We start from the raw sequence: 376,024 nt of genomic DNA, 5'->3' as shown, positions 1-376,024 counted from the left end.
AACACCTACACATTTGGTTCGTCTTACTTTGTTCAGTTTTCAAAGGTCTAAACTTCGTTGCCTTAACAACTCAATTAGTATATCAATTGTTTTATTGTTTGTCAACAAGTTTTTTAAAAAAATATTTTATTTTCTCTCAAAAACATTTGTTTTAGCAACGGAATTTATTATAGCACAGACACAAATAACAAATCAAGCTTTTTTTAATTAAAAAAAAGGAACACCTGAAACACTTACGTTTTCAAGCACATTAACTCTAACTGTTGAAGCATCTTTCCAATAAAATGTTTCTGTTAACTCAGTACTGTCCACTTCATTTAAGCTAAATACAAAAAGGGGCATCGAATGATCTTCAGATAAAATATTAGTTAACTCAACAAGTTCCATTTCTTTCGTGTTCAATTTAACTAAATTTCTCAATTCTTTCAGGATACATGCCAAGCTTGTAAATTTTGAATCAATAGGAACCATTAAAAAATTCATATCTCCACTTTCTTCTTTAACTAAGAATTCTTTTTCTCCATTTTGTTTATTCAAAATGACTGTACCAGCTACCATAGCCTCTGACAACATAATCCACCTCTTATTAATAGTTAGTTTATATGTACTTCATAATAAATTATGACACTGAGACTATTCTATCATCTTTTCTGAAAAAATACATTATTTTTCCACTGTTTCTTCAAGTGCTTCTTTAATCCAATCATTCAATCGCTCTTCAATGCTTAAAAAACCAATCTTTTTCTTACGATTTGTAAAATATTTTTTTTTCTTAAAGTTTACAACTGATGTTGGTTCACTTAATACGCGTAACGACAAACTAATTTTTTGAGTATATTCATCAATATCAATTATTTTAACCGTAACTTTATCGCCTACTTGTAATTCCTCATTTATATTTTTTATAAAACCATGCTTAACTTCTGATACATGAATTAAGCCTTGTGTTTCTGCATCTAATGAAACAAAAGCACCATAAGGTTGAACCCCTGTAATTTTCCCTGTAATAACCTTCCCTATTTGGTAGTCCATCCTTCACACCTCTCTTCTATTTTTCTCTTTCAATAGTTTAACACAGAAAAATAGAACATGGCGAGATTTCTCACACCATGTTCTATTTTTTTAATCTATTTTTCAATTGTTACTGAATTGATGATGATATCTTCTTTTGGTTTATCTTGAGAATTACGTTTAACCGTCGCCATTTTATCAGCAACATTCATTCCTTCAACAACTTGACCAAAAACGGTATGTTTAAAATCTAACCAAGGAGTACCACCTTCTTTATAAGCTTCAATAATCTCTTCTGGAAATCCAGCAGCTTCTAATTGTTGTATCATGTTACTAGGTACATTTTGATTCTGTACAATGAAAAACTGGCTACCGTTAGTATTTGGACCGGCATTAGCCATTGATAATGCTCCTCTTATATTGAATAACTCTCTTGAAAACTCATCCGCAAATTTATTACCATAAATACTAGTACCGCCCATACCTGTTCCTGTAGGATCGCCACCTTGAATCATAAAATCAGGGATAACACGATGGAAAATCACGCCATCATAATAATTTTTTTCAGCAAGTCCAATAAAGTTTTCAACTGTTTTAGGTGCTTTTTCAGGAAATAGAGCAATTTTGATATCACCTAGCGTCGTGTGTAGTGTTGCAAATGTTGTTGCTTCTTCTAATGCTAACTGTGGAAAGTCTGTCATCTTTATCTTCTCCTTTATTTATCTTCTAAAATACTTTTTACTTTAGTTGTTAATAAATCGATAGCGACTTGATTTTCGCCACCTTCTGGGATAATTACATCCGCATATTTCTTCGTGGGTTCAATAAACTGGTGATGCATAGGCTTAACAACACCCAAATATTGCTCAATCACCGAATCTAACGAACGACCTCTCTCTTCCATGTCTCGTTTAATCCGACGAATAATTCGGATATCATCTTCTGTATCGACATAAACCTTAATATCCATCAACTCTCTTAAACGCTCATCTTCTAAGATTAAAATCCCTTCAACAATAATAACCTCTTTAGGTTCTTGATGAATGACTGCAGAACTCCTAGTATGTGCTTCATAGTCGTAGATTGGTTTATCAATTGCTTCATAAGAAATCAATTGACGGAGATGCTCGATTAAAAGATTGGTATCAAAAGCTAACGGATGATCATAATTTGTATTCAACCGTTTCTCAAATGATAAGTGACTTTGATCTTTATAATAGGCATCTTGTTCAAATAACAAAATAGAATGATTAGGCAGTGTTCTTAAAATTGCACGACTGACGCTCGTCTTACCACTTCCTGAGCCACCCGTTACACCGATAACTATCGGACGCTTGTCGGTTACTTCCATTTGTATCCCTCTCTTATATAAAATATCCTTCTTTGATATCCTACTCTATCTTACTACTTCATTCAAGGAATATTACCGTTTTTGTGGCAATATACTAAAAAACACATAAATAAAAGAGTGCATCTTTAAAAGACGATACAATCCATTTATTTATGTGTTACGGTCACTATCTTTCTTGAACGTACTTGTAAGCAGTTCCTAAAGAGATATTACATTCTTCAGCAATTTGACGAAGTGTATAGCGATTATTATTATACAGATGTCTAATTTGTTCGATTGTTTCTTTCGAAATTTTTGGTCGCCCACCCACACGGCCATTCTTACGAGCTTCTTGTAAACCTTTTGTTGTCCTCTCGCGAATAATTGTTTTTTCCATCTCCGCAATTTTTAAAATCATCTCTAAATAAACATCATCATCGATTGTTTGATAAGCCGTGCCCTTTTCTTTTACGATTAATTTTATGCCACGTTCTTTAAGATCTTGTAAAAAGTCAGCTAATTGAATAATCGATTTACCTAAACAACGTAGTTCATGGATCACTAATTGATCGCCAGCTTCTAAAGAATTGACAACTTGTTTTAAATTCATATCAATCTTCAAATCGGAACTGTCCTTTGGTAAGTTAATAACTTCTAATTCTTTAAGTGACGCGATTTGCTCTGTCACATATTCTTGATTACTTGACGCATAGATATAACCTATTTTTTTCATAATGTTTTCCCCCTTAATAAACTACAACGGCATTCCCATTGCCATAGATACACTATACATACCTTACAAAAAACCCGCCTTATCAAAAAATTCGTAAGGTTATGTAATTTTTGATAAAAAAATACCTATTTATGAAATGCATCTATAAAAATAACTGTCAATTTTTTTTGTCTTTTTATAATTTATCATACTTTAGGTAATAATCAAGCCCTTCTAGTTTATTTTTTTCAAATAAACAACGATAAAAGAACTGCAAGAGCAAAAAAAGGACGTTATTAAAAAACATGAGAAACCAAGCGTTATTATTAAAAAATACTTAATAATACTTGGTTTCAACAAATTAAATAACTACGAATTTTTCTTTTTGGCTAATTTTTCTTGATAGTCTAAAACTTCATCTTCACTACAGTAAACATAATGTTGATTACCAATATCGCGCAACTGACGCTCTTTATCATCCGGTAGAGCAGGTTTATAAGATATTCGTTGACGTGTTCGTTCATAATCAGGATCTGGCAATGGAATCGCAGAAAGTAAACTTTCTGTATAAGGATGAATTCCATAATTATAAATTTCTTCACTCGTTCCTACTTCCACTAATTTTCCAAAATACATAACACCAATTCGATCACTTATATATTTAACCATTGATAAATCATGGGCAATAAATAAATAAGTTAGTTTTTCCTTTTCTTGTAGTTCTTGTAATAAATTAACAACTTGAGCCTGAATAGAAACATCTAAAGCTGAAATGGGTTCATCACAAATAATAAATTTTGGTCTCACTGCTAACGCACGAGCAATCCCAATCCTTTGACGTTGCCCCCCTGAAAACTCATGAGGATAACGCGTTCCATGACTTGGGTCTAACCCTACAGTCTTAAGCAAATCATTGACTTGTTTTTCTCTATCCTCAGCACTTGTCGCTAACTTATTAACATCAATTCCTTCTGCAATAATATCTTTTACTTTCATCCTAGGATTAAGTGAAGCATAAGGATCTTGGTAAATCATTTGCATTTCACGTCGGAAAGCTGATAACTTTTCTCGACCTTTTATACTGGAAATATCAATTCCATCAAATTTTATATCGCCACTTGTTGGATCATATAAACGGATGACGCTTCGTCCAGTTGTTGATTTACCACAACCAGATTCACCTACTAAGCCAAAGGTTTCACCCTCATAGATATAGAAACTAATATCGTCTACAGCTCTGACTTCATCTGCACGTCCGACATTAAAATATTGTTTCAAATGACTAACTTCAAGTAATTTTTTCTTTTCTATTGTTGTCAAGTGTTATTCAGCTCCTTTCCATGCACGATGTTTTTCTTTAAATATTTCCCAGCGTCTTAAGACTTCTTGTGGTGGTGTTACTTCCGGAGCTCCTGGTGCTAATAACCAAGTCGCTGCTTTGTGTGTTGGGGATACTTCAAAGAATGGTGGTGCTTCTTCAGTATCGATTTTCATTGCATATTGATTACGCGGATAGAATGCATCGCCACTCGGAGGGTTTAATAAATCTGGTGGTGACCCGGGAATAGCATATAGCGTATCCTCTGCAGTATCGAGCGTTGGCATTGAACTTAACAAACCCCATGTATATGGATGCTGTGGATTATAAAAGATGTCATCAGCAGTCCCTATTTCAATAATTCGACCACCGTACATTACCGCAACACGATCGGCAACATTGGCTACCACTCCTAAATCATGTGTTATGAAAATAATCGAGGTCTGAATTTTTTGTTGAATGTCTTTCATTAATTCGATAATTTGCGCTTGGATCGTCACATCAAGTGCCGTTGTTGGTTCATCTGCAATTAAAACTTCTGGATAACAAATCAAAGCAATTGCGATAACAATCCTTTGACGTTGACCACCCGAAAACTGATGCGGATAATTTTTTAATCGTTTTTCGGCATTAGGAATCCCTACTAATTGCAATAACTCTAACGCACGCATTTTAGCGTCTTTTTTTGATATCTTACGATGTTTTAATAATGATTCTGCCACTTGATTACCGATATTCATTGTCGGATCTAGTGAGGTCATAGGATCCTGAAAAATCATCGCAATATCTTTCCCACGAATAGATTGCATCTCTTTTTCTGATTTATGGTTGACATTTTCACCTTTAAATAAAATTTCTCCAGATTCAACATTGGCGTTATTCGCAAGTAATCGCATAATTGCTCGTGTGGTTACTGATTTTCCAGAACCTGACTCACCCACAATCGCTAATGTTTCTCCTTTACGTAAATCAAAGTTAACTCCTCGGATAGCATGAACTTTCCCAGCATAGGTGTCAAACGAAATATTTAAATCTTTAACTTCTAATATTTTTTCCATGAACTCACCTCCTAATCTTTCATTTTCGGATCAAAAGCATCTCTTAATCCATCTGCAAGTAAGTTAAAACAAATCATGATAACGGATAAAGTAATCGCTGGTGCCCACATCAAGTGAGGCAAGTAACGGAATGTTTTATAACCATCACTCAAAAGCATCCCTAATGAAGCATTAGGTGGCGTTAAACCTAAACCAATAAAACTTAAAAAGGCTTCAAAGAAAATCGCTGATGGAATACTAAACATCATTTGTACTATAATAACACTTGAGATATTTGGCAAAATATGTTTTTTCGCAATTGAGATGGGAGATTGCCCCAGTGTCGTTGCGGCTAACACATATTCTTGATCTTTAACTTTCATCGCTTGTGCCCTGACAATCCGAGCCATTGTAATCCAACCTGTTACAATCATCGCTAAGATAATGGATAACATCCCAGGTTTAAAAATTGTTAACATTAAAATCATTACAACTAAGTTCGGGATTCCTGATAAAACTTCAAGAATCCGCTGCATGACGGTATCGACTCGTCCGCCTTTCATCCCTGATACTAACCCATAGATCACTCCAATCGATAAATCTAGAAATGCAGCAACGAAGGCGATAATTAATGACATTCTTGTTCCCATTAATAAACGAGACAACTCGTCACGTCCTAAGCCATCTGTTCCTAAAACAAAGTAAGTATCTTTGGGCACTCGGGCTTGCTCATATTTATTAACACGTTGCCCGCCTACGACAGCTGTTCCATTGAAACCATTGATAGAAACACCTGGAATTTTTGGTGGCAAATTAATATATTTCGCATTTTGTTTTGTTGGATCATGTGGTGATATCCAAATGGAACCAAAAGCTAAAAGCGTCACAATGCCTAAAATAACTAAAGAAATCACTGCGCCACGATTTTTTTTCAAACGACGCCAAGAATCCTGCATAAAGGTCAGCGATGGTGCACTAATTTTTTCACGATCTAAATTATTATCTATAGAAATCGGTTCAAAACTATCTTTTGGTAAATTCTTGATATCTAATTGTTCCATCACTCTACCCCTCCTTCAGTCACACGTATTCTTGGATCAACTAATCCATAAAGTAAATCAACAATTAAAATGACAACAACTAGCATTGCTGAGAATAATATCGTTACCGCCATAATCGTTGGGTAATCATTCGTTACAATTGATTTTACAAATTGCTCACCAATTCCAGGAATAGCAAAGATATTCTCAACAACAAGAGATCCTGTCATCAAAGCGACAGCTAATGGGCCTAATAAAGTAATCAATGGGATTAAGCTATTTCGTAAACCATGACGGAAAACGACTTGCCAACGGCTTAAACCTTTCGCTTTGGCTAGCTCAATATAATCACTACTTAGAACTTCCACCATCTCTGTTCGGATAAACCTTGCCGAATCCGCCAACGGAGACATCGCTAGCGCTAACGTCGGTAACACGGTCGAAGCAAATCCTTGGTCCCATTTAGCGATTGGAAACCAACCTAATTTTATTGCAAAGACAAACTGTAATAAAACAGCGAAAACAAAGTTAGGAATCGACCGCCCTAAAATGGCGACCATTGTGGAGGTCGTGTCGACCCAGGTATTCTGTTTCATCGCAGCAATTGCTCCTAAGATAATCCCTACCACCGTTCCGAAGATAATGGCCTGAATTCCTAACTGGACAGACGGACCTATTCGATCGCCTAACAATTTAGAAACGGGTTGGTTTTTAAATTGAAAACTCGTGCCAAAATCACCTTTTAAGATATTTCCCATATAAATTCCATATTGTTGAATAACCGGTTTATCTAATCCCGATTGTTCATTTAAAATTTCAATCTGCTCTGGTGATAATTTCTCTTGATTCGCATAAGGAGAACCAGGTAATAATTTCATCAAGAAAAAAGTCGCTGTTGTGATTAACCACAACGTAATAATCATAAAAAAGACACGCTTTAAAAAATATTTTGCAAAACTGCCCATGTTTTCATCCTCCTTTATTCTTCTTTTGACATCTTGTTTTAAATGACTTAAAGTTAATTTAGTTCTCATGACACTTTAATGAAAGGAGCATTCCCTTGAAACAACTTACAAAGATTGGAATCACTTTGATCCTTGCTCTGATTGCCATTCCTTCATTTTTTTTGATTAATCAAAAAGAAATGACTTGGACTAACTTTTCCAACGGATACTTTCTTTTGGCCTTAGCCTTTTTAATCATTGGGATTGGGATCCTTGTATTATCTTCTGGATTTTTCGATCTCTTTCAAAAACAAATGAAACAACTATCCTTCTTAAGACGGAAAAACCAACCTAAAGAATATATTCCTTTATCACAGGTTTTTGAAAAAAAACCAATTTACTGGCTTGTCGTTGGTGGAACCCTTCTCGTCATCTCACTATTGCTGTTACTTTTTTAAATAAAACAAAAGATTAAAAACCTTTGCAAGTGAAAGCGTCGCAGGTTTTTAATCTTTTGAGCTTTTTACGACTTGTTTACTTCACTTTATATGTCCATTTGTAGTCAAATTGTGAGCCGGCTGGGTGAGAAACAATCCCTTTCACCTTATCTGAACGTAAGTGAGCTTCTGCATCTTGGATGATTGGGATAGTTCCCATGTCTTCCGTGATAATTTTTTCTGCTTCAATCATGTCATCCCAACGTTTTTCTGGATCATTGGCATTCGTTGTTGACGCAGCATTTATTTTTTCATCATACTTTTCATTTGAGTATTTACCTCGGTTATATGAGTTTCCTGTTTTAAATAAATCTAAGAAACTACTTGGATCAGCGTAATCAGCAATCCAACCACCTAATACGGTACTAAAATCACCCTTGTTTGAACGATCTAAACGAACGGAGAATGGCACAGGAGCAACTTTAACTTTCAAGCCTTTTAATTCATCCTGTAACGAACCTTGCAAGAACTCAATCATCTTCTTAGTAGAGTCTGTATCAGAAGCTAAGATTTCAATTTCAAATTCATCTTTGCCTAATTCTTTTTTCGCTTTTTTCCAATGTTCTTTAGCCTTCGCTGAATCATATTTCAAATCGCTTCCGGCTTCATCTACGAAATCTTTATCCGTTTTTGGACTCTTAGAAATATCAGCTGGCACTAAACCTTTTGCTGCCATTGAACCATCTGCTAAAATGTTATTAACTAAAGCATCGCGGTCAATTGCATAAGAGATTGCTTTTCTAAAGTTTTCATTTCTAAATGGTGAATCTTTATCAGATTGATTTAATTCTAAGTAACGTGTTCCCGCACGTTTTTCAGTGATATAATCTGGATCATTGGCTTTTTGCTGCGCTAACTCACCACTTAAGATAATATCTTCTGCTTTACCATCTTCATAAAGGTTTAAACTCGTTGATGCTTCCTTAACAACTGAAACCTCCACTTTATCTAATTTTACAACATCTTTGTCCCAATATTTATCATTTTTCTCATAAGCCCAAGTTGTATCACTACCAGGACCATCAAAATCTGCTAAAACGAAAGGTCCATTATAAACCGCTTTTTCACTTGTTGTTGTGTATTCTTTACCATATTTTTCAACGATATCTTCACGCTGAGGTAAATAAGTTGAGAAAGCCAATAAATAATCAAAATAAGGCGTTGGTTTTTCTAATGTCACTTCTAACTCATAATCACCAACCGCTTTGATTCCTAATTCGCTCTTATCTTTTTCACCCGCAACAATCGCTGCTCCATTTTTAACGGCATCATGTAAGTAAGCATACTCAGAAGCTGTCTTAGGATCAACGGTACGTTGCCAACCATAGACATAGTCTTTCGCTGTTACTGGTTTATCATCTGACCATTTAGCGTCTTCACGTAGTTTAATTTTATAAGTTAGACCATCTTCACTAACTTCTGCTTTTTCAGTTGCCCCAGCAGGTTCTGGTAACTGATCTTTACCTAAACGATAAATTCCTTCATAGACATTATTTAAAGCCACTGAGCTAATAACGTCTGTACTTAAAGAAGGATCGGCTGTGGGCATTTCTTGTTGAACGTTAACTGTAAAGATTTGCTCATCCGCTAACTCTTCCTTACCCGATTTTTTCGATGTCTCTGTTGCGCCTTTTCCTTCATCTGTACCTTTATTCCCACCACAAGCTACTAGACCTAAAGCCACTGTACATAACAATCCTGCGTATACTAATTTTTTCATCTTCATTTAGGTACCTCCCTTTATTGTTGGACACTTATTTTTCTAAATTAAAATATAATTAGAATATACTAGATATATTATATGACTTCTCATCAGATTGCAACCATTTTTATATAATTATTTAATTTAACAACCATCAAACGTTTACAAAGCTTATCATTTAAAGGTTTAATATTAATTAATTTTATTCTCACTTTACTTACAATTCATCATTTTAAATTAATTTACTCTCATTTAACAAAAAAGCTATCCTAAAATTTAGGATAGCTTGTTTCTCTATTTAACGCTTAAAACGGCGTTTAAATATTTTTTTTATATTACTACTTGCAACAACCATTTGTTCTTTTTTCAGATAATGACGCATTGCTTTCAACAACTCTTTCGAATCGTTTGTAACAAATTCTAGCACTTGCTTTTTATCTGTTAGAATTTCAAAACCTCTGATATACTTTCCCTTAAAATAAACCTGAGCACGTATTTGTACCACGTTTTCCCAAGGAACTTGAATAAATCCAACTCCATCGCCGGCTCGAAACTCAATACCATTATTTCCAATCGCCATGACCCCCGCCTTAGGCAATAATGGATTTAAAAAAGCATTAGCTTTCGCAGCATAATCAACGGTCTTATTCAAACTGTCTACCATTCGGTTCACTCCATTCTAATTTTCATTTATTTTAAGCAAAAACACCAAAGTAGTAGCCCACAATTCCTACCAAGAATAAACCAAATATAATTGTAATTGGATTCACTTTTTTCTTAAGTAACCACATACAAACTAACGTTAAAACTAATGGCATTAAACCAGGAAGTAATTGATCAAAAGTATCACCTAATGTTGAAACTTTTTCAGGGTTCACATTTAAGCCACCATTGATTTGATTAACAACATCACGAATAGCATTAACATTTAAATCGCCATTATTAGCACCCTTTACAAGTCCACTAAAATTAACTAATGATTTTTTATCCACTTCAACTCTAGTTAAAATCATTGGGAAGTTCATCGTAGTCCAACGCGGAACTAAAACACCCATAATAAACATCCCTAAAATAGAGGCACCTTGCGTTATTTTTTGCATCACACCGCCACTTAAATCTTGAGTGATATTTGACCCTTGTCGGTAACCAAGTTCTTGAGTATACCAAAGGAAAGACATTCGAATAAGATTCCATACTAGGAAGAATACAATCGGACCTAAGATACTCCCTTGCGCTGCTAGAGAAGCCGCAAAAGCTCCTAAGACTGGACGTAACGTCGCCCAAAAGATTGGATCACCAACACCAGCTAGTGGTCCCATCATTCCAATTTTAACTCCTTGAATAGCAGCATTATCAATTGCTACTCCACCGGCTCTTTCTTCTTCTAATGTCAAGGTTACTCCTAAAATAGGAGCGGCAACATAAGGATGGGTATTAAAAAATTCCAAATGACGTTTAAGTGCTTCTGAACGTTCCTCTTTTGTATGATATAACTTTTTCAAAGCTGGGATCATGGCATATGCCCAACCCACATTTTGCATCCGTTCATAGTTCCATGATGCTTGTAAAAACTGACTTCTCCACCAAACGGAAAGACGATCTTTTTTAGTTAATCTTGTAATATTTAATTGTTCTGTCATTGTCTTTTCTCCTCCTCATGCTTTTTAATAATCATTTAAAATATCATCTAATGGATCGCCACCACTTGGACCAGATCCACCTTGTCCCCCACCATTAAATTCTGGTGCGAGTTGAATATAGATTAAAGCCAAAGCTAAACCGATTAACCCCATAGCAATTAAATTCAGTGAAGTTACTGCCGCTAATGCAAAACCAATCAAGAAGAATGGCCAAACTTTAGGGGTTGCCATCATATTAATTACCATGGCATAACCAACGGCCACGATAAAGCCTCCAGCTACTGCCAATCCACCCGTAATCCAATCTGGTATTGCATGTAACGCACCTGTGACAACACTTGCTGGAACAGCAACAATAATGGCTGCCGGAATCGCAATCCGTAATCCCTGTAAACACAATGCAATCATGTGAAACATTTCGACTCCTCTAAAAGAGCCTTCTTGCGCTTTTCTATCCGCACCATGTGCTAAACCAACAGTGATTGAACGAACAAAAATAGTTAAAACTTGTCCAGCTACTGCTAAAGGAATAGCTAACGCAATCCCTTCTTTGATATCTGCACCCTTCATTGTTACTAAAATAGCAGCAGCAACAGAAGCTAAGGCTGCATCCGGAGCAACAGCTGCCCCAATATTCATCCAGCCTAGGGCAATCATTTGCAGAGCGCCCCCTAATATAATTCCTTCGGTCAATTGACCTGTTACTAACCCAATTAGAGTACAAGCAATAATGGGTTGATGAAACTGAAATTCATCTAAAATACCTTCAACCCCTGCGATAAAGGCTACTATTACAACTAAAATTACTGATAAGACCATTTTTTTCTCCTCCTTTTATTTTGCTAAATTAGCTTTTTTCAAAAGTTCCCAAAGATTTTTCGAAGAATCGTTCGGAACTTTACGAACATCAAAGGTAATTCCCTTTTCTTTTAAATGTTCAAAAGCTTGGATATCTGTTTTATTCACAGATAAAACATTATTCACCATGACTTTTCCTTCAGAATGAGCCATCGAACCAACGTTAACTTTTTTGAGTTCAACCCCTAAATCAACTGCGCGAGCGACATCTTCTGGATTTTCAAATAAAAGCAAAGCTTTTGTTTTACCAAAACGCGGATCATCCCAAATTTCAGCTAATTTATCAATTGGAATCACATTCGCTTTTACTCCCGGAGGAGACGCTTGGGTAATCAACGTTTTTCTTAACTCATCTTTAGCCACGTTGTCACTTACTACAATAATTCGAGTTGGATTGGTTGTTTTCGTCCATGCAGTTGCCACTTGACCATGTAACAGACGTGAATCAATTCGCGTCAAGACGACTTCCATTTTTCCCTTTGTTGGCAAAGCACTCGTTTGAACGTTTTTTTCTTTTTTAACAGGACTTACTTTTTCCAATGCTTCTGGTCTAACTTTCACACCTTCACGAGCTGTTTCTAAAACATGTGCCGCAATTTCCTGAGCAGAATTCATTGATAAACGTGAGGCGTATGCTTCAATTAACATTGGCAAATTCAAACCGCTTACAATTGCCCACTGCTCTTTATGTTCTTCAAATAAAGTATTCGCTTGATTAAATGGTGTTCCTCCCCAAAGATCAACTAAAAATAAAATTTCCTCTTGATTTTCAAAGCTTTGAATAGCTGTTTCTATTTTTCTTTTAACATCTTCTGGCCCTTCACTTGGCATCAAAGTAATTGCTTGAACATTTTCTTGCTCGCCAAAAATCATTGTTCCTGACTGCATGATTCCTTCAGCAAATTCACCATGACTAGCTAAGATTATTCCTACCATGTTTCTACCTCCTATTTTTTTAAATTAACTTTTCTTTTTTTAATAATTGCATCAAATCAATTGATTGATCAGCGACTACTTTTCTAATCTCAATTGGAATACCTTGATTATGTAAATATTTAAAAGCTTCAATATCTTTTGTATCGACCGCCACAGCATTCGTTATCATTTTTTTACCCGTTTGAAAACTCATCCCTCCTACATTAATTTCAGTAATTGGAATGCCTTGTTCTGTCACACGCCGGACATCTGATGGATTTGTAAATAATAACATCACTCTTGCTTGACTAGAAAAGATTCGGATATCTTTAAACGTTTCAATCAGTTTTTGTACCGGAATAACATTCACCTTCACTTCAGGTGGTGCTGCTTGAGTCAGTAATAATTTTCTTAACTCATCTTTGGCAACCTCATCACTCACCACAATAATTCGATTGACTTTACTCTGCTTGGTCCAGACCGTTGCTACCTGTCCATGAATCAACCGATCGTCAATACGAACTAAGCATACCTTCATACGTTCTCCTCCTTTTATTATTTCAGATAACAACACCTTCACTTTATATAAGCAATTAACATGCCACATTATTATAACGTTTCAAAACAGGACCTCTACAACGTTTTTGCTTATAAAAAAACACAGTAAAAGATACACTATGAAGTGTATCTTTTACTGTGTATCACTCTGATTAAGGATTGTATTCTTTATAAGTTCATACGTATAAAATAATTCACCCTGGGTAAACTCCACTTTAATGATCTCATTTAAAGCTGTTAAAGCTGGTAATAAACGCTCGTAACCTCTCATCTCGTCAAATTCTTTTTGCTGTTCCCTTGTGATTGTTAAACTATCTTGTCGCAACGTTCGTTCGATGGAACCTGCTAAGTGCATGCACAAATTAATATAGAAAGAGGGTTCTTCTTTCAATTCAAACAGCTGAATTACTTTTTCTCCAAATTGCCACAAAGGAGGCAGTATTTTATCAGGATTGATAAAAGTATAACTCGCCTGAATGTACTCTTTACAAGCCCGTTGCGCTTTTTCCATTGTTAAAACAGGATAAGTCATCACAACTTGACGTTCGACAATTTTTTTAATCGTTGCTTGTCCCTCTGTCGAAAATAAACTTTCCATTGGAATAAAAGGTACCTCTAAATCGGGTTTAGCAATTCCGGTGGTCGCAATGATTTCATATTTTTCACTAATTTTTTTTATTTTTTCAGAAGCTTCTAAAATCGATATTGGAAAAACAGTGATTTCAATTTTCAAACTATCTTGAATAAAATCATCCAGCAATTCCTTCATACGTTGTGCCGTGCCCTGTCCTGAAGCACAGATTGCAACAATTGCTTTTTTAGGCTGATTTTGAACCAAAGTAACATCAACTTGTTCATCAATTGCTGTATAACCATGAAAATTAGTCAAAGATTGATATAAATTTTCAAGATTAGTTTCTAATAACGAGCCCTTACGCGCTGCTTCTAATACCGTTGCTGTCGTCACCATATCAACCGTTCTCACTTTTACTCCTGTTTGAACTTCAATATCTTCAGAAAAAGTCCCCAATGAGCCCATATCAACTAAAAGAAGAACTCCACTTCCTTCATCAACAGCTCTAACTTCTTTAATTATTTTTTCTTTCGCGACTTGCGGTGTCATCTCTAAAGGCATATCCACACTTCGTAAATGTTGAACATCCAATAGTTTTGACACCACTTGTACCATACTACTTGCTGTGCTAATTCCATGACAAGCGACAACAATACCTATTTGACCACTCGCTTTATTTTCACGCAACGAAACTAAAAGAACCGTTAAATAATGAACCTCAGACTCTGGAATTTCAATCGTGTGATTTGCTTCAATAATTTTTTTTATGCCTTGCGCAACTTCTAATTCCCTGGGATAGTGTTTAACCATTTTAGCAATACTTTCATGATCTTGATTCATGTTTGTTTTTCCTCTTTTAGTCCGAATTAAAAAAGCACTGATATGCAAGCCTATTGCATATAAAAAATTAGTTTGAAAATCATAAGCTAATTCTTTTCTTGAAAATTCATAAATTTTACGAGTTGTATCAACCATGGTTTGGTCCATAATTTCTAATAATTTGCTATCCGTATCGAATGTAAATCCATGATTACAGTAAAATGATTTTAGATGGACATTGATATCTGTTGAGATAAAATGGTTAATTGATTCTTGATTAAATCCTTCTTCTTTAAGCAAGGCTGCTTTATCTCCAATAATATCATATAAATTATAAGGTAATTCATAAGGGTCCGTGGTAAACGGGTCCGTCGAATCATTGGGGGAGATTACCATTTGTGGACTTAGATAATGAGACAAACTGACTAGTTTTTCTCGATTACGCCCAAGTTTCATTAGGCCCTCTTTGATTGAATCATTCAACTCATCAATCGTTATGATCAGTTCCGCTTGCTCCATATGATTTAAAAATGCTCGGGCCGTAACCAATTGAACATTTGATTTTAACTGCCCGACATTTCCGTAGGTCACACTCCCAATCAAGGCTTTAACCACGTCTTCTGTTAGAATAATTTTACGATTAATTCGCTTCGCTTCAAGGGACATCATCACTCTGACTAAATCAATTTTTTCTTTTTCAGGACGATCATTAAAATTAGGTAATTGGATTGTGATCGGAATTCGACGGACAAAAGTATTTAATAAAGCCGAACTTGGATCTTCCGTCGTCGCACAAATAATTCGAACGGCTGCTTTTCGATTTTTCGTTGTTTCTCCCAACTTAGCAAAGAGACCGGTGTCCATAAAATAAAAAATCATTTCTTGCCCTTCAGGAGGTAACCGATGAACTTCATCTAAGAATAAGAAGCCGTTATCAGCTAAACTCAATAAACCTTCTTTTTCTTCTGACGCTCCAGTAAAGGCGCCTTTAACATGCCCAAATAAATGGCTCATTAGTAGCTCTGGATTATTAGCATAATCGGCACAATTGAAAATCACCATTTCTTTGCTTGCTTCAACGACCTGATGTTGTTTTGCAAATTGAAACATTGTATGTGCAAAATAAGTTTTCCCTGAACCGGTGGGGCCAACAATCAAGCAGTTTAATCCTTTAGGTGGATATAAGATTGACGCTTTGGCTTGTTCGACAGGGTTTTTCATACTCCCATGAAACCCAATAATCCGTTTAAACGTATCTATATTGAGAACATCACGTTCTTCTGGTAATCCCACTGTTTGGTTAGATAATGGTGTTGTTTCAAGATAGCTAGGCACATATTTACTCAAAGGAGTATGACGACGGATTGACTTACAAAGGTACCTCACCGGACGACCATCTGACTTATCTAAAACGCCCTCTTTAACCAATGTATTTAGATCTTTACTTGCATTACTTCGTTGGATTGCTAATTTTTCAGAAACGTCTAGAGTCGTCACCCCCGATTGACTATTTAATTCATCGATTTGTAAATGAGCGGTCATTTCTTTGACTAGCTCATACACACGGTCAATCCTTTTTTTCATTTTTATCCCTCCAAAGAACCTTGCATTTTCTATAGTGTATCAAAAAAAAGATACTCTTGTACATAAAAAAAAACGTCACTTGACGTTTTTTTATTTGATCGACAGTTAATTATAATAATGATTCAGCACCATCGACATAAAGCTCAGTTCCCGTGACATTAGCAGAATCATTCGATGCTAAAAAGGCAATCACACTCGCCACTTGTTCTGGTTTACCGCTCTCATCTTTCAACGGACGTGATCCTTCTGGAAATTCAACTTTAATTGCCACTTCTTGGGCATCCTCCGTGATGGTTGTACTGGCATTGATTTGTGTATCAATGGCTCCTGGACAAACTGCATTGACACGAATATTAAAACGCGCAAGTTCCAGTGCTGCCATTTTCATAAAAGCAACTTGGCCCGCTTTAGTAGTACTATACGCACTTGCTCCAAAGTTGTTATAAATTCGATTACCATTAATAGAACTGGTAATCACTATTTTCCCACCCTTTTCTTTCATCACTGGTACCACTGATTTTACTGAAACAAAAGTGCTGGTTAAATTAGTTTGTAACGTTCGTTGCCATTCAGCAATCTCTAATTTTTCAATCGAAGCCCATGTACCATTAATTCCAGCATTACAAACAAGGATATCTATGCCTTGTAATTTTTCAATCAATTGGTCAATGGATACTGCTAATTTTTCAGCATCAGAAACATCAACAGCCTCAATATAACCTTGACTTCCTAGCGCTTCAACTTCCTGCAATGTTTCTTCTAATCCTTCAGGATTGATATCAATTAGCCCAATAGTTGCACCTTCTTCTGCAAATTTTAAAGCCGTTGCTTTCCCAATTCCAGATGCTGCGCCTGTTACAATTGCTTTTTCGCCATTTAACCATTTTGCCATAAGCCATCGCTCCCTTTAATTTACATTTTATTTAATTTAATTCATTAATTATATCTAATAAACAACTATCGGTCAATTCTTTAGTTTTATCTATTACAATTATTCCATCCGATAAAGAGTGCTATTTTTCAACTAGCACTGCTGTTTTGACAATTTCAATCAATGTTTGAGTGGCTACTTCCATCGCTTCTAAACTAATAAATTCATACTGACCATGAAAATTTTCACCTCCAGTAAAAATATTAGGTGTTGGTAACCCCATGAATGATATTTTTGAACCATCTGTCCCACCCCTAAAAGGTGTAATAATGGGTTCTATTTTCAAGTTTTTCATCGCAGTCACTGCTAATTCAACAGCACGTGGTTCTTTTTCAATGACTTCTTTCATATTAAAATATTGATCCTTTAATGTAATACTCACACGTTCACGGTCTAACTGATGATTTAAATCATGCACTTGTTTCACTAAAAACTGCTTACGAGCATCGAATTTTTTTCGATCATGATCGCGAATAAGATAAGTTAGCTTTGCTTCCGAAATCGTTCCAACAAAATCATGTAATAAATAAAATCCCTCATAGCCTTGTGTTTTTTCTGGAACTTCAACTTGAGGTAATAATTGATCGAAATGGGAACCTAGTTTAATAGCATTTACCATCATATCGTAGGCTGTTCCCGGATGAACACTCGTTCCTTCAATTATAATTTCTGCTTGTGCCGCATTAAAGGTTTCGTATTCAAAATGCCCGATTCGACCACTATCAATAGTATAAGCAAAATCTGCTGGAAAATCAGCGACAATAAAATGATCCGCTCCCGTTCCAATCTCTTCATCTGGTCCAAAAGCTACCCATAAATCACCATGTTCAATTTCTGGATTTGCTAAAAAATAATCCAGCATCTCCAAAATCTCTACAATTCCCGCTTTATCATCTGCTCCTAAGAGCGTCGTTCCATCCGTTGTAATCAATGTATGGCCCAAATAATCTTTTAGATTCGGAAATTCAGCGACTGTCATAATAATATTTTGAGCCGCATTCAATACCAAATCTTGACCTTGATAATTTTTAAATAGTTGCGGCTGAATATTTTCAGCTGGATAATCCGCTGTATCTAAATGCGCAATAAAGCCAATTGACACTCTTTCTTTCTCTGTATTTTTGGGTAAGTATCCCGTTAAAAAGCCATTTTTAGCATTGTATTTAATTTTTTTTAGTCCTTGTTCCTGCAACTCTCTTTCCAAACGTTTAGCAAAATGAACTTGACCAATTGTTGTGGGAATGGTCTGACTACTAGCATCTGAGCGGGTTTCGATTTTAACAAATTCAAGAAAGCGGGTTAATAGTTTTGACATTGTTTAAAACTCCTTAATTTATTTTTTCAGCATTTCTTAAAAAGAAATAGCCACCATATAATGGGTATTCAATATTCTTCAATTTTTTAGAAACCAAATAATTAGAAGCACTTTGATAGATTGGTACTTGAGCAACCTCTTGATCAAGCAATTGTATTTCTGCTTGTTGATAATCTTCAAATTGCTGATTGGGTTGATTTGCATGTTTCGTTTTCGCAGTTTCAACGAATTGATTATAAGTTGAATTATTGAAGTTACCATAATTATACGCTGAATCTCCAACATATAAATTAAAATATGAATCTAACTCACTACTACCTGCAATCCATCCAGATAACGATATCTCATAATCTTTATCTTGACGTAATTGATTGACATTATTTTTAGGTTGTAATGTAATATCAATTGAAATACCTGTTAAATTTTCTTCAATTTGACTTTTTAGGTATTCAGAAACTTTTTTCCCTTGTTCATCATCTGAAGCTAGTAAGTTTAAAGCCACCTCTTGGCCGACTTTTTTCTGAGCCTGTTTCCAACTATTTTTAGCTTCTTTTATATTATAAGTTAAATAGTTACCACTGTATGCTCTAAAATCTTCTTTTGTTTCAGAATTTTGATAAAGGTTTCTCGGGACTAAACCATTCAATGGTTTTGAACCATCTGCTAAAACATATTTCGTTAATGCCTCTTTATCAATCGCCAAAGCGACCGCTCGCCTTAAATCATTATTCGCTAAAACGGTGTTCGCTTTTTTATTAAAATCTAAAAAATGATTAGAAACATCTAAATAGCTAGTATAACCTGGGTCATTTTTATATTCTCCAACATAAGCACCACTAATTTTAGTCAAATCAAGTTCTTGATTAAGATAAAGGTTAATCCCAGTATTCTCCTCTTTTATTGTTTGAACCTCAACTTCTGTTAGTTTGACTACCTCTTGGTCATAATACTTTGGATTTTTCTTTAACGTCCAAGTGTCACTCGTTCCCTCCCAATTTTCTAAAACAAAAGCACCGTTGTACAAGGTTGTTTCGCTGGTGGTTCCATATGTTTCTTCATGATCGTTTACAAATTCCTCAGACTGTGGTGCTAACCAACCAATCGAAGCAACAGCTAGAAAGGAGGGCTGGGCTGTCTCCAATTGAACAATAAAAGTTTGATCATCCGGAGTTTCCAAACCGATTTCCTCAATTTTAGCTTTACCCTTTCGTATTTCCGAGCTCTTTTTTACACTGTCTAACAAATAAGCATTCGGTCCTTGTGTTTTAGGATTAACTAGCCGTTTCCATGCATACGCAAAATCTTTCGAAGTAATTGGACGTCCATCACTCCATTTTGCTTCTGGGCGTATTTTAAAAGTATACGTTAAACCATCAGGACTTACGTCATAACTTTCAGCTATTCCCGGGACAACTTGGGTATCTTTATCAAAACGAACCAAACCCTCAAAAAGATGTTGAACCATTGTAAAGGTATTTTTATCTGTGGTTTGCGTGGTATCAATTGTTGAAATCGGTGTCGGTGAACTAATCGTTATTTTTTGTTCCGTTTTTCCTTTTTCTTTCGTCCCAACTGACGTTGCTTCTTGCGTTTTATTTGCTCCACATGAAGTCAACAAAACCGCTGCTACCGCTATATTAACTAAGTTTACTTGCTTTTTCATTTTCTTTTCCTCCAATATTTAATTTGCCTATTCAAAAAATGATGAAAACAAAAAGAGTCCCCATCCTTATAAAAGGACGAAGACTCTTCTTCGCGGTACCACCTCTGTTGACTTATCTGCCCACTTTGCTCACAGTACAATCATACTGCTGTGCTATAACAGGCACTCCTGTATAAGTCTCACGATTCGACCTATCTGTTCCAAGGCCATTTTCATCTGTTACACCATTGTCCTCTCACACCATAAAACTTGAGAACTCTCTTGGAATGGATTAAACACATTACTTCCCTTGTCATCACATTTTTTATAGACTTGCTTTGTTAATTAGAGAAATCTTATCATTCTATCATTTATTTGTCAATATTTTTTATTCGTATTTTAAGGCGGTGATTGGATCTAATTTAGCCGCACGTTTAGCTGGAAAGGTTCCCGCTAGAAAAGCAATTAACATAATAATTCCAACGATTGTTAAAACTGATTGTAAATTAAATTCAACAAGTGTTAAACCTTCCAACCCTTTTAAGAAACTCTTAACCGCAAATTGATTGATTAATTGTCCCACACCATAAGCACCAGCTAAACCAATGATTGATCCCCAAAAGCCAATTAGCAAAGCTTCAAAACTAAAGAGCGAGAAGATTTTACCACGACTCATTCCCATCGCTTTCATTAGACCAATTTCACGTGTTCTTTCTTGAACAGACATATAGAGTGTATTAATAATCCCAAAACTAGCTGCCAATAACGCTATTCCACCAAACATCGTTAAGACTCCCGTAATCCCATTCACGACATTTTTGATAATTCCGATTTGATCTTCCATTGTCTGTGCTTCAAAACCCTCATCGCTTAATTTATTTTTTACTTTAACAACTTCTTGAGGGGTTACATTTTTAGCTAACGTTGCTGTTGCTGCATAGACTTGATTTTGCATTTTTTCTGGAAGTCCTGTTTCATTAATCGTCACTAATTTTTCGGCTAAGTTTTGATTAACGACTGACATGCCCCCTTGAACAATACTTTTTGCTCGCACGCCAACAATTGTTGCTTTAATTTGTTCTTGTTTACCGGTTCCTGTTTCAGTTACACCTAAGGTTACTTCTTGATTAAGAATGCTCTTCGCATCTTTAAATCCCAGTTCTTTAACAAAATTTTCAGCAATTACGATTTCATTTTCTTTAACCGTATTATCAATTTGATTTCCGGCAGTCAATTCCATGTCATTGCCTAGTGAACTTCCGGCTTGCATAACAAATTTTTTATCTTTTAAACCTTGAATATAATCAATATTAAAATTTGTCATAGGTTCCACTTCTTTTAATGATTTTAAAGCTCTTAATTTTTTAAAATCTTTTTCTGTAATTTTTTGTTGCTGTGCTTCTTTCTTATCTGCTTGATACTCTTGTGGTTTATCTCCATTCATTTCCATTCCTATTTCCTGTTTAGGATAGATAATCATTTGACTAGCATCCCCAACACCGCTAAGTTGTTTATCTACATAATCATTAACACCAATGTTTATCCCGACTGTTAGTGAAATGGTAAATGCACCTATAAAAATAGCAATAATGGTTAAAATAGTTCGACTTTTATTTCTAAATAAGTTAGCATTTGCTGATTTTAAAATGTCTATAAATTTCATTCTTCTTCTCCTCCAACAATCAAACCATCTTTAATTTGGACTTGACGATCACAAAGTTTCGCTAAATCTGGATCATGCGTCACAATGATTAGCGTCATACCTTTTTCTTTATTCAAATTAAAAAGCAAGTCCTCTATTTTTTCACCTGTTGCTGAATCTAAGTTTCCAGTTGGCTCATCCGCAAAAATAATCTGTGGATCATTGACCAATGCACGAGCAATACAAACTCTTTGTTTTTGTCCCCCAGATAAGTCATTTGCTTTGTTACTTGCTTTATCTGCTAATTCAACAGATTCTAAGGCTTCCAATCCTTTTTTATCACGCTCTTTTTTACCCATTCCTGCAATTTTTAATGGTAAAGTCACATTATCTAAAACCGTTTCCTGAGGATTCATAAAGAATTGTTGAAAAACAAAACCAAACGTTTGATTTCTTAAATAATTTAATTCTTTTTTCTTTAACTGCTTAATATCTTTATCTAAAATTTGGATTTCTCCACTTGATGGCTGATCTAACAAAGCTAAAATATGCATCAATGTTGATTTACCTGAGCCACTTTTACCAATAATCGCGACAGATTCACCTTCTTCTATTTTTAGGTTAATTCCTTTTAATGCTTCAAAATAAGAAGAACCTGTTCCATAATTCTTTCTTAACCCACTCACTTCAACTACCGACACAAAGCATTCCACCTTTCAAATCTCTATGACATGATTATTCCACTTTTTCAAATAATTTTCATCAACCTAAAGCCGTATTTCTTAATAATCCTTTAAGATGAGTCCACTGAATAACGATAAAATATTTTATGCATATTTTGCACGAAAAGTGAATATTAATTTATTTAATCCCACTATAAATAATAACTATAAGAAAACTGTTGCATATTTTATCAATTTTACGTATAATACAAAACAATACTTAACCCAAACTAATTAAAAAGGAGATTTGCACATGTCATCATTTATGAAAAAGTTTTTCAGTTGGTTTTCACTCGCACTATTTATTTTTACTCTAGGATCGCAAACAACGCGCGCAGCAGAAGTTGATGAAACCATGCGGCGAATCGAAGAGAAAAAAAAATTAGTCGTGGGCGTTTCTGCTGATTATGCGCCATTAGAATTTCATGCTACCGTAGATGGTAAAGATAAAGTTGTTGGTATCGATATTTCTATTGCTCAAAAAATAGCAGATGATTTAAATGCTAAGTTAGTTATTCAAGAATTTGGTTTTGACGCGTTAATGGGAGCCTTAAAAACAGGTAAAGTGGATATGGTCATCTCTGGTATGACGCCAACCCCTGAACGTTTGCAAGAAGTTGATTTTTCTGACTCTTATATGGAAGTTGAACAAAAAGTCATTGTTCGAAAAGAAGATCAGGATAAATTAAAAACAGTAGAGGATTTTAATGGAGTTAAAGTAGGCGCGCAGAAACAGAGTATTCAAGAAGAACTTGCGCAAGATCCTTTAGCAGCCGATGTTGTTTCCTTACAAAAATTACCAGATATTATTTTACAATTACAAAATAAAAAAGTGGATGCTGCTGTTGTTGAAGGACCTGTTGCTGAAGCTTATTTACAACAAAATAAAGATTTAGTTTTTTCAAAGGTAAAATTTGAAGGAGTTGACAAAAAAAATGCCATCGCCCTTCAAAAAGAGCGTCCTAAATTTTTAGCTGCAATTAATGCATCCTTAAAAACAATTAATGACGATAATTTAATTGAAGGCTATAAAAAAGAAGCGGCTAGTCATATGTTTAAAAAAGAATCTTTCTTTGATAAATACAAAAATTACTACCTAACAGGAATGGGCTATACTATTTTTCTTGCGCTCATCGGTGTGCTTTTTGGTGCCGTTCTAGGTTCACTGCTTGCGTTGATGAAACTATCAAAAAACAAACTATTACGTTGGCCGGCGATTGCTTATATTGAATACGTCAGAGGAACGCCGTTGCTTGTTCAAATTTTCTTAGTCTTTTTCGGTTCAAATGTCGTTGGTTTAGATTTATCCGCTTTAAGTGCTAGCTGCTTAGCTCTTGCCTTAAATAGTGGCGCTTATGTTGCTGAAATTGTACGTGCTGGTATTAATGCTGTTGACATTGGCCAAACAGAATCTGCTCGTTCATTAGGAATGAATCCAAATCAAACCTTACGTTATATTATCATGCCACAAGCCATTAAAAATATTTTACCTGCCTTAGGAAATGAATTCGTGACCGTTATTAAAGAATCTTCTGTCGTCTCAGTTATTGGCGTTTCCGAATTAATGTTCCAAGCAGGAGTCGTTCAAGGGTCTAGTTTTAAACCCTTCTTGCCTATTGTGATTGCATCTATGATTTACTTTTTCTTAACCTTTACTTTATCGCGTTTACTTGGTGTTGCTGAAAGGAGAATGAATGCTCATGCTTAAAACAAATAAATTAACTAAAAAGTTTCAAAAAAATGAGGTTCTCAAAGGAATTGATTTGTCCATTCAGCAAGGAGAGGTAGTTGTCATTATTGGCCCTTCTGGTAGTGGTAAAAGTACGCTTTTAAGATGTCTTAATCTTTTAGAAACTCCGACATCTGGACAAGTTTTATTTGAAGATAAACCATTACTCGATAAAACAACCGATATTAATCAAGTCCGTCAAAAAATGGGAATGGTTTTCCAAAGTTTTAATCTTTTCCCACATAAAACGGTTTTAGATAATTTAACGATCAGTCCCATCAAAGTCAAAAAGCAACCTTTAGCCGAGAGTGAAGTATTGGCCCATCAACTTCTTGAAAAAGTGGGTTTATCGGATAAGGCTAACGCCTATCCAAACTCACTCTCTGGCGGGCAACAACAACGGGTCGCTATCGCTCGTGCTCTGGCTATGGAACCAGATGTTATGCTTTTTGATGAACCAACTTCTGCGCTCGACCCTGAAATGGTTGGCGAAGTACTAACCGTGATGAATGACCTCGCTCATGAAGGAATGACAATGGTCGTTGTGACACATGAAATGGGCTTCGCTAAGGAAGTCGCTGACCGTGTTATCTTCATGGCAGATGGTGTTATTCAAGAAGAAGGAACACCCGAACAAATTTTTGATCACCCGAAAATTCAAAGAACACAAGATTTCTTGAAAAAAGTCTTATAAAAGGAGATAACCTGATATGGATGCCAGTTATTTAGCCCAATTTTATCAAACACCTCATGAGACTTTATTGATGGATTTTATTAAACAAGCGACTGAACAGGAAAACTTGCTTGATCTTTCGATTGGCGATCCTGATTTAACCACGCCGAACGAGATTATTCAAGCCGCTTTTGCCGATGCTCAAAAAGGACACACTCACTACACCGCAGCGGATGGAAGTGCTGAATTTATTGAAAGTATTCTCAATTTTTATCAAAGATACTATCAGCTGACTTTTTCAAAAAAACAAGTTCGAGCAACGGTTGGTGCTCTACATGGAATGTATTTAACTCTTCAAGTTTTACTAAATCCTGGGGATGAAGTCATTATTCACGAACCTTTCTTCTCACCTTATGAAACTCAAATTATCGAAGCCGGTGGGACGCCTATTATTGTACCAACCTTTGCTGAAGATCAATTTGAACTAGATCCCAAACGTTTGGAAGCAATGATTACACCACAAACGAAGGCTCTAATCATTAATTCACCAAACAATCCAACTGGAGCTGTTTTTAGTAAAACAACACTCGAAGCGATTGCTAATCTTGCTAAAAAACACGACTTTTTTATTTTAAGTGATGAGGTTTATGAAGCTTTTTGCTTTCAAGAGGCTTTTATGCCAATGGCACGCTTAGCACCCGAACATACGATTACTTTTGGTAGTTTTTCAAAAGCATTTGCAATGACGGGTTGGCGAATTGGTTATATGATTGCTCCTGACTATATTAATGATGCCTGTCGGTTGTTAAATGAAGATGTCACTTATTCTGCTCCTAGTATTTCACAACAAGCGGGAATTTATGCCCTAAATCATTATGAGAAATTGGTTCCGCCACTCGTTTCAACTTATGAAAAACGGCTGCGTTATGTTGAAGAACAAGTGCAGCAAATTTCGTTTTTTGAGATGCAACCTTTGAAAGGAAGTCTCTACGCTTTCATTAATATCGAAAAATCAGGGTTATCCTCTGTTGCTTTTGCAAAAAAACTATTAACAGAATGTGGCGTACTAGTCATCCCAGGAAAAGCCTTTGGAATTAGTGGAGATGGACATATTCGTTTAGCAGCCACTCAATCGATGGCTGTTCTTGAAAAAGCTTTCCAACGAATTAAATTATTATCCTTTTAAAAAAGAGCTTACCGGCTAGTAAAGTCGGTAAGCTCTTTTTTTAAGTTTGATGACAAATAACTGTTTCTTGTTCGATTAATTTATGAGGGATAATCACGCGTTTTTTAATAGCATCCGGTGCTTTCAATTGGATTAAAAATTCTTCAATCGCTGTTTTCCCCAGTAACTGTGTATTAATATCTAATGACGTAATGTAGGGATGGATGAGTGTCGTAAATATGGATGAGTTAAAACTAATGAGTGATAAATCATCGGGTACTTGATAGCCTAAATAATTCAACATTTGAATCAAACGCAAAGCAAACATATCATCAATAGCTAAACAAGCCGTTGGTTTTAAGTCGGTCATTAAAGTACTAAATTCACTATAATCCGTCGTTGCAATTAAGGTGATTTCTGGATGTTGTGGTAAATCAAATTCTTTCAGCGCTTTTAAATAGCCCTCAAAGCGTTCGACAACAAAATTCTCTTGACGATTATTGGTGACAAAGATAATTTGTTGATGTCCTTTTTCAATCAAATGTCTGGTTGCTGTATAACCTAATAATTGATTATCATTATCGACACAACTTGCCTCATTACTATATTTATAAGCATTACCAATAATTGTAAAAGGAACCTTCATTTGAACCAAATAATCCAAAACTGGATCTTTTTCCTTCACATACAATAAGACAAAACCATCCACCCTTTTCTGACGATACATTAATTCAACACTCTCTAGTAATTCCTCCTGCGTACTCCCCGAAGCCATTGCAACTGTTACTTTTTGCTTCCGAGCCTCTTCATTCATTGCACTCATCACTTCAAGATAAAAAGGATTACTTTGACGTTCTTTAGAATCCATTACCGGTAAAATCACACCAACCGTATTGGCAAAGTTTTTAGCTAGATTTTGTGCCGCAATATTCGGAACATAACCTAAACGAGCCATCGCTTTACGAACTCGTTCCTTCGTTTCTTTTGAAATACTAGGGTGATCTTGCAATGTTCTAGAAACAGTCGACGGCGCAACACCAACTTCTTTTGCAACATCCTTAATTGTAACACTCATCCTTTTTCTTTCCCTTCCATGTAACCACCTATTTAAATCTTCAGATCAATCATTAAGCCAAAATGATCACTCACAATCGGACCATTAATTCCATCTAAAACGACCGCAGATAGAGCGACTTCGCTTGTTTCTGGAACTAAAATATAATCCAAACGCATCGCTTCATGCGCTTCTTTATCGTGCCAACCATCAATTATTTTACCAACAGTCATCTCTCCTTTGCGTTCTTGAGCTATCGCATAACTATCTGTAAAATGCTTTTGCATTAAAGTAAAACTTTCCTTTTCAAGATAACTCGGGGCATTAAAGTCCCCCATCAACAAGGTTGGGATTTCCTCTTTAAATCCTGCCAAAGTTTGTTGCCATTCATATTGAAAGCCAGTATCTTCTTCGCCTGTCCACCAAGAGTAATGACAACTTAACACTCGATAAACCTGACCATCTGCTAATGTTCCAATTGCTTGAATTTGTTTCCGTGTATGATAATCCTTCTTTTCATCCATCGGTGAAACAAGTAAACTCGAAGCAATAAAAGGGGTCTTAGATAGTAAAGCAACTCCTTCATGAAAACGCTCGTAGCCTATGTGACTGCAAGTCCAACTCCAATAGTAATCACGACCCAACTCTTGCAAGCGCTCTGCTAACATTAAAACAAAATTATCGACCTTAATGGCTAGATTTTCTTGCTTTGAAGCACAGTAAAAATCATCAGGTATCACATCTTCAGCTTCAAGAGATTGGTTCACCTCTTGCAAAGCAATCCAATCAAAATCTTGTGACAAAATAAACTGAGCCACGTTCTCTAATTTTTCTAGAGGAGCCTCCTCCATCCAACTGTGAGTATTTAAGGTTAAACATTTCATTTTGTGTTTGACTCCTCTTTCTTGACTTTAATATTGAACATTACCAATGACTTTTTTCTCAACTTGTTGCCCTAATTTAATTAAGTTAACTTTATCTATTCTATCACTATTTGTGAATACTACAATGATTGATGTACCTTTGCCTTCTGCTTTAACTTTTCCCCAATCACAGGTTGCTAACACCTCTCCTTGTATCACCTCTTGGCCTTCTTTCACTCTTATATCGAAAGCAGTTTCTTTTAATTCAACTGTATCAATTCCCATGTGAATTAGAATTTCTAAGCCATCCACTGTTTTCAAACCAATCGCATGTTTTGTTGGGAAAATCGTAACAACTGTCCCGCTCATTGGTGCCACAACATCATTGGCTGTTGGATTAACCGCAAATCCATCACCTAACATTTTTTGTGAGAAGACTTGATCGTCAACTTTTTCTAAAGGAATCACATCTCCTGTAGCCACAGCGACTAAATCTGCTGTTTGATTTCTCTTTGTTGTTTCAAGTTCTGCTTCGGGTATTGGTTGAACAACTGTCGTTTCTGGTATTTCTGTTCCCGAATCTAATAAATCTTGAATATCCGATTTTATCACATCTGCTTTAGGTCCGTAAACCGCTTGAACGCCATTATCTTTCATAATTAAGCCCATTGCTCCAGCTTGCTTCCAAGCAACTTCATTCCCCACTAGATTTCTGTCACGAACAGTCACACGCAATCGTGTCATACAGGCATCCACGTCAACAATATTTTGTTTACCACCTAATAAATTGATAATTGAAACAATTTGCGGATCAAGCTCACCGGCTTTAACCATCGTCTTTGTTTCACCAGTATCTGCACCATCATAGTTACCATTTCGGCCCGGTGTCGCATAATTAAATTTCTTAATCAAGAAACTTGATAAGAAGTAAGTCAGCACACCATAGATAATAACAACGACAATAAAATTAATTAAATCCCGACCTAATCCTGCTTTTAAGGCAATCGGAACACGTGTTAAGAGTTCAATATTTCCAAATGAATGGAGTCTTAAATTAATAATGTCAGCCATAGCAAATGCCGTTCCTTGCAAGAGCGCATAAACGACATACAACGGCACAGCCGCAAACATAAACATAAATTCTAAAGGCTCAGTCACCCCTGTTAAAAAGACAGCTAATGCCGCAGAGACATACATTGATTTGTATTGATGACGTTTATCTGCATCAACATTACGATACATAGCCAAAGTCAAGCCCATTAAAATACCAGTGGCGCCAATCATTTGCCCTACTTTAAAACGTGCTGGCGTCCAATGATTTAAAACATAGTTATATTGTTCCATATTACTTGGATCATATAAGTTAACCAAATCTGTTGCCCAAGCCAACCATAATGGATCTTGGCCATAAACAAAGGTTCCTGCGTTCACTCCCGATAGTATTTCATAGGTCCCACCCAGTTGAGTATAATTTATTGGTATCGTTAACATATGATGTAAACCAAAGGGAAGTAACAAGCGTTCCAAAGTTCCATATAAGAAAGGCGCTAAAATCGGCGCACTATCTTGTGATTGAGCAATCCATAATCCGAAATTATTAATACTTGCTTGGATTGTTGGCCAAACGACTGCCAATATCAACGAAATAATCACAGACCATAAAATCACAACGAAAGGAACAAAACGTTTTCCATTAAAAAAAGATAACGCATCTGGTAACTTACGATAATTATAATATTTATTATAAGCCATTGCACCAACAAAACCTGCGATAATCCCTACAAACACTCCCATATTTAGCGCTGGTGCTTCTAAAACACTCGTAAAAAAACCTTTAATCATGATTTTCGTACCAAATAGCGTATGAGTAAAAGCTTTTTCATCCAATAACATTTCATTCGTAACTCCGAAAATCGCTCCGGTGATACGGTTGATTAAAATAAAGGAAATACCTGCAGCAAATGCTCCTCCTGCACGTTCCTTCGCCCAACTCCCACCAATAGCTAATGCAAAAAGAATATGTAAATTACTAATAATTGCCCAACCAATATTTTCTATTACACCACCAGTCGTCACTAACGGAGCTAGCTCGGGACTAATTAACGGGATTGTTTTTCCAATACTAATCATCAACCCTGCTGCTGGCATTACGGCAACAACTACCATTAATGCTTTACCGAACTTCTGCCAAAATTCAAAACTAAATATCTTTTTCATTATTTCACCTTCTTCGTATATTCCGATTACTTCTTAACGCAATCGGTTGCATTAAACAGTATATTCCCTATTTTTAAAGTTGTAAACAACCTTTCTCCATCTTCTATAAATTGTTACCAGTAACATCTTTTCTATTTTATCGTTTAACTATTGCTTTCGCAAACGTTTGCGTTTATGATGAAAACGAAAAGAGTTTAAGGAGGAATTATAAAGTGAAACATTTAAAAAGATTATTCAACACAGATCCCTGGATTTTAAGCACAGATCAACTTCATCTAGATGATATTCGCCTACAAGAATCATTAACCAGTATCGGTAACGGTTATATGGGCATGCGTGGTAATTTTGAAGAAGGTTTTAGTAAAGATCATCATCAAGGATCTTACTTAGCTGGTATTTGGTATCCTGATAAAACTCGTGTCGGTTGGTGGAAAAATGGCTATCCTGACTATTTTGGAAAAGTCATTAATTCAATCAACTTTATTGCAATGGATCTTTACATTAATGAGACAAAAATTGATTTAGCGACGCTTCCTGTAGAAAACTTTTATCAAGCACTTGATATGCAACACGGGCTTTTATCTCGTCGCTTCACGGTTAAGTTAGGTCAAGTCACTGCTGAAATTTCTTTTGAGCGTTTTTTAAGTATCGTGACTAAAGAATTAGGTGTGATTGAACTTAAAATCACTCTTTTAGAAGGCGATGCCACTGTTAAAGTTGTCTCTAAATTAGATAATAATGTTCAAAATGAAGATAGTAATTATGAAGAAATGTTTTGGAATGAGCGCCAAATTGGAACCTCTGCTCAAGGCTATGCTTTTGTAACCACACAAACCATTCCTAATAATTTCGATATTGAACAGTTCTCAATTACAGCAATGATGTCTCATGAAGCAACCATCAAAAGTCAAGCTGAACAAACATTTGAACCTCTTCTAGCAAGTGAAACTTTTGCTTATGAACTAACTAAAGGTGACACATTAGAACTAACTAAAAAAGTAATTATTATTACTAGTCGTGATATTCCTGAGACAGAACAAGTCAAAACAGCAGAAAAACTAATGGAAACAATCAATGCAACACCAATCACTACTCAGAAAGAAAATCATCAGGCTGAATGGAAAAAACGCTGGGAACTATCCGACGTTGTGATTGAAGGTGACGCCGAAGCACAACAAGGGATTCGTTTTAACCTTTTCCAATTATTTTCAACTTATTATGGTGAAGATGAACGTTTAAACATTGGTCCGAAAGGATTTACCGGTGAAAAATATGGGGGTGCTACTTATTGGGATACCGAAGCTTATGCTGTTCCTTTATATTTGGCTTTAGCAGATCCTAGTGTCACTAAAAACCTCTTAAAATATCGTCACAATCAATTACCACAAGCACAACATAACGCACGTCAACAAGGTTTGAAAGGTGCCCTTTACCCGATGGTGACCTTTACTGGCGTTGAGTGTCATAACGAATGGGAAATTACCTTTGAAGAAATCCATCGGAATGGTGCGATTGCTTATGCGATTTATAATTATACCAATTATACTGGTGATACTGAATACTTACAAACGGAAGGGTTAGAAGTTTTAGTTGAAATTGCTCGTTTTTGGGCTGATCGTGTTCATTATTCTAAACGGAATCAAAAATACATGATTCATGGTGTAACCGGTCCAAATGAATATGAAAACAATGTCAATAATAACTGGTACACGAATCTAATTGCTACCTGGGTTCTAAAATATACTTTGGAAGCTTACCGTTCTTTTGAGGACGTTACAACTGTCAAAATTGAAACTAAAGAAGCAGAAAAATGGGAAGAAATCATCGCAAATATGTATTACCCAACAGATGAAGAACTCGGTGTTTTTGTTCAACATGATACTTTCTTAGACAAAGAATTGATGCCTGTCACTGATTTAGCAGCTGAGGATGTGCCTTTAAATCAAAATTGGTCTTGGGATCATATCTTACGTTCATGTTTTATCAAACAAGCAGATGTCTTACAAGGAATTTATTTCTTTAACAATCAATTTTCAATAGAAGAAAAACGCCGCAACTTTGATTTCTATGAGCCAATGACGGTTCACGAATCTTCGCTTTCACCATGTATCCATTCAATTTTAGCAGCTGAATTAGGCTTAGAAGAAAAAGCAGTTGAAATGTATCAAAGAACCGCACGTTTGGATCTAGATAATTACAACAATGATACAGAAGATGGCTTACATATCACGTCAATGACTGGTAGCTGGTTAGCTATCGTCCAAGGTTTCGCACAAATGAAAACCTTTGATGAAAGTTTAAGCTTTGCTCCTTTCCTACCTTCTCAGTGGGATAAATATGCTTTCCATATTACTTATCGCGGTCGTTTACTCCATATTACGATTAATAATGATGTCACAGTACGCTTACTAGAAGGGCAGCCTTTAGAAATAACAATTTACAACCAAGCTTATTCATTAGAAACAAAAATAACAGTTCCCTTAAAAAAATAAATTGATTTAATTTAAAAGCAAAAGAACTGTGTCAGACTCTCCTCGTTTGATACAGTTTTTTTCCAAAGGAAGGATGATTAGAATGTTTAAAGGTGTTTTATTTGATTTAGATGGTGTCATTACGGATACTGCGGAATATCATTACCACGCATGGAAAAAACTGGCAAATGACTTAGGAATTGACATGGATAGAGAGTTTAACGAAAAACTTAAAGGTGTTAGTCGTGAGGATTCTTTACGTCTTATTTTAGAACATGGCAAACAAACAGAGTCTATTTCAACAGAAGAATTTACCAGACTGGCTAAAGAAAAAAACGAAAATTATATTGAGATGATTCAAAGTTTTTCTGGCAAAGATATCTTCCCTGGTATTTTAAACTTACTAAAAGAATTGAAAGAGAATAATATCAAAATAGCCCTTGCTTCTGCAAGTAAAAACGGGCCTATGCTTTTAGATAAAATGCAAATTAGTGATTACTTTGATGCGATTGTTGATCCCGCTTCTGTCCCTGCTGGTAAACCAGCTCCTGATATCTTCATTGCTGCCGCTAAAGCTTTAGGTTTAAAAGATGATGAATGTATTGGTATCGAAGATTCTCAAGCTGGGATAGCAGCAATTAAAGCAAGTGGTGCTTTTCCGATTGGTGTTGGTCAGGCAACTGATTTAGGTAGTGACATTATCTTAGTTGACAAAACAGATCAATTGACCTACGCTTTTCTTAAAACGACTTGGAGTGAGTAACATGATTAAGTATTCAATCAAAAAAGATCCAGCAACTAATATTGATTTTATTACTTTAGAAAATGGAACACTAAAAGCGACTTTTCTAAATTTCGGCGCTCGAATGTATGAATTTTTCGCGCCTGATAAAAATGGTCTTTCCGAAAATATTTTTCTAAGCATTCAACCCAAATATCTCTTAGACGATCCAGCTCAATTTGGTGCCCTTGTTGGCCCTGTTGCTGGTCGTATAAAAAAAGGGCAATGGAAAGAACATCAATTTGAACTGAATAATGGTCAAAATCATTTACATGGCGGTTCAAAAGGATGGTGGAACCAATTTTGGGATTATCAAGTTGAAGAACACGAAAAAAGTATCTCTGTCACTTTCAAGCTGATTGATACTAGCTCTGGTTATCCTGGTCCAATTAAAATAAGTAATACTTACGAATTAACGACAGATGCGATTATCATGACGACACATTGCATCTCTGATCAGGATACTATCGTTAATCCGACAAACCATGTTTACTTTAATTTATCAGGCAATGCAAAACGGGACATTACCTCACATATTTTACAAATCAATGCTCGCAAATTATTAGAAACAGATACAGAGCTAATCCCAACTGGCCAAGTCTTACCAGTTGCCGGTACACCTTATGATTTTTCAAAAGGAAACTCTTTAAAGGAGGCTCTCATCAAGATCCCTGCTGGAATTGATGATGCTTTTTGGTTAGACGATAAAAGTCCTCAAATTATTTTATCCGAACAAGAAAGTGGACGAAGAGTTACCATCTCTGGAAATCGTCAAGCAGTTGTTGTCTTTACAGCTACTGGACTCGATTTAGATTTACCCATGACTTTTGGTGACAACATGCATTCTCAAGCTGGAATTGCACTTGAAACTCAAGAACTTCCTGATATCGTAAACCATCCGGAATGGGGCTCGATTGACCTCAAAAACAGTGAAGAAAAAGTTTTTCAAACCATTTATCAAGTCACTACTTTTTAAATAAATTAATCCTCCGCTTTTTTATCGGAGGGTTTTTAAAATTCTTTTTTCACAAACTGATGTCTTCACTGTTCATTTTTTAACTAAAAAAACAAGTAACGTTAAATAATTCTAGTTTTTTTCACAAAGTTGGTTAGAGATAACGACCGTCATTCACAAGCATAATAATCGTCACTACTCCTTCTCTTTGCTATATTTTTCGTAGGTCACATGGTTATGCTCGTTTGTGATACTTTGAATTAAATGAGGTTGAAATATATGAAAGTTGTTGTCGTTGGGTGTACCCATGCAGGTACATCGGCTGTTAAACAAATTGTCGCTCAACATCCAGATGCTGAGATTACTATCTATGAACGAAATAATAATATCTCTTTCTTATCGTGTGGTATTGCTCTTTATGTTGGCGGTGTCGTTAAAAACCCTGAAGAGTTATTTTACTCAAATCCTGAGGAGTTAACTTCTCTAGGTACTACTGTAAAAATGGAGCATAATGTGATAGCCATTGATACGGTCAAACAAACCGTAACTGCTGAAGATTTAAAGACTGGTCAACAAGAAACAGTAGCTTACGATAAATTAGTTATGACGACAGGTTCATGGCCAATTGTCCCACCTATTCCTGGTATTGATTCTAAACATGTCTTTTTATGTAAAAACTATAATCAGGCAAATGAAATAATCAAACATTCGGCTGAAGCTAAAAAAATAGTCGTTGTTGGTGGTGGCTACATCGGTATCGAGTTAGTAGAAGCTTTTATTGAGAATGGCAAAGATGTTACTTTAATTGATGGTGTCGATCGAATTTTAAATAAGTACCTTGACCAACCATTTACAGATATTCTAGAACAAGAACTTGTGGAAAAAGGAGCGACTTTAGCCCTTGGTGAAAATGTACAAACGATTGAAGAAACAGCAAATGGCGTTGTCGTAGCTACTGCTTCTCAGCATTTCGAAGCGGATATGGTGATTATGTGTGTTGGTTTCAAACCGTCAACTGAACTACTACAAGGGAAAGTTGAGATGTTACCTAACGGCGCTATTATCGTCGATGAGTATATGAAAACAAGCGTTCCCAGTATTTTTGCAGCTGGAGATAGTGCGGTCGTTCATTATAATCCGACACAATCACATCGCTATATTCCCTTAGCAACTAACGCTGTTCGTCAAGGTCTACTAATCGGCGCTAACTTAAAAGAAGATCGTTTAGCTTATCGTGGTACTCAAGGCACTTCTGGTCTTTATCTTTTTGGTTGGAAAATTGGATCAACAGGACTGACCTTAGAAAGTGCACGTGCTGAAGGTTTAGATGTCGATGCCGCTTATCTTGAAGATAACTATCGGCCTGAATTCATGCCAACAACTGAAAAAATAACGATGCAACTCGTTTATGAGAAAGAAAGCAAACGCATTGTTGGCGGACAATTAATTTCAAAATACGATATTACACAATCGGCCAATACACTCTCTTTGGCGATTCAAAATCAAATGACGGTCGAAGACTTAGCAATCACAGATTTCTTCTTCCAACCTCATTTTAATCGTCCTTGGAACTATTTAAATCTTTTAGCTCAAGAAGCTTTAAAAAAATAATGAGATAAAGAGGCTGTTCTTTTGGAATCAGCCTCTTTATCTCATTAAATAACCGTTTTTTAGTTTTTAAAAGAATGAATCGGTGCCGGAATACGACCACCTCGTGCGATAAAATCAGAAGAACCATATTTATTAATTGGCATCACTGGAGCACGACCTAATAAACCACCAAACTCAACCATTTCACCTACTTTTTTACCAAAAGCTGGAATCAAACGTACGGCCGTTGTTTTATTATTAATCACACCAATAGCAGCTTCATCAGCAATCATAGCTGAAATCGTTGCTGCTGAGGTTTCACCTGGAATGGCAATCATATCTAGTCCAACCGAACAAATTGCTGTCATCGCCTCTAGTTTATCCAATGACAAGGCACCATTATTAACTGCATTGATCATCCCAATGTCTTCTGATACAGGAATAAAAGCACCTGATAAACCACCTACATGACCACAAGCCATGACGCCCCCTTTTTTCACTGCATCATTTAATAAAGCTAGTGCTGCGGTTGTTCCATGAGTACCTACTGATTCTAAGCCCATCTCTTCTAAAATATGACCCACCGAATCACCGACAGCAGGGGTTGGGGCTAGTGACAAATCGACAATTCCAAAAGGAACATCCAACTCTTTAGACGCTAACTGACCTACTAACTGCCCCATGCGCGTGATTTTAAATGCCGTTTTCTTAACCGTTTCGGCCACAACATCAAAGGATTCACCTTTGACTTTTTCTAAGGCTCTTTGAACGACTCCAGGACCACTGACACCAACGTTAATCACACAATCGGCTTCACCTACTCCATGAAAGGCACCGGCCATAAAAGGATTATCTTCAACAGCATTTGCAAATACAACTAATTTAGCACAGCCCATATCAGATTGATTGGCTGTTTCTTTAATGATTTCACCCATCTCTTTAACTGCATCCATATTAATACCAGATTTTGTACAACCGATATTGACAGAAGCACACACGCGGTCAGTCTTAGCCAATGCCTCTGGTATCGATTGAATCAAGAGATGATCACCTTTAGTATAGCCTTTTTGAACCAGTGCTGAAAAACCACCCACAAAATCAACACCGATTTCTTTCGCTACTTTATCTAACACTTCAGCAAACATTACATAATCATCAACCTCACTCGCTCCTGCAACAATTGCAATCGGAGTAACAGATACTCTTTTATTGATAATTGGAATACCATACTCTGCTTCAATTTTTTGAACAACTTCAACCAAGCGACCTGCTTTTGTCTTTATCTTTTGATAAATCTTTTCACACGCCTTCTCAGCATTTGCATCAATACAATCTAAAAGTGATATTCCCATTGTCACTGTCCGAATATCCAATTTTTCTTCCTCAATCATTCTAATCGTTTCGACTACTTGATTTATTTCCATATCCTTAGATTCCCCCTCTATAATTGATGCATCGCTTGAAATAAGTCTTCTCTTTGTAAACGAATAGTAACCCCTAATTTCTTTTCAAGCTTTTTAAATTGTGTTTGCGCTTCAGCAATATCAACTGTTGAATCTGTTATATCGACCATCATCATCATCGTGAAATTTTCTTCCATAATCGTTTGAGAGATATCTAAAATATTAATATTTAATTCTTGCAATAACTGACTAACACTGGCAACAATCCCAACTTTATCCATTCCAATAACCGTTAAAATAGCTTTCATCTCGTGACCTACCTTTTCATTTTTATTCATTGTAGCATATTTTGTGAGAGGTTTCGCAAATAAAAAAATACCCTTAAAGTAGTTTTCCACTTGCATGATGAAATACAAAATAAAATGATCCGAATATAAATTAAAGCACTAAAACAGAGCTTTCATACTCTACTTTAGTGCTTTAGCTTATTCTATTTTTTAAAAATGGAGAACGGTTTGCTTTTCATGTGCTTCGAAGATTGACTCAATTAGTTTCAGAATCGTCATTACTTCTGTATTTTTAACAATTGGAGTCGCTCCATTGCGAATACAATCATAAAAATTAGCATAAATCTCATCAAAATCAGCCGTTATTTTAGGTAATGGTAAGGTGGTAGTCGCCTCTTCTGATGGCGGTGCCATCGTCTTCGTCAAACCTTGTCCAGCTTGAATCGGTGTTAAATTATGATGGTCAATTTCCCCTGTCTGTTTAACCAAACGACCTGACAAATCCCAATCTTCAATAATTGCTGTTCCTTCAATTCCTTTAGCATACCAACGAGGGAGCTTAACAAAATTAGAAGTCCCGACTTCAATTAAAGCACGCACACCATTTTCAAAGGTTAAATAGGTTATAAAACCATCATCGACTTCATCACCTAAAACAAAACTCAAATCAGCTGCCACACTCTTAACAGGACTATCGACCATAAATAGCATTTGGTCAAGCAAGTGAACGCCCCAATCAAGTAACATACCTCCACCTTGTTCTTTTAGATGACGCCAATCACCAGGGATTCCATTTGCACCATGAACACGTGATTCAAGTTGGAATAAATCCCCAATTGATTTATTTTGATATAACTCACGAATAATTAAGAAGTCATCATCCCAACGGCGATTTTGATGAACCATAAATGTTTTATTTTCTTTTTCAGCAACCGCCAAGACACTTTCAAGTTCATCACTTGACATCATAACTGGCTTCTCACACATAACATGTTTGCCTGCCTTTAATGCTGTAACAGCTAAATCATGATGTGAATCATTAGGTGTTGCGATTAAAACGGCTTCGATTTTTTTATCAGCTAACGCTTCTTCCAACGTTTCATAAACGTTAAAGCCTTCTGACTGAGCAGCACTTCTTTTTTTAGAATCGATATCATACACACCAAAAACATTGACATTTTCAGCTTCTTTAATCAATCCACGTGCATGATAACTACCCATTCCTCCAAAACCAATAACTAGCATTTCGAGTTGTTTCATTCTTAATTTCCCCCAGATTTTAAAAGTTGTTTACGCCCACCACATCTCAGAAGGTTGCTCTTTAATCATAATAGAACGTAAATTAGTCACCGCACGTCCAAAGCCTTCTTCAATCGACATAATTGGATCTTCGTGTTCGATACTTAAAACATAGTCATAATTGTATAAACGTAAAGCACTGATAATATTTGACCATTCTTCCATACTATGACCACAGCCTACCGAACGGAAAGTCCACGAACGCGTTTGAACATTGCTATAAGGTTGCATATCAGTCAGACCATACATATTGATATTTTCTTGATCTAAATAAGTATCCTTTGCATGGAAATGATGAATCGCATTCTCACGACCCAAAATTTTAATAGCACCCACTGGATCAATTCCTTGCCACCACATATGTGATGGGTCTAAGTTACAACCTATATTTTTTCCTGCAGCATCACGTAATTTCAACATTGTATATGGCGTATGTAACAAGAAACCACCATGTAATTCAATTCCGATTTTCACACCTGCTGTATCACATTCTTGATTAATTTCTTTCCAATAAGGAATTAGTTTTTTCTCCCATTGGTAGTTATAAATATCTGTATAGTCGGTTGGCCACGGTAAAACCGGCCAGTTAACACTCGTATCGGTTTCATTTCCTCCAGCAATTCCTGAGAAGCCATTCACAACTGGAACATTCATTAATGAAGCTAGCTTGATCGTCTTACGTAGTAATTCATCGCCTTCTTTTGCTTCAGCAGTTTTCGGTGAAATTGGATTATGATGGGCACTAAAGGCACTAATCCCTAAGCCTTTATCATCTAATTTAGCTTGATATTCTCGTCGAGCATCACTACTTACTAGTAATTTATCCACATCACAGTGGGCACTACCAGGTGAACCTCCCGTTCCAATTTCAACCATATCTAGCCCTTTTTCAGCTACTTTTTCAATCATTTCATCAAAATTCAAATTATTATATAATGGTGTAAATACGCCTAATTTCATCTTATTTCTACTCCTTTTTATAATTTTTCAAGTGGCTCATGATTTCCATAAGTCGGGTAAGTATTTTCAGTTGGATGACACCAATGAACCGCATTTTTAATCACACGTTGGACTTGTGGATTGTAATAAGAAGGATACGTTTCATGTCCCGGTTGGAAGTAAAAAATCTTACCATTTCCTCGGCGATAAGTGCAACCACCACGGAAAACTTCCCCACCTTGATACCAATTAATAAAAATTAATTCATCTGGTGCTGGAATATCAAAATGTTCACCATACATTTCTTCTCTTTCAAGTTCAATATATTCGCCAATCCCTTCAACAATCGGATGGCTTGGATTAACATTCCAAATACGGCATTTTTCATTAGCTTCACGCCATTTCAAATCACAACTGGTTCCCATTAATTTCATAAAAATTTTGGACATGTGTGCCGAATGTAACACAATTAAGCCCATTCCTTCAAGTACACGTTGATGGACACGGTTGACAATCTCATCTTGAACTTCATGATGCGCTAAATGCCCCCACCATAATAAGACATCTGTGTCATTTAAAACGTCTTCTGTCAAACCATGTTCAATTTCATCTAAAGTCGCTGTCCTGACTTTAAAATCATCTTTCAGAAAGTTTTTTAATTGATTATGAATACCTTCTGGATAAACTGATTGAACTTCTTTATCTGTCTTTTCGTGACGATATTCATTCCAAACTGTGACATTAATCATTTAATATCCCTCCTTATTTATCTAGAAAAACAGGTTGATTTGTTTTAGCTGATTTATAAATTGCCTCTAAAATTTCAGTGACGACTAAGGCTTCTTCTGGCTTAACGACTGGATCAGTATCCGTCAAAATCGCATTAATCCATGATTTAGCTTCAGTAACCGCTGGGTCAGAACCTTCACCATCATAAAAATCAACACCGCCCGTTTCTAATTCGACTTTACGCTCATAAAGTAAGCCCCGGTCCTCGCCGTTGATTGTCAATCCATCACGCATATCTGCTCCACCTTTTGTTCCTGATAATTCCGTTTGTGCTTCACCAACATTTAACGTATTCAATGCCCAACTTGACTCTAAAATAATAGTGGCTCCATTTTCCATCGTTATAAAACCAAATGCAGAATCTTCAACTGTAAATTTTTCAGGATCCCAAGGTCCCCAAGCATTCGCAGCATTTTTTGTTTTTGATAATTGATGATAGGTATTTCCTACAACATATTTTGGTTTATAGTTGTTCATCATCCATAAAGTTAAATCTAAAGCATGCGTTCCAATATCAATCAATGGACCTCCACCTTGCGCTTCTTCATCTAAAAAAACACCCCATGTCGGAACTGCACGGCGACGGATCGCATGTGCTTTTCCTAGGTAAATATCACCTAGTTCTCCATCCGCACAGACTTCATGTAAATACTCAGAATCTGTTCTAAAACGATTTTGATAACCAATAGTCAGTTTTTTTCCTGTTCTTTTACAAGCTTCTAACATTTGACGTGCTTCTTCACTCGTTTTTGCCATTGGTTTTTCACACATCACGTGCTTACCTGATTCCATACCTGCAATTGAAATCTCAGCATGTGAATTATTCGGTGTACAAACATGGACTAAATCAATCGTTTGATCTGCCAATAATTCTAAATAGTCAGTATAAACTTTAGCATCATTTGAACCATACTCTTCTTTTGCTTTTTCAGCACGTTCTTTCTCGATATCACAAAAAGCCACCATTTCGACTTCTTCTAATTTACTTAGCGCTGGCATATGTTTACCATTCGCAATACCACCACAACCAATAATCCCAATTTTTAATGTCATAAAAAAACCCCCATCACTTGTTTTGTTAAATTCATTCTACAAAACATTGATAAGGTTTTCTTCCTACAATCTTAGTTAATTATTCCCGATTATTGTCTTATGATATTTCAAAGGGGATAAACCAACTTGCTCTTTAAAAACATGATGAAATGTTTTAACACTATTAAATCCTGATCGTTCGGCCACTTCAATCATCGGGACTTTCTCATGCCCTAAAATATATTTAGCTTGATTAATTCGATACTCATTTAAAAACTGCATAAAGGTTTGACCCGTATTTTTTTTAAAAAATCTTGAAAAATAATAAGGACTAAAGCCAATATGCTTCGCGATTTCTTCCAAAGTCACTCCCTCGATATAATGGCTCTCAATATACGAAAAGATGGCATTCAAGCGCTCTAACGTCTCTTGGTGATGAACGGCTTCAACAAAATTTCCAAATTGCATTTTTTTTTCTTTTTTCGGAACTTTGCGATAATAGGTAACCAACCATTGATTCAAATAGCCAATTATCGCATACTCGTAACCTTGTTTTTTTTCTACCATTTCCTGTGCTAATCGAAGTAAGATATCAACCAAGTAGTCACTTACTTCATATGGCCAACGACGACTATGATTTTCTCCTTCTTCAAATAAACGAAGTAATTCATTCTCTTGGTATTCTTTTAAAAAAGTTTCTCTAAAAATGGAGAGATTAAATTGAAAAACTAAACGATTACTCCCTGGTGAGGCTAAAAAATAATGTGATTCACCACTTCCAAAAATAAAAACTTCACCCTTATGGACTTGAACCAATTGACCATCATAACCAATATTAACTGAACCTTCTAAAACATAAATAATCTCAATCTCTTTATGCCAATGAGGTGCAACAATAATTTCGCCCTCATTTTCAAATGAGCGAAAAGGAAAGGTTAATGGCCATTCTGGAAACTCTAAATATAAGCTCAAAGGCTCTTCCTCCTCTACTAAAAATCTTCTTCCTAAGTATAAGCTATTTTCACTTAAGAATAAAAAAAAAGCTTCTTGAAATAAGGAAATCCTTATTTCAAGAAAACTTTATTTAGCATAATCAACCGCACGAACTTCACGTACGACAGTAACTTTAATATGTCCAGGATATTCTAGTTCATCTTCAATTCGTTTTCTAACATCTCTGACCAAAAGAATAGCTTCATCATCTGAAACTTCTTCAGGTTTAACAAGAACCCGAATTTCACGACCCGCTTGAATAGCATAACTTGTTTCGACTCCTGGGAAATCATTTGCTATTGTTTCTAAGCGTTCTAAACGCTTAATATAATTTTCTAACGACTCACTACGAGCGCCTGGTCTAGCTGCTGACAATGCATCCGCGGCTGCAACCAAGACTGAAATAACTGAGGTAGCTTCTACATCACCATGATGAGAAGCAACTGCATTAATAACAACACTATTTTCTTTATATTTTGTTACTAATTCAGTACCAATTTCAACATGTGAACCATCTACTTCGTGGTCTAATGCTTTACCAATATCATGAAGTAACCCTGCTCGTCTCGCTAGAATTGGATCTTCTCCAAGTTCTTCTGCTAAGACACCAGATAATTTTGCAACTTCAATCGAGTGATTTAAAACATTTTGACCATAACTCGTACGGAATCTTAGGCGACCTAAAATCTTAATTAAATCTGGATGAAGTGAATGAATACCAACTTCAAACGCTGCGTTTTCACCATATTCACGAATACGCTCATCCATTTCTTTCTTAGATTTTTCAACCATCTCTTCAATTCGTGCAGGATGAATACGACCATCTTGAATTAATTTTTCTAAGGTCATACGTGCAATCTCACGACGGATTGGGTCGAAACCTGATAGAACAACTGCTTCTGGAGTATCGTCAATAATTAAATCGATACCTGTTAATGTTTCTAACGTACGAATATTACGACCTTCACGACCAATGATACGGCCTTTCATGTCATCATTAGGTAAACTAACAACGGATACAGTTAACTCAGAAACTTGATCGGCAGCACAGCGTTGAATAGCAAGTGACAACATATTTCTTGCTTTACGATCAATTTCTTCTTTAGCACGTTGGTTACTTTCTTTCACCAAAACGGCACGCTCATGTACTAATTCTTTTTCGGTTTCATCCATGATGATTGTTTCTGCCTCGGATTTTGTAAGAGCTCCAATTTCCTCTAACTTTTCTTTTTGTTGCTCTATGATCTCCGACACTTCTTTTTCTCGTTCATCAATCAATTGTTTTTTAGAATCAATTTTCTCTTCTTTATCTTCAAGCAAGCGTTCTTTCTTTTCTAAAGAGTCATCTTTGCGATCAAGGTTAGTTTCTCTTTGTAGCAAACGGTTCTCTTGATTTTTTATTTCTACTCTTTCTTCCTTCAGCTCACTTTCGATTTCTAAACGATAATTTTGATTCTGTTCTTTTGCTTCCAACAAGTACTCTTTTTGGAGAGTTTCAGCTTCTTTTTTAGCTTGTTTCAAAATTCCCGATGCCGTTTGGTTCGCATCAAGAATATTTTTCTCATGACGAGACTTTGCAATAAAATAGCCGATTGCTAGACCTACAATTAATCCGATGATAGTTATTGGAAGGAGTATCAGTGCTGATAATGTAACCAATAAAAACACCTCCATACTATCTTTATATTTAGTTGTGAACAAATAAATATAAGAAAAAAACTTAACCATTTTAAAATTGTATGAGTATAAAACTAAACCATACACTTAATATTCTAATAGTTGTGGAATGGAGTGTCAACTTAATAATTAGCTTTTGACGCAATAGATATCAACATTTCACTATTTCATATCATTTATAATAAAAAACGAGTGGTTTGACTGAACAAAACCACTCATTATGCACTATATCTTTTTGTCATCTAATTTTAAAGGTGAGTCTTCTTTGTTTTTTTCTTTACTTTTTTCTTTGCTTTTTGCTTTATCTTTTGTTTCAACTTTATCTTTTGTTTCAGCTTTTCCTTTAACTTCTTCTTCAACTTCTTCAGCTGGACCATCCATTTCATAAGCTAAACGAACTTTTCGATAGATTTCTTCCATCATCTCAGTATGTTCGACAAGATATTTCTTAGCATTTTCACGGCCTTGACCAATTCTTTCCTCTTGATAAGAATACCATGAACCACTCTTGTCGATAATATCTTTGTCTGATGCCATATCTAACAATTCGCCTTCTTGGGAAATACCAAAACCATACATAATATCGACTTCAGCAACTTTGAAAGGTGGCGCAACTTTATTTTTAACCACTTTTATCTTAGTACGGTTTCCAATAATGTCGGTCCCGATTTTTAGTTGTTCCGCACGACGAACTTCAATCCGAATCGTTGCATAGAATTTCAAAGCACGTCCACCAGGTGTAATCTCTGGGTTACCAAACATGACACCCACTTTTTCACGAATTTGGTTAATAAAAAGGGCAATTGTTTTTGTTTTATTGATTGTTCCAGATAATTTTCTCAAAGCTTGAGACATCAGACGAGCTTGTAACCCAACATGTGAATCTCCCATCTCACCATCAATTTCCGCTCTTGGAACGAGTGCTGCCACTGAATCAATAACAACAATATCAATCGCACCACTGGAAACAAGGGCTTCAGCAATACTTAAACCTTGCTCACCAGTATCAGGCTGTGAAAGTAATAATTCATCAATATCAACACCTAAAGCTTGAGCGTATTTAGGGTCTAGAGCATGTTCAGCATCAATAAAAGCTGCTGTGCCACCCTCTTTTTGAACGGCAGCAATGGCATGAAGAGCCACAGTAGTTTTACCTGAACTTTCAGGTCCATAAACTTCCACGATTCTTCCTCGAGGATAACCACCCACACCCAGTGCTGAATCCAAAGCTAACGAGCCAGTCGAAACTGTTGAAATTCGAGTATCAACTTTTTCACCTAACTTCATAATTGATCCTTTACCAAAATCTTTTTCTATTTTTTTCAAAGCGGTATCTAGCGCTATTTTTCTATTATCGGACATTAAAGGAGCCTCCTTTTATTTTCTCTCTCTGCTTTTTCTATCATACTTGCTTTATTTTAAAAAAGCAAGAAAAACACGAACAAATATTCGGTCTACAACATTTTTCTTAATAAATTTAAACCGTGTTTAACTGCGCCGTCGCGGATATAGCCGGGACTTCGACTAATAATAAACTCATCATGTTTTTCTCCAGCTGGCGTCATTAAAACTAATATAATAGTCCCAACTTCTTGACCTTCTTTTTTTTCTGGACCTGCATTGCCAACAAGAGCTAACGTATAATCCGTTTTAAAAAGAGTTTGCCCTGCTTTCGCCATTTTTTTTGCAGTCATTAAACTAATTTCACCATTTTCTTTCAATTCTTTTACTGATAGGCCTAATAAATTTTGATAACTCTCAGCTTGATAAACGGTCACACCTCCATAAAAAACTTGTTCACTCCCTGACACTTGAGCTAATCGTTTTTGAGCTTCGCCACCCGTCATTCCTTCTATAATTGATAGCGTCTGACCTTTTTTTATTAACTGTTGGATGACAACTTCTTCTAAACTCGTTTCCTCACCATAAGCATAAAAATAGTCACCCACTAGCTCGTTTATCTTGTTTTCCATTTCATCCAACAACTTATGGCAATCTTCATCAGTATCTCCACTCGCCGTCACGCGTAACATTACTTCATTAGATTTAGCATAAGGTGCTACGGTCGGATTCGTCTGACCTTTTAAAATCTCTTTTAGTTCTTCATCCAACTTAGATTCACCAATTCCGATAAAACGCAAATAACGAGAAACCAACTTATGATCTTGTGAAAAATGTTTTTTGAGTAAGGGAACTGCCTGCTCACACATCATTCCTTTCAGTTCACTCGGCGGACCCGGTAACAATAGATAACTTGTCGATTTTGTTTGATAAAAGCAACCACATGCAAGCCCTAATGGATTCTGAATCGCTTGGCCATTTTCAATCATCAAAGCTTGTTGGCGATTATTTTCAGACATTTCTCGTTTGGACTTCTCAAAAAAATCAAGAACCTTTTTTAAGGCTATTTCATCGTAAATCAAGGGTTCACCTAAAAATTTTGCCACAGTTTGTTTTGTTATATCATCTTCTGTCGGCCCTAGTCCACCACAAAGTATGATTAAATCACTCCTTTGTCGAGCTTGCTCTAAAACTTCTAATAATCGTTGCTGATTGTCTCCTACTACTTGTTGATAATACATATCCATTCCCAAATCAGCTAATTTTTGGGAGATGTAGGCTGCATTCGTATTGACAATTTGACCCAGTAAAATTTCTGTACCTATCGCAATAATTTCTGCTTTCATAATAACTTACTTCCTATCTTTAATATACGATTTATGTTCTCTTATATTTTAACATATCTATTTTTTTTCTGTTGCGCTCTCTTTTAATTCCCTTAATTTTTAAAATTTAATTTCTTTTTCATCCTTTCTTTTCCCTTTATATGATAAAATGACAGCGATGAAGAAACAGAACTTAAAGGAGGCTTTAAAAATGGCTCAATATAAGAGTGTCTTTGATATTATCGGTCCTATCATGATTGGACCGAGTAGCTCTCATACCGCTGGTGCGGCACGCATTGGTAAAATTGTCCGTAGTATTTTTGGCGAACAACCGGAGAAAGTCGATCTCTATCTTTATGAATCTTTTGCAAAAACTTATCGGGGACATGGTACCGACTTAGCTCTAGTTGGTGGACTACTTGGAATGGAGCCTGATGATGAACGTCTGCAAGATTCCTTAAAAATAGCGCACGAAAAAGGAATGGCCGTTTCTTTTATCCCTAAAAAAGAAAAGGCAGACCATCCCAATACAGTCAAAGTCGTCGTTAAATCAAATGAACGGACCCTTTCTTGTACGGGAATTTCTATTGGCGGTGGTTCCGTTCAAATCTCTGAGCTGAATGGTTTTAAAATTAATTTAGATCTTTCAACCCCGACTTACTTAACCGTTCACCAAGATAAACCTGGTGTGATTGCTGACGTCACACGCCTACTTTCAGATAAAAAAATCAATATTGGAACTATGACTGTCACTAGAGAAGCCAAAGGTGAAAAAGCCATGATGATTATTGAAGTCGATGAGCGTGTCGAAGGCCTGATGACAGCCTTACAAAAAATTAAACATATTCATTCCGTTAGTTTCTTTGGATAGGAGGAGAATTTAAATGTTTCAAACAATTGAAGAACTTGTTAAATTAGCTGAACAAGCTGGTTCCGTTCATGAAGTCATGATTCAAGCCGAAATAGAATCTTCTCAACATTCAAGAGAAGCTATTATGCAGCACATGGAAAATAATTTAAAAGTCATGTTAAAATCTGTAGAAAAAGGCGTAGCAGGAGTAACTTCCGTCACGGGTTTAACGGGTGGTGACGCTACTCGGATGCATACTTATATTGATGAAAATCAATTTTTAAGTGGCAAAACTATTTTAAAGGCCGTCCAAAATGCGATCGCTGTCAACGAAGTTAATGCTGAGATGGGACTTATTTGTGCCACTCCAACAGCTGGAAGTGCTGGCGTTGTCGCTGGTGTCTTGGCTGCTTTAATCGAAGAAAAAAAGATAACGCTAGAACAGCAAATTGATTTTTTATTTACCGCAGGTGCGTTTGGTTTAATTATTGCTAACCAAGCCTCAATTAGTGGTGCGGCTGGCGGTTGCCAAGCTGAAGTTGGTTCTGCTAGTGCAATGGCTAGTGCAGCTATCGTTGAATTAATGGGTGGAACACCTGAACAATCTGCTCAAGCCGTTGCGATTACTTTAAAAAATATGTTAGGGCTTATTTGTGACCCTGTGGCTGGATTAGTTGAAGTGCCATGCGTTAAGCGAAATGCCTTAGGTGCAAGTCAAGCCTTTATCTCAGCCGATATGTCACTTGCTGGAATAAAGAGTGTCATTCCACCTGATGAGGTCGTTGAGGCAATGTATCAAGTTGGCCAACAAATGCCTTCTATTTTTAAAGAAACTGCTGAAGGCGGCTTAGCAACCACTAAAACAGGCCAAGAAATTTTACACCGCATCTATCAACAAGATTAAAAATAAAAAACGGAGTCTTTAATGTATGCCCCCATAAGTTAGACTGACATTCTAATTTTGGGACAGCACTACAAAAAGCTCCGTTTTTTATTTTATACTAAAACATATTTTTAGTATAAAACCATAAGAAAATGATTTTTTTCACTCTTACTTGAGCTGAATAATCTTAATAATATTTATTTTTAAAATTTTATAGTAAAATAAAATTTGCTTATTAAGTGACCAGAACAAATGGTAATTTTTAAATAAATTTAAGACAATTAAGAGGTGGATATTAATGATTCGTAATTATCGAGATATTTTTATCAATGAAGAACTTTTTACTGATTTTTATTTTTACAATGTCGGTTATGAAGCCTGTCATCCAGATCATTCTTACGGCCCTCATATTCGTGATGGGTATGTGATCCACTATGTCGTTTCGGGTCAAGGTACTCTTGAAACGGATGGTCATACCTACCACTTAAAAAAAGGAAATTTTTTTCTAATTCGTCCGGATAAAACAGTTTTTTATTACGCTAATCCAAAAAACCCTTGGACTTACTACTGGTTTGGTTTTGATGGAAAACAAGTCATCTCGGTTTTAAGTGGCTGTAATATCCAACAAAATACAGTCGCAGGTAATATCGTTGGTGATATTGAGTCTATTTCTGAAAAATTTGAATATTTAATTAATGCTGACTATTTTAATGCCAATAAACGTCTACAAATTTACTCAGTCTTTTTTGATTTATTTTATCAATTGGATGGTGGAAATGTCACAAATAAAACGTTACTCAATCAAACGCTAAAAAAGAAATACAGTGATACTTTTATGCTTTACGTCAAAAAACATTATATGTTTCATAATTTAACGATTACGGGTATTGCTAAAAGCATGAACTTAAATCCCTCTTATCTCAGCCAAGTCATCAAAGATGAACTTGGTATTCCCCCAATGGTTTACCTCAAAAAATATCGTTTATACCAAGCTTCGATTTTACTAGAAGTCGGGGGGTTTTCTGTTACAGAAGTTGCTGAAATGGTTGGCTATGAAAGTATCCAATCCTTTTCAAGAATTTTCAAAGAAGAATTTGGACAAGCTCCTTCACTCTACAAGGGTCAACACTAAAAGGTTTCTTCCTCGTTATTTTATTTTTACTAAAATTCAGATAAGTTTTACTAAAAAAACGACAAGGGAATTGTAAGCGTTTTATGATATTCTTAGTTTATCAAAGAAACGGGGGAGTCAACATGAAAAAATGGGTTTTACGCAGTTTAGCACTAATGGCACTAGGGGGAATTTTAGTAGGTTGTGGAGCTAAAAAAGACGAATCTAAAAAAGGAGCTAATGAGCAACAAACCATTACTTATGCGATTTGGGATACAAACCAAGAAGCTGGTATGAAAAAAATGGCAGACGCTTTTGAAAAAAAACAGCCGAATATTAAAGTCAACGTTGAAGTAACACCTTGGGATCAATACTGGACCAAATTAGATGCTGCCGCTACAGGGGAAAGTCTCCCTGATGTTTTTTGGATGCATTCGAATGAAGTACACCGTTATATGAGTAATGGTATCTTACAAGATTTAAACGCACTAACCAAAAACAACAAAAAAATTAATATGAATAAATTTCCAAAAGAAATTTCTCAACTTTATTCCTTAGAAAATAAGCAATATGCTATTCCTAAAGATATTGATACAATTGCCTTATGGTATAACAAAACCTTATTTGACAAAGCTGAGCTAGCCTATCCAGATGACTCTTGGACATGGGATACTTTCTTGGAAACGGCTAAAAAATTAACCGATGAAAAAAATGGCATCTACGGCTTTGCTGCTCCTAACAATGGACACGAAGGGTATTGGAACTTTATCTATCAAAACGAAGGTAAAATTTTAAATGATGATCGTACAAAATCAGCATTCAATCAACCTAATACTGAAGAAGCAATGCAATTTTATACTGATTTAATCAACAAACATCACGTATCTCCAACTGCAGAACAACTTTCTGAAAACAAACCTGTTTCATATATGCAATCAGGACGCCTGGGGATGGGACTATTTGGATCTTGGATGTTAGCAGACTTTAAAGCTAACGACTATATGGTTAAAAATACTGACGTTGCGGTCTTGCCTAAAGGTAAAACAAGAGCGACTGTTTATAATGGATTAGGTAACGCTGTTTCTGCTTCTAGTAAAAACAAAGAAGCTGCACTTGATTTTGTTGCTTTCCTAGGTTCTGAAGAAGCAAACCTAATTTCAGCAGAAATGGGTTCAGCCATTCCAGCTTATGAAGGAACAAGCGCTAAATGGATTAATAGTTCAAAAGAATTTAATACTAAAGTTTATATCGATATGATGGACTATGATGTCATTCGTCCATTTTCAAATCAAATGCTAAAAGTTGAAACTATTGAAACAGATAATTTAGCTGACTTATTAAACAACAAAGCTTCTGTTACTGACGTTTCTAAAAAAATGGTTAAAGAAGTCAATGAAGTTTTGAAGTAGGATATTTAGAGGGGGGCTTTACATATGCTACAATTAAAAAAATATAAAAAGGATCAAATCTTTTGGGGGATAATTTTCATTGCCCCCACCTTGCTTGGTCTTATGGTCTTGAATATTATTCCAGCCATTCAAACGTTAATTATGAGTTTTCAAAAATCAGGGGGATTCGGAAAAACTCAATGGGCTGGTTTAGAAAATTATCAAAAATTATTTAGCGATACCGAAGTTTGGCAAGCGGTCGCTAACACCTTGCTTTATACTATCATTGCAGTGCCTTTTATCATTGTTTTATCGATGATTTCAGCACTTTTACTGAATCAAAAAATCAAAGGCATTTCCTTTTATCGTACTCTTTTCTTCTTACCTGTGGTTGCAACACCAGCTGCCGTAGCGATGATTTGGCGATGGTTATTTAACTCTGATTATGGCATTATCAACGTGCTTCTTGAAAAAATCGGAATTGATGGTCCCAGTTGGTTAACTAATCCACATACGGCAATTATTGCAATCGCCATTGTAGGTATCTGGAGTACGGTCGGTTATAACATGGTTTTACTTCTTTCAGGCCTACAAGAAATTCCAAAAGACTTTTATGAATCAGCAAATATTGATGGAGCAAGTCCAATTAAACAATTTTTTTCCATCACATTACCTTTAGTCACACCAACGCTTTTCTTTGTTCTCGTGACAACTATCATCAACTCACTTCAAGTGTTTGACTTAATTTTTATGATGATTGATAAGACCAATGCTGCTTTACCAAAAACGCAATCACTAGTTTACCTATTCTACAAACATTCTTTCATTATGAATGATAAAGGGTATGGTTCTGCCATTGTGATGATTTTACTGATGATTATCATGCTAATTACTGCTGTTCAAGTGAAGTTACAGAAAAAATGGGTTAACTATTAAGGGGGATAATAGCGAATGAAAAACACAACCAAGCGAAACAAACTCATTATTCATGTTCTACTCATCGTTGGTGCGTTAGCGATGGTTTTACCATTCATCTGGATGATCTTAACTTCTGGTAAAACACTGGAAGAATCAGTACTCGTGCCACCAACGATTTTTCCAGAACATTTTCAATGGAGCAATTTTGACATTGTTCTTGATAAACTACCTTTTATCGCTTTCTACGTTAATACTTTCTTGATGATTCTTTTCAGAATTATCGGCTCTGTTTTATTTAGCGCAATGGCCGCTTATGCTTGTGCTCGTTTAGAGTTTCCAGGACGTAACCTATTTTTCGGTCTCGTTCTATTACAAATGATGATTCCAACTCAAATATTTATCATTCCACAATACCTATTAGTTCAAAAAATGAATTTACTAAACTCGGTACCAGCTCTTGTCTTACCTGGAATTGTCAGTGCATTTGGCACCTTTTTGTTACGTCAATTTTTCTTAGGTTTGCCTAGTGAATTAGAAGAAGCTGCTAAGTTAGACGGCTGTAATATTTGGCAAACCTTTTTTAAAGTCATGCTTCCCTTAGCTAAATCAGGGTTAGTTGCACTTTCAATCTTTACTGGGTTATTTGCCTTTAAAGACTTAATGTGGCCCTTAGTGGTTAATATGTCAATTGATAAAATGACTTTATCTTCTGGATTAGCTAATTTACAAGGGCAATACACCACCAACTATCCACAATTGATGGCTGGATCACTACTTGCTATTTGGCCAATGGTCATTATTTTTATTATTTTTCAAAAGAAATTTATTGAAGGGATTGCTACCTCTGGTGGTAAATTATAAGAAAGTCGGTGTCTTCTCTTGATTCATATTAATAAAAAACAACATATTTTCCATTTATCTAATCATAAAATCAGCTATATTATCACCCTCGTAAAAGGTGTACCAACACAAATTTACTTCGGAAAAAAAATAAAGCATTATTCTAATTATCATCATTATCCAACTGGAACTCGTGGCTCTTTTGCTCCTAACTTCCCAGGAGATACAGTGAATGAACATAGTTTAGCTGCTCTTTTACAAGAGTATCCAGGTGCTAATCAAGGTGACTATCGACAACCTGGTTTTGAAGTGAGCTTTCCTGATGGAGCTTCCAACGCGACTTTTCGTTATGATCGTTTTGAAATCATTGAAGACGTCGTTTCTCCTAAAGGATTACCCAGTTGTCAACGGGCTAAAGCTGATGTGACTACCTTACGTTTAATTCTAAAAGATGTTATATCTTCTCTTGAATTAAGCCTATATTATACGATTTTCAAAGATTCTCCTTTCATCATTCGTAAAACAGAGCTTACTAACTTAAGTGATGAAGTCATCAAAATAAATCAGCTTGCTTCTTTTAATCTTGATTTACCCGAAGCAAACCAAGAACTAATTCATTTACCCGGAACTTGGGGAGCAGAAAGACAGTTAACAAGAGAAAAAATCTCAATTGGAATTAAACGCTTAGAAAGTCGTCGGGGTACGAGTAGCCACAATCAAAATCCATTTTTTGCGATTGTTGATCCCAAAACTACAGAAAGACAAGGAGATGTCTTAGGTTTTTCACTTATTTATAGTGGTAACCACGAAATGATCATCCAAAAAGATTCTTATGAACAACTTCGCTTACAAATGGGAATTAATCATGAGACCTTTCAATGGAAACTTAATCCAGATGAATCTTTTATTACACCTGAAGCTATCTTAGGCTATAGTGAACATGGTCTAACCGACTACTCGCAACAATTACATCAATTTATCCAAAAACACATCGTCCGTTCTAAATTTAAAGATCAGGTTCGACCTATTTTAATGAATAATTGGGAAGCAACTTATATGGCCTTTACAGAAGAAAAAATTGTCGAGTTAATGGAGGAAGGAGCTAATTTAGGAGTTGAACTTTTCGTTTTAGATGATGGTTGGTTTGGCAAACGAAATTCAGATGATTCTAGCTTAGGAGACTGGTTTGTCAATGAAGAAAAATTACCCAAAGGTTTAAGTTATCTAGCCGAGCAGGCAAATCAACGAGGAATTGATTTTGGATTATGGTTAGAACCTGAGATGGTAAGTCCGAACAGTGAACTCTTTAGAAATCATCCTGACTGGGTCATTCACTATGATAAACGTGGAATTTCACCAGCCCGAATGCAGTATGTTCTCGATTTAGGACGAGAAGACGTTCAAGATTATCTATTCACTACTATTGCTGCCATTTTAAACTCAGCCAACATTTCTTACATAAAATGGGATATGAATCGTAACTTCTCAGAAACCTATGCTAATCAGTTAGCTGCCGACCAACAAGGAGAAGCTGCCCATCGTTTTGTCTTAGGGCTCTATGCACTTTTAGAACGAATTACGAAAGCCTTTCCTGATGTTTTGTTTGAAAGCTGTTCCGGCGGAGGTGGTCGTTTTGATTTAGGTATGTTAGCTTTTATGCCTCAAATTTGGACTAGTGATAATACAGATGCAATCGAACGTTTAAAAATACAGTATGGTACTAGTTTAGCCTATCCAATCGCATCGATGGGAGCCCATGTGTCAGCCTCTCCAAATCATCAAAATGGACGTATGACAACGATGGCTACTAGAGGAAACGTTGCAATGTCTGGTTTGCTAGGTTATGAATTAGACTTAACTATTTTAACAACAGATGAAAAAGAAGAAATGAAACAACAAATTGCATTTTATAAAAAGCATCGTCAATTAATCCAGTATGGTGACTTCTATCGTATCAGTTCACCTTATGAAGGAAATGAAACGGCATGGATGTTCGTCTCTCAAGATAAATCCGAGGCAATTTTCTTCTACTGTCATGTCTTAACTTTTGCTTCACCTGCTTTAAAAATCTTAAAACTTCAAGGACTAGCACCTGAACAACAATATCATTTTGAAAATGGGCAAGCTATATACGGTGATGAACTGATGAACATTGGAATGTATGCTTTGGTTCAAAATCATCAAAAAGCTTTTGGGGATTTTGAAACACAATTTATATACATCTCAACTAAAACCACTAATTAAACATTTAAAGTAACCCTACCTAAAAAAACACATCAAATCAACCTTTTTAAAAAAGAGATTTGATGTGTTTTATTTTTATTATTTATTCATTTATTAATTCTATTTATCGTAGATATCTTTTTAAAATTCTGGTTGACTTTTAATTTTAGAAACACCAATGCCTGTCACTGCACTAACAATTGAGAAAACAGGTGAAAGAATACTGAATAAAGCAAATGGTAAGTAAACTAATGTCGGTACTCCAAACGTATTCGCAACAAAACTACCAGCTATTCCCCATGGTATCAAATAATTCACCACGGTCCCTCCATCTTCTAATGTTCGGCTTAAAACAACAGGTTCAAGATTCATTTTTTTATAAACATCTTTAAATGCGTTTCCTGGTAAGATTACAGATAAAAATTGTTCACCTATAAATAAGTTAACACCAATACTTGAGAACAATGTGACAATGATTAATTGTTTTTCAGAAGATAGATGCTTAGCGACTGATTCTATGACTGTCGAAACTAAGCCAATCTCCATTAACATCCCTCCTAATGAAAGGGTTAAGATAATCAGTAAAACGGTTGGTAACATACTCGTAATCCCACCTCTTGAAAGAAGAGTATCAATCTGTTCATTTCCAGTTTCTGAAATAAAACCTGTTTCGACAACTTGAGCCAATTTAGGTAAAATACTCCAACCATTCTGGAATAAAATCATGACCATGCCCAAAAGAACGTTTAATAAGATTGTAATCACCGCTGGAATTTTTTTCCAAGCACAAAGTAACATAAAGAGAATTGGAAATAATGACCAAACAGAGATCGAAAAATGGTGTTCCAAGACCTGAGTCACCACTCTAATTTCTTTTAAATCAGCTTGACTTGTATTAAAACCTAAAACTGCAAAAGCAACTAAAGATACCACAAACGCTGGAATTGTTGACCACATCATATTTTTTATATGTTTAAATAAATCAGCTCCAACAATGGCTGACGCTAAATTCGTTGATTCTGAAAGTGGCGACATTTTATCCCCAAACACTGAACCTGAGACAATCGCACCCACCACTAAGGCTGGGTTCAACCCCAGTGTGGTTCCAATTCCAAAAAAAGCAATCCCTATCGTTGACATAACTGTAAAGGCACTCCCAATGGCACTCCCAATAACGGCACACACGATAAAAACAGAAGGAACAAACCACTTCACACTAATTAATTTAAAACCATAAACCATTAACGTTGGAATAATCCCAGCTTGAATCCAAACAGAGATCAGTGCTCCAACTAAAAGAAAGATAAAAATAGGGATTAATCCAGGTAACAAGCCTTTTTCAATTCCTTGATTGACTAACTCTAACGGCAATCGTCTAACCAACACATAAAGAATAACAAAAGTAATTGCCACTAAAATGGCAATATTCGGCGATAGTTTTAAACCAATCACACACAATGAAATGCCCATCACAACCAACAATAATACGATGCTAGCTTCTAATAAACTTATTTTTTTATTCATTTCCCTCATCCTTTCAAATTTGACTCATATTTATCCATTTGAAAGATAACGAATAATCCCACCACAACTTGTTTTTTCCACTTTTATTCCTCCTAATAATGCACAAAAAAAGTTCACCCTTAACAGACTTGTTAAGGGCGAACTTTTCCGCGGTACCACCTTATTTTTAAACAAAAATTGTTTTCTCTTGTCATTATATTAAAATAATTGTCACACTTTTAGTGTACTTCATAAAATAAAGGCGATCGATTTTCAGCAACCATCGATTTTCTAAGACGACCATTCATTCATTACTGCGCTAAAAGTTTTAATTGTTATCAATCATAGCTAGTCATAATATAAATGTCAAGCTCTTTGATAATCTTTTTCATTAGGTACTCTTTTTTAATATTAAAATAAAATGATAGAAACTACTTTTACAAAAAAACGCTTTCGTTATTTTATTTAAAAAAACTATCTATTGTTGTTGATTATGTTACAATACTAACAACCGTAATTGATTATAAAAAGATTAGAAAGATGATTTTTAGATTAAATTGATATTGTTATCAATATTTGGTTTTATTCTTTTAACTCTATCTTAATTAGAATAAATTTTATTAAAAAAAGCTTTAAATCAACTCAAATTAATAGTTATTCTTTTCACAAACTTTTTATCAGGCAATTTTAATTACATTTTCTGAAAATTACCTTATAATTTACTTGTTAAACAAAACACAAACCTATCAAAGAAAGGATGTTTTATATATGAAAATTGCAATCGCAGGTGCCGGAGCTATGGGAAGTCGCTTTGGTTTAATGCTTCACGAATCAGGAAATGAGGTTATCCTTATTGATCAATGGCCTGATCATATTAAAGCCATTCGCGAAAATGGACTAATTGCTAATTTTAATGGTGAAACAATCGTTGCCCAAATTCCAATCTATGCTCCTGAAGAAGTCGCATCGTTGGATCAAGAAGTTGATTTAATTATTGCTTTAACAAAAGCTAATCAATTAGATGCTATGTTTAATTCTATCAAATCACTCATCAATGAAACGACTCATGTTATCTGTTTGTTAAATGGGTTAGGTCACGAAGATGTTATCTCTAAATACGTAGCCAAAGAACAAATTTTATTAGGAATCACGATGTGGACTGCTGGTTTAGAAGGTCCTGGTAAAGCTAAATTATTTGGAACAGGTGAAGTTGAACTTGAGAATATTGAGCCTGCTGGAGCTGATTTTGCTAAAAAAGTAACAGAAATCTTTACTGAAGCTGGCCTAAATGCCGTTTATAGCGATAATGTTAAGCATTCTGTTTGGAGAAAAGCTTGCGTTAACGGTACTTTAAATGGATTATGTACTATTTTAGACTGTAATATTACTGATTTAGGAACACAAGCTGTTTCAGAAAATATGATTCGTACAATTATTCATGAGTTTGCAACAGTGGCTTTAAAAGAAAATATCACATTGGATGAAGAAGAAGTTTATCAACATGTCGCTACTACCTTTGACCCTAATGGCGTTGGTTTACACCACCCTTCAATGCATCAAGATTTAATTAAAAATAATCGTTTAACTGAAATTGATTACATCAATGGCGCTGTAAGCCGCAAAGGGCAAGCTCTTCAGATTGCAACACCTTATTGTGATTTCTTAACTAGCTTAGTTCACGCTAAAGAAGGAATTTTAAAAGCTAAATAATTCTAGTTACTTAATGGAGGAATAAAAATGTACGAAAAAGTGAGTCCTAAAGAATTTTTTAACAAAGTTTTAGCTGGAACAGCAACTGGTATTATTGTTGGTTTAATTCCCAATGCTGTTTTAGCAGCCATTTTAAATCTATTTACAGGAAGCCCTGTCGCAGCCTTTATTACACAAGGTGTGGTTATCTTCCAAGTGGCAACGCCCCTTTTAATCGGAGCCTTAATCGCATTACAATTCAAGTTTAACCCCTTAGACATGGCCATTGTTGCCGGTGCAGCTTATGTTGGTTCTGGGGTCACCAAATTTAATCCCGCTGTTATTAATCCAGTGACAGACCTACCCGTTTATGTTTCTGCTGGTACGGGTGACTTAATCAATACTATGATTACAGCTAGTTTAGCTATTTTATTAACACTCTTCATTGGTGAAAAATTTGGTTCAGTTAAAATTGTCTTATCTCCCATCATTATTGGTGCTGGTAGTGGTTTAATTGGCCTCTTGATTTTACCTTATATTTCAAAAATCACAGGTGCGATTGGTAATTTAATCAACTCATTTACAAACTTACAACCGATTTTAATGAGTGCCCTGATTACTTGTTTCTTTGCAATTTTAATCATCTCACCTATTTCAACAGTAGCCATCGGTTTAGCGATTCAATTGAATGGTGTTTCTGCTGGAGCTGCAGCCATGGGAGTTGCCGTAACTGCCATTGTTCTCGTCGTTCATTCTTGGAAAACGAATAAATCTGGAATTACAATCGCTATCGCTGCTGGTGCTATGAAAATGATGATGCCTAATCTCTTCAAACATCCTATTATTTTATTGCCCATCTTAACAACTTCAATTATTTCATCAATACCAGTCGCTTTATTCCAAGTTTCTGGTACACCACAATCTGCTGGTTTTGGTTTAGTTGGTTTAGTTGGTCCTTTAAAATCAATGGATATGGGAGAAGCAAGTATTAGCATTGTTACAGCATTAATTGTTTGGTTCCTAATCCCAATCGTAGCCGCTTTAATTTCTCGTTTTGTTTTCCAAAATGTTTTACACATTTACGATGAAAAGAAAGCTTTTGCTTACCTAGGTTAATATTAATAAAAAGGCGATGATTCATTTCATCGTCTTTTTTTGTTGCAACTTTCATTAAATTTAGTAAGATAATGTTAGACGTCATTTAGAATAAGGAGGTTTTTCTTATGGAGCCTATAAAACAAATTGCTTTACCCAAATATCAACAAGTCGCACTTGATATTAGCGAACGAATTGCCGATGAGCGTTATCCTGTTGGAGCGAAACTACACGCACGCTCAACATTAGCTAATACTTTTAGTGTTTCTCCAGAGACAGCTCGCAAAGCGGTTAATGTTCTCGTTGATTTAGAAATTGTAGAATCCAAACATGGCAGTGGAGTCACCGTCGCTTCTAAAAACAAAGCCATTAGCTTTTTAGAACAATATAAAAATGTCCAATCCATTCAACAAATTAATAGTGATATTTATCAAAGCATTGATAAGCAACGACACGAACTTAATCAAATTTCAACTTTGATTAATAACCTCGCTATCCAAACTAAAAAAATGCACCACGAAAGCATCTTTGTTCCTTTCGAATTATATTTAACTGACCAAGCGCATCATCTTAATAAAAGTATTAGTGAATTAAATTTATGGCATGAAACAGCGGCAACCATTATTGGAATCTCACATCAAGATAACATACTCCTTTCTCCTGGCCCCTATGCTAAATTTAGTTCTGATGACACTATCTATTTTGTTGGAGATGAATTCAGTAAACAACGGATGACCAATTTTTTCTATCCTGAAAATTAAATGATTCATTAAACATGACTGAAAAAGTCATGTTTTTTTGTTTTTATTTCAGAAAACAAATGTTCATTTTCGGACAATACTTGTAAAATATGAGTTTCTTACCTTTGACAAAGTGACCACATGATGTTAACCTTGTATGGTCACTTATTGATATTTCTTTCTGAAACAAGTTAGAAAATTACATAAAACATAGAAAGGGAGAGATTTATATGGCAAAAGTTAAAGTTCAACACTTAACGAAAGTTTTTGGTAAAAAAAGTCATACTGCTCTAAATATGATTAAAGAACAAAAACCAAAAACAGAAATTTTTGAAAAAACTGGCGCAACCGTTGGGGTCTATGATGTTAATTTTGAAATCAATGATGGTGAAATTTTTGTAATCATGGGATTATCAGGTAGTGGAAAATCAACACTTATCCGTTTGGTCAATCGTTTGATTGAACCAACTTCAGGTGAAATTTATATTGATGGCGATGATATTGCGAAAGTTAGTAAAGAAGAATTACGAGAAATTCGTCGTCACAAAATGAGTATGGTATTTCAAAACTTTGGACTGTTCCCACATCGAACAATCCTTGAAAATACTGAATTAGGATTAGAATTACGAGGAGTTGAACCTGAGGAAAGAACACAACGAGCTGAAAAAGCTTTAGAAAACTCTGGTTTACTTTCTTTTAAAGACCAATATCCAGATCAATTATCTGGTGGGATGCAACAACGGGTTGGACTCGCTCGTGCTTTAGCAAATGATCCAGAAATCTTATTAATGGATGAAGCTTTCTCTGCACTGGATCCTTTAATTCGTCGTGAAATGCAAGATGAATTAATTGATTTACAGGCCAATGTCCAAAAAACAATTATCTTTATTACTCACGATTTGAATGAAGCTTTAAGAATTGGTGATCGAATCGCTTTAATGAAAGATGGTCAAATCATGCAAATTGGAACAGGTGAAGAAATCTTAACCAATCCAGCTAATGATTATGTACGAGAGTTCGTTGAAGATGTCGATCGTTCTAAAGTCTTAACGGCACAAAATATTATGGTGCCCGCACTAACCACAAATATTGAGATTGATGGTCCTGCCGTTGCCTTAACTAAAATGCGTAGTGAAGAAGTTAGTATGTTGATGGCTATTGATAAAAAGCGTCAATTAAAAGGAATTATTAGTGCTGATGAAGCCGTCCGAGCACGTAAAGAAAAACTAACCTTAACTGATATTTTAGAACACAACGTCACTACGGTTACAAAAGATATGTTAGTTAGCGATATCTTTAATTTAATTTATGATTCGCCAACTCCAATCGCTGTTGTTGATAATCATCGTTTACTCGGCGTTATTATCCGTGGTGCTGTGATTGAAGCTCTTGCTTCTAATGACAGCGACAACCAAACAGATGACAAAGAGGAGGTTCCAACACATGTACAATAATTTTATGTTATTCGCTAAATTACCTGTCGCCGATTGGATTGAGAACATAACAGACTGGATGACGACTCATTTTGCTGGTCTCTTCTCTTTCTTCCAATCTTCAGGCCAACACTCAATGGATGGAATTACGAGTGCCTTACTTTTTATTCCGCCTTTGCTCTTTATACTTGCTTTAACCGCAATCGCTTTTTTAATTAGCCAACGTAAATATGGCTTAACACTCTTTACTTTCATTGGTCTTTTATTTATTTATAACCAAGGACTATGGAATGATCTAATGAGCACCTTTACTTTGGTTCTTATTTCAAGTTTAGTTTCCGTAATTATTGGAGTACCTCTTGGTATTCTAATGGCGAAAAGTGATCGAGCTCAAAGTATTATAAAACCGATGCTCGATTTTATGCAAACAATGCCAGGTTTTGTTTATCTAATTCCAGCCGTTGCCTTCTTTGGTATTGGTATGGTCCCTGGTGTTTTCGCTTCCGTTATTTTTGCTTTACCCCCTACCGTTCGCTTTACTAACTTGGGGATTCGTCAAGTACCTAGTGAACTTGTAGAAGCTTCCGACTCATTCGGTGGTACAGGTTGGCAAAAATTATTTAAATTAGAATTACCATTAGCTAAAGGGACTATCCTAGCAGGGATTAATCAAACAACGATGCTCGCTCTTTCAATGGTTGTCATTGCTTCAATGATTGGTGCTCCTGGTTTAGGACGTGGTGTTTTATCCGCTCTCCAACGTGCCCAAGTTGGTAATGGTTTTGTTAACGGTGTGGCTCTCGTTATTCTAGCGATTATTATTGACCGTTTTACGCAAAATTTAAATCAATCAAAAAGAAAATCAAACAAACAAGCTAGTGTTTTCAAAAGTAAAAAAATTAAAGTGTATAGTATCGCTACGATTGTTGTCGTCGTGATTGGATTTGTTGGAGTGAGCTCTTATCTCTCTAATTCAAAACAAAAAGATGAAATTAACTTAGCTTATGTTGAATGGGATACTGAAGTTGCCTCGACACATGTTGTTGGTCAAGTTTTAAAAGACATGGGCTATCAAGTAAACATTACTCCTCTTGATAATGCAATTATGTGGCAATCCGTTGCCAAGGGTGAATCAGATGCCATGGTTGCTGCTTGGTTACCGAACACACATGCTTCTCAATATAAACAGTATAAATCTCAAGTTGATCTTCTAGGAACTAACCTTGAAGGTGCAAAACTAGGTTTAGTCGTTCCAAGTTATATGGATGTTGATAGTATTAAAGATCTTAATGAACAAGCAGGTAAAAAAATCACTGGTATCGAACCTGGTGCTGGTGCAATTAATCTTGCCAATGAAACGTTAAAAGCCTATCCTAATCTAAATGACTGGACGGTCGAAACTTCTTCTTCAGGAGCAATGACTGTTGCTTTGGGTCAAGCAATTAAAAAGAAAGAACCCATTGTTATTACAGGTTGGTCTCCTCATTGGATGTTTGCTAAATATGATTTAAAATATTTAGAAGATCCTAAAAAAGGAATGGGTGGCGAAGAAACAATCAATACTATTGCACGTAAAGGGTTAGAAAAAGATCAACCTGAAGCTTACAAAGTATTGAAAAACTTTAATTGGAAAAAAGAAGACATTGAAGAAGTGATGTTAGCTGTTAATAACGGTGCTTCTCCAGAGGAAGCTTCTAAACAATGGATTTCTGAACACCAAAAAGAAGTAGAGGCTTGGAAAAAATAATTAAAATCACCTTAATAAAAAAGCCCTTGTCAGTTCACTAATGAACTGACAAGGGCTTTTTTAGTTTTAACATTAGGGTTTCAAGAGCTAGTGTTTACGAATTTTTTAATTCATTCATCTATTAAAGATTGAAGTAATTCTAACAGTTTATCAGCTGGTCCTACTTCATAGGTTGGTAAAATAGAAGTCTCCGGGTCAAGTTGTTTACCATATTTATTCAACCAGATGACTCTCCAACCGGCGTTCCAACTCCCAACCACATCATTTTCGAAAGAGTCACCTATATAAAGGCAATCTTCTTTCTTAACTTTCATTGCCGTTTCAACATACCTAAAAATATCTTTCGATGGCTTCATAAAACCAATCGCTCCAGATATAAATTGATTTTTTTCTGGAAACCATCGTTCAACCTTGAGTTGTTTCAATTTTTTTTGTTGATGTTCTTCAGGGCCATTGGTTAATAAGCCAATTTGAACTTTCTTTAGATCTAACCAATCTAACAAGGCAATCATGTCAGTCCTCATTTCGATTTCACCTTGTTTTTCTTGATACTTTTTTTGCAATAGATGCGCTGTTTCATCCGAAACAATCACTCCCGAATCCCGTAACGCTTCGCGCATCCGATAAATACGCATCACCTCTATTGGGATTTCCCCTGCTTCTACAGCATGGAATTGTGCATCACTATGAAACCTGAATCGTAAATACAAGTGTCGCATTGTCTCATTTTTAAATTTCTTTGGATAAAAAGACTCGATTGCTTGAGCAAATGGTGTCACTTGATCATATAGCGTATCGTCCACATCAAAAATAATAACAGTCATCTAATCCCTCTTTCTTTCATCTATCCCATCCCAATAACAAAGTACATAATTTTATCAGAATACGTCATTTCTTCCGAATGGTTAATCGTTTGATTTAGTAATGCCATTCGATCGGTAATCATCCCATCTACCCCATAAAACAACATCCGGTTCATCGTATCTTTATCATTTGGTGTCCATACATATACCTTTTTACCGTCAGAATGAGCAGATTCAATAAAATTTTGATTTAAGGTCGTATATTCAATGGTAAAAAAGTCCATTAAGCCTTTTGGAGGACCAACAACACTAAACGGTAAAATGTAACCGACGTTCAAGTCAGGTGCCTTTTCTTTTAATTCTTGAACGGTGTCATATGTCAATGACTGGATTGTATGCCCCTCTTCTCGTATCTCTTTTCCATAACGTTCAATAAAAAACGGCACTAAGTCTGGGCTGTCATTTTTTGTCGTCTTAATTTCAATTAATAATTTTTGTTTTATTTTTTTAGCTTCCGCTAAGTAAGCGTCAAAAGAAATAATTTTAGCCTCTTGACCATTTTCTTTAACAGTCAAAGTTTCTAACTCTTTTAAAGTTAATTCATATGGTTTTTTAGCAACTTTAGTTAAAGGTTTCAAATCAAAATCGTGATAGACAACAAATTCATGATCTTTTGTTTCTTGAATATCCATTTCAACATAATCTGGATGTGTCACTTCGCTCGTTAATTTTAATGCTTCTAATGAGTTTTGAACATGATTTTGATTATCTACCCCACGATGAGAAATAGTTAAAACATTATGATTTAGTGGCTGACTTAAGAAATAATAATTTGAAGTACCTAAACTAAGCAAGACGATCAAAACAGAGATAAAACTTAAAAAAAGTTTTAAAGGATAGTATTTAACGACTTTTTTAGCCGAACTCTGATACCATTCTGGATCTTTTAAAATCATTTTGTTCACTAACATATAGTCAATGATGACATAAAAAAGGCCAACTGCAGAAAATAAAAGGTTGATTAGAAGGACCCCTTGGATCAAAGTCATTATTAAAACGGCGCTTTCTAATGCAATAACTGGTATGAACGCTTCAATTCCAGTTTGAAGCAATAGCAAAAGTCCAGATAAGCCTCCAACTACTAATGAAATCGTTAGCATGACCATCGCTAAACGAATAAAAACTTTGATAAAATGTTGCTTCGTTTCTTGCCAACTTATTTTTATAGCCTTTTTTAGCGTTCGATTATTAAAAATAAGCTCTGGTAAAACAAAAATCAATCGAATCGATAAATATAAGAAAAAAAGATAAAGAAGAATAACTGCTGAGACAATGAAAACTCGATTAGCAAACACGACATCTAAAATAAAAACGGGAATTTTAATTTTGGTCAATAATTCTGAATTAAATTTAATTCCACCAATTGGAGCTACTAAGAAAAAATAAAAAAAGAAAAATAAAACAACCCCTTTATTTACTTTTCTAAGCTGAGATAACGTCCCCTTAACTAATTGTTTCACTGTTATTGGTAATTTCTTTTGAATAAAATAAACACTTTGCATCAAAAATGCAATTTCAAAAAAGAGTGTCACCAATAATAGCAGCAATAAACCAAGTAAACCTAAAAAAACAAAAGGATGATTTAATAGTATATCTCCCAAATTATCATAAGAAAGATATGAAATACTACCCTGATCTAACAAAAAAGTCGCCAAACCTACTAGTGATGGAATAAAAATCACGAGAATAAAAAAATGAATAAAAACAACATCTCTAAAATAATGCGTTGCATTTTTTAGAAACGACTGAAGCAATTTGATATTTTCTTTAATTTGTTTCATTTTCAACCTCCCAATTAACGATAATTAGTTACTCTTAAAAAATGAATCTACAAAAATAATCACAACTTTAGTCTAGATTAAAAAAACGATTAAAAAAACACTAAAATTATATACGACTATTTAGCTAAAAAAACATTGCTAATTCAATATTTTTATCTTATTCTTAAGCTTGATAAAATTAAAAGGAGAAATATAATGTCACTTGCTTATCAAATTATAACATATTTATTTATCGGTAGTTTTTTTGGAGGATTACACTATCTTTTCTCAGATCCACCCAAGTCATTCGCTACACTTTTTAAAAAAATAGCGGGTCAAACACTCTTTATTAATGTCCTTTCTCTAGTTGTTATTCGTTTTGTTTTAAACAAGCCCAATGCGTTGCTGCCAAGACTCTATGCTACAAATTTCATTTGGAAATATTTGTTATTTACACTGATTATTGGTTTTATTTATTTGCTCGTTCATTTAATCTTAACAAGTAAGATAATCGTAAGAAAAAATAATAAAATGACAGGTAAGAAAAAATATCTTATTTATTTTGGACTTATTTTAGCTTGTTTATTATTTACAATTGGTAGTTTTGCTTACTTAGGAACCAACTGGTTTATTGAGTACTTTGGCGAGCTAACGCCGGAACAATTTTTATTTAATTTAAATTCACCTATTTCTGGAACGGCTTCAGGTGTTTATGACTCTGTTTTAAATACACCTGTCCTCAAACTAATTGGATGTGTGACTTTATTCATCTTTTTAATCACACTCTCTTTCCAAATTTCATGGAAAGATAAAAAAATAGTCACTGATCGGCCCTTAAAAATAATACTATGTGTCATTGCCGTTCTTGTCCTTATTAAAGGTGGTAATTATAGTATTCAAAAATTACAATTAAAAAAAGTAAAACAAGCTTACTTTTCAGACTCGCAATATATTAAAAATAACTATGTCGATCCCAAAGAAGTAAAGCTCGAATTTCCTAGTAAAAAACGTAACTTGATACATCTTTATCTAGAATCATATGAAAATTCTTTTTATGATCGCTCCTTAGGCGGTTATATGGAAAAAAATTTAATGCCTGAATTAGCTAAACTTTCTGAAGAAGGCCTTCATTTCTCAAATAATGATAAATTTGGCGGCCCTCATCAAACCTATGGCTCAAGCTGGTCTGTCGCTTCTATGGTCAATCAAAGTGCCGGATTACCTTTGAAAATACCAATGCGAGGGAATGACTATGGTAAGTCAGGATACTTTCTACCAGGAGCAACAACCATTGGTGACATTTTAAATCAAGAAGGATACAACCAAACGATTATGTTTGGGGCAGATGCTGATTTTGGTGGATTAACTTCTTTCTTTACCAATCACAAAGATTTTCATATTTTTGATGTTAAATATGCTCGTGAACAAGGCTTAATCCCCATGGACTATAATGTTTGGTGGGGCTTTGAAGATAAAAAACTTTATCAATATGCAAAAGATGAGCTCACTCGTTTGGATAAAGAAGGGAAACCTTTTAACTTTACCATGGAAAATGCAGATACTCATTTCCCAGATGGTTATATTGAAGAAGATACACCACGACCTTTTGATAACCAATATGCCAATGTTATTGCGCACTCACAAAAAGAAATTGTTGAACTGGTTCGTTGGATTCAAGCACAGCCCTTTTATGAGAATACAACCATTGTCTTAACAGGCGATCACCCAAGTATGGACCGTAACTTCTTTAAAGGTTGGGATCCAAGCTATCAACGAACAACAACTAATTTAATTTTAAATGGAGATTTTAAAAATAGTCCTCAAGAGATGAAGACAACTTTCAGAGACTTTTCTCCTTTTGACTTTTATCCGACAACACTTTCAGCAATGGGGGTAACTATCCCTGGAAATCGTCTAGGTTTAGGAACGGATTTAACTTCAAATGAAAAAACATTAATTGAACGAGACGGACTTGATACCGTCAATAATGAACTCGCTGAAAACAGCAAGTTTTATAACGTTAATTTTGTATCTGAAAGAAAAATAAAATAAAATAAAAAAGCGCTAAGCAAAATATTAATTTTGTTTAGCGCTTTTGTTAGTCTTTATTACCTTTCTCTTCAATTATTTTTAAAATTTGTTCTTTTTCAAATTGTTGACTGGCTTGTTCAATCATTGTCGCTTGCTCTTTTTTATCTAAATCTGGATTTTTAAGCATGGCTTCTTGAAGTCTTTGCTCGATAGCTCTTTTTAACTCTAATTCCATTTTATCTTTCTGTGAAGACATTTCTTTTTGAACTATTTTAAGTTGATTGGTTGTCAAAACGAGCCAATCATTAGGTACTACAAATTGATTGGTCTCTTTTACAAATTCCTGATCATTTTTTCCCAAATCAAACAAACGTTTGAAACCCGTTGTTTTATATTCCCATACCGTTCGATGAATAGTTAACTGCGCTTCTTTGCCACCTTTAGATAACGTATTAGTCACATAAGAGGTCCCCGTTGATTCTGGTTTCTTTTGTTGTTGACTTGTCTTGTATAAATAAACTGTTTCTTTTCCATTACCTAAAGGTTCATAGAGCAACATATCTGGACCTTTTACTGTTCCACTAGAAACCAGTGATACTACTTTTGTCTTCGTCACTTGTTCCATCCCATAATGATAGGCCACATTTAGGACCATCAGTAGTAAAGATAATGAAAAAATCACACCAAAAATTAAAGAAACAATCGTTTGCCACGTTTTTTTTGCAAAAACATTAATAACCATAAACAGAACGACACTTATTATTAAAATAAAAATAATCATTGTCCTGCCTCCTCTTTACCTGCGTCTTTATTAATCACTGGATTTTTTTTAAGAAATAGTGAAATCGTTAGTCCAAGTATTCCAAAGACAATCGCTACTAAAAAAGCGGCGTGATAACCAGATAAAGTAGCCGTCGTCGCTCCTTCTTTATAAGCGAGTGGGGTCGTTTTCAACATGGTTTTATCCGGTAATTTACTTGTTGTTACATTCGTAAGGACACTAATCAAGATGGCAGTTCCAATAGAACTGGCAATTTGCCTAAATGTATTATTGACTGCTGTACCATGAGTAATTAATTTTTCTGGTAGTGCATTCATACCTGATGTCGTAACTGGCATCATCACCATTGAAATTCCAAACATGCGAATCGCATACAAAACAATAATATATAAAATAGGGGTTGTTTCAGTTAGAAAAGCAAAAGGAGCCGTTGCTGCGGTTAAAATAAACATTCCAGTAATTGCCAATCGTTTTGCTCCATATTTATCAAAAATAATCCCAGTAATCGGCATCATCGCCCCCATCACTAAGGCCCCAGGCAATAACATTAACCCGGAATGAAAAGCTGATTCACCACGTATATTTTGAATATATAATGGGATGACCATCTCTGCTCCAACCATTGCCATATTAGTCACACCGGATAAAATAGCAGCAATCATAAAGACGGGTTCTTTAAACACTCGTAATTCTAAAAACGGGTGCTCTAATTTCAATTGACGACGAGAGAAAAGCGCAATTAAAATAATTCCTAGTATTAAGGTTGAAATAACAATCTTGCTTCCCCAACCATCATTACCTACACTTGAAAAGCCATAAAGCAAACTACCAAAACCTAAAGTAGATAAGATAACTGAGAGGATATCGATACTTGGATTTGATAAAGGGATGACACTTTTCATAAAAAAGAAAGCCAAGACAATCACAATGACGACAATTGGAATAATCATTCCAAATAAATCACGCCAATGATAATGATCAATAATCCACCCCGATAAGGTTGGACCTAAAGCTGGAGCTAAACCGATAACAATTCCTGTCATCCCCATTGCAGCTCCTCTTTTTTCAGGTGGAAAAATAGTTAACATTATCGTCTGAAGTAAGGGCATTGAAACCCCGACTCCAATCGTTTGAATTAATCGACCTATCAATAATAAATTAAAAGATGGCGCTAAAAAACACTGAAGGGTTCCAATTAAAAACGTAATCATTGCAAATAAATAAAGTTTTTTAGAGCTAAATTTGTTCATCATCCAAGCCGTTATTGGAATCATAATTCCATTAACCAACATAAAGCCAGTTGTTAACCATTGAACTGTTGACGCTGAAATTTTAAAATCTTTCATTAAAACAGGAAATGCTGTTGCTAAAAGTGTTTGATTTAAGATAGTACAAAAAGACCCCAGCAACAAAACACTAATCAATAGCACCCGATTATAGGGTTTCCCATTAATATCTACTGCTTGTTTCATTTCACCCATTGATTATTTCACTCCTTTTTTACTCCAAACAAATGGTTAAAAAGAACCCCGACAGTGACTAGGACTATCAGGGTCATCGATTTAATTTAAAATTTACTTCAAGAAATCTTTGTCCATATAAGCAGGATTAGGATATTTATAGAACCCTTCTCCTGTTTGAATTCCTAATTTTCCTTTATCAATATAATTTTCTTTTAAATAAGCGGCCGTTTTTTTAGATTGTGCTGTATTTTCACTTAATGCAATATTATAAGCTGTGTTTAGACCAACCATATCTAATATAGCGAATGGCCCTCTAGGTGACTTAGTTGCAATCATCCAGGTGCGATCGACTGTTTCTGGCAAAGCAACATCATCGATTAATAACTCCTCTGCCGCACGTAAGAAAGGCATTAATAATGAATTCAACATATAACCTGGATGTTCTTTTTTCAATGGTAATGGAATCATCCCAATTTCTTTAGCAAAAGCGATAATACTTTCAAAAACGTCAGGACTTGTTTGTGATGATCCTTGAATTTCGGCTGTATTATTTAACCAAATTTGATTAGCAAAATGTAAAGCGATAAATTTGGTTGGACGACCAGTATCTGCTGCAAAATCACTCGGTAAAAAAGTCGACGTATTCGTTGCAAAAACAGTATGACTGGGTGCCAATGTCGCCAATTTTTTATATAAATCAGCTTTGAATTTTTTAACCTCTGGTATAGCTTCTATCACTAAATCAGCATTTTTTACTGCTGCACCTAAATCAGAGGTATAAGATAAACGTCCCAATGTTTCTTTCATTTGCTCATCTGTAACATGTAAATCATGTTCATAATTTTTAGTTAATCCAGCCATTTTTTGTTTGGCTTTAACTAAAACTTCATCATTAATATCATTCACGACAACATTAAAACCAGAGTAAGCAATTTGAAAAGCAATTTGACTTCCTAATACTCCACTACCAATTACTGTTACATTTTTAAATTTAATCATTATGAAAACCTCTTTCTTTCTTTTTTTAATACGCTCATTTTTTGAACGTCATGATTCACCATTCGATTTAGCTCTTTTCTTTAGTATAGTTTTTATTGTACCTAATATGTTCATTTTTATCAAACGTTATACGAACTAAACGCGTTACTATTTCTTATTTATTTTTCTATTTTCATTCTAACCGTGTCATTAAGCTAAAAATAAGACTTTAAAAACGAGAGATTCCTCCAATTTTTAAAGTCTTATTTTCTAATATTTGGATTGATGTGAATTACATATCGAACAATAGAGAATCCAACTCTATTATTTATTCCAAACAGATTGTCGTTACACCCCTGCAACTGCAATCTGACCTTGGTATGTTTGTCGATAACGTTTTGGCGTTAAACCCGTTACTTCTTTAAATTTCTTCGTAAAGTAAGTCGAATCGTTAAATCCAACATTCATCGCAATGTTACTAATCGGAAAGTCAGTTGTTGACAATTCTTTTTTTGCAACTTCCACTCGATAAATTAAAAGATATTCAGAGAAATTCATCCCTAAGATACTTTTGACCAAACGACTCACATGATATTTACTCATATTTAAAAAAGCTGCCAATTTATCCAACGTTAGTGCTTCTGCATAATTTTCATGAATAAACCGCAAAATTTTATGTTGTAGGGTGAGTGATGTATTTTGATCACTCCCTTTTTCAATATCCAATAACGACACTTGATTAATTGATTTGATTGCACGGTCCATTGCATAAATAAAATCTTGGTCTATTGGTGTAACCAAATAATCAATCATACCATAACGTAACGCTTTTTGAGCCATCTTAAAGTCTTCTTTTTCAGATGTTATAATCGTTTTCAAATTAGGAAAACGTTCCAATAAATATTTGTGTACCTTAAAAGCATTTAACGTTTCGTTGTTAATAACCGCCAACTCAACTTGTTGATGTTCCAGCAGTTGATAAAATTCAGTTTTGGTGGTTACTACAGGTAATACGATAACGTTAGCAAAATATTTTCGAATCATGAGTTGCATGCTTTGACTCGTTTGTTCATCTTTTTCAATCAAAATTAAATTACACAAAATAATCACCTCTCATAATAGAGCACTAGATAATTATATTGTATTAATGTTTGTCACAAAAATCAATCACCATACGACCTTTTATTTTACCATCCATCATTTCATCAAAGATATCGTTTACATCTTCAACTGGACGCATATGTACTTTTGGCACCACTAAACCTTCTGCTCCAAATTGGAATGCTTCAGCTAAGTCTGTACGCGTACCGACTAATGAGCCGACTACTTTGATACCATCTAATACTAGACGTGGAATATTTAAATCCATACTTTCTGAAGGTAAGCCTACAGCAACAATCGTTCCACCTGCACGAACGCAATCAATGGCTGAGTTAAATGCTGCTTTAGAAACAGCGGTAACAACAGCGGCATGCGCTCCACCTGTTAGTTCTTGTATTTTTTTAGCTGCATCTTCTTTGGCTGGATTTATGACTAAATCTGCTCCAAATTCTTTAGCAAAATCTAATTGTAAATCATTGATATCTATTCCGATAACTTTAGCGTTGAATACTTTTTTAGCATATTGTAGTGCCAAGTTTCCTAAACCACCTAAGCCATAAATCGCAATCCATTGACCTGGTTTTATATTTGATTCTTTAATTGCTTTATAAGTAGTCACTCCTGCACAAGTAATACTACTTGCTTCAGCTGAACCTAGTCCATCTGGAACTTTAACCGCATAATCTGCAGTAACAATACATTCTTCAGCCATTCCACCATCAACTGTATAACCAGCATTTTTGACAGAGCGACATAATGTTTCTTGGCCATTAACGCAATACTCACATTTTCCACAACTTTCAAACATCCAAGCAACACTTGAACGATCGCCAACTTTTAGTGACGTCACGTCTTCACCAACAGCGATGACACGTCCGATACCCTCATGTCCTAAAACTCGACCGGTTACATCTCCAAAATCTCCATTTTTAACGTGTAAATCCGTATGACATACTCCACAACATTCCATTTTTAATAATGCTTCATTGGCCTTTAATGGACGTAATTCTTTTTCAACAATCTCAACTTTTTTATTGGCACCTACTATTGCTGCTTTCATTATTAGATACACCCTCTCATTAAAATAGAATGTGAATGTATGAACAAGGATAGTCACACTTGTCCGTCATTCAACAATCTAATTCTAGCACTTAAAATACGGATAAAACATAAATATATTATTCATTTTCAGTACTTTTTAAATTGTTTTTTACTTATTTTTATGCTTTCCTTTAAATCAACTCGTGAAAACACACACAATTTTATTTGATTCAATATCAACTATTTTGTCATTTTTAAACCTTTTTATTTGCAATAATCCCTATCTTTTCGATAAGATAAAAAAAATTAGATTTTCGGGGGATTTTTTTATGCTAAAAAGTAATCAATATAAAAGGTGGGATTTTTCAAAACAAGATGATTGGTGTTTTGTTTCGAAAATGAGTCAATCACCAATTAATGTTAATACTAATGAGGTTGTACCTATGCGAGACAAGGGGAAAATCGAACTAAATTATGAAAAAAAATTATTAGACCTTTTTGATACCGGGTGTGCTATCCAAGGAAATATGAAAGGGACGGCTAAAATAAATGGTCGCCTTTTTGAGTTACAACAATTTCATTTTCATGCTCACAGTGAGCATCAGATAGACCAACTCATTTACCCTTTAGAACTCCACATTGTTCACCAATCTCAAAGTGGGAAACTTGCAGTTATTGCCCTTCTATTTGAACTTGGAGAAGAAAATCAAGTTTTAAAAAACATGGTTAACGCATTTCAATTTCCTCTTAAGGATCATTATTTAGCCTTAGCTGATTTAATTCCTTTAGATAGAACTTTTTATCATTATCAAGGCTCTTTAACAAGTCCACCTTTAACGGAAAATGTCGAATGGTATCTTTTTTCTAATCCCATTTCCTTAAGTCCATCTCAATTAAAAATGCTAACCAAGCACTATCCTCATAACCATCGGAATATCCAACCTTTAAATAAAAGACCGATTTTAATTAAAAAAGATAAATAAAAAACACACTGATTTTCAGTCTAGATTGAAGATCAGTGTGTTTTTCGATTCTCGTCATTTTTTAAACCAATAAACCTATTCGTTTCTGCACCCTTTTTGTGATGATTAAGAGAATCCCTATTTTAAAAAAATCAAAGAATAAGAAAGGTAAAACACATGTAGCAAAGACCACTTTTAATGGTAAAGAGGTTAACCATATAAAATAAAGAGTGCCTACAAAATAATTAAAAAATAGACCACTCATCAATCCAAAAATTAAATAAGATTTTTTAAACTTTTCTGCTCCCCAACCCGCTAAATAAGCCATAATAGGAAAACTTAAAAGAAAACCACCAGTCGGTCCAAAGAAAACAGCCACCCCTCCCGAAAAATTAGCAAAAACGGGTAACCCCATCAGTCCCAATAACAAATATAAAAGAGCCGCTATACTCCCTAATCTCTTCCCTAATAAAAGACCTGCTAAAGGGATTGCAAACGTCTGTAACGTTACCGGAACCACCGTTAATGGCAAACTAACTTGTGATAAGACAATAATAATTGCTGTCATCAATGAAACATGAACTAATTTTTTTGTTGACATTTTTTCAGCTCCTTTTTTCAAGTATAAAAAAAAGAAACTCTGTTGTCAACCTATGATATAATAAAAGGTTGACAACGACTTTTATAATTTCAAACGAACCTCTCCAGTATTCAGAAAAAGCTCTCGCCCATCTTCTTTTTTGATTTGTAACTGTCCTTCTTGATCAATTCCTAAAACAAGAGCTGGATAAGTTGTCTTTCCTTGTAAAATGGTCACCCACTCATTTAATCCTAACAAGTGTGAACGGTAATCAGCTAATAGTTGCCTTTCGTCCACTGTTTTCAAATCTAAAATCAAACTTTCTATCAGATTTCCTAATAATTCATTCCGAGAAATCATTCTTTCTTCCGTTGAAAAAAGGCCCTGAGCGGTCTGTGCTACTTCTTGACTAAATGCTTCCTTAGGCGTTGAAAAATTGAAGCCAACACCAACCACAATCCAATCAATCTCTCCACTTTCAAAATTAGTCACTGCTTCTGTTAGAATTCCGCAAACTTTTTTATCTTGATAAAATAAGTCATTTACCCATTTTATAGTTAACTCTTTTCCTGTTAACTTTTTAATCACTTGAACTATTTTTACTGCAATATACATCGTGATTAATGTCGGAGTCGAAAAATTAAAATCTTCTTTTTTAAGAATTAAACTAAAATAAAGACCTGTATTTTCAGGAGATTCAAATGTTTTACCGTATCGCCCTCTCCCCGCGGTTTGCTCATTGGCTATTACTATTTTTTTAGATAATTCTCCATTGATTGCTAATTCTTTTGCATAGCGATTTGTTGAATCAATAGTATCAAAGTACTCCAAACGAACTGCTCCAGCTGTTTTTTCTAAAAAAGGAAGAAGGCCAGCAATACTGATTCGATCCTTTGTTTTACTTAAACAATATCCCAGGTTCCTTTTTGCTTCAATTTCAAAACCTTCTTTTTCTAATTGTTTTATTGCTTTCCAAATTGCATTTCTGGAAAGCCCCAAATATTCAGCAAGTTTAACCCCAGAAATATAGTCACCTTGATGCTTTTCTAGATACATTAAAACTTTTTCTTTTGTTGTCAATGGATCACTTCCCTTTACTTTGAAAATAAAAAAATCTGGTTCATGAATACAATAATTGTATCATGAACCAGATGAATATAAAATTATGAAAAATAAAAAAGCCTACTTTGGCTTTATCATTATCAGACACATGGTAGCACTCACGTAGTGCTGCTTCCTTCCAGATCTGACACGCTTAGCGAGCCTACCATTGTCCTAGCCTTGCGGCAAAACCCATTATACTAAACTTTATTAAGAATTACTAGTCTTTTTCTTCATTAACTTTTTTTTAGCTCTCAACTCTTTAAAAAAGTCAGTTAATAAAGTAGCGGTTTCTTCTTCTAAAACACCAGATTCAACTTCACATCGGTGATTCAAACGCTCATCATCTAACAAATGATACAAGCTGTCACAAGCACCTGCTTTAGGGTCTTTCGCTCCATAATAGACTTGTGGAATACGTGAATTCAGAATGGCTCCACTACACATTGGACAAGGTTCTAACGTGACAAATAGAGCGGCACCTTCTAAACGCCAACTTTTCAATGAGCGATTAGCCGCTTTAATCGCTAAAATCTCTGCATGAGTGGTTGCATCTTGGGATAGTTCACGAACATTGTGTCCTCTGCCTATAATATTACCCTCAAAAACAATGACTGCCCCAATCGGAACTTCAGCGATTGTCGCCGCCTTTTTTGCTTCTAAGATTGCTTCACGCATATAATATTCTTTTTCTTGATTACTAAACTTTTCCATTTATTCTTTAAATCTCCTTTACTCAGATTAAACTTTTAAAATAAAATATGATAAACTAAAGATACTAAACAGAAGGGAAAAGTGAATAAAATTATGAAACTTTCTGAATTAAATCAACTCTATCCCAACGGTTTTCTTGCTCAAGAGCCACTAAAAGATGAGCGCTTCTTCACTCTCTATTTCAATAATCAATGGTTTCACATCCCTAAACAAACGATTACCGAAAAAGAAAAAAAATTACTCCTTCTTCTTTTTCCACAAGATAGTTTACCAGCTGATGTGGTTACTCACTCTTGGTTCCAATACTTGTATAATCATCAAAAAAACTTACCTAAAACTGAAGGAACTTATCGTATTATCCAAATTAATTTAAAAAATGAAACACCCGTAGCTCAGGAATGGCTCACCCATTTTGCTGGAATGTTTCAAGAAGTTGACGATTTTTTCTTTATCAATAAAAAACAAGCAGTTATCATTGAAAAACAAGCGAAAATCCAATACCTACTAGCAGATATCGAAGGCATGCTCTTAACCTTAGAAAGTGATTTTCTCGTCCAAGCAAGACTTTTTGTTGGTACATTCCATACCATGACCTCACAATTTATCGACTTTTTTAAAGAAGAACAACATCTTTTTCAAACGTATCAAAAAGATGCTATTCGTCTCTTTTCTTTTCAAGATGTTGCACTTGATTATTTAACTCATCAAGCCATAAAAAATAGTAAAACAATGCAAGATTTAAAAATTTCATTGCAATTTGACGATGACTTAAACAACATCATCAAAACACTTTGGCAAGAACAAGGAAATATTACTTCTGCTTCAAAAAAACTATACATTCATCGAAATACGTTACAATATCGATTAGATAAATTTTACGAACGGACTGGTTTTTCTTTAAAAAATATGAATGATTTAACTTTATGTTATTTATTAATTAATTAATTCCGACGATTACCAAACAATATCACTAAGCGTAAAAGTTGTAAGAGCGAGGTAATCGCGGCAGCAACATAAGTTAAGGCGGCAGCAATCAAAACACGTCTCGCCATGACTAGTTCATCATTGTCTAAAACCTGTTCTTCCTTTAAAATAGCTAAAGCTTGTCTTGATGCGTTAAACTCAACGGGTAACGTTACCACTTGAAAAATAAAAGTTAACGCAAAACACCAAATACCAATGGTAACTAAAATAGGTAAACTACTGAAAAAAATCGATCCAATCAAAATCAAAGGTATCGAAAGGCTTGCTCCAATGTTAACAGCAGGAACTAATGCGGCTCTTAACTTTAAAGGCCAGTAACTTTTAGCATCTTGAACGGCATGACCACATTCGTGCGCAGCAACACCGATAGCAGCAACTGATGTTGAATCCGCAACGGTTTCAGACAAACTTAGAATTTTAGTATGCGAATTGTAGTTATCGGTTAAATCTCCGGCAATTTGACGAACACCGACATTATGAATGTCCGAAGCCCTTAAAATAAAGTTAGCTGCATCTGTCCCAGTATAACCTTTTTTACTTTTTACTTTCGCATATTTGCGATAGGTGCTGTTAACATAACTTGATGCGACTAAAGAAATCAACATCCCAATAATGACTAAAATATACGTACGATCTAAAAATGGATACATCATATACATCAAACATAACCTCCTAATGAATAGTTAGCTTCATTCTAACAGATATTAAAGCTTTACACTTTATTTTATCTTATTCTTTTGATTATTTTTAGAATATTATGTTAGGATTGTGTTTTCTTTTTATAGATTTTTGATAAAAAGTAGTGTATCTTTAGTAATGTCTAGCCTTATTGAAAAGGCTTTTTTAAACTTTATCCACTACTCAAAATAAAAAATATTATTTCATCCTGTCTAGGGGGCGATATTAACATGCGCGAATTATTAGATATTCCAACACAGCGGCGACTTAAAATTCTTGAACATCTAGATGAGGCTTCTGGTTGGATTAGTTCAAATGAATTAGCCCAAGAAAATAAAGCATCTTTACGAACCATCAGTAACGATGTTAGTTATTTAAAAGAAGCATGGTATCCACAATTTAAAATTGAAACGTCAAAAAAAAGTGGCGTTCGTTTAAAACGCCAAGCGAATACCCATATGAAGATTCTTTATCGCCATATTTATGAGAATTCAGATGCCTTCAAATTATTAGAAGCTATTTTTTTTGATACTACCTTGAGCATTGAAAAATGGGGCGAACGTTTATTTATTAGTGAATCTTCTCTCTATCGTATTATCAATGAGATGTCCCAATCACTCGAATCTTTTGGTCTATCATTAGAGAAAAAACCTTGTCGAATTATCGGAAATCTGGAAACTAACGTCCGCTTTTTCTACACTCGTTTTTTTAAAGAAAAATATTTGATTTGTGATTGGCCTTTTGAAGCCACTCGTGATATTTCTATTTCTTTTTGCCAAGATTTATTACATTTAAGTGATACAAGAATTAGCGAGGAACTCTTAATCCAGCTTAGCCATCTAGTTAATATCAGTCTTATTCGAAGTAGCCAAGGTTTTTTTATTAAAACAAAGTTATCAATCGAACAAAGTAAAATGGTCAATCGGATTAGACAAGATGAACAGCTTACACCAAAACTCAATGAACTCTTGCTAACCTATAACTTAAAAAACGAAACAAAAGAAATCGAGCAGCTTGTCTATACTTTTGCTAGTTTTTTAACATACTGGCTACCTGATGAACAAATTGATTTTTCTGTTGAGCATGATATTCAACAATTTCTAGCGGATATCCAGGAAACGTTTAATCTCAAATTACCAGCGGCTATTTTTGAACGACTTATCAGTAAAATTGAACATTTTTACCTTTTTTATCAGATTTATCCGTATCAAAATTATTTAATTTTTGATGATTATCGACAAAGTGCATTAAACATTAAGATTGAATTTCCAATTTTAAATAGAGTCATCGAAACACTTCTCAAACAAATGGAAGAAACAACGGATTTTCCGTGGTATCAATTATTTTATACTAAAATTCTTTTTACCTTAGTCACCCAATGGGATCATCTAACCGAGCAAATTGATGCCCAAAAGAAAAAAGTTGAGCTACTTATTTTAACTGATTTAGGCGAAAACCATGGACTCTATCTAACACAGCAAATCAAAAAGAATTTTCGCGATAAAGTTCTCTTACATTACTATGCTGATCCAGTAACTCTTTTAAATCTAGATTCACAAGAAAAATTTTCAAAATATGATATTGTCGTTACTACTTTTTTTACAGAGTTTATTCCTCAAGATAAGTTACTAATTATCGACAATATCCCCTCCAATCGAGATTGGCGAACAATCCGTCAAGTTGTCAACCAAGAATATCAAATCAAAAGAAAAAATTAGGATAGAACGCTTGCAGTTTATTCTAATTTTTTTTATCTATTAGAAATGGTGAAAACTTATGTTTCCTTTTATCACAGCTTATATTACTAATATCTATCTAATTATTGGAGCTATTTTGGCTTTATATTTTTTAGCTTTAAGTAATTCTTTAGTTAGTTCTCATGATTTGAACCAAAAAAAAATCATTTTTAATTCTAAAACAGATCAATTGATTCTTTCTTTAAAATCGAAAATTTTACTCGGTATTTTTACTGGCATCTTTTGTTTTTATATCTCTAAAAATGAAATTCCGATTCCCTTTGGTATGGCTACCGACATTGATTTACAATATCTTCCGATTTTTTTTGCTGTTGTTTACGCTTCACCTTTGACCGGTACAATTGGTACTTTTTTATTATTATTTTTACGCTTTTTAAACTATCTAACGACCAATCAACCTCTCTCTAGTTTTGGACATGATATCCCCCTTATTTTAATCATTCTTGCGCTCAGTTTAATCGCTGACCAAAAACCCATTACCTACCAAAAAACCTCATGTCTTTTTCTAGGGTACTCTTTAATCGCTCGTTTTTTTATTTTCACGTTCGCCAATTATCCGATTTGGGATTTAAATAAAACCATTAATATGACCGTCCATTTTTTTGTTTTTACTAGTGGCTTTTTAATTGCCTCTTACATTATTAATAAATTAATTGATGTCTTTCAATCTCTACATATTTATCGAACTTCTGCTACTTATGATACTTTAACTAATATTTATAACAAAGAGTCTTTTCTCTTCTTTTTAGATCATGCTTACAATGATGCGTTGCTTGATCAACAATCCTTCTCTTTAGCAATCCTAGATATTGATAATTTCAAAAAAATAAATGATACTTATGGACATTTAGCTGGTGATGAGATCATTGCTGATGTGGCTCAACTAATCAAGAAACAGCTCAACTCTCAAAGTCTTTTATTTTTTCGCATTGGTGGAGATGAATTTGCGATTATCGATCGAAAAAAAGGCCATAGTAAAAAACAGTTAATTGACCATGTACAACGGCTATTTTCATTTTTTGATAAGAAAAAATTCAATGCCAATCAACAACAAATTAAGGTGCAACTCTCTGTTGGCATCGTTAATATTTTTCCTAATAAAAAAAGAAAAGAACAAAACAGTTTAACCGTTAAAGATATTTTTAATCTCGCTGATCACTCTTTATATGAAGCAAAAAAAGAGGACTCAAAAAAAGTAGTCACTCAAGATTATTTTTTATTTACATAAAAGGACGGATAAGAATTTTAAATTCTCATCCGCCCTTTTTAAATACTATTTTTTATTTTTTCCCGATAACTCTTGATATTTTTGATTTCTTTCAATGACATCTTCTGCTGACTGGGTTATTAATTCATCTACCTCTGCCTCATTTTGTAAAATATTACTTAACGCTGAAAAACGTGTTTGATGCTTAAAGAAATCCGATAATTTTTCAAAGGCAACTTTACGAGAATCAATTTTCAAAGGCTCTTTTCCTTTTTCAATCAGTAATGGATTGTAACGATATAATGGCCAATATCCAGATTCAACAGCATCTTTTGCGACTTGAATCGATTGACTCATTCCACCTTTAATTCCATGATTGATACAAGGAACATAACCGATAATCAAAGAAGGACCCGGATAACTTTCGGCTTCTGCTATTGCTTTAATCGTTTGATTTGGATTAGCATTTAATGATATTTGTGCCACGTAAACATGACCATACGTCATTGCCATCAAACCTAAATCTTTTTTAGCTGTTCGCTTCCCATCAGATGAGAACTTCGCAATCGCAGCGGTTGGCGTTGCTTTAGATATTTGTCCGCCAGTATTTGAATAAATTTCATTATCCATCACAAAAATATTAACATCTTCACCACTCGCAAGAACATGGTCGATACCACCAAAACCGATATCATATGCCCAACCATCGCCCCCCATCATCCATTGACTAGGTTTCACAAAAAGATCTTTTTGCTCTAATAAGGAGGCTAGCTCAGGGTAAGTCCCTTGCTCTTCTTCAAGCAAAGCGATTAATTTGGTTGAGCGTTGGCGAGAACCTGCCCCTTCCCAAATGTGTTCTATCCAATCCCTCATTAAGTTTTGTAAGGCAGAAGATCCCACTGATTTAGCCAACAAGGTCTGTATTTTATTTTTCAAAGCCGTACGTTGTGTTTTATTGGCAAGGTACATACCAAAGCCAAACTCAGCATTGTCTTCTAATAAGGAGTTACTCCACGCTGGGCCTTGACCTTCCTCATTTGTTGTATAAGGAGTCGCTGGTGAAGAGGCACCCCAAATCGAAGAACAACCTGTTGCATTCGCAATCATTAAACGGTCACCATACAATTGAGTGATTAATTTAACGTATGAGGTTTCGCCACAGCCTTCACAAGCTCCTGAAAATTCAAGTAGTGGTTTTTCAAACTGAGAACCACGAATGGTTTCAATTTTTTTAACTGGATTCGCTTTTTGTTTTAATGTCATTGCAAAAGCCCAATTCAGTGCTTCATCTTTTTGTGTTTCATAAGGGCGCATCACAAGTGCTTTTTCTTTTGCTGGACACGCTTCAACACATAGACCACAACCAGTGCAATCCTCAACGGAAACTTGAATACGATACATCAACCCATCCGCCCCACGCATCTCACGTGTGATAAATCCTTCAGGAGCTTCCTTAGCTTCTGTTTCATCAGCTAGGAATGGGCGAATAGCAGCATGTGGACAAATAAAGGCACATTCATTACACATGGTACAAGCATCTGGTAACCATTCTGGAACCTCTAAAGCCACACTTCGTTTTTCAAAAGCCGTGGTTCCCATGGGGATATTTCCAGATTCCATGTCATTATCAATCAAGGTTTGCACACTAAGCTGATCCCCTTCTTGGCGATTAATCGGTTCTAAAATCTCACGAACATATTTGGGTTTATTAAAATCAATCAAGTCACTTTTAACTTCAAGTCCTACCCATTCTTCTGGAATTTCAATTTTTTGCAAACGCTCAGACGTTAAATCAATTGCTAATTGATTACGTGCCACGACTTCCAATGATTTTTTACCATAGGCCTCATTCACTTCTTCTTTTAAATAAGTTGGATACTGTGCTCGAGAAATCAACTGGGTTAACTCAAAAAAGGCAGTCGACATCACAGTATTAATACGGCGACCTAAACCAACTTCTGTTGCTAGTTCATACGCATTAATCACATAAAATTGCGCTTCTTTTTCAGCTAACTCTTTTTTCAAACGCTTTGGTAACAATCTAAGCACACGTTCTTTATCCCACGTTGTATTGAGTAAGAAAATACCACCCTTTTTTAGGCCTTTAACTAAATCATACTGATGTAGATAGGCAGCATTATGGCAGCCGATAAAATCAGCTTGTTCAATCAAATAAGTAGATTTTATTTCATCTGGGCCAAAGCGTAAGTGAGAAATGGTCAACCCACCTGATTTTTTAGAATCGTAAGAAAAATAACCTTGAGCATATAAATCTGTATGATTTCCAATAATTTTAATGGCTTGTTTATTTGCTCCTACCGTTCCATCTGAACCAAAGCCCCAAAATTTAGCTTGATAAGTGGCTTGCGTTGTTAAATCAAGCATAGGTCCAACTGGTAGTGATAAATTAGTCGCGTCGTCCTTGATGCCAACCGTAAAGCGGTACTTAAGTTGGTTAGGTGCTAATTTCAAATGATCATAAACTGCCTCGATTTGATTTGGTGTGACATCTTTTGAACCTAATCCAAAACGTCCTCCAATAACAATCGGACGATTAGGATGACGATAAAGAGCACTTTGAACATCTAAAAGTAATGGCTCACCATCCGCACCTGGTTCTTTTGTTCGATCTAACACAGCGACACGAGTCACACTTGTCGGTAGTTTAGCTAAAAGATTATCGGTTGGAAACGGACGATATAAATGAATATTAAGATGCCCCACACGACGTCCTTGATGATTGAGATAATCCACCGTCTGACGAATCGTTGGTGAGACAGAGCCCATTGAAATAATGACTTCTGTTGCATCTTTATGTCCGTAATAATTCGTTAAATCATAGTCTGTTCCACGTAATTTATTAATTTTAGTCATATATTTTTGTACCATTGAAGGCACATCATCATAATATTGATTGATTGTTTCTCGTTGTTGGAAATGAATATCAGGATTTTGATTTGTTCCAGAAACGGTCGGATGATTTGGATTCATTCCACGAGTTCTAAAACGAGTCAAGCTAGCTTGATCGAGTAAATTAGCTAAATCTTCATAGGCTAAAACATCAATTTTTTGTATTTCATGACTTGTTCTAAAACCATCAAAAAAATTAATAAATGGTAAACTCGCTTCTAGACTAGTCAAATGCGCCACTGCAGATAAGTCCATCACTTCTTGAACTGAGCTTTCAGCTAACATACAAAAACCAGTTTGGCGTGCAGCCATGACATCTCCATGGTCACCAAAAATGCTAAGAGCATTCGTTGTCACCGCACGACTCGCGACATGAAAAACTGACGGTAATAATTCTCCTGCAATCTTATACATATTTGGAACCATTAGTAACAAGCCTTGAGAAGCTGTGTAAGTTGAAGTTAAAGCGCCTGCTTTTAGTGAACCGTGAACAGCACCCGCCGCACCCGCTTCAGATTGCATATTTACAATCCTAACAGGCTCACCAAAAATATTTTTTTTACCTTGAACCGACCACTCTTCGACCACCTCAGCCATCGTTGAACTTGGAGTAATTGGATAAACAGCGGCAACCTCAGTAAAAGCATATGAAATATAGGCTGCTGCGGTATTACCATCCATTGTCATTTTCTGCATCATTGTCTTTCGTATCCCTCTTTCTTTTACTTTATTCTCTGCTACTACTGAGCTTTAATTGTTCAACAAAACGTTGTAATAAGTTAATATCTTCACCTTCTGCATTATTTTCAATACAAACGATGTCTGCCCCTTTACTAGCACCCGTTTTTTCAAATTGATTAACAAAGTCATATGCTGACTTACAGAAAAACTCGCCATAATCACGATCACCTGACCCTACAACACCAAACGTTTTTCCTGTCAGCTCTTCATCTGCTAAATCATTAAAGAAGTCCTCAAATTCATAAGGTAGATCCCCATCACCGTAAGTATAAGTTGCCACGATACAAAGATCAGCATCTTCAAAGAAGTCTGAATCAACATCGGTACATTCTTCACTTTCAACATCGAAACCTTCATCTTCTAATTTTTCTTCAATAATATCAGCAATTTCCTCTGTATTACCTGTCATACTTGCATAAACTATTTTCGCTAAGGCCATTTTAACGTCTCCTTTTTATTTTTAATTTTTTAATATTAATTATATTTTTCACAAGTTTTCACGGCTTAATTTTAACATAAAATACGTCTAATATGAACCATATTCAAGAACTTGTCATCATTTTTAAACAAAAAAACAACACTAATATTCTTTTATTAGCGTTGCTTTGTGATACTATTTATTTTTTTCAACTGTAAATAGCCATGCACCAGGCTCATCTAATAACGTTGGTGTTTTTAAAGCTGCTTCATTGACTTCAATCACTTCACCAGCGACAGGACTTTCATACTCAACGACTGTTTTTTCAGCTTCAAGTTCAATTACTTCAGAACCAACTTCAAGTGCTGTTCCAACTTTTGGCAGTGATACAAAACCAATACTGCCTAAATCGTCTTGAGCAGTTGCCGTCAAACCTACTTGGACCTTACCCTTTTCTTCTTTTGTCCATAAATTTTCGTTTGCCATTATCTTCTCTCCTTAACCTAAAAATGCTGCTTCGTACTCAGCCTCTTTAAACCCTAATAAAACTTTATCATTTGGTAAAACCATAATTGGACGCTTAATTAACATCCCATCCACAGCTAAACGCTCACTCGCTTCATCAGTTGAAAAATCATTTACAATTAATTTTAGTTCTTGTTCACGATAACGAATCCCACTTGTGTTAAAAAAACGTCGAACGGGATAATCATTACTCTCCATCCATTTTTTTAGTTGCTCTTTTGCTGGAGGGGTTTCAATCATATCAATCATCGTATACTCCACTTGATTTCCATCTAACCAAGCCTTTGCCTTTTTACATGTTGAACACTTAGGGTACCAATAAAATATTGCCATTTTTTCAACCATTCCTTTCCCAAATCTTTAAAATTAAGTATAGCATAGCCCCTTCTAAAAAAATATGAACTCTCTAATCTTTTTTCGTATGATTAAAAGATATGTTATAATTGATGGAATATATGGATTTTTTTAAGTAGGAGGAACCCCATGAAAACATCATCCAGTAACAAAGAAGATTATTTAAAAGCAATTTACGAAAACAACGGGATTGATAATTTTGTTTCAAACAAAACACTATCTCTACATCTCGGTGTTTCCCCAGCATCGGTCACCGAAATGGTCGAAAAGCTTAAAAATGATGGACTTCTTGACTACAAGCCGTATACTGGTGCTAAACTAACAACTGAAGGTTTATACAAAACGATTAAAATCATTCGCAATCATCGAATTATTGAAACGTTCTTATATGATAAATTAGGCTATTCACTTCATGATTTACATCACCTTTCTGAAGAATTGGAACACGTTAAAGATGCTGTTTTCTTTGATCGATTGTATCGATATCTTGGTTCGCCTGAAAGTTGTCCTCATGGTGGGATTATCCCGACAGAAGAGAACTATCGTGAAAAAGCACTGACGCCGCTCTCTAATTATAAAGTCGGTGACTCACCTGAAATTGGTCGTGTCATGGATGATGCCTCTGTGTTAAACTATTTAGCTTCAATTCATCTAAATGTTGGCGATACTATCCATATTTTAGAAGTAGATACTTTTAATGAAGTCACTCTCTTTACTATCAATGATGATGATAAACCTTATCATCTTAGTCATAAACAAGCACAATTTATCTTTTCAACATTATAAAAAAACATCAGGAAGACGTTTATCACTGTCTTGCTGATGTTTTTTATTATTTATAAAGCGTCACTTAAAGTCCAAGTAATCGTTCCTTGATAATCACCTAGAATAGCGCCACTACCATAAACCTCCAGTTTAAGTTTGTTTTTCAAACCAATTTCATCATACGCTTTATCTGGATGAGTCACACTTTTGATAACAGGTGCCGCTCCTTGCATGGTTTGATTATCATATTTTAATTGACCTTGCAAAGCTGTTTTACCAGTAGCTTCCGTTCCCGTTTCAAAACCGGTAAACGTCCCAGTAACTTCCCAAGCTTTAATACTCTCGCCCGTTTCAAACGTATTCGTGATTTCTAATTTTGCTTCCTGCTCAAGTTCTTTCGTATCACCAAAAATGGATAGCTTATGTTCACCAAAACTCATGGTTTTCGGTGGTTTGATTTCAAATTTAGGTTGGAAACGAATTTCGATAATTGTCGGACCATCTGCCACGTTCGTTAGCTCAACTGTTGGACTGCCTTCTTTGTACGCTTTTATGGTTGGATTTTCTTGATAACCTTCTGCTTTTTTATCTTCAGCTAAAATCAAACTTGCGATTGATATCCCTACTACTTTCTGCCCCAACTGTTTTGTTGATTTGCGATTTTTACTTGTCAGGTTTGCTAAAATAGGTTGACCCGTTGTATCATTTAAATACCGAATTTCGACGGGCATTTCGTTCAAGTCATAGACAACATTTAGCTCATTTAGAGTGGATGTAACTTCTTTCGTGATTGTAACTCCCGAGTTAATCCCAGAAGCAATTGGATTAAACTTATATTTCTGACCTTCTAAATGTTGAGGAACCACCAACGTTATCGTCTCACCAACTTTTTCATCGTAGAACTGAGGTAGTTCACTTGTTAAATTAGCGGGTAGCAATTCTTTCTCGCCATTCCCTTTATTTAAATAATAATTCACTTTCACATGTTTTTTTCGATTAATTACCATCTGTTTTTGTGAACTTTTAAATTCAGAATAACCATGTTCTAATCCAACTGAAATTTGGTTGCTTCCAATGTTCAGTTTTTCTTTAGGAATGATAGATTCCCAATCCCCCGTCCTATTCCCAGGTGGATAAGTTACTGTGCCTATTTTTTCTGTTCCCTTCATCACAGTTAACGTCCCACCAGATTTCGTTTCATCGACCCAAGTCCCACTTATTTTAGTTGAGACTGTGACTTCATTAATTTCAACACTATTAGCTGTCAACGTAAAGGTCGGAGCAGGATAATAAAAGACTTTAACACTTTTATTTGTTTCTTCTAATTCTGTAAAAACACCTTCTACTGTAACTCCGTCTTGTTTCAAACCTGGTGTGTTTTTATCTAAGATGAACTGACTATTTAATATTTTAGGGACTTGTTGACTATAGTTTACACCTAACTCACCCGCTTGTTCTCCCAATGAATCTACAGTTATTTTCTTATTTGTTACTTTGTTAAACGCTTCAAATTTAATAAGGGGTTGAATCCGCAAACCAGCAGTTGCAGCTCGCGAAGATTCTTTTGGGGGATTTTCATTTGTTTTAATTTTTGCTTCAAAACGATAGTTATCTGCTGGTAAACTTGACGTATTAAACTTAAAGTTAAATCGACCTTCTCCACTAGTATTAGTACTTTGACTACCAGTTGCGACAACTTGATTATTTGAATTTCTAAGCTCTGCATGTATTGTACCTGATGAGTTATTGAATTCATACCAATCTCCCGAAAAAGTATGTTGAGGAGTTCGTTCAGGTATGATATATTCATTCTCATCTGAATAAATTAACGGACCTGACGTTCCCTCCTCAACTCCAGTGTAAAAAGTCAAACTATTATTTTTTCCACTGGCCACTTTTTGAGGACTCACTTTCATCGATACGGTGCTGTCAGCTCTAGTATACTTTGGGTACATACTTGAAACGTAAAGTGGTTGTGTTTTGTCAAACGGAGCATCATCTCCTTTTCCTGAACCATACACATTATTACCATACGCGAATAAAACATTAGTATATTCTTGATAGGGTGGAGCAGCAAAGTTTATTTTCTTATTCTCTTTGCTAGGATAACGTTCCATTGTATAATTCAAGCGAAAGGTACCAACTTCTGTAAACATCCCTCGACCACGTCCCATGGCATAAACAGGAACACCATCATCACTTGTACCACTTTCATACCCTAACGCAGTATCATGAGAATAAACAACGCCTAAATTCATATCAGATGATGAATCATTCCAGACATTAATATCAGTCTGAATTGTGTCCGAAAATTCTGCAGGCTTCATTATCATTTCAATAAATGTATCTTTACTTGGTTGCGATAAATAAACAATTGTCTTTGTTTCAAGATTCTCATATACGGTTCCACCAGTAGTAGTAGCATTTAAAACACCATTTTCACCTAATACTTGAAAGTAACCACCATCTCCATTACCATACAATGTTTTTACACGGTTATTATTTTGATCGAAATAGAAAATAGTAGATATAGGTTTAGGTCCAGTATTAGTCCTTCCAAACCGATAAACATACTTAACGCCACCAATTTCGTTTGAAATTTCTGTGGTAGTCGCTTTTTTAAAACCAGAATTGACATTTGTATATTTCTTTAACACCTGTTCATAAGTCTGACCTGCTTCGACGACATCAGAAATCATTAAAATATTAAATATCCCTAAAAGTAGTGTTAATAACGATATTAAAAAAATACTCTTTAGCCTTTTCACTAATTAATTCCTCCCTTCTTTCTCCATTTTAGAAGGCTCTATTTAGTATCGGTTAAAGTCCAAGTAATCGTTGATGTGTACGTTTTATCAGCTTGAGGTTGGTCACCTTGAGGGACAACAAGCTTCAAACTTTGAGTCACATCTGTCGCTCCATAAACTTTATCTTTTGCATACTCACTGTCAAAGACTAATGAACTGGCCGCGTTGTTTGTTGCTGGTCCAACCCCCGCTCCCTCTTTTGTTGTCATGAGGACTTGAGCATCCGTTGAAATTGATTTATCATTTTGAATCGCTGTTAATAAAGTATCGACTGCTGGTCCCCCTGTTTTATCAGATGACTGATTCGTTAATTTACTACCTTTCACTTGGATCTTTGTTCCTAACAAAGTATGTCCTGCTTCTTCAGTCCCTGTTGTAAACTGAGTTGCCGCCACTTCAACTTTAAAACCTTTATCGCTACCACGTTCATCAATCACTTGAATGAAAGGTGGAATGAATTTTTCAGCTTGGTCTGCTCCTTCATTAAATTTATATTTAATCATTTTAGCTGGATAAGATTTTTCCATCACTGAAACTTGAGCTTCTCCAAAATCAATATTTGGAACAAAAGCAATCCGAATCCCACCATTCATCCCCTTACCTTGACCATCAGCCATGGTAATAATCTGATCATTGGTTCCTGGTTTAATTAATTCAATTGGTCCAGGGTTTTCACCACTTCCTCCATCATTAGGGATAAACTTTACTTTACCTTCTGTCGTTGTCGAAACAGGTGCCGCAAAAACAGTCGTGTGTTGTGAAATTCCAAATAGTACCATCCCACTTAATAATAGACTGGATATAATTTTCTTTTTCATAATCTTTTCTCCTTTTTTTAATTAAAAGTTTTTTAGATAACGTCATTTAACTCCCAAGTTAGAGTCGCTGTATATTTTTTATCTTTAATCTTAATATCACTACTTGGTGTGTTTAGTTTCAACGCATTGTTAACCTCTTGTGCTTCTGGTTTCATCTCACCCGTTACACGATCATAATCGGTTTCACCAGCGAAAATAACGTTTGAGCGGGTTCCATTCGTCGAACCTTTTTTGAAAGTTTGAGCTAAAACAACGCCAGCATTATCAATTGTCTTAGCAGTACCGTAAACTTCAACTCCTGGATTGGCTAACGCTTTCGCTAAATTTTCACCTTTGTAAACTGTGTTTGTACGTTGAACGTTATAAATTTCAATATATGTATTTTCAAGCACTTGCTGATCTTCACCATCTTTATACTGGAATTTACCTCGATCTAGCATCTTAACTTTCAATTCCCAAGTTTTATTAGGATCACCTGTTTCATCTGTCACTTGAACAAAAGGAGCATAGGTAGCATCTGGTCGTACCGTTTCATCCGCTCCTAAAGTGACTTTATTCCAAATCGCTGGATATTTTTGGTTACCAGAACTAATTTTTTGGTCCCCAAAGTGAAAATCACTAATCCACTCAAAACGTAGCGTTCCATTGGTACTATTTCCATCTTCTCCTGGATCAACAGGATCCGTTCCATCTTCTCCTGGATTGACAGGATTTCCCCCGTTATTATCTGTTTCATCAATCGATGTTTTAAACGTCACGTCACCTTTTGTTGTTTGTGTAATCGGTTCTGCCGCATCAACAGTTAATGATACTAATAATAAAGTACCTAGAATAAGAGTGGATACTAAACTTACTTTTTTCATCTTACATTCTCCTTTAATTAATTATTTACTATCAGTTATTTCCCAAACTAAATCTGTTGTGTAAGCACTCGCTGTATCTTTCATCCCAGGTAGGACTTCAAGGGCGATTGCTGGATTTCTTTTTTCAGTTTTGCCACCATCGACTTTTTGATCAATGCCATTACCTGTAGAACCAAAACGAACCGTCCAACTACCATAACCTTGTTTTTGAGTCCCATCTGCGGTTGCTAAGACACTACTCGATTCAATTCGCATGTAAGGGTTACCGTTAACCGTTTCATTTAGACGTGTGGTCACAGTTGGATAGTAACGTTCTTCTAAATCAGAGTTACTCCGAATGTTTAAATCATTCATATAAAGATTCGCCTTAATTTCATGTCCATCGGCATTTTTAAAAATACCATTGTTTGACAATGAAACAGTCCAACCTTTACCGCCTCCACGAGAGTCATTAACCTCAAAAAAGTTAGGACGTTCCGTGTTTCCGTTCACTTGAGAAAACTGAGCATAGTAATAAGCATTTCCTGTTGTTTTAACTAAGTTATTTTCACCAAAACTCACATCAGGAATATAAACAAATTTTAAAGGACCACTCGTACTTGTCCCTGGATCAATCGGTTTAACGGGTTCTTTAGGATCAGTCTTGTCACCAGGATCAGTTTTATCACCAGGATCAGTTGGCTCAACCTTATCATCCCCTTGACCATCAACAAACTTAATTTTTGCTTTCGTTGTCGCTGATGTTGCTGCTGCATCAACTGTGCTCACTGATAAAACTAAACTTCCTAAGCATAAAGCTGATACTAACCACAAACTTTTTTTCATGATTGTTTTCCTCCTCAATCAAATCTAATGCTTATAATGTATTATTTAATGTCCAAGTCAAGGTCGTTTCGTAGTTACCACCCTCATCTGTATCAATCACTTGAGTTGGAACCGTCATACGAACTGATGGATTTAAGCCTTGTTTACTGGTATTTACACTACCTTCAGCAGCATTTCCATCTAGACCCTTACCAGATGTTATGACATCGGTTCGACCAAAACCAATCGCCCATTTACCATAACCTTTCCCTTTTTCAGCACGAAGAATTTCTATATTACTACGACCATTTTCACTTGATATTTCTTTATATTCTGTGGCATTCACCATTGATTCTGGTTTATATTTTTCAACATCAGTTGCTGCATCAAAAGATTTAGTCGTAACAAAACCATCTTTAAGGGCAAGATAAGCATTTACCGTGGAATCTTTATCTCCCGCTATTTTTTTAAACACACCATTATGAGAAACGGTTACATTCCATCCCTTAGCGCCTCCACGTAAATCTTGAACTCCGACCATTGTTGGATAAAGTCCTTCAACCATCGTTCCTTCTGTTGTTTTAGCTTGACGTTTTTCAAAGTTAGCATAGTATTTTTGAGCAAATGGAGCTAACTCCACCTTGCCAAAATCAATTTGTGGAAGATCTACAAATTTCAAAGCTCCTTTATTTCCTGGCTCCGTTGGATTTAAAGGATTTGGATCTGGATCTGGTTTTTTTTCTGGGTTTGGGTCTGGGTTTGGTGTTGGTGTTACTTCTCCTTCTGTATCTCCTTGAATAAATTCAACTTTTGCTTTAGTCGTTGAAACCCCCTCAGCATTAACACTACTTCCTACTGAAAGAACAACACCACAAACTAATAAACCAATTGTTATTTTTTTCATCATTGTCCATCCTTCCTAAATTTTATTTGACATTACCAAATGTCCATACTAAATTTGTTTTATATTTTCCCGGTTCTTTGATCCCATTTTTTGGAATAAAAAGAGAAACGCTCTTTTCGGCATTTTCTAAAGTTTTACCAAATAAAATATGCCACCTTCCTTGCCCTTCCATCCCATCAGCTTCAGCGACTAACTTAGGTGCTGTGTCTTCACCCGTCAATTCGATACCTTCTTTAGGCACTTCAATATTGCTTGAAATCTGAGCTTCATTTAAATCGGACAAAACAGGGCTAACAAAAATATTTTCAAAACGTAAAGACATCTGTTTGATTTCTGTTTCATTTTCATTTTTTAAAGGACCTTCAAGTGCTACGTATAATTTCCACCCTTTACTTGAAGCACTTCCATCAGATATTTGAACATAGTTTGGCACTGTAGCTTCTTCCGTCTGACCATTCTTTGACAGTTTCACAACATCATTTTTAGCAAAAAAAGTGTTGTTTTTATTTTTTTCATACACGTGTGAGCCAAACTTAATATTTGAAATATAACTAATGCTGTACGGTCCCTCAGTAGCTTCATTTCCACCGTCAATTGGTTTTTCAATTTCGCCTGGTTTCTCTCCAGGCTTAACTGGATAATCAATTGTTTTATCAGCCTTAAAGCCAATCTTACCTTTAGTGGTTGCTTTCCCTTGTGTCGGTGCAAGATATTCTTCGACTACTTCTTCGCTCTCTTCGGTCTGTGCAAAGGATGTTGTTGCAACAGAAGCTTGAAAAAGAATAAAACTAGAAATTAAAACTAAACTTGTCCATTTACGCATCTTCTATTGCCCCTTTCATTCATTGACAGATTTTTTTCGATACCATAAAATCAAACTACCTGTAACCACAAATAAGAAACCACTAAGTGTTAATCCTCGATTCGTCGGTGTGTCACTCGTTTGTGGTAGTATTTTTTGAACACCGCTAGGTTGACTTCCCTCACCTTTTCCTCTATCACTAGGCACTTCATTTTTAGGTGATTGTGAGGTTGGTGTGGTTGTTTCACTAGACGTATCCGTTGTTTTTCCTGTAATTTTATCGATAATGGTATCTTTTTTCTTTTCCTTGAGTTCGATGCTAAGATCACCTTGACCATCACTTGCTAGAACAGTTAATGAAGCGGATGTGATGACAATGAAACAAGTTAGTACGATAATCAAAAGTTTTGTTCTAATTTGTTTCATGTTAATCCTCCTTAAAAGTTTGTCTTATCATTAACAATTATTCCTAAGGCGCCATAACCAAATTCCAAGTAATCGTTGATTCATAAGTTGTATCTGCTGTCGGACGTTCCCCAGCAGGTACATCTAATAAGATTTTCGTCATTTTATCTGCTGCCGTATAAGCTTGTGTTGATAAGTACTCAGAATCTAAGACAATTGAAGAAGCGGTTGCATTTGTTTTTGTTCCATCTTTTGATGTTAAAATTTCCGAATCAGACGTTGCATTTAATGTCACGCCACCTTCTACTAAACCGCCTAAGATAGAAGTTGCATCTGCATCTAACGCTTCTGCTGTATTTAAAATATTATTACTTAATTTACCAGATAGAAATTTTATTCGTGTATTCTGTAAATCGCTGGTATTCACTTCTGCATCTGGATTTTCTGAGTCAACCTTTTCAAATAAAGTTGCTTTCGCTGTTACTTTAAATGTTTTTTCCTTACCACTTTCATCCGTTACTTGAATAAATGGCGGGATAAAATTTGTCACTGCTTCTGTTGTTTCTTCCGCGTCTTCTGCGGGTTTCACTGTATATTCTAACGGTAGTGCTGGATATTTTTTTGAACTAGATGAAATTTTAACATCACCAAATTTAATATTAGGGACGAATTCAAAACGTAAATCACCTGTTGTTTTTGTTCCCATTCCAGTCTTCATCGTGATAAACTCTTCACGTGTTCCCGGTTTAATTAATTCAATCGTTCCATCTTCATTAATCTCACCGCCACCTTTTTTAAAAGTCACTGATCCTTTAGTCACTGCAGATGCATTCGCTGCAGGTACTTCTGGTACTTCATCTTCTGCCAAAACGACAGTGCTCAAAAGTAATGAACCTGAAAAAAGAACACCTAAACCGATTAAAAATTTTGCTTTATTCATTGTTATTTCCTCCCTGTTTTTTCTTTTCGTATGCTTACTTTAAAATGGAACATTTGAAATCGTCCACTCTAAAACAGAAGTATATTTAGATTTTGTTTCATCTGTACTAATTACTTGTGCCGGTACTTCTAATTTAACCGCTTTATTTTTACCTTTTTTACCTTGATTAATGTGAGGTTCGGTCACTCCAGCAGGTATTGGTTTATTTCCATCCAAACCATAGCCCGTTGTCTTATCCTCTTCATTTGTTGTTCCATAACCAACAGACCATTTACCATAACCTTTTCCTTTAGCAGCAGAGGCTAGTAAAACATCTGAACCCGTTGAAATATTAAAATAATCACGTTCTCCAGTTGCGCCTGTTAGGGTTTCTGGTGTCTGGCTTGTGTCTCCTTCAAAAGATCCTGAAAGAATATAGGGATTCTTAAACCAAATGGTTGCATTTATTTCTTCATTTTCAGCGTTTTTAAATTTACCACTGTGTTTAATCGATACACTCCACCCTTTCGTATCTCCACGTAAGTCTTCCAATGTTAAGAAAGTAGGATACTCTCCGATTTGTTCGACTCCATCTTTTGTAAAGGTACGCTTCATATAATCAGCATAGTAATTTTGCTTTTGGGCAATCAACTGTGTTTTACCAAATGAGATATCTGGTAAATAAGTAAAACGGAGTGGCCCCATTTGACCTTGTTCAGCTTCACCTGGCGCAACAATAATTGGATCTGGATCGGGGTCTTTCTCAGGATCAGTATCAGGGTTAGGATCTGGGGTTGGCACTACATCATCGCCACCTGGGAAAAACTGGATGTCCGATTTAGTACCAGCAGATCTTATATCTTCTGCCGCATGAGCCGTTACCGCCAAACCGGATAAAACAACAGAACAAAGGGCTAAGTTTGTCAATACTCGTTTCATTTCATTTCCTCCTTTTAATTTCAGTAAAACTTATAGGACTCAGCTTTGTTATCCTATTATTTATCAAGCCATAAACGAACTTAACAATAAAAAAACAAGTTTGAGAGAAAAAAAGTTTACACTAAGTCAATTATAATACATTGATGACTATAGTGTCAATTTAACTCTCAAACATTGCTATTTAGATTATTTAATTACTATACAGTGACTATTTAGTCTTGATTTTTCTCAGAGGCCAATAGGTCCTATCGGCTTTTCCTTTGACATCTTTGATAGGAACCAAGCCATAATACCGACTATCATAAGCTTCCAAACGGTTGTCGCCTAAAACAAGAAGCATCTCTTTCGGAATTTTACCTGCTGAAACAAACGATTCCGTTAGTGAGGGGGTAGCTTCTAAGAATTGAGCCATTGCGATACTGTTCAGTTTTTTTTCTTCCGTTTGTTTAATTTTTTGATTTAAATAAGGTTCTTCTAAAACAACCCCATCAATGACAATCGAATTATCTGAAAGATAATCAACTTTTTGACCTGGTAAGCCTACAACACGCCTAATTTGTTCATAATTCGTTTGATCAGGTGAGGTTAGTAAAACAACATCACCAATTTTAAAACGTTTTGTTTTTTTATAAACTAAGCGAGTCCCTTTTGAAAGCGTTGGCATCATTGATTGATCGACCACTATTGCTGTCCCTAAATTAAAGATTAAAAAAACAACTCCGGCAATAATAAAAAGAGAAAAAAGACTTAAACTTATCAGTAGACGTTGATATTTTTTTTGTGATTGTTTTAAATTTAGCTTTGTTTTAAACGATGCTTTGTTTCTTTTTCTAAGATGTCGTTTACTTTTTTTTACTTTACTTTTCCCTTGTTTTATTTTCCTTGATTTATTTTTTTTCAACACTGGCCTTTGATTAGAGGACTTTCTTGATTTTTTACGAAGCTTCCTTTTTTTCAATTCCATCCCCTCTTTCTCATTTGACTCGTGTTTACTCGTGTTTTTCCCGCGATAAAGTTAATGTGTTTTTAGCAAATTCAGTGTTGCGCATTTTTATTCTTTTTCCTTTTACACCATACCCAAATTCAGTTAACTCATAATAGAATAAATGATCAACATCAGTACTGCCAAAAGCAGCTTTCACCGCTTGATCTGTGTATTTTAAAAGTAAAATTTCTGCATCATCTTGAACAACTTGATAAGATTCTTTCGCTTTTTTAAACTCTTCCATTACTTCATTAGGAAAGTCCTTTTTATAAACTTCTAAAAAAAGCTCATTATTTTTTGATTTATAACGATTTGAGGCTGTTCCATATAATTCACCCTTAAACAGAAGTGTTAAATTCGGTGAATCTTGAATATTTTCAATCTTAAAAGTCGATTGTTTTCCTTTATTTTCAACGATATAATTTCCAGTTTCACTATCAATCCAAGTTCCCTCAAATTTACTTAAAAAAGGATAAAGCCTCAATACACCGAAAGTCACAATAACGACTAGTACTATAATCGTACCTAAGATGACTCCTTTCAATGCTTTTTGACTATGACTTTTTTTTTCAAGTTGTTCTAATTCAAGTTCTTCTTCGGGGGTCAACCCGTGACTTTGACTAAATTCTATTTCTTGCTTTTCCATCCTATCTCCTCAATTTCTATTTTCTAGGTCTTGATTTTGGATTAGGTCTTGGTTTTGAATGACCTCCCGTTTCTTTACGATTTGGTTTTTTATTGGCTTTCTTACGTTTTTTCAGTTCTAAACGACGCTCTTCTTCTTTTTTCTTTTTAATAATAATAAAGACTGCAACTAAAATGATTAATAAAATCAGGGCAATTACTCCAATAATAATATAGAGTTTGGTATTATCTTGGTCTAAGTCAACCGCTGTTTTATTAAATTTCTTAGATTCATTTTCTGTAATTTCAAAATCTTTCGACCATTTCCATTTTTGATTGGTTTCTTTTGACTCTGCTCGCATATTTAAAGTGTACTTTCCCGCTTTAAATGGTTGGCTTTCCCAACTAATATCAAAATTAAAATTGGAGTTTGGAGCAAAACGATATTTTTCAGCAGAAGCTTTGTGGAGAACTTTATCATTGCCTTGTTTAGTTACTTCACCATAGTATTCAATATCTTCTAACACCGTTGGTTGGTTGTTTTGAATATTCGCTTTTACCACATTACGTCCCGCAGTTTGTCCTGGAAACACTTTAATTAAATCTAACGCGGCTTTAACTTTATCATCTGATTCAGTCAAATTAATACCTACGGAATAAGCAACTTTATTTTTTATTTTCATACCGCCGCCTTTTTCTTTATCGGCCTTATCTTCCTCATCTGGTGTAGTTACACGGATACCACCTAAAATCATCCCTTTAAATTCTTGGCTAGGCATGTTTAATTTTATTTTAACAACTTCTTTACTATTCGCTTTAACAATAACTTCTTTAGGAACTTCTGCCACATCAGTTAAAGATAATTTCAAACTATTATCTCTTTTTACTTTCCCACCACGATCCGAATAATCAATCGTCCCAGAATCATTTGTAGTGGCGTTATTCAATTGAAGTAACACTTTTTAATTTTTCTTAGATGCATTCGTCAACTCAAAATCCAATTCTTGTTTTTGACCTGGTTTCATTCGTAAATCATAATAAGTTACCTCTTTGTTATGTTGATTTTTTGGTAAAACGGCATTGACAGATACAGCTAAAGATTGCTCTGCACGAGCCGTTAGATTACCTAATGTTAAAAAAAACAAACTTAATAATGCTACAAGTAAAACTCTTTTTTTATTCATGGTCAAACTCCTTTATTTTACAATATAATTAATTTAAATATTACAATTACATTAATTATACATTTTATTTTATTTTATATCAATACAAGTTATTTTATTAATGTTCTATTCATAGTCCACAGAACAAACTATAACACCAAAAACAAGATAATGATTAATAAAAAAATAGTAAAAGTCAAAAACTGACTTTTACTATTTTTTAGTTTAATAATCGATCATTGTTTCTCCTGGTTTATATTGATAACGCATCAACATCACTAAGCCAATCCCCATCATATTACTGATAATCGCTGACCCTCCCTGACTGATAAAAGGTAACGGAATACCCGTTAATGGTAACAATCCAATACTTGCCCCAATGTTTTCAAAAACATGGAATAGAATCATCATAATAACTCCTGTTGCAATATAGGAGAAAAATTCATTATTCGTATCAAAACATACTCTAATCATTCGATAGATCAACATGAAATAAATAAAAATGACAAAACAACTACCAACAAAACCAAAGTTTTCGGCAATCACTGAAAAGATCATGTCACTTTCTCTAACGGGAACATAAATCTCACTAACATTAAAACCTTTGCCAAACATACCACCAGAACCAATCGCTTTCAATGTTTGAACCTGTTGGTAGGAGTTACCTGTTGCATCATGAAAAGGATCAATCCAAGAATCAATCCGAGCAAATTGATAGCTCTTGAAACCAATTCCATAAAGAAATTCACGTCCTGCATCCGTTGTCACTAGATAGATAACACCCGCACCTAACATCACAAAAGCAATAATGGTAGGAACAATAATTTTCCATGAAATGCCTGACATAATAAACACACCACCAAGAATGGCAACAAACACAAGTAATGTTCCAAAATCATCTTGTAATAGTAGCAAAATACCGACTGGAATCGTTATTAAAATCAGTTTCAAAATCAAAAAACCATCTGATTTTAACGTTCTTTTCTTATTGGTTGAGTTATGTTGTGTCACAATATAAGCCAACATTAAAATATAAACAATTTTCATTAATTCTGCAGGTTGAAAAGTCAGCGAGCCTATACGAAACCAGTTTTTTGAACCCGTTCGATCGGCTAAAAAAGGATCATAAAAGAAGAGCAACGCTGTCATCACTCCCAATCCAGCAATGTACCCAATTGGCGTTAGTTTCCAAATCATTTTAGGTTTAAATTGCATAATTCCAAATACAATGACACCACCTAATAAATACCAAATGCCTTGTTGAACCATTAATTTTAAAATATCAGTTGCTCGCTCATCATGAGCTAAAGCAACGTAATAGGATAGCATTCCAATAATCGCTAGTAAAAACACGGATAAAAGAATGCCATAATCAACCTGTTTCTCTACTTTTCTATAGGATCTCAATCTCTTTTCTCTCTTTTCATCATAGTTTTTAACGGTTGAAGAAAAATAGTCTCTCACTCTTGATGATAAGTCCTTCGTGACATAGGTTCTTCTTTTTCTTCCTCTGTTGTTTCATCTTCTTCCATCATATCCTCAAGCGGAACGACTTCTTTTACCTCTCGATGTGTTTTTTTCATTTCGTTTAACTCATTACGCAATGTTTTGATTTCTTTCTTTGAAGATAAACGTCCCATTCCAAAAACTAAGCTGGATATCATGACACCAATCAACAAACTGATGATGATCACAATCACAAGAGGCATTTCAACTTTTTTAAAAATAAAGTTTACTTCAATATTTTGTGAATTGACGACAGAAAAAATAACCACAACTAATGCTAAAACTAATATTGAATAAAACTGTCCTGTTTTTTTCATCAGACAACCCTTCTTCATTTTTATTTTTTGTTAAAAATAGTACTGGCTAAATAGTCCCCCACTTTTGGAAATAATTGGTACCCTTTACTACCAAGCTCCATTAAAAATGGAGCATTGATTTCTCGTGTTGTCGTTCCCATTTTGGATACAATTCTTTTAGCTAACTGGTCTGGTTCTAATATCCAGCGGTCAATCCGAGCTAAATAATTTCCACTTGGATCAGCCAATCCAAAGAACGGTGTTCTAATTGGACCTGGGTTAACTGTTGTTACAGCGATATTTAACGGTTTCAATTCTAAGCGTAAACTATTTGAAAAACCAAGAACAGCAAACTTAGAAGCTGAATAAGTACTTGATTTAGGTGTTGCCATCTTTCCCGCTTGAGAAGCGATATTAATAATATGACCTGCGCCATTTTCAACCATTTGAAGTGCAATTTGTTGTGTCACATGGATTAGACCGAGTACGTTAACGGCAAACGTGTCTCTAGTTGTTTCATAACTTGTTTCTAAAGCTAACGTAAAAACACCTTTCCCAGCACAATTTGCTAAAACATCAATGACTGGGTGCGTTGCTTTAATTAGTTCAAGTCCTTTTTGACAATTTTCATAATTAGCAACATCTAACTCAATAATATCGACCGTTGCCCCAAACAAACGGACACAATTTTGAGCGACTGCTTCTAACCGGTCCTTACGACGTGCGCAAAGTATCAAACGAGCCCCTTCCTTAGCGGCTTCGTAAGCAATCATCTCACCCAAACCACTAGAAGCACCTGTAATCATCACTGTTCGATCTTGTAATGAAGAAAAAATACGTTTCATTGTCATTATCCTCCTCTATTTTTTTAATGGAATCGGAACACATTCAAAATCTTGAACCACTCGAGATTCTTTGAAAATCTCCTGTGCTTCTTTTTGCAACTCATGCACCGCTCGACCTAAATAACGAGAACTAATATGGGTTAATAATAATTTTTTAACATTTGCTTCTTTAGCCACATTTGCCGCTTGAGCTGTCGTTGAATGAAAATAGTTCTTAGCCATTTTAGCCTCACTTTTATTAAAAGTACTCTCATGAACTAAGACGTCCGCGTTCTGAGCAAGCGTATAGCAGTTCGGATGAAGTCGCGTGTCACCTAAAATTGCCACAATCCGTCCTTTGATTGGTTGACCGATAAAATCTTTACCGTTGATAATCCGGCCGTCAGTTAACGTAACCCTTTCACCATCTTTTATTTTTTTATAAATAGGGCCTGATGGTATGTTTAGAGCTTTCAACTTTTCAACTTGTAACTCTCCTTGTAAATCGGCTTCTTCCACTCTAAAACCAAAACAAGCAATCCGATGATCCAAGCGTTCACAGAAAACTTTAAAGCTAGCGTCTTCAAAAATCAAGCCTGGTTCTGTAATTTCAATAAAACTTAAGGGATACTTTAGGTGGCTATCGGAAACATTTAAACTCGTTTGAACAAATTCTTTAATCCCTTTTGGACCGTAAATTTCCAAAGCAGTGTCGCCTCCTTGAAAGGAGCGACTACTTAATAAACCAGGTAAGCCAAAAATATGGTCACCATGTAAATGAGTAATAAATATTTTTTCGATTTTTCTTGGTCGAAGCGTTGTTTCTAAAATTTGTTGCTGTGTTCCTTCACCACAATCAAATAACCAGATGGCATTTCTTTCATCTAATAATTTTAAAGCGATACTTGTCACATTTCTTTGTTTTGATGGTACACCTGCACCCGTGCCTAAAAATTCTAATTCCATGCTATTCCTACTTTTCTATTCAATTTCTACTGATGTTTCATTAGCGTTAGATGTTTCTCTTATTGTACCAAGATTACCTCCCAATACAAACAAAAAAGAAAAAAGAGGAGTGATTTTTATCACTCGCTACTTTTCCCTTCATTATACACTCATTTCTTATTGACTTAAACCCTCATGTATTTTATCTAAATTCCACTGCATCATTGTTAAGTAAGTATCTCCTGTTTTTCCTTCTTTCGCTAAAGAATCAGTGAAGACTGTTTCATAGATTGGTAAGTCAACTTCCTGTGAGACAGCTTCCATACTTCTAGGATCGACACTTTGTTCCACAAAAAGAACCGGAACTTTACTTTTTTCTATCGTTTCAATAATTTGTGACATTTGATCAGGCGTGCCTTGACTTTCTGTATTAATTTCCCAAATGTAAGCTGCTTCTAGAGCATAAGCCTTAGAAAAATATTTAAACGCCCCTTCACTTGTTACTAACAAACGTTGCTTTTCAGGAATATCTTGAAACCGCGTTTTCGCTTCTTCATTTAATTTCGCTAATTTTTCAAGATAAGCCTTAGCATTTTCTTCATATTCTTTTTGATGCTTGGGGTCTTTTTTTATCAACACATCTCTAATATTTTCAACATAAACCATTCCATTTTCTAAACTGAGCCAAGCATGAGGATCTTGTTCACTCTCTTGTCCTTTACTTGTTAAAAACTCAGGAGTTACACCTTTACTTGTTACAAAATAATCTTCATTCTCTTTTTTCTTAGCTGTTGTCATTAACTTTTTAAACCAGCCGTTCCCACCTGTTTCTAAATTTAGACCGTTATAAAAAATGACATCCGCATCACTCGCTTTAGAAATATCTTCAGGAAGTGGTTCGTATTCATGCGGGTCTGTCCCTCTTTTAACAACACTGTGAACATTGACATGCTCTTTTCCAACTTCTTGAACCATATCAGCTAATATTGAATTCGTTGCAACCACGGATAACTGACCCTCTGTTGACGTCTTATTCTCTTTTTTACCACAGCCAACAACCACTAATAAACTTAAAACTAAAACGATAAGATATTTAATTTTCTTCATGGATGATCTCCTTTTTTCTTGATTTGAAAAAGCCTTGTTTAGGTGAAAAAATAAAAGCAAGCACAAAGAAAACGGCACTTGTTAAAACAATGGTTGCCCCAGACGCTAGATTATAAGAATAGCTAAAAAACAAACCAATAATTGCACTCACCACACCAAAACAACTAGATAAAAACATCATTAATTTTAAGCGATCGGTTAAAAGATAAGCAGTTGCTGCTGGAGTCACTAACATCGCTACGACTAAAACTGTTCCAACTGTTTGTAATGAAGAAACGGCCACTAATGTTAAGAAAAACATCAATCCATAATGTATCCACTGTACTTTAAGGCCATATGCTTTAGCCATAACTGGATCAAAAGAGCTCACTAAAAGTTCTTTATAAAAAACAAGAACAAAAATTAAAACAGCAATCGCCACACCCAATGTTGTATATAAATCACTGGGACGAACAGCAAGAACATTCCCAAATAAAATATGATATAAATCAGTAGAACTTTCTGCAAATGAAATCATGATAATCCCTAATGCAAAGAAAGAACTAAACACGATACCAATGGCGGTGTCATTTTTCAATTGACTTTTTTGTGTCACAAAACCGATTAAGCCGGCAGCCAAAAGACCAAATAATGACGCACCAATCATATAATTGGCCCCCATCATATAAGATGCTGCAACTCCTGGTAAAACCGCATGTGAGATGGCATCCCCCATTAAGGACATTCCTCTTAAAATAATAAAACTACCAATTAAGCCTGAAACAGCTCCAACGATAATAGAAGTTAATAATGCATTTTGTAAAAATTCATACTTCATTAGTCCCTCAATAAAATAGCCAATCATTACTCACTCACTCCTTTTATGATAATTTCACCCATTGAATCGCCATAAGCTTTTTGAATCAAACGTGTTGTAAAGACTTCTTCAACTGGGCCTGAGGCAACTAAATATTTATTTAAAATAATCAATTGATCAAAATATTCTCGTGTTCGATGAAGATCGTGGTGAACAATGATAATCGTTTTACCAGCTGCTTTTAATTCTTTTAACAAATCGACGATGACTTTTTCGCTGACCATATCAATCCCAACAAAAGGTTCATCCAGAAAGATGATTTCTGCCTCTTGAGCTAATGCACGAGCGATAAAAACCCGTTGTAACTGTCCTCCTGATAAATTTCCAATTTGACGATCTGCAAATTCTTCCATTTTAACTTGCTTTAAACACTCCATCACTTTGGTTTTTTCTTTTTTTCCAGGACGTTTAAACAACCCTAACTTAGGATAGGTTCCAAGTAAAACAACCTCTTTCACTCGAATTGGAAAAGTTAAATCAATCTCACTTCTTTGCTCAACATAAGCAATTTGCTTCCGAAAATGATCAATCGCTTGGTTCGCTAAAGTTACGTGACCACTTTCTTTTTTGATTAAACCAACGATACTTTTGATCAGAGTAGATTTACCTGCTCCATTGGGACCAATAATTCCTGTAATTTTTCCAGGAACAATCGTTAATGATACATCTTCTAATGCTAGCTTATTTTGATAAGCTACACTTAAATGATTAACTAAAATTTCTTCATCCATTAAGCTCACACTCTTTTCTGTGTTATAAAACTAATTTTTAGGCTGACCTAAATATAATGAAAGTATAGCAAACTTTAAACATAAGTGCAAGATAGAAAAATAAAAACAAAAAAATAAAGCAAAAGTTATCGTATCTTTACAAATAACTTTCACTTTATTTTCAATTACAAGACATCTTCTAAAGTCCAGGTCATCGTTCCTCGATATTCACCTAACATCGAACCACTCCCAAAAACGTTTAATTTTAGTTTGTTTTTTAAATCAATTTTTGTCTGTGCATTGTTTGGAGCATTTTGTTGTAAGATTTGAGTAGCTGTTGCCTCCTCAAGGCTATTTTCTTCATAAGCCAAGTAGCCATTTAAACTTTGTGTGCTACCTATCTTAAAACCATCAAAATGCCCCGTTACTTTCCAAGAATTAAGCTGATTAAAACTACCTTCTCGTGTATTTACAACCGTCAAACTCGCTTCAGCATTTAACGTTTTTATTTTATCAAAAACCGATAATTTGTGCCCACCAAAATCCAGTTGATTAGGTGCTTTAATTTCAAATTTAGGTAAGAATTCTAGTGTGATTATCGTGTTTTGATCGCCAACTTTGCCATCTGTAATCGTCGTTCCATCTTGTTTTTCAACTAAAACAGTCGGGTTAGCTACATATCCTTCAGCTACTAAGTCCGTAGTTTTTAATAAGGAGCTAATCTCCGTTCCTACAATTACTTTGTTAGGTAGAACATGATTGTCTTTTCGCGTCTTGCCAGTTAAACTCGCTAAAATCGGTTTTTTTGTTTCTGAATTATGATAACGGATGGTGACAGAAACCTCATTTAATTTATAAAAAATGTCAATTTCATTCATACCAGTCGTAACTGGTCGCTGAACGGTTAAACCAGTCGCTCCCGTTGTTTTTTTAGCATCAAAAAGGTACGTCTCACCTGATAGATACTCTGGTACGGTCAACATTAGATTATCTCCAACTTTAACGTCTTGACTCAGAGCGATACCACCACGATCTGCAATCGTCTGATGATTCCCAGCTTCATTGTATTCTTTAACATTAATCGTGACCTGCTTTTTTCGATGAACTTTGAGTGATTGTTTAGGACTCACATAGTCCGAATAATCATGAGAAACAATCACATCTAAATCATTTTCACCAATGATTAACTCTGCTTTGGGAAGATTTATGGTCCAATTACCTGCGGGTGTATTGGGACCATAAATATAACTCCCAACTACTTTATCACCTTTTTTAATCTCAATTTTCCCTTTAGATTTGGTTTCATCTTTCCATGTTCCTTTAATTGTCACATGTGGGTCTTGTTCATTCATTTCATAACTTGCTTGATTCAACGTAATGCTTGGTTTCGCTTTTAATTTACCAGTGTAATTTACTTTTACTTCCCTTTGTTCCATCTGTTCTCTAGTATATTTCCCTGTCAATAAATGAGTAGCTCCTGTTGGTTGTGTTTGTCCAGCTGTGTCGAGTGTATACACTATTGTTTCAGTTTCTAGTTTGCTTGGAACTTCTACTCCTGCTTTATTTTCTGAGACTCCATAGCCTTCATCTAATAAACCAAACGAACTCACGTCAAATGAACCTGGTGTCAATTTTTCGCCTGTCAACTGATCATAAGCGACAAATTTAACTTTTGAACGAACAGAAATATTCAACCCAGTTCTTCCCACTCGATCTTTCTCATCTTTAATTAAAAAGACTACTTTATTTTTCCCCAGATTAAATAAGTCATTATTCAAAGCTAAATCAGAAAACTGCCCTTCGATTAAAGGAGGTACCTTTTGATATTTTTTTAAAAAGATTGGCGTTGAACTATCGTTTACTTGATATGAGATAGTTCCATTTTTAGAATCATTCTCATAATCATACCAATATAATTGATCTACATTAATGTCGTCACCCTCATTAAAAAATAGGTCCTCTTCATCAAGGTAGATTTCTGGATTGTTATTGGATGCTGATAATCCTGCTAGTAAACTAAACTGCGTTTTTTCACCTGGTTGAAGTGTCACTGGTTTTTGTTTAAAAAATGCTCCCTGGTCGCCACTTCCTAAAACACCAACTTGATTTTCCCGCCCTGGACCATTGACATTTCCACCAAAAGCCGTTACAAATTTATCAGCATAACCACCAGTTGTATATTGAACGGGTGAAATTTTCTTAGAGCGTGGCAAGGAGAAGACTAAGCGTTGATGGTTTGGATTTGATGGTTTCGGTCTACCATCACTTTCAATAGACTCATCAAAAGCTATCCCTTTACCTTGAGGTAGCCCAGTAATTGGAACAGAGGGATCTCCCCTAAGATAAGCGTCCATATAATAAAATAACGTTATATTTTGAACCGTTTCTTCCGTATTATAAATATAAAAATCACCTCTAAATGCAGGGTTGACTTCGTCAGGATAAACTACTGTCTCATAGACGCTATTATTTATCTCCATTTTTAAATTATATAATAAATTATCTCGATCTTCTTTTTGGTCTTTTTCATTTAAATCAAGAGTATTATTCACAGCTATCATCACCAAGCTATCTTCTTTTCTAAAAAATTTAATGTTATTTGTTAAATTACCGGTATTTTGATAGGATGCTGCAGAACTCGCTCCATTATTACTTGCCCAAACACCTGTTGAGTTATATCCCCCCCATTACCACCTTGATATTGCGTTTCTATTTTTTGGCTTCCTTCGTAACCTACTAAATTAATAAGTAACCGAGGAAAACGTCCAACATTGGGATTATTTGTATCAATTCCAGCTACACGATACCCCAATTTTTTTGGTTGACCATTATCGATGAACGTATGATCAATTGGCCTCGCTAAATCGCCACTAGTGGGCTTCCACTCATTCCATCCATTCGCTTTATAATATTCTATTCTTTCATTATATAAATTCCTAGTCCGCTCATTATGACTAGGACTAAATTCTTGGGCTGCCTGTACCGTCGTCCGTAGTCCTAAACACAGACCCACTAATAAAATTAACCAAATTTTTTTTTTCATTTTTACACCTCTTCTTTTTTACCCCTCCTAACTAATGATACTATTAATGTCTAATAAGTTCAATAAAACATTGTTTTATGTTAAAAAACAACTAAATAAGAATAAGTATTTTTTTGAATAAAAAAAACTACTTCCTATTCTCAGATAGAAAGTAGCTTTCTTGTTTATTCCATTGTAATTCCTTTGTAATCATATGATGCTCCTGCAGTATGGGACACATAACCTTTCATTTTTGGATTACGTAGGTGTCCTTCAACCACTTGATAGACTGGAATAACTCCCGCATCTTCTTCAAGTAAGATTTGTTCAGCATCTAAAAAGTTTTGCCAACGTGTTTCTGAATCGTTCACATTTGTCGTCTTAGCGGCTTGAATCAGTTTATCGTATTTTGGATTAGTATATCCCCCACGGTTGTAGCTGTTTCCTGTTTCAAATAAATCCAAGAATGAACTTGGATCATTATAATCAGCACCCCAACCTGTTAACACGATATCATAATCTCCCTTACCACTACGTTCTAATCGAATAGGTTTTGTTACCGCAGTCACTGTTGTTTCAATTCCTAAATCTTCACGGAAAGCCCCTTGGATAAATTCAGCAATTTTTTTCGTTGAATCATTATCATCTGTTAAAATATCAAATTTGATTGTGTCTGTTTTTAATTCTTTTTTCGCTTTTTCTAAATAGTCTTTTGCTTTTTTAAGATCATATTTTTTATATTTTTTAGAATCTTTAACATAGTCTACTTTTGTTATTGGGTTAACTGCTAATTCACTTGGAACTATTCCCGTTGCAACGGTTGAACCATCACCTAGCACACTATCAACAATGGCATCACTATCAATCGCATAAGAAAGTGCTTTTCTTAGATTAGCATTGTGGAAAGGTTTGTCTTTATCCATTTGATTTAAATCAATATAAACAATTCGACCTTCCTTATCTAAAACATACTCATCATTATCACGGAATTGTTGTGCCAATTCACCCGTTAAAATCACGTCATCTAATTGACCATCTTCATAAAGGTTAAGCCCTGTTGATGCCTCTTTTATTACCAATGCATCAATTTCGTTAATCTTAACATTGTCTTTATCCCAGTAATCTTTATTTTTTAAGTATTTCCATTCGATATCCGAACCAGGTCCATCAAATTCAGCTAACACAAAAGGACCATTATAAAGTGCATCTGCATCTGACATTGCAAATTCTTTACCTTTTGATTCAACAAATTTTTGATTTTGTGGAAAAAAGGTTGGAAAAGCTAACAAAGTATCAAAATACGGAACTGGTGTTTCCAATGTGATTTTTACTTCATGATCATTAACTGCTTCTATCCCTAATTCAGAAGGTTTCTTTTCACCTTTGGTAATTGCTGCTCCATTCTTTACGGGCTCGAAGAAATAAGCATACTCAGAACCTAATGCTGGGTCAACCACTCGTTGCCAAGCATAAACATAGTCGGCTGCGACAACGGGGTCACCATTACTCCATTTTGCATCCTCTCGTAATTTAAGTGTATAAGTTAAACCGTCCTCACTCTTTTCTGCCAACTCTTTAGCACCAGCTGGTACAATTTCATTTTTTTCATTAATTCGATAAAACCCTTCGTAAATTTGATTCAATAAACCAAAACTTACTTTATCTGTGGCAATCGCGGGGTCAATAGAGGCTACTTCTTGAGGAATCCCAAATTTAACAACTTCCGACGTTGCTGCTCCAGAAGTCTTTTCTGTCTTCTTCGCTTCTTTTTTTCCATTACCACAAGCACCTAATAAAACAACGGTACTAAACAAAATTGTGATTCCTAATATTTTTTTCATTTTCATCCTTAAATCTCCTCCCAAATTGATATTAATAGCAATTCTAACCGAAAACACAACATAAAGCAACCTATTTTTAATATAATTTTAACCATACTCTAATTTAAAAATAAAAAAATAAGACGTTTTTATCAATAAACGTCTTATCTTTTTTATTTTAATTAGTCGATAAATTCAAATTCAAATTCTTGAATACGAACTAAATCACCGTCTTTTGCACCTCTTTGACGCAGTGCTTCATCGATTCCTAAACCACGTAATTGACGAGCAAATTTCATGACACTTTCTTCACGCTCAAAATTAGTCATGACAAAGAGTTTTTCTAATTTGTCACCTGATAAAATCCAAGTTGCATCATCTGAACGAGAAATTGAAAAGGCTGGTTCTTCTGCTTCAAAACCATAATGAACCACTTCTTCCTCTTCTGGCTCATCAACATAAATTGGAAATTCATCTGTAACTTCTAATAAATCAGCAGTAGCTCCTAACAAAGGCTCAATCCCCTTTTTAGATAAACTAGAGATTGGGAAAACAGGAATATCATCGGCAAATTCATCTACTTTTAAAGCATTCAGTTTTTCTTTAAATACTTTCAAATTTTCTTCCGCTTCTGGCATATCCATTTTGTTGGCTACAATCAGTTGTGGACGTTCTAATAAACGTAAATCATAACTTTCTAATTCATTGTTTATTAATTCATAATCTTCAAAAGGATCGCGCCCTTCCATCCCACTCATATCAATAACATGTAAGATGACACGCGTTCTCTCAATATGACGTAAAAACTGAGTCCCTAAACCAACACCTTGAGAAGCACCTTCAATTAGTCCTGGTAAATCGGCCATAACAAAACTACGACCATCTCTTGTCGTAACCATCCCTAAATTAGGAACCAATGTTGTAAAATGATAAGCGCCAATTTTTGGACGAGCTTTAGAAACAATTGATAATAACGTCGATTTTCCAACAGAAGGAAAACCAACAAGACCAACGTCTGCTAAAACCTTTAACTCAAGATCAAGTGTACGCTCACCTCCGGGTTCTCCATTTTCAGATATTTCTGGAGCAGGATTTCTTGGCGTCGCAAAACGAATATTACCACGACCACCACGGCCACCTTGAGCTACTTTGATTTTTTGACCATGTTCAATTAAATCACTAATAATTTTTCCTGTTTCAGCATCTTTTACCGTTGTACCTGGGGGAACTTTAACAAAAGTATCACCAGCACCACGGCCGTGCATACTTTTACTCATTCCATTTTCACCTGGTTCAGCCTTAAAATGGCGATTGTATCTAAAATCCATCAAGGTACGTAACCCTTCATCAACTATCAAATAAATACTACCACCGCGACCACCATCACCACCGGCTGGTCCGCCATCGGGTACATATTTCTCTCTTCTAAAAGCCACCATACCGTCGCCGCCGTTACCAGCTTTAACGTCAATGGTTACTTGGTCTAAAAACATGGACATGATTGATGTCCTCCTTATACTAAAAATTCTCTTCGTCTTTTATTGTAGCCGTTACTGAGGCTTTTGTCTATCAATGTCTGATGAAAGCAAGAGTTATTTAAAAAACAAAGGTTGGCAACCCCTCTTATTTTTTGCTACAATTCATCTATATACTGTTTATTTAAGAAAGGAATTAGACAAATGAAGAAATCAAAATGGTTAGTTAGTCTAACTAGTTTAGCTTTAGCAACCCTTCTATTAACGGCTTGTGGATCTAATAAAAAAGAAGAAACCACTAAAAAAAGCACTGAAAGTTCTGTTGTTGAAAAAGAGGTCGATTTAAATTCACTCGAATTACCTCAGTTAAGTAAAGAAGTCGCTGCCGATGAGGATTTAGTCGAAATGATAACAACCGAAGGAAATGTTAAAATTAAACTATTCCCTAAATTGGCCCCTAAAGCAGTTGAAAACTTTATGACTCATGCTAAAGAAGGATATTACAATAATGTTTCTTTCCATCGTGTCATCAAAGATTTTATGATTCAAGGTGGCGATCCTGATGGTACTGGTATGGGTGGTGAGAGTATCTGGAAGGAAGAATTTGCTCCAGAAATTTCAAATCAACTTTATCATATCAATGGTGCTTTAGCTGTCGCACGTTCTGCCGGTGATATTACTCAAAAAACACAAGGTAGCCAATTTTACATTGTTTCTAATCACGACGACCAAGAAGATGGTATGCTTTCTGAAGATTATCCTGATAAAATCATCGAAACTTATAAAAATGGAGGGCGACCAGATTTAGACTTTAACTATTCTGTTTTTGGTCAAGTCATTGAGGGCCAAGATGTCGTTGATAAGATTGCTAACGTCGAAACTGGCGAGCAAGACAAACCCGTTAAAGAGGTCAAAATCAAAGAAATTAAGATCTTACAAGAAGCGAAATAATCATCGAATTCAAAAAAACATCTGAACTGCATTTTTGCAATTCAGATGTTTTTTTATGCTTCAATCGGAACTTTAACAATCCATCCTTCTGGTGCTTCGACATCACCAAACTGAATGCCCGTTAATTCATCGTATAATTTCTGCGTCACTGGACCAACTTCTGTTTCTGAATAAAACACATGGAACTCATCCTTCGTCTGAATGCCACCAATTGGCGAGATTACTGCAGCAGTTCCACAAGCACCGGCCTCCGAAAATTGATTCAAATCATTCAAATAAACATTTCCTTCTTCGACCTCTAAGCCTAATCGATGTTCCGCTAAATACAGTAATGAATATTTTGTAATACTAGGTAAAATAGACGGCGAAATTGGCGTAATAAAACGGCCTGTTTTAGTAATTCCAAAAAAATTAGCTGCGCCGACTTCTTCAATTTTAGTATGTGTTGCTGGATCCAGATAAATACAATCAGAATAATCGCGTGACTTCGCTTCTTTTCCTGGCAATAAACTGGCGGCATAGTTTCCACCAACTTTAACAGCACCGGTTCCTGCTGGGGCCGCTCGGTCATAATCTGAAACAATAAAGTTAGTCGGTTTTAACCCACCTTTAAAATAAGCACCCACTGGTACACAAAAAACGGTAAATAGATATTCTGGTGCCGGGTTCACACCAATTCCATCTCCTACACCAATTAATAATGGTCGGAGATAGAGAGTGGCCCCACTCTCATAAGGAGGAACATAATCTTGATTAAATTTGACCACTTTTTCTACGGCTTCTAAAAACATTTTTTCTGGGACTTCTGGCATCATCAAACGCCTAGCGCTTACTTGAAACCGTTTAGCATTCTCAGTTGGTCGAAAGAGATTAATCGAGCCATCTTGACAACGATAAGCTTTTAAGCCTTCAAAACATTGTTGTCCATAATGTAATGCCGTCGAACCCTCACTAATATGTAATACGTTATCCTCCGTCATTTGTCCTTCTGACCATTCACCGTTTTTCCAATGCGCCAAGTAGCGAAATGGTGTTTTAATATAACTAAAGCCTAAATTATCCCAGTCGATTGCTACCATAACTTTTCCCACCTTTCTGTTATTTTCATCATTTTATCATAATTCATTTCAATTCCCTAACCTTTTCTTAATCTCTTCTCAAGAAGAAATGAAAATTGTATAATTTTTGGTTAAAGACAGGGCTATTTGATAGTATTTATTACATTTTAAAGTATAGTTATAAGTGGTTAGTCTACTATATTAGGAGGAGTTTTAATAATTATGAAGAAACAAGAATTAGTTTCACTATGGGGGGATACCGTCGGAGTAACGGACTTAGTTCGCTCTATTATTTTGTCTATCGTTTTAACCATGGGAGGTTATTTTATCGCTCCCACAAATCAACCAACACAACAACTCTTTTTTGGTTTGTTAGGAGCCGTTCTGAGTTTTATACTTAATTCTTTCTTGGTTAAACCCAAACGTCGGTTAGAATCATTTGACCAGATTGGAGAGGAATAACGACATGGATACAATGCTTCTTGTTCAAATGGTTATTGCTAGTTTTAGTGCCTTTCTACTCTATTCATTAATTGGGTTTATTCCTGGAACGGATGAAACCAGTGTTCTTATGCCTGTCACGCTTGCTTTAATTTTAGCTGAAATTGAACCTCTTGTCGTTCTGACTTTCTTTGTTTCAGCCTTTGTTACTTTAGGTTTGATGAACATTATGCCTGCCTTAATTGCCAATTTACCTGGAGGCGTTTTATCAACTCCTATGCTCGAATCAGCCTTAATCATAAAAAAACACGGACGAACGAGTCAAATTATTAAAAAAGCCGCCGTTGGAAGTGCGATTGGCGTCGTCGTATCGCTCATTAGCTGTTTAATTATTGCTAAACTCATTGCACCTTTCACGGATACCATCAGCCAACATGCGAATTGGGTTTTTATTGGAGGAGCTATTTTTCTTTCGCTCATCAGTCAAACTAAGCTTTTATCATTGATTAGTATCGTTCCACTTGCTTTGTTATTTCAGGGTCTTCGCTCCTTGTATTGGTATTCTGGTGCGGTCCCTGAAGGTAAAAACATCACCACTTCTTTTTTCTTAGGAATTACCGTGGCGCCTTTAATCCTTTCTTTATTATCACTACTTAATAAAAAAGAAAAACAAGCATTAGTTGTCGACGATGTGACGGTCATGAATTTACCTCCTTTAGAAAAACAAAAGCAAAAAAAAGAAGCTTTCTACCAAAGATTAACAAAAAATGAATGGATAGGAGCAACTTTCGCTAGCTTTATTTCCAACTTTCTCTTTGTTTTAAGCCCCGTTGGTTTAATCGTATTATTTGGTGAAATGGTTGGTAAGAAAGAAAAAGATGAGCTAAAGCGGGCTGAACTAAAAATTACAACGATGAGCGCTTTAGCTCAAAGTACCTACATCTCTGGTTTAATGATTTCCATCATTGCTTTAGGTCTGCCGATTGCGCCTTCAGCAATTGGCCCTGGTGCCGCCTTTTTCGAAGCACCACCTGTTTTTAAAATCGGACATACTATTACTGATCAATATCCAAAAAATTGGTTAATGGCAGCTTTTGTGATTGGGAGTTTACTCGCTATTACGTTAGTTTACTTTTTAGCTACTAAATTTGCTGAACCTTTAACGTATTTTGTTTTAAAAAAAATACCTCATGAAGCAATGCTCGCTCTATTTATTGCCTTAGTTTGCTTGCTAGCTTATATCGATGCTGGTTTAATTAACGTTTTTGGGGTTTTATTAATGAGCCTGGTTTGTGGTACACTTAATCGGTTGGGCGTTGGCTATGGTATTCAGTTTATGTCGCTTTATGCTGCCCCCTTCATCATCACTTTACTGACTTAATTTTTAAAGGAGTTTCTTATGACAATATCTAAAATCGGCGAAGGAATCGCCAACGGTAAGATTATTTTATTAGGCGAGCATTCAGTGGTTTATCATCAACCTTCGATTGCTATTCCTTTTCCAGCCGTTCAAATAAAAACGACTGTCGCTTCACAAACAGGAAAAACTAAAATTGATTGTGATTTTTATCATGGTCTCATTGAAGAAATGCCAGAATTATTAGAAAGCTTAAAAGAAACGATTCGTGTTTGTTTAGAACGACTCGAACAAACAAAGACCCCCTTACACCTTACTATCGAAAGTAGCATTCCTGCTGAAAGAGGAATGGGGTCAAGCGCAGCGGTAGCGGTAGCGACGACTCGTGCTCTTTTCGATTATTTCGACACTCCTCTTTCTCAAAAAGAGTTACTTGAAATTGTCGATATCTCTGAAAAAATTGCACACGGAAATCCAAGTGGTTTAGACGCTTTAATGACCAGTAGTTCTATTCCTTATTACTACATTAAGGGTGAGCCTTTCCAACCAATTAATCTTCATTTAAACGCTTGGCTAATTGTCGCGGATACGGGAATTACTGGCCAAACAAAAGAAGCCGTCACCAGTGTCGCTAAAAAACTAAATGGTCCTGATCAAGATCAATATAAAATAAAAATAGATGAATTAGGAGTCTTAGCTTTACAAGGTAAGATCGCTTTAGAAAAAAACCAACCTCTTTTACTAGGAAAACAAATGACGATGGTTCACCAACTCTTACAACAACTTGACGTTTCCAACCAAACACTGGACCTCTTAGTCCAAATAGCACTCCAAAATGAGGCTTTAGGCGCTAAATTAACAGGTGGTGGTCGTGGCGGTTGTATGATTGCTTTAGCCAAAGACGAAAAAACGGCTCAAAAAATTAGCCATGCACTAAAAGAGGCTGGCGCTAAAAAGACCTGGTTGTATGAAATGAGGGATCCTGATGAAGAATAATGAAGGCTTGTGTCGTGCGCATACCAATATTGCTTTAATTAAATATTGGGGCAAACGCAATGAAGAACTATTTTTACCCATGAATAGTAGTCTTTCTCTCACTTTAGATGCTTTCTATACTGATACAAAAGTTTCTCTAGATGAAACTTTAGAAGAAGATCTTTTCTTCTTAGATGGAGAGTTGCAACCTGAAAAAGAAAGACAAAAAATCACCCATTTCTTAGATCTTTTCCGTCAAGCAGCAAATCAGACGATAAAAGTCCGCGTGGAGAGTTACAATCATGTTCCTACTGCAGCTGGTTTAGCTTCTTCTGCTTCTGCCTTTGCGGCTTTGGCAGGTGCAGCTAACCAAGCGTTTAACCTCGGTCTTTCACTACCAACTCTCTCAACCTTCGCACGTCGCGGAAGTGGCAGTTCCACCCGAAGTCTTTTTGGTGGCTTTGTTGAATGGAAGATGGGAATTGACGATGACAGTACTTCTAGCTATGCCATCCCCATTGATAACGCTGATTGGGATATTGCTATGCTTGTCATCGCTGTTAACAAAAGTAAAAAAAAGCTCTCTAGTCGTGTAGGAATGAAACAAACGGTGGCTACGTCCCCTTTCTATCCTGCCTGGGTAGAAAGTGCTGCTACTGATTTAATTGAAGTCAAAAAAGCCATTGCAGCCCGTAATTTTATCCGTCTAGGTGAGATCACCGAAGCAAATGGTATGAAGATGCACGGAACCATGTTGGGGGCAACACCTCCTATCTCTTATTGGGAACCCGATAGCATCAAAGCCATTAAAAAAGTCCAAGAAATCCGTGAACAAGGGTTACCCTGCTATGTTACAATGGATGCTGGACCAAATGTCAAAGTTCTTTGTCGTCAATCTGATATCGAACAAATCAAACAATATTTACTAAATTATTTTAAATCAGAACAACTAATATCTTCAAAAGTTGGCGCTGGTATCCAGTTATTAAAACACTCCGACTGGATGTATTAAAGGAGGAATTTTTTTGATAAAAGCAAGTGCACCGGGAAAACTATATATTGCAGGTGAATATGCTGTTTTAGAACCAGGTCATCCGGCGATTGTTGTCGCTCTTGACCAATTTATTACGGTTTCACTTCAAGAAGCAAAAGAACAAGGAAGCATCTCTTCTAGATATTCAAATGGCATTTCAATTCCTTGGACAAGAAAAAATGGAAAATTCTACATGGATGAACGTGAAAATCCGTTTTCTTATATTACGAAATCACTCACTGTAGTCGAACAATTTTTACAAGAACAAGGACAACAATTAAAATATTTTGATTTAACCATTCAAAGTGAGCTCGATAATAAAGACGGCCGTAAATACGGACTAGGCTCGAGTGGTGCTGTTACGATTGCAACCATTAAAGCCATGCTCACTTTCTATAAAATTGATTACACGGCAGAACTTCTTTATAAGTTAGCCGCTATTACCCATCTTGCATTGAATAGTAATGGTAGTTTTGGTGATTTAGCAGCTAGTTCTTATGAAGGTTGGGTGGCTTATTCTTGTTTTGATCGACAATGGTTATTAGCTGAAATCAATAATCCAAATATGACATTAACTAAATTAGTAAAAAAAACGTGGCCAAAATTACGGATTGAACCTTTAGAGGCTCCTACTGACTTACGCTTATTGATTGGCTGGACAGGATCGCCTGCTTCTACTACCTTTTTAGTCGACCAAGTAAAAGATGAACAAAGTGATATGAATGGTTTTTACAAGCAATTTTTAAAAGATAGTAAAGATTGTGTTAATCAAATGATTACTGCCTTTAAAGAACAGAATATCGATGAAATCCAAAAACAAATACGAACCAATCGACATCTTTTAAAATCGCTTGGTCATCAAAGTGGGGTTGATATCGAAACAACAGCGCTGAGTGACCTTTGCTCAATTGCTGAGAGCTTTTCTGGCGCAGCTAAATCATCAGGTGCTGGTGGAGGGGACTGTGGTATTGTTTTATCGAAGCAACAAGATGAAATCTTACCGATGATGACGCTTTGGCGTGAGCAAGGTATTGTTAATTTACCACTCCAAGTTTTTAAAAAAACGACCATTCCAACAACACCAATCCTTTTGGAGGATCACTAGATGACAGATGCTTGGCTTAGAAAAGACCAACACGTTCATTTTTCTGAAATGCAATATCATGAAAAGGGGCACAACGGTTTGGATGATGTTCGCTTAATTCATCATTCATTCTCACCCTTAACACTTGATGAGATTCAACTTACAACACACCTTGATTCGATTGCCTTAGAGGTTCCCTTTTTTATTAATGCTATGACTGGCGGCAGTCCCAAAACTAAGATTATTAATCAGAATTTAGCTTTGATTGCTAAAGAAACCAACGTAGCAATGGCCGTTGGTTCTGTTAGTACGGCTTTAAAACATCCCGAATTGGAAGATAGTTTTAAAATTGTGCGACAAACCAATCCTGATGGAATTATCTTTACCAATTTAGGCGCGCATCATTCATTAGAAAATGCAAAAAAAGCAGTTGCTTTACTAAATGCAGATGCTTTACAAATCCATCTTAATACACCACAAGAATTAGTCATGCCTGAAGGCGATCGTGATTTTCGCTCATGGCTTACTAATATCGAAGCAATGGTAAAGCATTTAGAGGTCCCTGTTATCGTTAAAGAAGTCGGCTTTGGAATGTCGAAACAAACCATTCAACAACTTGTTGATGTCGGGGTTAAGGTTATTGATGTCGCTGGTAGAGGTGGAACCAACTTCATTCAAATTGAAAATCAGAGACGTAAAAAACCAAGCTTTAATTATCTCTACGACTGGGGACAAACAACAGCTGAATCTTTGTTAGAGGCACAATCATTTATGACGCAAGCTGATTTTATTGCTTCTGGCGGATTACGTCAGCCTCTTGATTTCCTTAAATCCTTCGTTTTAGGAGCTAAAGCAGTTGGCTTATCTGGTGAAGTGCTCCATCAAACCTTAACTCAAGGAACCGAGGCTACTATCGAAAACTTAAAACGTTGGCAAATCGAACTAAAAAAATTAATGTTGCTAACGAACATTTCAAAAATAGAAATGGCAAACGATACTGATTTTATTCTTTCGCAAGAGTTACTCAGCTATTGTCAACAACGTCATCTTTATTTAAATAAACAAAAGCGATTAAAGTGAAAGTCAATCTTCTCACTTTAATCGCTTCTTTTTATACTTTTTTTACATCAACTAAGTCAAAATAAGTTTGAAATTTTGCCGCATCAACATAACCTGTTTTTGCTTCCATTGTATTCAAAAGACCTAATGTCATTGCTGTTTTCAGAACAGCTTCGACTGATTTACCTTGTTCAAGTGCCATTGCTAATCCAGCCACACTTGAATCACCACTACCGACGGGATTAACGACATTGATTTTAGGGATAGACACTCGGTAATAATCAGCGCCTACTTTAGCAAAAGCCCCTTCTGCTCCTAGCGAAATCATAATGAATTCAATTCCTTCAAATAATTCCGTCATTAAAAGCGTTTTGAGCTCTGCTAACTGATCGAGCGATAATTTCTCACCAGTTAACTCTTCGATTTCAGTTAAATTAGGTTTAATCGCATAAGGTTTATCTTTTGAAACTAAAACTGCTTCTAAAGAAGCTCCAGAACTATCTAAAATCACTTTTTTCCCCATTTTATTTAGCTGAGCAATCAAAGACTGATAACTTGTTTGAGGCAAACCTTTAGATAAACTACCTGAAATTGTCACTATATCATGATCAGTTAAAAGACCATTTAAATGTTCCTCAAATGCTACTAAATCACATTCTGAAAGAACGGGGCCCCCCTCTAAAATTTCCGTTTGAGCACCCTCATCGTGTAAAATAGCAATACAGTTTCTCGTTTCACCAGCAATTGATTGAAAATCATGTTGAATACCATTTTCTGTTAACTGGTCAGCAATAAATCGACCGATGTTGCCCCCTAAAAAACCTGTTGCACATACCGGATGGCCCATTTGATGTAAAACTCGGGTCACATTTAAGCCTTTACCACCTGCCGTTTTACTTACTTCTTGGCATCGATTCACGTCATTTATTTTCAAATGTTCGATTGGATAAGAAATATCTAATGACGGGTTTAAAGTAATTGTTAAAACCATCTGTTTCTCACCTCTCTAATTAAAATTTTGTATGCCATGACGTTGCTGTACGATATAATACTTCATTCAATTCTTCAATGTTTTTACGTCCTTGTGTTTGCAACCAAGTTCTAGCTGCAGCTTCCCCTTCGTGAGCAAAAATAGCAACGCCATCTTTCCATGTTGCACGACCACAAAGCACACCGTTAAATGTTGAGCCTGCTTCTTTAGCAAATTCTAAAGTATCTTGGAACATTTTCGCACTAACTCCGGCACTTAGGAAGATAAATGGTAAGTCACTTGCATCACTTTGTTCTTTAAAGTATTTTTTCGCTTCAGCTTTTGTGTAAATAACGTCAGCTTCATTTTCACAGAATCCTTCAACAAATTTCATGTTAACTGGAACTTCCATTTTAAGAACATCGACTTTGTAGCAATCTTTTGAAAATTCTTTCATCATTTCATTCACTTTATGAGGTTTTACTTTTGCAAATTCTTTTGAAGCATTGTCATCATTTTTCGCATCATAAGATAATAGTTCTAAATAAAATGGAATATCTTCAGCGGCACACTCACTACCGATACGTTCAACAAAGGCCTTTTTGCGATCATTGACTACGTCTGCTTCATCAACATCATAATATAACAAGAATTTAACTGCATCTGCTTTAGCTTCGCGAATACGATAAGCAGACCAATCAACGATTAAGTCTGGGAAACGACCAGGTTCAGTTGCATCATAGCCTGTTTGTTCGTAAGCAAGTAAAAGACCTGCATCTGCTACTTTAACTTCAGAAGCTGGTAAACCATATTCTGGGTCTAATAAAATTGACGTTGAATAAGGGGTTAATTCTTCAGAAACCAATTTTTTGAATTCAACAATAGCTTCTGTTACATCACCTTTATAACCTTCTTTAGCTAACATTTTTTTCAATGCGCCACGTTGGTCAATCGCTAATGCTCCGATAATTCCTTCTTTTGTTGATAACTGATCCATAAATTTTCTTTTTGTCGCTGTTAATTCTCTCATGTTTTTCGCTCCCATTATTTAGTATATTTTTCTTCGCCATCAAGATATGTTTTACATAATTCTAACTGGTTGTCTAAAACGATAAAATCGGCTGCTTTGCCTTTTTTGATACTACCACAGACATCATCAATTCCAACACTTTTTGCTGGCGCTAAAGAGGCCATTTTTAAAGCATCAAAAACAGTCGCTACGTTCCAATCAACGACGTTTTTCACGCCACCAATTAGAGTCAATACACTCCCTGCTAATGAACCATTTGATTCTAAACGAGCCGCACCATTTTCAACTTTAACTGGAAATTCGCCTAAATGATAATGTCCTTCTGGCATGCCACCTGCACGCATACAATCTGTAATTAAAGCGATTTTTTCAGGTGTCTTTACATTGACTAAAATATCAACTGCCGTTGGGTGGACATGGTGTCCATCGCAAATTAATTCACCATAAGCTTCTCTTGAAGCCATCGCACAACCAACCATACCAGGTTCACGATGAGTAAAACCGCTCATCCCATTAAAAGTATGAACAAAAATACTACCACCATGTTCGACACCTTTTTTAGCTTCTTCATAAGTCGCATCACTGTGAGCTAAAGCTACCGTAACTCCCTTTTTGGTGACTTCAGAAATAAACGCTAAAGCTCCCTCTTTTTCTGGCGCTAAAGCAATCTTATTAATCAAACCATTGGCTTGTGTTTGCCATTCGTCAAATTCTTCAATACTTGGGTGTGTAAAGTAAATTGGATTTTGCGCTCCCTTATGTTCCTCAGTAAAATAAGGTCCTTCAAAGAAAATCCCTTGAATTTTAGCTCCTTCAACCTCGTCTTTAACTTCAGCAATTGTATGAGCTACTTTTCCTAAAAGTTCTGATGATGACGTTAAGGTTGTCGGTAAGAATGAGGTCACCCCACAACTTAATAATCCTTTAGAAATTTCTTTAATTCCCTCGGTATCATTATCCATCACATCATGATTTAAAAAACCATGAATATGAGTATCCACTAGACCTGGTCCAATCCACTTATCGCCAAAATCAATGATTTTCGCGCCTTCTGGTACTTCTTTAACACAATCGCCAAAGATTCCATCAACAATTTCTAAATACGAATGTGTTTCAACGGTTTCTTCTAAAAATATTTTTTCAGCTGTTATAAAAAATTGGTTCATTATGAACATCCCCTTTTATAGTGTATGAATGGTTACGCCTTTAACGACACGGTTAACAGTTCCGCTTGGTGATGGTGTATCTGGTTTGTTTCCTACTTTAATTGATGATAGCAACGAAACAACTTGAGCAACCATGACAAATGGTAATGCTAGATAACCATCGGGTAAGACAACATCGTCTGTTAAAATAATTTTTTCACCAGTATAACTTGTTGTGTTTTGAGCAATCGCAATTGTTTTAGCTGCTATGTCATTCCCTTTGATTTCTTCTAAAATATCACAATCATACTGTTCACTATATACGTCATTGCTAATAAAACCAAAAACTAATGTTTCTTCGTCAACAAATGATTTAGGTCCGTGACGGAAGCCCATTGATGAATCAAAAGCTGTCGTAATTTTTCCAGCTGTTAATTCTAATAATTTTAATTGTGCTTCACGAGTTAAACCACTTAAACTACCAGAACCCAAGTAAACAACACGATCAAATTTTTGATCAATCCAGCTTTGGATTAACTCTTCTTGAGCTAATACTTGATTTCCCATTGTAACCATTGCTGTCACAAGCTCTTCATGATTTGTATGTGTTTGATCAAATGTTAAGAGTGCTGTTAATGTCATACATGAAAAACTGCCTGTCATTGCGAAGCCTTTATCATTTGACAATTCTGGCATCAAAACAACTAACGAAGAAGAATCACCTTTCGCATTTTGAGCTAATTTTCCTTCGGGTGCACATGTGATGACTAAATGACGAATATTTTTAACAAGTTGATTAGCTAAATCAATCGTTGCCACGCTCTCTGGTGAATTTCCACTTCTTGCAAAAGAAACTAATAAGGTTGGAACTTCTGATTTTAAGTAAGCATAAGGAGCTGATACGATATCCGTTGTTGGAATAGCTTCGAAAATAAAATCTTCAGCATTTCCAAAACGAGTTAAATGAGGTTTAATCACGTCACCTACGTAAGCAGACGTCCCTGCACCCGTAAAAATAACTCTTACTTTTTGACCCATCTCTTTTTTGAAATCAGCAATAAAACTTGTAATCGCTGCTTCATTCTCTTTGAAAATACTTAACGTTTCTTTCCATAACTTTGGCTGTTGACTAATTTCTTGCGTTGTAATTGTTGCACCAATCTCATCTAATTTTTCTTTATTCCAATCTAACATGTTTTAATTTCCTCTCTTTTCTAAGGTATTCGATTATGTAAAATTTTATATCTAAATTGATCGGCTCTAGCCACACTTAAGGTATACTCAATCACTTCATTATTAGTATTGTATGTTTCTCGGATTAAATTAAGTGCAGGCGAACCTGTTGGAACATCTAACCATTCAGCATCTTTACCATTAACAATACTGGCATAAAATTCTTCTTCAGCATATTTGATAACTTCACCATACTCACTAAGAAATAAATCATATAGTGATTTTAAATCTAGTTTTTCTTCTGTTAAAGATGCAAATTTTATTTGCGGTAGATACGTTCGCTCAAGCATCATCGGTTGACCATCTGCTAAACGTAATCGTTTTATCTTGATAATTTTGACACCTTTGTGAACACCCAGACGATCAGCAAAATACTGATTGGCTGACACTACCTCAAAAGATAATGTTTTCGTTTGGGGAATACGTCCTAATGATTTCATTTGTTCTGTAAAACTATAGGCACCTGATAAATTCATCACACTATCTGAAACACTAGAAACAAAGGTCCCTTTACCATGTTTTTTATAAATATAGCCTAAATGCTCTAATTCCTGTAAAGCTAAACGAACCGTCGTCCGGCTAACACCATGAATCTCAGATAAATCCCTTTCTGAAGGTAATAGATCATGAGGTTTCATTTCCGTTTTAATCGTTTCTCTCAAGGTATCAACTAATTTTCCATACAAAGACTGTTTTTTTTCTTCCATACTAGCCTCCTTGTCATTACCAACTGGTATCAACCACTTACATTATGAGTGATTTATTTTTATTTGTCAACTAAAAAAAAGAGCCTGAAAGCTTTTTAGCATCTCAGACTCTTTTGCTTGTTCTTTTATTAAGGCTAGTCTAACAATCAACTACCCTAACCATAAACTTCTTTTAATTTTTTACTATCGAGTCTCAAGTTAGAGCATGACTATTGATTTATGCTGGCCAAATACTTGGCCAAATACCAAATCCTGAACCGATTAGTCCTAAAACTAAAACTAAACCAATACATTTAAGTGGTGTCCAGCTACGCTTAGCCATTAAGAAGTATAGCAATAGCGAAATTGCTAATGGTAAGATTTGTGGTAAGATACCATCCAAAATACTTTGAATATCAATATTAACTGGTTTTTCTTCGTTTTGATTGAAAACCACTTCATATTTACCGTTTTCAAGTTCTGTCACACTTGCATTTTCTTGTAAATCTTCCGTTAACTTACCATCTTCATCTGCTTGATATAACATATCATCATACTTTGATACTTCAGATTCAGAGTCAACAATCGTTGTTACTTGACGAACTTCATTCGTTGTACCGTTTGGAATCACGACTTCAATTTTTGTCGCACCGTAAACTGAAATTAATGACCCAACGATAAAGATCCCTAAAATACTCGCTGCTCGAGTAAACTCCTTGGCATTTTCTGTTAGAATACCTATGGCGTTCGTACCGAGTCGATAAGACCATTTCATCAAGAAGAAACGTAGAGCAAATTGAGCCCCGTTAAAGATGATTAAGAAAATAAACGGCGCAGCGATATTACCATTAATCGCCATATTGGCGGTAATACCAGCGGTAATCGGAACTAATGTAAACCAGAATAACGCATCACCAATACCACCTAAAGGTCCCATCGCCGCAACTCTTACGGCACGAATCGTTGGAATATCAGTTTTATTTTGTTCCATTGAAAGAATAATCCCCATTACAAAGTTAACTAAAAATGGATGAGTATTAAAGAATTCTAAGTTATGACTCATTGACGCTGCTAAGTCATCTTTATCAGTATGTATTTTTTTCAAGCCTGGTAAGATAGAATATAACCAACCTCCAGCTTGCATTCTTTCATAGTTAAAAGACGCTTGTAAAAATAATGAACGCCAGACCATTTGATTTAATGTCTTATTATCAAGATTTTCAGCAGGGGCTTGGTCTTTATATGTATCAGGAATATTATATGCCATCTTCTTCTCCTCCTTCATCATTTAGACTACCATTAGCTGTAGCTGCTTTGAATTTTGTTTGGATTTGGAAATCCCAGTAAGCAATTGCAAAACCAATGAAAGCTAAAATAATTAAAGCAGGGCCACTTAGACTTTCTGAAGCCATTACAATTGTTGCTAAACCAAAACCAGCAAACAAGAAGCCCCATAGATCTTTTGATAACATTACTTTCATTAAGATTGCGAACCCTACATAACGCATCATACCACCAGCCGCTGAAAGACCACCCATTAACCAAACTGGGATCATTTCAACTACTTTATCACCAAATGTTGCTCCACCGATAAAGAATAATGTCACGATTAAACCAAAAACAGTTCCTAAAGCAATCATTGATAAATAGTTAATTTTTTCAATCCCTTTAGTATCTGCTTCATGAGCATAATTATCTGCAACTGTCATCACTGGTGACATCAGTGAGAAGATAATGGTTACTCCATATTGACCTAATAACGAGAATGGAATGGCTGTTGCCACTGCAGCTGTTGGTTCTAGTTTTAACGTAATCGCTAAGACAGCTGCCATAATTCCTCCAATTACCGCGTTAGGTGGCTGTGCTCCACCAACCGGCATATTACCAATTGTCATTAATTGATAAGTACCACCAACAACTAAACCTGTTTGTACATCCCCTAAAATCAAACCAACTAAAAGTCCCGTGACAATCGGTTGATACAGTGATTCTAAGAAACTAAATTGATCAATCGCAACAATAAAAGTAACAATAAAAATTAATAATACCTGAATTATTGAATAATCCATCTTTTTCACTCCTTATTATTTATAAAGTTTTGAAATATCCTCCACAGCTGTTGAAGGTACTCGTTGAATTTCAAGTTTCACTCCATGTTCTTCCAATTTTTTAAATGCTGCCACATCGGCCTCGTCAACTGCTACTGTTGTCGCAACTTGACGTTTTCCTTCAGCCATATGCATATTACCGATGTTTACTTTTTTTATGTCCGTAACTCCTCCCTCAACTAGTTTTAATGCATCTTCTGGTGAATCAACAACAATAAAAATTTTCTGACGGTCTGCTGCTTTGTGGATAATATCAATCGTTTTTTGAAGACTAAAGTAACGTGTCGCTACCCCAGTCGGTGCTGCCATATCCATTAATCCTTGACGTGTTTTATCATTAGCTACCTTATCATTGGCTACTAAAATTAAATTAGCTCCAATTGTTCCACACCATTGTGTTGCTACTTGTCCATGGATTAATCGATTATCAATTCTTGTTAATAAAATATTTGCCATTTTAAAATCCCCCTATTTACTTTTTGTTATTTTGGAAACAGAATAACGAGAAACTTCCATTAATTGACCTGATTTTAACCTCAAATCAATAATCTCATCACCTAATTTAGCCACTTCACCATAAATTCCATTTAAAATAAGAACTTGGTCGCCAACTTTTAGATTTTTGTGTACTTCTTTAAAATGTTTTTTTTGTGCTTTTAAATTTTTTGAATTTAGTAAATAAAAAACAATCAACATTAAAATAATAATAATAATAATAGCAATCGATGAATATAAGACATATTCCCACATAGTTAAATCCCGTCCGTTTCCTCTTCGGCTTTTTCTGTTGGTAGTTCGCCAATAACTATCCCTTGTTTAGCACTCTCTATAACCTTAATCAAAAGATCTTCAATTTCTGTTCCCATCATCGTTTGAGCCATAAATTCTAATAAAATTGGTAAGTTAGTTCCTGCCAAAACATGAACGTTGTTATTTTTTAGTTTAACTAACATTGATTGATTAAATGGGGTCCCTCCCATTAAATCAGTAAAGATTACAAGCTCATCTGATTTGTTTAACAACTCTTCACTCAGCTGTTCTAAATTTGTTTGATAGGTTTCTAATGGTTCTTCTTCTCTAAATGGTAACGCTCTCACGTTTTCTTGTGGACCGGCTATCATTTCTAGCGCATGGGTCAACCCATTTGAAAACTCACCATGACCTGTCACGATACAACTAATCATCTCTCATTCTCCCTTCAATTTTAGTCATCACAACCATCTGGTTGTAACCACTTTCAATATAACGCTATTTCAAAAAAATGTCAACAGTATATACCATTTTGTATTCAAACATTTTTTACGAACGAACTTATCACTCGTTTAACACTATAAAGCGTCACCATTAAAAACAGGTCATGACTTATACAAAGTAATTATGGCTCTATAATAAATAGGACTGATGAGAATTTAAAATTCTCATCAGTCCTATTTCTATTTTTTCTATAAAAAACAGTTCTTTTAATGCGGCCAAGAAGATTTGAACTTCCACGGGAGATACTCCCACTAGCCCCTCAAGCTAGCGCGTCTGCCATTCCGCCATGACCGCAAGAAAACCTCTAAATAAAAATATAAAGGTTTACGTTCCATTTGTCAACAATTCTAACGGACCACCACAAAGACAGCCAAATTTTTTCAAATTAATTTTACGTTGTCGCTTAACTTTTTGATGACAATTTAGACATTGATATTCATGATACTTTCTTTCATCAACTAATGATTTAACATACCGACTACCTCCCGTTGCTTTTAACAACGCTTTAAAATCATAATCTTTGTGTTGATAACCTTGATTAAGTTGATGCAAATGATAATGACAAAGCTCGTGTTTAATAACTCCCACTAACTCATCCATTCCATATTTTTCTAATACTTTTGGATTAAAATCTAACTGGTGATCGTTCAAATGATAACGACCACCAGTTGTTTTTAATCTCGAATTAAAAGACGCTTGATGCCTAAACGGACGGTTGAAAAAGATTAAAGAGATTTCTTCAACTAACCGTTGCAATTCTTTCTCACTCATTTTTTTAATCTTTAATTTTTTGAGCTATGGGCAACATCGTTAACGCTATTCTTTGTTTTTCTAAAGAAATATCTTCAACCCAAACGGTTACAATATCCCCCACTGCAACAACGTCAGTCGGATGTTTAACAAATTGTTGGCTCAATTTAGAAATATGAACCATCCCATCTTGTTTCACCCCGATATCTACAAAAACACCAAAATCGACGACATTACGCACGGTCCCAATTAATTCCATCCCTGGTTTTAAATCGCCCATACTTAAAACATCTTTGCGCAATAATGGAGCTGGCATGTCTTCTCTCATATCGCGACCGGGTTGTAATAAACCATTTTTAATATCGGCTAATGTTTCCACACCAATCGCCAATTCTTTACTCATTTCAATTACATCAATGGCCATAATCTTATCTTTCGCTTCAGTCGTTTTTAAGTCTGAAAGTTCAATTTCCAATAAACCTAAAAGTGTTTTTACGATGGTATAACTCTCTGGGTGAATTCCTGTTTGGTCTAAAATGTTACTCCCATTTGGAATTCGTAAAAAACCAACAGCTTGTTCAAAAGCTTTTGGTCCTAAGCGCGGAACTTTTTTTAATTCCGTTCGCTTATTAAACGCGCCATTTTCTTCTCGATACCGCACAATATTATTGGTCGTTGTTTTATTTAAACCAGAAACATGTTGTAGCAACTGTGCACTGGCTGTATTTACATCAACCCCCACTTGGTTAACGGCTGTTTCAACGACAAAATCTAATTGGTCTGTTAAAAATTTTTGTGAAACATCATGTTGGTATTGACCTACTCCTACGGCTCTAGGGTCAATTTTTACAAGTTCAGCTAACGGATCTTGTAATCGACGACCGATACTGATAGCGCTTCTTTCTTCAACTTGTAAATCTGGAAATTCTTCACGAGCAATGTCACTAGCAGAATAAACCGAGGCACCCGCTTCACTGACAATAACATAGAAAACGTCTCGCTCTAATTGTTTTAAATATTCAGAAACAAACTGTTCTGATTCTCGACTTGCTGTCCCATTACCGATAGCAACCATTTCAACTTGATATTTTTCAATCAACTCAATAAAGTCACGACCAGAAGCCTCACGCTTCGCAACTCCTGAGGGTTTATGTGGATAAATAACTTTAATTGCTAATACTTTACCAGTTTCATCCATCACAGCCAATTTACAACCTGTTCGATAAGCAGGGTCAAATCCAAGCACAATTTTCCCTTTTAAAGGTGATTGTAAAAGTAAATGACGAAGGTTTTCTCCAAAGATAGAAACGGCCTGTTTTTCTGCTTTTTCTGTTAATTCATTTCTAATTTCGCGTTCAATACTTGGACCGATAAAACGTTTATAGCTATCTCGATAAGCTGATTGGATCATTGGAACGACAGGATGATTCACCTCAGTAATCAGATGACGTTCAAAATATTTTTCGATTTTTATTTCGTCAATCTCTAAAGTAATTTTAAGAATTCCCTCTTTCTCTCCACGGTTAGCTGCTAAAATACGATGAGGAACTAACTTATGAATCACTTCAGAAAAATCATAATACATTTCAAAAACTTTCTTTTCATCAATTGCTTTATCTTTAACCGTACTCACGAAGCGGCCATATTCCCAGAGATACTGACGAGTCCATTTACGAAATTCTGGATTGTCGCCAATTTGTTCCGCTAATATTTCATGTACACCTGCTAAAACATCCTCAACGGTCATTAATTTGTGCTCCGGATTGATAAACGCTGTTGCTTTTTCTTCGATATTAGCTGATTCTGGAAATGACATCACCCAGATTGCTAATGGTTCTAAACCTGCTTCTTTCGCTATTGTCGCTTTTGTTCTACGTTTTTGTTTATAGGGACGGTATAGGTCTTCCACTTGTTGCATCTTTGTTGCTTTTTTTATTTTTTTACTTAAAGTATCGGTTAGTTTACCCTGTTCTCCAATCAAACGCAACACTTCTTCTTTTCGTTTGACTAAATTTTCAACGTATTGATAACGATCAGATATTTCTCGAATGGCTACTTCGTCTAAACTATTCGTTTGTTCTTTTCGATAACGTGCAATAAAAGGAACAGTATTACCCTCACCTAACAACTCCAAAACTTTCATCATCTGTTTTTGGCCGTATTGTGATAATTCTTCTTCTAAAATAGTTAATACTTGTTGATCTAGCATTTTTTAATTAGTCCCCTTATTATTCAAATATTGTTCGGTATACTGCGCTGGTTTCACATAATAAGTATCTAAATAAGTCGATAACTTACTATAACCTTGAAGTAATACCAATGTTCTATCATCCATAATAACAACCTTACTGTCAAATAAAGGTTGCTTTACTAAAACTCCCAATTGTTGCCAAAACTCTTCTAAATCCTTAATATATGGTAAACACCATTTTAAGAACTCCATGTTTTTATTCGGTAAATTAATTTGATAGATTTTATTCCATCTCATGGGTAGGTAAGTAATTTCCGCCATATGAAGGGCATATTCTTCCTCAGATAATTTTACTTCCTCCAACGAAGGATTCATCGATTTTTGAAAAAGATTACGAACCGATCGCTCAAAATCACTTTGATCCTCTGTCATTTTTTGAATCACTTCATTCATTACTGTTTCTTTTTTTAATGTATCTGGCTCGTAATGGTCATCTAAATCCGTTAATTCTTCGATAGTCAATGGAATTTCATTTGCAACATTTTCTTCCACATTGTACGGAGTATGATTAATATTTAATGGTTTAATATCAAATTCTAATTCTTGAAGTTTTTGGCTGATTGAATGAAGTAATTGTTGATAACTCTCGGCCTTTTTCTTTAAAGCGACAACGGTTTGTGCCATTCGTTCATAACTATGTTCCCATTTAACCACATACTCTTCATTTTGCTCTTTTTCTTGAGAAAGTTGGGTCTGTGTGTACTCATGCTTTCTTTTCCACTCACTTACTTCTCGCTCTAACTTCCAAACAGTATCTTGTAATTTATCAAGAATTTCTTGTTTATTATCAATCACTTCTGATTGCTCATTAAACGAGGTCGTCACTTTATATAGCTTTTGATTTAAATCCGATACTTCCCTTTTCAATTCTGTTTCACGTTCGCGTAACAAGCGTTGTTGTACAATGACTTTCTTTTGCTCACTACCATCGACAAAAGTCTGCTTTTGAACATGAGTTAATTCATCCTCAAGTTGTTTAACATTTAACTGAGCTTCTAATACAATCTTTTCTTTTTCAGCCACTAATTTATCAATCACTTCTTGATAATGCTTGTTTTCTTGAACCAATTTTTCTTGATATTGATTTTGAATGGCTTTTTCTTCCTTAATGTCTAATACTTCTAAAGCTTGTTCCGTCATTTTTGCTTCTAACTGAGTCACTTCTTCAACTTTATATTGCTCAACTTGTGCTTTCTTCAAGGCATCAATTAAAGCTAAGTTTGCTTGATCTAACTTACGATTAATCACTTTCATTTCTTTAACTTTTTTAACTAACGCCTGATTGCGCTGAATGATTTCATCTTTTTCAAGTTTTTCTTGTGTTAGTTCTCTCAAATAGTTTTGTGCTAATTGTTGCAAACGTAAACTTTCATCTTTCCATTTATCATTAATAATACTACTTTGGGCAATCATCCATTCTTGTTCATCCAAGTTTGAAGCAACTTCACCTTGATAAACTTCTAGTTGGTCATCGAATTCAATTTCATTCACTGAATAATTTTCAGGTGAAATCATACCTTCTTCAACTGACGATGGATTTTCATCTAAACGTTCACTCACTCGGACTAAGCAGCTTTCAACTAAACGAACAGCAGAAGAAACCAAGCCTTTAATTTCAGCTTTGTCTAAAGGATGTGGTATTTCAAAAGTCATATAAAAAGATGTCGTCGAATCCTTACTATAATCTAAAAAAGCTCTAAAAATCTTATATTCTTTAAATAATCGGTTCCATTCATTTAGCATTACCTGACAAGCAATGACAATGTAGGATTTGTCTAATTGATTGGTATTGACCCAACTTAACTCTAATTGATTTTCAAACCGACTATTGGTTATACCTGAAAGAATAATTTCGCTGGTTTCAGTCGCATGTTTGCGTTCTTTGCTAAACAAGCGGCTTGTTACTCGATTATTTGAATTAAGCATCACTAGCCCTCTTTTCTTAACACAGTCATCGTTTAATCCCTCACTAACGTCAACTTGCATACTATTATTAGTCATTTTAACTAAATTGTATCATAATTTAAACTGTTTTTTTGACTAAACTCAAATAAAAATAACAGTCTTCTCATTATAATTCATAAAAAAATGACTAATTTATCTTAATTTAAAAGGTCTGTGATAAACACGATGGTTTCATCACAGACCCTTTATCATCTATTCTTCTGGTGAGAAGTTTAATTGAACGCCTGGAGCGTCAAGAGCAATTTCAGTTACTTCATACGCTAATCTTTCAATTAAGATAAACAAAGGTCTAACCAGTTCATTGATTTCTTCTTGAGATAAATCTTCAATTTTTTCAACCTTTTGATCACGTAATTGAACAAACTGAGCAACATCTCCATTCAAAACCATCTTATCAAGAACAATTTTGAACTCGATTCTCAAACCTAGAATAGAATCTTTTTCAGGATCTAGTGGCGCTCCTTCTTCAATTGGAAATGGGTTTAAGCTAACGTTAATAGCGGTCTCTTCTTCGTGCTCTTTTGGTAAAGCATCGTAATGAAAAGATTGCACAAATTCTTGTTGACGAACTAAATTCATATCATTACCTCTTTCTTTTTTTAACTTCCCAATACTAGTGTAGCTGATTCGTTGTTTAAAATAAATACAAAGTTTATATTTCTTTGAAACCTTGCCAAACGTTACCTAATTCAGGTAAAAAAGGAATCCCTTGCTCAATGGCTTGATATACAAAACTCTTGGCTTGAGCGACTGATTGTATCAATGTCTTCCCTTGAATCAAACCAACCGTAATCGCAGAGGCAAACGTACACCCGGCTCCATTATTATGATAATTTGCTAACTTTCGTTGTTTAAAAAGAGTCAACTGTTGATTACTCCAAAGTAAATCGAGTGCTTCATCTCCTGGAAAACGAAGACCTCCTTTAATCACGATGTTAGCAATATTAGCTTGGTGTAACTCTTGTGCCACCTGTTCCATTTCAGCAATAGTTTCAATTCCCTGATGATTTGATAATAACTCAGCCTCATGTAGATTAGGGGTGATCACTGTTGCAAGTGGTAATAATTCTTGTTTAAAAAAGTGAACGATTTCTGTACTCATTCCAAAACCAGATTCTTTTAGCGCTAAAACTGGGTCAATCACAATTGGAATATCGACCACTATTTTTTTTAAAAACAAACTCACTTGTTTAGCAATTTCTAAGTTAGCTAACATTCCAACTTTTATTCCTGAAAACTGTGAACCATCTCCAAGTGATGCTAGTTCCTTTTCAAAAAGGGACAGCGGCATATCATAAATATCCACTTCCCCAGTATCAGAGGGAACTGTTACAATACAAGTTAAAATTTGACAAGAAGGGATTTCAAAACGTTGAAACGTCCGTACATCTGCCTGAAGCCCTCCGCCACTTAATGTATCCGAACCTGCAATAATCAATACAGGTTTCATTGTCATCCCCTCTTTTCTGTTTGTTTATTTCATTTTAAGACAATGGCCCCATTTTTTTCAATGGATAGTAGCGGATCAAGGTTACCCCTTTTAATTGATCACGGCTCACAAGACCAAAGTCACGACTATCTTTCACTTGGCGCCGATTATCTCCTAAAACTAAATAATTATTCTGAGGGATCGTTAACGTTTGAGCACTCGACCCATGAATATTACGCATGTCAAAATTTTCCGTATAAACATTTTTATAGTTTTTAGCTTCTGCTTTATAATTTAAAAAATTTTCTTTTAAATAGGGTTCTCTATACTCTTGTTTGTTTATTAATAAAGTATCCTCTAACATTTTCACTTCATCACCAGGCAGACCAATAATGCGCAAAGGAATTATCTCATCCTGATGCTTAACCAAAACAATGTTAAATCGTTGCGGGATGAAATTTTCTTTATAAATGATATGCTCTCCCTTAACCAATTGATGGTACATACTATTATCAGGAATTTTGAAACTCTTTACTTGTGGTACGATGAAACCTAATAATAAAATGATGATTAGAAAAATTAACAAAAAAACGAAAATAAAAAAATGTTGTGTTCTTTTTTTTTGCTTAGTTTTCATATTAGTTTGTACTTCCTATCATTCTATACTTAACGAGAGTTATCTATTTTAAGGTTCGATGAACTACTTAACCTTTCTCTTTTTCACGATAAACTTCCATCTTTTTACTAAACAAATAGCCGTTAGTTGGAGCTGTATAAGTAATTGCGTTGGCTCCTGCTTGAATTGTTTCTAAAATTGAGGCGTCCGTTGGTCCCCCTGTTGCCATAATAGGTACCTGTGGGTGTGTTTTACGAATTTCTCGAACAATACTAGCCGTTTCCTTTCCCCCACTGACATTTAAAATTTTCACCCCAGCGGACAATTTCTCTTCGATATTGGTAAAAGAAGACGTCACCGTGCCAATGATTGGTATATCAATCACTTGAGCAATTTCATGGATGGTTTCTTTGGGCGTTGGTGCATTAACAACAACTCCTAAAGAACCATTTGCCTCCGCAAACATGCTCATATTAACCGAGCGATGGCCTTGTGTTAACCCACCACCAACTCCAGAAAAAACTGGTACATCTGCAACTTCAACAATACAACGAGTAATTGCTGGGTGTGGCGTAAAAGGATACACTGCGATCACCGCATCTGCATCAATATTTTTTATAATTGCAATATCTGTTGAATAACAAATCGATTTAATTCGACGGCCAAAAATACGAATTCCTGAACACTCTCGAATAACACTTGGGACTTTTAAAATATCTTTCTTTAAATCAGTAATAATTTCTGGTACAAACTTTTCATTCTTCATCCTTTTCCCCCTACAACACCTATCGACTCAATCGTATTGATTTAATTTATAGGTTTCGATCACTTCAATAATTTTTTTCGCATATGTCGGATCTGTCGCATAACCTGCAACTTGTAAAGCTTTGGCTGCTGTTCGATAATTATCCGCCATTAAAACGCCTTGGTAAAGGTAAGGATCCCAGTCCACACCATTTACAAAAAGTTTAGTATGATCGATTAAACACTCTTCCCAACTCGGGTAAACTTTAAATTCAGCATCTACCGTCACCCATTTACCATTTTTGTACTCTTGTGTTTTTAACTTTACTGATTGATCATTTGGTCCAAACGCTTTGATTCCAAATAAATTATTATATTTAGCACTTAATTCACTTTTACCCCAATCTGATTCAAGGATGGCTTGACCAATCACAATACTTGGTAAAATCCCGTAATCTTGTTGCAGTTTTGTAGCTGTTGGTAATAAAGCTTCAATAAAAGCTTCTTGTGTTTCAACTGGATTATTATCCGGTTGCACACGCACTTCTTGACGGTCAAATAACCGATTCAATGTAAATGCAAAAACAAAAAGACCAATTAAAATAATTAAGGCACTCGAAATAAAAGGGGCTCCCCCTTTTTTCTTTGAGCGATAACTTTTGTTATTTTTTTTTACCATTCATTTACCTACTTCTTCTTTATTGCTCAACTCACAACCACAACAAGATGATTGAACCATACTAATCTTCTGCATCATCCCTTAAACGTTTCTCCATATAAGTTTCACTTAAATTCTCATCTACCCATTCTAACAAATCTAACTGTGCTTCCACAATCTGTTGTTGAATAATTTCTGGCATGAAGAACTCTAGTATATCATCATATCCCCATTCTTGATAATTAACACTGACTCTTAAATTAACATAGTTTCGCTTATTTGCTTCATCCCCATTTAAGTTTGAACCACGTTGCTTCGTAATTAACTCTGCTTTTGCTAAACCAGATTTAATCCAACTTTTAGCGATACTCGCTTTTAAACGTTTGTATTCAGAAACAATAAAATTTCTTTTTTCTGGGAAAATGATAGTTTGACGCGCTATTTTTTGAATCAACATCCATTCATAATCAGAAAAAAGATTTTTTAATTTTTGCATTTTATCGGCGGGTAGTGCTTGCCTACCCAACTTCCAATCGACCCATTCTTGATAAGAAATATCAAGATATTGACTACTAAAAAGTTTCTCACTAAAAAATTGCTCTTGAATACGATCAATCATAATATTAACAATGGCTTGATGCATGATACCAATCCTTTCTTATTTTTTTTCACTCCAATTATCTCTATTTTACCTTCTTTGCTCAATAAAATCATCTTTCATCTTTCGATTTGTTTTTAATCTCTTAATAATAAGCTAAAATTAATTTTTATATCAATAAAAGCTTCTAAATCATGTAATAATTGAAAAAGATGCGCTCGATTTTCAAATTCATTTCTTGTTTGAGGTAAAGCTTGTTTTTGATAATAATTTGATAGCTTAACGACCTCTTCTTTTAAACGCAAACCATCATTTTCTTCACCATACTCTTGGGCTAAATGTTCCATGAATTCAACTAAAAAGTGAGCATGTTTTTTATCAATATCGAGTTTTTTTATTCGACCCAACATGTCTTCTAAAATCGACCACTGCATGCGACGCATTTGAAAATAATTGAAATGATAGTTATCTACTGTTAATAATTGATTTTCCATCTGACGTCGCGCTGGTTCTTCTCCTTGTGCAATACTTTTAGCTAAACCTTCTAAAACTAATTCACAATCGAGACGACTACTTTTATTTAAAATCGAAGATGCCATTTTTTTTAATAAAAACTGAATGGTTTCATCTACTGTTTTGACATTTTCCTCAAGCCATTTTGTTTGACTTGGAATATACAAGTTGGCTAAAAGTGCGAGTCCTACACCAATTACTAAGAGGCCAAATGCATTAAAGATAAGAGCTTCGCTTACTTCTTTTGCCGCTAAAAAATGAGTCATTAAAACAGAATTAACTACGATTGCTTCCGAAAAATTCAAACGAACTGCGATTGGAATATACAAAAGTAAATAAAAACCAAATGCAAATGCATTGAAACCGATGATTTGGTAGCAAATCGTTGCGATTAATAAAGCAATCACGAAAGCAACTAAACGCCCAATTCCAATTTTAAAAGATGACTTCTTTGTATTTGTTACGCTTAAAACAGCTATAATACCTGCTGTCGCCGGAGTAGTTAAGCCCAACGACTCTGCTAAAAGAATAGCTAAAACAGCTGAAATCGCCGTTTTAAAAGTCCTCAATCCTATTTTCATTAAGCATCCCTACTTTCTCTTTAATTTTTTAGTAAAAAATAACCTTTACTTTCTATCAAACACTAGCCCAATTTTATATTTTCGTATATGATAGAACTTATATAAGGGGGGATTTGCATTTGAAATCTAGTAAATTTTGGATGTTTCAAGTTATTGGTCTCTTTATTTTAGCTGGCTGTGGCATAACCCAAGAATTAGATCAATCAGTAACAGCAACCACTGAAATTTCGAGTACTTTAGAACTACAAGAAAAAGAAATGACTCAATTGTCAGAACTGACTCGACAACTTGAGAAAGATATCGAAAAAGATCTTAAAGAACAAGAAAACCCAGGTTTTTTCGAAGAGGAATTAGGACGAACTTATAAAAATGTTGAGAAACGTTCCCTCATTTTAGATAATCTATCTTCCTATCAAAAGGAACTTAAAAATTTAGGTAAAACTCTGGATAAAATTATTTCTAAAAAAGCAGTCGATGTTGATAACAAACAACTACAAGTTATTTACAATAGTTTATCAATTATTGAAAATAACTATGAAGCACTGATCCTCTTTCTAACAACAGGCCTAGAACAAGAAGAAATATTCTATCAAAGTCTGGATCCAACCTCTGTAGCTGATGTAATTGATGAAGGCTCTAATCCGGCTTCAATTATTGAACGAAATAATGGCTCTATTTTATTACTGACTGAAGAAGCTTCAGGTAATATCGATTATACCTTAAATTTAATCGAACAATTCCAAAAAAATGCACAAACTAAAAAAAAATAAGATAAAGCGAGGCGGTCTTTTTGACCGCCTCGCTTTATTTACCTAAACTTGTTTACTTCTCTCTTTAATCAACAGATTTTAAGGCTTCGATCATATCAACATGTTTTAATTTCCGATGCATGAAAAACATCACAATTAATGAAAATAAAACCGTTAACCCTGCTGCATAAGCATAACTAATCGGGTGTATAATCGGCGGAAACATCATAACATCAACTTCTGCTGTCTTCAAAACAAATGTATGTAATAATTTTCCTAAAACCCAACCTAATAAAATCCCTAGTGCCGTCAATATATTGTTTTCTCGATAAATATACAGCGTCACTTCTCGATCATAAAAACCTAGTACTTTAATCGTCGAAAGCTCACGTATCCGTTCAGATATATTGATATTCGTTAGATTATAAAGAACGATAAAAGCTAAAAGGGCCGCGGAAACAATTAAGACCCAGACAACAATATTAAGACTTCCCATCGTATCATCCATTTGTTTTCCAATATCACTCGTATAACCAACATTGACGACATGGTCAACCTTCATTAATTTCTGGGCTACTTCTTCTTCTTCATTTTTAGTTAAAGTTGATTTAAATTTCAATAAATCAGCATTGTATTCAGGTTTCTCATCAAAAATTTTCTCATAGTAAGTCGGCGTCATATACATAAAATGTAGTGCATAATTTTCAACAATTTGTTGAACCTTAACTTGGTATCTCTTACCCGCTCCGTCCTCAATTTCAATGTTATCTCCTGATTTCAGTGTCATCAATTGTGCTAGTTTTTCATTAATAATGACCCCTTCATCAGATAGTTTATAATTTTTTTGTGTTTCTCGATCTTTAAAGACAACAAATTTTGATAATTCTTCAACATTTTCTGGAGTATCCAGAGTGACTTCTTGTGTATTAACTCCTGGTTTTGAAACTTTAATCCTTCGCTGTGACAGTGCTAAATGTTCTTTTAGACCACTTAGTTCATCACGCTCTTTTAAATACGCTTCGCTGTCTGGTGCAGTAATATCTGTGTTTAAAATGATACTCGCATCATAATGCCAAATTTTAGAGAACTGTAAATCGACGATATCACCTATGGCATCTTTGATTCCAAAACCGGTAACAATCATCGCAGTACAACCGGCAATACCTAAAACGGTCATTAACATCCGTTGTTTATAACGAAATAAATTTCGTGCGGTCACCTTTTGATTAAAATTCATCTTTTTCCATAACCAAGTTATTCGCTCTAATAAAATTCGTTTTCCTGGTTTGGGTGCCTTAGGACGTAATAGTGACGCTGGAGTACTCAATAAATCAACACGTAAAACAACTAAAGCTGAGATTAAAGTACAGGCTAAGGCAACAAGTACTGATTGTAGGGAATAGCTCCAATAATAAGTTATAACAATATCTGGCAAGTTATATAAACTCCGGTAGGCATTATAAATAACGGTCGGAAAGACATGATAACCAATCACTAAACCAAGAAGACTCCCTAGTAAACTCGCACTTACCGCATAGACGATAAATTTTTGTGCTATTTCCCAATTCGTATAACCTAACGCTTTCAGAGCGCCAATTTCATTCCTTTTTTCATCCACCATTCGCGTCATCGTGGTTAAACTGATTAATGCCGCAATCATAAAAAAGAAAACAGGAAAGACAGTTGCAATCGATGATAAACGATCGGCATTATCTTGATACTCAGCATAAGCTGTGTCAGAATCACGGGTCAGATAAGTATATTTTTCTGCGTCTAACTGTTCAAATAGGTCCTTATTCTCTTTTAACTCAGACTCCTGTTTAGCCAATTCTACACTTTTACTCTCTATCTCCGCTAATCCAGCCTTTAATTGTTCCTCAGACTTTTTCAACTCCTCAGGTAAAGTCGCTTCAGTAGTTCCTAATGCGACTAATTGTTTTTTCGTTTGTTCGAGTTCTTTTTGCTTTACCACCAACTCACTTTTGGCTTGAGTTAACTCTAAACGTCCTGCTTTTAATTTCCTTTCTGCTTCAATAAACTGTTCCACTTGTTTCTTATTTTTATTTTGGGCAACTTTTTCTAATTGCGCTTTTACTTTATTTTCTGCTTGTTCAACTTCTTTTTTATAACTTGAGCTATAACTATTTTTTTTAGTGGTCTGACGATATTGAATATACAACTCTGTATACTCCTCTAACGAAAAATCTTCAAAAGGAACCAAAGCAAAATAATCAATGGAACCTTTTCCCACCATCGTATTTCCTCTAGAAATACGATCAATATACAACGGTGAATTAACAAATCCAACCACTTGATATTTTTTTCAGTTAATTTTTCATTGCCTTCTGCTTTTTCAAAATCAATCGTATCGCCTACTTGGTACTGCTTTAAATCAAGTGCACGTTGATCTAATACTATTTCTCCTGATTTTTTTGGTAGTCTTCCTTTTGTAAGTACGGGTTGATTTAGACTCTTTTTATCATTCAACTGATAAGACATCAAATGAATCACTTGATTCTTGTCTACTTGATTAATATCTAGACTATAGCCCGCTTCAGCTTGACCCACTTCTTTTAATTCTTTAACCAAATTTAAATCCTCATCATCCAGTCCAAGTGGTGATGTTATTTTCGTATCCATTAAATGCTGTTCTTGATAATAATCACTCGCCGTATTCAACATATCAGGACCTGTTGCTTTAATTCCAGCATAAAAACAAACACCTAATAAAATAATTAATAAAATGGATAAAAATCGAGCCTTTGATTGATAAATCTCACGAATGATTGAGCGATTTAGTGCTTTTTTCATAAATGTATCCTCCTTCTACCATGAAATCTCTTGTGCAGAAACGGGATGTTCATTCATTTCAACGCTTCGGACCTGAGCATCATTAATTCGAATGACTCGATCCGCCATCTTAGCAATTTCAGAATTATGAGTGATAACAATCACTGTCGTTTCATAATCACGACAAGTTGCTTCCAAAATACTCAAAACTTGTTTTCCCGTTTCATAATCAAGCGCTCCCGTTGGTTCATCACATAGTAATAATTTCGGGTTTTTTCCTAACGCTCGGGCAATCGCTACTCGTTGTTGTTCACCGCCAGAAAGTTGGGCTGGAAAATTTTGCATCCGCTCTTCCAAACTAACCATCTTTAAAACTTCATCTACATCTAATGCGTTAGGCGCTACTTGAGACGCTAATTCGACATTTTCACGAGCGGTTAAGTTCGGTACTAAATTATAAAACTGAAAAACAAACCCTACATCTAATCGACGGTATTGCGTTAATTGCTTCGCACGGTATTTAGCAATATCAACACCGTCAATTAAGATTTCGCCTTCATCACAACTATCCATTCCCCCTAAAATATTTAAAACCGTCGATTTACCCGCACCACTAGGTCCCAATATCACGACAAATTCACCTTTTTCGATTGAAAAGGATATATTATTATTAGCAATAATCGTTGTTTCGCCCATTTGATAACGTTTAGACACATTTTTAACTTCTACATAACTCATATTGGTCACATCCTTTTTCTCTTTATCTTTTAATTATAACAAACTCTCAAAATAAACCTACCTTTTCTCTCAGCTCCTCCCCTCTTTTTAAGACTATTTAACAGAAATAATTAACGATAGAAAAGCTGACTAAAACAAGCTAACCATATAAAAGAGTTCATTATCTTCAAAAATAAAATTAACTGTTAAAATTTCAACTACTCAATTAATAAAATAGACCCCCTAAAATCAATTAGTTAAAAATCGATTTCAGGGGGTCTATTTTGAGAGTTTGAGTTTAACCTCGTGTTCTTATATGCTTGTTTTAATTTTTCTAAAATACTTTTTTAAAATTGGGGGAGCTATTAAAGTCGTTAAAATGACAGAGATGACAACCGTCGTATAATAGTCTTTTGCTAATAACCCAGTATTTAAACCGGTTGTTGCAATAATCAAAGCAACTTCTCCACGTGAAATCATTCCTGAACCTATTGCCAAGGAAGAATTTTTATCAAATCCGGTCAAACGAGCCCCTAAGAAGCCACCAAATAGTTTAGAGACTATCGCAACCACTGTACATATGACTAAGAAGCCAATCTGACTTGAAACGCCAACAAAAGAAATACTCAATCCCACACTAACATAGAAAAAAGGAACAAATAAAGAATTTGCAATTGGATCAACACTATGTTCCACTTCTTCTTTATATTTTGTTTGCGATATAAAGAGTCCCGCTAAAAAGGTTCCTATAATCCCTGCCATTCCTAGCATTTCGCCAAAGTAAGCGTAGGCAAAGCAAATAATTAAAGCACCCGTTGTCAAAGGAACTGTTACTTTAAACTTAGAAACGACTCTTAAAAAGAGTGGAATAACATAGACACCCACAACAAAAGCAACCACAAAAAAGATGACTTTCTTCAATAGCAGCATGGGAATAGAAACACTAGCAGTTCCCTCACCCATAAAGGACATGACAAAAGCTAGCAGTGTCACAACCAAAATATCATCAACAACAGCGGCACCTAGAATAGTCGTTGATTCTTTTGTCTTCATAACAGACATCTCTTTTAAAACTCGAACAGTTATACTAACAGATGTTGCTGAAAATAAAACTCCTAAAAAGACCGAGTGCGCCAAGTCAAAATGATAAAAACTACCAACTCCAAAAGCACTGACAAAAGGCAAGATAATACCTAAAACAGCCACAGCTACAGATGGTTTCCAGTTTTCTTTTAACTGTTCAGCGTCCGTTTCCAGACCTGCAAGAAACATTAATAATAAAACTCCAATATTGGAAAATTCTTGAAAAACAGCTGAATCATTAACCCAACCTAAAACAGCAGGCCCTATAATAATACCTATCAATAATTTACCTAGCACCGCTGGTTGTTCCAAACGAATAGCTAATTGACCAAACAACTTAGTACTCACTAAGATTAAAATAATCGTACCTAATAATTCCACATCATCACTCCTCTAAATAAAACACTAACATTTACACTTATTTTATATAATTTACAAGAAATATAATTCTTTGTAAAGCGAAGAACCTTATCTCGTACTGTATTTAAGCCAATCTTACACTCTTTGGGTAACACTAACTTTCTTTGATTATTTATATTAAAATTAAGAAGAAGAAAATTCTATTTTATAAAAAAACAAAAGGAGTGACGGATAAAAACGTTTAAAGTTTTTATCCATCACTCCGAAAAAGGTCAACATCTTTATCGTGTTGCGAGTACTTTTTAGTTTTAAAATTTATCAAAGTGAACAGAACGGTTAACTAATTGCATGACTGGAATTGATATTCCCATCATAACGGCTTCACTTAAAGCAAGCGAACCATATGTTGCCCAAAAAAAAGGCGATCCAATGGATTGATTGTTCATAATTGAAATCATTATTGCAATAAAAACCATAGTTACCGAAAATACGGCTGTGTTAAAAACCATCCGTTTAACCTCATTTTTAATCCACTTGGCCGAAGCCGCTGTGATCAAAAGAGCGATTAAGGTTTGTCCACCACCAAACAAAACATCGAGCCAACCTGAGAAAAGCATATTATAAATAAATACGCCTCCAAACACTCCCCACAATAACTTACGATTAAAGACTACAAGATGATTTAAACTTTCTGAAATCCTTAATTGTACTGCTCCTTGGGCGAATGGCTTAACTGCAAATGTTAATACAATATAAATTGCAGCGATTAAAGCATTAGCTACTAACAGTCTTGTTCGACTTGTTTCTACTGTCTTTTCCATTTCTTTCCTCCTCCTAGTTTTATTACGCAGGATGGTATGAGCGAACTGCGGTTGCTTTGACACAACGATACTTATGATACGCTTTAGCCGTTTATTTGTCAAAAAATTTTGGTAAGTTTTCATTTTTCTGCTAAACTAAAGTTATTCAAAAATAGTCAGGAGGTCAAACATGGGAAACCAAATTAACAAAATAACAGTTATTACAAAAGATCACTTTGACTTATTATTAGCAGCTGATCCCTCAAATGAATTAGTTCAGCGCTATCTTAAAAATGGCCTTTGCTTTGAATATAGCCTAGAAGATGAGCTCGTTGGCGTTTTAGTTTTACTTAAGCAACTCGATTCTATTGAGATTATCAACCTTTCCATTGCTGAAAAATTTCAAAGACAAGGATACGCAACACAGTTTATTGAGTTTTCAAAAAAGTGGACGCTCCAACATAACGTTACTACATTAAAAATTGCAACGGGCTCTACCAGTTTTCATCAACTCTACCTCTATCAAAAACTTGGTTTTCGTATGTATCAGATTGATCCTGATTTTTTTATAAAAAATTATTCTGAACCAATCTATGAAAACGGTTTACACTTAAAAGACAGAATACAATTAAAAATGAAATTAATTTGATTTTTTAGTAGAAATCATTCGTTTTTATTTGTGTTTTAGGCTATGATAAATAAGTAGAAAAAAGGAGTGAGTCGATGCAAACGTTTGAATGGCATCTTTTAATTAATAAAAAAGCGGGTGCAGGTAAAGCGGAACGTATTTTACCCCAAATTTTAGAACAATTAGAAGAACATAAGATTGATTATTATTGTTATTATACTGAACATGCGGGTGGCGAAAAAACAATCGTGCAACAGCTTCTTAAGCAAACGTTAATTCCCTACTCCAACGAAAAAACTAATGCTGCTAAATTCCCTTTGCTGGTCGTTTTGGGTGGCGATGGTACTTTACACGGTGTGATTAATACACTTAAAAACTATCCTAAAATTCCGGTTGCTTATATCCCTGGTGGTTCTGGTAATGATTTTGCTCGCGGAGTTGGTATACCTAACGACCCACTAAAAGCAGTCGAACAAATTATTCATGCACCTAAACCAACCTTGCTCTTTTTGATTCGAAGTTTCTTAAATCAAACACAAAAGGAATACATCGGTTTAAATAATTTAGGTGTCGGGCTTGATGCGGCTGTCGTTCGTGCAGCAAATGCATCACAGATGAAATCGCAATTGAACCACGTTGATTTAGGTGCCTTATCCTACTTATCTGCCGCTACTGGAATTATTTTAAAACAAAAAGGATTTCCACTAACCATCACAGTTGATGGAAAGCAACATCATTTTAAAAAAGCCTATTTATGTACGGTCACGAACCATCCTTACTTTGGAGGTGGCTTAGCGATTGACCCTACCGCCTCAGCTTTTAAAGAAGAGTTAAATTTAGTCATTGTTGAAAAAATAGCCCTACCTAAAATTATGAACTTAGTTGCTAAACTAATCAAAAAAACACATCTCACGTCAAAACATGTTCATCAATTCCGAGCAAGAGAATTACGACTCGAATCTGAAAGCCATGAGTTTGGGCAAATTGATGGTGAGGAACTTAGAAAAGCACCTATCGATATTAATTTTTCAATTATTAATCATCTTTTTTGGTTTTAAAAAAGCGTTGTGATCAGCATTTAAGCTTGTTCACAACGCTTTTTATTTTTTTATAAAAAATCAAATGGCGTCTTTGAGTCCATCCCAATCATTGGATCAATCGTTAAACTCTCAACGAGTTGACAAGTCAATTGATAAGATAAGTTCTTCTCTGTTTCGATGGAAGAGTTCTCGTTTGTTACGACTTCTTTTGTTGTCGTCACCAGCAAACTCGCTTCGTTCAACGATAGTAAATCATCTTCTAAAATTCGTTCCTTTAACGATGTTTGCCGTTCCTTCAACTCTTTCTCAATAGCATATTGATAAGCTTCTGGTTCACCTAAAAGGATTAATAAATCCTTACTCCGTGTGACAGCTGTATAGAGTAACTTGCGTTGGAGCATTCGACCGTATTGTCGTACCATCGGCAAAATCACCATTTTAAACTCACTTCCCTGAGCCTTATGGATCGAACAACTATACGCTAACGTAATTTTATTCCATTCGTTACGTTTATAAACAATTTCTGTTTCATCAAAACGTAAAACCAACTCATCTACTTTGTCATCCGTTTCTTTTGCTAAATTAATCCCGATAATTTCACCAATGTCACCATTAAAAACATTGACTTCAGGACTATTCACCAAATGTAAAATTTTATCACCAATTCGATAGACTTTATCAATCCACTTGACTTCTTTACGCATTCCGTCTGGATTTGGATTCAAAATCGCCTGCATTAAATAATTTAGTTGATCAATTCCCGCTTTTCCCCGATACATTGGAGCCAATACTTGCATGTCCTTCGCCGCAAAACCTTTTTCTTGTGCACGTATCACAATTTGTTCGACGACAGATTCCATCTGATTGACTGAACAGCGAATAAAAGAGCGATCTTTTTTATTTTGTGTTAAATCCTCAGGAACAACCCCAGTTTTAATCCCATGAGCAAGTGAAATAATAGTTGAGCCATCTTCTTGACGATAAATATCGAGTAACTCACGCTTGGGTATTTCTTTAATGGCTAATAAATCCGTTAAAACTTGCCCTGGGCCAACTGAGGGTAACTGGTCTTTATCTCCTACAAAAATGACTTGAATATTATTAGGTAACGACTTAAGTAACGTATTCGCTAGCCAAGTGTCCACCATTGATAATTCATCAACGATCAATAAGCCGCCTTCAATTTCTTTGGGCTCTTCACTGCCTTCTTTTTCACGTCCCGTTAAACCTAAAAGTCGATGAATTGTACTCGCGGGTAATCCGGTTGTTTCGTTCATTCTTTTAGCTGCTCGACCCGTTGGTGCTGCCAAAAGAATTGGGAAAACCTTTTGCGTATAATCTTCAAGATTAAGAGATAATCCATTTAGTTCAGCATATAAATTAACGATACCATTAATAACCGTTGTTTTCCCAGTTCCAGGTCCTCCAGTTAAAATAAAAAACTGGGAGGTAATCGCTTCTTTGATTGCTGATCGTTGAGACTCACCGTATACGATGGCTTCATTTTTCTCAATCAAAGTTAACGTTTTTTCAATTTCTTTTTCTTTATAGGATAGTTTTTTATTGTTTTTTAGCATTCGTTGGATTGACGTTGCAATTCCTACCTCAGAAAAATAAAGGGATTTTTCATATAATTTTGTTCCTTCTTGAATAATCTTACCTTCTTCTGCTAAATTGATAATTTCGTCTGCGACCTGTTCTGGATTTAATGCCACTTGACGACTATTTTCTAAAGTCGTTATCGCTAATTCTAATAATTGTTTCGCTTCCAAATAGGTATTGCCAGAATTCATTGACTCTTGAAAAAGCTCATGAAAAATGGCCGCTCGAATACGTTTTGGCGAATCCGCTTGAATTCCCAATTGTTCTGCTAAATTATCCGCCTTTTTAAAACCAATCCCTTCAATATCTTCAACCAACTGATAAGGATTTTCTGAAATAATTTTCAATGTTTCTGCTTTATAAAAGTGATAAATATTAAACGCAATTTGGTTCCCAAAACCATACTGGTTCAACCCAATCACAATTTGTTCTAACCCATAATTTTCTTGCACCGCACTTGCCAACGTTGCTTGCTTCTTTTCATTTAATCCCGGAACTTTTTTTAAACAACTCACATCACTTATAATTTGATCGATGGCATCTAAACCGAGCGTTTCGACAATAGACTCTGCGGTTTTCTTACCAATTCCAGGGAATTTTGCGCTCGATAAATAATTAATTAACCCTGCATTTGAAGTTGGTTTATTTTTTTCATATCGTTCAACTTGAAATTGATTACCATATCTTGGATGATCAATCAGACTACCAAAAAAACGATAATTTTCCTCTTCTTGAATTTCTCCAAAAGTCCCCGTCACAACAATTTCTGTTTCCGCAAATTCTAAACTTGTTTCAATAATTTTGACTAACATTACTTTATAAAAATTACTTGGATTTTCATAAAAAACAGCTTGGACTTGCCCATCTATAAAAGGGTTTGTCTCTTCGGCCCGTTCATTCAACACCGTTATTTTGCACCTCCTATTAGATTAGGTCACCTTTCTTTTTATAAAAAATGAGTTTCGTTCCAACTCAATAAATGAAAAGTTGAATCCTGATAATCTAATATCGTAAGGCTATTGTTATCAAGCCCACCTTGTTCGCGCACATGAGCTAATGATTTGCCTATCAATGTTTGAATCGTACCTGTTAGGGCTGCACCATGGCTTACAATTAGAAGCGGACCTTCTTTCGTTTCCAGCATCATTTGTTTTACCTGTTGCGTCATTCGAGAAAGCATACCTTCGTAAGACTCTCCCCCAAAAACTTCTGGTTGATACTCATTAGGCTGATGACGTAATGCCCACATTTCGTGCGGAAAACGCTGCTTACTCGTACTAATTTTTTCCCCTTCTAATTGACCAAAGCCAAGTTCTCTTAACTCTTCAATAAAAATTGGGACTACAGGCTGATTTGCTTCTTTTAAAATCCCTTCAGCCGTTTCTTTTGCTCGCAATAGCGGACTACAATAGCAAGCCTCAAAAGGAACTTCTTTTAGATAGTTACCTAATGCGGTAATTTCTGCATAACTTTCAGGTAATAAGGGAGAATCTCCGTACATTCCTTGTAGACGCATTTCTTGATTCCATTGGGTCTTTCCATGTCGAACAAAATAAAGTTTCACTTTTTTTCCTCCTAGCTTAATTTATCATTCTCGTAAATATGCAGTTTCTCAAGTCCTTTGAAACTTTGTTGACGTAATGCTTCATAAATCACTAAAGCTGCAGTGTTGGATAAGTTAAGTGAGCGGACATGCTCATCATTCATTGGTATTCTTAGACAATCTTCTTCACGTTCACGCATAAAATCTTCTGGCAAACCGGTTGTCTCTTTTCCAAAGATAAAATAGTGATCCCGCCCATCATTAAAGTCAGCCTCACTATAGGTCTGACGAGCAAATTTAGTAATTAGATGAAGAGCTTCTCCTTCAATCGTTTGTAAAAAAGTGGCTAAATCAGGATAATATTTAATATTAACATCATGCCAATAATCTAAACCCGCTCTTTTTAAATGTTTATCATCCGTTGAGAATCCTAGTGGTTCTATTAAGTGTAACGGCGTATTCGTTGCCGCACATGTTCTGGCAATATTACCTGTATTAGCTGGTATTTGAGGTTCAAATAATACGATATGATTCATTGATTTATCTTCTTTCTATTTATTAACTTTTTTAATTTTTAACATAAAAAAAAACGTATCGCCTCGGTGTCATTTCACTGCGAGTCGTTACGTTGATGAAGGTCATTTTCATCAACTTTTATCAGAACAGGAATCTGATAAAAACCGCTGAAATTGACTTGAAGCCATTGTAACATCTTGACAAAAAAAGAGCAACCCTTGTTTATTATTATTTTAAATTCGTCCGAATAGAACCGTTACATCAACGGTTATTGACGTTAACTTCGTTTTTCGTGCTGTTAAGCGAGCGGCTTCACTTGCCCCCCAATGCAAAGGAGACATCTTTAACACGGCCTCGACATTTGTTTCGACAATGGGAAAGGTATACGTCAGACGATGTTCATTAACTTTTTTTAACTGTTCTGTAAATTTTTGATAGGTTTTTTCATTCGAATAGTTCAATTTTTCCGGGTGTTCTTGATAAAAAAGAGTTCTTAATTCTTGTAAATAACCACTTTCTGGAATAATTTTCACAAAAGTCCCTTTTGGTTTTAAAACACGCTTAATTTCATCATATGCTACGGGTGATAACATATTTAAAATAAAATCAAGTGAATGTGCTTTGAATGGAACTTGAGTGACATCTCCAACAAACCAAAAAGCCTGTTGGTTATAATCACTCGCTAACTGGACGCCGTCTTTAGATAAATCAAAACCACTAGCCATTCCTTTAAAATTAACTTGCGTAAGCCATTCTTTTAAAAAACTACCCTCTCCACAACCAAATTCAACTATAGATTCTTGCGCTTCTATGGGTAATATAGTTTCCAGATACTCTATTATAGGTTGATACAAACCAGCCCTAATCATTTGACGACGGGCAACCAACATCTCTTGATCGTAATCACTTGTCATGTGACGATTTGGAAAATGGAGCGTTCCTTTTTTTGACAAATCAAAGCGATGTCCTGCGACACAAACTAAACTTGAAGGCTCCTTAAAACACATGGATTGATGACACTTAGGACAACTAAAATAAGTGGCATAGTCTTCTAAAAATTCTTGTCCATATTCTATTTTCTTTTTTAACATCTCATCACTATCCCTTTTTTTCTTAGTGCTATCATAGCATATAAAACACCTTGCTTTGTACTATTTTATAGTTTTTACGGTATACTTGGAACAGAATAATAGAAAGAAAGGTTGGCAAAAAAATGATCATTAAAGAATTTTGTGCTGAAAACATGACGCAAATTCCTCGAGCGATTGCTGCAGGAGCTAAACGAATCGAACTCTGTGACAACTTAACCGTTGGTGGAACAACCGTTAGTAAAGGTGTTTTAATTGAAACTAAAAAATACTGTGACGAACAAAACGTTTCTATCATGCAACTTATCAGACCACGAGGAGGTAACTTTGTTTATAACGACATCGAAGTTAAAATCATGGAACACGATATCTTTCAAGCTCACCAATTAGGGATTGATGGAGTCGTCATTGGTTGTCTAAATGAAGAAGGCTGGTTAGATGAGGAAGCTCTCTCTTGCCTCTTAGCTGCTGCTGAAGGAATGCAAGTCACTTTCCATATGGCATTTGATGATATGCCTAAAGAATATCAATTTCAAGCGATTGACTGGTTAGTGGAACATGGTGTTGATCGGATTTTAACTCATGGAGGGCCATTAACGACACCGATTACTCAAAATTTAGAATATTTAAATGATTTAATTTCTTATGCTAATCAAAGAATAATCATCCTGCCTGGTGGCGGTATCACATTTGAAAATGCTGAAACGATTGCTGCCTTTTTAAAAGCCAAAGAACTTCACGGTTCTCAAATTATTAACCTACATACCAACTAAACAAAAAAAGAAGTTAAGCTAAAATCAAGCACTAGAACTTGGTTAACTTTAGCATAGCTTCTTTTTCTTTTTATTCTAATTTTCTTTATCCTACAAAAAAAGGCATAAATAAACTAGCGATATTGAAATAAATCAAAACACTCGTTAAATCACTTAATGTTGTGATAAAAGGGCCACTAGCAACTGCGGGATCAAATCCTAATTTTTCCATCAACATTGGAATCAGACTTCCTGCTAAATTAGCCACGGTAATCGCACATAACATTGCGATACCAATCACTAATCCTAAAATAAAATTATTTTTCCAAAATCCAATGACTATAAAAATCACGACACCGGTGACAAGTCCTGTTAAAACTCCCGTTAAAATTTCATTAAAAATTAACCGACCAAAACCGTATTCTCTCTCATCAGAAATCGCAAGTCGACGAACAGCTACCGCTAAAGATTGCGTTCCAGCATTACCGGCTGTTCCTGTAATTAGCGAGATAAACACAGCTAAAATACTCGCTTCGCTAATCATTACTTCATAATGACTAATTAACGTCGCTGTTAACATACCTAAAAAAAGTAAAGTAATCAACCAAGGAAGCCGTTTGCTAGATGCTTTAAGTGGCGTTTCTGCTACCGCTTCAACGTCAACTCCAGCCAATCCAGAGTAATCACTCGCAGCCTCATCATCAATCACATCAATAATATCATCAACCGTGATAATTCCTAATAAAAAATCTTCATAATCAACAACTGGTATCGCTAAAAAGTCATAATCACGAATCATTTTAGCAACATTTTCTTGATCATCTCCCACTCGAACTGAAATGACACGCTCTCCCATAATTTCAGAAATCATCATCTCATGATCACTAACAATTAAATCACGCAAAGAAATAACACCCAGTAATTTTTCAGCTTCATCAATCACATAAATATAATAAATAATTTCTGCTGTTCTTGCTATTTTTTTTAACAACGTCATTGCCGATTTAACGGTTTGATTCGCGACAATAGCAACATAATCTGTCGTCATTATCGCTCCAGCTGTTTTATCCTCATAGTGTAGTAATTCTTTAATATCTTCAACTTTTTCTGATTTCATTGTGCTTAAAAATTGTGCCACCATCGCTTTATCGAGGCGAATTAAAATATCAGCAGCATTATCTGTATACATTTCTGCCAACATTGCAGCAGCGTAACTCGGGCGCATCTCAGATAAAAATTCTTTAATATCTTCATGTTCCTCTTCAATAACATCAAAAAGATTCGCCATCTCGTGTGGCGATAAATACTGATATAGTTGTTGCCGTTCTTTTTCATCTAAAGATAAATAAAACTGAGCCTCTTCATACATGTGCCATTCTAAGAAAATATTCCTAAAAGTTGCCATGTCTTCTTTCGCTAAAACTTCTCTCAACCCATCAAATTGTTGTTCAATTTCTGCCGTTTCTGTCACTGGAAAGCTCCTCTCTTACTTTTAAAAAATGCTCATGTCAGGAGGTAAAGGTTGATTAAATTCTAACAATTCATGAGTAAACGGATGGAAAAGTAGCAAACGAGTGCAATGTAATGCTTGTCGTTCGATTCCACGCGTCATATCCCCACCATACATACTGTCTCCTAAAAGTGGACAACCGACTGCTTCAAAATGAACTCTAATTTGATGTGTTCTTCCGGTATGTAAGCGAATATCAACTAAAGCTAATTCTTCTTGTCTACGCTTTAACTGATACTCCGTTAAAGCATATTGCCCCTCTGTAGTGACTTGACGTTTGATAATTGATTGTAAATCTCGTCCTATTGGCAATTCGATTCTTCCCGTTTCAGAAAGAAGATGCACTTCCCCACTTACTAAAGCTGTATAATACTTTTGTAATTCCCCACTTCTTAATTGTTTATCCATCATTGCATGGGCAAAACCATGCTTAGCAAAAATCATCAACCCAGTCGTATCTCGATCCAAACGAGTCACAATATGAATGACACGGTTCACATATTTTTTTTGATTATAATAATATTTAACCCGATTAGCCATGGTGCCATTTGGATGATACTGAGAAGGTATCGAAGCGACACCTGCTAGTTTATTAACAATCAAAAGATGTTGATCCTCATATACAATATCAAGAGCTGAGGGATAAGGCAACACCGTTTCATGCTCTCCTTCATCCGGAATAATAATACTCACCACATCCCCTTGACTAAGGGAATGCCGGACGGTTCGTTCTTTTTGATTCACTAATAAGGTGCCACCTTGAAATTTTAATTTTGCCAATAATTTTTTTGAAACGCCCATTTGTTTCAAAAATGCTCTTAAAAGAATCGCATCCTCTTTAACAGTCCAAGTAAATCTCATTTTTTATTCATCCTTATATTCAATTTTGCCTATAAACGCATCATTCACTCGGCGCCAAAACTGAGTATGTCGATACGAAGCAAAATGAATTTCTTTTTTCGATAATTTGAAAGTAACAGAGACTAAATTCACCTGTGACTCAACAAAGTGGTCTAAATGCAATTGATAATGATCTTCTCTTTTTAAATCAATCCGAATCCATTCATCTTGTGCGATGATTAGAGGAGATCCTAATGAACGATAAACTAAATTATTGATTGAGGCGATTTCATTCATTTGGATAGCTTTTAATTTAGGATTAATCACCGCGCCTCCTAAACTCTTGCTGTAAGCGGTTGAGCCTGTCGGTGTTGATACCGATAAACCATCGCCACGATATTTTTCAAAACATTCATCCTTGATATAAACATCCGCAACCATCGTCCGCTCAATATTACGAATCGTCGCTTCATTTAAAGCAATCAACGTTTTTGTCGGTTGCTCATCGCTATATTCTAGTGTCACTTCTAATAAAGGATACGAAACACGTTGACGTTTTTCTTCTGTCAAACTTTTGATAAGTAAGTCTATTTCATAATCTCGCCAGTCTGTATAAAATCCCAGATGCCCTGTGTGAACTCCGATAAATCTAACCCTTTCAAGAAGATGACTATATTGATGAAACGCACTCAATAAGGTTCCATCTCCTCCTACGGTGATCACAACAGACGGGACTTGGCAATCTAAATCAAAACCTGCTAGAGCTAACTTTTCTTTTAACTCTTTAGCGACATCTTGTGATTTTTTAGCGTGGTTTGCTACAATTGCAATTTTCATCTGATGAATCATCCTTTCCGTCTTTTATTTCCGGAAACACTTGTGAAACTTCTGTTAACTTTTCAGAGTCGTAATGATTGCGATAAGAAAAAGAGCGTTGTGCTTCCTGAATCTCACTACGTATTTTAGACATTTCTTCATCTAGTAAATAAGCTGCTTCCGCTGTAAGTTGTAAACGATCGTTTATTTCTTCAGGTATTTCACCTTGATACTTATAATTTAAAGAGTGTTCAATCGTAGCCCAAAAATTCATCGATAACGTCCGAATCTGAATCTCAGCATAAATCAAACGTTCACCTGAAATTAATTGAACTGGATATTCAATAACAACGTGATAAGATCGATAACCACTCTCTTTTGTATTTTTTATGTAATCCATTTCATCGATGATGCGAAAATCATTGCGTTGGTGCAATAGCTTCACTACTTCATAAATGTCTTCAACAAACTGACACATTACCCTTAAACCAGCAATATCATACATTTCTTCATGTAAATTAAAAGGGCTAATTCGACGTTGTTGACACTTGGTTAAAATACTCTCTATCGGCTTCACACGACCGGTCACAAATTCAATCGGAGTATGCAAATTATTCTCACGATACTGCTGACGAATACTTCGTAACTTAACCTTTAATTCCGCCACAGCTTGCTCATAAGGAGCCAAAAATAAATTCCAGTCTCGATCCATCACTATCATCTCCATTTATCCATCAATATCCAAAACTAATTTTAACACAAGTCGCTTTAAAAGGTTAGTTGGGATTGTTACTTGAGTTAATATTTGTAATTTTCTAAAAAATGACTAAAATATAGGAGAGGTGTAAATTATGACAAAAGAGCTTGAAATTGAATTTAAAAATATGTTAACAAAAGAAGAGTATCAAAAATTGCTTTTATATTATCAGGCACAACCTGATAATATAAAAAAACAAACCAACTATTATTTTGATAACAAAGAAAATCTTTTAAAGAAAAATAAAATGGGTTTACGAATCCGATGTCTAGCTGACTATCAAGAAATGACATTAAAAGTGCCAACAGATAATAAAAATACCCTTTTAGAGGTAACTGATTGCTTAACAACCAAAGAAAAAGATAATTTTATAAACCAAGGTGTTTTCCCAGAAAAAAGTTCGATAAAAAAACATTACTTGATTATAATATAACTGATTTAGAGTTACCTATGATTGGTGAACTAACCACAGAACGCTTTGAAAAACAATTAGATCCTACACATCTGATTGTTTTAGATAAAAGCTTTTACTATGGTTTTACCGATTATGAACTCGAACTTGAAACAACAGACGTTGTTAAAGGTGAAGTGTTTTTTAAATCCCTCTTAAAAAAACATATGCTATCTTTTAAACCCGCTCAAAAAAAGATTGCCAGAATGTTAAAAAAGCGTGAAGACTAGTCAGCTAAAGGCTTTTCCTTTCACAATTTTCTTATTTTCTGATAAATTAGAGGTGAAGTAAATTACTTATTTAATCTATTTGGGAGGGGTACACTTTGATTGAAATCTACCTTTTTGTCAATCCTTTAGATAAACACTGCTTAGATATTGAAGAAAAGTTTTTATCTATTATTAATAGTGAAACGCAAAAAGTACATTTTCGTGTGATCCCGATGATTAATCCACAACTTATCCACAATTTTATTAAGGAAAATCATTTGGAGCACAAAGGACTGGATTACCGTAACCAATTATTTTCATCTATTTATTCAGCGTGCTTAGATGTGAAGGCAGCTCAACTTCAAGGGATGTTTATAGGAAAAAAGTTTCTCTTAGAACTTCAGGATACTGTTGGGCGACAAAATATTCCTTATTCAAAAGATTTAGCCTACCAAATTTTTGAAAAAATGCCTGCAGATTTAAGTATTTTTAAAGAAGATCGACAATCTGAATTAGTTGTTGATTTTTTTAATAATGATCAACAAATCGCTCGAGAGATGAAGGTCTCTAGCTTTTCGACAGCTGTCATTTTTAATTATCTTTGTCCTTATGAATACGGACTTTCAATTGACGCTAACCTTCCATCTTCGATAATTAGAGAATTAATTGAGCACCAAGCAGTATCATCCTGTCCTGGTACTTTAAGTCTAAGACCAGAATTACCTAGAGGTTTTTACTTCGACAAGAAAAAAAATTAAAAGACGAAAACAAAACAGTTGGATCCGTTTTGTTTTCGTCTTTTATTTTGATTTAAAATGTAGCTACTAATTTTTCTAATTCATTTAGACGTGCTTCAAACACACACATTGCAGATTCGATATAATCTTTCTTCGTCATATCTACTCCCGCACGTTTCATCACTTCGATTGGATAGTCACTGTTCCCTGATTTAAGGTAAGTTAGATATTTATCTAAAGCGCCTTCTTCACCATCCACTATTTTATCCGCTAAAGCCGCAGCTGCTGAGAAACCTGTCGCATATTGATACACATAGTAATTGTAATAGAAATGAGGAATACGACTCCATTCATAAGCAATTTCTTCATCTCTTTCAATCGAAGGGCCGTAGTACTTAGCATTTAAATCGCCATAGTATTGACTTAAATAGTCACTTGTTAAGGGAACCCCTTTAGCATCTTCAGTATGAATAAAGTGTTCAAATTCAGCAAATTGAGATTGGCGGAAAATCGTTCCCTTAAAACCATCTAAATAATGATTCAAAACAAAAGCTCGGACTTTCGGATTTGTTTCAGTTTCTAACAGATACTCTGTTAAAATATTTTCATTCGTTGTTGAAGCAATCTCAGCTAAAAAGATAGAATAATCACCATAAACATACGGTTGATTACTGCGAGTGTAATAGCTATGCACACTATGACCTAATTCATGGACTAAAGTATACAGATGATTGATACTTTCATGCCAATTTAATAAAATATAAGGTTTCGTGTCATAGCTCCCTGAAGAATAAGCGCCACTACGTTTTCCTTTATTTTCAACAATATCAATCCAACGCTCATTAAAAGCTTCTTCTAAAATTCCAGCGTATTCTTCGCCCAATGGTTTCAATGCCGTTAACGTCTTTTCTTTTGCTTCTTCATAAGTGTAACGGATAGGAGCATCCCCTAAAATCGGTGTATACATATCGTACATATGTAACTCTTTGACACCTAATAATTTTTTACGCAATGCCACATAACGGTGTAACAAAGGGAGATGTTCGTGTACGACGTCAAGTAATGTATCATAAACAGCTTCTGGAATATGGTTATTACTTAAAGCTGCTTGACGAGCTGATTCATAGTGACGGATTTTAGCATTAAAATTATGCTTTTTAACATGTGACGATAGAGTACTTGCAAAAGTGTTGATAAATTGATAATACACTTGATACAACCCTTTAAAGGCTTCTTCACGAACCTCTCGATTGGTACTTTCCATCAATTGACCATATAAACCGTTTGATAATTCAACTTCATGACCTTCATCATCTTTGACAATTGGGAAACGTAAATCAGCATTGTTCAAAATAGCGAAAGTATTACTTGAAGCATCAAATATTTCGCTTGCTCCAGCTAACAATTCCTCTTCTGACGAAGATAACACATGTTTACGGTCATCCGTCATTTGCTTAACATAATGACGATAAATTGCCAGGTCAGCATTTTCTGTAAAATAAGCTTCTATTTGGGCATCGGATAAGGTTAAAACTTCTGGTTGGAACCAAGCAACTGCTTCGCCCGCTTGTGCAGCAAGTGTACTCGCTTTTGCATATAAACCTTGATATTCCGTATTAGCTGTATCTTGATCATTTTTTAAGTGAGAATAAACATAAACTTTTTCAACTTCACGATATAAATCTAAAGTACCTTCTAGCGCTGTTTGAAAAGCTTTTGCTCCCTCTTTTAACGTTCCTTGATAAGCTTTAACAGTCGAAATTTGGGCTTTAATTGCTGTAAATGCCGCTTCAACACTCGCTTCATCTTTAAAAATATACGTCAAATCCCATGTTTTTTCCTCGGGAACTTCCGAACGAATTGGTAGTGATTTTGTTTCAGTCATATTAAGACTCCTCTCTCATTTTTACTGTTTTATCATATCATATTCTAATGGGATTCGTACCAATTCCACCTTATTTTCTAATTTTCCTTTGAGATAACTTTCGACAGGCAGGCGAGGAGCTTGATAAATATAATCGTCATTTTCACGTCGGACCAAATGAACCTGTTCTAAAAAAGTCAAAAAACGGTAACAACTCAAAGCAATTATTTTTTTATGGGAGACTAAAGAGGAACAGGAGTTTAAAATCTTTTGAATTTCAGATTCTTGATCAATTGTTGCCAACTCTAACAACGATAAATAGCCAGAAGACTGCAATTTTTCAAAGAGCAAAATCCGAATAACCACTTCTTTTTCCCCTAACAAAATATCGGTTAGTGAAGGAACTTGATAAATTAAAGGTAACTGACGCAAATTTAATCCTTTTTGATATAAGAATTGTTGCAATTGAAATAATGAAGAAGGTGCTCGATAGTTTACGCTATTCCAATATTGACGATTTAATTTGGTTTGTGCTAAAAGAGGCTGTCGTTCTCGCCAAGTTTCCGTAAAATTTGTTCCTTCTTGAAAAGCGTTTAATAGATTCCATTTTTCTAGAGATAGATAATGAAAATGACCAGACCAATGCGCTTTTTTTTGCTCAATACCATAACATAAAACTAATTGCTTCTTTCGAACAGATAACCCCCAAAGATAATAACCTAACCTAGGGGAGAATTCGATAAATTGACGTTGCAACCTCGTTAAATAGCGCTGAGATAATTTTGGATACAACGCTTCTCCTAACAACCAATGAACTTGATAACCTTTTCTTCGATAACAAGAGGTTCGTTTCCATAATTTTTTATAGCTTAAGGGACTACATTGAAATTCAATCGCATGCGTCATTTCAAGTAAACAATCTGGGCGCTGTTTCAGTTGTGGTAAGTAAGCTTCCAACTCTGCTTTTAGCTTAAATTGATGAGCATTTTCCATTACAAGCGCTTTTCCAGCAAGATGCTCGTTTGTTTCTCCTTCTGAAAAATAATGGCATTGGCTATTTTTTTGATGGGCAAAGTGCGCACGTTTGCAACTCCCTTTTTTTAAAATAACCTCTTCGCCACAATCACAGCAATAATAACGACTTTCGGCTAATTTTTTCAATTCACTTTGAGTAATTCCAACCAAGTTAATTAGCTGGTATTTCTCACTTTTAGCTATAAACATCACAAACTCCTCCTCTATTTCACTTTAAAGAATGACTAAATTATGAGATAATCACTTCAATAATTAAGATATGTAAATAAGATAGAAAGGAGTTTTTTTATGTATCCATCACTTAAAGATAAAATCATCACTGCCAGCCAAGAATTAGGCATTGATAAAATTGGTTTCACCACTGCAGCTCCTTTTGACCATCTTAAAAACAGCTTGGAAGAACAAAAAGCAAAGGGACATACTACTGGTTTTGAGCATCCTGTTATTGATGAACGGCTTTACCCTGACAAAATTTTTGAGCACCCTCAATCGATTATTTCAATTGCTTTAGCCTATCCCTCTCGCATCAAAAACAGACCCAAAAGTGTAAGAGGGGAAAAGCGTGGTAAATTTGCTCGTGCCTCTTGGGGTATTGACTACCACCATATTTTAGAAGACCGATTACAACGTTTGATTACTTTTATAAAAACAGAATGTATTTTAGAGGAGAATTTGAACTTTAAACCGATGGTCGATACGGGAGAGTTAATTGACGTCGCTGTCGCTCAACGGGCTGGTTTAGGCTTTATCGGTAAAAATGGGTTACTCATTACAGAGGAATTTGGTTCTTATGTTTATCTTGGCGAAATTATTACTAATATCCCTTTTGAAGCGGATCAACCAAAAGAAAATCAATGTGGAAGTTGTACTAAATGTGTCGACTATTGCCCGACGTCTGCCTTACTTGGTGATGGTCGCATGAATGCGACACGCTGTTTATCTTATCAAACGCAAACTAAAGGCTATATGCCTGAAGAATATCGACCTAAAATTAGAACCATTATTTACGGTTGTGATATTTGCCAAGAAGTTTGTCCTTTTAACAAAGGCAAAGATTCACACTTTCATCAAGAAATGGAGCCAGATCCAGAAATCGTTCAGCCTGTTTTGATTCCCTTGCTTTCTATCTCCAATAGAGAATTCAAAGAAAAATTTGGCTATCTCGCTGGCTCTTGGCGAGGGAAAAAACCGATACAACGGAATGCAATCATTGCACTTGCCAACGCCCGTGACAAGCCAAGCCTTCCTCATCTTTTAAAGTGTATTGAAGATGACCCTCGACCGATGATTCGTGGGACAGCTGCATGGGCTGTTAGCATAATCGACCCGAAAAACATAGAAATCTTGACTTTTTTAAATGAAAAAATATTAAAAGAAACCGATGATGAAACTATCTTAGAATTTCAAAAAGCAATCACAAGAATGAACGAAGCATTCAACTAAAGGAGTTTAATTAAAATGCAAAGAAAAAAAAGTTTACAACACTTATCCGCCTATGTTCCCGGAAAACCAATTGAAGATGTCCTCAAAGAATATGGATTAACTTCTGCTATCAAACTAGCTTCTAATGAAAATCCTTATGGTTATTCACCTAAAGTTAAACAAACATTACAGGATAACTTAGAGCATTTACAAATCTATCCTGATGGTGGAGCAAAAGTTTTAAAAGAAGCTCTAGCCAAATATCACCAACTAACCCCTGAACAATTTTTAATAGGAGCCGGATTAGATGAAATTATTCAAATCATTTCACGCTCACTACTTTCTGAAGGCGACAACGTGATTGTCGCTGATCCGACTTTCCCACAATATGGGTTGCATGCGACTATTGAAGGGTCTAACGTCAAAAAAATCTCTGTCGATCCAAAGACTGGTTTAACTAATTTAAATGAAATGCTGGCTGCAATTGATAGTGATACTAAGATTATCTGGTTATGTAATCCCAATAACCCAACAGGAACTTACCTCAAACAAAGAGACATTAAGCGTTTTTTAGAAAAAGTCCCTAACCATGTTTTAGTAATTAGTGATGAAGCCTATTATGACTATGTTACAGAAGAAAAAATGCCAACAAGCTTGCCATTTATAAACGAATTTGAAAATTTAGTTATCTTACGTACTTTTTCAAAAGCCTATGGTTTAGCTGGGTTACGTGTTGGATATGCGATTGTTCCTAACGATCTCAATGCTATTTTTAACATTACACGACTGCCATTTAATAGCCATTCTTTAGCACAAAAGGCGGCGATCACTGCGTTAGCGGATCAAGCTTTTGTTGCAAAATCACAAGAACTTAATCAAATAGAACGTGAAAAATGGGAAGCCTTTTTAATACAATTAGGGCTTCACTACTATCATTCTGAAGCTAATTTTATTTTCTTTGAGGTCAAACAAGAGACCCTCTCGTTATCTGAGGAACTACTTAAAAAAGGCTTTATCATTCGAGCAGGGTTAAAACCAGGTTGGCTTCGTATTACAATTGGTACTGCTGCAGATAACTTAGCGATTCAAAAAGAATTAAAAAAAATAATCAAAAAATAAGTACTTTCCAAAAAAAGACCTGAAAACTGTTTATCAGTTTTTCAGGTCTTTTTTTATTCTATCTTTTTTCTAAATCTTTTGCTTCCATTTTCTCTAGATCTTTCTTTATTTTTTTCTCCTTTGCATCAGAACCATCATGCCAAGCCATATAAAATATGAACATCAGAACTGCTAATAATAAGAACAACATCAAAATTTTACCGAAAGTCAGTGTCGTCGATTTCGGAAGTAGGTAAATGACTAAATAACCGATAAACCCAGCAGGTAAAACAAGACCTAGCCATTTATTTTTTATGTAGCCAAACCCCCACTGAATCATTCCAGCACCTAAACAAATTAAAAACTGTATCATTTCTTGCTTCATTCTTTCTCAAACCTCTCATAATTTTTTAAAATTTCTTTACCTATTTCCAGACTAATTTTTTCATCAATCACTAATTTCATCACAGACGCTCTAAAATTATTCTCTTGATTATTTGAAAAAAGATTAATTTTTTCAATCAGACGATCCATTCGTAAGCGGACCGTAGGATAGCTAACATCATAAACTTTCGCCAATTCTTTTAGTGAACCAGAAGTCAATATAATTTCTTTAACAAACTGTTGATCTTCCTCACTTAATTTTATAAACCAATCCATTGTTCTTCCTCCAGTAATTTAACTTTGTTAAAAATATATTAACAAAGTTAAAGTTAAAAGTAAATAATTTTAACTTTAATTTATTAAATTATAAAAAAACACCGATTGATTTCCAACCGATGCTCTTTACCATTCTTCTTTATTTTCTAATTTTAATCGATAAAATAATCCCAAAAACAAGCATTGCTAGCACTAAAACAATCTTAAAAATAGTTTGATTGATGAGATATACTAACATTAAAATCAAACAAACACTCAAAATAATCAAATTTTCTTTTTTCATTTCATTGCTCCTCTTTGTTAAGTAAAAATCAAGTGATTCCTCACCTTTCTCTTTTTATTTATTCAAAATCTTCTAATTCTAGAGAGGCTTCTTCCCAGTCTTGCAATAATTGATCCTGTTTTTCAGTTAAATTGTTCAATTCTTTATTTAAAGTTTGTAATTTTCCTAAATCAGCCATATTTTCAGGTTTTTCCATTTCACGTTGAACGTTCTCTAAATCAAGTTCAATTTGGTTCATTTCTTCTTCGATAGTCGCAACTTTTCGTTCTAATGTCCGACGTTCGCGCTGTTTGACTTTATCCATTTTATACTCACGTTTTGTTTCCGTCATCACTTTGACTTGTTCGGCCTCAGGTTGATTCGTCAACAAAGCGACTTGCTCTTCTTCAAGTTTTTTCTCTAAGTAATAATCATAATCACCATGATATAACGTACTGCCCTCTGCGGATAATTCTAAAACACCCGTTGCAATTCGGTTAATAAAATAGCGGTCATGGGACACAAATAAAATTGTTCCTTCATAGTCAATTAGTGCATTTTCTAAAACTTCTTTGCTATCAATATCCAAATGGTTTGTTGGCTCATCTAAAATTAAGAAGTTATCTTTATTCATCGATAATTTCGCCAAAGCAACACGCGCTTTTTCGCCTCCACTTAGTAAAGGAATCGTTTTCTTAACATCTTCACCCGAAAATAAAAAACTCCCTAAAACGGTTCTGATTTCTTTTTCTGGTGTGTTTGAATGCTCGCTCCAGAGTTCCTCTAATACAGTTTGTGTTGAATGTAATTTTGCTTGTTCTTGATCGTAATACCCAATATCAACTTGATGACCTAAATCAATACTCCCTCTTATCAAAGGGATTTCTTTAATAATTGTTTTAAGTAACGTTGATTTTCCAACACCATTTGGCCCTACTAAAGCAATGGCTTCTTGACGGCGAAGTTCTAAATTAACAGGCTCACTCAAGGATTTTTGGTCATAACCAATCGCAGCCTCTTTCACACTTAGCACTTCACGACCAGAAGGACGCTCACTTTGGAATAAAAATTTAGCCGATTTTTCATCCCCCATCGGACGATCTAAACGCGTCATCTTTTCTAACTGTTTACGACGACTCTGCGCACGTTTGGTTGTCGAAGCTCGCACTAGATTTCTAGCTACAAAATCTTCCAGTTTTGCGATTTCAACTTGTTGTTTCTCAAATTCTTTCCACTCACGCTCTAAACGCTCATCCTTTTGATCGAGATAGCGACTATAGTTCCCTGGATAATGAATTAATTTTTGTCGACTTAACTCATAAACTTCCTGAACGATTTTATCTAAAAAGTAGCGGTCATGGGATACGATCAAAAGAGCGCCACGATAACCTTGAAGATAACTTTCCAACCAACTTAACGTTTCAATATCCAAATGATTCGTCGGCTCATCCAAAATTAAAAGTTGCGGTTTTTCTAATAAAAGACGAGCCAATGCTAATCTTGTTTTTTGACCACCCGATAACGTACTCACAACTCGGTTATAAAAATCATCTTGAAAATTAAAACCATGTAAGACTGACTTAATTTCAGATTCGTAACCATAGCCATTGACTTGTTCGAACTCATGTTGTAATGAGGAATAGCTATTGAGCAACTGTTCATACTCTTTTTCAGATAGCTCACCTGATGCTGCTTCCGCAATTTTTAATTCATACGTTCTTAATTTCGTTTCCATCTCACGAACAGCATCAAAAACCGTTAACATTTCTTCCCAAACAGTATGGTCTGATTCCAAACCTGTGTGTTGATCTAAATATCCCATCGTTAAATTTTTAACTTTTGAAATAGAACCTTCATCTGCTGAATCAATGCCTGCTATTATTTTTAAAAGCGTCGATTTACCTGCACCATTGCGTCCAACTAACGCAATTCGACTCCGATCCTGCACTTCTAATTGTATATTTTCAAACAAGACTTCCTCGCCAAAATGACGGGCGACTTGATTCGCTTGTAATAAAATCATTGTTTCCTCCACCTTTAATATTCTGAGCTTAGTTTATCATATTTTTTAATCAGATAGGATAAAAGCTTTATTTTTGCATCGCTTAAAAAGAGACACTCCTTTTTTAATCCCACCTGTCCCTTTACACTAAAAAACCTTAGCTTTCACTTTTCAAATTAAAGTTTAATTTATTAAATTTACTTAAAAATTTCGCCTTACTTTTCGTACAAATAAAACGAGGGACACTCAATAAAAAGACATTATATAAAAAAATGACTATTTAATCGACAGATTTTTCATTGCAACGAAGGATATAAAAAGACTAGAACCCTATAAAAATAAGCATCATAATTGCTTTTAATGGATGCAACCGTTATTCTAGTAACGTGAAGTATTATACAAGCATATAATGAAACACTTTTCGTTTAATATAAAGGGAGGAAATAACTCAATGAAAGATATGGAAATCCCTAAAGCAACAGCCAAGCGTTTACCGTTGTACTATCGCTATTTAAAATTTCTCTTCGATTCAGGCAAACAAAAAGTGTCATCGACTGAATTAAGTGAAGCCGTTAAAGTCGATAGTGCTACCATTCGTCGTGATTTTTCTTATTTCGGAGAATTAGGAAAACGCGGTTATGGTTATGATGTTGAAAGTTTAATGAACTTCTTTGGAAAAACATTAAATGAAGATATTTTAACGCATGTTGCTTTAGTTGGTGTCGGAAATCTCGGACACGCCTTACTTAACTATAAATTCCATCAAAGTGATAGCATTAGAATCAGCGCTGCTTTTGATGCAGACCCAGAAATCGGTGGACGTATTTTAGAAGGGGTCCCTGTTTATCCTGTAACAGAACTCGTACAACAAGTTAAAGAACAAAAAATTGAAGTCGCTATTTTAACAGTTCCTATGGAAGCAGCACAACCAATTGCTGATCAATTAATTGAAGCAGGTATTAAAGGAATTATGAACTTTACTCCTGTTCGTATCACCACACCTGATGATGTGATGGTTCAAAACGTTGATTTAACGAACGAGTTACAAACACTTATTTATTTTTTATCACACTATAAATAAAGAAAAAACCGAAGTTCAAAAAATGAGTTTTCTCGTTTTTTGAAACTTCGGTTTTTTCTTTAAATCCTGTGAATCAGTGACTTCTTTTATTAAACCCCCATTTTTGAAAGAGTCCAAGCAAATTACTTACTTTTTGTAAGTAATGATGCTATATTATTATTATCTTAAAGAAACGAAAGAAGGGGAAACCTTATGTCAAATATTCAATTTAAACACAATCCAAATACCCTACCTGTTTTTGATTCTAAAAAAGGAATGGAGTTTGGTGTTTATACGTTAGGGGATCACTTGATGAATCCTCTTACTAAAGAAATCCTTAGTGCCCAAGAGAGAATTCAACAAATTAAAGAGATGGCTATTTTATCAGAACAAGCCGGGCTTGATATCTTCGTTCTGGGTGAAAGCCATCAAGATGGTTTTGTTTCTCAAGCACACGCTATTATCCTAGCTGCGATTGTTGAAGCCACTAATACAATTAAAGTTTCAAGTGGCTCAACCATTGTTAGTACGTCTGATCCTGTTAGAATTTTTGAAAATTTCGCAACTCTTGATCTACTATCCAATGGGCGAGTGGAATTAATTGGTGGGCGTGCTTCGCGCGTTGGCTTATTTAAATTACTTGGGTATGATTTAAATCATTATGAAGAATTATTTGAAGAAAAATTTGATTTGTTATTAAAATTAAATCAAGAAGAATATGTGACCTGGGAAGGACAATTTCGTGCTTCTTTAGATCATGCACATATCATTCCACGTCCCGTCAATCAGCATCTTCCTATTTGGCGTGCTGTTGGTGGTGGTTCTGGTAGTGCCGCCCGAGCAGGACATGCTGGGGTACCGATGACTTTAGCTATGCTTAGTGGTCCGGCGAGTATCTTCAAACGAATTATTGATATTTATCGCGAATCAGCCAAACAAAATGGCTTTGATGAAACGACCTTACCCGTAACTACAGGTGGCTTTTTTCATATTGCGAAAGATATGGATACAGCACTAAAAGAATATTATCCACATATTAATCATGGTTTTACTCAATCGAATGGTCAAAACTTTCCCAAACAAGCCTTTGCTCACGCGAGAGATCCAAAAAGTATTATTAATGTTGGAGAAGTAAATCAAGTCATTGAAAAAATACTTTATCAACATGAAGTTTTTGGAAATCAACGCTACATTGCTCAACTTGATTTTGGAGGAATGCCGTTTGATAAAATCATGAGCAACATTGAAATCCTCGGTACACACGTCTTACCGGCTGTCCGAAAATACACTGCGAAATAAGGAGGAATGACAGATGAAAACCATTTTTTTGTCCGGATCTACCATTGGAAAAACAACCTTGCTTGGTATGAACAAACTAATCAAAAAATATCAAGAAATACATCCAAATCATCAAACAACCTTTATCAATTTAGCCGAATTAAATGTTGAATTTAGTGATGGTCGGAATTATTTAGATTATGAAGGAGAAACTGCGTTTGTTGCGAACGAAATGATGAATGCAGATATTATCTTTATCGGTTCCCCTACCTTTCAAGCTTCAATTCCAGCGACATTAAAAAATATTTTTGATTTATTACCACAGAAAGCTTTCGCACAAAAAACAGTAGGTATCCTGATGACCGCTGGATCAGACAAACATTATCTTGTTGCTGAAACGCAATTAAAACCGATTTTAAGTTATATGAAAGCGAATATTGTACCGACTTATGTTTTTATCAACAATACTGATATCATCGGGCAAGAGATTACGAATGATGACGTTCTGTTCAGGATAGACAACCTCATTGAAGATACCGTTGCTCTGGCTGAAACCTCTCAATTGATTCAAGCAAAAATAGAGGAAGATTACGGATTTTAAAAAAGACAAGATGGCAATAAAAATGCCCTCTTGTCTTTTAATTTTAAGATTAGCCGTACATCAATAAAATTAAACCATTCATTCCAACATGTGCAATGAGGGATGGTAAAATCGATGACGTTTTATTTTGTAAATAACCATAAAACAAACCTAAACTAAAGTAAATCAGAATTTGACCATCTCCATGCAAGACTGAAAAAAGAAAACTCGCAATCATAATGGATAACAACGGTGAGACTTTTTCAGATAAAGCTGTTGGGATAAAATAGCGAAACACTATTTCCTCCATGATAGGTGTTAGTAAAAATGGCACTAAAAAATAAAAAGGAACGTGCTGAAACAGTGTCAGAATTTGAGCTGTATTCTCAGATACTACGACTTTCCCTAATAATAAAAATTGAAGTTTTCCAACAATAAATTGTAATAAAAAACTCAAAGCAATACCACCTAAACCGATCAAAATAAGTTTTTCATTCCCAATCGTTCCCCTTCTCTTTGACTTATCTTTCCGGTAAAGCCAAATAACACTCCCTGTTGCCAATAGATACACGACTAAAAGAAGACTCGTTTTTACGATTGGCCGTAAACCGAAGCGGTTAAAAAATAATGACCCATTCATCGCAGCCAAATAGGCAAATGCACTCCATAATAAATTCTGTCTTTTTGACATTTCTTCGCCTCTTTTTTTTAAGATAACTAAAGCATACCTTACTCTTCCCTTTAATTCATCCTCATTTTAGCAAAATACTTGCAAAAGATTTAAAAACTCGTTATGATAGAAAAGGATTAGCAATCAGTACTTAAGAGTGCTAATTGCTAAAAACAACTTTAAACATTTGTGGAGGGATTAATCGTGTTAAAACCATTAGGAGATCGTATTATCATCGAAATCAAAGAGGTTGAAGAAACAACAACAAGTGGGCTTGTTTTAACTTCTGCTTCGAAAGAAAAGTCTCAAACCGGAGAAATCATTGCGGTAGGCGAAGGACGCACCCTTGACAACGGGACAAAATTACCCGTAGCAGTCGTAGTTGGGCAAACAGTGATGTTTGAAAAATATGCTGGCCAAGAAGTAAAATTTGAAGGTCATGATTACTTAATTGTTCATGAAAAAGATATTATCGCAATTGTCGAGTAAGACAAACAATAACTAAAAAATTTATGAGGTGAATAGGATATGGCAAAAGATATTAAATTTTCAGAAGATGCTCGTGCATCAATGATGCGTGGAGTCGATACATTAGCTAATATTGTCAAAGTAACATTAGGACCTAAAGGACGTAACGTTGTTTTGGATAAATCATTTGGTTCTCCATTAATTACTAATGATGGGGTGACAATCGCTAAAGAAGTTGAATTAGAAGATCGTTTTGAAAATATGGGTGCTAAATTAGTCGCTGAGGTCGCATCAAAAACAAATGATATCGCGGGTGATGGAACGACAACAGCAACTGTTCTGACACAAGCCATTGTTCGTGAAGGACTTAAAAATGTAACAGCCGGTGCTAATCCTTTAGGCATTCGTCGTGGGATTGAGTTAGCGACAAAAGCTGCTGTTGAAGAATTACATGCCATTTCAAAAAAGGTTGACTCTAAAGAAGCCATTGCACAAGTCGCTGCGGTTTCATCTGGAAGTGATCAAGTAGGTGAATTAGTTTCAGAAGCGATGCAAAAAGTTGGTAACGATGGTGTGATCACTATTGAAGAATCTAAAGGAATTGAAACAGAATTAGACGTTGTTGAAGGAATGCAATTTGACCGTGGTTACTTATCTCAATATATGGTAACAGATAACGATAAAATGGAAGCTATTTTAGAAAATCCTTATTTATTAATTACTGATAAAAAAATCTCAAACATTCAAGATATTTTACCTTTATTAGAACAAATTTTACAAGAAGGTAAACCTCTATTAATTATCGCTGACGATGTTGATGGTGAAGCTTTACCGACTCTCGTTTTAAATAAAATTCGTGGAACCTTTAATGTAGCTGCGGTTAAAGCCCCTGGCTTTGGTGACCGCCGTAAAGAAATGTTACAAGATATCGCTACATTAACTGGAGCGACTGTGATTACAGAAGAATTAGGCTTAGATTTAAAAGATACAACGATTGATGCTTTGGGTACTGCAAGTAAAGTTGTTGTTACAAAAGAACATACCACTATCGTTGAAGGTGGCGGTAATAAAGCAGCGATTGATGATCGTGTCGCTTTAATTCGTTCTCATATTGCTGAAACAACTTCTGATTTCGACCGTGAAAAACTACAAGAACGCTTAGCTAAATTAGCTGGCGGTGTGGCAGTCATCAAAGTTGGAGCTGCGACTGAAACAGAATTAAAAGAATTAAAATTACGAATTGAAGATGCTTTGAATGCAACTCGTGCAGCTGTTGAAGAAGGTATTGTTTCTGGTGGTGGTACTGCCTTTGTAAACGTCCTTAACGCTGTTTCTCAAGTTGAAGCTGAAGGTGATGAAGAAACTGGTGTCAATATCGTTCTACGTGCGTTAGAAGAACCTGTTCGCCAAATCGCTGAAAATGCAGGTATGGAAGGTTCTGTCATTGTTGATAAACTAAAACAAGCTGAGTTAGGCATGGGCTTCAATGCTAAAACAAATGAATGGGTAAACATGATTGATGCTGGAATTGTTGATCCAACTAAAGTTTCTCGTTCAGCACTTCAAAATGCAGCAAGTGTCGCTGCTCTTCTTCTAACAACAGAAGGTGTCATTGCAGACCATCCTGAACCAGAAATGCCAAGCATGCCTGGCGGAATGGATCCATCAATGATGGGCGGTATGATGTAAACTCTTTAAAAGAGACATATTGATATAAAAGTAACCACATGAGACATTACGTTTCATGTGGTTTTTTTGATGTGGAATGTGATGTTTTTTAAGTCATAAATGGATTTTCTAAAAAAGTAATTTCCTGATTAATAGCATCAACTCTAGCTTTTACCCCAATAGGCAATATACATCTTGGTGTCGCATGTCCAAAATTCACATTGTATACAATTGGTAAATCATTATTACCAACTACTTCTGTTAATATCTGTTTGTATTCTTCATAAAACACTTCATCTTGTGGTTTACCGAATATAATACCATTGATAACTTCGAAAAGCCCCATCTCCCTTAACTTCAATAACATTTTTCTTAAAGTTTCAGGATTTTCTTTTACTTCTGATGTTTCAAGAAACATTATTTTTCCAGTCCAATCTTCTAAAGATGGAAAGATATTATATTCTTTAATAATATTAGGTTCATCTTTATGGGTATAAGGTGTTAACATATCATATATACTATCGATACAACCTCCTAACAATTCACCTTCAAAAATTGGCTTTCCTTGTAGTAATTCATAACCTTTATTATCTGCATGACTCACTCTATTTTCACCTATTGATTTAGCTGAAAAATCTTTTCTCTCTTCATACCAAACTTTACTAGGACGAATTGATTCAAATGGTTCGGAGTCTTCAAAGTAATTTTTAAAATATTCTTCTGTATAAGGCAACATACCATCACTAATTTCTCCTATATCTGGAATTAATGACATACCATAATACGTTACTAATTCCAGTCCATAAAACATAAAGTGTGAATTGGCAACACTTTTCTGTACAAAAACTATAAGGTCTTTATTTTCTTTAAATAGTTATTTTATATCCTGCTAAATAGTCTGTTTCAATTCCCAATCTAAACGATAATTAATCGGGGAATGATATTAAAGCTTTCCATGTTTTCTAAACTTATTCCACCAATTAACATAATCCATTAACTCATACTGCAATTCAAACAAGGAATCAAAAGATTGTTGGTAAATAAACTCAAGATTAAACACTCGATACGTTGCTTCTGCCACCGAGTTGTCATAAGGACAACCTGAACGTAACAAAATATTAGCGATTTTTTGTTCATTTTTACTGGTAACTTAAGGTTTAAACTTCAGTATTGTATCGATTGAAATGAAATTAAATTCTCTCATTATTTGCCGTGTTTTTCTCCTTGAAACGATTAATCCTCGATCTTTAATCCGTCTTAATTTTCTAATAGTTGTCGTGAGATAAACTCCTGCTCTATTTTTTATTAAGTATAGATACCTTAATTTTTTATAAAAAGTATTTAACAAATTAAAATCTATCCCTTTTATAGGTACAGTTCTAAATTATTTTTCATATATTTGGAATAAATTAGCTATTTTTCTTTTTAATGCTGAACGAATATGTAAAGGTTCTAAGCATTCGCATTGTTCTCCAAAACTTAAAAGAATCCCGTAATAATAGTCATTTTCTATAAAAGGAAAATTAAGAATATAATGATTTTCTCCATCTTTCAAAAAACTATCATAGTCACAATAGTCAAGTAATCGTTCCATAATTGATTCATGAATACGAAGTTTAACAGTTACCTTTAATTGATTTGAAATTTCCGTTGCATCTAAAAAAGGTTTCGGATAGTCTTTGGGAATGAATGTCATTTCTTCTATTTTTAGGTCTGACAAGCGAGTTAATTTAAACAATCGAAAATCATTTCGCTCATAACAGTATCCATAAAGATACCACTGGGTATTTTTTAAGACAAGTTGATAAGGTTCAATTTGTCTTTTAGTTTTAATACCACTATGATTGAGATACTCAAAAAAAAGTAATTGATTTTTTTGTAAAGCGTTTTTTATAATATTTAGATAGACTTCTAAATCCCTATCTCCCATCCAATGACTAAAATCAATATGTAATTGTTCTGTCTGCAAATTAATTGATTCTAATTTATCTGCTGGGATAAATTTCTTTATTTTTGTCAGAGTATTTGTGACCTCTTTATTTTTCATTATATTGGGAATACTAGAAACCCCTGTTAGGAGTGTGATTATATCTGCTTCTGAAAAAGTATTCTTATCCATCTTATAATTTTCCATAATTTCAAACCCTCCACCAACACCAGAAGTAGAATGAACGGGAATCCCTGCCATACTAATCGCCTCTATATCACGATAAATAGTACGAGTTGACACTTCAAAAATAGTAGCCAACTCTTTTGCACTTATTCTTTGTTTATCGATAAGAATTATAATAATGCTAATCAATCTACTCATCTTCATTTATGAACCACCTTTTAATTATTTTGATATTGTTGCCATAGTGTTGTCAGCAATTGATAAGTATAATGATAACAGAACTAATTAATGGAGGGAAATTATGAAAACAATTTATATTTATGTATTAGATACACTAGCAGACTGGGAATTAGGTTACGTTATTGCAGAATTAAATTCTAAACGTTTTTTTAAAGCAAATGCTCCTTTACTAACAATTAAAACAGTCGGTTATTCTAAACAACCGATTCAAACTATGGGAGGGATTGAAATAGTACCGGACTGTTTAGTTGAAGATATTGAATTAAGTAACAATAGTGTACTTTTGCTACCAGGTGCAGATACATGGGATAGTCCTCACAATATAAATATTATCAAAAAAGCCAAAGAAATACTTTTAGCCAAAGGAACAGTCGGAGCAATTTGCGGTGCTACTGTACCACTTGCCAACTTTGGCATATTGGATGAATATTCACATACTAGTAATGGAATTGGGTTTCTTGATATGTTCTGCCCTACTTATCAAGGACAAAAATTATATTTAGATGTCCCTTCTGTCTCCGATAACAATCTAATTACTGCAAGCTCAGCAGGCGCTTTAATGTGGACAAAACACATTATTGAGTGTTTAAATATATTTGAACAAGATACCTTAGAAGCTTGGTATCACTATTTTCATACAGGAGAAGCCCTTTACTTTTTTGAACTTATGCAAACATTACCTTCTACCAATAATATTTAGTTTTTCTAATTTCTAGCCGATCTCTATCCACTAGAAATGATTCTACTTTTTTATTTATCCAATTAAGTTTGACAAATAAAAGCCTAAAAAAAGGAACAAAATCTGACGAAAGATTTTGTTCCTTTTTTCTCGAGACTTTACTTTATTCAATTTGAGAATCATCAACACGATTTATTGTACAATTAAATAATTATTCAGCTAGTAATTTTAATTCTTCTTTTTCAACTGCTTTAAAGAATGGATAATACATCACAAAACTAACAGCGACTAGGAAGAAAGTAAAGACCACATTTTTCCAATCCATACTAGATAAATAAGCTTGAGCAAAGAAGGGTGAAAATGATGGGTCAACGATATAACCATTCGTAATAATACTGAATTTTTCAGCAAAATAGGTTAATACTATCGTTACTACAGGTGTTAAGATAAATGGAATACCTAAAATAGGATTAAAAACAATCGGCATCCCAAAAATAATTGGCTCATTGATAGAACAAATTCCCGGTATAAATGATAAACGACCTAACGTTTTAAATTTAGGGACTTTACTGTACATCATTAAAAGAACCAAACCTAAGGTATTACCTGCTCCGCCAATCACTGAAATTCTAAAAATTTGTAAGTTCATTAAGTGAGTCATTGGTTCACCTGCTGCAAACTGTTCAGCATTTAAACCTGTTTGAGAAAGACCCAAAGTAAAGATAATTGGGAAAATAATCGATGTTCCATTAATCCCAAATAACCAAAGAACTTGACCAAAGACCACGATTGCTAAAAGTCCCCCTAAACTTCCAGCAATATTTAAACCTGGTGTTAAAACTTGCATTACAACAGCTGGGAAATTCGCTCCAAATGAAGAGATGAAAACTAAGTTAATGCTATAGAAAATTAAAATATTTGCTAATAATGGTAGTAGTGAGTTAATAAAATTTGCAACCATTGGCGGTACTGAATCTGGTAATTTCAGTTTAATTCCTTTAACCTCAAAGAAACGTGTCACTTCTACGACTAGAAGACCTAAAATAATCGCAACGAACAAACCGTTTGAACCTAAATACTCTAAATTAATTGAGCCATCTTTAATCGTCGTACAAACGAGTAAGTACGTCACCATCGTAATCAAACCATTTGTTGCTGCGTTTAGCTTATAATCATTGGCTAATGAATAAGAAATCCCGAAAGAAGACAGTAAACCAATAATTCCAAACGTGAGCGTATAAGGAGCAGTAATCGCATCATAGTTAGCGACCGCCCAGAACTTCCAACCTGCGAGGGCTTTTAAAAAGATACCTGCCGTATCAGGATTGTAGGCATCGATATTAATTGGTGGGTTAGCTATGATTAAGAAGAAGGCCCCCACAACCATAAATGGTAAAGCAAAAAACATACCCGATGAAATGGCTTTTAGATGTCGTTGATTCCCAATCTTCATTGCAACAGGCCCTAAAAGACTATTCAAACGTTCAATCATATTTCCAGATTTTTCCTTTTTATTCGAACTCATGATCTTTTCCTCCCCTTAAACTTGCCATGAATTGAAATCAAAAGCTGATTCCACTGTATTGTTTGGATCATATTCTTTTAATAACTCTGCATATTGTTCTTTGTAAGTATTGCTTACTTCGGCTTGTGGGATGACTTTACTTGCTTCATGTAAGAAGTGTTCCGAACCACGCCCCATTTCTTTTCCTCTTGTTGTATGTTTATCTAACGCAATATCTGGAATTTCTGGAACATAACCCATTGCAAAGTTTTTAATCACAATATTTTTTAATAAATCAGATGAACGATCTTTTTCAGAGTTACATAGGTAACGAATGGCATGAATAAAGAACATTGCACGATCGGCTTCATTATATTGGAAAGCTTGACGCATTTGGTAAAGTGAATTAATCATAATCGCTGCGTTAGAATTTCCCATACCAATATCTTCAACTGAAATTGCTAACAGACGACGCCATAATTTTTCTTCAAATTGTGGTGATGTAATGAACATTTCATAAGCAAATTCACATGCATCTCTTTCTTTGCCACGACGAATACTTTTTTGTAATGCTGAAATCACTTCATCTCCAGCTAAACCATTTCTTGTTGTAATTTTTGCCCATGGATCGTTAATAAATTCTTTTGACATGTTAATATCCCCCTGTAATATTTTTATTTTTTATCAATATATTGATAAAGTTCAATAATTTCTTTGGCTAAGTCTTTAAATGTCATTCCCGTCATCAAATGATCTTGACTATGAACCGTCAATAATGACATCACGATATCGTCCCCATTCGCTTCTGCCGTTAATAAACTAGTTTGTGCATGGTGCGCTTCAACTAATGATTCGTTGGCTAATTTTATTTTTTCCTCAGCACCAACAAAATCACCTGCTTTTGCTAATGCAATCGCTTCTACAGCTTCACTTTTGGCATTTCCAGCTCTCACGATTAAATTCATGACGGCTTCCAGTTGAATTTGACTCATTTCTTTTTTAGACATTTTGCTGCCTCCTTTTTTCTAACCGATTAATTCAATTGCTCTTTTTAAAACTGCTTCCCCATCCATCATGCCGTAATCGCGCATGTCAATCACTTCAACAGGTAATTTTTCCGCCCATTTTTCTTTAAATTGAGCTTCCATATATTTGACTTGAGGTCCTAGCAATAGAACATCAATTGGTTTTTCTGAATCACCTAAGTAAGTATCTGCTTCTGAAACAGAAACAGCAAAAATATCAGCATCGTAACCCATTGCTTGAGCTGCTTTTTCCATCTTAGTTACTAATAAACTAGTACTCATTCCTGCTGAACAGGCTAACATTATTCTTTTCATTGTGATTTCTCCTTTGATATAATTTGTTGTTCTACTTTATATAAAGCAAGTTCCATGCCAACTTTATTACTTGATACCACTAGCTTTTAGCTCTACACACATAAAAAACTAGCTTACACAATGTGTAAACTAGTTCAGAGTAATTTCAATTTGATTATTTCGAATCATTTTTAGAACATAGGCTAGGTCATCTTGTGAGAACTTAATCTCCATCATTTTTTCTAATACCGAAAATTCTTGCTGGATAGTCAAATATAACGCATGATGTTGCTCAATATAAGCTAAGCTCTCTAAAAACTCAGGTCCTGTTTTTTGACTAATCTTCTTATCAATTAAAAAAATCATATGAAGTTCTATCCCTTGAATAACGGAGTAAGGTAAAAGCAACTGATGTTGTTCACATATTTTTTTCAATTGATGATCAATCTTTTGCAAAACTTCTGGAACATGTTTAATTGTTTTTAACTCTGATGCAACGGTTTCAGCAATATCATCAAAGCCAACTCCCGATCCGACAATTTCTTGAATGGTTGCTATTTTTTTGTAGTCAAACAAATCAGTTGCTGGAACATAAGTAATACCAGGATAATCAACCTTGACCGTACCCGCAATCAATTTTATATCGCGTTCCGATGAGAGAATATCAATCTCTCGCCTAAACTTATCACGATCTAAAAATTGAAGTGCCCTGATTTCAACATAATCTGGATCGAGTAATTTAACGAGACGTTCTTCTAAGCGTTTCGCTACGCCCTCACCCGTAAAGCAAGTGACAATTACGAGTGGTTTACCAGTCTTCTTAACTGGTGGTAACATTTGCTGAACCATATTGTTAAACATTGCCACAACACTACGATAAATTTCTTCCAAGCTACGACCTAAGGAAGCCAAGCGTAAACTTTCTAAGACAATCATCGTATTCGACAGCGTGATTACTTTCGTCCGAATTGCTAATTCTTGTTCAACCAGACCTGAAAAATTATTAACAGATCCCATATCTGTCAATAAAAGTAATTCATCTGAGGTGTCTATCTTTTGATTTTCAAGTAATTGTTTGAGCTCTTCGTACACATCTTCGACTTTAGAAGTCAACGGTAAATTTAGAGCAAAACCAATTTTTAAACCTAATAATTCTTGTACGGTTTCCAGCATACTCGTTGCTGTTGAATTTCCATGCATTAAAACTACAACCTGAACATTCTTATCGTCTTCAGCATTCGCTATGAGGACATCATTTGTCCAAAACATCGCAATGAAGCCGATTTCATCAAAAGGAATTAAAAGGTTAAACTCCCGTTCAAGGATAGAGGAGATCCTCATCGCAAGCTGAAACTCTGTTGGATGATCTCTTCTTAAACTATCTAAATCTGGATGAGTCATTCGCTGTTTATTTTTTATTCTTTCAATCATTGATTGAATATGTAAGGCAAAAGTAAACTTTTCCTTTTCATCGAAAGTTTGAGCCAACTGCTCTTCGACATCTTTGTAAATCTCATTCACAATATTCCAAATATCATCTGGAATAATTTCTTTATACATATTGCTATGTGACAATTTATTGATATAGCCTTTAAAGTAACCTTCGATATCCTGAGAAATAAATTTTTCTAATAATTTATCTTGACCGTCATCAACTTCATCTAAACGGTTGGTAATGGATTGATAGATCGCCATATCACTTGTAGTATCTTTTTCCCAGATTACTTCACTTTCACCTGGGATAAAAGTTAACGATAATTGTTGTTTATCTGTTAAAGGATAGATTTTATCTTTCATTTGTTTTAAACGAAGTAAGCCTTTTTGAACCGTTAACGTTAGGTCTTTTTCTTCAATTGTAATCATCGAAGCATGCTCTTTATTTTTTTTACTATAAAGAAAAGCTTTCGCACAAGCTAATTTTAAATCTTGTTTCAATTGACCTATATTTCCTTCGGCATGGTAAAGTAAAAAAGCTAAGATACTGCGGTTATCAATCATTAATTCACCATTCAAACGATTAGACTCTTGCTGTAAAAATTGTTTAATAATATCCAACCGTTCCTCCAACGTTCGATCTTCTAAGCTAGGTAATTGGATTTGCATTGGAATCCGGCGATTAAATGTCGTTAAAAATAAATCTCTTGATTCCGTTGTCGCCCCAATAATTAAAACAGAAGCTCTTTTTTCCTCATTTGAGCCTAAAACGCGATAAACGCCTTTATCGATAAAAGTAAACAACATCTCTTGTCCCTCAGGAGGTAAGCGATGAATCTCATCTAAAAATAGTAATCCTCCGTTCGCTTTTTCAACCAAACCGACTCGAGATTCATCAGCACCAGTAAAGGCTCCTTTTTTAACCCCAAAGATATGCCCAAATAACAGTTGTGGATTTTGTGCATAATCAGCGCAATTAAATGAAATAAAAGGGGCTTCTGGTCCGATACTATCTGAACGCTTAGCAAAATGATACATACATTCAGCAAACATCGTTTTTCCTGTTCCCGTTTCACCAAAAATAATGGTATGTAAACCAATTGGCGGATAAAGAATAGCCGCTTGTGCTTGCTGAATCGCTCCTTTTAATGAACCCTCTCTCCCAATAAGATTATCAAAGGTTATTTGACTCTCTCTTTTAAATCTTTTTTCAGTGATAGCCAAACGACGATATTTAACTGGTCGTGTATCGCGTTTTTCAATCTTTTGCTCTTTTGCCAATTCATGTAAATAGCGACTAGCGTTGGAACGTTCAATGCCTAGAAAGGTAGCAGCTTCTATCGCTGTTACTTCCCCTTGTTTCAAGACAATCTCATATATTTCCTGTTTTCTAGATTTACTCAATTTTATTCACCCTTATAATTTGACTGCTTCACTTAGTTAATAATAAGCTACTTAAATAAAAATTCAAACAAAAATACACCGAATTTATGAAAAAGCTTTCTTTTTAGTTAATTATTTTTAAAAATGCTATAATAAATAAAAATTAAACTAAGGAGCTTTTATGACTTATCTTTATGAAAATGCTTATTCTTTTTTACTCCCTTTTGCTCAACCCACCGATCAAAAATTACTTACACAACCGGACTATTTGATTGACCATTATGATGAGATAAAGTTAACACTCGAGACAACGATTCTTGATTATTTACCTCAACCAATGCCAGATTTCGCTATTTATTCCTATGAATTTGATCAAGATGCGAATTCAGCACAACTTAAATGGCGTCAAAATCACACAACTTATCTTGAACAATATCGTCGTTTTATTTTTACTCTTTTAGGTTATTTTCCACATTTTTACCTTGATTCAACAGAATTTAGTGGTGATGATTTTGAAGAACCTCATCTCTATCAATACGAACGAACCTTAGCAAGTGTTGAGAGAGTCGATGATATGTTGATTTCAGCTCTTAAAAACTTTTATCACGTGTTACTTGTTTTTCCAGATGAAAAAGTTTTGATTTCAGTTAACGACTTGCGGCTTGATATTAAAACAAACAATCTCCTTTTTCTTGAATTTGCTAAAAAAATTGCCTGTACTAATGGTCTATATCTCCAAACGATGAAATAAAAAATAAGCCTCGTTTTAGGCTTATTTTTTTATCTCTCTATTTTGAAGTTCTTGATCTAACTGGATTATAAATTGTTCTCGATTTTTTTGTGTAAAAGCTTTTGGACCTTTCGTTCGCTTACCTGCTTTACGCAATTGACTTCCCATATACCGTTGAGTCAACAAAGCATCAATTGTTTCTGGTAGGTACTCTTGTCCACTATGATGAAAGATGCGGACACCTTTACTTAATAACAGTGAGGCTAATCCGTAGTCTTGGGTAATCACAAAGTCTCCCTGTTTAATCTCCTTAACAATTCGATAATCTGCACTATCTGCTCCTTTATCGACATAGATAAATTTTAAAAAATCAGGATAGTCTTTGGTTGTATAATGATCGACACTTGTCACAATCAAAACAGCCAAATCATATTTTTTAGCAAGCTGAATGACTTCTTCTTTGACTGGACAGCCATCGCCATCAATGACTAAGCGCATCTCGCTCACTCCTTTCTTATTTCTTAACGGGACGATATTGAACCATCAAACCTTTAATAAAGTTTCGAGCAAAGTTATCGCCACAAGTGATGTAGTTACGATGACCTTCTTTGCGTAAAATAGCTCCTAATTCACTCTTAGAAACATTAATTCCAGCTTCATTAAAGACTTCAATCATGCCTTCCGTTGTTAAAGAGAAAGCTATCTTTAATTTTTTTAATAATAAATTATTCGCATTGCCATTATCTAATTCTAATTTGGGAGCGGGACCTTCTTTAGGACCACGTTGAGAGGTAATCATTCCATTTAAAAAACGTTCAAAATTTTCATCTGTTAATTCCAACTCGTAGTTTTCATCATCAATTTTTTTTAACATTGATAAAAGTTCTTCACGAGTAATCGTTACACCACCTAAATGAAAAATTTCAATCATGTCTTTGTCTTTAACATCTAAAGCGTAACGTAAACGAGTTAAGCGATCATTGTGGTTCATTTTTATTAACACACCTTCCATTTCTCTAATTCCTAGTATAACAAATTAAAATAAGCGAGCCTATTCCTATTTTTTAGTTAGCCAAGCAAAATTCTAATACCTTGTCCCGTCCTTCTTTACGACTAGCTAGTGTTTCTTCAAGCCAAATATCTGGTTCAATTCCAAGATTGTGATGCGATTTACCATTAGGATAGCAGGTTTTCTTCGCTGTCACCATAAAAACACCACCCGTTGCTAACTTAATCAATGCCGGTTGTCCGGTCGAACCTGCCGTCATCTCACCAACTAAACGAGCTCGTTTTTCATTATCAAAATTAATAATAAAATTTTCAGCTGATGAATACGTTCCTCTATTTTGAAGAATCGTCACCGGTAAATCCTTTAACAATCCCCTACGCTCTTCATAATAGTCTGTTTCAAGTGTTTCAACCAAGTGTTGATGATGTAGCATCTGATAAGCCTGACGTTCATCAGCATCCGCATGATTTGAAAGCTGCTCTTTTTGATAAAACATCATGGTCCCTGACGCGTAACATTCCGCATCGAACACTTGATGATATGTTTTTTCAGTCAAAAATTCAGTATCATAGAAAGCTTGGGTTAATTCATTCGCAAATCCTGAGTTTCCCCCCAGATTGTCACGAACATCAAAGATGATTTCTTCATAATCTAAGTATTCTGGTGCGTAACGATAAAATTCAGTCACAATCTCTGGCGACATAAAATGCTTCAAACGAACAACCACCTTCTTACCGATTGCATAAATTTGAATAGCTTCGGTTTCACACCAAACAACCTCTGCCTTAATTTTTTCCTGTGCTTCAAATACTGTTTTTTGATAGCCAAGTTTCACGGTTTCACCGTCTTCAAAAACAAGCTCAAAATCTTCGCTTCCCAAAATAAAAAATGGGCTGTTTTGAAAATACTCCAGAGAAACTACTTCACTATTTTTCCAATAAAGTCGACTTAATTTTTTCAAAAAATCAGATGCAGTTTGTTGATTTATCAATTGAATAGGACGATTTTTAAATTTTTTATTTTCTATTGATGTTTCCTTGATGACAAGTTTGCCAGTTACAATTCCAAGTCTAAACGGAAGATAAAGTGGTTGTTTTAATGACGAGGGTAAATATACTAGAGTATGTCCATCATTTAATGTAGCTGTTACCTTCATTAATTTAAAGTAAAAACTAGACAGTGATATCTCTTGTTTCACCTCTTCTAATAAGCTAAAACAAGCGGTTGACCAGGCTTCTATTTTGGGGTCTGTCCAATATGGAAATAAATTTAAAGCTTGTTGATAAACAGTTAAAATATCTCTTATTTGTTCCGTCATTCTTTTATCGTATCCTTTCAGCCTCTAGTCTCATTTTTCAACCACTTTACCAGAAAAACAAAACTTTTCTATTATTATATAATAATAATAGAAAAGGAGAAAGTTAATAAGGAATAAAGGCGTTCGGTCATTTTTAATTATTTTAAGATTTATTTTTTTAAGACTAACTAATTTTTTTCCTTTATCAAAAATAATTTTCATATTTTTAGATATAACTCTTAAAATATTCATGTTTTTATCCTATACTAGTGTTATTGTCATTTTAAATTATTTTGAAAGGAGAATTTTGAAATGAAACAAACAAAAATTGTTGCTCCTTTTCTCAAACCAATTGCGATTTTAGCAATCTCTGTTAGTATCTCAACGACGACTGCGGTCATTGATAGTAAGAGTTACAAAGCACCTAAACCTGAAAAAATTGAGTCGACATTGACCACAACGACAACAGAAATCAACAACGGTAAAACTACTCAAACAACAGAAACTAATCAGATAAAAGAAAAAGAGGTCAAAAAAGAAACCAATCAGAGTAAAACGACGGATTCAAGTACTACAGAAAGCTCTAATAACCAGAATAACGAGAAACAAACCCAACCTTCTAATTCACAAGACAATAATAATAACAATAATAGTAGTAATGATGATAATATTCAAAACAATAATAATGCTGGAAATAATAATAAACCAGCAACCGACGATGAAAAACTTGATGAAGACACTAACTTAAATCAACAAAATAAGAATACGCCTTCACAAGACAATAAAAACACACCCAATAAAAACAATCAACCAATAGAAGCAGGTGATCAATAATGGACGCTTTATTTGCTTTGATTTTTGCAAACATTAGTAAGTTTTTAAATTATTTAAATATCAACCCACGTTTACAAAACAAAATTTTTACTGTCGTCAGCATTTTCCCAACGCTGTATATCTTAAGAATCGTCCGAGGTTACTTTAGAAATCAAAATTATTTACGTGGCAGTCTCTACCTTGGCATCTTTATTGTCCTCACTTACTTTATCATTTTAAATTTTATTTATTATTTTAAAGATCGAAAAGTCAAGTGGGATGTTACAAACTTCATTGAAGATATTGTCCCTGAAGATGTTACTTTCTCAGGTGATCCTACCCAACAATCGGCAGGAATTGGAACAATTAAAGGGAAAAGTTTACCCCTTATTTTTAATGAAGATAGCGATTTAATTATTGAAGAAATTATTCATGACTTAGTTGAAAAAAGCGAACTAAAACCTAATGAATTAAATAGTAATACTTATTGGATTGATAAATATTCTTTAATTCCTTATTATCGTATAAAAAAAGGCAGCTTACTCATTGGTAGCAACTATCAAAAACTCACAGAAATTGCTAAAATCGACTTAGCAGACGGTGAACATGCGACTCTAATTCCTTTAGGTGTTTTTATTTTAGGTGGACCCTATCAATTAGATGGTATCACTTATAAAGAACCTTTTTCAATAGAATTACGCGTTCGTGAGGAAGAAGACAATATCAATCGAACACTCCCTAACCAGATGAATCATGAAGAAAAAAAATTAATGATGAAGCGCCTAATTCTAATAAAGAATAAACTTTAAAACAATCTTTTTGTAGTGCCACCTTATTAACTTTTTAAGGTGGTTGTTTTTTAGTCCCTCAATATAAAAAAACAAAAAACTCCTAACCTTAATAGGCTAGGAGAAAAAGGAGTTGTTTTATTTACTTTGGAGGAGTAAATAAAATGAAAATTTTGTTAGGGTTGTTTTGTTGGTATACTTATATAGTAAAGGATAAATATGTACAATTTATGGTGATTTTGTTTTTTTTTGTGACTTTTTAGTTAAAAAACAGTTAAGAAGAAACTTTTTATTCTTTTTTTTACTTTTTTAATTGTCTTTCCTTGAATACTAGTAAAAATATCGTTAGAATATAAAGGACGAGTTAATCAAAATAAACATTAAGATGAAATGGTGATCATTATTAAAACAAAATATAAAATTTTGTTAAGTATACTGTCTGTATTACTTGTAGCAGAAGTAATCATTCTTATTTTTTTCATTAAAAATATTCATGTCCAACAGCAGCACCTTAACGAAATCAAGAAAAATCAAGAAACACTAAAAGTTCAATTGGAACAAACTTTAGACGAACAACAGTTTCCTAAAAAAAACGTGCCACAACAAAATCTAAAACAAATCAGAGCACAAGTTAAAGAAGATCAAACTAACTTAGCGACAGTTAAAACTTTTTCAAATGATTTAAAAAAAGAAAAAAAACAAGCACAAAGTAAACAAGCGATGAATCAAAAACTTTATGATGAAGTGAGTAGAAAACAAAAAACACAAGAGCTTTTAGGCTCATGGTATCAGGACGATCCATTAAAAAACCATCAATTTCAAGAAGATGGAACTTTTAAAAAAATACCAAGCGCTACTGATATTCAAAACTTAGAAGCAACGGTAACCACTTTACCTGATGATGCCTTTAAAGCCAAAACGCTACTTGCTTTGAGGCAAATTAAACAGCAACGAAGCCTTGTTGATACTTTACAAAAAGAAATGAAACCTTTTATTCAAAAAAAGCAAGTTGTAAAATATCCAGATAAGAAAAAACTTATCTCTCTTAATGAAATGTCACGCAAAATTAAAGAACCTGAAACACAACAACACTATCTACAAGCTCTTGTTCTTTTGAAAAAACCTAAACCTAAAGAAGAGAATAATAAGAAAATGGTCGCTTTAACTTTCGATGATGGACCAAACGCCTCTAGCACGCTAGACATTGTTTCTATTTTGAAAAAACATAAAGTGACTGCTACTTTTTTTATGTTAGGATTGATGGTTGATCAAAATAAAGAGGTCGTTGAGACCATTCACAAAGAAGGCTTTACCATTGCAAATCATAGCTATAGTCACAAAGATTTAACTAAAATTTCTACTGCTAATCTACAAAGTGAAATTAATATAACCAATGAAAAAATTAAAGCGATCACAGGTGAAACTCCTATTTATTTAAGACCACCTTATGGGGCATTCAATAAAGCAGTCACAGATACAACTCCAATGACAATCTCGCTCTGGAATGTTGATTCACTCGACTGGAAATCAAAGAATCCCAAAGCAATTGAAAAGGAAGTCAGACAACAAGTTAAAGAAAAAAGTGTCATTCTGATGCACGATATCTACCCGACGACTGCACAAAGTCTTGATAATGTTATCACTTATTTAAAAAAAGAAGGGTATTCTTTTTATTCTATTGAAGAACTGCTTCCTTACTTATAAAAACGAATAAAGAAGGTTTTTCTAATTAAAACCTTCTTTTTTTCGTCTTCTCCTTCCTTTCTTGGTTGTTTTAAGTTATTCTAAGATGAATGACTAATTATGTTTAGAAGGAGTTCTAACTATGAAAGAATTTTCACACCCAACATTTCCAACGATTCATATTAAATTAATAGCAGAAAAAAAAGATCATGACCATGTCAGTCAATTTTTAAAAAGTCACTATGCAGAACTTACTTTATCATCTGCAACGCTTGCCACTGATGACCAAATAAATTATCTGTTTAACGACTTACCAGATAATACTACCAGTTACAATAAAAATTTATATGGTATTTTTGACAATGAGGAACTTATAGGGATCATTGATTGGATTATCAACACCCCTGTGGATAACGAAGCTTTGATTCATACTTTTATGTTACAAAAACGCTATCTAAAAGAGGGATTAGCTCAACCCCTTTATCAAGCTCTTGAACAAATGGCTGAAGAAACTGGTTGTGAAGTTATTAAATTAAAACCGCAACCCTCAGAAATTGCGTCTCAGTTTTGGCAAAAAGAGAACTTTGTAACAGCAGAAACATTTGATACGATTGAAAAAAAATTAAATTAAATCAAAAGAGGCACCGTTAAGATATCTTTCACTTAACGGTGCCTCTTTTCTTTTTATAACTATTTATTTCCATAAATAGTAACTGCATAAATGGTGCCCTCTATTTCAACTAATGCCATCCCAACTGAATTAAATTTACTCGCAACCATATTATTATAATGAGAAGGACTCGCCTTCCAGCGAGTATATAAATCTGTTGCAACTGCCTGACCTTCTTTAAAATGACTAGCTGTTGCCAAATTCTCACCTAAACTATTATAAGAACTGTGCCAAACTTTTCCTAGAACATCAGAGACCGATGTATAAAAACGACTGCCATTTGGGCGGTTATGTGTGAATTGTTTTTTTATTTCTTGCGCTCTGATTTGTGCCGCTTTATCCAAAGTGGTATCTCGTTTTAAAATCACTACTTTTTTTCCTTGTCTCTCTTTATTTAGCAATGACAATAAATTCGTTTGTGCCTTTTTTTGTTCTTGTTGATTGAAAACAACTTTTGATGCTAGTCTTCTTGCATTTGCTAAAGAACCGTTAATTTGTCGAACTGTTTTACCACGATTGACTTCTTTCTTAAACTGCTCTCTTTGAACAGTTGTTAATTTTAATTGTGTTAATTCACGGATAGCTGCTTGACGACTAGCTAGCAGTGTTTGATTTCCTGTTAAAGCTTTCACCTGTCTTTGTTTTTCAGGTGTATTCACTCTTTGCTTGACTTCTTTTTCAACTGTTTCTAATATCGGCTCATCTTTTACCTCACGTGTTTTATCTTCCTCAGCCAATATAGGATCTTCCTTTGTTATTTCGTCATTTTTTTGTTCGTCCTCAAATTCATTTACTGTTTCTTTTTTCTCTACTTCAATTGACGGTTCTGTTTCTACCACTCCCTCCGTTATCTGAGTAGGAACACTTTCTTCTATTTCTTCAATCTCTAGAGCTGTTTCTTTTTTTATTTCTATAGGGGCTTCAAGTTTTTCATCTGTTTCTTCAGCCTGTTTCTCTATTTCTAACTCTGATTGGGCCTCTTCTTCTACTTCAATAGGGGGAGAAATAACTGGCAAAACTTCTTTTTCCTGATTATCAGAAGCTAATTCTGAAACAAGGAGGGAATCTTCTTTTGCCACTGCATTTTCAGTTTCTTCCTTTGACGTTTCTTCATCAACTACTTGTACTGGTTCTTCTTGTTCAACTCGATCTCTTACATCTGTTTTTGGTTCTTCTATTTGATTAGCAAAAGGAAGGCTTTCATTTACTTTATCTTCTACCGTTAGGATTACCTCACGTTCTAAAACCCCTTCTGCTGAAGTGACTGAAACTTGATCACCTGAAAATCTTATTTTAGTACCAATCGGAATCTGATACTGCTCTCCCGGTTTGAACCCGTTTAATGCCATTAACTTATTAAATTTAACATTTAAAACTTGTGAAACTTCATAAAATGTATCACCTGTTGTAAAGGTGAAAGAATGCTCTTTATTATTTAATCTTTGTGTAATTTCTGTTTGAGAGTTAGCTGTCCAGCTATTTGCTTGAACTTTTTGTTCAATTAGCAAAATATTTGTTCCAAGCAACGCCACAAAGACCATCCCCTTGATAGCCCAATTCGTACGTTTCTTTACTAACTTCATTCGATATGCATTCTCTCCAACGTCTTCTAAATCTATTTTTCCAAAAATTAACATACAAACCACCCTTTTAAGTGTATTTTTTTACTCCTTATAACTGTTATTATACCTAATTATATTTATAGTAGAAGTTATCTGCTTATCTATTCAAATTAAGGTACGATTTGTATTGTCAGAGTAAAAAAAAGAGAAGGTTTCCCTTTCTCTTCGTTGTTTTAAAAAAACATTTTAGTTTTTTATTTTATTATAGACACTTAAATTTAAACTACCATTGATAAATTGACCCAAATAGATATTCGATAAATCGGTTCCTTGGCTTTTTAATTCAGAATCTAGCCATTCACGATCTTTACCAAATGATTCCAGTATATCGAAATCAATCACACCATTCGTAATCACAGGAAATTTCACAATTTCTTCCCCGTACTGAATAATAGTTAACTGACCATTTTGCTCTTGAATCGCTCTTTTTACTTGACGTGTATCATAGATATTAACAGAGCGTAATTTAAACATTAAGTCGCTCGCTGAAATCCCTTTTCTAGCACAGGCATCTACAATAACTTCTCCATTTTTTATTAATGTTATGGGCTGTCCATCTATAAACTTCTTCATAAACCCTACATTTTCTTTTAAATATTTAAATAATACAACCAAAAAGGTCCAAACAATTAAAATCAATAAGAATTGTAAAATGGTAATTTGTTGATTATAAATCACACCACCAATAATTCCCCCAAGCACATAGTTTTGAAGTTGATCCAAAGTGGACGTTGGAGCTAAATTTGCTTTACCTAATATATTCATTTGTAAAATCAAGCATAAAATACCAATTGCTAGTTTAATTCCAATTTGAAGATAATCATGCATCATTATTACTCCTTCACTAAGTTTATTTTATCTTGGATTAAAAAGGTTTCTTCTAATTTGTACGATGATAAATCAGTATTCATATTAATTTGATAAATTTTGTCATCCACCTCAATTAACATTTCATCTTTAATATATTTTGAATTAACTGCTAATCTTGATTTTGATACTTCTTGATTTTTACTGATATTTTCCATAAAAGCTAACATTTGTGAAGAATTACTTTGATTAACTTTACCAATTTCGTATTCATTGACCTGAATCCCTACTAAAAAAACTAAAATCAGTGTGATTAAAACAAATAAATCCCGATACTTTCTTTTTTCTTTACTTCTAAATTGTTTCAAAGCAACGAAAATAAGAACAATTAAAAGTGCGATTAAAATATAATATTTCATTGCATTTCCTTGGCCTGCTTGATTATAAAAAAATTGATATGTATAAAAGTCCATTTAAATCACCCTTTCACTTGAAAAACACATCCATACTCTTTAACATCCATTATAAACAAAAAAAAAGCTTTTGTAACGTTAAAGCTTATTTTATATTTAAAGAAGACACTTAACTTTTAATTTTAACTCTTAAAATCAATATAAAAAAGACTGATCAAAAAAATCAGTCTTACTTTATTTAATCTCATCTTTTCACTGAACAGATTCATTTTTTTATTTGTACTCTTTAACAGCCGTTTTAATTTCTTCAAAAATTATAGCAACTTCAGCTAAGTCTTTTGCATTACAGCCACTTGCTAGAGGATGTCCACCTCCATGGTGACGTTTAGCAATTGTATTAATGACAGGTCCTTTCGAACGTAAGCGAACACGATAAAAGCCTTCAGGTTGTGCCACGAAAATTCCCCATGCTTTGACTTCTTTTAATTTTCCCGGAATCGGTATAATCGCTGGTGTTTCCGAATCAAGTACTTCAAAACGATTCAGCACTTCTTGCGATAAGATAACTTTAGCAGCTCCACTCTCATCTATTTGAATATTTTCACTAACATATCCAGATAATCGAGCAATTTTTTCCGTAATTTCATCCATTTCACGACTTAAAGCAGCCGCATCAAACTGATATTCTCTTAACTTAGAAGCAACCCAAAAAGTATGACTGGTTGTAGCTGGATACAAAAAGCGACCTGTGTCACCAATAATTCCTGCATATAATAATCGAGCCGCTTCATCCGTCATCTTTAACTCTTCTTGATGTTCCCAATAAAAATCATAAATAATCTCACTCGTACTACTTGCCTCCGTATTGACCCAAGCGATATCTCCATAGGGTTCATCATTAGGATGATGATCAATTTTTAATAACTCTTTACCTAATTGATATTGTTCACCACTAATTCTAGGTGCATTTGCCGTATCCGTTGTGATAACCAATGCCTCACGATACATTTCGTCGGTCACTTCATCCATTGTCAACAGATAATCTAAATCATTAACGGGGCCACCAACCGTATAAACTTCCTTTTCAGGAAAACTTGCTTTAATAATTTCCGCCAAACCACCTTGCGAACCTAGAGCATCTGGATCTGGACTCTGATGGCGGTGGATTATAATACGTTGATATTCTTTAATTTTTTCTAAGATTTGATTCGTTATTGTCATCTTTATCATCCCTCTACGTTTGTTCCATCAATTGACAAATCACAATAGCTTTAGCTACGGACACATTATCCAGCAATAGATCAAGCTCAACTTTTGCTGAGCGGCGACCAAAATCAATTACCGTTGATTTAACATCAATGACGCTATCCATCTGAATTAATTTAAAATAATATAAACTACTTTGTTCAATAATTGAATTGCTTTTATGCTTGATCATCATCACTCGATGCGTAACATGCGAAATTAATTGATTTAAAACACCATACGCTAAAGTTCCCATACTATTTACCATTTGTGGGCTCACAGTAAAAGAGAACATCGGTAATTCACCACGCTCTGAATGTCCTTTTTCCACAATTTCAGCAGCAATTTGATCCGCTAAAGTATTCGCAATCACGGGCTGTTTTTGGATCATTTGCAAGGTTTGCATCACATCGCGACGTGATATAATTCCATTTAAAGTTAAGTCATCTTCTACAACAGGAATGATTTCAATTCCATCCCAAATCATCAAGTGTCCTATACTTGCAACGCTCATGTGTTGCTTCGCTTGCCGTGGATTTTTGGTCATCACTTTTTCAAGTAATTGCGTTGAAGCTTTACCAGTAGCATCTTTACTTGTTACAATCCCCATTAAGCGATTTGATTTATTAACGACTGGGAAACGTGTGTCTCCAGTCTTCTCTACTAAATAGAAATAATCAGCAACCGTATCACGAACGGTTAGATAATCTGTTTCTTCAAGCGGTGTTTGAATGTCACCTACCATCACAATATCTTTTTTAATCATTTGGTCACTGATAGCACGATTTATCAAGGTTGCAACGGAAAATGTATCATAATTTGTTCGCATTATCGGCATTTCCAATGTGTCGGCTAACGATAATATATCATTCGATACATCAAAGCCACCTGTTAATAACACAGCTGCACCACTTTCCAATGCCAAACGTTGAACTTTTTCACGATTACCAACAATCATCAAAGCCCCTGGTGTAATATAACGTTGCATACTTCCTGTAGTCATGGCGCCAATCACAAATTTATCTAATATTTTTTCCAATCCTTTTCTCCCTGCTAAAACTTCACCCTCGATAATTTTTACAACGGTCCCAAAAGATAATTTTTCGATATGTTCTCTCACTTTTTTCTCAATTCGAATCGTACCGACTCGTTGAATTGTCGAAACTAGTCCAGTATTTTCAGCTTCTTTAATTGCACGATAGGCTGTTCCTTCACTCACTTGTAGATCTCTTGCAATTCCTCTAACTGATATTCTCTCACCTACTGGTAACTTTTCAATATATTCAAGAATCTGATCATGTTTTGTTACTGCCATTTTTATTCACCCAACTCTCAAATATCTTCTTTAATTCTACTGTTTTCCCTTCACACTTATCCGTAAACATTTTAGCATGCTTACCAATAAAAATAAATTTATTAACTTGATAAAAAAACAGCGTTCTCAAAAACACTTAGAAATTCTAGTAAAAAGTCTGAAACAATTCGCAGATATGCATTTTGTTTCAGACCTTTTTTAATTTTTTAAATTAGCGTTTTTTTTGGCTAGCTTCCATAATCACAGGTAAAATCACCGGGCGACGTTTCGTTTGTTCATAAAGATAACGACTAACTTGCTCTCTGATTTCCTGTTTTAGAACGCCCCAATCAAACTCTTTTTTATCAAGGTTTTCTAAAACAACTTTCTCAACAATCGTTGCACTTTCTTTGATTAAATCTGTGCTTGTTTTTAAATAAACAAACCCACGTGAGGTAATTCGTGCACTTGAAATTATTTTTTTCTGACGGCGACTAATCGTGACTGCAACAATAAAAATACCATCTTCTGATAGAATTTTGCGATCTCGTAAGACGATATTCCCAACATCACCAACACCTAAGCCATCGATTAAAATATTGTCTGCCTCAGTACTCCCTGTCATGCGCAAACGTCCCGTTTCAAATTCTAAAATATCACCACGACCAGTAATAAAAATATTTTTATATGAGATACCAACTTCATGTGCTAAATCAGCATGTGCGGCTAACACACGATACTCACCTTGAATAGGGATAAAGTACTTAGGTTTCATTAAATTAAGCATTAACTTCAAGTCATTTTGATTACCATGACCAGAAACATGAATATTATCTGAAATTGTTTTAACCGTACCACCTGCTCGATAAACCATGTCTTCCGTTTTTGCCAACGTGGTTTCCATTGCACTTGATGGCGAAGTGGTTATATAAACTAAATCACCTTCTTGAATTCGGATCGTACGATGACGACGACTAGACATTCGTTGAAGTGATTTCAGTGGTTCACCACTACGACCGGTTTCTAAAATCAATAATTGATTGGCCTCATATTTTTTCATTTCTTTTTCTTGAATCAAGATGTCTTCGCTTGGTAAGCTTAACTTTCCTAGTCGAATTGCTGTTTTTACGATTTGCTCAACATCTTTACCTGTTAGCATCACTTTTCTTTCTGAACGATGAGCCGCATCTAAAATTTGTTGCACACGTTGAATATTGCTAGCCACACTCGCGACAATAATTCGTCCTTCCGAATAACGCAATGTATCATAAACTTCTTCACGAATTTGATTTTCGGACGCAATCAGTTGATCACTTTCCGCATTTGAAGAGTCACTTAATAAAGCTAAGACCCCACTTTTACCAATTTCTGCTAGACGAGCAAAATCAGTTTGATACAATGAACTCGCGCTTTGATCAAACTTAAAATCTCCAGTGTAAACGATGTTACCTCGTTCTGTATTAATAACAACCCCAACTGAATCTGGGATAGTATGTGTTGTTCTAAAAAAGCTAATGGTTGCTTTAGCAAATTCAATTTCGGTTAATTCATTAACCACATGAAAATCATTGAATTTTTTCGTATTTGGATAATTTTTAACATTTAATTTAGCTAACTCAATGGTCAACTCTGTTCCAAAAACAGGCACTTCTATTTCTTCTAACAAATAAGGCAATGCTCCTATTGCATCCGCATGACCGTGAGTTAAGAAAACACCCGCTATTTTCTCACGATGTTCCTTCAGATATGAAAAATCTGGTATCACCATGTCAATTCCTAGTTGATCGCCTTCTGGATATTTTAATCCACAATCTAAAATAAATATTTCATCCTCCACTTCGACAACGTAAATACTCTTACCATTTTCTCTTACGCCACCCAAGGGGACAATTTTAATTTGACTCATTACTTTATCCACCTCTTTTTACTTTCTTTTATTTCAAAGTTTTTTATTTTGCATATCTTATGTACAAAAAGTCTGCTGACTCCTTCTTCTACTAAGAAAGGCAGTCATTAGTCCTACTTTACCTTGTTCCTACTCGAACTAACTCAGTTCCCATTTTAGCACAAAAAGAGGGAGCGTGACAAAACTTAAAAATGTTGTCCGCTTCCCTTTAAGTTTGGATTATCCGCTAAAACCCGTCATTATTAATGCCTTATACTCTAAATTTTTAAAATCATTCACTTAAATTTATTTTTCTTTGCGTTTTAAGATGGACTTTTCAGTTATTTTCGCCTTTTTTAAATAGCGCATCATCACAATTGCTCCAATGGTTCCACAAAGGGTTTGACTAATATTTCCTGGAAGCGAGGCAATGGCTGCCCCCCATTGATATAATAAATCATTTGCATAAAAATACCCAATAACCATCACAATTGAAGCAACACAAAGGCCAATGACTTGTCGTTTTTGTGATTGACCATACCCTATTCTTCCTGCCAAATACCCTTGCAATCCATGGATTAGTAACGAAAAGGGCATCCATTGTGGATAGCCTAAGATCAAGTCTAGTAATAATCCACTAATACCACCAACAAATAAACCAGCCGGTCCTCCTAATAGTAGAGCTGTCGTATAAATTCCGATTTCTAACAAGTTAAAATAACCTTTGCTTGCTGGTAATGGAATATGAACCACTAGGCCTAATACGACGGACAAAGCTGTTAAAACGCCTAATAAAGCTATTTTTTCTCGAACAATCTTCATAGCTCCAACCACTTTCTCTAGTATTATTTTTTTTATCATACCATTGCTTTAAAAAAAATGATACTTTCATCCTTTAAATAGGTGGAAAAAAAAGACTGAACCAAACGTAGTATCCTCTTAAAATTAGATTTTTGATTCTAACTTTAAGAGGATACTACCAAAAGGACAGTCTGCTTTTATTCACTTATATTTAAGAACCGATATCCAAAATTGTTTTTAGATCATCCATTGTTAGACTTGATAAAGGACGAACCGTTTCTGAATCCATCACTTGATTAAATAATTCTTTTTTATTCAATTGTAATTGATTCATTTTTTCTTCAATCGTTCCTTCTGACATTAATCTGAAAACTTCAACTTTTTTGGTTTGACCCATTCGATGTGCTCGCCCCGTCGCTTGATCCTCGACCGCTGGGTTCCACCATAAATCATATAAAATGACTGTATCAGCACCGGTTAAGTTCAAGCCGGTTCCACCCGCTTTTAACGAAATTAAGAACAGATCACGCTCTCCTCGATTAAAGCGGTCGACCATTTCTTGGCGTTTTTCAATTGCCGTACTTCCTCTTAAATAAAAGGTTTCAATCCCCATCTCATCAAACGATTCTTCTAGCATCGATAACATTCCGGTAAATTGAGAAAAAAGTAAGATACGTCGGCCATTAGATTTAGCATTCGCAACAATATCAAGCAACTGATTCATTTTGCCTGAATCACCTTTATAGTCCGGTAAAAATAAGCCTGGATGACAACAAATCTGACGCAAACGAGTCAAACCTGCTAATATAGATAATTTATTTTTGTTAAAGCTACCATCATCCATCGCGATAACTTGTTCTTGCATTTGTTTTAAGTAAGCTAAATAGACCGTCTTCTGTTCTTCTGATAATTGACTATATAAATCCGTTTCAATTTTATCGGGTAAATCTTTCAAGACCGTTTTCTTATCGCGGCGTAAAACAAATGGTTGAATCATCATCGCAATTGTTTCAGTTGGTAATTTTCTGAATTTTCGAATAGGAGGGAAAAAACCAGGCATTATCATTCTAAATAAAGCCCATAAATCATCCAAGCGATTTTCAATTGGAGTACCACTCAACGCAAAATGATGATCTGCTTTGATACTCTCTAAAGCTTGGAATGTTTTAGTCGCTGCATTTTTAACCATTTGTGCTTCATCCAAAACCAAACTGTGAAACTGATGTTCTTTATATAAATCTTCATCTTGACGTGCCGTTGAATAAGAGGTAATCAAGACGTCAACCCCTTGCTCTGTCAACGAACTAATCAGATTTTGGCGTTCCTCTTTCGCTCCTGAAATAACAGCGACTCGTAACGTTGGCGCAAATTTTTTAATTTCAATCTGCCAATTATACAACAAACTAGCAGGCGCAACAATTAGACTTGGCTTTATGAGCGCTCCTTCTTCTTTTTCTGAGAGAAGATAAGCAATCATCTGAACTGTCTTTCCAAGTCCCATATCATCAGCTAAAACACCACCAAAGTGATAGTGACTTAACATCTTCAACCATTTAAAACCAGTTTTTTGATAATCACGTAAGGTTGCTTTTAGCCCCACTGGTAATGCAACTTCATAGTCATCGGGATTACGTAAATTCTCAACCAATCCATCAAAGGATGAGGAGGTCGTTACATCAGACATCTCATGAATGGCCTGATTAACTAATAAACTCCGATGCTTCGGAATCGTTAAATGCCCTTTGGTTATTTTAATATCTTGACGTAATTGCTGAATAACTTGACTTGCTTCTTTAAATTGATGACTTTCCAGCATTAATAACTGACCACTTTTCAATTGATGATATTCTTCTTGTTTCAATAAACTTACAAGAACCTCATTGACTTCAACCTCATCAATATTAGTAATATCAAATTGAATGTCTAACCATGAACCTTCATCTAAAATACTAATTTTAGGTTCATAATCTTCGTCCTCAACAAAAAATTCGGAAACAGCGTCTGAAAGAGTGACTTCAGCATATTGCTCAAGCATTGGTATTTCATCTCGGAAAAAATGATACAATTCTTCTCCCACAGGAAATTTACGATAAAAAGCGGTTTGACGTTTGACAAAATTAAAGTGCTCTAAAATGGTTTCTAATTGTAGTTCTCGAACTTGATCGCGAATAATTCGTGCTTTATCGGATTGTTCACTCGTGACTGCCTCATCGGTTGAAAAGATATAATCGCCATAGCAATAATCTACACGGGCTGCAAGTTGTTCTTGATCTTTAATTAAATAAACTCGCGCTTTTAAAGGGACTCGAAGTAACTCAGCATCCAGTTCTTCACTGACTTCCACAACTCCGATACTCTCTAAACTAGGCAAAATATAAGAAAATAATTGCCCTACCATTTTTTCTGTAAATAAAATTTTGGGTGTTGAGACCCGTTTCAATAACTGTTGCAATAATTCATACCGTTCTACTTGATAGTGAGTAAGCTGATAAATCGAATGTCCCGAAATAATCCATTGGTAATTTTCCAAATAAATTAATTCACCGTGATGAACATGTAATTGATAATCTTTTAACCCAACTGGTGTCACCCTAAAATGAATCGGTGGTTTCTCTTTTTTAAAATAGAGTGTTTCAAATTTTTCTTTTTCATAAACTAACATTAAGCGTTGGTCTTCCATCAAGCCCTCAATAAAGAAACGTGCTTCAAAAGCATCTAATATTAAAAAGCGTTTGTTGATTTTCCCTTTTTGTTGAACTTGCAAAGGATTCAACATTTGATTATTACGATGGATGTCTACCAGTCTTTCTAACCATTCCACTTCACGAGTCATAAAGGAATATTCACTAATCGTAAATGAACGATCAGCTAGTTGAAAAAGACCTTTATTAACATAGCTTTCAAGAAATTCACTAATGTTTCGAACAATATAAGTTCGCTGCCCTGGCCCTCGATGACCAATTTTTAGATAAAGACCAATCACTGCTTGTTCAGGATGATAAGATAAAGGTTCAACGATTTCTAAAAACCACTCTAAAACTAATTTATCACCCACTAACAAGTCTTTAGCGATTGTTTCCTCTTGTAAGCGAGAAAAACTACGGGAAAAGATGGTTGCTTGTGACGGTGCTTGAAAAGATTTCGGATCACTGGCTTTTTTCTTAATATACCGATTGAGTCCTTGTTCACGCAAGGCTAACTCAGTCGCCACCGTATGTTTACAAAAACCATGCTGTTGCCAATAAATACACTGACAAACATCTTCCTCTTTTGCTGTTCCATCTAACTCAATATGAAAAACTTCTGTGCCTAAAACTTCCGCATACCAGACTTGTTGCTCCTCATTTTTACTAATTGAAACAACTCGTCCTGTTTTGGCATAATCGCGTCCTTCTTCAACTATTTTTTCTGGAATTGACCACTTCATTGACTCACCTCCTACCTAAATTCTAAATACGTTTTAAATTCACTCGTACCATCTTGCTTGGTTGCGACTCGTAATTGTTGAGGAATACGTTGTTGCAACTCTTTAACGTGTGATATTAAGCCTATCAAACGACCATCCCCTTTAATTTTTTCAAGTGACCGCATCGCAATTTCTAGCGTTTCTTCGTCTAAAGAGCCAAATCCTTCATCTATAAACATCGCTTCAATCCGAATTCCACCCGCTATTTGTTGGATAACTTCCGCTAATGAAAGGGCCAGTGATAAAGAAGCCATAAAGCTTTCACCGCCGGATAATGTATTCACTCCTCGTGTCAAACCAACATGTCCATCGAAAATATCCATTTCTAATCCGGTGTTTTTCTTATAGGTTCCTTGGCTTTCTCTTAGTTTTAAATAATAACGCCCATTAGATAAGTCGAGTAGTTTTTGGTTAGCGACTGCCAGTATTTTACCTAAATAAAGTTGAAGACAATATCTTTCAATACTCAATTTACTTTGCCCATCACCATTCATGACATCAGAAAGCAAAGTTAACTCTTCTAATTCTTGCAACTCGACTTTTATTTGTTTTTCTTTTCGTTCTATTTCTAAAAATAAGCGGTGATTATTTTTTTGAATTAACGTTAATTCGGTCATTTTTTCTTGCACTTGCTCTTTTTCTCTTTTTAATTGTTCTAATTTTTCTTTTTCCAATTCTAAATCGCCAGGTGCCTCTTCTTGAAGCTCTAGCACTAATTGTTTTATTTCTTCTTGTTTTGCATAATATTCTTTATCAAAAGTTAAACAGATTTCTTCCAACAGTGGGATTTGTTTCACTTGTTCTTTTTGCTCAATAACCGTTGTTAATAAGAGACCGTTAGCTAATAATTCTCCTTCAAAAGCTTGTCTTCTTGTCGCTAACTTAGCGGTGATTTCATTTAATTGTCGTTTAGTTTCTTCTAAACGACCAGATAACGTCGCTTGTTCCGATTGTACTTTTGCTTGTTGCTCTTTCAATTCTGCTACCTGATTTTGCCAGTGTATAAGTACTTCTTGCATCATATCACGCTCAGCTAAACTTTTTGTCCGATAAGACCATTCTTCTGGGATTTGCTTCACTACAGCCGCTAATGCAGATTTTGTTTCAATACACAAAACGGTAGTCGACTGTTTATCTTGACGTAATTTTTCTATCTGTTCTTGTTTTTCTATAATGGCTTGTTCTTTCTCTTGCAATGTTAAACTAGCTTGTTCACATTTTTGAATCGCTACTTCTGTTTTTTTAATTTTTTCAGTTAGGTTGTTTTTTAAATTCTTCAAAAAATCGTACAAGTCGATATCGCCCTGATAATTATACCTGACTTGAACCTCTTTATACAATTTTGTTTTTTCTTTTTCTTTTTCTAGAGAAATTTTTTCAACATTTTCTTGAGCAAATAACTGTTCCCGCTCTAAAATGATTCGCTGCTCTTTCTCATAAAGATAACCATCATTGATTTTTTCAACTTGTATTTCAAGCTCTTTTAATTCTTCTAACGTGAGCGAACTTTCAAAATGAGCGGGTTGTGGATGCTCTGTTGAACCACACATCGGACACGCTTCCCCCGGTAACAAATCCAAACTTAAGCGAGCAATCTGCTCCTTGGCCCATTCGCTTTTTAAACGTTGCGCCTCGAACAATACTTTTTCTTCTGTTTGCCGCGCAGACCTTACAGAATCTCCTAACTGTGTTTCTTTTAAAATAAATTCAGCTAAAACTTGTTCTTGCGTTTGTAAATTTACCCAGTTCTGTAGTGCTTCATCAATTTCTCTTGCTTGTGTTTTAAGTTGATAACTTTCTGTTTGAAACGCTTCTTTTTTCTTAGTCTTTACTTTTAATTCCACAATCTCTTGTTCAAGATGAACGAATGCCTGTGAAGCTAAATCAAAAGCAAGCCCCATTGATTTCAGTTCTTTTTCGTTTTTTTCTAATTCTTGTTCTAATTGTTTCTGTTGGTCAAACAACGGGATGATTTCAGCCAGTTTCAAGATTTTTTGTTCAAATAATTGCATTTGTTCTTGTTCCAAATCAAGCGTTTCTTTTTCTAACTGAATTCGTTGTAAACTCGTCGTCACGCTTTGATAATTCTGTTGCGTTTCTTCTTGTTTTTTTCTTAAATGAACTTGATCTGACAAAAGCTCTTGTACACTTTCATAAAATGGTAACAATTGTTTAATTTTTTGAAGTGTTAGATGAAGTTCCTTTTTTACATTAATTTCAGCTTCTTGATGCTCTAATTCTACTAAACGCTCGGTGACCTTGTTCTTTTTAGCTATAAGCTGATCCCGCTTTTCTAGGCGGTAAACTTCTGCCTCCACTTTTTCTAGAATCGGTACTATTTTTTTAAACTCAGCCAAATAATCTTTTTCTTGCGCTTCATAGGCTAAAATTTGTTGGTCATAGAGAGATAAATAATCAGCCAGTAAACAATGTTCTGCCGCTTCTGCTTGATATTCAGAAGAAAAAGCAAGTTGTTGCGCTAAAACTAACAAATGATCGCTTTCCTTTTGTAACATTTTCGCTATTTTCTTTTTATGCTCTAAAATAGTTTCAGCTATTTGTTGGTAGAAATGCGTATTAAATAATTTCCTTAAAATTTTTTCTTTATCATTACTATCTGACATCAAAAACTTTTGAAAATCACCTTGAGGCAACATAATAATTTGAGAAAATTGTTGTTCATTCAACTGTAAGAGTTCCTCTACTTTATTCTTAACCTCAGTTTGCTTTGTTAATTGAAGAACTTCTTTGCCTTGCTCATCAAAAGCCGTCAAGACGACTCCTGCCGGTTCCTCTTTTAAATCAGTTCCTCTTTTTTTAGCCAATTTTTGTGCAGGTTGTCGAACAATATGATAGGTATTTACTCCATATTTAAACTCAAAAGCAACGGATGTTACGTCATGAGGGGTCGCAAAATTGGATCGCATATCTTTGCCTTGACGATAACTACCTGAGGTGACCCCATACAAAGCAAAACTCATGCCATCAAAAATTGTGGTTTTTCCTGCCCCTGTTTTCCCTGTAATCAGAAATAAACCATTCGCATAAAAATCTGAGAAATCAACGGTTTCTTTTCGATAAGGTCCAAAAAAATTTAATTCTAATCGTAGTGGCTGCATTTATTTCCCTCAACTTTCTGACATTTGTTTTAAAATTGCTTCATGTAACCATTCTTCTTGCTGTTTAGTTAACGAAATACCTACCGTTTCCTCATAATAATTCTGAATTAAATCTCGTGGATTCAAATCCGTCAGTTCTGCTTCAGTCAAATCGATAGCTGTAACAGACTGGTCCATCGCTCCTTGCAATTCCAAACTGATTAATCTTGGATAAATAGCCCTTAATTCACCGATAGCATTATCCATCACTGTTAAATCTTCCAAAACAACACCAGTATAGGCCTCTCGATCTGTTTGTTTAAAATGAGTTGGATCACAAATTTCTCTAAATTTACCTTGAATTTTTTGAACATTATGAAGTGGTTTTACTGGAATAAATGTACTTTTAATCTCACCAGATTCCTTTGTTCCTAACTCAACTATTCGAAAACCTTTCTCCTGATTTGCCTCACCTAAAGAATATTTCAATAATGAACCACTATACTTAATCCTTTGTCCTTTTTTAATCGCATTTTGATAATGAAGATGTCCTAATGCCACATAGTCAAAATCAGCTAACGATTCCTGTGAAACATTAGCAAGTCCTCCAACAGTTAGTGTTGTTTCTGACTCTTCCTTAGTTGCTCCTGCCACAAAAAAATGGGTCACTAAAACTTGACGTTTTGAAGGGTTAAAATGTTTTTTCATTTCTTCAACGACACGATTGACTCCCGTTTGAATCTCTCGAATACTCTCATCATTAAAATAGGTACGTGCGTGAAAAGGCTCAAAATAAGGTAGTAGAAAGAACTGAACATCACCTAATTCATAAGGTCGGACCGCTTGTTCAATGCGGGTATTTAAATAAAATTGTTGTGAGACCATCCACGGTGCACCGGCCTCTAACCTAATCGGACTATCATGATTACCTGAAATGGCAAAAACAGGCAACTGATGCTCAAGATTTAAAACCTTTAACATCTCTTGTAGGCTTTGGACTGCTTCAACGGATGGGATTGACCGATCATATAAATCACCAGCAATTACAATCGCCTCCACTTTTTCTTGAAGTGCTACTTTAACCAGTTGTTGAAAAGCATCTTCTTGTTCCTTTAAAAGTGAATAACCATTTAATTTTCTACCAATATGCCAATCTGCTGTATGTAGTATTTTCATGTACTTCCTCCTTAAAAAAGGTCTTCTTTCCATTATAGCAAATTTTTGAAGCCTCCGTCATTTTTCTACACCGTGGTTCACTCTAAACAAAACAGGTGAAAAGACGGAGAGGATACAAAAAGAGGCTGATTAAAAAATCAGCCTCTTCCTCCTATTTTTTTTCTAATTGTTTCTTTTCGGGACGCGTATAAACAAAATTTGGATTAATTTTTTGATCTAATTGTTTAAATGAGTTTTGCATTCGTTGTTCTACTTCTGCAATCCCCTCTTTGTCCATTTTTTTTATATCCGAAATATCAATAGGCTCTCCATACGAAATCGTCACACGCTTCTTAGTCCACAATCCCCAAAAAGATAAAGGTCCTTGGTAAACAGCAGGCACAATTTTGCGACGTGACATTTTACTAATTAAGGCTGCCCCACCTTTTAATTCATCCGAATAGCGACTCCCACTCGGAAAAATCATCACACTTAAATCTGTATTTTTTAAAGTACGAATTGGTGTTTTTATCACACTTGGGCCAGGATTTTCACGATCGACTGGAAAAGCATGACACCTCACTAAAATAAAACGTAAGATGGGATTATTAAATAATTCTTTCTTAGCCATAAATGAGAAACGACGAGGCCAAGCACCTATTGCAAAAAATACTGGTTCATACCAAGTGCGGTGTGGTCCAACAAGAACATAATTTTCATCTTTAGGTAAATTTTCAGTTCCTTCATAACGTGTATTCGTATTAATCAAGAAAATGAGGACTCTTACCAAACCGAAGATAAATGCATAAAACATATTTTTTCCATCCTTTACAATCTCATTTCGTTACAAGTATGCCCAAAAACAGCAAAACTTGCAAGCTTTTTCTAATCATCGTGGCATGATTTCTGTGTAAACTTTGCTATAATAAAAAGATATAACAAGCAATGAAAGGGAAATTTTATAATTATGAAAGATACTTTACAATCTGACGAACGTATTGACCAGTTATTAGCTCAAGATATCCAAATTATTCAAAGTTCAACCGTTTTTTCATTTTCACTTGATGCTGTTCTATTAGCCCATTTTGCTTCCATTCCAAAAAAAGGAACCATTGTTGATTTTTGTACTGGAAATGGAGCGGTTGCTCTTTTTATGCAACCCCGAACACAAGCTAAAATTACAGGATTAGAAATTCAAGAACGCCTAGCAGATATGGCGAAACGCAGTATTTCACTCAATCAATTTGAAAATCAAATTGAGATTATTCATACCGATATTAAAGATTCGCTGCACTATCTAAAACATGATTCCATTGATTTCATTACTTGTAATCCGCCTTATTTCAAAGAACAACCCAATAGCAAAAAAAATCCAAATCCATATTTAGCCATCGCCAGACATGAAGTTTATCTTACTTTGGACACTCTTTTTGAAACAGCTTCGAAGCTACTTAAAATGAACGGAAAAATTGCTCTTGTCCACCGTCCAGATCGGTTAATTGATTTACTTGACCAAATGAGAGCTCATCGGATTGCTCCCAAAAGAATCCAATTTATTTATCCAAAAAAAGAACGAGAAGCAAATATGGTTTTAATAGAAGGTATCAAAGATGGAAAAACAGATGGCTTAAGGATTTTGCCTCCTCTTTACATCTATGATGAACAAAATAATTATTATCCAGAAATTAAAGCGCTGCTACATGGACAATAAAATGAGAGAAACAACAGCTTATTTTTATGTTCTTCTCTGTCAAGACCAATCCTTTTATGCTGGTTATACTACAAATTTAGAGCGACGTCTTAAACAACATAATAGCGGAAAAGGCGCCAAATATACACGTGTACCTAGTAGGCGACCCGCTTCTTTGATCCACGCTGAAGCTTTTTCTAGTAAAAGTGACGCAATGAAAGCTGAATATGCCTTCAAACAACTCACCCGAAACCAAAAAGAAAAATACTTAAATTTAAAAGAATCTTGTCTTTAATAACAGACAAAGCTTTCATCGTTAAGGTATAATTAATGCAATTATTTTTGTTAGAAAGGAGAGCTTTACATGGAAATCATAGAAAAAGCTCCGGCTAAGATCAACTTAGGTCTTGATGTTCTTTATAAACGCGAAGACGGTTATCACGAACTCGAAATGATTATGTCTAGTGTTGATTTGGCTGATCGACTGATTATCACTCCTCTAAAAACAAATGAGATTATTATCAAAACCAATAGTGGTTTTTTACCGACAGATCGAAAAAACAATATTTATCAGACCATTGAAATTATGAAACACGCCTTTCATATTCAACAAGGTATTTCGGTTCAATTGGTAAAAAATATTCCTGTTGCTGCTGGCTTAGGTGGTGGTAGCAGTGACGCAGCTGCGACATTCCGTGGCCTTAATCGACTCTTTGAATTAAACGCAACGAAAGAAGACATGGTCAAGCTCTCTGTCCCAATCGGAACAGATGTCCCTTATTGTATTTATGGACAAACCTCTCTGGTCAAAGGTTTGGGTGAAATTGTTGAGCCCTTAACCCATTCAATGCCCTCTTGCTGGGTCGTTTTAGTGAAGCCAAAGTTAAGCATTTCAACGCCTAAAGTTTTTGCTAAACTGTCTTTAGACGAACTTTACCACCCAAACATCAATGCTTTAAAAAAAGCGATTGAGCAACAAGATTATTTTGAAATGACCCAGCATTTAGGGAATTCACTGGAATCCTATACCATGAAAAAATATCCCATTGTTTCTGAGATTAAACAAAAAATGTTAGCGTTTGGTGCCGATGCTGCCGTTATGAGTGGTAGTGGTCCCACCGTTTTAGCTCTTTGTCAGAAGCAGTCACGTGCAATCCGGATTGCGAATGGTTTAAAAGGTTTTTGCCAAGAAGTTTATGTTGTTCGAACTTTAAAAGATTAAAAAGCAAACAGGATAGAAACTGTGGATAAGCCTTAACTCCCTATATTCTGTCCTTTGCTTTTTTTATTTTTTACTGATTATTCAGGAAAACAACTTGTTTTTTTGTCAAAGTCATGCTATTCTTACTCTTGTTTTAAATTGTAATTCTTACGTTTTACTCGAAAGGAGTTTATCTATGCGTTATATCAATGTTGAGAATTTAACTTTTTATTATGGTGAAGAACCTGTTCTTGAAAATATCTCTTATCATGTTGATTCTGGTGAGTTTGTTATATTAACTGGTGAAAATGGAGCTGCCAAGTCAACCCTCATTAGAAATACACTCGGTCTTCTTTCTCCAGACGAAGGTGTTGTGACGATTTCAAAAGAAAATTATGAAGGAAAGCCACTCAGTATTGGTTATATTCCACAGCAAATTTCGTCGTTTAATGCTGGATTTCCAAGTACGGTTTTAGAACTTGTTCAATCCGGACGTTACCCACGAAATCGTTGGTTTAAAAAACTAACCACTCTCGACCATCAACATGTTGAAAAAGCTTTACATTCTGTCGGAATGTGGGACATGCGAAAAAAAAGAATTGGTGAATTATCAGGAGGACAAAAACAACGTATTTGTTTAGCGCGTGTCTTTGCCACCGATCCAGATTTGTTTATCTTAGATGAACCGACAACTGGAATGGACGAAAAATCACGTCGAGATTTTTATGAGTTACTTCAACATAATGCTCATGAACATCATAAAGCGATTCTAATGATTACTCACGACCATGAAGATATCAAAGAATACATGGATCGCCACATTCATTTAGTACGAAAGGAGGATTCAGAATGGAGATGTTTTCATATGCATTCATGATTCGAGCGTTAATTGCTGCTAGCTTTATCGCCATCATTGCCCCCATGCTTGGGATTTTTCTAGTTTTAAGACGTCAATCGCTTCTAGCAGATACCTTATCACATGTTTCTCTAGCAGGGATTGCTCTGGGCTTTTTCATCAATGTTAACCCTACTGTTACCACTTTATTTATTGTCATTCTTTCTGCTCTTATTTTAGAATACATTCGTAGTTTATATAAATCTTATTCTGAAGTATCGACTGCCATCCTCATGTCTGGTGGACTTGCCGTTGCTCTTGTCTTAATGAATTTAAATAAAGGAAAGCAAGCTATGAATATTCAACAATACCTGTTTGGTTCTATCGTGACGATTACTTGGAACCAAGTCATTATTTTAGGTCTTTTAGCGATGATGATTGTCGTCCTTTTTATTTTCCTCAAGAAACCAATGTATGTCTTAACTTTCGATGAAGAAACGGCTCATGTCGATGGGTTACCGATTAAGTATCTTTCCATGTTTTTCAATGTTATCACCGGAGTTGCTATTACAGTGATGATCCCGATTGCAGGAGCACTATTAGTTTCAGCGATTATGATTTTACCAGCCACGATTTCTATGAAATTAGGAAAAACATTCAATTCTGTCATGTTTATTAGTATTATTGTTGGTTTCATTGGTATGCTCTCTGGATTAATTTCATCGTATCAACTCGATACGCCTCCAGGAGCGACCATTACATTAGTCTTTATCATTCTTTTTATTTTGATTAATGTCATGGATGGTTTAAAATCTAAAAGAAAAAGATAGCTCAATATTAGAGAATCATTTGTTTTTAACAAGTGATTCTTTTTTTATATTAATCTTTTATTTTCCAAAGATTAGCTATTTTTCAGCTCAAACAAACGATTCTCATTAATATTAGCGACTTGCAAATGACGAACGTTCAGTTTTAGCTAAAATTTATTTTGTCTTTTTGAGGAAAAGATTCTATAATTGACAGTACTTATACTAAAAAGGAGTACGCTTATGAAAATTAAAAGAAGTGAACGCTTAATCGATATGACCCAATATATCTTGGATCATCCTCGAATGTTGACGCCACTTACTTTCTTTGTTAAAAAATATGATTCTGCTAAGTCTTCGATCAGTGAAGACTTAACCATCCTAAAGAAAACGTTTAGCGATCGAGGTTTGGGCGTCCTTGAAACTGTCGCTGGTGCTGCCGGAGGCGTTATTTTCACTCCAAAAATCCCTTATGAAACGGCACGAGAAATGGTCGTTGAACTCTGCCAACGTTTGTCAGAACAAGATCGTTTATTACCAGGTGGTTATGTTTATTTATCTGACTTACTGGGAGAACCACAATTGCTTAAACAAGTTGGACAAATCATTGCTTCACAATATGCTCACAAGAAAATTGATGCCGTTATGACGGTGGCAACCAAAGGCGTTCCTATCGCCCAAGCAGTTTCCTATTATCTCAATGTTCCTTTCGTGATTGTTCGACGTGATTCTAAAATCACTGAAGGTTCAACTGTGAGTGTCAATTATGTTTCTGGTTCAAGCGAACGAATTGAAAAAATGGAATTATCAAAACGGAGTTTAAAACGAGGAGCTAAAGTCTTGGTTGTTGATGACTTTATGAAAGGTGGCGGTACTGTCAACGGGATGACTGCTTTGATTGAAGAATTTGAAGCTGAGCTTGTTGGTATCACAGTCTTTGCCGAATCAACCTTTAGTGGACGCCGAATGATTGAAAACTACACCTCTTTACTATGTGTAAAAGAAGTCGACACGCAAACAAAAAACATTACCGTTGTCCCTGGTAATTATTTTGACTAATATTTAACTATAAAACAGCTTTAATCGTTCGTTTATTAAATTTATTTTATTGAGGAGTGTCTTATATGAAAAATCGTTATGCGATTATCTTAGCAGCAGGCCAGGGGTCACGGATGAAATCATCACTATACAAAGTCTTACATCCCGTTGCTGGAAAACCAATGGTCGAACATGTCATGGACCAAATTGAAAAACTTCACGTTGACGAGGTCGTGACCATCGTTGGTTTCGGTTCAGATAAAGTTAAAGAACAACTAGGCGAACGCTCACACTATGCACTACAGACTGAACAACTTGGAACAGGGCATGCCGTTCTAGCTGCCAGTGATCTTTTAGCTGACAAAGATGGAACGACACTCGTTATTTGTGGGGATACCCCTCTTTTAACAGCCGAAACACTAACTGCTCTCTTTGATCATCACGAAAAAGAAGAAGCAAAAGCAACCATTCTTTCTGCCATTGCTAAAGATCCAACTGGCTACGGTCGTGTTATTCGTAATGCGGAGGGTCATGTTGAAAAAATTGTTGAGCAAAAAGATGCAAAGGCGAGCGAATTAGCCGTTACTGAATTTAATACTGGAACTTATTGTTTTGATAACCAAAGTCTTTTCAACTCATTACAAGAGGTTGGCAATCATAATGCCCAAGGCGAATATTACTTACCTGACGTTATTGGAATTTTAAAGCAACAAAATGAAGTTGTTTCGGCTTTTATTATGGACTCTGAAGATGACTCTATGGGGGTAAACGACCGTGTCGCTTTAGCTAAAGCCAACCAATTAATGTTCCAACGAATTAATTTAGAACATATGAAAAATGGTGTTTCTTTTATTAATCCTAACACAACTTATATTGAAAAAGAGGTCACTATTGGCAAAGATACAACCATCGAAGCCGGTGTTCTTATTAAAGGTCAGACTGTTATCGGCGAAAATTGTTGGATTGGCGCTCATTCAGAAATTCGTAATAGTCAATTAGGTGATTATGTTGAAGTGACTTCTTCTTTAATTGAAAATGCAACCCTTAAAAATCATATTGATGTCGGACCTTATGCTCATCTTCGTCCGAATACAGTTATTGCTGACCATGCTCATATTGGTAACTTTGTTGAAACAAAAAATGCAACGATTGGTGAAGGAACTAAAGTGGGGCATTTAACTTATGTAGGTGATGCTACGCTTGGTCAAGATATTAATATCGGTTGTGGTACTGTTTTTGCTAATTACGATGGAAAAAATAAACATCATACAACAGTTGGTGATCATGTCTTTATTGGTAGCAATACCACTATTGTCTCACCAGTTGTTTTAAATGAATGTAGCGCGACTGCCGCTGGGTCGACCATTACGGAAGATGTCCCTAGTTATGATTTAGGAATCGCTCGTGGACGTCAAACAAATCTTAAAGAATATGCAAAAAAACTACCCTATAACCAATAAAAATAAGGAAACCCCTTGATTTATCTTACAAAAATGACTACTATTTATAAGTAAGTATAATACTGATAATATAGAAAGCGGAGGTTCTCATGTCTAATCATTACTTTGATCCAAGACTTAAAATTTTTTCACTTAACTCTAACAAACCCTTAGCCCAAAAAATTGCGGATGCTGTTGGAGTCGAACTAGGAAAATCAGAAGTTAGACAATTCAGTGATGGCGAAATTCAAATCAATATCGAACAAAGTATTCGTGGCGGTCACGTCTACTTAATTCAATCGACTAGTAACCCGGTCAACGACCACTTAATGGAATTACTAATTATGATTGATGCGCTAAAACGTGCCAGTGCCAAAACAATAAACGTGGTAATGCCTTATTACGGCTATGCTCGTCAAGATCGAAAATCACGTTCTCGCGAACCAATCACAGCTAAATTAGTCGCAAACATGCTAGAAAGTGCAGGAGCAACTCGTGTTCTTACACTTGACTTACATGCTGCACAAATTCAAGGCTTCTTTGATATTCCAGTAGACCATTTAATGGCTGCACCTTTGTTAGCGGATTACTTTATCGAACATGGTTACGAAGGCGACGATGTTGTAGTCGTTTCTCCTGATCATGGTGGTGTCACTCGTGCTAGAAAACTAGCTGAAAACTTAAAATCACCGATTGCGATTATTGATAAACGTCGTCCAAAAGCAAATGTGGCAGAAGTAATGAATATTATTGGTGAAGTAGACGGTAAAAAATGTGTCATCATTGATGATATGATTGACACAGCAGGAACAATTACTCTTGCTGCGGAAGCATTAAGAGAAAAAGGAGCGACAGAAGTGATTGCTTGTTGCACTCACCCTGTTCTTTCAGGTCCTGCGATTGAAAGAATCGATCAATCTTCAATCGAAAAACTAATCATCACAGATTCTATTCTTTTACCTGATGATAAACACTCAGATAAAATTGAAACAGTCAGTGTTGGTGCTTTAATTGGAGATGCGATTAAACGTATCCATGAAAACAAACCCGTTAGTCCTCTTTTTGAAAAAAAACGTGACTAATCTTTATCTAGAAAAGGTAGTTTATTATAACGATTGAACGTTATAACAAACTACCTTTTTTTATTATTTCTTCTTTCCTTAATAAATACGGAGACAATCTAGTTGTGCTTTTAAAAAAATTCTAGTAAACTTACATGCAATTGCTAACAAATAATAAGTTAATTTTGTTAGGTTCTCTAATCGGAAAACTTAGTGAACTGAGACCTTTACTCTTACAATTAACCATCAGTCTCTTGTCATTTTGAGACGTATAAAGGAGGGATAAAATGACAAATCTAATGTTGACGTTACTTGTCATTTTAGTATTTATTGGTTTGATGTTTGTACTTTACAAGATGCAAGCCAAACATGTTACATTTTCTAAACGCGTTTTTATTGCGTTAGGAATCGGGATTATCTTTGGATTAATCCTACAATTCGCTTTTGGGAATGATCACGCAGTTACCCTGAAAGCTATCGAATGGACAAGTATTGTTGGGGACGGCTATGTCGCTTTCTTACAAATGCTTGTTATGCCACTTATCTTTATTTCGATTGTCGGTGCTTTTACAAAGCTCGATACAAGTAAAAATTTAGGTAAGATTAGTTTTAATGTACTCGTTGTATTAATTGGAACAACTGCGATTGCCGCTTTAATCGGAATTGCTTCTGTTTTTCTATTTAATTTAGACGGTGCGACTTTTACGAAGGGTGCTCAAGAAACAGCACGAATTGCTGAGTTATCACAAAGACAAGATATGGTTAAAGATTTAACCATACCTCAACAGATTGTTGATTTCATTCCACGAAATGTTTTTGCTGATTTAGCTGGAACTCGTAGTACTAGTACAATTGCTGTTGTTATCTTCTCAGCTTTTGTTGGGATGGCTTATCTTGGAGTCAAGCGTAAAAAAGAAAAAGAAGCTGAGTTTTTCTTGAAATTAATTCAGTCCTTAGATGCGATTATTATGCGAATTGTTACCCTTGTTCTGCGCTTAACACCCTATGGGATTTTAGCTCTAATTATGAAGGTAAGTGCAACAAGTGACTTAAACGCAATTATTAACCTTGGTAAATTTGTTCTAGCGTCCTATGCTGCTTTAATCGCAATGTTTATCATTCACTTAATTATTTTAGTCTTCTATAAAGTAAACCCAAAAACTTATATTAAAAAAGTCTTCCCAGTTCTTAGTTTTGCTTTTACAGCACGTTCAAGCGCTGGAGCCTTACCTTTAAATATTGAAACACAAAGAAAAGCACTCGGCGTTGATGATGCCATTGCCAATTTCGCTGCTAGTTTTGGGCTTTCAATTGGTCAAAACGGTTGTGCTGGTATTTACCCAGCGATGCTCGCAGCAATTGTTGCACCAACAGTAGGTATTGATGTTCATAGCATTACTTATATCGCTATGATTGTTGCCATTGTCAGCATCAGTTCATTTGGTGTTGCCGGTGTTGGTGGTGGAGCAACTTTTGCTTCTCTGATTGTTCTTGGCTCACTTAATTTACCTGTTGAAATTGTTGGTTTAGTGATTTCAGTTGAACCTTTAATTGATATGGGCCGTACAGCTCTAAATGTTAATGACAGTATCTTAGCAGGTGTTGTGACTAGCCGCCGTCTAAACTTATTAGATGATGCTATTTTAAATGATAGCGACGCTGTTATCGAATCACATTAAAAAAAACCAACCGACCTTATTTAAAAGGATCGGTTGGTTTTTATTTTGTCCGATATCTTTATTACTGTTTATCATGAGTATTATTAATTTTTTGAGATGCTTGTTCCTTTAATAATTGACGAATATCATTTAAAATAGCATCCGTTGTTTCAACAGGAGCACTCGCTTCATCTTCTTTTTCAGCTGGTAAAATCGTTTGTGCTTTATTTATTGCCTTAACAATCAAGAATAAAACAAATGCGGTAATCAAAAATGTAATAATAGCAGAAATCAACATACCGTAATCAAACTTAACACCATTAATTTTAAAGACCATCCCTTGTGTTGCGGAATCTAAGTTTTTATGACCTGTTATTAACTTAATAACAACCCCAATTAACGGTGTAATAATCCCCGACACAAGTGCATTGACAATTGTCGTAAATGCGCCACCAATAATAACACCAACTGCTAAATCAATCACATTACCCCTAGTAATAAACTCTTTGAATTCCTTAATCAAACCTCAACACTCCCTTTCTAAAATTATTATACACATTCTAATATAATAACAACAGCATTTTATTTTACTTTAAAATTACTCTAATTTTCTATTAATTGGTTGACATGTAACTATTTTGTAATATATGATATAATACTGTAAAGATAGACTTAAACTTTGATTTTTTATAGACAGAAATTGAAATATCTGTGAATTTCGACTCTTTTCCTACCTTGTCTTGTCTTTTTTTGGTAATCTAGAGAGTGAGTTTTAAAATCTTTGACTCAAGTGATAAAGGAGTTTTTATACTATGATGACGGAATTAAATCAACATGTAAAATTACATATTTTACCAAATAATAAATATAAGACGGTCCGTATTTTAGTTCGTTTTGCAACCCCCTTAGACGCACTAACCAGTTCAAAACGTTCATTGTTAGCGAGTCTATTAGAAACCAATAGCTTAAACTTCCCAACACAAACAGATTTAAGCAAACAATTAGCCGACCTTTATGGCGCTAGTTTTGGTATTGGAGTCAGTCGTAAAGGAAATGAACATTATTTAACAATCGGACTTAATATTATTAATGATCAGCTTGTTCCTAATGGTTTATCTGTTTTAGAATCAGCTGTTGAATTTTTAAAAGAAATTATTTTTCAACCAAATATTAGCAATAACCAATTTGATGAAGCCACTTTTTATCGTGAACAAGAAAATCTAGTAGAATACATCCACTCTATTTTTGACGATAAACAATCACATGCTTCTCTTTCAATCCAACAACTTTTCTTTACTAATGACCTTGATCAACAGACACCTAGTTTTGGTAACCCTGCGGTCATTAAACAAGAAACACCCAGCTCACTTGCCAACTACTATCAAGAAATGTTAGCAAACGACCGAGTGGATATTTTGGTTTTAGGTGATGTCGCAGAAGGGTATGTTCAACGCTGCTTTAAAGATTTTGGTTTTACCGATCGTCCTCAAGAATTAACCACTAATTTATTTTATAAACAACCATTTGAAAATATCATTCAACAAAAAACGGAAAACTTGCCTGTTGTTCAGTCCAAACTGAACATCGCTTACCACTGTAATGTCTATTACTATGATGATTTATATTTTGCCTTACTTATCTTCAATGGACTATTTGGTGGTTTTCCACACTCAAAACTTTTTATGAACGTGCGTGAAAAACATAGTTTAGCTTACTATGCGAGCAGTTCCTTTGACAGTTTTAGAGGGTATTTAACTGTTCAAACAGGTATTGATGGCACAAATCGAAAAAAAGTTTTAAAATTGGTTAATGAACAATTAAAAAGTTTAGTTTTAGGAAATATTTCCGAAGAATTATTATTACAAACTAAAAAAATGTTAATCAACCAGTATCTACTATCATTAGATAATCAATCTGCTATTTTAGAACAAGCTTATCTGCGACTATATTTCGATAAAGCTAACCTCTCTGAAACCGAGTGGATCGAAAAAGTGAATAACGTTACAATTGAAGACGTTCAAACTGTTGCTGAAAATGTTAAACTTCAAGCAGTTTACTTCATGGAAGGAGGAAACTAACAACCATGAAAGAAATTTTTTACCCAGAAGTTAATGAAACACTTTATAAAAAAAGATTAAAAAATGGTTTAGAAGTGACTTTATTACCTAAATCTGATTATCATAAGACTTATAGTATTTTCACGACTAATTACGGTTCAATTGACAATGATTTTGTTCCTTTAAATCAAGAAGATTTCACCAAAGTTCCTGATGGCGTTGCTCATTTTTTAGAACATAAACTCTTTGAAAAAGAGGACGAAGACGTCTTTCAAAAATTTGGTCGTCAAGGAGCCTCTGCGAATGCTTTTACTAGTTTCACGAGAACGAGTTATCTTTTTTCAAGTACAGATTATGTAAAAGAAAATCTTTTAACTTTATTAGATTTTGTCCAAACACCTTACTTCACTGAAGATTCTGTCAACAAAGAAAAAGGGATTATCGCCCAAGAAATCCAAATGTATCAAGATGATCCTAACTGGCGCTTGTTTTTTGGTATCTTAAATAATCTTTACCCGAAACATCCCTTACATATTGATATTGCTGGTTCTGAAGATAGTATTTCTAAAATCACAGCAGAAGATTTGTATCTTTGCTACAACACTTTTTATCATCCAAGCAATATGAATCTTTTTGTCGTAGGTAATCTTGACCCTGAAGAAATTATGGCAACGATTGAAAAAAATCAAGAAATGAAACATTTCGAACCTGCTTCTTCTATTAAGCGCCGGTTTCCAATTGAACTTGAAAAAGATATCATCAAAGAAGATAAGATTGAATTGTCTATTAAACGTCCCAAAGCAATTGTTGGGCTCAAAGGGTTAGACGAAGTACCCAGTGAAAGTACTGACCGGTTAAAATACCAAACAAGTATTCAACTTCTATTACAACTTTTATTCGGCATTACTTCAAGTCATTATCTAGAGATGTACAATGATGGTTTAATTGACGATAGTTTTTCTTTTGAGTTTTCATTGGATCGTAGTTTCCATTTTGCTGATTTTAGTACGGACACTATCAATCCAGAACAATTTGCTAATCAAATGGTCAACTTAATCTTGAAATCAGATAAAAGTCCTGAGTTAACTGAACAGAATCTTGCGCTGGCTAAGAAGAAAATGATTGGGAAACATCTACAATCATTAGATTCATTAGAATATATTGCTAACCAATATAGTGCGATGAAGTTTGATGACGTTACCTTATTCGACTTAACCAAAATTATTGAGTCTATCACGTTGAAGGATATTTTAAACGTTAGAAATACTTTTGTTCGCCCTGAGGGACTAAGTCGTTTCTACATTTATCCTAAACCAAACTAAGTGTAACTCCTTAATTTACCGATACTAATAAAGAAAGAAGGCAATATTTTGGATACGATTGGGGAAAAGTTAAAAAAAGCCCGAATTGATAAAGGCTTAACCATTGGTGATCTTCAGCGAATTACAAAAATTCAACGACGATATCTAGAAGCGATTGAAGCCAGTGACTTTGACGCACTACCTAGTGATTACTATACAAGAACCTTTATTCGGCAGTACTCTGAAGCTGTTGGGATAAACCCTAGGCCTCTTCTTCGTCGTTTAGAAGGGAAATCGGAAAATCCAACAGACCTTGCGCTTGCGGTCCCAGTTAACGGTTCACGTAAGGCGAAACATATTCAAACAAGTCGCTCAAAAACACTCTTACAAACTTATTTACCTGTGAGTTTATTACTTTTAGTCGTAATGGCTATTTTTGGAACAGTCATTTATGCGATTTGGTTAGATACTGAGGACGGTCCACTCATACCAACACCTGAGAAAACGACAGTGGTTAAAAATGAAAGTAGCTCAACTCAAAAAACTGAAGAAAAAACGAGTGACTCTTCTACAGTCGAGTCAACCACTGAAACAACTAAAAAAGAAGTGGCTAAAGAAATTAAAGTCAAAGAAAATACTGATACTCCTCAAAGTGTTAGTTATACGATTAAAAATGATACAGCTCCTTATACTATTGAATTCACTGGTTTAGATGGCCCGGCTTGGATTGGATTACAAGAAGCTGGTACGACTAATATTTTTTATCAATATACTTTACAGCCTGGAGAGGATCTTCAAACAGAACTTCCTGATGATATGTCCAGCGTTGAAATCATTGTTGGGGCATCAAACAATCTAAACATTGGAATTGAAGGAAAATTATTACCATTTAACAAAAAAAATCCAGTAACTGGTAAAAAAATTATTGGTTTAGAATTTGAACCAAGTAAAGAAAAAAATAATTAGAAAGAAAGGGCTCCTATGAACTTACCAAATAAACTTACCGTTATCCGTATCTTTATGATACCGCTCTTTATTATCATTGCCGTCGTTCCATTTAACTGGGGTACGATTGCTGTGGGTGATCAATCTTTAGCAATCACTCAACTTGTCGCTGCTATTATCTTTGCAATAGCAAGTATTACCGATTGGTTGGATGGACATATTGCTCGAAAAAATAATCTTGTGACTAACTTTGGTAAATTTGCTGATCCCTTAGCAGATAAAATGTTGGTTATGACTGCTTTTATCGTTTTAGTAGGACAAGGTCTTGCTCCTTCATGGATTGTTGCTGTTATTGTCTGTCGCGAACTGGCGGTCACTGGTTTACGTTTACTACTCGTTGAAGGTGGCGAAGTAATGGCTGCCGCGTGGCCTGGTAAAATTAAAACAGCTACACAAATGATTGCGATTATTTTATTACTTGTTAATAACGTACCTTTTAATCTCATTCATTTACCAGTTGCACAAATTATGCTTTATGTTTGTCTAATCTTTACTATTTATTCTGGTGTTGATTACTTCATCAAAAATTCAGATGTTTTTAAAGGGTCAATGTAAAACAAGTTAAACTTAAGGGGGGAACGACATGATATTTTCGTCTCACTTCTTAAGTTTTTTTCTTTATATTTGCTTGTTTTACCCCTTTAGAACTATAATAAACGAAAAGGGGGTTATTCATTATGATATCGTCACTATTTAGTTCACTTAAGCGTTATGCGGTTATACGAAGTTTAGCTTTTATTTTATTAGGAATTGCTACTTTAATTGACCCTTATGGTGTTTTTAAAATCTTAGTTTATATCATCGCTGGATATAATCTCGTTCTTGGGATTATCAATTTAATTGATGGCTTACGCAACAAACAAATGACAGGTTTTAATTTTAAAATACCCATTGCGATTTTCTATCTTCTCTTTTCCGTTTTCATTTTCAAATTTGCTGATCCATTATTTAGTATGATTACTATCTTTTTAGGTATTCTTATTATGATTAGTGGTTTATCAAAAATAACTCAAGCGTTTAATCTAAAGAAATTTGTCAACGTACCCTGGATTTCAGTCTTGCTATACGGTATTTTACTCTTTATTGCAGGTCTTGTTATCTTGAGAAATCCATTTGCAACAAAACTTGTTTTCTATCAATTTATTGGTATTTTACTTCTCTTCACCGGTATTTCCGAATTAATTACTTATTTCAGATTAAAGAAATATGATATTTCATAAAGAAAAAAGGAGTCTGACTAATCTAATCGATTAGTTCGACTCCTTTTTATTTTAGCTTTTTTCGATTTTGGTCTGTTCTACTTTTTTTATTGGTTTTTCAGCTTTAACATCTAATAAATCTAATAAAAAGACGAACACTGGAATACCAATTACTAATCCCCAGATACCAAAGAATTTTTCAGAAAACATCAACACAATAAAAACAAAAAAGACAGGTAAATCTGTTTTACTACTCATTAATTTTGGATTTAAGATATAAGATTCTAACGCATGAATTAACATTATCATAATTAAAACATAGATGACATCTTGTATCCCCCCTACCGTATAAGCTATTAAACTTAGCGGCAAACAAGAAATAATAACACCTGCAACTGGTATTAAACTCAAAATAAAAATCATTAATGCTAAACTCAATAACTGACCTTCCGGAAAATGCATCAAGTATAACCCAAACATTGTCAATATCGTATTTACACAAGCAATTATAAATTGAGCTTCCAATACCACACCAAAAGTATTAACAAATTTTTTACCTAAAAATGCAACATCTTGACTTAAAACACTAATTTTACTAGTAAAAAAGCCTTTTCCAAAATTAGTAACCCAGTCTTGCTCGATAATAAAAAAGAAACTTAAAATCAAAGACATCACAAAAGTAATCCCCATCGAACCAATATTAGAGAGTGTGTTAAAAACGACTTTGGCACCTGTTGTTAGTTGTTGTTTAATCTCCTGAAAACTAATATTTGCAGCTAACCAACTTGTTAATTTATTATCCGTACTCATCCGTTGATAAAAGGAGACAACCTCTTCTATCATTTGAATCGTCTGCGTGAATAACTTAGGTACATAAATAGTTACTGCAAAATAAAGAAAAATTAAGATACAGATATAAAATACAATGGCAATTATTTTTTGCGGAATATGGGTCAACTGATGTAATTTTTTTACAACTCTAATAATTAAATACGTTAAAATAAAAGTTAATAATAACAGACTCATGATGTTACGAATCAAGTAAAGAAAGAAACAAATACCAATTAAGACAAGAGCACGTCTGACTGTTGTATTTTCTTTAACCTTTTTCCAGACTTCTAACATCTCGATCATCCTTTCTTTTTATTTATTTTTCTTTCTAATTCATCGTCAAAACGATAAGAATAAAAAAGAAATGAAATTAACCCTGCATAGATACTCCCTAACCATCCCACCATTGACCATGACCAAATAGCAAAAGGAATACCGCTCGCAGAAAACAGAATTTGATAACCTACAAATTCTATAAAAGAAAAAGAATAAACAAAGAATAAGCTTATTCTTTTTTTGTAAAGTTTAACAACTAATCCTAAATTGAGCAAATTATAGCCATAAAAGATTACTTTTTCTAAAAAATAAGTCTTTGTCCTTAATGAATACATAAAGATAAAGCTCAAAAACAGGATAGCAAAAAACGTTTTCCTCTGATTAATCGTTGCTTTCTTAATTTTCTCCATCTATTTTTCTTCTTTATCTAAAATAAAAGCTCTAGCTTCCCGTTTAACAGCGGCTAAATCAATTCCCTGTTCATGTGCTGCAAAGATACATCCGCAGTAGCACTGGCGATAAATATCATACTCACGGCACATCTCAATCGAACGTTCATAACCTTTATTCTTTTTAAAATCACTAGGCAGGTAATTAACATCATAAAACTTTTGAATATCAAAGCCCAAATCATTAATTTGTTGACTATTTTTTTTAGGCGAAATCGTTAAGGCACTCCCAAAATAATCATAGCCCAATTCCTGTGCTTTTTCTGCTACTAAATCTAACCGCATTTGAAAACAAGCGGTACAACGTTTTCCGCCTTCGGGTTCATCTTTCAAGTTTTTTTCTTTCACCATGTTCATAAAAACAGACGGCTCATAAGGTGCTGCCAAAAAGAGAACCTCTTGTCCTGTCTTTTGGTTAAAATCAGCAACAAACTGAGCTTGTACTTTCTCTCTTCGTAAGTACTCTTCTTTAGGATGAATATTCGAATTCGCAAAATAAATAGTAATCTCTGCAAATTGAGTCATGTATTCGAGTGTATACGTACTGCAAGGTGCACAACAACTATGAAGTAATATTTTAGGTCGGACTTCCTCTTTTTGCCATAATTTGATTAACTGTTTCAACGTTTTATCATAATTTATCTTTTGATTTGGTGAAAGTTTATTTAAAATTTCTAATGCATCCTGGGTCACTTTTTTATCCCCCTTAAAAAAATAATTAAAAAAATGAGAATACGAATGATTACCTCTATTAAACATAATCATTTGACTACTCTCATCTTTTTATTTCCTCTTAATTTTTACGTTTTAATAATTTTTCAGTCACTTGATATAAAATTTCTCGCTCCGGTATATCCGGCAAATTTAAAATACCTTTTAAAGCTTTATCCGTAAAACGTTCTGCCATTTTTTCAGCTTTTTTTATGCCCTCATATTGAATGATTAACTGATGGGCCTCTTTTAATTCCTTATCCGTCAACTCACTTTTCTTCTCTAAAAAGGGGGTAAACGCTGCCCGATTTTTACTCAAAGCTAGAATCAAAGGCAATGTATAATAACCATTTTTTAAATCTTCAAAAACCGGCTTGTTCATTTCAAGTTCAGAAGCTTGATAATCCAAAATATCATCCATAATTTGAAAAGCCATCCCTATATTATAACCTATTCGTTTTGCTTGCAATTGAACGAGTCTTGGACTATCAGCAAAATAAGCTCCTTCTAAACATGAAAATTCAAACAACTGAGCTGTTTTTCCTTTAATATGTTGAAAATACTGTTTTAGCGTAATTTCAGTATTGTATCTCAGATTCATTTGATCCAACTCACCAACTAGAATACGCTTCATACTTAATGCATTCAGCTCAATTGTTTTAAATTTATTCGTCGATGTCGCTAAGAGATGAAAATAAACCGTAAATAAAAAATCACCCGTATAAACCGCTATGTCCTTACCATATTCGGCTTGAATCGACGGAATAGCCCGGCGCATTGGTGAATCATCAATGACATCATCATGAATCAACGTTGCAACATGTAATATTTCCAATGACCCAGCCATGCGATGACTTTTTTTAATCGAATCGACTTGTCCAAACTTACTAAATAATAAAAAATAGGCGGGTCTTAATAATTTTCCACCAGAACCAAATAATAATTGCAATGCTTCAGTAATTTCTTTATTTCGAATTTTAACTGCCTTTTCCATAACTTGGCGTGTTTCTAATAACTCTTTTTTTATCTCTGGGTATTGATCCCACAATGGGTGAATTGCCATTAGTGCCTCCTGTTGTCTTAATCGCTTTAAATCTGAATCCTTTCAAATTCTTCACTCTACCAGTATAATAAACACATTACTAAATGTTAAGGAGTTTATTATGAATTTTAAAATCTTTGCTGAATTGGTTGAATTGAAAGCCAAGACCGCTAGTATTTTCCCTTTTATAATGGGAATGCTGTATTCATGGTACCATTTCCAACAGCTTTCTGTAAAAAATATGCTACTTTTTTTTATTTCCATGCTTTTCTTTAACATGGCCGTTGATATCTTAGATAATTATATGGATTATCATAATGCTACTGATGTCCATGATTATAAGCACGAAACTAACATTATTGGTCGTGAAAAATTATCATTGCCACTGATCAAGGGCCTCATCCTATTTTTTATTACCATTGCCAGCTTGATTGGACTTTATCTCGCAATGACGACGAGTTGGATTATTTTATGGCTTGGTCTTTTCAGCTTTGCGGTTGGTATTTTTTATTCTGCTGGCCCCAGACCTCTCTCAAGTCTACCTATCGGAGAAATCGCTTCTGGTGTGACAATGGGGATTATTATTCCATTGATTTGTGTCTATCTTAACGTCTATAATCTGACTGCTTTTGATGGACAACTCATTGGTCAAGTTGTTTTATTTGCACTCCCTAGTGCTTGCGCCATCGCCAATCTAATGCTTGCTAATAATACGTGTGATTTAGAAGAAGATGAATTAAATAAACGATACACTTTAGTTCATTATCTTGGAAAGCCCAACGCCTTAAAGCTTTTTCAACTTCTTGTCTTACTTTCTTTCTTCGTTACAACCTTGGCAACATATCTTGACATTATGCCTTGGACCGTTTACTTTATTTGGCTTGTATTTCCTAAAATTTGGAAAAATACACAACGATATCTCAAAAAACAAATTAAATTAGAAACATTTCCACTTGCCGTTCAAAATTTAGCTATTTTTGTACTCACACAAACTTTTCTTTTCTTTATTGGTCTTTTGATAACAGTTTTCTAACTTAATTTTTCTACTCAAACAAGTTGTGATAAACGAACCTTCGTTTAACTCACCGCTTGTTTTTTTTTACCAAACATCATAACAAGCGTTATCAGTACGCCAATGAACCTCTTCAATGAAATTTCGCAATTCAGCGGATTTTTTGGCTTCAAATAACGCTAATATTTTTCGGTGTTCTTCATTTGTCTGATATAAAATCTGCTTTATATCAACACGTTCCATAGGGTACCCTTTTCCAATAAATAACTTTTTCTTTTTCTCAATATCTTCAACTAATTTTTGATTACTGCATTTCTTAATATAGACCTCATGAAATTCAAATTGCAGCTCATTGTATTTTATATACAATGAATTATCAATTGCTGCATTCATTGCCTCAATCAAAAAATTCATCGTTGCATAATCCTCGGCTTGCAATTGATTAATCGTCAATTGAGCAATCTTTCCATCTAAAACCCCGATTACTTCATAAATCTCTTCCATATCTCTCTCTGTAAATTGTTTCAACTTAAAACCACGACGAGGCTCATGTTCTAAAATATCATCTGCTGTTAATAAAAACATAGCTTCTCTCACAGGTGTTCGGCTGATATTTAAATGTTCTGCAATATTTTGTTCAATTAATCGCTCCTCTTTTTGATAATTCCCTCGAATAATTTGTTCGGAAATAAATTGATAAATATCATCTTTAATCATAACATTCGCTCCTTGTCTGTCACTTACCACATTATACTATTGAATCCATAAATAAAGAAATAACTTTCCTATCCCTTATTCTAAAAATGCATTGACTTTATTTTATGAACATTGTATATTATATACGAAAGCAAAATTAAAGAAAAGAAAGAGGGATTTTTTATGTTCAAGAATGTTATTGTTCGTATTCCATCACCATCTATTTCTGAAGGCATTACAAGTGCAGACGAAGGAAAACCTATCTATGAAAAAGCACTTGTTCAACACGAAAATTATGTAAGCGCTTTAACTAAAACTGGCGTTAATGTGACTGTTTTAGCGCCTGCCAATGATTTTCCAGATGCTTGTTTTGTTGAAGACGTTGCTTTATGCACAAGTAAATGCGCCATCATCACCCGACCAGGTGCCCTCAGTCGTCGTGAAGAAGCCGCATTACCTGACATGTTAGAAGCCCTTAAACGTTTTTATGATACGATTGAATATATTAAAGAACCTGGTACGATTGAAGCTGGTGATATTATGATGGTCGGAGATCACTTCTACATTGGTGAATCTGCACGAACAAATGCAGAAGGTGCTCGCCAAATGATCGACATTTTAGAAAAACATGGTCTGTCAGGGCAAGTTGTTCAAATGAGCGAAATGTTACATCTTAAAACGGGGCTAGCTTATCTTGAAAATAATAATCTGCTTGTTGCCGGGGAATTCAAAACTGCCCCAGAATTTGAAAAATTCAACCGAATCGAAGTAGAGATGGATGAAGCTTATGGTGCAAATTGTATTTGGGTTAATGATTATGTGATTGTACCCGAGGGATATCCAACCGTTCAAAGTAAGATTGAAGCGCTTGGCTATCAAGTAATTGTCGTTGATACATCAGAATATCGAAAAATTGATGGTGGCTTAAGCTGTCTGTCGCTACGTTTTTAATTTAATGTTTTAAAATTTTAAGGATCTGAGTGAAAACCTTGTGTTTGAACCCTAGGTCCTTTTTTAATAAGCTCTCAAGGAGGCGGAAAAAATGCAACAAGTTTATCCACGCTTAGTCGTTAATCTTGATAAGTTAAAAAATAATGTTGAGACATTAAGAAAAAAAGCAGAAAAAAAAGCGGTCACTATTTCAGGAGTGATTAAAGGAGTCAACGCCTTACCAGAAATCATTGATACTTTTATTGAAGGGGGGCTACGCTCACTTTCCTCTTCGCGGTTAAGTCAGATTGAGTTAGTCAAATCAATGTATCCAGAAGTAGACACACTAATGCTAAGAATTCCGATGTTATCAGAATTAGAACGGATGGTCCAATGTTGTGATACCAGTTTAAATACTGAAATCTCAACTTTAAAAGCATTAAATAAAATTTGTCAAAAATTAAATATTAAACATAGTGTCATTTTAATGGTAGATTTAGGTGATTTACGAGAAGGTTTTTTTGAAAAAGAACACTTATTTGAAGCAGCTCTTTTAGTTGAACAGGAGTTAGATACACTTTATCTTAAAGGAATTGGGACTAACTTAGGATGCTATGGTTCAATTGAACCCGACGTGACGAATTTAAAACAGCTTGTTACTTGGGCTAGAGAAATAGAAAATGAAATCAATCGACCTCTCGATATCGTTTCTGGCGGAGCTTCGACGACTGTTCCGCTCCTTTTAAATGACACATTGCCTGAAGGTATTAATCATTTAAGAATAGGAGATAACATTTTTTTGAGAGATATGGAACCTTACTTTAATTATACTTTTCCTGAAATGCATGGCGATGTCTTTACCATTGAAGCAGAAATTATTGAAATTAAAGAAAAACCCAGTCATCCTATTGGAAACATTACCGTTGATGCTTTTGGAAATAAAGCTGAGTATGAGGATATTGGGGACCACACACGGGCGCTTCTTGCCATTGGTCGTCAAGATTTAGGAGATATTACAAAACTTATTCCTTACGACCCTAATATTTTATTAGTTGGTGGTAGTAGCGATCATACGATTATTGATATTACAGATTGTGATAAAAAATATCAGATTGGAGATATTCTATCCTTTAATATTGAATATGAACTATTGCTTTATTCAACAGGGTCACCTTATGTTTTTAAAAAATTTATTAAAGAGGGTAACTAGTTATGGAGAAAAAAGATAATTCCGTTGGTTTAGCTGGCCTAATCGCTTTAACCGTTAGTTCTGTTATTGGTGGTGGTGTCTTTAACTTGATGTCCGATATGGCAAAAGTCGCTTCCGTCGGACCTGTAACCGTTGCCTTGATTATTTCAGGAATAGGAATGGGTGTTTTTGTTCTTTGTTTACAAAATTTAAATGAAAAACTCCCAGACTTAGATGCGGGTATTTATAGTTATGCTGAAAAAGGCTTTGGAAGTTTTGTTGGCTTCAACTGTGCGCTAGGTTACTGGCTTTCAATTTTTTTAGGAAATGTTGCTTTGGGATCATTAGCTTTTAGCGCCTTAGGTTATTTTTTCCCTATTTTTGAAGATGGGCAAAATATTTACTCTGTCATTGGTGCTTCTGTTTTACTTTGGGGGATGCACTTTCTCATCTTGAAAGGAGCTAATTTTGCTTCTAAAATTAATGGTTTTATTACTATTGCAAAATTAATCCCCTTAGCAATTTTTATTCTTTGTTTAATAATTGGTTTTAAATATGATTTATTTACGCAAAATGTTTGGGGAACAATTCGTGGAAATTTCGAATGGGCACAAGTCATGCCACAGGTCAAAAAGGCAATGACCTCTGCCGTTTGGGTATTTGTCGGGGTTGAAGGAGCTATCGTTTACTCTGCTCGTGCCAAAAATAAAAAAATTGTAGGAAAAGCTACGATTTTAAGTTTTGCGATTATCACTTCTGTCTACCTCCTCTCAACAGTTTTATCTTTCGCAGTTTTATCACAACAAGATATTGCAGAGCTATCTAAACCAGCGATGGCTCAGGTTTTAGAAAGTGTGGTCGGCCGGTGGGGCGCTATTTTGATCAATGCAGGTGTTGTTATTTCCGCGATAGGTGCATGGTTTGCCTGTACCATGTTTGCTGGAGAAATTTTATATCAAGGAGCTAAGGACAGTATCTTCCCAAAATTTTTCGCTAAAGAAAACAAACACAATGCACCGAGCTCTGCTTTGTTAATTAGTGATGGGTTAGTTCAATTTTTCTTTCTCTCTTTACTAATTAATAGTAGCGCTTACAACTTCATGGCGTTGCTCGCTTCGAGTACAATGTTAGTTCCTTATTTTTTTGTTTCACTGAGTCAATTAAAACTTTCTTTAAAATGGGAAAAAAAGAAAGGTCATAAAAATGTCGTTTTAGGAAGTATTTCTTCTCTTTATATGGGATATTGCTTATATGCTTCTGGTTTTGAATATCTCTTTGTTACGACTCTTTTATTTGCACCTGGGATCATTCTATTTGTTCGCGCGCGTAAAGAAGGTCATAAATTAGTTTTTACACCAGTTGAACGCATTGCTGCGATTACTATTAGTCTGCTAGCTATCGCTGCACTGGTCTTAATTTTTACAGGTAGTATTGATATCACCTCAATGTAAATTTAAAAAAATCGAGAGGCTGACTAAAAAATATTAAAATAAAAGGAACAAAATCTGAAAAAAGATTTTATTCCTTTTATTATTTTTTTCGAGACTTTTGGATCAGCCTTTCTATTTATCATTTTAGAAGCGATCATATAAAACTGGTTTTTCTGAAGGTAGATAAAAAGCTAACGTTATTTCTTGCTCATCTGTTGTCAAAAAATTAAAACGTAAGGCTTCTTCTAAAGTTAGATAGCCTAACAACACTTGTGTCCAATGGTTTATCTTTCCCCGATAAACTGGAAATATCTCGGTCTTTTCCTCAATCTTTATACAATTCACTTTATCATTAACGGTACTTAAAAAGAAAGTCCCTTGATTCCAACAACAATTTTCATCCTCAACTTCCAAATAAAAACCAACACCTGTTGGTAACTTTATGGGGAAACGTTCTAAAAAGGGAGCAAATGAAATGATTCGCGCCATCATTGAACTAGTTAGACTAGTCGTTATTCCTTTTGTTTCTTCAAAATACTCTAAGAAACTTGAACCCTCACAGTAATTGAAATAAAAGGTTGCAAAACTACTTTTATGAGCAACAACAAAATTTAATAATTCTTTTAATACATTTTCAGTTTGATAGCCCATTTCTTCAATATAAAATTCATTGGCTTTAAAATGATAGCTTAAATAACCAACAACTTTATCTTTTGAATCAAAAACAAAAACGAATTGATTTCGACTCTTTGATTCGTGATAGTCTACCCACCAAGATTCACGGTATAAGCTACCATGCTGTTCTCCCAACGTCTTTTCATAAATTGAAAGTAAACGTTGAGTCTCAATTTTTAACGTTCTTTTCACCTTTAAATGACCCGTTGTCTTTAAAAAATGGAGTCGTTCACTCGGGATGGTTACTGTCGAATTAGACACGATTCTTTCGTAACCAAATTTTCGATAAAAAGGTTGAGAAAATGGATCTAAATAAGATAGTAAAACACTTTTTTCTTCCAATTCTTTAAAAACATACTCAAACAAATGACGAATACTTCCTTTTCCACGATTTTCTGGATAAGAAGAAACATTGCCAATACCACCCATCTTTATTCTTTGGCCATAGACATTTATTTCAAAAGGAATAACTATTATTTTACTTGCTAATTCTTGATCAATCCAATCGCCATAATTAAGGGTCTGACGACAAAAATCAAAAAAATTTTCTTTTTCTTCAAACGTATGTCGGACATCAAATGCATAAAGAGAAAGTTGATACATCGCTTCAAATTCATCTAAATCCGTCATTTTTCTTATCATTCTATCTCACTTCTCTTTCCATAATTTTTATTTTAATTAAAGTATCTCATAATTATTCCAAACGTCAAAGCCAAGAAAACATTGTGAATTAAGCATGTAATTTGCAATAACAATCGCTATTAACGTATAATATTTGGGTACAAATACGGGGAGGAATAGATGTGTCAACTTATCAAGTTTTATTATATTATTTATATGTACCAATTGAAGATCCAGAGGCTTTTGCCAAAGAACATTTAGCTTTTTGTAAGTCACTTAATTTAAAAGGTCGAATTTTAGTGGCCAAAGAAGGTATCAACGGAACCCTGTCAGGATTAACCGAAGATACGCAAAAATATATGGATACTATGCATAGTAAAGCAGAATTCAAAGATATTTTCTTTAAAATTGACCCTGCTGAACATCAAGCATTTAAAAAAATGTTTGTACGACCTCGCCCAGAACTTGTTTCTTTAAGTCTGGAAGATGATATTAATCCATTGGATTTAACTGGAGACTATTTATCGCCACAAGAATTTAAAGAAGCAATTCTAGATGATGAAACTATCGTTATCGATGCGCGAAATGACTACGAATATGATTTAGGTCATTTTAAAGGAGCCGTTCGGCCAGATATTCGTAACTTCAGAGAATTACCTCAATGGATACGGGATAATAAAGAACGCTTTATGGAAAAACGGGTGGTGACTTACTGTACAGGGGGAATTCGCTGTGAAAAATTCTCTGGTTGGTTAGTTCGCGAAGGCTTTAAAGACGTCGGACAATTACATGGTGGAATTGCAACTTACGGCCAAGATCCTGAGGTTCGAGGTGATCTTTGGGAGGGACAAATGTATGTCTTTGATGAACGGATTAGTGTTCCGATTAATCATGTTAATCCAGTAATTATCGGAAAAGATTGGTTTGATGGTACACCATGTGAACGTTATGTGAACTGTAGTAATCCGGAATGTAATCGACAGATCCTCTGTTCAGAAGAAAATGAAATAAAATATCTTCGTGGCTGTTCACATGACTGTCGCGTTCATCCACATAATCGTTACGTTGTTGAAAACAATTTATCAACCACTGAATGACAGGAGCAAGTGACTGCCTTGGGTGAAACATTTGACCTTGAGCTTGTTTAATTTTTAAATTGAATATCAAAAAAGTAGAGTGTGTTTATAGTCACTTCCTTAAACTAGACTAAAATCTAACTTAAATGGGAGACTATCTTTACACTCTACTTTTGCTTTTATTTAACTGTTACAGTCACACTACGACGCCCAAATTGCATACATTCAGCAACACTATTGAAATGTAAATCAACACGATTACCCTTAATATCGCCACCTGTATCTCCAGCAATTGCAAAACCATAACCTGATACTTCTACTAAAGAATTTAAGGGAATAACATTCGGATCAACCGCAATAACTTTAGGATTCACTCTTAGGTCAATACCAGTTGCCGTATAAAAACTTAATCCTGCTTGCGTGTATGAATATCCCGTTGCTTCCATTGTCATTGTTTGACCTCCACCAGAAACAGTGGCATCTGGCTGTTTCGGGATTGAACTTGTCGCATTACCCTTTGGTGCAGTTGGTGTCACACTTTCATTAGGCTCTGTCATTTCTTTTTTATCAGAAACGGCTAGACTTGCTTTTTCTGCCGCTTGCGCTTGTTTTTTTTGTTCCACAGCTTCTTTAGCTAAGCGCGTTGTTTCCAATTTTTTCAACGCTTCTTTATTACTCGATAATTCTTCTTTTAAAGAGCCAACTTTTGTTTCAAGTTGTGCTTTTTCAGTTTGCAGACTTTCTTGTTTTTCCACTAAAGTCGTTTGGCTTATATCTAAATTTTCTTTTAATTTTTCTAGTTTTTCCTTATCTGCTGTTAATGATTCAACTTTTGAATGCTCTGCATCTTGAATCACATTAACGGCGTGTAAACGACTAATAAAATCAGAGACACCTTCAGCATCAAGTAAAGTATCCAATAAATCCGTGGTTGCAGAAGCATTATTCACTTGAAGTGACTGCATTCTTTTCCCCATAGCATCGACCCGTTTTTCAATACTTGTTTCAACCGTTGTAATATTTTCCTTTAATTTTGAAATTTTGCTCTCTGTTTTAGTAACGTTTTGTTTGAGACTTTCAATTTCCTTATATGTTTGATTCACAGAAGTTAATGCCTGATCAATCTCAGTACTAATCTGCGCGCTCTCCTCTTTTATACTATCTTCCCTAGTTGTTGCTGCCCATACTTGTGTAGGAAAGATACTCATTAAAACAGTTACTAATAAGACTTTTAACATTTTCTTATTATTCACTTTAACAACACCTTTCAACTTCTCCAATATATTCATTCCTCATTATACTAGATAAGAGATTGCGCTTTGTAACATTCTCTTTACAAATTATTACAATTTGCGTTATGCTAATTGATAAATGTAATAGTAAGGAGAATTTGATAAATGTTTGAAACAATTTATTTTGCCAGCCCACTTTTCTCAGATATGGAGAAATGTTACAATGCTTCACTTGTTAAAAAAATCAGGCAACGCTATCCCAATGAGGTGATTTACGTTCCACAAGAACAATTAGCGATCAATGATAAAAATGCCTATGCTGATGCTAAGACGATTGCAACCTACGATACAACAGCCCTTTTAAAGAGTAAGCTCGGATTAGCCATTTTAGATGGGGCTTCTATCGATGTCGGTGTCGCTTCAGAAATCGGTGTCGCTTATCAAGCAGGAATCCCTGTTTTAGGACTTTTTACAGATAGCCGACAACAAGGAGCACTCAACCAACAAAAACTAACCGCTCTTCAAGAAGTAGCCGAATCTCAGTTTCCTTATGCTAACCTTTATACCATTGGTTTGATTAAACTTAATGGGCAAGTCTTAGCCCAAGAAAACGAATGGTTGGAAGCAATAAAAAATTATCTTTAACTGTAAGTTTATAAAAAACAACCCACTTATTCCAAATTAGTAAAACGCAACTCCGTAAAAAGAGGCTGACTTTTGAATCAGCCTCTTTTTTACTTATTATTCCATTATTTGTTATACTTTAATTATTCTATTATATCATTTATTGAAAGGAGTCGATAATGATGTGGCAGCTACTACCTTACACAAAAAAATATCGGAAAGAATTAATTTTAGGGCCTCTCTTCAAACTTTTTGAAGCAATACTTGAACTCTTATTGCCACTTTATATGGCTCAACTGTTGGATCAGACCATCCAACAAAAACAAAGTTTGATTACTTGGCAGTTGACTGGAAAAATGTTCCTTATCTCTTGCCTTGGTTTATTTTTTGTTATTATTTGTCAATACTATGCCTCCGTTGCCTCACAAGGATTTGGGACTGAATTACGAAATCAACTCTTCAAAAAATTGAACACCTTATCTTTTAAAGAGCTCGATCAATTAAACCAAAGTTCCTTACTTACAAGAATGACGAATGATACGACACAAGTGCAGCTTGCTTTAGCGATGTTTATTCGTTTGGTCATCCGTGCACCTTTTTTATGCATTGGCTCTATTATTATGGCTTATCGGATTGAACCTAAGCTAACTTTAATTTTTGTTGGAATTCTTCCGCTTTTCATTGGACTTTTATTTATTATTTCAAAAAAAACAGTTCCCATGTATCAACGTTTACAACAACTTTTAGACCAACTAAGTCAGCGACTTTTAGAGAATTTAACGGGAATTCGCGTTATTCGAGCTTTTTCAAATACAGACCAACAATTAAAACAAATGGAAGATACCAATCAACAACTAACTTCATCTGCCATTAAAGTTGCTAATCTTGCTTCCATCTTAGCCCCATTGACTAACTTGATGATTAATACAGCGATCCTTTTCTTACTTTTTTTTGGCGCAACTAGTATTAATAACGGGACGCTTTTACAAGGAGAAATGATTGCTTTAATTAATTACATGACTCAAATGCTCCTTGCTTTAATTGTCATTTCCAATCTAGTAGTTATTTTTTCAAAAGCTCAAGCTTCCGCCAAACGGATCAGCGCAATTTTAATGATTGAAGAATCTAACAATGAATTAGAACATCACAACTCATTGAACGAGCCTATTCAAAAAATTACTTTTGACCACGTTAGCTTCAGATATCCAACGACTAAAACAGATGCGTTATCAAAGATTAGCTTTCAATTAAAAACAGGACAAACTTTAGGTATTACAGGACCCACTGGCAGTGGTAAAAGTACGCTAATCCCTTTACTAACAGCTTCTTATCCTGCATATAAAGGTCAGATTTTAGTTAATGACCAGTCCATAGATACCATAAACCTAAAAAGTATTTTACCTAGTATCACAGTGGTTCCACAAAAAGCCGTTCTTTTTTCAGGGACCATTCGAAGCAATCTCTTAATGAATAATCCTAACGCAACAGATAAAGAACTTTGGCAAGCTTTAGAAATTGCGCAATGTCTTGATTTTGTTAAACAATTACCCAAACAATTAGATGCGATGATTCAAGCAGGTGGTAAAAATTTTTCTGGTGGACAAAAGCAACGATTATGCATTGCTCGGGCACTAGTTAAACCTTGTGAGCTATTAATTTTTGACGATTCCTTTAGCGCTCTGGACTATCAAACAGACCGAGCTTTACGCACTGCTTTAAAAAAACACCTTCACCAACAGCTAGTCATTATCATTTCTCAACGTTTGTCTTCAATTGCTGAGGCTGACCAAATTATTGTTTTGGATGAGGGACAGATGGTCGGGCATGGAACTCACGAACAATTACTCGCTCACCATTCTTTGTATCGTAATTTAGCCCAAACACAAGGAATTGGAGGTAGAAATAAAGATGTCAAAAAAGAAGATTTTAATTCACTATCTTAAGCCTTTTAAAAAAAGTATTATCACTGCTAGCCTTTTAGGTATCATTAATGGTTTCTTTCTAGCGTTAACAACGTTTTATATTGGAAAAGCCATTGATCAAATGCCTAGTAAGCAACAGGTTAATTTTCCAAAACTTTTTTTACTTTTAACTTTATTAGCTTGTATTATCTTCGTAAGTTCTTTGACCCAATGGCTCATTCAAAGAATTGGTAATCAAGTGGCCTTCAACTTAATTCAAAAAATCCGTAAAGAAGGTGTCGATCATCTCAATCAATTGCCTATCCGTTTCTTTGACACTCATCTTCATGGTGATATTATGAGCCGCTTTACTAATGATTTAGAATTAGTGGCTACCGCTTTTACTGCGATTTTTAACCAGGTTTTTTCCGGTTTAACGATGCTACTTGTTTCCTTTATTTGTATGCTTGTTTTAAATCTTCCTTTAACGCTCATTGTTGTTGGCAGTACGATCCTAATGTCACTAGTTAACTTCTACATTGCTAAAAAGAGTCAAAAATCTTTTAAGCAACAACAAAAACAACTAGGTAAAATGAATGGTTTTCTATCTGAATATTTACCTGAACAAAAATTGATTCATCTATTAGAGCACCAAAAAGTAACTATTCAACAGTTCGAAATGATGAATCAACAACTACAAATAATTGGACAAAAGTCACAGTTCTATTCTTCCTTAACGAATCCACTTTCACGTTTTATTGATCACTTAGGTTATCTGACAATTGGTCTTGTCGGTGGTTTACTACTTATTTCTACAAAAAGTACAATGAGTATCGGTATCATTTCAAGTTTTATTCTCTATGCAAGTCAATTTTCAAAACCAATCATTGAACTTTCCGGAACGATTACCCAACTTTTATCTGGAAAAGCAGGCTTTGAACGAGTGGTTCAACTTTTTGATGAAGTAAAAGAAAAAGAAGACACGTATCCTCTGACAAAAACTGAACCTTTAAAAGGAGAGTTAGAATTTAAAAAAGTTTCTTTTGATTATGAGTATGGACAGCCACTTTTTAAAAATTTATCTTTTAAAATTGAACCCGGTGAAACAGTTGCGATTGTCGGACAAACCGGTTCTGGAAAATCAACCATCATTAATTTAATCATGCGTTTTTATGACGTGACTTCTGGTGCTATTTTTCTTGATCATAGACCCTTAACTTCTTATTCCAAAAACAATTTGCGCAAAAAATTTGGCTTAGTCTTACAAGATCCTTGGCTCTTTAAAGCCAGTCTTTTAGAAAATTTAACTTATGGCTATCCCGAAGCCAGTCTCGAAACCGTTAAAGAAGCATGCCAAAAAGTCGCAATGGAAGGCTTTATTGAACGTTTACCTAACGGATTTGACACCGTCATTGATGAAAAACAGCTCACTTTGTCAGAAGGACAAAAACAATTATTAACCATCGCTCGCTTAATTATTAGTCAACCTGAATTTTTAATATTAGACGAAGCCACTAGTTCCATTGATTCTTTTACAGATTCAATGATTCAACAAGCCCTTGCTGAGCTAATGGAGAACAGAACCAGCATCGTTATCGCGCATCGATTAGCTACCATCACGTCAGCTGATAAAATTATCGTCTTACACAATGGTGCCATCGTTGAAACTGGAACACATCATGATATGATTAAACAATCGGATAGCTACTATTATAAAATTTTTAAATCTCAGTTTAAATAAAAAGAGTCGCTTTGTTTTTTATAAAAAAACAAGGCAACTCTTTTTGTGATTTTTTTACTTTCAAATACACCAAACAACCATTATCGTTATTTTCGTTTTTTTAACGACTTTCAAAATATTATTTTACAATATCAAACAATTTGTAAAATTTGTTGTGCGTTCTCTTTTTCTTTTTTTGAGTTAAAATAACAGATGGCACTGACTAAAGATACAATTTCAGGTTCATAGACTTCTTCAAAAATAGTCATTTCATAAGATGAACTTCCAAAAGGCATCCATTTAGGCCTAACTTTTGCTAACTTGCGATACCCTTTCATTAAATCAAAAGAGAGCGATTTCCAATCACCAACCAAGTACAATTCTGTTTGTTCTTGCAATGATAAAGTTGTTACGACTTGTTCAATAAAAAATTGTTTTTGTCCTTCAACGCTTATTATGCCTTGACGTTTTCCAAAATTTTCTTCAACCTCAATAGTTGCTACTTGCTGTCTCTTTTGATTATGAATGGTAATTTCGTTCATTGTTCCTTTTTTAGAAGCTCTTAAAGAATACTGGGCTTCTTTACTGCGATTAACAATCGGATGCTCATCGGTATAACTTATGACGCTTTTCTGAAGGTACAACTGTCTCATTTATAAACAACTCCTTTTTATCATAAACTTAATTTTAGTATAACACATATTTTTTTAACTGCTACTTTTAAGCTCACTATTAAATAACCGTTTAATTTCATTTAGCTCTTGAATTTCATATGTTGGTCTTGCTTTTGATAGATTGATCTCTTGATGAGGATTCAGCCATATAGAATCAATACCTACACGGTTTGCCCCCTCAATATCCGAAGATAAACTATCACCAACCATTAAAACTTTTGCATTATCTTTAATTTGAAGTGTATTGAAAATATAATCAAAAAAACGAACATCTGGTTTTTCAAACCCAACCTCTTCAGAAATAAATAACTTCGTAAAATAACCAATCAAGTTATTTGACTCCAATCTCGCTCTTTGTGTTTTACCTATCCCGTTAGTCCCTGCTAATAAACAATATCCTTGTTTTTGAAGTTCCGATAATATTTTTTCAGCTCCTGATATTAAATCCGATCGCGTTTCTAAAAAAGAACGAAACTCTTCATCAGCTAAAGCGCCCTCTACTTCGATTCCTTGTGTTTTAAAAAAAAGATAAAAACGAGATTCTAATAATGTCTGTCTTGTAATTAGTCCTTGTTCGAGTTGATCCCAAAGTCGGCCATTAATTTCTTTATATTTTGCCTCTGATGCTTCATTAAAAATCACACCATAATGTGTAAATACTTTTTCTAAGGCCACTCGTTCAGATTTACTAAAATCCAATATTGTATTATCTAAATCAAAAATTATATACTCGTAATTTTTCATGCTGTCTAAAATTCCTTTCAATCCTATCCGTCTTAACCAAACATTTTAGACTGTTTCTAAACAATCAGCAAGCTTTTATCTTAAATTTTATACATTTGATAAGTTTTTTATTTCTTTCAATAATAAAATAGCTGTATTTCTATTCGTTGCTAATGGAACCTCATAAACATCACAAAGACGAATTAAAGCATTAACATCTGGTTCGTGTGGTTGAGCGGTCAACGGATCTCTTAAAAAGATAACCATATCCATCAACCCTTCAGAGACACGAGCGCCGATTTGCTGATCGCCTCCTAAAGGACCAGATTTAAAGCAATGTATTTTTAAATCGGTTGCTTCCGTAATCTTACTTCCAGTTGTCCCTGTCGCAAATAATGAGTGCATCGCTAATACATCTTTGTATTCTTGTGACAAAAATATAATATCTGGTTTCTTTTTATCATGAGCAATTAGTGCAATATTCATCCTTCATCTCCTACTTTCTAATTCTATTTTCGTCAATTCGACAAACAGGATTGGTCACCTTTCACATTGTAAGCGTATTACATTTTCTATTATACTCTACTTAACAAATCAATTGAAAGAGGGAAAACTAACATGGTAGAAATTGCATTAAAACACATTAATAAAAAATACGACGGTAACCCAAAATATTCAGTGACTGATTTCAACTTAGATATTGCAGATCGTGAGTTCATCGTTTTTGTCGGACCTTCTGGCTGTGGTAAATCAACAACACTTCGGATGATTGCTGGACTTGAAGATATCTCAGAAGGTGAATTATGGATTGGTGACCGTATGGTTAATGATGTCGCTCCTAAAGATCGCGATATTGCCATGGTTTTCCAAAACTATGCTTTGTATCCACACATGACTGTTTTTGATAATATGGCTTTTGGACTGAAACTTCGCAAGTATGATAAAGCTGAAATCAACAAACGTGTCGAAAACGCTGCTGAAATTTTAGGCTTAACAGAATTCTTAAAACGTAAACCTGCCGCTTTATCTGGTGGTCAACGTCAACGTGTCGCATTAGGCCGTGCGATTGTTCGTGATGCTAAAGTTTTCCTAATGGATGAGCCATTATCTAACTTGGATGCTAAACTACGTGTGGCGATGCGTGCTGAAATCGCAAAATTACACCGCCGTCTAGAAACAACAACGATCTATGTTACTCATGACCAAACAGAAGCAATGACCATGGCTGACCGCATTGTTATCATGAAAGATGGCTTTGTTCAACAGATTGGTTCACCAAAAGAAGTTTACGATACACCAAATAATGTTTTCGTCGCTGGGTTTATTGGTTCACCTGCAATGAACTTCTTCGATGTGACATTAGGCGAAGATGGTTACATTACAGATAGTGAAGATTTAAAACTTGAATTACCTGAAGGAAAATTCAAAGTCTTGAGAGAAAAAGGCTATGTTGGCAAAAAACTAGTCTTTGGTATTCGTCCTGAAGATATTCATAGTGAAGAAATTGTTAAAGAGACTGCTCCACATAGTATCATTCGCTCAGAAGTAGTCGTTGCTGAACTACTAGGAGCTGAAACCATGTTATATACTCGCACTGCACATACAGAATTTGTTTCTAAAGTAGATGCACGTTCATCATACACACCTGGTGAAACGATCGAATTAGCACTTAACTTAAACAAGAGTCATTTCTTTGATGTTGATACAGAAGAAGTTATTCGTTAATTTTAATAACAAAAAATACCTTTGATTAAGATGAAGCGCCCCTTAAAAATTAGACCAAAAATCTAACTTTTAAGGAGCACTACAAGAACTTTAATCAAAGGTATTTTTTTTATCTTACTAATTTAATTTTTTATAAAACAAACCAACAGATAATAAAATAGCGACAAAACCTAACCAAATACTAGCTTGTTTTTCACCTGTTTTAGGAAGTGTTTTCGTCATCCCTTTACTGTTACTATTATTATTATTATTATTATTAACACTAGTTGATGAAGCTACAACTTCAATTGATACGAGTGTTTTAGAACCTTTAAATACCAGCTCTAAATTATCCTCTGTTAACGTTTTATCTTTAGACTGTTTTAAATAAGCACGTGTCACTTCTTTTTTACTTTCTTCAGAAATCATAAAATTCGGTAAAATACTAACTTTACCTGGTTTTAAAACTTTGAATGTACCATCTGTCCTGATATTAATAGCTTCATTTTCAAATGGTTTAAAAGTCCCCTCAGGTCTCACTCCATAAATACTATTAACTATAGTTTTACCCTGTTGACCAACAGATAACGTTGAAGGACTACTTGAGAACGTCAATTCAATTTCAACTTTTTCTTTTTTTGGAGTCGCTTCTTTAATTATAATTGGATAAGTATATAGAATATCTTTATTTACAAATACCACGTTATCTTCCGTTAAGGTTTTATCATTGGCTTTTTTTAATGCAGCTTTTTTGATTGCTACCTCTGTTTCTTTTGACATTTTAAATACGGGTTTAACTTCAAATTTTCCAGCTTTCAGCGCTACAAATTTACCGTCTTTTTTTAAATCAATCGATGCATTTTTGTCTGTTTCAAAAGAACCTGCTAACTCAACGCCCAAAATTGGTTTAGGTGTGACTTTTCCAGTTTGACCTACCACTAACTCAGTTGGAGAAACAATATAACTAAGTGTAGTGTCCACGATTAATTCTTCTTTTTCTTTTTCTTTAATCTCATAAGTCATTTCTTTTTCATTCTGTTTCACAACAAAATTGATATCTTCTTCTTTTAAATTCTTATTTTGTTCTAAATAAGCTTTTTTAATTTCGTTAAGACTATCTGTTGAAAGTGTAAATGTCGGTGTTACCTTAGTAGTTCCCACTTTAAGTGCCTTTATTTTCCCAGTTTTATCTAGTTGAATAAAATCCGTTTTAACTTCTTTAAACTCACCTTTAGGTACCACACCAATAAACTTACCTAATGTTAATTTTGTTTCTTCACCAACCTTTAATTTTGTACTCAGTGGGTTTGAAACCGTCGTGACAATCTCAACCGTTTGTTTTTCTTTTGTATCCTCAGTTTCAGATGTTGTTGTCGAACTCTCGCCAAAAACAACTGTCGGAAAAATAAATAACCCAAACAATAGACTAATTATCAGTTTTTTCATCGCGATCCCTTCTTTCTTTTCTTATTGTCTTTACAACCATTCTCTAAATTAAGTATAACATCCCACAAGATACAATAACATCTAATTTAATTAAAAAAAGTAACTTTAGCTAACTAAAGTTACTTTTAAATCTATTTTGTTAATTTTTTAGCTTCCAAAAAAACTGGGAATTTAAAACGATAACCGATTTGTTGGCTAATCGTATAAGCTAAGAAGCCATCAACCATGCTATGAACAAAGCCCCCAACTCCCAACATCAAAACTAAAGTGCCTAAAGCCATTTTATCAATCTGTCCAGTTAACATAAATGCCAAAACGACGACCGTTTCAAAAAAGGCATGGATTAGGCCTATAGTAATATTAAAACCTAAAAAATGTTTTTGGTTTAAAACAACACTTGGGTGTTTTTCCAAATACCAAGCACCTAGAAAAGCAAAAACAACATGACTTAATGCCCTTAAAGCAACTATAAATGGGCTTGTCATAAAAAATCCAAAAGCTGTACCTAAAGCAACTAAAACAGCGACTCCTGGTGAGATAAACATCGATAGAAAAATAGGGACATGACTGGCTAACGTGTACGTTGCCGGACCTAAAACAAGTCTCACTGGCATAATCATCGGAATCAGGATACCCAAAGCAATCAAAATCGCACTGTACGTTAATCTTTGAACCGAATTCTTTTTCATTTTTTCAACTCCGTTACCTTTTGAACAAATATAACAGATTTTCTGACACTTGTCAACAAACGTTTTTTTGTTATAACGATTTTTTGTTCGTTAATAACCGATTCGAGAGTAAAGCGAACTCAGGAATACTCAACGTTTCACCCCGACGTTTCGGATCAATTCCAGCTTCTTCCAAAGCGGTTTCCAACCATTTTTTTGTCGCTTCATCTTTTCCAAAGTGACTAATCAAATTATTCCATAACGTTTTACGTCTCTGTTGAAAAGACGAACGTGATACTCTGAAAAAGAAATCTTCATCTAACACTTCAGCCACTGGCTCTGTTCGACGCGTCAATTTAATAATAGCTGAATCCACATTTGGCTGAGGGACAAATGCTGTTTTAGGCACAATAAATGCCAATTCTGCTTTCATATAATATTGAACTGCTATTGATAATGAGCCATATGCTTTGGTTCCAGGGTTAGCCGTAATACGATCCGCAACTTCCTTTTGCATCATGATGACCATTGTTTCAATGTCTAATTTTGACATCAACAAGTGCATTAAAATAGGTGTTGTGATGTAATACGGTAAATTAGCAACCACTTTAACACGAGGCGCTGTTATTCCAAAAGCCTGTTCAGCTTCACCCACCAGATTTGCTTCCAAGACATCTTGATTCACGACAGTTACATTAGAATAAGGAGCCATTGTTTCTTCCAAGACCGGAATTAAACGCTGATCAATCTCAAAAGCTAGGACTTGACCTGCTTCACGAGCCAAGTGCTCTGTCAGTGCCCCAATTCCAGGCCCAACTTCAACCACCAAGTCTTCCTCTGTTAGTTCCGCTGTTTGTGCGATTTTTCGTAAAATATTAGGTTCTGTTAAAAAATTTTGACCTAAGCTTTTTTTAAATGAAAAACCGTGTTTCTTTAAAATAGCTTTGGTACGACTTGGTGTTGCAATATCATGATATTCTGTCATCTTTCTCTCCTTCTGCTATCTTTTGAAGTGCTTCAGTAAAAGTTTCTAAACTAATTTGAAACATTCCTAAACGTTTTTGTAGTTGTTTTCCATTGGTATAACCGATTCTTAAATAATCACCTAAAGCTTCACGCCGTTGTCTGGCATTAGGTCCCGCAATCAATCCCGATTGCAGTAATTGTTCCTGTGTAATCTGAGTTTCAAAATAATCTGTCATTGGTGTCGATACTTGATGTAGTGCTGCAAGTATCGTTTCGTCACTAGCATGTTCAACGCCAAGACTCCCATGCTTCTTATTCGGAACCCCTTCTTTACGTGAGATAAAGGCATGCTTCGCTTGAGGAACAACTTCCGCTACGATTTTTCTGATTTTCTCGCCTGAAAAATCTGGATCGGTAAAAATAATAACACCACGTACTTCCTGAGCGTGACTAATTTTTTCAAGTGTTTCTTCATTAATTGCTGAGCCATTAGTTTCGATTGTATCTACATCGACGACTTCTCTTAAACGTTTGGTGTCATCTTTTCCTTCAACAACAATAATTTCTTCAATTTTTTTTTTATTTTTCATTACACTTAATCCTAAATAAGTCATACGCGTTAGCTCGTGTTGTTGCCGCCACTTGCTCAGCACTCGACTGTCTTAACTCAGCTATTTTCTCTACAACATACCGAGTATAACCTGTTTCATTCCGTTTTCCGCGGTAAGGAACAGGGGCTAAATAAGGGGCATCCGTTTCAACTAAAAGTTTATCTTCCGGCACAACTAAACACGCAGCTTGAACATCCGTTGCTTTTTTAAAAGTAACAACACCACTAAAAGATAGATGCATTCCCAAATCTAGGAAGCGTTTCGCCCACTCAGCATCGCCACTAAAACTATGCATGATACCACCAGTCAAATGAACTTTTTCTTCTTTCAAAATACGATACGTGTCTTCTAACGCTTCTCGTGTATGAATACTAATGGGTAAATTCATCTCACGCGAAATCGCCATTTGACGACGAAAAATTTTTTCTTGAACCTCTTTTGGATCTTCCATCCAATGATAATCTAAACCTATTTCACCTAAAGCCACAACTTTGGGTAGAACTAATCTTTCTTGTAATTTTTTTTCAATGATGGGGGTATAACTTCCTGCTTCTGTCGGGTGCCAACCAATAATACTATAAATGTGTTGATATTTATCACTTAATTCCAATGACTTCTCAATCGTTGGTTCATCAAAACCAACAACGGCCATTTCGGTCACACCTAATTTTTGCGCACGTTCTAAAACTTCTGGGATATCCTGTGCGAATTGTTCCACATTCAAATGGGTATGTGTATCAAATATTTTCATCCAGTTTCACTCCTCGTTGTCCTATTTTAACACAAAAGAAAGAGGCTCGGACACTTTAAATGCCTTACCTCTTTAGCCTATCTATTCTTATGCAATAATAGAGCCATTTGCGACACCTTTAGGCGCTTCAACAATGAATAATTTACCCTCTGATTCAGCTGATAAAATCATTCCTTGGCTCACTTCACCACGCATTTTTCTTGGTTTTAAGTTAGCCACAATGACTACTTTTTTACCAATTAAATCGGTTGGTTCTGGATAAAACTCAGCAATTCCGGAAAGAATTTGACGATGACCTTCATCTCCAGCATCTAAACGAAATTGTAGTAATTTATCGGCATCTTTTACTTTACGACAATCAATAATTTCAGCTACTTTTAGCTCTACTTTATCAAAATCATCATATTTTATTTGTTTTTCTTTCTCTGAAACTAACTTAGTTTCTTCAGGATTGAACGTTTTTTCAGGTTTTGGACCACCTTTAGTTTGCGCCATTTGTTCTTTAATGTACGCTACTTCTTCCTCTAATTCCAAACGAGGGAAAATTGGTGTTCCTTTACTGACAACTTTAACTCCTTTTGGAAATTCGCCAAAACGAATATCTAACATTGACACTGTCGAGTCTTCTAAACCAAGTTGTGTAAAGATTTCTTTCGGTGCTTGCGTCATAATTGGTTGTAATAAAATTGCACTGATTCTCAAACTTTCAGCTAAATGGACCATCACACTATTTAATTCAGCACGGCGTTCTTCATCTTTCGCTAAAATCCAAGGCTCTGTTTCATCAATGTATTTATTAGCACGTGAAATTAATTTCCAAATTTCACCTAGTGCAATATTAAACTCCATTTTTTCCATTGCCTTATTATACTTCCCGATAATATCCGCTGCTGTCGTTGATAATTCACTATCAAATTTAGTCACTTGTGAAGCATACGTTGGAACCATACCTTCACAATATTTATTGATCATCGCTATCGTACGATTTAACAAATTACCTAAGTCATTAGCCAAATCATAGTTTACTCGTGAAACAAAGTCTTCTGGTGTAAAGACCCCATCAGATCCAAATGGAATCGCACGCATCAAGTAATATCTTAACGCATCTAGACCGTAACGACGAACAAGCATCTCAGGATAAACTACATTTCCTTTTGATTTAGACATTTTTCCATCACTCATGACTAACCAACCATGAGCAAAGATTTGTTTTGGTAATGGTAAATCTAAGGCCATCAACATGATTGGCCAATAAATCGTATGGAAACGAACAATTTCTTTTCCTACCATATGAACATCGGCAGGCCAATATTTTTTAAAATTCGTATCGTTGTCCGTACCATAACCTAAGGCTGTAATATAGTTTGATAACGCATCAATCCACACATAAACAACATGCTTAGGATCACTTTTAACAGGAACTCCCCAATTAAAAGAAGTTCGACTTACGGCTAAATCTTCTAGGCCTGGTTTGATAAAATTATTAATCATTTCTTTTTTACGTGAAGCAGGTTCAATGAAATCTGGATGCTCTTCGTAATAAGCTAATAAACGATCTGCATATTTACTCATTTTAAAGAAATAACTTTGTTCTTTTACTAACTCAACTTCATGGCCACTCGGTGCTTTACCACCAATCACTTTACCTGTTTCATCTCGGTAAACTTCAGCTAATTGATTTTCAGTAAAATATTCTTCATCTGATACAGAATACCAACCTTCGTACTCTCCTAAATAAATATCACCTTGGTCTAGTAATTGCTGAAAAATCTTTTGAACCGTTTCTTTATGATCTGAATCGGTTGTTCGAATAAATTTTGTATAATCAATATCTAATAGTTTCCAAAGTTTTTTCACGTCTGCAGCCATATCATCAACAAACTCTTGTGGTTCAATTTCTAAGCTTGCTGCCTTTTGTTCAATTTTTTGACCATGCTCATCTAAACCTGTTAAGTAAAACACATCATACCCTTTTAAACGCTTATAACGTGCCATTGCATCACAAGCAATCGTTGTATATGAGCTACCAATATGTAATTTACCATTTGGGTAATAGATGGGAGTCGTAATATAAAAAGTTTTTTTATCTTCCACCGAAAGTGCCTCCTAATCAATACTTTATTATTAATTTCTTTTTTTGTACAATTCCGCTTCATTATAGCATAATTTTTATTTTATAGCCCTAAAAAATATTCAAGTATTCTCTTTAAACCGTTTCAAGCATTTTTTGTCTAACTTTCATCGCTTCCTGATAAAACGGGACTAAAGCACGATACGTTGCAAGCATGAAAGAACGCCATTCTTTCGTTGTCCGATGCGTTAGTTCTTCTTTAAGAATCACGCGCCCGACTTGAAACTCACCTTTTTTAACGGTCAGCCAACGTTGCAACATCAGCTCAAGTTTTTCTTCTGTCAAAGGAACGTATTCATTCTTAGTATGGTCGCCATTGATAACAAAATCAGATGGTAATTTAAAGAATGCTTCTGGTTCTTCTAAAAAGAAACTGGCCATTTCTTGTTCAAATTCAGGATTGTCTATAAACGATAACCATAAAACAAGATAATCAGGTGTGATTCCCAGTTGAAAATGCGGATATTTTTTATAGCCTCGGGCGTCTCCTCCCATTGCACTCCACGTAAAATCAGGTGCATTCGTTGTTCGTCGACGATGTTGTGCAATGTGAATCGGGAATTCCGGCTCTCCAAGTTCTAAAGATAATTCCTTTACAAAATAAGTATCTAGTGATTTAAAAAGTGGTTGAATTTCTGCACGAATAGCCATCATACGTTCTTCTAACCCTTTAATTTCAAAAACAGTAAAACTAGTTTCAGTAAACATTTCTTTGCCCTCCATTAAATCATTAATTTAGTTTAACATATGTTGGTCCCCTTGTAAGTTTACGTTATACTATCAAGTAAAGTCTAAAGGAGGACACAATAATATGAATGATGCAGAAAAATTAATTCTAATTCAAGAGTATGTGAATCAACTATTTACAGATGATAAAACCGGACATAATATGTCACATATCCACCGTGTCGTTAACTTGGCTAAAAAAATTCAAAACATAGAAGGTGGTGATTATCTCATTATTTGTGCAAGCGCCTACCTACATGAATGTTTCGACGATAAAATCATAACAGACTTCACTTCAGCAAAAAAAGAACTGATGGCTCTTTTTAAGTCCCTTCTCCTAACAGAAAGCCAATGTCAACACATTTTAAGGATCATTGAACAAATCTCCTTTAGTTACCAACTCGACCATTCCCCTGTTCTTAGCTTAGAAGCCAAAATTGTTCAAGATGCAGACCGCCTTGATCCTCTAGGCGCGATTGGAATTGGTCGGACCTTTTATTATGGTGGTTATCGAGGAAACGAAATGCATCAGCCAAACTCCCTTCCTAGAGAATCCCTCTCTAAAGAAGACTATCGTCGGTCATCGACCGTCATTCAGCATTTTTATGAAAAACTTTTTAAACTTAAACAAAACATGCAAACACCACTTGGCAAAGAAATAGCAAAAAAAAGAACCCTTTTTATGCGCGAGTTTGTCGATACCTTCCTTTCAGAATGGGAAGAATAAAAAAATGGTTCTGTTGCAAAGTTTAAAATGAAAAAAGTCTTTTACTTAATTGTTTCAACACTATGCTGGAATTCCTAATAATTGATTGATTTCATGAATCACTAAAAAGCCAAAAAGATTTAGATCTTTTCGGCTTTTTTTATATAGAGAATGTATCGTTTCAATGCTTTTAATCGTAGTTGAAGCGGTCCTTATGGACTGATATAACTTGTGTCTTTTCTTTATTGAACGATGATTTTATTCAATAATATTATTCAAATATTTACGCGTTCGATGTTCTGTCTTAGCAAATAAATTTTCTGATTTAAGTCGATTAAACGCACAGCTTGATGAAAGAGCTTTGTCCGTTACAATAGCTCTCGGTTCTCCGAACTGTTTAATTAATCGTTTAAAGAAAGAGTAAGCTGCTTGACTGTCATGATTTTTTTGCAACCATATATCTAAAGAATCAATAGCACGGTATAAATAATGCCACGTTCCTTTGACCTTAATATAGGTTTCATCCATTCTCCAAGAATCACCAACAGATTTATTTCTTTTCTTCCATAGACAGTAGATAATCTGACTGTATTCCTGTCTCCATCGATAAATAGTTGTGTGACAAACGTTGTTTCCACGATCATTTATAATTTAAAAAACTTCCTTATAACTAAGGTTATACCTCAAACGGTAGCCAACGGCTACTGTAATAATATCTTTATTAAATTGTTTTCCTTTGAAATAAGTCATTTGAATGTCCTTAATCATCTATTTCTTCTTATTTTAATTTAAACAAAGATAATTGGAAAACTTTGCAATAGAACCGCTTTTATAAACGTTTATTTTTCTTAATCGTCCAAACGAGCAACAAAATCAGCACGACCGAAACAACCAATAAATAGATCCAATCATACCTTTTGTCAATGGAAGGAAGGGCGATATTCATTCCATAAAAGCCAGTAACCAAAGTCGGAACTGCTAAAGCTAGTGACCAAAAAGTTAAAATGCTCATCGTATCATTCAGATTATTATTCATAATACTATCAAATATTTGAGCAATTTTATCAACAACTTCGCTTTCCAAGTGAACCATATGCATAATTTGATTAGCTTCCACAATAACGTCTTCCAACCGCTCTTTTTCAACAGCGGATAAACTAACACCATAATTTGATGCTAACATCTTATTGAGAGCATCAAAATTACTTTTGGACGAATTAGTGAAATAGGTTAAGGTCTGTTGCAAATAGGATAAGTCTAACAAATTTTTATTGGTCATACTTCGCGGTTTCATATCATCTAGTTTATGTCGCTCTTTCATCAATTCACGTAATTTCACCATGAAATACTCAAAAACATTATAAATACCAGACATCAAAAAAATATTTAGGCTTGTTTCTGCCGATACATCCTTTAACATTTTTTGAAGCTCCTGATTAATTTCAATGGAGTCACTCATATTAAACGTAAACAAATAATTATCTTTGAATAAAAAACTCACTGGCCGAGTCGTTAAACGAACCTTCGCATCCATCTGAACCGGTAAATTAACTACCAACAAATGATGTCCTGTTATCGAATCATAATCATAGTTACTTTGTTCGTAGACATCTGTAACGTACTCCAAAACTTCTAACGATAAGCCATAATGATGAACCAATTTATTTTTTTCATCCATTGTTAACTGGTTTGTTTCCACCCAAATAACGTGTTCATTCACTTGATGTTCTAAAAGCATCTTTCCTCACCACCGCTTTCTCTAAGGTAGTGTCACAACATGACGATTAAAAGCATCATCACTAATGCCTTGTTCAATGACTTGACGACACCACTCTTTAGCTGAAATAAGGGAATGATCACGATAATTCCCACAATTTTTACGTTCTGTTCCTTGAACATCTTCCCATTCAATTTCATTTACAACTTTTGTTAATACTTTGGTTAAACTTTGAGCCACTTCTGTCGTAGAATAAACATTCCACGTCATCAAATGAAATCCAGTTCGACAACCAAATGGTGAACAATCAATAATTCCTGGTAGTTCATCTCTTAATAGATCCGCTAATAAATGCTCAATCGTATGGATACACGCAGTCGGCATCTCTTGTTCATTGGGTTGTAAAAATCGTAAATCATAGTTAGCAATCACATCGCCTTTGGGGCCTGTTTCTTCTGCGATTAAACGAACATATGGTGCTTTAACTGCATCATGATCTAAGGTAAAACTTTCAACTTCTGCCATCTTTTAAACTCTCCTTTAATACAATGTAAGTTAAATTTGGAGCATAATTTTTACGCTCTAACCAATTTCGACGAAGGCCATGACTATTAGACCAATAATCTAAAACGGCCGCTAAACATAAACATAAAGGCACTTTTTCTTCTTCTTCTATTTCAATCTTATAGACATTGCCTATTGTCGTAACCGTCATCACCTTTTTTGCCAACTGGTAAACATGATAGGATGCGGCTAGACTATCGCCTAAAACAAGCCACTTTACTCCTTTAATAAAATAAATATCCTTAGGAATAGGAAAAACCCGTCCCATTTCCCCCACTTTTTGATGATTTTCAAACAATTCAAATTGAGAACGAAAAGCAAAATTCTTTGGTTTCACACTAGCCAACGCACGCCCCTCTAAATCATAAATCGATAAAGAATCTCCTCTAACGCCCCAACGCCCCACTAATAAATACTCGGGTTTACCTTTTAAGTTTTTAATCGTTACACGGACATTCGCTTGAAGTAAATGTTTCTGTATATAGTACGTCACCATAGCATTTCGACATCCTTTACCAAAAAAATATTATAATTTTTCAGCAATCACACGCTCAATCGCTTTACCTACACCATCTTCAGCGTTTGAATCTGTTTCATATTTTGCCACTTCTTTAACTTTAGGAACACCATTCGCCATTGCAAAACTAACACCAGCCTCTTCAAGCATCGAAACATCATTATGATTATCACCAATTGCCATGACTTCTTCTAAAGAAATTCCTCTCAATTCAGCTATCTCCTTAATTGCATAACCTTTACGTGCCAAATGATGATTAATTTCAATATTATTAGGAAAAGAAGACGTAACATAAAGTTCATCCATTTGTCGAATTTCTTCTGCCACTGGTTCTAAGAAACGTTGACCTCTTTCATCAAAAGTAATGATTTTTAAGATGTCAATTTCATCATTTTCAATCACTTCATTGTAACTTTCAACAAAGGTGACTTTCAACATCGATAAGTGTGTTGATGCCATAGCAATAGCCATTTTAAAAGTAATATGAGGAATGTGGTCTGCCACTAGATTAGTAAAACTTTCGAGACGCTGTGGTTGACTATCCGAATAAACACCATCTGTCGTCATTAATTCAAAATAAAGACCGTGGTCTTTTAAAATCTTTAAAATACGTTTAACATTCTTTTTATCAATGGCATGCGTAAATAAAACTTCCCCGTCTTTATCAATCGCTTGAGCACCATTCCCTGTAATCAAGACACAGTCAATTCCCGCTTCTTCTAAAGGGGGACGAGCCTCCGTATGGTCGCGTCCAGTTGCCACCATAAATTCAATTCCTTCGGCTTGTGCTTTCTTTACAGCCTCTTGATTATATTTTGAAACAGTTAAGTTGGGTGATAAAAATGTCCCATCCATATCTGATGCTATTAATTTGATCATGAAATTCCTCCTTGATATTTAAATTACTTTTAGTGTAACATTTTTTACATCGAGATGACATCAATCAAACAGGTTTATTCACAAAAATATGCTACACTATCATGCGAGGAGTGATAACAATGAACCCAGAATTACCAAGTAGTTGGCGTCCTATTCTACAGGATGAAACAACCAAAAAATACTTTAAAGAATTGATGCTTTTTTTAGATAATGAATACCAAGAACAAATGATTTACCCACCAAAAGAACACCTTTTTAATGCTTTTCAATTAACACCTTTTGATAAAGTCAATGTCGTTATTTTGGGTCAAGACCCTTATCATGGCCCTAACCAAGCACATGGATTAAGTTTTTCTGTTTTACCAGGAAATAAAATTCCACCCTCTTTAAGAAATATTTATAAAGAACTAAGTCATGATTTAAAGATCACGCCTCCTAATCATGGGTGCTTAAATTCATGGGCTCAACAAGGTATCTTATTACTTAACACTGTTTTAACCGTCCGAAAAGGTCAAGCACATTCTCATCAAAAAAAAGGTTGGGAAATATTCACAGATGCCGTTATTGAAAAATTAAATGAACGAGAAGACCCTATTATTTTTGTTCTTTGGGGTAAACCAGCCCAAACAAAACAAAGTAAAATCAATCAAGATAAGCATTTTATTCTTTGTGCACCACACCCTAGTCCGTTGTCTGCTCATCGTGGTTTTTTTAACACACGACCTTTTTCAGCGATTAATCGTTGCTTGGAACAACAAGGAAAAGATAAGATTGATTGGAATATTCCTGAAAACTGTAGTATAACAAATGAAAAACTGTGACAACACAGAAACAAAACTGTTGCAACACTATGTCGCAACAGCAGGTTTAACCTAAGTTTTTCATGTGATTTCATAAAAAACAGCAATAAAATACTGTTTTTTATGATAATTTACGGTATGATGAAGTATATCAATTATTAAATCTAACATGAGGAGTTTTTTTAAATGGAATTATTTGAAGGTCTTAAACACAATATTATTGACAAAAACGTCAGAATCGTTTTCCCTGAACCAACGGATATTCGTGTTTTAGGTGCAGCTGTTCGTCTTAAATCAGATAACTTAATGGAACCAATTTTAATTGGGAATGCAGAAGAAATTCGTGAAGTCGCAAGTACTCGTGGTCTAGCGATTGATAACTTAACAATTATTGATCCAAAGTCTTATGCTGACTTTGATAAAATGGTGACGACTTTTGTTGAACGTCGAAAAGGAAAAGCAACTGAAGACCAAGCTCGTACTATTTTAAGTGATGAAAATTATTTTGGCACAATGCTAGTTTATATGAACTTAGCGGATGGCTTAGTAAGCGGTGCTGTTCACTCAACAGGTGACACGATTCGCCCTGCCTTACAAATCATTAAAACAAAACCTGGCGTTAGCCGTACAAGTGGTGCTTTCTTAATGGTTGGTAACCGTGATTCAGAAAAATATATTTTCTCTGACTGTGCAATTAACATCAATCCTGATGCTCAAGCCTTAGCTGAAATTGCTGTTGAAAGTGCTAAGACTGCTGAAATCTTTGGAATTGATCCTAAAGTTTCACTATTAAGTTTTTCAACAAAAGGTTCTGCAAAATCAGAAGAAGTTGCTAAAGTAGTTGAAGCGACTAAAATTGCTCAAGAGTTAGCACCTGAATTAGCCATTGATGGCGAGTTACAATTTGATGCTTCTTATGTTCCTTCAGTAGCTCAACAAAAAGCCCCTGATTCTAAAGTGGCGGGAAAAGCGAACGTCTTTGTTTTCCCAGAAATTCAATCAGGAAATATTGGCTATAAAATTGCACAACGTTTAGGTGGTTTCCAAGCAATTGGGCCTATCTTACAAGGTTTAAACAAACCAATCTCTGACCTTTCTCGTGGTTGTGACGAAGAAGATGTTTATAAATTATCAATCATTACAGCTTCTCAAGCCCTACAAGACGCTTAATCTTTTTACTTTTTCAAAAGCCATGACTTTAATATTCGTCATGGCTTTTTATTCTGTCTCGCGTTATACTCAAAATAAAAAGAAAACAAGGCGGTGATTGACAATGAGTCAACCATTAATGAATGAAACACAAACCCAACAACTGGCCTTTGATTTAGCAACATTAAGCCAACCAGGAGATATTTATTTATTGACTGGGGACTTAGGTGCGGGGAAAACAACCTTTACCAAGGGATTCGCTAAAGGGCTTGGCATAGAACAAATGATTAAAAGTCCCACCTACACTTTAATTAGAGAGTATGAAACAGGTCGATTGCCTCTTTACCATATGGATGTTTACCGCCTAGCAGGTAGCGTTGATGGTCTTGGATTGGAAGAGTACCTTGAAGGAGAGGGTGTTTGTTTAATTGAGTGGGGAACGTTGATCCGGGAAGAAGTCGATGTACCTTATCTTGAGATTATTCTTGATAAAACAGGCGAGGAATCTCGCAAATTAACCTTAATTTCCTCTAGCAAAAACAACGATCGTTTAACTCTTTTAAAAGAGCAACTCGCTCATTTGGGTTGGATGGTTTAAAAAAAAAGCTGTTAAACAACTGATAATACAGTCATTTAACAACTTTTTTTATTTTTTACGTTTTTTATTACGGTCTTTAGAATTACGTTTCGGACGTGTTTTACGACTATTTATTTTTGATTTTTCTTCACGATAACGACGATCCTCACGACGACTAGCTTTGACTTCTTTCGTTCCTTTTGTATCCTTTGACTCTTGTGGTTCAACTTTTGCTTTGTCTTTATCAGTAGTTTTGGTTTTCGGTCCTTCCGTCTTTTTAGCCGACGGTGTTCCTTTTATCTCTGGAACAACACCTACTTCTTTTTTCACTTGACCTTTTGATGCTTGACTAGTCGCTCCTTTAACCGGCGTTTTGGTCCCCGATGTTTGAACCGTTTTGCTTTTATCAGAAGGACGACTCGTTGCTATCTCGTTGCTATCCTTCACTTTTGAACGCCCGGAGCGGGAGCGTTTCTCTTCTTGCAAATTACTTAATTCTGTGTCAATTAAATAATCAAGGTACTTTGATTCTTCTAACTGATCAATTGCTCGTTTTGCTTTTTCGGTAGGGTCCTCTTTATAAGGTGATCGACTAGTACTTTGACGACGGGAACCTTCTTTTTTACCTTTGTCTTTAGCAGAACGTCCCTTGTCTCGTTCTCGTGTGTATTTCCCTGGTCGTTTGCCTTTTTTACGTGATTTTTCACGCTCTTCTTTTTCAATTTTTTTCTTATACCCAATATAACCGCCTACAGCTCCTCCGATCACAATTATAATTCCTAGAAGTGTCCATAGCCAGATTAAACTACGTTTAGGTTCTGCTTTTTTCGGTTGATAGACTTCTTCTGAAATTTTAGTTGGACTTTCCCCAGACACTTTTTTGGTTGAAGATGTTGAAGAGGCGACTTTCTCATTTGTTTTTTTAGTTTTTGTTTCACTTGTTTCCGTTTTTTTCTCATCTTCTGTTTTTTCCGTTGAATTCGAACTCGTTGTTGTCGTTGTCTCTGTTTTTTTAGATGTCTCCGACTCAATCGTTTTCTTTTCAAAGTTATAACGAACATCAGTTGACTGATCTCCCTCAGCATCGAGGATGGTTATAACGGAAACTTTTGTGTTTTCTGGAACGGGAAATTCAAATTCACCCGTTTCAGATGCAATTACAGAACCGGCAACATTTTTTAAGAAAACATTAGAATGTGGCGCAGTTTTCCCACTGATTACGCGTTTTTCTTCGTCGTATTTTAAATCAGTAATTAGGGGCTGATCCTTTTTAGCATCTGCTGCCGAGACTGACATCAAGCCAAAAGCTAAATTACCAATTAATAAAAACAGGACGACTAAATAATTCATCACTTTCTTCATTAATTTTACTCACCCTCACTCGTTATAATTAATTCTACCGGGCAGTGGTCACTTCCATAAAAATCGCTTAGAATCGCGGCTGACTTCAAACGTGCTTCTAAACTTTTAGAGACACAGAAGTAATCAATCCGCCAACCTGCATTGTTCTTACGGGCGTTAAAACGATAACTCCACCACGAATAGGCTCCTTCTTGCTCTGGATAAAAATGGCGGAACGTATCGATAAAGCCATTCGCTAATAATTGACTAAATTTATCCCGTTCTTGAATGGAGAAACCCGGATTTTTTTGATTTGTTTTCCAATTTTTTAAATCGATATTTTGATGAGCAACATTTAAATCACCACATAAAATAACAGGTTTATCATTTTCCAATTGCTTTAAATAGGCTAAAAAATCCTCTTCCCACTGCATCCGGTAAGCCAATCTTTTTAGTTCTGCCTGAGCATTTGGTGTATAACAATTTACTAAATAAAAAGTTGGATATTCTAATGTAATCACGCGACCTTCTTGATCATGTTCTTCGATATCTATGCCATAACGAACACTCACTGCTTCTTCTTTTGTAAAAACAGCCGTACCCGAGTACCCTTTTTTTTCTGCATAATTCCAATATTGATAGTAGCCTGGTAACTCCAAATCAATTTGTCCTGCTTGTAATTTAGTTTCTTGGAGGCAGAAAACATCCGCATCTAATTTTTTAAATTGGTCCATGAACTCTTTTTTGACAATCGCTCGAAGTCCATTAACATTCCATGATATTAATTTCATCTTTTTCTCCCGTCACACTGACTAGCAGTCTCTCTTTTCTCACACCTTCTATATTACCATAGAAAAAACAGTTTAGTTAAACACTTTTACAAAATAAGTGGTAAATGTTAACAAAAAATGCTTTTAAATCTGATCGTAACTGATAAAATAAAAACTTACGTCTCTTTTTATGTAAGCTACCGACTTCTAGTAAAATATGTTAAAATTAATTCGCCTGAATTATCGAGAAGAGAGAGGATTTTAGTTATGAATACAACAGAAATACAAAAAGCATTAGCTAATGTTAAGTTACTTTTTAATGAACCATTATCTCATTTTACATACACAAAAACGGGAGGACCTGCCGATGTATTGGCCTTTCCTAAATCAAATGATGAAGTCAAAAAAATAATTCAATATTGTAATCAACAAAAAATAAATTGGCTTTGTTTAGGTAATGCCAGTAATCTGATTGTACGTGATGGTGGAATTGAGGGTTTTGTCATCATGCTCGAAAAAATGGATACTGTTACATTCAATGGTTCTCATCTAACGGCTGGAGCTGGAGCTAAACTCATCGATGTCACTAAGCTCGCCCTAAAAAAAGAGTTATCCGGTCTAGAGTTTGCTTGTGGTATTCCTGGAAGTATTGGTGGGGCCGCCTACATGAATGCTGGTGCATATGGTGGCGAATTAGTTGATGCTTTTGAATCTTGTGATGTAATTTTAGAAGATGGATCGTTTAAAACACTCGTTAAAGAAGAGATGGACTTCCGTTACCGCCATAGTATTTTACAAGAAATTAAAGCGATTGTTTTATCGGTCACTTTCAAGCTTGAAAAAGGGAACTACGATGAAATGAAAGCTAAAATGGATGAACTAACAGATTTAAGAGAAGCAAAACAACCATTAGAATATCCTTCATGTGGAAGTGTCTTCAAGCGTCCCATAGGGTATTTCACAGGTAAATTAATTCAAGACGCAAAACTCCAAGGGTTAAAATGGGGTGGTGCCCAAATTTCTGAAAAGCACGCTGGTTTTATTGTTAATATTGACCAAGCGACAGCAACAGATTATATTGAGTTAATCGCTCATATCCAACAGGTCATCTTAAAACAATTTGATGTTACTTTAGAAACCGAAGTTCGAATTATCGGAAGAGAAAAATAAAAAAAAGTTCCTTAGTAACCGAATCGTTGCTAAAGAACTTTTTTTAATTATGATTTAACTACTAAACTTTTTTGTTTACCATAAATTGATAAACTAAAATTACAATGATAAGCAATACACATAATAATAAATATATAAGGGGTCAGTTCAAACCCAAATACCTCTCCAGCTAAAAAAATGGGGGCTAAAAAGGTATTCGTTGCACTCCCAAAAACACTGGCATAACCCAAAGCCGCTACAAAAGTAACAGGCAAACCAAACAATGGTGCGATTACGACTCCAAAAGTACAACCAATCGTAAATAGCGGTGTAACTTCGCCACCCTGAAAACCAATCGATAGCGTTAAAACAGTTAAGATGATTTTCAAAAGAAAATCATACGAGTAAATCTTGCCACCATTTAAAGCTAAAGTAACCAACTCACTACCCAAACCAGAGTAACGACCAGCATGAAATAAAATCAGCAAACCTACAAGTAAAATACCGCCACAAAAAATACGAACATAACGATTCGGTAAAAGTTGGGCCGTCCAAACTTTTCCTTGCTTCAAAGCAATGGCAAATAAAAAACCAACGATGCCAAATAAAAAACCTAGAACGAGTAGTTTTAGTAATAATGAAAAGTTTAATTCTGGCATTTGAACCAAGTGATAACTAAATTTTTCTAAGCCTAAGAATTTTGATACATAAAAAGCTGTGAAAGAAGCAACACTAGCCGACAACAAAGATTCATAATCAAGTTTACCAGCAATAAAAATTTCAATCGCAAAAAAGATCGCAGCAATTGGCACCTGAAACAATCCAGAAAATCCAGCGGCCATCCCCGTCACTAAAGCAATCTTCGTTAGATTTAACTCTAAATTTTTAAAGGGATTCAGGCGCTCAATCCAATGTGATAATGTTGCCCCTATCTGAACAGCAACACCTTCACGCCCAGCGCTTCCTCCAAAGAGATGCGTCAACCACGTACTGACAATCACGATTGGAATAAGCCGAAAGGGAATACTCTTTTGTTCACCTAAGCCTACGTCAAAAACTAACCCCATTCCTTGACGACTTCGTCCACCAAATCGAGAATACAGCCATTCAATCAATAATCCAGCAAAAGGTAAACCAAAGATTAAAGGGAAGAAAAAGACCTGACGCCACCCAATAATCATTAGGAGTCCTTTCCCAAAAATAACTTCTAAAATACCTACCAAACTACCTACCACTAAACCAAACCCAATGAGAAAAAGTGATTTCTTCAACTTCATCCAAAAATATCCTCCTTATTTACAAAAAAACCTTTACAACCTGCCAAAAAACAGCAGATTGTAGAAGTCATCAGTTATCTAACATAACGGTTTTAACTTTAAAAAAGTTAAGGGAGACATTCATTCCCTGAAAACTTTCATCCTCTTTCATATTCTAAACTTTTTTCCATCTTTTTTCAAGTTAATCTGATTATTTTTTACTATAATCATTGATACCTCTACTTCGATTTTAGCCAATCGAAAATAAGTGTACGATAACTCCACATTTCTCTTTCATCATTTTTCTGAAAAAACATTTTTATTGCATGAAACGTCGATATAATTGACACATAAACAGAAAAAGGACAAACTTAAGAGAGATAAAAATATTTAACTAAAAAATGACATATTCATCTTAAGGAGGTAGAATCATGTATCAAGAACTTGAAAAACTCATCGAACATAAGCAAGACGACTATTTCCAAATAAGTGATCAACTTTGGGAGTTAGCCGAAGTAAAATTTGAAGAAGATCAATCTGCATTACTGCTTATCCAACAATTAAAACGTGAAGGATTCCATATTGAATCCAACATCGGTGGCATTCCAACTGCTTTTGTAGCCACTTTTGGTAATGAAGGGCCAACCATTGGCTTTTTAGGGGAGTATGATGCTTTACCTGGCTTTAACCAAAAAGCCAATAGTATTATTCCTGAAAAAGATGAACACGCTCCTCATGACAATGGTCATGGCTGTGGTCATAACTTACTTGGCACTGGTGCTTTAGCTGCTGCTGTGGCAACGAAAGATTATCTAATCCAGAATAAAATAAAGGCTCAGATCAAATTTTTTGGTTGTCCTGCCGAAGAAGGCGGTTCTGGAAAAACATTTATGGTCCGTGATGGTGCTTTTAATGATGTAGACATGGCGATTTCATGGCATCCTGCAACCGATAATGGCATTATCAGTTGTCCGACTTTAGCTAATATTCAAGCCGCTTTTTCATTCAAAGGAAAAAGTTCGCATGCTGCAAATGCTCCTGAAATGGGACGAAGTGCATTAGATGCGATGGAATTAATGAACGTTGGTGCTAACTACTTGCGAGAACATGTCATCCCCGAAGCACGTTTTCACTATTCTATTTTAGATAGTGGTGGAAAGGCGCCAAGCGTGGTACAAGATCATTCAAAAGTACTCTATCTTATTCGTGCACCTAAAGTATTTCAAGCCAAAGAAATTTATGAACGCCTCTGCAAAATTGCGGAAGGTGCCGCTTTGATGACTGAAACCGAAGTTGCGATTCATTTTGATAAAGCATGCTCGAACTATATACCTAACACAGTTTACTCAGAAGTCATGGGTGAGTGCCTTGCAGAAATTGGCGGCCCTCAATTTGATGAAAAAGATTGGCAATATGCACAGGCCATTTATGACAATTTATCCGATAAAGAAAAAGAATTCCGAATGGTCCCTGCTGTTGGACCGGTTGAAAGAAAACTGCTCCAGGAACACTTCAATGACCCCTTATCAGAATTCGTTTATCCTTATAATGAAATGTTAAAAAATATTGTTGCTCCTGGTTCAACTGATGTAGGTGATGTTAGCTGGGTCGTTCCAACAACACAATGTTTGATTACTACGGAAGTCCAACACACACCCATGCACTCATGGCAATGGGTGGCCAATGGAAAAAGTGGGATTGCTAAAAAAGGGATGCTTAAAGCCGCACAAATCATGGCTGCAACTGCTCTGAAAGTCATCCAAACACCTGAGCTTATTGAAAAAGCTAAATCAGAACTACATGAAGTTACTGCTCAAACACCTTATCAAAATCCAATTCCTGATTACGTTGTACCCAATAGTTTAAAACAATAGCTTAAAATGACAAAAAAAGGGCAAATTTTAAAATCTGCCCTTTCCTTTTGTCATTTTCTATTTAATCTTAACAATCGTTCGCCCAGTGTGCGTGCCTTCTAAAATCTGCTGGATTGTTGGTAAAATTGTTGCTAATGTCACTTCTTGAAGATGCAATTTTGCTAATTTATCTGCATCAACCTCTACACCTAAACGCGCCCAAAGCATTTGTCGCTCCGCCATTGTTAAAGCAACCGTATCAATTCCTGTCATTGTAATTCCTCGTAAAATAAACGGCAAAACTGTGGTTGAAAATTGAATACCTGACGCATTACCGCAAAGTGCCACAACACCCTGATAACTAATTTGAGGCAATAAATCTCCAAGTAACTCGCCACCAATTGTATCAAGCACGTAATCAAAACGTTGCCCTGCCAAAGGTTTTTTCTTCTCAAGTTCAATCTCTTGAGGAGTGATCACCTTACTTGCACCTAATCCTTTTAAGTAACTAACTTGATCTTCTTTTCTAGAAACAGCGGTTACTTGGTGATAGCCGAGTGAATTTAAGATGATAATCGCTAAACTCCCAACGCCACCTGTAGCACCTGTCACTAAAATCGAAGCTTCCGTTTTATCTTTTAATCCCAAACGTTCCAGCCGTGTGATCGCTGTCATTGCCGTTAACCCGGCCGTCCCATAAATAGCTGCTTCACGTAAATCTAAACTAGTATGTAAAGGGACTACCCACTCATTTGGAACTCGCACCTGTTCACTAAAACCACCTGTATGACTAACTCCCACTTTAAAACCAGTGACCACAACTAAATCATCCACATGAAAATCAGTGGCTGTTGTTTCCTTAACTCGCCCAATGACATCAATCCCTGGTATCATCGGATAACTACGGACAACGCCACCTCTTAACTGAGTCGCCAAGGCATCTTTGTAATTAATTGATGAATAACAAACGTCGATTAAGGTTTCACCTGCAGATAAATTTTCAAGGCTTTGCGCTTCTAACCTTACTTGTACCTCATTATTTTCATTGCTTAACGTTATCGCTTTAAATTTTGTCATTTCACTCTCTCCTTACTCCTAGTCGTTTTCTCTTTCATTATAGATGATTCTCACTTAATTATCATTGCTTATCTTTGAGTTTTTAGTTATAATCTCATTGTTACTAAACATTTTAATTAGCGTGACTAAACTTTTGTTAGTTTAAGTTTAGTCACACTAATCTTAAATAAAGGTGGTTAAAAATGGACATCGGCAAAAAAATTAAAAATTTACGTCTCCAAAAACAATTAACCCAAGAAGAATTGGGTGAACGAACCGATTTAACAAAAGGCTATATTTCCCAACTTGAACGCAATCTCGGTTCTCCTTCTATGGAAACTTTCTTTTCGATTTTAGAAGTTCTTGGCGTAACACCTAGAGAATTTTTTGATGATAAAGAGCAACGGCAACAAGTCATCTATACACAGGAAGACTATACCATTTACTATGATGAAGAAAAAGGCTATGAAATAAAATGGCTTATTTCTGATTCTAATGAAAAGGAGATGGAACCCATTCTTCTAACTTTAGAAAAACTAGGTGAATATAAAGAGTTTGAACCTTCTTTGTCAGATACTTTTGCCTATATTCTCGAAGGAGAGGTTTGCCTTGAGATTGGTTCTGATACCTACTATGCTAAAAGTGGAGAAAGTATTTACTATCAAGCTGTCAAAAAGCATCAAATAAAAAATAACCAAACACAACCATGTCGCTTACTTATTGTGGCGACCAATTCGTACCTATAATATTAAAAGGGGTGGCAAGATGAGCAAAGATATTATTCGTTTTGAAAATGTAGTCCAACAATTTGATGAAACTATTGTCTTAAAAAATGTCAGTTTCGAAATTGAACAAGGTAAATTTTATACACTACTCGGTCCATCAGGTTGTGGAAAGACAACCATTTTAAGACTAATTGCTGGTTTTTCCGAGCCTTCTAAAGGCAATATCTATTTTGATGGGAAAAAAATCAATCGAATCCCGGCGAATAAGCGTAAAGTAAATACTGTATTCCAAGATTATGCTCTTTTTCCTCATATGAATGTTTTTGATAATGTTGCTTTTGGTTTAAAAATTAAAAAACTTTCTAAATTAGACATTGAAAAGAAAGTTCATGATGCTTTACGCATGGTGCAACTATCAGGATTTGAAGATCGTAAAATCCATGAAATGTCTGGTGGTCAAAGACAAAGAGTGGCTATCGCAAGAGCCCTTGTAAACGAACCTGAAGTATTACTTTTAGATGAGCCACTTTCTGCACTAGATCTCAAATTAAGAACCGATATGCAAGCTGAACTTCGAGAATTACAACAGCGATTGGGCATCACTTTTATTTTTGTAACTCATGATCAAGAGGAAGCACTTGCAATGAGTGATGAAATATTTGTTTTAAATAATGGTCATATTGAACAAAGTGGTTCCCCTGTTGATATTTATGACGAACCAATTAATCGTTTTGTTGCCAATTTCATCGGAGAAAGTAATATCGTTAACGGCATAATGATTGAGGATAATTTGGTCTCCTTTGTCGGGCAAACTTTTGAATGTGTTGATAGTGGTATGCGCCCCAATGAAGCTGTCGAAATTATGATTCGACCAGAAGATGTCAATATTGTACCTAGTGATTATGGTAAATTACAAGCAATCATTGAGACCCAGCTCTTCCGCGGCGTCCATTATGAAATTTTTTGTACTGATTTGGAAGGAAACGAATGGGTTGTTCATTCGACAAAACGTTCTGAAGAAGGCAAGCGAGTCGGACTTGATTTTGAAGCTGACAACATCCACGTGATGCGTTTCGGTGAATCAGAAGAAGACTTTGATGCTCGTCTAGAAAGTTATGACGAGGAATAAAAGAAAGGAGGAGACATATGAATTCAACTAAAAAACTTTATAGTATCCCCTATCTCTTATGGATTGCATTATTTGTTATCGCACCCGTGTTACTAATTGTTTACCAATCATTTTTTGACCCAAATGGAGTCTTTACCTTAGACAACTATCGTCAGTTCTTTACTTCAGGAACCTATTTAAAAATGACGCTGAACTCGGTATTTTACGCTTTTTTAATTACGCTAATAACGCTGCTTATTAGCTATCCAACTGCCTATTTATTAGTTCAAACAAAACATAAACAGCTTTGGCTGATGCTCATTATTTTACCAACCTGGATTAATTTATTATTAAAAACGTATGCTTTTATTGGCATATTTGGGATTAACGGTGGGGTCAATCAATTTTTATCAATCGTTGGTATTGGCCCGCAACAAATTTTATTTACTGATTTCAGTTTTTTATTTGTCGCAACTTATATTGAAATTCCATTTATGATTATGCCCATTTTTAATGCTTTAGAAGAGATTAGCCCGTCATTAATTTTTGCTAGCCGTGACTTAGGCGCGAACTCTTTTGAAACCTTTCGTCGGGTTATCTTTCCCATCTCTTTAAGAGGCGTCAAAAGTGGCATACAGGCTGTTTTCATCCCCTCTCTAAGCTTATTCATGTTAACTCGACTCATTGGAGGGAATCGTGTCATTACCTTAGGAACAGCTATTGAGCAACATTTCTTAGTGACACAAAATTGGGGCATGGGGTCAACCATTGGTGTTATCTTAATTATTGCAATGTTTGGAATTATGTTGTTAACCAATGAAAAGGTCAAAGGAGGGAAAAAACATGGACAAAATAAAAAAAATAAAATGGGCTAACCTTTATTTAGTTGCTGTTTTTATCTTACTCTATCTGCCCATCTTTTATTTAATTTATTATTCATTTAATAAAGGAGGCACAATGACCAAATTTACTGGTTTCACTTGGGAAAACTATACAGCAGTCTTTGAAGATACTCGTTTGATTACAATTGTTGTTAATACTTTCCTTTTAGCCTTTTTATCGGCCCTAATTGCTACTATTATTGGGACTTTTGGAGCGATGGCCATTCACTATACTAAAAAAAGAGGACTTAAACAGTCTCTCCTTAGCCTAAATAATATCCTGATGGTTTCACCAGATGTCATTATTGGGGCAAGTTTTTTAATCCTTTTCACTTCATTAGGAACTTTCTTTGGCTTTAAATTAGGATTTACTTCGGTTTTACTTTCACATATTGCCTTTAGTATTCCCATTGTTGTTTTGATGGTCTTACCTAAGATACAAGAAATGAACGAGTCCCTTATTGATGCTGCACGGGACTTAGGGGCAAATAACTGGCAAGTTTTGTCTAAAATTATCTTGCCTTATCTAACTCCTGGGATTATTGCCGGTTACTTTATGGCCTTTACTTATTCATTAGATGATTTTGCGGTAACCTTCTTCGTCACAGGAAATGGTTTTAGTACATTATCGGTTGAAATCTACTCACGTGCTCGTCAAGGAATTAGTTTGGAAATTAATGCTTTAAGTGGTTTATTGTTTATTTTCTCAATGGTTTTAGTCATCGGTTATTATTTTATTAGTCAAGATAATAAGCCGCGTAAAAATCGAAAAAAAGCCATAAAATCATAAGGAGGAAGCAACTTTGAAAAAAATAAATTCATTATTAATCGGGATTTTTATCATTATCGGTTTGTTAGCTTTTTCCTCTTTTCGATTAGAAAAAAACCAAGGAACCGCTAACACAAGTGTTTTGACTATTTATAACTGGGGCGATTACATTGACCCTGCCCTAATCAAAAAATTTGAAAAAGAATATCATTATAAAGTCATTTATGAAACATTTGATTCAAACGAAGCCATGATTACTAAAATTAAACAAGGGGGGACGGCTTACGACTTAACTATCCCTAGTGAATACATGATCCAAAAGATGATTGAACAAAAAATGTTACGACCTTTAGATCATAAAAAAATTAAGGGTTTAGAACATATCGATGAACGCTTCCTTGACCTTGATTTTGATCCTAATAATCAGTTTTCCATCCCCTATTTTTGGGGAACTTTAGGGATTATTTATAATGATACCTTTATTGAAAAAGGAACCATCCAACACTGGGATGATTTATGGAAACCTGAATTAAAAAATAACGTGATGCTCATTGATGGTGCTCGTGAAGTAATGGGACTTGCTTTAAATAGCAACGGACATTCTTTAAATTCAAAAAACAAAGAAGATTTAATTCAAGCTAAAAACAAATTAGATCAACTGACGCCTAATATCAAAGCGATCGTTGCCGATGAAATCAAAATGTACATGGCAAGTAATGAAAGTGCTGCGGCGGTTAGTTTTTCTGGTGAAGCTGCTGAAATGATTGCGAATAACAAACATCTCCATTATGTCATTCCACCAGAAGCCTCTAATCTTTGGTTTGATAATATGGTCATTCCTAAAACAGCAAAAAATATGGATGGTGCTTATGATTTTATTAACTTTATGCTTATTCCTGAAAATGCAGCAACCAATGCTGAATATATTGGATACTCCACACCCAATCAAAAAGCAAAAGCCCTCTTACCCAAAGAAATCACCTCAGACCCCCAATTTTATCCGGATGATGAGGTCATCAAACATCTTGAAGTCTATGAAGATTTAGGTCCCGATTATTTACAATTCTACAATGATCTCTTTCTCGATTTTAAAATGTACCGTAAGTAAATAGTTTTGTTCAAAATAATAAAAGCATATGAAATTAGTCTAAAAACTCTAATTTCATACGCTTTTTATCGTGTATCTTTTATTTTCATTTAAATTTGTTGTTCGTAAAAATTCCCCATGATTGTCACATTCTCAGCGATGCTCACAAAGGCTTTTGGATCTGATTCTTGCATAGCAAGTTGGAGTAAAGGGATTTGGTCACGCGTAATCACACTGATTAAAACTTTTTCTTGATTACGATGATAAGCACCTTCTGCATTATTGATTATCGTAATGCCGCGACGGACACGTTTTTGAACTTCATCAATAACTTTTTCAGGCTCTGATGTCACAATCATAATCTGCATTTTTTTCTGACGTGTATAGACCATATCAACTACTTTACCATTGACAAAGATCGAAAAGGCACTATAAAAAGCATAAGGCCAACCAAATAGAAAAGCAGAGGTTAAGATAATACACGCATTAAAAATAATATTCATTGAACCAACATTTTTACCTGTCATTTTACGGATGGTCACACTAATAATATCAAGGCCACCTGACGAAAGGCCACCCCTCAATGCTAATCCGACACCTAAACCACAAATCCCACCCCCGAAAATCGCACAGATAATCGGATCTTTTGATAATGTCGTTACTGGGATTAACTGAATAAAGAAAGAGGTCATGAATACTGAAATCATGGTAAAAACTGTAAATTTCTTACTAATTTTAAACCATGCTAAAATAAATAATGGAATATTTAAACAATACAAAACAACACCCATTGGTAATTTTATATTTGAAATATTTTCTGTTAACGTCACAACAATTTGTCCCAATCCTGTAATACCACTCGCATAAATATGCCCCGGTTGCCAAAAAAGATTTAATGCAATTGCCTGCAAAATTCCGTTAACAATAGCCATTGAGATTTTCTCAGTGTAGCCCTTTTCTGTTAGCGCATCTTTCCAGCGCTGTACTTTCATCATGTGAATCCCCTCTATTTATTATGTGATTTCTTCGTTTATTTTTCGTCGACTGCGGTAACATCTAAATTTAATTCAAATAATTGTAAATCAGATACTGTACTTGGTGCATCTGACATCAAGTCCATTGCCTTACCATTTTTAGGAAATGCAATTACCTCACGAATATTATCTTTTTTAGCCAGTAACATCACTAAACGGTCAAGTCCTAGAGCAATTCCGCCGTGTGGTGGGAAGCCATACTCCATCGCATCCATTAAGAAACCAAACTGTTCTTGTGCTGATTCTTTAGTAAAGCCAAGTGCCGCAAACATATCTTCTTGAACTTCACGTTTGTAAATTCTCAATGAACCGCCACCTAATTCATAGCCATTTAAAACAACATCATAGGCTTGTGCATAAACTTTTTCAGGAGCTGTCTTTAATAATTCTAAATCACTTTCTTTAGGCATCGTGAAGGGATGGTGAGCCGCTGTATAACGACCAGCTTCTTCATCATATTCCAATAATGGCCAATCTACCACCCAAAGGAAATTGAACTTCGTTGGATCAATTAAATCAAGCTCTTTCCCTAGACGATTTCTTAACGCTCCTAATGACGCTGCCACAATCTCACTCTTATCAGCACAGAACATTAATAAATCGCCAACTTCAGCGTCCATTGCTTTAATCAAATCAGCTTCAATTTCAGTTAAGAACTTAGTGATTGGACCTTTTAGACCTTCTTCTTCCACTTTAAGCCAAGCTAAGCCTTTCGCTCCAAATTGACCTAACCAAGAACCTAAGTTATCCATATCTTTTCTCGAATACTTCGCCGCTGCTCCTTTAGCATTTAAAGCTTTCACCGCTCCACCACTAGTTAAAGCTGATTGGAAAACTTTAAAATCACACTCTTTAACGACATCTGCAATATCAATCAATTCCATTTCGAAACGTGTATCTGGTTTATCACTACCAAAACGAGCCATCGCATCATCATATTGCATGCGTGCAAACGGAAGTTGAATGTCAAGCCCCATAACCTCTTTCATTACACGAGCAAGCATGTTTTCAGTATAGGTTTGAATTTCTTCAGCCGATAAAAAGCTAGTTTCAATATCGACTTGTGTAAATTCTGGTTGACGGTCCCCACGCAAATCTTCATCACGGAAACAACGAACGATTTGATAGTAACGATCAATTCCTGCCCCCATCAATAATTGTTTTGTTGTTTGTGGTGACTGTGGTAAAGCGTAAAAATGACCGGCATGGATACGTGAAGGAACTAAATAATCACGTGCTCCTTCTGGTGTTGATTTCGCCAAGTAAGGTGTTTCAACATCCATAAAACCTTCATGATTCAAGTACTCACGGATGACACGACTTGTTTCATGGCGCAATTTCAAGGTTTGAAACATCTCTGGACGACGTAAATCTAAATAACGATATTTCATACGAATATCATCATTCACATTGACCTTATCATCAATGGTAAAAGGGGTTGTTTTTGCTTTATTATAGATCACAATATCTTCAGCCATCACTTCATAATGACCGGTTTTCATTTTAGGATTAATCGCTTCTGTCGCTCTTTGGATAACGGTTCCTGTCACACCAATGACAAACTCAGTTCGACAACTATCCGCAATTTCCCATGCTTCTTTTGATTTTTCTGGATTAAAAACGACTTGGACAATTCCTTCACGATCACGTAAGTCGATAAAGATAACGCCACCTAAATCACGACGTTTTTGAACCCAACCCTTAAGTGTTACTTTTTGATTTAACTGAGCTTCTGAAACAGCGCCACAGTACATAGTTCTTTTTTCCATATTTTTCTCTCCTTTAAAAATAAATAACAAAAAAAGCCCTTGTTTAATAATAAACAAGGACGAATGATCACATACGCGGTACCACCTATTTTTAAAAACTAAACCTGTTAGTTTTTCTCTTAACGATTAACGCTCGTCACGGAATATCTTTGCAATATTCATCTCCAGAGTGTCTTTCCTTTTGTAAAGTTGCTTTCAGCCACGGCAACCTTTCTCTGAGTAATAAAAGTACTCTCTCCTTCATAGACATTAATACTATTACCATTTAAAATACTAAAGAATATCTTAAAAGTCAAGTCGGAGACAATCTTTTTTTCAAACGGCTACTCTTATTTTTTAATTTTTGCTATAATACCTTTATTACCACAAATGAGGAATGTCTATGAGAAACCCAACAAATAAAAAAAACACAACCTTTTTATTTTTTTTAAATTTATTAATCTTTGCTATGATTTTTGGGAGCTTTTATTTTATGAAAGGCAATGACCAAATTGTACAGGTGAAAACAATGGCTTTAAACGTTCGCCAAGAAGCCTCCGTTACTTCACCTATCGTTTCCCAAGTCCATCAAGAAGACCGAGTTACAATTAAAGACCGAAAAAACAATTGGTATTTAATTCAACTTCCTGACAAAACGACAGGTTGGGTAGCTGACTGGCTCATTTTTGATGGAAAATCAGGGCCTTATACGAGTTTACCTGCGGTGATCCAACGCAAAGTGGATTTAAAAGAAAAAGCGACTAGTAAAAGTAAATCCTTAGCCACTTTAAATAAACGAAGTGTCGTTACCGTTAACTTAGAATTAAATGGTTGGTCACGCGTTTTCGTTGATAACCAAGTGGGTTGGATTCCTTCCGAAGATTTAAAAGTCAAAATGAGTAGTTTACCAAAATGGAAAGAAGGACAAACCCTTTTTGTCGCTACTGAAAATACAATGCTTACTTCAAAACCTGAGCAAGAAGGACAAACCCCCTTGGCTTATGGTCAAAAAGTGACCTACGAAAAAAAAGCAGAGAATAGTGACTGGATTAAAGTTAAAACAGCTGACGGTGAAGGCGGCTACCTTCAACTTTGGAATGTGACTGAACAAAAAATAAACCCAGACGAAAAACGACCGGATACCCCACTAGCTGAATATGTAGTCATGATTGATCCAGGGCATGGTGGCAATGATCCAGGAGCTTCGTCCAATGATGGAAAACATTACGAAAAAGACATGACCTTAGCAACGGGTCTAGCCATGAAACAAAAATTTGAAAAACACGGACTTAGCGTTTTAATGACGCGAGATAAAGATGAATTTGTTTCACTTCATCGAATTGGCATCACGAGTAATGAGAGCCATGCTGATGCTTTTATCAGCCTACATTATGACTCGACTGCCCATCCAAACGAAGGGTCAGGCACAACAACCTATTATCGTCATGATAATGGAAAACCATTAGCCAAAGCAGTCAATGATCAAATTGCGGGGATATTACCATTACCTAATCGAGGCTATGGCAAACAAGATTATCAAGTCTTACGTGAAAATAACAAACCTGCTATTTTGATTGAGTTAGGCTACATGAATAATGACCTTGATGCTAAATATGCTCGTAGTGAAAAGTATCATCAGTATGTTTCTGAAGCAGTTTACAAAGGACTCCTTGAATACTTTCAAATTAATCCCGCTTAGAAAATAAGTGGCTTGCAACCTGATGTCGTTGAAATCAGATTGCAAGCCACTTTTTTTATATTCTAATTTTTAAATTAAATTGGTACGAAACCCCAGACAACCGCAGCTAAAATCGCACCTAAAATTGGCCCTACGATTGGTACCCATGAGTAAGCCCAGTCTGATTGACCTTTATTTGCAATTGGTAACAGCTGATGTGCAATTCGTGGCCCTAAATCCCGAGCTGGATTAATCGCATAACCTGTCGGTCCTCCAAGTGAAAGACCAATCGAGACAATCAATAACCCAACAATAATAGGATTTACACCATCTGCAAAAGCAGTCTGAGTAAAAGCAAGTAAACCAAATACTAAAACAAAAGTCCCAATTAATTCAGTAATCATATTTGAAAAATAGCTACGAACAGCTGGAGCAGTCGCAAAGACACCTAAGATAACGGCTTCGTCTTTTGTCTCTTGCCAAAGCGGTTGGTAAGCAATCCAAACAATCATCGCTCCAACAATTGCGCCTAAAGTTTGAGCAATAATAAATGGAATAACCAGAGACCACTCGAAATTACCTGAGATTGCCATCCCAATACTCACGGCTGGATTTAAATGGGCAGGTCCCATAAAACTCGACATATAGACCGCAATGGTCACTGCTAATCCCCAGCCCAATGTGATTGCAACCCAGCCAGCACCTTTTGCCTTACTTTTATTTAAACTGACACCAGCTACAATTCCATCACCCAATAGAACCAGGATCAATGTTCCTAAAAATTCACTAAATATTTGCACACCTGTTGTTCCCATTATTTTGTCTCCTCTTTTAATTAAATTCGTTTACCAATATGTTTAAATTGTTTAGTCGCTGCCACAGCTTCTTCCCAACCTTCATATAAATAATTACGTTTTTCTGAAGACATCTCAGGGTTAAATCTTTCCCCTTCTTCACGGAACTGTTGTAACTCTTCTAAATCTTTCCAGAACCCAACTGCTAAACCGGCCAAGTAAGCAGCTCCTAGAGCAGTTGTCTCTAAATTAGGTGCTCGTTCAACCTCAATATCTAAGATATCCGCTTGGAACTGCATCAAACGATTATTTTTTGCTGCTCCTCCATCTACTTTCAATAGAGGAATATCAATCCCCGCATCATTTCTCATCGTATCAATAACTGCTTTCGACTGGTAAGCGATAGATTCTAAGGTTGCTCGAACAAAGTCCTCTTTGCTTGTTGCCCGTGTCAATCCAAAGACTGCTCCTCTCGCATCAGAATCCCAATAAGGAGCTCCCAGACCAGTAAAGGCTGGTACCACATAGACATTATCATCGCCTGTCGATGCGTTTGCTAACGCTTCTGATTCTGGAGAAGTTTCAATCATTCTTAAACCGTCTCTTAACCACTGAATCGCTGAACCAGCTACGAAAATACTTCCTTCAAGAGCATAATAAACTTTACCGTTAATTCCATAACCAATCGTTGTTAATAAGTTATTTTTTGATAACTGAGGCTTTTCTCCAGTATTCATCACAATAAAAGCACCTGTACCATACGTGTTTTTTATCATTCCAGGCTCAAAGGCTAGCTGACCAAATAAAGCAGCTTGCTGGTCTCCTGCCATTCCTGAAATAGGGACTTCACCACCATAAAAATGATAACTTTGTGTGTAGCCATAAATTTCAGAGTTACTTTTAACTTCTGGTAAAAGCGCCGCTGGAATATTGAGTAACGTTAAAATATCTTGGTCCCATTTCAGCTCATGAATGTTATACATCATTGTTCGAGAAGCGTTAGAATAATCCGTAACGTGAACATCACCATTCGTTAATTTCCATAAAATCCATGTATCAATCGTTCCAAAAGCCAATTCGCCTTTTTCAGCTCGTTCTTGAGCCCCTTCGACATGATCCAATAACCAACGAACTTTTGTTGCTGAAAAATAAGCATCAATAATTAACCCCGTTTTTTTGTGAATCATTTCTGCGTGACCCGCTTCTTTTAGACCATCTGCAATCGGTGCAGATTGACGTGACTGCCAAACAATAGCATTGTAGATTGGTTTTCCTGTTTCACGATCCCAAATGACAGTTGTTTCTCGTTGGTTCGTAATCCCAATCCCTTTGATTTGATTTGGACGTATCCCTGAGTCAATAAATGCGCCAGCTATAACAGATTGCACCGAGTTCCAGATTTCATTTGCGTCATGTTCTACCCAACCTGATTCGGGAAAGTATTGCGTAAATTCTTTTTGCGAACTGCCAACCTTTTCACCACGTTTGTCAAAAATAATCGCCCGAGAGCTTGTCGTTCCTTGATCAATTGCTAAAATAAATTCATTTTTCGTCATAAACTTTCCTCCTAATGTTAAGCGCTTTCTTTTTGTATCATTATCATACCGTATATCAATAAAAAACACTACCAATTTTGTTTATTTACTAACCAACGCCTTTTTATTTCTTGACTAATTGGGTTTAAATAACAATAGACTCACCTAGTCCAATCTTTCTTAAGTTTTCATTAATTTCACGAATTTAATTATTTAAAAACCTACAAAACAACAAATTAAAAAAAGACTGTGAGTTTTTAAATCCCCACAGTCTTTCTTAAACGAGTACAACTTTCAAATGGCCATTCAAAAAAACGCACTATTTTTTAATCTGCACGTAATGCTGTTGAAGCATCTTTTTTTGCGGCCATTCTTGCTGGAATATGTCCACCTAGAACAGTTAAAACAGTACTTACTCCTACCAATACTAAAGCATGGATTGGGTTTAAAACAGCTACGTTTTTTAATTCTGTTAAATTGTAGATGACATGATTAATTGGAAATGTCACTACCCAGGCAATCAATACACCTAAAACACCAGAGGTTATGCCTAAAATTGTTGTTTCTGCATCGAAAACACGGGTAATATCCTTTTTACGTGCTCCTAAAGCTTTTAACACACCAATTTCTTTCGTTCTTTCAATGACAGAGGTATACGTTATGATACTAATCATAATCATACTCATCACTAATGAAATCGCAGCAAACGCAATTAAAACATAAGTAATTGCATCCATTAATCCACCCGTCAATTCGGTCATCGTTCCTGCAAGGTCTGAATAAAGAATTTTATCTTCCTTATTTTTCCCTTGATTATAATCATCAAGATAAGTTAAAACAGCTTCTTTATCTTTGAAGTTATTAGGATAAATTAATAAACTAAAAGGTAATTCATTTCCTCCAAGATAATCAATTACGTTAGCTTTAGTTTGCTCATCAAGCACTTCATTTGTGATCACATTTTTGTCGGCAATTAATTGTGCTTTAATAATTTCCGATTCTTTATTTTTTGCAATCACTCTTTGAGCTAAGGCATCACTATAGGCAATCCCTGGTGATAATAAATCCATTTTAGAGGAAGACTTCACACGTAAAATTCCACTAATCGTCAACTCATCATTTGCTTTATTTTCAAAAATGGCATCTAAATTTTGATTGGGTATGAAATTGCCAGTGGGGAACTTTTGATAAACAGCATCATTATAAGCCAACTTTATAGTAGTACCTACTAAATCCGTAAACGGTAACTTATCTCCATCAGCGACATCAAAACCTAAATTTTTCAACGCATTTAAATTAGCATTATTATCACCATCAATAATTAAAACAATATCTGTTTCTTTTTCTGGATAAGTTCCTTCAAGTAATTTGTAGTTATCTTTTAAAAAATTACCTTTGCCTTTCACCAATTCACGTGGAAAAGAAGAGACCCCGACGCCAGTCATTGACGTCATCGTTTGCATCATTGCGCCTGCTTCTTGGTTATCTTCACTCTGAATCGAAAACTTAACCGGTTGAACTTTATCCCCAACTTTTCTAAATAAATTCATATTTACCATTCGGGTATACCCAATATTATTACTCAAATCAGGATTGATGTCATTCACATAGTCCACATAACCTTGATTAATTGGATTAATTTTTTGTGTTTGGTCAAATTCATTTTTACGAACAATGACTTCCTTCGACTTAGGAAATTTAGCGTCTCCTTTTTTCGGTTTTAAACTATCTTCCGCTTGTTCTGAAGAGGTTACCTTCGCGATTGTAATTGGAAATTTAGCCAAAGTTTCCGCTTGTGTGTCATCAATTTGTTTCTGAAACCCATTAGATAATGACAAAACAACTGCAATGCCAATAATCCCAATACTTGAAGCAAAACTTGTTAAAAAAGTTCGGCCTTTTTTAGTTCGAATATTATTAAACGACAAACGTAACGCTGTCGTAAACTTCATTTTTGTATGCTTTAATTCAAAATTAGTGTCCTTCGCATGGTGTTCAAATGGATTAGAATCCGTTTGAATCCGTCCATCTGAAAATTCAATAATACGATCTGCATATTCATTGGCTAATTCTGGATTATGTGTGACCATCACAACTAATTTTTCTTTCGAGAGTTCTTGGATAAGTTCCATAATTTGAACACTCGTTTCCGAATCTAAAGCTCCTGTTGGCTCATCACATAACAATATTTCAGGATCATTCGCTAACGCTCGAGCAATTGCAACTCGTTGCATTTGTCCACCTGACAATTGGTTTGGCTTTTTATTCATATGTTCTTCTAACCCAACACGACGAAGTGCTTCACGCGCTTTTTCGTGTTTGACTTCTTTCGGTACACCACTCAATGTCATCCCAAGTTCAACATTATCAATAATCCCAAGATGACCGATTAAATTATAACTTTGAAAGATGAAGCCCACAGAATTATTACGATAGGCATCCCAATCGGCTTCTTTAAAAGATTGGGTGGAACGACCATTAATTATTAAATCTCCTGAATCATAATGATCTAACCCACCGACGACATTCAGCATTGTCGTCTTACCAGAACCACTTGGTCCAAGGACTGCTACAAATTCTTGCTTTCTAAAAATAACATTAACACCATCTAAAGCTTTAGTGGTGGTTTCTCCAACCGTATAATATTTTTTTATTTCTTTTAATTCTAACATTTGTTTCTATCCATCTCCTCTAAACCAATCTTAGCTTCTCTTATTTTAAAACCATAACATCCTTTTATTAACTCAATATGAACTGGCTATTTTTTTCAGAAAACGCTATGCTGTAATCATAGAAAATGGGAGGGCTTTTCAATGAATACAATTTTAATTGTTGAAGATGATTTAAACTTACAACAACTCTACCAATCCATTTTACAACAAGAAAACTACACTGTTTTTGTCGCTGAAAATGGCTTGAATGCTTTAAAAATATTAGAAATACAGACCATTGATTTAATTATTACAGATATCATGATGCCAGAACTTGATGGCTTTGAGTTTACACACTATCTACGCCAGCAACACAACGAACTCCCCATTTTAATGATTACAGCAAAAACAGCCTTTCTCGATAAAAAGAAAGGCTTTAAAGTTGGGGTTGATGATTATATGATTAAACCCATTAATAATGAAGAGATGATTTTACGTGTTGAAGCCTTACTCCGACGAGCTAACCTTTTAAAAAAAACCGAGTTAACCATTGGAGAAACAACCCTTCATCAAGAAAATCTTACGGTATCTAAAAAAAGGGGCGCCGTAATTGAATTACCCAACAAAGAATTTTTACTGCTACAAAAGCTAATCATGTCCTCAAATCAAATCTTTACTCGGCAACAACTCATGAATGCTATTTGGGGGCCCGATTCTGATTCAGAAGAAAGAACGATTGATGTTCATATTAAACGGCTTAGGACAAAATTTAAAAATAATCCTGATTTTAAAATCCTTACAATTAGAGGCCTAGGCTATAAGGTGGTCCTCACACATGACTAAAAAAAACAAACCTAAATTACGGTCTCATTTATGGTTTTACTTTGTTTCATCAGTTTTTAAAAGATGAACTTTCTGATTATTTATATACTGTTCCTGATCATAAAAAAATAACACTCGCAACAAAGAAGTTGAAATTATTTGATTTACTCCATGATGACTCGATTCAATTACAAGTCCAAGCCAATCGTTGGGAAGAAGCACTCTATCTTTCTTCACTTCCATTACTTGAAAAAAAATATATTACCCGAAATTATATTGAAAAAATTATTCAAACAGTTAAAAATGAAGGACCTTACATGTTAATCTCTAAAAATGTCGCGCTCTCTCATGCAAGTCCAAAAGATGGCGTCAATCAAAATTGTTTAAGTATCACCGTTTTATCAGACCCTATCACTATTGGAACCCATAGCAATAACCCAGTAAAATATATTTTCACTTTAGCAGTCACCAACCAGAATAGTCATTTACACGCGATGTCTGAGCTGGTAAAACTTTTAAGTGACCAAAATTTTTACACTCTTTTAAATAAAGCAAATCAGCCCAATCAAGTCATTGATTGGATTAAAGAAAAATTATATCTGCCCGTCTAAATAAAAAAGTCCACCTCTACTATTTTTATCCTTGAGGTGGACTTTTTCATTCAATTTTGTGCTTAAATGATTGGTGGTGTTCCTTCTGCATTGCCTACAATTGCTTCAATCTGAATTGAAGCTCCTAATGGTAATACTGAAACGCCAACTACTCGACGGGCTGGTGTCCCCGTTGGGAAAAAGCTTGCGTATACTTCGTCCACAGCAGCCATATCAGCTAAGTCTTTAACATAAAGATTCACTTTCACAACATCTTCCATCACATGGTCAACACTTTCAATAATCTCTTTAATATAAGTCAAACACTGTGCTGTTTGCTCTTTAATATCTGTTGACACTAATTCCTTCGTTTCTGGATGAACTGGTAATTGTGCTGAAATATTATTATAGTGAGAAAAAGCGACTGTTTGTGTTGCTAATGGACAGATAGGGGCTTTGTCAGTATTATTTGCTTCAACAATTAAACCATGACGATCTTCAATCGCTTGTGGTGGTGTCCCATCACCATGAGAGACAACTGCTTCAATTTGAATACGAGCATTCATTGGTAAAGCTTCGACAACTGCCACCGTACGGGCTGGGACGTAGCCCACTGTACGAGCAATTCCTGAATCTGGGAAGAATGCTGCATACACTTCATCGACAACTTCTAAATCAGCTAAGTCTGTTAAGAAAATAGTCGTTTTAACAATATCGTCTAATGGAACATCAATACTTGTTAAAATGGCTTTAATATTTTTCAAACATTGAACGGTCTGCTCTTTTACACCATCTGCGACAATTCGTCCATATGTTGGATGAATCGGTAATTGTGCAGTGATATTGTTGTAATGTGAGAAAGCGACTGTTTGCGTTGATAAAGCATTAGAAGGCGCTTCTATTGTATTATTTGTTAATTTGATTAAATCACCTGTTTGAGGAGCATTAGGAATCGTCCCAACACCATTAGAAACTAAAGCTTCAACTTGAACTAAAGCATCCATTGGTAAATCAGCAACAGCGACTGTCGTTCGTGCTGGTAAGTAAGTTGAAAAATAAGTTTGATAAACCTCATCCACACTTTCAACCTCTTGGATATCTTTAACAAATACAGTAATTCTAATAATATCATTCATTGTGTGATCAATGCTGTTTACAATTGCTTTAATATTTTTAAAACATTGCTCAGCCTGTTCTTTCATTCCACCCACCACTAATTTACCTGTTGTTGGATCAATCGGTAATTGTGCTGATAGATTGTTGTAATGAGAAAAGGCTACCGTTTGTGAGTGTAATGAATTTTTTGGTGCATTTTCTGTATCCCGTGCTAATACTACGTTATCGATAGTCATATTTTTATTCCTCTTTTTCAATTTTATAGGTTCATTAAGAACAAAGTTTAATCTAAAACCAAACGATTGTCAAGCGCTTTCAAATAGCTTTAAATCAATGTTTTAAGTCGTTTCCCCTACTTATTAAAAGCTATCTTATTCACATTTAAAAACAAGGATTTAACTAACTACTTATGCCAGTTCTTCCACTAACAAAAAGACGTAATTGTTATTTAATAACAAAAACCAACAACTGTTAAACCCAAAAAGAGAGGATTAATAGTCGTTGGTTCTTTAGTATTTTTATTTGTTTTCAGTATCAAAAATAATCGTCACAGGACCGTCATTAACAAGACTAACTTCCATATGTTCGCCAAATTCACCTTCCAAAACGGTTAAATTTTCTTGACGTAATTGCTCATTAAAATACTGATACAAAGATAAAGCCACATCTGGTGCCGCTGATTTTGAAAAACTCGGACGTTTACCTTTTTTAGTATTTGCTAATAATGTAAATTGAGAAATCGATAATATCGAGCCTCCCACTTCATGAATGTCGAGATTCATCTTGTCATCTGCATCTTCAAAAATACGCAAACGACTTATTTTTTTAGCTAAATAGTCAGCATCGGCTGGTTCATCACCTGTTTTTACACCGACCAACAAAACATATCCTTGCTTAATTTCAGCTTTTTTTATCCCATCAATTGTAACTTTTCCTTTTGATACTTTTTGTAAAACAACTTTCACTTTATTTTCAGCCTCCGTTAACTATTTGTCCGTTTGACACTATAAACTTCTGGTATCGAACGTATTTTTTCTACTATTTTTTCGAGATGTGTTAAATTATGAGTCGCGACAGTTAAATGAATCACCGCCATTTTATCTTTTGCGGGACGGGCTTCAACACCTAATAATTTTTTAGAATAAGCATTTACAACCAGTAAAACATCATTTAATAAACCGGAGCGATTGTAGCCATAGATTTCTAGGTTTGCGTTAAATTCTTGCTGCCCTTTCACTGCTGAATCTTCCCAGTCAACTTCGATTAACCGTTCCTGAATTTCTGGAGAGTGTAACATATTCGGACAATCTGCACGGTGAATAGAAACTCCACGACCTTTAGTAATATAACCGACAATTTTATCTCCCGGAACTGGGTTACAACAACGACTCAAACGAATCAGTAAATTATCGGCTCCCTGAATAACAACGCCACCTTCATGGCGAATCGACATTTTATTCGTCTCTTTGATTTGTTGCGGTTGACGTAATAAATCATCGACTTCTTCTAATTGCTTCTTCAAATCACGTTCTTTACGTTCTTTTTCAGTAATTCGATTGTAAACACTTTGAACCGTCACTTCACCAAAACCAAGACCTGCATATAAATCATCAGCTGTTTGAAAATTAAAGCGTTCTAGTGCATCCGCTAATTTATCTTTTGTTAAAAATTCTTTAGGGACAAAATCATTCTCTGATAAGTGCTTTTCAAGAGAATTCTTGCCTTTTTCTATATTTTCTTCACGATCTTTCACTTTGAAAAAGCGTTTAATCTTATTACGTGCTTTACTCGTTGCTACGATATTTACCCAATCACGACTTGGTCCAAATGAATTCGAAGAGGTCAAAACTTCAATAATATCGCCATTTTTTAATTTATAATCCAAAGGAACCATCTTACCATTCACTTTAGCACCCGTTGTTTTATTTCCAACTTCGGTATGAATATTATAAGCAAAATCAAGCGGACCTCCGCCTTTAGGTAATTCTGTCACATCGCCCTTGGGCGTAAAAACATAGACTTTATCACTAAAAATATCGCCTTTAACACTTTCCATAAAGTCAGCAGCATCATTACTTTCATCTTGTAGCTCGATAATTTCACGTAACAAACTAATTTCATTGGCATTTTTATCGTCTTGCTTTTCAACTTTTCCTTCTTTATAAGCCCAATGAGCCGCTACCCCAAATTCAGCAATCTGGTGCATCTCATGTGTTCTGATTTGAATCTCAACCGGGTTTCCCATGGGGCCAATCACCGTTGTATGTAACGATTGATACATGTTTGTTTTAGGCACCGCAATATAGTCTTTAAAGCGACCAGGTAATGGTTTCCACTTCGCATGAATGGCTCCTAACACTCCGTAACAATCCTTAATCGTATCAACAATGACACGAATCGCTAATAAATCATAGATTTCTTCAAAATCTTTTTTCTGGTCTTTCATTTTACGATAAATCGAATAAATATGTTTCGGCCGCCCGTAAATATCAGCTTTAATCCCTAGCTCTTCTGTCGCATTTTCAATTTCATCAACCGCTTCAACAATATAAGCTTCACGCTCTACTCGTTTTGATTTCATTAAATTAACAATTCGATAATATTGACGTGGATTTAAATAACGCAATGAACGGTCTTCTAGTTCCCACTTAATTAAACTAATCCCTAAACGATGAGCTAACGGTGCATAAATTTCTAAAGTTTCTTTCGCAATACGACGTTGTTTATCATCACGTAGGTGTTTTAATGTTCGCATATTATGAACACGGTCGGCTAGCTTAACCATAATCACTCGTAAGTCTTGAGCCATTGCGAGAAGCATTTTGCGGTGATTCTCTGCGAGTTGTTCTTCATGTGATTTATATTTAATTTTACCTAACTTCGTGACACCATCAACTAACATGGCGACATCTTCTCCAAATTCTTCCTTCAAGTCAACTAAAGTAAACTCAGTATCTTCTACCACATCGTGTAAAAAGCCAGTCGCTACAGTATGAGGGTCCATCCGTAATTCAGCTAAGATTCCTGCCACTTGAATCGGGTGAATAATATAGGGTTCTCCTGATTTTCTAAATTGTTCCTTGTGAGCCTCCGTCGCATATTCACATGCCTTTTTGACAAACGCCACATGCTCAGGGCTCATATATTCAGAAACCATTTCCATTACATCTTGATCGGTCAACACTTTTTCCTTAGGCATGCTAAATCCTCCTTATAAAAAAAAGTACTAAATTAGTACTTTTTTAACTTATTTTAATATTGTATTCATTATACTCACTTTAAAATTGCTTTTCAATGATAGTTATTGACTTTTTTAACCAAGAAGCTCCCATTGATAACTCATTGCCGCTAAACAGTACAACGGTGCTGTCTCTGCACGTAAAATCCTAGGGCCTAAACCACATTTTTTAGCACCAATCTGTTCAAACTGTTCGATCTCTTTGGGACTAATCCCACCTTCTGGGCCAAAAATAACCAACACTCGACTCTCTTTAGGAAGCGAACGAATCATTTGAGCAAACGTAGCTTGCTCTCCTTCTTTAGCAGATTCCTCATAAGCAACGAGCACGACATCGTACTTCGAAGTGGTTTTTAAGAAAGTCTCAAAACTCGGAAATAAACTAACAGATGGTAGTTGTTGACGGTGTGATTGCTCGGCGGCTTCTTTACAAATTTTTAACAGCCTTGCCTCTTTTTTCAATCGTTTCTTTTCGTCCCATTTAACAACTGACGTTTGACTAGGGAAAGCGAATAAATGATGCATCCCTAATTCCGTTCCTTTTTGAGCCACCAACTCTAACTTATCTCCCTTAGGATACCCACAAGCAATCGCAACTTGATGTGGTAATTCTTTTAATTGTTCTTCTTTTTTTTGTTCTTTTAAGAAGACTTCCGAAGATGTAATGTCGATAATTTCAGCCGTCACTGTCACTTGCTGATGAAAAGAAAGGTAGACGACCTCACCTACTGGCATCCGCATCACGTTTACGATATGGTGATAATCCTCACCAGTGATTACTAAGGATTGATTGCTTTGATAATCGGATTCTAAAAAATAGCGTTGCATGTTTCTATTCCTCCGATTTCTTTTTCAAAATAAAGGCATACCAATCTTTTTGTTTAAACATTTGATCCACTTCAAAACCATGTGCTTGAACTTCGGCTAAGACAAGTGGTACTTTATCCTCAATAATTCCTGAAATAATAAAAGAGCCTTCCGCTTTTAAATTTTTATAAGCATCAGCAACCATCAAAATGATGATATCCGCTAAAATATTCGCTACAATGACATCCGCTTGAATCGTAATCCCATTTAATAAATTATTAGCTGAAACATGGACGTCTTTAGCGATTGGATTTAAAGCCAGATTCTCTTGAGCTGCTCGAACAGCGACTTCATCTAAATCATATGCATAGACTTCCTCTGCTCCTAAATATTTACTCGCAATACTTAAAACGCCAGAGCCAGTCCCAACATCCAAAACTGTTTCTCCACCTCGTAAAACAACCTCTAAAGCTTGCAATGTTAGACGAGTGGTTGGATGAGTTCCCGTTCCAAAGGCCATCCCAGGATCCAATGTGATAATGTGCTCATCACTCGAATGCGGTTGATACTCTTGCCAGTCAGGAACGATCGTTAAATAACGACTAATATTAACTGGATGATAATACTTTTTCCATGCCGTTGCCCAATCACTCTCGACAACTTCACTCAAATTAACCTCATTTTTGCCTAGATCTAAACCGAATGTCGCCAGTTCATCAATTCGAGCCTTAATGGTAGGTAATACTTCGGGTAAAAAGATCGTCTCCGGAAAATAGGCCATTACCTTAGCACCTTCACGGATATGCTCAATTTCATTCACATCAATGATTTCTCCAAATGGATCACTTTTAAAATTTTCTAAATCTAAAGAATCTTCAATTGCCACACCATTGGCACCTGATTCCATCATAATATTCGAAACTGCTTCAACAGCTTCACTTGCAGTTAGTACAGATAATTCATTCCATTTCATCTAGACAGCTCTCCTTTTTAATAACTTGGGTAGGGATACATTACCGTTGCTTCCGCCTGAGCTAATCGTTGCTCGAACGTTGCCGTCTCCCAAACTAATTCAAAAACATCTTGGGTTTCATCTTCAAGAAAAGCCAATAAATTGTCCATTCCTTGCGTTGTTACCTCATCTAAGTAATCAGCAAAAGTTACGATAAACGCTTCCGACAGACCTTTTTTCTTTTCAAAAGGAAAAACAGCTAAATACTCATCGTCATCAAATGACGTCGGCTTATCTGCCATATAAAATAAAAGACTATCTTGAAATTCGATTACTTCTTCTTCCGAAACGATTCCTTCACCGTCTTCTATCGCTTCTTGGTCTTTGTTTTCTGCATATAAAGCAACAATCACTTCAACTGTATGATTTTTTTTATCCCAATCCATTGCAAAATCAGCATTAATTAATCTATTTTCTAAATTTTGTTCTAAGACTTCTAAAAAATTTTCTTTTTTCATATTTTCTCTCTTTATCTTTATATTTTAGTTTATTATATCATACAAAAAATTACTCGACTTTACTATGCCCTTCCCTTATTCTTTCTCTTTTCCTTTCATTTTACTAAAATAATCTTTTTGACTTTAACTCCTACTCAAAGTCGCATAGAGACAGCTTTACTATTTTTTTTAAACAAGCATTTATCTATTGAAAAGTAATTTCAATTTGTAAAGAGTGTCGATTTATCCTACACTTAAACTATTAGATTAAATCAAGGAGGTGTGCTTAAGAGCACTTTATTTGTTTTTAAACATGCATTTAAAAGACTCATCATACAATTGAAAGGACAGAAACTATGACTATATTATTAACCCTAGGACTCATTATCTTACTAACCAAAATCGCCGACAGCTTGGCGATAAAATTCGGACTCCCTTCAGTAGTTGGAAGCTTAACTATTGGTATCTTAGTAGGCCCTTCCGTTTTTAATCTCATTCAAAACGATCTCTCGATTGACATGTTAGCCCAACTTGGCGTCATTTTACTTATGTTTTTAGCAGGTGTTGAAAGTGACTTAAGGATCCTCAAGAAATACTTTAAACCTTCACTTATCACAGGTTTACTAGGGGTTTTCGTCCCTTTTATTACCTTTTTTCTCACCACACAACTCTTACAGTACTCTAAAGAAACCTCACTTTTTATCGGTTTAATCTTTGGAGCAACCTCACTGAGTATCACTTTACAAGTTCTCAAAGAACTCAATTTTATCAATTCAAAAGAAAGTCATGTCATTATCGGGGCGGCTATTTTAGATGATATCATTGCCATTATTTTACTTAATCTCATTTTAAATGGACTCAATCCCAACACTTCAGCCAAAGATATTTTTCCTTTTATTTTAAAAAATATTTTGTTTTTTATTGCCATTTATTTTATTGGCAGATTCGTCATGCCTTTATTACTAAAAGGAGTAGCCTATCTAAAAGTACCTGAAAAAGAAGTCGCTTTTGCCTTAATATTGGTTTTCTTCCTAAGTTCTTTAGCAGAAACTCTAGGGATGTCTGATATCATTGGAGCTTTCTTTGCAGGTATTCTTATTTCGCAAACTGATTTTGCGCCTCGAGTCGAACGAAAAGTGACAAGCATTACCCTCTCCATGTTTGCCCCTGTTTTCTTTGTTAGTATTGGACTCAATCTTGTCTTGGACGGGCTCAAACATAATATCGGTTTGATTGTTCTTTTCTGTTTTCTTGCTGTTGCAACTAAATTTGTTGGGGGCTTTCTTGGAGGAAAAGTGAATCAATTCAACAATGGAAGTAGCGCTATTATTGGAGCAAGTATGGCTTCACGAGGAGAAATGGCCCTTATCTTGATTTCTCTAGCGCTTAGTAAAGAGTTTATTAATCAAGAACTGTATGCCGTTCTTGTCCTTGTGGTCATTTTCACGGCAATTATCGCACCCGTCGTTTTAAAGGCCACGATTTCCAGACATGCTACTCTCCCCAATAACTCCACTTCTCCTTATAATCAAGATAAAATTAAAAATAATTAAATCCTATTTCCCTATAAAACGTCGTCTGGCCATTATAAAAAGCCAAGACGACGTTTTATTTTTTTTAATGAAGCTTAAAAAAGACCCCCTATCTCTCAATATTTTAGTACGATAGTAATAGAAATACACAAAAAAAGAAAAATATTTATTTTTTTAGCGCTTTGTGTCACTTTTTTCTATGCTCAAACGTTAACTCTTATATCAACTGATAAAGGAATGAATGCCATGCGACCTCTACAAACGGATCGAGCTTTTTTTGAACAGCTCTATCACGAGTACGAACAAAAAATATTTCATCGAGCCTATGCTATCTTACACAATAAAGAACAAGCGGAAGATACTACGCAGGATGTCTTTGAACAACTTTATATCGAACGTAGAAAACTAAAAAAATTAGATGACCTTCATCTAAAAAAAATGATTTTATTAATTGTCAAGAATAAATCAATTGATTTGTATCGTAGAAATCAAACACAAACGAAATTCACTAAGGAACAGAACAAACAAAATAAAAAAGAGACTGAACAAAATAACGTCGCTCTTTTTCTCAATGACTTAATGATCGAGGATACCTTCTCAGAAACAACGGTAGGGCTTGGCGAGCCTTATCATCAGGTTTTTATGTATCGTGTTTTCTATGGATTAACGACCAGAGAAACTGCTCATCTTATGAATACTTCCGAGACAACGGTCCGAAAACAATACGAACGAGCTAAAAATAAAGTCAAAGCAATCATTAGGGGGAAACAACATGACTAAAATAGATAACGAATTAAAAGCAGAAGCTGAAAAAATAGCATTAGAAGAATTTGACCAGCTCAAGAAAGACCATGAGTTTTCAACACATTATAAGGAGAGAAAGCATACCTTTTTAAACGCAATGGCCTCCTCAAAAAATAAAAAAAGACGATGGACCCCACAACGGATCCTCCTTGCTGCAGCAATTGCTTTATTTGCAATCCCTAGTTCCGTTTATGCCGCAACGAAACTCTACCAATGGTATGTTACCAAAGAAGGGTATCAGGTCTCACTTTCTTTAAATCGTGATCAAACAGGTACAAACCAAAAATACTATCAACTCAAGCTCGGCTACTTACCAACAGAAATGACCGGAAATTCCGAATCCAATAAATATAGCTATCAAAATAATCGCGATCAAGGTGGGTTATCCTTCCTATTATGGAAAATCAATAAAAAAGCCGATTTCGATGCTTTATTTACCGATAACTACCAAGAAACTACCTATAATGGTCATAAAGCCTTAGTCGTTAAAAAAACGAAAACGATTGATAATGAAGAAGAAGATTTTAATCGCATAACTTATCTTCTTTTTGAAAAAGAAGGTTACGTTTTACAAACTCACGTTGGAAAAGACGTACCGAACGATGAACTTGATAAAATCCTCTCTCAAGTAACTTTGAAAGAAACAGAGAAAGACCAAGCTAGCAGGACAATGAACTTTGACGATTATAAGAAAAGACTCACTGAAGAAAAAGAACCCGAACTACAAGAACAAGATAAACTAGCAAGTAATAGTTCCACCATTCATCAAGTTGGTGAAACGGTTACTGTTAATCTCTGGGAAAACGAGAAAATAAAATTCACAATTGACCAGGTAGAATTCTTCGATACTATCCAAGATTTTGATAAAAATAACTTTAATGATTATCCACTTGAGTCTTTTACTAAAGAAAAAATCATAGATCAGGATAACCACTTAGTCCCTTTCAAACAGAAAAAATTAAAACTTGGCGATGGTAAAACCAATATCGATCAAGTACTCAATGAAAAATTGGTCCAACCTCGATTTGTTTACTTAACTGCAACGATTGAAAACACAGAAAATACGCCTTTAAAAGAAATCTATATCCAAGATAGTCCTAAATTATTAAAAAAAGAAGGGAAACATTTCATCGATGCGACTATCGATACTAACAAATCAGCATTTTCTGGCCAAGTGGATTATTTAGATAATCATGGCGAAGGCAAAAAATTCTTTCGTTTGCCTACACTTGCTGCCAAAGAAAAACGAGTCATTCACTATGGTTTCTTTATTGATGACTATCAAGCCAATCAAATGTTCCTCCCTTTATTTAATTATGGGAATGAAGATTTAGATTCTAATAAACTAACACTCATTGACATCCGACCTTAAAAACAAACAAAAAAACGTAGTCCTTCAGTCCTAAAAACTGAGGCTACGTTTTTTACAGCTCTATTGCAAAGTTGAAAAATAAAAAGAAGTACCTCTGCGCAAGTTATCTCTAGGCAACAACTCTTAGTAAATTATTTATTTCAGCTCTCACTAAAAAGCCAAAGAGATTTCCATCTCTTTGGCTTTTCTTATATAGATCGTGTATAGTTTCAATTCCTTTAATCGTGGTTGAAGCGATCCTTGTGGACTGATATAATTTGTGTCTTTTTTGATTGGACGATGATCTTGTTCAATAATGTTATTCAAATATTTACTCGTCCGATGCTCAGTCTTAGCAAATAATCTTTCTGATTTTAGTCGATTAAAGGCTAAAATTAAAGGTTCCTTTTAACAAAAATAAGTATACACTTCTGTCCAATGAAGTTCAATACCGAATGTTATTAAATAAAAAAAGACAGTCAAACCAGTGATTAAACTGGCTCAACTGTCTTCGAGGACGGTCAATTTAATGATTAAAGTAATTTAGCATTGTTTAACATTTCTTCAATAAACGTTCCTTTGATCTTTTTCAATTCATGATGCTCTAAACGAGTCATTAACCACGGAAGTTTCATATCTTCGATTGGTTTCTTATCATTTAAATAATAAGAGGCTTTTAGAAGTTGACGGATATCATAATAAGAAGCAAAAACTTCTGGTACACCACGGTCAACATCAAGCAATGTGTAAACAGCTTCCATTGCTGTTCTGACAGAATATTCTGTTGTAAAGACAGTGTCACGTTCTGTTTCTGCAAAGTTACCAATAAAAGCTAAGTTTTTAGAGTGATTAGGAATAACTAATGGACGATCTCCTAATGCACGTGGTTGGAAATATGATGTGATATAAGGCATATAAGTTGGTACAACATTGCATGAATTCTTAGCTAAATCATCAATTTCATCCAATGGTACACCCATCTGATATAACCATTCTTGGGCAATTTCTGTTCCGGTACACTCAGTGATTGGTTTCTTAATATAATCACCATCGGTATTAGAGATTAGTGCATAGAACCACACGACTATTTCATCTTTTGGTTGCTTCTTGAAGTGTGGTTGACGATTTATGGTATAACTCATACGCCAACCTGAATCAATTGCATGAACAATCCCACCCGTTACAACTTTACCCGCATAAGGATCGCGTTTACTAATTTTTTCAATGTAAGGAGCGATTTTTTTATCTAGTGTCGTAATCGTAGCTGAAACAAACCACGCTGCATCTGGGATATCTTGATAGAATTTTTTTGGACGTCCAAATTCTTTATCTTGTGCCGCTAGATTTTCCCATAATTGCCAACTTCCACCTGGTTTTTTAGAAACTGGAGCTGGGGTATCATTGTCACCATAAGTTGAACTTTCGGTAATTGATCCATTCGTAACAAAAATCAAATCATTTTCTGTTAATTCGACTTCTTCTTCAACGCCACCAACTTCAAGTATTAAGCGTTCTGCTACTTTAGAATTTTCGGTAATATTAACTAACACATTTTTTACTTTCGTATCGTATTGAACAGTGACACCTTTTTCTTCTAAAAAGGCTATTAGCGGTAATACAAGTGATTCATATTGATTATATTTTGTGAATTTTAATGATGAGAAATCGGCCAATGCATCAATATGGTGAATAAAACGCATTAAATAACGACGCATTTCCATTGCTGAATGCCATTCTTCAAAGGCGAACATTGTACACCAATAAATCCAAAAGTTTGATTCAAAGAACTCTTTAGTAAAGACTTCATTGATTCGTTTATCTTGTAAGTCTTCTTCCTTGCTCAAGCAAAGACTTACAATTTCTTTAACCGCTTTTTCTGATAATAAAAATTGACCATCGGTTGGTGATTGTTTCCCACGCTCATGAATAATACGACAATGTGATGAGTTTGGATCCTCTTTATTTAACCAATAAAACTCATCTAAGACAGAAGCATCTTCAATTTCCAACGACGGAATCGAACGGAATAAATCCCATAAACACTCAAAATGACTTTCCATCTCACGACCACCACGAATAACAAAACCATATTCTGGTTTATTAATACCGTCCAAAGAACCTCCAGCAATTGGTAATTCTTCCAAAATCGTAATCTTGTCCCCTGGAACTTGACCATCTCTAATTAAAAAAGCTGACGCCGCTAGAGATGCTAAACCAGACCCGACCATGTATACTCGATTGATTTTATCAGCCTTCGCTGGTTTTACAGGTCTTGCAAAAGCTTCATAGTTTCCATTACTTCTATACATAAAATTCCCTCCATTTGTGAACATCAATTTAATATGTTCTATCTAAATATGATAGTACACCATCTTTTAAAAATAATCCATTCATAACCTTTTTAAAAACGTGCGTTTTAAAATAACGCGCCTTTTAAACTTGCTTTTCATGATATTTTATCATCACTCTTCATCAATACTTTCTTTAAGTTCTTCTACTAAATGCTCTTTTTTAGGAGCAATCACCCAATTAACAAGAATCGAAATTAATAAACCTAAAAAAGTAGCCATAATGCGATGAAAGACATAGTTTTTATCATTGTCAGGAGCGACTAACAAAATCATGCTAATCAATGTCATTACTGCTCCTCGAACGGTCGTCGGAGCTTTCTCTCCCCCTGAAAAAACGACAGTTAAGCAAGCAAATAAAGGAATTAAAATAACGTTTATTACTTTTAATTGCGTTATATGAACAGATACAACGAGATAAAGCGAGCCTAAAATACAGCCAATCGTAGTCCCCAGTAAACGATAGCGAAAGAAAATCCAAGTATCAACCGTTTTAGGTCGGATTCCGAAAATAGCATTTGTTAAAGTAATCAATAACAAGCTACTCTCATCAACCATATGAAAAATCGTATAAAAAGAGACACTCAAAAAAACTGCAATTGTAATTTTCACGGTATTCTTCTCAACCATTTTATGCCACATGTTTTTCATCTCCAACGCTCCTTTAATTTACCATACCCGACACTTATCAAAATTGTCAATTTATAACTTACAAACGACAAAAAACACAATGTTTTCGATTAATGTTATACTGAGAGATAAGTTATAAGGAGGTTACAGGATGCAAAAACCACTAGCATTTAGAATGAGGCCCACCACTATTGATGAGGTCGTTGGACAGCAACATCTCGTTGGTCCTGGAAAAATTATTCGCCGAATGGTCGATGCCAATCGATTATCATCAATGATTTTATACGGCCCTCCTGGAACAGGTAAAACAAGTATCGCCAGTGCTATCGCTGGTTCAACCCAATATGCTTTTCGGATTTTAAATGCCGCAACGGATAGCAAAAAAGATTTACAAGTTGTCGTTGAAGAAGCTAAAATGAGTGGTTCCGTTATTTTGCTTTTAGATGAAATCCATCGTTTGGATAAACCAAAACAAGATTTTTTATTACCTCATTTAGAGAACGGACGAATTGTTCTTATCGGAGCAACCACGGAAAATCCATACATCAATATCAACCCAGCCATTCGCAGTCGAACTCAGATTTTCGAAATTTTTCCATTAACACCAGATGATATTGAGCAAGCCGTCGATCGTGCATTAAAAGACACAAAAAAAGGTCTAGGAGACTTGCCACTAACATTAGAAGAGAATAGCTTACAACATCTAACTCGAGCAACCAACGGTGATTTGCGTAGCGCTCTGAACGGTTTAGAACTTGCCGCTATGTCTACACCCAAGCTTGAAGATGGCAAAATTCATCTAACCTTAGCCATTTTAGAAGAATGCATTCAAAAAAAAGCACTCTCTCATGATAAAGATGGCGATGCTCATTACGATGTCATTTCAGCTTTTCAAAAATCAATTCGAGGTAGCGACGTTGATGCTGCTCTTCACTATCTCGCCCGCTTAGTTATTGCCGGTGAGCTCGTCATCATTTGTCGGCGACTACTTGTGATTGCTTATGAAGATATTGGATTAGCAAATCCAGGGGCCTGCCAACGTACCGTTGCCGCAGTACAAGCCGCTGAAAAACTAGGCTTACCGGAGGCACGAATACCATTGGCTGAAGCAGTCATTGATTTAACCCTTTCCCCTAAATCAAATTCAAGCCTAACAGCGATTGATCACGCGATTGTTGATATTCATGCAGGAAAAGCAGGAGACGTCCCTCGTCATCTGAAAGATAGTCATTATGCAGGAGCTGAAAATCTAAATCGCGGAGTGGGCTATCTGTATCCACATGATTTTCCGGGTAATTGGGTGTTACAATCCTATTTACCTGATAAACTAAAAACGAAAAAATACTATCAACCACAACTTAACGGTAAATACGAGCGTGGTCTTGGTCAACAACTTGAAAAAATCCGCTCAGCTCAAAAAAAATAAGTTTGAGAAAAACGAATTGAATTGCTCATTTTTTTTTCTTATGTTACTATTAACCTATAGATATCTGTGATGTACGTGGAGCACACTTTAGTGTTGACCGAACAAATCATTTTACCTTGGGTTTCAAAGCCTAACGATAAAGAGCAAGCCTTATCACTTGGAAGTTCGATATCGTTACAGAGATTCCCACCTGCATATTCAGCGGGTTCAACCATCAGGTGCTCAAAACGGCATTAACGGATGTCTTCTTATTTTTAAAATTTTACAATACCAAGCAATAATAAGACCTTAGCGGTTTGTTATTGCTTTTTTATTTTTTTGTTTTTTATTTGGTCAAATTCAGACGTTTGTTCACTTTTATGGTATGATTATTAGAGAGGAATACTTAGCCTTTCCATGTAAAAATAAGACTGAGTTGTTATAGAAAGGGTGTTTACTTATGTTTGAAGAATACAAAAATATTTTAGTTGCTGTGGATGGCTCAAAGGAATCTGAGCAAGCCTTTAAAAAAGCGGTTCAAGTCGCTAAGCGTAATAATTCTAAACTTTTCATTGCTCATATTATTGATATTCGTGCGTTCGAATCTATCTCATCTTTTGATGAATCAATGGCAGATGAAGCTGAAAAAGCGGCTAAAGAAACCTTAGCTTCTTATTTAACGTATACGAAAGAACATCAATTAACAGATGTTGAATACCTGATTGAATATGGCTCACCAAAAACGGTGATTGCTAGAGAACTTCAACAAAGTAAAAATATTGATTTAATTCTCCTAGGTGCAACTGGACTAAACGTAATGGAACGTATCTTAATTGGCTCTGTTTCTAGCTACGTTGCGCGTCATGCTCACTGTGACGTTCTTATCGTCTGTACTGATTTAAATAATAAATAGACTATAAAAAGGGTTACGCACAATTAAATGTGCGCAACCCTTTTCTTTTTAAAATTGATTATTTGTTTTTTAATGCTTCCACGTCACGAGCAATCATTAATTCTTCATCTGTTGGGATTAAGAAAACTTTCACTTGAGATGCTTCCGTTGAAAGAACTGTTTCTTCACCACGAACATTATTTTTAGCTTCGTCTAATTCACAACCAAACCAAGTTAAACCATTGATAACATTTTTACGCATATCAACATCGTTTTCACCAATTCCAGCTGTAAAGACAATCGCGTCAACACCATTCATTGTCGCAACGTAATTACCAATATATTTACGAACGCGGTCTTCAAAAATTTCAATCGCTAAGCGCGCATTGTCATTTTCTGCAGAAGCTTCCAGTAAATCACGCATGTCACTTGACACACCAGAAATACCTAATAAACCAGATTCTTTATTTAAAATATTAATCATTTCTTTAATGTCTGTCATGCCTAATTTATCCATTAAGTAAGGTAAGATTGATGCATCAATATCACCAGAACGTGTTCCCATTGTTAAACCAGCTAAAGGTGTGAAGCCCATTGATGTATCAATTGATTTACCACCATCAACAGCTGTAATAGAAGCTCCGTTACCTAAATGACACGTAATAATTTTTGTTTCTTCAATAGGTTTACCTAGCATTTCAGCGGCACGTTCCGATACGTAACGATGACTTGTTCCGTGAGCACCATATTTACGTGCTGCAAATTTATCATAATATTCCATTGGTAAACTATATAAATAGTTCACGGCTGGCATTGAAGTATGGAAAGAAGTATCAAATACTCCAACATTTAAAGTATTTGGTAATAATTTTTGGAACACACGAATCACTGTTGCTTCAGCTGGATTGTGTAAAGGTGCAAACTCAGCTAATTCATCAACCAATTTCAAGGCTGCATCGTCAATAATTGCTGATTCTTTAAAATGTTCACCACCCGCAACGATACGGTGACCAGCTCCTGTGATTTCTTCTAATGAAGCAATAATATTTAATTCTACAAGTTGTTCTAATAACATGTGAATAGCAACTTCATGATCTTTAATATCTTGAACGACTTCATATTTTTGGCCGTCGCCATGTTTAATCGTAAAGATTGAATCATTGATTCCTATTCTTTCTACGATTCCTTTAGCGATAACTTCTTCTTCTGGCATTGAATATAATTGCCATTTTAAACTTGAACTACCTGCATTCACTGCTATTGTTTTTGCCATTTTGTAAAGACTCCCTTTTCTTTTCTTTATTTCATCATTGCTTGACGCCAAGCTTTAAACTCTTGAATAACCGTTAATAGCGCTTGACCATTTTTTAAAGATGGTAAATCCGCTAGAAAAACTTCACTCACTTGCTTAGCCTCTGCCCCATGATTTTGAAAAATAACAATCGATTTGCTTAAACCTTTTTGACTGAATAATGTATCTGGTAATTTTAAAATTGCTTGAAGATAAACGGTTTCTTTCATCCATTTTTTAAAAGTATTTGCCTGTTCTGTTTCTAAAAAATTGGTTGGCAGTAAAAATAAGCCAAAACCCGCTTCATGGACGTACTTCATTGTCTGCTCAATCAATAAATGATGTGCATAGCTATGTCCCTCTGCCACACTTGCAACAAATTTTTGTGCTTGTGTATCATCCGGATAGTAACCAATCGGTAAATCAGCAACCGCCACATCCACTGGATCTAATAACAAAGCTTGAAGACTGTCTTGATGAAACAGGGTCGTTTCTAAAGCTAACCACCCTGAAGTCACCGCTCCGATACTCAATAAAGTATCATCTACATCCACTCCGTAACCTTCAACTGTATAATTAGCCAAAGTTAAGTTTGTCATAATGGTTGCCAATAAGTTACCCGTACCTACTGTTAAATCTGCAATTCGTAATTCCTTTTGATCATGAAACAATTGTTCAATCATGTAAACAAATAAAAAGCCAATCCCATCCGGTGTCAGTTGATGATTTGCTTGCATCGGTTCCTTCTTCATTCCTTGAAGAAGTACCAGTTGAGCAACCTTGCGTTTTTCTTCAGCAGACAAAGCTAAATTGCTTAAACATTGATATTTTTCTTCTAGTGTTTTTACCACTTTATCAGAAGGAACACCATTCAGCACACGAACTTTTTGATTGTCTAACATATTTTCCAGATTTTCAATGTACGCATCGTAAAAAGATGTTTCTAGTTCTTGCTGTAAAACAGCAATCGATGAACTCATTAATTGGAATCCTTCTTCAATTATAGTTTGTGACAAAAACAGCACCTCTTTCATTGGAATATAACAAAAATCATGTACTGTTTCATTTTATCGAATGAAACGGAATAATTCAAGGTACAAGTAAAATAAAAATCAAGTGATTTAAAAAAATCACTCGATTGATAAATTATTATACAATTGATAGCCGTTATTCAAACATGTTTTAACTTTTATTTTTTTATTTTTACTTTGTTTTTCTAAATTAACATTCCCTTTATTAAAATTTACTTTTTTAAATTCCCCCTCTGTCATTGTTTTTGAAAGTTTTAAAGCTTGCGTTTCTAACGTTTTAGCTAAATAATAATCTTGTGTTTCTAAAGCAAGCTCAACCGTTAGCGCTTGACTATCAAATAATAAAAGTGCCACCATGCTAACCAAACTCAACAAACCTAAAACAGATAATAGAATACCTCCTCGTTTATTTTTTATAAAACAAGAAAAAGATTTCTTCTTGACCATCCTCTAACATCACCTCTACACGGATCATTTCTTGAACCTGGCTAAATTCGACTTTTTCAACTTGTAACATAATCGGTTGATGTCCTTTTGTTCTTCTTATCATTTGTCGATAATGTTCAAATACTACAGGTTGCGAAACTGTCTTAGTGATACTCTTTTCAAAGTAAAGTTTATTGTCTTTTACTTCTTTAAAATGCAAAGATTCTATTTCTATTTCAAGTTGGATTTTACCGACTTGAAAGTTGTTAAAAGCAGACTTTCTTTCTCTTACTTGTAGCGTGTTCAACCCCTCAATAAAGGGCTGAAATAAAAGTAAGCTTCCGCTAAAAATAATTAAAGCTAAGAGGCATTCCCATAACGTAAAGCCTCGCCTATTCATCTGGACGATTCACTTCTTGATTGAGCCTGATTTCCAATGTTTCTTGACCACTTTTTAAACATAAAGATTGTTCTTCACAAACTACAATTTCAATTTGTTCTTGCTTTAATTTCTTTTGAAAAAGTGGATCGGTTCGTTCTTTTCCACTCATTTGGCTCAACATATAAGCGGTGTTCGCTAAATTCAACTTATTTTTTGCTCTTTCTTCGACTTTATTTTGTTGGATCATGATTTGAAAAAAGAAGAGCACCGTTACCGAGAGAATAACAAAACTCAAAAGACTTTCCATTAGTAGATACCCTGAATTGTTCCATTTATTTAACATGCTTGATGATTTTAGCATTTCCCATCTGACATGAATATGTCACCTCCACTTTTGTGCGCTCCTCTCTAAAACAAAAATTATTTAGCTGTCCCGCATTCCCCCCGGTTCCTCCTACTAAATGAAGTTTGGGTTCATTTAGCATTGTTATTGTTTTAGGTAATTTTAAAATTTTGCTTTGCTTTTGCCCATGCTGATAGTAACTAAAACAGATTCGTCCTTCTCGTTTATCACAATTAATATCCGATTGACGTCGTTCAATAATGGCTCCTTGCTGAGCACGTTGATAAAAATGTTCAAATTGACTATAAAAAAGAGCCTTCTCACAATAAGATTGCCAACTATTAAAATAAAAAATTGGCAATGAAATAAAAATAAGCGTCACTAACAAAACTAACAGCGTTTCAATCAAGGTAACTAGATATATCAAAAAAGAAGCGGGTCATTAGCTACCTGCTTCTTCTTTCATTTGGTTAATTATTTTATTTTCTTGGCGTTTCATATACTGCTCCATAAACTCATAGTCTATTTTTTCATCATCAGTAATAGGTAATAATATCTTTTGTCTCTCTATCCTTTTAGTTCCCATCTTGTACCCATATGCATACTTATTTTTTTGTTTAAGTATACAAGTTACTATGAATTGGTTTACATGCCGATTACCTTTATAGCCCGTAACTTCAACAAATCTTGTATCCCCTGAAAAATAAGCACTATACGGATGGTAAAAGGCGTACCCAACAGACCCATTACGATTTATCCCTATTACACCACTACTTACTTTATTCTCTCTACCTTCATAATTAACAAAATCTGTAACGCCGTTATTAGTTGATGAAGAACCTATAAAAGGACTTTTTCCTTTCACTCTATTATATTCTTCCCAATCAGCACCACCATCGACAGTCGCTATATCTTCAATAGAAAAAGGTGCCCAATCCACTTCAGACAATTCTCTTTCGTCTGATATAATGTGCAATTCAGTTTGAGGTGGTAATTCACTAACTATTCCTTGTTGATAGTTAATGTATTCCTTCATAAATTCCCAATCAGGTTCATCAGGATTGATTGCTGGCAACTTAATTTTTTCCCTTTTTATTCTGTCATCGGACATTTCTCTGTTAAAAGAATACTTTTCTCCTATCATAGATATTGAAGCAATCAAGAACATGTAATGCTCCTTAACTAATTCCTCGTTTACTAGAGCTGTAACATGATCCGAAGCAATAAATTCATAATCATGATAAAAAATATTACCGACACTTCCACTATTAGCAATAGTTAAACAGTTAGAAAACTTACGAACATTTTCTTCATTTCCAATAAAACTATCTACTCCATTATTATATTTGGTAGAACTGATATATGGAATATCACCTTTTATTTGATTTTTTTTTGTTAATCTTTTCCCTCTCTGGATAGTTGTAAATATTTTATCTAGAGAGAAAAATTCCCAATCTATTTGTTCAAAATCTTTATTCATTAGAGTCACCTTCAAACAAATAACTTTTACCATGGATTTGCATATCATATTTAAAAGCCATATAATCAGCAATAACTTTTTCAAAATCTTTCTCTGTAGGCACGTCATCATTAAGATAATAGAAACTATGCAACCATTCGTCGGTATCTTCTATTGTCGTTTTAACAATAAATGCACTGTTATCATCTTCATTATCTCTATAAACATTCAATAAATGCTCTCGTTTTCCTTTTTCTGTTCCATCCCCAACTAGACCAATATGTTTTCTAACAACATATCCATCATCTTCAAAATTAATAAAAGATACACGTTTATTTTCTGGATGTGGTACACCTGCTGTAAACACCGCAATACAAGGATTAGTACCTACACCATGAAACGTTTCTGTATTTAGCGTTATCACTGACTCTAAAGTATGGCTTTCTAAAATTTGTTTTTTCCTTGCTTTATCATGACGGTTTTTGCCAACCATTGTTGATTGAGGTACTATTACACATAGTTGGCCACCAACAACCAGCATATCCAATGCATGTTGAATAAAGCTTAATTCTGATAAATGTTGTGTTTGATCGTTCTTAGCTTGAGAATATGGAGGGTTCATTAGAATTTTATTTACCCCATGTTCTTTCATTACCTCTTTATCAAACGTTAAACTATTATCACGAATTAGATTACTTTTTCCGTCTCCTCTTAAAATCATGTTAGTTGTTGCAATGGTAAATAACTTTTGTTGGATCTCAATTCCGTATAGCCGATTCTGCTTAATGTCCGTTCTTTCGTCATCATTTTCTGCTTGCTCTAACATACGATTCATAGCACTAATTAAAAATGCCCCTGTTCCACATGTGGGATCTAGTACATAGTCTGACTTGTTTATTTGAATAAGTTCCGCCATTAATGATGTTATATGTCTTGGTGTTAATACAATACCTAGCGAGTTACCATCACTACCGCCATACTTGACAAACTCACCATAGAAATTACCTAAAATATCAAAGTCTGTGTTACTTTTAATTTTCTCCATAATCTCTGCTTCTAGCGTAGTTGCAAAGTATTTTAGAGGCGTCATCTCTAAGTTACTATTTACAGTATTTAACGTTACATCTCTTTGAATAAACGTAAACTGATCTAACATCTCACCCACTTTTGCATAAGGGACAATTCCAGCATTTTGTAAGAATCGTTGTACAGCTGTGAAAATCAATTCTCCATCAGCACTGCCCTCTCTATCTGATCCCTGTAACTGGTCTAATGAAAAAGTTGGTTCTTCCAACGCTAATAATATAGCTGATACAACAGTTGCTTTCTTTTCGCCCTCTAGCTGTCCGTAATTTCTTAAGTCCTCATGCATGTCTGCAGCTATTTTGTTAACTTCCCGTAATTCTCTTTCTTCTTTTGGTAACTCACCTTTGATAGCTACATTATAAAACTCCTCAATATTTTCAGGAGATATATCCTCTAAGCTTTTCATATCAGGTAATTCTTGGACTTCATTTTCTGTTACAAAGTACGGTTGTATTTGATAATGTAAACCATCACCAGCTACACCTATTGCGATAACTTCCTTATAAGAATTAGTTTTCTCAATAATATGCTTAGCATAATGAATTGCACCGTTAACTGCATAATCTCTCCTATAAGGAAATTCAGTATCTACTGCATCATTTTCATCTTTATATTCTAGTTTATCTATTGCAAGCTTATCTTCAATAATTATTAAATGATCTCCTGAAAAAAAGATAAATTCTGGCTTACCTACTCCTCTAGAATCTTTTGATTTACTAGCATTCTTTAAAGCTTCTTTTATTTGCACATTAGATGACCCTTGTTCCTCGTAGGAAACTCCTAAATCCTCTATAAATCTTCTAACTAACTGATCAGTGCTTGTTCTTTCATTTACCATTTTATCTATCCACCTATTTTTCACTATTCTTTAGTATGTTTTAACTAGTTTAATAATAGGTCAGTTTTCAGTCTTTTACAATCAAAATATCACAAATACTACATACGTAATTAATAAAAAAACGACACTACCTAATTTAGATAATGTCGTTAGTTTCTATTTAAATGTTCCCCAGTAATCTAATCGTTTTTGACCATTAGAGCGACCTGTTGCAATAAAACCATAAGTTCCATCAGCTCTTGGCTGTCTAATCCAAACATGCCCACCTTTATGTGTAAACTGATCGTACTTAATTTTGTCACCTCTATAAACTTTTCCGATAATTTTACCGTCAACAGCTTTATCTCGAATCATTATCGGTTCATTTATAGTAACCTGGAATGTTCCTTTTTCCATATACCAACCCACTTTATCAGGACGTTCTGTTACAGGTGGTGTTGTAACAGGTGCTGTATTTGCATTGACATTGCGGTAAACATACCAGCCCATAAAATAAGGACATGTTGTAGCTTCATTATCAACATAAACACCGTTCATTTGTGGATTTTTATATGTACAGTGAATAATTTGAGTATTGTTAATAAACTCTACCACATGACCAGCTGCTCCTCCTGAAGCTCCTTTTTTTCCAAAAATGACAACATCACCACGTTTAGCCGTCCAATTTTTATTTGTGGCAATTAATTCATAGCCATTTTGAACTAAGTAAGCATGCATTGAGTCTGTATTATATAGCCATGCTGGTTTACTTGCTCCTGCTTTTTCTAAAGAACGAACAATGGTTCCTGAACAATCACCTGTGCCATCTGAACCATCTCTAGAACCAGTCATTGAATATCTAATACCTTTTCTTTGTAACCCATACATGAAATCAATTGATTTTTCTATTTTAACTACCACTTTATCTATCCCCTTCCCCTTTTGAAACTGCAATTTCTTTTAAATTAACACCTAAATCATAAAAACCACCCGCTGCCATTCCAGACAGCGCTCCGCCCCAAATAAAAGTAACTAACTCATTTGGCGCAAAAGACATAGCCCATAAGCCACCAATAACCATACCGATGATTAAGTTAATAATTGGAAGACGTTTTTTTCCTCCAAATGTTGTTTTATACACCTGTGTAACTCCTAAAACTACAGGTACAATTATTGTTGCTGCTGCCATCACATTTTCCATATCAATCATTTTCCTTTCATTTCCATAATGTCATGCTCCGCTTCTCTCATACGTCCCTCAAGTCCATATGTTCGTTCAACGATATTGTTATGTTTTTCTACCTTTTTCTCTAACTCACTCAATCTATGATTGACTAACTTGTTAGTTGTTAAAATACCGCCGAATGTACCAAATCCTGTTCCTAGTAAACTAATTATCGCTACTAAAACTGGTTCACTCATCTACATTTTTACCACCTTTTCTTATTCTTTAACCTGCTTCTCAACACGTTCACTTTGTAAATTGATAACTTCTTCCATCAAACTAGATATCATTGTTTTCATCTAAAGTAATAGCAACCTATTTTCTTTTTGTTCTTGTAGTAGCAGCTCGTTTTGCTGTTCCCACTGCTCTTTTTCTGGATCTGATTCTATAACTTCTTTAGGCATTTCATCTAGATTGGTTGTCCATCCTTCTGGTACTTCTTCGCCTTCTTCAATGAATGCCTGTTCAAAATTTGCACCACTATCACTTTGTTCTTCTATTTTTCTATAAATACTAAGCATTTAATCTCTCCTTTACTCATTTATAAAAGGAACATAAACGTTTAACCAAGAACCTTCATACATCGGTTTATAACCCGAATCTGAATATCTGTGTATGGTTATCGTTCCGTTAGGTGCAAATTCAGTAAAAAACTTGTTTGCCCCTGATCCCTGACATAAATTTTTAGCATAAATATTAGGTCTAAATCCTTCAGGAGCAATTCCGATATTGATTGATGCTCCTGGTGCTAATTCAGCAGAGTTTTTAATTACGCCGTGTAAATAAGCCATTGACCCGCTTCTTGTTACCTTAAGGTGTGTCCTTGCATCCGCATGATAGTTACTAAAACCAGTTGAAAAAGAAACTGAAGCAGTTTTTGATTGAGAAATCACTTCTCCTGAGACTGTCAACTCCCCACCAAGTGTAACTTCGCCAGTTTCATGTAATTGATGGTAACTTCGCCAGTTCCCCTCTTTGTCGTACATATGCATTTTTAATATATTTTCTTGTTCAGATATTGATAGGTACGACATCAACGAACCATCTGCTCTCCTAATTTTCAATACTTCGTTATCTTGTTTATCGCTCGTTGGTGTTTTAATTGTAGGAGCTTTCTTGAATAGTGTTTCCAGCCTCACATCTAATCCATCAGACCTACCCATTACCTCGCCTATGGCCATACCTCGTCCACCTGGATGAAAGTTTAGAAGAGTAAACCCAGACGGTATACTAGTTTGCGTTATAACTGTAGTGAAGTAGTCAGTTGCTACAAATTGAATATCATAGCTGTAGTCCTCGTGAAAGTTTGGCAAAACAGAAGATGATTTTAGAGAGTATGAGCTATTAGATAAAATTGTTTCAGACCACTCACTCGTTCCTGACTTCTTATACCTTATTTTAAATAGTTTAGTATTTTTATTAATGACTGGGCTTATTACACTATCATAAGAAACTTTGACGTATGAGCCTTCATTATTCTCTGTTCCATTACTATTAGATCGCACAGCTGATAAACTATTGATAATAGGCTCATCATACGAGACTACGTTTATATCTCGTGATACTGTAGCGGTTCGTCCTCTTGAATCGACGACTTCAAAAATCACCTTATTAGTTCCTGGTGTTTGTAAAATGTCAGTAACTGCGCTTGATTTATTGTAGCTAGTACCATTAACTTTTATCCTATGGACTTGTATCGTGCTGCTGTATGATCCACTTGCTGAAATTGAAAGATTAAGCTTAGATTTGTTTTGAATGTACACACCAAACTTAGAAGCTAACCCCTGCGTCGCTTCTGAAATACCGACAGAATTTATTTTTGGTACTATGCTGCTAGGAACTCTTGCTGTAAAGTTTTTTGAGGTACTGCCAACTCTTGTGCTTCCACTATATGTATCTACTACAATCTTAGCTGTGCCAGATGTTGAGTTAGGTAGTAAGTTGCTGTCGTTGATTGACGGCGTAAAACTAACACTTGTACCAACATTATTCATTTCATGGCCTAACTTGCCATCTGTCCGATAGTATTTAACCTTGTGAGTAAAGGATCCAGACGCTCTACTTATGTTGACCGTTAACGGGCTACCTAAAGTACCACCACTAATACTTGATATGCTACTGGCTCTCGGAATCTTATTTAATGTTGCATTTACTTTTGGAAACGTCTGCGTTCCTACAAGAGATCCACCCCACCAAACACCGAAGTATTTTTGGAACTGCATACTGAAGGACTTAGTACCATCAGAGTTGTGATAAACTCTTTTAGTCCTGGACATGATGAGCGTAGATGAATTATTACCTCCACCCACATTGCTTGTCGCTGTATACTTTGTACCATCAATCCATAACGACTGAGCGTCAGCTGTCGTGTTTGTATTGTAGCCGTACGCCCCACGAATGACTGTAATGTTGACTTTCACATCAGAATAGTTGTTAGCAACATTTTGCGTTGCTGACCAGTCCATTCTTATTTTTAAGTTTCCACTTGTTCTCTGTACATCCCATGTATTTGAGCCACTTAAAGCCATTAGTTCACCACCTTCTTAAAGTCTAGCGAGCCATTATCACGAGGAATAAAAGCAAAGCTACCTAGCCTTAAACTATTAATAAACTCACCGTCTGTTACGTATAGTTTGTTGTTAGTAAAGTACGCTACCTCTGCTCCACTTTGTAAAAATTGAATCTTGTTATTCTGAAGCTTTAGAATCAGTTCATTCCCAACTTGTCCAAGAATGATATTCCCATTTTCAAAACGAATATACTTTACAATCTCTTGAAATTTCACTTGCGTGTCATGGTCTAGTGTTGATATCTGCTCCACTAGATTCTTGAAGTTAAAGTTAAACGAGTTTTTAGTCTGTTCAAACTCACTTGATACTTCTTCTTGATACTCACTAAGTTCTGATTTAGCTGTGTAAGTTTCTTTCACTTCTGTTCGTATAGAATCGGACTCTTTTTCTATGGAAGTTTCTAACGTTGTCACTACTTCTGTGACGTAGTCGTTATCTGCCTTATCATTTAGCTTCTCATCCACAGCTTCTTCCAGTTCTTTTACAGCTTCCCATGTTGTATCACAGATTGGCTCTGTGTAGACTGTTTCAGTTGGACTTGAATAGACTATCTTACTTCTAAGCCACAAATATTTACCAATTTCCCACGTTGGCACTTTGACAGACCATCCCATCGTTGGAGCATCTGTTTTTGATTCAGATATTGCATATTCTTCTGTGATACTTGTTATTCCACGACCTTCGATAACATCAATATTGTTTATCGCTTTGTCTGTCTGGATTTGATTTTCTGTTAACGTTCTACGTTGATAACCAATAGACAACTTATCCTGTGACGGATTAGTTAAATGTAGCTCTTGCTTTTCAACTAGTAGCAACTCGTCCACTCCGTGTGGTTCACTGACTACCTGCACATACTCAAAAACTCTAAACTCATCTATTTGTGCATCTACTAACGATAAATCAATGGCTGTTAAGTCTAGCGTTAGACTCAACTTAATAAGTTGAGCTAGCTCTTGTTTTGCTTTATTTAATAAATTAGTCGCTACTGTTACATCGTTCCAGGTAACAGATTTCATAAGGAAGCCATACTTTTTAACTGCTTCATTATCTTGTATAAAGTCTTTCCCATTATTCACAGACTCGATAGTTAATCTTTTGCCTTTCTCTGAACTTGTCACACCTTCTTCGTCTTCACTTTCAGCTTCTTTTCCAAGTGGTAAAATGGCTGTATATAATTCTGTGGCACTCGACTTAGTTGCTAAATCTAACAAGTTTTGACCTAGTTCAATTTTTTGTAGACTTTTTTTGTCACTATCCTCAAGATAATCTAAATAATTTACGCCGTTTTCTCTGCGAACAATTAAATAGCCACCTAATGACTTGATTAACTTACTTTCTACAACGTCCCATGTTTGTGGGTACGTTTTGTCTGAACGTACGATATAATCATTTGGGTCTTTAACAGTTACAGTGCCTACTTTAAATTGTTTTTCTATTGGGACTTGCGAGTTATGCTGATCTACTAATAATTCTAGGTACTCTCTGACCCCACCTGAAAATTCATAAGGTCTTAACACTGTATCGTTTAAATAAGCAAGTTCACCTTCACATATAATACCTTTTGCTCTATCAAATGCTAGTTCGTCATCAAGCACACGACCTCTGAATAAAAGTGTTTCATCTTGATAAACTTCTACTATGCTTTTTAGTTTCTTGATACGAGCAAACAGCGGGTGTGTTGGGTATACCGTAAAATCAAAAGCACCAGCTTTATTAACTTCTAGCTTTAATTTAGAATCGAATATCTCGTATTCTTCTATTCTAGGGTCATAAAATGTTTGACCGTCTAATTTAACTAAATACATTATAAAGCTCCTTCCTGGTACTCGATTTTTACAGTCGTTCCTGCTGCTCCTTTAATAGTGATATTGTTGTCACCTTGCAGCAGTACGACACCTGCATTTCTAAATGTTTCAGCGCTGTGATTGTACGTTTTGTTGTTGTACACGATTTGAACAGTGTTATTTACTGCGAAAGTTGGTACTGTAGCCATTCGCTCATTTGATAAAGTCATTGTCAGTGTTCCATCTGAAGGAACAACTTTATTAACTATTGTTTTATCTTTCTTAAGCATGTAAGGTTCACAAATAGCGCTAATCGGAATTGTAGCCACCGATTTATCTTCATCTATTCCACCTACGTTTAAACGACCTATAAATCTATAATTTGGATATTGTGGCATAATGATTTCTTGCTTTCTACCATGATGAAAATTAACTAACTCTTTTCTTATACCATCCCACTTAGTGCTGTCAGCAGGTAACACAAGAGAGAAGTCTATCTCACGCTTATCGTATGGAACTTCTCCAGTTAACGACTCGGTTAAATCTATAAAGCCATCACCAAAAGGAATATCAATATAATATGTCTTTGGTTTCGCTTCTCCTACAGATGAGTTAGGACTAAGCAATAGTCCATAATCAGTAAAAGTCCACTTGCTGCCTATTTTCACTTGTCTCATAGACTATCGCCCCCTTCTGTCATATCGTTCTGCTTGTCCTAATGCTCTGTTCATTTGATTGCTGATTGAGCCAACCAGCGCCCCACTATCCATAACAACTTTTAGGTTATTGATCTGCGCCTGTTGATTTTCAATAATTCTTATTAACTGATCTAATTTAGAAACTACCGCATCTTGTCCATGTTCCATCTCTTTTGCAATGCCTAATCCAATACCACCTAGCGTTTTAGGGTTTAATGGTAGAATTGCTTCTGGCCCTGCTTCTCCACCTACCATCATGCTGTTACCATTCATTCCAAACATGGTTGGATCCTGCATAATACCTCCGTCCTTGTACCAAGAAACACTTAATTTAGGTACTGAAGGTGGTTTTAAACTGAATGATCCACTTAAACTAAAGTGAGGTAACGGTGGCATTGAAATCTTAGGAATGCTTAGACGCATACCACTAAAGAAACCTTTTATTGCATTCACTATTCCACTGATTTTGCTTTTGGCTGCTTCTATTGGTGTTATCATTGCGTTTTTAACACCATTCCAAGTGCTAGAAGCAACGCTTTTAATCGAATTGAACACACTTGACGTTGTCGATTTAATGCCGTTCCAGACGCTAGTAACAACACTTTTTATTGAGTTAACAACTGATTGTATAGTCGATTTAATACTGTTCCAGACGCTACTTGCGACACCTCTAATAGCGTTGAAAACACTTGAGGTTACACTGTTAATTGCATTCCATGCTGCTGTTACAACAGTTTTTATAACATTGACTACTGTTTGAATTACTGCTTTAATACCGTTCCAAACGGTAGAAACCACAGCTTTTATTGCATTAAACACTGTAGATGTTACTGTTTTAATTACATTCCAACCTGTAGTTATAATTGCTTTAACAATATTAATAGCAGTTTGAACAATAATTTTTATGCCTTCCCAAGCTAAAGAAATAACTAATTTAATACCTTCCCATACTAAAGAGGTGACTGTTTTGATAACTTCCCAAGCTGTCGATATCACAACAACTATTATGTCGATAGCTGTTTGAATAACTAGCTTGATGCCCTCCCAAATAAGAGACATTGCCAGTTTGATACCTTCCCAGGCTAGTTCCATCGCTAATTTAATAGCTTCCCAAGCAACTACAAGAACTTGCTGTATGATTAATAAATAATTCTCAATCAATACTTTAATAGCTTCCCAGATTAAGGATAGGCTTTCTTTAATCAACTCCCATGCTGCAGTCCAGTCTCCATTTATCATAAGCATAACCGCTTTAATAATATTCAAAATAACGTCTAAAGCAGTACTGATTACTGTTTTGATGTTTTCCCAAACTAACATAACAACTGTTTTAATAGCTTCCCAAGCTGTCGTTAATAGAGGACTTAAAACAGACATAACTGTACTTACAACAGTTAGTATTGCATTCCAAACCGTTTCAGCTGTTTGTCTGATTAGTTCGTTATTTTCTGACCACCAAGATACCAATGATCCAAAAATTTCTTGTACAAAACTAGATATTTCTTGCACTGCGCTGTTTATAAATTCTTTTATCTGTCCCCAAACGTCATTGACTTTGTTTCTAAAGTCCTCATTCGTTTTATACAGATAAACAAAAACACCAATCAGAGCTGTTATCAATCCGATTACTAATCCGACTGGCCCCATCAACAAGCCAAAAGCAGCTTTTACAACTCCCAGTCCTGCTGATACACCAGGAAAAAGTGCAGCTAAACCTTTAAATACTGACCCAGCTTTTCCAACTGCTAAAGCTACAGTACCGACTTTAGATATAATAGTTCCAAAAACAACAAGCATTGGCCCTGCTGCTACTATTACAACACCTACCCATTTTTGCCATTCAGCTAAAGGCAAGTTATCCCACATGTTGCCTAGAACTCGTTTTATATTCCCAACGAATATACCGACTGACCTAGTAAAGTTATCCATCAAAGTTTGCATATCAGCATTTTCTTGTCCAAAACCAGCAGACAAATCTTGTAAGCTAGCTTTCATCATGCCGAATGATCCAGCCACAGTTTCTTCTGCTTCTTTAGCAGTCGTTCCTGTTATGTCCATCTCGTCCTGAACTGTATGAATAGCTTCTATTATCTTGTCAAACGACACATCGTTAACTGTTTCAGCAGTGACCTCCATTGTGTCTCCTAGCACTCCTGAATCGTTTATTAAGCGTGCCATTTCACTTTGTGTACCACCGTACCCTAATTTAAGGTTATCTAGCATTGTGTAGTTCTGTTTAGCGAACCCTTGATAGGCATCTTGAACAGAACCTATGTTAGTACCAAACTTATTTGCGTTATCTGACATATCAACCATAGCTATATCAGCTATTTTGGCCGCTTTTTCAGTGTCTCCACCTAAACCTTGAAGTAAAGTTGCACTAAAACTTGTTACCTGTTCCATGTATTCCGTTCCCGAAACACCAGCACGCTTATAAGCAGACTCCGAGTTCTTTATAACAGCTCCTGCAGAACTCTTGAATAAGGTTTCAACACCACCGATAGCTTGCTCTAAATTAGCAAATGACTTGATACTAGAAGCTACTGCAGCCGCAACTGGCAAGGATATAGCCGTAGACATAACCTTCCCAGTGTTTACCATCGACTTTCCAACAGTTTGTAAGGAGGTGCCTAATTTTTGAGCTTTACGACTGACTTCATCTAAGGCTCTATTCGCTTTGCTGTTGTCTACGCCAATTGTCCCAAACAATTTAAATACTTCACCCATCTAGTCACCCTCCTTGTTCTGTTGGTTTATGTTCACAAATTGTGATGCAAATTTAAGCAGTTCTTTCTCTTGTTCGTCAGTTACTACAGACGTTTTTTGTTTCTTACGTATAGATTGAACATTTTGCATCTTTTTGAATTCTTTAAACGATTTTTCCATAGAAGTGTGAACCCACATATCCCATAGAAGTTCTTCTTTGTCTTTATCCATCAGATAAAAGAAAAAATCTGCTGTAGCTTCTAAACTGTAAGTTTTTAAAAGTTCTAACGGATTAGCGTATCGTTTCCATAACAAGTCTTTAAGCCATAATTCGCCATCCTTTACTTGAGCAAGGAAGCGATAGATGAGAAAAAATCGGCTAATTCTGGCTTTTTGAAGAATGCTACTAATAATGATGTATATTCTTTTAAACCTAGCTCTTTAATTTCAGATACTTTTTTACCTGTCAATTCTGCTAACAACTCATTAATATCTGATTTAACAAGATTGATATTTAGCGAAACCTTTTGAAGGATAAGAGCTACTGCGTTCATTCCTCTTTTTTGAGCTTGTAACTCCGCTTCTTCTCTTTCTTTTCTTGTTGGTTCTTTCTTCTTTTTGTCTGTTGGAACTGCCTTAATAGCATCTTCAACACTAGACTCAAACATTTTTACAAACTCATCTTTGATATCTAACTTTCCTACAATGCTTAGTAGAGAAAAAACGTCATCACCTTTCAATTCACGCATTTCTAAAGCCATTATTTGTTACCTTCTTTCTCTTTTGGAATCATTTTGGCTGCTGGTTGTACTTCTCCTGGGAAATAAATAGCCCATGGGAATTCATCAGCAGCTAATTGCTCATAGCTTGCATGGGCTGTGATTGTTTGCTCTACAACTGCTTCATTGTTATCTTCTGTCGCTACTTCAAGCGGACTTGTAACCAATCCGTTATCTAGCTTAAAAATAACTGGTTGCTTAGTTCCGTTATGGATCCCCACGACTGCTACAGATGGAATATAGTCCGCTTCTTCTACATAACGTTTAGTTTTAATTACTTTGTATCCTTCTGGTGCTTCTCCTGTTGCTGCATCCTCAATCGTACCGTTCAAGCTTCTACGTAGGTTTTCTGCAGTTAACTCTTTCAAGTTAGCAGTTACTGTCGCTACCGCTGACTCCATAACCTGCAATCCGACAACATCCATAACGTACGCTCCATCAACTTCTGGCTTACGATAAGTCTGTTCAATACTAACCGTAACCCCTCCCGAAGTAGCACCTAGTGGAGTCCCTGAAAATCCGCCTGCTGTATCATACTTAAAATCAGTAAAAATGGTTGCGGCATCAATAATAAAATTTTCTGAACTTGTTTTTGTATAACCTGTTTTAGGCAATGTCATATTCTTTCGTCCTCCAGTCTATTTTTACGTAAAACCTTAACGTTCTACGTTTTAAGTTTTCATCATTCATAGGCACTTTATTAGAACCTTGAAAACTGAAAATCAAGTTAAATTCTTCTGTTAATTCTCGTTTGTAAATCAATGTATCTTTAAAGTTACTTTCGACTTCAAAAAGTTTAAGATAGCTAGAATTCAAATCAAATATATCTATATCTAAATAAAAACCTTCCTGATTTCTTTCGATATACTCGCTATCTATATCAAAGGTTGCATAAGGATAGATTACTTTTTCTTTTCTGTTTCTGTCATAGTAAGTTTCACTAAGAGCTGTCCTTAAAATGCCAGTTAACACCTGTACTAATTCAAACATCCTTACCCTCCTCTAAAAGTAGCGCTGTATTCTTTTCCAAGAACATCTTGAACTTTATCTTTGTTTTGTCTAAACCCTTTACGCATGAATTTTTGAGCTTTCTGACCTCTCGTGAAGTACCATTTACCTGAAGGATCTTGATACATCCAACCACCTTGACGTCCTGCACCATTTTCAGCATGTTCACCAGTCCCAAACTCAACGTATATACCATATTTCAACGGTGTACCGACTTTCCCCTCGACGGTAGCTCCAATTGATTTAAGCGTATGATTAATTGAGTCTCTAAGACCACCAGTTAAAACAGGAGTTTCAGATTTCACAGCAGACTCTATTATCAAAAGTGCTTTTTTCATCCCCCGCTCACTAGCTGAGTTCATTTGCTTCTTAACTTCGCTTGTGTTGTCGATTAATTTAAACGTCATATACAACACCGCCATATTTCAAATACAACTCATTGTGATGATTAACTCCTACTGGATCATCTGCAAAGGTTATGTCATACCATCGGCCAGATTCATCTACTAATCTCATATCATCTGTTATGCCTGCTTGATATTCTGGAACAACCGCAATGTGTGTAGATTCTTCAATAAATGCTTGCTGTGAGCTGTTTAAATCTGTTCCTTGTAACAAGTCGATATATCCTTCAAAACTCTTGTAATCGTTCCACGTTTCAATATATCCGCCTATTCCGTCATCAACCTGTAACTTTAACTGAACCTTTAAATGCTGAGGTTCATGCATTAGCCCCACCTCATCTTTTCGTACTTCTTCAAAAAGTCCATTTTAGCTGCAGGGAATCCTTGAGAATTATCATTAGCGTTAACGTCATAATAAGTGGTACTCATTCGAGCAATCGATTCAGATTTAATCCCGATTTTACCGCCCATCTTCTTTTGATATTTAATTAACGACTCAACGCCTTGTTTAATGTCAGCTGGATACTCAATCTTTGTTATAAAAGCTTCTTTCACTTGTAAATTAAAAAAGTTAGCACTCTCACACCCGATGTAGTCATCACCAACTTCTGAAACAACAAACAGTCCGTCATTGTACCTGGACTCACTGACTTGAATGGTGTCACCAACTCTCAATCCTAATACCTTAGTTCCTAATACGATCTTGTTTGTCCCCTCAAATAAAAGGTTAAAAAAACGAATATTCTTATTTTGAAAGTTATTATTTGTGAGCTGCCTTACCATCTGTTCGTATGCATCTAAATCATTTTGAGTTATGTTCTCATCAATCTCTTGGGCTTCTTTCAAAGTCAAAATCATAGAATCACCTCTTTCTCAAAAGAAAGGGCAGATTACTGACTGCCCTTCGCTTCTTCGTACAACGTTCTTAAATCGTCATTACTTGCATTGCCTTTGAATTCAACATTTAGAGACGTTAGTGCTTCTTTCAGCTCATCTCTTGTGAGTTCTTCTCTGTGGCCATGACTGCCAACATCATCTTGGAGAGGTTCATTTTGAAGCTTGTATCCAAGTTCTAACAACTTGTCGATCTCACGCTGCTCTTCTTTAATCTTCACTACGTTGTCTTTGATTAAGATAGCCATCGACTTAACCTCCTGTTACTGGTACTAAGTTTGCATACACTTTTTCCAATTTATTTTTAGGGATCCATAAATCGTGATATTTACGGTAGTCCATTCTCCAAGCGTTTGCGTCTTGGTTAGTTAGTGGATCAAACACACGAATAACGTCAGTTTTGCTGATGGCAATTGGTGCGTCTTTCGTAGTGATTAACCAGTTAATATTTTGAGCACCTGCTGCGTTGGCAAATCCACCAGCTTCTTGGCCACTTGTTTTTCCATCTTGGAATGTAAATTGTGATTTCAACAATTTAGATGCTACCTTACGTAATGCGTTATCGTTGATTGATGTTAAACGTAGATCTAGATCACCTTGTTTCAATACTGACTCACTTGTTAAGTTCTTAAAGCGTTCGTTACTTGCTAACAACTGCACCATAACTGGACTAAGTGTTACAATGACATTGCTTTGAGTTCCGATTTTATCTTCTAAGACAGCTAAGTCTTGTAATAACTCATCTAATGCATTGCTTGCTGTTAATTCAATTTCTCGACTGTTTCCTGCTCCTTTAACCAGCGTAGCAATCTTTGAATAACGGAATGCGTCAATTTCTGGCACTACTTGAGTACGTTGAAATTCACCCATTACATTACCTGCAGTGGCCACGAAGTTAGTTTCGTCCACGTCTTGTGAATCTAATTGGAAACGTCGCCCTCTATCTTGAGTTAACTTATGAGTATCCCATTCTAGAGTTACATCTCCATCTACATACCCTGTTTGACGGTCATAGTCACCTAATCCGTCCATTGTTAGACTCGGTAGTTTCACTTCATTACCACCGTTATATTTAACTTGTCCTGCGTTTGCTTCCATCCAACCAGAAGTGGCTTCTTGTACTACCTGCTTGTCTAAAACTGGTTGAAAAATTTTACTGTATTCTAAAGTGTTTGACATTACTTATTCCTCTTTTCTTTTTTATGATTGTATTCCTACCGCTGCTTCAAATGCTGCCTGCGCTGCTGTTTCTGGGTCTGCTGGGTTGCCATCTTCTAACTTGCTGTCAATTGGCTTATACCCTCCATCTGAACCATCTGGTTTATTGTCATTAGACTTAAACCAATCAGCATTAGACTCTTGTAAACCTTTAATCTTGTTGTCTAAATCTTTAACAGTTCCATCATCAGCCATTTCAACGTCACCAAGCTTGAACATCATGTACTCAATATCTGTTGCACCTGCTTCTCGTAACGCATCTTTAATTGCATACGTCTTTTCTGCTTCAGCACGTGCCGCTTTAGCGTCTTCAGCTTCCTTCTGATACTGTTCAATCTTAGAAGTGGCTCCCTCATTGTCTTTGACTGTTTTCTGTAATTCAGAAACCAAATCATTAGCTGCATTTAAATCACTTTCCAGTTGTTCTTTTTGCTCTTTAACTTTAGAGAATCGAGTATCCAAGTTATCTTCACTTGCGATATATAAATTGTTCTTAGGCATGCCATCCACAATTGAGTTAACTGTCTTTTCTTCGATTCCTAAACTTGATAGATACTCTTTAAAATCCATTTTTACATACCTCCTGTTGCTACCCTTTTTACGTGGTCGGGATCACGTGCAATTAGCCATTTCACACTTGGCCATCAGTGAATTAAGTAGTTTATTGACTTGCTTAGGTCAGTTGTTTTCTATTTAGCACTTCTTGCACCCCATAAGTTCTTGCTCCACTCTTTATAATTAGTAAATGGTGCATAGTCCTTGAACTCATTATCTTTTCGTAGTTCTGGACTAACTTCATCAACTATTGAAATGGTTGTACATCTGCAGTTAACATCTTCTTTAGCCACACCGAACAACCGTGGCCCTTCTGCTTCATAGTTGTGTATTTTGAATTTCTCGTTAACTCCGACTGTTTGGCCATCTAACTCTCTATGGTCGTCCCTGGTCTTTTTGTCTAGTGTTGCGAGCCATTTCTTTTTAATTGAGATACCTAGCTTTTCTGCCTCGACATACCCTTTTTGCGTTGTATTTGAGTGAGTACGTCCGCTTTCTGTTATTGCGATTCTTAAAGCTTGTTTATAGCTTGCTTCTGTCTGATCTGATATTCTTTTAGCTATTACTCTGTAACCTTCACCATCAAATAACCCTTGTATAATTTCATTCGTTACAACCTTGGCCAACTTCTCACGTTCAAGATATAACCTTCTTGATAATGTCTTGCCTGCTACTGGCTTATTAACAAGCTCCATAATAAAATCATGTTGAATTAGCGGCATAGCTAATTTAATGCGTTCTGACTGTTCTAATTGGTACCACACACCGTTATACCCTTGTGCGGCTTGATTAGCTGAACAATCTTTTATAATCTCCTCTACTGATGAATAAGTGAGATTTAGGATGTTGTCTATTTCGAGTGCCACGTTAAATAAGCGCTCGACTTCTAATTTCTTGGAAAAGGACAGCTGATCATAAGCATTAACATAATGACTTAAGCGCTGCTTGATCTCCTTTAGTGCATTTCGATAAGTATTGAATAATAAACTATCTGTTTTCTTATACTCTCGTTCAGTCAGCTTCTCCAGTTCCGTTTGCCACTTGTTGAGTTGTGTCGCCATCCACGTTCACCTCCACTGGATCTGTCCCTTCAGCAAGACCTTGCGTATAACTTTGCGTTTCTATTGCTGATTGTACTTCCTCCCAGTTCAGTTCGAACTGCTCACAAATCAATCTAAGAACCGACTCATCATCTATTCTTGATGATGATGCTAAAATCGTATTTATTAGTATCTGTTTTGTTTCGGCCATGACCTTTTCGTTTTGTACTAGGTCATTCTCGTTAACCATAACCTCACGAATAAATGAAAACTTAACGTCCGATGCATTAAACGATGTTTTGTATCTGCGATTAATATCTGCTGTTACCATTTCATTGATCCATTTCATCATCGCTTGAAGTCTGACCTCTGTTTTGTTCGCCTTCATGTTTAAAAGTGTGTAGCGGCTCTTAATAACAATGTTAGTTATGTTCCCATCTCCAATTTGAGTAGAATCAAAAGCCATTCCGAACTTATAGATATTCTCTTTGTCGATTTCCATCTTAGTTTTGCGGCCTTCTACTGGTATAGTGACCGTTTTAATGTCTATCCCTCCACCAGTTCCTGTTCCGACGACCTTCTTACCTTTGATGTTTTGGCGCAGCTTGCTTAAATCATCACCCTGGAAGCCTGACACCACATATATTGCTTCTGCGAAGTCTTGGAGGTTATTACTCATAAAGGCATTCATTAAGTCATAATCGTCTATGAGTGCTTTTATTGGTTGTAAGTCTGTTGTTTCTTTCTTGTTGTTCTTATAGCGATAAAATGGGATCCGTTCGTAATTTCTGGACGCTTTCTTTCCTTCCTGGTTAACCGCTAATATGTGAGGTCTTGGATTCATCTCTCGGTCAGAATCGAACTCAAAAGCTTTACCTTTTTCCGATTTAAAAAACCACACTTGCTTGTCATCCCATATTTCAGCAATTGTAATGACTTCCTCTTTATCTTCCTGGTAGATGTTCTTGTCATAGTACCTGCAGACACGCTTTAATTCGTTTGTATCATCATAAATAGAAAATACACATAAAGCGTCAGCAACTTGAAAGCACAGCTTGTCATTTGAATTGGTACGAGCGTATGCATACTCAAAACCTTTTTGGCTTCCACCTTCGACCATCTCTTGAAGGAACAATTGGAATTCCTCATCATAGTATTCTTCTAAGTAGCTATAAAACGTTTCATCTTCTGTTTCATACTCCATCGGCTTTGATAGAAGATACTGCGTTTTCTGGTCTACTTGTTCTGTTAGGAACTGGTGAGGTATTCGTATGTTTGAAGCGAACTTATCCTCTTTCAGCACGTCATTGTCATCAATATAAAAAACTCGATTCTTTAAGATGTCGTGCTGTCCTTCATAATATTTCACGCCTTCTCTAGCTTTTTCTTTTGCTCTCGCTGCCCTATCTTGATTAATAGCACTTAGCAATCCTTCAGCGATTGTTTTAGGACTGTCACTTAATAACTGTTTCGTATTCAATTGTTTACCTCCCTTCTAATAAAGCCATTTAGTACGTGACTTGATTTGTCTGATAAGACTTGCTGCACTGTCTGGTGCATCGTCATGCTCTGCGTTCTCTGTATAATCAAGAATTTCATTCATATAATCTGGATCTGTGTCGTCCAACCACTGAATTTGATTCCAATGTTTACGTAGGTACGTTGCCACCTTAATGTATTTGTTTTGGTTCTCGTGATACTCCTCAACAAATGCGCCACGTTCCCTCAGATGTTTTGCTAAATACCCTTTGTCACCGTTTGTTTCACATGAAAAACTGCCACCTAAATAATGAGCGTGTAAACTCATTATTGAATCAATGCAGTCATCCACATGCTTGTCCCAACGTTTACCAAAAGCTACCAATTGTCCGTCAGCTTCTTCTTTTATAATCGTGAATGCTGTACCGTCTTTACCTCCATACGCTGCGTCAATGTGACACAAGCCATTGTGAATGCGTTGTGTATCATTTATGTAGTGAGGTGCTTCAAACATTGCCTGTTCACTTGCTATATGTCTTAGTTCATAGTTCGCTGCAAACAATGAAGGTGTCATACTCTCTCTTAATGCTTTCAATTCCTCTTTGCTGATTAAATCTGTCGAGTAGCAATCAAACTTTTTAACATTCGGCATCATTGATATAGCGTCCTCTTTGTGCCAGGGAGTGCCTGTATTGATAAATCGACCACCACGGTTCTTTACGTTCTGCAGCTCTTGATACTGCATTTTAGTCCGCTCACGCTCTGCACGACTGACCCTGTCATTCACATTGACAATGTCATCTGTAATAACAATGTCAGCATGCTTCCCTGTGATAGATGTTTTTATCCCCATGCCTAACAATTGCGACGTACCTTTTGAATTTGTATGTAGGTTTGTATCTATCTCACTGCCTGTTGACTTTGTAAGTACCAAATGAACGTTATATAGCACATAAACCAATTTTTGAAAGTAATCACTCTTTAAAATTTTGGCCACTTGATTAATAATCTCTGTCACGTCAGTGTCCGTTTTCCTAAAAAAGATAATGTTTTTCTGTGGGTATAGAACAATCATCAGTGAAATTGCAAGCGCCAGGTCAGTTGTTTTGTATGATCCTCGATGTGCTAGAAGTGTTTGGTCGTCAACCTTAAATAAAAAGCTTTTTAACCATTCGTTGTGTAACTCTGTCAAATCATTAAAGCCTACCCAGTGGCCAAACTTATAAGGTTCATTCTTAATTAGATCCAGGTACTTCTTTTGCTGCGCATTCATGTTGTATCGCTACCGTTTAAATACTCATCAATCTCAAGCGCTGTATTAGCAAGATTAAGGTTGCCACTAAGTTCTGTTTCTCGTCTGTCTCGCCATTCCTCTGATTTACGATTCTTAAGCCAAAAGATTTGAGACGTTGAGTTAGGTGCTATGTATTTCTTTGTCTTTTCAATACGTTGCTTCCTTTCCCCATCTGGCATAATCTCTATGATTGTTTTTGATTCTTCTACGTAGAAACCTTTAGCGCTTTTCAATAAGGCATTTTCGACTTCACGATCTACTACCTCTTTACCTCTTTTTAAGGCTGAACGGATTGAAGAGTGGTCCTTTTTCCAGCTAGCCAGCGCTCTTTCAGTTACTCCTATTTTCTCTGTTGCTATCTGCTTATCAGTTAATCCGTCACGAGCCCATCCTTCTAACTTGACTAAACTATCCTCTGTTAACCAATCATGATATGTAATTCTTACAAGTCCTGGCTTTTTCTTTTTCCTTGCCATTGGCTACCCTCCTTTCCTAGTCTGATAGCTTCACAGCAACTTCTCCTGTTAAGTTCTCCCACCTGTTGATAATTACATCTGCATACCTCGGATCTAATTCCATAGTGAAACAATTTCTTTCTAGTTGTTCACATGTGATTAACGTGCTTCCTGACCCACCGAAGAAGTCGCCTACGTTTTGACCTTTCTTACTGCTGTTCATTACTTGCCTTGATAGCAGCTTAATAGGTTTCATTGTTGGATGTTCTTTATTTGCTGTAGGCTTTTTCTCTCTAATAATTGTTGTTGGCCCTTGCGATTCTTCTATTGATAAAATGTAATCCTTTAGTTCATCCTTGCTCATTTTGTTTAAATTAGGTTGATCCTCGATTACAGTTGCCTGTGTGCGGTCAAAGGTAAAATAATGAGCTGCTCCTTCTTTCCATCCATACAAACAAGGCTCATGTATCCATTGATAATCCTGACGACCTAACACGATTGAACTTTTAACCCATATCAGAGTTTGCTTTAAAAGCCATCCTGTTTCTTTAACAGCTGTCCTAAAATTGAACCCCTCACTATCTGCATGCCATATATAAAAAGCTGCTCCTGGTCCCATAACTGAATTAGCTGCTTGAAATGCATCTGTTAAGAATGAGCGAAACTTAGCATCATCCATACTATCGTTTTGAATAGTCAACTTATCTTTGGTTCCGCCTTCGTATGCTACGTTGTATGGTGGATCTGTTAAGAGTAGGTTGAGTTTTTCTCCATCCATAAGTTTGGCCACATCTTCCTCTTTAGTGGAATCTCCAACCATCAATCTATGATTACCTAACTGATAAACCTCGCCATATTTCGTTTGCGGTTCTTCAGGTATTTCCTCATCGTAGTCATCTTCTTCAATTTGATTCTCTACCTCTTGGAAGTCCTCATCAGTAAATCCATACTCACTCATGTCGACTTCTTCAGATAAAAGAGCATCTAGTTCTACTTGCAACGCTTCTTCATCCCAAGTAGCAAGCTCACCGACTTTGTTATCTGCTAACCTAAAAGCCTTTACCTGATCCTCTGTCAGATCATCAGCAATTAAGACAGGTACTTCTTCAAGTCCTAACTTCTTAGCCGCTTTTAACCTGGTATGGCCAGTTACAATCTCGTTGTTTTTATCTACAACTATTGGAACTTTGAATCCGAAATTCTTTATACTGGAGGCCAGTGCATCTATGGCTTGCTCATTGTGTCTTGGATTATTTATGTAAGGTATTAATTCATCGACTTTTTTATTTATAATTTCCATCTCGCACCTCCTTGAACATAAAAAAAGAGTCGGCGAATGGGCCGACCCTGCTCTCCTTCCTTATCGTTTTTCGTTGCAAGATTACCGATTTGGAAGTTATTCCCCTTCTTTATCTATTCTAAGTGAGATTAGAAGGTCTAAATTGACTATTAATTGACTAAAAATTGACTGTAAATTGACTTTTTACATCTCTCCTAGCTCTCTTGCTAGTTTGTGTAAAAATTCCATGTGCGCTCTACTTAAATGACTAGGATGCATTCCACACTCGAATGCCACACCTTGCCATGTATAGCGTCTTGGCTTAGAGAAATAATATAGTCTGATTGCTTGTCTCAGGCTATCGTTGTTGCTTTTATTTAGTAGCCTTGTGATAGATTGCTTTCTCTCTATCATCACATCTCTTTGTTTACAATCTCCTAAATTAGAGATCCTATCATCATAGTAAGGATAATCAAATAAAATTTCTTGTAGTTTCGCTTTCGTCGCTGGCCTCATTCGTTTATCCCCTCATCTTTTATATTTATTCTAGTAAACCTATTTTCAACAACATTATTTAAAGCTAACTCTAGCGATGCTCTAGGTCTATCAACGTGCTTTTTACCTCTAGCATATTGTCTAGCTATTTCTATTGGCTCTATCGCATAAGTTTTCATGTGTTCGTCTACTATTAATGCCTTCTTAGTTGTGTGGTAGATACGTAGTATGCATATCATCCTCCTTTTTTCATATAATATCTCCCTCTTTACAAAGTAACTCAAAAGTAGCATAATTGTATTATCAAAGTAACAGGAGGATTATTATTATGACCGAAAAATTTTTATTAACCAAAATAACCGAACTACCGACTAACTCAAAAGATTTAATGAAACGTGCTGCTGGTAACTGGCCGATCAAAAAAGAAACAGTTTTTAATGCAAACTATATGATTGTAAGTTATAAAACTGAAATTGTTGCAGTTTACAAAATTAATGACGTTAAAGATAGTGATGAAACATGGGCTCATGGTACTAGATTGTGGTTTGATATCGAAGAAACAGATCAACATCAAGATTTAATAAATCGTAAACTCGTAACCAGAGCTAGTTTTCCCGCAACAATTGTTCTTGAGTCAGACTTAGTTTTTAAATAGCACATTTTCGCTACCTCTATATGAGGTAGTTTTTATTTTAAAATGGTAAATCATCATCGCTGATGTCAATCTGACTACTACTACCAAACGGATCTTTAAATGACTGACTTTGATTATTGTGGTTAAAACTATTTTGCTGACTTTGAGAACTATCATCAGGCCTTCTTTCCAAAAGTTGAAAGTTATCAGCGATTACTTCTGTTACATACACCCTTTGACCTTGCTGGTTCTCGTAGTTCCTCGTTTGAATTCGACCAGTAACTCCTATGAGCATCCCTTTTCTTGCGTAGTTGTCCAGGTTCTCTGCTTGCCTTCTCCAAATAACACAATTAGGAAAGTCTGCTTCTCTCTCCCCACTTGCATTAGTAAAATTTCTATTAACCGCTAAGTTGAACGTTGCTACTGCTTGGCCGTTGCTGGTATATCTTAAATCAGGATCTCGTGTTAGCCTTCCAACTAAAGTTATATTGTTAATCATTTTATTTCCTCCAATTTATGTATTTCTATCTCGATTCTTGGATCTAGTGAATATAATTTTTGTGAGCTTAAAGCTGCTATTTGTCCATCATCCCTGAATAGTATTTTGTCACTTGCGTCTAAAAGTGCTTTAACGTAATTATCTAGGTCTGGTCGTGTATCTACATATATCTTCTCTAGCTCATCATTTGTTCGTGGTCGCTTTGTTTTAATTTTACTTATCCTTTGTGGTGGATAAATGTAAAACGTCACAGAGATGAATATTGGGCCTTCTGTGATGGGTATTGGTTATTTAAGCTTCAATGTTTGAGCTATAGACCTTTTCCATCTAGTCATCTCTTTCAACTCGTACGCTCCACCATTCCTGGTAAAGCGTGGACGAGATTGTGGTTTCGGTTCAATGTGTAACGTGTATTTACTCATTCTCAAACTTCTATGAATTCCGCTACTTGTTCTTCCGTCATTTGATTATTTTTAGCCATCTTCTTGATTAAGGAATCCTTCCACTCTTTATTGCTCTCTGGCTCTTTTTTGCATCTCTTGCATGGCGAAACAGTCGTTATGCCTGTAAATCCGTTTGTCTGGTAAATAATCCCTCTGCCGTAGCAATCTTTACAAATCGTTTCTTTCTGATCCATCTATAACACTACCTTTCTATCAAAATTCAACACTGATACGTTTGTCATTCGTTTCTTTAAATGAAATAATGTGTCCTTCTGCTCCTCTAAACATTCTTGAAATCAGCTTACTGTCATACATTTTCGCTAACTCTTTGCTGTTTAAGTTTGTTGTGATGATTGTTGGCTTATTCGCCCTGCCATTTACAATTGCGTATAAATTCTTGGTCGTGAAATTTGATGCTGCTTTATCACTGTCTATCGCTCCTGTTTCTGCTCCTAGATCATCGATAACTAATAGGTCAGCGTCTGTTAACAGGTCAATCATGCGCTGTTCCGTGTATTGACTATCTTTGTTTTTGAAACTATCTTTTATCCGTCGCATTAACTCATCAATTGAAACAAATAAGCACTTTCTATACGGGGCGCTGTGTTCATTCACAACTTTCAGCATGCTCATTGAGAGATGGCTCTTTCCTGTACCTGGTTTTCCAGTAAAGATTGTATTGTATGTTGCTCCTGAAAAGTATTCTCTAGCAATTTTTAAAGCCTGCTCTTTGTTTCTAGCTGTTTCTTCGTCATCTTCTTTGTAATTCTCAAAGCTCGCTTTTCTCAAAGTCTCATCGAGAAAGACCGAACGCTTCTCTAACCAATATTGCGTTTTACGTTTGAGGTGCTCTCTCATTGTTTCTTCAGCTAGGTCATGATCTCGTTTAGCAATTGCTTCCCGACCACATTCCATGCATATTGGATCTTTTCCAAAAGCTGATATTAAGTTGATTTTATGTATTGGGCATATCTCGTCTGTTTCTTTCAGTCTCTCTTGTAAAACAGCGCCCACACTAGAAAAGGTTGTCGTATTCTGTTGTGTCACGATTCTTAGCTCCCTTCATAACATTCTCATTCAAATAACTTTCAAATTTTGTGCCAAATAATGTTTCAGGTCTTAAATAATTAATAGCTGGTGTTCCATTTATTGTTTTACCTGGAACCATCCAGTCAAAGCATTTGTTGTCGATAACCTTTTTAAATTCATCCAATCTGAATCCTTCGTTCCAGCGTGCTTTTATAAACGATCTACTCTTAGGTGTAGAATCTCTGTATTTCTTGTTTGCTTTCAAATTTAGATACTCTACAATTTCTTTGTAAGGGATAATGTCTTGTTCTTCAGAACTAGACAAAGTATCTTTATCTATCTCTTTCTTTATCTCTATCTCTTTCTCTATATCTGTGTCACTTTTCTGCACATTGTCTGCACATTGTGACGGAGCTTCTAATTGTTCATTTTTGATTGCATCTAACGTTCTTTTTTTTCTCATTCTCCTAGCTGACTCTGTTTCATTCCCAATCATTTCATTAATTTGATTCATGTATATCTCGCCTGTTTCAAGTTGCGTCACTAAGCCAATATCAAGGAAAGTTTTCATTGCGACAGCGACTGTATCAACTGATACGTTTGTTAACTTAGATAAGGCGTTTATATCGTAAGGGATCAATTTTTCTCCTACATAGCGGACTAAGTACCCCTCATTGTTAATTGACTTTAAGCAAAGTTTTAAATAAAAGATGATGTAATCTTTACCGTTATCTTGTTCTTCTAGCCAAGAAACTGTATCATCTTCAAAAAAATTTTCATTCAACTTAAGCCAATAATAGCGCTTGTTGCTCATTTTCATCCTCCAATCTTGAATTCCTTAACTTGTTCTGGTGTTAGTTTGATAGGTACTAACACATATTTGCTCATAAATTCTGTTAAACCTATGTTGTGCTGTTCATTATGGTGTTCCCTACAAAGCGTCATAAATCGGTGTTGGGAGTGATCTATCTTCTTTCTGTTCCTCCCCATGCCAACAGCTTCATAATGCGCCATATCTGCGTGCGGCTTGCCACATACAAAACAGGTTCTATGTTTCAAATAAAGGAATAGTATTCTTGTTATGTCACTGCTTAAGTGGAATTTTTGATATTTAAAAGGGATCTCGTTGTCAAAGCAAAATTCGAGAATGTATTCAATAAATTCTCCTGCAAATACCTGGCTGATACTGTATTGCTCTAAACTAAATGATTCAATCCCTTTATATCCAGAAAACATTGACTTCAACATTTTTTTTACCCATTCTTGTGGATAACCTGTGTATAACTCGATGTCGTGAAACAATCCGTATATCATTCCATTTTGCGCTTTAGTAATATTACGCTCATCAATCACTCTTATAATGCTTCGTGGTTCTCCTTTTATCGCTAATCTCTTAGCTTCGGCAATATCAAAGTCACGATCTAATCTGAAAGTGACTTCATTACCTGAAACTCTTACTATTTGTCCCTCATACTCCATAGAGTTTCGTTCTACCATGGCAAGTCGTCAATTGTTAAACTGTCTTGTGTGTTTTCTTCCTGAATAATTATTTCTTCTACTTCTATTCCGCTATTAATCAGAAAGTCATTTAAAGCATTCAGCTGCTTGATAGTTCCAGTCACTCTTATGTCATTTGATATCTTGTTTTCCGGTTTGCTGTCTGTTTGCTCCATCTCTGCAAATTCGTTAGCTTCTTTGATTGTTTCTTGTTGCTTCTCTATGAATTTATCATGTTCTTTTCGTTTTTGTTCTTGTTCTGCTGCCAACCTGTCTTTACGTTCTTTTTCTAAATTAATTAGATCAATAACTTCTAGTGCTGATTTAAATTCAAGTTGGCTTGTCCATCCTGCTGCTTCGATTCCTTGAGTCTTGCAAAATTCTGTTAGAATCCGTAACTCTGTTTCTTTTCGTTCTTTTTCTTTTAATGCTTGGGCGATTACTTGATCTATCTCAGCTTCAAATTTAGAAGTTGGGTTTAATTTTGATGTCCAGTTTCCTTTATTGAGCCATCTAGCGTCCATCTCTAAATCTTCCATGCAAATGTCTAGCGATTCTAACTTGCTGCTTAGAAGTGTCATTAAAGCTGTTTCTCGCTCATCTTTTTCTGCATCTTCTATTACTTTGAGTCCTTCTCGAATATCATTTAAAGGTTCATCAATTAATTTAGTTAGTGCTTTTATCTGATCTTCAAACTCTTTTAGAGGTTTGTTGTATACCTGCTTAACATTTTTACGCTCACTTTCGATTGCATTTTGTAGAGCTAGTAATTCAGATCTCGCTTGATTCGCTCCTGTCTTTTCATCTCTCGTAAATACGAGACCTTTGTATTTGTCTGCATACTTCTCAACTTCGACTTTCAACTCGTCATAGTTCGTCATGTCTAAAACTGCAGGTGTGAAATCTAAATATATTTTTCTTTCTGTTACTAATTCATTACTCATCTTTTTTGCCCCCATCTCACAGGATTAACTCCATCTAATTCTGTTTGCACTGCTTCTTGTTGTTTTTCTCTCTCCGCATTAGCTGTTTGTTGCTTAGTAACAAATGCTTTGTAATAGCCCATAACTCGCAATCTATCAACTTGTTCAATTTTTCCCACGTTTTCCTTCTCGATAATGTATTGGTTCAATTCGTTAACGTCTCGCTTATTTTCCAGTAAATAGTTTTTATATTCAGCAATTGTCTTTTCTATTTTCTGTTCGTTACTTTGCTGCTCAGTTAGATAAGGTTCTTGCTGATTTTCTTTGTGATCAGCATTAGCTGCTTGGCCATCGTCGTCTTTGTCTGCTGCAATGCCAAACGCTGCCGACAATGCGTATCTTCTTGCATATGTTGAAAGGCTACCCAGACCTTGTGGGTTCTGTCCATTTGTAGGGAATGTGAATGGCCCATGCATTACCCACTGGCCACTCGTGTGGTAAATAATTGTATTAACTGCTAAGCTGTTATTTTCGTTGATAACCTCTTGCTGGAAATCAATTCCTGATGTAGCTGCTTGTGCTGCTTCTCGAATTGCTTCTTCAATTGCTTTCAATGTTGCATATTCAAATTTGGTACGATCACCTTTTTTTGTCTTGTAGTCTACCAAACTATCAAACTTAGGCTGCTTCAACTTACTTTTCAGTAAAAACATTCCGTTGAAAAGCTCATCTACTTCTTCACTCATTTTCATTATCTTTCCTCATTTCATGTTATAATGACCTTGTTTTATATTTTTGTTAGCGACTTTTTGCTTGGCGGCGAAGTCGCTTTTGTTCTCTTTCAAAGCTTTTTATATCGTGACTAGCTAACCAATATAGAAACATGGGTACTGCTAAAATCAGAACTTTTTCTGCTAATAAATAGTGTGCGATTATGCCTAATATAAAAGTCGTTAATGCATAACCGTTAATTCTGCTTAAGTAAAAACTCATCTTGATTCCCCCTTTCTATACGTCAAGCATCAATTGATTTATTCTAGTTTTCGTTAAAGACGAAGGCTCCCAGCTATTTACAAAATCAACTGCTGCTTGGAAGTCTTTATCTTTGATACGCCCTCTATGAGGTACTCCAAACAATTCTTTTATACTTTTTCCAATGTCACTAAAAAGTAATGATTTAGCTTTTTGTTCAAGATGTTGCTCTTTGCAAATAATTGCAACCTTCCGCCTAATCATTCGGTCAAGTGAGTTCTTATCTTCAGTACTTATAAGCTGGTTATCTTTAATTTCTTTAACGTCACCTTCTAAAACTCCTACTCTCTCATTTGTTTTCTTTTGAGCATCAAATGTAAGTTGTAAAATTTCCATTGGATCCGTTGGTAATTGGTGCTGGCTTCCTGTCTTTATATGTTCTTCCATTCTGTTAAAAGCTTCTATGTATTTGAGTTTGAATTCGTCAGCTTTTCTACCAGTGAATCCAAATGCTATAAATGTCCATCCATCTCTGTTCAGATAATAAAGTTTTTGATTTCTACCTCTTGAATCCTTATAACTTCCTTCCGAAAACATTTTTTTATAATGAGCCGAGTTTTCGGCCGATTGAATTTTTAACTCGATAGCTTCAATGACGTGCTTATGTTGTTTCTCAAATACTTCTGCAACACGTAAACTTGTTGTCACTACTTGCTCATTTTCTATTACTACTAATTCCTTCACACTAGTACCTCCTTTTTAATTATTTGATAGACTGTTAAACTTAAGCCTTTAGGTAAGACTACTTTTGAAATATCTGAAATTATTTTTTCGTTTGAATCAATATGCTTAATTTTAAAAATCATTTTAAAAACTCCTTTTTGTGCATTTTTGGCACACTTAAACTAAAAAAATTCTGGGAATAACTCGTTCAATGGTACATTCAAATAAACTGATATTTTAGAAGCTTCATCCAGGTCAAACTGATATGTACCACGCTCTTTCCTAGCATACGTTTCCCTAGACATTCCTAAAAACTCTGCAACTTCTTTTTGAGTTTTTTTTAGCGCTTTACGTTCCGCAAATAAATTTTTGTGCATTTTTGTCACCTCTTTTCTGGTTTAAATATAACACAGGTATAAAATGGTATCAAGCATTTTTGTCACTAATTCTATATTTTCGTTGCATTTTTGGAACATAAATTGTATTATGTAATTGTCTTTACAATATATAACAAAAAAGAGGTGACTTTAATAATGAGTGTATTTTCTGAAAGACTTACCCAGCTTATGAAACAAAATGATGTCAGTGACAACCAGTTAGCAGAGCACTTTGATGTATCGAGGACTACCGTATCAAGATGGAGAAGTGGTGAACGTTCACCTAAAATGAATATGATCACACCGATAGCTGAGTATTTTAATATCAGCCCCACTGAGTTTGTCGAAACAAATTTGTTATCAAACAACCAATTCACAACTGTAAAAAACATTGTATCAATTCCTGTGCTTGGAGACATTGCTTGTGGCGAACCTATTCTGGCAGAGGAAAACATATTAGGTTATCGTGACCGCTCTAGTACTAACTTACCTACAGGAGACGTCTTTTATTTAAAAGCTAAAGGGAATTCTATGGATCCTAAAATTCCAGACGGTAGTTTTGTTCTAATAAGAGAACAACCTGACGTCGAGAACGGTGAAATTGCAGCGGTTTTAGTTAATGGGGATACTGAAGCAACTCTTAAACGTGTAAGAAAAGTACAAGATTCACTTATTCTTGAGCCTTTAAATCCAGATTATAATCCTTATATCGTTAATGAAAATAACCCCGCAAGAATTTTAGGTAAAGCGATTGAAGTTACATCTGTTCTATAAAAAAATGAGTTGGAGGAAATAAAATGAAAAAATTTGTTAGTATGGGTTTTATTACATTAGTTAGTATTGGATTAGTTGCTTGCAGCAGCAATGGTCCAAAGCCAACTAAAGAAAGTGAGGAAAAAGTGGAAACTGCACAAGAAAGCACAGACGCAAAATCTGCAAATAATGAAGTTTTAAAATCATTAGAAAATGAATTTAATAAAGACGGTAAAACTGTAGATGTTACTTTAGATAAGGACGTAGTCGATAGCGAATCAGATAAACCTCACGAAGTGATACGAATTGAAGTAACAGATCAAGATACAAGAAAAAAATTAGCTGAGGCTGATGAAGCTATTAGGAACGAAGACGCAAGCGAAGAACAAAGCATGTATATCAATTCAATTAGACAAATCATTTCTGATGAGGCAAAGAAATTAGCGAACAACAACGACGCTATAACTTTTGCTTACCAAGATGATAATAATGATTCTATGTTGATTGCATATTCAACAAAAACTAAAGATATAATTCAACCGACATTTTAAATAAAAAAACACGCCCCCTAACTTTGGCGAGTCGGGACGTGAGGAGAGACTAAATAAGCATGGCTTATTTAGCTATGCCTATTTTAACATAATAGGAGCTGAAATAATATGAATACCGCTATTTACGTAAGAGTTTCAACAAATGAACAAGCTGAAGAAGGCTATTCAATCGATGAACAAATTGATAAATTAAAAAAGTTTTGTGAAGTGAAGGACTGGCAAGTAGCTCATATTTATAAGGATCCTGGTTTTACTGGTTCTAATATAGACAGACCAGGACTTAAAAAATTAATACATGATGTTGAAAATAAAAAAATTGAGACTGTTTTAGTCTATAAACTGGATCGTCTATCACGCTCTCAAAAAGATACCTTGTTTTTAATAGAAGATGTTTTTGGTATAAACAATACTAATTTTGTTTCTTTAAACGAGAACTTCGATACATCTACTCCATTTGGTAAAGCTATGATTGGTATCTTAGCAGTGTTTGCGCAACTCGAACGAGAACAAATAAAAGAGCGTATGACAATGGGAAAAATAGGACGTGCTAAAGCTGGTAAGGCTATGAGTTGGAACTGGGCGCCATTTGGTTATAAACACAAAGAGGATAGTTATGAAATCGTGGAGTTAGAAGCGCAAATAGTAAAACAGATATTTCATGATTATTTATCGGGTATATCAATTACAAAGTTACGAGACAAAATGAACGACGAAGGCCACATCGGAAAAGATATAGCTTGGTCTTATAGAACTATCAGGCAAACACTAGATAATCCTACTTATGCTGGTTACACAAAATATAAAGATCAGATTTTCCCTGGCAATCATGAAGCTATTGTTTCTAAAGAGGTCTATGATGAAGTGCAAAAACAATTAGAAATCCGACAAAAAGAAGCATACAAGAAAAATAATAATCCTCGACCATTTCAAGCAAAATACTTAGTTTCTGGATTAGTGCGTTGTGGCCATTGTGGAGCTGCTCTTGGACTGCACCAGTACGCTAAAAAGAAAGATGGCACTAGAACAAAAATATATAAATGTCATTCACGAACTAGTAAGAAAAAGAACGTTACAATGGTTAAAGTTGATAACTGCCCTTCTTGCGATTATCCAAAGGAGGAGCTGGAAAACGTCGTTTTAAGCGAGATAGAAAAGTTACGTATAAATCCTCAACTCATTCAGAAAAACTCACATAGCGCCCAAGAAATCGACGACACGCCACTTCTTAAAAGAGTAGAAGAATTAGACCGTAAGCTTGAAAAATTAGTTAGCTTATACCTTGATGAGTCCCTATCTTTAGAAATGCTTAATAATAAAAAGGAGCTAATACAAAAAGAAAAAGCTGCTATTGAAGGCAAACTGAATAGGTCAAATAAAAAGAAACCTGACCTTAAAATAAGCGAGGCTACCGATATATTGAAAGGTCTGAAAGGATCAATTCTTAAGTTGGATTATGAAAAACAAAAAATTATAGTTAGAAAGCTCATAAAACAAATAACTCTAAAAGATGATGAAATGGTGATACAGTGGCGTTTTGCGGTATAAACATATTTACTATACCGCATTTCTAATAAAGTAAAGCCTTTTCTATCGTGCTTTATTCTTTTTAACATTAAATAAAATCCCCCATTCCACTATAAATTGGCAATAGCAATGCCGCATAAATCGAAATAATTAACCCAGCAATCAAAATAAAAATAATTGGCTGTAACCAAGCCAGACTTCGTTCCATTTTCTCCATCAAGCGACGCCACTCCTCTTGTCCATAAATCATTAATTCTTGCCCCAACGTTCCTTTAATTTCACCCTTATGGATGATCAATCGCAACTCATCTGTTAGAAAAGACCATTCTTTCAAAGCCGTTCTAAGTGAAAGACCCTTTTCTAAGTTCACTTCGATTTCATACGCCATCTCTTGCATCAACGGTGTATAACCGGTCGCACTCATGATTAAAATAATATCGCGTAATTCCATCCCTTGGACTAATAGGTGGCCCCATTCCGTTGAAAATAAAGCGGTATAATAACTTTTCATTATTCCTTTAATCCCTGGTAATGAACTAAATAAATTAGCCCGTTTTAAAGCGGATAAACGCTTAGATAAACAATAAAACAATAAGAAAGTAGAGAGAATAACTATTAAACTGACCCCTAAAATATCAGGAAAATGTTGTAGCAAAATAATTTTCTTCGACAGTGATTTTGTCGGATATAATTCTTGAAGTTGAGGATACACTATTTTTTTCATTGCCAATAATAACAGGAAAACGAAAAGTAACAAAGCCAATGGATACGCTAATAATTGACGTAATTTATGTTGATTTTTATTTAAATCACTCATATGAGTGGTAACCCGTGTCAACGTGCCAACAAAATCCCCATGAATTTCTGCAAATTGAAGCTGAGCTAATTCAGCAGACGTTAAACCGAGGGTCATAAATACTTTTGCTAAAGAGGCCCCTCTCGATAGTCCTTTTTCCATTTCTTTAATCCTATCGGTATGCTTTTTATCAACAATTTTCAAAAAAGCAAAACTTTGCTGAAAACTAAAACCGTGGTTTAGCAAATGAAGTAATAGATTTAAAAATTGATAACGCTCTTGCCTTTTAAAACGAGGTCGAAAATAATTGATAGGTTTTTTGAGTAATTTTCTGCTGTTTGTACGCCACGTTAAGACTTTTTTCCCATGTCGTCACCTCCTGTTTTTGAAAAGTTAAATCATACAATACACCGTACTCCTGTTCACTTGATGCTAGTGGTAATAACTCTTGATAGACCATTCCTTGAATACATTGGTCTAAAACAATCGGAGAAGCCTTTAAATCCAACAATCGTTGTCGAATGTTCTGTTTATCTTTTGCGTGAATCGTTGAAAAAACTAAATGTCCCGTCAAAGCAGCTTGTAAAGCCATTCTTGCTGTCGACTCATCCCGAATTTCACCTATTATTAATAAATCTGGCCGGTGACGCAAACAAACTTTAACCAGTTCTTCATAGGTTAAACCGATTTTTTCATTGACCTGAAACTGTAAAAAAGCGGCATCTGTAATTTCAACAGGGTCTTCAATCGTGAGGATTTGTCCTTGCCTTTCTTGGAAGAATATATGGGCTAAACAATACATGGTTGTTGTCTTCCCTGCACCTGTTGGACCTGAAAATAGGTACAAGCCTTTGTTCTTAATTTGAGAGGTTAAAAACAGCCATTGTTCTGGTAAAATGTACCTTAATTTTTGACCCGATTCTCGAGAATATAAAAACCGAATAACCAAAGTCTCTCGGTTAAGGTAGTCTGCAACCGTCGATAATCTAATCCGATAATTTTTCTTTCCTCGTGCGACAGTCGTTCCACCTACCTGAACTTTTCGTTTTTCTGAAACATCCATCCCCCCTAAGTATTTGAAAAAAGCAATCAATTTATCCGCTTCTTCCCTCGATACCTCCTGCTCTAGATAACTTTTATCATGGTAACGAAATTTTAATTCGTAGACTTGTTCACCTGATGGAAATAAATAAAGATCACTTGCCATTGTTTTAATCCCTTTTTTTAATAACTGCTGCCCAAAATGCTTGATGTTCATCTCGATTGCCTCCTGTTATCTTTAATATTCGTAAAGCAACCGCTTATTTTTTTATATAAAAAAAGTTCTAAAATGAGCGAACTCATCTTAGAACTTTAGTTTTTAACTTTTTTATTTAAGGAACTTCTGGGATATCAGCTAGACTCCACACTATTTTACCAACATAATCACCTGCCATATTTCCCGAATGCTGTTGTAATTGGAGTCCTTGCTTACTACTATCTGTCAATTTCAAATCAACGACCGTATAAGGTTTTTCTTCATCTGGGTCTTGTTCTTCAATTTGTTTAATCTGTTCATTCAATTCTTTCATACTATTTTGACTATTCAAATAAGATAAAACACCCATAAACTCATATTTTTTTCCGTCAATCGTTGTCGCTATTTCTCCCTCTTGATTAGCAAATAACTTCCAATTCGCATCTTCACGAGTATTAGAAATTTCTAATCGCGCATCATTTTGAAGCGTTGTCGTTTCGGATACGTTTGATTTTTCTACTTGTTGAGATTCAAAGTTTAAATTTTCTGCTTCGATACCTGCTACTATTTGGTAACCACGATATTGATAAGTAATTGCGAAGTCTCGATTAGGTACTTTATCTGTCGCTGTGACTTCATTACCAGTATCCGTCCAAACTATTTTAGGCGTTAAATAACCATCATATTTAGTCTTAGCTAGCTTATCTGTTAACGTCTGTTTTAAATTATCAGCAATTTTCACTTTAAACGGAGCGACTTTAACCTTATTTAACGTGTTTTTATAATCTTGATAAATCGGCTTTTTCCCCGCTTGATCATAGGAAAAATGAACAGTAAGTGTCACATCAGGAATATATTCTTGATAGTTTAATTCTGGATATTGAAGTTCTTCTGAAATAGTGATTGGGTCGATTTTTTCTAAGTCTGCCATCACTAAACTATATTTAGTTGAACCTATCATTATTTCTCGATCGATTTTAATACGATCCAGCGGAATGATTGTCCCCATACTATATTCACTTGTTGTTGGGATAAGATTTACCGTTTGATGAATACTACCATCTGGTAAAACCAATCGTCCTAACACTGGTTGTGGGATTTTAGCACTATGTGTGCTTGCAGTTTCAACTTCCTTTTGACCTTCAAAACCACCATACTCCACATAATAACCAGTATTCTCATTTGGCTGTGACGCAAAATCATTCCATTGCCCTTGCCAATAACCGAGATGCATTTCTCCACCTTCTGGCATTGAAGAACTGTCATTTGAAACTTTATTAGCATGCCATATTTTATGATCGACAGTCCATTCATACGCTTTACCAGTCTTAGCTTTAGTTACAGCTCCTTTAGCTCTTTTTAAGAAAACATCACTAGCTTCAGGGCCATCCGCCCAATACCAATCTTCTGCCGTCGCCTTATAAAAATACGATTGATATTTCAGTGGAATACCTTCTCGATTTGTTGGGTCTTCTAAAACCTTCATATTAAGACTAATTTTCTCTGAATTTTTTTCAGTTGTCGCTTCTCCACGCTCGCGGTCAACTAACGCACGTGTCCCACCTAAGAAACCATCATAATTTCCCAAAGCGTTCAAAGCGAACTCTGTTTCTCTTAGACTTGCCAACGTCACAAGATAGCCACGAAGGCCACGGTAAGTCATCAAGCGTGCCTCATTATAAGCTTGATAAAAAGTACGTGGGTATTTTAAATCCTGTAAGTTAGCTTCAGCTTCTGGGCGATAGTCATCACGTCCAATAATCCCTTCACTCTCTGTACTTGTTTGTTCACCAGGCGAATAAGTATTTACTTTTTCATAATAGTGAGTGGCTCCTTTTTCGTCGACTAATGAACTGTAGTACTTACTATCAATAGAAATCGTAACTTCTCCTAAATCTTTACCACTCACTTCAGATGATTCTTTTTCAATTTTTAAATTTTCTAAATAATCATCAATAAGCGGTAAATCAATCGAGTGTCCCACCCAAATTCCGACATTTTTTTTACGAAATACTATACTATAAGAATTATAGTTTGAAACATCATTATCATCGTCCGCTACGTAAATAATTTCTTCACCTTCGTTAACATCTCCTGAAGCACCGATGGCTAATTCATCTTTCAAAGCTTGAGGGATATCCGTCACTGCTGAAGCTTTATTTAATTTCCAACCTTGAGGAACTTGAATGGAAATAGATTGAACTTGTTTTTCTTCCTCTGTTCGAGCCTCTTGACTCGCAACTAACTCTTCAATCGCGATTGATAAAGAATTAGCTTGACGGTTCACACTAAAATCTAAACTAAGTTCAGTTGTTGGACTTGTTTTTAAAATCGTCAGTCCTGAATGCTCCCCCGTTTTAATTTGTTCTGCCGTCCCAGAAACAGCTCCCTTTACTCCTACTACATCGACGCCTTCAGGTGGGCTAGATGTAATACTATAGGTCGAACCTGCTGGTAAAATTTTTGTTTCTTGTCGAAGCAACTTATTTGTCTTCTCATCACGATATTCAATCTTTTTCTCAACCGTTTCTTCAGATAAAAAAGGATATCCTTTCCCTTGGCCCAAATTATTTTTTTCATTGTAACCTGAAGAAAGCAATTCGATACTTTCCGTTTCTCCTTCTTTTTCAGATGCTTCTACTATCACAGAAGAACTGATTAAGAAACTCAAGGCCAATGCAACTAATCCAAATTTTATTTTCATTCTACCTGTCCTCCTAAAAAAACAAACATACTATTCATCTTATAAATAGAAAGTGTATGTTTATATCAACTTAATAACTATATTGTATCATATCGAATAGAATGATTGTTATCTAGTTATTTTTTATAATTATCCTATCATTTTTGGGTATAATAAAAATAACCAATTTATTGTCATAAAAAAGCAACAATAAATTGGTTATTTCATTAATTTTATAAATTAGCAGAGGTATAAACTTCAGATACATCATCATCGTCTTCTAAGGTGTCAACAATGACCAGAAGACTTTCTTTTTGTTCTTCCGTTAAATCCGTTAGCATTTGAGGGACCATCGTTAATTCAGCTTGAGCCAACGTATATCCCTCGGCTTCTAATGCGTCACGAACTTCAGGAAAGTCGCTAGGCTCCGTATAGATTTCAAAAACTTCTTCAGAAGCCTCTAAATCCTCGCCACCCGCTTCTAAAACAGCCAACATCATTGTATCCTCATCGATGTCTAGCCCCTCTCGTTCAATCGCAAGATAACCTTTACGATCAAACATATAAGCAACGGAGCCTGTTTCACCAAGAGAACCCCCATTTTTATTAAACGCCACACGAACATTGGTTGCTGTACGATTACGATTATCCGTCAGTGTATGAACTAAAATTGCGACACCTGCTGGTCCATACCCTTCATAAATAACTTCATCGTAATTTTCACCTTCTCCAGCTGACGTTGCTTTCTTAATTGCGCGTTGAATATTATCGTTTGGCATATTTGCTGCTCTGGCTTTATCTAATACCATACGTAATGAAGGGTTTACGGTTGGATCAGAGCCACCATCTTTAGCCGCCATGTAGATTTCTCGAGATAATTTCTGAAAAACCTTGCCACGTTTTGCATCTTGCGCGCCTTTTCTTCCCTTAATATTATTCCATTTTGAATGTCCTGCCATTCTAAAATCCCTTCTTTCTTAAAATTCTTCTACACTCGCATTCTATCATAAAACTACCCTAAAAGTAACACATCACTACCTTTTCGTTTTTTTCCTAGATGTTTGCCACCAAAGGATAAAACAAGCGAGAACACACGCAGTTAATGCTCCGATACTATCCAAGACAACATCTTGAAACAAAGGACTTCTCCCACCAGTTAACATTTGATGGCCCTCGTCTAAAGTGGCATAGCCTGTCGCACTCATCCAAGCCGTTAAAAAACTAATAAAATAACTCTTCGTTCGATTAAATAATAAAAGAAAGAGTGACCCACCTAAAATAAAAAAGGTGAAAAAATGCGCCCCTTTTCGAATAAAAAATTCAACAAAATAAAAATAACCTTTCTCAGCCACACTGATTGGATTACCGGCATAGTGAAATTCAAATTGACTCAAAAATAGTTTGAAAGGCTCATTCTTCAAAAGCCTTTGTAGGATTGGAACCGTTGACTGTTGTTCATAAGTTTGTGATGAACTTATAAACAAAATGACCATAATAATAAGTGCGATGAACAAATAAATATTACCATTTTTCTTTATTTTCTTCATAATTTTCCCCCTTAGTAAACGGTGACCGATTCAATCAATCGTTTCATTTTAAATTAAATTTATGCTAGTTGCAAAACAAATAAAAACTTATCCCCTTAAGCTATGATATACTCTAAAAAATAGAATTGAAAGGAAATAAATCATGGGCTCTCTCACTTCACTTACATTAATTACAACCTTACTTCCCCACTTTACAAACGAGGTCATTTGCAATCTCAGATTGGAAACACAAAACCAAGAATATGAAGGGGCTACTTTCAATCTTTCGAACTTCACTTATCGCAGTCGTTTAGCAAAAAAAACATCTACAAAAAAAGGTTACTTTGTGGTTTTCTGGGAAAAAGATTCCCATCAAAAAAATCACCCCTACCTTTTCGATGATTCACCAGATAAATTAATCATCACAATAATTGATGGAAAAAATAAAGGGCAATTTATCTTTCCAAAACAAAGGTTGCTCGAAAAAGGAATTCTAAAAACAGAAAACTCAAAAGGAAAGATGGGAATCAGAGTTTATCCAACCTGGGAAAAAGAATTAAATAAAACAGCAAACAAAACTCAAGATTGGCAAAAAGATTATTTTATTGATTTAAGCGCTAAATTTGATTATTCTTTCTTAAAAAAACTTTATTTTTAAGTTTTCCATTTTATCATTTTTTCCTAATAATCCAAATTCTTTTCTCATTTTATCATAAATCATGTATAATAATCTTATAATAATTAGGAGGGAAATCATTCATATGACATATTCTTTAATTTGGGACTTAGATTCTATTTTCACAGGGGGAACTGAATCTGCAGAACTAAAAAAACGATGCGATCTATTAGATCAACAAATTAACAGATTGAAAACAAACGTTGCAGCATGGGGCAATACAGCTGGGCATTTAAAAACTATTTTAGATAATCAAGAAGAAATCCAAAATGGAATTTCACAAATCATTAGTTTTGTAACGGCCATCCAATCAGCAGATACAACCAATAAAAAAGCGGGAGCCCTACTCGCCGATGTTTATAAAAAAATCACAGAATTTGATAATATTAATGTTGTTTTATTAAAAAAAATCACAGGATTGACTACTGAGGATTGGGAAACTCTTTTAGCTTCACCTTTGTTCGATGCCCAAGGCGTGCGCTTTAACTTAAACGAATTACGCAAACAAGGGGAACGGTTACTCAGCGAATCAGAGGAAGCTATCATTAACCAACTATCCATTGATGGTTTTAATGCTTGGAGTGAACACTATGATACAATCGTTGCTCAAATAAAAATTCCCTTTACTGAAAAAGACGGCACAAAAGTTGAACTTTCAGCAGGACAAGCCTTTAATCGTATGATGGGAGATGCTGATTCTGACGTTCGTGCTATTCTCTTCGAGGCATGGGAAAAAACATGGGCAAGCCAAGCACCTATTTTTGCGGATACTTTGAACCACTTAGATGGCTTCCGCATTAATAACAATAAATTACACGGAATCACTAATCACCTAACGATTCCTTTAGAATATAACCGTATGCAACAAGAAACACTCGATGCAATGTGGGGAACAATTGCGGATAACAAACAACCTTTCGTTGACTTTCTCGTTAGAAAAGCTAATCTTTTTGGCAAAGAAAAAATGGAATGGCAAGATCAAGATGCTCCTGTCATATTAGGTGATTTTGAAGAAAAAAGATACACTTTCAATGAAGCTGCCCAATTTATCATTACTAACTTTGCTCAATTTAGCCCTAAGATGTCTAGTTTTGCTCAAATGGCTTTTGAAAAAAGTTGGATCGAAGCTGAAGATCGCCCCGGCAAACGACCAGGTGGTTATTGTACAGGTCTACCTGAAAGTAAAGAATCTCGTATTTTTATGACATACGGTGAATCAATCAACGAAGTCGCAACTCTCGCTCATGAACTAGGTCATGCTTTCCATTCACATGTCATGTGGGACTTGCCTGCGATGAGTCAAGACTATGCAATGAACGTTGCAGAAACCGCTAGCACCTTTGCTGAGCTAATTGTAGCTGATGCTACCCTTAAACAAGCAAATTCTATTGAAGAAAAAATTAATCTATTAGATATAAAAATTCAAAATGCCATTGCGATGTTTATGAATATTCATGCTCGCTTTATTTTTGAAAATAACTATCATGAACAACGGAAAGAACATTTATTGAATGATGAAGAAATTTCGGAATTAATGATTGCTGCTCAAAAAGAGTCTTATTCTGGTGCTTTAAGTACCGTTCATCCACATTTCTGGGCTAGTAAATTACACTTCTATATTGACAGTGTGCCTTTCTATAACTTCCCATATACTTTTGGTTATTTATTTAGCTTAGGTATTTATGCTTTCGCCCAAAAACAAGGCACTAACTTTGAAGATGACTATATCGCATTGTTACGTGATACTGCATCAATGACAACCGAAGATTTAGCTAAAAAACATTTAGATGTTGATTTAACTCAAGCTGATTTTTGGCAAGCTGGTATCGATATTATTAAAAAAGATGTGGCTGAATTTATCGAACTGACAGAAAGTTATCTTGTTTAAATAATTCTCATAAGAACCAACAAAAATGAGGCAACTAAATAACTATTTTAATCATAATCAAAAGACGACATGCTTTTTATATCAAAAGTAAAAATAAGGCTAATAAGAATTTAAAATTCTTATTAGCCTTATTTATTATGGAGCCATTTGACGAAAAAACAAAAAAGACTAGCATCGGTTTTACCCTAACTAGTCTTTACGAATTTTTTAGTTAACACGAACACCAAAGTCTGGTGACCAAGCTGACATACTTTGAACTGTCACGCCTTGTCCTGGTGCTGGTGCATGGATATATTGACCGCCACCAACATAGATACCTACGTGATGTGTTGCTCCTGCTCCACCCCAGAATACTAAATCTCCTGCTTGTAATTGGCTTAATGAAATACGAGTTCCCGCACTTTCTTGAGGAACTGTCCAACCACCAATTTCTTTACCTGCTGCTTGACGGAAAACATAAGATGTAAATCCTGAACAGTCAAATGATGCTGGTCCTTTTGCTCCCCAAACATATGGTTTACCAATATGTTTGTAAGCTTCAGCTACTATTGAACCGCTATTAGCCGCTGGTCTTGAAGGTGCTTGTTCTTGTGGTTGAGATGGTTGCTCTTGCGCCGGTTGTTGTTGAGCTGGTTGCTCTTGTGCCGGTTGTTGCTGAGCTGGTTGTTCTTGTGCCGGTTGTTGTTGAGCTGGTTGTTCTTGTACCGGTTGTTGTTGAGCTGGTTGCTCTTGTGCCGGTTGTTGTTGAGCTGGTTGTACTGAATTGTTAACAGGTGCTTTTTCTTCTTTATTTAATTTTTCAGCCGTTTTTTGAGTTGTCGCTACCGCTGCCTTTTGAACGGCACGTTTTTTCTCAGCATCTGCCTTTTCTTTTAAGAATTGTTCTTTTTTACCTTGTTCAGTTGCTTTTTCAGCTGAAATTCCACTAACAACAATTGTTTGAGCTAATTGTTGATCTTCTAATTCACCTTTTTTAGCTTCTAAAGTCACGGCATTTTCTTGAAGAGTCGCTGCTTTTGCTTCTGTTTGTGCTTTTTTAGTTGCTACAGCTTCTTTGTCTTCTTTTTGTTGTTGCATCAAATCATTATTAGCATTTACTAATTTTGAAGCAGCTACTACACGAGTAACAGCATCAGAAACTGAATCTGATTCTACAACTAAATCTAAAATATTAGAACTTGATGAATCTACCTGAACTGAACGAGCTTGTTCTTTGATTGATGCATCACGCTTTGCAATGCGTTGTTCTAAGTCCGTAATTTCTTTTGATAATTTCGTAATTTCTTTACCTAATGAAGCTTGCTCTGTTTGTAGAGCTGTTGCTTCTTCTTTAATAGAAGCGATTGAATTTTGAATAGAGGCTAATTCTTTTGCTGCTGTATCTTCTTTAGCTTTCAATTCAACAATTTTCTTGTCTTGAACTTCTACTTTATTATCAACCGTCTCTGCGCTAGCCATCATAGGAAGAGCTGCTGCAGATAATGTAATAGTACTAATTAAAATTGCCGATAGGACTTTCTTTTTCACGTATTCTTCCTCCAAGGATCATTTTTTTTAATTCATTCATATTTCTTACGACAAAATGATTGTATCATAGTCACATGTCAGCCATATAATGAGAATGTTACAATCATGTTTCAATGGTTAGAATCATTATTTTTTAACGTTAAATGCCTTCTTTAACGGGATGACAAAAATCAAAATTAAAATTAAATTTAAAATTAAAGTCGGTGCTAACGTTCGTGTGAAGACATCTAGAATTGTTGTATCGGTCAAATCAAATAATGTTAACAATAATATCCGACCTAATGAAAGGCACGTCACAAAAACAATAAAACTTAAAATAATGGTCAATGTACTAGGAATCACCCGTTCAAAAACGAAATACATCAATAAAACAAGCAGTGGGAACAACAATAAATTAATCCCAATGACATTATAATAATAAGAATCATATAATAATCCCATCACAGCTGCCCAAAAAACCATATACGTTTTATTAAGTTGAAAAGTGGCAAACATCATTACCATTAATAGTAAGTTACACGTAAAAGCCATCGGAACACTCATCATTGAAAGGATCGCATTGCTAATGTGACCATCAATTAACATTAAAAAGAAAAAACAAAAAGGCATAATATAAGGAATAAACTGTTGTCTTTCTTTCATTACTCGTTACCTGCCAATTTCTTTATCACGGTCACTGTCGTGATATCATAAATGTCAGCAATTGGTGTGACTAAAACTTCGTCATGCAAGCCTGTCTTACTTTTTTTGATTTCTTTCACTTCACCCACCAATAATCCCTTAGGTGAGTTACTTCCTAATCCAGAAGTTGATACGCGGTCCCCTTTTTTGATGTCTTTAGTTGTTGTCAACTGAGAAACAGTTAATGTATGTGTTTTACTATTGTACGCATTCATCAAACCGTAGGCTGCAGTACTTCCCTCAGCAGCAATCATCACTGGAAAATGATTCGTATTTTGGTTAACCGTCGTTAGTAATTCTACTTTAGCACTGTGCTTTTCTGCAATAATGACACGACCAATTAATCCTTTGTCCCCCATTACAGCCATATTAACTTCAATACCGTCCGCTTGTCCTTTGTTAAGAATTAAAACATCTTGCCAAGTATCCGGTGAACGATTCACCACACTAGCATTGACCACATCATAGTTAGATAACGTTGACGTTAATTTTAATTGCTCTTTTAATTTTTCGTTCTCACGCTTATAGTTAGCGATTTCGGTTTCCAACATCGCATTATGATCTATTCTTTTTTTCAAACGATCATTTTCTGTATACGTACTGAATAAATTAACTACCGCTTTGACGCTATTTTCGACTCCTTTAACAGGTGCCAAAAGGATATGATCAATGGTAGTTACAGCACTATTTACTTGTGATTGTCCTGGTAAACTAGCTTTGTTCTTATCGCGTTGCATGGCACTTACACTGACTAAAGCTACAATCGCAATGACAATAATTAAGTCTATGATAATATTTTTACTTGAATTAAATTTTTTCACCTTTCCACCTCGGTTAACTTAATAAATTAGATACACAAGTTACATTTTAGCATTATTTGCTATGAGATGCCATGTTTCCTACTATACATTTAATAAAAAAAGAAACCTTAAGAAAAATAAAAAAAGGAACATATCCAAGGGGGTTGGTATGTTCCTTTTTTATTTTATTTTGATGTAACGTTTTTAATCTTCGTAGGCATCAAGAATAATTTGTTTCAATTCACTAATCAATGGTTCTTTTGGATTAGCTGTTGTACATTGATCTTCATAGGCTAATTCAGCCATACGGTCAACAGTACTATTTAATTTTTCTTGCGTTAAGTTTTGAGCTTTAAGATTCATTTCAATACCACAACGTTTACCTAAATCATTAACAGCGACAGCTAATGCTTCAACCAATTCAGCGGTTGTATTGCCTTTTAATCCTAAGAAGCGAGCGATATCTGCATAATCTGTGTCTGCTCTAAAGAAATCATATTTAGGGAAAATCGCATGTTTTGATGGATCTTTAGCATTGTAACGAATAACGTGTGGTAACAGGATTGCGTTCGTACGACCATGTGGAATATCATATTCGCCTCCGATTTTATGTGCAATCGAGTGACTAATTCCTAAGAATGCGTTCGCGAATGCCATCCCAGCCATTGTTGATGCATTATGCATTTTCTCTCTATTTTCTAAATTCGGGCGTTTCACTGAGTCTTCTAAATAATCGAAAACTAAACGAATGGCTTGTAAACTTAAGCCTCTTGTATAGTCTGATGCCATTACGGATACATAAGACTCTATCGCATGAGTTAAAACGTCCATCCCAGTGTCGGCTGTTACTGATGCTGGTACACTCATAACGAATTGAACATCGATAATTGCCACATCTGGTGTTAACGCATAGTCTGCTAACGGGTACTTAACATGAGTTGCACTATCAGTAATAACTGCAAATGGTGTCACTTCAGCACCAGTTCCTGATGTTGTTGGGATACATACCATTTTAGCTTTATTAGCGACTGGCAAACGATACGCACGTTTACGAATATCTAAGAATTTTTGTTTTGCTCCGAAGAAGTCTGTTTCTGGGTGTTCATAGAACAACCACATCCCCTTCGCCGCATCCATTGCTGATCCACCACCGATAGCAATAATCGTATCAGGTTGGAATTCTCTCATTTTCGCTGTTCCTGCATCAACTGTATTCGTTGATGGGTTAGGCTCAACATCTGAGAACATTTCGAAGACAACTTTATTACTACGTTTGTATAATTCACGGATGACTTTATCTGCATAACCAAATTGAACCATTCCCGGGTCACAAACGATGAAGACGCGTTCGACATCTGCCATTTTTTGTAAATATTGAATTGAGTTCTTTTCAAAATAGATTTTTTCAGGTAATTTAAACCATTGCATATTATTTCTCCGTTTCGTTAATGTTTTTGTATTAATCAGATTAATTGACGTTACATTTTTAGAAACTGAGTTTTTACCATATGAACCACAACCTAATGTTAGTGAAGGGATCATTTCGTTATAAATATCACCGATACCACCTTGTGCTGCCGGACTATTGATTAAAATACGACATGCGTTCATACGAATACCAAATGCTAAATGTAAATCTTCATCTTCTGAATGAAGTACAGCTGTATGTCCTTCACCATTTAGTTTTAACATTTTCTCACATAATTCTAAACCATGTTCGCGACTGTTTGATTTAAACATTGCTAAAACAGGAGATAATTTTTCTCTTGATAAAGGATAATTTTCGCCAACGCCTTCTAATTCAGCAATTAAAATTTTAGTTCCTTCTGGAACATTAATACCAGCTTCTTTAGCGATTGAAACAGCTGAGTGGCCTACAATTTTAGGATTTACTGCTGTTTTAGCTTCGTTCATTACTGTGCCTTCTAATTTTTCAATTTCTTCAGGTTTTACAATGTAAACTTGATGAGCTTCAAACTCAGCTTTAACGTCATCGTAAATTTCTTTATCCACAATAATTCCTTGTTCAGAAGCACAAATCATTCCATTATCAAATGACTTAGAAACAATCAAGTCATTTACGGCACGTTTAATTTTTGCCGATTTTTCAATATAAGCTGGCGTATTCCCTGGCCCAACACCTAATGCTGGTTTACCGGTTGAATAAGCTGCCTTAACCATCGCTGAACCACCTGTTGCTAAAACAATAGCAACGCCATCGTGATTCATTAGTGCATTGGTTGCTTCCAATGAAGGTTTTTCAATCCATTGAATACAATCTTTTGGTGCACCTGCTTCAATTGCAGCATCTCTAACGATACGAGCTGCTTCAACTGAACATCTTTGAGCGCTTGGGTGAAACGCGAAAATAATTGGGTTTCTTGTTTTTAACGAGATAATTGCTTTAAAAATAGTCGTTGACGTTGGGTTTGTCGTTGGGGTCACACCACAAACTACACCAACTGGGTCAGCAATTTCCATAATTCCTTTTTGCTCATCTTCATTAATGACACCAACTGTTTTGTTATATTTAATGCTGTTCCAAATACTTTCAGAAGCAAACATATTTTTTATTGCTTTATCTTCATAAATCCCACGGCCTGTTTCTTCCACTGCCATCTTAGCTAACGGCATGTGTTTGTCTAAAGCAGCCATTGCCATTTGGTGAACAATTGTATCTATTTCTTCTTGATTAAATTTCTTTAGTTCTTGCAATGCAACTTGCCCTTTGCTCACCATTTCATTAATCGAATCTTGTACATTAGCCACGTCTTTTTTTACTTTATTATCTTTAGCCATCGTATCCCTCCGTTGTTCGTTATGTATTTCACAAATTGAATATAACCTTTTTCAGAGCGTTTGTAAAGTCCTTTTGTGATTTTTTTCACTAAAAGATAAAAGAATACGTTTTCACAAAGAATTTCTTAATTTTTTAATAAAATAGCCACAATTTTTGTAAAAAAAGATTGACGCGCTAAGTGAAAATAAATAAAAAATATTTTTTATTTATTTCGTTTTTTCTAAACCGCTTTCATTGTCTTAGTTTTTTAGATGTTATTTAATAACTCGTGTTTTACAAGAAGTCCTTTTTTTATTTTAAAATAAAAAAAGAGACTGACCTCTAAAAGGTTAGTCTCTTTGAACAGGGCTGACAGCTTGTCCTGAATTATTCTGCATCTTTTTCGTTTGTTGCTTCTTCTTCAATAACTTCAACAACTTCTTCTTCGATTGGTGCTTCAGTTACTGTTGAAGAAGGTATCACTGTTTTAATTGCACCTCGTTCAAATTCTAAAAAGATCCCTTCACAATCTAACGTGATTGTACCTTTATCTGTATTAACTTCGCTAATGACACCGTATAATCCACCAATTGTCACAACATTATCACCAGGATGCATACTATTTAGTAATTCTTGGCGTTGTTTTTGTTGTTTCTTTTGTGTACGTGTCATAAAAAACATCATTCCACCTAAAACAATGATAGGAAGTAATAAACTACCCATTTGGCCCATTCTTTTCCACCTCTATTCTCTCTTATCTACACTAAACACTGTAACAAATTTTAGTCCATTACACTAGTTTATTTAGTATAATTTTAAAAATTCTTCGCATTTTTTTCATTAAATCCATACTCTTCAAAAAAGGCTTCTCTAAACTCAAGTAAATTGTCATCCATAATCGCTTGACGCACTTGACGCATTACATCTTGTAAGAAGTATAAATTATGATACGACGTTAAACGCATACCAAATGTTTCCTCACACTTAATAAGATGACGAATATACGCACGTGAATAATTGCGACAAGTATAGCAATCACATTTTTCATCTAACGGACGAAAATCATTCGCGTATTTCGCATTTTTAACGACTAAACGTCCTTTACTCGTCATGCACGTTCCATTACGAGCAATCCGCGTTGGTAAAACACAGTCGAACATATCAATCCCACGAATGACACCATCAATTAGTGAGTCTGCCGTTCCTACTCCCATCAAATAACGAGGTTTATGATCTGGAATAAGAGGAGTTGTGTATTCTAACATCTCATTCATTTCTTGTTTTGTTTCTCCAACAGATAGTCCCCCAATTGAATAACCTGGAAAATCCATCGCTACTAAATCACGAGCACTTTGTTGACGTAAATCTTTATAACCCGCTCCTTGAATAATACCAAATAAACCTTGAGTATTAGGGTTTTTATGAGCTTTTAAGCCACGCTCTGCCCAACGTGATGTTCTTTCAATCGAACGTTTGACGTAATCATGACTTTCATAGAATGGTGGACACTCATCAAAACTCATCATAATATCTGGGCCTAATTGGTTTTGAATCTGAATCGCTTTTTCTGGCGATAAAAACATTTTAGAACCATTTAAATGATTTTTAAAATGAACGCCCTTTTCTTCAATTTGACGCATATCGGCTAATGACCACACTTGAAAACCACCCGAATCGGTTAAAATCCCTTGATCCCAATTCATAAACTTGTGTAGACCGCCCGCTTCTTCAACAATATCTGGACCAGGACGTAACCATAAGTGATAAGTATTACTCAAAATAATACCGGCACCCATTTCTTTTAACTCTTCAGGTGCCATTGTTTTTACCGTAGCAAGTGTACCTACTGGCATAAACATTGGCGTTGGAAAAGTACCGTGTGGTGTGATGATTTCACCTAAACGGGCTCCTGTATGTTTTTCTGTTTTAATCAAACGATATTTAATAGCTGGTTCTGACATTTTTCATAAGCTCCTCTTCTTAATTTACAAACATAGCATCGCCAAAACTAAAAAAGCGATAATTTTCTTCAACTGCATGATGATACGCTTCCAAAACATGATCTCGACCTGCAAATGCACTTACAAGCATAATTAGCGTTGATTTAGGCAAATGAAAATTAGTTGAAAAAGCATCGACTAATTGAAATTGATAGCCCGGTTTAATAAAGATATCAGTCCAACCACTATCCGCTTTGACGTCACCATTAAATTTAGTCCCAATCGTTTCTAACGTCCGAATTGAAGTGGTTCCAACAGCAACAATCCGTCCACCTTTTGCTTTGACCTCTCTAAGTGTCGCCGCCGTTTCTTCTGATAAAGCATAAAACTCACTATGCATTTGATGTTCTTCAACATTATCAACACTCACTGGGCGGAACGTTCCTAGCCCGACATGTAAGGTTAGATAAACTAATTTGACTCCTTTATCTTGGATTTTTTTTAATAACTCTTCTGTAAAATGTAACCCTGCAGTTGGTGCTGCAGCTGATCCATTTTCTTTAGCATAAACCGTTTGATAGCGCTCATTATCTTGGAGTGTTTCTTTAATATAAGGAGGTAGAGGCATCTCACCCAATGATTCTAAAATTTCTAAAAATACACCCTCATAATTAAATTCAACTATTCGACCACCATGTTCCAGTTCTTCCGTTACAATAGCCGTTAAACGTCCGTCACCAAATGAAATTTTAGTGCCTACTTTGGCACGTTTCGCAGGTTTAACCAAGGTTTCCCATTTGTCACCTTCTGTATTCGTTAATAACAATACTTCTAAGTGCCCTCCCGTTTCTGGCTTTTCACCATGTAAACGTGCAGGCAGTACCCGTGTATTATTCATTACCAAGGCATCGCCCTCGTGAAGGTAATCAATAATATCATAAAAATGTCGATCTGAGACTTCCCCAGTTTTTTTGTCTAAGACCAATAAACGTGAAGTTGCTCTGTCTTTTAAGGGCGTTTGAGCAATCAATTCTTCGGGCAAATCAAAATCAAAATCTGATGTACTTAATGTCATCTTTTTTCACCTTTTTCTCTAAAGTCTTCCTGTTGTATTCTATCATCTTTAGTAAAAAATAAAAACATATTCAGCCAATTCCTTCCTTTTCTCTGACCACTCTTTTAAAACGCTCCTTTTAATTATTTTTGGTATACTTAATAAAAGTCTTTTTATTAGGAGGTTTTTTAAAATGATTGGTTTCGAAGCAATTGCTTTTTTTATCTTTTTACTTTTTTGTATTTTTCTTTTGCGTATTCGCCAACATAAAAAAGAACTGATTACTACAGCCAATGATCGAGCAACTAGTTTCATTCTTTTAAAAAAAGCAATCCCCTTAATCTTCACACCTTTTAAATTATTTGTTTTATTTTTATTTTTAATGAGTGCTCTTTTTCTCTTTAATCTAAAAGAGGTCAAAGTTGCTTCTTATTTTCCCGTTTCTCTGACTGCACTTTCTCTATTACTAACCACCTCTAATATTTCAAATAATTTATCCAACCAAAGTAATTTAAAAAAACTCTCTAAAGAAGCACATGAAGCTTATTTAGGTCGCATCCTTTTAGCTGCTATCATCTGGCTAATTATCAACATTTTTTCTTTTTGCGTCCCTTTACTTCCTTTGAATGAATTAGCCCCCGACTTTGAAAGAGGACTCACACTCTTCTTCCTACAACTCTTTTGTCTAGGAATTTTGCTTATTTTTGATTTATTGGTCTCCACAATTAAAATTTATCGTTATACAGAACCTCGACAACAATCTAAGCAGCAAGAACAAAAACAACGGCATCAACAACAAATAAAAAAATGGGGATCTTCTAAAAAAACTAAATAAGAGGACTAAAAAAACACAAAATATTAAAAAATATTTTGTGTTTTTACTCATTATTTATTTTTATCCAAATAAGACTTCGTTTGTTCCACTGTTTCTTCAACAATTTGAGTGGTGCGATTAGCGATATCTTGCGCAACTTCTTGCGAAGTCCCAATAATTTGATCAAACTTACCTTCTGAACGCAACGCTTGGTTATTAGTTATATCACCAACTAACTCTTTTGTTTTACCTTTAACCATTCGTTTGTTCCATTTTGGTTTTTGATTTTTTTTCCATACCGCATAACCAAACACAACACCCAGCGAACCTAAAATTAAGCCTGTTTTTTTCATTATTTCCAGCACCTTTCTATTTCTTTTATCACTCTCATTATAACTAAAATAGGCTCAAAAGGCTCTTTTAAACCCTCGTTAATTATTTAAAAATCAATTAAGATAAAAGATAAGGTTAGTTTTCTGGTTGAACGTAACCTAGATGTTCATAGGCCAATGCTGTAGCCATCCGCCCTCTCGGTGTTCGTTTAATAAAACCTTTTTGGATTAAGTAGGGCTCATACATGTCTTCAACTGTCTCAGTTTCTTCACTGATGTTGACAGCTAACGTTGATAAGCCAACAGGGCCTCCTTGGTACATCTCAATCATGGTTTTCAGTAATTTTTGATCCACATAATCCAATCCTTTTTCATCTACTTGAAGTAACTGGAGAGCATGGTCAGCAATTTGAGCATCTATCTGACCATTACCTTTAACTTGTGCCACATCTCGAACCCGTTTTAATAAACGGTTCGCAATTCGTGGGGTCCCTCGTGACCGTCTTGCAATTTCTAACGCACCGATTTCTAAAATTTCAGTTTCAAAAATATCAGCTGAGCGTAAAACAATTTCTTTAAGATCTTCCTCCTCATAATATTGCAGATGAGAAATAATTCCAAACCGATCTCTCAATGGTGCTGAGAGCATGCCCGCACGTGTTGTTGCTCCAATTAGAGTAAAGGGCGGTAAAGGGAAATGCACCGGATGAGCTGTTGGACCTTGCCCGACAACGATATCGACAAAAAAATCTTCCATCGCTGAATACAGTAACTCTTCAGCAACACGAGGAAGCCGATGTATTTCATCAATAAATAAAACATCCCCCGGCTCTAACTCATTCAACATGGCGACCAAATCCCCCGGACGCTCGATAGCAGGTCCACTTGTCGTTTTCAAGGAAACTTCCATCTCATTGGCCACCACCATTGCCATTGTCGTCTTACCCAAACCTGGTGGTCCATAAAGTAAAACATGATCTAGCGTCTCAGCACGCTGTTTTGCCGCTTGAATGTAAATGGCTAATTCCTCTTTCACCTTTGTCTGACCAATATATTGTGATAGATATTGAGGGCGGAGTGACATTTCAACCACTTCTTCACCTTGATCTGATATTTCACCAGATAAAAGACGTTCCTTTTCATTTGACACTTAAGCGACCCCCTCTATTTTTTCATTAGTAATTTCAAACCTTGACGCAAATACTCATCTGTCGTTGTCAATGTTTCTTTTTCTAGTATTTTGATAATTTTTTTAAGTTCTCTTTCTGTATAGCCTAGTGCACGTAATGCTTCAATCGCTTCTTTTAACGTTTCTTTTGTTGGTGTTTCAAAAAGATTTTCTTGTTTATTCATCGCAGAAACAGCCGTTTCACTCATTTCTAAGCCCTCTAATTTCCCTTGTAAATCAAGAACCATTTGACGAGCTGTTTTTTTACCTACTCCTGGAAATTTCGTCAAATAGGCATCGTCTTCCATTTCGATGGCATTCACTAAACCACCATGATCTTCTGAAGCCATAATTGCTAACCCACTCTTTGGCCCTATACCCGAAACACTAATAAGTTTCAAAAAAAGTTTCTTTTCTTCTAAAGAAGAGAAACCATAGAGCATTTGCAAGTCTTCTCTCACCACTTGATGAACATAAACAACTACTTCTTTTTGATAAGAAGCAGAGTAGCGAAACGGATTGGCTACTGCAATTTGATAACCGATTTGATTGTTTTCTAAAACAATATAATATGGACTCACAAATGTGATGATCCCTTTCAGATATTCGTACACTTTTCTTCCTCCCGTACACATGTTCCCTTGATTATAGCATATTTTTAAGCTGAGCTAAACACTCTTCATTCGTTCCCATTCTTCTCTTAAAATACCATAACGAATAGAATCATAGTAATTCCCTTGATATAAACGAACTTGTCGAATTTGTGCTTCTTTCGTCATTTTTAATTTTTCACCAATCTTCATCATCCCAATGTTTCCAGACCAAGTTGTAAAGCCTATTCGATGTAAATAAGGAAATTGTTTAAAGAGGTATGTTAACCATAATTTAAAAACCAAAGTCCCTAAGTTATTTCCCCAGTAGCGAGAATCATATAAACAAATCCCCATCTCCAGCCACTGTTTTAAGGCTCCATCATCCCAATAGCTGAATACTTGACCAATGATTTGATTGTCATACTCAATCACCGCGACCATGGGTGATTCTACAAAATGTTGCATGGCTTCTTGCTGATATTGTTCTAAAGTTAAAACGGGGTCGTTAAAATAAGGACCGTTCCACTTCATCCATTCCAAATCTTTTTGGTAGGCTAACTCCCACAGCGGTTGAATATCCTCTTGCTGATAAGCTCTTAGAGCGACTTTTTTTTTACTCATCTTTTTACTCCATTCTTTTTATGTTTTTCAATTTAACGATTTCTTTAAAAATAAGTCATAAAACCAGAAACATTTGAACACAATTTGTTCACATTTTAGTTCTATTATATAAGTATACCAACAAAACAACCCTAACAAACTTTTCATTTTATTTACTCCTCCAAAGTAAATAAACAACTCCTTTTTTGACCTAGGCAAGAGGCCTAGGTCTTTTTTTTGCCTTTTTTCATTTTTAATATAAAAATTTTTCTAACCGTTCCATTTAGCAAAGATGCTTTTTAGCTAAAAATAAAGACTTATACCAAAACAATGATTGTTTTGGTATAAGTCTTCTATTAACTATCTAAACAAAGGTAAGTAATGGCCATAACCTTCTTCACGCATCTTTACAACTGGGACAAAACGCAAAGCGGCACCGTTGATACAATACCTCAAGCCACCTTTATCCTGTGGACCATCAGGGAAAACATGGCCTAAATGGGAATCAGCTGATTGACTTCGGACTTCCGTTCGCAAGCGACTCAAACTTCGGTCTTCCAACTCTTTCAACGTTGCTATCGGCTTGGTAAAAGATGGCCAACCACACCCAGCATCGTATTTGTCCTGAGATGAAAATAAGGGCTCTCCGCTCACGATATCGACATAGATTCCCTCTTCATCAAAGCGATCATATTCACTAGAAAAAGGATGTTCGGTTCCCTGTTCTTGCGTGACTTGATATTGTAATGGAGTTAAACGTTGACGTAATTCTTGATCGTTCGTTTTCATGGCTTCTCTCTCCCTCTTACTTTGTTAATGTTTTAAAATATTGATTTAAAAAACCAATGGGTAATCCAACCACTGAATAATAATCACCATTAATTTTTTTAACTAATAAGCGACCATACCCTTGAATACCATAGGCTCCTGCTTTATCTTGATATTCATTATAGCTTAAATATTTTTCAATGTCTTCCGAACTTAACTCATAAAATGAAACCGCCACTGTTTCTGTGTGTAAGATACTTTCAGTAGGTGTTTTAAGCGATAAACTCGTCATTGCTTGATGCGTTGTTCCACTTAATTTTTTTAACATTGCTTGCGCTTCTTGACGATTTTTAGGTTTTCCTAAAATCATTTGGTCCAAAACTACCACTGTGTCACAACCAATCACAAGTGATTGAGGGTTTTCAGTCGAAACGGTGTGTGCTTTTTGTTCTGCCATTCTTTCAACGTAGTCTTGTGGTTTTTCATTTAACAATGGTTCTTCATCGATATCGGCGGGAACAATTGTAAAATTAGGAACCACCATTTTTAGTAACTCTTGACGACGGGGTGAGGCAGAAGCTAAAATAACCTTCATACTTTATTTCCTCCTTAATGTGGATCTTGAATTCGTTTAAATAGTCGTTCCATTTCATGATTTGTAAAATGAATTAAGACTGGACGACCATGTGGACAGTTATAGGGATTATCACATTTTTTCAAATCACTTAACAATTGGCGCGCTTGCGCCACATCTAAATGATGATTGGCTTTGATGGATTGTTTACAGCTCATCATAATCGCTGTATCTTCTCTAAATTCGGCAACACTGAGCGTGCCCTGTTCGAGTGCCTCATCGATCATCTCACGAATAATGCTTTCTTCTTGTCCTGTTGGATACCACGTGGGATGTGAGCGAACAATAAAACTACGATTACCAAAATCCTCTAAAAGAATTCCAACAGCTTCTAGCATTGCTTTTTTTTCTTTAATTTTCAAATAATCTGACATCGGATAATCCAAAACAATCGGTAATAATAATTCTTGGCGATCATTCGAGACTTCTCCAATTTTTTGACGAAAATACTCGTACTTAATTCGTTCTTGAGCGGCATGCTGGTCAACAATATATAAACCTTGAGCGCTTTGAGCAAAAAGATAGGTCCCATGCATCTGACCAAAATATTCCAAATCTGGAAAAGTTTCTTTCGAGGACTCGATTTCTTTACTTGGTGTTAAATCCAATCTTTCGCGGTCATCCTCAAGTGAAGAAAAAGGAGCTCTCAAAGGTTCCGTTTTATGTGTTTCTGCTTCGCGAACTGTTGGTAACTCTTCTGCCGCATAGAACTCTCCCGACTGAGCATCATACGTCAAAGAAGTACTTGCTTTGACTTCTTCCTTTGGTTCTCGTGCTTCTGGTGTCAAGGCTAATTGTTCTGCTATCGTTGATGTTGGTTTTATTTTTTGCTGAAACGCAGAAGAATCACTCACTCCTGGAATTAAATTTCCTTGTTGAAAGACTTCATAAATACTTGAAGTAATCAACGTCATCAACTCTTTTTCTTTGCTTAAGCGAACTTCTTGTTTGGTCGGGTGCACATTGACATCGACTAACAATGGGTCCATTTCAATATGAAGGATCACTAACGGAAAACGTCCCACCATTAATTTTGAGCCATAACCAGCCACTATCGCTTTATTTAAAAGATAATTTTTAATATAGCGACCATTGATAATCAGTGACATATAATTCCGACTGGCTCGAGTCACTTCGGGTAAAGAAACATATCCGGATACTTTAAAGTCCAAATCGCTTTTCTCAACTTTACGCATTTTTTTAGCTGTCGCCACACCGTAAATCCCCGCAATTGTTTGCCGTAAATCACCATTACCAATAGTAGCTGTCATTTTATGACCCTCATGAACTAAACGAAAAGCAATCTTAGGGTGACTCATCGCTAAACGATTGACCATGTCCCCAATATTTGCTAATTCTGTTTGTAATGTTTTTACATACTTTAAACGAGCCGGTGTATTAAAAAATAAATCTTCAACGGTAATACTGGTTCCTTTTCGTAAAGAGTGAGGTCTGTTTTCTGCCACTTGCCCGCCAACGAAAGAAACAAAAGTGCCCTCGCCACTGCCTGTTGACGTTTCAATCGTTACTTTTGAAACGGAAGCAATACTGGGTAAAGCTTCGCCTCTAAAACCTAAAGACCGAATCCGAAACAAATCATCTCGAGTGTGAATCTTACTCGTAGCATGTCGCTTAAATGCGTTTAAAACATCATCAGATTCAATCCCCTCACCATTATCAATCACTTGAATTTTGCGTAAACCGGCTTCTTCTAAATAGATATCAATTTGTGTACTCTTCGCATCAATGGCATTTTCAACTAACTCTTTTACAACCGAGGCAGGACGTTCGACCACTTCACCAGCAGCAATTTGATTGGCTAAGGTTTGAGATAATTCTGCTATTTTACTCATCTAGATCCTCCTCTTCTTTTTCCTTCATTTATTTTAATTTCATTTGTAACTCTAATAATTTGTTCATCGCCTCCATTGGGGTCGTTGCCATAATATTCAAGGAGCGGAGTTCACTAATCACACTAGATTCTTCCGGTGATAATTCTTCAAATAAAGATAGTTGACCTGCGACTTCGACTTCATTTAACGTCGGTTGTTCTGCTTTTTCCAGTCCTTTTCCAGTTGTTTCTAGTGGAATGGACGGCGGTTGCTCTTTTTCTAGCGCGTCTAAGATGACCGTGGCGCGTTCTAATAAATCATCTGGTAAACCGGCTAGTTTGGCCACATGAATCCCATAACTTTTGTCAGCAGGGCCTGCCATCATTTTATGTAAGAAGACAACCTCGCCCTCTTTTTCAACCGCACCAACGTGTGTGTTTTTCAAACCCGCTAGTTTTTGTTCTAACGTTGTTATTTCATGATAATGCGTTGAAAATAACGTTTTTGCTTTAACGTGTTCGTGAATATATTCGATAATCGCTTGTGCTAATGCCATTCCATCATAGGTTGCTGTTCCACGCCCTAACTCATCAAACAAAATCAAGCTATTTGGCGTCGCATGTTGTAGCGCCTGATTGGCTTCCATCATTTCAACCATAAAAGTACTTTGACCTGAAATCAAATCATCAGATGCTCCAATTCGCGTGAAAATCTGGTCAAAGATGGGGAGTTTTGCTTGTTCACAAGGAACAAAACAACCCATCTGAGCCATAATGACAATCAGCGCTAGTTGACGCATGTAGGTACTTTTACCAGACATATTAGGTCCTGTAATCAACAAAATATCTGTAGCTTTATCCATGTAAACAGAGTTAGGAACATACTCTTGTGCTCCGACCACTTTTTCAACCACTGGATGACGTCCCTCTACGAGCTCTAATTGATGCGTTTCACTCGTTAATTCTGGCCGGACGTAGTGATAGCGTTCACTGATTGTCGCAAAACTCTGTAACACATCTAATGACGCAATCGCTTTAGCAACTCGTTGTAATGGTTTAATTTCCGCTTTAATTTGCTCTCTCACCACAACAAACAATTGATATTCCAATTCTTGTGATTTTTCTTCAGCTTCTAAAATCAAAGTTTCCATCTCTTTTAGTTCTGGCGTCACGTAGCGTTCCGCATTAGCTAATGTCTGTTTTCGTTCATAACGCCCTTCTGGTAATGAGGCAATATTACTTTTAGTAATTTCTATAAAATAACCAAAAACACGATTAAATTTAATTTTTAACGTTTTAATTCCTGTAGCCTCACGTTCTTTAGCTTCTAATTCAGCCAACCATTTCTTACCATTGCGCATCGCATCTCGATAACCATCTAAAGTTTCATCGTAGTCATCTCTAATAATCTGACCTTCCGTAATTGACAAGGGAGCCTCATCATGAATCGCCTGACCAATCAAGTCAGAAACACTTGTAATTGGGGTTAAATCCGCTAAAAGAGTGGTCCATTCCCCTTGATTAATCCCGGTTAACAAATCACGCATAAAAGGTAATTGATCCAACGATTGTTTTAATTGTAATAAATCACGACCATTCACACTACCAAAAGATACTCGACCTACTAAACGTTCTAGATCATAGACTTTCTTCAAATAGTCTTTGAGATCCATCCGTTCAAAGTAAGCGGCTAATAAACTCTCGACGCGGTCTTGACGTTCTTTAATTTGACTGGATTGGATTAAAGGACGATCCAACCACTGTTTTAACAATCGGCCACCCATCGCTGTGTTTGTTTCATCTAAAAGCCATAATAACGTACCTTGTTTTTCCCCGGTTCGAATCGAACGCGATAACTCTAAATTATATTTAGAATAATAATCCATTTTTAAAAAATGACTCGGTTCATACAATACCGCAGCTTGCAAATGACCCAAACTTCTTTTCTGAGTTCGACTAAGGTACGACAACAAAACAAGAGTGACTTGTTTAACGGCCTCACCCTCTAGACTTGTTGTTAAAAAAGCAAGCTCTGCATTCATTTCAATTTCTTTTTGTTCAGAAATTAAAATATGACGAGCAACCAATTGTTGTTCTAACGCTTCTGGTATTTCACTACCTAAAACAATTTCTTTCGTTTGTAAACTACTGCATTCATTTAAAACACTTTCTTCATCCTTCAAAATACTTGTTTTTAATTCACCAGTACTCAAATCTGTATAAGCAAAACCAAACTGTCCCTCTTGATAAATAATCGCTGTTAAATAATTATTTTCTTTTGCAACGACTTCTTTTCCTTCAACTTTTGTTCCAGGAGTAATCAATTGAACCACTTCGCGTTTAATCATGCCCTTCGTTGTTTTAGGATCTTCGACTTGTTCACAAATCGCTACTTTATACCCTTTTTCAACTAATGTATCAATATAACCTTGAGCGGAATGATGCGGGACACCACACATTGGTATCGGATCTTCTGCATTTTTATTTCGACAAGTTAAAGTTAGTTCTAAAATTTGGGCTGCTTTTTCAGCATCTTCATTAAACATTTCATAAAAATCACCTAAACGATAAAATAAAAAAGCATCGGGATATTGCGCTTTGATGCCTAAATATTGTTCCATCATTGGAGTGTGTTTAGTTTTTTGAGGCATGTTGTTCCTCCTTACCTATTTCTAAACGAGCTTCTAGTCCAAGATTCACTTCACGTTCTAATAATTGTGTCACATATTGCAAAAGCTCATTCGCTACCACTAGACGCTCACGGTACGCTATCACTAAAGGATGTTCATCAAATGCTTGTTGTTTTTCATCCGCTAAACGTAACGCTACTTTTTCAGCTTCTGGTTTATCATAATGCGCAAAGCTAACAGCTTCTTTTTGATGTTGTTTGATTTCTTCTACTAATTCTTGTAAGCCCTCATGCGCTTCTATTTTTTTTGCAATTTTTTGATAAGCAATAATACTGTCATGGTTCTCTAATTGATGTAAGAGAGCCTGCAACTCTTTTTCGACTTGTCCTTCATAGATGGGCGCTCTTGATTTTTGTTGTTCCTTCATTTATTTCACAATTCCTTCTTTATTCACGGTACGGATGATCCGCATTAATCACGTGTGCTGTAATTTTTTTAGCTTTACCTGTTTTGTCATCAATGTCAATCACACAATAAGATAATTGTTCTCTACCTTCTGTGACCACCTCAAAACGATGAGGTAAGGCCGTTCTAAATTTATCAATCACAGCTTCCTTATGCATCCCTAAGATGCCATCATAAGGCCCTGTCATGCCGACGTCTGTTAAATGAGCCGTCCCATGGGGTAAGATACGAGCATCATTGGTTTGAACATGAGTATGTGTTCCAATGACTGCAGAAACTTTACCATCTAAATACCAAGACATTGCTAATTTTTCACTTGTGGTTTCTCCATGAAAATCCACAAAAATTAGCGGCGTACGTTCACGAGCTTCAGCAACTAATTCGTCCATCTTAGCAAAAGGATCATCTAAAGCGACCATAAAACTTCGAGCTTGCATATTGATTACCGCTAGCTCTAATTGGTTCACTTTTACATACACAATTCCTTGTCCCGGTGTCGTCGCTTCTGGAAAGTTCGCTGGTCGAACCATCTTTTTAGCCGTATCAATAAATTCAAAAATTTGATGATTGTCCCAGGTATGGTTTCCCATGGTGACCACATCTGCACCATCTTGTAAAAATTTTTTATAGATTTTTTCAGTAATTCCTCTACCTGACGCTGCATTTTCGCCGTTAATAATCGTCACCTGTGGACGGTACTCTTTTTTTAATTTTGGTAAATAATAAGAAATTGCATCTCTTCCGATTGATCCAACAACATCTCCAACAAATAATATTTGCATGATTGGCCTCTTTTCATTAGTTAACTACTGGTTACATTTTATCAAGTTTTTCACATAAATTAAAGTCATCTGATACTTTTAAGCAATCCCTTTAGGCAAGTGTCCAAGTTATGTTAGAATAGGACACATAATAAAACGAAAGCGAGGCTCATATTTATGCAAAAACCTTTAGTTGTTTTTGGTGGGAGTGGTTATATTGGTCAAGCCTTATGCCAAGCGGCACTCCACCAAAAAAGACCCGTGATTAGCATTTCGCAACATGGTAAACCTAAAAAAGAACACGCTTGGATGAATTCCGCACAAATGACTTGGGTGTCTTGTAATTTATTGACCTCTACTCTTTGGAAAAAATATGTTCAGTCTAGCTGGGCCTGTGTTAATTTAATTGGTATTTTTTTTGAGTCTTCGCAAAAAAGCTATGATCAAGTGATTGTTACGATTAATCAACTTATCAGTGATGAAGCTGAAAAAAATAAAGTTCCTTATCTTTTTTTATCAGCAACGGCTGGGCCAATTGGCTATTTAAAAGCTAAAAAGGAAGCTGAAAAATATTTAACAAGTAAAAGTAACCCTACCACTGTTATTCATTCTGGTCTAGTGACTAGTTCTGATCGTCCTTTTAAAAAATTACAGGCCTTCACAATTAAAACAGCCGCTTTTATTCCTGGCCTACGCACGCTTGCTCAAAAAAGCTACCCTATTGAATTAGAAACACTGGCCCAGACGATACTCGCTCGTTTAAATCAACTTGAAAAAAGGAGTACCTAACATGAATATTTTAATTACCGCTGGTGGTACAGCTGAAAAAATTGACGATGTCCGTCAACTTACCAATCAAGCAACTGGACGCTTAGGTAAAGTCATTGCTGAAACGTTACTAAAAAATGAAGACATCCATTTACTTTATGTTTATGGTCCAAATGCTGTTTTGCCTGAAACAACGACAAAAGCAATCCAATTTTTTCCTATCCGTTCTGTGGAAGAACTCAAACAACAAATGCAGCAACTATTAAGCTCTAAAACCATTGATTATGTTATTCATAGCATGGCAGTAAGTGACTACAAGCTTAACTTTGCTTTATCTGGGGATGATTTAGTTCGCTCTTTAGCGACTGAATTAACAGCCTTTGATCATCTCAATCAAAGAGAAAAAGAAGCAGCCTTAAAAACAATCTTGTTTAAAAACAGAGATCATTCGCAACCACAAGCCAAAAAAATGAGTTCTGATTCGGAACATCTGGTTCTTTGTTTAGACCGTGCACCTAAAGTCATTCATTTTATTAAACAATGGCAACCGACGACTAAATTAATCGGTTTTAAGCTGCTCGTAGGCGTTTCAGAAGACCAGTTAATTCATGTAGCCCAACAAAGTTTGACTAAAAATCAAGCAGATTTTATTATTGCCAATGATTTAGAAAACATTACAGATACCCTGCACCCTGCTTTACTCGTAAATAAAGAGGGCGTCGTTGCTCGATTTAAGACTAGACAAGAGATTGCTTTAGGTTTACAATCACTTATAAAAAATAGGAAAGAGGTTATTTAAAATGCCGACCGTTTTACTAGGCGTCTCAGCTAGTATTTCAGCGTATAAAGCTGCTGATTTAATTAGCCAACTAAAAAAGAAAAACTACAATGTCGAAGTCATTATGACAAAAAATAGCACTGCGATCATTCCAGCACTGACGCTACAAGTTTTATCAAAAAACCAAGTCCATCTCGACGTTATGGAAGAAGCAACACCTACTGATATTAACCACATTGATTTAGTCAAACAAGCGGATTTATTCATTATCGCTCCTGCCACTGCCAACATTATCGGTAAAATAGCAAATGGTATCGCCGATGATATGTTATCAACAACAGCCTTAGCTGTTCATGATATTCCTTTATTAATTGCTCCTGCGATGAATACTTATATGTATCAACATCCTGCCGTTCAAACTAACTTAAATCGCCTTATTTCATATGGCTATCAAGTGATTGAACCCAAAGAAAGCCTGCTAGCTTGTGGTGACTATGGCAAAGGGGCACTTGCAGATATTTCAGATATTATCACCGCTATTCAAGAGCTGATTTAACAAAAAGGAGGTTTATCGTGAAGATCAAACAATTAGTTCTAACTGCGATGTTTTTCGCTATCATGTTACTTTTTGCTTTCACTCCTCTTGGTTTCATCAATCTAGGAGTGATTAAAGCAACCTTATTACATATCCCCGTCATTATTGCTTCGATCGTCTTAGGACCGCGTATCGGTGGTCTTTTAGGCCTCTTTTTCGGAGTTTTAAGCATCACGGTCAATACCATTACACCTTCACCTTTATCCTTTGCCTTTTCACCTTTCTACCCTGTCATTGGAACTGAAACGGGTAGTCTTTGGGCATTGGTCGTTGCCTTGCTGCCACGAATTTTAACAGGAGTTGTTCCTTTCTTTGTTTATCGTTTTCTTAAAAATAAACTAAAAAAAGAAAACCAAAAAACAGCTCTTTTCATCTCAGGTGTTAGTGGCTCATTGGTCAATACAATTTTAGTAATGAATTTTATTTTCTTTATCTTTCAAGATGCGTATGCTCAAGTTAAAGGGGTTGGTGCTGGCTGGGGATTATATAAAGTAATCCTATCCGTGATTGCGATTAATGGTGTTCCTGAAGCGATTATTGCAGGTATTGCTACCAGTGCCGTTGCGAGTGTCCTACTAAAGTTGGAAGCGAGAAATCATGCTTAAGACGGATGTTTTATCATGTCTTTTATCATATACTTATTTTATCAGTTAAGACGCATTCAAAACTTAGCTGCTTAACTCCAAGTTATTCATTCGTTTTACGACAATTATTACCCTAAAAAAGCTTGCTTGTTTCTCTTCGGGAGGAACAAGCAAGCTTTTTTAATTATCGTACATCGGGTAAAAATAGTTTAGGCCGCTTTCTTAATAATAAGAACAAAGCAATCCAAGTCACAATTCCAGTAAATAAAGCATTACTTCCATTTAAGAAGAAAGAATAAACCATTGGACTCATTCCCTTAGGTGCACAACTTCCCCAAAAGATAATACCAGCAATAAAATGAAAAAAGTAACGAGATAAAATCCCAACAATAATCGCTACGGTTAAATAAAATACCGTTCGTTTTTTCTCATTCTGGCTTAAAGCTTGCTTGAAACGTAAACTGACAATTCCTGACACCCCGACTGCTAAATAAGCAAACACGTATTCAATTAACGCTTGTGGCAAACTAAAAACTGAAGCTTTTCCTAAAGATATCGAAAATCCTGGACCAAATTTAACAAGAACAAAAGACAGAGCCATTGCCAAAGGATTAATCTATTGTCAATCTTTAAGTTTATTTTGCTCTTAGACTTTCGTATTTTCCTATTATCGCCTAAAATAGAAAGAGAACTTTAATTTTTTATTTAGAAAGGATGACTCAAATGGACGCCTCAAAATCAGGAAAATTCAAAACTGGTTTATTATTTATCTTACTAATAACTGGTGGCATTAGCATCATTCTATCCCTCAATGCGTCGCTTTATCAACAAACGATTGCCAAAGTTACTGAGGTCACCATTCGTTCTCAAGAAACCGTTCTGAATGAACATCAAACTGCTGAAAAACTGACGGTACAGGATATCAATGTTTTAATTTTGAACGGAAAAAATAAAAACAAATCGTATCAATTTTCTCATACTTACAGCGCTTCTCAAATTACACAACAACCCATTCATTCATCGGACACTCTCTTTGTTAAACTGAAGAATGGAAACATCACTTTTATTGATTTTAAACGAGATACTTCGTTACTTATTCTCATGACTCTTTTCGCCATTTTACTTTTCTTTGTCATGCGCGAGCGAACGTTTATGACGCTATTGAGTCTTTGTATCAATGGAACTCTTTTCGCGGGACTCCTATTAATCTATAAAAATAGTCCCGCAAACTCACTTGTTCCTTTGTTTCTCATTTTTATTCCAATCAGCGTTGGGACAAGTCTACTCATCACTGGAAGGTGGCGACAAAAAACCAAGCTTACGATTCTAGCTAGCATCATCAGTACGTATGTTACTTTTTTCATTGGCTGGTTCGTTATTACCCTTTTCCGTCATCAAGGCTTACGATATGAAGAAATGGAACTGATTACACGCCCTCCACAAACTCTTTTTCTTGCCAGTTTATTACTTGGTTCTCTCGGTGGAGTTATGGATATCGCAATGACGTTAAGTGCTGCCCTTTATGAAATTCATGCCTTACAACCACAACTAACTATGACAGAATTAAAAAAATCGGGCTATGCGATTGGTAAAGATATCCTTGGGCCAATGACAAATATTATGGTTTTCTCCTATTTGAGTGGTGCTATTCCTCTAATTATTATTTTTTTAAGAAATCAAATGTCTTTTACTTACACTTTTTCAATCGTTCTATCTCTTGAAATGGCACGAGCTCTCATAGGTAGTATCGGGATTATTCTAACTATCCCAATCACTATTCATTTATTACTTTTTATTCATCAAAAATGGGGGTTACGTCATGACTGTTAATTTTATTCTTTTTATTATTTTAGCTGGATTAATGCTATTGATTGCTGGCAGACGGGGCTTAACGGCACTCATCGCACTCATCCTTAACTTAGCTTTAATGTTTATTGGGATTGTTCTCATTCGGAACGGCTTTTCAATTATTGGTGTCACTTTAAGTGCTAGTCTTTTAATTAGTATGATGAACCTTTTTTTCATCAATGGTTATACTCAAAAAACAAAAATCGCCTTTATCAGTAGCCTTTGTGTCGTCCTCATGCTCATCGGTTTAATTTTCTTCAGTATTTCTATCATGCATCTCCAAGGGTTGCCTCAAGAAGAACTCATGGAAATGGATATGTATTCTTTACAAATCGGAACTAACTTCACTTTAATTAGCGTGGCTGTCCTTATTATGAGTGTGATTGGTGCTGTCAATGATGTTGCTATTTCGATTACCTCTTCAATGGCAGAGCTAAAAATCACGACACCTGAACTCTCAACGCAACAATGGTACTCTTCTGGAATAAAAATTGGTAAAGATGTCCTTAGTGCGACACTTAACACTCTAATTTTCGCCATTGTGGGAAGTCAGCTTGCACTTTTTATCTGGATCACAGATTTAAATTATTCTTTTAGTCAAATTTTTAATACTAAAATTATGGTTAGTGAATTGGTTAGCCTTTTGATTAGTGCAATCAGCATTACCCTGACCGTCCCCATTACCGCTAAACTAATGGCTCGTACAAAAAAATAAAACAAAAAAACAACACGGAATAGACCTCATTCTGTGTTGCTTTTTTTCAATTCTCTTTTAGTCTTCGTTGTCACCAATTTCTTCAATATGGCGACTTAGTAATGCATAAGCTTTCACACGATTAAAGACATCTTCACCCATCTTGTATTTTCTTGAGAATAACTTGGGTGGTGAAACCATTTCATCTAAATTACGATAGAAGCGACCGAAACGGCGAACTTTTGGCTCTGCCCATTTTTTAAAGGCTTTTTGCTCGTCTGTTTCAAAATCAGTATTATCCCAACGATCTTTAAGAACATCTAATTGATCTTCAAAAACTTCATAAATTTCTTGAGCCACTTTTACTTTTTTAGTACTGTCTAATTCATCTAATAAATCATCCACTTCGTCTTCGATACCTTCTGAGTGATATTCTAAAATATCATCCACTTCATCGTAACCATATTCATAATCATACTCGTAATCATAGTCATAATCGTAGTCGTAATCGTAATCATAATCGTAATCGTAACCATAATCATCATCTTCATATTCGTAAGATTCATCATCTTCTACAACAGGTGGTTGTGGCTGCGCTGGTGCTTGCGGTTGTACTGGCGCTTGTGGCTGTACTTGTACTTGTGGCTGTACTTGTACTTGCGGTTGTACTGGCGCTTGTTCTTGCACCTGAACTTGCGGTTGTACTGGCACTTGTGGCTGCACTTGTACTGGCGGTTGCACTGGTGCTTGTGGTTGTACCGCTTCTTGTTCTGTCATGAAATCTTCTTTCGGTAATTGGATGGACGATAATAAGGATGGCTCTAAATTACTTAAACTAGTCAACGATTCCTCATATAAAGAAGGCTCTGCTAATCTGTCCAATGATCTTTCACGCGACAAATCGCGATTAATTCGTTTTAAGTCAGCCAATTCTTCTTCGTAAGCCGCTGTTTGTTGACGTGCTTTACGGTAGTTCTCTTCTAACTGTTGGTAATTACTACGCCAATTTGTTTGCGTTTCTTTTTGCGTACGTAACATACTATTAACTAATTCTTGTTGTTGCGTTAAACGTTCTGACAATTGTTCAACTTCTTTTTGTTTTTCTTGCATAATGGTTGACGTGTCTTGCTTCGCTAAAACCTTCGCTTGTTTCTTCTCTTGATCTAGCCACTCAAGACGTTCTTGCCACTTGCTTTGTAGTTGTTGTTTCTCTAATTTTGCTTCACGAAGAGCACTCTCTAATTCATTTAATTTAGTGTGCAACTGTAATTGTTCTGTTTGACTAACCGACTCTTCTTTTTGGCGACGTTTCAGATCCAATGCAAGTTGGTCTCTTTCACTCATTACCTTTTGTAAAGCTGTTTTATGTTCATTTTCAGATAATTTCTTTTCAGTTTCTAATTGATTCACTTTAGTTAACTGACGATTTAATTGCTGATTTGCTGTTGTTAATTCTTTTTGTAATTGATTCATTAACGTTTGACCTTGATTAAACGCCGCTTGCAACTCTTGATTTTCTTCCGTTAAATGAGCGACTTCACCTTTAAATTTTGCCAACTCATTTTCAAGTGACTGTTTCATTTGTTGGAATTGTAAATCATTGTCTTGATAATGAATCAAATTATTTTTTAAATTATTATTTTCAGAGGTCAGTTGTTCCATTTGAACAGACACACTCTTTTGTAATTGCTGATAATCAGCTTTCAAACTATCAACATATTGTTCTTGACTATTCAATTTATATTGTAACTGTTGAACCATATTTTCACGCTGATACAACTGCTCTTCAACTTTGTTTAATTGAAAAATTAAATCATCCACATCTGTTTGCTTAACTTTAGCTACTTGATCTTTTAAATGTAATAGCTCAGATTGTGTACTTTCTGCCTGTTGTTTTAAGCGATACTCAGATTCTTGATACTGACTTAATTGTGATTGAAGGGTGTTCATTTCGTTCAATAAATGATGATAACTTCCTTCTTTTTGCTCAGTTTCTCTCTGCAACTCACTAATCATTCGCTCACGTTTTGTCAGTTCTCCGTCCATCTGACGCATTTGGCGTAATAGATGGCTAATCTGATCCTGCAACTCTTCTTTTTCGCTTACAATAGACAATGGTTCTGATTTCTTAGGAATGGAGTCAAAGCTTTTCGTCTTAAATTCATAAGGTTGGCTAAATGACATATCATTGTTTCTATTCTTTTTGTTTAAATCATCAACTTGTTTGGTATTTAGTTGAGATTGTAACTCATCAGTTTCTAATTGTAGTTTGTCTAATTGATCTTTCCAATCTAAATCCATCTTCATAATGCCTCCATCTCAACCAGATCCTTTTATCTATTTCTAATTATCTGATTTTTTATTTTTACTCTTTATAAATATGCAATAAGTGTTTTATCCACGAATTTTTTTATTATAACTGCTTTTTTTGTTTATATGAAGTAATATACTAATCTATTTGGTTAGATAACACCAGATAGTTTATATTTTATCTTCAATCATATTAATAATACTCTTTTTTACTTAATATGTAAAGTTTATAAACGAACAAAAAAGACATCTCAGTTTAAGATGTCTATAAAACGATTTAGTCATAAGTATCTAATAAGTATAAGTATTGATAATATTTATTTTCTTTTAATAACACTTCAGGTGCTCCATCTAGCGTCATGCGACCCTTCTCTAAAAAAATCACACGTTGAGCATGATTGATCCCAACAAGGTGATGCGTGATCCAAATAATCGTTTTCCCATGTAACGTTTCAAATACGGTTTGCAATAATCGTTTTTCAGTAATTGGATCTAGTCCAATCGTAGGTTCATCAATAATCACTATCGGAACATCTTGTAATAAGATGCGAGCCAAGGCAATTCGCTGTTGTTCACCACCAGAAAAACGTTTGCCATTTTCTTCTACAAGTGTTTCTAAACCTTGAGGCAGTTTTTCAATCACTTCTTTAAGGCCTGCTTGTTGGGCTGCCAATAAAACGGCCTCATCCGAAGCATGAATATTTCCTAAACGTATATTATTCATCATGGTTGTGTTAAACAAATGAGGACTTTGATTTAATACACCGATGTAGTCTGCTTGTTTTCCAGCTAACTCTTGAATGGGAATATCCCCTAATTTAACTTGTCCAGCAGTTGGTTTTAAATCTCCTCTAAGTAATTTTGTTAAAGTTGTTTTCCCCATGCCACTTTTCCCTAAAATAGCGATTACTTGTCCTTGCGGAATGGTCAACGAAAAATCATTTAAGATTAAACGGCCTTCTTGAGAATATTTAAAATCAACCTGCTCCAAACTCAAAAAGGTGTCCCTTACTTCCGGATAAACTTTCTCCTCATCTGATTGAACTTCTTGAGGAGAAGGCAACTGGTCTAAACGTTGAACAGTATCCTCATAAAGCGGTAATTCTCTAATTGAATCGCTCACTGGAGCAAAGGCATCAATCAATGGGAAAAAAGCGAGTACGAACGCAGCAATCCAATTTAAAGCTGCGGGATTACCCAAATTGGTAAAATAATTTCCTGCCCAAATAAACAGAGCCAGTACGATTAAACCGAAGAAAAATTGTCGCACAAGACCTTCAAAACGTCCATAGCGATTGATTGCTCGATCTTCTTGACGAACTAGCGATTCAGCCTCATTATAATGGTTTAAAAACTCTTGTTCTCGCCCACTATATTGCCAATCTCCAACACCCAAGACAGCATCGGTCAATTCATTGTAGAGCACGTGACGCTCGCTCTTGCGCTTGTATATTCGAGCACGATTAATAGCTAATGAAACTAAAGGTAAAATAATTAAAAAACTACTCATTAAAAGTAACATTAATAACGCAAAAGGCCACGAAAACACACCTAAAGCAATCACGATAACTACATAAAGTAATAGTGATATAAATGCCGGGAAAATCGTTCTTAAATACAGATTTTGAATATGATCAATATCTTCTGCTAACATCCCTAAAAGACTACCGCTTTGATAACGTGTCCCACCATGATTGGCTTCATTTTCAAGTGATTGATAGAGTTTCAATCGAATATCTGATGTCATTTTCAAGACCCAGTTATGACTGCCCAGACGTTCAGCATATCTAAAAGTTGGGCGAGCAATCCCAAAAGCTCTTGTTAAAACAATCGGAACATAAACAAGTAAAATATTTTCAGGCTTTGTCGCTGATTTACTGATCAGATAACCCGAAGTAAACATCAAGGCCGCTGCTGAAAAGAAAGTTAACACGCCCAAAAACAAAACTAAGGCTAACAATTTTTTATATTTTTTAAAATACGGGCGAACCCATTGATCTTTTTTTGAAAGTAATAAAGGTTTTGATTTCATGGCTACTCTCCTCTCAGTTGCTTCACAAACTCCATGTAAGCCTCTTGGTTATTTCGTAATTCTGCATACGTGCCTTGTTCAACAATCTGACCTTGTTCCATCACGATAATATAATCCATTTCACGCATCCAATGCAGACGATGCGTTGCAAAAAAGACCAACCGTTGGTCAAACAATGGTAACATTGTTGCTTTTAATTCAGCTTCCGTTTCAACATCTAAATGTGCTGTTGGTTCATCAAATAAAAGAATATTCCGTTCACTATCTAAAAAAGCTCGAGCTAAAGCGACTCGTTGTGATTGTCCTCCACTGAGCTCATGACCTCCTTCACCAATCATCGTGTTCAGACCTAAAGGAAGCTCCTGTACTAGCGTTATTAAACCTGCACGATCGATTGCTAACTCCACTTGTGCTAGTGTCGCATCTGGATGATAGAATGTAATGTTTTCTTGTAGTGTCGCATGAAAGATATAAGGGTCTTGTGGAATATATAATAATTTATCTTGCCACTCATTCGTATTCAAGTGAGCGACTCGTTGGTCATTGATTAAAATTGAATCTGTTTCACTTGCTAAAAAACCACCCAGCAACTTAATTAAGGTTGATTTACCTGAACCTGATAGGCCAACAACTCCAACTTTCCCGGTCCCTTGCCATGAGAACTTGAGATTGGTTAGCGTACTTGTGGTCGCTCCTGTATCATAACGAACTGACGTTTGATCTAATTTCAGAGAATCTTGTTCTGTCCAAACGTTACTTAAACCTAGATTTTTTACAGGTGCTGGCTCAACTTGATCTAGAATTGTAAAAATAGATTGTAATGTATTACCACCATCTAACGTCGCATGATAATCACTTGAAAAGTCACGTAAAGGTAAGAAAAAATCAGGCGCTAAAACCAGAACAGTCAAAGCAGGTGCTAGTAATATTTCGCCATTCATTAATTTAAACCCTAGAAAAACAGCAACAATTGCTACTGATAATGTGGTGAAAAAATCCAAAGCAAAAGTAGATAAAATAGCGACTTTTAACGTACTCATCGTTGCTTTTCGATAATCTTCACTGACTTCAAAAACATTTTTTTCATATTTTTTACTCAATCCCAAAAACTTAAGTGTCTCTAGCCCTCGTAAAGAATCTAAAAAATGATTGCTCAACCGTTGATAGCCTTCATATTGTCGGTCTGCTTTCGCTCGTGCTGCATAACCTAAAATAATCATAAAGATAATAATAATTGGGAAGACTAAAAGTAAAACGAAACCTGAACGAAGATCTTCAGTAAACACAAAAATTAAAATGAGCCATGGAATAACCATCATGTTTGTCAATTTAGGTAATATCAGAGTCAAATAGTTTTCAACCTGTGCTACACCCTCAATAGCCATGGTCACCATATTACCTGTCCCTTGCTTCTGTACAAAATTAGGGCCTAGACGAAATATTTTAGCTAATAACTGTTGTCTTAATTTTTTTGATTGTTCATACGCGTAATCATCTAAAGTCTTATCTCGAATAAAAAGTAAAACCTGACGAAGTAAAAAACAAACAAAAAAAAGAATCAAGCGAGATATTTGGGACCTAACTGTTTCTCCAGCCCACAAAGCACTTAATCCCCTTGATAAAAAATAGGCTTGCCCAATAATTAACAAGGCTTGCAGGATACCTAATCCTGCAAGCCCTATTAAGATTGGCCTAATTTTATTAATTCGAAATAATTTCTTATCAATCAATTAGGTCATCTCCTTATCTACTAATATGGATACGTTTTGAAAAGACGTAATAACTCCAGCCTTGGTAAGCCAAGACAAATGGTAAAATACAAACTGTTACAATAGTCATTGTTTTCAATGTATAAGGTGAATTTGCTGCTTGTTCAATCATGATACTAAATGCTGAATCTTGTGCAATCATGACACGTGGGAACATTCCATTAAAAATGAAAACTACGATTCCTACTAAAATTAAACCTGTTGATAAAAATGATAATAATTCTTTATCTTTAAAAGCACCATAAGCTGATGTGGCAGCAAATAAAACGATTAAAGCAAGAATAATTGTTGATGACACTGGTTTAACTTCAAAGAAGTCTGTTTTCAAGAAAGCGAGTACTGCAAAAACAACTAAACCGATAAATAAAACAGGATATAACTTAGCTGCCACTTTTTGTGAACGTTCACGAACTTTACCCTCTGTTTTTAAACGAATAAAATTTAAGCCGTGTAAGAAACAAATTAAAGTAACCGCCACGCCACCTACAATTGAAAAGAGGTTAACATAGTCGCCAAAACCAGCATGTATAATATTCTTATCTGCTTCAATTGGCATTCCTTGGATCATATCGATAAAAATCATACCGAACAAGAATGGGGCTAAAATACTACCAATAAACATCGTCCATTCCCAAATGTTCCGTTCACGAGCACCATGCGAATGCGCACGGAATTCAAATGAAACACCTCGTAAAATCAAACCAACTAAAATCAATAGCAACATAATATAAAAACCACTAAACAAAGTTGCGTACCAATGTGAGAATGAAGCAAACATTGCGCCACCTGCAGTAATCAACCAAACTTCATTACCATCCCAAACTGGGCCAATCGTTTCAATAATCTGGTCACGTTCACGTTTGTTACGTGCAATTAATTTAACTGCCATTCCAACACCAAAGTCAAACCCTTCTAAAAAGAAGAAACCAGCAAATAACACACCAATAATAATAAACCATAAAATTTCTAAGGTTGTCATACTAGAAAACCTCCTTCGCGAATGGGTCAATACCATCTTTTTTAGCTTCTGATGGGTCAACATAGTAAGGGCCTTTAGCAACGGCATGTTTTGATTTGAAGAACATGACTGTTCCTAAAATTGCAAAAAGACTGAAATAAATGATGTTACTGAATAACAAATTACCAAACGTTACACTTGGAGAAACACTGTCGGCAATCGTGAATAAACCATAAACAGTCCACGGTGCGCGACCTAACTCAGTAATTAACCAACCAAATGTGTTAGAAATGAAGGGGAAGAAAATACTCGCTGAGAAAATGAATAATAACCAATCCATTTTTTCTAATCGATTATTTTTCAATAAAAACAAACCAACCATAGCCATTAAAGCCATCAACGTTCCGAAACCAGCCATAAAGCGGAAGCCCCAGAATAAGGTTTTAACTGGCACATAGTAATTCATTTTATCTCCAAATTGCTCATCATATTTTTGATGGAGCTCTTTGTTCACATTATCCATCCCTTGATAACTTTGTTTACCACCTAGCATCGTTAGCATATAAGGAACTTCTATGGCCCAATCTGTTTTCTTATCTTTTGTATCGATCCCCGCGACGATTGTCCACGGTGCTGGTGAATCTGTGTCTTCATAGATTCCTTCCATTGCAGCGAATTTCATCGGATGATCATCTGCAACAATCACCATTTGACGGTGACCTGCTCCAATTGTTAAAACAGCCCCAATTAATCCTAAAATCAAACCAAGCTTAATTGATTTTCTGAAGAATGGTAAATCTTTTTTCTTTCTCATCATCCAAGCAGATGAGCCGGCAATCACGAAACCACCTGTTACAACTGCTCCAAAAATCACATGTGGGAATTGTGCCCACAATTGGTGGTTTTTCAAGAGTCCTGAAAAGCTAGTTAAGACTGCACGATTCGCTTCTGTATCGATTTCGAAAGCAACTGGATTTTGCATAAAAGCATTCGCTGCTAAAATCCATAATGCGGAAATTGAAGAACCAATCGCTACTAACCAAATACATAGTAAGTGTAATTTTTTACTAAACTTATCCCAACCAAACATCCATAATCCAATAAATGTTGATTCAAGGAAAAAGGCTAATAGTGCTTCTACAGCCAATGGTGCTCCAAATATATCTCCCATAAACCTTGAGTACTCTGACCAGTTCATTCCGAATTGAAATTCTTGAATAATACCCGTCACAACACCAACAGCAAAACTTAGTAAGAAAATTTTACTCCAAAATTTTGTCATGTCTTTGTAAATTTCATCTTTTTTGACAACATATAAAGTTTCCATAATGGCAATTGCAAAAGCTAAACCAATCGATAATGGTACAAAGAAAAAGTGAAAAACTGTTGTCATCCCAAATTGAAAACGGGCGAGTGATAAAATATCCATTTTGTTTCCTCCTCTGTTTTTTTATTAACAGTCTAATTATACCTTATTCAACCTTGTGTTTCAAAAATAATTTAATAACTATCAAGTAATAATCGTTATTATCAACTTTTTTAACGCATCGTCACAAATTCTTCTGCACTTGTTGGGTGAATCGCAACCGTATCATCAAAATCTGCTTTCGTCGCTCCCATCTTTATGGCAACAGCAAAACCTTGTAACATTTCATCCATTCCTTGGCCTATCCCATGCAAACCTACGATTTTTTCTTCTTTACCTACGCAAATAAGCTTCATTGCTGTTTTACCACGAACTTCTGTGATAGCATAATACATCGGTGTAAAACGAGACGTATAAATTTTTACATCATCGCCATATTGTTCTCGAGCTTCTGCTTCGGTTAAACCAACGGTCCCGATTGTTGGGTGTGAAAACACAACAGTTGGAATCGTCGTATAGTCTAATTTTAATTGTGTTTGACCATTAAATAAACGCTCTGACAACCGACGACCTGCTGCAATCGCAACGGGAGTCAAGTTCACCTTATCAATCACATCACCTACTGCATAAATACCAGGTTGTGTCGTATTTTGATACTCATCGACTTTGATAGCTCCCTGTTTGGTTAGCTCAACCGTGGTTGCGGCTAAATTTAAATGAGAGGTATAAGGCTCACGCCCCACAGCCCAAATGATTTCTTCCGCTTCTAGCTGTGTTCCATTTTCAAAAATTAGGCGATAACCTGTCGTTATTTTTTCGACTTGCTTAGGAACCGAATGGGCATGCATCTCAATCCCTTGTTTTTGATACATTTCAACTAGATTATCTGAAATCATTGGATCAAAACTTCTTAAAACCGTTTCTTTTCGATAAGCTAAATGAGTTTCTACACCTAGACCATGCATCACACCAGCAATTTCAACCGCTATATAGCCTGCTCCAACAACCACTACCGATTGAGGCAAGGTCTCCATTTCAAAAAAGCCATTTGAATCAAGACCATAATCGCCACCTGGAATATCCGGACGTACAATTTTTCCACCTGTCGCAATTAAAATATGAGGCGCCTGATATTCTTTACCATTAACTTCAATTACTTGATTTGTTTTAAATTTAGCATAACCTGTTAAAAATGTCACATCATTCGATGCTAGCCCCTTTAAATACAGTCCATGCAATCGTTCGATGTAGGTATCACGGCGTTCTTTGAATGCTGTAAAATCCTCACTGACCAATTCAACATTCAAACCATAAGCTTTTGCATCATTTAATAACATTTGACGCATGTCAGAAGCCGTCCACATTACTTTTTTAGGAACACACCCCACATTCACACACGTTCCACCAACATGATGACCTTCGACTAATAAGACTTTAGCACCATGCATTCCTGCTCGGTTGGCAGAGGCAATTCCACCACTACCGCCACCAATCACGATATAATCAAATTGTTCCATTTTTTTCGACTTCCTTTCTTATTTTTTCTTACGGATCATGTCACCGACTTGAACAGGTTGTTCAACTGGCATTGTCACAATCATCATGGCATTTGGCGCTTTTTCAATCGACTCACCTTCTTCATTCCACATTTGAGTCAAGATTTGATGGAAATGTTTAAATCCAGGTCCATAAAATTCAACCTCATCACCCAAACGAAAATGATTCCGTTGACGAATCGTCGCGATCTTTGTGACCTCATCGTAAGCTAAAACTTCACCAATAAATTTATGAACGGGAATTTTTCGACGCTTACCAAATAATTGCTCATTTTCTGATGGTGTTTGATAATAAAATCCTGTTGCCAATTCACGTTGGGCCACTTTCCATAACTCATCAATCCACTCTTGTTTACAAACATAATTTTCAGGATCTTCCATATAACTGTCAACGGCTGCTTTATACACATTCGAAACGGTTGAAACATAATGAATAGACTTCATACGTCCCTCAATTTTAAAGCTATCAACCCCATTTTTGATTAAATCTGGAATATGCTCAATCATTGACATATCTACCGCACTCATTGAAAATGGTTCGCTAACTTCACCACTATCTGTTAATTCACGAGCCTCTTCGCCAAATGGCATTTCAAACAAACCGTACTTCCAACGACAAGATTGCGAACAGCCACCGCGGTTTGCATCACGTTGGGACATATGATTGGATAATGTACAACGACCGGAATATGAAATACACATTGCGCCATGAATAAAAGCTTCAATCTGAACGTCTGTATTTTTACGAATTTCTGCGACTTCTGCCATCGACACTTCGCGAGCTAAAACTACACGTTCTAAGCCCTCTTCTTTCCAAAATTCCAACGTTTCAAAGTTAGTTGCTGAAGATTGTGTCGATAAATGAACAGGTAGTCCGGGTGCTTCTGTAATACAAATTTCAATCAATGCCGGATCAGAAACAATCACAGCGTTAATTCCGACCTCTCGTAACTCTCTAAAAAACTCACCCGCACCGACAGCATCACCTTCATGAGTCACCATATTCGCCGCAACATAAATTTTCGCATCATGTTCTTTAGCAAAAGCAACCGCCTCTTCCATTTCTTCATAAGTAAAATTTCCCGCACGGCTACGTAAACCAAAGGCATTTCCACCGATATAAACGGCATCGGCACCGTAACGAATTGCAACTTTCAATTTTTCTAAAGTTCCAGCGGGCGCTAGTACTTCTGGACGTTTTAATGTTGTCATCACTCTTACTCCTTATCTTATTTCTTTAGGGTCTAAATAGTAAAAACCTTGATCCAAACGACGTTCTTCTGGATGCCACCTTAAGACCTCTTGATTTAATTTTTCAGCCCACTCTTGATTCCATTGATCGGCTTCGATTAATTTTTTCGCTTGAATAAATAAGGCAACAATCTCAAGATAGGCTTCACCAGGGGTATAAATCCCATCAAGTTTCCAAGTTGTCAAGCCGATTTCAACTAACTCCTGTAACTCGAGCATCATATTAACATCATTTGTTTGAAAAATATGGGTGCCTTGTTTATCTTCATAAATCGAATAGTGAGTTTCTTCATCTTTTGGTTCTGAAATATATAAACCCCGTTCTTTTTTAACAGAGCCTTCAACTTTAACGAACGAAAAATAGTTTTCTAATAATGGACGTTTAGAATGATGAATACAGGTCGCACCATAAACTAAGTATTCAGTTGGTACTTGAACTTTTTGACCCAGCTCTTGTAATTCTAAAAAAGGGATTTCCCGTGCTAAAACGGCTCCGGTTGCTCCCCGATTTGCCCAAAAATTAATCTGACGTGAACTCGTCACCATCGTCGCCGCATCATAGATATAAGGTAAGTGAAAACCATCACGTTTTAGTGTATAAATTACCCCAGGGTCGCCAACTACAATCTCATCGACACCAATTTCCTGTAAAAAGGTCAAATAATCACTAATCCCACGCATATCCTCTGGATGCATTATCGCATTGACTGCCACTCTGGCTTTTTTACCATAATCATGGGTCAATTCAACCAATTCTGCTAACTCCGTTAAAGAAAAAGGATGAGCTAAGCGTAAACCATAGTTTTCTTCACCAAAATATAATTTGTCTATATCTAATACCAACAGTTGTTTTGCTTGCTCTTTCGACTCAACTGTTGCAATAATTTCTATCATTTTAAAACTTTCCTCCCAACTTTTTCACAAGTATTAACATTCATAATCCTAACACAGACCTTAAGTTTTTCAAAGAATGTAAAACTAAAAAAAGTGAGCTAAATTTAAGAAACTTCTCAAATCTAGCTCACTTTAAAAATGAAATATTTTTATTTCACTTGAAGTTTAATCTTTCCTTTTGTTGCTCCTAAAGTAACTTCATCGCCTGGTTTGATTTCTTGTGACAGTAATGCTTCACTCAATAAATCTTCTGCTTCTTTTTGAAGAGCACGACGGATCGGACGAGCCCCATATTCAGGATCAAAGCCAACTTGACTGATAACATCAATTGCTGCTGGCGTTAATTTTAACTGAATCTCTTGTTCCGCTAAACGCTTGACTAAAGATTGACTCATAATCTTCACAATCTCATGAATTTGTTTTTTCGTTAAAGGATGGAACACAATCGTTTCATCGACGCGATTTAAAAATTCAGGACGGAAGCTTTTCTTCAACTCTTCTAAAATCCGTTTTTTCATTGCTTCATAATTTTGACTCGCATCAATTGAAGCAAAACCAACCGTTTTCTCATCTCGTAAAGCGGTAGCTCCAATATTAGAAGTCATAATTAAAATCGTATTTTTAAAATCAACTTTTCGACCTTTTGAATCAGTCAAATGACCATCATCCAAGACTTGAAGTAAAATATTAAAAACATCGGGATGGGCTTTTTCAACTTCATCTAAAAGGATAACAGAATAAGGTTTTTGACGAATTTTTTCTGTCAATTGTCCCCCCTCATCGTAGCCAACATATCCTGGAGGTGACCCCACTAGACGACTGGTGCTATGTTTTTCCATAAATTCAGACATATCAACACGGAGTAACGCATCTTCAGAACCAAACATCACTTCTGCAATCGTTTTAGCTAACTCTGTTTTACCGACGCCTGTTGGTCCCAAGAACATAAATGAACCAATTGGTCGATTAGGATCTTTCAAACCACTACGAGCACGTCTGATAGCTTTTGAGACTGCAACGACACCCTCATCTTGCCCAATCACTCGTTGATGTAATATTTTTTCCAAATCAAGTAAGCGTTCACTTTCTTTTTTAGCCAATTGTTGTAATGGAATTCCTGTCCACTGTGCCACTACAGAAATAATTGCGGGTTCTTTAACTTTTATTCGTTGACCTTTTTCATTCGCTTCATCCACCAATTTCGTCAAACGACGAATCGCTGTTTTTTCTTTTTTACGTAAAGCCGCTGCTAATATAAAGTCTTGATTTAAAATAGCAAGTTCTTTCTCAGCCACCAGTGTTTCAATTTTTTGTTTTTGATTTCCTATTGGATTATCTTCATTTGCCGCATCTAGACGAACTCGAGCCGCTGCTTCATCAATTAGATCAATCGCTTTATCCGGTAACTTACGATCTGAGATATAACGTGTCGCTAAATTAACCGCTGCTTGGATTGCTTCGTCGGTAATGTCAACTTGATGATGATCTTCATATCTCCCACGTAAGCCGAATAGAATAGCTTCCGTTTCTTCCGGAGTTGGTTCATCCACTTGAACTTTCGCAAAACGACGTTCTAATGCAGCATCTTTTTCAATATATTTTTGATACTCATCTAAGGTTGTTGCACCAATTGTTTGCAATTCGCCACGAGCCAACGCTGGTTTCAATATATTTGAAGCATCGATGGCCCCCTCAGCACCACCTGCACCGATCAAAGTATGAAGTTCATCAATAAAGAGAATTACTTCACCATCTGAATAGATTTCATCAATTAGCTTTTTCATCCGACCTTCAAATTCACCACGATATTTTGTCCCAGCAATCACAGCACCCATATCTAACATCATTAATCGTTTGCTGGCTAAATCATCGGGGACTGTTCCAGAAACAATTTTTTGAGCCAGACCTTCAGCAATTGCCGTTTTTCCGACACCTGGATCACCCACTAAGACAGGATTATTTTTTGTACGACGACTTAAAACTTGAATTAAGCGATCTACTTCTACTTCTCGACCCACTAACGGATCTAATTTTTTCTCCCTGGCTAATTCAGTTAAATCACGAGCTAATGAATCTAGCGTTGGCGTTCCTTCTGTAGCAGGACCCGATCCTTTTGCTTGCTGTTTCCGACCACTAAATTTTGAATTTGGATCAATCAAGCCCATCCGTTCCAAAACAAGCTGTTTTAATTCAGCTGTTTCAACTCCCATATTTGCTGACACGATTTTAGAAGCGAGCGAATCGCTATCACGAACCATCGCCAATAAAATATGTTCAGTTCCCACACTAGGACTTCCTAATTTTCGTGCTTCTTCACCCGCTATTTTTAATAATACTTTTGCTCGAGGTGAGAATGGTAACTTTTGATCTTTTTTTAAACGGAATGTTTTTTCATAGTTCGTCGTTAGAATAAGCTCATCCCGAACAGCACCACTATCAATTCCTAATTGTTTAAAAATTTTACCAGCTATTCCTTTTTCTTCTCTAATTAAACCGATTAAAATATGCTCAGTGCCGATCATATCTTGTTTAAAAGAAACAGCTTCTTCCTGAGCAAATTTTAAGGCATTTTTTGTACGGTTACTAAATAATTCTGTCATTTACTTCACTCCAGTTCTTCATATGCTAAACGTTCTAATAAACTTAGCATCATTTGTGATCGTAGTGCACTGACATTTTCACTAGGTAATAAACTTTTTGAATCAAAGAGCGAGACCAATAAACGAAATTCACGATCTGTTATCAAGTGATTGCCATGCAGTTGCTCTAAAACAGCTTCCGCCTCACTCTCTGATAGTTTAGATTCTACAATTTCTGTAAGATTTTGCAAGTAGTCACTACTAGATAAAAGATTAATTTTAAAAATTCGGATATAGCCACCACCACCACGCTTACTCTCTACTTTGTATCCTTTAGGTACCGTAAAACGAGTATTGATCACATAGTTAATTTGTGACGGAACACAATTAAATAAATTTGCCATCTCAGACCGTCGAATTTCAATTTTATTTGTTGTTTCCAATATTTCTTTAAGATAAGACTCTATAATATCAGACATATTACGATTGTCCATTCCTTACACCACCTTATTGACTATATCTGACCTTAATTATAGCAGAATTTTAGGGAAGAAATACAGTAATTCGTCTCTCTTATCTTTGAATGAACACAAAAAAATGAGTTAGAGAATAGTCTCTAACTCATTTACTTAATATTACGCGCCCAAGAGGAGTCGAACCCCTAACCTTCTGATCCGTAGTCAGAC

The 376,024-nt window shown here is 35.4% G+C and carries 360 protein-coding genes, 1 tRNA gene, 2 other RNA genes, 3 pseudogenes, 1 riboswitch and 2 other annotated features; of the genes and pseudogenes, 109 read left to right on the top strand and 257 right to left on the bottom strand.

Annotated elements, in window-relative coordinates:
- Positions 1 to 207: 207 nt before the first annotated feature.
- From ACTJFD_RS03815 to opp3b, 9 genes are all read right to left on the bottom strand, one after another.
- The gene (locus tag ACTJFD_RS03815) at positions 208 to 570 is read right to left on the bottom strand and encodes a hypothetical protein (protein WP_442259768.1); all 363 of its coding nucleotides are present in this window, start codon (positions 568 to 570) and stop codon (positions 208 to 210) included.
- Positions 571 to 663: 93 nt separating this feature from the next.
- Entirely contained in the window at positions 664 to 1,032 is a 369-nt protein-coding gene (locus tag ACTJFD_RS03810) for a CvfD/Ygs/GSP13 family RNA-binding post-transcriptional regulator (protein ID WP_442259767.1), read from the bottom strand.
- A gap of 95 nt (positions 1,033 to 1,127) precedes the next feature.
- Complete coding sequence (locus ACTJFD_RS03805) at positions 1,128 to 1,712, bottom strand: peptidylprolyl isomerase (protein WP_442259766.1); 585 nt, start codon at positions 1,710 to 1,712, stop codon at positions 1,128 to 1,130.
- A 14-nt stretch (positions 1,713 to 1,726) separates the two neighbouring features.
- Positions 1,727 to 2,362, bottom strand: coding sequence for a uridine kinase (udk, locus tag ACTJFD_RS03800; protein WP_442259765.1), 636 nt, complete (start codon positions 2,360 to 2,362; stop codon positions 1,727 to 1,729).
- A gap of 166 nt (positions 2,363 to 2,528) precedes the next feature.
- Positions 2,529 to 3,074 carry a recombinase family protein gene (locus tag ACTJFD_RS03795; RefSeq protein WP_442259764.1) on the bottom strand — a complete coding sequence of 182 codons (546 nt, stop codon included), beginning with the start codon at positions 3,072 to 3,074 and terminating at the stop codon, positions 2,529 to 2,531.
- 348 nt (positions 3,075 to 3,422) lie between these two features.
- Positions 3,423 to 4,364, bottom strand: coding sequence for an ABC transporter ATP-binding protein (locus tag ACTJFD_RS03790; RefSeq protein WP_442259788.1), 942 nt, complete (start codon positions 4,362 to 4,364; stop codon positions 3,423 to 3,425).
- 12 nt (positions 4,365 to 4,376) lie between these two features.
- Positions 4,377 to 5,429 (bottom strand): ABC transporter ATP-binding protein, encoded by a 1,053-nt coding sequence (locus ACTJFD_RS03785; protein WP_442259763.1) that lies wholly within the window; start codon positions 5,427 to 5,429, stop codon positions 4,377 to 4,379.
- An 11-nt stretch (positions 5,430 to 5,440) separates the two neighbouring features.
- Positions 5,441 to 6,469 carry an ABC transporter permease gene (locus ACTJFD_RS03780; RefSeq protein WP_442259762.1) on the bottom strand — a complete coding sequence of 343 codons (1,029 nt, stop codon included), beginning with the start codon at positions 6,467 to 6,469 and terminating at the stop codon, positions 5,441 to 5,443.
- Entirely contained in the window at positions 6,469 to 7,413 is a 945-nt protein-coding gene (gene opp3b / locus ACTJFD_RS03775; RefSeq protein WP_442259761.1) for an oligopeptide ABC transporter permease, read from the bottom strand. Before opp3b ends, ACTJFD_RS03780 begins: the two co-directional genes overlap by 1 nt.
- Positions 7,414 to 7,508: 95 nt before the next feature.
- On the opposite strand from opp3b, the gene ACTJFD_RS03770 reads away from it, so the two are divergent.
- Positions 7,509 to 7,850 (top strand): DUF3899 domain-containing protein, encoded by a 342-nt coding sequence (locus ACTJFD_RS03770; RefSeq protein WP_442259760.1) that lies wholly within the window; start codon positions 7,509 to 7,511, stop codon positions 7,848 to 7,850.
- A gap of 76 nt (positions 7,851 to 7,926) precedes the next feature.
- Here ACTJFD_RS03770 and ACTJFD_RS03765 read toward each other — a convergent pair whose 3' ends face one another.
- The 12 genes from ACTJFD_RS03765 to ACTJFD_RS03710 all read right to left on the bottom strand — a co-directional run bounded on the left by ACTJFD_RS03765 (position 7,927) and on the right by ACTJFD_RS03710 (position 22,770).
- On the bottom strand, positions 7,927 to 9,609 hold the full coding sequence (locus ACTJFD_RS03765; RefSeq protein WP_442259787.1) for a peptide ABC transporter substrate-binding protein: 1,683 nt from the start codon (positions 9,607 to 9,609) through the stop codon (positions 7,927 to 7,929).
- A 280-nt stretch (positions 9,610 to 9,889) separates the two neighbouring features.
- Complete coding sequence (locus ACTJFD_RS03760; protein ID WP_442259759.1) at positions 9,890 to 10,255, bottom strand: DUF956 family protein; 366 nt, start codon at positions 10,253 to 10,255, stop codon at positions 9,890 to 9,892.
- 31 nt (positions 10,256 to 10,286) lie between these two features.
- A complete protein-coding gene (locus tag ACTJFD_RS03755) occupies positions 10,287 to 11,231 on the bottom strand; it encodes a PTS system mannose/fructose/sorbose family transporter subunit IID (protein ID WP_442259758.1) in 945 nt (314 codons plus the stop codon).
- A 24-nt stretch (positions 11,232 to 11,255) separates the two neighbouring features.
- Complete coding sequence (locus ACTJFD_RS03750) at positions 11,256 to 12,050, bottom strand: PTS mannose/fructose/sorbose transporter subunit IIC (protein WP_442259757.1); 795 nt, start codon at positions 12,048 to 12,050, stop codon at positions 11,256 to 11,258.
- Between the two features lie 15 nt (positions 12,051 to 12,065).
- Positions 12,066 to 13,025, bottom strand: a complete 960-nt coding sequence (locus tag ACTJFD_RS03745; RefSeq protein ID WP_442259756.1) for a mannose/fructose/sorbose PTS transporter subunit IIA — start codon at positions 13,023 to 13,025, stop codon at positions 12,066 to 12,068.
- 19 nt (positions 13,026 to 13,044) lie between these two features.
- Entirely contained in the window at positions 13,045 to 13,542 is a 498-nt protein-coding gene (locus ACTJFD_RS03740; RefSeq protein WP_442259755.1) for a mannose/fructose/sorbose PTS transporter subunit IIB, read from the bottom strand.
- A gap of 153 nt (positions 13,543 to 13,695) precedes the next feature.
- On the bottom strand, positions 13,696 to 16,539 hold the full coding sequence (locus ACTJFD_RS03735) for a sigma-54-dependent transcriptional regulator (RefSeq protein ID WP_442259754.1): 2,844 nt from the start codon (positions 16,537 to 16,539) through the stop codon (positions 13,696 to 13,698).
- 109 nt (positions 16,540 to 16,648) lie between these two features.
- Complete coding sequence (locus ACTJFD_RS03730) at positions 16,649 to 17,431, bottom strand: SDR family oxidoreductase (protein WP_442259753.1); 783 nt, start codon at positions 17,429 to 17,431, stop codon at positions 16,649 to 16,651.
- 121 nt (positions 17,432 to 17,552) lie between these two features.
- The gene (gene pepT, locus ACTJFD_RS03725; RefSeq protein WP_442259752.1) at positions 17,553 to 18,785 is read right to left on the bottom strand and encodes a peptidase T; all 1,233 of its coding nucleotides are present in this window, start codon (positions 18,783 to 18,785) and stop codon (positions 17,553 to 17,555) included.
- 13 nt (positions 18,786 to 18,798) lie between these two features.
- The gene (locus ACTJFD_RS03720; protein ID WP_442259751.1) at positions 18,799 to 20,448 is read right to left on the bottom strand and encodes a peptide ABC transporter substrate-binding protein; all 1,650 of its coding nucleotides are present in this window, start codon (positions 20,446 to 20,448) and stop codon (positions 18,799 to 18,801) included.
- A 69-nt stretch (positions 20,449 to 20,517) separates the two neighbouring features.
- Positions 20,518 to 20,753, bottom strand: a binding site (T-box leader).
- A gap of 62 nt (positions 20,754 to 20,815) precedes the next feature.
- On the bottom strand, positions 20,816 to 22,090 hold the full coding sequence (locus ACTJFD_RS03715) for an ABC transporter permease (protein ID WP_442259750.1): 1,275 nt from the start codon (positions 22,088 to 22,090) through the stop codon (positions 20,816 to 20,818).
- Positions 22,087 to 22,770, bottom strand: coding sequence for an ABC transporter ATP-binding protein (locus ACTJFD_RS03710; protein WP_442259749.1), 684 nt, complete (start codon positions 22,768 to 22,770; stop codon positions 22,087 to 22,089). The genes ACTJFD_RS03715 and ACTJFD_RS03710 overlap by 4 nt, the downstream gene beginning before the upstream one ends.
- Before the next feature lie 286 nt (positions 22,771 to 23,056).
- On the opposite strand from ACTJFD_RS03710, the gene ACTJFD_RS03705 reads away from it, so the two are divergent.
- Genes ACTJFD_RS03705 through ACTJFD_RS03695 form a run of 3 tightly spaced genes read left to right on the top strand, consistent with a single transcriptional unit; the run spans position 23,057 to position 26,379 of the window.
- A complete protein-coding gene (locus tag ACTJFD_RS03705) occupies positions 23,057 to 24,499 on the top strand; it encodes an ABC transporter substrate-binding protein/permease (protein ID WP_442259786.1) in 1,443 nt (480 codons plus the stop codon).
- A complete protein-coding gene (locus ACTJFD_RS03700) occupies positions 24,492 to 25,214 on the top strand; it encodes an amino acid ABC transporter ATP-binding protein (RefSeq protein ID WP_442259748.1) in 723 nt (240 codons plus the stop codon). Before ACTJFD_RS03705 ends, ACTJFD_RS03700 begins: the two co-directional genes overlap by 8 nt.
- A gap of 16 nt (positions 25,215 to 25,230) precedes the next feature.
- The gene (locus ACTJFD_RS03695) at positions 25,231 to 26,379 is read left to right on the top strand and encodes a pyridoxal phosphate-dependent aminotransferase (RefSeq protein WP_442259747.1); all 1,149 of its coding nucleotides are present in this window, start codon (positions 25,231 to 25,233) and stop codon (positions 26,377 to 26,379) included.
- A 40-nt stretch (positions 26,380 to 26,419) separates the two neighbouring features.
- Here the strand turns inward: ACTJFD_RS03695 and ACTJFD_RS03690 are convergent, their stop codons facing one another.
- Genes ACTJFD_RS03690 through ACTJFD_RS03680 form a run of 3 tightly spaced genes read right to left on the bottom strand, consistent with a single transcriptional unit; the run spans position 26,420 to position 30,492 of the window.
- The gene (locus ACTJFD_RS03690; protein ID WP_442259746.1) at positions 26,420 to 27,433 is read right to left on the bottom strand and encodes a LacI family DNA-binding transcriptional regulator; all 1,014 of its coding nucleotides are present in this window, start codon (positions 27,431 to 27,433) and stop codon (positions 26,420 to 26,422) included.
- 32 nt (positions 27,434 to 27,465) lie between these two features.
- Positions 27,466 to 28,296, bottom strand: a complete 831-nt coding sequence (locus ACTJFD_RS03685) for an endonuclease/exonuclease/phosphatase family protein (protein ID WP_442259745.1) — start codon at positions 28,294 to 28,296, stop codon at positions 27,466 to 27,468.
- A 27-nt stretch (positions 28,297 to 28,323) separates the two neighbouring features.
- The gene (locus ACTJFD_RS03680) at positions 28,324 to 30,492 is read right to left on the bottom strand and encodes a PTS transporter subunit IIBC (protein ID WP_442259744.1); all 2,169 of its coding nucleotides are present in this window, start codon (positions 30,490 to 30,492) and stop codon (positions 28,324 to 28,326) included.
- 212 nt (positions 30,493 to 30,704) lie between these two features.
- Between ACTJFD_RS03680 and ACTJFD_RS03675 the strand changes: the two genes are divergently transcribed.
- The 4 genes from ACTJFD_RS03675 (at position 30,705) to ACTJFD_RS03660 (ending at position 36,310) form a co-directional block, all read left to right on the top strand.
- Positions 30,705 to 32,984, top strand: a complete 2,280-nt coding sequence (locus ACTJFD_RS03675) for a glycoside hydrolase family 65 protein (protein WP_442259743.1) — start codon at positions 30,705 to 30,707, stop codon at positions 32,982 to 32,984.
- An 82-nt stretch (positions 32,985 to 33,066) separates the two neighbouring features.
- Positions 33,067 to 33,726 (top strand): beta-phosphoglucomutase, encoded by a 660-nt coding sequence (gene pgmB, locus ACTJFD_RS03670; RefSeq protein ID WP_442259742.1) that lies wholly within the window; start codon positions 33,067 to 33,069, stop codon positions 33,724 to 33,726.
- Between the two features lies 1 nt (position 33,727).
- Entirely contained in the window at positions 33,728 to 34,720 is a 993-nt protein-coding gene (locus tag ACTJFD_RS03665) for an aldose epimerase family protein (protein WP_442259741.1), read from the top strand.
- A 258-nt stretch (positions 34,721 to 34,978) separates the two neighbouring features.
- Entirely contained in the window at positions 34,979 to 36,310 is a 1,332-nt protein-coding gene (locus ACTJFD_RS03660) for an FAD-dependent oxidoreductase (RefSeq protein WP_442259740.1), read from the top strand.
- Between the two features lie 59 nt (positions 36,311 to 36,369).
- Here ACTJFD_RS03660 and ACTJFD_RS03655 read toward each other — a convergent pair whose 3' ends face one another.
- From ACTJFD_RS03655 to ACTJFD_RS03610, 10 genes are all read right to left on the bottom strand, one after another.
- Positions 36,370 to 37,713, bottom strand: a complete 1,344-nt coding sequence (locus ACTJFD_RS03655; RefSeq protein ID WP_442259739.1) for a PFL family protein — start codon at positions 37,711 to 37,713, stop codon at positions 36,370 to 36,372.
- Positions 37,714 to 37,730: 17 nt separating this feature from the next.
- Positions 37,731 to 38,000 carry an ACT domain-containing protein gene (locus tag ACTJFD_RS03650; RefSeq protein ID WP_442259738.1) on the bottom strand — a complete coding sequence of 90 codons (270 nt, stop codon included), beginning with the start codon at positions 37,998 to 38,000 and terminating at the stop codon, positions 37,731 to 37,733.
- Positions 38,001 to 38,189: 189 nt separating this feature from the next.
- Positions 38,190 to 39,239, bottom strand: coding sequence for a Gfo/Idh/MocA family protein (locus tag ACTJFD_RS03645; protein ID WP_442259737.1), 1,050 nt, complete (start codon positions 39,237 to 39,239; stop codon positions 38,190 to 38,192).
- Between the two features lie 30 nt (positions 39,240 to 39,269).
- Positions 39,270 to 40,238: a sugar phosphate isomerase/epimerase family protein gene (locus ACTJFD_RS03640; RefSeq protein ID WP_442259736.1), complete on the bottom strand. Its 969-nt coding sequence runs from the start codon at positions 40,236 to 40,238 to the stop codon at positions 39,270 to 39,272.
- Between the two features lie 17 nt (positions 40,239 to 40,255).
- Positions 40,256 to 40,966: a ThuA domain-containing protein gene (locus ACTJFD_RS03635; RefSeq protein WP_442259735.1), complete on the bottom strand. Its 711-nt coding sequence runs from the start codon at positions 40,964 to 40,966 to the stop codon at positions 40,256 to 40,258.
- A gap of 13 nt (positions 40,967 to 40,979) precedes the next feature.
- Positions 40,980 to 42,059, bottom strand: coding sequence for a Gfo/Idh/MocA family protein (locus ACTJFD_RS03630; RefSeq protein WP_442259734.1), 1,080 nt, complete (start codon positions 42,057 to 42,059; stop codon positions 40,980 to 40,982).
- 75 nt (positions 42,060 to 42,134) lie between these two features.
- The gene (locus ACTJFD_RS03625; RefSeq protein WP_442259733.1) at positions 42,135 to 43,010 is read right to left on the bottom strand and encodes an AraC family transcriptional regulator; all 876 of its coding nucleotides are present in this window, start codon (positions 43,008 to 43,010) and stop codon (positions 42,135 to 42,137) included.
- A 108-nt stretch (positions 43,011 to 43,118) separates the two neighbouring features.
- Complete coding sequence (gene rny / locus ACTJFD_RS03620; protein WP_442259785.1) at positions 43,119 to 44,672, bottom strand: ribonuclease Y; 1,554 nt, start codon at positions 44,670 to 44,672, stop codon at positions 43,119 to 43,121.
- A 261-nt stretch (positions 44,673 to 44,933) separates the two neighbouring features.
- On the bottom strand, positions 44,934 to 46,070 hold the full coding sequence (recA, locus tag ACTJFD_RS03615; RefSeq protein WP_442259732.1) for a recombinase RecA: 1,137 nt from the start codon (positions 46,068 to 46,070) through the stop codon (positions 44,934 to 44,936).
- A gap of 92 nt (positions 46,071 to 46,162) precedes the next feature.
- The gene (locus tag ACTJFD_RS03610; protein WP_442259731.1) at positions 46,163 to 47,395 is read right to left on the bottom strand and encodes a competence/damage-inducible protein A; all 1,233 of its coding nucleotides are present in this window, start codon (positions 47,393 to 47,395) and stop codon (positions 46,163 to 46,165) included.
- 190 nt (positions 47,396 to 47,585) lie between these two features.
- On the opposite strand from ACTJFD_RS03610, the gene sdaAB reads away from it, so the two are divergent.
- The 7 genes from sdaAB to ACTJFD_RS03575 all read left to right on the top strand — a co-directional run bounded on the left by sdaAB (position 47,586) and on the right by ACTJFD_RS03575 (position 55,608).
- Positions 47,586 to 48,245 (top strand): L-serine ammonia-lyase, iron-sulfur-dependent subunit beta, encoded by a 660-nt coding sequence (gene sdaAB, locus ACTJFD_RS03605; protein WP_442259730.1) that lies wholly within the window; start codon positions 47,586 to 47,588, stop codon positions 48,243 to 48,245.
- A gap of 13 nt (positions 48,246 to 48,258) precedes the next feature.
- Positions 48,259 to 49,128: an L-serine ammonia-lyase, iron-sulfur-dependent, subunit alpha gene (gene sdaAA, locus ACTJFD_RS03600; protein ID WP_442259729.1), complete on the top strand. Its 870-nt coding sequence runs from the start codon at positions 48,259 to 48,261 to the stop codon at positions 49,126 to 49,128.
- 277 nt (positions 49,129 to 49,405) lie between these two features.
- Positions 49,406 to 50,239: an AraC family transcriptional regulator gene (locus ACTJFD_RS03595; RefSeq protein ID WP_442259728.1), complete on the top strand. Its 834-nt coding sequence runs from the start codon at positions 49,406 to 49,408 to the stop codon at positions 50,237 to 50,239.
- A 122-nt stretch (positions 50,240 to 50,361) separates the two neighbouring features.
- The gene (locus tag ACTJFD_RS03590; protein ID WP_442259727.1) at positions 50,362 to 51,627 is read left to right on the top strand and encodes an ABC transporter substrate-binding protein; all 1,266 of its coding nucleotides are present in this window, start codon (positions 50,362 to 50,364) and stop codon (positions 51,625 to 51,627) included.
- 24 nt (positions 51,628 to 51,651) lie between these two features.
- Complete coding sequence (locus ACTJFD_RS03585) at positions 51,652 to 52,542, top strand: carbohydrate ABC transporter permease (protein WP_442259726.1); 891 nt, start codon at positions 51,652 to 51,654, stop codon at positions 52,540 to 52,542.
- 15 nt (positions 52,543 to 52,557) lie between these two features.
- Positions 52,558 to 53,385 (top strand): carbohydrate ABC transporter permease, encoded by an 828-nt coding sequence (locus ACTJFD_RS03580; protein ID WP_442259725.1) that lies wholly within the window; start codon positions 52,558 to 52,560, stop codon positions 53,383 to 53,385.
- Positions 53,386 to 53,403: 18 nt separating this feature from the next.
- Positions 53,404 to 55,608 carry an alpha-galactosidase gene (locus ACTJFD_RS03575; RefSeq protein ID WP_442259724.1) on the top strand — a complete coding sequence of 735 codons (2,205 nt, stop codon included), beginning with the start codon at positions 53,404 to 53,406 and terminating at the stop codon, positions 55,606 to 55,608.
- 120 nt (positions 55,609 to 55,728) lie between these two features.
- Here ACTJFD_RS03575 and nhaC read toward each other — a convergent pair whose 3' ends face one another.
- The gene (nhaC, locus tag ACTJFD_RS03570; protein WP_442259723.1) at positions 55,729 to 57,120 is read right to left on the bottom strand and encodes a Na+/H+ antiporter NhaC; all 1,392 of its coding nucleotides are present in this window, start codon (positions 57,118 to 57,120) and stop codon (positions 55,729 to 55,731) included.
- A gap of 738 nt (positions 57,121 to 57,858) precedes the next feature.
- On the opposite strand from nhaC, the gene ACTJFD_RS03565 reads away from it, so the two are divergent.
- The 5 genes from ACTJFD_RS03565 to ACTJFD_RS03545 all read left to right on the top strand — a co-directional run bounded on the left by ACTJFD_RS03565 (position 57,859) and on the right by ACTJFD_RS03545 (position 63,794).
- On the top strand, positions 57,859 to 58,800 hold the full coding sequence (locus ACTJFD_RS03565; protein ID WP_442259722.1) for a 2-dehydropantoate 2-reductase: 942 nt from the start codon (positions 57,859 to 57,861) through the stop codon (positions 58,798 to 58,800).
- Between the two features lie 27 nt (positions 58,801 to 58,827).
- On the top strand, positions 58,828 to 59,895 hold the full coding sequence (locus tag ACTJFD_RS03560; protein ID WP_442259721.1) for a PTS sugar transporter subunit IIC: 1,068 nt from the start codon (positions 58,828 to 58,830) through the stop codon (positions 59,893 to 59,895).
- Positions 59,896 to 60,002: 107 nt separating this feature from the next.
- Positions 60,003 to 60,635 (top strand): GntR family transcriptional regulator, encoded by a 633-nt coding sequence (locus ACTJFD_RS03555; RefSeq protein WP_442259720.1) that lies wholly within the window; start codon positions 60,003 to 60,005, stop codon positions 60,633 to 60,635.
- Between the two features lie 209 nt (positions 60,636 to 60,844).
- Positions 60,845 to 62,068, top strand: a complete 1,224-nt coding sequence (locus ACTJFD_RS03550) for a quaternary amine ABC transporter ATP-binding protein (protein WP_442259719.1) — start codon at positions 60,845 to 60,847, stop codon at positions 62,066 to 62,068.
- Complete coding sequence (locus ACTJFD_RS03545; protein ID WP_442259718.1) at positions 62,058 to 63,794, top strand: ABC transporter permease/substrate binding protein; 1,737 nt, start codon at positions 62,058 to 62,060, stop codon at positions 63,792 to 63,794. Before ACTJFD_RS03550 ends, ACTJFD_RS03545 begins: the two co-directional genes overlap by 11 nt.
- A gap of 110 nt (positions 63,795 to 63,904) precedes the next feature.
- Here ACTJFD_RS03545 and ACTJFD_RS03540 read toward each other — a convergent pair whose 3' ends face one another.
- Together ACTJFD_RS03540 and ACTJFD_RS03535 are read right to left on the bottom strand one after the other, a co-directional pair.
- Positions 63,905 to 64,618 carry an HAD family hydrolase gene (locus tag ACTJFD_RS03540; RefSeq protein ID WP_442259717.1) on the bottom strand — a complete coding sequence of 238 codons (714 nt, stop codon included), beginning with the start codon at positions 64,616 to 64,618 and terminating at the stop codon, positions 63,905 to 63,907.
- A 20-nt stretch (positions 64,619 to 64,638) separates the two neighbouring features.
- On the bottom strand, positions 64,639 to 66,438 hold the full coding sequence (locus ACTJFD_RS03535; protein ID WP_442259716.1) for a glycerophosphoryl diester phosphodiesterase membrane domain-containing protein: 1,800 nt from the start codon (positions 66,436 to 66,438) through the stop codon (positions 64,639 to 64,641).
- Between the two features lie 195 nt (positions 66,439 to 66,633).
- Here ACTJFD_RS03535 and ACTJFD_RS03530 point away from each other — a divergent pair, with 195 nt between their 5' ends.
- Entirely contained in the window at positions 66,634 to 68,469 is a 1,836-nt protein-coding gene (locus ACTJFD_RS03530) for an LTA synthase family protein (RefSeq protein ID WP_442259715.1), read from the top strand.
- A 46-nt stretch (positions 68,470 to 68,515) separates the two neighbouring features.
- On the opposite strand, the gene ACTJFD_RS03525 is transcribed toward ACTJFD_RS03530, so the two are convergent.
- The 5 genes from ACTJFD_RS03525 to adhP all read right to left on the bottom strand — a co-directional run bounded on the left by ACTJFD_RS03525 (position 68,516) and on the right by adhP (position 73,831).
- Positions 68,516 to 69,229: a DUF4811 domain-containing protein gene (locus ACTJFD_RS03525; protein ID WP_442259714.1), complete on the bottom strand. Its 714-nt coding sequence runs from the start codon at positions 69,227 to 69,229 to the stop codon at positions 68,516 to 68,518.
- The gene (locus ACTJFD_RS03520) at positions 69,226 to 70,701 is read right to left on the bottom strand and encodes an MDR family MFS transporter (RefSeq protein ID WP_442259784.1); all 1,476 of its coding nucleotides are present in this window, start codon (positions 70,699 to 70,701) and stop codon (positions 69,226 to 69,228) included. Before ACTJFD_RS03520 ends, ACTJFD_RS03525 begins: the two co-directional genes overlap by 4 nt.
- 102 nt (positions 70,702 to 70,803) lie before the next feature.
- Positions 70,804 to 71,688 (bottom strand): 3-hydroxyacyl-CoA dehydrogenase, encoded by an 885-nt coding sequence (locus ACTJFD_RS03515; RefSeq protein ID WP_442259783.1) that lies wholly within the window; start codon positions 71,686 to 71,688, stop codon positions 70,804 to 70,806.
- A gap of 330 nt (positions 71,689 to 72,018) precedes the next feature.
- A complete protein-coding gene (locus ACTJFD_RS03510) occupies positions 72,019 to 72,771 on the bottom strand; it encodes a helix-turn-helix domain-containing protein (RefSeq protein WP_442259713.1) in 753 nt (250 codons plus the stop codon).
- A gap of 43 nt (positions 72,772 to 72,814) precedes the next feature.
- Entirely contained in the window at positions 72,815 to 73,831 is a 1,017-nt protein-coding gene (gene adhP / locus ACTJFD_RS03505; protein WP_442259712.1) for an alcohol dehydrogenase AdhP, read from the bottom strand.
- Positions 73,832 to 74,141: 310 nt separating this feature from the next.
- Here adhP and ACTJFD_RS03500 point away from each other — a divergent pair, with 310 nt between their 5' ends.
- Complete coding sequence (locus ACTJFD_RS03500; RefSeq protein ID WP_442259711.1) at positions 74,142 to 74,795, top strand: carbonic anhydrase family protein; 654 nt, start codon at positions 74,142 to 74,144, stop codon at positions 74,793 to 74,795.
- Between the two features lie 61 nt (positions 74,796 to 74,856).
- Here ACTJFD_RS03500 and ACTJFD_RS03495 read toward each other — a convergent pair whose 3' ends face one another.
- The 4 genes from ACTJFD_RS03495 to tadA all read right to left on the bottom strand — a co-directional run bounded on the left by ACTJFD_RS03495 (position 74,857) and on the right by tadA (position 77,169).
- On the bottom strand, positions 74,857 to 75,375 hold the full coding sequence (locus ACTJFD_RS03495; RefSeq protein ID WP_442259710.1) for a biotin transporter BioY: 519 nt from the start codon (positions 75,373 to 75,375) through the stop codon (positions 74,857 to 74,859).
- An 81-nt stretch (positions 75,376 to 75,456) separates the two neighbouring features.
- Entirely contained in the window at positions 75,457 to 76,434 is a 978-nt protein-coding gene (locus ACTJFD_RS03490; protein ID WP_442259709.1) for a biotin--[acetyl-CoA-carboxylase] ligase, read from the bottom strand.
- A gap of 115 nt (positions 76,435 to 76,549) precedes the next feature.
- An RNA gene (ffs, locus tag ACTJFD_RS03485) (signal recognition particle sRNA small type) lies at positions 76,550 to 76,636 on the bottom strand.
- A 29-nt stretch (positions 76,637 to 76,665) separates the two neighbouring features.
- The gene (gene tadA / locus ACTJFD_RS03480) at positions 76,666 to 77,169 is read right to left on the bottom strand and encodes a tRNA adenosine(34) deaminase TadA (RefSeq protein WP_442259708.1); all 504 of its coding nucleotides are present in this window, start codon (positions 77,167 to 77,169) and stop codon (positions 76,666 to 76,668) included.
- An 81-nt stretch (positions 77,170 to 77,250) separates the two neighbouring features.
- Between tadA and ACTJFD_RS03475 the strand changes: the two genes are divergently transcribed.
- Positions 77,251 to 78,114 (top strand): PucR family transcriptional regulator, encoded by an 864-nt coding sequence (locus tag ACTJFD_RS03475; protein WP_442259707.1) that lies wholly within the window; start codon positions 77,251 to 77,253, stop codon positions 78,112 to 78,114.
- Here ACTJFD_RS03475 and ACTJFD_RS03470 read toward each other — a convergent pair.
- Entirely contained in the window at positions 78,111 to 78,812 is a 702-nt protein-coding gene (locus ACTJFD_RS03470) for a zinc metallopeptidase (protein WP_442259706.1), read from the bottom strand. The two genes, ACTJFD_RS03475 and ACTJFD_RS03470, sit on opposite strands and share 4 nt — an antisense overlap.
- Before the next feature lie 249 nt (positions 78,813 to 79,061).
- Between ACTJFD_RS03470 and ACTJFD_RS03465 the strand changes: the two genes are divergently transcribed.
- Both ACTJFD_RS03465 and ACTJFD_RS03460 read left to right on the top strand, forming a co-directional pair.
- On the top strand, positions 79,062 to 80,549 hold the full coding sequence (locus ACTJFD_RS03465; protein ID WP_442259705.1) for a helix-turn-helix domain-containing protein: 1,488 nt from the start codon (positions 79,062 to 79,064) through the stop codon (positions 80,547 to 80,549).
- 58 nt (positions 80,550 to 80,607) lie between these two features.
- On the top strand, positions 80,608 to 81,816 hold the full coding sequence (locus ACTJFD_RS03460; protein ID WP_442259704.1) for a GGDEF domain-containing protein: 1,209 nt from the start codon (positions 80,608 to 80,610) through the stop codon (positions 81,814 to 81,816).
- A 45-nt stretch (positions 81,817 to 81,861) separates the two neighbouring features.
- Here ACTJFD_RS03460 and nifJ read toward each other — a convergent pair whose 3' ends face one another.
- The 4 genes from nifJ to ACTJFD_RS03440 all read right to left on the bottom strand — a co-directional run bounded on the left by nifJ (position 81,862) and on the right by ACTJFD_RS03440 (position 86,722).
- A complete protein-coding gene (gene nifJ / locus ACTJFD_RS03455) occupies positions 81,862 to 85,404 on the bottom strand; it encodes a pyruvate:ferredoxin (flavodoxin) oxidoreductase (protein WP_442259703.1) in 3,543 nt (1,180 codons plus the stop codon).
- 28 nt (positions 85,405 to 85,432) lie between these two features.
- Positions 85,433 to 85,885: a flavodoxin gene (locus ACTJFD_RS03450; protein WP_442259702.1), complete on the bottom strand. Its 453-nt coding sequence runs from the start codon at positions 85,883 to 85,885 to the stop codon at positions 85,433 to 85,435.
- Between the two features lie 174 nt (positions 85,886 to 86,059).
- Positions 86,060 to 86,350 (bottom strand): glycine cleavage system protein H, encoded by a 291-nt coding sequence (locus ACTJFD_RS03445; protein ID WP_442259701.1) that lies wholly within the window; start codon positions 86,348 to 86,350, stop codon positions 86,060 to 86,062.
- 12 nt (positions 86,351 to 86,362) lie between these two features.
- On the bottom strand, positions 86,363 to 86,722 hold the full coding sequence (locus ACTJFD_RS03440; protein ID WP_442259700.1) for an arsenate reductase family protein: 360 nt from the start codon (positions 86,720 to 86,722) through the stop codon (positions 86,363 to 86,365).
- A 150-nt stretch (positions 86,723 to 86,872) separates the two neighbouring features.
- On the opposite strand from ACTJFD_RS03440, the gene ACTJFD_RS03435 reads away from it, so the two are divergent.
- Positions 86,873 to 87,529 (top strand): metal-dependent transcriptional regulator, encoded by a 657-nt coding sequence (locus ACTJFD_RS03435; protein WP_442259699.1) that lies wholly within the window; start codon positions 86,873 to 86,875, stop codon positions 87,527 to 87,529.
- A 50-nt stretch (positions 87,530 to 87,579) separates the two neighbouring features.
- On the opposite strand, the gene ACTJFD_RS03430 is transcribed toward ACTJFD_RS03435, so the two are convergent.
- The 24 genes and pseudogenes from ACTJFD_RS03430 to obgE all read right to left on the bottom strand — a co-directional run bounded on the left by ACTJFD_RS03430 (position 87,580) and on the right by obgE (position 112,126).
- Positions 87,580 to 90,276, bottom strand: a complete 2,697-nt coding sequence (locus ACTJFD_RS03430) for a hypothetical protein (protein WP_442259698.1) — start codon at positions 90,274 to 90,276, stop codon at positions 87,580 to 87,582.
- Between the two features lie 38 nt (positions 90,277 to 90,314).
- Entirely contained in the window at positions 90,315 to 91,133 is an 819-nt protein-coding gene (locus ACTJFD_RS03425; RefSeq protein ID WP_442259697.1) for a WxL domain-containing protein, read from the bottom strand.
- A gap of 32 nt (positions 91,134 to 91,165) precedes the next feature.
- Complete coding sequence (locus ACTJFD_RS03420; protein ID WP_442259696.1) at positions 91,166 to 91,996, bottom strand: WxL domain-containing protein; 831 nt, start codon at positions 91,994 to 91,996, stop codon at positions 91,166 to 91,168.
- A 21-nt stretch (positions 91,997 to 92,017) separates the two neighbouring features.
- Complete coding sequence (locus ACTJFD_RS03415) at positions 92,018 to 92,821, bottom strand: WxL domain-containing protein (protein ID WP_442259695.1); 804 nt, start codon at positions 92,819 to 92,821, stop codon at positions 92,018 to 92,020.
- Between the two features lie 31 nt (positions 92,822 to 92,852).
- Positions 92,853 to 93,704 carry a WxL domain-containing protein gene (locus ACTJFD_RS03410; RefSeq protein WP_442259694.1) on the bottom strand — a complete coding sequence of 284 codons (852 nt, stop codon included), beginning with the start codon at positions 93,702 to 93,704 and terminating at the stop codon, positions 92,853 to 92,855.
- A gap of 22 nt (positions 93,705 to 93,726) precedes the next feature.
- Positions 93,727 to 94,527, bottom strand: a complete 801-nt coding sequence (locus ACTJFD_RS03405; protein WP_442259693.1) for a WxL domain-containing protein — start codon at positions 94,525 to 94,527, stop codon at positions 93,727 to 93,729.
- Positions 94,528 to 94,542: 15 nt separating this feature from the next.
- A complete protein-coding gene (locus ACTJFD_RS03400; RefSeq protein ID WP_442259692.1) occupies positions 94,543 to 94,932 on the bottom strand; it encodes a hypothetical protein in 390 nt (129 codons plus the stop codon).
- Between the two features lie 43 nt (positions 94,933 to 94,975).
- Positions 94,976 to 95,851: a WxL domain-containing protein gene (locus ACTJFD_RS03395; protein WP_442259691.1), complete on the bottom strand. Its 876-nt coding sequence runs from the start codon at positions 95,849 to 95,851 to the stop codon at positions 94,976 to 94,978.
- A gap of 39 nt (positions 95,852 to 95,890) precedes the next feature.
- Entirely contained in the window at positions 95,891 to 96,769 is an 879-nt protein-coding gene (locus tag ACTJFD_RS03390) for a WxL domain-containing protein (protein WP_442259690.1), read from the bottom strand.
- A gap of 208 nt (positions 96,770 to 96,977) precedes the next feature.
- Positions 96,978 to 97,727, bottom strand: a complete 750-nt coding sequence (lepB, locus tag ACTJFD_RS03385; protein WP_442259689.1) for a signal peptidase I — start codon at positions 97,725 to 97,727, stop codon at positions 96,978 to 96,980.
- A 31-nt stretch (positions 97,728 to 97,758) separates the two neighbouring features.
- Complete coding sequence (locus ACTJFD_RS03380) at positions 97,759 to 98,400, bottom strand: hypothetical protein (RefSeq protein ID WP_442259688.1); 642 nt, start codon at positions 98,398 to 98,400, stop codon at positions 97,759 to 97,761.
- A gap of 16 nt (positions 98,401 to 98,416) precedes the next feature.
- Positions 98,417 to 99,061: a DUF3324 domain-containing protein gene (locus tag ACTJFD_RS03375; RefSeq protein ID WP_442259782.1), complete on the bottom strand. Its 645-nt coding sequence runs from the start codon at positions 99,059 to 99,061 to the stop codon at positions 98,417 to 98,419.
- A gap of 57 nt (positions 99,062 to 99,118) precedes the next feature.
- A pseudogene (locus ACTJFD_RS03370) lies at positions 99,119 to 99,562 on the bottom strand (DUF916 domain-containing protein); the annotation flags it as partial.
- Positions 99,563 to 99,766: 204 nt separating this feature from the next.
- Complete coding sequence (locus ACTJFD_RS03365; protein WP_442259687.1) at positions 99,767 to 100,948, bottom strand: FtsW/RodA/SpoVE family cell cycle protein; 1,182 nt, start codon at positions 100,946 to 100,948, stop codon at positions 99,767 to 99,769.
- A 53-nt stretch (positions 100,949 to 101,001) separates the two neighbouring features.
- Positions 101,002 to 101,364 (bottom strand): lipopolysaccharide assembly protein LapA domain-containing protein, encoded by a 363-nt coding sequence (locus ACTJFD_RS03360; protein WP_442259686.1) that lies wholly within the window; start codon positions 101,362 to 101,364, stop codon positions 101,002 to 101,004.
- 20 nt (positions 101,365 to 101,384) lie between these two features.
- Positions 101,385 to 102,188, bottom strand: a complete 804-nt coding sequence (locus ACTJFD_RS03355) for an SDR family NAD(P)-dependent oxidoreductase (protein ID WP_442259685.1) — start codon at positions 102,186 to 102,188, stop codon at positions 101,385 to 101,387.
- Positions 102,189 to 102,203: 15 nt separating this feature from the next.
- Entirely contained in the window at positions 102,204 to 103,133 is a 930-nt protein-coding gene (gene rnz, locus ACTJFD_RS03350) for a ribonuclease Z (protein ID WP_442259684.1), read from the bottom strand.
- 156 nt (positions 103,134 to 103,289) lie between these two features.
- Positions 103,290 to 104,219: a metal ABC transporter substrate-binding protein gene (locus ACTJFD_RS03345; RefSeq protein ID WP_442259683.1), complete on the bottom strand. Its 930-nt coding sequence runs from the start codon at positions 104,217 to 104,219 to the stop codon at positions 103,290 to 103,292.
- A complete protein-coding gene (locus ACTJFD_RS03340; protein WP_442259682.1) occupies positions 104,206 to 105,063 on the bottom strand; it encodes a metal ABC transporter permease in 858 nt (285 codons plus the stop codon). The genes ACTJFD_RS03345 and ACTJFD_RS03340 overlap by 14 nt, the downstream gene beginning before the upstream one ends.
- Positions 105,063 to 105,806, bottom strand: coding sequence for a metal ABC transporter ATP-binding protein (locus tag ACTJFD_RS03335; RefSeq protein ID WP_442259681.1), 744 nt, complete (start codon positions 105,804 to 105,806; stop codon positions 105,063 to 105,065). The genes ACTJFD_RS03340 and ACTJFD_RS03335 overlap by 1 nt, the downstream gene beginning before the upstream one ends.
- Before the next feature lie 164 nt (positions 105,807 to 105,970).
- The gene (locus ACTJFD_RS03330) at positions 105,971 to 108,346 is read right to left on the bottom strand and encodes a hypothetical protein (protein ID WP_442259680.1); all 2,376 of its coding nucleotides are present in this window, start codon (positions 108,344 to 108,346) and stop codon (positions 105,971 to 105,973) included.
- 41 nt (positions 108,347 to 108,387) lie between these two features.
- On the bottom strand, positions 108,388 to 108,828 hold the full coding sequence (locus tag ACTJFD_RS03325; protein WP_442259679.1) for a hypothetical protein: 441 nt from the start codon (positions 108,826 to 108,828) through the stop codon (positions 108,388 to 108,390).
- Positions 108,829 to 108,992: 164 nt separating this feature from the next.
- Complete coding sequence (locus ACTJFD_RS03320; protein WP_442259781.1) at positions 108,993 to 110,648, bottom strand: peptide ABC transporter substrate-binding protein; 1,656 nt, start codon at positions 110,646 to 110,648, stop codon at positions 108,993 to 108,995.
- A 161-nt stretch (positions 110,649 to 110,809) separates the two neighbouring features.
- Positions 110,810 to 112,126, bottom strand: a complete 1,317-nt coding sequence (obgE, locus tag ACTJFD_RS03315) for a GTPase ObgE (protein ID WP_442259678.1) — start codon at positions 112,124 to 112,126, stop codon at positions 110,810 to 110,812.
- Positions 112,127 to 112,306: 180 nt separating this feature from the next.
- Here obgE and ACTJFD_RS03310 point away from each other — a divergent pair, with 180 nt between their 5' ends.
- Positions 112,307 to 113,053, top strand: a complete 747-nt coding sequence (locus ACTJFD_RS03310; RefSeq protein ID WP_442259677.1) for a peptidylprolyl isomerase — start codon at positions 112,307 to 112,309, stop codon at positions 113,051 to 113,053.
- Positions 113,054 to 113,106: 53 nt separating this feature from the next.
- Here the strand turns inward: ACTJFD_RS03310 and ACTJFD_RS03305 are convergent, their stop codons facing one another.
- Complete coding sequence (locus ACTJFD_RS03305) at positions 113,107 to 114,132, bottom strand: branched-chain amino acid aminotransferase (RefSeq protein WP_442259676.1); 1,026 nt, start codon at positions 114,130 to 114,132, stop codon at positions 113,107 to 113,109.
- A gap of 201 nt (positions 114,133 to 114,333) precedes the next feature.
- Here ACTJFD_RS03305 and ACTJFD_RS03300 point away from each other — a divergent pair, with 201 nt between their 5' ends.
- Genes ACTJFD_RS03300 through fni form a run of 6 tightly spaced genes read left to right on the top strand, consistent with a single transcriptional unit; the run spans position 114,334 to position 120,081 of the window.
- The gene (locus tag ACTJFD_RS03300; protein ID WP_442259675.1) at positions 114,334 to 114,573 is read left to right on the top strand and encodes a hypothetical protein; all 240 of its coding nucleotides are present in this window, start codon (positions 114,334 to 114,336) and stop codon (positions 114,571 to 114,573) included.
- A 4-nt stretch (positions 114,574 to 114,577) separates the two neighbouring features.
- Positions 114,578 to 115,933 carry a tripartite tricarboxylate transporter permease gene (locus ACTJFD_RS03295; RefSeq protein WP_442259674.1) on the top strand — a complete coding sequence of 452 codons (1,356 nt, stop codon included), beginning with the start codon at positions 114,578 to 114,580 and terminating at the stop codon, positions 115,931 to 115,933.
- 18 nt (positions 115,934 to 115,951) lie between these two features.
- The gene (gene mvk, locus ACTJFD_RS03290) at positions 115,952 to 116,905 is read left to right on the top strand and encodes a mevalonate kinase (protein WP_442259673.1); all 954 of its coding nucleotides are present in this window, start codon (positions 115,952 to 115,954) and stop codon (positions 116,903 to 116,905) included.
- Entirely contained in the window at positions 116,895 to 117,896 is a 1,002-nt protein-coding gene (gene mvaD, locus ACTJFD_RS03285) for a diphosphomevalonate decarboxylase (protein WP_442259672.1), read from the top strand. The genes mvk and mvaD overlap by 11 nt, the downstream gene beginning before the upstream one ends.
- A 13-nt stretch (positions 117,897 to 117,909) precedes the next feature.
- Entirely contained in the window at positions 117,910 to 119,022 is a 1,113-nt protein-coding gene (locus tag ACTJFD_RS03280; RefSeq protein WP_442259671.1) for a phosphomevalonate kinase, read from the top strand.
- Positions 119,023 to 120,081 carry a type 2 isopentenyl-diphosphate Delta-isomerase gene (gene fni / locus ACTJFD_RS03275; protein WP_442259670.1) on the top strand — a complete coding sequence of 353 codons (1,059 nt, stop codon included), beginning with the start codon at positions 119,023 to 119,025 and terminating at the stop codon, positions 120,079 to 120,081.
- Between the two features lie 31 nt (positions 120,082 to 120,112).
- Here fni and ACTJFD_RS03270 read toward each other — a convergent pair whose 3' ends face one another.
- From ACTJFD_RS03270 to ACTJFD_RS03170, 21 genes are all read right to left on the bottom strand, one after another.
- Positions 120,113 to 121,051: a hexose kinase gene (locus ACTJFD_RS03270; RefSeq protein WP_442259669.1), complete on the bottom strand. Its 939-nt coding sequence runs from the start codon at positions 121,049 to 121,051 to the stop codon at positions 120,113 to 120,115.
- Positions 121,052 to 121,070: 19 nt separating this feature from the next.
- The gene (lacD, locus tag ACTJFD_RS03265; protein ID WP_442259668.1) at positions 121,071 to 122,060 is read right to left on the bottom strand and encodes a tagatose-bisphosphate aldolase; all 990 of its coding nucleotides are present in this window, start codon (positions 122,058 to 122,060) and stop codon (positions 121,071 to 121,073) included.
- A gap of 14 nt (positions 122,061 to 122,074) precedes the next feature.
- Positions 122,075 to 123,226 (bottom strand): N-acetylglucosamine-6-phosphate deacetylase, encoded by a 1,152-nt coding sequence (gene nagA / locus ACTJFD_RS03260; protein WP_442259667.1) that lies wholly within the window; start codon positions 123,224 to 123,226, stop codon positions 122,075 to 122,077.
- Positions 123,227 to 123,241: 15 nt separating this feature from the next.
- Complete coding sequence (locus ACTJFD_RS03255; protein ID WP_442259666.1) at positions 123,242 to 124,399, bottom strand: SIS domain-containing protein; 1,158 nt, start codon at positions 124,397 to 124,399, stop codon at positions 123,242 to 123,244.
- A gap of 20 nt (positions 124,400 to 124,419) precedes the next feature.
- Positions 124,420 to 125,145 carry a GntR family transcriptional regulator gene (locus tag ACTJFD_RS03250; protein ID WP_442259665.1) on the bottom strand — a complete coding sequence of 242 codons (726 nt, stop codon included), beginning with the start codon at positions 125,143 to 125,145 and terminating at the stop codon, positions 124,420 to 124,422.
- Positions 125,146 to 125,362: 217 nt separating this feature from the next.
- Entirely contained in the window at positions 125,363 to 126,391 is a 1,029-nt protein-coding gene (locus tag ACTJFD_RS03245) for a PTS system mannose/fructose/sorbose family transporter subunit IID (protein ID WP_442259664.1), read from the bottom strand.
- The gene (locus ACTJFD_RS03240) at positions 126,381 to 127,193 is read right to left on the bottom strand and encodes a PTS mannose/fructose/sorbose/N-acetylgalactosamine transporter subunit IIC (RefSeq protein WP_442259663.1); all 813 of its coding nucleotides are present in this window, start codon (positions 127,191 to 127,193) and stop codon (positions 126,381 to 126,383) included. Before ACTJFD_RS03240 ends, ACTJFD_RS03245 begins: the two co-directional genes overlap by 11 nt.
- Before the next feature lie 15 nt (positions 127,194 to 127,208).
- Positions 127,209 to 127,688 carry a PTS N-acetylgalactosamine transporter subunit IIB gene (gene agaV / locus ACTJFD_RS03235; RefSeq protein WP_442259662.1) on the bottom strand — a complete coding sequence of 160 codons (480 nt, stop codon included), beginning with the start codon at positions 127,686 to 127,688 and terminating at the stop codon, positions 127,209 to 127,211.
- A 12-nt stretch (positions 127,689 to 127,700) separates the two neighbouring features.
- Positions 127,701 to 127,982, bottom strand: coding sequence for a preprotein translocase subunit YajC (gene yajC / locus ACTJFD_RS03230; protein ID WP_442259661.1), 282 nt, complete (start codon positions 127,980 to 127,982; stop codon positions 127,701 to 127,703).
- A gap of 2 nt (positions 127,983 to 127,984) precedes the next feature.
- Entirely contained in the window at positions 127,985 to 128,416 is a 432-nt protein-coding gene (locus ACTJFD_RS03225) for a PTS sugar transporter subunit IIA (RefSeq protein WP_442259660.1), read from the bottom strand.
- Positions 128,417 to 128,696: 280 nt separating this feature from the next.
- A tRNA-Leu gene (locus ACTJFD_RS03220) sits at positions 128,697 to 128,780 on the bottom strand.
- Between the two features lie 30 nt (positions 128,781 to 128,810).
- Positions 128,811 to 129,257, bottom strand: a complete 447-nt coding sequence (locus ACTJFD_RS03215) for a SprT family protein (RefSeq protein ID WP_442259659.1) — start codon at positions 129,255 to 129,257, stop codon at positions 128,811 to 128,813.
- A 4-nt stretch (positions 129,258 to 129,261) separates the two neighbouring features.
- Positions 129,262 to 131,445, bottom strand: coding sequence for a Tex family protein (locus ACTJFD_RS03210; RefSeq protein WP_442259658.1), 2,184 nt, complete (start codon positions 131,443 to 131,445; stop codon positions 129,262 to 129,264).
- A 3-nt stretch (positions 131,446 to 131,448) separates the two neighbouring features.
- Positions 131,449 to 133,413 (bottom strand): hypothetical protein, encoded by a 1,965-nt coding sequence (locus tag ACTJFD_RS03205; RefSeq protein WP_442259657.1) that lies wholly within the window; start codon positions 133,411 to 133,413, stop codon positions 131,449 to 131,451.
- A gap of 231 nt (positions 133,414 to 133,644) precedes the next feature.
- Positions 133,645 to 134,031, bottom strand: a complete 387-nt coding sequence (locus ACTJFD_RS03200) for a DUF1149 family protein (RefSeq protein WP_442259656.1) — start codon at positions 134,029 to 134,031, stop codon at positions 133,645 to 133,647.
- A gap of 73 nt (positions 134,032 to 134,104) precedes the next feature.
- Positions 134,105 to 134,902 (bottom strand): hydroxymethylpyrimidine/phosphomethylpyrimidine kinase, encoded by a 798-nt coding sequence (locus ACTJFD_RS03195; protein ID WP_442259655.1) that lies wholly within the window; start codon positions 134,900 to 134,902, stop codon positions 134,105 to 134,107.
- A 34-nt stretch (positions 134,903 to 134,936) separates the two neighbouring features.
- On the bottom strand, positions 134,937 to 135,518 hold the full coding sequence (gene lepB, locus ACTJFD_RS03190) for a signal peptidase I (RefSeq protein WP_442259654.1): 582 nt from the start codon (positions 135,516 to 135,518) through the stop codon (positions 134,937 to 134,939).
- 67 nt (positions 135,519 to 135,585) lie between these two features.
- Positions 135,586 to 136,263: a hydrolase gene (locus ACTJFD_RS03185; protein ID WP_442259653.1), complete on the bottom strand. Its 678-nt coding sequence runs from the start codon at positions 136,261 to 136,263 to the stop codon at positions 135,586 to 135,588.
- Between the two features lie 27 nt (positions 136,264 to 136,290).
- Positions 136,291 to 136,920, bottom strand: a complete 630-nt coding sequence (locus ACTJFD_RS03180) for a glycoside hydrolase family 73 protein (RefSeq protein WP_442259652.1) — start codon at positions 136,918 to 136,920, stop codon at positions 136,291 to 136,293.
- 61 nt (positions 136,921 to 136,981) lie between these two features.
- Positions 136,982 to 137,542, bottom strand: coding sequence for a hypothetical protein (locus ACTJFD_RS03175; protein ID WP_442259651.1), 561 nt, complete (start codon positions 137,540 to 137,542; stop codon positions 136,982 to 136,984).
- Positions 137,543 to 137,634: 92 nt separating this feature from the next.
- Positions 137,635 to 138,591, bottom strand: coding sequence for an aromatic acid exporter family protein (locus ACTJFD_RS03170; protein ID WP_442259650.1), 957 nt, complete (start codon positions 138,589 to 138,591; stop codon positions 137,635 to 137,637).
- Positions 138,592 to 138,710: 119 nt separating this feature from the next.
- On the opposite strand from ACTJFD_RS03170, the gene ACTJFD_RS03165 reads away from it, so the two are divergent.
- On the top strand, positions 138,711 to 139,361 hold the full coding sequence (locus ACTJFD_RS03165; protein WP_442259649.1) for a hypothetical protein: 651 nt from the start codon (positions 138,711 to 138,713) through the stop codon (positions 139,359 to 139,361).
- A 64-nt stretch (positions 139,362 to 139,425) separates the two neighbouring features.
- On the opposite strand, the gene ACTJFD_RS03160 is transcribed toward ACTJFD_RS03165, so the two are convergent.
- The 5 genes from ACTJFD_RS03160 to ACTJFD_RS03140 all read right to left on the bottom strand — a co-directional run bounded on the left by ACTJFD_RS03160 (position 139,426) and on the right by ACTJFD_RS03140 (position 145,111).
- A complete protein-coding gene (locus ACTJFD_RS03160) occupies positions 139,426 to 141,594 on the bottom strand; it encodes an FtsX-like permease family protein (protein ID WP_442259648.1) in 2,169 nt (722 codons plus the stop codon).
- Positions 141,534 to 142,151, bottom strand: a complete 618-nt coding sequence (locus tag ACTJFD_RS03155) for a hypothetical protein (RefSeq protein ID WP_442259647.1) — start codon at positions 142,149 to 142,151, stop codon at positions 141,534 to 141,536. The genes ACTJFD_RS03160 and ACTJFD_RS03155 overlap by 61 nt, the downstream gene beginning before the upstream one ends.
- 15 nt (positions 142,152 to 142,166) lie before the next feature.
- Positions 142,167 to 142,868: an ABC transporter ATP-binding protein gene (locus tag ACTJFD_RS03150; RefSeq protein ID WP_442259646.1), complete on the bottom strand. Its 702-nt coding sequence runs from the start codon at positions 142,866 to 142,868 to the stop codon at positions 142,167 to 142,169.
- Positions 142,869 to 143,159: 291 nt separating this feature from the next.
- Positions 143,160 to 144,311 (bottom strand): cation:proton antiporter, encoded by a 1,152-nt coding sequence (locus ACTJFD_RS03145; RefSeq protein ID WP_442259645.1) that lies wholly within the window; start codon positions 144,309 to 144,311, stop codon positions 143,160 to 143,162.
- A 287-nt stretch (positions 144,312 to 144,598) separates the two neighbouring features.
- Complete coding sequence (locus ACTJFD_RS03140) at positions 144,599 to 145,111, bottom strand: QueT transporter family protein (RefSeq protein ID WP_442259644.1); 513 nt, start codon at positions 145,109 to 145,111, stop codon at positions 144,599 to 144,601.
- 169 nt (positions 145,112 to 145,280) lie between these two features.
- Here ACTJFD_RS03140 and ACTJFD_RS03135 point away from each other — a divergent pair, with 169 nt between their 5' ends.
- Positions 145,281 to 145,739, top strand: coding sequence for a GNAT family N-acetyltransferase (locus ACTJFD_RS03135; RefSeq protein ID WP_442259643.1), 459 nt, complete (start codon positions 145,281 to 145,283; stop codon positions 145,737 to 145,739).
- A gap of 74 nt (positions 145,740 to 145,813) precedes the next feature.
- Positions 145,814 to 146,776, top strand: coding sequence for a diacylglycerol/lipid kinase family protein (locus ACTJFD_RS03130; RefSeq protein ID WP_442259642.1), 963 nt, complete (start codon positions 145,814 to 145,816; stop codon positions 146,774 to 146,776).
- Positions 146,777 to 146,826: 50 nt separating this feature from the next.
- Here ACTJFD_RS03130 and recD2 read toward each other — a convergent pair whose 3' ends face one another.
- From recD2 to ACTJFD_RS03110, 4 genes are all read right to left on the bottom strand, one after another.
- Positions 146,827 to 149,265, bottom strand: coding sequence for an SF1B family DNA helicase RecD2 (gene recD2, locus ACTJFD_RS03125; protein WP_442259641.1), 2,439 nt, complete (start codon positions 149,263 to 149,265; stop codon positions 146,827 to 146,829).
- A gap of 41 nt (positions 149,266 to 149,306) precedes the next feature.
- Complete coding sequence (locus tag ACTJFD_RS03120; RefSeq protein WP_442259640.1) at positions 149,307 to 149,924, bottom strand: histidine phosphatase family protein; 618 nt, start codon at positions 149,922 to 149,924, stop codon at positions 149,307 to 149,309.
- An 11-nt stretch (positions 149,925 to 149,935) separates the two neighbouring features.
- Complete coding sequence (gene trmL / locus ACTJFD_RS03115) at positions 149,936 to 150,439, bottom strand: tRNA (uridine(34)/cytosine(34)/5-carboxymethylaminomethyluridine(34)-2'-O)-methyltransferase TrmL (protein ID WP_442259639.1); 504 nt, start codon at positions 150,437 to 150,439, stop codon at positions 149,936 to 149,938.
- 213 nt (positions 150,440 to 150,652) lie between these two features.
- Positions 150,653 to 151,510: a methyltransferase domain-containing protein gene (locus ACTJFD_RS03110; RefSeq protein ID WP_442259638.1), complete on the bottom strand. Its 858-nt coding sequence runs from the start codon at positions 151,508 to 151,510 to the stop codon at positions 150,653 to 150,655.
- 125 nt (positions 151,511 to 151,635) lie between these two features.
- On the opposite strand from ACTJFD_RS03110, the gene ACTJFD_RS03105 reads away from it, so the two are divergent.
- On the top strand, positions 151,636 to 152,280 hold the full coding sequence (locus ACTJFD_RS03105) for a copper homeostasis protein CutC (protein ID WP_442259780.1): 645 nt from the start codon (positions 151,636 to 151,638) through the stop codon (positions 152,278 to 152,280).
- Between the two features lie 85 nt (positions 152,281 to 152,365).
- Here ACTJFD_RS03105 and mgtE read toward each other — a convergent pair whose 3' ends face one another.
- Genes mgtE through ACTJFD_RS03085 form a run of 4 tightly spaced genes read right to left on the bottom strand, consistent with a single transcriptional unit; the run spans position 152,366 to position 156,137 of the window.
- Positions 152,366 to 153,730: a magnesium transporter gene (gene mgtE / locus ACTJFD_RS03100; protein WP_442259637.1), complete on the bottom strand. Its 1,365-nt coding sequence runs from the start codon at positions 153,728 to 153,730 to the stop codon at positions 152,366 to 152,368.
- 21 nt (positions 153,731 to 153,751) lie between these two features.
- On the bottom strand, positions 153,752 to 154,630 hold the full coding sequence (locus ACTJFD_RS03095) for an RluA family pseudouridine synthase (RefSeq protein WP_442259636.1): 879 nt from the start codon (positions 154,628 to 154,630) through the stop codon (positions 153,752 to 153,754).
- A gap of 3 nt (positions 154,631 to 154,633) precedes the next feature.
- Entirely contained in the window at positions 154,634 to 155,446 is an 813-nt protein-coding gene (locus ACTJFD_RS03090) for an NAD kinase (RefSeq protein WP_442259635.1), read from the bottom strand.
- Positions 155,415 to 156,137 (bottom strand): GTP pyrophosphokinase, encoded by a 723-nt coding sequence (locus ACTJFD_RS03085; RefSeq protein ID WP_442259634.1) that lies wholly within the window; start codon positions 156,135 to 156,137, stop codon positions 155,415 to 155,417. Before ACTJFD_RS03085 ends, ACTJFD_RS03090 begins: the two co-directional genes overlap by 32 nt.
- 139 nt (positions 156,138 to 156,276) lie before the next feature.
- On the opposite strand from ACTJFD_RS03085, the gene ACTJFD_RS03080 reads away from it, so the two are divergent.
- The 3 genes from ACTJFD_RS03080 (at position 156,277) to ACTJFD_RS03070 (ending at position 157,600) form a co-directional block, all read left to right on the top strand.
- Complete coding sequence (locus ACTJFD_RS03080) at positions 156,277 to 156,615, top strand: CYTH domain-containing protein (RefSeq protein WP_442259633.1); 339 nt, start codon at positions 156,277 to 156,279, stop codon at positions 156,613 to 156,615.
- Positions 156,616 to 156,632: 17 nt separating this feature from the next.
- On the top strand, positions 156,633 to 156,863 hold the full coding sequence (locus ACTJFD_RS03075; RefSeq protein ID WP_442259632.1) for a hypothetical protein: 231 nt from the start codon (positions 156,633 to 156,635) through the stop codon (positions 156,861 to 156,863).
- 95 nt (positions 156,864 to 156,958) lie between these two features.
- Entirely contained in the window at positions 156,959 to 157,600 is a 642-nt protein-coding gene (locus tag ACTJFD_RS03070; RefSeq protein ID WP_442259631.1) for a DsbA family protein, read from the top strand.
- Between the two features lie 52 nt (positions 157,601 to 157,652).
- Here ACTJFD_RS03070 and pepF read toward each other — a convergent pair whose 3' ends face one another.
- Together pepF and ACTJFD_RS03060 are read right to left on the bottom strand one after the other, a co-directional pair.
- Positions 157,653 to 159,464 (bottom strand): oligoendopeptidase F, encoded by a 1,812-nt coding sequence (gene pepF / locus ACTJFD_RS03065; RefSeq protein ID WP_442259630.1) that lies wholly within the window; start codon positions 159,462 to 159,464, stop codon positions 157,653 to 157,655.
- A 21-nt stretch (positions 159,465 to 159,485) separates the two neighbouring features.
- A complete protein-coding gene (locus ACTJFD_RS03060; protein ID WP_442259629.1) occupies positions 159,486 to 160,667 on the bottom strand; it encodes a competence protein CoiA in 1,182 nt (393 codons plus the stop codon).
- Between the two features lie 99 nt (positions 160,668 to 160,766).
- Here ACTJFD_RS03060 and queG point away from each other — a divergent pair, with 99 nt between their 5' ends.
- Complete coding sequence (queG, locus tag ACTJFD_RS03055; RefSeq protein ID WP_442259628.1) at positions 160,767 to 161,921, top strand: tRNA epoxyqueuosine(34) reductase QueG; 1,155 nt, start codon at positions 160,767 to 160,769, stop codon at positions 161,919 to 161,921.
- Between the two features lie 15 nt (positions 161,922 to 161,936).
- Positions 161,937 to 163,019, top strand: a complete 1,083-nt coding sequence (gene hisC, locus ACTJFD_RS03050; RefSeq protein ID WP_442259627.1) for a histidinol-phosphate transaminase — start codon at positions 161,937 to 161,939, stop codon at positions 163,017 to 163,019.
- A gap of 58 nt (positions 163,020 to 163,077) precedes the next feature.
- Here the strand turns inward: hisC and ACTJFD_RS03045 are convergent, their stop codons facing one another.
- From ACTJFD_RS03045 to ACTJFD_RS03030, 4 genes are all read right to left on the bottom strand, one after another.
- On the bottom strand, positions 163,078 to 163,383 hold the full coding sequence (locus ACTJFD_RS03045) for a hypothetical protein (protein ID WP_442259626.1): 306 nt from the start codon (positions 163,381 to 163,383) through the stop codon (positions 163,078 to 163,080).
- Positions 163,380 to 163,658 (bottom strand): DUF2089 family protein, encoded by a 279-nt coding sequence (locus tag ACTJFD_RS03040; RefSeq protein WP_442259625.1) that lies wholly within the window; start codon positions 163,656 to 163,658, stop codon positions 163,380 to 163,382. The genes ACTJFD_RS03045 and ACTJFD_RS03040 overlap by 4 nt, the downstream gene beginning before the upstream one ends.
- Before the next feature lie 139 nt (positions 163,659 to 163,797).
- Positions 163,798 to 163,941: a hypothetical protein gene (locus ACTJFD_RS03035; RefSeq protein ID WP_442259624.1), complete on the bottom strand. Its 144-nt coding sequence runs from the start codon at positions 163,939 to 163,941 to the stop codon at positions 163,798 to 163,800.
- A 58-nt stretch (positions 163,942 to 163,999) separates the two neighbouring features.
- Complete coding sequence (locus ACTJFD_RS03030) at positions 164,000 to 165,943, bottom strand: ABC-F family ATP-binding cassette domain-containing protein (protein WP_442259623.1); 1,944 nt, start codon at positions 165,941 to 165,943, stop codon at positions 164,000 to 164,002.
- A 430-nt stretch (positions 165,944 to 166,373) separates the two neighbouring features.
- Between ACTJFD_RS03030 and ACTJFD_RS03025 the strand changes: the two genes are divergently transcribed.
- The 3 genes from ACTJFD_RS03025 (at position 166,374) to ACTJFD_RS03015 (ending at position 168,861) form a co-directional block, all read left to right on the top strand.
- Complete coding sequence (locus ACTJFD_RS03025) at positions 166,374 to 167,003, top strand: redox-sensing transcriptional repressor Rex (RefSeq protein ID WP_442259622.1); 630 nt, start codon at positions 166,374 to 166,376, stop codon at positions 167,001 to 167,003.
- Positions 167,004 to 167,195: 192 nt separating this feature from the next.
- Entirely contained in the window at positions 167,196 to 168,281 is a 1,086-nt protein-coding gene (locus ACTJFD_RS03020) for an LLM class flavin-dependent oxidoreductase (RefSeq protein WP_442259621.1), read from the top strand.
- A 13-nt stretch (positions 168,282 to 168,294) separates the two neighbouring features.
- The gene (locus tag ACTJFD_RS03015; RefSeq protein WP_442259620.1) at positions 168,295 to 168,861 is read left to right on the top strand and encodes an NADPH-dependent FMN reductase; all 567 of its coding nucleotides are present in this window, start codon (positions 168,295 to 168,297) and stop codon (positions 168,859 to 168,861) included.
- A 49-nt stretch (positions 168,862 to 168,910) separates the two neighbouring features.
- On the opposite strand, the gene ACTJFD_RS03010 is transcribed toward ACTJFD_RS03015, so the two are convergent.
- Positions 168,911 to 169,531: a CPBP family intramembrane glutamic endopeptidase gene (locus tag ACTJFD_RS03010; protein ID WP_442259619.1), complete on the bottom strand. Its 621-nt coding sequence runs from the start codon at positions 169,529 to 169,531 to the stop codon at positions 168,911 to 168,913.
- Positions 169,532 to 169,714: 183 nt separating this feature from the next.
- Here ACTJFD_RS03010 and groES point away from each other — a divergent pair, with 183 nt between their 5' ends.
- Together groES and groL are read left to right on the top strand one after the other, a co-directional pair.
- Entirely contained in the window at positions 169,715 to 169,999 is a 285-nt protein-coding gene (gene groES, locus ACTJFD_RS03005) for a co-chaperone GroES (RefSeq protein WP_442259618.1), read from the top strand.
- A 39-nt stretch (positions 170,000 to 170,038) separates the two neighbouring features.
- On the top strand, positions 170,039 to 171,667 hold the full coding sequence (gene groL / locus ACTJFD_RS03000; protein ID WP_442259617.1) for a chaperonin GroEL: 1,629 nt from the start codon (positions 170,039 to 170,041) through the stop codon (positions 171,665 to 171,667).
- A gap of 88 nt (positions 171,668 to 171,755) precedes the next feature.
- Here the strand turns inward: groL and ACTJFD_RS02995 are convergent, their stop codons facing one another.
- The 3 genes from ACTJFD_RS02995 to ACTJFD_RS02985 form a co-directional block, all read right to left on the bottom strand.
- Positions 171,756 to 172,382 carry a hypothetical protein gene (locus ACTJFD_RS02995; protein WP_442259616.1) on the bottom strand — a complete coding sequence of 209 codons (627 nt, stop codon included), beginning with the start codon at positions 172,380 to 172,382 and terminating at the stop codon, positions 171,756 to 171,758.
- A gap of 207 nt (positions 172,383 to 172,589) precedes the next feature.
- On the bottom strand, positions 172,590 to 172,760 hold the full coding sequence (locus ACTJFD_RS02990) for an IS3 family transposase (RefSeq protein ID WP_442259615.1): 171 nt from the start codon (positions 172,758 to 172,760) through the stop codon (positions 172,590 to 172,592).
- Positions 172,761 to 173,030: 270 nt separating this feature from the next.
- Entirely contained in the window at positions 173,031 to 173,963 is a 933-nt protein-coding gene (locus ACTJFD_RS02985; RefSeq protein WP_442259614.1) for a helix-turn-helix transcriptional regulator, read from the bottom strand.
- A 97-nt stretch (positions 173,964 to 174,060) separates the two neighbouring features.
- Between ACTJFD_RS02985 and ACTJFD_RS02980 the strand changes: the two genes are divergently transcribed.
- On the top strand, positions 174,061 to 174,699 hold the full coding sequence (locus ACTJFD_RS02980; protein WP_442259613.1) for a DJ-1/PfpI family protein: 639 nt from the start codon (positions 174,061 to 174,063) through the stop codon (positions 174,697 to 174,699).
- Between the two features lie 190 nt (positions 174,700 to 174,889).
- On the opposite strand, the gene ACTJFD_RS02975 is transcribed toward ACTJFD_RS02980, so the two are convergent.
- The 5 genes from ACTJFD_RS02975 to ACTJFD_RS02955 form a co-directional block, all read right to left on the bottom strand.
- Entirely contained in the window at positions 174,890 to 176,203 is a 1,314-nt protein-coding gene (locus ACTJFD_RS02975) for a PTS sugar transporter subunit IIC (protein ID WP_442259612.1), read from the bottom strand.
- A 15-nt stretch (positions 176,204 to 176,218) separates the two neighbouring features.
- Positions 176,219 to 176,833: a hypothetical protein gene (locus ACTJFD_RS02970; RefSeq protein ID WP_442259611.1), complete on the bottom strand. Its 615-nt coding sequence runs from the start codon at positions 176,831 to 176,833 to the stop codon at positions 176,219 to 176,221.
- 23 nt (positions 176,834 to 176,856) lie between these two features.
- Entirely contained in the window at positions 176,857 to 177,174 is a 318-nt protein-coding gene (locus ACTJFD_RS02965) for a PTS lactose/cellobiose transporter subunit IIA (RefSeq protein ID WP_442259779.1), read from the bottom strand.
- Positions 177,175 to 177,207: 33 nt separating this feature from the next.
- Positions 177,208 to 177,522, bottom strand: a complete 315-nt coding sequence (locus ACTJFD_RS02960) for a PTS sugar transporter subunit IIB (protein WP_442259610.1) — start codon at positions 177,520 to 177,522, stop codon at positions 177,208 to 177,210.
- A 129-nt stretch (positions 177,523 to 177,651) separates the two neighbouring features.
- The gene (locus ACTJFD_RS02955) at positions 177,652 to 180,339 is read right to left on the bottom strand and encodes a sigma-54-dependent transcriptional regulator (protein ID WP_442259609.1); all 2,688 of its coding nucleotides are present in this window, start codon (positions 180,337 to 180,339) and stop codon (positions 177,652 to 177,654) included.
- Positions 180,340 to 180,499: 160 nt separating this feature from the next.
- Here ACTJFD_RS02955 and ACTJFD_RS02950 point away from each other — a divergent pair, with 160 nt between their 5' ends.
- Positions 180,500 to 181,069 carry a hypothetical protein gene (locus ACTJFD_RS02950; RefSeq protein ID WP_442259607.1) on the top strand — a complete coding sequence of 190 codons (570 nt, stop codon included), beginning with the start codon at positions 180,500 to 180,502 and terminating at the stop codon, positions 181,067 to 181,069.
- Between the two features lie 21 nt (positions 181,070 to 181,090).
- On the opposite strand, the gene ACTJFD_RS02945 is transcribed toward ACTJFD_RS02950, so the two are convergent.
- The 3 genes from ACTJFD_RS02945 to ACTJFD_RS02935 all read right to left on the bottom strand — a co-directional run bounded on the left by ACTJFD_RS02945 (position 181,091) and on the right by ACTJFD_RS02935 (position 183,375).
- Positions 181,091 to 181,546, bottom strand: coding sequence for a YaiI/YqxD family protein (locus ACTJFD_RS02945; RefSeq protein ID WP_442259605.1), 456 nt, complete (start codon positions 181,544 to 181,546; stop codon positions 181,091 to 181,093).
- Between the two features lie 16 nt (positions 181,547 to 181,562).
- Complete coding sequence (locus tag ACTJFD_RS02940) at positions 181,563 to 182,039, bottom strand: DUF1456 family protein (protein WP_442259778.1); 477 nt, start codon at positions 182,037 to 182,039, stop codon at positions 181,563 to 181,565.
- Positions 182,040 to 182,112: 73 nt separating this feature from the next.
- Positions 182,113 to 183,375, bottom strand: a complete 1,263-nt coding sequence (locus tag ACTJFD_RS02935; RefSeq protein WP_442259603.1) for a S41 family peptidase — start codon at positions 183,373 to 183,375, stop codon at positions 182,113 to 182,115.
- A 291-nt stretch (positions 183,376 to 183,666) separates the two neighbouring features.
- Between ACTJFD_RS02935 and ACTJFD_RS02930 the strand changes: the two genes are divergently transcribed.
- From ACTJFD_RS02930 to ACTJFD_RS02915, 4 genes are all read left to right on the top strand, one after another.
- On the top strand, positions 183,667 to 184,188 hold the full coding sequence (locus ACTJFD_RS02930; RefSeq protein WP_442259602.1) for a hypothetical protein: 522 nt from the start codon (positions 183,667 to 183,669) through the stop codon (positions 184,186 to 184,188).
- Positions 184,188 to 184,976, top strand: a complete 789-nt coding sequence (locus ACTJFD_RS02925) for a DUF6681 family protein (RefSeq protein ID WP_442259600.1) — start codon at positions 184,188 to 184,190, stop codon at positions 184,974 to 184,976. Before ACTJFD_RS02930 ends, ACTJFD_RS02925 begins: the two co-directional genes overlap by 1 nt.
- 372 nt (positions 184,977 to 185,348) lie before the next feature.
- Positions 185,349 to 186,659, top strand: coding sequence for a polysaccharide deacetylase family protein (locus ACTJFD_RS02920; RefSeq protein ID WP_442259598.1), 1,311 nt, complete (start codon positions 185,349 to 185,351; stop codon positions 186,657 to 186,659).
- 121 nt (positions 186,660 to 186,780) lie between these two features.
- On the top strand, positions 186,781 to 187,269 hold the full coding sequence (locus tag ACTJFD_RS02915; protein ID WP_442259597.1) for a GNAT family N-acetyltransferase: 489 nt from the start codon (positions 186,781 to 186,783) through the stop codon (positions 187,267 to 187,269).
- 59 nt (positions 187,270 to 187,328) lie between these two features.
- Here the strand turns inward: ACTJFD_RS02915 and ACTJFD_RS02910 are convergent, their stop codons facing one another.
- The 11 genes from ACTJFD_RS02910 to ACTJFD_RS02860 form a co-directional block, all read right to left on the bottom strand.
- The gene (locus ACTJFD_RS02910) at positions 187,329 to 188,945 is read right to left on the bottom strand and encodes a CAP domain-containing protein (RefSeq protein ID WP_442259595.1); all 1,617 of its coding nucleotides are present in this window, start codon (positions 188,943 to 188,945) and stop codon (positions 187,329 to 187,331) included.
- Between the two features lie 171 nt (positions 188,946 to 189,116).
- Positions 189,117 to 189,758, bottom strand: coding sequence for a DUF421 domain-containing protein (locus ACTJFD_RS02905; RefSeq protein WP_442259594.1), 642 nt, complete (start codon positions 189,756 to 189,758; stop codon positions 189,117 to 189,119).
- A gap of 5 nt (positions 189,759 to 189,763) precedes the next feature.
- Positions 189,764 to 190,210 (bottom strand): DUF3290 family protein, encoded by a 447-nt coding sequence (locus ACTJFD_RS02900; RefSeq protein WP_442259592.1) that lies wholly within the window; start codon positions 190,208 to 190,210, stop codon positions 189,764 to 189,766.
- A 213-nt stretch (positions 190,211 to 190,423) separates the two neighbouring features.
- The gene (locus ACTJFD_RS02895) at positions 190,424 to 191,371 is read right to left on the bottom strand and encodes a DHH family phosphoesterase (protein WP_442259591.1); all 948 of its coding nucleotides are present in this window, start codon (positions 191,369 to 191,371) and stop codon (positions 190,424 to 190,426) included.
- 13 nt (positions 191,372 to 191,384) lie between these two features.
- Complete coding sequence (locus ACTJFD_RS02890; protein WP_442259589.1) at positions 191,385 to 192,710, bottom strand: DRTGG domain-containing protein; 1,326 nt, start codon at positions 192,708 to 192,710, stop codon at positions 191,385 to 191,387.
- Positions 192,711 to 192,921: 211 nt separating this feature from the next.
- Entirely contained in the window at positions 192,922 to 194,595 is a 1,674-nt protein-coding gene (locus ACTJFD_RS02885; RefSeq protein WP_442259587.1) for a ribonuclease J, read from the bottom strand.
- A 285-nt stretch (positions 194,596 to 194,880) separates the two neighbouring features.
- A complete protein-coding gene (locus ACTJFD_RS02880) occupies positions 194,881 to 195,396 on the bottom strand; it encodes an ECF transporter S component (RefSeq protein ID WP_442259586.1) in 516 nt (171 codons plus the stop codon).
- 190 nt (positions 195,397 to 195,586) lie between these two features.
- Positions 195,587 to 198,802 (bottom strand): DEAD/DEAH box helicase, encoded by a 3,216-nt coding sequence (locus ACTJFD_RS02875; protein ID WP_442259585.1) that lies wholly within the window; start codon positions 198,800 to 198,802, stop codon positions 195,587 to 195,589.
- A gap of 11 nt (positions 198,803 to 198,813) precedes the next feature.
- Positions 198,814 to 201,960 carry an AAA family ATPase gene (locus ACTJFD_RS02870; protein ID WP_442259584.1) on the bottom strand — a complete coding sequence of 1,049 codons (3,147 nt, stop codon included), beginning with the start codon at positions 201,958 to 201,960 and terminating at the stop codon, positions 198,814 to 198,816.
- Between the two features lie 9 nt (positions 201,961 to 201,969).
- Complete coding sequence (locus tag ACTJFD_RS02865; protein ID WP_442259583.1) at positions 201,970 to 203,115, bottom strand: exonuclease SbcCD subunit D; 1,146 nt, start codon at positions 203,113 to 203,115, stop codon at positions 201,970 to 201,972.
- 151 nt (positions 203,116 to 203,266) lie between these two features.
- A complete protein-coding gene (locus ACTJFD_RS02860; protein ID WP_442259582.1) occupies positions 203,267 to 203,908 on the bottom strand; it encodes a lysophospholipid acyltransferase family protein in 642 nt (213 codons plus the stop codon).
- 153 nt (positions 203,909 to 204,061) lie between these two features.
- Between ACTJFD_RS02860 and ACTJFD_RS02855 the strand changes: the two genes are divergently transcribed.
- The 9 genes from ACTJFD_RS02855 to ACTJFD_RS02815 all read left to right on the top strand — a co-directional run bounded on the left by ACTJFD_RS02855 (position 204,062) and on the right by ACTJFD_RS02815 (position 212,843).
- Entirely contained in the window at positions 204,062 to 204,805 is a 744-nt protein-coding gene (locus ACTJFD_RS02855) for a tRNA1(Val) (adenine(37)-N6)-methyltransferase (RefSeq protein ID WP_442259581.1), read from the top strand.
- A complete protein-coding gene (locus ACTJFD_RS02850; protein WP_442259580.1) occupies positions 204,795 to 205,079 on the top strand; it encodes a GIY-YIG nuclease family protein in 285 nt (94 codons plus the stop codon). The genes ACTJFD_RS02855 and ACTJFD_RS02850 overlap by 11 nt, the downstream gene beginning before the upstream one ends.
- A 69-nt stretch (positions 205,080 to 205,148) precedes the next feature.
- Positions 205,149 to 206,006, top strand: coding sequence for a 4-(cytidine 5'-diphospho)-2-C-methyl-D-erythritol kinase (gene ispE, locus ACTJFD_RS02845; RefSeq protein ID WP_442259578.1), 858 nt, complete (start codon positions 205,149 to 205,151; stop codon positions 206,004 to 206,006).
- 175 nt (positions 206,007 to 206,181) lie between these two features.
- Positions 206,182 to 206,862, top strand: coding sequence for a metal ABC transporter ATP-binding protein (locus ACTJFD_RS02840; RefSeq protein WP_442259576.1), 681 nt, complete (start codon positions 206,182 to 206,184; stop codon positions 206,860 to 206,862).
- The gene (locus ACTJFD_RS02835; RefSeq protein WP_442259575.1) at positions 206,835 to 207,650 is read left to right on the top strand and encodes a metal ABC transporter permease; all 816 of its coding nucleotides are present in this window, start codon (positions 206,835 to 206,837) and stop codon (positions 207,648 to 207,650) included. The genes ACTJFD_RS02840 and ACTJFD_RS02835 overlap by 28 nt, the downstream gene beginning before the upstream one ends.
- Positions 207,651 to 207,869: 219 nt before the next feature.
- Complete coding sequence (gene purR, locus ACTJFD_RS02830) at positions 207,870 to 208,685, top strand: pur operon repressor (protein ID WP_442259574.1); 816 nt, start codon at positions 207,870 to 207,872, stop codon at positions 208,683 to 208,685.
- Positions 208,686 to 208,750: 65 nt separating this feature from the next.
- Positions 208,751 to 210,124 (top strand): bifunctional UDP-N-acetylglucosamine diphosphorylase/glucosamine-1-phosphate N-acetyltransferase GlmU, encoded by a 1,374-nt coding sequence (gene glmU, locus ACTJFD_RS02825; RefSeq protein ID WP_442259572.1) that lies wholly within the window; start codon positions 208,751 to 208,753, stop codon positions 210,122 to 210,124.
- 89 nt (positions 210,125 to 210,213) lie between these two features.
- Complete coding sequence (locus tag ACTJFD_RS02820) at positions 210,214 to 211,185, top strand: ribose-phosphate diphosphokinase (protein ID WP_442259571.1); 972 nt, start codon at positions 210,214 to 210,216, stop codon at positions 211,183 to 211,185.
- 266 nt (positions 211,186 to 211,451) lie between these two features.
- Positions 211,452 to 212,843 (top strand): L-cystine transporter, encoded by a 1,392-nt coding sequence (locus ACTJFD_RS02815; protein ID WP_442259570.1) that lies wholly within the window; start codon positions 211,452 to 211,454, stop codon positions 212,841 to 212,843.
- Positions 212,844 to 212,904: 61 nt separating this feature from the next.
- Here the strand turns inward: ACTJFD_RS02815 and mscL are convergent, their stop codons facing one another.
- The gene (gene mscL / locus ACTJFD_RS02810) at positions 212,905 to 213,345 is read right to left on the bottom strand and encodes a large conductance mechanosensitive channel protein MscL (protein ID WP_442259568.1); all 441 of its coding nucleotides are present in this window, start codon (positions 213,343 to 213,345) and stop codon (positions 212,905 to 212,907) included.
- A 289-nt stretch (positions 213,346 to 213,634) separates the two neighbouring features.
- Here mscL and yfmF point away from each other — a divergent pair, with 289 nt between their 5' ends.
- The 5 genes from yfmF to ACTJFD_RS02785 all read left to right on the top strand — a co-directional run bounded on the left by yfmF (position 213,635) and on the right by ACTJFD_RS02785 (position 218,405).
- Positions 213,635 to 214,900, top strand: a complete 1,266-nt coding sequence (yfmF, locus tag ACTJFD_RS02805; RefSeq protein ID WP_442259567.1) for an EF-P 5-aminopentanol modification-associated protein YfmF — start codon at positions 213,635 to 213,637, stop codon at positions 214,898 to 214,900.
- Positions 214,901 to 214,905: 5 nt separating this feature from the next.
- Complete coding sequence (gene yfmH / locus ACTJFD_RS02800) at positions 214,906 to 216,201, top strand: EF-P 5-aminopentanol modification-associated protein YfmH (protein ID WP_442259565.1); 1,296 nt, start codon at positions 214,906 to 214,908, stop codon at positions 216,199 to 216,201.
- A 48-nt stretch (positions 216,202 to 216,249) separates the two neighbouring features.
- Positions 216,250 to 217,146 carry a helix-turn-helix domain-containing protein gene (locus ACTJFD_RS02795; RefSeq protein WP_442259563.1) on the top strand — a complete coding sequence of 299 codons (897 nt, stop codon included), beginning with the start codon at positions 216,250 to 216,252 and terminating at the stop codon, positions 217,144 to 217,146.
- A 15-nt stretch (positions 217,147 to 217,161) separates the two neighbouring features.
- On the top strand, positions 217,162 to 217,740 hold the full coding sequence (pgsA, locus tag ACTJFD_RS02790; protein ID WP_442259561.1) for a CDP-diacylglycerol--glycerol-3-phosphate 3-phosphatidyltransferase: 579 nt from the start codon (positions 217,162 to 217,164) through the stop codon (positions 217,738 to 217,740).
- A 122-nt stretch (positions 217,741 to 217,862) separates the two neighbouring features.
- The gene (locus ACTJFD_RS02785; RefSeq protein WP_442259559.1) at positions 217,863 to 218,405 is read left to right on the top strand and encodes an HdeD family acid-resistance protein; all 543 of its coding nucleotides are present in this window, start codon (positions 217,863 to 217,865) and stop codon (positions 218,403 to 218,405) included.
- 51 nt (positions 218,406 to 218,456) lie between these two features.
- Here ACTJFD_RS02785 and ACTJFD_RS02780 read toward each other — a convergent pair whose 3' ends face one another.
- From ACTJFD_RS02780 to ACTJFD_RS02765, 4 genes are all read right to left on the bottom strand, one after another.
- The gene (locus ACTJFD_RS02780) at positions 218,457 to 219,509 is read right to left on the bottom strand and encodes an AI-2E family transporter (RefSeq protein ID WP_442259557.1); all 1,053 of its coding nucleotides are present in this window, start codon (positions 219,507 to 219,509) and stop codon (positions 218,457 to 218,459) included.
- Positions 219,510 to 219,514: 5 nt separating this feature from the next.
- A complete protein-coding gene (locus tag ACTJFD_RS02775; RefSeq protein ID WP_442259556.1) occupies positions 219,515 to 219,901 on the bottom strand; it encodes a hypothetical protein in 387 nt (128 codons plus the stop codon).
- Positions 219,902 to 220,633 carry an epoxyqueuosine reductase QueH gene (locus ACTJFD_RS02770; protein WP_442259555.1) on the bottom strand — a complete coding sequence of 244 codons (732 nt, stop codon included), beginning with the start codon at positions 220,631 to 220,633 and terminating at the stop codon, positions 219,902 to 219,904.
- A gap of 100 nt (positions 220,634 to 220,733) precedes the next feature.
- Positions 220,734 to 221,714, bottom strand: a complete 981-nt coding sequence (locus ACTJFD_RS02765; protein ID WP_442259554.1) for a polyprenyl synthetase family protein — start codon at positions 221,712 to 221,714, stop codon at positions 220,734 to 220,736.
- Positions 221,715 to 221,814: 100 nt separating this feature from the next.
- Between ACTJFD_RS02765 and ACTJFD_RS02760 the strand changes: the two genes are divergently transcribed.
- Positions 221,815 to 222,726 (top strand): prenyltransferase, encoded by a 912-nt coding sequence (locus ACTJFD_RS02760; RefSeq protein ID WP_442259553.1) that lies wholly within the window; start codon positions 221,815 to 221,817, stop codon positions 222,724 to 222,726.
- A 66-nt stretch (positions 222,727 to 222,792) separates the two neighbouring features.
- Here the strand turns inward: ACTJFD_RS02760 and ACTJFD_RS02755 are convergent, their stop codons facing one another.
- Entirely contained in the window at positions 222,793 to 223,422 is a 630-nt protein-coding gene (locus ACTJFD_RS02755) for a GntR family transcriptional regulator (RefSeq protein WP_442259552.1), read from the bottom strand.
- A 162-nt stretch (positions 223,423 to 223,584) separates the two neighbouring features.
- On the opposite strand from ACTJFD_RS02755, the gene ACTJFD_RS02750 reads away from it, so the two are divergent.
- The 3 genes from ACTJFD_RS02750 to ACTJFD_RS02740 all read left to right on the top strand — a co-directional run bounded on the left by ACTJFD_RS02750 (position 223,585) and on the right by ACTJFD_RS02740 (position 226,971).
- Positions 223,585 to 224,352: a dimethylarginine dimethylaminohydrolase family protein gene (locus ACTJFD_RS02750; RefSeq protein ID WP_442259551.1), complete on the top strand. Its 768-nt coding sequence runs from the start codon at positions 223,585 to 223,587 to the stop codon at positions 224,350 to 224,352.
- A 91-nt stretch (positions 224,353 to 224,443) separates the two neighbouring features.
- Positions 224,444 to 225,541: an alanine racemase gene (locus tag ACTJFD_RS02745; protein ID WP_442259549.1), complete on the top strand. Its 1,098-nt coding sequence runs from the start codon at positions 224,444 to 224,446 to the stop codon at positions 225,539 to 225,541.
- 2 nt (positions 225,542 to 225,543) lie between these two features.
- On the top strand, positions 225,544 to 226,971 hold the full coding sequence (locus ACTJFD_RS02740; protein ID WP_442259547.1) for a basic amino acid/polyamine antiporter: 1,428 nt from the start codon (positions 225,544 to 225,546) through the stop codon (positions 226,969 to 226,971).
- A gap of 123 nt (positions 226,972 to 227,094) precedes the next feature.
- On the opposite strand, the gene ACTJFD_RS02735 is transcribed toward ACTJFD_RS02740, so the two are convergent.
- On the bottom strand, positions 227,095 to 228,267 hold the full coding sequence (locus tag ACTJFD_RS02735; protein WP_442259545.1) for a GNAT family N-acetyltransferase: 1,173 nt from the start codon (positions 228,265 to 228,267) through the stop codon (positions 227,095 to 227,097).
- A 161-nt stretch (positions 228,268 to 228,428) separates the two neighbouring features.
- On the opposite strand from ACTJFD_RS02735, the gene trhO reads away from it, so the two are divergent.
- Complete coding sequence (trhO, locus tag ACTJFD_RS02730) at positions 228,429 to 229,343, top strand: oxygen-dependent tRNA uridine(34) hydroxylase TrhO (protein ID WP_442259543.1); 915 nt, start codon at positions 228,429 to 228,431, stop codon at positions 229,341 to 229,343.
- A gap of 158 nt (positions 229,344 to 229,501) precedes the next feature.
- Here the strand turns inward: trhO and ACTJFD_RS02725 are convergent, their stop codons facing one another.
- Positions 229,502 to 230,602 carry a 3D domain-containing protein gene (locus ACTJFD_RS02725; RefSeq protein ID WP_442259541.1) on the bottom strand — a complete coding sequence of 367 codons (1,101 nt, stop codon included), beginning with the start codon at positions 230,600 to 230,602 and terminating at the stop codon, positions 229,502 to 229,504.
- Positions 230,603 to 230,719: 117 nt separating this feature from the next.
- Here ACTJFD_RS02725 and ACTJFD_RS02720 point away from each other — a divergent pair, with 117 nt between their 5' ends.
- The 3 genes from ACTJFD_RS02720 to ACTJFD_RS02710 all read left to right on the top strand — a co-directional run bounded on the left by ACTJFD_RS02720 (position 230,720) and on the right by ACTJFD_RS02710 (position 234,820).
- Positions 230,720 to 231,199 (top strand): nucleoside 2-deoxyribosyltransferase, encoded by a 480-nt coding sequence (locus tag ACTJFD_RS02720; protein ID WP_442259540.1) that lies wholly within the window; start codon positions 230,720 to 230,722, stop codon positions 231,197 to 231,199.
- Between the two features lie 161 nt (positions 231,200 to 231,360).
- Positions 231,361 to 233,121: an ABC transporter ATP-binding protein gene (locus tag ACTJFD_RS02715; protein WP_442259777.1), complete on the top strand. Its 1,761-nt coding sequence runs from the start codon at positions 231,361 to 231,363 to the stop codon at positions 233,119 to 233,121.
- Positions 233,087 to 234,820, top strand: coding sequence for an ABC transporter ATP-binding protein (locus ACTJFD_RS02710; RefSeq protein WP_442259538.1), 1,734 nt, complete (start codon positions 233,087 to 233,089; stop codon positions 234,818 to 234,820). The genes ACTJFD_RS02715 and ACTJFD_RS02710 overlap by 35 nt, the downstream gene beginning before the upstream one ends.
- Positions 234,821 to 234,951: 131 nt before the next feature.
- Here ACTJFD_RS02710 and ACTJFD_RS02705 read toward each other — a convergent pair whose 3' ends face one another.
- From ACTJFD_RS02705 to ACTJFD_RS02695, 3 genes are all read right to left on the bottom strand, one after another.
- Entirely contained in the window at positions 234,952 to 235,452 is a 501-nt protein-coding gene (locus ACTJFD_RS02705) for a hypothetical protein (protein ID WP_442259536.1), read from the bottom strand.
- 54 nt (positions 235,453 to 235,506) lie between these two features.
- Positions 235,507 to 236,238, bottom strand: a complete 732-nt coding sequence (locus ACTJFD_RS02700) for a YjjG family noncanonical pyrimidine nucleotidase (RefSeq protein WP_442259534.1) — start codon at positions 236,236 to 236,238, stop codon at positions 235,507 to 235,509.
- Between the two features lie 66 nt (positions 236,239 to 236,304).
- Complete coding sequence (locus ACTJFD_RS02695) at positions 236,305 to 236,682, bottom strand: methylglyoxal synthase (RefSeq protein WP_442259533.1); 378 nt, start codon at positions 236,680 to 236,682, stop codon at positions 236,305 to 236,307.
- Between the two features lie 132 nt (positions 236,683 to 236,814).
- On the opposite strand from ACTJFD_RS02695, the gene ACTJFD_RS02690 reads away from it, so the two are divergent.
- Positions 236,815 to 237,921: an ABC transporter ATP-binding protein gene (locus tag ACTJFD_RS02690; protein ID WP_442259532.1), complete on the top strand. Its 1,107-nt coding sequence runs from the start codon at positions 236,815 to 236,817 to the stop codon at positions 237,919 to 237,921.
- A gap of 117 nt (positions 237,922 to 238,038) precedes the next feature.
- Here the strand turns inward: ACTJFD_RS02690 and ACTJFD_RS02685 are convergent, their stop codons facing one another.
- From ACTJFD_RS02685 to ACTJFD_RS02655, 7 genes are all read right to left on the bottom strand, one after another.
- Positions 238,039 to 239,346 carry an LPXTG cell wall anchor domain-containing protein gene (locus tag ACTJFD_RS02685; protein ID WP_442259530.1) on the bottom strand — a complete coding sequence of 436 codons (1,308 nt, stop codon included), beginning with the start codon at positions 239,344 to 239,346 and terminating at the stop codon, positions 238,039 to 238,041.
- A 131-nt stretch (positions 239,347 to 239,477) separates the two neighbouring features.
- Entirely contained in the window at positions 239,478 to 240,035 is a 558-nt protein-coding gene (locus ACTJFD_RS02680) for a hypothetical protein (RefSeq protein WP_442259529.1), read from the bottom strand.
- A gap of 70 nt (positions 240,036 to 240,105) precedes the next feature.
- Positions 240,106 to 240,999 (bottom strand): 16S rRNA (adenine(1518)-N(6)/adenine(1519)-N(6))-dimethyltransferase RsmA, encoded by an 894-nt coding sequence (rsmA, locus tag ACTJFD_RS02675; protein ID WP_442259528.1) that lies wholly within the window; start codon positions 240,997 to 240,999, stop codon positions 240,106 to 240,108.
- Entirely contained in the window at positions 240,983 to 241,570 is a 588-nt protein-coding gene (rnmV, locus tag ACTJFD_RS02670) for a ribonuclease M5 (RefSeq protein WP_442259527.1), read from the bottom strand. Before rnmV ends, rsmA begins: the two co-directional genes overlap by 17 nt.
- The gene (locus ACTJFD_RS02665; protein ID WP_442259525.1) at positions 241,560 to 242,342 is read right to left on the bottom strand and encodes a TatD family hydrolase; all 783 of its coding nucleotides are present in this window, start codon (positions 242,340 to 242,342) and stop codon (positions 241,560 to 241,562) included. The genes rnmV and ACTJFD_RS02665 overlap by 11 nt, the downstream gene beginning before the upstream one ends.
- An 87-nt stretch (positions 242,343 to 242,429) precedes the next feature.
- Positions 242,430 to 244,436 (bottom strand): methionine--tRNA ligase, encoded by a 2,007-nt coding sequence (metG, locus tag ACTJFD_RS02660; protein ID WP_442259523.1) that lies wholly within the window; start codon positions 244,434 to 244,436, stop codon positions 242,430 to 242,432.
- 112 nt (positions 244,437 to 244,548) lie between these two features.
- Positions 244,549 to 245,181: a DUF1054 family protein gene (locus tag ACTJFD_RS02655; RefSeq protein WP_442259521.1), complete on the bottom strand. Its 633-nt coding sequence runs from the start codon at positions 245,179 to 245,181 to the stop codon at positions 244,549 to 244,551.
- A gap of 103 nt (positions 245,182 to 245,284) precedes the next feature.
- Here ACTJFD_RS02655 and ACTJFD_RS02650 point away from each other — a divergent pair, with 103 nt between their 5' ends.
- Entirely contained in the window at positions 245,285 to 245,926 is a 642-nt protein-coding gene (locus ACTJFD_RS02650) for an HD domain-containing protein (RefSeq protein WP_442259519.1), read from the top strand.
- Positions 245,927 to 245,986: 60 nt separating this feature from the next.
- Here ACTJFD_RS02650 and ACTJFD_RS02645 read toward each other — a convergent pair.
- From ACTJFD_RS02645 to ACTJFD_RS02625, 5 genes and pseudogenes are all read right to left on the bottom strand, one after another.
- Positions 245,987 to 246,655: pseudogene (locus ACTJFD_RS02645) on the bottom strand (IS6 family transposase).
- A gap of 79 nt (positions 246,656 to 246,734) precedes the next feature.
- Positions 246,735 to 247,643 (bottom strand): magnesium transporter CorA family protein, encoded by a 909-nt coding sequence (locus ACTJFD_RS02640; protein WP_442259517.1) that lies wholly within the window; start codon positions 247,641 to 247,643, stop codon positions 246,735 to 246,737.
- A 21-nt stretch (positions 247,644 to 247,664) separates the two neighbouring features.
- On the bottom strand, positions 247,665 to 248,147 hold the full coding sequence (locus tag ACTJFD_RS02635) for an S-ribosylhomocysteine lyase (RefSeq protein WP_442259515.1): 483 nt from the start codon (positions 248,145 to 248,147) through the stop codon (positions 247,665 to 247,667).
- On the bottom strand, positions 248,134 to 248,682 hold the full coding sequence (locus tag ACTJFD_RS02630; RefSeq protein WP_442259513.1) for an LURP-one-related/scramblase family protein: 549 nt from the start codon (positions 248,680 to 248,682) through the stop codon (positions 248,134 to 248,136). Before ACTJFD_RS02630 ends, ACTJFD_RS02635 begins: the two co-directional genes overlap by 14 nt.
- A 30-nt stretch (positions 248,683 to 248,712) precedes the next feature.
- Positions 248,713 to 249,582 (bottom strand): Cof-type HAD-IIB family hydrolase, encoded by an 870-nt coding sequence (locus tag ACTJFD_RS02625; RefSeq protein WP_442259512.1) that lies wholly within the window; start codon positions 249,580 to 249,582, stop codon positions 248,713 to 248,715.
- Positions 249,583 to 249,701: 119 nt separating this feature from the next.
- Between ACTJFD_RS02625 and ACTJFD_RS02620 the strand changes: the two genes are divergently transcribed.
- The 3 genes from ACTJFD_RS02620 to tsaE all read left to right on the top strand — a co-directional run bounded on the left by ACTJFD_RS02620 (position 249,702) and on the right by tsaE (position 252,129).
- Positions 249,702 to 250,403, top strand: coding sequence for a uracil-DNA glycosylase (locus ACTJFD_RS02620; protein ID WP_442259510.1), 702 nt, complete (start codon positions 249,702 to 249,704; stop codon positions 250,401 to 250,403).
- 165 nt (positions 250,404 to 250,568) lie between these two features.
- Positions 250,569 to 251,552, top strand: coding sequence for a phosphate acetyltransferase (gene pta, locus ACTJFD_RS02615; protein WP_442259508.1), 984 nt, complete (start codon positions 250,569 to 250,571; stop codon positions 251,550 to 251,552).
- Between the two features lie 103 nt (positions 251,553 to 251,655).
- Positions 251,656 to 252,129 carry a tRNA (adenosine(37)-N6)-threonylcarbamoyltransferase complex ATPase subunit type 1 TsaE gene (gene tsaE / locus ACTJFD_RS02610; protein WP_442259507.1) on the top strand — a complete coding sequence of 158 codons (474 nt, stop codon included), beginning with the start codon at positions 251,656 to 251,658 and terminating at the stop codon, positions 252,127 to 252,129.
- Between the two features lie 48 nt (positions 252,130 to 252,177).
- On the opposite strand, the gene ACTJFD_RS02605 is transcribed toward tsaE, so the two are convergent.
- Positions 252,178 to 253,470, bottom strand: a complete 1,293-nt coding sequence (locus tag ACTJFD_RS02605; RefSeq protein ID WP_442259506.1) for a hypothetical protein — start codon at positions 253,468 to 253,470, stop codon at positions 252,178 to 252,180.
- A 5-nt stretch (positions 253,471 to 253,475) separates the two neighbouring features.
- Positions 253,476 to 254,240, bottom strand: a complete 765-nt coding sequence (locus ACTJFD_RS02600) for an exodeoxyribonuclease III (protein ID WP_442259505.1) — start codon at positions 254,238 to 254,240, stop codon at positions 253,476 to 253,478.
- A gap of 246 nt (positions 254,241 to 254,486) precedes the next feature.
- Here ACTJFD_RS02600 and murB point away from each other — a divergent pair, with 246 nt between their 5' ends.
- Positions 254,487 to 255,389: a UDP-N-acetylmuramate dehydrogenase gene (gene murB / locus ACTJFD_RS02595; RefSeq protein WP_442259504.1), complete on the top strand. Its 903-nt coding sequence runs from the start codon at positions 254,487 to 254,489 to the stop codon at positions 255,387 to 255,389.
- A gap of 47 nt (positions 255,390 to 255,436) precedes the next feature.
- On the opposite strand, the gene ACTJFD_RS02590 is transcribed toward murB, so the two are convergent.
- Complete coding sequence (locus tag ACTJFD_RS02590) at positions 255,437 to 256,645, bottom strand: chloride channel protein (protein WP_442259503.1); 1,209 nt, start codon at positions 256,643 to 256,645, stop codon at positions 255,437 to 255,439.
- A 54-nt stretch (positions 256,646 to 256,699) separates the two neighbouring features.
- Positions 256,700 to 256,782: riboswitch (Fluoride riboswitch) on the bottom strand.
- A gap of 273 nt (positions 256,783 to 257,055) precedes the next feature.
- Here ACTJFD_RS02590 and ACTJFD_RS02585 point away from each other — a divergent pair.
- Entirely contained in the window at positions 257,056 to 258,498 is a 1,443-nt protein-coding gene (locus ACTJFD_RS02585) for a M20 family metallopeptidase (protein WP_442259501.1), read from the top strand.
- Positions 258,499 to 258,555: 57 nt separating this feature from the next.
- On the opposite strand, the gene ACTJFD_RS02580 is transcribed toward ACTJFD_RS02585, so the two are convergent.
- Positions 258,556 to 259,554 carry a YhdH/YhfP family quinone oxidoreductase gene (locus ACTJFD_RS02580; protein WP_442259499.1) on the bottom strand — a complete coding sequence of 333 codons (999 nt, stop codon included), beginning with the start codon at positions 259,552 to 259,554 and terminating at the stop codon, positions 258,556 to 258,558.
- 182 nt (positions 259,555 to 259,736) lie between these two features.
- Between ACTJFD_RS02580 and ACTJFD_RS02575 the strand changes: the two genes are divergently transcribed.
- From ACTJFD_RS02575 to ACTJFD_RS02555, 5 genes are read left to right on the top strand one after another with little or no spacing between them, the layout of a single operon-like run.
- Entirely contained in the window at positions 259,737 to 260,279 is a 543-nt protein-coding gene (locus ACTJFD_RS02575; RefSeq protein WP_442259497.1) for a helix-turn-helix domain-containing protein, read from the top strand.
- Positions 260,280 to 260,298: 19 nt separating this feature from the next.
- Positions 260,299 to 261,387, top strand: coding sequence for an ABC transporter ATP-binding protein (locus ACTJFD_RS02570; protein WP_442259496.1), 1,089 nt, complete (start codon positions 260,299 to 260,301; stop codon positions 261,385 to 261,387).
- 17 nt (positions 261,388 to 261,404) lie between these two features.
- Positions 261,405 to 262,241 carry an ABC transporter permease gene (locus ACTJFD_RS02565; RefSeq protein ID WP_442259494.1) on the top strand — a complete coding sequence of 279 codons (837 nt, stop codon included), beginning with the start codon at positions 261,405 to 261,407 and terminating at the stop codon, positions 262,239 to 262,241.
- Complete coding sequence (locus tag ACTJFD_RS02560) at positions 262,219 to 263,037, top strand: ABC transporter permease (RefSeq protein ID WP_442259776.1); 819 nt, start codon at positions 262,219 to 262,221, stop codon at positions 263,035 to 263,037. Before ACTJFD_RS02565 ends, ACTJFD_RS02560 begins: the two co-directional genes overlap by 23 nt.
- A 13-nt stretch (positions 263,038 to 263,050) precedes the next feature.
- Positions 263,051 to 264,124 (top strand): ABC transporter substrate-binding protein, encoded by a 1,074-nt coding sequence (locus ACTJFD_RS02555; protein ID WP_442259492.1) that lies wholly within the window; start codon positions 263,051 to 263,053, stop codon positions 264,122 to 264,124.
- Between the two features lie 89 nt (positions 264,125 to 264,213).
- On the opposite strand, the gene ACTJFD_RS02550 is transcribed toward ACTJFD_RS02555, so the two are convergent.
- Both ACTJFD_RS02550 and aspS read right to left on the bottom strand, forming a co-directional pair.
- Positions 264,214 to 265,095, bottom strand: a complete 882-nt coding sequence (locus ACTJFD_RS02550; protein WP_442259490.1) for a YitT family protein — start codon at positions 265,093 to 265,095, stop codon at positions 264,214 to 264,216.
- Positions 265,096 to 265,133: 38 nt separating this feature from the next.
- Positions 265,134 to 266,906, bottom strand: a complete 1,773-nt coding sequence (gene aspS / locus ACTJFD_RS02545; protein ID WP_442259489.1) for an aspartate--tRNA ligase — start codon at positions 266,904 to 266,906, stop codon at positions 265,134 to 265,136.
- A 52-nt stretch (positions 266,907 to 266,958) separates the two neighbouring features.
- Positions 266,959 to 267,159, bottom strand: a binding site (T-box leader).
- A gap of 219 nt (positions 267,160 to 267,378) precedes the next feature.
- Here aspS and ACTJFD_RS02540 point away from each other — a divergent pair.
- Positions 267,379 to 268,584: an N-acetylmuramoyl-L-alanine amidase gene (locus ACTJFD_RS02540; RefSeq protein ID WP_442259488.1), complete on the top strand. Its 1,206-nt coding sequence runs from the start codon at positions 267,379 to 267,381 to the stop codon at positions 268,582 to 268,584.
- Between the two features lie 74 nt (positions 268,585 to 268,658).
- Here ACTJFD_RS02540 and ACTJFD_RS02535 read toward each other — a convergent pair whose 3' ends face one another.
- From ACTJFD_RS02535 to ACTJFD_RS02525, 3 genes are all read right to left on the bottom strand, one after another.
- Positions 268,659 to 269,378 carry an MIP/aquaporin family protein gene (locus tag ACTJFD_RS02535; protein WP_442259487.1) on the bottom strand — a complete coding sequence of 240 codons (720 nt, stop codon included), beginning with the start codon at positions 269,376 to 269,378 and terminating at the stop codon, positions 268,659 to 268,661.
- Between the two features lie 20 nt (positions 269,379 to 269,398).
- The gene (glpK, locus tag ACTJFD_RS02530; protein ID WP_442259486.1) at positions 269,399 to 270,913 is read right to left on the bottom strand and encodes a glycerol kinase GlpK; all 1,515 of its coding nucleotides are present in this window, start codon (positions 270,911 to 270,913) and stop codon (positions 269,399 to 269,401) included.
- 305 nt (positions 270,914 to 271,218) lie between these two features.
- On the bottom strand, positions 271,219 to 273,564 hold the full coding sequence (locus ACTJFD_RS02525) for an ABC transporter ATP-binding protein/permease (protein WP_442259484.1): 2,346 nt from the start codon (positions 273,562 to 273,564) through the stop codon (positions 271,219 to 271,221).
- A 141-nt stretch (positions 273,565 to 273,705) separates the two neighbouring features.
- On the opposite strand from ACTJFD_RS02525, the gene ACTJFD_RS02520 reads away from it, so the two are divergent.
- Together ACTJFD_RS02520 and ACTJFD_RS02515 are read left to right on the top strand one after the other, a co-directional pair.
- Entirely contained in the window at positions 273,706 to 274,386 is a 681-nt protein-coding gene (locus tag ACTJFD_RS02520; RefSeq protein ID WP_442259482.1) for a response regulator transcription factor, read from the top strand.
- Between the two features lie 41 nt (positions 274,387 to 274,427).
- A complete protein-coding gene (locus tag ACTJFD_RS02515; protein WP_442259480.1) occupies positions 274,428 to 274,976 on the top strand; it encodes a PTS sugar transporter subunit IIA in 549 nt (182 codons plus the stop codon).
- Positions 274,977 to 275,038: 62 nt separating this feature from the next.
- Here ACTJFD_RS02515 and ACTJFD_RS02510 read toward each other — a convergent pair whose 3' ends face one another.
- The 6 genes from ACTJFD_RS02510 to ACTJFD_RS02485 all read right to left on the bottom strand — a co-directional run bounded on the left by ACTJFD_RS02510 (position 275,039) and on the right by ACTJFD_RS02485 (position 281,586).
- Entirely contained in the window at positions 275,039 to 276,307 is a 1,269-nt protein-coding gene (locus ACTJFD_RS02510) for a Rid family hydrolase (protein WP_442259479.1), read from the bottom strand.
- Positions 276,308 to 276,589: 282 nt separating this feature from the next.
- A complete protein-coding gene (dtd, locus tag ACTJFD_RS02505; RefSeq protein WP_442259478.1) occupies positions 276,590 to 277,036 on the bottom strand; it encodes a D-aminoacyl-tRNA deacylase in 447 nt (148 codons plus the stop codon).
- 17 nt (positions 277,037 to 277,053) lie between these two features.
- Positions 277,054 to 279,270: a RelA/SpoT family protein gene (locus ACTJFD_RS02500; protein WP_442259476.1), complete on the bottom strand. Its 2,217-nt coding sequence runs from the start codon at positions 279,268 to 279,270 to the stop codon at positions 277,054 to 277,056.
- A gap of 114 nt (positions 279,271 to 279,384) precedes the next feature.
- Entirely contained in the window at positions 279,385 to 280,137 is a 753-nt protein-coding gene (locus ACTJFD_RS02495; RefSeq protein ID WP_442259474.1) for a 16S rRNA (uracil(1498)-N(3))-methyltransferase, read from the bottom strand.
- 4 nt (positions 280,138 to 280,141) lie between these two features.
- On the bottom strand, positions 280,142 to 281,089 hold the full coding sequence (prmA, locus tag ACTJFD_RS02490) for a 50S ribosomal protein L11 methyltransferase (protein ID WP_442259472.1): 948 nt from the start codon (positions 281,087 to 281,089) through the stop codon (positions 280,142 to 280,144).
- Between the two features lie 17 nt (positions 281,090 to 281,106).
- On the bottom strand, positions 281,107 to 281,586 hold the full coding sequence (locus ACTJFD_RS02485) for a DUF3013 family protein (protein WP_442259470.1): 480 nt from the start codon (positions 281,584 to 281,586) through the stop codon (positions 281,107 to 281,109).
- Between the two features lie 335 nt (positions 281,587 to 281,921).
- On the opposite strand from ACTJFD_RS02485, the gene ACTJFD_RS02480 reads away from it, so the two are divergent.
- From ACTJFD_RS02480 to ACTJFD_RS02470, 3 genes are all read left to right on the top strand, one after another.
- Positions 281,922 to 283,118 carry a cation:proton antiporter gene (locus ACTJFD_RS02480; RefSeq protein ID WP_442259469.1) on the top strand — a complete coding sequence of 399 codons (1,197 nt, stop codon included), beginning with the start codon at positions 281,922 to 281,924 and terminating at the stop codon, positions 283,116 to 283,118.
- Positions 283,119 to 283,343: 225 nt separating this feature from the next.
- Complete coding sequence (locus tag ACTJFD_RS02475; protein WP_442259468.1) at positions 283,344 to 283,877, top strand: sigma-70 family RNA polymerase sigma factor; 534 nt, start codon at positions 283,344 to 283,346, stop codon at positions 283,875 to 283,877.
- Positions 283,870 to 285,273: a hypothetical protein gene (locus ACTJFD_RS02470; RefSeq protein WP_442259467.1), complete on the top strand. Its 1,404-nt coding sequence runs from the start codon at positions 283,870 to 283,872 to the stop codon at positions 285,271 to 285,273. The genes ACTJFD_RS02475 and ACTJFD_RS02470 overlap by 8 nt, the downstream gene beginning before the upstream one ends.
- A gap of 109 nt (positions 285,274 to 285,382) precedes the next feature.
- Here the strand turns inward: ACTJFD_RS02470 and ACTJFD_RS02465 are convergent.
- The 3 genes and pseudogenes from ACTJFD_RS02465 to ACTJFD_RS02455 form a co-directional block, all read right to left on the bottom strand.
- Positions 285,383 to 285,642: pseudogene (locus ACTJFD_RS02465) on the bottom strand (DDE-type integrase/transposase/recombinase); the annotation flags it as partial.
- A gap of 143 nt (positions 285,643 to 285,785) precedes the next feature.
- Positions 285,786 to 287,561 (bottom strand): oleate hydratase, encoded by a 1,776-nt coding sequence (locus tag ACTJFD_RS02460; RefSeq protein WP_442259466.1) that lies wholly within the window; start codon positions 287,559 to 287,561, stop codon positions 285,786 to 285,788.
- A 153-nt stretch (positions 287,562 to 287,714) separates the two neighbouring features.
- The gene (locus ACTJFD_RS02455; RefSeq protein ID WP_442259465.1) at positions 287,715 to 288,251 is read right to left on the bottom strand and encodes an FUSC family protein; all 537 of its coding nucleotides are present in this window, start codon (positions 288,249 to 288,251) and stop codon (positions 287,715 to 287,717) included.
- A 130-nt stretch (positions 288,252 to 288,381) separates the two neighbouring features.
- Between ACTJFD_RS02455 and ACTJFD_RS02450 the strand changes: the two genes are divergently transcribed.
- The 3 genes from ACTJFD_RS02450 to ACTJFD_RS02440 all read left to right on the top strand — a co-directional run bounded on the left by ACTJFD_RS02450 (position 288,382) and on the right by ACTJFD_RS02440 (position 290,548).
- Positions 288,382 to 289,656: a replication-associated recombination protein A gene (locus ACTJFD_RS02450; protein ID WP_442259464.1), complete on the top strand. Its 1,275-nt coding sequence runs from the start codon at positions 288,382 to 288,384 to the stop codon at positions 289,654 to 289,656.
- Positions 289,657 to 289,714: 58 nt separating this feature from the next.
- A non-coding RNA gene (gene ssrS / locus ACTJFD_RS02445) (6S RNA) lies at positions 289,715 to 289,903 on the top strand.
- 192 nt (positions 289,904 to 290,095) lie between these two features.
- Positions 290,096 to 290,548 carry a universal stress protein gene (locus ACTJFD_RS02440; RefSeq protein WP_442259462.1) on the top strand — a complete coding sequence of 151 codons (453 nt, stop codon included), beginning with the start codon at positions 290,096 to 290,098 and terminating at the stop codon, positions 290,546 to 290,548.
- Between the two features lie 58 nt (positions 290,549 to 290,606).
- Here ACTJFD_RS02440 and ACTJFD_RS02435 read toward each other — a convergent pair whose 3' ends face one another.
- The 33 genes from ACTJFD_RS02435 to ACTJFD_RS02275 form a co-directional block, all read right to left on the bottom strand.
- Positions 290,607 to 291,800, bottom strand: coding sequence for an acetate/propionate family kinase (locus ACTJFD_RS02435; protein ID WP_442259461.1), 1,194 nt, complete (start codon positions 291,798 to 291,800; stop codon positions 290,607 to 290,609).
- Positions 291,801 to 291,826: 26 nt separating this feature from the next.
- Positions 291,827 to 292,798, bottom strand: a complete 972-nt coding sequence (locus ACTJFD_RS02430) for a class I SAM-dependent methyltransferase (protein ID WP_442259775.1) — start codon at positions 292,796 to 292,798, stop codon at positions 291,827 to 291,829.
- A 150-nt stretch (positions 292,799 to 292,948) separates the two neighbouring features.
- Positions 292,949 to 293,296, bottom strand: a complete 348-nt coding sequence (comGG, locus tag ACTJFD_RS02425; protein ID WP_442259460.1) for a competence type IV pilus minor pilin ComGG — start codon at positions 293,294 to 293,296, stop codon at positions 292,949 to 292,951.
- Positions 293,256 to 293,675, bottom strand: a complete 420-nt coding sequence (comGF, locus tag ACTJFD_RS02420) for a competence type IV pilus minor pilin ComGF (protein ID WP_442259459.1) — start codon at positions 293,673 to 293,675, stop codon at positions 293,256 to 293,258. The genes comGG and comGF overlap by 41 nt, the downstream gene beginning before the upstream one ends.
- Positions 293,668 to 293,964 (bottom strand): hypothetical protein, encoded by a 297-nt coding sequence (locus ACTJFD_RS02415; protein ID WP_442259458.1) that lies wholly within the window; start codon positions 293,962 to 293,964, stop codon positions 293,668 to 293,670. Before ACTJFD_RS02415 ends, comGF begins: the two co-directional genes overlap by 8 nt.
- 25 nt (positions 293,965 to 293,989) lie before the next feature.
- Positions 293,990 to 294,427 carry a competence type IV pilus minor pilin ComGD gene (gene comGD / locus ACTJFD_RS02410; protein WP_442259457.1) on the bottom strand — a complete coding sequence of 146 codons (438 nt, stop codon included), beginning with the start codon at positions 294,425 to 294,427 and terminating at the stop codon, positions 293,990 to 293,992.
- A gap of 15 nt (positions 294,428 to 294,442) precedes the next feature.
- Entirely contained in the window at positions 294,443 to 295,480 is a 1,038-nt protein-coding gene (locus ACTJFD_RS02405) for a restriction endonuclease subunit S (protein WP_442259456.1), read from the bottom strand.
- Entirely contained in the window at positions 295,473 to 297,383 is a 1,911-nt protein-coding gene (locus tag ACTJFD_RS02400) for an HsdM family class I SAM-dependent methyltransferase (RefSeq protein WP_442259455.1), read from the bottom strand. The genes ACTJFD_RS02405 and ACTJFD_RS02400 overlap by 8 nt, the downstream gene beginning before the upstream one ends.
- 156 nt (positions 297,384 to 297,539) lie before the next feature.
- Positions 297,540 to 298,283 carry a peptidoglycan amidohydrolase family protein gene (locus tag ACTJFD_RS02395; RefSeq protein WP_442259454.1) on the bottom strand — a complete coding sequence of 248 codons (744 nt, stop codon included), beginning with the start codon at positions 298,281 to 298,283 and terminating at the stop codon, positions 297,540 to 297,542.
- Position 298,284: 1 nt separating this feature from the next.
- The gene (locus ACTJFD_RS02390) at positions 298,285 to 298,551 is read right to left on the bottom strand and encodes a holin (RefSeq protein ID WP_442259774.1); all 267 of its coding nucleotides are present in this window, start codon (positions 298,549 to 298,551) and stop codon (positions 298,285 to 298,287) included.
- A gap of 17 nt (positions 298,552 to 298,568) precedes the next feature.
- The gene (locus ACTJFD_RS02385) at positions 298,569 to 298,784 is read right to left on the bottom strand and encodes a hypothetical protein (RefSeq protein WP_118250433.1); all 216 of its coding nucleotides are present in this window, start codon (positions 298,782 to 298,784) and stop codon (positions 298,569 to 298,571) included.
- Positions 298,785 to 298,886: 102 nt separating this feature from the next.
- A complete protein-coding gene (locus tag ACTJFD_RS02380) occupies positions 298,887 to 299,108 on the bottom strand; it encodes a hypothetical protein (protein WP_442259453.1) in 222 nt (73 codons plus the stop codon).
- A gap of 12 nt (positions 299,109 to 299,120) precedes the next feature.
- A complete protein-coding gene (locus tag ACTJFD_RS02375) occupies positions 299,121 to 301,115 on the bottom strand; it encodes a DUF859 family phage minor structural protein (RefSeq protein WP_442259452.1) in 1,995 nt (664 codons plus the stop codon).
- Positions 301,115 to 302,965, bottom strand: a complete 1,851-nt coding sequence (locus ACTJFD_RS02370; RefSeq protein WP_442259451.1) for a phage tail spike protein — start codon at positions 302,963 to 302,965, stop codon at positions 301,115 to 301,117. Before ACTJFD_RS02370 ends, ACTJFD_RS02375 begins: the two co-directional genes overlap by 1 nt.
- A complete protein-coding gene (locus ACTJFD_RS02365; protein WP_442259450.1) occupies positions 302,965 to 303,621 on the bottom strand; it encodes a hypothetical protein in 657 nt (218 codons plus the stop codon). Before ACTJFD_RS02365 ends, ACTJFD_RS02370 begins: the two co-directional genes overlap by 1 nt.
- A 3-nt stretch (positions 303,622 to 303,624) precedes the next feature.
- The gene (locus tag ACTJFD_RS02360; RefSeq protein WP_442259449.1) at positions 303,625 to 306,369 is read right to left on the bottom strand and encodes a hypothetical protein; all 2,745 of its coding nucleotides are present in this window, start codon (positions 306,367 to 306,369) and stop codon (positions 303,625 to 303,627) included.
- Entirely contained in the window at positions 306,370 to 306,663 is a 294-nt protein-coding gene (locus ACTJFD_RS02355) for a peptide methionine sulfoxide reductase (RefSeq protein ID WP_442259448.1), read from the bottom strand.
- A 26-nt stretch (positions 306,664 to 306,689) separates the two neighbouring features.
- Positions 306,690 to 307,109, bottom strand: a complete 420-nt coding sequence (locus ACTJFD_RS02350) for a hypothetical protein (protein WP_442259447.1) — start codon at positions 307,107 to 307,109, stop codon at positions 306,690 to 306,692.
- Positions 307,109 to 307,747, bottom strand: a complete 639-nt coding sequence (locus ACTJFD_RS02345; RefSeq protein WP_442259446.1) for a hypothetical protein — start codon at positions 307,745 to 307,747, stop codon at positions 307,109 to 307,111. The genes ACTJFD_RS02350 and ACTJFD_RS02345 overlap by 1 nt, the downstream gene beginning before the upstream one ends.
- Complete coding sequence (locus tag ACTJFD_RS02340; protein WP_442259445.1) at positions 307,734 to 308,117, bottom strand: hypothetical protein; 384 nt, start codon at positions 308,115 to 308,117, stop codon at positions 307,734 to 307,736. Before ACTJFD_RS02340 ends, ACTJFD_RS02345 begins: the two co-directional genes overlap by 14 nt.
- Before the next feature lie 2 nt (positions 308,118 to 308,119).
- Complete coding sequence (locus ACTJFD_RS02335; protein WP_442259444.1) at positions 308,120 to 308,542, bottom strand: HK97-gp10 family putative phage morphogenesis protein; 423 nt, start codon at positions 308,540 to 308,542, stop codon at positions 308,120 to 308,122.
- Positions 308,532 to 308,864 (bottom strand): head-tail adaptor protein, encoded by a 333-nt coding sequence (locus tag ACTJFD_RS02330; RefSeq protein ID WP_442259443.1) that lies wholly within the window; start codon positions 308,862 to 308,864, stop codon positions 308,532 to 308,534. The genes ACTJFD_RS02335 and ACTJFD_RS02330 overlap by 11 nt, the downstream gene beginning before the upstream one ends.
- Positions 308,864 to 309,397 (bottom strand): hypothetical protein, encoded by a 534-nt coding sequence (locus ACTJFD_RS02325; RefSeq protein WP_442259442.1) that lies wholly within the window; start codon positions 309,395 to 309,397, stop codon positions 308,864 to 308,866. The genes ACTJFD_RS02330 and ACTJFD_RS02325 overlap by 1 nt, the downstream gene beginning before the upstream one ends.
- Positions 309,398 to 309,429: 32 nt before the next feature.
- On the bottom strand, positions 309,430 to 309,681 hold the full coding sequence (locus ACTJFD_RS02320) for a hypothetical protein (RefSeq protein WP_442259441.1): 252 nt from the start codon (positions 309,679 to 309,681) through the stop codon (positions 309,430 to 309,432).
- A gap of 4 nt (positions 309,682 to 309,685) precedes the next feature.
- Entirely contained in the window at positions 309,686 to 310,612 is a 927-nt protein-coding gene (locus ACTJFD_RS02315; RefSeq protein ID WP_442259440.1) for a hypothetical protein, read from the bottom strand.
- 21 nt (positions 310,613 to 310,633) lie between these two features.
- The gene (locus tag ACTJFD_RS02310; RefSeq protein WP_442259439.1) at positions 310,634 to 311,221 is read right to left on the bottom strand and encodes a phage scaffolding protein; all 588 of its coding nucleotides are present in this window, start codon (positions 311,219 to 311,221) and stop codon (positions 310,634 to 310,636) included.
- Between the two features lie 119 nt (positions 311,222 to 311,340).
- Complete coding sequence (locus ACTJFD_RS02305) at positions 311,341 to 312,267, bottom strand: phage minor head protein (protein WP_442259438.1); 927 nt, start codon at positions 312,265 to 312,267, stop codon at positions 311,341 to 311,343.
- Entirely contained in the window at positions 312,218 to 313,726 is a 1,509-nt protein-coding gene (locus ACTJFD_RS02300; protein WP_442259437.1) for a phage portal protein, read from the bottom strand. The genes ACTJFD_RS02305 and ACTJFD_RS02300 overlap by 50 nt, the downstream gene beginning before the upstream one ends.
- 15 nt (positions 313,727 to 313,741) lie before the next feature.
- Positions 313,742 to 314,380 (bottom strand): hypothetical protein, encoded by a 639-nt coding sequence (locus ACTJFD_RS02295; protein WP_442259436.1) that lies wholly within the window; start codon positions 314,378 to 314,380, stop codon positions 313,742 to 313,744.
- Positions 314,381 to 314,994: 614 nt separating this feature from the next.
- Positions 314,995 to 315,495, bottom strand: coding sequence for a helix-turn-helix domain-containing protein (locus tag ACTJFD_RS02290; protein ID WP_442259435.1), 501 nt, complete (start codon positions 315,493 to 315,495; stop codon positions 314,995 to 314,997).
- Between the two features lie 16 nt (positions 315,496 to 315,511).
- Entirely contained in the window at positions 315,512 to 316,774 is a 1,263-nt protein-coding gene (locus ACTJFD_RS02285; protein ID WP_442259434.1) for a DNA modification methylase, read from the bottom strand.
- 183 nt (positions 316,775 to 316,957) lie between these two features.
- Positions 316,958 to 317,269: a hypothetical protein gene (locus ACTJFD_RS02280; RefSeq protein WP_442259433.1), complete on the bottom strand. Its 312-nt coding sequence runs from the start codon at positions 317,267 to 317,269 to the stop codon at positions 316,958 to 316,960.
- Positions 317,266 to 317,427, bottom strand: a complete 162-nt coding sequence (locus tag ACTJFD_RS02275; protein WP_442259432.1) for a hypothetical protein — start codon at positions 317,425 to 317,427, stop codon at positions 317,266 to 317,268. Before ACTJFD_RS02275 ends, ACTJFD_RS02280 begins: the two co-directional genes overlap by 4 nt.
- Before the next feature lie 149 nt (positions 317,428 to 317,576).
- On the opposite strand from ACTJFD_RS02275, the gene ACTJFD_RS02270 reads away from it, so the two are divergent.
- Positions 317,577 to 317,903: a hypothetical protein gene (locus ACTJFD_RS02270; protein WP_118250453.1), complete on the top strand. Its 327-nt coding sequence runs from the start codon at positions 317,577 to 317,579 to the stop codon at positions 317,901 to 317,903.
- 37 nt (positions 317,904 to 317,940) lie between these two features.
- Here the strand turns inward: ACTJFD_RS02270 and ssb are convergent, their stop codons facing one another.
- The 11 genes from ssb to ACTJFD_RS02215 form a co-directional block, all read right to left on the bottom strand.
- Positions 317,941 to 318,381 carry a single-stranded DNA-binding protein gene (gene ssb / locus ACTJFD_RS02265; RefSeq protein WP_442259431.1) on the bottom strand — a complete coding sequence of 147 codons (441 nt, stop codon included), beginning with the start codon at positions 318,379 to 318,381 and terminating at the stop codon, positions 317,941 to 317,943.
- Positions 318,378 to 318,644, bottom strand: coding sequence for a RusA family crossover junction endodeoxyribonuclease (locus tag ACTJFD_RS02260; RefSeq protein WP_442259773.1), 267 nt, complete (start codon positions 318,642 to 318,644; stop codon positions 318,378 to 318,380). Before ACTJFD_RS02260 ends, ssb begins: the two co-directional genes overlap by 4 nt.
- Before the next feature lie 161 nt (positions 318,645 to 318,805).
- Complete coding sequence (locus tag ACTJFD_RS02255) at positions 318,806 to 319,018, bottom strand: hypothetical protein (RefSeq protein ID WP_442259430.1); 213 nt, start codon at positions 319,016 to 319,018, stop codon at positions 318,806 to 318,808.
- Positions 319,019 to 319,037: 19 nt separating this feature from the next.
- Positions 319,038 to 319,871, bottom strand: a complete 834-nt coding sequence (locus ACTJFD_RS02250; RefSeq protein ID WP_442259429.1) for an ATP-binding protein — start codon at positions 319,869 to 319,871, stop codon at positions 319,038 to 319,040.
- On the bottom strand, positions 319,840 to 320,667 hold the full coding sequence (locus tag ACTJFD_RS02245; protein WP_442259428.1) for a conserved phage C-terminal domain-containing protein: 828 nt from the start codon (positions 320,665 to 320,667) through the stop codon (positions 319,840 to 319,842). Before ACTJFD_RS02245 ends, ACTJFD_RS02250 begins: the two co-directional genes overlap by 32 nt.
- 2 nt (positions 320,668 to 320,669) lie before the next feature.
- Positions 320,670 to 321,332 carry a putative HNHc nuclease gene (locus ACTJFD_RS02240; RefSeq protein WP_442259427.1) on the bottom strand — a complete coding sequence of 221 codons (663 nt, stop codon included), beginning with the start codon at positions 321,330 to 321,332 and terminating at the stop codon, positions 320,670 to 320,672.
- A gap of 11 nt (positions 321,333 to 321,343) precedes the next feature.
- Positions 321,344 to 322,294: a DUF1351 domain-containing protein gene (locus ACTJFD_RS02235; protein WP_442259426.1), complete on the bottom strand. Its 951-nt coding sequence runs from the start codon at positions 322,292 to 322,294 to the stop codon at positions 321,344 to 321,346.
- Positions 322,291 to 323,025, bottom strand: coding sequence for an ERF family protein (locus ACTJFD_RS02230; RefSeq protein ID WP_442259425.1), 735 nt, complete (start codon positions 323,023 to 323,025; stop codon positions 322,291 to 322,293). Before ACTJFD_RS02230 ends, ACTJFD_RS02235 begins: the two co-directional genes overlap by 4 nt.
- Before the next feature lie 46 nt (positions 323,026 to 323,071).
- On the bottom strand, positions 323,072 to 323,266 hold the full coding sequence (locus ACTJFD_RS02225; protein ID WP_442259424.1) for a hypothetical protein: 195 nt from the start codon (positions 323,264 to 323,266) through the stop codon (positions 323,072 to 323,074).
- 15 nt (positions 323,267 to 323,281) lie between these two features.
- Entirely contained in the window at positions 323,282 to 323,989 is a 708-nt protein-coding gene (locus tag ACTJFD_RS02220) for a Rha family transcriptional regulator (protein WP_442259423.1), read from the bottom strand.
- A 161-nt stretch (positions 323,990 to 324,150) separates the two neighbouring features.
- Positions 324,151 to 324,345 (bottom strand): helix-turn-helix transcriptional regulator, encoded by a 195-nt coding sequence (locus ACTJFD_RS02215; RefSeq protein ID WP_442259422.1) that lies wholly within the window; start codon positions 324,343 to 324,345, stop codon positions 324,151 to 324,153.
- A gap of 156 nt (positions 324,346 to 324,501) precedes the next feature.
- Between ACTJFD_RS02215 and ACTJFD_RS02210 the strand changes: the two genes are divergently transcribed.
- The 3 genes from ACTJFD_RS02210 (at position 324,502) to ACTJFD_RS02200 (ending at position 327,194) form a co-directional block, all read left to right on the top strand.
- Positions 324,502 to 325,119 carry a LexA family protein gene (locus tag ACTJFD_RS02210; RefSeq protein WP_442259421.1) on the top strand — a complete coding sequence of 206 codons (618 nt, stop codon included), beginning with the start codon at positions 324,502 to 324,504 and terminating at the stop codon, positions 325,117 to 325,119.
- Between the two features lie 23 nt (positions 325,120 to 325,142).
- Positions 325,143 to 325,649, top strand: coding sequence for a hypothetical protein (locus ACTJFD_RS02205; protein ID WP_442259420.1), 507 nt, complete (start codon positions 325,143 to 325,145; stop codon positions 325,647 to 325,649).
- A 108-nt stretch (positions 325,650 to 325,757) separates the two neighbouring features.
- Positions 325,758 to 327,194, top strand: a complete 1,437-nt coding sequence (locus ACTJFD_RS02200) for a recombinase family protein (protein ID WP_442259419.1) — start codon at positions 325,758 to 325,760, stop codon at positions 327,192 to 327,194.
- Between the two features lie 67 nt (positions 327,195 to 327,261).
- On the opposite strand, the gene comGB is transcribed toward ACTJFD_RS02200, so the two are convergent.
- From comGB to ACTJFD_RS02175, 5 genes are all read right to left on the bottom strand, one after another.
- Positions 327,262 to 328,281 carry a competence type IV pilus assembly protein ComGB gene (gene comGB, locus ACTJFD_RS02195; protein WP_442259772.1) on the bottom strand — a complete coding sequence of 340 codons (1,020 nt, stop codon included), beginning with the start codon at positions 328,279 to 328,281 and terminating at the stop codon, positions 327,262 to 327,264.
- Positions 328,256 to 329,227 carry a competence type IV pilus ATPase ComGA gene (gene comGA, locus ACTJFD_RS02190; RefSeq protein ID WP_442259418.1) on the bottom strand — a complete coding sequence of 324 codons (972 nt, stop codon included), beginning with the start codon at positions 329,225 to 329,227 and terminating at the stop codon, positions 328,256 to 328,258. Before comGA ends, comGB begins: the two co-directional genes overlap by 26 nt.
- 115 nt (positions 329,228 to 329,342) lie before the next feature.
- Complete coding sequence (locus ACTJFD_RS02185; RefSeq protein WP_442259417.1) at positions 329,343 to 331,910, bottom strand: hypothetical protein; 2,568 nt, start codon at positions 331,908 to 331,910, stop codon at positions 329,343 to 329,345.
- 212 nt (positions 331,911 to 332,122) lie between these two features.
- Complete coding sequence (locus ACTJFD_RS02180) at positions 332,123 to 332,848, bottom strand: YebC/PmpR family DNA-binding transcriptional regulator (protein WP_442259416.1); 726 nt, start codon at positions 332,846 to 332,848, stop codon at positions 332,123 to 332,125.
- 75 nt (positions 332,849 to 332,923) lie between these two features.
- Positions 332,924 to 333,436, bottom strand: coding sequence for a VanZ family protein (locus ACTJFD_RS02175; protein WP_442259415.1), 513 nt, complete (start codon positions 333,434 to 333,436; stop codon positions 332,924 to 332,926).
- Positions 333,437 to 333,578: 142 nt separating this feature from the next.
- Here ACTJFD_RS02175 and ACTJFD_RS02170 point away from each other — a divergent pair, with 142 nt between their 5' ends.
- Entirely contained in the window at positions 333,579 to 334,073 is a 495-nt protein-coding gene (locus ACTJFD_RS02170; RefSeq protein ID WP_442259414.1) for a MepB family protein, read from the top strand.
- Positions 334,074 to 334,176: 103 nt separating this feature from the next.
- Positions 334,177 to 335,979, top strand: coding sequence for a M3 family oligoendopeptidase (locus ACTJFD_RS02165; RefSeq protein ID WP_442259413.1), 1,803 nt, complete (start codon positions 334,177 to 334,179; stop codon positions 335,977 to 335,979).
- Between the two features lie 207 nt (positions 335,980 to 336,186).
- Here ACTJFD_RS02165 and ACTJFD_RS02160 read toward each other — a convergent pair whose 3' ends face one another.
- From ACTJFD_RS02160 to queA, 7 genes are all read right to left on the bottom strand, one after another.
- Entirely contained in the window at positions 336,187 to 337,506 is a 1,320-nt protein-coding gene (locus tag ACTJFD_RS02160) for a C40 family peptidase (protein WP_442259412.1), read from the bottom strand.
- A 126-nt stretch (positions 337,507 to 337,632) separates the two neighbouring features.
- The gene (gene mreD / locus ACTJFD_RS02155; RefSeq protein WP_442259411.1) at positions 337,633 to 338,148 is read right to left on the bottom strand and encodes a rod shape-determining protein MreD; all 516 of its coding nucleotides are present in this window, start codon (positions 338,146 to 338,148) and stop codon (positions 337,633 to 337,635) included.
- Positions 338,148 to 339,008, bottom strand: coding sequence for a rod shape-determining protein MreC (gene mreC, locus ACTJFD_RS02150; RefSeq protein ID WP_442259410.1), 861 nt, complete (start codon positions 339,006 to 339,008; stop codon positions 338,148 to 338,150). Before mreC ends, mreD begins: the two co-directional genes overlap by 1 nt.
- Before the next feature lie 183 nt (positions 339,009 to 339,191).
- Entirely contained in the window at positions 339,192 to 341,786 is a 2,595-nt protein-coding gene (adhE, locus tag ACTJFD_RS02145) for a bifunctional acetaldehyde-CoA/alcohol dehydrogenase (RefSeq protein ID WP_442259409.1), read from the bottom strand.
- A 367-nt stretch (positions 341,787 to 342,153) separates the two neighbouring features.
- Positions 342,154 to 342,489 (bottom strand): preprotein translocase subunit YajC, encoded by a 336-nt coding sequence (yajC, locus tag ACTJFD_RS02140; RefSeq protein ID WP_442259771.1) that lies wholly within the window; start codon positions 342,487 to 342,489, stop codon positions 342,154 to 342,156.
- Between the two features lie 92 nt (positions 342,490 to 342,581).
- Entirely contained in the window at positions 342,582 to 343,727 is a 1,146-nt protein-coding gene (tgt, locus tag ACTJFD_RS02135) for a tRNA guanosine(34) transglycosylase Tgt (RefSeq protein WP_442259408.1), read from the bottom strand.
- A gap of 19 nt (positions 343,728 to 343,746) precedes the next feature.
- Positions 343,747 to 344,781 (bottom strand): tRNA preQ1(34) S-adenosylmethionine ribosyltransferase-isomerase QueA, encoded by a 1,035-nt coding sequence (gene queA / locus ACTJFD_RS02130; RefSeq protein WP_442259407.1) that lies wholly within the window; start codon positions 344,779 to 344,781, stop codon positions 343,747 to 343,749.
- 172 nt (positions 344,782 to 344,953) lie between these two features.
- Here queA and ACTJFD_RS02125 point away from each other — a divergent pair, with 172 nt between their 5' ends.
- Positions 344,954 to 345,595, top strand: a complete 642-nt coding sequence (locus ACTJFD_RS02125; protein ID WP_442259406.1) for a hypothetical protein — start codon at positions 344,954 to 344,956, stop codon at positions 345,593 to 345,595.
- 50 nt (positions 345,596 to 345,645) lie between these two features.
- Here the strand turns inward: ACTJFD_RS02125 and ACTJFD_RS02120 are convergent, their stop codons facing one another.
- From ACTJFD_RS02120 to ACTJFD_RS02075, 10 genes are all read right to left on the bottom strand, one after another.
- Positions 345,646 to 345,927 carry a hypothetical protein gene (locus ACTJFD_RS02120; protein WP_442259405.1) on the bottom strand — a complete coding sequence of 94 codons (282 nt, stop codon included), beginning with the start codon at positions 345,925 to 345,927 and terminating at the stop codon, positions 345,646 to 345,648.
- A gap of 115 nt (positions 345,928 to 346,042) precedes the next feature.
- Entirely contained in the window at positions 346,043 to 347,056 is a 1,014-nt protein-coding gene (gene ruvB, locus ACTJFD_RS02115) for a Holliday junction branch migration DNA helicase RuvB (RefSeq protein WP_442259404.1), read from the bottom strand.
- 14 nt (positions 347,057 to 347,070) lie between these two features.
- A complete protein-coding gene (gene ruvA, locus ACTJFD_RS02110; protein WP_442259403.1) occupies positions 347,071 to 347,688 on the bottom strand; it encodes a Holliday junction branch migration protein RuvA in 618 nt (205 codons plus the stop codon).
- 54 nt (positions 347,689 to 347,742) lie between these two features.
- Entirely contained in the window at positions 347,743 to 348,288 is a 546-nt protein-coding gene (locus ACTJFD_RS02105) for a GNAT family N-acetyltransferase (RefSeq protein WP_442259402.1), read from the bottom strand.
- A 339-nt stretch (positions 348,289 to 348,627) separates the two neighbouring features.
- The gene (gene msrB, locus ACTJFD_RS02100) at positions 348,628 to 349,056 is read right to left on the bottom strand and encodes a peptide-methionine (R)-S-oxide reductase MsrB (protein ID WP_442259401.1); all 429 of its coding nucleotides are present in this window, start codon (positions 349,054 to 349,056) and stop codon (positions 348,628 to 348,630) included.
- Positions 349,057 to 349,072: 16 nt separating this feature from the next.
- Complete coding sequence (locus ACTJFD_RS02095) at positions 349,073 to 349,630, bottom strand: Maf family protein (RefSeq protein ID WP_442259400.1); 558 nt, start codon at positions 349,628 to 349,630, stop codon at positions 349,073 to 349,075.
- A gap of 14 nt (positions 349,631 to 349,644) precedes the next feature.
- Complete coding sequence (mutL, locus tag ACTJFD_RS02090) at positions 349,645 to 351,522, bottom strand: DNA mismatch repair endonuclease MutL (RefSeq protein ID WP_442259399.1); 1,878 nt, start codon at positions 351,520 to 351,522, stop codon at positions 349,645 to 349,647.
- Positions 351,523 to 351,550: 28 nt separating this feature from the next.
- Complete coding sequence (mutS, locus tag ACTJFD_RS02085) at positions 351,551 to 354,151, bottom strand: DNA mismatch repair protein MutS (protein ID WP_442259398.1); 2,601 nt, start codon at positions 354,149 to 354,151, stop codon at positions 351,551 to 351,553.
- The gene (locus tag ACTJFD_RS02080; RefSeq protein WP_442259397.1) at positions 354,135 to 354,557 is read right to left on the bottom strand and encodes a YlbF family regulator; all 423 of its coding nucleotides are present in this window, start codon (positions 354,555 to 354,557) and stop codon (positions 354,135 to 354,137) included. Before ACTJFD_RS02080 ends, mutS begins: the two co-directional genes overlap by 17 nt.
- Positions 354,558 to 354,576: 19 nt before the next feature.
- Positions 354,577 to 355,377 (bottom strand): TIGR00282 family metallophosphoesterase, encoded by an 801-nt coding sequence (locus ACTJFD_RS02075; RefSeq protein WP_442259396.1) that lies wholly within the window; start codon positions 355,375 to 355,377, stop codon positions 354,577 to 354,579.
- Between the two features lie 156 nt (positions 355,378 to 355,533).
- Between ACTJFD_RS02075 and ACTJFD_RS02070 the strand changes: the two genes are divergently transcribed.
- Genes ACTJFD_RS02070 through ACTJFD_RS02055 form a run of 4 tightly spaced genes read left to right on the top strand, consistent with a single transcriptional unit; the run spans position 355,534 to position 358,102 of the window.
- Positions 355,534 to 356,145 carry an NAD-dependent epimerase/dehydratase family protein gene (locus ACTJFD_RS02070; RefSeq protein WP_442259395.1) on the top strand — a complete coding sequence of 204 codons (612 nt, stop codon included), beginning with the start codon at positions 355,534 to 355,536 and terminating at the stop codon, positions 356,143 to 356,145.
- A gap of 1 nt (position 356,146) precedes the next feature.
- Complete coding sequence (locus ACTJFD_RS02065; RefSeq protein ID WP_442259394.1) at positions 356,147 to 356,923, top strand: phosphopantothenoylcysteine decarboxylase domain-containing protein; 777 nt, start codon at positions 356,147 to 356,149, stop codon at positions 356,921 to 356,923.
- 1 nt (position 356,924) lies between these two features.
- Positions 356,925 to 357,458 carry a phosphopantothenoylcysteine decarboxylase gene (gene coaC / locus ACTJFD_RS02060; protein ID WP_442259393.1) on the top strand — a complete coding sequence of 178 codons (534 nt, stop codon included), beginning with the start codon at positions 356,925 to 356,927 and terminating at the stop codon, positions 357,456 to 357,458.
- Between the two features lie 14 nt (positions 357,459 to 357,472).
- Positions 357,473 to 358,102 carry an ECF transporter S component gene (locus ACTJFD_RS02055; RefSeq protein ID WP_442259770.1) on the top strand — a complete coding sequence of 210 codons (630 nt, stop codon included), beginning with the start codon at positions 357,473 to 357,475 and terminating at the stop codon, positions 358,100 to 358,102.
- Between the two features lie 163 nt (positions 358,103 to 358,265).
- On the opposite strand, the gene thiT is transcribed toward ACTJFD_RS02055, so the two are convergent.
- A complete protein-coding gene (gene thiT / locus ACTJFD_RS02050; protein WP_442259769.1) occupies positions 358,266 to 358,682 on the bottom strand; it encodes an energy-coupled thiamine transporter ThiT in 417 nt (138 codons plus the stop codon).
- A gap of 122 nt (positions 358,683 to 358,804) precedes the next feature.
- Between thiT and ACTJFD_RS02045 the strand changes: the two genes are divergently transcribed.
- Positions 358,805 to 359,911, top strand: a complete 1,107-nt coding sequence (locus ACTJFD_RS02045) for a YibE/F family protein (protein WP_442259392.1) — start codon at positions 358,805 to 358,807, stop codon at positions 359,909 to 359,911.
- Positions 359,901 to 360,644, top strand: a complete 744-nt coding sequence (locus ACTJFD_RS02040) for a YibE/F family protein (RefSeq protein WP_442259391.1) — start codon at positions 359,901 to 359,903, stop codon at positions 360,642 to 360,644. Before ACTJFD_RS02045 ends, ACTJFD_RS02040 begins: the two co-directional genes overlap by 11 nt.
- A gap of 57 nt (positions 360,645 to 360,701) precedes the next feature.
- Here ACTJFD_RS02040 and ACTJFD_RS02035 read toward each other — a convergent pair whose 3' ends face one another.
- The 10 genes from ACTJFD_RS02035 to ACTJFD_RS01990 all read right to left on the bottom strand — a co-directional run bounded on the left by ACTJFD_RS02035 (position 360,702) and on the right by ACTJFD_RS01990 (position 375,832).
- A complete protein-coding gene (locus tag ACTJFD_RS02035) occupies positions 360,702 to 362,924 on the bottom strand; it encodes a hypothetical protein (protein ID WP_442259390.1) in 2,223 nt (740 codons plus the stop codon).
- A gap of 286 nt (positions 362,925 to 363,210) precedes the next feature.
- Positions 363,211 to 364,965 carry a thiol reductant ABC exporter subunit CydC gene (gene cydC / locus ACTJFD_RS02030; RefSeq protein WP_442259389.1) on the bottom strand — a complete coding sequence of 585 codons (1,755 nt, stop codon included), beginning with the start codon at positions 364,963 to 364,965 and terminating at the stop codon, positions 363,211 to 363,213.
- A gap of 2 nt (positions 364,966 to 364,967) precedes the next feature.
- Complete coding sequence (gene cydD / locus ACTJFD_RS02025) at positions 364,968 to 366,695, bottom strand: thiol reductant ABC exporter subunit CydD (protein WP_442259388.1); 1,728 nt, start codon at positions 366,693 to 366,695, stop codon at positions 364,968 to 364,970.
- A 13-nt stretch (positions 366,696 to 366,708) separates the two neighbouring features.
- Positions 366,709 to 367,713: a cytochrome d ubiquinol oxidase subunit II gene (gene cydB, locus ACTJFD_RS02020; protein ID WP_442259387.1), complete on the bottom strand. Its 1,005-nt coding sequence runs from the start codon at positions 367,711 to 367,713 to the stop codon at positions 366,709 to 366,711.
- Position 367,714: 1 nt separating this feature from the next.
- A complete protein-coding gene (locus ACTJFD_RS02015) occupies positions 367,715 to 369,121 on the bottom strand; it encodes a cytochrome ubiquinol oxidase subunit I (RefSeq protein WP_442259386.1) in 1,407 nt (468 codons plus the stop codon).
- Positions 369,122 to 369,231: 110 nt separating this feature from the next.
- Entirely contained in the window at positions 369,232 to 370,575 is a 1,344-nt protein-coding gene (gene gor, locus ACTJFD_RS02010; RefSeq protein WP_442259385.1) for a glutathione-disulfide reductase, read from the bottom strand.
- An 18-nt stretch (positions 370,576 to 370,593) separates the two neighbouring features.
- Positions 370,594 to 371,826 carry a peptidase U32 family protein gene (locus ACTJFD_RS02005; RefSeq protein WP_442259384.1) on the bottom strand — a complete coding sequence of 411 codons (1,233 nt, stop codon included), beginning with the start codon at positions 371,824 to 371,826 and terminating at the stop codon, positions 370,594 to 370,596.
- 12 nt (positions 371,827 to 371,838) lie between these two features.
- On the bottom strand, positions 371,839 to 372,759 hold the full coding sequence (locus tag ACTJFD_RS02000; protein WP_442259383.1) for a peptidase U32 family protein: 921 nt from the start codon (positions 372,757 to 372,759) through the stop codon (positions 371,839 to 371,841).
- A 149-nt stretch (positions 372,760 to 372,908) separates the two neighbouring features.
- Positions 372,909 to 375,359 carry an ATP-dependent Clp protease ATP-binding subunit gene (locus ACTJFD_RS01995; RefSeq protein WP_442259382.1) on the bottom strand — a complete coding sequence of 817 codons (2,451 nt, stop codon included), beginning with the start codon at positions 375,357 to 375,359 and terminating at the stop codon, positions 372,909 to 372,911.
- Between the two features lie 5 nt (positions 375,360 to 375,364).
- Complete coding sequence (locus ACTJFD_RS01990) at positions 375,365 to 375,832, bottom strand: CtsR family transcriptional regulator (protein ID WP_442259380.1); 468 nt, start codon at positions 375,830 to 375,832, stop codon at positions 375,365 to 375,367.
- Positions 375,833 to 376,024 lie beyond the last annotated feature (192 nt).

Source organism: Vagococcus sp., assembly GCF_052102835.1.
GTDB lineage: Bacteria > Bacillota > Bacilli > Lactobacillales > Vagococcaceae > Vagococcus.
The sequence above is the reverse complement of the archived record's forward strand: the minus strand, read 5'-3'. Positions and strand labels throughout refer to the sequence as shown.

Bases quoted from the DNA above. Each gene is read 5' to 3' on its own strand.
- ACTJFD_RS03810 (WP_442259767.1), bottom strand. From the start codon at position 1,032: ATGGACTACCAAATAGGGAAGGTTATTACAGGGAAAATTACAGGGGTT.
- ACTJFD_RS03805 (WP_442259766.1), bottom strand. From the start codon at position 1,712: ATGACAGACTTTCCACAGTTAGCATTAGAAGAAGCAACAACATTTGCA.
- udk (WP_442259765.1), bottom strand. From the start codon at position 2,362: ATGGAAGTAACCGACAAGCGTCCGATAGTTATCGGTGTAACGGGTGGC.
- ACTJFD_RS03795 (WP_442259764.1), bottom strand. From the start codon at position 3,074: ATGAAAAAAATAGGTTATATCTATGCGTCAAGTAATCAAGAATATGTG.
- ACTJFD_RS03785 (WP_442259763.1), bottom strand. From the start codon at position 5,429: ATGGAAAAAATATTAGAAGTTAAAGATTTAAATATTTCGTTTGACACC.
- ACTJFD_RS03780 (WP_442259762.1), bottom strand. From the start codon at position 6,469: ATGGAACAATTAGATATCAAGAATTTACCAAAAGATAGTTTTGAACCG.
- opp3b (WP_442259761.1), bottom strand. From the start codon at position 7,413: ATGGGCAGTTTTGCAAAATATTTTTTAAAGCGTGTCTTTTTTATGATT.
- ACTJFD_RS03765 (WP_442259787.1), bottom strand. From the start codon at position 9,609: ATGAAAAAATTAGTATACGCAGGATTGTTATGTACAGTGGCTTTAGGT.
- ACTJFD_RS03760 (WP_442259759.1), bottom strand. From the start codon at position 10,255: ATGGTAGACAGTTTGAATAAGACCGTTGATTATGCTGCGAAAGCTAAT.
- ACTJFD_RS03755 (WP_442259758.1), bottom strand. From the start codon at position 11,231: ATGACAGAACAATTAAATATTACAAGATTAACTAAAAAAGATCGTCTT.
- ACTJFD_RS03750 (WP_442259757.1), bottom strand. From the start codon at position 12,050: ATGGTCTTATCAGTAATTTTAGTTGTAATAGTAGCCTTTATCGCAGGG.
- ACTJFD_RS03745 (WP_442259756.1), bottom strand. From the start codon at position 13,025: ATGGTAGGAATAATCTTAGCTAGTCATGGTGAATTTGCTGAAGGAATC.
- ACTJFD_RS03740 (WP_442259755.1), bottom strand. From the start codon at position 13,542: ATGAAGGTATGCTTAGTTCGTATTGACGATCGGTTGATTCATGGACAG.
- ACTJFD_RS03735 (WP_442259754.1), bottom strand. From the start codon at position 16,539: ATGAAAAAAAGGATTGACCGTGTGTATGAGCTAGTCAAAGAAATGACC.
- ACTJFD_RS03730 (WP_442259753.1), bottom strand. From the start codon at position 17,431: ATGGCAAAATGGTTAAATGGCGAAAAAGCAATTGTAACAGGCGCAGCA.
- pepT (WP_442259752.1), bottom strand. From the start codon at position 18,785: ATGTCAAAACTATTAACCCGCTTTCTTGAATTTGTTAAAATCGAAACC.
- ACTJFD_RS03720 (WP_442259751.1), bottom strand. From the start codon at position 20,448: ATGAAAAAGCAAGTAAACTTAGTTAATATAGCGGTAGCAGCGGTTTTG.
- ACTJFD_RS03715 (WP_442259750.1), bottom strand. From the start codon at position 22,090: ATGAAATTTATAGACATTTTAAAATCAGCAAATGCTAACTTATTTAGA.
- ACTJFD_RS03705 (WP_442259786.1), top strand. From the start codon at position 23,057: ATGAAAAAGTTTTTCAGTTGGTTTTCACTCGCACTATTTATTTTTACT.
- ACTJFD_RS03700 (WP_442259748.1), top strand. From the start codon at position 24,492: ATGCTTAAAACAAATAAATTAACTAAAAAGTTTCAAAAAAATGAGGTT.
- ACTJFD_RS03695 (WP_442259747.1), top strand. From the start codon at position 25,231: ATGGATGCCAGTTATTTAGCCCAATTTTATCAAACACCTCATGAGACT.
- ACTJFD_RS03690 (WP_442259746.1), bottom strand. From the start codon at position 27,433: ATGAGTGTTACAATTAAGGATGTTGCAAAAGAAGTTGGTGTTGCGCCG.
- ACTJFD_RS03685 (WP_442259745.1), bottom strand. From the start codon at position 28,296: ATGAAATGTTTAACCTTAAATACTCACAGTTGGATGGAGGAGGCTCCT.
- ACTJFD_RS03680 (WP_442259744.1), bottom strand. From the start codon at position 30,492: ATGAAAAAGATATTTAGTTTTGAATTTTGGCAGAAGTTCGGTAAAGCA.
- pgmB (WP_442259742.1), top strand. From the start codon at position 33,067: ATGTTTAAAGGTGTTTTATTTGATTTAGATGGTGTCATTACGGATACT.
- ACTJFD_RS03665 (WP_442259741.1), top strand. From the start codon at position 33,728: ATGATTAAGTATTCAATCAAAAAAGATCCAGCAACTAATATTGATTTT.
- ACTJFD_RS03660 (WP_442259740.1), top strand. From the start codon at position 34,979: ATGAAAGTTGTTGTCGTTGGGTGTACCCATGCAGGTACATCGGCTGTT.
- ACTJFD_RS03655 (WP_442259739.1), bottom strand. From the start codon at position 37,713: ATGGAAATAAATCAAGTAGTCGAAACGATTAGAATGATTGAGGAAGAA.
- ACTJFD_RS03650 (WP_442259738.1), bottom strand. From the start codon at position 38,000: ATGAAAGCTATTTTAACGGTTATTGGAATGGATAAAGTTGGGATTGTT.
- ACTJFD_RS03645 (WP_442259737.1), bottom strand. From the start codon at position 39,239: ATGAAACAACTCGAAATGCTAGTTATTGGTTTTGGAGGAATGGGTAGT.
- ACTJFD_RS03640 (WP_442259736.1), bottom strand. From the start codon at position 40,238: ATGAAATTAGGCGTATTTACACCATTATATAATAATTTGAATTTTGAT.
- ACTJFD_RS03635 (WP_442259735.1), bottom strand. From the start codon at position 40,966: ATGATTAATGTCACAGTTTGGAATGAATATCGTCACGAAAAGACAGAT.
- ACTJFD_RS03630 (WP_442259734.1), bottom strand. From the start codon at position 42,059: ATGACATTAAAAATTGGGATTATTGGTTGTGGTGGTATTGCGAATGGT.
- recA (WP_442259732.1), bottom strand. From the start codon at position 46,070: ATGTCCGATAATAGAAAAATAGCGCTAGATACCGCTTTGAAAAAAATA.
- ACTJFD_RS03610 (WP_442259731.1), bottom strand. From the start codon at position 47,395: ATGAAAGCAGAAATTATTGCGATAGGTACAGAAATTTTACTGGGTCAA.
- sdaAB (WP_442259730.1), top strand. From the start codon at position 47,586: ATGGCTCAATATAAGAGTGTCTTTGATATTATCGGTCCTATCATGATT.
- sdaAA (WP_442259729.1), top strand. From the start codon at position 48,259: ATGTTTCAAACAATTGAAGAACTTGTTAAATTAGCTGAACAAGCTGGT.
- ACTJFD_RS03595 (WP_442259728.1), top strand. From the start codon at position 49,406: ATGATTCGTAATTATCGAGATATTTTTATCAATGAAGAACTTTTTACT.
- ACTJFD_RS03590 (WP_442259727.1), top strand. From the start codon at position 50,362: ATGAAAAAATGGGTTTTACGCAGTTTAGCACTAATGGCACTAGGGGGA.
- ACTJFD_RS03585 (WP_442259726.1), top strand. From the start codon at position 51,652: ATGCTACAATTAAAAAAATATAAAAAGGATCAAATCTTTTGGGGGATA.
- ACTJFD_RS03580 (WP_442259725.1), top strand. From the start codon at position 52,558: ATGAAAAACACAACCAAGCGAAACAAACTCATTATTCATGTTCTACTC.
- nhaC (WP_442259723.1), bottom strand. From the start codon at position 57,120: ATGAGGGAAATGAATAAAAAAATAAGTTTATTAGAAGCTAGCATCGTA.
- ACTJFD_RS03565 (WP_442259722.1), top strand. From the start codon at position 57,859: ATGAAAATTGCAATCGCAGGTGCCGGAGCTATGGGAAGTCGCTTTGGT.
- ACTJFD_RS03560 (WP_442259721.1), top strand. From the start codon at position 58,828: ATGTACGAAAAAGTGAGTCCTAAAGAATTTTTTAACAAAGTTTTAGCT.
- ACTJFD_RS03555 (WP_442259720.1), top strand. From the start codon at position 60,003: ATGGAGCCTATAAAACAAATTGCTTTACCCAAATATCAACAAGTCGCA.
- ACTJFD_RS03550 (WP_442259719.1), top strand. From the start codon at position 60,845: ATGGCAAAAGTTAAAGTTCAACACTTAACGAAAGTTTTTGGTAAAAAA.
- ACTJFD_RS03545 (WP_442259718.1), top strand. From the start codon at position 62,058: ATGTACAATAATTTTATGTTATTCGCTAAATTACCTGTCGCCGATTGG.
- ACTJFD_RS03540 (WP_442259717.1), bottom strand. From the start codon at position 64,618: ATGACTGTTATTATTTTTGATGTGGACGATACGCTATATGATCAAGTG.
- ACTJFD_RS03535 (WP_442259716.1), bottom strand. From the start codon at position 66,438: ATGAAACAAATTAAAGAAAATATCAAATTGCTTCAGTCGTTTCTAAAA.
- ACTJFD_RS03530 (WP_442259715.1), top strand. From the start codon at position 66,634: ATGTCACTTGCTTATCAAATTATAACATATTTATTTATCGGTAGTTTT.
- ACTJFD_RS03525 (WP_442259714.1), bottom strand. From the start codon at position 69,229: ATGATTATTTTTATTTTAATAATAAGTGTCGTTCTGTTTATGGTTATT.
- ACTJFD_RS03520 (WP_442259784.1), bottom strand. From the start codon at position 70,701: ATGAAACAAGCAGTAGATATTAATGGGAAACCCTATAATCGGGTGCTA.
- adhP (WP_442259712.1), bottom strand. From the start codon at position 73,831: ATGAAAGCAGCAATAGTAGGTGCCAATAAAAAAGTTGAGATTGTTGAA.
- ACTJFD_RS03500 (WP_442259711.1), top strand. From the start codon at position 74,142: ATGCTAAAAAGTAATCAATATAAAAGGTGGGATTTTTCAAAACAAGAT.
- ACTJFD_RS03495 (WP_442259710.1), bottom strand. From the start codon at position 75,375: ATGTCAACAAAAAAATTAGTTCATGTTTCATTGATGACAGCAATTATT.
- tadA (WP_442259708.1), bottom strand. From the start codon at position 77,169: ATGGAAAAGTTTAGTAATCAAGAAAAAGAATATTATATGCGTGAAGCA.
- ACTJFD_RS03470 (WP_442259706.1), bottom strand. From the start codon at position 78,812: ATGTATATGATGTATCCATTTTTAGATCGTACGTATATTTTAGTCATT.
- ACTJFD_RS03465 (WP_442259705.1), top strand. From the start codon at position 79,062: ATGCGCGAATTATTAGATATTCCAACACAGCGGCGACTTAAAATTCTT.
- ACTJFD_RS03460 (WP_442259704.1), top strand. From the start codon at position 80,608: ATGTTTCCTTTTATCACAGCTTATATTACTAATATCTATCTAATTATT.
- nifJ (WP_442259703.1), bottom strand. From the start codon at position 85,404: ATGATGCAGAAAATGACAATGGATGGTAATACCGCAGCAGCCTATATT.
- ACTJFD_RS03450 (WP_442259702.1), bottom strand. From the start codon at position 85,885: ATGGCCTTAGCGAAAATAGTTTATGCAAGTATGACAGGTAATACAGAG.
- ACTJFD_RS03445 (WP_442259701.1), bottom strand. From the start codon at position 86,350: ATGGCAAACGAAAATTTATGGACAAAAGAAGAAAAGGGTAAGGTCCAA.
- ACTJFD_RS03440 (WP_442259700.1), bottom strand. From the start codon at position 86,722: ATGGCAATATTTTATTGGTACCCTAAGTGTTCAACATGTAAAAAGGCA.
- ACTJFD_RS03435 (WP_442259699.1), top strand. From the start codon at position 86,873: ATGAAAACATCATCCAGTAACAAAGAAGATTATTTAAAAGCAATTTAC.
- ACTJFD_RS03425 (WP_442259697.1), bottom strand. From the start codon at position 91,133: ATGAAAAAGAAAATTATATCCAGTCTATTATTAAGTGGGATGGTACTA.
- ACTJFD_RS03420 (WP_442259696.1), bottom strand. From the start codon at position 91,996: ATGAAAAAAGTAAGTTTAGTATCCACTCTTATTCTAGGTACTTTATTA.
- ACTJFD_RS03415 (WP_442259695.1), bottom strand. From the start codon at position 92,821: ATGAAAAAAAGTTTGTGGTTAGTATCAGCTTTATGCTTAGGAAGTTTA.
- ACTJFD_RS03410 (WP_442259694.1), bottom strand. From the start codon at position 93,704: ATGAAAAAAATAACAATTGGTTTATTAGTTTGTGGTGTTGTTCTTTCA.
- ACTJFD_RS03405 (WP_442259693.1), bottom strand. From the start codon at position 94,527: ATGCGTAAATGGACAAGTTTAGTTTTAATTTCTAGTTTTATTCTTTTT.
- ACTJFD_RS03400 (WP_442259692.1), bottom strand. From the start codon at position 94,932: ATGAAACAAATTAGAACAAAACTTTTGATTATCGTACTAACTTGTTTC.
- ACTJFD_RS03395 (WP_442259691.1), bottom strand. From the start codon at position 95,851: ATGAATAAAGCAAAATTTTTAATCGGTTTAGGTGTTCTTTTTTCAGGT.
- ACTJFD_RS03390 (WP_442259690.1), bottom strand. From the start codon at position 96,769: ATGAAACGAGTATTGACAAACTTAGCCCTTTGTTCTGTTGTTTTATCC.
- ACTJFD_RS03380 (WP_442259688.1), bottom strand. From the start codon at position 98,400: ATGGAAAAGCAAGAAATAGAATTTAGTCAAAGTCACGGGTTGACCCCC.
- ACTJFD_RS03375 (WP_442259782.1), bottom strand. From the start codon at position 99,061: ATGAAAATAAAAAATAAAGTTGCTTATTCCGTAGGTATTAATTTGACT.
- ACTJFD_RS03360 (WP_442259686.1), bottom strand. From the start codon at position 101,364: ATGAAAAAAACAGGACAGTTTTATTCAATATTAGTTTTAGCATTAGTT.
- ACTJFD_RS03355 (WP_442259685.1), bottom strand. From the start codon at position 102,188: ATGAAACGTATTTTTTCTTCATTACAAGATCGAACAGTGATGATTACA.
- rnz (WP_442259684.1), bottom strand. From the start codon at position 103,133: ATGGAATTAGAATTTTTAGGCACGGGTGCAGGTGTACCATCAAAACAA.
- ACTJFD_RS03345 (WP_442259683.1), bottom strand. From the start codon at position 104,219: ATGAAGAAAATTAAATATCTTATCGTTTTAGTTTTAAGTTTATTAGTG.
- ACTJFD_RS03340 (WP_442259682.1), bottom strand. From the start codon at position 105,063: ATGATTGGCTATTTTATTGAGGGACTAATGAAGTATGAATTTTTACAA.
- ACTJFD_RS03335 (WP_442259681.1), bottom strand. From the start codon at position 105,806: ATGGATGAAGAAATTTTAGTTAATCATTTAAGTGTAGCTTATCAAAAT.
- ACTJFD_RS03330 (WP_442259680.1), bottom strand. From the start codon at position 108,346: ATGATAGCTGTGAATAATACTCTTGATTTAAATGAAAAAGACCAAAAA.
- ACTJFD_RS03325 (WP_442259679.1), bottom strand. From the start codon at position 108,828: ATGAAAAAAAAAATTTGGTTAATTTTATTAGTGGGTCTGTGTTTAGGA.
- ACTJFD_RS03320 (WP_442259781.1), bottom strand. From the start codon at position 110,648: ATGAAAAAAATATTAGGAATCACAATTTTGTTTAGTACCGTTGTTTTA.
- obgE (WP_442259678.1), bottom strand. From the start codon at position 112,126: ATGTCCATGTTTTTAGACCAAGTAACCATTGACGTTAAAGCTGGTAAC.
- ACTJFD_RS03310 (WP_442259677.1), top strand. From the start codon at position 112,307: ATGAAGAAATCAAAATGGTTAGTTAGTCTAACTAGTTTAGCTTTAGCA.
- ACTJFD_RS03305 (WP_442259676.1), bottom strand. From the start codon at position 114,132: ATGGTAGCAATCGACTGGGATAATTTAGGCTTTAGTTATATTAAAACA.
- ACTJFD_RS03300 (WP_442259675.1), top strand. From the start codon at position 114,334: ATGAAGAAACAAGAATTAGTTTCACTATGGGGGGATACCGTCGGAGTA.
- ACTJFD_RS03295 (WP_442259674.1), top strand. From the start codon at position 114,578: ATGGATACAATGCTTCTTGTTCAAATGGTTATTGCTAGTTTTAGTGCC.
- mvk (WP_442259673.1), top strand. From the start codon at position 115,952: ATGACAATATCTAAAATCGGCGAAGGAATCGCCAACGGTAAGATTATT.
- mvaD (WP_442259672.1), top strand. From the start codon at position 116,895: ATGAAGAATAATGAAGGCTTGTGTCGTGCGCATACCAATATTGCTTTA.
- fni (WP_442259670.1), top strand. From the start codon at position 119,023: ATGACAGATGCTTGGCTTAGAAAAGACCAACACGTTCATTTTTCTGAA.
- ACTJFD_RS03270 (WP_442259669.1), bottom strand. From the start codon at position 121,051: ATGGTTTTAACAATTACTTTAAACCCGTCATTAGATATTTCTTATCCA.
- lacD (WP_442259668.1), bottom strand. From the start codon at position 122,060: ATGAGAGAATTAACAGCGACAAAAAGAAAATTTATGGATCAGTTATCA.
- nagA (WP_442259667.1), bottom strand. From the start codon at position 123,226: ATGAACCAATTTTTTATAACAGCTGAAAAAATATTTTTAGAAGAAACC.
- ACTJFD_RS03255 (WP_442259666.1), bottom strand. From the start codon at position 124,399: ATGTTAGATTGGAATAAAGAAAAATTAGATGAGATTGGTGCAACAATT.
- ACTJFD_RS03250 (WP_442259665.1), bottom strand. From the start codon at position 125,145: ATGGAAGAAAAAAAACAGTCTTTGTATGGAAAATTAGTTGATACCTTG.
- ACTJFD_RS03245 (WP_442259664.1), bottom strand. From the start codon at position 126,391: ATGGCATATAATATTCCTGATACATATAAAGACCAAGCCCCTGCTGAA.
- ACTJFD_RS03240 (WP_442259663.1), bottom strand. From the start codon at position 127,193: ATGGATTATTCAATAATTCAGGTATTATTAATTTTTATTGTTACTTTT.
- agaV (WP_442259662.1), bottom strand. From the start codon at position 127,688: ATGGCAAATATTTTATTAACAAGAATTGATAATCGATTAATCCATGGA.
- yajC (WP_442259661.1), bottom strand. From the start codon at position 127,982: ATGTGGGAATATGTCTTATATTCATCGATTGCTATTATTATTATTATT.
- ACTJFD_RS03225 (WP_442259660.1), bottom strand. From the start codon at position 128,416: ATGATTAGTTGTATCGTGACAGGTCATGGTGAGTTTTCAAATGGGTTG.
- ACTJFD_RS03215 (WP_442259659.1), bottom strand. From the start codon at position 129,257: ATGAGTGAGAAAGAATTGCAACGGTTAGTTGAAGAAATCTCTTTAATC.
- ACTJFD_RS03210 (WP_442259658.1), bottom strand. From the start codon at position 131,445: ATGCTAGATCAACAAGTATTAACTATTTTAGAAGAAGAATTATCACAA.
- ACTJFD_RS03205 (WP_442259657.1), bottom strand. From the start codon at position 133,413: ATGCTTAATTCAAATAATCGAGTAACAAGCCGCTTGTTTAGCAAAGAA.
- ACTJFD_RS03200 (WP_442259656.1), bottom strand. From the start codon at position 134,031: ATGAATTTAGTTCGTCAACAAGAATTTGTGCAATCTTTTCATTACGAT.
- ACTJFD_RS03195 (WP_442259655.1), bottom strand. From the start codon at position 134,902: ATGAAACCTGTATTGATTATTGCAGGTTCGGATACATTAAGTGGCGGA.
- lepB (WP_442259654.1), bottom strand. From the start codon at position 135,518: ATGAAAACTAAGCAAAAAAAAAGAACACAACATTTTTTTATTTTCGTT.
- ACTJFD_RS03185 (WP_442259653.1), bottom strand. From the start codon at position 136,263: ATGAAGAATGAAAAGTTTGTACCAGAAATTATTACTGATTTAAAGAAA.
- ACTJFD_RS03180 (WP_442259652.1), bottom strand. From the start codon at position 136,920: ATGGTAAAAAAAAATAACAAAAGTTATCGCTCAAAGAAAAAAGGGGGA.
- ACTJFD_RS03175 (WP_442259651.1), bottom strand. From the start codon at position 137,542: ATGCATCAAGCCATTGTTAATATTATGATTGATCGTATTCAAGAGCAA.
- ACTJFD_RS03170 (WP_442259650.1), bottom strand. From the start codon at position 138,591: ATGAAAATAGGATTGAGGACTTTTAAAACGGCGATTTCAGCTGTTTTA.
- ACTJFD_RS03160 (WP_442259648.1), bottom strand. From the start codon at position 141,594: ATGGTGGGAAAAGGTTCCATTGATTATTTTGCTTTGGTTCCTTTTGAA.
- ACTJFD_RS03155 (WP_442259647.1), bottom strand. From the start codon at position 142,151: ATGAAAAAAGCACTAAATCGCTCAATCATTCGTGAGATTTATCAATCA.
- ACTJFD_RS03150 (WP_442259646.1), bottom strand. From the start codon at position 142,868: ATGAGTTATGTAGAAGTTAAAAATGTGTCTAAACGTTATCAAATGGGC.
- ACTJFD_RS03140 (WP_442259644.1), bottom strand. From the start codon at position 145,111: ATGGAAAAGACAGTAGAAACAAGTCGAACAAGACTGTTAGTAGCTAAT.
- ACTJFD_RS03135 (WP_442259643.1), top strand. From the start codon at position 145,281: ATGGGAAACCAAATTAACAAAATAACAGTTATTACAAAAGATCACTTT.
- ACTJFD_RS03130 (WP_442259642.1), top strand. From the start codon at position 145,814: ATGCAAACGTTTGAATGGCATCTTTTAATTAATAAAAAAGCGGGTGCA.
- trmL (WP_442259639.1), bottom strand. From the start codon at position 150,439: ATGAATCATATCGTATTATTTGAACCTCAAATACCAGCTAATACAGGT.
- ACTJFD_RS03110 (WP_442259638.1), bottom strand. From the start codon at position 151,510: ATGTTAAAAAAGAAAATAGAATATGGACAAGAATTTTTAGAAGACTAT.
- ACTJFD_RS03095 (WP_442259636.1), bottom strand. From the start codon at position 154,630: ATGAGATTTACTTGGACTGTTAAAGAGGATGCGATTCTTTTAAGAGCA.
- ACTJFD_RS03090 (WP_442259635.1), bottom strand. From the start codon at position 155,446: ATGAAAATTGCAATTGTAGCAAACCACGCTAAAAAATCACAAGATGTC.
- ACTJFD_RS03085 (WP_442259634.1), bottom strand. From the start codon at position 156,137: ATGGATCGAGACTGGAATTTATTTTTGGCTCCTTATGAGCAAGCTGTG.
- ACTJFD_RS03080 (WP_442259633.1), top strand. From the start codon at position 156,277: ATGACAAAAGAGCTTGAAATTGAATTTAAAAATATGTTAACAAAAGAA.
- ACTJFD_RS03075 (WP_442259632.1), top strand. From the start codon at position 156,633: ATGATTGGTGAACTAACCACAGAACGCTTTGAAAAACAATTAGATCCT.
- pepF (WP_442259630.1), bottom strand. From the start codon at position 159,464: ATGACTGAAACAAAATCACTACCAATTCGTTCGGAAGTTCCCGAGGAA.
- ACTJFD_RS03060 (WP_442259629.1), bottom strand. From the start codon at position 160,667: ATGTTTATAGCTAAAAGTGAGAAATACCAGCTAATTAACTTGGTTGGA.
- queG (WP_442259628.1), top strand. From the start codon at position 160,767: ATGTATCCATCACTTAAAGATAAAATCATCACTGCCAGCCAAGAATTA.
- hisC (WP_442259627.1), top strand. From the start codon at position 161,937: ATGCAAAGAAAAAAAAGTTTACAACACTTATCCGCCTATGTTCCCGGA.
- ACTJFD_RS03045 (WP_442259626.1), bottom strand. From the start codon at position 163,383: ATGAAGCAAGAAATGATACAGTTTTTAATTTGTTTAGGTGCTGGAATG.
- ACTJFD_RS03040 (WP_442259625.1), bottom strand. From the start codon at position 163,658: ATGGATTGGTTTATAAAATTAAGTGAGGAAGATCAACAGTTTGTTAAA.
- ACTJFD_RS03035 (WP_442259624.1), bottom strand. From the start codon at position 163,941: ATGAAAAAAGAAAATTTGATTATTTTGAGTGTTTGTTTGATTTTAATG.
- ACTJFD_RS03030 (WP_442259623.1), bottom strand. From the start codon at position 165,943: ATGATTTTATTACAAGCGAATCAAGTCGCCCGTCATTTTGGCGAGGAA.
- ACTJFD_RS03025 (WP_442259622.1), top strand. From the start codon at position 166,374: ATGAAAGATATGGAAATCCCTAAAGCAACAGCCAAGCGTTTACCGTTG.
- ACTJFD_RS03020 (WP_442259621.1), top strand. From the start codon at position 167,196: ATGTCAAATATTCAATTTAAACACAATCCAAATACCCTACCTGTTTTT.
- ACTJFD_RS03015 (WP_442259620.1), top strand. From the start codon at position 168,295: ATGAAAACCATTTTTTTGTCCGGATCTACCATTGGAAAAACAACCTTG.
- ACTJFD_RS03010 (WP_442259619.1), bottom strand. From the start codon at position 169,531: ATGTCAAAAAGACAGAATTTATTATGGAGTGCATTTGCCTATTTGGCT.
- groL (WP_442259617.1), top strand. From the start codon at position 170,039: ATGGCAAAAGATATTAAATTTTCAGAAGATGCTCGTGCATCAATGATG.
- ACTJFD_RS02995 (WP_442259616.1), bottom strand. From the start codon at position 172,382: ATGTTGCCTTATACAGAAGAATATTTTAAAAATTACTTTGAAGACTCC.
- ACTJFD_RS02985 (WP_442259614.1), bottom strand. From the start codon at position 173,963: ATGAAGATGAGTAGATTGATTAGCATTATTATAATTCTTATCGATAAA.
- ACTJFD_RS02980 (WP_442259613.1), top strand. From the start codon at position 174,061: ATGAAAACAATTTATATTTATGTATTAGATACACTAGCAGACTGGGAA.
- ACTJFD_RS02975 (WP_442259612.1), bottom strand. From the start codon at position 176,203: ATGAGTTCGAATAAAAAGGAAAAATCTGGAAATATGATTGAACGTTTG.
- ACTJFD_RS02970 (WP_442259611.1), bottom strand. From the start codon at position 176,833: ATGTCAAAAGAATTTATTAACGATCCATGGGCAAAAATTACAACAAGA.
- ACTJFD_RS02965 (WP_442259779.1), bottom strand. From the start codon at position 177,174: ATGAGTCAAATTCAACTGGAAGCCGTCATGAATTTAATCGTGAGAGCT.
- ACTJFD_RS02960 (WP_442259610.1), bottom strand. From the start codon at position 177,522: ATGAAAAGAATAATGTTAGCCTGTTCAGCAGGAATGAGTACTAGTTTA.
- ACTJFD_RS02950 (WP_442259607.1), top strand. From the start codon at position 180,500: ATGACTTATCTTTATGAAAATGCTTATTCTTTTTTACTCCCTTTTGCT.
- ACTJFD_RS02945 (WP_442259605.1), bottom strand. From the start codon at position 181,546: ATGCGCTTAGTCATTGATGGCGATGGCTGTCCAGTCAAAGAAGAAGTC.
- ACTJFD_RS02940 (WP_442259778.1), bottom strand. From the start codon at position 182,039: ATGAACCACAATGATCGCTTAACTCGTTTACGTTACGCTTTAGATGTT.
- ACTJFD_RS02935 (WP_442259603.1), bottom strand. From the start codon at position 183,375: ATGACGGAACAAATAAGAGATATTTTAACTGTTTATCAACAAGCTTTA.
- ACTJFD_RS02930 (WP_442259602.1), top strand. From the start codon at position 183,667: ATGAAACAAACAAAAATTGTTGCTCCTTTTCTCAAACCAATTGCGATT.
- ACTJFD_RS02925 (WP_442259600.1), top strand. From the start codon at position 184,188: ATGGACGCTTTATTTGCTTTGATTTTTGCAAACATTAGTAAGTTTTTA.
- ACTJFD_RS02915 (WP_442259597.1), top strand. From the start codon at position 186,781: ATGAAAGAATTTTCACACCCAACATTTCCAACGATTCATATTAAATTA.
- ACTJFD_RS02910 (WP_442259595.1), bottom strand. From the start codon at position 188,945: ATGTTAATTTTTGGAAAAATAGATTTAGAAGACGTTGGAGAGAATGCA.
- ACTJFD_RS02905 (WP_442259594.1), bottom strand. From the start codon at position 189,758: ATGCATGATTATCTTCAAATTGGAATTAAACTAGCAATTGGTATTTTA.
- ACTJFD_RS02900 (WP_442259592.1), bottom strand. From the start codon at position 190,210: ATGGACTTTTATACATATCAATTTTTTTATAATCAAGCAGGCCAAGGA.
- ACTJFD_RS02895 (WP_442259591.1), bottom strand. From the start codon at position 191,371: ATGACAATAACGAATCAAATCTTAGAAAAAATTAAAGAATATCAACGT.
- ACTJFD_RS02890 (WP_442259589.1), bottom strand. From the start codon at position 192,710: ATGGCAGTAACAAAACATGATCAGATTCTTGAATATATTGAAAAGTTA.
- ACTJFD_RS02885 (WP_442259587.1), bottom strand. From the start codon at position 194,595: ATGAGTCAAATTAAAATTGTCCCCTTGGGTGGCGTAAGAGAAAATGGT.
- ACTJFD_RS02880 (WP_442259586.1), bottom strand. From the start codon at position 195,396: ATGAAGATTGTTCGAGAAAAAATAGCTTTATTAGGCGTTTTAACAGCT.
- ACTJFD_RS02875 (WP_442259585.1), bottom strand. From the start codon at position 198,802: ATGAAGTGGTCAATTCCAGAAAAAATAGTTGAAGAAGGACGCGATTAT.
- ACTJFD_RS02870 (WP_442259584.1), bottom strand. From the start codon at position 201,960: ATGCAGCCACTACGATTAGAATTAAATTTTTTTGGACCTTATCGAAAA.
- ACTJFD_RS02865 (WP_442259583.1), bottom strand. From the start codon at position 203,115: ATGAAAATACTACATACAGCAGATTGGCATATTGGTAGAAAATTAAAT.
- ACTJFD_RS02860 (WP_442259582.1), bottom strand. From the start codon at position 203,908: ATGTTTTATGCATTTATCTTCGGTTTGGTAAGAGTCCTCATTTTCTTG.
- ACTJFD_RS02855 (WP_442259581.1), top strand. From the start codon at position 204,062: ATGAAAGATACTTTACAATCTGACGAACGTATTGACCAGTTATTAGCT.
- ACTJFD_RS02850 (WP_442259580.1), top strand. From the start codon at position 204,795: ATGGACAATAAAATGAGAGAAACAACAGCTTATTTTTATGTTCTTCTC.
- ispE (WP_442259578.1), top strand. From the start codon at position 205,149: ATGGAAATCATAGAAAAAGCTCCGGCTAAGATCAACTTAGGTCTTGAT.
- ACTJFD_RS02840 (WP_442259576.1), top strand. From the start codon at position 206,182: ATGCGTTATATCAATGTTGAGAATTTAACTTTTTATTATGGTGAAGAA.
- ACTJFD_RS02835 (WP_442259575.1), top strand. From the start codon at position 206,835: ATGGAGATGTTTTCATATGCATTCATGATTCGAGCGTTAATTGCTGCT.
- purR (WP_442259574.1), top strand. From the start codon at position 207,870: ATGAAAATTAAAAGAAGTGAACGCTTAATCGATATGACCCAATATATC.
- glmU (WP_442259572.1), top strand. From the start codon at position 208,751: ATGAAAAATCGTTATGCGATTATCTTAGCAGCAGGCCAGGGGTCACGG.
- ACTJFD_RS02820 (WP_442259571.1), top strand. From the start codon at position 210,214: ATGTCTAATCATTACTTTGATCCAAGACTTAAAATTTTTTCACTTAAC.
- ACTJFD_RS02815 (WP_442259570.1), top strand. From the start codon at position 211,452: ATGACAAATCTAATGTTGACGTTACTTGTCATTTTAGTATTTATTGGT.
- yfmF (WP_442259567.1), top strand. From the start codon at position 213,635: ATGATGACGGAATTAAATCAACATGTAAAATTACATATTTTACCAAAT.
- yfmH (WP_442259565.1), top strand. From the start codon at position 214,906: ATGAAAGAAATTTTTTACCCAGAAGTTAATGAAACACTTTATAAAAAA.
- pgsA (WP_442259561.1), top strand. From the start codon at position 217,162: ATGAACTTACCAAATAAACTTACCGTTATCCGTATCTTTATGATACCG.
- ACTJFD_RS02785 (WP_442259559.1), top strand. From the start codon at position 217,863: ATGATATCGTCACTATTTAGTTCACTTAAGCGTTATGCGGTTATACGA.
- ACTJFD_RS02780 (WP_442259557.1), bottom strand. From the start codon at position 219,509: ATGTTAGAAGTCTGGAAAAAGGTTAAAGAAAATACAACAGTCAGACGT.
- ACTJFD_RS02775 (WP_442259556.1), bottom strand. From the start codon at position 219,901: ATGGAGAAAATTAAGAAAGCAACGATTAATCAGAGGAAAACGTTTTTT.
- ACTJFD_RS02765 (WP_442259554.1), bottom strand. From the start codon at position 221,714: ATGGCAATTCACCCATTGTGGGATCAATACCCAGAGATAAAAAAAGAG.
- ACTJFD_RS02760 (WP_442259553.1), top strand. From the start codon at position 221,815: ATGAATTTTAAAATCTTTGCTGAATTGGTTGAATTGAAAGCCAAGACC.
- ACTJFD_RS02755 (WP_442259552.1), bottom strand. From the start codon at position 223,422: ATGATTAAAGATGATATTTATCAATTTATTTCCGAACAAATTATTCGA.
- ACTJFD_RS02750 (WP_442259551.1), top strand. From the start codon at position 223,585: ATGTTCAAGAATGTTATTGTTCGTATTCCATCACCATCTATTTCTGAA.
- ACTJFD_RS02745 (WP_442259549.1), top strand. From the start codon at position 224,444: ATGCAACAAGTTTATCCACGCTTAGTCGTTAATCTTGATAAGTTAAAA.
- ACTJFD_RS02740 (WP_442259547.1), top strand. From the start codon at position 225,544: ATGGAGAAAAAAGATAATTCCGTTGGTTTAGCTGGCCTAATCGCTTTA.
- ACTJFD_RS02735 (WP_442259545.1), bottom strand. From the start codon at position 228,267: ATGATAAGAAAAATGACGGATTTAGATGAATTTGAAGCGATGTATCAA.
- ACTJFD_RS02720 (WP_442259540.1), top strand. From the start codon at position 230,720: ATGTTTGAAACAATTTATTTTGCCAGCCCACTTTTCTCAGATATGGAG.
- ACTJFD_RS02715 (WP_442259777.1), top strand. From the start codon at position 231,361: ATGTGGCAGCTACTACCTTACACAAAAAAATATCGGAAAGAATTAATT.
- ACTJFD_RS02710 (WP_442259538.1), top strand. From the start codon at position 233,087: ATGTCAAAAAAGAAGATTTTAATTCACTATCTTAAGCCTTTTAAAAAA.
- ACTJFD_RS02705 (WP_442259536.1), bottom strand. From the start codon at position 235,452: ATGAGACAGTTGTACCTTCAGAAAAGCGTCATAAGTTATACCGATGAG.
- ACTJFD_RS02695 (WP_442259533.1), bottom strand. From the start codon at position 236,682: ATGAATATTGCACTAATTGCTCATGATAAAAAGAAACCAGATATTATA.
- ACTJFD_RS02690 (WP_442259532.1), top strand. From the start codon at position 236,815: ATGGTAGAAATTGCATTAAAACACATTAATAAAAAATACGACGGTAAC.
- ACTJFD_RS02685 (WP_442259530.1), bottom strand. From the start codon at position 239,346: ATGAAAAAACTGATAATTAGTCTATTGTTTGGGTTATTTATTTTTCCG.
- ACTJFD_RS02680 (WP_442259529.1), bottom strand. From the start codon at position 240,035: ATGAAAAAGAATTCGGTTCAAAGATTAACGTACAGTGCGATTTTGATT.
- rsmA (WP_442259528.1), bottom strand. From the start codon at position 240,999: ATGACAGAATATCATGATATTGCAACACCAAGTCGTACCAAAGCTATT.
- rnmV (WP_442259527.1), bottom strand. From the start codon at position 241,570: ATGAAAAATAAAAAAAAAATTGAAGAAATTATTGTTGTTGAAGGAAAA.
- ACTJFD_RS02665 (WP_442259525.1), bottom strand. From the start codon at position 242,342: ATGAAAATATTTGATACACATACCCATTTGAATGTGGAACAATTCGCA.
- ACTJFD_RS02655 (WP_442259521.1), bottom strand. From the start codon at position 245,181: ATGTTTACTGAAACTAGTTTTACTGTTTTTGAAATTAAAGGGTTAGAA.
- ACTJFD_RS02650 (WP_442259519.1), top strand. From the start codon at position 245,285: ATGAATGATGCAGAAAAATTAATTCTAATTCAAGAGTATGTGAATCAA.
- ACTJFD_RS02640 (WP_442259517.1), bottom strand. From the start codon at position 247,643: ATGCTTTTAGAACATCAAGTGAATGAACACGTTATTTGGGTGGAAACA.
- ACTJFD_RS02635 (WP_442259515.1), bottom strand. From the start codon at position 248,147: ATGGCAGAAGTTGAAAGTTTTACCTTAGATCATGATGCAGTTAAAGCA.
- ACTJFD_RS02630 (WP_442259513.1), bottom strand. From the start codon at position 248,682: ATGGTGACGTACTATATACAGAAACATTTACTTCAAGCGAATGTCCGT.
- ACTJFD_RS02625 (WP_442259512.1), bottom strand. From the start codon at position 249,582: ATGATCAAATTAATAGCATCAGATATGGATGGGACATTTTTATCACCC.
- ACTJFD_RS02620 (WP_442259510.1), top strand. From the start codon at position 249,702: ATGAACCCAGAATTACCAAGTAGTTGGCGTCCTATTCTACAGGATGAA.
- pta (WP_442259508.1), top strand. From the start codon at position 250,569: ATGGAATTATTTGAAGGTCTTAAACACAATATTATTGACAAAAACGTC.
- tsaE (WP_442259507.1), top strand. From the start codon at position 251,656: ATGAGTCAACCATTAATGAATGAAACACAAACCCAACAACTGGCCTTT.
- ACTJFD_RS02605 (WP_442259506.1), bottom strand. From the start codon at position 253,470: ATGAAGAAAGTGATGAATTATTTAGTCGTCCTGTTTTTATTAATTGGT.
- ACTJFD_RS02600 (WP_442259505.1), bottom strand. From the start codon at position 254,240: ATGAAATTAATATCATGGAATGTTAATGGACTTCGAGCGATTGTCAAA.
- murB (WP_442259504.1), top strand. From the start codon at position 254,487: ATGAATACAACAGAAATACAAAAAGCATTAGCTAATGTTAAGTTACTT.
- ACTJFD_RS02590 (WP_442259503.1), bottom strand. From the start codon at position 256,645: ATGAAGTTGAAGAAATCACTTTTTCTCATTGGGTTTGGTTTAGTGGTA.
- ACTJFD_RS02585 (WP_442259501.1), top strand. From the start codon at position 257,056: ATGTATCAAGAACTTGAAAAACTCATCGAACATAAGCAAGACGACTAT.
- ACTJFD_RS02580 (WP_442259499.1), bottom strand. From the start codon at position 259,554: ATGACAAAATTTAAAGCGATAACGTTAAGCAATGAAAATAATGAGGTA.
- ACTJFD_RS02575 (WP_442259497.1), top strand. From the start codon at position 259,737: ATGGACATCGGCAAAAAAATTAAAAATTTACGTCTCCAAAAACAATTA.
- ACTJFD_RS02570 (WP_442259496.1), top strand. From the start codon at position 260,299: ATGAGCAAAGATATTATTCGTTTTGAAAATGTAGTCCAACAATTTGAT.
- ACTJFD_RS02565 (WP_442259494.1), top strand. From the start codon at position 261,405: ATGAATTCAACTAAAAAACTTTATAGTATCCCCTATCTCTTATGGATT.
- ACTJFD_RS02550 (WP_442259490.1), bottom strand. From the start codon at position 265,095: ATGAAAGTACAGCGCTGGAAAGATGCGCTAACAGAAAAGGGCTACACT.
- aspS (WP_442259489.1), bottom strand. From the start codon at position 266,906: ATGGAAAAAAGAACTATGTACTGTGGCGCTGTTTCAGAAGCTCAGTTA.
- ACTJFD_RS02540 (WP_442259488.1), top strand. From the start codon at position 267,379: ATGAAAGGCAATGACCAAATTGTACAGGTGAAAACAATGGCTTTAAAC.
- ACTJFD_RS02535 (WP_442259487.1), bottom strand. From the start codon at position 269,378: ATGGGAACAACAGGTGTGCAAATATTTAGTGAATTTTTAGGAACATTG.
- glpK (WP_442259486.1), bottom strand. From the start codon at position 270,913: ATGACGAAAAATGAATTTATTTTAGCAATTGATCAAGGAACGACAAGC.
- ACTJFD_RS02525 (WP_442259484.1), bottom strand. From the start codon at position 273,564: ATGTTAGAATTAAAAGAAATAAAAAAATATTATACGGTTGGAGAAACC.
- ACTJFD_RS02520 (WP_442259482.1), top strand. From the start codon at position 273,706: ATGAATACAATTTTAATTGTTGAAGATGATTTAAACTTACAACAACTC.
- ACTJFD_RS02510 (WP_442259479.1), bottom strand. From the start codon at position 276,307: ATGACTATCGATAACGTAGTATTAGCACGGGATACAGAAAATGCACCA.
- ACTJFD_RS02500 (WP_442259476.1), bottom strand. From the start codon at position 279,270: ATGCCTAAGGAAAAAGTGTTGACCGATCAAGATGTAATGGAAATGGTT.
- ACTJFD_RS02495 (WP_442259474.1), bottom strand. From the start codon at position 280,137: ATGCAACGCTATTTTTTAGAATCCGATTATCAAAGCAATCAATCCTTA.
- prmA (WP_442259472.1), bottom strand. From the start codon at position 281,089: ATGAAATGGAATGAATTATCTGTACTAACTGCAAGTGAAGCTGTTGAA.
- ACTJFD_RS02485 (WP_442259470.1), bottom strand. From the start codon at position 281,586: ATGAAAAAAGAAAATTTTTTAGAAGTCTTAGAACAAAATTTAGAAAAT.
- ACTJFD_RS02480 (WP_442259469.1), top strand. From the start codon at position 281,922: ATGACTATATTATTAACCCTAGGACTCATTATCTTACTAACCAAAATC.
- ACTJFD_RS02475 (WP_442259468.1), top strand. From the start codon at position 283,344: ATGCGACCTCTACAAACGGATCGAGCTTTTTTTGAACAGCTCTATCAC.
- ACTJFD_RS02470 (WP_442259467.1), top strand. From the start codon at position 283,870: ATGACTAAAATAGATAACGAATTAAAAGCAGAAGCTGAAAAAATAGCA.
- ACTJFD_RS02460 (WP_442259466.1), bottom strand. From the start codon at position 287,561: ATGTATAGAAGTAATGGAAACTATGAAGCTTTTGCAAGACCTGTAAAA.
- ACTJFD_RS02455 (WP_442259465.1), bottom strand. From the start codon at position 288,251: ATGAAAAACATGTGGCATAAAATGGTTGAGAAGAATACCGTGAAAATT.
- ACTJFD_RS02450 (WP_442259464.1), top strand. From the start codon at position 288,382: ATGCAAAAACCACTAGCATTTAGAATGAGGCCCACCACTATTGATGAG.
- ACTJFD_RS02440 (WP_442259462.1), top strand. From the start codon at position 290,096: ATGTTTGAAGAATACAAAAATATTTTAGTTGCTGTGGATGGCTCAAAG.
- ACTJFD_RS02435 (WP_442259461.1), bottom strand. From the start codon at position 291,800: ATGGCAAAAACAATAGCAGTGAATGCAGGTAGTTCAAGTTTAAAATGG.
- ACTJFD_RS02430 (WP_442259775.1), bottom strand. From the start codon at position 292,798: ATGAGTTCATCGATTGCTGTTTTACAGCAAGAACTAGAAACATCTTTT.
- comGG (WP_442259460.1), bottom strand. From the start codon at position 293,296: ATGGTCAAGAAGAAATCTTTTTCTTGTTTTATAAAAAATAAACGAGGA.
- comGF (WP_442259459.1), bottom strand. From the start codon at position 293,675: ATGAATAGGCGAGGCTTTACGTTATGGGAATGCCTCTTAGCTTTAATT.
- ACTJFD_RS02415 (WP_442259458.1), bottom strand. From the start codon at position 293,964: ATGGAAAGTCTTTTGAGTTTTGTTATTCTCTCGGTAACGGTGCTCTTC.
- ACTJFD_RS02405 (WP_442259456.1), bottom strand. From the start codon at position 295,480: ATGAATAAAGATTTTGAACAAATAGATTGGGAATTTTTCTCTCTAGAT.
- ACTJFD_RS02400 (WP_442259455.1), bottom strand. From the start codon at position 297,383: ATGGTAAATGAAAGAACAAGCACTGATCAGTTAGTTAGAAGATTTATA.
- ACTJFD_RS02390 (WP_442259774.1), bottom strand. From the start codon at position 298,551: ATGGCAGCAGCAACAATAATTGTACCTGTAGTTTTAGGAGTTACACAG.
- ACTJFD_RS02385 (WP_118250433.1), bottom strand. From the start codon at position 298,784: ATGAGTGAACCAGTTTTAGTAGCGATAATTAGTTTACTAGGAACAGGA.
- ACTJFD_RS02380 (WP_442259453.1), bottom strand. From the start codon at position 299,108: ATGCTTAGTATTTATAGAAAAATAGAAGAACAAAGTGATAGTGGTGCA.
- ACTJFD_RS02375 (WP_442259452.1), bottom strand. From the start codon at position 301,115: ATGGCTTTAAGTGGCTCAAATACATGGGATGTACAGAGAACAAGTGGA.
- ACTJFD_RS02370 (WP_442259451.1), bottom strand. From the start codon at position 302,965: ATGTATTTAGTTAAATTAGACGGTCAAACATTTTATGACCCTAGAATA.
- ACTJFD_RS02365 (WP_442259450.1), bottom strand. From the start codon at position 303,621: ATGAGACAAGTGAAAATAGGCAGCAAGTGGACTTTTACTGATTATGGA.
- ACTJFD_RS02360 (WP_442259449.1), bottom strand. From the start codon at position 306,369: ATGGGTGAAGTATTTAAATTGTTTGGGACAATTGGCGTAGACAACAGC.
- ACTJFD_RS02350 (WP_442259447.1), bottom strand. From the start codon at position 307,109: ATGGCTTTAGAAATGCGTGAATTGAAAGGTGATGACGTTTTTTCTCTA.
- ACTJFD_RS02345 (WP_442259446.1), bottom strand. From the start codon at position 307,747: ATGACATTGCCTAAAACAGGTTATACAAAAACAAGTTCAGAAAATTTT.
- ACTJFD_RS02340 (WP_442259445.1), bottom strand. From the start codon at position 308,117: ATGTTTGAATTAGTACAGGTGTTAACTGGCATTTTAAGGACAGCTCTT.
- ACTJFD_RS02335 (WP_442259444.1), bottom strand. From the start codon at position 308,542: ATGACGTTTAAATTAATCGACAACACAAGCGAAGTTAAGAAGCAAATG.
- ACTJFD_RS02330 (WP_442259443.1), bottom strand. From the start codon at position 308,864: ATGCATGAACCTCAGCATTTAAAGGTTCAGTTAAAGTTACAGGTTGAT.
- ACTJFD_RS02325 (WP_442259442.1), bottom strand. From the start codon at position 309,397: ATGATTTTGACTTTGAAAGAAGCCCAAGAGATTGATGAGAACATAACT.
- ACTJFD_RS02320 (WP_442259441.1), bottom strand. From the start codon at position 309,681: ATGGCTATCTTAATCAAAGACAACGTAGTGAAGATTAAAGAAGAGCAG.
- ACTJFD_RS02315 (WP_442259440.1), bottom strand. From the start codon at position 310,612: ATGTCAAACACTTTAGAATACAGTAAAATTTTTCAACCAGTTTTAGAC.
- ACTJFD_RS02310 (WP_442259439.1), bottom strand. From the start codon at position 311,221: ATGGATTTTAAAGAGTATCTATCAAGTTTAGGAATCGAAGAAAAGACA.
- ACTJFD_RS02305 (WP_442259438.1), bottom strand. From the start codon at position 312,267: ATGGCGACACAACTCAACAAGTGGCAAACGGAACTGGAGAAGCTGACT.
- ACTJFD_RS02295 (WP_442259436.1), bottom strand. From the start codon at position 314,380: ATGATGCCGAATGTTAAAAAGTTTGATTGCTACTCGACAGATTTAATC.
- ACTJFD_RS02290 (WP_442259435.1), bottom strand. From the start codon at position 315,495: ATGGCAAGGAAAAAGAAAAAGCCAGGACTTGTAAGAATTACATATCAT.
- ACTJFD_RS02285 (WP_442259434.1), bottom strand. From the start codon at position 316,774: ATGGAAATTATAAATAAAAAAGTCGATGAATTAATACCTTACATAAAT.
- ACTJFD_RS02280 (WP_442259433.1), bottom strand. From the start codon at position 317,269: ATGAGGCCAGCGACGAAAGCGAAACTACAAGAAATTTTATTTGATTAT.
- ACTJFD_RS02275 (WP_442259432.1), bottom strand. From the start codon at position 317,427: ATGAAAACTTATGCGATAGAGCCAATAGAAATAGCTAGACAATATGCT.
- ACTJFD_RS02270 (WP_118250453.1), top strand. From the start codon at position 317,577: ATGACCGAAAAATTTTTATTAACCAAAATAACCGAACTACCGACTAAC.
- ssb (WP_442259431.1), bottom strand. From the start codon at position 318,381: ATGATTAACAATATAACTTTAGTTGGAAGGCTAACACGAGATCCTGAT.
- ACTJFD_RS02255 (WP_442259430.1), bottom strand. From the start codon at position 319,018: ATGGATCAGAAAGAAACGATTTGTAAAGATTGCTACGGCAGAGGGATT.
- ACTJFD_RS02245 (WP_442259428.1), bottom strand. From the start codon at position 320,667: ATGAGCAACAAGCGCTATTATTGGCTTAAGTTGAATGAAAATTTTTTT.
- ACTJFD_RS02240 (WP_442259427.1), bottom strand. From the start codon at position 321,332: ATGGAGTATGAGGGACAAATAGTAAGAGTTTCAGGTAATGAAGTCACT.
- ACTJFD_RS02235 (WP_442259426.1), bottom strand. From the start codon at position 322,294: ATGAGTAATGAATTAGTAACAGAAAGAAAAATATATTTAGATTTCACA.
- ACTJFD_RS02230 (WP_442259425.1), bottom strand. From the start codon at position 323,025: ATGAAAATGAGTGAAGAAGTAGATGAGCTTTTCAACGGAATGTTTTTA.
- ACTJFD_RS02225 (WP_442259424.1), bottom strand. From the start codon at position 323,266: ATGAGTTTTTACTTAAGCAGAATTAACGGTTATGCATTAACGACTTTT.
- ACTJFD_RS02215 (WP_442259422.1), bottom strand. From the start codon at position 324,345: ATGCACAAAAATTTATTTGCGGAACGTAAAGCGCTAAAAAAAACTCAA.
- ACTJFD_RS02210 (WP_442259421.1), top strand. From the start codon at position 324,502: ATGAGTGTATTTTCTGAAAGACTTACCCAGCTTATGAAACAAAATGAT.
- ACTJFD_RS02205 (WP_442259420.1), top strand. From the start codon at position 325,143: ATGAAAAAATTTGTTAGTATGGGTTTTATTACATTAGTTAGTATTGGA.
- ACTJFD_RS02200 (WP_442259419.1), top strand. From the start codon at position 325,758: ATGAATACCGCTATTTACGTAAGAGTTTCAACAAATGAACAAGCTGAA.
- comGA (WP_442259418.1), bottom strand. From the start codon at position 329,227: ATGAACATCAAGCATTTTGGGCAGCAGTTATTAAAAAAAGGGATTAAA.
- ACTJFD_RS02185 (WP_442259417.1), bottom strand. From the start codon at position 331,910: ATGAAAATAAAATTTGGATTAGTTGCATTGGCCTTGAGTTTCTTAATC.
- ACTJFD_RS02180 (WP_442259416.1), bottom strand. From the start codon at position 332,848: ATGGCAGGACATTCAAAATGGAATAATATTAAGGGAAGAAAAGGCGCG.
- ACTJFD_RS02175 (WP_442259415.1), bottom strand. From the start codon at position 333,436: ATGAAGAAAATAAAGAAAAATGGTAATATTTATTTGTTCATCGCACTT.
- ACTJFD_RS02170 (WP_442259414.1), top strand. From the start codon at position 333,579: ATGGGCTCTCTCACTTCACTTACATTAATTACAACCTTACTTCCCCAC.
- ACTJFD_RS02165 (WP_442259413.1), top strand. From the start codon at position 334,177: ATGACATATTCTTTAATTTGGGACTTAGATTCTATTTTCACAGGGGGA.
- mreD (WP_442259411.1), bottom strand. From the start codon at position 338,148: ATGAAAGAAAGACAACAGTTTATTCCTTATATTATGCCTTTTTGTTTT.
- adhE (WP_442259409.1), bottom strand. From the start codon at position 341,786: ATGGCTAAAGATAATAAAGTAAAAAAAGACGTGGCTAATGTACAAGAT.
- yajC (WP_442259771.1), bottom strand. From the start codon at position 342,489: ATGGGTAGTTTATTACTTCCTATCATTGTTTTAGGTGGAATGATGTTT.
- tgt (WP_442259408.1), bottom strand. From the start codon at position 343,727: ATGTCAGAACCAGCTATTAAATATCGTTTGATTAAAACAGAAAAACAT.
- queA (WP_442259407.1), bottom strand. From the start codon at position 344,781: ATGACATTAAGTACATCAGATTTTGATTTTGATTTGCCCGAAGAATTG.
- ACTJFD_RS02125 (WP_442259406.1), top strand. From the start codon at position 344,954: ATGATTGGTTTCGAAGCAATTGCTTTTTTTATCTTTTTACTTTTTTGT.
- ACTJFD_RS02120 (WP_442259405.1), bottom strand. From the start codon at position 345,927: ATGAAAAAAACAGGCTTAATTTTAGGTTCGCTGGGTGTTGTGTTTGGT.
- ACTJFD_RS02105 (WP_442259402.1), bottom strand. From the start codon at position 348,288: ATGAGTAAAAAAAAAGTCGCTCTAAGAGCTTATCAGCAAGAGGATATT.
- msrB (WP_442259401.1), bottom strand. From the start codon at position 349,056: ATGAAAACGAACGATCAAGAATTACGTCAACGTTTAACTCCATTACAA.
- ACTJFD_RS02095 (WP_442259400.1), bottom strand. From the start codon at position 349,630: ATGAAGGTTATTTTAGCTTCTGCCTCACCCCGTCGTCAAGAGTTACTA.
- mutL (WP_442259399.1), bottom strand. From the start codon at position 351,522: ATGAGTAAAATAGCAGAATTATCTCAAACCTTAGCCAATCAAATTGCT.
- mutS (WP_442259398.1), bottom strand. From the start codon at position 354,151: ATGCCTCAAAAAACTAAACACACTCCAATGATGGAACAATATTTAGGC.
- ACTJFD_RS02080 (WP_442259397.1), bottom strand. From the start codon at position 354,557: ATGAAGGAACAACAAAAATCAAGAGCGCCCATCTATGAAGGACAAGTC.
- ACTJFD_RS02075 (WP_442259396.1), bottom strand. From the start codon at position 355,377: ATGCAAATATTATTTGTTGGAGATGTTGTTGGATCAATCGGAAGAGAT.
- ACTJFD_RS02070 (WP_442259395.1), top strand. From the start codon at position 355,534: ATGCAAAAACCTTTAGTTGTTTTTGGTGGGAGTGGTTATATTGGTCAA.
- ACTJFD_RS02065 (WP_442259394.1), top strand. From the start codon at position 356,147: ATGAATATTTTAATTACCGCTGGTGGTACAGCTGAAAAAATTGACGAT.
- coaC (WP_442259393.1), top strand. From the start codon at position 356,925: ATGCCGACCGTTTTACTAGGCGTCTCAGCTAGTATTTCAGCGTATAAA.
- thiT (WP_442259769.1), bottom strand. From the start codon at position 358,682: ATGGCTCTGTCTTTTGTTCTTGTTAAATTTGGTCCAGGATTTTCGATA.
- ACTJFD_RS02045 (WP_442259392.1), top strand. From the start codon at position 358,805: ATGGACGCCTCAAAATCAGGAAAATTCAAAACTGGTTTATTATTTATC.
- ACTJFD_RS02040 (WP_442259391.1), top strand. From the start codon at position 359,901: ATGACTGTTAATTTTATTCTTTTTATTATTTTAGCTGGATTAATGCTA.
- ACTJFD_RS02035 (WP_442259390.1), bottom strand. From the start codon at position 362,924: ATGGATTTAGATTGGAAAGATCAATTAGACAAACTACAATTAGAAACT.
- cydC (WP_442259389.1), bottom strand. From the start codon at position 364,965: ATGAAATCAAAACCTTTATTACTTTCAAAAAAAGATCAATGGGTTCGC.
- cydB (WP_442259387.1), bottom strand. From the start codon at position 367,713: ATGACAACCTTAGAAATTTTATGGTTTATTATTATTGGTGTGTTATTT.
- ACTJFD_RS02015 (WP_442259386.1), bottom strand. From the start codon at position 369,121: ATGGATATTTTATCACTCGCCCGTTTTCAATTTGGGATGACAACAGTT.
- gor (WP_442259385.1), bottom strand. From the start codon at position 370,575: ATGGAACAATTTGATTATATCGTGATTGGTGGCGGTAGTGGTGGAATT.
- ACTJFD_RS02005 (WP_442259384.1), bottom strand. From the start codon at position 371,826: ATGACAACATTAAAACGTCCAGAAGTACTAGCGCCCGCTGGAACTTTA.
- ACTJFD_RS02000 (WP_442259383.1), bottom strand. From the start codon at position 372,759: ATGATAGAAATTATTGCAACAGTTGAGTCGAAAGAGCAAGCAAAACAA.
- ACTJFD_RS01995 (WP_442259382.1), bottom strand. From the start codon at position 375,359: ATGACAGAATTATTTAGTAACCGTACAAAAAATGCCTTAAAATTTGCT.
- ACTJFD_RS01990 (WP_442259380.1), bottom strand. From the start codon at position 375,832: ATGGACAATCGTAATATGTCTGATATTATAGAGTCTTATCTTAAAGAA.